This window comes from Mesorhizobium sp. M1027 (assembly GCF_040318745.1).
GTDB lineage: Bacteria > Pseudomonadota > Alphaproteobacteria > Rhizobiales > Rhizobiaceae > Mesorhizobium.
Map to the genome: position 1 here is coordinate 1 of NZ_JAMYMW010000008.1, position 340774 is coordinate 340774.

At 62.3% G+C, this 340774-nt stretch carries 344 protein-coding genes and 6 pseudogenes; 201 read left to right on the forward strand and 149 right to left on the reverse strand.

From position 1 onward, the window contains the following. Nucleotides 1–894 precede the first annotated feature (894 nt). From NKH50_RS16340 to NKH50_RS16355, 4 genes are read left to right on the forward strand one after another with little or no spacing between them, the layout of a single operon-like run. Nucleotides 895–2115: a glycosyltransferase family 4 protein gene (locus NKH50_RS16340; RefSeq protein WP_352879851.1), complete on the forward strand. Its 1221-nt coding sequence runs from the start codon at nt 895–897 to the stop codon at nt 2113–2115. Then, entirely contained in the window at nt 2112–3368 is a 1257-nt protein-coding gene (locus NKH50_RS16345; RefSeq protein ID WP_352879853.1) for an O-antigen ligase family protein, read from the forward strand. The genes NKH50_RS16340 and NKH50_RS16345 overlap by 4 nt, the downstream gene beginning before the upstream one ends. Nucleotides 3369–3372: 4 nt before the next feature. Beyond that, complete coding sequence (asnB, locus tag NKH50_RS16350) at nt 3373–5367, forward strand: asparagine synthase (glutamine-hydrolyzing) (protein WP_352704726.1); 1995 nt, start codon at nt 3373–3375, stop codon at nt 5365–5367. A gap of 1 nt (nt 5368) precedes the next feature. Further along, nucleotides 5369–7585, forward strand: coding sequence for a GumC family protein (locus NKH50_RS16355; protein WP_352879855.1), 2217 nt, complete (start codon nt 5369–5371; stop codon nt 7583–7585). A gap of 315 nt (nt 7586–7900) precedes the next feature. Here NKH50_RS16355 and NKH50_RS16360 read toward each other — a convergent pair whose 3' ends face one another. The 5 genes from NKH50_RS16360 to NKH50_RS16380 all read right to left on the reverse strand — a co-directional run bounded on the left by NKH50_RS16360 (nt 7901) and on the right by NKH50_RS16380 (nt 13817). Beyond that, complete coding sequence (locus NKH50_RS16360) at nt 7901–8947, reverse strand: class I SAM-dependent methyltransferase (RefSeq protein WP_352704729.1); 1047 nt, start codon at nt 8945–8947, stop codon at nt 7901–7903. Nucleotides 8948–9042: 95 nt separating this feature from the next. Then, nucleotides 9043–10086, reverse strand: coding sequence for a glycosyltransferase family 2 protein (locus NKH50_RS16365; RefSeq protein ID WP_352879857.1), 1044 nt, complete (start codon nt 10084–10086; stop codon nt 9043–9045). Further along, entirely contained in the window at nt 10083–11618 is a 1536-nt protein-coding gene (locus tag NKH50_RS16370; protein ID WP_352704733.1) for a lipopolysaccharide biosynthesis protein, read from the reverse strand. The genes NKH50_RS16365 and NKH50_RS16370 overlap by 4 nt, the downstream gene beginning before the upstream one ends. 162 nt (nt 11619–11780) lie before the next feature. Next, a complete protein-coding gene (locus NKH50_RS16375; RefSeq protein ID WP_352689632.1) occupies nt 11781–12863 on the reverse strand; it encodes an NAD-dependent epimerase/dehydratase family protein in 1083 nt (360 codons plus the stop codon). A gap of 243 nt (nt 12864–13106) precedes the next feature. Continuing rightward, nucleotides 13107–13817: a helix-turn-helix transcriptional regulator gene (locus tag NKH50_RS16380; protein WP_352507238.1), complete on the reverse strand. Its 711-nt coding sequence runs from the start codon at nt 13815–13817 to the stop codon at nt 13107–13109. A 287-nt stretch (nt 13818–14104) separates the two neighbouring features. Here NKH50_RS16380 and NKH50_RS16385 point away from each other — a divergent pair, with 287 nt between their 5' ends. After that, a complete protein-coding gene (locus tag NKH50_RS16385; RefSeq protein ID WP_352507237.1) occupies nt 14105–15844 on the forward strand; it encodes a PAS domain S-box protein in 1740 nt (579 codons plus the stop codon). A 181-nt stretch (nt 15845–16025) separates the two neighbouring features. Here NKH50_RS16385 and NKH50_RS16390 read toward each other — a convergent pair whose 3' ends face one another. Then, nucleotides 16026–16700 (reverse strand): LuxR C-terminal-related transcriptional regulator, encoded by a 675-nt coding sequence (locus NKH50_RS16390; protein WP_352480474.1) that lies wholly within the window; start codon nt 16698–16700, stop codon nt 16026–16028. Nucleotides 16701–17211: 511 nt separating this feature from the next. Here NKH50_RS16390 and NKH50_RS16395 point away from each other — a divergent pair. The 6 genes from NKH50_RS16395 (at nt 17212) to NKH50_RS16420 (ending at nt 23388) form a co-directional block, all read left to right on the forward strand. Continuing rightward, a complete protein-coding gene (locus NKH50_RS16395; protein WP_023675619.1) occupies nt 17212–17934 on the forward strand; it encodes a nucleotidyltransferase family protein in 723 nt (240 codons plus the stop codon). Nucleotides 17935–17981: 47 nt separating this feature from the next. Beyond that, entirely contained in the window at nt 17982–19118 is a 1137-nt protein-coding gene (locus tag NKH50_RS16400) for a DegT/DnrJ/EryC1/StrS family aminotransferase (protein WP_352480475.1), read from the forward strand. Then, nucleotides 19115–19789, forward strand: coding sequence for a sugar transferase (locus NKH50_RS16405; protein WP_352704735.1), 675 nt, complete (start codon nt 19115–19117; stop codon nt 19787–19789). The genes NKH50_RS16400 and NKH50_RS16405 overlap by 4 nt, the downstream gene beginning before the upstream one ends. Nucleotides 19790–19863: 74 nt before the next feature. Next, complete coding sequence (locus NKH50_RS16410; RefSeq protein WP_352480477.1) at nt 19864–20868, forward strand: SDR family NAD(P)-dependent oxidoreductase; 1005 nt, start codon at nt 19864–19866, stop codon at nt 20866–20868. After that, nucleotides 20865–22139, forward strand: a complete 1275-nt coding sequence (locus tag NKH50_RS16415; RefSeq protein WP_352704736.1) for a hypothetical protein — start codon at nt 20865–20867, stop codon at nt 22137–22139. The genes NKH50_RS16410 and NKH50_RS16415 overlap by 4 nt, the downstream gene beginning before the upstream one ends. Continuing rightward, nucleotides 22126–23388, forward strand: a complete 1263-nt coding sequence (locus NKH50_RS16420; protein ID WP_352704738.1) for a polysaccharide biosynthesis/export family protein — start codon at nt 22126–22128, stop codon at nt 23386–23388. The genes NKH50_RS16415 and NKH50_RS16420 overlap by 14 nt, the downstream gene beginning before the upstream one ends. Before the next feature lie 37 nt (nt 23389–23425). Here NKH50_RS16420 and NKH50_RS16425 read toward each other — a convergent pair whose 3' ends face one another. After that, nucleotides 23426–24763, reverse strand: coding sequence for an HlyD family type I secretion periplasmic adaptor subunit (locus NKH50_RS16425; RefSeq protein WP_352879862.1), 1338 nt, complete (start codon nt 24761–24763; stop codon nt 23426–23428). 203 nt (nt 24764–24966) lie between these two features. After that, nucleotides 24967–26718 carry a type I secretion system permease/ATPase gene (locus tag NKH50_RS16430; protein ID WP_352879864.1) on the reverse strand — a complete coding sequence of 584 codons (1752 nt, stop codon included), beginning with the start codon at nt 26716–26718 and terminating at the stop codon, nt 24967–24969. 405 nt (nt 26719–27123) lie between these two features. Between NKH50_RS16430 and NKH50_RS16435 the strand changes: the two genes are divergently transcribed. Next, nucleotides 27124–27816: a N5-glutamine methyltransferase family protein gene (locus tag NKH50_RS16435; protein ID WP_352802995.1), complete on the forward strand. Its 693-nt coding sequence runs from the start codon at nt 27124–27126 to the stop codon at nt 27814–27816. Nucleotides 27817–27901: 85 nt separating this feature from the next. On the opposite strand, the gene NKH50_RS16440 is transcribed toward NKH50_RS16435, so the two are convergent. From NKH50_RS16440 to NKH50_RS16470, 7 genes and pseudogenes are all read right to left on the reverse strand, one after another. After that, the gene (locus tag NKH50_RS16440; protein ID WP_254819389.1) at nt 27902–28168 is read right to left on the reverse strand and encodes an acyl carrier protein; all 267 of its coding nucleotides are present in this window, start codon (nt 28166–28168) and stop codon (nt 27902–27904) included. Nucleotides 28169–28224: 56 nt separating this feature from the next. Then, nucleotides 28225–29781 carry a class I adenylate-forming enzyme family protein gene (locus NKH50_RS16445; protein WP_352737313.1) on the reverse strand — a complete coding sequence of 519 codons (1557 nt, stop codon included), beginning with the start codon at nt 29779–29781 and terminating at the stop codon, nt 28225–28227. After that, a complete protein-coding gene (asnB, locus tag NKH50_RS16450; RefSeq protein ID WP_352737314.1) occupies nt 29778–31799 on the reverse strand; it encodes an asparagine synthase (glutamine-hydrolyzing) in 2022 nt (673 codons plus the stop codon). Before asnB (NKH50_RS16450) ends, NKH50_RS16445 begins: the two co-directional genes overlap by 4 nt. Before the next feature lie 3 nt (nt 31800–31802). Then, a complete protein-coding gene (nadE, locus tag NKH50_RS16455; protein WP_352737391.1) occupies nt 31803–32786 on the reverse strand; it encodes an NAD(+) synthase in 984 nt (327 codons plus the stop codon). Then, a complete protein-coding gene (locus NKH50_RS16460; RefSeq protein WP_502906869.1) occupies nt 32783–35521 on the reverse strand; it encodes an AMP-binding protein in 2739 nt (912 codons plus the stop codon). The genes nadE and NKH50_RS16460 overlap by 4 nt, the downstream gene beginning before the upstream one ends. Nucleotides 35522–35780: 259 nt before the next feature. After that, nucleotides 35781–36029 (reverse strand): hypothetical protein, encoded by a 249-nt coding sequence (locus NKH50_RS16465; protein WP_352803004.1) that lies wholly within the window; start codon nt 36027–36029, stop codon nt 35781–35783. Between the two features lie 261 nt (nt 36030–36290). Beyond that, nucleotides 36291–36602 (reverse strand): annotated as a pseudogene (locus NKH50_RS16470) (proline iminopeptidase-family hydrolase); the annotation flags it as partial. On the opposite strand from NKH50_RS16470, the gene NKH50_RS16475 reads away from it, so the two are divergent. From NKH50_RS16475 to NKH50_RS16505, 6 genes are all read left to right on the forward strand, one after another. Continuing rightward, a complete protein-coding gene (locus tag NKH50_RS16475) occupies nt 36483–36833 on the forward strand; it encodes an oligopeptide/dipeptide ABC transporter ATP-binding protein (protein ID WP_352879867.1) in 351 nt (116 codons plus the stop codon). The pseudogene NKH50_RS16470 and the gene NKH50_RS16475 sit on opposite strands and share 120 nt — an antisense overlap. 311 nt (nt 36834–37144) lie before the next feature. Then, nucleotides 37145–38353, forward strand: coding sequence for an ABC transporter substrate-binding protein (locus NKH50_RS16480; RefSeq protein WP_352879869.1), 1209 nt, complete (start codon nt 37145–37147; stop codon nt 38351–38353). A gap of 11 nt (nt 38354–38364) precedes the next feature. Further along, complete coding sequence (locus NKH50_RS16485) at nt 38365–39138, forward strand: ABC transporter ATP-binding protein (protein WP_352822601.1); 774 nt, start codon at nt 38365–38367, stop codon at nt 39136–39138. Next, nucleotides 39131–39841 carry an ABC transporter ATP-binding protein gene (locus tag NKH50_RS16490; RefSeq protein ID WP_352507224.1) on the forward strand — a complete coding sequence of 237 codons (711 nt, stop codon included), beginning with the start codon at nt 39131–39133 and terminating at the stop codon, nt 39839–39841. Before NKH50_RS16485 ends, NKH50_RS16490 begins: the two co-directional genes overlap by 8 nt. After that, a complete protein-coding gene (locus NKH50_RS16500; RefSeq protein ID WP_502906876.1) occupies nt 39834–40736 on the forward strand; it encodes a branched-chain amino acid ABC transporter permease in 903 nt (300 codons plus the stop codon). Before NKH50_RS16490 ends, NKH50_RS16500 begins: the two co-directional genes overlap by 8 nt. 1 nt (nt 40737) lies before the next feature. Further along, nucleotides 40738–41715: a branched-chain amino acid ABC transporter permease gene (locus tag NKH50_RS16505; RefSeq protein WP_352737321.1), complete on the forward strand. Its 978-nt coding sequence runs from the start codon at nt 40738–40740 to the stop codon at nt 41713–41715. Between the two features lie 19 nt (nt 41716–41734). On the opposite strand, the gene NKH50_RS16510 is transcribed toward NKH50_RS16505, so the two are convergent. From NKH50_RS16510 to NKH50_RS16525, 4 genes are read right to left on the reverse strand one after another with little or no spacing between them, the layout of a single operon-like run. Continuing rightward, a complete protein-coding gene (locus NKH50_RS16510; RefSeq protein WP_352737322.1) occupies nt 41735–42910 on the reverse strand; it encodes an ABC transporter ATP-binding protein in 1176 nt (391 codons plus the stop codon). Then, a complete protein-coding gene (locus NKH50_RS16515; RefSeq protein WP_254819524.1) occupies nt 42903–44045 on the reverse strand; it encodes an extracellular solute-binding protein in 1143 nt (380 codons plus the stop codon). Before NKH50_RS16515 ends, NKH50_RS16510 begins: the two co-directional genes overlap by 8 nt. Nucleotides 44046–44067: 22 nt before the next feature. Then, nucleotides 44068–44889, reverse strand: a complete 822-nt coding sequence (locus NKH50_RS16520; protein ID WP_352879875.1) for an ABC transporter permease — start codon at nt 44887–44889, stop codon at nt 44068–44070. Then, entirely contained in the window at nt 44886–45707 is an 822-nt protein-coding gene (locus tag NKH50_RS16525) for an ABC transporter permease (RefSeq protein WP_502906870.1), read from the reverse strand. The genes NKH50_RS16520 and NKH50_RS16525 overlap by 4 nt, the downstream gene beginning before the upstream one ends. Nucleotides 45708–46016: 309 nt before the next feature. Between NKH50_RS16525 and NKH50_RS16530 the strand changes: the two genes are divergently transcribed. The 6 genes from NKH50_RS16530 (at nt 46017) to NKH50_RS16555 (ending at nt 52974) form a co-directional block, all read left to right on the forward strand. Next, nucleotides 46017–46943: an ArsR/SmtB family transcription factor gene (locus NKH50_RS16530; RefSeq protein ID WP_352507219.1), complete on the forward strand. Its 927-nt coding sequence runs from the start codon at nt 46017–46019 to the stop codon at nt 46941–46943. Nucleotides 46944–47128: 185 nt separating this feature from the next. After that, on the forward strand, nt 47129–48640 hold the full coding sequence (gene arfA, locus NKH50_RS16535; protein WP_352879877.1) for an arabinosylfuranosidase ArfA: 1512 nt from the start codon (nt 47129–47131) through the stop codon (nt 48638–48640). A gap of 49 nt (nt 48641–48689) precedes the next feature. Next, nucleotides 48690–49781, forward strand: coding sequence for an ABC transporter ATP-binding protein (locus NKH50_RS16540; protein WP_352704757.1), 1092 nt, complete (start codon nt 48690–48692; stop codon nt 49779–49781). 1 nt (nt 49782) lies between these two features. Next, nucleotides 49783–50718, forward strand: coding sequence for a carbohydrate ABC transporter permease (locus NKH50_RS16545; protein WP_352737326.1), 936 nt, complete (start codon nt 49783–49785; stop codon nt 50716–50718). Then, nucleotides 50715–51560: a carbohydrate ABC transporter permease gene (locus NKH50_RS16550; protein ID WP_352879880.1), complete on the forward strand. Its 846-nt coding sequence runs from the start codon at nt 50715–50717 to the stop codon at nt 51558–51560. Before NKH50_RS16545 ends, NKH50_RS16550 begins: the two co-directional genes overlap by 4 nt. Before the next feature lie 94 nt (nt 51561–51654). After that, nucleotides 51655–52974 carry an ABC transporter substrate-binding protein gene (locus NKH50_RS16555; RefSeq protein ID WP_352879882.1) on the forward strand — a complete coding sequence of 440 codons (1320 nt, stop codon included), beginning with the start codon at nt 51655–51657 and terminating at the stop codon, nt 52972–52974. A gap of 182 nt (nt 52975–53156) precedes the next feature. Here NKH50_RS16555 and minE read toward each other — a convergent pair whose 3' ends face one another. Genes minE through minC form a run of 3 tightly spaced genes read right to left on the reverse strand, consistent with a single transcriptional unit; the run spans nt 53157 to nt 54980 of the window. Next, a complete protein-coding gene (gene minE / locus NKH50_RS16560) occupies nt 53157–53429 on the reverse strand; it encodes a cell division topological specificity factor MinE (protein ID WP_023677151.1) in 273 nt (90 codons plus the stop codon). Beyond that, on the reverse strand, nt 53426–54241 hold the full coding sequence (minD, locus tag NKH50_RS16565) for a septum site-determining protein MinD (protein WP_254819515.1): 816 nt from the start codon (nt 54239–54241) through the stop codon (nt 53426–53428). The genes minE and minD overlap by 4 nt, the downstream gene beginning before the upstream one ends. A gap of 19 nt (nt 54242–54260) precedes the next feature. Further along, on the reverse strand, nt 54261–54980 hold the full coding sequence (minC, locus tag NKH50_RS16570) for a septum site-determining protein MinC (RefSeq protein WP_352879885.1): 720 nt from the start codon (nt 54978–54980) through the stop codon (nt 54261–54263). A 239-nt stretch (nt 54981–55219) separates the two neighbouring features. Here minC and NKH50_RS16575 point away from each other — a divergent pair, with 239 nt between their 5' ends. Then, nucleotides 55220–56080, forward strand: coding sequence for an alpha/beta hydrolase (locus NKH50_RS16575; protein WP_352879887.1), 861 nt, complete (start codon nt 55220–55222; stop codon nt 56078–56080). 93 nt (nt 56081–56173) lie between these two features. On the opposite strand, the gene NKH50_RS16580 is transcribed toward NKH50_RS16575, so the two are convergent. Continuing rightward, nucleotides 56174–57280 (reverse strand): glycosyltransferase, encoded by a 1107-nt coding sequence (locus tag NKH50_RS16580; protein WP_352879889.1) that lies wholly within the window; start codon nt 57278–57280, stop codon nt 56174–56176. Nucleotides 57281–57288: 8 nt separating this feature from the next. Further along, nucleotides 57289–58839: a GumC family protein gene (locus NKH50_RS16585; RefSeq protein ID WP_352879891.1), complete on the reverse strand. Its 1551-nt coding sequence runs from the start codon at nt 58837–58839 to the stop codon at nt 57289–57291. Nucleotides 58840–59005: 166 nt separating this feature from the next. Here NKH50_RS16585 and NKH50_RS16590 point away from each other — a divergent pair, with 166 nt between their 5' ends. After that, the gene (locus NKH50_RS16590; RefSeq protein WP_254819510.1) at nt 59006–60283 is read left to right on the forward strand and encodes a VpsF family polysaccharide biosynthesis protein; all 1278 of its coding nucleotides are present in this window, start codon (nt 59006–59008) and stop codon (nt 60281–60283) included. 19 nt (nt 60284–60302) lie between these two features. On the opposite strand, the gene NKH50_RS16595 is transcribed toward NKH50_RS16590, so the two are convergent. Further along, a complete protein-coding gene (locus tag NKH50_RS16595; protein ID WP_352507207.1) occupies nt 60303–61424 on the reverse strand; it encodes a glucosamine inositolphosphorylceramide transferase family protein in 1122 nt (373 codons plus the stop codon). 522 nt (nt 61425–61946) lie between these two features. On the opposite strand from NKH50_RS16595, the gene wecB reads away from it, so the two are divergent. Genes wecB through NKH50_RS16610 form a run of 3 tightly spaced genes read left to right on the forward strand, consistent with a single transcriptional unit; the run spans nt 61947 to nt 65225 of the window. Next, a complete protein-coding gene (gene wecB / locus NKH50_RS16600) occupies nt 61947–63101 on the forward strand; it encodes a non-hydrolyzing UDP-N-acetylglucosamine 2-epimerase (protein ID WP_352879893.1) in 1155 nt (384 codons plus the stop codon). Then, nucleotides 63094–64425, forward strand: a complete 1332-nt coding sequence (gene wecC / locus NKH50_RS16605; RefSeq protein WP_352507205.1) for a UDP-N-acetyl-D-mannosamine dehydrogenase — start codon at nt 63094–63096, stop codon at nt 64423–64425. Before wecB ends, wecC begins: the two co-directional genes overlap by 8 nt. Continuing rightward, a complete protein-coding gene (locus NKH50_RS16610) occupies nt 64422–65225 on the forward strand; it encodes a WecB/TagA/CpsF family glycosyltransferase (RefSeq protein ID WP_352507204.1) in 804 nt (267 codons plus the stop codon). The genes wecC and NKH50_RS16610 overlap by 4 nt, the downstream gene beginning before the upstream one ends. A 43-nt stretch (nt 65226–65268) precedes the next feature. Here NKH50_RS16610 and NKH50_RS16615 read toward each other — a convergent pair whose 3' ends face one another. Continuing rightward, nucleotides 65269–66708 (reverse strand): lipopolysaccharide biosynthesis protein, encoded by a 1440-nt coding sequence (locus tag NKH50_RS16615; RefSeq protein ID WP_352879896.1) that lies wholly within the window; start codon nt 66706–66708, stop codon nt 65269–65271. Nucleotides 66709–66877: 169 nt separating this feature from the next. Here NKH50_RS16615 and NKH50_RS16620 point away from each other — a divergent pair, with 169 nt between their 5' ends. Further along, nucleotides 66878–67996: a glycosyltransferase family 4 protein gene (locus NKH50_RS16620; RefSeq protein WP_352879898.1), complete on the forward strand. Its 1119-nt coding sequence runs from the start codon at nt 66878–66880 to the stop codon at nt 67994–67996. Here the strand turns inward: NKH50_RS16620 and asnB (NKH50_RS16625) are convergent. Beyond that, the gene (gene asnB, locus NKH50_RS16625) at nt 67970–69895 is read right to left on the reverse strand and encodes an asparagine synthase (glutamine-hydrolyzing) (protein ID WP_352507201.1); all 1926 of its coding nucleotides are present in this window, start codon (nt 69893–69895) and stop codon (nt 67970–67972) included. The two genes, NKH50_RS16620 and asnB (NKH50_RS16625), sit on opposite strands and share 27 nt — an antisense overlap. Before the next feature lie 166 nt (nt 69896–70061). Next, nucleotides 70062–71303, reverse strand: a complete 1242-nt coding sequence (locus NKH50_RS16630) for a glycoside hydrolase family 5 protein (RefSeq protein WP_352879900.1) — start codon at nt 71301–71303, stop codon at nt 70062–70064. Nucleotides 71304–71419: 116 nt separating this feature from the next. Between NKH50_RS16630 and NKH50_RS16635 the strand changes: the two genes are divergently transcribed. The 3 genes from NKH50_RS16635 (at nt 71420) to NKH50_RS16645 (ending at nt 75747) form a co-directional block, all read left to right on the forward strand. After that, complete coding sequence (locus NKH50_RS16635; protein WP_352704785.1) at nt 71420–73348, forward strand: heparinase II/III family protein; 1929 nt, start codon at nt 71420–71422, stop codon at nt 73346–73348. A 237-nt stretch (nt 73349–73585) separates the two neighbouring features. Next, nucleotides 73586–74581, forward strand: a complete 996-nt coding sequence (locus NKH50_RS16640; RefSeq protein ID WP_352879903.1) for a sterol desaturase family protein — start codon at nt 73586–73588, stop codon at nt 74579–74581. Between the two features lie 185 nt (nt 74582–74766). Beyond that, a complete protein-coding gene (locus tag NKH50_RS16645; protein ID WP_352879905.1) occupies nt 74767–75747 on the forward strand; it encodes a GNAT family N-acetyltransferase in 981 nt (326 codons plus the stop codon). Nucleotides 75748–75968: 221 nt separating this feature from the next. On the opposite strand, the gene NKH50_RS16650 is transcribed toward NKH50_RS16645, so the two are convergent. The 5 genes from NKH50_RS16650 to NKH50_RS16670 form a co-directional block, all read right to left on the reverse strand. Further along, nucleotides 75969–76280, reverse strand: coding sequence for a UBP-type zinc finger domain-containing protein (locus NKH50_RS16650; protein ID WP_352589492.1), 312 nt, complete (start codon nt 76278–76280; stop codon nt 75969–75971). Next, nucleotides 76277–77968 (reverse strand): FAD-dependent oxidoreductase, encoded by a 1692-nt coding sequence (locus NKH50_RS16655; RefSeq protein ID WP_352704789.1) that lies wholly within the window; start codon nt 77966–77968, stop codon nt 76277–76279. The genes NKH50_RS16650 and NKH50_RS16655 overlap by 4 nt, the downstream gene beginning before the upstream one ends. 360 nt (nt 77969–78328) lie before the next feature. Then, nucleotides 78329–79255 carry an NADP-dependent oxidoreductase gene (locus NKH50_RS16660; RefSeq protein WP_352507193.1) on the reverse strand — a complete coding sequence of 309 codons (927 nt, stop codon included), beginning with the start codon at nt 79253–79255 and terminating at the stop codon, nt 78329–78331. Between the two features lie 113 nt (nt 79256–79368). Beyond that, a complete protein-coding gene (locus NKH50_RS16665) occupies nt 79369–79806 on the reverse strand; it encodes a CBS domain-containing protein (protein WP_352472517.1) in 438 nt (145 codons plus the stop codon). A gap of 495 nt (nt 79807–80301) precedes the next feature. After that, nucleotides 80302–81099: an AraC family transcriptional regulator gene (locus NKH50_RS16670; RefSeq protein WP_352704853.1), complete on the reverse strand. Its 798-nt coding sequence runs from the start codon at nt 81097–81099 to the stop codon at nt 80302–80304. A 277-nt stretch (nt 81100–81376) separates the two neighbouring features. On the opposite strand from NKH50_RS16670, the gene NKH50_RS16675 reads away from it, so the two are divergent. The 6 genes from NKH50_RS16675 (at nt 81377) to NKH50_RS16700 (ending at nt 90371) form a co-directional block, all read left to right on the forward strand. After that, nucleotides 81377–82843, forward strand: a complete 1467-nt coding sequence (locus NKH50_RS16675; protein ID WP_254819493.1) for an alpha-glucosidase/alpha-galactosidase — start codon at nt 81377–81379, stop codon at nt 82841–82843. A gap of 125 nt (nt 82844–82968) precedes the next feature. Beyond that, complete coding sequence (locus NKH50_RS16680) at nt 82969–85053, forward strand: ABC transporter substrate-binding protein (protein WP_352507191.1); 2085 nt, start codon at nt 82969–82971, stop codon at nt 85051–85053. Between the two features lie 105 nt (nt 85054–85158). Then, a complete protein-coding gene (locus tag NKH50_RS16685; protein WP_352650414.1) occupies nt 85159–86166 on the forward strand; it encodes an ABC transporter permease in 1008 nt (335 codons plus the stop codon). A 1-nt stretch (nt 86167) separates the two neighbouring features. Then, nucleotides 86168–87301, forward strand: coding sequence for an ABC transporter permease (locus tag NKH50_RS16690; protein ID WP_352879909.1), 1134 nt, complete (start codon nt 86168–86170; stop codon nt 87299–87301). Nucleotides 87302–87311: 10 nt separating this feature from the next. Beyond that, nucleotides 87312–88979: an ABC transporter ATP-binding protein gene (locus tag NKH50_RS16695; RefSeq protein ID WP_352880221.1), complete on the forward strand. Its 1668-nt coding sequence runs from the start codon at nt 87312–87314 to the stop codon at nt 88977–88979. 21 nt (nt 88980–89000) lie between these two features. Next, a complete protein-coding gene (locus tag NKH50_RS16700) occupies nt 89001–90371 on the forward strand; it encodes an alpha-glucosidase/alpha-galactosidase (protein WP_352879911.1) in 1371 nt (456 codons plus the stop codon). Nucleotides 90372–90467: 96 nt separating this feature from the next. On the opposite strand, the gene ftsZ is transcribed toward NKH50_RS16700, so the two are convergent. Both ftsZ and NKH50_RS16710 read right to left on the reverse strand, forming a co-directional pair. Then, nucleotides 90468–91475: a cell division protein FtsZ gene (ftsZ, locus tag NKH50_RS16705; protein ID WP_352879913.1), complete on the reverse strand. Its 1008-nt coding sequence runs from the start codon at nt 91473–91475 to the stop codon at nt 90468–90470. A 221-nt stretch (nt 91476–91696) separates the two neighbouring features. Continuing rightward, entirely contained in the window at nt 91697–92815 is a 1119-nt protein-coding gene (locus NKH50_RS16710; RefSeq protein ID WP_352879915.1) for an NAD(P)/FAD-dependent oxidoreductase, read from the reverse strand. Between the two features lie 165 nt (nt 92816–92980). Between NKH50_RS16710 and NKH50_RS16715 the strand changes: the two genes are divergently transcribed. Continuing rightward, a complete protein-coding gene (locus tag NKH50_RS16715; protein WP_352879917.1) occupies nt 92981–94357 on the forward strand; it encodes an aspartate aminotransferase family protein in 1377 nt (458 codons plus the stop codon). A gap of 5 nt (nt 94358–94362) precedes the next feature. Here the strand turns inward: NKH50_RS16715 and NKH50_RS16720 are convergent, their stop codons facing one another. The 4 genes from NKH50_RS16720 to NKH50_RS16735 all read right to left on the reverse strand — a co-directional run bounded on the left by NKH50_RS16720 (nt 94363) and on the right by NKH50_RS16735 (nt 98997). Next, entirely contained in the window at nt 94363–95463 is a 1101-nt protein-coding gene (locus NKH50_RS16720; RefSeq protein ID WP_352879919.1) for an alcohol dehydrogenase family protein, read from the reverse strand. A gap of 9 nt (nt 95464–95472) precedes the next feature. Next, nucleotides 95473–96852: an aspartate aminotransferase family protein gene (locus tag NKH50_RS16725; protein ID WP_352879921.1), complete on the reverse strand. Its 1380-nt coding sequence runs from the start codon at nt 96850–96852 to the stop codon at nt 95473–95475. Nucleotides 96853–96884: 32 nt separating this feature from the next. Further along, complete coding sequence (locus NKH50_RS16730) at nt 96885–98378, reverse strand: NAD-dependent succinate-semialdehyde dehydrogenase (protein WP_352879923.1); 1494 nt, start codon at nt 98376–98378, stop codon at nt 96885–96887. A gap of 127 nt (nt 98379–98505) precedes the next feature. Then, nucleotides 98506–98997: an Lrp/AsnC family transcriptional regulator gene (locus NKH50_RS16735; RefSeq protein ID WP_352484028.1), complete on the reverse strand. Its 492-nt coding sequence runs from the start codon at nt 98995–98997 to the stop codon at nt 98506–98508. Nucleotides 98998–99079: 82 nt separating this feature from the next. Here NKH50_RS16735 and ehuR point away from each other — a divergent pair, with 82 nt between their 5' ends. From ehuR to doeB, 10 genes are all read left to right on the forward strand, one after another. After that, nucleotides 99080–100465, forward strand: coding sequence for a MocR-like ectoine utilization transcription factor EhuR (gene ehuR, locus NKH50_RS16740; protein ID WP_352879926.1), 1386 nt, complete (start codon nt 99080–99082; stop codon nt 100463–100465). 121 nt (nt 100466–100586) lie between these two features. Then, complete coding sequence (gene ehuA, locus NKH50_RS16745; RefSeq protein ID WP_023677199.1) at nt 100587–101372, forward strand: ectoine/hydroxyectoine ABC transporter ATP-binding protein EhuA; 786 nt, start codon at nt 100587–100589, stop codon at nt 101370–101372. A gap of 65 nt (nt 101373–101437) precedes the next feature. Next, the gene (gene ehuB / locus NKH50_RS16750; protein WP_352879928.1) at nt 101438–102289 is read left to right on the forward strand and encodes an ectoine/hydroxyectoine ABC transporter substrate-binding protein EhuB; all 852 of its coding nucleotides are present in this window, start codon (nt 101438–101440) and stop codon (nt 102287–102289) included. A gap of 187 nt (nt 102290–102476) precedes the next feature. Next, entirely contained in the window at nt 102477–103136 is a 660-nt protein-coding gene (gene ehuC, locus NKH50_RS16755; RefSeq protein ID WP_023720654.1) for an ectoine/hydroxyectoine ABC transporter permease subunit EhuC, read from the forward strand. Between the two features lie 16 nt (nt 103137–103152). Continuing rightward, nucleotides 103153–103812: an ectoine/hydroxyectoine ABC transporter permease subunit EhuD gene (ehuD, locus tag NKH50_RS16760; protein WP_023677202.1), complete on the forward strand. Its 660-nt coding sequence runs from the start codon at nt 103153–103155 to the stop codon at nt 103810–103812. After that, on the forward strand, nt 103809–104582 hold the full coding sequence (gene eutA / locus NKH50_RS16765; RefSeq protein WP_352879930.1) for an ectoine utilization protein EutA: 774 nt from the start codon (nt 103809–103811) through the stop codon (nt 104580–104582). Before ehuD ends, eutA begins: the two co-directional genes overlap by 4 nt. Before the next feature lie 10 nt (nt 104583–104592). Beyond that, a complete protein-coding gene (eutB, locus tag NKH50_RS16770; RefSeq protein ID WP_352879932.1) occupies nt 104593–105585 on the forward strand; it encodes a hydroxyectoine utilization dehydratase EutB in 993 nt (330 codons plus the stop codon). After that, nucleotides 105582–106574, forward strand: coding sequence for a cyclodeaminase (locus NKH50_RS16775; RefSeq protein ID WP_352879934.1), 993 nt, complete (start codon nt 105582–105584; stop codon nt 106572–106574). Before eutB ends, NKH50_RS16775 begins: the two co-directional genes overlap by 4 nt. A 38-nt stretch (nt 106575–106612) precedes the next feature. Then, nucleotides 106613–107791: an ectoine hydrolase DoeA gene (gene doeA / locus NKH50_RS16780; protein WP_352879936.1), complete on the forward strand. Its 1179-nt coding sequence runs from the start codon at nt 106613–106615 to the stop codon at nt 107789–107791. A 5-nt stretch (nt 107792–107796) separates the two neighbouring features. Further along, nucleotides 107797–108798, forward strand: a complete 1002-nt coding sequence (gene doeB / locus NKH50_RS16785) for a N(2)-acetyl-L-2,4-diaminobutanoate deacetylase DoeB (RefSeq protein WP_352879938.1) — start codon at nt 107797–107799, stop codon at nt 108796–108798. Between the two features lie 3 nt (nt 108799–108801). Here the strand turns inward: doeB and NKH50_RS16790 are convergent, their stop codons facing one another. Then, on the reverse strand, nt 108802–109461 hold the full coding sequence (locus NKH50_RS16790) for a GntR family transcriptional regulator (protein WP_023677208.1): 660 nt from the start codon (nt 109459–109461) through the stop codon (nt 108802–108804). A 324-nt stretch (nt 109462–109785) separates the two neighbouring features. Between NKH50_RS16790 and NKH50_RS16795 the strand changes: the two genes are divergently transcribed. The 9 genes from NKH50_RS16795 (at nt 109786) to NKH50_RS16835 (ending at nt 118955) form a co-directional block, all read left to right on the forward strand. Further along, nucleotides 109786–110913 (forward strand): BMP family ABC transporter substrate-binding protein, encoded by a 1128-nt coding sequence (locus NKH50_RS16795; protein WP_352467659.1) that lies wholly within the window; start codon nt 109786–109788, stop codon nt 110911–110913. 20 nt (nt 110914–110933) lie between these two features. Beyond that, on the forward strand, nt 110934–112058 hold the full coding sequence (locus NKH50_RS16800) for an ABC transporter permease (RefSeq protein ID WP_352879940.1): 1125 nt from the start codon (nt 110934–110936) through the stop codon (nt 112056–112058). Beyond that, entirely contained in the window at nt 112058–112984 is a 927-nt protein-coding gene (locus tag NKH50_RS16805; protein WP_352587285.1) for an ABC transporter permease, read from the forward strand. Before NKH50_RS16800 ends, NKH50_RS16805 begins: the two co-directional genes overlap by 1 nt. Before the next feature lie 14 nt (nt 112985–112998). Further along, nucleotides 112999–113700, forward strand: coding sequence for a biuret amidohydrolase (biuH, locus tag NKH50_RS16810; RefSeq protein ID WP_254819471.1), 702 nt, complete (start codon nt 112999–113001; stop codon nt 113698–113700). Between the two features lie 52 nt (nt 113701–113752). Beyond that, on the forward strand, nt 113753–115237 hold the full coding sequence (locus tag NKH50_RS16815; RefSeq protein WP_352689630.1) for an ABC transporter ATP-binding protein: 1485 nt from the start codon (nt 113753–113755) through the stop codon (nt 115235–115237). Next, nucleotides 115237–115905 carry a cysteine hydrolase family protein gene (locus tag NKH50_RS16820; protein WP_352507101.1) on the forward strand — a complete coding sequence of 223 codons (669 nt, stop codon included), beginning with the start codon at nt 115237–115239 and terminating at the stop codon, nt 115903–115905. Before NKH50_RS16815 ends, NKH50_RS16820 begins: the two co-directional genes overlap by 1 nt. Next, on the forward strand, nt 115898–116248 hold the full coding sequence (locus NKH50_RS16825; protein WP_352879943.1) for a cupin domain-containing protein: 351 nt from the start codon (nt 115898–115900) through the stop codon (nt 116246–116248). Before NKH50_RS16820 ends, NKH50_RS16825 begins: the two co-directional genes overlap by 8 nt. Beyond that, nucleotides 116245–118053 (forward strand): allophanate hydrolase, encoded by a 1809-nt coding sequence (gene atzF, locus NKH50_RS16830; protein ID WP_352879945.1) that lies wholly within the window; start codon nt 116245–116247, stop codon nt 118051–118053. Before NKH50_RS16825 ends, atzF begins: the two co-directional genes overlap by 4 nt. A 113-nt stretch (nt 118054–118166) precedes the next feature. Further along, a complete protein-coding gene (locus NKH50_RS16835; protein ID WP_352879947.1) occupies nt 118167–118955 on the forward strand; it encodes a sulfite exporter TauE/SafE family protein in 789 nt (262 codons plus the stop codon). 59 nt (nt 118956–119014) lie between these two features. Here NKH50_RS16835 and NKH50_RS16840 read toward each other — a convergent pair whose 3' ends face one another. Further along, a complete protein-coding gene (locus tag NKH50_RS16840; protein WP_352879949.1) occupies nt 119015–119572 on the reverse strand; it encodes a cytochrome c in 558 nt (185 codons plus the stop codon). Continuing rightward, nucleotides 119569–119967 (reverse strand): Cu(I)-responsive transcriptional regulator, encoded by a 399-nt coding sequence (gene cueR, locus NKH50_RS16845; RefSeq protein WP_352880223.1) that lies wholly within the window; start codon nt 119965–119967, stop codon nt 119569–119571. The genes NKH50_RS16840 and cueR overlap by 4 nt, the downstream gene beginning before the upstream one ends. 254 nt (nt 119968–120221) lie before the next feature. On the opposite strand from cueR, the gene NKH50_RS16850 reads away from it, so the two are divergent. From NKH50_RS16850 to NKH50_RS16865, 4 genes are all read left to right on the forward strand, one after another. Further along, nucleotides 120222–121289, forward strand: a complete 1068-nt coding sequence (locus NKH50_RS16850) for a type III polyketide synthase (RefSeq protein ID WP_352507106.1) — start codon at nt 120222–120224, stop codon at nt 121287–121289. After that, nucleotides 121286–121999 (forward strand): methyltransferase domain-containing protein, encoded by a 714-nt coding sequence (locus NKH50_RS16855; protein ID WP_352879951.1) that lies wholly within the window; start codon nt 121286–121288, stop codon nt 121997–121999. Before NKH50_RS16850 ends, NKH50_RS16855 begins: the two co-directional genes overlap by 4 nt. Then, complete coding sequence (locus NKH50_RS16860; RefSeq protein WP_352879953.1) at nt 121996–123216, forward strand: NAD(P)/FAD-dependent oxidoreductase; 1221 nt, start codon at nt 121996–121998, stop codon at nt 123214–123216. The genes NKH50_RS16855 and NKH50_RS16860 overlap by 4 nt, the downstream gene beginning before the upstream one ends. Nucleotides 123217–123395: 179 nt before the next feature. Then, on the forward strand, nt 123396–123992 hold the full coding sequence (locus NKH50_RS16865) for a cation efflux transmembrane domain-containing protein (RefSeq protein WP_352507109.1): 597 nt from the start codon (nt 123396–123398) through the stop codon (nt 123990–123992). 301 nt (nt 123993–124293) lie between these two features. On the opposite strand, the gene NKH50_RS16870 is transcribed toward NKH50_RS16865, so the two are convergent. Further along, nucleotides 124294–124716 (reverse strand): hypothetical protein, encoded by a 423-nt coding sequence (locus NKH50_RS16870; RefSeq protein WP_352507110.1) that lies wholly within the window; start codon nt 124714–124716, stop codon nt 124294–124296. Nucleotides 124717–124903: 187 nt separating this feature from the next. On the opposite strand from NKH50_RS16870, the gene NKH50_RS16875 reads away from it, so the two are divergent. The 4 genes from NKH50_RS16875 to NKH50_RS16890 all read left to right on the forward strand — a co-directional run bounded on the left by NKH50_RS16875 (nt 124904) and on the right by NKH50_RS16890 (nt 130072). Continuing rightward, nucleotides 124904–125716, forward strand: a complete 813-nt coding sequence (locus NKH50_RS16875; protein WP_352879956.1) for a class I SAM-dependent methyltransferase — start codon at nt 124904–124906, stop codon at nt 125714–125716. A 569-nt stretch (nt 125717–126285) separates the two neighbouring features. Continuing rightward, nucleotides 126286–127815: a tlde1 domain-containing protein gene (locus NKH50_RS16880; protein WP_352879958.1), complete on the forward strand. Its 1530-nt coding sequence runs from the start codon at nt 126286–126288 to the stop codon at nt 127813–127815. A gap of 359 nt (nt 127816–128174) precedes the next feature. Then, nucleotides 128175–128960: a ThuA domain-containing protein gene (locus NKH50_RS16885; RefSeq protein ID WP_352489914.1), complete on the forward strand. Its 786-nt coding sequence runs from the start codon at nt 128175–128177 to the stop codon at nt 128958–128960. Between the two features lie 53 nt (nt 128961–129013). After that, entirely contained in the window at nt 129014–130072 is a 1059-nt protein-coding gene (locus tag NKH50_RS16890) for a Gfo/Idh/MocA family protein (RefSeq protein ID WP_352879961.1), read from the forward strand. A gap of 224 nt (nt 130073–130296) precedes the next feature. Here the strand turns inward: NKH50_RS16890 and NKH50_RS16895 are convergent, their stop codons facing one another. The 9 genes from NKH50_RS16895 to NKH50_RS16935 all read right to left on the reverse strand — a co-directional run bounded on the left by NKH50_RS16895 (nt 130297) and on the right by NKH50_RS16935 (nt 138837). Further along, nucleotides 130297–130872, reverse strand: a complete 576-nt coding sequence (locus NKH50_RS16895; protein WP_352879963.1) for a hypothetical protein — start codon at nt 130870–130872, stop codon at nt 130297–130299. A gap of 100 nt (nt 130873–130972) precedes the next feature. Continuing rightward, nucleotides 130973–131623, reverse strand: a complete 651-nt coding sequence (locus NKH50_RS16900) for a TrmH family RNA methyltransferase (protein WP_352879965.1) — start codon at nt 131621–131623, stop codon at nt 130973–130975. 141 nt (nt 131624–131764) lie between these two features. Then, nucleotides 131765–132493 (reverse strand): amino acid ABC transporter ATP-binding protein, encoded by a 729-nt coding sequence (locus NKH50_RS16905; protein WP_352879967.1) that lies wholly within the window; start codon nt 132491–132493, stop codon nt 131765–131767. Between the two features lie 29 nt (nt 132494–132522). Further along, on the reverse strand, nt 132523–133929 hold the full coding sequence (locus NKH50_RS16910; protein ID WP_352879969.1) for an amino acid ABC transporter permease: 1407 nt from the start codon (nt 133927–133929) through the stop codon (nt 132523–132525). A gap of 44 nt (nt 133930–133973) precedes the next feature. Next, the gene (locus tag NKH50_RS16915) at nt 133974–134762 is read right to left on the reverse strand and encodes an ABC transporter substrate-binding protein (RefSeq protein WP_352507117.1); all 789 of its coding nucleotides are present in this window, start codon (nt 134760–134762) and stop codon (nt 133974–133976) included. A gap of 109 nt (nt 134763–134871) precedes the next feature. After that, complete coding sequence (locus NKH50_RS16920) at nt 134872–136035, reverse strand: saccharopine dehydrogenase family protein (RefSeq protein WP_352507118.1); 1164 nt, start codon at nt 136033–136035, stop codon at nt 134872–134874. Next, nucleotides 136032–136535 carry an Lrp/AsnC family transcriptional regulator gene (locus NKH50_RS16925; RefSeq protein ID WP_352507119.1) on the reverse strand — a complete coding sequence of 168 codons (504 nt, stop codon included), beginning with the start codon at nt 136533–136535 and terminating at the stop codon, nt 136032–136034. Before NKH50_RS16925 ends, NKH50_RS16920 begins: the two co-directional genes overlap by 4 nt. 317 nt (nt 136536–136852) lie before the next feature. Then, a complete protein-coding gene (locus tag NKH50_RS16930; protein WP_352507120.1) occupies nt 136853–137896 on the reverse strand; it encodes an acyltransferase family protein in 1044 nt (347 codons plus the stop codon). 215 nt (nt 137897–138111) lie between these two features. Beyond that, complete coding sequence (locus NKH50_RS16935) at nt 138112–138837, reverse strand: 3-keto-5-aminohexanoate cleavage protein (protein ID WP_352507121.1); 726 nt, start codon at nt 138835–138837, stop codon at nt 138112–138114. Between the two features lie 161 nt (nt 138838–138998). Here NKH50_RS16935 and NKH50_RS16940 point away from each other — a divergent pair, with 161 nt between their 5' ends. Next, nucleotides 138999–139742, forward strand: coding sequence for a 2OG-Fe(II) oxygenase (locus NKH50_RS16940; RefSeq protein ID WP_352879973.1), 744 nt, complete (start codon nt 138999–139001; stop codon nt 139740–139742). A gap of 28 nt (nt 139743–139770) precedes the next feature. On the opposite strand, the gene NKH50_RS16945 is transcribed toward NKH50_RS16940, so the two are convergent. Together NKH50_RS16945 and NKH50_RS16950 are read right to left on the reverse strand one after the other, a co-directional pair. After that, complete coding sequence (locus NKH50_RS16945; RefSeq protein ID WP_352879975.1) at nt 139771–141126, reverse strand: sigma-54-dependent transcriptional regulator; 1356 nt, start codon at nt 141124–141126, stop codon at nt 139771–139773. A 6-nt stretch (nt 141127–141132) separates the two neighbouring features. Next, on the reverse strand, nt 141133–142992 hold the full coding sequence (locus NKH50_RS16950; RefSeq protein WP_352879977.1) for a sensor histidine kinase: 1860 nt from the start codon (nt 142990–142992) through the stop codon (nt 141133–141135). A gap of 237 nt (nt 142993–143229) precedes the next feature. Between NKH50_RS16950 and NKH50_RS16955 the strand changes: the two genes are divergently transcribed. The 4 genes from NKH50_RS16955 to NKH50_RS16970 all read left to right on the forward strand — a co-directional run bounded on the left by NKH50_RS16955 (nt 143230) and on the right by NKH50_RS16970 (nt 146869). Beyond that, nucleotides 143230–144561 (forward strand): dicarboxylate/amino acid:cation symporter, encoded by a 1332-nt coding sequence (locus NKH50_RS16955; protein ID WP_254819444.1) that lies wholly within the window; start codon nt 143230–143232, stop codon nt 144559–144561. Nucleotides 144562–145033: 472 nt separating this feature from the next. Beyond that, nucleotides 145034–146101, forward strand: a complete 1068-nt coding sequence (locus NKH50_RS16960; RefSeq protein ID WP_352879980.1) for a glycosyltransferase family 2 protein — start codon at nt 145034–145036, stop codon at nt 146099–146101. A gap of 154 nt (nt 146102–146255) precedes the next feature. Further along, entirely contained in the window at nt 146256–146534 is a 279-nt protein-coding gene (locus NKH50_RS16965; RefSeq protein WP_352737374.1) for a type II toxin-antitoxin system RelE/ParE family toxin, read from the forward strand. A 26-nt stretch (nt 146535–146560) separates the two neighbouring features. Further along, nucleotides 146561–146869: a HigA family addiction module antitoxin gene (locus NKH50_RS16970; protein ID WP_352455430.1), complete on the forward strand. Its 309-nt coding sequence runs from the start codon at nt 146561–146563 to the stop codon at nt 146867–146869. A gap of 43 nt (nt 146870–146912) precedes the next feature. On the opposite strand, the gene NKH50_RS16975 is transcribed toward NKH50_RS16970, so the two are convergent. The 6 genes from NKH50_RS16975 to NKH50_RS17000 all read right to left on the reverse strand — a co-directional run bounded on the left by NKH50_RS16975 (nt 146913) and on the right by NKH50_RS17000 (nt 152380). Beyond that, nucleotides 146913–147200 carry a DUF982 domain-containing protein gene (locus tag NKH50_RS16975; protein ID WP_352475640.1) on the reverse strand — a complete coding sequence of 96 codons (288 nt, stop codon included), beginning with the start codon at nt 147198–147200 and terminating at the stop codon, nt 146913–146915. 88 nt (nt 147201–147288) lie between these two features. Next, the gene (locus tag NKH50_RS16980; RefSeq protein ID WP_352737375.1) at nt 147289–148095 is read right to left on the reverse strand and encodes an ABC transporter permease; all 807 of its coding nucleotides are present in this window, start codon (nt 148093–148095) and stop codon (nt 147289–147291) included. A 4-nt stretch (nt 148096–148099) separates the two neighbouring features. Further along, the gene (locus NKH50_RS16985; protein WP_254819440.1) at nt 148100–148933 is read right to left on the reverse strand and encodes an ABC transporter permease; all 834 of its coding nucleotides are present in this window, start codon (nt 148931–148933) and stop codon (nt 148100–148102) included. A gap of 24 nt (nt 148934–148957) precedes the next feature. Continuing rightward, nucleotides 148958–150073, reverse strand: coding sequence for an ABC transporter substrate-binding protein (locus tag NKH50_RS16990; RefSeq protein ID WP_352737376.1), 1116 nt, complete (start codon nt 150071–150073; stop codon nt 148958–148960). Nucleotides 150074–150139: 66 nt separating this feature from the next. Then, nucleotides 150140–151234: an ABC transporter ATP-binding protein gene (locus NKH50_RS16995; protein WP_352879984.1), complete on the reverse strand. Its 1095-nt coding sequence runs from the start codon at nt 151232–151234 to the stop codon at nt 150140–150142. 258 nt (nt 151235–151492) lie between these two features. Further along, the gene (locus NKH50_RS17000; protein ID WP_254819437.1) at nt 151493–152380 is read right to left on the reverse strand and encodes a LysR substrate-binding domain-containing protein; all 888 of its coding nucleotides are present in this window, start codon (nt 152378–152380) and stop codon (nt 151493–151495) included. Nucleotides 152381–152455: 75 nt separating this feature from the next. Here NKH50_RS17000 and NKH50_RS17005 point away from each other — a divergent pair, with 75 nt between their 5' ends. Next, a complete protein-coding gene (locus tag NKH50_RS17005; protein ID WP_502906877.1) occupies nt 152456–154048 on the forward strand; it encodes a zinc-binding metallopeptidase family protein in 1593 nt (530 codons plus the stop codon). 33 nt (nt 154049–154081) lie between these two features. Further along, on the forward strand, nt 154082–155014 hold the full coding sequence (locus NKH50_RS17010) for a dimethylarginine dimethylaminohydrolase family protein (RefSeq protein WP_254819436.1): 933 nt from the start codon (nt 154082–154084) through the stop codon (nt 155012–155014). Nucleotides 155015–155026: 12 nt separating this feature from the next. On the opposite strand, the gene NKH50_RS17015 is transcribed toward NKH50_RS17010, so the two are convergent. Then, nucleotides 155027–156034, reverse strand: a complete 1008-nt coding sequence (locus tag NKH50_RS17015) for an ornithine cyclodeaminase family protein (protein WP_352879989.1) — start codon at nt 156032–156034, stop codon at nt 155027–155029. Between the two features lie 159 nt (nt 156035–156193). On the opposite strand from NKH50_RS17015, the gene NKH50_RS17020 reads away from it, so the two are divergent. Beyond that, the gene (locus NKH50_RS17020) at nt 156194–156655 is read left to right on the forward strand and encodes an Lrp/AsnC family transcriptional regulator (protein WP_352879991.1); all 462 of its coding nucleotides are present in this window, start codon (nt 156194–156196) and stop codon (nt 156653–156655) included. Nucleotides 156656–156773: 118 nt separating this feature from the next. On the opposite strand, the gene NKH50_RS17025 is transcribed toward NKH50_RS17020, so the two are convergent. Together NKH50_RS17025 and NKH50_RS17030 are read right to left on the reverse strand one after the other, a co-directional pair. Then, complete coding sequence (locus NKH50_RS17025) at nt 156774–157157, reverse strand: YybH family protein (protein WP_352879993.1); 384 nt, start codon at nt 157155–157157, stop codon at nt 156774–156776. 161 nt (nt 157158–157318) lie between these two features. Continuing rightward, nucleotides 157319–158068 (reverse strand): SDR family NAD(P)-dependent oxidoreductase, encoded by a 750-nt coding sequence (locus NKH50_RS17030; RefSeq protein ID WP_352879995.1) that lies wholly within the window; start codon nt 158066–158068, stop codon nt 157319–157321. Between the two features lie 96 nt (nt 158069–158164). Here NKH50_RS17030 and NKH50_RS17035 point away from each other — a divergent pair, with 96 nt between their 5' ends. Next, nucleotides 158165–159058 (forward strand): LysR family transcriptional regulator, encoded by an 894-nt coding sequence (locus NKH50_RS17035; protein WP_352879997.1) that lies wholly within the window; start codon nt 158165–158167, stop codon nt 159056–159058. A gap of 80 nt (nt 159059–159138) precedes the next feature. Here the strand turns inward: NKH50_RS17035 and NKH50_RS17040 are convergent, their stop codons facing one another. Continuing rightward, a complete protein-coding gene (locus tag NKH50_RS17040) occupies nt 159139–159558 on the reverse strand; it encodes a VOC family protein (RefSeq protein WP_254819430.1) in 420 nt (139 codons plus the stop codon). A 217-nt stretch (nt 159559–159775) separates the two neighbouring features. Between NKH50_RS17040 and NKH50_RS17045 the strand changes: the two genes are divergently transcribed. Continuing rightward, nucleotides 159776–160978 (forward strand): MFS transporter, encoded by a 1203-nt coding sequence (locus NKH50_RS17045; RefSeq protein ID WP_352737380.1) that lies wholly within the window; start codon nt 159776–159778, stop codon nt 160976–160978. An 88-nt stretch (nt 160979–161066) separates the two neighbouring features. On the opposite strand, the gene NKH50_RS17050 is transcribed toward NKH50_RS17045, so the two are convergent. Further along, entirely contained in the window at nt 161067–161969 is a 903-nt protein-coding gene (locus tag NKH50_RS17050; protein ID WP_352880000.1) for a sigma-70 family RNA polymerase sigma factor, read from the reverse strand. A gap of 204 nt (nt 161970–162173) precedes the next feature. On the opposite strand from NKH50_RS17050, the gene NKH50_RS17055 reads away from it, so the two are divergent. The 6 genes from NKH50_RS17055 (at nt 162174) to NKH50_RS17080 (ending at nt 169276) form a co-directional block, all read left to right on the forward strand. Then, complete coding sequence (locus NKH50_RS17055; RefSeq protein WP_352880002.1) at nt 162174–163580, forward strand: DHA2 family efflux MFS transporter permease subunit; 1407 nt, start codon at nt 162174–162176, stop codon at nt 163578–163580. 226 nt (nt 163581–163806) lie between these two features. Next, complete coding sequence (locus NKH50_RS17060) at nt 163807–164142, forward strand: hypothetical protein (RefSeq protein ID WP_352690348.1); 336 nt, start codon at nt 163807–163809, stop codon at nt 164140–164142. After that, nucleotides 164142–165335 (forward strand): acyltransferase family protein, encoded by a 1194-nt coding sequence (locus NKH50_RS17065; protein WP_352880004.1) that lies wholly within the window; start codon nt 164142–164144, stop codon nt 165333–165335. Before NKH50_RS17060 ends, NKH50_RS17065 begins: the two co-directional genes overlap by 1 nt. Nucleotides 165336–165337: 2 nt before the next feature. Then, nucleotides 165338–166444: a glycosyltransferase family 2 protein gene (locus NKH50_RS17070; RefSeq protein ID WP_352880006.1), complete on the forward strand. Its 1107-nt coding sequence runs from the start codon at nt 165338–165340 to the stop codon at nt 166442–166444. A gap of 48 nt (nt 166445–166492) precedes the next feature. After that, the gene (locus tag NKH50_RS17075) at nt 166493–167479 is read left to right on the forward strand and encodes a glycosyltransferase family 2 protein (RefSeq protein WP_352880225.1); all 987 of its coding nucleotides are present in this window, start codon (nt 166493–166495) and stop codon (nt 167477–167479) included. 9 nt (nt 167480–167488) lie between these two features. Then, nucleotides 167489–169276, forward strand: coding sequence for an ABC transporter ATP-binding protein (locus tag NKH50_RS17080; protein WP_502906871.1), 1788 nt, complete (start codon nt 167489–167491; stop codon nt 169274–169276). An 849-nt stretch (nt 169277–170125) separates the two neighbouring features. Here the strand turns inward: NKH50_RS17080 and NKH50_RS17085 are convergent. After that, the gene (locus NKH50_RS17085; RefSeq protein ID WP_352880008.1) at nt 170126–172291 is read right to left on the reverse strand and encodes a diguanylate cyclase; all 2166 of its coding nucleotides are present in this window, start codon (nt 172289–172291) and stop codon (nt 170126–170128) included. 335 nt (nt 172292–172626) lie between these two features. Here NKH50_RS17085 and NKH50_RS17090 point away from each other — a divergent pair, with 335 nt between their 5' ends. Together NKH50_RS17090 and NKH50_RS17095 are read left to right on the forward strand one after the other, a co-directional pair. After that, nucleotides 172627–172848 (forward strand): hypothetical protein, encoded by a 222-nt coding sequence (locus NKH50_RS17090; RefSeq protein ID WP_254819423.1) that lies wholly within the window; start codon nt 172627–172629, stop codon nt 172846–172848. 112 nt (nt 172849–172960) lie between these two features. Beyond that, complete coding sequence (locus tag NKH50_RS17095) at nt 172961–173665, forward strand: SOS response-associated peptidase (protein ID WP_352705672.1); 705 nt, start codon at nt 172961–172963, stop codon at nt 173663–173665. Here the strand turns inward: NKH50_RS17095 and NKH50_RS17100 are convergent. Together NKH50_RS17100 and NKH50_RS17105 are read right to left on the reverse strand one after the other, a co-directional pair. Next, the gene (locus NKH50_RS17100; RefSeq protein WP_023677293.1) at nt 173662–173922 is read right to left on the reverse strand and encodes a hypothetical protein; all 261 of its coding nucleotides are present in this window, start codon (nt 173920–173922) and stop codon (nt 173662–173664) included. The genes NKH50_RS17095 and NKH50_RS17100 overlap by 4 nt on opposite strands. Nucleotides 173923–173925: 3 nt before the next feature. Then, the gene (locus NKH50_RS17105) at nt 173926–174186 is read right to left on the reverse strand and encodes a hypothetical protein (RefSeq protein WP_254819421.1); all 261 of its coding nucleotides are present in this window, start codon (nt 174184–174186) and stop codon (nt 173926–173928) included. A 136-nt stretch (nt 174187–174322) separates the two neighbouring features. On the opposite strand from NKH50_RS17105, the gene NKH50_RS17110 reads away from it, so the two are divergent. After that, nucleotides 174323–174502, forward strand: coding sequence for a hypothetical protein (locus NKH50_RS17110; RefSeq protein ID WP_352507146.1), 180 nt, complete (start codon nt 174323–174325; stop codon nt 174500–174502). A gap of 48 nt (nt 174503–174550) precedes the next feature. Here NKH50_RS17110 and NKH50_RS17115 read toward each other — a convergent pair whose 3' ends face one another. From NKH50_RS17115 to NKH50_RS17165, 11 genes and pseudogenes are all read right to left on the reverse strand, one after another. Beyond that, nucleotides 174551–176338 (reverse strand): ATP-dependent nuclease, encoded by a 1788-nt coding sequence (locus NKH50_RS17115; RefSeq protein ID WP_352752711.1) that lies wholly within the window; start codon nt 176336–176338, stop codon nt 174551–174553. Between the two features lie 332 nt (nt 176339–176670). Then, a pseudogene (locus tag NKH50_RS17120) lies at nt 176671–176769 on the reverse strand (BA14K family protein); the annotation flags it as partial. Nucleotides 176770–177035: 266 nt separating this feature from the next. Then, nucleotides 177036–177185: a hypothetical protein gene (locus NKH50_RS17125; RefSeq protein ID WP_023677295.1), complete on the reverse strand. Its 150-nt coding sequence runs from the start codon at nt 177183–177185 to the stop codon at nt 177036–177038. Nucleotides 177186–177188: 3 nt separating this feature from the next. Then, nucleotides 177189–177518 (reverse strand): DUF2934 domain-containing protein, encoded by a 330-nt coding sequence (locus NKH50_RS17130; RefSeq protein WP_352507148.1) that lies wholly within the window; start codon nt 177516–177518, stop codon nt 177189–177191. A 123-nt stretch (nt 177519–177641) separates the two neighbouring features. Continuing rightward, a complete protein-coding gene (locus NKH50_RS17135) occupies nt 177642–178271 on the reverse strand; it encodes a BA14K family protein (protein WP_352880014.1) in 630 nt (209 codons plus the stop codon). Nucleotides 178272–178440: 169 nt separating this feature from the next. Next, a complete protein-coding gene (locus NKH50_RS17140) occupies nt 178441–179211 on the reverse strand; it encodes an ABC transporter ATP-binding protein (protein WP_502906872.1) in 771 nt (256 codons plus the stop codon). A gap of 32 nt (nt 179212–179243) precedes the next feature. Then, the gene (locus NKH50_RS17145) at nt 179244–180242 is read right to left on the reverse strand and encodes an ABC transporter substrate-binding protein (protein WP_352880017.1); all 999 of its coding nucleotides are present in this window, start codon (nt 180240–180242) and stop codon (nt 179244–179246) included. Between the two features lie 58 nt (nt 180243–180300). Further along, on the reverse strand, nt 180301–181149 hold the full coding sequence (locus tag NKH50_RS17150) for an ABC transporter permease (protein WP_352880019.1): 849 nt from the start codon (nt 181147–181149) through the stop codon (nt 180301–180303). Nucleotides 181150–181189: 40 nt separating this feature from the next. After that, nucleotides 181190–182554 carry an LLM class flavin-dependent oxidoreductase gene (locus NKH50_RS17155; protein WP_352880021.1) on the reverse strand — a complete coding sequence of 455 codons (1365 nt, stop codon included), beginning with the start codon at nt 182552–182554 and terminating at the stop codon, nt 181190–181192. Nucleotides 182555–182606: 52 nt separating this feature from the next. After that, nucleotides 182607–183164 carry an FMN reductase gene (gene msuE, locus NKH50_RS17160; protein WP_352880023.1) on the reverse strand — a complete coding sequence of 186 codons (558 nt, stop codon included), beginning with the start codon at nt 183162–183164 and terminating at the stop codon, nt 182607–182609. Between the two features lie 51 nt (nt 183165–183215). Next, a complete protein-coding gene (locus NKH50_RS17165; RefSeq protein WP_352880025.1) occupies nt 183216–183458 on the reverse strand; it encodes a hypothetical protein in 243 nt (80 codons plus the stop codon). Nucleotides 183459–183471: 13 nt separating this feature from the next. Here NKH50_RS17165 and NKH50_RS17170 point away from each other — a divergent pair, with 13 nt between their 5' ends. Beyond that, a complete protein-coding gene (locus tag NKH50_RS17170; RefSeq protein ID WP_352690328.1) occupies nt 183472–183681 on the forward strand; it encodes a hypothetical protein in 210 nt (69 codons plus the stop codon). 32 nt (nt 183682–183713) lie between these two features. Here the strand turns inward: NKH50_RS17170 and NKH50_RS17175 are convergent, their stop codons facing one another. Further along, nucleotides 183714–185132: an Nramp family divalent metal transporter gene (locus tag NKH50_RS17175; RefSeq protein WP_352880027.1), complete on the reverse strand. Its 1419-nt coding sequence runs from the start codon at nt 185130–185132 to the stop codon at nt 183714–183716. Nucleotides 185133–185270: 138 nt separating this feature from the next. On the opposite strand from NKH50_RS17175, the gene NKH50_RS17180 reads away from it, so the two are divergent. Further along, nucleotides 185271–185576 carry a hypothetical protein gene (locus tag NKH50_RS17180; protein WP_352507157.1) on the forward strand — a complete coding sequence of 102 codons (306 nt, stop codon included), beginning with the start codon at nt 185271–185273 and terminating at the stop codon, nt 185574–185576. Between the two features lie 535 nt (nt 185577–186111). Here NKH50_RS17180 and NKH50_RS17185 read toward each other — a convergent pair. Beyond that, on the reverse strand, nt 186112–186957 hold the full coding sequence (locus NKH50_RS17185; RefSeq protein ID WP_352880029.1) for an aldo/keto reductase: 846 nt from the start codon (nt 186955–186957) through the stop codon (nt 186112–186114). A 229-nt stretch (nt 186958–187186) separates the two neighbouring features. On the opposite strand from NKH50_RS17185, the gene NKH50_RS17190 reads away from it, so the two are divergent. From NKH50_RS17190 to NKH50_RS17205, 4 genes are all read left to right on the forward strand, one after another. Continuing rightward, the gene (locus NKH50_RS17190) at nt 187187–187822 is read left to right on the forward strand and encodes an ankyrin repeat domain-containing protein (RefSeq protein ID WP_352880031.1); all 636 of its coding nucleotides are present in this window, start codon (nt 187187–187189) and stop codon (nt 187820–187822) included. Nucleotides 187823–187965: 143 nt separating this feature from the next. Then, nucleotides 187966–188355 (forward strand): ArsR/SmtB family transcription factor, encoded by a 390-nt coding sequence (locus NKH50_RS17195; protein WP_352880033.1) that lies wholly within the window; start codon nt 187966–187968, stop codon nt 188353–188355. Next, nucleotides 188352–188885, forward strand: a complete 534-nt coding sequence (locus NKH50_RS17200; protein WP_254819403.1) for an SRPBCC family protein — start codon at nt 188352–188354, stop codon at nt 188883–188885. The genes NKH50_RS17195 and NKH50_RS17200 overlap by 4 nt, the downstream gene beginning before the upstream one ends. Nucleotides 188886–188978: 93 nt before the next feature. After that, nucleotides 188979–189554: a dihydrofolate reductase family protein gene (locus tag NKH50_RS17205; protein ID WP_352507160.1), complete on the forward strand. Its 576-nt coding sequence runs from the start codon at nt 188979–188981 to the stop codon at nt 189552–189554. Between the two features lie 122 nt (nt 189555–189676). On the opposite strand, the gene NKH50_RS17210 is transcribed toward NKH50_RS17205, so the two are convergent. From NKH50_RS17210 to NKH50_RS17235, 6 genes are all read right to left on the reverse strand, one after another. Continuing rightward, nucleotides 189677–190477, reverse strand: a complete 801-nt coding sequence (locus NKH50_RS17210; RefSeq protein WP_352507161.1) for a class I SAM-dependent methyltransferase — start codon at nt 190475–190477, stop codon at nt 189677–189679. A 152-nt stretch (nt 190478–190629) separates the two neighbouring features. Beyond that, the gene (locus NKH50_RS17215; protein WP_352880229.1) at nt 190630–191658 is read right to left on the reverse strand and encodes a DUF930 domain-containing protein; all 1029 of its coding nucleotides are present in this window, start codon (nt 191656–191658) and stop codon (nt 190630–190632) included. Between the two features lie 64 nt (nt 191659–191722). Next, the gene (locus NKH50_RS17220; protein WP_254819721.1) at nt 191723–192472 is read right to left on the reverse strand and encodes a glucose 1-dehydrogenase; all 750 of its coding nucleotides are present in this window, start codon (nt 192470–192472) and stop codon (nt 191723–191725) included. Nucleotides 192473–192520: 48 nt separating this feature from the next. Continuing rightward, a complete protein-coding gene (locus NKH50_RS17225) occupies nt 192521–193525 on the reverse strand; it encodes a sugar-binding protein (protein ID WP_352705642.1) in 1005 nt (334 codons plus the stop codon). Nucleotides 193526–193578: 53 nt separating this feature from the next. After that, nucleotides 193579–194640: an ABC transporter permease gene (locus NKH50_RS17230; protein WP_254819719.1), complete on the reverse strand. Its 1062-nt coding sequence runs from the start codon at nt 194638–194640 to the stop codon at nt 193579–193581. A gap of 55 nt (nt 194641–194695) precedes the next feature. Beyond that, nucleotides 194696–195436, reverse strand: a complete 741-nt coding sequence (locus tag NKH50_RS17235) for an ATP-binding cassette domain-containing protein (RefSeq protein WP_352880039.1) — start codon at nt 195434–195436, stop codon at nt 194696–194698. A gap of 452 nt (nt 195437–195888) precedes the next feature. Here NKH50_RS17235 and NKH50_RS17240 point away from each other — a divergent pair, with 452 nt between their 5' ends. Together NKH50_RS17240 and NKH50_RS17245 are read left to right on the forward strand one after the other, a co-directional pair. Continuing rightward, a complete protein-coding gene (locus tag NKH50_RS17240; RefSeq protein WP_502906879.1) occupies nt 195889–197322 on the forward strand; it encodes a coiled-coil domain-containing protein in 1434 nt (477 codons plus the stop codon). A gap of 171 nt (nt 197323–197493) precedes the next feature. Beyond that, nucleotides 197494–199017: a serine hydrolase gene (locus NKH50_RS17245; protein ID WP_502906874.1), complete on the forward strand. Its 1524-nt coding sequence runs from the start codon at nt 197494–197496 to the stop codon at nt 199015–199017. A gap of 29 nt (nt 199018–199046) precedes the next feature. On the opposite strand, the gene NKH50_RS17250 is transcribed toward NKH50_RS17245, so the two are convergent. Then, nucleotides 199047–199982, reverse strand: coding sequence for a hypothetical protein (locus NKH50_RS17250; protein WP_352880045.1), 936 nt, complete (start codon nt 199980–199982; stop codon nt 199047–199049). 264 nt (nt 199983–200246) lie between these two features. Between NKH50_RS17250 and NKH50_RS17255 the strand changes: the two genes are divergently transcribed. Further along, nucleotides 200247–200687: a lipid-binding SYLF domain-containing protein gene (locus NKH50_RS17255; protein ID WP_352475599.1), complete on the forward strand. Its 441-nt coding sequence runs from the start codon at nt 200247–200249 to the stop codon at nt 200685–200687. A gap of 18 nt (nt 200688–200705) precedes the next feature. Here NKH50_RS17255 and NKH50_RS17260 read toward each other — a convergent pair whose 3' ends face one another. Next, nucleotides 200706–201338: a TetR/AcrR family transcriptional regulator gene (locus NKH50_RS17260; RefSeq protein WP_352880047.1), complete on the reverse strand. Its 633-nt coding sequence runs from the start codon at nt 201336–201338 to the stop codon at nt 200706–200708. Nucleotides 201339–202061: 723 nt separating this feature from the next. Here NKH50_RS17260 and NKH50_RS17265 point away from each other — a divergent pair. Genes NKH50_RS17265 through NKH50_RS17275 form a run of 3 tightly spaced genes read left to right on the forward strand, consistent with a single transcriptional unit; the run spans nt 202062 to nt 205845 of the window. Further along, a complete protein-coding gene (locus NKH50_RS17265; RefSeq protein ID WP_352705633.1) occupies nt 202062–202547 on the forward strand; it encodes a (2Fe-2S)-binding protein in 486 nt (161 codons plus the stop codon). After that, nucleotides 202544–203527, forward strand: a complete 984-nt coding sequence (locus tag NKH50_RS17270) for an FAD binding domain-containing protein (RefSeq protein WP_352705631.1) — start codon at nt 202544–202546, stop codon at nt 203525–203527. Before NKH50_RS17265 ends, NKH50_RS17270 begins: the two co-directional genes overlap by 4 nt. Beyond that, nucleotides 203524–205845, forward strand: coding sequence for a xanthine dehydrogenase family protein molybdopterin-binding subunit (locus NKH50_RS17275; RefSeq protein WP_352705629.1), 2322 nt, complete (start codon nt 203524–203526; stop codon nt 205843–205845). Before NKH50_RS17270 ends, NKH50_RS17275 begins: the two co-directional genes overlap by 4 nt. Nucleotides 205846–206100: 255 nt before the next feature. Here the strand turns inward: NKH50_RS17275 and NKH50_RS17280 are convergent, their stop codons facing one another. Next, nucleotides 206101–207111, reverse strand: coding sequence for a zinc-dependent alcohol dehydrogenase family protein (locus NKH50_RS17280; RefSeq protein WP_352880050.1), 1011 nt, complete (start codon nt 207109–207111; stop codon nt 206101–206103). A 106-nt stretch (nt 207112–207217) separates the two neighbouring features. Between NKH50_RS17280 and NKH50_RS17285 the strand changes: the two genes are divergently transcribed. Next, complete coding sequence (locus tag NKH50_RS17285) at nt 207218–208147, forward strand: LysR family transcriptional regulator (protein ID WP_352880052.1); 930 nt, start codon at nt 207218–207220, stop codon at nt 208145–208147. A gap of 50 nt (nt 208148–208197) precedes the next feature. On the opposite strand, the gene NKH50_RS17290 is transcribed toward NKH50_RS17285, so the two are convergent. Next, nucleotides 208198–208962 carry a slipin family protein gene (locus tag NKH50_RS17290; protein ID WP_254819707.1) on the reverse strand — a complete coding sequence of 255 codons (765 nt, stop codon included), beginning with the start codon at nt 208960–208962 and terminating at the stop codon, nt 208198–208200. Next, the gene (locus tag NKH50_RS17295) at nt 208959–210353 is read right to left on the reverse strand and encodes an NfeD family protein (protein WP_352880054.1); all 1395 of its coding nucleotides are present in this window, start codon (nt 210351–210353) and stop codon (nt 208959–208961) included. The genes NKH50_RS17290 and NKH50_RS17295 overlap by 4 nt, the downstream gene beginning before the upstream one ends. Nucleotides 210354–210438: 85 nt before the next feature. Between NKH50_RS17295 and NKH50_RS17300 the strand changes: the two are divergent. After that, nucleotides 210439–210563: pseudogene (locus NKH50_RS17300) on the forward strand (HAD family hydrolase); the annotation flags it as partial. A 17-nt stretch (nt 210564–210580) separates the two neighbouring features. Here NKH50_RS17300 and NKH50_RS17305 read toward each other — a convergent pair. From NKH50_RS17305 to NKH50_RS17320, 4 genes are all read right to left on the reverse strand, one after another. Continuing rightward, on the reverse strand, nt 210581–211042 hold the full coding sequence (locus tag NKH50_RS17305) for an RES family NAD+ phosphorylase (RefSeq protein ID WP_352880231.1): 462 nt from the start codon (nt 211040–211042) through the stop codon (nt 210581–210583). A 93-nt stretch (nt 211043–211135) separates the two neighbouring features. Next, entirely contained in the window at nt 211136–211483 is a 348-nt protein-coding gene (locus NKH50_RS17310; RefSeq protein WP_254819704.1) for an antitoxin Xre/MbcA/ParS toxin-binding domain-containing protein, read from the reverse strand. A gap of 157 nt (nt 211484–211640) precedes the next feature. Continuing rightward, on the reverse strand, nt 211641–212405 hold the full coding sequence (locus NKH50_RS17315; protein ID WP_352880056.1) for a pseudouridine synthase: 765 nt from the start codon (nt 212403–212405) through the stop codon (nt 211641–211643). Between the two features lie 93 nt (nt 212406–212498). Then, on the reverse strand, nt 212499–213938 hold the full coding sequence (locus NKH50_RS17320; protein ID WP_352880058.1) for a LuxR C-terminal-related transcriptional regulator: 1440 nt from the start codon (nt 213936–213938) through the stop codon (nt 212499–212501). A gap of 132 nt (nt 213939–214070) precedes the next feature. On the opposite strand from NKH50_RS17320, the gene NKH50_RS17325 reads away from it, so the two are divergent. Continuing rightward, nucleotides 214071–214379 (forward strand): hypothetical protein, encoded by a 309-nt coding sequence (locus tag NKH50_RS17325; protein ID WP_352705610.1) that lies wholly within the window; start codon nt 214071–214073, stop codon nt 214377–214379. A gap of 364 nt (nt 214380–214743) precedes the next feature. Here NKH50_RS17325 and NKH50_RS17330 read toward each other — a convergent pair whose 3' ends face one another. Both NKH50_RS17330 and NKH50_RS17340 read right to left on the reverse strand, forming a co-directional pair. Continuing rightward, a complete protein-coding gene (locus NKH50_RS17330; RefSeq protein ID WP_352705608.1) occupies nt 214744–215388 on the reverse strand; it encodes a peroxiredoxin-like family protein in 645 nt (214 codons plus the stop codon). Between the two features lie 813 nt (nt 215389–216201). After that, the gene (locus NKH50_RS17340) at nt 216202–216948 is read right to left on the reverse strand and encodes a cation efflux transmembrane domain-containing protein (protein ID WP_352705606.1); all 747 of its coding nucleotides are present in this window, start codon (nt 216946–216948) and stop codon (nt 216202–216204) included. A 62-nt stretch (nt 216949–217010) separates the two neighbouring features. Between NKH50_RS17340 and NKH50_RS17345 the strand changes: the two genes are divergently transcribed. After that, nucleotides 217011–217436 carry a MerR family transcriptional regulator gene (locus NKH50_RS17345; RefSeq protein WP_352880061.1) on the forward strand — a complete coding sequence of 142 codons (426 nt, stop codon included), beginning with the start codon at nt 217011–217013 and terminating at the stop codon, nt 217434–217436. 331 nt (nt 217437–217767) lie between these two features. Then, entirely contained in the window at nt 217768–218358 is a 591-nt protein-coding gene (locus NKH50_RS17350) for a DUF922 domain-containing Zn-dependent protease (RefSeq protein WP_352705601.1), read from the forward strand. Between the two features lie 43 nt (nt 218359–218401). Here the strand turns inward: NKH50_RS17350 and NKH50_RS17355 are convergent. Further along, a pseudogene (locus NKH50_RS17355) lies at nt 218402–219363 on the reverse strand (SDR family NAD(P)-dependent oxidoreductase). Nucleotides 219364–219440: 77 nt separating this feature from the next. Here NKH50_RS17355 and NKH50_RS17360 point away from each other — a divergent pair. From NKH50_RS17360 to NKH50_RS17395, 8 genes are all read left to right on the forward strand, one after another. Continuing rightward, a complete protein-coding gene (locus tag NKH50_RS17360; protein WP_352880063.1) occupies nt 219441–220088 on the forward strand; it encodes an NAD(P)H-dependent oxidoreductase in 648 nt (215 codons plus the stop codon). Nucleotides 220089–220156: 68 nt separating this feature from the next. Continuing rightward, nucleotides 220157–220489 (forward strand): ArsR/SmtB family transcription factor, encoded by a 333-nt coding sequence (locus tag NKH50_RS17365; protein WP_352475581.1) that lies wholly within the window; start codon nt 220157–220159, stop codon nt 220487–220489. Nucleotides 220490–220504: 15 nt separating this feature from the next. After that, entirely contained in the window at nt 220505–221011 is a 507-nt protein-coding gene (locus NKH50_RS17370; protein WP_352880065.1) for an arsenate reductase ArsC, read from the forward strand. Nucleotides 221012–221016: 5 nt separating this feature from the next. After that, nucleotides 221017–221703, forward strand: coding sequence for an aquaporin (locus NKH50_RS17375; RefSeq protein ID WP_352880067.1), 687 nt, complete (start codon nt 221017–221019; stop codon nt 221701–221703). Continuing rightward, nucleotides 221700–222122, forward strand: a complete 423-nt coding sequence (gene arsC / locus NKH50_RS17380; protein ID WP_352740141.1) for an arsenate reductase (glutaredoxin) — start codon at nt 221700–221702, stop codon at nt 222120–222122. Before NKH50_RS17375 ends, arsC begins: the two co-directional genes overlap by 4 nt. 69 nt (nt 222123–222191) lie before the next feature. After that, nucleotides 222192–222524, forward strand: coding sequence for an ArsR/SmtB family transcription factor (locus NKH50_RS17385; protein ID WP_254819693.1), 333 nt, complete (start codon nt 222192–222194; stop codon nt 222522–222524). Nucleotides 222525–222568: 44 nt separating this feature from the next. Further along, nucleotides 222569–223951 (forward strand): NAD(P)-binding domain-containing protein, encoded by a 1383-nt coding sequence (locus NKH50_RS17390; protein ID WP_352880070.1) that lies wholly within the window; start codon nt 222569–222571, stop codon nt 223949–223951. Next, a complete protein-coding gene (locus NKH50_RS17395; RefSeq protein WP_352880072.1) occupies nt 223948–225171 on the forward strand; it encodes an MFS transporter in 1224 nt (407 codons plus the stop codon). Before NKH50_RS17390 ends, NKH50_RS17395 begins: the two co-directional genes overlap by 4 nt. A 23-nt stretch (nt 225172–225194) precedes the next feature. On the opposite strand, the gene NKH50_RS17400 is transcribed toward NKH50_RS17395, so the two are convergent. Then, nucleotides 225195–225419 (reverse strand): hypothetical protein, encoded by a 225-nt coding sequence (locus tag NKH50_RS17400; protein ID WP_352880074.1) that lies wholly within the window; start codon nt 225417–225419, stop codon nt 225195–225197. A 229-nt stretch (nt 225420–225648) separates the two neighbouring features. Next, nucleotides 225649–226014, reverse strand: a complete 366-nt coding sequence (locus NKH50_RS17405) for a VOC family protein (protein WP_352507817.1) — start codon at nt 226012–226014, stop codon at nt 225649–225651. A 144-nt stretch (nt 226015–226158) separates the two neighbouring features. Between NKH50_RS17405 and NKH50_RS17410 the strand changes: the two genes are divergently transcribed. Genes NKH50_RS17410 through NKH50_RS17420 form a run of 3 tightly spaced genes read left to right on the forward strand, consistent with a single transcriptional unit; the run spans nt 226159 to nt 227661 of the window. After that, nucleotides 226159–226470: a hypothetical protein gene (locus NKH50_RS17410; RefSeq protein WP_352880076.1), complete on the forward strand. Its 312-nt coding sequence runs from the start codon at nt 226159–226161 to the stop codon at nt 226468–226470. 8 nt (nt 226471–226478) lie between these two features. Continuing rightward, nucleotides 226479–227390, forward strand: a complete 912-nt coding sequence (locus NKH50_RS17415; RefSeq protein ID WP_352880078.1) for a sigma-70 family RNA polymerase sigma factor — start codon at nt 226479–226481, stop codon at nt 227388–227390. A gap of 31 nt (nt 227391–227421) precedes the next feature. Further along, the gene (locus NKH50_RS17420; protein ID WP_352880080.1) at nt 227422–227661 is read left to right on the forward strand and encodes a hypothetical protein; all 240 of its coding nucleotides are present in this window, start codon (nt 227422–227424) and stop codon (nt 227659–227661) included. A 69-nt stretch (nt 227662–227730) separates the two neighbouring features. Here NKH50_RS17420 and NKH50_RS17425 read toward each other — a convergent pair whose 3' ends face one another. Then, entirely contained in the window at nt 227731–228888 is a 1158-nt protein-coding gene (locus tag NKH50_RS17425) for a sulfite oxidase (protein WP_352880082.1), read from the reverse strand. A gap of 277 nt (nt 228889–229165) precedes the next feature. On the opposite strand from NKH50_RS17425, the gene NKH50_RS17430 reads away from it, so the two are divergent. After that, the gene (locus NKH50_RS17430; protein ID WP_352880084.1) at nt 229166–229318 is read left to right on the forward strand and encodes a hypothetical protein; all 153 of its coding nucleotides are present in this window, start codon (nt 229166–229168) and stop codon (nt 229316–229318) included. Between the two features lie 200 nt (nt 229319–229518). After that, nucleotides 229519–231039, forward strand: coding sequence for an FAD-dependent oxidoreductase (locus tag NKH50_RS17435; protein ID WP_352880086.1), 1521 nt, complete (start codon nt 229519–229521; stop codon nt 231037–231039). A gap of 26 nt (nt 231040–231065) precedes the next feature. Here the strand turns inward: NKH50_RS17435 and dinB are convergent, their stop codons facing one another. The 3 genes and pseudogenes from dinB to NKH50_RS17450 all read right to left on the reverse strand — a co-directional run bounded on the left by dinB (nt 231066) and on the right by NKH50_RS17450 (nt 233313). Continuing rightward, a complete protein-coding gene (gene dinB, locus NKH50_RS17440; protein WP_352880088.1) occupies nt 231066–232307 on the reverse strand; it encodes a DNA polymerase IV in 1242 nt (413 codons plus the stop codon). A 113-nt stretch (nt 232308–232420) separates the two neighbouring features. Continuing rightward, nucleotides 232421–232879 (reverse strand): annotated as a pseudogene (locus NKH50_RS17445) (GNAT family N-acetyltransferase). Between the two features lie 71 nt (nt 232880–232950). Continuing rightward, nucleotides 232951–233313: a hypothetical protein gene (locus NKH50_RS17450; protein ID WP_352880090.1), complete on the reverse strand. Its 363-nt coding sequence runs from the start codon at nt 233311–233313 to the stop codon at nt 232951–232953. Between the two features lie 177 nt (nt 233314–233490). On the opposite strand from NKH50_RS17450, the gene NKH50_RS17455 reads away from it, so the two are divergent. Continuing rightward, nucleotides 233491–233799 (forward strand): hypothetical protein, encoded by a 309-nt coding sequence (locus tag NKH50_RS17455; RefSeq protein WP_352880092.1) that lies wholly within the window; start codon nt 233491–233493, stop codon nt 233797–233799. A gap of 286 nt (nt 233800–234085) precedes the next feature. Here NKH50_RS17455 and NKH50_RS17460 read toward each other — a convergent pair whose 3' ends face one another. Next, on the reverse strand, nt 234086–234781 hold the full coding sequence (locus NKH50_RS17460; protein ID WP_352880094.1) for an XRE family transcriptional regulator: 696 nt from the start codon (nt 234779–234781) through the stop codon (nt 234086–234088). An 83-nt stretch (nt 234782–234864) separates the two neighbouring features. Between NKH50_RS17460 and NKH50_RS17465 the strand changes: the two genes are divergently transcribed. The 3 genes from NKH50_RS17465 (at nt 234865) to NKH50_RS17475 (ending at nt 236622) form a co-directional block, all read left to right on the forward strand. Further along, nucleotides 234865–235263 carry a hypothetical protein gene (locus NKH50_RS17465; RefSeq protein WP_352880096.1) on the forward strand — a complete coding sequence of 133 codons (399 nt, stop codon included), beginning with the start codon at nt 234865–234867 and terminating at the stop codon, nt 235261–235263. A gap of 71 nt (nt 235264–235334) precedes the next feature. After that, nucleotides 235335–235955 (forward strand): GcrA cell cycle regulator, encoded by a 621-nt coding sequence (locus NKH50_RS17470; protein ID WP_352880098.1) that lies wholly within the window; start codon nt 235335–235337, stop codon nt 235953–235955. A gap of 61 nt (nt 235956–236016) precedes the next feature. Next, on the forward strand, nt 236017–236622 hold the full coding sequence (locus tag NKH50_RS17475; RefSeq protein WP_352507807.1) for a DUF6456 domain-containing protein: 606 nt from the start codon (nt 236017–236019) through the stop codon (nt 236620–236622). A gap of 44 nt (nt 236623–236666) precedes the next feature. On the opposite strand, the gene NKH50_RS17480 is transcribed toward NKH50_RS17475, so the two are convergent. Together NKH50_RS17480 and NKH50_RS17485 are read right to left on the reverse strand one after the other, a co-directional pair. Next, a complete protein-coding gene (locus NKH50_RS17480) occupies nt 236667–236975 on the reverse strand; it encodes a hypothetical protein (RefSeq protein WP_292664589.1) in 309 nt (102 codons plus the stop codon). Between the two features lie 247 nt (nt 236976–237222). Then, nucleotides 237223–237540, reverse strand: a complete 318-nt coding sequence (locus NKH50_RS17485) for a hypothetical protein (protein ID WP_352803383.1) — start codon at nt 237538–237540, stop codon at nt 237223–237225. 230 nt (nt 237541–237770) lie between these two features. Here NKH50_RS17485 and NKH50_RS17490 point away from each other — a divergent pair, with 230 nt between their 5' ends. Beyond that, nucleotides 237771–238049 (forward strand): DUF2285 domain-containing protein, encoded by a 279-nt coding sequence (locus NKH50_RS17490; RefSeq protein ID WP_352803380.1) that lies wholly within the window; start codon nt 237771–237773, stop codon nt 238047–238049. 228 nt (nt 238050–238277) lie between these two features. Here the strand turns inward: NKH50_RS17490 and NKH50_RS17495 are convergent, their stop codons facing one another. The 3 genes and pseudogenes from NKH50_RS17495 to NKH50_RS17505 all read right to left on the reverse strand — a co-directional run bounded on the left by NKH50_RS17495 (nt 238278) and on the right by NKH50_RS17505 (nt 241304). Continuing rightward, nucleotides 238278–240248, reverse strand: a complete 1971-nt coding sequence (locus NKH50_RS17495; RefSeq protein WP_352880100.1) for an acyltransferase family protein — start codon at nt 240246–240248, stop codon at nt 238278–238280. Nucleotides 240249–240400: 152 nt separating this feature from the next. Then, nucleotides 240401–240656 (reverse strand): annotated as a pseudogene (locus NKH50_RS17500) (PhnA domain-containing protein). 357 nt (nt 240657–241013) lie between these two features. Continuing rightward, complete coding sequence (locus NKH50_RS17505) at nt 241014–241304, reverse strand: hypothetical protein (protein WP_254819668.1); 291 nt, start codon at nt 241302–241304, stop codon at nt 241014–241016. 306 nt (nt 241305–241610) lie between these two features. Here NKH50_RS17505 and NKH50_RS17510 point away from each other — a divergent pair, with 306 nt between their 5' ends. Further along, entirely contained in the window at nt 241611–243602 is a 1992-nt protein-coding gene (locus tag NKH50_RS17510) for an AI-2E family transporter (protein ID WP_352880102.1), read from the forward strand. Nucleotides 243603–243727: 125 nt separating this feature from the next. On the opposite strand, the gene NKH50_RS17515 is transcribed toward NKH50_RS17510, so the two are convergent. The 9 genes from NKH50_RS17515 to NKH50_RS17555 form a co-directional block, all read right to left on the reverse strand. Continuing rightward, a complete protein-coding gene (locus NKH50_RS17515) occupies nt 243728–244663 on the reverse strand; it encodes a phosphatidate cytidylyltransferase (RefSeq protein WP_352880104.1) in 936 nt (311 codons plus the stop codon). A gap of 22 nt (nt 244664–244685) precedes the next feature. After that, complete coding sequence (locus NKH50_RS17520; RefSeq protein ID WP_254819667.1) at nt 244686–245348, reverse strand: lysophospholipid acyltransferase family protein; 663 nt, start codon at nt 245346–245348, stop codon at nt 244686–244688. A gap of 8 nt (nt 245349–245356) precedes the next feature. After that, nucleotides 245357–245785: a hypothetical protein gene (locus tag NKH50_RS17525; RefSeq protein WP_352880106.1), complete on the reverse strand. Its 429-nt coding sequence runs from the start codon at nt 245783–245785 to the stop codon at nt 245357–245359. Beyond that, a complete protein-coding gene (locus NKH50_RS17530) occupies nt 245782–247125 on the reverse strand; it encodes a phosphatase PAP2/dual specificity phosphatase family protein (protein ID WP_352880108.1) in 1344 nt (447 codons plus the stop codon). Before NKH50_RS17530 ends, NKH50_RS17525 begins: the two co-directional genes overlap by 4 nt. A 2-nt stretch (nt 247126–247127) precedes the next feature. Then, entirely contained in the window at nt 247128–248915 is a 1788-nt protein-coding gene (locus NKH50_RS17535; RefSeq protein WP_352880110.1) for a bifunctional alpha/beta hydrolase/class I SAM-dependent methyltransferase, read from the reverse strand. Between the two features lie 26 nt (nt 248916–248941). After that, the gene (locus tag NKH50_RS17540; RefSeq protein WP_352880111.1) at nt 248942–249544 is read right to left on the reverse strand and encodes a CDP-alcohol phosphatidyltransferase family protein; all 603 of its coding nucleotides are present in this window, start codon (nt 249542–249544) and stop codon (nt 248942–248944) included. A gap of 109 nt (nt 249545–249653) precedes the next feature. Beyond that, nucleotides 249654–250331 (reverse strand): hypothetical protein, encoded by a 678-nt coding sequence (locus tag NKH50_RS17545; protein WP_352880113.1) that lies wholly within the window; start codon nt 250329–250331, stop codon nt 249654–249656. 67 nt (nt 250332–250398) lie between these two features. Then, entirely contained in the window at nt 250399–250920 is a 522-nt protein-coding gene (locus NKH50_RS17550) for an Hsp20/alpha crystallin family protein (RefSeq protein ID WP_352880115.1), read from the reverse strand. A 29-nt stretch (nt 250921–250949) separates the two neighbouring features. Next, complete coding sequence (locus NKH50_RS17555) at nt 250950–251426, reverse strand: Hsp20 family protein (protein ID WP_352880117.1); 477 nt, start codon at nt 251424–251426, stop codon at nt 250950–250952. A 339-nt stretch (nt 251427–251765) separates the two neighbouring features. Between NKH50_RS17555 and NKH50_RS17560 the strand changes: the two genes are divergently transcribed. Further along, entirely contained in the window at nt 251766–251978 is a 213-nt protein-coding gene (locus NKH50_RS17560) for a hypothetical protein (protein ID WP_352475551.1), read from the forward strand. A gap of 133 nt (nt 251979–252111) precedes the next feature. Continuing rightward, a complete protein-coding gene (locus NKH50_RS17565) occupies nt 252112–252399 on the forward strand; it encodes a DUF982 domain-containing protein (protein WP_352880119.1) in 288 nt (95 codons plus the stop codon). A gap of 86 nt (nt 252400–252485) precedes the next feature. On the opposite strand, the gene NKH50_RS17570 is transcribed toward NKH50_RS17565, so the two are convergent. Next, nucleotides 252486–252755 carry an usg protein gene (locus NKH50_RS17570; protein WP_352880120.1) on the reverse strand — a complete coding sequence of 90 codons (270 nt, stop codon included), beginning with the start codon at nt 252753–252755 and terminating at the stop codon, nt 252486–252488. Between the two features lie 364 nt (nt 252756–253119). Here NKH50_RS17570 and NKH50_RS17575 point away from each other — a divergent pair, with 364 nt between their 5' ends. The 4 genes from NKH50_RS17575 (at nt 253120) to NKH50_RS29005 (ending at nt 256081) form a co-directional block, all read left to right on the forward strand. Next, a complete protein-coding gene (locus tag NKH50_RS17575) occupies nt 253120–253434 on the forward strand; it encodes a co-chaperone GroES (RefSeq protein ID WP_254819656.1) in 315 nt (104 codons plus the stop codon). 55 nt (nt 253435–253489) lie between these two features. Further along, nucleotides 253490–255121: a chaperonin GroEL gene (gene groL / locus NKH50_RS17580; protein WP_352880122.1), complete on the forward strand. Its 1632-nt coding sequence runs from the start codon at nt 253490–253492 to the stop codon at nt 255119–255121. Nucleotides 255122–255224: 103 nt separating this feature from the next. Next, on the forward strand, nt 255225–255440 hold the full coding sequence (locus NKH50_RS17585) for a hypothetical protein (RefSeq protein WP_352880124.1): 216 nt from the start codon (nt 255225–255227) through the stop codon (nt 255438–255440). Further along, complete coding sequence (locus tag NKH50_RS29005) at nt 255437–256081, forward strand: DUF982 domain-containing protein (protein WP_502906875.1); 645 nt, start codon at nt 255437–255439, stop codon at nt 256079–256081. The genes NKH50_RS17585 and NKH50_RS29005 overlap by 4 nt, the downstream gene beginning before the upstream one ends. A gap of 173 nt (nt 256082–256254) precedes the next feature. On the opposite strand, the gene NKH50_RS17595 is transcribed toward NKH50_RS29005, so the two are convergent. From NKH50_RS17595 to NKH50_RS17615, 5 genes are all read right to left on the reverse strand, one after another. Beyond that, nucleotides 256255–256752: a GNAT family N-acetyltransferase gene (locus NKH50_RS17595; RefSeq protein WP_352880125.1), complete on the reverse strand. Its 498-nt coding sequence runs from the start codon at nt 256750–256752 to the stop codon at nt 256255–256257. A 46-nt stretch (nt 256753–256798) separates the two neighbouring features. Further along, on the reverse strand, nt 256799–257815 hold the full coding sequence (locus NKH50_RS17600; protein ID WP_254819652.1) for an ABC transporter permease: 1017 nt from the start codon (nt 257813–257815) through the stop codon (nt 256799–256801). After that, the gene (locus tag NKH50_RS17605; RefSeq protein WP_352507795.1) at nt 257812–259377 is read right to left on the reverse strand and encodes a sugar ABC transporter ATP-binding protein; all 1566 of its coding nucleotides are present in this window, start codon (nt 259375–259377) and stop codon (nt 257812–257814) included. Before NKH50_RS17605 ends, NKH50_RS17600 begins: the two co-directional genes overlap by 4 nt. 237 nt (nt 259378–259614) lie before the next feature. Next, entirely contained in the window at nt 259615–260565 is a 951-nt protein-coding gene (locus NKH50_RS17610) for a substrate-binding domain-containing protein (RefSeq protein ID WP_352880233.1), read from the reverse strand. Between the two features lie 229 nt (nt 260566–260794). Beyond that, nucleotides 260795–261802: an aldo/keto reductase gene (locus tag NKH50_RS17615; RefSeq protein WP_352705273.1), complete on the reverse strand. Its 1008-nt coding sequence runs from the start codon at nt 261800–261802 to the stop codon at nt 260795–260797. 183 nt (nt 261803–261985) lie between these two features. Here NKH50_RS17615 and NKH50_RS17620 point away from each other — a divergent pair, with 183 nt between their 5' ends. The 6 genes from NKH50_RS17620 (at nt 261986) to NKH50_RS17645 (ending at nt 268674) form a co-directional block, all read left to right on the forward strand. After that, nucleotides 261986–262210 carry a hypothetical protein gene (locus NKH50_RS17620; protein ID WP_023675682.1) on the forward strand — a complete coding sequence of 75 codons (225 nt, stop codon included), beginning with the start codon at nt 261986–261988 and terminating at the stop codon, nt 262208–262210. 87 nt (nt 262211–262297) lie between these two features. Beyond that, nucleotides 262298–264796, forward strand: coding sequence for a DNA ligase D (gene ligD, locus NKH50_RS17625; protein ID WP_352880129.1), 2499 nt, complete (start codon nt 262298–262300; stop codon nt 264794–264796). Nucleotides 264797–265028: 232 nt separating this feature from the next. Beyond that, nucleotides 265029–265943, forward strand: a complete 915-nt coding sequence (ku, locus tag NKH50_RS17630; RefSeq protein WP_352705267.1) for a non-homologous end joining protein Ku — start codon at nt 265029–265031, stop codon at nt 265941–265943. Beyond that, nucleotides 265940–267034 carry a tetratricopeptide repeat protein gene (locus NKH50_RS17635; protein ID WP_352880131.1) on the forward strand — a complete coding sequence of 365 codons (1095 nt, stop codon included), beginning with the start codon at nt 265940–265942 and terminating at the stop codon, nt 267032–267034. Before ku ends, NKH50_RS17635 begins: the two co-directional genes overlap by 4 nt. A 215-nt stretch (nt 267035–267249) precedes the next feature. After that, the gene (locus NKH50_RS17640) at nt 267250–267894 is read left to right on the forward strand and encodes an alpha/beta hydrolase family protein (RefSeq protein WP_352705265.1); all 645 of its coding nucleotides are present in this window, start codon (nt 267250–267252) and stop codon (nt 267892–267894) included. Between the two features lie 9 nt (nt 267895–267903). Beyond that, a complete protein-coding gene (locus NKH50_RS17645; protein WP_254819644.1) occupies nt 267904–268674 on the forward strand; it encodes an exodeoxyribonuclease III in 771 nt (256 codons plus the stop codon). Nucleotides 268675–268713: 39 nt separating this feature from the next. Here the strand turns inward: NKH50_RS17645 and NKH50_RS17650 are convergent, their stop codons facing one another. After that, a complete protein-coding gene (locus NKH50_RS17650; RefSeq protein WP_352705263.1) occupies nt 268714–269178 on the reverse strand; it encodes a GFA family protein in 465 nt (154 codons plus the stop codon). Nucleotides 269179–269370: 192 nt separating this feature from the next. Here NKH50_RS17650 and NKH50_RS17655 point away from each other — a divergent pair, with 192 nt between their 5' ends. The 3 genes from NKH50_RS17655 to NKH50_RS17665 all read left to right on the forward strand — a co-directional run bounded on the left by NKH50_RS17655 (nt 269371) and on the right by NKH50_RS17665 (nt 272330). Continuing rightward, complete coding sequence (locus NKH50_RS17655; protein ID WP_352453691.1) at nt 269371–269550, forward strand: hypothetical protein; 180 nt, start codon at nt 269371–269373, stop codon at nt 269548–269550. A 434-nt stretch (nt 269551–269984) separates the two neighbouring features. Then, on the forward strand, nt 269985–270548 hold the full coding sequence (locus NKH50_RS17660) for an isochorismatase family protein (protein WP_352880135.1): 564 nt from the start codon (nt 269985–269987) through the stop codon (nt 270546–270548). A gap of 159 nt (nt 270549–270707) precedes the next feature. Next, nucleotides 270708–272330: an ABC-F family ATP-binding cassette domain-containing protein gene (locus tag NKH50_RS17665; RefSeq protein WP_352880137.1), complete on the forward strand. Its 1623-nt coding sequence runs from the start codon at nt 270708–270710 to the stop codon at nt 272328–272330. A gap of 50 nt (nt 272331–272380) precedes the next feature. Here the strand turns inward: NKH50_RS17665 and NKH50_RS17670 are convergent, their stop codons facing one another. Then, on the reverse strand, nt 272381–272812 hold the full coding sequence (locus NKH50_RS17670; RefSeq protein WP_352691413.1) for an SAM-dependent methyltransferase: 432 nt from the start codon (nt 272810–272812) through the stop codon (nt 272381–272383). Between the two features lie 457 nt (nt 272813–273269). On the opposite strand from NKH50_RS17670, the gene NKH50_RS17675 reads away from it, so the two are divergent. Beyond that, nucleotides 273270–274463, forward strand: a complete 1194-nt coding sequence (locus NKH50_RS17675) for a KamA family radical SAM protein (RefSeq protein WP_502896256.1) — start codon at nt 273270–273272, stop codon at nt 274461–274463. A 153-nt stretch (nt 274464–274616) separates the two neighbouring features. Further along, on the forward strand, nt 274617–274868 hold the full coding sequence (locus tag NKH50_RS17680) for an exopolysaccharide production repressor protein (RefSeq protein ID WP_302896853.1): 252 nt from the start codon (nt 274617–274619) through the stop codon (nt 274866–274868). Nucleotides 274869–275175: 307 nt separating this feature from the next. Here NKH50_RS17680 and yghU read toward each other — a convergent pair whose 3' ends face one another. Next, nucleotides 275176–276063 (reverse strand): glutathione-dependent disulfide-bond oxidoreductase, encoded by an 888-nt coding sequence (gene yghU / locus NKH50_RS17685; protein ID WP_352691410.1) that lies wholly within the window; start codon nt 276061–276063, stop codon nt 275176–275178. Nucleotides 276064–276311: 248 nt separating this feature from the next. On the opposite strand from yghU, the gene NKH50_RS17690 reads away from it, so the two are divergent. Next, nucleotides 276312–277217, forward strand: a complete 906-nt coding sequence (locus NKH50_RS17690; RefSeq protein ID WP_254819635.1) for a S1C family serine protease — start codon at nt 276312–276314, stop codon at nt 277215–277217. Nucleotides 277218–277232: 15 nt separating this feature from the next. Here NKH50_RS17690 and NKH50_RS17695 read toward each other — a convergent pair whose 3' ends face one another. From NKH50_RS17695 to NKH50_RS17715, 5 genes are all read right to left on the reverse strand, one after another. Continuing rightward, the gene (locus tag NKH50_RS17695) at nt 277233–277844 is read right to left on the reverse strand and encodes a hypothetical protein (protein WP_352475530.1); all 612 of its coding nucleotides are present in this window, start codon (nt 277842–277844) and stop codon (nt 277233–277235) included. Between the two features lie 44 nt (nt 277845–277888). Continuing rightward, nucleotides 277889–278107: a hypothetical protein gene (locus tag NKH50_RS17700; protein WP_352880141.1), complete on the reverse strand. Its 219-nt coding sequence runs from the start codon at nt 278105–278107 to the stop codon at nt 277889–277891. 187 nt (nt 278108–278294) lie between these two features. After that, nucleotides 278295–278477 carry a DUF3606 domain-containing protein gene (locus NKH50_RS17705; protein ID WP_023675702.1) on the reverse strand — a complete coding sequence of 61 codons (183 nt, stop codon included), beginning with the start codon at nt 278475–278477 and terminating at the stop codon, nt 278295–278297. Nucleotides 278478–278488: 11 nt separating this feature from the next. After that, nucleotides 278489–278797: a hypothetical protein gene (locus tag NKH50_RS17710; protein WP_254819633.1), complete on the reverse strand. Its 309-nt coding sequence runs from the start codon at nt 278795–278797 to the stop codon at nt 278489–278491. Then, complete coding sequence (locus NKH50_RS17715; RefSeq protein WP_352880143.1) at nt 278794–279162, reverse strand: hypothetical protein; 369 nt, start codon at nt 279160–279162, stop codon at nt 278794–278796. Before NKH50_RS17715 ends, NKH50_RS17710 begins: the two co-directional genes overlap by 4 nt. 297 nt (nt 279163–279459) lie before the next feature. Between NKH50_RS17715 and NKH50_RS17720 the strand changes: the two genes are divergently transcribed. Further along, nucleotides 279460–280419, forward strand: coding sequence for a prohibitin family protein (locus NKH50_RS17720; protein WP_352880145.1), 960 nt, complete (start codon nt 279460–279462; stop codon nt 280417–280419). Nucleotides 280420–280476: 57 nt separating this feature from the next. On the opposite strand, the gene NKH50_RS17725 is transcribed toward NKH50_RS17720, so the two are convergent. Continuing rightward, nucleotides 280477–281043: an RBBP9/YdeN family alpha/beta hydrolase gene (locus NKH50_RS17725; RefSeq protein WP_352880147.1), complete on the reverse strand. Its 567-nt coding sequence runs from the start codon at nt 281041–281043 to the stop codon at nt 280477–280479. Nucleotides 281044–281152: 109 nt separating this feature from the next. Between NKH50_RS17725 and NKH50_RS17730 the strand changes: the two genes are divergently transcribed. Next, nucleotides 281153–281626 carry an Lrp/AsnC family transcriptional regulator gene (locus NKH50_RS17730; RefSeq protein WP_352453704.1) on the forward strand — a complete coding sequence of 158 codons (474 nt, stop codon included), beginning with the start codon at nt 281153–281155 and terminating at the stop codon, nt 281624–281626. On the opposite strand, the gene NKH50_RS17735 is transcribed toward NKH50_RS17730, so the two are convergent. Continuing rightward, entirely contained in the window at nt 281627–282103 is a 477-nt protein-coding gene (locus NKH50_RS17735; protein WP_254819628.1) for an Lrp/AsnC family transcriptional regulator, read from the reverse strand. 156 nt (nt 282104–282259) lie between these two features. Here NKH50_RS17735 and NKH50_RS17740 point away from each other — a divergent pair, with 156 nt between their 5' ends. Together NKH50_RS17740 and NKH50_RS17745 are read left to right on the forward strand one after the other, a co-directional pair. After that, nucleotides 282260–283012: a tryptophan 2,3-dioxygenase family protein gene (locus tag NKH50_RS17740; protein ID WP_352880149.1), complete on the forward strand. Its 753-nt coding sequence runs from the start codon at nt 282260–282262 to the stop codon at nt 283010–283012. 264 nt (nt 283013–283276) lie between these two features. Continuing rightward, entirely contained in the window at nt 283277–283708 is a 432-nt protein-coding gene (locus NKH50_RS17745) for a DoxX family protein (RefSeq protein ID WP_254819626.1), read from the forward strand. Nucleotides 283709–283747: 39 nt separating this feature from the next. On the opposite strand, the gene NKH50_RS17750 is transcribed toward NKH50_RS17745, so the two are convergent. Beyond that, nucleotides 283748–284053, reverse strand: coding sequence for a hypothetical protein (locus NKH50_RS17750; protein WP_023675713.1), 306 nt, complete (start codon nt 284051–284053; stop codon nt 283748–283750). A gap of 764 nt (nt 284054–284817) precedes the next feature. On the opposite strand from NKH50_RS17750, the gene NKH50_RS17755 reads away from it, so the two are divergent. The 5 genes from NKH50_RS17755 to NKH50_RS17775 all read left to right on the forward strand — a co-directional run bounded on the left by NKH50_RS17755 (nt 284818) and on the right by NKH50_RS17775 (nt 287566). Next, the gene (locus NKH50_RS17755) at nt 284818–285225 is read left to right on the forward strand and encodes a hypothetical protein (RefSeq protein ID WP_352880151.1); all 408 of its coding nucleotides are present in this window, start codon (nt 284818–284820) and stop codon (nt 285223–285225) included. A gap of 3 nt (nt 285226–285228) precedes the next feature. Beyond that, complete coding sequence (locus NKH50_RS17760; protein WP_254819622.1) at nt 285229–285627, forward strand: hypothetical protein; 399 nt, start codon at nt 285229–285231, stop codon at nt 285625–285627. A 79-nt stretch (nt 285628–285706) separates the two neighbouring features. Beyond that, nucleotides 285707–286465, forward strand: coding sequence for a terminase large subunit domain-containing protein (locus tag NKH50_RS17765; protein WP_352880154.1), 759 nt, complete (start codon nt 285707–285709; stop codon nt 286463–286465). Between the two features lie 71 nt (nt 286466–286536). Further along, nucleotides 286537–287292, forward strand: coding sequence for a phage terminase large subunit family protein (locus NKH50_RS17770; RefSeq protein ID WP_352880156.1), 756 nt, complete (start codon nt 286537–286539; stop codon nt 287290–287292). Nucleotides 287293–287362: 70 nt separating this feature from the next. Further along, a complete protein-coding gene (locus NKH50_RS17775; RefSeq protein ID WP_023675723.1) occupies nt 287363–287566 on the forward strand; it encodes a hypothetical protein in 204 nt (67 codons plus the stop codon). 39 nt (nt 287567–287605) lie between these two features. On the opposite strand, the gene NKH50_RS17780 is transcribed toward NKH50_RS17775, so the two are convergent. After that, nucleotides 287606–287896: a hypothetical protein gene (locus tag NKH50_RS17780; protein ID WP_352880158.1), complete on the reverse strand. Its 291-nt coding sequence runs from the start codon at nt 287894–287896 to the stop codon at nt 287606–287608. 132 nt (nt 287897–288028) lie between these two features. Between NKH50_RS17780 and NKH50_RS17785 the strand changes: the two genes are divergently transcribed. The 10 genes from NKH50_RS17785 to NKH50_RS17830 all read left to right on the forward strand — a co-directional run bounded on the left by NKH50_RS17785 (nt 288029) and on the right by NKH50_RS17830 (nt 297322). Continuing rightward, entirely contained in the window at nt 288029–288622 is a 594-nt protein-coding gene (locus NKH50_RS17785) for a hypothetical protein (RefSeq protein ID WP_352880160.1), read from the forward strand. Nucleotides 288623–288935: 313 nt separating this feature from the next. Further along, nucleotides 288936–290099: an acyltransferase family protein gene (locus tag NKH50_RS17790; protein ID WP_352880162.1), complete on the forward strand. Its 1164-nt coding sequence runs from the start codon at nt 288936–288938 to the stop codon at nt 290097–290099. Nucleotides 290100–290279: 180 nt separating this feature from the next. Further along, nucleotides 290280–292031, forward strand: coding sequence for a portal protein (locus NKH50_RS17795; protein ID WP_352880164.1), 1752 nt, complete (start codon nt 290280–290282; stop codon nt 292029–292031). Then, nucleotides 292028–292348, forward strand: a complete 321-nt coding sequence (locus tag NKH50_RS17800; RefSeq protein ID WP_352880166.1) for a Bbp19 family protein — start codon at nt 292028–292030, stop codon at nt 292346–292348. The genes NKH50_RS17795 and NKH50_RS17800 overlap by 4 nt, the downstream gene beginning before the upstream one ends. Nucleotides 292349–292623: 275 nt before the next feature. Next, nucleotides 292624–293109: a hypothetical protein gene (locus tag NKH50_RS17805; RefSeq protein WP_352880168.1), complete on the forward strand. Its 486-nt coding sequence runs from the start codon at nt 292624–292626 to the stop codon at nt 293107–293109. Next, nucleotides 293078–295114 carry a hypothetical protein gene (locus tag NKH50_RS17810; RefSeq protein WP_352880170.1) on the forward strand — a complete coding sequence of 679 codons (2037 nt, stop codon included), beginning with the start codon at nt 293078–293080 and terminating at the stop codon, nt 295112–295114. The genes NKH50_RS17805 and NKH50_RS17810 overlap by 32 nt, the downstream gene beginning before the upstream one ends. Continuing rightward, nucleotides 295114–295542 (forward strand): hypothetical protein, encoded by a 429-nt coding sequence (locus tag NKH50_RS17815; RefSeq protein WP_352475513.1) that lies wholly within the window; start codon nt 295114–295116, stop codon nt 295540–295542. The genes NKH50_RS17810 and NKH50_RS17815 overlap by 1 nt, the downstream gene beginning before the upstream one ends. Nucleotides 295543–296337: 795 nt before the next feature. Next, a complete protein-coding gene (locus tag NKH50_RS17820) occupies nt 296338–296526 on the forward strand; it encodes a hypothetical protein (RefSeq protein ID WP_352475512.1) in 189 nt (62 codons plus the stop codon). A gap of 140 nt (nt 296527–296666) precedes the next feature. Next, on the forward strand, nt 296667–296999 hold the full coding sequence (locus NKH50_RS17825; RefSeq protein WP_352880172.1) for a hypothetical protein: 333 nt from the start codon (nt 296667–296669) through the stop codon (nt 296997–296999). 8 nt (nt 297000–297007) lie between these two features. Continuing rightward, nucleotides 297008–297322, forward strand: a complete 315-nt coding sequence (locus tag NKH50_RS17830; RefSeq protein WP_352509919.1) for a hypothetical protein — start codon at nt 297008–297010, stop codon at nt 297320–297322. Nucleotides 297323–297351: 29 nt separating this feature from the next. Here the strand turns inward: NKH50_RS17830 and NKH50_RS17835 are convergent, their stop codons facing one another. After that, on the reverse strand, nt 297352–297666 hold the full coding sequence (locus NKH50_RS17835; RefSeq protein ID WP_352880174.1) for a hypothetical protein: 315 nt from the start codon (nt 297664–297666) through the stop codon (nt 297352–297354). 153 nt (nt 297667–297819) lie between these two features. Further along, a complete protein-coding gene (locus NKH50_RS17840) occupies nt 297820–298134 on the reverse strand; it encodes a YMGG-like glycine zipper-containing protein (RefSeq protein ID WP_352475510.1) in 315 nt (104 codons plus the stop codon). Nucleotides 298135–298386: 252 nt separating this feature from the next. On the opposite strand from NKH50_RS17840, the gene NKH50_RS17845 reads away from it, so the two are divergent. From NKH50_RS17845 to NKH50_RS17910, 14 genes are all read left to right on the forward strand, one after another. Further along, nucleotides 298387–298959 carry a hypothetical protein gene (locus tag NKH50_RS17845; RefSeq protein ID WP_352475509.1) on the forward strand — a complete coding sequence of 191 codons (573 nt, stop codon included), beginning with the start codon at nt 298387–298389 and terminating at the stop codon, nt 298957–298959. A 217-nt stretch (nt 298960–299176) separates the two neighbouring features. Continuing rightward, nucleotides 299177–300085, forward strand: a complete 909-nt coding sequence (locus NKH50_RS17850; RefSeq protein ID WP_352880177.1) for a hypothetical protein — start codon at nt 299177–299179, stop codon at nt 300083–300085. A gap of 24 nt (nt 300086–300109) precedes the next feature. Further along, nucleotides 300110–301099, forward strand: a complete 990-nt coding sequence (locus tag NKH50_RS17855; RefSeq protein WP_352644941.1) for a Coat protein — start codon at nt 300110–300112, stop codon at nt 301097–301099. 208 nt (nt 301100–301307) lie between these two features. Then, nucleotides 301308–301559, forward strand: coding sequence for a hypothetical protein (locus NKH50_RS17860; protein ID WP_352505470.1), 252 nt, complete (start codon nt 301308–301310; stop codon nt 301557–301559). 287 nt (nt 301560–301846) lie between these two features. Beyond that, nucleotides 301847–302449, forward strand: coding sequence for a phage connector family protein (locus NKH50_RS17865; protein WP_352880179.1), 603 nt, complete (start codon nt 301847–301849; stop codon nt 302447–302449). Next, the gene (locus NKH50_RS17870) at nt 302446–304902 is read left to right on the forward strand and encodes a phage tail protein (RefSeq protein ID WP_352880180.1); all 2457 of its coding nucleotides are present in this window, start codon (nt 302446–302448) and stop codon (nt 304900–304902) included. The genes NKH50_RS17865 and NKH50_RS17870 overlap by 4 nt, the downstream gene beginning before the upstream one ends. A gap of 198 nt (nt 304903–305100) precedes the next feature. Beyond that, on the forward strand, nt 305101–305760 hold the full coding sequence (locus NKH50_RS17875; RefSeq protein WP_352705225.1) for a hypothetical protein: 660 nt from the start codon (nt 305101–305103) through the stop codon (nt 305758–305760). Nucleotides 305761–305762: 2 nt separating this feature from the next. Continuing rightward, nucleotides 305763–306254 (forward strand): hypothetical protein, encoded by a 492-nt coding sequence (locus NKH50_RS17880; protein WP_352644935.1) that lies wholly within the window; start codon nt 305763–305765, stop codon nt 306252–306254. Further along, entirely contained in the window at nt 306254–308782 is a 2529-nt protein-coding gene (locus NKH50_RS17885; protein ID WP_352705223.1) for a hypothetical protein, read from the forward strand. The genes NKH50_RS17880 and NKH50_RS17885 overlap by 1 nt, the downstream gene beginning before the upstream one ends. Next, nucleotides 308782–309216: a hypothetical protein gene (locus tag NKH50_RS17890; RefSeq protein WP_352705221.1), complete on the forward strand. Its 435-nt coding sequence runs from the start codon at nt 308782–308784 to the stop codon at nt 309214–309216. The genes NKH50_RS17885 and NKH50_RS17890 overlap by 1 nt, the downstream gene beginning before the upstream one ends. A gap of 45 nt (nt 309217–309261) precedes the next feature. Continuing rightward, entirely contained in the window at nt 309262–309882 is a 621-nt protein-coding gene (locus NKH50_RS17895) for a DUF1851 domain-containing protein (protein ID WP_352880182.1), read from the forward strand. A gap of 296 nt (nt 309883–310178) precedes the next feature. After that, a complete protein-coding gene (locus NKH50_RS17900; RefSeq protein WP_352799353.1) occupies nt 310179–310529 on the forward strand; it encodes a hypothetical protein in 351 nt (116 codons plus the stop codon). A 253-nt stretch (nt 310530–310782) separates the two neighbouring features. After that, a complete protein-coding gene (locus NKH50_RS17905) occupies nt 310783–313413 on the forward strand; it encodes an SGNH/GDSL hydrolase family protein (RefSeq protein ID WP_352880184.1) in 2631 nt (876 codons plus the stop codon). A 33-nt stretch (nt 313414–313446) separates the two neighbouring features. Beyond that, nucleotides 313447–314031 (forward strand): acyltransferase, encoded by a 585-nt coding sequence (locus NKH50_RS17910; protein WP_352505485.1) that lies wholly within the window; start codon nt 313447–313449, stop codon nt 314029–314031. Between the two features lie 14 nt (nt 314032–314045). On the opposite strand, the gene NKH50_RS17915 is transcribed toward NKH50_RS17910, so the two are convergent. The 5 genes from NKH50_RS17915 to NKH50_RS17935 form a co-directional block, all read right to left on the reverse strand. Then, a complete protein-coding gene (locus tag NKH50_RS17915; RefSeq protein WP_352880235.1) occupies nt 314046–314792 on the reverse strand; it encodes a hypothetical protein in 747 nt (248 codons plus the stop codon). A gap of 269 nt (nt 314793–315061) precedes the next feature. Further along, a complete protein-coding gene (locus tag NKH50_RS17920) occupies nt 315062–315235 on the reverse strand; it encodes a hypothetical protein (protein WP_023675754.1) in 174 nt (57 codons plus the stop codon). Nucleotides 315236–315402: 167 nt separating this feature from the next. Beyond that, complete coding sequence (locus NKH50_RS17925) at nt 315403–315570, reverse strand: hypothetical protein (RefSeq protein WP_352505487.1); 168 nt, start codon at nt 315568–315570, stop codon at nt 315403–315405. A gap of 175 nt (nt 315571–315745) precedes the next feature. Further along, the gene (locus tag NKH50_RS17930; RefSeq protein ID WP_352644925.1) at nt 315746–315895 is read right to left on the reverse strand and encodes a hypothetical protein; all 150 of its coding nucleotides are present in this window, start codon (nt 315893–315895) and stop codon (nt 315746–315748) included. A 172-nt stretch (nt 315896–316067) separates the two neighbouring features. After that, nucleotides 316068–316253 (reverse strand): hypothetical protein, encoded by a 186-nt coding sequence (locus NKH50_RS17935; protein WP_254820493.1) that lies wholly within the window; start codon nt 316251–316253, stop codon nt 316068–316070. Between the two features lie 151 nt (nt 316254–316404). Here NKH50_RS17935 and NKH50_RS17940 point away from each other — a divergent pair, with 151 nt between their 5' ends. From NKH50_RS17940 to NKH50_RS17965, 6 genes are all read left to right on the forward strand, one after another. Further along, complete coding sequence (locus NKH50_RS17940) at nt 316405–317208, forward strand: N-acetylmuramidase family protein (protein WP_352740643.1); 804 nt, start codon at nt 316405–316407, stop codon at nt 317206–317208. 1 nt (nt 317209) lies between these two features. Next, nucleotides 317210–317422 carry a hypothetical protein gene (locus tag NKH50_RS17945; RefSeq protein ID WP_352475492.1) on the forward strand — a complete coding sequence of 71 codons (213 nt, stop codon included), beginning with the start codon at nt 317210–317212 and terminating at the stop codon, nt 317420–317422. Next, the gene (locus NKH50_RS17950; RefSeq protein WP_352687445.1) at nt 317422–317691 is read left to right on the forward strand and encodes a hypothetical protein; all 270 of its coding nucleotides are present in this window, start codon (nt 317422–317424) and stop codon (nt 317689–317691) included. The genes NKH50_RS17945 and NKH50_RS17950 overlap by 1 nt, the downstream gene beginning before the upstream one ends. Next, the gene (locus tag NKH50_RS17955) at nt 317676–317879 is read left to right on the forward strand and encodes a hypothetical protein (protein WP_352687447.1); all 204 of its coding nucleotides are present in this window, start codon (nt 317676–317678) and stop codon (nt 317877–317879) included. Before NKH50_RS17950 ends, NKH50_RS17955 begins: the two co-directional genes overlap by 16 nt. Next, nucleotides 317879–318202 (forward strand): hypothetical protein, encoded by a 324-nt coding sequence (locus NKH50_RS17960; protein ID WP_352505661.1) that lies wholly within the window; start codon nt 317879–317881, stop codon nt 318200–318202. Before NKH50_RS17955 ends, NKH50_RS17960 begins: the two co-directional genes overlap by 1 nt. Nucleotides 318203–318373: 171 nt before the next feature. Next, complete coding sequence (locus NKH50_RS17965) at nt 318374–318673, forward strand: hypothetical protein (protein ID WP_352475489.1); 300 nt, start codon at nt 318374–318376, stop codon at nt 318671–318673. 59 nt (nt 318674–318732) lie between these two features. Here the strand turns inward: NKH50_RS17965 and NKH50_RS17970 are convergent, their stop codons facing one another. Next, nucleotides 318733–319008 carry a hypothetical protein gene (locus NKH50_RS17970; RefSeq protein ID WP_352880188.1) on the reverse strand — a complete coding sequence of 92 codons (276 nt, stop codon included), beginning with the start codon at nt 319006–319008 and terminating at the stop codon, nt 318733–318735. Between the two features lie 168 nt (nt 319009–319176). On the opposite strand from NKH50_RS17970, the gene NKH50_RS17975 reads away from it, so the two are divergent. From NKH50_RS17975 to NKH50_RS17995, 5 genes are all read left to right on the forward strand, one after another. Then, nucleotides 319177–319470 (forward strand): hypothetical protein, encoded by a 294-nt coding sequence (locus NKH50_RS17975; protein WP_352644917.1) that lies wholly within the window; start codon nt 319177–319179, stop codon nt 319468–319470. A gap of 363 nt (nt 319471–319833) precedes the next feature. Next, entirely contained in the window at nt 319834–320139 is a 306-nt protein-coding gene (locus tag NKH50_RS17980) for a DUF1236 domain-containing protein (RefSeq protein WP_352475486.1), read from the forward strand. Between the two features lie 124 nt (nt 320140–320263). Beyond that, the gene (locus NKH50_RS17985; protein WP_254820502.1) at nt 320264–320476 is read left to right on the forward strand and encodes a hypothetical protein; all 213 of its coding nucleotides are present in this window, start codon (nt 320264–320266) and stop codon (nt 320474–320476) included. 81 nt (nt 320477–320557) lie between these two features. After that, a complete protein-coding gene (locus NKH50_RS17990; protein ID WP_352475485.1) occupies nt 320558–320788 on the forward strand; it encodes a DUF2934 domain-containing protein in 231 nt (76 codons plus the stop codon). 443 nt (nt 320789–321231) lie between these two features. Continuing rightward, nucleotides 321232–321909: a hypothetical protein gene (locus tag NKH50_RS17995; protein ID WP_352880191.1), complete on the forward strand. Its 678-nt coding sequence runs from the start codon at nt 321232–321234 to the stop codon at nt 321907–321909. A 144-nt stretch (nt 321910–322053) separates the two neighbouring features. Here the strand turns inward: NKH50_RS17995 and NKH50_RS18000 are convergent, their stop codons facing one another. After that, nucleotides 322054–322386, reverse strand: a complete 333-nt coding sequence (locus tag NKH50_RS18000; RefSeq protein ID WP_352687451.1) for a hypothetical protein — start codon at nt 322384–322386, stop codon at nt 322054–322056. Nucleotides 322387–322650: 264 nt separating this feature from the next. Here NKH50_RS18000 and NKH50_RS18005 point away from each other — a divergent pair, with 264 nt between their 5' ends. From NKH50_RS18005 to NKH50_RS18015, 3 genes are all read left to right on the forward strand, one after another. Continuing rightward, a complete protein-coding gene (locus NKH50_RS18005; RefSeq protein WP_254820505.1) occupies nt 322651–322905 on the forward strand; it encodes a hypothetical protein in 255 nt (84 codons plus the stop codon). 185 nt (nt 322906–323090) lie between these two features. Beyond that, nucleotides 323091–324338, forward strand: a complete 1248-nt coding sequence (locus NKH50_RS18010; protein ID WP_352880194.1) for an aconitase X — start codon at nt 323091–323093, stop codon at nt 324336–324338. Beyond that, nucleotides 324335–324757 carry an aconitase X swivel domain-containing protein gene (locus tag NKH50_RS18015; RefSeq protein ID WP_352505499.1) on the forward strand — a complete coding sequence of 141 codons (423 nt, stop codon included), beginning with the start codon at nt 324335–324337 and terminating at the stop codon, nt 324755–324757. Before NKH50_RS18010 ends, NKH50_RS18015 begins: the two co-directional genes overlap by 4 nt. On the opposite strand, the gene NKH50_RS18020 is transcribed toward NKH50_RS18015, so the two are convergent. Together NKH50_RS18020 and NKH50_RS18025 are read right to left on the reverse strand one after the other, a co-directional pair. After that, nucleotides 324754–325062, reverse strand: a complete 309-nt coding sequence (locus NKH50_RS18020; protein WP_352880197.1) for a hypothetical protein — start codon at nt 325060–325062, stop codon at nt 324754–324756. The genes NKH50_RS18015 and NKH50_RS18020 overlap by 4 nt on opposite strands. Before the next feature lie 31 nt (nt 325063–325093). Then, nucleotides 325094–326125, reverse strand: coding sequence for a LacI family DNA-binding transcriptional regulator (locus NKH50_RS18025; RefSeq protein ID WP_352799386.1), 1032 nt, complete (start codon nt 326123–326125; stop codon nt 325094–325096). A gap of 369 nt (nt 326126–326494) precedes the next feature. Between NKH50_RS18025 and NKH50_RS18030 the strand changes: the two genes are divergently transcribed. The 14 genes from NKH50_RS18030 (at nt 326495) to NKH50_RS18095 (ending at nt 340628) form a co-directional block, all read left to right on the forward strand. Then, nucleotides 326495–328108, forward strand: coding sequence for an extracellular solute-binding protein (locus NKH50_RS18030; protein WP_352880199.1), 1614 nt, complete (start codon nt 326495–326497; stop codon nt 328106–328108). Nucleotides 328109–328187: 79 nt separating this feature from the next. After that, nucleotides 328188–329048, forward strand: coding sequence for a carbohydrate ABC transporter permease (locus tag NKH50_RS18035; protein ID WP_352880201.1), 861 nt, complete (start codon nt 328188–328190; stop codon nt 329046–329048). Then, nucleotides 329045–330004, forward strand: coding sequence for a carbohydrate ABC transporter permease (locus tag NKH50_RS18040; protein WP_352880203.1), 960 nt, complete (start codon nt 329045–329047; stop codon nt 330002–330004). Before NKH50_RS18035 ends, NKH50_RS18040 begins: the two co-directional genes overlap by 4 nt. Then, nucleotides 330001–331092, forward strand: coding sequence for an ABC transporter ATP-binding protein (locus NKH50_RS18045; protein ID WP_352880205.1), 1092 nt, complete (start codon nt 330001–330003; stop codon nt 331090–331092). Before NKH50_RS18040 ends, NKH50_RS18045 begins: the two co-directional genes overlap by 4 nt. 4 nt (nt 331093–331096) lie before the next feature. Further along, nucleotides 331097–332158 carry an ABC transporter ATP-binding protein gene (locus NKH50_RS18050; protein ID WP_352880207.1) on the forward strand — a complete coding sequence of 354 codons (1062 nt, stop codon included), beginning with the start codon at nt 331097–331099 and terminating at the stop codon, nt 332156–332158. Between the two features lie 102 nt (nt 332159–332260). Next, nucleotides 332261–333274 (forward strand): Gfo/Idh/MocA family protein, encoded by a 1014-nt coding sequence (locus NKH50_RS18055; protein WP_352880209.1) that lies wholly within the window; start codon nt 332261–332263, stop codon nt 333272–333274. Between the two features lie 26 nt (nt 333275–333300). Then, entirely contained in the window at nt 333301–334215 is a 915-nt protein-coding gene (locus NKH50_RS18060; protein ID WP_352705186.1) for a sugar phosphate isomerase/epimerase family protein, read from the forward strand. Between the two features lie 37 nt (nt 334216–334252). Further along, nucleotides 334253–335194, forward strand: coding sequence for a sugar ABC transporter substrate-binding protein (locus NKH50_RS18065; protein WP_023675781.1), 942 nt, complete (start codon nt 334253–334255; stop codon nt 335192–335194). A 60-nt stretch (nt 335195–335254) separates the two neighbouring features. Further along, on the forward strand, nt 335255–336259 hold the full coding sequence (locus tag NKH50_RS18070) for an ABC transporter permease (RefSeq protein WP_352644892.1): 1005 nt from the start codon (nt 335255–335257) through the stop codon (nt 336257–336259). Next, nucleotides 336256–337038 carry an ATP-binding cassette domain-containing protein gene (locus NKH50_RS18075; RefSeq protein ID WP_254820537.1) on the forward strand — a complete coding sequence of 261 codons (783 nt, stop codon included), beginning with the start codon at nt 336256–336258 and terminating at the stop codon, nt 337036–337038. The genes NKH50_RS18070 and NKH50_RS18075 overlap by 4 nt, the downstream gene beginning before the upstream one ends. A gap of 33 nt (nt 337039–337071) precedes the next feature. Further along, complete coding sequence (locus tag NKH50_RS18080) at nt 337072–338253, forward strand: aldose 1-epimerase family protein (protein WP_352880211.1); 1182 nt, start codon at nt 337072–337074, stop codon at nt 338251–338253. Nucleotides 338254–338344: 91 nt separating this feature from the next. Then, a complete protein-coding gene (locus NKH50_RS18085) occupies nt 338345–339433 on the forward strand; it encodes a fatty acid desaturase family protein (RefSeq protein ID WP_352880213.1) in 1089 nt (362 codons plus the stop codon). Between the two features lie 42 nt (nt 339434–339475). Continuing rightward, nucleotides 339476–339790 carry a MocE family 2Fe-2S type ferredoxin gene (locus NKH50_RS18090; protein ID WP_287249971.1) on the forward strand — a complete coding sequence of 105 codons (315 nt, stop codon included), beginning with the start codon at nt 339476–339478 and terminating at the stop codon, nt 339788–339790. Nucleotides 339791–339827: 37 nt separating this feature from the next. Next, the gene (locus tag NKH50_RS18095; protein WP_352880215.1) at nt 339828–340628 is read left to right on the forward strand and encodes a 3-methyl-2-oxobutanoate hydroxymethyltransferase; all 801 of its coding nucleotides are present in this window, start codon (nt 339828–339830) and stop codon (nt 340626–340628) included. Nucleotides 340629–340774: the final 146 nt, after the last annotated feature.

Genomic DNA, 340774 nt, shown 5'->3' on the forward strand with positions numbered 1-340774 from the left:
AGTTGCCATCCAGTAATCCTTTTTCTCGTTCGATAGCGCCCGAGGCCTACCTACTAGAGGGTGTATATTAGCGCCAAATCACATACCTGCAGGCGCTGATAGAATGGTTGATCGCCAATAGGAATGCTGCACGGAGAGAGAAATCCCAATAGATGTATTAAATAAATATCAAGAATATAACCACGTTAAGCTCGCACGGCTATGCAGATCAATCCAATTAATTGGAAATAGATAGTTTAATTGTCTAAAAATTTAGCCTGCATGTTGCGGAATTGAATTGTTAATTTAGCTGTTAACCTGCAAATTTACATATCAGAAGAACATTTAATCTAAGGGACAAGGCCCTTCGTAGTCTCGTTGCCGCAACCAATTAGTTGTGGACAATTCGTAAGCGTCTGCCCGCGCGTCGCGGGATATCGGTCGGCAGATCAGTTTCCGACATCGGAGGGGTCGAATCGGCTTGCCCGCTGGTCGCATGAAGGCAAGTCGCGTCAGGGGTTGTGGGTGAGAGGGCTGATCATCATGCCTGGTAACACGCGGACCGGACAGGGAGCTTAGGAATCCCAGCGTAGAGCAGCCGTACAGCGCACGACTGTCGGAAGGGCTTTCTTCGGTTGGCTTATCAGTGACGAGTCCGGCTTGGCAGAACTCGCCAGAGTTCGAGGCACAATTCATCGGCGTATCCACAAGATGCCGTCGAGGTGCTTCGCGCTGTGCGTAAGGCCGTGATCCCAATGCGGTTTACCTCATTCAAACAGACGAGGACAGTAGGCAAGCCTCCTCCTACCGTACCCTTTCACGCGCACAGAAGTAACGAAGCAAAACCATGAAAGCAGATGCGAAAGGTAGTTACTTCATGCGACCGAAACACGGCGCACGGACGGGAGCTTCGGGATGAATCCGCATCTCGTTTGTGTGGGAGGCGAAGATCACGCCCTGAGAATTCCGTTCCTAATGTCGCTGCGCGAAAGCGGCTTCCGGGTCACTGCGGTTTCGACCGGCGATGAGGCTGCGTTTTTGCGGCATGGCATTCCGCATCGCCGCTACGGTTTCGACCGATTTGCCAGCGGCGGTGGCGAGTGGACCGCCGTAAGAGCGATTCGGAAACTGGTTGCGGAACTCCGGCCTGACATTGTCCAAAGTTTCGACACCAAGCCTAACCTGCTCGCACCCCTTTCGCTGCGCGGAACAGTCCCGGTCGTACGCACGATCAACGGCCTGGGCTGGACATTCTCCTCGCTCGAACCGCGGGCTCTGGCCCTGCGTCCAATCTTTTGCGGACTGCAGTGGCTTGCTTCCTTCTGGACGGCAGCGACGGTGTTTCAGAACCGGGACGATGAGGCCTTCTTCAAGCGCTTTCGATTAATTGAACCCGGCAGCGGAAGAGTGATCCGCAGTTCTGGCATCGACGTCGATGCGTTCGCCATGGCGAGGCATCTTGCTCCGCCGGCAACGAAAATGCGCAAGGAACTCGGGCTCCAGTCAGCGGAGATCGTGATTTTTGTGGGCCGGCTGACCCGCCAGAAGGGCATCCCGATACTGCTTCAAGCAGTGCCCCGCGTCCTTTCCAAAAGACCTAATGCTCGTTTCGTGCTTGTCGGCCCTTGGGAGTCCGAAGGTCCATTTGCAGTCGACAAGTCGGAAATCGATCGACACGCTCCTCATGTTATCGCGCTTGGCCCACGACGCGATGTTCCAGCCCTTCTTGGCATGGCCGACGTGTTCGCCTTCCCCACACAATATCGAGAAGGAATCCCGCGCGTCCTGCTCGAGGCAGGGCTGGCGGGTTTGCCCATCGTTGCCTCGAACATGCCCGGCTGCAATGAAGTGGTCGAGGATGGATGGAACGGCTATCTTGTCCAACCGCACGACGCCGATGGTCTTGCATCTCGAATACTTGACATCCTTTCCGACCGCAGTCGCGGAAAAGTCATGGGCGGTCGTTCCGTCGAACTTGTCCGGGAGCAGTTCGCGCTGCCGCGGGTGGTGGCCCAATATTGCGATCTGTACAAAAATATCCTTGGCGCCAAACCCCACAGCGATCTCGCCCGACCGGCGTCTCCGACCTTGTTTGGAGAGGGTGCTGCGAGAAGCAGATTGGACGGGCGCCGATGATCCGGGAAGCGATCCTGGCCTGCGGTCTCGCAACGACCTATGCGGTGCAACTCGACATTCCAGGGTCGCCCTTAGGGGTTGGCGAACTGTTCATCGTACTTTGGATCATGCTGTCGATTGGGCGCGTACTCGCGGGGGGCCACCTGGAGACAAGGCCGGCGCTGACACGCCTTGTGAGCTTCTGGACGATCATGGCGCTTGCTCTCGGGATCGGCACCGTCGTCGGCTATCTGACCACAATTCTATATCTGACGGGCCTGATGCACGATACGATGGCCTACCTGCTGTTGGTCAGTATCACCTGCCTTGCCGCTGCAGAACCCGACGCTGATCGCCGGCTGCGTCGTACTGGCTGGTGGGTTGTGGGCATCGCGAATATCGCGCTTGCCATTCAGCTGGGACAGGGCTGGGGCTGGATCCCCCAAGCTGGCGTCGATCCCTGGTACTGGGACCGCTTTCGTGGCTGGTCGCATAATCCAAACCAGCTCGCGCTCTACTGCGCAATCTTTGGCCCGCTAGCCTTGCATCTTGCGACCACCACCAGCAATCGATGGGGCAGGTTTCTTGGGATCGCCAGCTTGTTCCTGACCTTCTATGTCGGGAGGCTGACAAAGAGCGATACCTATTTGTACACCAGCATCCTGACCTGCCTGACGTTCCTCGGGCTGCGGATCAGGACATGGCTCAAGACCGGTGGCAACAGGGTCAGCTTTTCACGGCAAGCCGTCCTCCTGTTGCTTGTCGGTATCCTTCCGTTGGCGATCGCGATAACCCCTTACGCCGTAACTGAGGCGAGCGTCCTCGAAAATTTCGCCAAGGGCCTGACCAAGGACAAAGGCGGCGAGGCCACTGCCGAAACCGTCGCACTCCGCGTGCATCTCTGGAACGAAGCGTTGGAGAAGGGCGCCGAATCCGGGTCGCTGGGCCTTGGTCCAGGTCCGCATCTCGAGCGCCCATCAGTGTTCGACTCGCAATTTCTGGAACGGCCCTTCGAGGCTCACAACACGATCCTCGACCTGTACACTCAAGGTGGTCTCATTGCAGTTCTGGCGCTGGTCTGGATAGTCGGCGCCGCCATCATATCGGTGTGGCGTGCGAAGCTCGACGCGCTGTTAGCGCTCGTGGTGTCAATTATCATCTTCGGGATGCCGCACCTGATCATCCGCCACCCGATCGTATGGTTTGCGCTAACCATCTGCCTTGTCGCCGGTACGCCGAAAGCAGTTTCTGCAATCTCCAACAATCCGGGGTAATGGTATGTGTGGTATTGCCGGAATTCTTCTTGCCTCCGATTCAGCCGACACGAGGCCGCTCAGGGCAATAGAGCAGATGACGGCCGCACTTCGTCACCGCGGGCCGGATGGCGAGGCATTCTGGGTAAACTGTGAATCGGGGGTCGCCTTCGGTCACAGGCGGCTGGCCATAGTTGACCTGTCGGAGGCTGGCCGTCAGCCGATGCATTCTGAAAGCGGCCGATATGTCATTACATTCAACGGCGAAATATACAATTTCCGTGATTTGCGCCGTGAGCTGGAGAGTACAGGCCATCATTTTCGGAGCGCCAGCGATACCGAAGTCATGCTCGCCGCAATTGAGAGTTGGGGCCTCGAAAAAGCACTCACCCGTTTCGCCGGCATGTTCGCTTTAGGATTGTGGGACCTTAGGACAAGGACGCTCCATCTCGCCCGCGACCGAATGGGTAAAAAGCCGCTTTATATCGCCTCAACACGCGATGCACTTGTTTTTGCTTCCGAGTTGAAGGCGATCAACCGTTTTCCAGGGTTTTGCCAGGAGCTCGATATCGATGCGGCCGCGGCAATGCTTTCGAAGGGATGGGTACCGGATGACAGCTGCATTTGGCGAGGCGTGTTCAAGCTGCCGCCGGGTTCGGTCCTGTCGGTAACGGCCGCTGAGTTCTCCGGGGAACGCAGTGTCGCCTCTCTGTCGCATCGCATTCGACGCTGGTGGTCGCTGGCCGAAGCCGCCACGGAAGGGCGGGCGGAACAGGTCGCCGGCAGCGACGAGGAACTCACCAATGAACTGGACGGCCTGCTTCGACTTGCCGTTCGGGAGCGCATGATCGCTGACGTCCCGCTCGGGGCCTTCCTGTCGGGCGGAATAGATAGCTCGACGGTTGTGGCCCTTATGCAGGCTCAATCGGAAAAGCCTGTGCGCACGTTCACCATCGCTTTCGGAGAGGGCGGGTTCGATGAGGCTCCCCACGCTGCGGAAGTCGCGCGCCATCTGGGGACCGACCATACCGAACTCCACCTTTCGGCTGCCGTAGCGCGCGACGTCATTCCAGAACTGCCGCAGATCTGGGACGAGCCATTCGCTGACGAATCGCAGATACCAACTCTGCTGGTGGCGCGGCTCGCCCGCCGGCACGTTACGGTGGCTCTGTCGGGCGACGGTGGCGATGAATGCTTCGCCGGCTACGCACGCCACTTCATGGCGGCCCGCCTGCGACGACAGCATATTCTGCCGTCAGCACTGCGTCGGGCGCTCGCGGCAGGCACTAGGTTATTGGCCCGTGCAGCCCGCCACGATCTCGTCGGCAAGCTGCCGCTTTCGGAGGGTGCACGGCATGCGCTTCGGGGGGATCGGCTGAATCGCCTAGCTCAGCTGCTTGCTGCAGCCAACGAGGACGAGTTGTATCGGCGACTTACGGGATCATCGAACGAGAACCTGAGCCTCCACCAGCCACCCTCATCAATTCACGTCGAGCACCGGCTTGATGGGCTGCTGTCCCGTCTGTTGTATGACGATATGGCTGGATACCTCCCCGGCGATATATTGGTGAAGCTGGACCGCGCCAGCATGGCCAACAGCCTCGAGGGGCGATGCCCGCTGCTCGATCATCGGGTTGTCGAATTTGCCTGGCGCCTGCCGACGAATACGAAAGTTCGTAATGGCAAAGGCAAGTGGATCCTTCGTCAGTTGTTGCGCCGATACGTTCCGCAGCGGCTGATCGAGCGGCCGAAGCAAGGTTTTGATGTTCCTATAGCCGTCTGGCTGAGAGGCCCGCTGCTGAGTTGGGCAAACGACCTTGTCGCCGATATGCGTTTGTCCGGAGACGGGATTTTCGACCTTGCAGAGGTGGATGCGTGCTGGCGCGATCACGTTGACGGCAGGCACGACCATTCTCGTGAATTGTGGCCCGCTTTGATGTTCCAGGCCTGGCACAACGAGGCAAGGCGCCCATCGCCCACAGCAACGGGTTCTCGCGTGCCCGAACTTACAGGAGATTAAGATGGAAGGGTCCATAGTTAGCCGCATCCACCTTCCGCACGTTAACGAAATGCACGTGCCTGCGCGCGAAATCGCTCCGCGCATGAAACGGCCCTTACGCGAACAGATGGACACGCAAACCCCATTCCATCAGCTCCTCATTACCCTCTCAAGAAAAAAATGGTTCCTGCTGGCCATGGTCATCACTGGCGGTGTATTAGCCGCGCTTGCGGGTCTTGCACGGCCTGCCCTGTATGAAGCCACTGCACAGGTAATCGTCGACGCACCTAGTAGAGCGGCCCCTGCCGGCGGCTCGGTCTCTACTCAAGATGTGCTGGATTCCAGCATTGACGACCACATCACCATGCTCTCGTCGCAAGGCCATCTGCGAAGCGTGGTGGCAGCGCTGCGCAAAACGGACGCTCTCAACAATACTAGAAAGGCTGATGCTGTTACCGAAAATTCTGCTGCTCACCCTGCGGGCGTCGAGCCGCCGAAGTTGCGCTCGGGTACAGCCGATCTGCTAGCCGAAATTTGGCCGCGAAGCACTCCGGCGGAGCCAGATGCGGCTGAACTCAAGATACTGCGTAAGGGTATAAGGATCGGCCAGGAGTTGCGATCGAGGGTCATCAGTGTCGGCTTCACCGATCACGATCCGGCGCGAGCTGCTTTGATCGCCAATACGTTCGTCCAAGTGTATATTGGCGATCTGGCAAGGAAAAGCCAAGCATCGGACAGACTGGAACTTGAATCGATAGTTGCCGGACTTCCAGCTACACAGAACAGTCTCGCAGAAGCGACCGATCGTCTTGAGAGGTATCGGCTGAGCCATGGCGCGATCGACCAAGGTGCAGCGGATAATGCCGCCAAGGAGATAGTCGAACTCACCCAGCAAATCTCCTTGTCGAAAGCCGATCTCTCCGCATCGGAATCTCGACTTCAACACATTCAGGACTTGCGAAAGGGGGGCGCGTCGGTTGCCGCGGTAGCCGAAACCATCGGATCACCCGTGCTGGCCGATCTCTTGGCACGCCAGGCCAACGGCACAACAGATGAGGATGTCACAAATGCGATCGATCGTGAGATCGAACAAGAAATCGCCCGCGTCGCTGCCGAGACGAACATCTATCGCTCCCAAATAGCGGTGCTGCAAAAGCGTAAGGACGTCCTGGATGCGGTTGTGGCCGATACAGCCGGCCGGCTTTCCGGATTGCGCGCTCTCGAGCCCCAGGTCGGCATCTTGACGCAGCGCTACAACGACCTTTTGACCCGGCAACAAGACTTGATGCGGCGTATTGCAAGTCCATCCCCCGGGGTCAGGCTTCTCTCAGCGGCGTGGCCTCCTACCAATCCAACGACTCTTTCGCCAATATTTCTTATTCCGCCCGGCATGGTTGTGTTTGGCCTGATTGGGGGGATCTTCATACTTGTCCGCCAACGCTTCGATAGCACCTTGCACGGGGAGGCCGAAGCTGAAGCAGCGCTCAAAGTTCCGTGCCTCGGGCTAATACCCCAGGCTGCCACAACGCACGCGAGGCGACTGCAGCAGCTGGTTTCAGGTCAGCAGGAGTCAAGATACAGCCGCGCCGTGACGGCCCTGCTTGTCGCTGCAGCGCCCCGGCGGGCGAGGGATTGCTCGAACATAATCTTGATAACATCCTGCAGTGAGGATGATGGCAAGACCGAGCTCGCATGGAGCATGGCCTTGGCGGCCACAAGACTTGGAGGGCGAGTACTCTTTATTGATCTGGACCGCACGGACCGCCGCCTTACAGGCGAGTTTGTGAAGGAATTCAGCGCACGTAAGCCGCACAATTTTTTCGGAGACTATATCAATGACCGTTGTGCGCTGCGCGATGCGATAGCTGGAATGTCGGCAATCGGAATCGATTTCATGGCGCTCGCACCGTCGGAGGATCTGCTGCCCTTGCTGTCCAGTGTCGATAGCTCCCCTTTCAAAGATGAACTGCACTCGGTCTATCGGGTGGTCATCATAAATGGGCCGCTGGGGCTTGAGGGACCAGAGGCCAGACTCCTGACAGGCTGGGGTGACGTGGTTCTTTTCGCCATTCGCTGGGCGAAAACGCGACGCAGCATCGCGCGAGGCGTCCTAGACTTGCTTGCGGGCGATACGCCAGCTTCGGTTCCCGTCGCAAGCGTTCTCACGAAGGTTAATCTCAGGAAGCACGCGGGTTACCGGTTCGGGGACAGCGCTGATCTCTTGCTGGAGGGAGCATGACGAGTTCGGCTTTTGCTGTTGCCTACTTCCCACCACCGCCCGTTGAAAATCCCCGTTTTAGGCGCCGCGCCGATCGGCTGCCGGCGCGGGCCATTCGCCCGTAGCCGGGGTTGCTGCGGAGAGATCCGTCCGGAGCGTGGGGCCGAGGTGTCACAACGGAACCTACTGGCCAGGAGCCGCCGGACGGGCATTCATGAATTTCGGGAGCCACGCCTGAGGCGACGCCCCTGATGCCATCCTTCGTCTGCTTGGCAGGTCCAGCAGCCTGGTGGTGTCAAAATCACCTTCCCGCTGCAAGCGGCGTGGCACCGCTCATTACTGCTTGGCTTGGCGATGAATCCGTGGCGCAGGTGACGAGACTTTGTCGATTTTCGCCCAGAGTGCGCTCCCGCCCATCGTAGATGCGTTCCTGATGGCGTATGCCCATGCCGGCAAGCGTGACGGTGAAATCGCAAGGGCGGTCAAACCTTGCGCCATTCGTTGCGCTTTGCTTCGCGGCAAGGCCCGCACGAACTCACTCACACTACCTGGTTTTTGTCCCTTACGCAAAAAGCTGTGGACGATGTCTTGCTTCAGGAATTTGGCGAGATTGAACGGCTCGCGCTCGCATTTGCTCAATTGCAAGCCGTGCCGCCGACATATGGCATCGAAGGCTCCTTTCGTCCATCGGCCAATGTGGTTTGGTGGCATGTCTACGAGCGAACCGTGAGACTCCATATAGTACGTTCTGTTTTCATTTGGCACGGCTATGAAAACAGATCCTTGCGCCTTCAGAAGATATTTTAAGCGAGCAAAAACCTCATCCACTTGGTCCATATGCTCGAAGACCTGAAACATGAAAATAAAATCGAACGCCTCTTTCATGGGGTTGAAGCTGCCATCTCGAAAGTCATTTGCAAATGTCTTGAAGCCTTTTGACGCCAGTACTGATCGCGCCGTTTCGTTGTAGTCGACGGCAGAAATATCCGAAGTATGGAAGAATTTATTCTTGATGCGGTCGAGAAAATACCCAAACCCCGATCCCACTTCGAGAGCAGTCTTTCCGCCAGTATTCAGGCCCGCGAGCTCTTCGATTGTTCTTGCATATTCCCATTTCATAGTTGGATAAGAAGGGTACGCCCAGGCTAAGTTATAAAACTCAAAGCCGCCGGCGACGAACGGATCTGCGAAACCGAATCCACAATCTGCGCATTTGCGAATGTCGCAAGTGTTACGGCCCCAGAGATCCGACAGGTGGCTTGTTAACTTTCGGGAGCGATCGGGGTCCTGACGCGGATTGATGAAATGTCGAGAGGCCTCGTCTGCTGTCACTTCGAACAATTTTGCGGTTGATACACTGCCACACGCCGGACAAATGGTCATCTCGCTATCCCTGAAGCCTGGACGAAGGAAAGCCGCCTTCGACGGTGTAGAATGCGTGCCAGCCGGCCAACGCAGGCCTCAATGATGCCGCCACGCTAAATTCGCCTCTGGCTACGCAACCGGCCCAGTCTCGGGCGGATGGCGAACGCGTAAGTAATAATGTGCTGGCTCGCAATTTTCATGACTGATGGGCGAAGAATTTGCATGGCATCTTGGATCGTCGCTCGCCATGACTGCTGGTGGAATCTGCAGGGAATACGAGCAACCCGCAGCGCCCGTAACAAAGTTTCGGGGCGAGGGAGGTGTTTACGATCCTGAATTAGATTCCAGTTAAGCTCTTTGACAGCAAGAGTTACTTGATCAACGTCGTCAAAATTCTTAGTTGTAGTGATGCTCGGGTGATTGGTCGCGTCGTAGAAAATCAAGCCGTCATTTATCGCGACCATGTCTCCGTGGCATGCCAGGTCAACAAAGAACAGCTGGTCGACTCCGGCCGGGATAGAATTGTGCGCGCGCATCAGGCAACCCGCGTGAATGACGTCGCGGTTGATCAACAGCGTCGACGGGATGATCCCGAGGCTCCGCGTCGTACGGACCAGATAGAGGTCCGTTAGGCATTGCTGGCTCGAGTAGACGGAGATCCGTTGTCGCCCTTGCGGTGGCAATCGGAATTTCATCCGATCGTCTTCAATTATATTCGCGGCACAGGTCATGAATGCAGCCGAGGGATGCTTGGTGGAAACCTCGGCAAAGGTCTTGAGTGCGCCTGGGGCGAGCCAGTCATCGTCATGGAGCAGCTTGATCCATTTTCCGACGCAAGCGAGCATGGCGTTGTTGGTATTCTCGACCTGACCCCGGCCCCGACCGTTCTCGACAATTCGGATGCGAGGCTCGGTCCGTGCATACTCGGCCACGATTGCCCAGGTCGCTCCCTCTCGGCCCTCGTCGTCGCTGACGACCAGCTCCCAACTGGCGAAATCTTGACTCAGAATGCTATCCATCGCCCGGCGGATCGTGTCCGGTCGGCGAAAGGTCGGGATGGCAACTGAAATGAAAGGGCGCAGTCGCGAAGCATCAGCGCGATGATGTTGGTCAACCACATCGGTCGTTGGAAGCTGATCAAGCTGCGAGTGCTTCATGGTGTTTTTCCCTCGAGATGATGACTCTGCTTTGGTATGGCGGCTCCCGATGGTTCGACGTAGTGGCGGAGAAGATACAGAGAAGCCGCCGTTTTCAGTGCAAACCCGACGGCGCCGCCGGCCGCCATCAGATAAATGACTTTGAGTGGTTCCCAACCTGCCTCAGCACCGGCGAGCAGCGGGCCAAATACAAGCGCCGTCCGCGCGCCGTCGACCAGAAGTCGTACCTCTTGCCGCCGCAGGAGAGCCGGGACATCTTGAAGCGGTGTCGACAACGCCTGCGTGGCACCCATGAACGCCAGCGCGGTCATAATGTCTGCGGCGGGAACCCAGGGCGCGCCCAAGAGGGGAACGACGATATATGGCGCGGCCAGGCCAAGCGCTAATATTGGCAATGCGGTGAGGCCGGCTGAAAGCATCAAGAGGCCGTGCGCGGTGCCGAGCAAATGGGCGCGACTGCTGGTTTTGTTCGCCTCAGATACAAAAACATTGCTAAGCGGGTTGGCGATCAGCGTGACGGGTGCAGTCACCAGCCGTGACGCAACTCCCAGGTAGCCGGCAAAAGCGGCGCCAAACAGCGAACCAACGAGTATTGCGGGAAGATTGATGATGGCAAAACTCGCTAGGGCCGACGGAATGTCAAACAATGGAAACTTGTATTCTCGCCTGGCGACTACAAAGACGGTCCGCCACGGCGCTCGGGCGATGCCGCCTATGTCCTTCCTGCTCAGAATCCGAGAGCCGAGGATTCCGATGAAGATGAATTGGCTCAGGATATGAGCATGCACCATCGCGTCGCCTCCGAAATGGGCGAGCCCAAAAGTTAGTTGCAGCAGGGCCATGGTCACCGGCAAAATCAGGCGGCCGAGGGCGAAGTCGCGTAGCAGGCCTACGCGCAGACTCCAGCAGTTCATTGCTTCGACGAGGCCGGCACCCCCCATCCCAAGTGGAACGAGCCAGGCGAGGTGGCCAACTCGCGCTGGAGCGATGCTCGCCCACAGCAGTCCTGCCGCAAAGGCCAAGACACTCGTCACCATGACAGCCAGGAGAATGAGCTTAACGGTCACGTATGCCTGCGCACTGTCCTTGACCCCATAAAGCGAGGCCTCGAAACGCAATGCTGCGATCGCACCGAGGATGTTTACGATCGACAGGTAAATCGTGAAGATCCCGAAATCTGCCGGGGAATAGAGCCGGGCCAAAACGGGAATGGCGGCGACCAGGGTCAGCTGGCCGGCAATCGCCATGGCCGAAACGCCTCCTGCCGCGCGAAGAATACCGCCGATCGGGCTTGGAGGAACACGGGTGATTATTTTCTCGACCGTAGGAACCGTCCTGGATCTCAGAAAGTAGCTTTGGGACATGAGCTCGCGATTCCGAGGAGGCAAAAATGCGGTCGAATAGAGCTTACGATGGGGCCTGAACGTCACCATCATCCATCTGAATGACATTGTTCGGCAGAACGCGGATGCGGCGAATTCTTTGTGCTCCGTGCCAAGTACAAGTTCAGTCTCCGAATCGAGATCGCTCATTGGAACTGCCCGCGATAAGCTGATTTGCGCGAGGATCGCGCGGGGCATCGATGACCGGAAAATGTCGTCGTGACGCTGTGCGGCATCAGCTGATCTTTTGACCAGACCAGCAGCCCGACAGGATAACAGACGCGTGGATCCGTCGCTCCGACAAGGCGCGGATCACACGGTGGCCTCTACATGCACCAACGTTTGTTGCCGTATGCTGGTCGCGGCATCCCTTCCATGAAAGTCCCGGTACCATTCGACAAAGCGTTGCACTCCGTCCTCAAGCCGCGTCGTCGGGGCGAAGCCGACGGCCTTGCGAAGATCGCTGACGTCGGCGCGTGTCTCTAAAACGTCGCCAGGCGGCAACGGCACATCCACGCGAAGCGCCCGGCAGCCAAGGGCGGTCTCGATGATCGAAATGAGCCGGTTGATCTCCTCGGGCCAGTCGTTGCCGATGTTGTAGACGCGATGCGGCGCGGAACTTGTAGCAGGATCGGCGGTGAAGGGGTCCCAATGCGGATCGGGCCGCGGCGGTGCAGCCAGTGCTCGAACCACGCCCTCAGCGATATCGTCGATATAGGTGAAGTCTCGCCACACGCGGCCGGCATTGGCTACTTCGATTGGATTCCCCTCGATAATCGCACGCGTGAACATATAGACCGCCATATCGGGCCTGCCCCAGGGGCCATAAACGGTGAAGAAGCGCAGTCCAGTCATAGGTAAGCCGAACAAGTGACTGTATGAGTGCGCCATGAATTCGTTTGAACGCTTGGTTGCGGCGTACAGACTGACAGGATGATCGGCGCCGTGATGCTCGGAAAACGGTATGGTTCGATTTGAGCCGTAGACGGAGCTCGAAGAGGCATAGACGAGGTGACTAACGCCGAAGTGCCGACAGCCCTCAAGAACGTTGAGAAAGGCTATTATGTTCGATTGCAGATAGGCATGCGGGTCAACTAGTGAATGTCGCACGCCGGCCTGAGCCGCGAGATGCACAACGTTTGAAGGTCGAACTTCTGAAAACAGCAACTGGACACGCGCCGCATCCGCCAGATCAATTCGCATCGGAGTGAAGCCCGACTCGGTACAGAGGCGCGCAAATCGCGCTTCCTTGAGTCGTGGATCGTAGTAGGGGGAGAAATTGTCGACGCCGATGACTTCGACACCCAGACGCAAAAGCCGCAAAGCGACGTGAAAACCAATGAAGCCTGCCGCGCCGGTGACGACGATCGGTCCGGTCCGTGCCAGTCTCTTCACCGCGCGGTCCGAACGCGATCGAGCGATTTCCACCTTCTCCGCTGCGGCAAGAACAGACTCGCTGCCTAGATCGTTGTCCAACTTGTCGCCTTTCGAATCCGTTCGACAGTACCGAATGGCCGGTCCGGGATTGCGGCTTCCGTCATGCGGTGCACGACCTGCCAAGTCATGACACTCCAACTTGCGCCGTCTGAATCCCCGGGCGGATGCCGACGTCCGGCGATGGTATCCAGTGGCCTGCCTCTACGGCAGGACCGAAATGCGGCCAAGAAGGGCCACCAGTTCCGCCTGGCGTTTTGTTTCGGTCTTGGCGAACAGCGAGGCAAGCTGGGAACGGATCGTGGTGCGGCTGAGGCGCCAGCTGCGAGCGATCTCCAAAGGAGCGTCGCCCTGAGCCAGGCGCAAGGCGAGGTGCGTTTCTGCGCTCGTCAGGCCAAACATTCTTTGCAACGTGCGAGGATTTGGCCCAGATCTGTTATCCCGATCCAGCAACGCCACAATGCTCGTTCCGTCGGGAGCGATAACGCCGTTCTCGTTCAGAATCACCGGACGGTCGCCTCTGCTGCGGATCACCACCCAGGATAGTGAGCCCGGCAGGAATTGACCCGGAACATTTGCGATCAGCCGCCTTAGGGCGGTCGTAAGCCCGCTCGCCGTGTCGGCCGCTTCCCCCTGGCGCTCAAGCGTGGTTTGGGCGGCTGCGTTCCACTCGACCACCTTTCTCTCGCGATTCAGCACGAGATAGCCACAGCCAATGCGATCAAGCACGCCGGTTATGGATTCCAGACTGCGGCCTTTTTGTTCGCCGAACCTTGCGTCCAATAGATCCGATGCGCGATCGGCAAGGTGACCAGAAGAGGGCCGCGTATTCCGCGCTTCAAAATCATACCTGGTCCTCGTAGCAATGTACCGATTGCTCGAAGAAGCATTGACCTGTCTATCGATCAGATTCATTTTCTACCCCTAACCCAAAGTTTCACACGCCCGAAATAAGTATTCGGGATTCATGTAGTCTTCTATGTGTCGCTGGATTCTAGTCTTCTATGCGCTGACGGATAATATGTTCATCGCCACCTTGAAAAACTTAATATGATCCGACAGTTCTAAGGCAGCTCTTAGGCCCCGCTGCGTCCGATAAAATGCGCGCTATGATAGCGGTATGGCAATCCGGCAGTGGTACTAAGCTGTACGTTTTTTGCTCTAGTCTCGACGGGCTAGTCAGAAGGTTGTAGTCTGTGTCCATGAGCTCGCAGTCGCGCAGGTCGAATTCGAACCCGTCGGGCAGATTGCTAACTCATATTGCCTCTGCATCGGTGTTAGCTGCCACACTGATATTTGAAATCAAATCGTCAGCCTATATTGGGCAAGGCGCCAGTTTTCTGGAATTTATTCCGGCTATTATTATTATCGCCTATCTCGAAGACCGCGTGGCAGCGCTTGCTGCGACCATTCTGATGGTGACTGTCGGCCTGTGGGCGCGAGGACACGATCACATTTCAAATGGAGATTGGGCACGCGCAATCCTGCTTCTGGTTTCGGGCGGGGTAATTGCCATGACGTTCCATCGCCTTCGGCAGGACTTGCGTGAGTTGCTGGAAGTCGCGGAGGCCAGGCTAGCTGCCGTCGAAGCGACAGAAAGCCGCTATCGTTGGGCCTTCGAACGTGCTGCCCTGGGATTCGCGAACACCAACGAGAAAGGTGAGTTGCTTCAGTCCAACAAACGCCTTTGCGAGATGACCGGGTACAAGGAGGAGGAGCTTGCCCAATTGCGGCTCGATACGCTCGCCCATCCGAACGACCGGCATACCTTGGCGCAATTGTTGGCAAGGCTGGGCAATGACATCTCTTCGTTCGTTTCCGAGGTCCGTCTGTTAAGAAAGGACGGTATGGCATTCTGGGCTCGGCTAACGCTTTCTTCGTCCGTGCCCAAGGGGGGACTCTCGGAGAGCATCTTCGTGGTGGTCGACGATATTTCGGAACGACGCGCTGTTCACGAAGCGCTTCGGGCTCAGAAGGAATGGCTGGACCTCGCTCTGTCTGCTGGACGCTTGGGCACGTGGCGCATCGACCTTAAAGACGGGACAGTCACGGGCTCGGACACGTTCTGGGACATTCTCGGCCTGGCCCAGGCCAATAGCCGCAGTTTGGAGGAACTGTCAGCTGTCGTCCATCCGGCGGACTGGCCAAAGCTGGCGGCATCGAGAAAGGCCGCACCATCGGTCACGAATTACGATGTTGAGATACGTGTCCGCCGACCGGACGGACATATCCGCTGGGTTGCGCTGCGCGGAAGGGAGGAAAGACATGATGATGGTGGACAGCGGCTTGGAGTGGCTGCCGACCTGAGCGAGAGACGACAAACCACGCTGCTGCGTGCCGCGGCAAAGAAGCGGGAGCGCATCATGCTCGAACAGCGTCATAGATTCGGCAATGTTTTCGCGGTGATCACGGCGCTCGTGAAGATGGTCGATGTTCCCGGAAACAACGTCGCCAAATACAAGGAAATGCTGATCGATCGGATACGCGCGCTCGAGGCAACCCATTTGCTTCTTTCACGCAACGGCAGCGTATCGGGGGCGATAAACGATCTCGTTGCGCAAGAGTTGCACCCTTATATGGGGACACGCGCCATATCGGTCAGCGGTCCGTCCGTGGCGATATCGGGAGGCGCCGCCGAGAGTTTTGCAATGATCGTTCACGAGCTTGCCACCAATTCCATGAAATACGGAGCGCTTGGCGATTCAAAAGGCCGGATCGACGTAAGCTGGACGTTCGCAGCTGAAGACACAGGCAGCGATGTCGTGTTCGAGTGGGTGGAATCGGGGCGGCGGCGGACCTCAAGTGTAGTCCGTCATGGCTTCGGTTCCATGATAATCGGAGTGGATGGAGCGCCGCTTGTCGGTCACTCTCCCAGGCTGGAAATATCGGACCAAGGGTTGCGGTATTCGCTGCGGCTGTCGCGCAAGGAAATCGGATTGTAGTGCAGTGCTACAATCGGAAGCAGATATCTAAAGGCGGGTGGCGCTGAGCGGCCTTTGAGATGGGCAGTGTTCTTTCCAAGAATGTCGTTGGCCCAAAGCTGCGCCGTGGCTTTGGGATATGCAGTAATATGCGTGAGGAGTCATGGGATGCCGTTGCACGTCCAAAAGGACGCGCGGCGCTCTAGCTGGCATGTCTCGAAAGCCAAGTCTTCAGCATAACGGCAGCCTCGGTCCGATTGCGTACCCCCAATTCACGCAGAACCGCAGCAGCGTGGATTTTCGTGGTCGCCTCCGCGATTTCCAGATCGCGCGCAATTTCCTTGTTTGAATAGCCTTCCGCCATCAGCTTGAGGACTTCCTTTTGCCTCGAGGTCAGCCTGCCAAGGTTGACGCCAGCGGTACGTCGCTGTGGGCCCTTCTCGGAGTGGGTATGCGCGTGGGTTGCTTGCGTTGCACCCGAGCGTGACAGAAGTGCGGGAACATAGATGCGCCCGGAGAGGATTTCATTGACGGCCAAAACAACCTCTTCGTCCGTCTGCGACTTTACGATGTAACCGTGAAGCCCGATCGACAGAGCCGTGAGTATTTCCGAGCGTGAATCGTTACCGGAAACGATCGCAAATCGCGTATCCGGATAGGCGGACAGGATCCCGCCGAGCACTTCTTGATTGAACAGGCCTGGCATATTCAGATCCAGGATCGCGAGATCCACGAACGATTGCTCCGCCAGCAAACTGAGCACCGCGTCGAAACAAGACGCTTCAAATATCTCTACACCTGGAATGCCTGCGGTCAGTGCCAATCGCAAGCCGCGACGATACAAGCCGTGATCGTCGGCGATGACGATTCGATACATTGAACTACCCCAACGCGTATCTGAATGGATTGAACGGTAATGGGCCTGAAGTCGTAGCCATTCACTCGTCGATTCATCCAGCCGACGCCGCGGCACCCCCAACACCACAAACGCCGAATTTCTAATATAATCTTAAATAACGGGAAACGCTCCTCTTTTTTTTGCCCCTTGTGAGCGAACCCGCCGAACGTCGTCGAACATACGTTCTGACCTTTTGGAAAGCTGACAGACCGGCTGGTCGTTCAGCACTGCCATAGATCCAAAGATATAGAACAGCAAAACGGCCGAATTGTTACCATTCGAATGCACGACGACATCCACCCCGACGGCCACATACCATCCAGATGCAATGTCCGGATCAGGGATCGGCGGGGAAATCTCACCGGTCTTCTACGGGAAATCTCACCGGTTCTTCGGAGGGGCAAAGAACGTGTTTCCCGGGTGCTGACCAAGGCAGGATAGCCGGCCCGTGACGATAGCGTTCAGGCCGAATGAACAAGGGAGGACCAGGATGAAAGCGGTGATTCAATGTGGAGGAATGGGAACACGCCTCCGCCCCTTCACATCGGTCTTGCCGAAGCCGCTCATGCCGATCGGCGCACGGCCGGTTCTCGAGATGCTTCTGAAATGGTTGCGACGCAACGGTATTCAGGAAGTCTATATTACAACCGGGTATCTCGGCCACTTGATCCGCACCGTGTGTGGAGATGGCTCGCAGTGGAACCTGAAGATTCGATATACGCAGGAGATGGAGCCGCTTGGCACCATCGGGCCACTGTCTTTGATCAGGGATGAACTGACGGAGCCGTTTATCGTTCTCAATGGCGACGTCCTTACGGATCTAAGCCTCAGTCGATTTGTAGCAGCGCACCGTAAGCACACCGATCCGGTGACGATCGCAACAGCCTGTCGTCTGATCAAGATGGATTTCGGCGTCATCGACGAAGTCGACAATACCGTGCAGGTCTTTCGCGAGAAGCCGACCCTCTCGCATCTGGTCAGCATGGGAATTTACTGCATGAACCCGGACGTTCTGCAGTTTATCCCATCCGGCATACCCTTTGGATTCGACGACCTGATGCTGCAGATGATGCAGAACGGCACAACCGTGCACGTTTACAAGCATGAGGGTCTCTGGCTCGATATCGGGCGCGTCGACGACTTCCAGAACGCACAGACCATTTCCTGGGAAGACCAGTCGGCCTCGATCGAGGTCACCGCGACGGCTGCATGATGAAGTCACGAGCTCGGTTCCCACAATTATCAGTCTAGGAGGTTGTGATGCTCTTGGTCAGTGCCCCGATCCTGGGTGTGCCGGAAAAGACTGCTTTGACCAAGGTCATCGACAGCGGCTGGCTGACGATGGGGGAGCAGGTACGAGCCTTCGAACAAGCTTTTGCCGACGTCCATGGTGCGGAGGATTGCGTCGCGGTCGGTTCTTGTACGGCAGCGCTTCATCTCATTTTGCACGCTCTTGGCATCGGACCGGGCGACGAGGTGCTGGTGCCATCCTTGACTTTCGTGGCGACCGCAAATGCGGTCCTCTATGTCGGTGCGACGCCGGTCTTCGTCGACATCGAGTCAGCCGACGTGCCGCTGATGTCGATCGTGGAAGCCGAAGCGAAATGCACGACCCGCACCAAGGCAATCATTCTCGTCCATTTCGCCGGCTATCTCGCCGATCGGGAACAATGGCAGAGGTTCGCCCGTGCCCGGGGGCTGCATATCGTCGAGGACGCGGCGCATGCACCGGGCTTGAAGGAGGTGGGGACATTTGGTGCCGCGGCCGCCTTCAGCTTCTACGGCAACAAGAACATGACCACGGCGGAAGGCGGGGCTGTGATCGCCAGGGATGCCGGTCTGCTCGAGACAATCCGCCAGGCGCGTGGACATGGGATGACCACCGGGACACGTCAAAGGCTGAACAGCCGCACCCCTCAGTATGATGTCACCATGCTCGGATTCAACTATCGCATGGATGAATTGCGGGCTGCGATCGGACTCGTCCAGCTGCAAAATTTGCAGGAGTGGAATGAGATCAGGCGTATCCTGGTCATGCTGTATCGCCGTCTCATAGCCAAGCATTGTCCGGCCGTGACCATCCCGTTCCACGAGCCGCGGACGTCGGCCTACCACATCATGCCTATCCTTTTGCCACGTTACGCCGACAGGCAAGACGTCATCGACGCACTGCGCGCGCAAGGGATACAAACCACTATCCACTACCCGCCGGTGCACCAGATGACGCTCTATCGTGAGCTTATCCCCGATACTCATTTGCCGCGCACCGAAGATTTCGCGCAGCGCGAGCTGACGGTACCGCTGCATCCGCAGGTCACGGCACCTTTGGTCGAAACGGTGGTTGTCGCTCTTGCCGCAGCGGTTAGCGGTTGCGCTCAGACAGGAACAGCCGCATGAATGCCCTGGACCTAGCCATTCACCGGCCTAACGTCTCAAGTGCCGCCCATGGGACTGTGAGACGAGCAATTGATCTCGTCATTGCTGCGGCCGCGGCGATCGTCTTTGCTCCGCTGATGTTGCTGATTGCCGTGGCGCTGCTGCTGGAAGGCGGTCGGCCCATCTTCTTTACGCAGACCCGCGTCGGGGCCGGTGCTCGCCCATTCCGCATGTACAAGTTCCGCAAGTTCAGCGTAAAATGCGATCCCGGTGGCTTGGCGCTGACCATGGCCGATGACAGCCGCATGACGCCGGTAGGACGGTTCCTCGCCGTCACCAAGTTCGACGAGCTGCCGCAGCTTTGGAACGTCTTCAGGGGCGAGATGGCAATCGTCGGGCCGCGCCCGGAGAGCCTTGTCTTCGCCGATTGTTTTCGCGGGGGCTTCGAGGGTATTTTACAATACAAGCCAGGCTTGCTTGGTCCAGCCCAGGTTCTCTTCCGGAATGAAGCGCATTTTTATCCGCGATCCGTGGACCCGTTACTGTTCTACCGCGAGGTCTTGTTTCCGGCCAAAGCCAGGCTTGACCTTTCCTATTATCCGCAACGCACGATCGTCTCCGATGTCGTCTGGATGGTGCGCGGCCTGCTGGCGGTGCTTGGCGTCGTTTCGCCGCCGCCGATCGGAACTTGAGAGCAGGTGGGACATCGGCGCTCTCGTGGATTTGCAAAGTCAGTGCCTCACGTCATAGGGGGAACGCTTGGGTCATGGCATACAAGGGCAGGAAAGTTCTGGTTACGGGTGCCGATGGGTTCATCGGTTCGCATCTCACCGAGGCGCTCGTCCGTAGCGGTGCCGACGTCACCGCGGTGGCTCTCTACAATTCCTTCGACAGCCACGGCTGGCTGGACGATTTACCGGACACTATACGAAGCCAGTTGAACCTCATCCGCGGCGATGTTCGCGACAGCGCGTTCGTTAATCGGATCGTGCGCGGCCAGGCGGTCGTGTTTCATCTCGCCGCACTGATCGCTATCCCGTATTCGTATGCCGCCGCCCAGTCCTATGTGGAAACCAACATCCTGGGCACGGTCAACGTCCTCGAAGCGGCGCGCCAATGGGAGACTGAGCGTGTGGTGCACACCTCGACAAGCGAGGTTTATGGCACCGCGCTGACAATGCCTATCAGCGAGTCCCACCCATTGCAGGGACAGTCACCGTATTCGGCATCCAAGATCGGTGCGGACATGATGGCGGAGTCCTACGCCAGATCGTTCGACATTCCCGTGGTTATCATGCGGCCCTTCAATACGTACGGCCCACGCCAAAGTGAGCGGGCCATCGTACCGACCATCATACGTCAGGCTCTCGATAAAAAATGCCCTGCGATCATGGTGGGAGACACAAGCCCGATCCGCGACCTTACTTTCGTGGAAGACACCGCGGCGGCGTTTTTGACCGCAGGTTCGGCCGAGCTCGAATTTGGCCATGCCTACAACGCCGGAAGCCAGCGCGCTGTGACGATCTCGGACATATTGGATCTGGTGATCGAGTTGAGTGGCTGCAAGAAACCAATTCACCGCGACGAGCGCCGGCTGCGGCCGCAGAATTCCGAGGTGCGTGCCTTGCTGGCCGATTCTTCGCTCCTCGAAAGCAAGACTGGATGGCGCGCCCAGACCAGCCTGCGCGAAGGCTTGGAGCGGACCATCGGATGGTGGCAAGGGCGCCTCAGCGAAGGCCGGGTGCGACACGAAATGGGCTACATGACATGACCTTTCGCCCGCGTGGGTTGGCTCCGCTGTTGATTGCGGCTGCCTTGTCGTTGGATTTGTCCACGGCCAGCGGCCGGCAAGACAGCGCGCCGACACAGTTTGTCGCGCCAGTGATGATGGATCTGCCCGATTATCTTCAACCCGCGACGGATCCAGCCTTCGGGACAGTTTTCATGCGCATCACCAAGCCTGGCGCTCTTGGCAATGGCGTCGTATGCGAGAAGAAATTTTGCAGCCACCGTTATTCCAGCTCCCAGGCATGGAATTCAGACCAGAGCCTCCTCGTCATCACCAACGGCTGCAATGGCATGTGCTTTTTCGACGGGCACACCTATGTCCCGCTTTTCCGTCGCGCTCGATCGGCTGAATGCGAATGGCATCCGCAAAATCCCGATCTGATGATTTGCGTTCAGGACCGGAAAATTTCGACCTGGGCGCCACGGACCAATCGCGAAGACGTGCTGTTCGTGTCGCCGAATTACCATGATCTTCAGTTCGGTCCGTCCAAAGGCAATCCTAGCCGCGACGGCGATCGCATAGCAGTGCGCGCGATCCGTGGGGATGGTGCGATGGTTGCCTTTGCCTATGATCTCAAGCAGCGCCGGAAATTTCCTGACATCGATCTTGCCCAGCTTGCCGGAACGGTCAGCGCCTGCTCGATCTCCCCGCTGGGAGCGAACATCCTGTGCTTTCAGAACGTGAACGAAGACACAGAACAGCGAGCTATTTTCTCCGTCGACGGGACGTTGCGGCAGAGGTGGACGGACCATCATCGGCCCGGCCATGGCGATATGACGGTCGATGACGACGGTAGCGAAGTTTTCGTGGGCATCAGCAAATCCGACCCTGACAAATATCACGTCATCAAAAGGAGACTGATCGACGGGAAGGTCACCTCGCTTATGAAATTTGGCGAAGCGGAGCATGCGTCCGCGCGGGCACTGGACAGGAGCGGCTGGGTGTTCGTGAGCTATGGCGGCAATCCCGATGAGATATCTGCCAATCGCGACTGGGCGCCATATGCGCGAGAGGTGATCGCGCTGCGCCTCGACGGCAGCGGTGAGGTTCGACGAGTTACGCAAACCCACAACGTCTCGTCCGACTATTGGAGCGAAACCCATGCCTCGCCGTCCCCCGACGGCTCACAGGTGATCTGGTCGAGCAACTGGGGCGTGCCTGGCGGGCCAGTCTACGAATTCATCACCCGTCTCGATTGGCCGGAAGAGTCGCGGTCGAACCAGAAGGAGATTGCCGCCAATGGTCCTCGTTAATCGAATCCTTCTTGTCGTGCTCGGCATGCTAGCCGCGATGGAAACGGCCGCTGCGGCGGAAGCACGGGTTCCTTATCGACTTTCCGCCGGCGATACCGTCGAGATAGGAATTGCCTCCATCTCTGAGCGAACGCAACGTGCGGTGGTCCAGATGGACGGCACGATCGCGCTTCCCGAAGTCGGGATGGTTTCGGTTGGCGGCCTGACTCCGGCCGAACTGCAGACACGCATGCAGACGATCTTGCCAACCAAGATATTCCACCAGCGGCTGCCTGACGGGCGGGAGCAAATGATCGTCATCAAGCCGACAGACGTGACCGCCGTGGTTGCAGAGTACAGGCCGATCTATGTGACTGGCGACGTGCTCACTCCCGGACAGCAGGCCTATCGCCCGCTGATGACCGTGCGGCAGGCGATTGCCGTGTCAGGTGGCTTCAGCCTTTTGCGGTCCCGGGCAAACCAGGTTGGCCCCGATCCGGTGGATCTGCGGCGCGATTATGAGTCGCTTTGGGGGGAATACACGAGAGACTATTTTCACAGCGCCCGTCTCCGCGCCGAACTTCAGGGTAAGTCGACTTTCGACATGCAGCCACCACAAGGGTCGCCCTTGTCGGCAGGTTTTGCGTCGGCGATCGCGCAGGCCGAAGCAGAAGGGCTGAAGCTCTCGTTGGACAATTTCCAGAAAGAGCAGAGCTTTCTCGACAAAAGTGGCAAGGATGCTGCAGCGCAAACCGAGACCTTGCTCGAGCGCGAGCGGGCCGAAGCGGATGGGGTGAAGGCGGACGAAGACGAACTGGCGCGCGTAAGGAAAGCGTTTGAGTCGGGAAATCTAACCAATACCCGGCTCGCCGACGTCCGGCGCGCTTTGGTGCTCTCTTCCAGCCGGGCACTCGAAACCTCGGTTGAACTTATGAGAGCACGACGTCAGCAGGACGATTTTGCCAGACAGCGCGAACGCAATGACAACCAAAGAAGGATCGGTCTGCTGACCGAGCTGAAGGATACCAACGTGCGCCTTGCCGATGTTAGCGCAAGACTTCGCGCCGCCAGCCAGAAGTTGCAGCCCACGGGAGCGGCCGCCCTGCCGTTGCCGGTTGCCGGCGAAAGGATCCAGGCCGAGGTTACGATCATTCGCAAGCTCGGCGAAGAATGGCGGAAACAGCTTGCCCAAGAAGACACCGAGGTCATGCCGGGAGACACGATCGAGGTCAGGTTCAGCAGCGCTCTCGAAAATGCGGCGACCCGATGAACCGGCCGGGCTGCCGGTTGAGAGTGTGGCAGCCCCCTTACTGCCTGAAGGCCCTGGAGAACTGGTCGGTAAGAGGCTTCATCAAGTAGGACCAGACACTGCGCTCGTCGGTTCTTATGTGGACTTCGGCGGGCATGCCAGGTTTGAGTATTTTCTCTCCAGTCAGGCAGGTCGCTTCATTCTCGACGTCGATGCGAGCCGAAAAATAGGAAAGCTGGCGTTGCTGATCCTTGATCAGATCCGCTGAGACGCGCTTGACCGAGCCTTCGCAAGCAGGTGTGGTGCCGGCGTCGAACGCCGGAAAGCGGATCGATACCTGCTGTCCGGGATGAATCTCATCGATACGCGACGGAGGAATGGAAGCGTCGACAACAAGGTTGTCGGAATCGGGCACAATCATCATGAGCACCTCTCCGGCGCCAATTACGCCTCCGACGGTGTGGACCGAGGATTCTTGTACCGTGCCCGACTGCGGGGCACGAATGTCTGTCCTGCCGAGTTCGTCTTCGGCCACCACCTTGCGCTCACTGAGTTCGGTCTGCTTGGCTTCCGTTTCGCGAAGTTCGTTGGTCACGTCGCTCCGCATTTGTTCGTCGAGCTGAAGCACCTGCAGGTCCGTTTCACTGATGTGAGCCTGTACCTCCGCTATCGCCGCGACAAGGCGTCCCGATTCGCCGCGAGTCCGGGTCTTCTCCAGGCTGACATTGCTCAACCTCTCCTTGGACACCAACTTCTTTGCATAGAGAGATTCGACATCTGCAAGGTTCTTGGTCAGCAGATCCAGAGACTCGTCGGTCGCAGACTGCTGCGATTTGAGGCCATCGATCTGACGTTCCAGCTGCTTCGAGCGGCTTTGCAATTGGGCTTTCTGGCCAGCCAGCGCCGCAGCACGGCTTTCAAACAAGGCACGCTCGCCACTGACAAGTGCCGCCACTTGCGGGTCACCCATTTGAGCGCGAAGGTCGGGCGGGATCTGCATTTCCGGCAGACCCTGGCGCTCGGCCTCCAGTCGGGCCAGACGAATGGTGGCGCGATTGAGGTCCTCGGTGATTATCTGCAGGTTTGCTCGGGTCAAGGTGTTGTCCAGCCTGACCAACACGTCGCCGGCCTTCACATGATCGCCGTCGTGCGCGAAGATTCCGCCGATGGTGCCGCCGGTTTGATGCTGCACTTTTTTTATGTTGCTTTCGACCACCACAGTCGCAGGCGCAATCACCGCGCCGGCAATCTTGGTCAATCCCAACCAGAGCCCTCCGCCAAAGACCAACAGCAAGCTGGTTGCCAGGCCCAGGAGCAGATTGGCCCGGATTCCATCCGGCTCTGGCTTCGTCCCCAACGAACGGCTCTCACCGCCGGCGGCGACGTATGACGACACGGTAACAGTGGAGCGATACCTCGCATATGCTCGTCCGCACCTTTGCGCGGCGGAACGACAATTTGTTGCCAGGCTCCGGACCAGATTACCCCAGGGTAGATTGGCTCGAATGCCATCCGACTCCGGCTTCGCCCCGGTCGGCTGGCCTTCGCCGCCAACCGCAGCATATGACGACATGGTCACGTTAGACACTAAGCAATACCTCACGCATGCCCGCTTGCACCGTGCTGCAGCGGAACGACAATGTTTGGCTTGTCCGGACGCGGGAAGGGCCGGACCACATTTGCCAGAACGTCTTCGCGCGAGCCGAACGAATGGAGCATCCCGTTCGACAGGACGAGTACCTGATCGATGTTGACGAGAGCGGAGGGGCGATGCGCAACGACGATCACGATACCGCCGCGCTGACGCACAGCCAGGATTGCGCCGGCCAAAGCAGCATCGCCGTCTGCGTCCAGATTGGAATTTGGTTCGTCAAGAACGACGAGGAAGGGATCGCCGTAAAGTGCCCTGGCAAGCCCGACGAGCTGCCTCTGCCCAGCCGAAAGGGCCGCGCCGCCTTCTCCGATGCGTGTTTGAAAACCCTGCGGAAGACGCATGATCATCTTGTCCACGCCCGCAGCCTTGGCAGCTGCCAGCACGCCTTTTGCGTCGCTTTTGCCGCCGAACCTCGAAATGTTATCGGCGATCGTCCCGTCGAACAGCTCAACGTCCTGTGGCAGGTAGCCAATATGAATGCCGAGCAGTTCTGAGTTCCACTGATCGAGCGAGGCGCCGTCCAATCTTACCGTGCCACGAAGCGGCTTCCACGCCCCGACCAAAGCGCGCACGAGCGTGGTCTTGCCGGAGCCGCTCGGGCCGACGACCGCCAACCCTGCGCCTCTTGCCAAGCGGAAGCTTACATTGAAGATGGTTGGCTTCTGCAGGCTTGGTGGCGCGACAGTCAAATCTTCGACCGCAAGCTCCGCCTTTGGGCGCGGCAGTTCCATTGTCTCTTGCTGGCTAACAAAGGCATCCAGCGCTGCCGCCAGCTCGGAATAGCTCTTGCGGGTTGCCAGAAACCCTCTCCAGTTTGCAATGGCCACATCGACCGGCGCTAGTGAGCGGCCCAGCAAAATGGACGATGCAATGATCACGCCGGGCGAGGCCTCGCCCCCGATCACAAGGTAAGCACCAAGCCCCAGCACACATGATTGCAAGGCCATTCGCAGTGTCTTCGACAGTGAGCTTGCTGCGCCGACGACGTCTGAAAGCCGTTCCTGGTTCTTCAGATAAAGATGACTGACCTCGTTCCAGCGCCGGCTAAGCGGAGCAGACAGGCCCATCGCCTGAACGACCTCTGCATTGCGGCGGCCGGAATCCGCCAGCAGCCGCTGCGCCACGAGTGTTTCAGATGCACGAGCCGCAGGTTTGCGGCCGATGATCTCGGCAACCACCGTCAAAAAAACAACGGCGCATGCACCGAGCGTTGCCAGCACGCCAAGGGCGGGGTGCAGCAGATAGATGACCACCATATAAAATGGTATCCAGGGAGCATCGAATAAGACCGTCGGCCCCAGCCCGGAAAGAAAGCCACGTAGCTGGTCCAGATCACGAAGCGGGTGTACCCGGTTCGCGTCCGGCCCGGCGACGAGGGGCAGGGAAAGCGAGGCTGCAAACGCCTTTTGCTGCAGATTTTTATGCAGGCGGCTGCCGATGCGGACCAACAGGCGAAGCCTCACGAAATCGAGGAGCCCGTAGGCCGCGTAAAGTCCCAGCATCCCGACGGTAAATCCGATAAGAGTCGGCACGCTCTGCGAAGGCAGCACGCGGTCGTAGACCTGGAGCATGTAGACGGAGCCGGTCAAGGCGAGGATATTTATCAATGCGGAGAAAACGCCTACGCCGACGAGGCCGTGCACACAGCCAAACATTGCGGAGCGTAGATCGAGCGAGCGCTCTTTGGTCGACTTCATGATGCGCGCTCGTTGACGCGAAATTGCCGCGCAATCTCGTCGATTCTTTCGATGAGGGACAAACTTTAACCTTCCGGGAAGCAGCAGCTCCGCCCCGCTGCTGGAACATTACGAATTGCTTACATATGTGCCTTCTTTGATTAAAATGTAGCAAAATCGTGACGCCAGGCTGAGAATTCGGCAACTGGCTCGCCAGCCTGGGGATAACCGGCTCGAGTAAGGAGATATTCCTAATCATGACACGGCGCAGAAGCTTATGGTCATCTTTGTAGCATCAGGGCTTCAAAGCGTCTGAGGCGGGATGGGTTTTGATTTTGTCGATCGAGAGTTAAGCGGTTTTAAGATACACTTTATCGGTGCGCCATTGTCGGCCACCAACGCCGGATAAAACGGGAGGCGAGTGTCGTGAGCGAAGAGATCAATGTCGCCGATGCCTATGGCAGGGGCCGCAGCACCTTCATGGGACTGCAGCTGCTCGTCTCGCCCGGTGCGCTTGTTCCTCGACCGGAAACGGAACTGCTCGGCAACGCCGCTCTCGATGTTCTGAGCCAACTGAACTTGCCGGTACCTCGCGTTGTCGACATGTGCTGTGGGGCGGGCAATCTGGCGTGCGCCATCGCGCACCACGCCCCCACCGCGCGCGTGTGGGCAAGCGATCTTACCGACGGATGCGTGCAGGTCGCGCGCCGCAACGTCATCCATCTTGATTTGGAGGAGCGGGTAACGGTGCTTCAGGGCGACTTGTTCAGCGCCTTCTCCGGCCTGGAGCTTGACGGCACGATCGATGTGGTCGTTTGCAACCCGCCCTACATTTCGGAAAAACGGCTCGAGGGCGACCGTTCGCATCTGGTCGAACTCGAGCCGCGTGAAGCATTCGCAGCCGGCCCCTACGGCCTGAGCATCCACATGCGGGTGCTCAAGGAGGCGCCGCGTTATTTGCGGCGCGGAGGCATCCTGCTTTTCGAGGTCGGCCTTGGCCAGGACCGGCAGGTCATGAGTTTGCTCGAGCGTTCCAAGGTCTATGAGAGTATCCGGTCAGTCACCAATCCAGCCGGCGAGGGCCGGGTGGTTGTGGCACATACAAAGGCGCAGGCATAAGCGCCACAGTCGCGGCAGGCTTCAGACGCGCTGTCGCGGCTTAAAACAGCCGGGGATTTGAAACAGAGCTGCGGGCTTTCGGCAATCAGTTTCTCTTGCGCATAACGTATCGCGCAATTCCCTGGATGGAATCGAGGTTCTCGGGCAGCAGCTCGCTGTCTTCGACCGTGATGCCGAAGGTCTCCTCGATGAAGCCGATAACCTCGAGCACCCCCGTCGAGTCCACGATGCCCTGGTCGAGAAGCGAGGTGTCGCTCTCCAGACTGTCCGGATCGGCTATATAGAAATTCGAGGCCAGGAAAGCGCGAATTTGTTCACTGAAGGTATCGGTTCTATCCTTGGTAGATAACATTGATTTCGCCTCCGGTACAAAAGATGAATGCTGATCAACTTCGCTCTGGTGCCGACTCATGACAGGGCCGTTTTTTTGAGTTTGCCCGTGTCGGTCATCGGCAGACTGGGTACGATGACGATGGACTTCGGAACCATGAAGTTTTCCAGCCGTCTCTGGCACTCTTTCTGCAACTGCTTTTCGCCGAGCATGCTTCCCTTCTCCATCACGACAAACGCCTTCACTGCTTGCCCGAGCAGCTCGTCCGGAACGCCGATGACCGCGGCTTCCCGTACGCCGGCAATGTTCATCAACGCGTTTTCCACCTCCTTCGGCGCTATCTTCTCTCCGCGCGATTTTATGATCTCGTCGCCGCGACCGACAAAGTAGAGATAGCCCTCGGCGTCCATCCGGCAGTAGTCGCCGGTGTACAGGACCTGCTCACCCGGCAGCGGTCCGGGTTTGAGCTTTCTGGCTGTCGCCTCCGGCTTGCCCCAATAGCCCTTCATCACCGTCGCTCCGCGGATGACGAGCTGACCAACGACGCCGGGTCCGACCCGCCTGTCATGCTCGTCGACAATCCACATTTCCGTGTTGGGGATGGCGATCCCGACGCTCAACGGCTTTCGCTCAAGATCGTCCGGCGGCAGGTAGGTGCAGCGCTTGCATTCGGTAAGGCCGTACATCGAATAGATACGGGCGCCAGAAAACAGCTCCTGCAGCAGGAGAATGTGCTTGAGCGGCAGGGCGGCCGCAGTGTTGGTGACATAGCGAATGCTCGAAAAATCCTGATCCCTCAGAGACTTGAGCTCCCCGAGTGCGGCAAAGATGGTCGGTACGCCGGGAAAGCCCGTCACCCTTTCTTGCTTGATCAGCCCAAGGATCTGCGCCGGGAAGGCGAACGAACGCTCAAGCACCAGCCGGGCGCCCGCGCCGAACGCCATGATCATCTGGTAAAGACCGTAGTCGAAGGCGAGCGGCAGGACATTGAGGATCACCTCGTCTTCGGCAAGCGCCAGGTATGAGGAAATCGAGGCGCATGCGGCGATCATGTTTCGATGCGTCAGCATCACGCCCTTGGGCTCGCCCGTCGAGCCGGACGTATAAATGATCGCAGCGAGATCGATGTCGATGCAGCGGCGCGCGGGCGGCGTGCTGCGGGCTGCCGCGACCGCAGTATCCCAGCGCACAGCATGCGGCAGTTCTTGCAAGTCGTTGCGTTCGATCGGCCCGGAGACGATCATGCGGCGCAACGATGGGCAATTCCGCGCCGGGTCCCTGAAAATCGAGTGCAGGTGTTTGTCGGTGATCAGTGCGGTCGGGCGGCAGTCGTTGAGCAAATAATCGAGCTTGTCACTTTTGGTGAGCGGATTGACGATGCACACCACGGCGTTGGCCTTGAGCACCGCCCAGAAAGCGACGACGGCCTCGACAGTGTTGTCGGCGAAGATCACCACTCGATCGCCACGCGCAATTCCAGCCTCGGTCAAATGGTGCGCTACGGCGTTCGAGCGCATGTCGAGATCGCCATAGGTGACACGTTGATTGCCGCACACCAGGGCCACCTTGGCGCCGAACCGGCTGGCAGAGTTGGTGAGATAGTCGTGCAGGAGGGGTACGGCGCCATGCATCATGCGAGCACCTCTTCACGATGCTCGCGGTCGATATCGATGCTGAGCTTGAGCGTGCGAGCCCCACTTGGACGGCTCGCGATAAATTGCCGATGGAGAAGCTGTGTCGACAGCACTCCGACCAGCGCCATATTGTCGGAGTTGGACAGGTCGCCGCCGCCGGCGCTGGCTTGGCACTTGCTCAGGAGCCGGGTAACCGATTTGGGATCGAAGACGTTCGCTTCGCGCAGCGCCGCCTCCGAAAGTGCTTCGCGAATGTAGGCCGGAGCGCCATCTGCGACGAAGCAAAGCGCGTTGGGGGCCCGGTAAGGCTGTTTCTTGCGGGTGACGATTTCCGACGGCACGATCGGTTGCGCCACACGTTTCAGCACATGCTTTTCGTCGAGCACACGCAGCTTGTAGGCGGCCGGAAGCGAATTCGCGAGCCTCACGAGTTCATGGTCGAGGAACGGGAAGCGCCCCTCGACGGAATGAGCCATGAGCATCCTGTCCCCTTGTGAGGACAGCAGGTAGCCCGACATCAGCGTCTGGATCTCGATATACTGGTCCTGCGCAAGAGAGCCCCATCGCGAAAACTCCGACGGCAGGCGGGCAAGCAGCTCGGACACGGCGTTATGGCGCTCCGTTTGGGCGCGCATGTCTGCCGAAAACAGCCGCTTGATGGCGCTTGTGGTACGCCAGCGCGTGCCATGCGCAAAACCAGGCGCGTCACAGGCGTGGATGTCGCGCCCGAAGAACTGGCGTGCCATCGCTTGCTGCTGTACCGGCGAGCGGCTGAGATAAGGATAGAGGCGCTCCAGCAAACGGGAGCGTCGCTTCGAGGCGGGCTGGCGTCCCCAGAAGCGGCGGACCTTGCCTTCGCGGAACAAATCGTAGCCGGCGAACATTTCGTCGGCCCCTTCGCCGGTCAGCACGACCTTGATGCCATGCTGGCGCACCAGTCTCGAGAGCAGGAACAGCGGCGCCGGCGCGGTTCTTAGGATTGGCCGCTCGGCATGGTAGATCACCTCAGGGAAGATGCCAGCGATATCGCTGCGCGAAACAACCACCTCATGATGGTCGCTGCCGGCCACGCCGGCAACCAGGCGCTGGAAATGCGTCTCATCATATTCGGCGTCGGCAAAACGCAGCGAGAAAGTCTGGAAGCGCTCGCCCGCGAAGCGTCTCCCCAGCGTGGCGACCAGTGAGCTGTCGAGCCCGCCGGACAAATAGCAGCCAACCGGCACGTCGGCGCGTACTATCCTGAGCGCCGTCGCGGCCTCCAGGGCGCTGCGCACTTCCTCCACCGCGTCATCAAGCGAGCCGCTGAATTCATCATCGCCAGGCCCGTCAACCTCTGGATAGGCAGGCTTCCAAAAAGCCCGCTCGCGAACGACGCCGCGGTCATAAATGCGGACATGCCCAGGCGTGAGTTCGCTTACTCCTCCAAACACGCCTTGTGGCGGCGCGACAGTCCAAAGAGTAAAAGTCTGATCGATGCCGGCTGGATCGAACGCGCGGGGTATGTCCGCATCGGCCGCGAAAATGGCCTTCACCTCGCTGGCGAAGTAAAGCCGTCCGCCATGCTCGCAAAAGTGCAGCGGGCAGATGCCGAACCGATCCCGAGACAGGACGAGACGACCTGCCACGGAGTCCCAGATGGCGACTGCCCACTGCCCATTCATTCGCTCGAAGGCGGCCTCGCCCCAGGCATGATAGGCATGGACGATGACCTCGGTGTCGCTGCGTGTGCGGAAGCGATAACCGAGCGCGGCCAGGTCTTGTCGCAGCTCGACGTAATTGAAGATTTCGCCGTTGAAGACGATCCACATCGTGTCGCCCGCGCCGGCGAGTGGCTGCTGGCCGCTCGCGAGATCGATGACGGACAGGCGGGCATGTGCCAATCCCGCACGTCTGTCCCGGTAGAGGCCACGCTCGTCCGGGCCGCGATGCGCCAGCGCGCCCACCATGCGCATCAGCGCATCCCGGGAAGGGGGAGCCGCGGCGCCGCTCAGCGACACAATTCCGGCGATGCCGCACATCGCCTAGCCCTCGCCCATTGAAGAGGACACCAACGGCCGCGCGTGAAGATAACGTGCGGCGCGCCGCTTGCTATCGATATCCTTGAAAACCTTCTGGACCTGCGCCTCGGTGAGGCCGGTTGCCTCAGCGACCTCTTCGCTGGCTATCCCGTGGTTCAAGCCGTAGAGGCACAGATCCATCAAATAATAAGGCAGCGCGAAGTAGAACTCCTCCTGACTCTGCGGCATCGAAAAGGTGTCCGTGGTGGGCGGTCTTCGCCGGACCTCTTCCTCCACCCCAAGATATTCGGCCAATTGATAGACCTGGGTCTTGTAGAGGTGGACGATTGGCATCAGGTCGGCAATTCCGTCGCCTTGCTTGACGAAGAAGCCCTGGTCGTACTCCAGGCGGTTCGGCGTGCCCGCTACCGCGTAGTTGAGGCGGTCGGCATGGTAGTATTCGGTCATCTTGCGCAGGCGCTGCTTGTAATTGGTTGCCGCGACGATCTGCAGATAGGCTGCCGGCGGCAGACGCACCGTGTCGGTCCTGCCCTCGGGATCCTGAACTGTGAGGCGCGTGATGTTGAGACCGTTGCTCTCGAGAACCGAGGCGAGCACCAGCTTGCATTTCCAGCCGTCCCCATATTCGGGAACGACAGTCTTGATTGCTTCGGTCTGCCGTCTGTAGGCGCCGATCGCTTCGAGGGCCGGCGTTATATCCTCCAGGACCGTATCGATACCAAGCTGCGCGGCGACGGTGCGGCCGAGCCTTAGCGAGTCGCCGGAGGAATGGCGCTCCGGCATGAATATCCCGAGGACCTTGTCTTTTCCAAAGGCGCGAACACATAACGCCGCGACGACTGAGCTGTCGATGCCGCCTGAGAGGCCGACAACCACCCCTCGACGTCGCAGCGTGCCAAAGACCTGCTGGCGCAAGATCTGGACGATGCGATCGACTTCCGCGCCAGCGTCGAGCACCAGGGCGTCTTTGCCGAATGTTGAGATCAGGTCGATGGCTTGTACTCCAGTTTGCGAGACTCGGTTGGCGAATAGGTTTGCGCCACCGCTTTCTCGATAAGGGGACGGTTGGTGGCGAGGTGAGGCTCTATGACCAGGTCGATATGGGTGCCGACGATCGGAATCACGTCCAGATGGGCGAAAACGCGATCCCAGCCGATGGCCAGAGTCATTCCGGGTCGAGCACAGCGAAACAGGGTGCCGGTGATCGGCAGCGCCGGCTTCGGCTCTGTCAGCCATTGGAAGAAGGCCCGTGCTCGCAAAACCTCCTGCAGTTCCAGTTTGGTTCTAAAGCTCGTCGCATTGAATTGTCCCTGAGCGTAGCGATCGAGAAACCGGACCAGTTGCGCCTCTCGCCGCATTTTCACGGCGACTTTCGCGAGGGCGCGGCAAGCCATCCGGGAAGCGGATACGCGGTTGGTCCGGATTCGATTGAATGTGCGCGTAAACGTCTCCAAGTAGGCGCTTCGCTCGCCGACGAGGCTGGTGTCGAGGATGCCGAGGAACTTTACAGTTCGCCCCGCGGCCAGCAGCCGCGCCGCAACTTCGAAAGCAACAGCGCCGCCGAGCGAATGGCCAAGAAGTCGTATGTTACCCGAAGGTTGAGTGCGGCGGATCTGCTCGACGGCGGCATCGGCCATGTCGGCGAGGCTGTTTTGCCCGCGCAGTATCAGAGCCAGGGCCGGATACCTGATCGGGGCAACGCGGGTGACCTTGCCCATCGCTGCTGCAAAGGCAGCAAGGCTCGGGCCATAGCCGACCGACCCCGGGAACAGAAAAAGAATGGGAGGGTCGTGCTTCTCGGCGCGCGCGCTTTGGTCGCCTGCCTGTGCAGACACGACCGCCTTGACCATTTCGTCCAGGCTCATTCCGACGGTGAAGGCCTCAAGACCGAGTTCCTGCCCGATAGCGCTTTCGATTTCCATGACGCAGTGCAGCAGCTTCAGTGAATCTCCTCCGGCGTCATCCCAGCGTCCTGCCGCCACCCGCGTATTAAGAATGCTGGTCCATGCCCGCTGGACGACCTGCTGCGCCGTCAGCTTGCCTCGCGGCTCGAGCGGACGCTCGATCGCTGCCGTCTCTCTGGCTGAAAGATCCATGTCTGCAAGTGTCGTGATGTCGACTTTGCCGCTCGGCAGACGCGGCATCTCGGCGATCGTGTGCAACCGCAGGGGACGCAGCGGTGGCGGCAGATTGGACCTGACAAGCTGGCGAAGCTCGTCTGAAAAGGCCGCTTCGGCCGAGCGCCGAGGAACAACAAAGGCGACAAGCTCATTCGCCGCAGCCACGATTGCCACAGCATCCGCAACAGAGGGTGCGCAACGCAGCACCCGTTCGAGTTCGGCTGGCTCGACGCGTCGACCATTGATCTTTACCTGGCGCCCCTTGCGACCGACGATGTGCAGTAGGCCTTGGTCATCAAGTCGAACGAGGTCACCCGTCGCAAAAATCCGAAGGCTTGGATCGTCCGGGTCTGATGTTGCCTGCACAACCGCCCCGTCCTCCCAATGGCCAAGCAAGACATAGGGGCTCCTGATCAGAAGCTCTCCGCGGTGGCCCGGTTGAACGCGGCGGCCCGCTTTGTCGACAATTGCAAAGGTGATGCCAGGCAGTAGCCAGCCAACTGGAACCGAATCTCCATGCTCCGGCCAGTCTCGCGGCAGGAACCATTGCGAGCCCGTGGTCTCGGTCGACGAGTAACCGATCTGGATGAGGCACGTATCGGAGACGGCCTTGCGCAGCAGGGCGATGTCGCTCCACGGCACCTTCTCGCCACCGATCCGAGCGACTCTGAGTGAATGAAACGCTTCCGCAGGTCCGTCTGCCATGAGCGCGCGAAGCAGTGCCGGCACCAGATAGGTGATTGTCACGCCCGCGGATCGCACCAGACGTTGCACGGCGCGCAAGCCGACCGCTTCGACTTCGACCAGATGCAAGGTGGCGCCGGTGAGAAGAGCTGCAAGAATCTCCCGGCACCCGGCGATTGTGGCGGGTCCGGTCAATGGCAGGAAAACATCATCCGAGTTGATGTGGCATGCATCGACATATTGCTGGACCCGGCACAGCAAGCTGCGCTGGCTGTTAACGATGCCTTTGGGCCGGCCCGTGCTTCCTGACGTATAAAGCACGATGGCGGGCGCATCGACCGAGGCGGAATAAGACTGAGGCACTTGCCCACCCTGCGAGGCCGCACTGGTCGACACATCGATCCAACTGACCCGGTGAGGCAAACCGTCGGGTCGGACATTGCCCTCGCCCAGAATAGCTGAGAGTCGCGCCCCGGCCACGATTTCAAGAATCCGCGAGCCAGGATCTCGTGCGTTCAGCGGCACCGAAGGGCGCCCAGCCGCCATGCTTGCCAGCATGGCGATGGGATACCAGGCTGAGTTGGCCTGAAGAATCCCTATCGCCTGTCCATCTGGGACGGCCGCCGCGATCTGGTAGGACAGCGTCTCGACTGACCGGAGAAGCTGGGAATAGGTCAGACGATTGGCGCCGTCGCTGATCGCAAGCTTGTCGGGGTACTGGCGGACGATATTTCTCAGGTGCTCGAAGGCCGCAATGTTGGCAAAATCGGCGCCCAATCTTTGAAATGGGCGCAGTACGGAACCACCCTGATCCAGTGCGTATTGTGGGACACTTGACCAATTATCGGAGGTCGTTGTCTGACAATCCACCGCTAGATCCTGATCCGCGACTTCTGATCCCAAATATGCCGAAGACATGAGTTGCCTACGTTAAGATTAGGGTCACTTATCGCCCCCCGCCCCGATCTTTTCATCGATCATTCTGATGATGCCCTTCGCCTGTTTCGCAAGCCGCGGCCGAGCCAATCATGCCGAGCTCGCTGGCTGCCGTGGTGCGCATGACACGGCAAGCACTGGCGTTTGTGCCAAGTTGGCAACGCCTGTTGGACACATGCCAAGGCGGGATCGAAGACCAAGGTGGGCCGAAGACGGAATTGCCGCTACGCAGGCATATTGCCTATTCTGTGTTTCTCCCGGGCGATACAGGGGATGCTTCGGTGTCGGAATAGCTGCCGGGGACGAAACAATATGCATAGATCTGTCCCCGATTTTCGTCGGTCACGCGAATCCAATCCTTTTCCCACGTTCGGAAGGTAATACGCCCGCCCGTCATCATAGCTGCGGCTCTGAACGGACTCGGCGCATTGACAACGCGCACCGATATAACATCGTCGCCGTCCATACGCTCGACGAGATACGTCTGCATGAAAGCCTCCCCATGCCCCGCTAGATCACCCGCACTTTAACGACGGCTAATCAATTCGGTTGCAACGTGTTTAGCGAAACTTGGAGGCGATAGTTTCCATACCCACCGGCGCCGGGGGTCCCTCTCACTCCGCGTCCGTCAGATTTTTCAGCGACGGGAAGCCAGTACAGGTGAAGGCAGGCTGATTCGGGCCATGCCGGCCTTCATGACCACTGCGCCGTGTCGACGATCCGTTGGAGCAGAAGGCCGGATGCTGGAACGTCAATCGTGTTTGGCCAGGAAGCGCCCGACGGCGGTGAGGCACTCGTGCTTTTCCTCGACCTGCGGCATGTGGCTGGAATTCGAGAAGACCAGGCCTTCGACGTAGGGAATAAGATCCAGAAAGGGCTGGACGCAGGCCTCGGTCGCTTCGTCGTAGAAGCCGCGGAAGACCAGGGTCGGCGTCTCGATCCGATGCAGGCGGTCGACGATGGTCCAGTCCCGCATCGTGCCGATGACGTGGAACTCATTGGGACCATTCATGGTGTGATAGACGGTCGGATTTTCCTCGATTGCCGCAAATGTCCGGGCGACCATTACACCGCGGCGCTGCGTTCCGCCGTGCCGATACCCGGCATCGACCGGGCGCGGCGCGGCCGGCTGGTGCTCAAGGGTGACCTGCCCAGCCCGATGAACCCACCCTCGGGGTGCCGGTTCCACACCCGTTGCCCAGCTGCCACCCCGATCTGCCGCAGCGAGCGCCCGCTTCTCCAAAGCATCGGCGAGGGCCGCCTGGTCGCCTGCCATCATCCAGCCGACGGCTGACGAGGGGAATTCTCGTTCAACGATATCCGGACCGTCAGCCGTAATCGTTGCTTCGGCGAGAATAGAGGCCGATCTGGACGCCGCACGATCCGGCGCTATGTTGCGCTTCGGCGGCCGGGCATCGCGGATGCCTAATACTAAAGTAACTGTTCTCGCGTTGCCGAGCGATGCTACGATTTGAGGACGGCGGCCGTACAGCGCTGCGTGATTTTGCGCCGGAGAGGATGGAATGTGGGAGGCCACTCTTCGTGTCGCAGCAGGCAGCCGCCGACATGTTGCTCGGTTGTCGACCATAAGGGAGGAAGTCACCAATGAAGATATCGTACCTGGTCTCGGCCGCGCTTCTTGCAGCGACTGCAATGCCTGCCGCAGCCGCCGAGATTTCCGACGGCAAGGTCAAGATCGGCATTCTCAACGACCAGTCGGGCGTCTATGCCGATTTCGGCGGCAAGTGGTCGGTCGAGGCCGCCAAGATGGCGGTCGAGGATTTCGGCGGCAAGGTGCAAGGTGCGCCGGTCGAGATCGTCAGCGCCGACCACCAGAACAAGCCGGACATCGCCTCCAACATTGCGCGGCAGTGGTATGACACCGAACAGGTCGATTCCATCATGGAACTCACCACCTCCTCGGTGGCGCTCGCCGTCCAGGGGATTTCCAAGGAAAAGAAGAAAATTGATATCGTCACCGGCGCCGCGACCACCGAGCTAACTGGTAAACAGTGCTCGCCCTATGGCTTCCACTGGGCCTACGACACGCATTCGCAGGCAGTGGGGACCGGTGGCGCTCTCGTCCAGCAAGGCGGCGACAGCTGGTTCTTCGTCACCGTCGATTATGCATTCGGATATTCGCTCAAGGAGCAGACCGCAAAGTTCGTCGAGAGCCATGGCGGCAAGGTGGTTGGCGAGGTGCGTTACCCGCTCGGCTCGACCGACTATTCATCCTTCCTGCTGCAGGCGCAATCGTCGGGCGCCAAGGTCATCGGCCTGGCGAATGCCGGCCTCGACACCTCCAATTCGATCAAGCAGGCGGCCGAATTCGGTATCGTGCAGGGCGGTCAGCGGCTTGCAGCACTTCTGTTCACGCTGGCCGAGGTGCATGGGCTCGGTCTCGAGGCGGCGCAAGGCGTGGTGCTGACCGAAAGCTTCTACTGGGATCGCGACGACAAGAGCCGCGAGTTCGCCCAGCGGTTCTTCAAGCGCACCAACCGCATGCCGAATATGATCCAGGCCGCCACCTATTCAGCGGTGACACAGTATTTGAAGGCGATCGACAAAGCCGGCACCGATGGAACCGAGGCGGTCGCCAAGGAATTGCATTCGATGCCGGTGAACGACGTCTTTACGGCGAACGGCAAAGTGCAGCCCGACGGCAACATGGTTCACGACATGTATCTTTATCAGGTCAAGTCGCCGAGTGAGAGCACCAAGGAGTGGGACTATTACAAACCCCTTGCCACGATCCCCGGTAACGAGGCGTTCCTTAGCGCCAAAGAGAGCGGCTGTCCCACGGCCGGCGAGTGATTGGCGGACCGATGGCGCCGCCTGAACCGGATCGGCCGCGGGTAGTGCTTTCCGCCCGCGGTTTGCGGCGTGACTTCGCCGGCTTTGTTGCGGTCAGGAATGTCGATCTCGACCTCTACCACGGCAATATTCACGCGCTGATCGGACCCAACGGCGCCGGCAAGACCACCGTGTTCAACCTGCTCACCAAGTTCCTGCCGCCGACCAGCGGCAGGATCGAACTGCTCGGCCACGACATCACCCGCACCTCGCCGGCCAAGGTCGCGCGGATGGGCCTGGTGCGCTCGTTCCAGATATCGGCAGTGTTTCCGCATCTCAGCGTGCTCGACAATGTGCGCGTTGCATTGCAGCGACCGGGCAGGCTCAGCGTTCAGTTCTGGCGCTCGCTGTCGGCGCTCGATAGATTGACGCCGCGCGCCGAGGAGCTTTTGCGGTCTGTCGGCCTCGACGATGCCAAGAACAGGCCCGCCGCCGATCTCTCCTATGGCAGGAAACGTGTGCTCGAGATCGCCACGACGCTGGCGCTCGAGCCGAAAGTGCTGCTGCTCGACGAGCCGATGGCCGGCATGGGGCATGAGGACGTGCGCACGGTTTCCGACATCATCCGCTCGGTTGCCAGGGATCGCGCCGTGCTAATGGTCGAGCACAATCTGACGGTGGTGGCCGATCTTTGCGACTGGGTAACCGTCATGCAGCGCGGCGAAATCCTTGCCGCCGGCGACTACCCCACGGTCAGCCGCGACGAGCGGGTGAGGGTCGCCTATATGGGCACCGCCGATGACTGACGCCGCGCCGCTTCTTGCAGTCCGCGACCTCAACGCCTGGTATGGCGAGAGCCATGCGCTGCACGGCGTCGATCTGGAGGTCTTTCCAGGTGAAACTGTGACGTTGCTGGGCCGCAACGGCGTCGGCAAGACCACGACATTGCGCGCCATCATCGGGCTGATCCGCCAGCGGACCGGCCAGATTTTTTTCGACGGCAAGGATCTGATGCGCCTGCCATTGCATCGGACCGCGCAGCAAGGCATCGGCCTGGTGCCGGAGGAACGCGGCATCTTCGCGACGTTGACCGTGGACGAGAATCTTGTGCTGCCCCCGATCGTCGCCGAAGGCGGCATGAGCGTGGAGGAAATATTCGATCTTTTCCCCAATCTGAAGGAGCGCCGCAACAGCCCCGGCACCAGGCTCTCGGGCGGCGAGCAGCAGATGCTGGCGATCGCGCGCATGCTCAGAACCGGCGTGAAAATGCTGCTTCTCGATGAGCCGACCGAGGGCCTGGCTCCGGTCATCGTGCAGCGCATCGGCGATCTGCTGGCGACGATGAAAAAGCGCGGTATGACGATCCTGCTGGTCGAGCAAAATTTCCGCTTTGCCAGCCGCGTCACCGACCGTTTCTACCTGATGGAGCACGGCAAGGTCGTGGCGGCCTTTCCGGTCGGCGAACTGCCGGATCGCATGACGCTGCTGCATGAAGTGCTGGGTGTATGATGGCGCCATGACGATGATCTTCGGAATACCCCTTCAGGCATTCTTCGGCCAATTGCTGGTCGGCCTCATCAACGGCTCGTTCTACGCAATGTTGAGCCTGGGCCTGGCTGTCATATTCGGCCTGTTGCGCGTCATCAATTTCGCTCACGGCGCGCTCTATATGCTCGGCGCCTTCATCGGCTATCTGCTTCTCACCAGGTTCGGCATCGGCTACTGGCCGGCTCTGATCCTGTCGCCGCTGATCGTCGGCGGCTTCGGCGTCGTGGTCGAGCGCCTGGCGCTGTCGAGGCTTTACGACATCGACCCGCTCTACGGGCTACTTTTCACCTTTGGCCTCGCGCTCGTGCTCGAAGGGGTATTCCGTTACTACTATGGCGTATCGGGAAGTCCTTATTCCGTGCCGCCGCTGCTGTCCGGCGGCACCAATCTCGGCTTCATGTTCCTGCCCAATTATCGCGGCTGGGTGGTTGTTGCCTCGATGATCGTCTGTTTCGGCACTTGGGCGCTGATCGAGAAGACCAGGCTGGGCTCCCATCTGCGCGCGGCAACGGAGAACCCCGGCTTGGTGCAGGCTTTCGGCGTCAACGTGCCGTTGCTGCTGACCCTCACCTACGGCCTTGGCGCCGCTCTTGCCGGGCTTGCGGGGGTTCTAGCCGCGCCGATCTATCAGGTGAGCCCGCTGATGGGATCTGACCTCATCATCGTCGTTTTCGCCGTTGTCGTGGTCGGCGGCATGGGATCGATCCTTGGGGCGATCGTCACCGGTTACATGCTTGGCCTCGCCGAAGGCTTGACCAAGGTTTTCTATCCCGAAGCCTCCAATCTGGTGGTCTTCGTCATCATGGCCATCGTGCTTCTGGTTCGGCCAGCCGGCCTGTTCGGAAGGGATGCCTGAGATGGCCGAACTGACCCTTCGCGAGACGCGTGCCAAGAATTCCGCACGGCTTGAATGGGCGCTGGTCGGGCTCGGCATCGTGGCGCTGCTGGCGGCGCCTTTCTTCATCTATCCGATCTTCCTGATGAAGATGCTGTGCTTTGCGCTGTTTGCCTGCGCGTTCAACCTTCTGCTCGGCTACACCGGCCTGTTGTCCTTCGGCCATGCGACGTTCTTCGGCGGGGCGGCCTATTTCACCGCATATGCGGTCAAGGTCTGGGGCTGGCCGCCGGAAGCGGGCATCCTGCTCGGTGTCCTGGGAGCCGCGCTGCTCGGCCTTGTGATGGGCTTCTTTGCCATCCGCCGGCAAGGTATCTATTTCGCCATGATCACGCTGGCGCTGTCGCAGATGTTCTTCTTCTTCTGCGTGCAGGCACCGTTCACCGGAGGTGAGGACGGCATCCAGGGCGTGCCGCGTGGTAGGCTGCTTGGAATGCTCGACCTGAACGTCTCGATCAACATCTATTATTTCGTGCTGGCAGTCTTCCTGATCGGCGTGTTCGCCATCTGGCGCATCATCAACTCGCCTTTCGGCATGATCCTGCGTTCCATCCGGGAAAACGAAAGCCGGGCCATTTCGCTGGGCTATTCCGTCGCCAACTACAAGCTGGCGGCTTTCGTCATGTCGGCGACATTGGCCGGGCTGGCCGGCGCGCTCAAGGCGATCGTTTTTCAGTTTGCCACGCTCACCGACGTCACCTGGCAGATGTCGGGCGAGGTGATCCTGATGACGCTCCTCGGCGGCATCGGCACCATGGTCGGGCCGATCATCGGGGCCAGTCTGGTCGTCGGCCTGGAAAACACGCTCGCCACCTCGAGTTTTCCGGTGACCATCGCCACCGGCCTGACCTTCATGGTCTGCGTGCTGGTTTTCCGGCGCGGTATTCTCGGTGAGGTCTATGCGCGGTTTCTCGGGCCAAAGGGTGACGCGAAAGACTGAACGGCTCAGTTCTGCCTCGCTACGCGATGCGTAAGCCTTGCGCGTCGAGAAGCACGCAGCCCAGAGGATCGAAGCAGACATCGACCATTTCGCCTTCACGCAGCGGCTGGCCGTCGATCAGCGTGTTGGCGCGCACCAGCGTGCCGGCGCCGATGTCGATCTCGTAGACCGCATTGCCGCCCAGATAGGAGGTCGAGACTATCCGTCCCGCCAGCCTGTTGGCAGCACCGACGGTACCGACGGTAAGCTTCTGCGGGCGAACGACGACGGTGACCGCGCTGCCGGTCGCGAGCGCCTTCGGCGCTGCCGCCTTTACGACATGGCCGCTGGCCAGCGCGATCGTCGCCATCTTGCCGTCCATCACTGTCACGCTGCCAGGCAGCATGTTGGCCTTGCCAAGGAAATTGGCGACGAATGCGGTGGCCGGCTGGTCATAGACCTGCGCGGGGGAGCCGATCTGCTCGATCAGGCCGGCATTCATGACAACGATGTGGTCGGACATCGACAAAGCTTCTTCCTGGTCGTGCGTCACGAAGATAGCGGTGATGCCCGTCTCCCTCTGGATTTTCTTGATCTCGACGCGCATGTCCTCGCGCATGTTGGCGTCGAGTGCCGACAAGGGCTCGTCCAGCAGCAGCACTTCCGGCTCGAAGACGATGGCGCGGGCCAGTGCGATGCGTTGCTGCTGGCCGCCAGAGAGCTGTGATGGCAGCTTTGTCTCACTGCCGGGCAGCCGCACCATGTCCAGCGCCTTCTTGACCCGGCGCACGATTTCCGGTTTCGGCACGTTTCGATATTTCAGGCCGAATGCGACGTTGTCGAAGACGTTCTTGTGCGGAAAGAGCGCGTAGTTCTGGAACACCAGACCAATGTTGCGCTTGTAGATCGGGATGTCGTCGACCCGCTTTCCGCCGATCGAGATCTGGCCGCTGGAGATGTCGACCAGGCCCGCGATCGATCGCAGGATCGTCGTCTTGCCGCACCCGGACGGCCCCAGCAAGGTGACGAAACTACCCTTGCGGATCGCCAGTGAAAAATCGCGCACAGCGGCGAACTTGCCATAAAAAATATCGATGTCGCGAAACTCGACCGCAGGCTTTCCTGTCGGCTGCCTCTCGCCTTGGGCGAGCGGGTCGCCAGCGGCCCCGGCCGACGCAGGCCGAGGCTGCCGGTCGTGGCTGTCGTCGTCATGCACCTTTCGACACCCTGTCCCATTGCTTGGTCCAGGCGTCTTCGTTCTTCGCCCAGTAGAGCGGATCGGCGAAGGTCAACGACTTCATCGATCCGGTCGGGTCGAAGGCCGGAAGTGCCGCGATCTTGTCGGTCAGCTTCACCTTGGTCGGGTCAAGCGATGGCGGATAGTTCTGGCCCTCGGCGACGGCGATCGAGGTTGCCGGATCCAGCATGAAGTTGATCAGTTCCTCGCATTCGGCCATGGGCGAACCCTTGAGCACCAGCATGTCCTCCATCCACGCGTATGAGCCGGCAGGGTCGAGATAGCCGATTGGCTGGCCCTGCTGCTGCAGGGCGGCGACACGTCCTGACCAGGCGTCGGTGACGACGATCTCGTTTCGCGACAGGAGGTCCATCAGTTCCGCGCCGGAACTCCAGAACTTCTTGGCCAGGTCGCGGGTCTCGCGAACCTTGGCCCAGATGGCATCCATGTCCTGGATGTTGTTGGGATCCTGTTTCGTCTGCAGCGCCGCATACCAGACGCGCGTCGTCATATCGGCGTAGCCGCCGATCTTGCCGGCATATTTCTTGTCGGTAAGCAGGTTGGCGCCCTTTTCCTTGGCTTCCTCCGGCGAGATGACCTTGTTGTTGTAGGCGATGCCGGTGGTGCCGTAATCATAGGGCACAGCCGACAGCTTTGGCGTGATCTTGCGGAAGGGCTCGATCATGGCGGTCAGCACATTTGCCATGTTCGGGATGTTCGCCTCGTTGATCTCCGAATTGAAACCGCCATTGACGTATTTGATGTAGTAGTTGACGCCGGAAGAATGGACGATCTGGAAGTCGCCCGGCTTCGACGTCTTGATCTTGGTGATGATCTCGTTCTCGTCGCCAAAGGTGCCCTGGACGACCTTGACCTTGGACTTGGCGGTGTAGGGCTGGAACGCGTACTTATCGATCGCTTCCTGCACCACGCCGCCCCATCCGTCGAAGCGCACTTCCGAAACCGCGGCCAGCGCCCGTCCCATCCAGGGCATGGAAAGTCCGGTGGCGGCGGCAGCGGCGGCCGTCAGCGTCAGGAATGATCGCCGGCTGATGTCGCCATCGGCATATCGTTCGTTGAGCCGTTCCAGTCGTTTGGTGGTTGTCACTTTCATTTCCGTTCTCCCATTTTCATTTTCACTTGCCTGCCTTGAACCAGGTGAGGCTTTGCAGGATGAGCCCGCCAGCCAAGGGAATGCCGACCGTCAAAAGGATCATGACGGTTCCGAGCGCGTTCACCTCGGGGCTGATCGAGATCTTCAGCATCGAAAGGATTTGCGTTGGCATGGTCTCGACGCCCGCCGGCCGCCAGAACAGGCTGGCCGAAGTGTTGTCGAACGAAATCGTGAAAGCGAGCAGGACGCTGGCAAGCACTGCGGGAATGAGCAGCGGCAGCGTAATCTCGCGGAATGTCGACACACGCGGCGCCCCGAGCGACAGCGCCGCCTCCTCATAGGAACGTTTTATGCCGACCATGCGCGCCTGGACGATCAGCACCACGTAGGGGAGCGTGAGCAGAATGTGGCCGAGCACCAGCAGCGTCATGCTGCGCGGCTGGTCGACGGCTTTGATCATGACCAGCAGGCCGACGCCGAGTATCGTTTCAGGGACCAGCGCGGGAAGAATGACAAGCGTGTTGATCACCTGCTTGCCACGAAACTCGAAGCGCACCAGCGCTAATGCCGCCATGATGCCGAGCAGCGTCGTCACCGTTGCCGTTACCAGGGCAATCCACATCGATGTCCGGAAGGCGTCGAGAACCGGCTCGTTGGTGAGCAGCTTCTCATACCACCGCAGGCTGAAGCCGGTGAGGGGAAAGCCGCCGAACATCGAGGCGTTGAAGGAAAGCACGACCGTGGCGAGGATCGGCGCAAACATGAAGATGTAGACGCACACCGTGACCACGCCGGTCAGCCGCCAGGCCCATCTGCCTTCGCGATCGGGATGATCCGCTCTCATGCGCTGAGGCCCTTCATGATCTGCGACAGGCCCATATAGCGGCTGTAGGCGGCCGCGGCGGCGCCGAGCAGGACGAACAGGACGATGGAAAGCGTTGCGCCCATCGGCCAATTGAGCTGCCCCATAATGGTATCGTAAATCAGGTTGCCGAACAGCGCATCGCGGCTACCGCCGAGCAGCTGCGGCGTCACATAGGAACCGGCCGCCAGCACGAAGCAGAGCAGCAGCCCAGCGCCCAGCCCCGGCATCGATAGTGGCAAGGTCACTTCGCGGAACGCCTGCGCGCTGGTACAGCCCATCGAGCGGGCGGCGGCGATCAGCGTGCGGTCGATGCTTTCCAGGCTGACATAGACGTTCAGGATCATGTAGGGCAGCAGAAAATGCAGCAGCCCCATGATGACGGCGCCCTCGGTGTAGAGCATCGGCAACGGCTCGTCGATGACGCCCAGCCTGATGAGCGCGACGTTGATCAGCCCCTGTTCGCCGAGGATGTGGATCCACGAGAACGTCCGGATGGTGAAGCTGATCCAGAACGGCACGATGAGCAGCAGCAACAGCAGCCATTTGTGCCTGAAGGTCGTGGCCCAGATGAAATAGGCGGGGAAATAGCCAAGGATCGCGCAGATCACCGCGGTGATGGCGCCGACGCGAACGGTCTTCCAAAGAAAGCCGTGATAGTAGCTGTCGGTGAGGAATTCCTTCCAGTTATCGAAGGTCAGCACCGCCGACTCAACTCCGGCGGTGACGAAGGTGAAAAACGTGTAGACCGTCATCATCGCGATCGGCAGCAGCAGAAGCAGGGTAAGCAGTATAAGCACAGGCGCGACGAGGACCCAGGCCAGTCGCTGATCGTATAATTTCCACCCTTTGGTCACGACCCGTCCACACCAATTTATGTGCAAGCCGCCATCACCGGGGCTCGGCTTGGGACTAGATTGGGCGATCGGCGTTCAGGTGTCCACTCTGCATGTGACTCCAGCACAAACTCTGTGCAGGGCCACCGGTTGACCCTCGCCCTGCCGGATTCAACAAATTGCCCGGCGTTCCGCCTGCGCATTGATTAAATCAGCTATCTCGATATACAGGGTAAATTTCGAATATGGATTTCGCGTGAGCCGGGCAATTTCATGAGTCGCAATTTTCTGGTGATTGAACCTGAGGAAGGCATTGCCGTGCTCAAAGGGCTTGCCTCCTCGGCGCGGATCTCGATGCTGAAACTGCTGCATGAAAAGGGGCCGATGAATATCAACGAAATCGCCGCCGTGCTGTCGCTGCCGCAGTCGACCGTCTCAACCAACATCCAGGTGCTGGAGGATGCGGGGCTGATCCGAACCGAGAACCTGAAAGCGAAGAAAGGCAGTCAGAAAATCTGTTATCCGACGGCCGAAGAAGTGCTTGTCGTGTTCAAGAGCGAATACCGTGCGGTCAAGAACGATGCGATCGAAGTGTCGATGCCGATCGGGCTTTACACCGGCTTTGAGGTTACCGCGCCCTGCGGCCTTTGTTCGCCGGACGGCATCATCGGCTTGCTCGATGTGCCGAACACTTTCCTTGATCCGGATCGCATGAAAGCCGGTTTGCTGTGGTTCACGCGCGGTTTTGTCGAATACCAGTTCCCCAACAATGCCAAGCTCGCCAATGCCGAGATCACCGGACTCGAAGTGGCGATAGAGCTGTCTTCGGAAGTGCCGGGCACCAGCGCCGATTGGCCCTCGGACATCACGCTGACGATCAATGGTGTCGATGTCGGCACCTGGACGTCGCCGGGGGATTTCGGCGACAAGCGCGGCGTCTTCACGCCCTCCTGGTGGAAGCTCAAGGGCTCGCAATACGGCAAGCTGAAGAACTGGCGAATTGCCAATGACGGCACCTATGTCGACGGTCTCAGGATTTCCGAAACCGGCCTCGCCGCTCTCGATCTAAAGAGCCATCATTCAATCCGCGTCCGTATCGGCGTCAAGGACGACGCCGAGCGCCCCGGCGGGATCAACATTTTCGGCAAGGGCTTTGGAAACTACGATCAGGACATTCTGCTCAGGATCAAAACTGGTTGATATCATGAAATCGGGTTCTGAAGATAACGCAGCAACTTCAACTGTTTGGCTTTCTGCTGTGCCAAAGCGTTGGTCTAATTGTCCTACATTTGGGCATTTTTGACTTGACGAAGGGTTGCCAGTTCCTCTTTGATATCGGGCAAGGTGATTTAAATCATCATTTGTGATATCGATGGGAGGAATGCATGAAGGCAGCCGTTACGGCACATCCGCATTTTGTTGTCTCGGAGATCGATCCGAGACTCTACGGATCCTTCATCGAGCATCTCGGGCGGGCAGTTTACACCGGCATCTATGAGCCCGGCCATCCGACAGCGGATGCCAACGGCATGCGTCAGGACGTCATCGATCTCGTCAGGGAACTCAATGTTCCGATCGTCCGCTATCCCGGCGGCAATTTCGTCTCAGCCTACAATTGGGAAGACGGCATTGGCCCCAAGGAAGAGCGCCCGGTGCGGCTCGACCTCGCCTGGCACACGTCGGAAAGCAACGAAGTCGGCCTGCATGAATTTGCCGATTGGTGCACCTGCGCCAACACCGAGATGATGCTTGCCGTCAATCTCGGCTCGCGCGGCCTCGACGAAGCCCGCAACCTGCTGGAGTACGCTAACCATCCCGGCGGCAGCAAATGGAGCGACAAGCGCATCGCCAACGGCCGCAAGGAGCCCTTCGACGTCAAGCTCTGGTGCCTCGGCAATGAAATGGATGGCCCCTGGCAGATCGGCCACAAGACCGCGGACGAGTATGGCCGCTTGGCGCATGAGACGGCCAAGGCCATGCGCGCCTTCTCCAAGTCACTCGAACTGGTGGTCTGCGGCTCTTCGAACGCCAAGATGCCCACCTACCCTGAATGGGAAGCGACGGTTCTCGACCATACCTACAACGAGGTCGACTACATCTCGCTGCACATGTATTTCGACAACGAAGCCAACGACGCTCCGAACTATCTCGCCATGAGCGAAAAGCTCGACGCCTACATTGTCTCGGTCGCCGGCGTCATCGACTATATCAAGGCCAAGAAGCGCTCCAACAAGCAGGTTTACATCTCGTTTGACGAATGGAACGTCTGGTACCATTCCAAGGAGCAGGACAAGAAGATACTCGGCGGCAGCGACGGTTGGCCGTTCGCCCCGCCGTTGCTCGAAGACATCTATAATTTCGAGGATGTGCTGCAGGTCGGCCTGATCCTCAACACCTTCATCCGCCGTTCCGACGTCGTCAAGATCGCGTGCCTGGCACAACTGGTCAATGTCATCGCGCCGATCATGACCGTTCCGAATGGTCCGGCATGGCGGCAGACGATTTTTTATCCCTATCTGTTTGCTTCCAACTATGGCCGCGGCAATGCGCTGGATCTCAAGGTGGAAAGCCCGACCTACAGATCCAGCGTTGCGGGCGACGTCGCCTATGTCGATGTTGCCGGCGTGCACGACAGGCAAACCGGCCACGTCACCTTCTTCGCCGTCAACCGCCATTCGAGCGAGGCAATCGAAACAGTGGTCGACCTCTCCGGCTTCGGGGCGGCGGAGATCGTCGATCACCAGGTGATGGCACACGCCGATCTGAAAGCCGTCAATTCGGCCGAAAACCCTGGCAATGTCAGCCCCAGGAAGGGTGAGGGCGCCGAAGTCGCCGGCGGCAAACTAAACCTGTCGCTGCCGGCGTATTCCTACCAGTTCATACGCCTGAGGCTCTGAGTTCGGGCGGATCATCGAGAAAGCGCAAACGCTGAGGAGGAGCGTCGACGTGACGGCCGATATCGAGATCAGGAACGTGAGCAAGCAGTTCGGTGCCATGACGGTGCTGGATCATCTGTCGCTCTCCATAAGGGCACGCGAATTCATCGTGTTCCTGGGGCCGTCCGGCTGCGGAAAATCGACGCTTCTTCGGATGATCGCCGGTCTTGAAGCTGTCGATAGCGGCGAGATTGCCATCAACAACGAGCGCATCGATCATCTGCCGCCGGGCAAGCGCGGCATTGCGATGGTGTTCCAGTCCTATGCGCTTTATCCGCATATGACGGTGCGCGACAATATGGCCTTCGGCCTTGCGAATATCGGCGTACCAGGCAAGGTCATCGAGGCGCGCATCAACGAAGCCGCCCGCATCCTCGAAATGCCGCATCTGCTCGATCGCAAGCCGGGCCAGCTCTCCGGCGGTCAGCGGCAGCGCGTTGCGATCGGCCGTGCGATCGTCAAGGAGCCGAAGGCCTTCCTGTTCGACGAGCCGCTCTCCAATCTCGATGCGGCGCTGCGCACCCGAACCCGCATCGAGCTTGCCCAGCTTCACCAGCGGCTGCAATCGACGATGATCTTCGTCACCCACGACCAGGTCGAGGCAATGACGCTGGCCGACCGCATTGTCGTCATGAACAATCGCAAGATCGACCAGATCGGTACCCCTATGGAGATCTACGAACGCCCGGCGACCAAATTCGTCGCGGGTTTCGTCGGTGCGCCGGCGATGAACTTCGTCGATGCGATACTCGACAGATCGGGCAAGAACGCCACGGCCAGATTTGCGGACGGCATCTCGGTGCAGACCGAGATCGCCTCCAGCCAATTGACCGACGGCAACTACACTTTCGGCATCCGTTCGGAAGACGTGCGCATCGTTGCCGCCGGACAGGGCAATGCCGACGGCGTCGTCGATGTGCTCGAGCGGCTCGGCGAACGCACCCTGATCTACGCGCGGCTGGGCGATGGCCAGCAGATCGTCGGCTCCGATGCCGGCAACAGCCGCGTCGCCGTCGGCGACAGAATCGGGCTCGCCTTCGACGGCCAGAAATCGCATCTGTTCAACGAGACCGGCCGCGCCTGGCATGCGAGGGAGGCCTGAGATGGTTGACCGGCTGGCGACGTCCCCGACCGCGACGCTTGCTGTCGGCGTCAGAGCCCCTACCGCCGACATCTATGCGCCGCAATGGCGAAACTTCATTTTCGTTGCGCCATTCTTGTTCTTCTTCACCACGCTGCTGCTCTTCCCGCTGCTCTGGGGGATGTGGCTGAGTTTCCACAAGGCCGACACGTTTTCGTCCGGAAATTTTGTCGGTCTCGGCAATTACGCCAGGCTGTATCACGACAAGGTCTTCCTGCAATCGATCTGGAATACCTTCTACTTCGTGCTTCTGACGGTGCCGACGCTGGCGCTGATCGGCCTTTTCCTGGCGCTTTGCCTCAACCGCCGCACGCGCACTGCCGCGGTTTTGCGGACGCTGTTCTTTTCCTCGTCGGTGCTGTCGGTCACCATCGTCACGCTGATCTGGCGCATCGTCTTCATTCCGAATGTCGGCCTGTTGTCGACGATCTACGGATGGTTCGGCGCAACCGCGCCGGCCTTCATTTCCGACCCCAGCCTTGCGATGATCGGCATCGCCATTGCCACCATCTGGTGGTGCATCGGCCTGCCGATGATGCTCTTTCTCTCGGCGCTTCAGCAGATTCCACAGGATATTTACGAGGCGGCAGCGCTGGACAATGCCAATCGCTGGCAGACGCTACGCTCGATCACGCTGCCGTCGATCAAGCGGACCTTCATCCTGGTGATCATCATCCAGATCGTGCTGCAATTCCAGCTGTTCGGCCAGGCCTGGCTGATGACGCGCGGCGGTCCGAACAACCTGACCAAGCCGATCGTGCTCTACATCTATGATACCGCATTCCGTCGCTGGGATCTCGGCCTGGGCGCCGCGGCATCGGAAATCCTGTTCATCCTCATCCTGGTCGCGGCCATGGCCCAGTACCTGGTGACACGCAGCAGGGGAGACCAGGCATGAGCGCCACAGCTTCCATCAAAGGCCGGGCATTTGGCGACCATGTGTTATTGGCCCTGGTCATCCTGCTTTCGATCGCCATGATCGCGCCGGTTCTGTGGGTCATCGGCCTGTCGCTTAAGGACAATACCGAGCTGATGGCCGATCCGAATTCGGTGTTTCACGCGCCCTATACGCTGAAGAACTACATCAACACCGTCGGCACCTCGTCGGTGTTCATCTGGGTGCGCAACAGCATCATCGTCTCGGGCGGGTTGACGCTCGGCACGTTGATCCTGTCGTCGCTCGCCGGCTACGGCTTTGCGCGGCTGAATTTCCCCGGCCGAGACGTGCTGTTCGTGATCGTGCTGTTCGGCCTGGCGGTTCCGGAACAGGCGGTGCTTGTCGCCCGCCACCAGATCTTCAGCATGCTGAAGTTCCACAACACCTATCAAGGGCTCATTCTGCCGGGCCTTTCGGCTCCGTTCGGCGTCTTCCTGATGACCCAGTATTTCAAGGCCATCCCGAAGGAGCTGGACGAAGCCGCCATGCTCGATAACGCCAGCCGGCTCAGAATTTTCTGGAAGGTGCTTCTGCCGCTCACGCTGCCTGCGCAGGCGACGCTCGGCATCTTCACCTTTCTCGGCGCGTGGAACGACTACTTCTGGCCGCTGATTTCGGCGACGAGGAAGGACATGTTCACGCTGACGGTCGGCATGGCCTCGACCCAGACCAATTTCGCCCAGTCCGAAGGCATCGGCTTCCTGATGGCGCAGGCGGTGTTCGCCGGTGCCCCGATCCTGATCGTCTACCTGTTCTTCCAGAAATACATCGTCACGGCGGTCTCCGGCGCTGCGGTGAGATAACGAAGATAGCCTGACGGCCGGGGGAATGCGCAGCGATTGAAGCACGAAAGCCAATCCAGGGTGGAGCGGCGGAAACTCAGTAGGAGGAACTGATATGAAACTGAAGAAAATACTGTTTGCCGCAGTCTCTGTGGGCGCAATGCTGCTCGCAGCTCCAAGCTTCGCGGCCACGGAACTGAGCGTGCAGCGCTTTTTCGGCGCCTGCGATGCTGATTTCGGCACCAACACCGATGCCACCAAGGCCGTTGGCGAATGCGGCATCATCACCTCGCTGATCAACAAGTTCAACGCCGACAATCCCGATGTCCACGTCAACGTCACCACCGTGGAATGGCCCGGCTATGATCAGCTGACCGCCCAGTTCGCTTCAGGCGACGCTCCGGACATCGTCACGATCCATGAATCCGTACTGTCGGATTATCAGTCGAAGGGCCTGTTGATGCCGCTCGACGATCTCTTGAAGTCGGTCGGCGTGACACCCGACGCTTTCACCGACGCGGCACGCAATGGCGCCACCAAAGACGGCAAGATCTATGGTCTGCCGATCGACAGCTGGACGATGCTCTATCACGTCAACATGGATCTTTTCAAACAAGCCGGCCTCGTCAATGCCGACGGCACGCCGATTTTTCCAAAGTCGCCCGAGGAACTGCTCGCCCAGGCCGAACAGTTCAAGCAGAAGACGGGCAAGCCTTATTTCGTCCAGAACCTGGCCAATGAGACTGCACTCTACACACGCAACCTCTACACCTATCTTTTCCAGCAGGATTCCGATTTCTTTGCCGATCCGAAGCATGTGAAATTGAATACGCCGGAAGCCAAGAAGGTCGTCGAGATGTACAAGGCGATCTTCGAGAAGGGCTACACCACCAAGGATCTCGACTATGGCGGCTCGATCAACGCCTTCCTTGCCGGCGAGGGTGGCGTCCATCTCAACGGTACGTGGGTGGTCGGCGATTACAACGCCCAGTCCGAGACCAAGGGGACGGCCCTCAACAAGGGCGGATATGCGGTCTATCCGTATCCGCAGCTGTTTGGCGGCGCCCATGCGCAATATGCCGACGGCCACACCTGGGCCGTTTCGCAGAAAGACCGCACGCCTGAACAGATCGCGGCTATCGGTAAATTCCTGAAGTTCTTCGCCGACAACGACTTCGAATGGTCGCGCACCGGCCACTTGCCGGCCTATAAGGCCGTCATCACTTCGGACGCCTTCAAGGCACTGCCGCATCGCAACACGATCTCTGCGGTCGCTGATCTCGGCAAGCCGCTGCCGTCCGCCGTACAGCGTCAGTTTGCGATCCAGGACATTATCGGCGAAGAGATGAGTGCAGCAATCAGTGGCCAGAAGGACGTCGACACCGCCCTTGCCGACATGGAAAGCCGCGTCAACGAATTGCTCGCCAACATTTGACCACGGGTTCGAAAGGCCCTCCCAAGGCCCCCCGCGGCTTGAAACGGCCGCGGGGTTTTGGTGAGAGAGTGGTTATTGTCCTCGAATTGCGAGAACTTGCCGGTGGCGACCGGCTCAAGCACACCAACCACGGCGCCGCAATTTCGGCAGCAGCCGACGCAAGCCCCGACCGGAGGGTTTCGTTAGAACGCCGCGGCCATGGGCATTGCGACTTTGTTGGGGATCTGGATGTCGATCTCCAATCTCGACGTCGTTTCGCCGTGATCCATGCTTACCTGCAGGAAATCCTGGTCGACCTGAACATGCCGGGCGATCACCGCCATGATCTCCTCGCGCAACACGGAGACGAGATCGGGCTGGTTGCGGCTTCGACGCTCGTAAGCCAACAGCAGTTGCAAGCGCTCGCGCGCCACGGGCGCGCTGCCGCGGCGCTTGAAGATATCGAGCAGGTTCATGCTGCCCTCCTTCCCAACAGCCGGTCGAGGAGGCCCCTCCGTTCGAAAGGCAGAATGACCGGCAGGTCCTCGCCCTCGAGTCTTCTTGCCGCGTCGATATAGGCGCGTGCGGCGGGGTTGGTGTTTTCGCTGAGCGTAACCGGCGCGCCAACATTGGATGCGCGCAGCACGTCCTGGCTCTCGGGAATTATTCCCAGCAGAGGCGTGGACAGGATCTCGAGAACGTCATCAATGCTGAGCATCTCGCCGCGGGCAGCGCGGGCAGCGTCGTAGCGCGTGACGAGGACGTGTTTGGCAATCGATTCACCTTGCTCTGCTTTCATCGTCCTGGAGTCGAGCAGGCCGATGATGCGATCGGAATCGCGGACCGAGCTCACTTCCGGGTTGGTAACGATTACCGCCTCGTCGGCAAAGCGCATGGCAAGTTGCGCGCCCCGCTCTATGCCGGCCGGGCTGTCGCAGAAGACGTAGTCGAAAACCGATCGGAGCTTGTCGATGACGTCGGCGACGCCTTCCTCGGTGAGAGCATCCTTGTCGCGCGTTTGCGAGGCCGGCAGCAGGAACAGCGTTTCGAGCCGCTTGTCACGGATCAGCGCCTGCGAGAGCTTGGCGGTTCCCTGAATGACGTTGACGATATCGAAAACAACGCGCCGCTCGGCGCCCATGATCAGATCGAGGTTGCGCAGGCCGACATCGAAGTCGACGAGGGCCACCCGCTTGCCGGTTTTCGCGACCGCGGCGCCGAGAGCGGCCGTCGAGGTCGTCTTGCCGACACCCCCTTTGCCGGATGTGACAACCACTACCTTGCCCATATTTGTGCCTCCAATGTTGTTAGTTGAGCGGTGCGACGCAAAGTGCGCCGTCCTCGAGAAAGGCCTGTACCGGCCTTCCTCGCGAGGAGGCGTCCATCTCCTCGGCGGTGCGGTACCAGCCGTCTACCGCCAGAAGTTCGGCTTCATTTTTCCGGCAAAAGATGCGAGCTGCGGGATTTCCCGTGGCGCCGGCGAACGCACGTCCACGCAACGTGCCGTAGACGTGGATCGATCCTCCGGCGATGATCTCGGATCCGGAACTGACGGAGCCGACAATGACCACGTCGCCATCGGGGTGAAAGATCGACTGGCCGGAGCGGATCGGTGCCTTGATCATCAATGAGTTCGGCGCCTGCGGCTCTTTCGTCTTGGCCTCAGCGGCGGCCTTCGGGTTCGGCTGCGCGTAAAGCGTATCAGCGGTGGCCTCCTTGGTGCCAACGAGCAGCGGCGGCAGATCGGCATCAAGAGCAACGTTGCCATCGGCCTCGATCGCGTAAATGCGAATCCCGCGCTCCGCGAGCTGTGAGACCAGATCCCGCATCTCGCCCACCTCGGGCTTGAGCATATTCAGATCGAGCACGACCGGACGGCCGGCAAAGAAGCCGGGAGAGTTTTCGGTCCAGTGATCGAGGCTTTGCAGCCATTCCCCTAGCGGGGCCTCAGGGGTGAGGGTGAAGGCTACAAACGAGCGCGCTCGAAAGCGTATGGACTTGTTTTGGATGGGAGCGACGCAGGTCACAGAGGCGAGTCCTTACTGATTGGTTAAGGCTAGCCCGGCATGGTTAACGAAAAGTTAATGGCGGCTGCCCGAGGCGTTGGCGGAGGCATTCTTTTTGCCTCCGATCGCCCTGCCGGCGCCCTGCTTCCGGTGCACGACGAGGTCCTCCTCGCGGCTGCCTGGAGGCGCATCCAGTTCACGAGGTCGGCCGACCGGTATAAGATTGCCGTGAACGCCGGGCTTATTAAGGAGTTATCGGTTTGACAAGCGTTGCCAGGGGGTCTGTCGCAGATCGCGGTCGCGCTACCTATGACCTTGGCGCGACCGCCATCTTTGCTTCCAAATCAGACCCGCGCTTTCACTATTGCCTGTATGTGCCTCCCGCGGTTGGAGAAGGGGCCAAAGTCGACCTGATGGTCGCTGTCCATGGCACCGGCCGCACCTCTTTTCTTGGATTCCGCGACGCGTTTTCCGAGTTCGGACGCTGGAACGGCTGCGCCGTTTTGTGTCCGCTGTTTCCAATCGGCGTTCTCGGGGATGATGCCCGCAGCGGGTACAAATATATGCTCGAGGGCAACATCCGCTACGATCAGTTGCTGCTCGCCATGATTGAGGAGGTCAGCGCCAAATACAGTCAGGATTGGAGCCGCTTTGCCATGTTCGGATTTTCCGGCGGCGGGCATTTCACGCATCGTTTTGCTATCCTGCATCCCGACAGGCTCTGGGCGGCTTCAATCGGCGCGCCAGGCTCGGTGACCCTGCTCGATCCGACGCGTGACTGGTGGGTGGGCATTCGCGATCTGCCGGAGAAGTTCGGCATCACCTTCGATGCCGCAGCGCTGGCAAAAGTGCCTTTCCAGATGATCGTCGGCGACGCCGACCTGGAGACTTGGGAAATCACTCATGTCCAAGGCAGCACCCATTGGATGCCAGGCGCCAACGATGCCGGGCGAACACGGCCGGAACGCCTCATGGCATTGTGTCGATCGTTCGAGGAGGCGGGTGCGCGCGTGCGCTTCGATTTGCTGCCAGGCGTATCTCATGAACGGGACGCGGTTCTCGATTCGGTCAAGGACTTCCTCGCCCAACAACTCAAGGAACGAGGAAACGCCCGACCATGAGCCGCTGCGCTCCAGCTTGTGAAGAGATTACGGCAATCAAGACCCGCCCGCGTCGATCGCATCCAACCGCGATCTGCTGGCCGTGGGCGACAACTAGAGCAACGCTTCGTAGCGATCGCCGATCTTGTCGACTGTGAAATCCAGCGCCCTGTTTCTCAGCACGGCAGCAGGGATGGGGTGATCCAGCATTTCGGCCATCGCCTTCGCAAGGGCTGCGGCGTCACCGACTGGCACCAAGGCGCCGAAGCGGCCGTCACCGAGTATTTCTCGCGGGCCATGCGGGGCATCGGTGGAGATTACGGGGACACCTGCAGCCATGGCCTCGACCAACACGTTGCCAAAGCCTTCGCTGGTCGATGACAGAACGAACAGATCGGCTGCGGCATAGCAAGCTGCGGGGTCGTTGACGTAGCCGGCAAAGAGCACGTGCGCGCCGATGCCGGTCTCTTCGGCATAGGCGTGCAATTCGGCAGCCAGCGGACCTTCGCCGAAGATGACAAGCCGGGCAGGGCGGCCGGCGCGCAGGGCAGCGAAGGCCCGCAGCAAAGTCCGGTGGTCCTTGACCGGCACCAGGCGTCCGGCGGTGGCGATGACCGGGCCATCGCCCATCGCCGCCAACGCTGCCTGCCAGGCATAGGAATTCCTCTGCGGTGCTTCAGCCGGCGGCAGCGGGTTGTTGATGACGACGACCTTGGATTTGGGGAAGCCGCGGGCGATGATGTCACGGCCGACACCCGCCGAAACGGCGATGGCTTTGGTAGCACGCGCGCCAACCAGCGCGGAAAACCCGATCGCCAGTCTCGCGCCGAGGCCGCTGGCAGGCAGCGAGGCGGCGGCGTGGAAACTTGGAAAGAATTTTGCCCGGCTTCTGGCCAACATGAGTGACAGCGCCATCACCAGATTGGCGAATTCCGGGGCACTATAGACCGCATCAGGATCAAGGCGGCGGAACAAATTTGCGCTTCGCACGATGCCTTTCAGCGTCGCCGACTTGGCGTAACCCTCGCCGCGCAAGAGAAGGCCGAAGTCGACCAGATGCACGGCAGCGGAACGCAGCGCGGCGTTAGGGCCTTCCGCGTTCCAGGTAAAAAGCGTGACCTCGTGGCCACGCGACGCCAGTTCATTTGCCATCAGGACGAAGACACGTTCGGCGCCGCCGCCCCTCAGGCTGGCGATGTGGAAAACGATGCGCTTCACCATGCCTTGCTTCAGGCTCGGCTGGCGGCAAGGCCTGATCGGTTCGGCGGCCGGCGCATGTCGCGGATGATGCCCATGCCGATGGCCAGCAGCATGCCCAGGGCAAAGCCTGCGAACGCTCCTGCGCCTGCTACCAGGGCAGTGCGCGGGGGCCATGAGCGCGCGGGCGGGGGCACCGCGGTCGAAATCACCTGTACGTTTGTCGTGTCGATCTGCTCGCGCTCGCTGATTTGGCGTGCACGTGACAGGAAGCTCTCATAGACGGCTCTCTTCGAGGCGGCATCGCGTTCAAGTTCACGCAGGGCGACTTCGGACTCGCTGTCGGTGAATACATTGCTCTTCAGATCGTTCATCCTGGCGTTGAGAGAAGCCAACGAGGCCCTGGCCTTGTCCAGGCTGGCCTTTGCCGTGCCGACGGTGCGGGAGAACTCGGCCCGGAGTTGCGAGTTGACGGTCTCGAGCTCCGTCCTGAGCCTGACAATCGTCGGGTGACGCGGGCCGAAGGTCATCGACTGTGAATCGATCTGCTGCCGCAGGCTGTTTGACCTGTCGCGCAGCGCTGCGAGCGCTTCCGAAACCGTGGGGTCGGGATTTGCCCCATTGATGCCGGAGGCAACCAGGGCGTCGTAGCTTGCCTGCGCGGCAATGACGCGCGATTGCGCATCGACGATTTCGCCATTGAGCTGCGTCAGCGTCTGCGAACTGACAAGCTGGCCATTGCTGGTGGACAGATTGTGGCTACGCCTGTAGCTCTCGACCTTCTCTTCGGCTGCCTGCACGTCGCTCTTGAGTTGGCCAAGCCGGCTGTCGAGGGCTGCCGCGGCACGGCTGGCGCCGGCAGCTTCTGCCTTGGCCAGTTCTTCCTGGAAGTTTTTGACTAGGGCCTGCGAGATCAGGATCGCCTTGGCGGTGGTTTCCGCAGATACCGAGAGGGTTGTGACGAACGATGTCGGGTCCGCGATGGCGTCTACCCGGTCCGCCAGATTCTTCAAGGCGATGAGCCTCGGGTCGGGCTTCGCCACAGCGCCAGACGAGGATGTGCTCCGGTCCGGATCGAAGAATTCTGGATCGTGAGTCAGATTCAGTTCGTCCACCACACGGGAAAGCACGTTGCCCGAGGTCAGGATACGCTGCTTGCTGCGTGTGCTGAGCAGCTGGCTATCGACCTGGCCCGGTTGCGAGTAGAGGTCGTTTTCCACAACCTGCAAATTGGAAGGGTTGATGAGGACCTCCGTCGTGACGGTGTAACGCTGCTTGCTCAGCAATGCATAGGCGCCGCCGACAATGCCGCCGATTACCGCCAGCATGAACGCCAGGGCGAGGCCGGCCCGCAGCCAGACGAACAGGCGTCGAAAATCGAGCTCGAGGAAATCGCCGATCTTGTCCAGGGTCACCGTGGCGACAGGCTCTGGAGGTTGCGGCGTCACCGGTGCGGAGCTTAACGCCGCGACTGGGCCATGCTGTTGCAGCAATGCCCTGCGCCGTGCATTGGCAATACGCTCGAATGCACTGTTATTGGAAGCCGTCGCGGAGATAGGGGGGGTGCCGGAACCGGCAGACATGGTGACAACCCTTGTTAAATCATTACGCTTGGCCTGCTCTACAGAAATATCGTTAACATCTTATTTTCCAAGTTGGCCCATTTTGCCGTTCACACGGTCCGCTTGGCGGACGCTGAAGGGATTCGTTGCCCAGAATGCCGTTCGAATATCGCCATTTGGATGGGCCATGAGCTATCCCGCTGCCACTTCGGAACGAGTGTTGTCCAGTCGAGCGCGCCGTCAGAACGCGCTGTCGCTGCTGTTTTTCCTATGTGCAGCGTTCGCGCTCCTGCTTCGCTTTACGGTGTCGCCGCAAGTGATGAACATGGTCGTCGACTATACGGCCCAGGGAGGCTCGTTCTACGAAAAGCTGCATTTCGGCACCTATGCGATCATCCTACTGCTTCCTATCGTTCTTTTCAGCCGGCCGTTTTTGCTGCACGGCGATGAAATTGGAATATTCAAGGCGTTGATCCGCTATTCGGTGCTGATGTTCGCGCTGGTGCCTTATTTGTTCGTTACCGGCCGTGCGGGCTCCTCCGGCTTCATCATCGATACCTATCTGGTGGCCGGCGCCACAGGCCTGCTGATGCTGGCATTGAATGCAGAGGTGCGGCGGGCGTTGGGAGACGTCGTGCTTGGAATGGCGGTCCTGAGCGCTGTCATCGGCACCATCGAGGCGGTGACTCAACATCGGTTGTTGCCCTATGGCTTGAACGAACTGCAATTCAGGCCAACTGGCCTGTCGGCTCATCCGCTGGCACTGGGCGCGCTCTGCGCCACGACCATCGGATTTGTGCCGCTGACGCACTGGCGCATTTGGGCGCGGGTGATGGCGATCTTGCTGTTATTCATCGGTTGCGCTGCGTCAGGCGCTCGCGCTGCGCTGATGCTCGCGACGGCGGAAATCCTCATTCTGCTGCTGTTCGTGCCCTGGCCGGGCCTATCGCTCAAATACGAGCGGCAGGCCAAATTTGTCGTACTGATGTTCACCGTCGCCGGTGGTGCGGTGCTCGTAGCTGTACTGTTTGCGGGCGGTCTGCTGAATCGGTTCAGCAACACCATCTTCGACGAAAACTTCATGGCCCGGGTGACCATTTACCAGGTGTTCGGACTAGTCAGCTGGAACGACATCCTGTTCGGCATGAACGTTGACGACCTGCTGGCGATCGTCAGGCAGAAGCTGCATCTGCCCTACATCGAAAGCGCGCCTGTGGTAATCATCTTGCTCTTCGGCCTGCCCATAGCCCTGCTGTTTACAGCGCTGATATTCTGGTTTGTCTTCCGGCTGCTGCGAGGGGCGCCGCTGCCGGCATGGATCGGCACCATAACGTTCTTGCTTGCTGCGCTGTCGAACAACGCGCTTTCGTCAAAAACGCCGGACATGACGATCATCGTGGTGTTGCTGCTTGCCTACAGGGACCAGTCTTCGGTCGCGGCATTGAAGCCGGCTGGATCTCGTTAAGCACGGGCCTCAAATCCGGTCAGCCGGCGCTGTCCACGACCTCGACACGTCCCGCGCGGTTGAGCGTGTGAATGCCCGCGCGGGCCCATGCCGGCCCCGGATCGATTGGGCGGGGCAGTTCGAAACGGATATCGAAATCATCAAGCCGATCCAGTCGCATTAACCCCAGGCCGCCACCATAGGCTCTTGAGCCGTTTTGCACCGGCAGCAGCAGCGAGCCCTCCTGGCGGATAAAGGCGCCGCCCGGCCGAGTGGCGGAGTGGTCGACCGCGACGGGATTGAGCGCGTGCGCAGCCCACGGCCCACGCAGCGCCGGGGCGGAATAGACCGCCATCGTGTCAGACGCGCTACCGTGACCGAACCGCTCAGTCCCCAACAGCCAGAAGCGGCCGTCGGATTCGAGCAGCGTGGCGTCGTTGAAATCCCTGTTCGTCATCAGCACCGTATCGCGTACCCAGCGATCCGGAAACTGCACGGCACGGTAGAGCACCAGTTCGCGCGCCGTAGCGCTTTCCGGGATCATGAAAATCTCGCCGGAGCGAGCGAACACCTGCGGATATGACAGGTGGTGTGCTTCCTCCAGCACCACCTTCGGCACGCCGAAAGTGCCGTCGGTGTCGAGTTCGGCTACCGAAATCACGCCGCGGCCCGTGGCATAGGGAAATTCCTCGACAAACAGAAAATGGCGGCCGTCGCGCTCGAGAACGAACGGATCGGCGTAGAAGCGCTGCCCGTCATCGGCAAGCACGGTGAACGGCTTACCGTCGAGTCGTCCGGTCTCGGCGACGCCTGGACCGTCGATCAGCCGGTAAGCAACCTGCCAATAGAAGGGGCGCCGACCACGTCGCAGTTTTTGCACCGCGCGGTCGACCATTCCCCTGCCGAAAAAGGGCAGATAGTGCCTGATAAATCCGCCTTTCTGCAGGGGCGGCGCCGGGCTCTCAATAATCGGCGCAAGTTTGCCCGCGGAAAAGCGGGCGACACATTGGGCGATCAGGGAGATGGCGCCGGCGAGCAGGTCGTTGCTGGTCCGGGAGAGCCATAGCCGATCGCTGATCATCGGCCGCGCCCTGGCGACGGCAACGCCGTCGAGGCGCGCGGTGAGTTCGGGCAACCGCCCGCTCGCCAGCATCTCGGTCATGCCCGCGGCAAAGCTGCTGTGGCCGCAAAATTCGAGCGTCAGGACAGGCGTGCCCCGTCGGGCGGCGATAGCGGTAAGATCGACTACAAGATCGACTGGGCCGGTATCGCCGGATCGCAACGGCTCGGAACGGCTTGCCAATGAGGGGCCGAAGCGCCGGCCCTCGAGCGCCAGCACATTATCCATTCCGCGCGCATTGGGTTCAGGCGTCGGCGCGCGGCTACTCGAAACCGCATGTCCAGCCGCACTCAACCGCGCCAGAAGCTCATTTTCCCAGCGCCGGGATGCGTCGGCGTGGCCGATGATTAAAATATTAGTCAATCCAATATATTCTTTTTCAAGACTACTACCGTAGACTACTTGTCAGCCCAACCTTTCACAAGAGTTAAGCCGGGAGAACGCGGCCTTGGTTGTTAATCATATATTAAGAATTGAGATCACGAAGGCGCTTCTCGACGCTATTATAGCTCGTGCGGGCAATAGTCGGCATGTCCCGAAGGCTGCAGGCGACCAGGATCAGCGATGAACGTCCTTTCACGTCCAAAACTGCCATCGAGGCAGAAACTGCTGATCGTGTTCGGCACGAGGCCGGAGGCACTCAAATGCTTTCCAGTGGCGCGCGCCGCCCTTGCTCATCCAGGCTTCATCACCGAAATATGCATAACCGCCCAGCATCGCGAAATGGTCGACCAGGTTGTCGAGCTGACCGGCCTGCCTGTGCATCACGATCTCAACATCATGCAACCCGGCCAGTCGCTGTTCGACGTGACCTCGCGCGTGCTCCTTGGCATGGCCGAGGTGCTGGACAAGGCCAAGCCCGATATCGTCATGGTGCAGGGCGACACCACCACGGCGATGGCCGCGGCTCTGGCTGCCTTCTACAAGCGTATCCCGGTCGCTCATGTCGAAGCAGGATTGCGCAGCCACAACGTCAACTCGCCGTTTCCTGAAGAACTGAACCGCAAGATTGCCGGCGACATCGCCACCTGGCATTTTGCGCCGACCGTTCAGGCGCGCGACAACCTCATCGCCGAAGGAAAAGCCGAAAGCACCATCTTTGTGACCGGTAACACGGTGATCGATACACTGTTGCATTTTTCAAGCGCGATCGATGCCGACAGGCTGATGAACGCGAAGCTCGCTGCCCGCTTCCCTTTCCTCGACCCTTCCAAGAAGATGATCCTCGTCACCGGCCATCGCCGCGAGAATTTCGACGGCGGCATCCAGCGCATCTGTACGGCGTTGAAGGGATTGGCGGCGCGCGGAGACGTGCAGATCGTCTACCCTGTCCATCCAAACCCCAATGTGCGCTCAGTGGTCAACGCAGAGCTGGAAGGCGTGCCGAACATCCACCTGGTCGAGCCGCAGGACTATCTGCCGTTCCTGTACCTGCAGAAGCAGAGCTATCTGGTGCTTACCGATAGCGGTGGCGTGCAGGAAGAAGCGCCTTCACTCGGCAAGCCGGTGCTGGTAATGCGCGAAAATACCGAGCGACCCGAGGGGATCGTGGCCGGCACCGCCCGTCTTGTCGGCACCGATGTCGAGAAAATCCTGTTCAACGCCAATCGCCTGCTCGACGATCAGGCTGCCTATCGCCGCATGGCGGAACGACACAACCCATATGGCGATGGCCGGGCCAGTAACCGGATTGTTGAGGAACTGCTGCATCATGGCTGAAATCAAAACCGTTTCCGTAATCGGCATGGGCTATATCGGCCTGCCGACCTGCGCCATTTTCGCCAGCCGCGGGCTCAACGTCATTGGCGTCGATGTCAACGGAGCGGTGGTCGAGAAGGTCAACCGCGGCGAAATCCACATCGTCGAGCCAGACCTTGACGGTCTGATCCAGAAGGTCGTGGCGAACGGCAAGCTCATGGCCTACAGCACGCCGCAGCCGGCGGACGCCTATATCATCGCTGTGCCGACCCCGATGACCCACGACCATAAGCCGGACGTGACCTACGTGCTCGCGGCGGCACGAAGCATCGCCCCAGTGCTGAAGCGGGGAGACCTTGTGGTATTGGAGTCGACATCGCCGGTCGGAACCACGCGGATCATGACCGGGCTGCTTGCCGAATTGCGGCCCGATCTCAAATTTCCTGTCCAGCATGGCGAAGACGCCGATGTGCTGGTCGCCTATTCGCCCGAGCGCGTGCTGCCGGGAAAGGTGCTGACCGAGCTTATCAACAATGATCGCTCGATCGGTGGATTGTCCCGCAAATCGTCGGAACGGACCGCGGCACTCTATTCGACCTTCGTCACCGGCGACCTGTTCATGACAACGGCCGAAAGTGCTGAGCTGGTGAAACTGACGGAGAACGCATTCCGCGACGTCAACATCGCCTTTGCCAACGAGCTTGCCGCAGTGTGTCAGGATCTGTCGCTCAATGTATGGGAAGTGATCGATCTCGCCAATCGGCACCCTCGCGTGAACATCCTCCAGCCGAGCCCGGGCGTTGGCGGTCACTGCATTGCGGTCGATCCATATTTTATCATCGATGCCGCACCCAACAGCACGCGGCTGATGGCTTCGGCACGCCGGATCAATTCCGAGCGGCCCATGTCGGTGGTCAGGGATATCGAGGCCTTGCTCGATCCCTCCCGCAAACAGACGATCGCCTGTCTTGGCCTCAGCTTCAAAGCCAACATCGACGATTTGCGCGAGAGCCCGGCCGTCGAAGTGGTGAAGCTTCTGTCCGATATCCCCAATGTGAAGATCATTGCGGCTGAACCTAACACAAATGCGCTGCCGCACGAGCTCGAGGGCAGGGGCATCGTGTTCACCGATGCACTTTCGGCCATCGACAAATCCGATATCGTCGTCCTCCTGGTCGACCATCGGCAATTCAATCTGGTCGACCCCGAAGCGCTCAAGGACAAGAAGCTCGTCGATACGAGGGGCCTGTGGACGTGGCGCAAGGCGCGCAAGCCGGACGCCCGCATCGAAGGCAAGAAACCAGAGATCGCACAAGTGCCGCTTGCAAGGGAGCAGGCCGCATGAACGCGCACGCCCCGGCATGGGCGCAGCATTCCCTTTTGGCATCACGGCGCCGGGAGTTCCTTGGCGCACCTATCCATGCGCTGACCATGGCAGAGACGCTGGCCATCGCCGAAGAGGCGATGACCCTGCGGCGGCCGCTGCATCATGTGGTGGTGAACGTCGCCAAGCTGGTGACCATGCGCCAGAATGCCGAACTGCGCGACGACGTGGCCGGGGCGGACGTGGTCAATGTCGATGGCATCGGCGTGCTTTGGGGAGCGCGTTTGTGCGGCGTCGCGTTGCCCGAGCGGGTGGCGGGCGTCGACATCATGATCAATCTGCTGAGCCTCTGCGCGATGCGTGGATTCAGGCCGTATCTGCTGGGGGCCGAACAGCACGTTCTCGATGCGGTCGTAGCGAGACTTGCCAATGACCATCCGAGCCTCAGCATAGCGGGAACGCGCAACGGCTATTTCAAGCCGGAGGACGAGGCCGGGATCGTCGCGGCGATCAACGCCTCGGATGCCGACTGCCTGTTGGTGGCCATGCCGACACCGCGGAAGGAACGCTTTCTCAAACGCTACCGCGATGAACTCGCCCCAAGCTTCGTGATGGGCGTGGGCGGCAGTTTCGACGTCTATGGCGGCAAGGTTGCCCGTGCGCCGAGGCTGATACAAGCGGCCGGCCTGGAGTGGCTGTTCCGCGTCGTCCAGGAGCCGCGACGCTTGTGGCGCCGCTACTACGATACCAACACTGCCTATGCCGGGCTGCTCTGCCGGGAGTTCTGGGAGCGTCGCTGGCGCCGAAACGCCGGTTTATAGATTCGCGTTCCCTCACAAACAGGCCTCGGCCCTGGACTTCCCCTTACGCGATCCGCAGCCGCGCCCGCAGCTGGGCGACGAATTGCGTCGCTGCTACAGGATGGAACAACGAGGTCAGCCCGAAGAAGACCGCAGCGCCGGCGGTGCCGCCGGCGACAAGCGAGAAGATCGCCGGCACGTCGCCGGCCACCATGCTGGCAAGCTTGGCGGCCACCCCCGTGCTGAGCGAGATGATTACCGAGACACCGATGTCGCGCCACGGCACCGGCACCGGCGTGAGCCGCTCGCTGATGACAATGCAGGTTATGGAGCCCACTACCGAGCCGCCCGCAAGCGCCAAAGCCGCGCCGATCTCGGCCATCGGGGGGATCAACAGCAGGGACAATGCGATTGTTGCCACCGAGCCGAAGAGGTTGGCGATGATCAGCAGCCACGGCCGCTTGTGCGCGTGCACCACGACGCCATAGACGAAGCTGGTGAGGTTGGCGCACAGCACGCTGAAGGCAATGATTGGAAACAGCAGGCCGAAGCGGCCGTGATATTGCGAGGGCAGCATGAGCTCGGTGATATTGCCGCTGAGCGCGACCAGCATCGCTCCAATAGGCAGGCAAAGCCGCATCATCAAGGCCATCAACTGCGACAGCAACCGACCCGATGCCGCGGGCCCGTCCTCGTCGAAGCGGCTAACCACCTCGGGAAAGGCGCCCATGTTGATGGCGTTGGCGACCATATCGATCGGTTGGCGGGCCAGCGCATAGGCCGCGGCGAAAATCGCCACGGCGCTGGCATCGTAATAGAACTTGAGGAACAGACGCTCCGCGCTGTTGAGCCCGAACCCAACCAGCGCCATGATGATCAGCGGCACACCGAGCGCAAAGAAGTCTCTGTGGGTGAAACGCGGCGGACCGGTAACGACGCGTCGGGATGCCATGATCCCCGCCACGATGCCGGCAATCAAGGCGCCGAGGCTCGAACCGAGCGACACCGTCAGAAAGCTGTCCTGAAAGACAAGGATAGCGCCGATCGGTAACGCGAGTTGCAGCAAGGCACGCAGGGCTTCTAGCATCGAATAGACCGAATGGCGCTGCTGCATCTGCAGCACCGTCAAGGCGAAGCGGCTGATGGACCCAGCGACCAGATAGCCGCAGACCGCGATCGCGAACTCGACCCAGCGTTCAGGCACGATCACCGCCGACGCGCCTACCGATATGACCAGCGCCAGGGCCGTGGTCGCAAGCAACACCTGCCCCGCCAGCATCAGGCTGCCGCGGCTGACCTCGCCCTTGCCGCCAAGCCTGAGCAAGGCGATGCGCAGCCAGTTGGTGACGGCAATGTCGGTCATTTCACCGACGGTCACCACCAGGGTGAGCAGGCCATACTCGGTCTGGTCGATCAAACGCGTCACGACGACCAGCAGGAGCAGCGCCGAAATTCGCGTCAGCAGGATCGCCGGAGCATAAATGAGCGTGGAACGGAGCAGCAAGGGCGTGTCCCTGGAAAACTCACCTTCGACTAGCCGCCGACTGGCGGAAAATCCAGCGCGATGACGGCGAAGGGTGAACAGATTCAGTTTGAACTAAAAGATTTGCCGTAAACCTTATTGGGAACGTTTGCTTTGCAGTTACCCGGTCTGTGTTATTTAGGGTACCATCATGTTGCAGCGCCTCATATCCGATCGAAAAATACATGTCCTGGTCGCGACGCCGTCGGGCGTTTCGGGGCAGGGCGGCATCGACCGCATCATGGGGGCGCTGAAGCAGGAGTTCGAACGGCAAGAAATCGCCGACATCGATGTGTGCTTCCTTGCCAGCCGTGGCCCGGGGCATGTCGGACTTTCGATCTTCTATATGCTCGGCTTTTGCTTACGGATGCTTAAAGCGCGTGTGGCTGGACGTGCCGATGTCATTCACATCAACATCTCAGTTTCCGGCAGCACCTATCGCAAGATGGTGATCGCCGCCTGGGCACGGCTGCTGTTGATACCCTATGTCCTGCATTTGCACGGGGCGCAGTATCAGACATTCTGGAAAGCCGACCGCGGTTTCATAAGCGGCCGTATCAAAGCTCTGTTCGAGCACGCCGATCGGGTGATCGTTTTGGGTCGGCTTTGGCGCGATTTCGTCGCCAGCCGGGCGCCGGGCGCAGCCGGCAATATCGTGATCGTGCCCAATGCGACCGAAGTCCCGTCGCTGGCGCATGTCGGCGGCGGCGACCATGTGCATATCCTGTTCCTCGGCCGCATCGGCGACCGCAAGGGCGTACCGCAATTGCTCGAGGCACTGCACCGCATGAGCCCTGTCAAGAATTGGCGCGCCACGATTGCCGGCGATGGCGAAGTCGAGGCGGCGCGGACAAAGTCAGCCGCGCTGGGGATTGCAGACCGGATCGCCTTTCCGGGTTGGGTGGGACCTGACGATGTCGCATCGCTGATCTCTTCGGCCGATATTCTGGTTCTTCCCTCCTTCGCCGAAAATCTGCCGATGTCGGTGATCGAAGGCATGGCAGCCGGTTTGGCGGTGGTCGCGACCCCGGTTGGCGCGGTAGAAGACATAATCACCGACGGGCAATCCGGGCTGCTGGTGCCGCCCGGCGATGTTACAGCGTTGACCGACGCGTTGAGCTGCCTCGTGGAGGACCCGGCACTGAGGGCAAGGCTTGGTGCCGGTGCCATGGCCGTGCATCGGGAACGGCTTGAGCTCGCCCCGTTTGTCGGCGCAATCTGCGACGTCTGGCGGTCGGCCGCGTCAAGCCGTCAACCGGTCAAGGGCTGAGGCCGACGATCGCGGCGGTGCTTCGAGCCTGAATTCGCGGTGGAATATCTCCAAATTCAACAGCGCCCATATCAGCTTTTCGTGGTCGGCGGCACGCGTGGTGTGTTCGGAGACGATTTGATCAAGCTGTTTCGGACTCAGATAGCTGCGAATGACGGAGTGAGGCGAGCAAAGATGGTCATGCACGTAGTTCCTCATCGATCCGCGAAACCATTCGGCGACCGGTACCTTGAACCCGACCTTGCGGCGGCTGAGAATTTCCTCCGGGAGGATATTGGCCATGCTGTCGCGCAGGATCTGCTTGCTATGCAACCAACCCAGCCTGTAGCGATCGGGCAATTTGCTGACGAACGAAACCAGGTCGCGATCGAGGAACGGCATTCTTCCTTCGATTGAACCGGCCATCATCATGTGGTCGCCTCGTTCCAGGAGATTGTCAGGCAGCCACGACGTCTGATCAAAAAACAGCACGCGGCGAAGATGGGAGGCCGCAGCGCTTGACGAGAACGGAAACTCATTGTGCTCATAACGGCGACTTGCGGATGCACCGATCAGGCAAGCGCGCTGCTGCGCGGAAACGGCTCCAAACCAGGAGACCATCCGGGCGGCAAAGTCCCTTTCGCCCGCGGTGCGGGCAAACGTATCGACCTTGGCCGACGCGCCCGGCATCGCGCGTACCACAGGGGAAAGGACGTTATCGTGCAGCGAGGCTGGGACAAGCGACTGGTAGATCCCGGCCAGTGATTCCGCGCGATGCTTGGGATAGCCGCCGAGAATCTCGTCGGCTCCTTCGCCGGTGAGCACCATCTTGACGTCTTGCGAGGCTCGCTCCGACATCAGGTAAATTGGAATATCGCTGCTTTGCGAAACAGGTGCCCCGCGTTGGCGAACCATCGCCGGCAGGTGATCCATCAGATCGCCTGGCTGGATTACAAGTTCGCAATGATCGGTCTTGAAATGATCGGCAACGCGCCGGGCGAATGCAAATTCGCTATAGGCTGCGTCGTCGAACCCGACAGAAAATGTGCGAATGGGCGTGGCGCTGTGCCTGGCCATCAGCGCGACGATAGCCGAGGAGTCGAGCCCTCCGGAGAGAAAGGCCCCAAAAGGTGCATCGCTGCGCATCCTGATCTCGACGGAATGGTCGAGCAGTTCCAGAAATCGCCGCTTGGCGGTTTTTCCGTCGATCCGCTCGGTCAGGGCCGCCTGGTCCGGAGGCGTATAGTAGCGCGTTTCCTTGACTACCCCTTGCGACCAGACAGCATAGCTTCCGGGATTGAGCTTGCGGATCTGTTTGAAAAGCGTGCGCGGTCCGGGCACATAACGCCAGTTCAGATACTCGTGCACGGCATCCAGATCCAGTTCCTGAGCATCTTGCTGCGATGACAGCAATGCGTTGATCTCCGAGGCAAACAGCAGCAATTTTTCGCTTTGCATGAGGTAAAGCGGCTTTTCCCCGAAGGGATCCCGGGCGAGGATCAATTCCTGCCTCTGAGCATCCCAGAGTGCAAAGGCGAACATGCCGCTCAGCCGGTCGAACATTGACAAGCGCCACTGATCGTAGGCTCGGAGCAGCACCTCGGTATCGGAGCGCGTTCGAAATTGATGGCCAAGGCCGATCAGTTCCTGGCGCAACTCGATGTAGTTATATATCTCTCCGTTGAAAATTATTTTGAGACGGCCGTCCTCAATCTGCATCGGCTGATTTGACTCAGGCGCCAAGTCAATGATCGCCAGGCGGCGATGGACCAATGCCAATTGTTGCTCGCCGGTATTCAGGTCCAATATCTCGGTGCCTTCGGCATCGGGACCGCGATGCCGCAATGCGTTTGACATTCTGGCGGCCCGCTCTTGTGGATTTTTAGCCCTTCGACCGATCCATCCGGCAATTCCACACATTGTTCCCCCTAGGCGCGCGCATTCCTCACTTCAGTACAACAAATGTGTTAAACACTTCGTGCCGACACAACCCGACCGGGAGAAAGCTGCCACGGGCCATCCTCGATGGAGCCTGGCGGTCAGGGGTTGCCACCGGTTGTTCGCTGGTGAGGGCGAGTGACGGCACCTATGGCAGGCCCAATGCCTGCAGCATCTCCGGGTCGGGTACCGGGGGGCCATCGGGCAGCATGAGGCTCATCCCATAGGGATTGGAGAACTCCCAGACAGACCATGGGATCGCAAAGCGTTCGGCCTCTCCGCGCACTGCCTTAAGATAGCGCGAACGGTCGGCCTCAAAGGCGCCCATGCGGCCGTCCGCGGACATGAGGATAGCGCCGAATTCGCCCATGAAGAGCCGCCGACTGGGGATGCCATGGCCTTCAGCCCAGTCGACAGCCTGGCGAAAGCTCGCCTCCAGTTGGCTCTGGCCCCAGTTCTGCTCGAAATACCTCGCGATTGCTTGGCGCGCGGTGGCCATGTTCATGACCTGCTCGACCCTGCTCAAGCCGGCAGCCTCCATCCGCGCTCTAAGGGTTTCGGTCACCACTTCGGGTGTACTGCTGTCGGCCGGCCAGGGAAGTCCCGAAGCAAAGCTGATTGTGTCATCGGGCCGCTGGTGGGTGAAGCTGTGCGGCTCATACATATGGAAGCTGTAATAGAGGTTTGGGTCATCAAAGCCGGGGCTGAGGTTGACCAATCCGGCAATGCTGCCGCCGCAGGCGCCGGTTGCAACGATGGTAAGTTCACTGCTGACCGCTCGAATGTCGTGGACGGTCCCTGCCATGATCCGCTGCCAGTCATCGCTGCCGCTCGCATCGCAAGGGTAGTATGAGGGCTCGTTGTAAGGTTCGAGGGCGACTTTGTCGGTGCCTATCTTGACCAGCATGGCGGCGACCGCCACAACCATTTGACGATAGCGGGCAACGCCCTCGCTGTCGGCGCCGCCATAGATCATCTCCATGCTGTAGTCGGGAACCTGAGTGACGCCATGCAGGTCGAAAACCACCTTGAGGCCGGTCGACGTGATCCGCTCGACGGCGGCGGCAAGTATGTCCAGCGCCTGTTGCCGCTTGGCGCCCTCGCTGGCAAGCAGCGGGCCGGGATCGACGCTCAGCCGGACGAAGTCGAAGCCCATCGATCGGATGTGGGCGAACACCTCCCCGGACGGCCAGTCGGTGAGCGGCCTGCTTTCCGCAAGCCACTCCTTTTCGCGGCGATAGGGCGGCCAAACGTAGGTTCCGTCTTTTTCCACCGGCGACCAGTTGAGCCACTGATGCACGCCAACGCCGCGCTTGAGAGCGATGGGCGCTGCGTCGGCAGCCACAAGCAAGGCGAGCACCCAGGCAACAACACACGCCGCTTTTCGCATCGCTCTCTCCGTATGGTCGCCGGAGATATTAACCGCAACGAACGGGAAAGAAGATTGCCGGCGCGCAGCTTTTCGACGGCATGGTATACAACGACCGAAACGTTGACGGGGCGTGCATGAGAATCGGCTGGTACATCAACCGATTGCGCAGCATGGGACCGGCCGAGGTGCTGCACCGGCTGGGCGAGCAACGTCGAAGGATCGCGTCGCGCCGCCGCGATGATGGGTGGGAGCGCTATCCATCGCCGCGGTTGCACCCAGTGCTGCCCGGATTTCGCCATGCTGCGCTGGCAGCGACCGACGCCCAACGGCAAGCCATAGCGGCGGCCGCGCAAGAGATGCTTCAGGGCCGGTTTTCTGCACTCGGGCGGACATGGCCAAAGCGTGAGCCCGAACTGTTGTTTCCTGCCGAGCTTTGGCGTCTTGATCCAGTGACCGGCAGGCTTTGGCCTGGCCCCGAGGCTCATACTTTCGACATCGATTTTCGCCACGGCGGCGACCTTGGCGATATAAAATATGTCTGGGAGATCAACCGGCTGCAGCAATTGCCGCCACTGGCTGCACACCTGCTCCTCGGCGAGGACGATCGATCCCGGAGTGCCATCGAGGCGGCAATCGGTAGTTGGCACTCCGCCAATCCACCGTTCCGAGGCATCGGCTGGGCGTCCGGCATCGAAGTAGCGCTGCGGGCCATCAGTCTGATCGTCACCCTGGACCTCGTCGGCGACCAGCTTGACCCAGCGACGCTGCGGAAAGCTGGTGAGATACTAGCGGCAAGCGCCTATTGGCTGCCGCGGTTTCCGTCGCGATATTCCTCCGCCAACAACCATCTGGTCGCAGAGTTGGCCGGCGAATATCTGGTCGGCCTGGCGCTCGGGGCCGGATCCGAAATCGCCCGCGGCGCCCTCCTGAATGAGACGCACAAGCAGATACTTGCCGATGGCGCAGGTGCCGAGCAAACACCGACCTATGCAGCCTTCAGCGCCGAACTCATCTTGCTCTGCGCCGCCGCGGCACGCCAGGCGGGAACGCCGTTTCCCTCGGCTGTCGAAGCGCGTCTGGGCGCCTTCGCTAATTTCGTCGGCTGGCTGCCACAGAAAGCCGCCCGCTTCGGCGACGACGATGAGGGCCACGTGCTGAAGCTGGGGGATGAGCCGAACTATATCCGATCCGTCGCGTCCGCCATCCAAGGCTTACTGGGGACGCCGGGCAACGCGCCGGAGCCCGACGACTTTCGTTCGCTTTTCTTTGGTGCGCCGTCGGGTCCGGCGCCCGCGGTGCAGGGCTTGCAGACATTCCCGCAAGGCGGGCTCTCAGTCTGGCGCGGAGCAATGAATGGCCGCAATGTCGAACTGACGTTCGACCATGGACCGCTCGGATATCTCTCGATAGCGGCGCACGGCCATGCCGACGCGCTGTCGCTCACCCTGTGCATCGACGGTGAGCCGGTGCTGGTCGATCCAGGCACCTGGCTCTACGGCTCGGGAGGCGCATGGCGCGACTGGTTCCGCTCCACACCGGCGCACAACACGCTGAACATCGAGGGCAAGAGCCAAAGTACCATCGCTGGAAATTTCAACTGGTCGCACAAGGCAGTCGCAGCGCTGGTGGAGAGCGAGCCGGGACCGCACTGGAGGCTGAGCGCCCGGCATGATGGCTATAGAAGCCGCTTCGGCGTCGTGCATCAGCGCACTTTGGCGCGCCAGGCCGATGGCATCCTCATCACCGACCAACTGCTCGGCGGCGGGCGTCAGTCCGAGATCGTCTTCCAACTGGCCGCCGGCCTCCATGCCGACCGGCACGAAGATACGGTCACGGTATTGCGCGGCGACGAGGCGCTGTTGGCCATCCGCTTTCCTGACGCTGCGCTCGACGTCGGCGCTGGCGGTGACATGCCTGGGCAGGGCGGTTGGGTTTCACTGCGCTTTGGCACCAGGCAGCAAGCCGAACGCCTCGCCTGGCACGGTGAAGTGGGTGAAGCCGGAATCCATATCCATCTTGCCCCAATTCACCCGCCACAACGGCAAAAAAAAGCGCCAACGTAGAGTTGCCGGGCGAGTTCCAGCCGTATTCGACATTAATTACGTTTGGACATTTAGCGGTTTCGTTACCGTTGATCTGCTAGTCTCGCACCATCCAGCCTGCTTTGCCCGCTGCGTCCGCAACAGCCACTGGTTGCAGGCGGCGTAGCGGGTTTGCCGGGAATTTTGTGCTTTGCTATTCGCCAGATCGCCTTCGTACGACCCCAGACTGCCTTCTTACGACCAGGAGCCGCTGCAACGATGTTTTCCGAATTTGCCAGAGCGATTGTGGAAAAGCTTTCGAACGTCAATCTGACCACGCTCGGCCTGCTTCTCCTCACCGCACTGGGCAGCGCGGTGGTCGCCTACTGGCGAACTGCCGAACATAAGTCTCTCAGGGATTTTTTCGACTTCGCCTTCCCCCAGGAAGTCATCCTGCACCCGTCGGCGCGAGCCGACGCCCTGTTCTGGATCACGAAACGGGCGATGATGCCTTTCCTGCTTATTCCTGCCGGCGTCACCTTCGTCGTCGCGGTGGGCTATGGCACACGCGAGGCAATTGGCTGGCTCCTTAACATCCACGCGCCGCTTCTCGGCGGCCCGGCGGGACCAGTGACGATCGTCATCTTCACCGCAACCATGCTGGTCGCCTATGATATCTCATACTACCTCTACCACGTCGCCCAGCACCGTTTCCCGTTCCTGTGGGAATTGCACAAGGTACATCATTCGGCCGAAGTGATGGTGGGGATCACCAAGGACCGGGTTCATCCGCTGGACGATCTGATGAACCGCATGTGGGATGGCGTCATTCCGGGCATCTGCTTCGGTATATGGAGCCTGATCGCACTCGATCCGGTAGAGGTCGCTATCTTCGGCATCAACGTCTACGTCATCCGTAACATCCTGATGATGGACTTTGTTCGTCATACGCATCTCAAGATCTCGTTCGGCCCGTTGAACAACATCATCCTGTGTCCACACTGGCACCAAGTGCATCACAGCATCGACCCTCGTCATTATGACAAGAATTTCGGCCTGCTTTTTTCGTTCTGGGATCGTCTGTTCGGAACGCAATTTGTCCCGGAACCGGATGAAGACCTGAAATTTGGCCTGATCGATCGCGATGTGCGCGATTATCAGTCGCTCTTTGGGCTCTACATCCTGCCGCTCAAGAAGATGGCAAGGCATGTCATGCGACTGTTTTACAGGCGGCCCAATGTAGTCGCGCAGCCACAGGACAGTTCTCCTTCATGAACACGGTTGTTTCCATCGACGTCCTGGGCGCGGAGCGCCTGGAAATCGTCCGTTCGGCGGATCGTCTGGCTGCGGTCGAAGCCGCTTGGATGGACCTTTGGCATCGTACCGGCGGGCTGATCTTTCAAAGCCATGCCTGGATTTCGGCATGGTGGAGTACCGTACAACGCCGTGGCCAGCGCGCGTTGCGGATCGGCCTGGTCTGGAAGGGCGAGAAACTCGTTGCTGTCGTTCCGCTGGCGATCGGCAGGCGCAGGGGGCTGCGGTTTCTCGAATGGGCGGCCGGCAGCTATACCGACTATGGGGATATTCTCGTTGCCCCGGAATGCTCGTTGTCGGCGCTGCAGGAGCTATGGACCCAACTGTGCGATGCAGGTGGCTTCGATCTTGCCTTGATCAGTCGTCTCTCGCCGGATGCGGCGGCCCGCAAAATTTTCACGCCGGGAGCTTTCGGCGGCATCAGGCTTCGTCACTTTCACCGAACGGAAGTCAGCTATCGCGTTGCCGGACAATGGGAAAGCGGAGCGGCATGGTTCGCGGACCAGTCGAAAAAGACGCGCCAAAACTATCGGCGCGGCATCAAAGCGCTGGAAGAAACCGGAGAGGTGAGATTTCGCCTGCTTGCCCCCGACGAGCCGCTGCAACCGGTACTGGAGCGCCTCGCGGCCTTGAAGCGGAAATGGCTGACCGAGCGCATGCGTGAGTCAGACCTGTTCGAAGAGGGCGTGCCGGTACTCGCCGCGCTCGTCGATGCGTTGGCGCGCGCCGGCGTGCTGCATATCTTCGTCCTCGAATGCAATGGCGTGATGGTCGCGGTGTCGATCAACTTCGTCCAGCACGACGTGATGATGGCCTTCGTGACGACATTCGATCCGGATTTCGGCCGGGCGTCGCCGGGTGTGATCCTGTTGATGGATTACGTGCAGTGGTCGATCGATCACGGCTTGAGCATGGTCGATTTCCTCTGTGGCGCAGAGTCGTTCAAACACAAATTCTCAACGCAGGCGGTTACACTGGAATCCGTCATCGGGACGCGCACGGCACAGGGTGCGCTTGCATCTCTTGCCGATCGTGTCCTCCAGACCGTCAGGCAAATGCGCGAGCGTTCATCGGCACTACCAAAGGGACGCGATACCCCCACTCAAGCCGAAGCAGCCTTGGACTAAAGCGCGTCGCGTTCGATCGGCCTCATGCGACGCGCGTTAGATTCTCGTTGTATGCATGTCGTTATCGCAAAACCGCTGCACAGTTTTGCGCGACATGCTTTAGAACGGTCCATCGTTTCACGGAAACGCCGAACAGCTCCATCTTTTTTGACGCAATTGCGGACGAAAACCGTTCACACTTTTTCTGGAATTGCTCTAGCGGCCCGCTGGCAAAAAAAAGCTCAAATGAAGCGCGGTATCGGTCCGTTTTGCGGCGTGGCGCGGTCGCCGAGGTCGAGGAAGATTTCGTCGATGTAGCACCATCCCCAGCCTTCCGGCGGATCGTAGCCTTCGATGACAGGATGGCCGGTTGCCCGAAAATGCTTGGTGGCATGACGGTTGGGCGAGTCGTCGCAGCAGCCAACGTGACCGCATGTGCGGCAGAGCCGCAGATGCACCCACTGCGAACCGCTCTTCAGGCATTCCTCGCAGCCGAGCGCGCTCGGCGTCACGTCGCGAATGTCCCCGGCGTGCCTGCATTCGTCTGCCATCATACGCTCCTGACCAGTTGTGGCGCCACGGCTAGGCTGCCGTTTCGCGCGAGATATGCATGCAGCGCCGCCACCACCTGGGCGCCTTCGCCGACGGCAGCGGCGACGCGCTTGATCGAGCCGGAGCGCACGTCGCCGATGGCGAACACGCCGCCGCGGTTCGTCTCCAGTGCACCACGTTCCTGGCCAATGTCAGGCCCGGTGCGAACGAAGCCCTTCGTGTCCAACGCCACGCCGCATTGCGCCAGCCAGTCGGTGTTCGGATCGGCGCCGATGAACAGGAAGAGGTGGCGGATCGGACGTGTTGTCTCGGTGTCGCGGTTGCGCCAGCGCACTTTGCCAAGATTGCCGTCGGCGCCTTCCAGCGCCGTGATCTGCGTCTCAGCCAGCACTTCGATGTTCGGCTGTGCGCTGACGCGCTCCACCAGATAGCGCGACATGCTCGCATCCAGGCTGCTGCCGCGCGCCAGCAGCCATACCTTCTTCACATGCGCCGCCAAATAGACAGCAGCCTGTCCAGCCGAATTGCCGGCGCCGACCAGGGCTACCTCTTGCCCGGCGCAAAGCCGCGCTTCGATCGGCGAAGCCCAGTAATGCACGGAGGTTCCCTCGAATTGCGCCAGGTTTGCCATGTCGAGGCGGCGATAGCGCGCTCCGCTGGCGATCACCACTGACCGTGCCCGCACGGTCTCCCCGCCGCCGACGGCGAGCGTGTAGTGGGCACCGGACGTGTCGCTTGAGCTGCCCAGCAGCTTCGCCTCGTCCGGTATCACCATCTCGACGCCGAATTTCTGCGCCTGGTTGTAAGCGCGCGCCATCAGCGCCATTCCCGAAATGCCGGTCGGAAAACCGAGGTAGTTCTCGATGCGCGAGGAGGCACCCGCCTGTCCGCCGAAGGCACGGCAATCGAGCACGATCGTCGACAACCCTTCGGAAGCCGCGTAGACGGCCGCAGCGAGGCCGGCCGGTCCGGCGCCGACAATGGCCACGTCGTACAGCTTGCCGGCGTCGATCGGCCTCACCAGGCCGATGCAGCGGGCAAGCTCGTTCTCTCCGGGGTTGAGCAGCAGCTTGCCGTTTGGACAAAGCACGATCGGCAAATGGTGGATATCGACATGGAAGCGTTCGATCAGGGTCCTGGCGCAGGGATCGGCAGCCGAATCGAGAACGCGATGCGGCTGACCGCTGCGAGCCAGAAAACCTTGCAGCCGCAATACGTCGCCGCTGTCGACCGGTCCGACAATGATCGGGCCGGCTGTGCCGCTCTCGAGCAGGCCGATACGGCGCAGGATCAGCGCCCGCATGATGCGCTCGCCGAGGTTTGCTTCCTGCACCATCAGGTCCCTCAGCCTTTGCGAGGGGATGACGAGCGCCTCGACCGGCTCGATCGCCTCCACATCCACCAGTGAGGGCCGGGCTGAAAGCTGCGCCAACTCGCCAACGAAATTGCCTGCACCGTGCGTGACGATTGTTTCGCGCCGGCCGAAGCTGCCCCCCTGGATGATATCCACCTTGCCGGACAGGACCACGATCAGACCGGGCGCCAGCTCGCCGGCTTTAACGATCTGTTCGCCTGCGGCATAGGACACGGCTTCGCCGAAACGGCCGATGCGGTCCAGGTCCGCCTCAGCCAGCGCTGGAAACATCTGATCGCGACGGGCAATGGAGATCGGATTGGCGGGTTGAGACATGGTTCGAACCTATCGCCGGTTTCCGACAGTTTGAAGCGGTTTTTTGCGGCTTGCGGCCGGTAGGAACCTAGCCCGCCTGTCGGTAAACGCTGTGCCCTTCGCTTCGCAGTTCACTGACGGCGGCCGTGCGACGGTGTCGTCGCGACGTGCCTCACAATCCGTTGCATCTCCTTGATTTGTTTGATTTGCGCATCCCGGCAAACCCGGCGCATGCTGCTTCAGCCGGCATCTACCTAAGCCGGCCAGGCCCGGCGGGCCGTCCTGTGTCAAACTCTCGGCCGCCGGGCTTCTGGACAGCAGAAAACGGCCTGTGTCCGAGCGCTCCGCAAACTGGCCTGCGGCCTGTTGTTCGGCGAGTGCTCAGGCAGCTACCTGAAGCACAATCTTGCCGCGCGTGTGCTGCTTCTCGAGCTGTTCCTCTGCCCTGGCGACTTCCTCAAGAGGATAGATTGCCTGCACGAATGGCCTGACCTTCCCGGCGTCGATGAGGCGGCTGATCTCGGCAAGCTGCGCCGCGTTAGGCTTGGTAAAATAGGAAACGCCGCGAGCCCGATGCAGGCGGGCCTTCTCCGCCGACGGTTCGGAAAGCGTTGAGACGAGCGTCCCGTCGGGCTTGAGCACGTCCCACGAGCGGTCCTGTGTTTCACCCGCTACCAAGTCGAAGACGAGGTCGACGTCCTCGACAACCTCCTCGAAGCGCTGGTTCTTGTAGTCGACCGCCTGGTCGGCGCCAAGCGCGCGGACGAAATCAAAATCCTGCGCGGACACGGTCGTCGCGACAAACGCGCCCGCGGCCTTTGCGAACTGCACCGCCAGGTGACCGACGCCGCCGGCGCCGCCATGGATAAGGACCCGCTGCCCGGATTTGAGGCCGCCGTGATCGAAAAGGCCTTGCCACGCGGTAAGGCCCGCAAGTGGCACCGCGGCGGCTTCGGCGTGGCTTAAGCGTTGCGGCTTCGCCGCCGCCTCCGTTGCCTTGACGACGACATATTCGGCGTTGCCGCCGCGGTCGTTGCCCAGCATGGCATATAGCGGATCGCCCTTCTTCAGCGTATGGGCCCGCGTGCCGCACAGTTCCACCACGCCGGACACGTCGCGGCCGAGCGTGACGGGCAGATCCGCGCCCGAAGAGCCCTTGCGAACCTTGTAGTCGACGGGATTGACGCTTGCCGCGTAGACCTTGAGCGTGACCTCGTCGTCATGGGGCTGAGGCAACGGAACCGCGTCCAGCGAAAGAACCTCCGGTCCACCAAAATCGTGGATACGGACGGCCTTCATAGTAATCATGGCTTGCTCCTCGTCGGGTTGAGTCCAATTCGCCTCTGAACTGTTTCGCCGGCAGGCCGGCGTCTATCAAGCCGGCGGTTCGGTCGTGGCAAAGGCCGGCCGGTGGCGCGCCGTCAGTGTATCGTTTGCGAATGCTCGCCGCCGGGTTGCGAGATGCCGCTCAGCGCTTCACCTGCTGTCGCGGTCTCGCTGTTGGTGGCGAGGTCGCCCAGCGAAACGATGCCGACCAGGCGCTTGTCACGGTTTAGCACTGGCAAGCGTCGCACTTTCAGGTCAGCCATGTTGCGCAGAACATCCTCCGCGTCTTCGTCTTCGAAGCAATACCTGACCTCGGTGCTCATCACTTCCCGTACCTTGGCGTCAGGTGTCTTGCCTTGGGCGACGCCGCGGATTGCGATGTCGCGATCGGTTACCATGCCGACAAGCCGATCGTTCTCGCCCACCGGCATCGCGCCGGCGTCGAGGCGACCCATCATTTCTGCCGCATCGCGCAGGGTTTGCTGCGGACTGGCGATCTCGACGTCCTTTGTCATGCAGTTGCCAACTTTCATTTTAACCTCCGTTGGTTGCAGGGCCCGCCGCCGAATTGCGTGATGGAAGCGTGAATGAGCGCCAGCGCAAAACGTTCCATGGCAAGACCCGTTTCGAGCGCTCCGCCAAATCACCCTTGCCATCCTCCACTCCGACCGCCTTCAGGCGGTCGGCCCGGGAAAGGTCGGCTCCGAAGGAATTTCGGAAGGCGTGCCAGGAGGAACTCCAAGTGGCTCCTGGTCCGGCGTCGGAATTGGATCCGGCGAGGGCGGGGGTACGCCTGGAGGTTCTCCCGGCGGAGTCTCCGGCGGGGCAGGCGGCCGGGCCGGCTCCGGATTGGGATTGTCCGGCAGTGGATTCGGGTTATTCGGATCGGGGTTGTTCATCGATCACTCCCCTGACATCTGTGGCCTGATCTCCGCCAGAGCGGAGTGCGGCCGCGGCGAGCGGGCTCTCTTGTCCTAAACCGAGGGGAAGCAAAAGCGTTCCCTCACCTGGTGCCAAGCGGGGCCAATCTATCGGGCGGTTCCCAGGCTGGCATACATTCCGTTGGTGCGGAATTGCGTCGGGTTGATGCCGTAGAGGCGGCGGAAGACCTTGGAAAAATAATTGGCATCCTCGAAGCCGCACATGATGGCGACCTCCTTGACCGGCAGGAAATCGGCCTTGGTCAGCAACTTCGCCGCGCGCTGCAGTCGCTGCTGCAGCACGAATTCGGCGGGCGGAAGTCCCTCGCTCTCGGCGAAGCAGCGCGAGAAATGCGCGCGGCTCAGGCCGCTGATCTCGGCGAGATCGGCAACGCGGAGCGGCCTGTCGAGATTGGCCCTGACGTGGTCGATGACCGGCTGCATGGCGCTCTTGTCGTCGGTGACGGCATGCGAGCCGAAGACATCGTCGTAGAGCGCCATGGCGGCTTCATAGGCGACGGCCGAGGCGGCTCCCGGCGAGACCGCGCCCGTGATCAGGCGTACGCTGCAATCCGCGAGATGATCGATCGTCGAGGGCTGCAGCCGCAGCACCGGACCGACGGCGGCAAGGATCGACTTGTGGATGCGCAGTGCCTCCTCGCCGTTCATCGATATCCAGAAGAACTCCCAGCGTTCGCCCTTGGCCAGCCAGTAACGGTGGTTGTGCGGCACGAGAACCAGCAACGTATCGCCCTTTTGCAGACGGTAGTTCCGGTTCTCGTAGCGCAATCGGCCGGTGCCGCTGATCGTATGCTGGAGCACGGTAAACGGCGTCTGGCCGCGCTTGCGCCCATCCCAGTCGTAGACCTCGTTCTCGCGCACTTCATAGCCGGTGCTTGTCGGCATGGTGTGTAGGCGCTGGCGCCCGCGCGGCAGCGATACCGTCCTGCCCGCCGGCCCGATGTCGATCAAGTTCCGCAGCACAAAATTACCCCTAAAAGCATAATCCTTCTCTGGTCGCGTGCCGAATTAGGCGCATAATCCCTCGAGAAAAGCAAAAGAAACCGCGGTCAACGAGCGGATGGGAGGAAGTGCCGGATTCCAGCCTGCATAATGTGGCAGGCGGGCCAGGCCTCTTTTCGCCGCCTTTGCCCTAGCGTTCGATCAGGTCGAGGTGAGGCTGATGAGTTTCAAGATCGCTATTATCGGTGCGGGAAGCGTCGGGTTCACCAAGAAGCTCTTCACCGACATTTTGTGCGTTCCTGAATTCAGGGATGTCGAATTCGCACTGACCGATCTCAGCGAACGCAACCTCCAGATGATCAAGTCGATCCTCGACAGGGTCGTCGAATTCAACAGGCTGCCGACCAAGGTTACGGCAACGACCGACCGCCGTGCCGCCCTCGAGGGTGCCCGCTACATTATCAGCTGCGTTCGCGTCGGCGGTCTCGAAGCCTATGCGGACGACATCCGCATTCCCTTGAAGTATGGCATCGACCAGTGCGTCGGCGACACGATCTGCGCCGGCGGCATCCTCTATGGCCAGCGCAACATTCCGGTAATCCTCGATTTCTGCAAGGATATCCTCGAAGTCGCCGAGCCTGGGGCGAAATTCCTAAACTACGCCAATCCGATGGCCATGAACACCTGGGCGGCGATCGAATATGGCAAGGTCGATACCGTCGGCCTTTGCCACGGCGTCCAGCATGGCGCCGACCAGATCGCCGAAGTGCTCGGCGCCAAGTCGCGCACCGAGCTCGACTACATCTGCTCCGGCATCAATCATCAGACCTGGTTCATCGACCTGCGTCTCAACGGCCGCAAGATCGGTAAGGACGAACTGGTTGCCGCCTTCGAGGCGCATCCGGTCTATTCGCAGCAGGAAAAGCTGCGCATCGATGTCCTGAAGCGCTTCGGCGTCTATTCGACCGAAAGCAACGGCCATCTTTCCGAATACCTGCCCTGGTATCGCAAGCGGCCGGACGAAATCACCCGCTGGATAGACATGTCCGACTGGATCCACGGCGAGACCGGCGGCTACCTTCGTTATTCGACCGAAACACGCAACTGGTTCGAAACGGAGTTCCCGCAATTTCTGGAATCCGCCGCCAGGCCGATAGACCCCGCCAAGCGCTCCAACGAGCATGCCAGCCACATTCTCGAGGCGCTGGAGACGAACCGCGTTTATCGCGGCCATTTCAACGTCAAGAACAACGGCATCGTCACCAACCTGCCGCAGGACGCCATCATCGAGTCGCCCGGCTTCGTCGATCGCTTCGGCATCAACATGGCTGCAGGCATCACGCTGCCGGAGGCCTGCGCCGCCACTTGCACTTCCTCGATCAACGTCCAGCGCATGTCGGTTCATGCGGCGATCTCAGGCGATATCGACCTGCTGAAGCTCGCCGTCCTGCACGATCCGCTGGTCGGCGCGGTTTCGACGCCGGAAGAGGTTTGGCAGATGGTGGACGAAATGGTCGTCGCCCAGGCCCGCTGGCTGCCTCAATATGCCGATGCGGTGCCGGCCGCGAAGGAGCGGCTTTCCAAATCCAGGATCAAGACCCGTGAATGGGCCGGAGCGGCACGGCGCGACGTCCGTTCGATCGAGGAACTACGTGCGGAAAAAACAGCTCTCAAGCAGGCCGTCTGAATTTCGCCAGGACGGATCGCGGCAAGCTTTCGGGAGGAATTTTCGGCACCGCACCCGGAAGTACATTCGTTCGAGGAGAAATGGAGCGGCGTCAACGCGCTCCTGAACAACAGGGAGGAGAGACGATGAGGAATTTCCGAAACATTGGCATTCTCGCCGGGCTGGCGCTTAGCGTCTCGGCCTCGGCCCTGAACGCGTATGCATCCGAGCCGACCGTGCCGCCGGTGCCCGCGCAATTTCCGGCCGAGGGAAAGATCAAGTACGTCGCGCGCGACTCCATCCTGGAGTTCAAGGCACTTCCGGAATACCACGAACCCGATTGGGTCACCGACAAATACGTCAAGGCAGGCAAGCTGCCGCCGGTCAAGGACCGGTTACCGAAGGAGCCGCTGGTCTTCAAGACCGGCAATATGCCGGACGGCGTCGGTGTCTACGGTGATACGATGCGTCATGTCATCGGCGGCCGGCCGGAGGGCTGGAACTATGGTGCCGGCCAGACGCAGGGCTGGGGCGGCATCGACATCGGCCTTTCCGAATGCCTGACGCGCACCGCGCCGCTGTTCCAGGTCGAGGCCAAGGACACGGAGCCGCTGCCGAACCTCGCCAGGAGCTGGGACTGGTCCAAGGACGGCCACACGCTGACGATGCATCTGGTCGAGGGCGCGAAATGGTCGGACGGCGTTCCGTTCAACGCCGACGATGTGATGTTCTACTGGGACGACGAGGTGATCGACCCTAATGTGTCGCCGCTGAACGGTGCCACGCAGGAGACCTTCGGCGCCGGCACGACGCTGAAGAAAATCGACGACTACACCGTCGAGTGGACGTTCAAGGACGCCTTTCCGAAACAATACCTTTACGCCATGGCTTACGGCACCTTCTGTCCGGGCCCGTCGCATATCCTCAAGCCGCAGCATCCGAAATATTCGAAGAACACCTACGAGCAGTTCAAGAACGCCTTCCCGCCGGAATATATGAACATGCCGGTGATGGGTGCCTGGGTGCCGGTGGCATACCGCCCCGACGACATCATCGTCATGCGTCGCAATCCGTACTATTGGAAGGTCGACGAGAAGGGCAACCAGCTGCCGTATCTCAACGAGTTGCACTACAAATTGTCGACCTGGGCCGACCGCGACGTTCAGGCGGTATCGGGGGCGGGAGACTTCTCCAATCTGGAGCAGCCGGAGAACTTCGTCGCCTCGCTGAAGCGCGCGGCACAAAAGGACGCGCCGGCACGGCTTGCGTTCGGTCCGCGGCTGATCGGCTATAATCTGCGCATGAATTTCTCAGCCAATGGCTGGGGTAACCCCGACGAGCGCGGACAGGCGATACGCGAGCTGAACCGCAACGAGGATTTCCGCAAGGGCGTCACCATGGCGCTCGACCGCAAGGCGCTCGGCGACTCGCTGGTCAAGGGTCCGTTCACTGCCATCTATCCCGGCGGCTTCTCCTCGGGCACGAGCTTCTACGACCGGAAGTCGACGGTCTACTACCCCTTCGATCTCGAAGGCGCCAAGGCGGAACTCGCCAAGGCAGGCCTAAAGGACACGGACGGCGACGGCTTCGTCAATTTTCCTGCCGGCACCGCCGGCGGCAAGAATGTCGAGATCGTGATGCTCGTCAACAACGATTACACCACCGACAAGAGCCTCGCGGAGGGCGTCGTCGGTCAGATGGAGAAGTTAGGTATTCGCGTTGTCCTGAACGGGTTGAACGGTACCCAGCGCGATCAGGCCAATTACTCCGGTCGCTTCGACTGGCTGATAAGGCGCAACGAAACGGAACTCACCTCGGTCGTGCAGAACACCGAGCAACTGGCGCCGGTCGGCCCACGCACCAGCTGGAACCACCGCGCTCCGGAAAACGGCCAGGTAGATCTGATGCCCTTCGAGAAGGACCTTGTCGATATCGTCAACAAGTTTGTCTCGGCGCAGGACAATGACCAGAGGGCCAGCCTGATGAAGCAGTTCCAGAAGATCTCGACGGAACACGTCTATACCGTCGGGCTCACCGAATATCCCGGCGCGCTGATCATCAACAAACGTTTCTCCAATATCCCGCAGGGAACGCCAATCTTCATGTTCAACTGGGCCGAGGACTCGATCGTCCGCGAGCGGGTCTGGGTGGCCGCCGACAAGCAGCAGAAATATGAGCTGTTTCCCGAACAGCTTCCCGGAAAGCCCGGGGACAAGGGTCCGACGAACTGAGTTTCCTCCCCTGACTTGAAAATTCCCGGCCGCGCTGCTGGCGCGGCCGGGACAAAGCCAGCGGTGAGGGATAACTGAGAATCTGAGCGAGGAGCAAAACGGTCGATGCTGCGATTTCTGCTTATGCGCATAGCATCCGCAATACCGGTTCTCGCCATTTTGAGCGTGGTTACCTTCGCGATCATCCAGGCACCGCCGGGTAACTATGCCGACTATATCCGCTTGCAGCTCATCAACCAGGGTGGAGCCTCCTTTGCCGAGGCCGATGCTCAGGCGAAGGCTTACAGCGTGGAGCACGGCCTCGATAAGCCGGTTCCGCTCCAATACCTGAACTGGATCGGCGGCATCATCACCCGCGGCGATTTCGGCCACAGCCTGTATTACAACAAGCCCGTCGCCGACGTGGTTGGCGAGCGGCTGCCGCGCACGCTGCTGCTTGCGCTTGTCTGCCACCTCTTGGCTTCGGTGCTGGGCATCGGCTTTGGTATCTGGGCGGCGACCAGGCAGTACAGCTGGATCGACAGTACGCTGTCAGCGATTTCCTTCCTCGGAATGACGGTACCGCGCTTCCTGATGGCGCTGATCATCGTCTATCTGCTGGTCTTCCAGTTTAACGTCTCCGAGATCGGCAGCTTCTTTTCGCCGCAATTTGGCGGGGCGCCGTGGTCCTGGGCGAAGTTCGTCGATCTCGTCCGGCATGTCTGGCCGGTTGTCGCCATCGCGACCTTCGGCGGGCTCGCCTACAACATGCGGGTGATGCGCGGCAATCTGCTCGACACGCTGAATGCGCAATATGTCGAGACCGCTCGCGCCAAGGGCCTCAGCGGCGGTGCGGTCGTCATGCGCCATGCGGTGCCCAATGCGCTGCATCCGCTGGTTATGTATCAGGGCGTGGTGCTGCCCTATATGCTGACCGGCGAGATCGAGACGGCGATCATCTTTGCCCTGCCGACCGTTGGCCCGGCGATCGTCGGCTCGATGGCGGTTGGCGACGTCTATGTCACGGCGACCTTCATGATGGTGCTGTCGGCGACGCTGATCGTTGGCAACATCATCGCCGACATGCTGCTCGTTATGCTCGACCCGCGTGTGCGCCAATATGCAGGGTCCTGAGATGCTTGCCTTCGAGCCCTCGCTGCCGCCGCTTGCCGAGGAATCGGCCAAGATCAAGCCGCGCGGCAATGAGAGCTACATCGCGCTCGTCTGGCGCCGCCTGAAACGGTCCTGGACCGGCATGGCCGGGCTCATCCTGGTCGCGTTTCTGGTGCTGCTGGCGGTGTTTGCCGACTTCTTCGCACCGATGGATCCCAAGGTGACCGATGTCGGCTTTGCCCCGCCGCAGATGATGAGCTTCCATGACAAGGATGGCAACTTTGTCTTCCAGCCACGCGTCTATGCTCTGGCGGATTCGGAAGACCTCGACCCGATTACCTTCCAACCCGTCGTCGGGCCGGACTACGACCATCCGCGGCTGCTCGGCTTCTTCGTCAAGGGAGCGGAGTACAGACTGCTCGGCCTGCTTCCCGCGAACCGGCACTTCTTCGGCTCGACCGACGGCCAGCCGGTGCATTTCCTTGGCACCGACAAATTCGGCCGCGATGTGCTGGCTCGTGCGATCTATGGTTCGCGCATCTCGTTGATGATCGCATTGACCGTGGTCTTCATCGTCACCGTGATCGGCACGACGGTCGGCATGGTGTCGGGCTATTTCGGCGGCACATTCGATGTCTGGGTCCAGCGCTTCGTCGAACTGGTGCTCGCGTTTCCGCAATTGCCGCTCTATCTGGCGCTGACGTCGCTTGTTCCTGTGACGGCGCCGACGAATGTCTTCCTGGCCTTCGTGATCGTCGTCATGTCGGCGCTCGGCTGGGCGCAGATGTCGCGCGAGGTGCGCGGCAAGACCCTGGCACTGGCGCGGATCGACTACGTCCGTGCGGCGATGGCGGTCGGGGCCACCGACGGCCGCATCATCATGCAGCACATTTTTCCAAACGTGATGAGCCACGTCATCGTTGCCGTCACATTGGCAATCCCCAGCGTCGTCCTGCTCGAATCCTTCCTCGGTTTTCTCGGCTTCGCGGTGAAACCGCCGCTGATCTCCTGGGGCCTGATGCTGCAGGACACCGCGACCTATTCGGTCATCGGCACCTATCCCTGGATCCTCTCGCCGGTCGGCTTCGTGCTTGTCACCGTCTTCGCGTTCAACGCGCTTGGCGATGGATTGCGCGATGCGGTCGATCCGTATTGAGCGTGACATGATGCAACACGCGCTCGTCAAATCCTTCGCACCGCCTGTCCGGCTCGACCATGACGGCCGTTCGGAAAAACCGGTCATCGATGCCCGCAACATCGCCGTCGATTTCAAGGTCGAACACGGCATGATCCAAGCCGTCAAGGACATCTCCTTCCAGCTCTATCGCGGCGAGACGATCGCCATAGTCGGCGAATCAGGATCGGGCAAGTCGGTGACGGCGCGCACCGTCATGGGACTGTTGTCGAAACGCGCGGTCGTGTCGCCGAAATCGACTGTCGAATACAACGGGGCGAACATCCTGAAATATTCCGAGCGTGCGCGGCGCAAACTGCGCGGCGACCGCATCTCGATGATCTTTCAGGAGCCGATGAGTTCGCTCAACCCGATCTACACGATCGGCAGCCAGATCGTCGAAGCGATACGGGTGCATCGCAAGATGAGCCGCAGGCGGGCCGAAGCAAGAGCGCTCGAACTGCTGCAGCAGGTGCAGATTCCTGAACCCCAGGCGCGGCTGAAGCAATATCCGCACCAGCTTTCCGGCGGCCAGCGCCAGCGTGTGATGATCGCCATGGCGCTGGCCAACGATCCCGATGTGCTGATCGCCGATGAGCCGACGACGGCGCTCGACGTCACGGTTCAGGCGCAGATCCTCAATCTCATCCGAAACCTGCAGAAGAAACTGCGCATGGCGGTGATCCTGATCACGCACGACCTGACCGTGGTGCGGCAGTTCTCCGACTATGTCTACGTCATGCAGCATGGGGAGATGCGCGAACACAATGTGACGGAGAGGCTGTTCGCCAATCCGCAGCATCCGTACACCTGTCACCTGCTTGCCTCCGAGCCGCGCGGCCAGGCAAATCCGTTGCCGGAAGGCGCCGACGTCATTCTTGAAGCCAAGGATGTGCGCGTCTCCTTCATGCTGCGGCATGGCACGTTCATGAGGCCGGACCTGCGCGAACTCGTCGCCGTCGACAGCCTCAGCCTGACCCTTCGGCGGCACGAGACGCTGGGTCTCGTGGGCGAATCCGGATCGGGCAAGACCACCTTCGGCGAGGCGTTGCTCAGGCTCAACACCACGGACAGCGGCGAGATCTATTTCGATGGCCAGCCGATCCATGGCTGTTCACGTTCGCAGATGCGGCCGTTGCGGTCGCGCATGCAGGTCGTCTTCCAGGATCCGTTCTCGTCGCTCAACCCACGCATGACGATCGGCCAGATCATCGAGGAAGGGCTGGTCGTCAACCGCATCGGCGCCACCAGGAACGATCGGATCGAGCGGGTGCGCGAGGCGCTGATCAGCGCCGGCATGCCCGGCGATATCCTGTCGCGCTTCCCGCACGAGTTTTCCGGCGGCCAGCGCCAGCGTATTGCGATTGCCCGCGCCGTCGCGCTCGAACCGGAATTCATCGTACTCGACGAGCCGACATCGGCGCTGGATCTCTCCGTCCAGGCGCAGATCATCGAATTGCTGCGCAAGCTGCAGCGCGAACGGGGCCTGAGCTACATCTTCATCTCGCACGACCTCAAGGTCGTTCGGGCGCTGTGCCACCGCGTCATCGTCATGCAGCACGGCAAGATCGTCGAAGAAGGGCCGGTCGACGAAGTCCTGTCCCATCCCAAAACCGCTTACACCGAACGGCTGGTCAAAGCCGCTTTCGAGGTAGCCTGATTGCTTATGCCGGAGGTCGTTGTGGCAAGAAATCCCAAGGTCGCTTTCATCGGAGCTGGCTCGACGGTGTTCATGAGGAACATCGTCGGCGACATATTGCAGCGTCCGGCTTTATCCGGTGCGACGATCGCGCTGATGGACATCAATCCGCAACGGCTCGAGGAAAGCGCAATCGTCGTCGGCAAGCTGATCTCGACGCTTGGCGTAAGGGCCAAAGCCGAAACCTACTCGGACCAGCGCAAGGCGCTGGCGGGCGCCGATTTCGTCGTCGTCGCCTTCCAGATCGGCGGCTACGAGCCCTGCACGGTTACCGACTTCGAAGTTCCGAAGAAATACGGGCTGCGCCAGACCATCGCCGATACGCTCGGTGTCGGCGGCATCATGCGAGGCTTGAGAACCGTGCCGCATCTCTGGAAGATCTGCGAGGACATGCTCGCGGTCTGCCCGCAGGCGATCATGCTGCAATATGTCAACCCGATGGCGATCAACACCTGGGCGATCGCGGAGAAATATCCCGACATCAAGCAGGTCGGCCTCTGCCATTCAGTACAAGGCACAGCGATGGAACTGGCGCACGATCTCGACATTCCCTACGAGGAGATTCGCTACCGCTCGGCCGGCATCAATCACATGGCCTTCTACCTGAAATTCGAGCATCGCCAGCCGGATGGCTCCTATCGCAACCTCTATCCGGATCTGCTGCGCGCCTACAGCGAAGGGCGGGCGCCGAAGCCGGGATGGAACCCGCGCTGCCCGAACAGAGTGCGCTACGAGATGCTGAAGCGCCTCGGTTACTTCGTCACCGAGAGCTCTGAACATTTCGCGGAATACACGCCCTATTTCATCAAGGACGGGCGCGACGATCTGATCGAGAAATTCGGTATCCCGCTCGACGAATACCCGAAGCGCTGCATCGAGCAGATCGAACGCTGGAAGGGGCAAGCGGAAGCCTATCGCTCGGCTGACAAGATCGAAGTGGAGCAGTCGAAGGAATATGCGTCCTCGATCATGAACTCGGTCTGGACCGGCGAGCCGTCGGTGATCTACGGCAACGTCCGCAACAATGGCTGCATCACGTCGTTGCCATATAATTGCGCGGCCGAGGTGCCATGCCTCGTTGACGCCTCGGGCATTCAACCCACCTTCATCGGCGAGCTGCCGGTGCAGCTCACCGCGCTGATCCGTACCAATATCAACGTCCAGGAGCTGACGGTCCAGGCGCTGATGACCGAGAATCGCGAGCACATCTATCACGCGGCGATGATGGACCCGCACACGGCGGCTGAGCTCGACCTCGACCAGATATGGTCGCTGGTCGACGATTTGCTGGTTGCGCATGGCGATTGGCTGCCGGCCTGGGCGCGTGGAGCGCGCAGCGTTCGGGCGGCCTGAGTATCGGATACAGCTCGCGAGCAACCGTCGGCTGATGGGAAGTCATCGACGGCGCGCGGCTCTGGTGACGCGAGGCTGGTAGTCAGCGATACGCGTTCAGTTCATGCGAACTTCCGGTTCGGCAAGCAGTGGAATCTCCAGGCCACGCCGCAAGCCGGTCGCCACGACCGATACCCTGAATTTTCCGGCGAGTGCCTTGTCGAAGATGGCGCCGACGATGATGTCGGCATCGTTGTCGACCTCCTCGCGGATGCGGGTTGCGGCTTCGTCGACTTCGAACAGCGTCATGTCCATGCCGCCCGATATCGAGACAAGGACGCCTTTGGCGCCCATCATCGAAGCTTCGTCGAGCAGCGGGTTGGCGATTGCCGCTTCCGCCGCCTTCTTGGCGCGGCCTTCTCCGGCGGCCTCGCCGGTCCCCATCATGGCGCGGCCCATGTCGCGCATCACCGACTTTACATCGGCGAAGTCGAGATTGATCAGGCCTTCCTTGACGATCAGATCGGTAATACAGCAGACACCCGCATAAAGAACCCGGTCGGCCATGGCGAAGGCGTCGGCGAACGTGGTTCTGGCGTCGGCGATCCTGAACAGGTTCTGGTTGGGGATGACGATGACGGTATCGGCGCTTTCGCGCAGGCGCTCGATGCCCTCGTCGGCAGCGTACATGCGGCGCCTGCCTTCGAAGACAAATGGCTTGGTAACGACGGCGACGGTCAGTATTCCGGCTGCCCGTGCTGCCTGCGCTATGACAGGCGCGGCACCGGTGCCGGTTCCGCCTCCCATGCCGGCGGTCACGAAGCACATATGCGTTCCAGCAAGGTGATCCATGATCTCGTCGATGGATTCCACGGCCGCGGCACGGCCGACCTCGGGCAGGGACCCGGCGCCGAGACCTTCGGTGATATGAGCGCCCAACTGGATCAGCCTCGTTGCCTTCGACATGGCAAGGGCCTGGGCATCGGTGTTGGCGACGATGAATTCCGCGCCCTGCAGGCCTTCGGCGATCATGTTGTTGACGGCGTTGCCGCCGCCGCCGCCGACCCCGACGACGGTGATCTTGGGCCTCATCTCCGAGATTACCGGCCTCGTCGCGGTGTTCATTGCCGTTCTCCCTGGATACGCCGAGTGGTCGCTGGAAGCTTGTCCCGGGCGCACTGCGAAAACTTTGAACCGGGCAGTGCGAATCAGGAAAGCCCAGAATGCAGGGAATCAGAGCGCGGAGCGGGCTGCAAGTGCGCGATGTGCCTCATAGGCGACTTGCGCCTGAAAGTTCACGCAATGCGCCTTGATACGGTGCAGATCGTTGCATGGGGCGCCGCACGCTACAAGTTCGGCGCGAGGCGCTGCGCGACATGGTCGGCAATCGCCAGGCAGGAGGTCAGGCCGGGGCTTTCGATGCCGAACAGGTTGACCAGGCAATCCACGCCGTGCACCGCCACGTCCTGGATGACGAAGTCGGCATTGGCCTCACCGGGACCGGACAGTTTTGGCCGGATGCCGCTGTAAGCGGGCTGCAGGCTGTCATCGGCCAGCTCCGGCCAGTATTTGCGGATCTCGCTGTAGAAGCGCTCGCCACGAGCCGGGTCGACGCGATAGTCGAGTTGATCGGTCCATTCGACGTCCGGCCCGAAGCGGATGACGCCGTCGAGATCGAGCGTCAGATGAACACCGAGCCCGCCGGGTTCGGGCACCGGATACACCAATCGCGAGAACGGCGCCCGGCCGGTCACCGAAAAATAATTGCCCTTGGCATAATGGAGCTTTGGCACGAATTGCTGATTGAGCCCTTCAAGCGAACCTGCAAGTGCTGCCGCGCCAAGCCCGGCGGCATTGACGAAACGCGGAGTGGCGATCTCGAAGCGCTCGCCGCCGGCAGCGTCCACCGTCTCGAGCACGACGCGGCCCGCTTCGATGCGGCCGGAGGCGATGCGCGTGTTGAGACTAAGTGCCGCCCCGTGCGCTTCGGCATCAGCCAGCAAGGCGAGCATCAGGGCATGGCTGTCGATGATCCCGGTGGCCGGCGACAGCAACGCTGCCGTACACCTAAGGCTGGGCTCCAGCGCATGCGCCTCGGCTTCGCGCAACGGCACCAGGTCGCCGGCGCCGCACGCGCGTGCATTGGCCCGGATTGAGGCGAGCACCGGCTCGTGTTCGGCATTTGTGGCAACGATGAGCTTGCCGCAGCGCGCGTGCGGGATCGCCCGCTCCTCGCAATAGCGATAGAGTCTTTCCCGGCCGGCCACGCAGAACCGGGCTTTCAGCGATCCAACCGGATAGTGGAGGCCGGCATGGATGACCTCGGAGTTGCGCGAGCTTGTCCCGGTGCCGATAGCGTTCTCGGCTTCCAGGACCAGCGTATCGATGCCGCGCTGCGCCATCTCTCGCGCGATCGCCAGGCCTACAACACCGGCGCCGGCGACAATGCAGTCGACATGGTCCACGGTTAGGTCAAGCCGAAGTTCTGCATGCGTCCACCCATCCGCTGGCCCTGTCGAAAGCGCTTGACACCATACCGTTCGAGAAAGATGCATCAAAGGCATAACGCACGGGGACCTTCTGAGCCGGACCGGCGGCAGGACTGTTTCGCGTGCAGCACAGGAGCCGTCATGGACGCACGACCGAATTCACCCGAAGCCCGCGACATAAGCTTTCACATGCATGGCTATACGAATGCGCGCAAGCATCAGGAGTCGGGGCCGCTCGTCATCGAGAAGGGCGACGGCATCTATGTCGAGGACCTTGCCGGCAACCGCTATATCGAGGCGATGGCGGGGCTCTGGAGCGTCGCGGTCGGTTTTTCGGAGAAGCGGCTGGTCGATGCGGCAGTACGGCAAATGTCGAAGCTGCCTTACTATCACGATTTCGGCTCCAAATCGCATTCGCCGCTGATCGATCTCGCCGAGAGACTGGTGCAGATGGCGCCGGTGCCGATGAGCAAGGCGTATTTCACCAATTCCGGTTCCGAGGCCAACGATACGGCCATGAAGATGATCTGGTACCGGTCGAATGCGCTCGGCCAGCCGGCGCGCAAGAAGATCATCAGCCGCAAGAAGGGCTATCACGGCGTCACCATCGCCTCGGCAAGCCTGACCGGACTGCCCAACAACCACACTTCCTTTGACCTGCCGATTGCCAATGTGCTGCACACCTCGACGCCGCACCATTGGCGCGAGGCGCTGCCGGGTGAAAGCGAAGAGCAGTTTTCGACGCGGCTCGCCGACGAGCTGGAAAAGCTGATCCTGGCCGAAGGACCGGAAACCATCGCCGCCTTCTTCGGCGAACCGATCATGGGCGCCGGCGGCGTCATCGTTCCGCCGGCCGGCTACTGGGAGAAGATACAGGCGGTGCTGTCGAGATACGACATCCTGCTCATCGCCGACGAGGTGATCTGCGGCTTTGGCCGAACAGGTGAGATGTTCGGCTCGCAGACCTTCGGCATCAGGCCTGACATCATGGTGCTGTCGAAGCAGATCTCTTCGTCCTATCTGCCGATCTCGGCCCTGCTGATCAACGACAAGGTATTCGAGCCGATCGCCGATGAAAGCAATCGTATCGGCACTTTCGGCCACGGTTTCACCGGCGGCGGCCATCCGGTTGCGGCCGCAGTCGCGCTCGAGAACCTGAAGCTGATCGAGGAGCGCGACCTTGTCGGCAATGCGCGCACAGTCGGTGCGCATATGCAGAAGCGGCTGCGCACACTCGCTTCGCACCCGCTTGTCGGCGAGGTGCGTGGCGTCGGCCTGATCGCGGCGGTCGAACTGGTCGGCGACAAGCCGAACAAGGCGCCGTGGGACACGGTCGGGGCGCTGGGCGGGCTCGTCAACGGCTTCATGCAGCAGAACGGCGTCATCTCGCGCAATATGGGTGATGCGCTGGCTTTCTGCCCGCCGCTGATCATCACCGAGCCTCAGGTCGACCAGGTGATCGACGCGTTTGAACGGTCGCTCGAGGCTGCCGCCAAGCAGGTCCGATCGCAGAGCTGATCGTGCTATTTAGCGACGCCGACCGCATCCGGCACAACGACCAGCTTGCCGACGAAATCCTTGGCGATGAAATCGGCCTGGGCGCGATGGAAATCGGAGAGCTTGTAGACGCCGCCGACCAGTGGCCGGATCTTCTTCTCCTCGATGTAACGCACGATGCGGCGGAAATCCGCGCGTGTGCCCTGGCTTGAGCCATGCAGTTGCAGCTGTTTCAGGTACATGGTGCGCAGATCCAGCTGCACGACCGGGCCGGCAATTGCACCAGCCGTGGTATAGCGGCCTTCCGGCCTCAAGATGCGCAGCAGGTCGTTGAAGATCGCGCCGCCGACGAGATCGGCCACCACGTCGATCGGCTGGCCCTTGGTCGCCTCGCTGACCGCGGACGGCAGATCGGCAACGCCACGGGTGATCACCGCCTCGGCGCCGATATCACGCACCGCCTTTTCCTTGCCCTTGCCGGCAACGGCATAGGGAATGGCGCCGCGTGCCCGCGCCAGCTGCACGATCCCTGAGCCGACGCCGCCCGAGGCGCCGGTGACCAGCACCCGCTCGCCGGCTTTCAATGCGGCGCGTTCCAGCATCTGCTCGCCGGTGAGATAGGCGCAGCAGAAAGTGGCGAGCTCGACATCACTCAGATCGGTGCTGACGACATGGGCGTTCTCGGCAGGCACTGTCTGGTATTCGGCATAGCCGCCGTCGCGGCCGTGGCCCATATAGTCGATGTCGGCGAGTGAATCGTCGTCGCGATTGTAGATGGAGAAATCGACCATCACCCGCTCGCCGATGCGGGCCGGCGACACGCCGTCGCCGACGGCAACGATGTTGCCGACCGTGTCGGTGCCCTGGATGCGCGGGAAGGTCAGTGTGTTGCCCTGACGACGCCAGGTCGACACCGCGGCTGCATCCTCCTCAGTGCCATAGGCGCCCTGGCGCACCCAGACATCGGTGTTGTTCATGCCGCAAGCGGTGACCTTGACCAGCACCTCGCCCGGAGCGGGCAAGGGCACTTTGACGTCGGTGCGGTAGACGAGCTTTTCCGGTCCGCCGTGCCCGATCAGCTGCACGGCGGCCATGGTGGCGGGGAGGGTGTTGGTCATGGCATTCATGTAGGTTCTTCAGATACTGGCAAACACGCTCTTCACCGCGTCGGCCGTCTTGGAGACGACGATGTCGGCCTCTTGCCGTGTCAGGCAGAGCGGCGGCGCGAAACCGAGAATGTCGCCCTGCGGCATGGCTCGGCCGATGACGCCGCTTGCCGCAAGGGTGGTCGCGACCTGCGGTCCGATCTTTTGCGAGGCGTCGAAGAACACGCGGTCGTCCCGGTCGGCGACGAACTCGATTGCTGCCAGCATGCCGTCGCCGCGCACCTCGCCGACGTTTTTGTGGCCACCGACGGCTTTCGTCAGCTCGGCGCGGAAATAGGCGCCGGTCTCGCCGGCGTTCCGCACCAGGTCCATCTCGTCGATCAGTTCCAGGTTAGCGACGCCGGCGGCCACGCAGATCGGATGCGCCGAATAGGTCCAGCCATGGCCGAGCGAGCCGAGCTTGTCGGAGCCTTGGACGAGCACCTGCCACACCTTGTCGGAGACGATGACGCCGGAGAGCGGCGCATAGGCCGAGGTCAGGCCCTTGGCGATGGTGATCAGGTCGGGCTTGATGCCGTAGTGGTCGGAGCCGAACATGGTACCCAATCGGCCGAAGCCGGTGACTACTTCATCGGCGATCAAAAGCACGTCGTATTTCTTCAGCACCGCCTGGATCTTTTCCCAATAGCCGGCTGGCGGCGGCACGATGCCGCCGGTGCCGAGGATCGGCTCGCCGATGAAGGCGGCGACCGTTTCCGGCCCTTCGGCGAGGATCATCTCCTCGAGCTTGTCGGCGCAGTATTGCGAAAACTGCTCTTCACTCAGCGAGCGGTCGGCGCGGCGGAAATAGTAGGGCGCCTCGGTGTGCAGGACCGGCGCACGCGGCAGGTCGAAGGCGTTGTGGAACAGGTCGAGGCCGGTCAGCGATCCGGTCATGATGCCGGAGCCGTGATAACCGCGCCAGCGCGAGATGATCTTCTTCTTCTCGGACCGGCCGAGCACGTTGTTGTAGTACCAGATCAGCTTGATGTTGGTTTCATTGGCGTCTGAACCGGAGAGCCCGAAATAGACCCTCGACATGCCTTGCGGCGCGCGGTCGATGATCATCTTGGACAGCGTGATCGACGCCTCGGTGCCGTGCCCGACATAGGCATGGTAATAAGCGAGATTCTTGGCCTGCGCGGCGATGGCGTCGGCGATCTTCTGGCGGCCATAACCGACATTGACGCAGTAGAGCCCGGCGAAGGCATCGATGCTTTTGCGCCCGTTGTTGTCCCAGATGGTGACGCCTTCGCCGCCGGCGATCACACGGGTCGGGCTCTCGCCACGCGCGTGGGTGCCCATATGGGTCGAGGGATGGAAGAAGTGATCGCGGTCCCAGGCGGCGAGTTCGTTTGACTGGTCGAGCATTTTTAACTCCTGAGGGAAATTGTCGGGGCGGCTCACGCCACGTCGAGGCAGAGATATTTGAGATCGGTAAAGGCTTCGAGCCCATGACGCGAGCCCTCGCGGCCGATGCCGGACTGCTTGACGCCGCCGAAAGGGATCGGCGCGCCGGTGATCTTGACGCGGTTGATGGCGACCATGCCATAGTCGAGCGCGCGGCCCATGCGCAATTGCCTACCGCCGTTTTCGGTGACGACATAGGCGACGAGGCCGTATTCGGTGGCATTGGCGCGGGCGACGACTTCCTCTTCGCTGTCGAAGGACGTCACGGCAGCAACCGGACCGAAGGTCTCCTCGCGCATGATCAGGGCGTCGTCTCCCACGTCGGCAAGCAGGGTCGGCTGGTAGAACAGCGGCCCGGCGGAATGGCGCTTGCCGCCGGTCAGGCAGCGCGCGCCTTTGGCGAGCGCATCGGCCACCTGCTCCTCGACCTTCTTGACGGCGCGTTCGTGCATCAAGGGTCCGATTTCGGTGTCGTCGGCCAGGCCATTGCCGGTCCGCAATGCCTCGACGCGTTTGGCGAAAGCAGCGCAGAACCGATCGTAGAGCGGTCGCTGGACATAGATGCGGTTGGCGGCGAGGCAGTCCTGGCCGGAGGTCGCGAATTTGGCGTCGACCGCAATGGCGACAGCCTTGTCGAGATCGGCGTCGGCGAAGACGATCAGCGGCGCATGACCGCCGAGTTCCAGCACCAGACGCTTCATCGTCGACGCACTCTGTGCGGCGATCAGCCTGCCGATCTCGGTCGAGCCGGTGAAGCTCATGGCGCGAACGCGAGCGTCTTCGCACATCCGCCCAACGATGGTCGAAGCCTTGCCGGTGAGAACGTTGAACACGCCAGCCGGCAGGCCGGCGCGTTCGCCAAGCTCGGCCAGCGCCAGCGCCGACAGCGGTGTTTCCGACGAAGGATGCGCGACGATGGTGCAGCCGGCGGCAAGCGCGGCCGCCGCCTTGCGGGTCAGCATGGCCGCGGGAAAATTCCACGGCGTGACGACGCCGACGACACCAAGCGGTTCGCGTCGCACCACCATCTCGGCATTTGGCAGATGGCTGGTGACGCTTTCGGCGTTGAGACGTTTGGCCTCCTCGCCATACCATTCGACAAAAGAGGCGGCATAGTCGATCTCGCCGCGCGATTCCTTCAGCGGCTTGCCTTGTTCTAGCGTCATCAGCATGGCCAGGTCATTTTTGGCGGCGACGATCAGATCGAACCATTTTCGCAAGATTTTCGACCGTTCCTGCGGCAGCAATGCGCGCCAGGCAGGAAAGGCGCGCGATGCCGCATCGATCGCCAATGTGGTCTGCCGGGCATCGAGCGCGGCAACGAAAGCGACGGTGGATCCGGTGGCCGGATCGGTCACCTCGAAACTCTCCGCGGTCTCGCTCGCCGTCCAGTGGCCAGCGACATAGGCGAGTTCGCGCAGCAGCCGCCGGTCGGTAAGGCGATCAAGTGCTTCATGGCGGTGCGAGCGGGCAAAATGTGCGGACATCATCGGGCTCCCGGTTCGGGTGATGCCGCAAGACTATCTCTGCCGCGCAAACAGAGAGGCTGTTTGCGTGCCCGCACGTAGAGAGATTGTCTCTATTGCCCTGCCCAGCCAGACGATCTCTCCGGTATCAGGAAGATGCCGGCAACAGATCCGCCACTGGCAGCACACTCTCCTCCTTCACCGTCTTGGTCACGATGTAGGTGAAATAGCGGTCGATGCCGATCTCGCGTTCGAGCAGAGTGTCGACCAGCCGCTGATAGGCGTCGATGTCGCGCGCCATCACCTTCAGCAGGTAATCGACGCCGCCGCCGACAGACCAGCAGGCGACGATCTCGGGGATGTCGCGGATGACGCGCTCGAAACGGTCGAAATCGGCCTGGCGGTGGCTAGCCAGCGTCACCTCCATCAGCACGGTAGCGACCGGCGCGATGGCGCGCATGGCGATCCTGGCATGGTAGCCCGAGACGATGCCGGCCTTTTCCAGCTTGCGCAGCCGCATCCAGCACGGCGTCGGCGACAGGCCGACTTTCTCGGCCAGCGCCAGCTTGGTGATGCGCCCGTCGCGCTGGATGGCGTCGAGGATTTTCAGATCGATCGGATCGAGTTTCGCTGCAGCCATGATCGCCCACTTCCAGTGCCGGACACCATGACGGCGCATTATTTCGATTGTCAATTGCACTGATTTCGATCTCTAATAAGTCATGACATTTTGGCGACCAGATCCCGCTCTTATCCGGCGGCCGGCCTATCAATCGCTCGCCGACCAGTTCGCGCGCGCCATCCATGACGGGCGCCTGGCCAATGGCGCTCGGTTGCCGACGCACCGGCAGTTGGCTGACGATCTGCAACTTTCCGTGCAGACGGTCAGCCGCGCCTATGAGGAGCTGATCCGCCGCGGGCTGGTGTCCGGCGAGGTCGGCCGCGGCAGCTTCGTGCAGACACAGCGCCGCGAGCCGGAGCCCCCCTATCTGCCGGAGCGGCTGGGCGAGGTCATCGATCTCTCCATCCTGAAGCCGGTCTGCGAACCGATGCATCTGGAGCGGCTGAGACAGGCGCTGGGCTGGCTCGCCGAAAACCTGCCGTCGAGCTCGGCGCTGTCGTTCAGGCCGAACATGGTGTTCCCGCGCCACCGCGCGGTGGGTGTCGAGTGGCTACGCCTCTGTGGCCTCGACGCGTCGCCGCAGAACATCAGCCTGACCAACGGCGCCACCGCAGGGATGACAGTGGCGCTGATGAGCGTGGCGCCGCCGGGTTCGACCGTCGCCACCGAGGCGATCGGCCACCACACGCTGATCCCGCTGGCGCGTTATCTCGGCTTCAACCTTGAGGGTTTGCCGATCGACGACAATGGGCTGATCCCGGAAGCGCTGGACGAGGCCTGCCGGCTGTCGGACATCCGCGCCGTGTTCGTGCAGCCGTCGGTGATCAACCCTACGGCCACCATGATGGATGCCGGCCGGCGCGAACAGATTGCCGCCGTTGCGCGCAGGCATGACATCGCCGTTATCGAAAACGACGTCCTCGGCCCGTTGGTCGAGGACCGGCCGCCGCCGGTAGCCGCCTTCGCGCCCGAGCGCACGCTCTACGTCACCTCCTTCACCAAGATCGTGGTGCCGGGCCTGCGCATCGGCTATCTCGCGGCGCCCGATCGTTATGTCGCCGCGGTCGCCAATCGCCATCTCGTCTCGAACTGGATGGCGACGCCGTTGGTGGCCGAGATCGCCACCAAATGGGTGACCGACGGCACCGCGATGGAACTCGTGCGATGGCAGCGCCTGGCTTTGCGGCGGCGTCTGGACATAGCCGCCGAGGTGCTTGCCGGAGTGGACTATCGCGCTCATCGCGACGGGCTGCATGTCTGGCTGCAACTGCCCGATGACCGCGGTGAGGAAAGCTTTGTTTCCCAGGCCCGCCTGCAGGGCGTGGCGATCGCGCCCGGTACGTCGTTTCGCATTTCGCAGACGCCTTGGCATCCAGCTGTGCGGATTTCGCTTGGCTCGACCACGGAGGGGGAACTGCGTGCCGGTCTCGGCGTTGTCACCAAGCTTCTGCTCGGCGATCCCGAGCATCTCCTGCTTGCGATCTAGGCGACAAATGGCGCGAAATTGTGCGGAATCCGAAATATTGTCATGATATTATTTTCTTGATTGACATGATTTGCCGCGATCCGCATCGTTAAAGGCAAGCTTCTCCAGCACGGGAAATTCATTGTCGGCTCCCATCATCAAGATCGACGGCATTTCAAAAAGCTTCGGCACCTTCAAGGTGCTGGACGGCCTCTCGATGCAAGTCATGCCCGGCGAGAAGCTGGCACTGATCGGTCCATCGGGTTCGGGCAAGACGACGATCCTGCGCATCCTGATGACGCTGGAGCGTATCGACAGCGGCCACATCCAGGTCGACGGCGAACAGTTGTACCACATGGAGCGTAACGGCCGGCTGCTGACGGCCGATGAACGGCATTTGGCAAAGATGCGCCAGAAGATCGGCATGGTCTTCCAACTGTTCAATCTGTTTCCGCACAAATGCGTCATCGACAATGTGACGCTGGCACCGATGCTGACCAAAGGCGTGCCGCGGGCCGCCGCCGAAAAGCGGGCGATGGAACTGCTCGACATGGTCGGCATGGTCGACAAGGCCAAGGCGATGCCGGCGCAGCTTTCAGGCGGCCAGAAGCAGCGCGTCGCGATTGCGCGGGCGCTGGCGCTGTCGCCGAAGATCATGCTGTTCGACGAGGTCACCTCGGCGCTCGACCCGGAACTCGTCGACGAGGTGCTCAACGTCATGCGCAAGCTCGCCGCCGAGACCGACATGACCATGCTGCTGGTCACCCACGAGATGGGTTTCGCCCATGACTTCGCCGACCGGGTGCTGTTCTTCGATCGCGGCAGAATAGTCGAGGAGGGCAAGCCCGACGAGATTTTCCGCCATCCCAAACAGGAGCGCACGCAAGGTTTCCTGAAGAAGATCATTGCGGCCGGACATCGGGTCTGACTGCCATGCGAGGCGGCGACGCCTCAAGCAAGCCAAGAAGACAGACAAACAAGGAGTTGGGAACAATGAAGAAATTTGCCATTTTGGCCGGCGTCGCCGGTATCGCGCTGACGGCGGTGCTGGCCGCCTCGACGGCCGGCTCGGCCGACGACAGCAAGCTCGAAGAGCTCAAGGCGCAAGGCTTTGCCCGCGTCGCCATCGCCAACGAGCCGCCCTATACGGCGGTCGCTGCCGACGGCAAGGTTTCGGGTGCGGCGCCTGACGTTGCCCGTGAAATCTTCAAGCGCCTTGGCGTCAACGATATCGTCGCCTCGATCTCGGAATATGGCGCGATGATTCCCGGCCTGCAGGCCGGCCGTTTCGACGTCGTCACTGCCGGCCTGTTCATGAAGCCGGAACGTTGTGCTGCGGTCGCCTATTCGGAACCGGTGCTGTGCGACGCCGAGGCGATGCTGGTGAAGAAGGGCAACCCGAAGGGCTTCAAGAGCTACGAGGACGTCGCGAAGGACGCGAGCGCCACGATCGGCGCGCCGGGTGGCGGCACTGAAGAGAAGCTTGTGCTCACCGCAGGTGTGCCGCGCGAGCGCGTCATCGTCGTGCCGGACGGCCAGAGCGGCCTGAAGATGCTGCAGGACGGCCGCATCGATGCTTATTCGCTGCCCGTGCTGTCGATCAACGACCTGGTCAAGAAAGCCAATGATCCGAACCTCGAAGTCATCGCGCCGGTGGTCGGTGCGCCGGTCTATTGCGACGGCGCGGCCTTCAAGAAGGGCGACGAAGCGCTGCGCGACGCCTATGATGTCGAGCTGGCGAAACTGAAGAAGTCCGGCGAGTTCGCCAAGATCATCGAGCCTTACGGCTTCTCGGCGGCGGCGGCAATGTCGACGAGCCGCGACAAGCTCTGCTCGGCGAAGTAGGTGCGTTCTTCCTTCTCCCCGTTCACGGGGAGAAGGTGGCCCGAAGGGCCGGATGAGGGGCGGCGCCATACTCCGGTTGGTTCGCGCTGCCCCTCATCTGCCTGCCGGCATCTTCTCCCCGTAAACGGGGAGAAGGACGCTGGAACCAACGTGTCGCTAGACATTCAACGCGGAAACTTTCGACCCAATGACCCAATGGTCCGGCTATTTCGGCCTGATATTGCAAGGAGCACTCGTCACCATCGAGTTGACGCTGATGGGGTCGGTGCTGGCCTTGATCATGGCCTTTCTTGCCGGGCTGGGGCGGCTGTCGCGGTTTTTCGTGCTGCGGGCGCTGGCCACCGCCTATATCGAGTTCTTCCGCGGCACCTCGATTTTCGTGCAGCTGTTCTGGGCCTATTTCGTGCTGCCTTTTGCCGGCATCTCGCTGACGCCGCTGCAGGCCGGGGTGCTGGCGCTGGGCCTCAATGTCGGCGCCTATGCGGCGGAAGTGGTGCGTGGCGCCATCAAGTCTATCGGCCGCGAACAATATGAGGCCTGCACCGCACTCAATCTCGGCCGCTGGCAAGCCATGCGCCATATCATCCTGCCGCAGGCGCTTCTGGTGATGCTGCCAACCTTCGGCAACAACGCCATTGAATTGCTCAAGGCCACCGCCGTCGTTTCGCTGATCTCGCTCGCCGACCTGACCTTCCAGGCGCAGGTGGTGCGCTCGCAGACCGGCAATACTCTGGTGCCGTTCAGCACCATCCTCGTCATCTATTTCGTCCTGGCGCTGCTCATCTCATGGGGCGTGCGGTCGCTGGAACGCCGCATGGCGCGTGGCCTCGACGGGGTGCGCGTATGATGGATCGGGCCTGCTAATGGAATGGGATTGGGATTTTGTCCGGCAGATCCTGCCGACGCTGATCGAGGGGGTGAAGATCACCATCCTGGCGACGCTGCTCGGCTCGGTGCTGGCGGCCATCGTTGGGCTGGGCATCGCGTTGGCGCGCCGGTCGCCGAACAGGGCTCTGTCGCGCACCGTCGGTTTCCTTGCCGAGTTCATCCGTGGCACGCCGCTGTTGGTGCAGCTCTATTTCATCTTCTACGTGCTGCCGGATTTCGGCATCCTGTTGCCGCCGCTGGTGGCGGGCGTCATCGGTCTCGGGCTGCATTACGGAACTTACACGGCCGAGGTCTACCGCGCCGGCATAGACAATGTGCCCCGCGGCCAGTGGGAAGCGGCCAAGGCCTGCAATCTGAACGCCACGCAGACCTGGACACACATCATCATTCCGCAGGCAATTCCGCCGATGATCCCGGCGCTTGCCAATTATTTCATCGCCATGTTCAAAGAGACTCCGCTGCTGTCGGCGATCACAGTGCTGGAACTGATGAACCAGGCCAAGAGCGTCGCCAATACCTATTATCGGTATATCGAACCGATCACCTTGGTCGGCGCCTTCTTCCTCGCCATCAGCCTGTTCTCGGTGGTGCTGCTGCGCTGGCTGGAACACCGTTATGGGCGGATCGAACGATGAGCGCTGCACCCGATATCCGCCTGCACTCGGCCCGGCCGGCGCTCGATGCGCGTCCGCTGGAAAAGCGGGTCGGCCTGATCATCCTTGCCACCGACCATACGAGCGAACCGGATTTTCACCGCATGGTGGCAAGCGACCGCATCGGCGTCTATGTCGCGCGCATCCCCTACGCCAACCCGACGACGCCGGACAATTTGCGCAAGATGCAGCCGTCACTGACGGCGGCCGCGGCCCTGATCCTGCCCGACGAGCCGCTCGATGCGATCTGCTATTCCTGCACCTCAGCTTCCGTCGTGATCGGCGATGCCGAAATCGAGGCGGCGGTGCAGGCCGCCAAGCCCGGCGTGCCGGTGGTCACGCCGCCGATGGCCGGGGTGCGCGGCCTGAAGGCGCTGGGCGCCAAGACGATCAGCATCCTCACTCCCTATACGGTCGAGACCAGCCGGCCGATGGCGGCCTATTTCAGCGAGCATGGTTTCGAAATCGTCAGCTTCACTTGCCTCGGCTTCGAGGATGATCGCGAGATGGCGCGGATTGCGCCGAAATCCTTGGTCGACCTTGCCCGTGACGCGATGGCCCCGCAGGCCGACGCGCTGTTCGTGTCCTGCACGGCGCTGCGGTCGGCGGCGGCGGTTGTGGGCATGGAAGAGGCAATCGGCCGCCCTGTTGTCACCAGCAACCAGGCGACGGCCTGGAATTGCCTGCGCCTTTGCGGCGACGACGAGCCGCGTCCTGAATTCGGCCGTCTGATGACGCTGCCGTTGAACTGATTGCAGAGCCATGACCACGTCTAGGATAAGCCTCTCCGACATCCGGGCCGCGCGCGAGCGCATCGCAGGCAAGGTCGAGCGTACGCCGACCGTCACCTCTCGGAGTCTTTCCCAGCACTTGGGCGCTCCTGTTTATCTCAAGCTCGAACATTGGCAGACCACCGGCGCCTTCAAGCTGCGCGGTGCCTCGAACGCTATCGCTTGGCTGACAGACGAGGAGAGGGCGCGTGGCGTCGTCGCTGCCTCGACCGGCAACCACGGCCGGGCGCTTGCCTATGCCGCTCGACTGCAAGGCATCCACGCGACGATCTGCATGTCGCGGCTGGTGCCGCAGAACAAGCTGGACGAGATCCGTCGGCTCGGCGCCGAGATCCGCATCGTCGGCAACAGCCAGGACGATGCGCAGCGGGAGGTCGAACGGCTGGTCGCGGAAGAGGGGCTGATCATGCTGCCGCCCTTCGACCATCCTGCCATTGTCGCCGGGCAAGGCACGCTCGGGCTGGAGATCATCGAACAGGTTCCGGACGCCGCCTTGGTGCTGGTGCCGCTTTCCGGCGGTGGGCTGGCGGCTGGCGTCGCTGCTGCCGTGAAGGGCGTCAGCCCGGCGACGAAGGTGATGGGCGTTTCAATGGCGCGCGGTGCGGCGATGAAGGCGAGCCTCGACGCCGGACATCCGGTTTTGGTCGAGGAACTGCCGACGCTGGCCGATTCCCTCGGCGGCGGCATAGGCCTCGACAACCGGCTGACCTTTTCCATGTGCCGCGACCTGCTCGACGATGTGATCCTGCTCAGCGAGGACGAGATCGCCACCGGCATCCGCCATGCCTATGAACAGGAGCGCGAGATCGTCGAAGGCGCCGGCGCGGTCGGCATCGCGGCCGTGCGTGCCGGCAAGGTCAGGGCGAGCGGCCCGACGGTGCTCGTGCTGTCCGGCCGCAACATCGACATGACACTGCACCGCAAGATCATCTGCGGCGAAGCAATTGCGGAGAGCGCAGCATGAGCCGTATGACGATCCTCACCGAAGGTGAATTGCGCAAGATCGTGAAGCTCGATCTCGATGCCGTCGCCTGCGTCGAGAATGCGTTCCGGGCGCTCGCTACCTTGCCGGTGGCGATGCCGCCGATCCTGCGGCTGGACATTCCAGAGCATCGCGGCGAGGTCGACGTCAAGACCGCCTATGTACCGGGTATCGACGGTTTTGCGATCAAGATCAGCCCCGGCTTTTTCGATAATCCCAAGCTCGGCCTGCCCAGCGTCAACGGTATGATGGTGCTGCTGTCGGCGAAAACCGGATTGGTCGAGGCGCTGCTGCTCGACAATGGCTATCTCACCGACATCCGCACGGCGGCGGCCGGCGCGGTTGCCGCCAAGCATCTGTCGCGGCCGGGTTCCTCCGTTGCCGCGATCTTCGGCGCCGGTGTTCAGGCCGGACTGCAGCTCGAAGCGCTGATGCTGGTGCGGCCGATCACCGAGGGTCGCATCTGGGCAAGGGATGCCGCCAAGGCCGAGGCCGCGGCCGACGCATTGTCCGAAAGACTGGGCATCGCCGTTCACGCCGAGCCCGACGCGGCAAAGGCTGCGGCCGATGCCGACATCATCGTCACCACGACGCCGTCGACCGAGCCGCTGATCAAGGCCGGCTTCGTCTCCGCCGGCCAGCATATCACTGCCATGGGCTCGGATGCCGAGCACAAGAACGAGATCGCGCCGGCGATCCTGCGCATGGCCGATCTCTACGTCGCCGATAGCGCCAAACAGACGCGCCGGCTGGGCGAACTGCACCATGCTATCGCGGCGGGCGTGATGGCGTCCGATGCCGAAATCACCGAGCTTGGCCACATCATCGCCGGCGAAAGGCATGGCCGGCGCTCGGACAGCGACATCACCATTGCCGACCTGACCGGCACCGGCGTGCAGGACACGGCGATCGCCACGCTCGCCCGCGACCGTGCGCGTGCAGCCAAGACCGGTACGATTTTCGAAAGCTGATGCTGGCCGCAAGGCCCAACAAACGAGGACCAAGAACAATGCAGCCCAACTTGAAATTCTCGCGCGGCGAATATGCGGAGCGCCTCGCCAAGACGCGGAAGGCAATGGAGGCCAAGGGCGTCGATCTGCTCGTCGTCAGCGATCCGTCCAACATGGCGTGGCTGACCGGCTACGACGGCTGGTCGTTCTACGTGCACCAGGCTGTCATCGTGCCGCCGTCGGGTGAGCCGGTGTGGTACGGGCGCGGCCAGGACGCCAATGGCGCCAAGCGCACCGCCTATCTCGCGCACGACAACATCATCGGCTATGCCGACCACTATGTGCAGTCGACCGAGCGCCATCCGATGGATTTTCTGTCCAGCGTGCTCTCCGATCGCGGCTGGGGCAAGCTCAGCATCGGCGTCGAGATGGACAATTACTGGTTCTCGGCCGCTGCCTTCGCAGCGCTGCAGAAGCACTTACCCAATGCCCGCTTCGTCGACGCCACGGCACTCGTCAACTGGCAGCGCGCAGTGAAGAGCCCGACCGAAATCGACTACATGCGCAAAGCCGCCCGCATCGTCGAGGCAATGCACGAGCGCATCGTCGACAAGATCGAGGTCGGCATGCGCAAATGCGACCTGGTCGCCGAGATCTACGATGCCGGCACGCGCGGCATCGACGGCATCGGCGGCGACTATCCGGCGATCGTGCCGCTGCTGCCGTCGGGCGCCGACGCATCGGCGCCGCATCTGACCTGGGACGACAGGCCGATGAAATCGGGCGAGGGCACCTTCTTCGAGATCGCCGGCTGCTACAACCGCTATCACTGCCCGCTGTCGCGGACCGTGTTCCTTGGTAAACCGACGCAGGAATTCCTCGATGCCGAAGAGGCGACGCTGGAAGGCATGGAGGCGGGACTTGCCGCCGCCAAGCCTGGCAACACATGCGAGGACATCGCCAACGCCTTCTTCGCGGTGCTGAAGCGGTACGGCATCGTCAAGGACAACCGCACCGGCTACCCGATCGGGCTTTCCTATCCGCCTGACTGGGGCGAGCGCACGATGAGCCTGCGTCCAGGCGACCGCACCGAGTTGAAGCCCGGTATGACCTTCCATTTCATGACCGGCTTGTGGCTTGAGACGATGGGGCTGGAAATCACCGAATCCATCCTGATCACCGAGACGGGCGTCGAGTGCCTGGCGAATGTGCCGCGCAAACTGGTGGTGAAGAATTGAGCCCGATGTCCAGCCTTCGCCCGTCACCGATCACGCCGACCGTCGATTTCGAGCGCGACGGCGTGCAGCACGGTTTCCTGCGCCTGCCTTACAGCCGCGACGATTCCGCCTGGGGATCGGTGATGATCCCGATCTGCGTCATCCGCAACGGCAAGGGGCCGAGCGCATTGCTCACCGGCGGCAATCATGGCGACGAGTATGAGGGGCCGCTGGCGCTCTTCGATCTCGCCCGTACGCTCGACCCGAAGCAAGTCAGCGGCACGATCATCATCGTGCCGGCGATGAACTATCCGGCGTTCCGCGCCGGCACACGCACCTCGCCGATCGACAAGGGCAATCTAAACCGCAGCTTTCCCGGCCGGCCCGACGGCACGGTGACCGAGAAGATCGCCGATTATTTCCAGCGCGAGCTTCTGCCCCGTACAGACATCGCGCTCGACTTCCACTCCGGCGGCAAGACGCTCGACTTCGTGCCGTTCTGCGCCGCCCACATCCGGCCCGACAAGGTGCTGGAAGCGAAGGGTTTCGCTGCGGTTGAAGCCTTCTCCGCACCCTGGTCGATGAAAATGCTGGAGATCGACGCGGTCGGCATGTTCGACACTGCCGCCGAAGAGATGGGCAAGCTGTTCATCACCACCGAGCTTGGCGGCGGCGGGACTTCGCGCGCGGAAACGGTGCGGATCGCACGTCGCGGCGTGCTCAACGTGCTGCGTCATGCCGGCATCGTCGCCGGCGCGGTCGAGATGCAGCCAACCCGCTGGCTCGACATGCCGTCCGGCGATTGCTTCTCGTTCGCCGAGGACGACGGGATGATCGAAACCATGATCGATCTCGGCGAGCCGGTGGCAGAGAACCAGGTGCTGGCACGTATCCATTCCATAGGCCGCACCGGCGGCGCGTCGCAGGAGATCCGGGCCAAAATGTCCGGTCTGTTGGCGGCGCGGCATTTTCCGGGGCTGGTCAAGGCCGGCGACTGCGCTGCCGTGGTCGCCGTGCTGGTCGATTGATGGTTAGGAAGCCGATGTCGGGAACGGCTCGGTCCTGCCTTTGGGGCGATCGCCGATGGCAAAGACGGCGCTCGCCTCGCTGACGATCGAGACATGATCCTTGGCGGCTGTTCCGGCCGCCGCACTGTCGCCGCGCATGATTGCTGTCACGATGGCGTCATGCTCCTGCCACGACTGGGCTAGCCGGCCGGGCAGCATGAATTGCGCGCGCCGGAACGGCGCCAGGCGGCCGCGGGTCATGACGGTCAGTTCATAAATGTGCTTGCTGTGGGCGCCGCGATAGAGCCGGGTGTGGAATTCGGTGTTGAAAAGCTCATACTCTTCTTCGGCACCGAGCTGCACGAAGCGCGCCGAGGCCTGGTGCTCGGCCTCTAGCGTGCGGCGCTCGCCAGCGGTCATGCGCTCGGCCGAGAACCGCGCGCAGATCGCTTCAAGCTCGGCCATGCTTTCGAACATCGAGGCGAGGTGCTCCTGCGTCACCACGGCAACGGTGGCGCCGCGGTTCGGCCGTCGTTCGACCAGTCCCATGGCGCTGAGCCGGCTGAGCGCTTCCCTGATCGGCGTGCGTGAGACGTCGAAGCGGGCGGCGAGCGAGGCCTCGTCGAGCTTTTCGCCCGGGCGCAGGAAACCGGTGACGATCCGGTCGCTGATCGCCCTCACCATCTGATCGACGGTCGTGCCCGACCTGATCAAATTGCGCTTTCCCGACACGTCTCCTCCGTCCAGTCTTTTCGCTAGAGCCGTAAGCCACTCACCGGCTTCGATTCCTCCGCATCTCTGTATGCCTATGTTTTAGCCTTCATGTCAAATTGGCGATTTTGGAGGCAAAAAGTGTATGCAATTGCTCCGGCTTTGTGCAGTCCACATCGACACACTCATTGATATTGCTGAATAAATCTCATTTCTGAAACTTGGCATGCTGATTGCATACACTTCTCTCATTGAGGTGTTAACCGGCCCCAAAGGCCCCATAGAGGGAGCATTCAAATGTCCGAGAGATTCATGCTTAGCCGCCGCGACCTGCTCAAGACCTCCGCCGCCGGAGCGGCGCTCGGCCTTGCGTCCGCATCGTTTCCGATCAGCAGGGCCTTCGCCGCGACGGCCACTGTCGGCTTCATCTATGTCGGGCCAAAGGACGATTACGGCTACAACCAGGCGCATGCCGAAGGCGCCGCCACGCTGAAGGGGATCGAAGGAATTTCCGTCGTCGAGGAGGAGAACGTGCCGGAGACGGTCGACGTGCAGAAGACGATGGAATCGATGATCAATCTCGACGGTGCGTCGCTGATCTTCCCGACCTCGTTCGGCTATTTCGATCCGCACATGCTCGCCATGTGCGCGAAATTCCCCGACGTGCAGTTCCGCCATTGCGGTGGCATGTGGAACAAGGACAAGCATCCGATGAATGCCGGTTCCTATTTCGGCTATATCGGCATGGGCCAGTATCTGAACGGCGTCGTCGCCGGTCACACCAGCAAAACCAAGAAGCTCGGCTTCGTCGCGGCAAAGCCGATCCCGCAGGTGTTGCTCAACATCAATTCCTTCCTGCTCGGCGCGCGCTCGGTCGACCCGACCATCACCTGCCAGGTGATCTTCACCGGCGAGTGGTCGCTAGCGGTCAAGGAGGCCGAGGCCACCAATGCGCTGGTCGACCAGGGTGCCGACGTCATCACCTGCCATGTCGATAGCCCCAAGGTGGTGGTCGAGACGGCGGCCGGGCGTGGCGCCTTCGTCTGCGGCTATCATGCCAACCAGAGCCCGCTGGCGCCGGAAAAATACCTGACCGGCGCGGAATGGAACTGGGCCAAGGTCTACAAGATGTTCGTCGACGATCTGGTGGCGGGCACGCCGCTGCCCAATTTCACGCGCGGCGGCCTGGCCGACGGCTTCGTCAAGATGAGCCCGCTCGGCCCGGCCGTCGGCGATGCCGCCCGCAAGCAGTTCGACGGCACGCTGGCCGAAATGATGAAAGGCGGCTTTTCCGTCATCAAGGGTCCGCTGAAGAGCAACAAGGGCGTCGTCGTCGCGACCGAAGGCCAGGCCTTCGCCGAGACCGCGCTCGAACTCGAAAGCATGGACTACCTGGTCGAGGGCGTCGTCGGTTCGACCGCCTGAACCGGATCGGAGACGGGGCCATGGCAGACACGATCAGCACTGCGGGCGCACCGGCGCTGTTTGGCGCCAGGAATTATCCGGCGGCGCTCGAATGGGCGGCGCGGCGGGCGGAAGCCTTCGTCATACCGCTCGCGGCACTGATCGTCGGCATGGCGCTGTTCAGCGTGTTCATCGCGCTGGTCGGCAAATCGCCGGTGCAACTCTACGAGACGATGTGGCGCGGCGGCTTCGGCTCGTGGTTCTCGATCCAGAACTCGCTGTCACGGGCAGCACCGCTTTTGCTGGCAGCGCTCTGCGTGGCGCTGCCGGCCCGGCTCGGCCTCGTCGTCATCGGCGGCGAAGGCGCGATCGTGCTGGGCGGCGTTGCCGCCGCCGCCATCGGCGTCGCGGCGAATGGCGCGCCGGCTTTTCTGGTCATCCTGCTGATGGGCGTGGCGGGCGCGGTCGCCGGCGGCATCTGGATCGGTGCCGTCGGCGCACTCCGCCACTACCGCGCCGTCAACGAAACCATCTCCAGTCTGCTGATGGCCTATATCGCCATCGCGCTGATGAACCATCTGGTCGAAGGGCCTCTGCGCGATCCGGCTTCGCTCAACAAACCCTCGACCGAGCCGCTGGCGGATGCCTACCGCATCGGCAACATTCCAGGCATGGACGTGCACTGGGGCCTGGTCGTCGGCATTCTCGCCTGCGTCTTGTCCTGGCTGTTGATCGAAAAGACGCGCTGGGGGTTTGCCGCCCGCATCGCCGGCGGCAATGTCAGGGCAGCTCAGGTGCAAGGGCTTGCCGTCGGGCCGCTGATCGTCGGCTTCACCGGGCTCGCCGGCGGCTTCGCCGGGCTGGCCGGCATGCTGGAGGTCGGCGCCGTTCAAGGCAGCGCCAACGCCTCGCTCGCCGCCGGCTATGGCTATACCGGCATCCTCGTCGCCTTCCTCGCCCGCCACAATCCGCTCGCCATCATCCCGGTCGCTTTCCTGCTCGGCGGTATCGGCGCTTCTGGCGGGCTGATCCAGCGCCGCATGGACCTGCCCGACGCGACCGTGCTGGTGCTGCAAGGCATGCTCTTCGTCGTCATCCTGTTCAGCGAAACCTTTTACGGCCGCTTCAAGGTCTTCAATCCCGATCTGTGGAAGAGGGGCTCCTGATGGACGCGACCGAGATCGGCCTGTGGGGCGTGCCGCTCGCCATTCTCGGCGGCGCCATCCGCGTTTCGACGCCCTTCATCTTCGTCTCGCTCGGCGAAGCCATCACCGAGCGCTCCGGCCGCATCAATCTTGGCCTCGAAGGCACGCTGGTCTTCGGTGCGATGACCGCCTATGCGGTCGCAGTGATGACCGGCTCGCCATGGCTCGGTCTGCTGGCTGCCGCAGGTGCCGGTCTTTGCTTCGGCCTGTTCCATGGCTGGATCTGCAAATTCCGCGGGGTGAACGACATCGCCATCGGCATCGCGCTGATGCTGTTCGGCTCCGGTCTCGCCTTCTTCTTCGGCAAGCCGTTTATCCAGCCCTCGGCACCAGACCTGCCGGCCATCGCCTTCGGTGGCTGGTCGGATATCCCGCAGGTGCAGGCGGCGCTCAACGTCAACATCCTGTTCCTGATTGGTGCCGCACTTGCCGTGTTCCTATGGTGGGCGTTCCGCAACACCCGCGCCGGCCTGATCGTGCGCGTCGTCGGCGACAGCTCCGATGCGGCGCGCGCCATGGGCCTCAATCCCAACACCGTGCGCCTGCTTGCGACAGGTGTCGGCGGTGCGCTTGCTGGCATCGGCGGCGCCTATCTGTCGCTCTATTATCCCGGCAGCTGGACCGAACGCATCTCGTCGGGGCAGGGCCTGATGGCGGTGGCGCTGGTCATCTTCGCGCGCTGGAATCCGCTCGGCTGCTTTGCCGCGGCACTATTGTTCGGCGGTGCGGGCGCGCTGGGCCCGGCACTGCAATCGGTCGGGGTGACGCAGGGCTACTATCTCTTCTACGCCGCGCCTTACATCCTCACGCTCATCATCATGATCGCCACCTCGTCGCCGAGCCGCTCGCTTGCCGGCGCGCCGGGCGAATTGTCGATCACCAAATAACTGGAGTTTTTCCGATGAACGCCAGAGCCGAGATCACCCAGCGCTACATCGATGCCGATCCCTATCCATGGCCCTATAATGGCGAGCTGCGGCCAGACAATACGGCGCTGATCATCATCGACATGCAGACCGATTTCTGCGGGCCGGGCGGCTATGTCGATCATATGGGCTACGATCTTTCGCTGGTGCGGGCGCCGATCGAGCCGATCAAGTCGGTGCTCGCAGCCATGCGGGCCAAGGGCTACACCATCATCCACACGCGCGAGGGCCACCGGCCCGATCTCGCCGACCTGCCGGCCAACAAGCGCTGGCGCTCGCGCCGCATCAATGCCGGCATCGGCGACCCCGGACCATGCGGGCGCATCCTGGTGCGCGGCGAACCCGGCTGGGACATCATCCCCGACCTCTATCCGGCGGTGGGCGAACCGATCATCGACAAGCCGGGCAAGGGCTCGTTCTGCGCCACCGACCTCGAACTGATCCTGCACCAGCGCGGCATCGAAAACATCGTGCTGACCGGCATCACCACCGATGTCTGCGTCCACACGACGATGCGCGAGGCCAACGATCGCGGCTTCGAATGCGTGATGCTGGAGGATTGCTGCGGCGCGACCGATTACGGCAACCATCTTGCCGCGATCAAGATGATCAAGATGCAGGGCGGCGTGTTCGGCGCGGTGTCGAACTCGGCATCCTTCGTCGCGCAGCTGCCGTGAGGACACGATCTTGAGCGGAGCCAAGAAAGCCGTCGGCGTCGAGACCATCGGCATGACCATGCGCTTCGGCGCCTTCACCGCGCTGGACGACGTCTCGATAAAGGTGCCGGCGGGATCGTTCCATGCGCTGCTCGGCGAAAACGGCGCCGGCAAGTCGACGCTGGTCAAATGCATGATGGGTTTTTATCACCCGACCGCCGGCGACATGCTGGTCGAAGGCCGCGAGGTCGCGATCGCCAGTCCCAAGGACGCTTCGGCGCTAGGGCTCGGCATGGTCTATCAGCATTTCACGCTCGTCCCGTCGCTGACCGGCGCGGAGAATCTGGTTATTTCGCGCGAGAAGGTGCCCGGGGTCATCGACTGGCGCAAAGAGCGCGCCGCACTTGCGCAATTCATGCAGCGTATGCCGTTCAAGCTGCCGCTCGACGTCAAGGTGGCCGAACTCGCGGCCGGCGAGAAGCAGAAGCTCGAAATCATCAAGCAGCTCTATCTCGGCCGCAGTTTCCTGGTGCTCGACGAGCCGACCTCGGTGCTCACTCCCGGCGAAGCGCAGGAGGTGCTTGGGCTGGTGCGCGACATGACAAGGAGCGGCGACCTTACGGTGCTGATGATCTCGCATAAATTCCACGAGGTGACGGCGTTTGCCGACGACATCACAGTGCTGCGCAAGGGCAGACTGACCGGAACCGGGAAGGTCTCCGACCTTTCCCACAAGCAGATGGCGGCGATGATGATCGGCGACCAGCCGATTTCAGCGCTCGACAGTCGTGCTCCGGTGCCGGCTGGAGCCCGGCAGGTGCTTACGGTGAAGTCGCTAAAGGCGCCCGACCGCACCGGCTTGAAAACCATCGACATCGGCGAACTCGATGTTAAGTCCGGCGAGATCGTCGGCGTTGCCGGCATTTCCGGCAACGGCCAGAAGGAGTTTCTCGAAGTCCTTGCCGGACAGCGGGCGCGCAATGCCGGCGACATTCTGGTGAAGGGCTCGCCCTATGGCGCCAGCCGCAGCGAGGCGCGCACGCTCAATGTCCGCTTCATTCCGGAGGAACCGTTGCGCAATGCCTGCGCACCGAAGATGACGGTCGCGGAAAACATGGCCTTCCGGACCTTCGACCTCGACGAGGCCGGCAAGCCGGTCAGCTGGATCAGGATGAGCGCGATCAGGGACTACGCGGCGCGTCTGGTTGAACAGTTCAAGGTCAAGACCGCCTCGCTCGCTTCGCCGATTTCGTCGCTGTCGGGCGGCAATGTGCAGCGCGCGGTGCTGGCGCGCGAGCTGACCGGCGAAGTCGATCTTCTGATCGTCTCCAACCCGTGTTTCGGCCTCGACTTCTCCGCCGTGGCCGAAATCCGCGCCCGTATCATGAAGGCGCGCAATGCCGGCGCCGCGGTGCTTCTGATGTCGGAGGACCTCGACGAACTGCTTGAACTTTCGGACCGCATCTTCGTCATGTCCGACGGTGCGCTGGTCTACGAGACGCCGATCGCGCAGGCGAGCGTGCAGACGATTGGCGAGCACATGGCGGGACATCATTGATGGCGGAGATCGAGGCGCTGCCGTTTCCGTTTGCCTTCAAGCCTGAGACGATGGCGCTGGTCGTCATCGACATGCAGCGCGATTTCGCCGAGCCGGGCGGCTTCGGCGCCAGCCTCGGCAACGACGTCAGCCGGGTCACGGCGATTGTGCCGACGGTGAAGAGGCTGATCGAGGGGTTCCGCACCGCCGGCCTGCCGGTGATCCACACGATGGAGTGCCACAAGGCAGACCTTTCGGATCTGCCGCCGGCCAAGCGCAACCGCGGCAACCCATCGATACGGATCGGCGACGTCGGGCCGATGGGTCGCCTGCTGATCGTGGGCGAGCCGGGAACGGCGATCCTCGATGAACTTGCGCCACTGCCTGGCGAGATCGTCATCGAAAAACCCGGCAAGGGCGCATTCTATGCCACCACCTTCGGCGACGACCTAAAGCGGCTCGGCGCACAGCAATTGGTCTTTGCCGGAGTGACGACGGAGGTCTGCGTGCAGACGACGATGCGCGAGGCCAACGACCGCGGCTATGATTGCCTGCTCGCCGACGATGCGACGGAGAGCTATTTTCCCGAGTTCAAGGCGGCAGCGCTGGCCATGATCAGGGCGCAGGGCGCCATCGTCGGCTGGACCGCAACGACCGATCAGGTGCTCGAGGGAATTTCCAATGCCTAACATTGCATACCGGGCTCTCATTCAAGGGGGCTGGCGCGACCTGCCGTTCGAGCGTTTCCGCGATGGCATTACAGTGCATTGGCTGCTCAAGGGCGGACCGACGGAACCGTCGGTGGCGATCCTGAACTACCGGGCGGGCGCCGGCGTGCCGCGTCATCGCCATGCCGGGCTGGAAACGATCATCGTGCTGGAAGGCACACAGAGCGACGAGAACGGCGATTATGCCGCGGGCAGCGTGATCCTGAACCCGGTCGGAACCGAGCATTCGGTGTGGACAAAAGACGGCTGCGTCGTACTCATCCAGTGGAACCTGCCGGTAGTCATTCTGGACGAGGCCAAATGAGCGACATCCGCTTCGATATAGCGAGCTTGCACGCCGCCTATCAGGCCGGCGTCGGCATCGGCGAGGTGATCGATACGATCCATGCGCGGCTTGCGACAGCCGACGATCCGGGCATCTTCATTCATCTGGCGAGCAGGGCGGAGATGCTTGCCGAAGCAGAAAAGCTCGGCCCGTTCGACCCCGTGGCAAAGCCGCTGTGGGGCGTACCATTCGCGGTCAAGGACAACATCGATGTCGCCGGCATGCCGACGACGGCAGCATGTGCGGAATATGCCTACTTGCCGGTAAAAGACGCTAACGTCGTCGCACGCCTCAAGGCCGCCGGCGCGCTGGTCGTCGGCAAGAGCAATCTCGACCAGTTCGCCACCGGCCTCGTCGGCGTGCGCACGCCCTATCCGATCCCGAGGAACGCGATCGATCCAAAACTGGTGCCGGGCGGCTCGTCTTGCGGCTCGGCCGTGGCGACGGCACGCGGCATCGTCTCGTTCGCGCTCGGCACCGACACCGCCGGCTCGGGGCGCATACCCGCCGGCCTTAACAACATTATCGGGCTGAAGCCGAGCGTCGGCGCGCTGTCGGCCGCCGGCGTCGTGCCGGCCTGCCGGACACTAGACTGCGTCTCGGTGTTCGCGTTCACCGTCGACGACGCCTACAGGGTGTTCGAGATCGCGGCGGCAAAGGACAACGCCGATCCCTATTCGCGCGACTTCGCCATTCAGGCCCTTGCCGCGCGCCCGCCGGTGCTGACGGTCGGCGTGCCGGCCAGGGCCGACTGGACGTTCTTCGGCGACCAGGCGATGCAGGCGGGCTTCGAGGCCGCTCTTGCCGCGCTGGAAGAGCTGGGCTGCAGGCTGGTCGAAATCCCGTTCGGCGATTTCTACGCCACCGCCAATCTGCTTTACGAAGGCGCCTGGGTGGCGGAGCGTTACGCCGCGATCAAGGACTTCATGGAAGCCAACGAGGCGGCCATGCATCCGGTGACACGGCAGATCATCGGCGGTGCGCGAAAGCTTTCGGCGGCGGACGCTTTCAACGGGCTCTATGCCTTGCAAGGCTATAAGGCCAAGGTTGCGCCGGTCATCGCCATGGTCGATCTTTTCTGCGTGCCGACCGCGCCGACGCATTACACGGTTGAAGCGGTGTTGGCTGACCCCATCGTCACCAACAGCCGGCTCGGCACCTACACCAATTTCGTCAATCTGCTCGACATGTGCGGCATTTCGGTGCCGAGCGGAACTCGTAGCGACGGTTTGCCGATGAGCATCACCTTGCTTGCCGCGGCGGGCAAGGACCATCTGACGGCGTCGCTTGCGCGCGACGTGCATGCGGCAAGCGGCCTTTCGCTGGGCGCTACCGGCTGGCCGCTGCCGCCGCGTGGCAATGCTCGCGCGGACGTGGATGAAGGCACGATCGAGCTGGCCGTGGTCGGCGCGCATCTGTCGGGGATGGCGTTGAACGGCCAGCTGCAGCAGCTCGGCGCAATGTTCGCGCGGGCTGCGAGAACGGCGCCGCTCTACCGGCTTTACGCGCTTGCCGGCCAGTCGGTGCCGCGACCGGGGCTCGAGCGGACCTGCAATGGCAAGGGGACAGCGATCGAGGTCGAAGTCTGGCGGCTCTCGCCGCAAGCCTTCGGGCGCTTCGTCGCCGCGATCCCGCCGCCGCTCGGCATCGGGACGCTTCTGCTCGACGATGGAACGTCGCCAAAAGGCTTCCTCGTCGAAAGTGCCGGCCTCACCGATGCAAAGGAGATCTCGCATTTCGGCGGCTGGCGCAGTTTCATGGCGGATCAGCAGCTGCGGAGCTGACGCTATCACTCGACCTTTTGCCGGAACTTCGAATGGACTGCTGAGTAATCCAGAGCGGAACGTATAAAGTCGCGCTGGTTGAAAACTTCGATGCCTTCGCAGCATATGGGCGGATGACAATTCGACGTGGAATCTTTCCCTTTATCATTGGAACTGGCGTCGGTTCGCTTGGTGGACTGATTGGGCTTGGCGGGGCAGAGTTCCGCCTTCCGTTCCTGATTGGCCTGTTTCGCTTTGCCGCCCTCGAAGCTGTGATCCTGAACAAGGCGACCAGTTTGGTCGTCGTCGCCACGGCATTGCCGTTCCGAGCAGCGGCGGTGCCGCTGCCTTCCGTCGCGGCGCAATGGCCGATCATACTCAATCTGTTGACCGGCAGCCTTCTAGGCGCTTGGTTCGGAGCAGGATGGGCAACGAAATTGAAGTCGCAAACGCTCTACAGGGTGATTGCCGGTTTGCTGGTGTTGATCGCTATCGTTCTGGTCTTTGGTCACGACCCGAGCGCGACAGGCAAACCGCTGTTCAGTGGTGCGGCACTGATCGTCGCCGGCATCATTGCCGGCTTTGCAATCGGCATCGTGGCATCTCTGCTAGGCGTGGCAGGAGGCGAGCTTCTTATCCCGACACTGGTTCTCCTGTTCGGCGCCGATATTAAGCTGGCGGGCTCTCTGTCGCTTGCGGTGAGCTTGCCAACCATGCTCGTGGGCTTCACCCGCTACAGCCGGGATCAAAGCTTTTCACTGATCGGCAGGAACAAGACGTTCTTGCTTGTCATGGCAGCGGGTTCAATTGTCGGAACGTTCATCGGGGGCTTGCTGCTCGGCATTGTGCCGGAGCAAGTTCTCTTGCCAATCTTGGCCGCAATCCTGGTCATTTCGGCATACAAGATCTGGCGGCACAACTAGGCACAGAAACTGACCCAGGACCGATGGTCGAATCTTGCCGGCTGGCGTCCAGCCGGCCATCACTCGACCCTTTGCCGAAACTTCGAGTGACAGCTCGAGCAATCCTGCAAGATTAGATGCAGGAGGTGCTCCGCCGGCAATTTAGTGGGATCGGCTTCCGCGAGTGATGGTCGCTTGCCAAGCAGGCTGCCACCGCCCATCGCCAGGCCGGACCCCATTCTCATGTCGTCGGTGATGCGCGGCGGCGCCTGCTCGGCGTCGGAGGCCAGAGCGCGGGCCAGCGTCCCGATATGACGAGCCAGTGCTTCGAACTCCGCGCGGGCGGGGTCGATATCCGGCTTGGCGCCTGAAGGCGCACCCAACGTCGCGCTGGGGAATCCGGCAATCAAGGCAGAGCCGGTGCGGGCGCGGATGGTCTCGGCCGCCGCCTTGAAGGCTGCGGCGTCGTATGCCCGCTTGCCGTCGAACATCCCGGCGATCGTCTCTGCCGCCTCGGCCATTTCCTTCATCGAGGTCTGGCGAGCCTCGATGACCGCATCACGGTCCGAATGGGCGGCGGCGAGTACGACAGAGACGCAGGCAAGCGACAGCACTGTTGCAGCAGCTGCGAGCCTCACTGCGCCATGCCTTGTCCCGCCAGCTCGTCGATGATCGGGCAATCCGGCCGCTCGTCGCCGTGGCAGTGACTGACCAGATGGTGGAGCAAGCCGCGCAATCCGACCAGTTCGGCGATCTTCCTTTCGATCTCCACCAGCTTGGCTTTCGCGATCGCCTTCACGTCGGCGCTGTCACGTTCCCTGTCCTGGTACAGCGAGAGCAACTGGCGGCATTCGTCGACCGAAAACCCCAGGCTTCGCGAGCGCTGCAGGAAGCGCAGCCGGTGAATATCGGCCGTCGAGTAATCGCGATAGCCATTGTCTGTCCGGGCCGGATGCAAGAGCCCGATGTCCTCGTAATAACGGATCGTCTTGGACGGCAGGCCGGATTTTTCGGATGCGATACCGATGTTCATGGCGGAAATCTCCTTTGTCAGAGGAAATAGACCTTCCAGTAGATGGAAGGTCAACATGATGTGGCGATTTTGGATGCCCGACGCAACCGCCCACCGGCTCCAACCGTTTGCCTGCCAACAGCACGTGCTGAACCTTCGGGAAGAAATCAGTTTTCGGAAACGTTTATCGAACAGCTCAATCCGGTGTTCGACATCGGTGTCAATAACCAAAGACCCTCCGGCGGCACACCGTGCATACGCCGAGGAGACAGAATATGTCCGTCAAAGCCTATATCAACCGGATCGCGACAGCGGTGCCGGAGCACGAGGTTCATCAATTCTACCTGCGTTTTGCGGCCTCGATGCTCGCGGCCGATCGCCGGAGGATCTTCGAACGCATGGCCGATCTTGCCGGCATCGAGCACCGCTATTCCTGCTTTGCGCCGGCGTCCGACCCCGAGGGACCGTCCGCCGACCTAGCGGGGACGTTCATCCGCGGTGCGTTTCCCGGAACGGCGATGAGAATGGCAATGTTCGACGATGCAGCACCTGTTCTGGCGCAAAAGGGCATCGACGGATTGCAGCTTGGCGACGACGCCTCCCGCATCACCCATTTGATCGTCACCACCTGCACCGGTTTTTCGGCGCCGGGCATCGATCTCGAACTGGTTGCCCGGTGTGGGCTGCCGGATAGTGTCGAACGCACGATGATCGGGTTCATGGGTTGCTACGCGGCAATCAACGGCCTCAAGCTGGCCCACCACATCGTCCGCTCCGACCCACAGGCCAAGGTCCTGCTGGTCAATATCGAGCTCTGCACGATGCATCTGCGCGAAACCACTGAACTCGAAAAACTGCTGTCGTTCTGCCTTTGGGGTGACGGCTGCGCGGCCGCGCTCGTGACCGCCGAGCCGGCCGGCATCGAGCTCGATAGCTTTCACTGTCTGGTGGCGAGGGAGCGGCGGGAGCTGATGCGCTGGAACATTCGCGACCACGGCTTCGAAATGGTTCTTTCCGGCCAGGTTCCGGCAGCCATTCATGAAGCGTTGCGGAGCAACCAGGCCGCCATCCTCGGCGGTCGATCGGCGGAAGACATCGACCTTTGGGCCGTGCACCCGGGTGGACGTTCGGTTCTCGACGCCGTCGAAAGGGCCCTGAAACTGGTGTCCACCGCGCTGGACCCATCGCGCGAGGTGTTGCGCCGGTATGGGAACATGTCGTCCGCGACCGTCATGTTCGTGATGAAGGAGATGTTGAAGGCGCCACCCGGCCTGCTCGGCTGCGGCATGTCGTTCGGACCAGGATTGACGGCGGAAACCATGCTCTTTCGAACGGTGTCATGAGCGGCCTGGAGCGTCGGCAGCTTGCGCCGGAAATCCTCGACGGACTTGCTGCCGACGATCCGCGAGCGCTTGTCGCGCGCCGCGACCTTCGTCGCATCAACATGCTGATGTTTCAGGCGCCGATCATGACGTCGTTGCTCAGGAGGTTCGTGCCAACGCCGCCACGCCGCATCCTGGAGATCGGCGCCGGCGATGGTTCCTTCATGCTGGCGGTGGCGCGGCGCATGGCCAGGCATTGGCCCGGGGTCGAACTGGTAATGCTCGACCGCGTCGACCTTGTCACGGCGCAACTGCGCGGTGATTTCGACAGGCTGGGATGGAAGGCCGAAGGCGTCACCGCCGATGTCTTCGACTGGGCAGGAAAGATCGAGGGCGTGCGGTTCGATGCCATGACCGTCAATCTGTTTCTGCATCATCTCGACGATGCGAAGCTCGTGCGTCTGTTTTCGCTGATCAGGCCGAAAGCCCCGTTGCTCATCGCGACAGAGCCGCTGCGGGCGAAACTGGCGCTGGCCGCGACCCGTCTTCTCCCGGCAATCGGCGCCAACGACGTCACACGAAACGACGCGGCTCAGAGCGTGCGTGCCGGCTTTCGCGGCAGCGAGCTTTCCGGCCTCTGGCTTGCGGCCAACGGCAAACCGGTCGAGGAACGGCGCGCTGGCCTGTTTTCCCATATCTTCGTCGGCGCCAGCGCCAGTAACGAGCCATGACGCGATTGTCGACCCATGATGCGATCATCATAGGCGCCGGCCCGGCGGGCACATCTGTCGCGCTCACGCTGGCCCGGCGCGGATGGGCCGCGGCCATTGTGGAGAAGACCGCATTTCCGCGCCGCAAGGTCTGCGGCGAATACATCTCGGCAAGCAATCTTGCGCTTCTCGACCAGCTGGAGATCGGCGATGCCTGGCGTGCCAATGCCGGCCCCGAAATCCGCCGCGTCGGTTTGTTTTCCGGTGAGACCTCCGTCGAGGCTGCAATGCCTGGTGCAGGAGCTGGGTCTCGTGCGAAACACGGCTTCGGCCGGGCGCTCGGCCGGGACATTCTCGACTCTCTGCTTCTACAGGCGGCGCGATCGGCGGGCGTCGAAATCTTCCAGCCCTGCCGCGCCGTCGCCATCGACCGGGATGGTGAGATGCAACGTGTACGAGTTCAGGCCGGGGATGAAGCGGTGATGTTGCGTGCGCCGGTGATTGTCGCCGCACACGGCTCCTGGGAGCCGGGACCATTACCCAGCCAGCTCGCAAAGACCAATCGGCCGTCGGACTTGCTCGGCTTCAAGGCGCATTTCACCGGGTCGTCGCTCGCACCGGATTTGATGCCTCTGCTGGCTTTTCCCGGCGGCTATGGCGGCATGGTCTCGGCGGATCATGGACGGTTGTCGATCTCGTGCTGCATTCGCCGCGATGTGCTCGCGCGGCTGCGTAAACAACATGATCCCGAATACCTGGGCCATGTGTCGGCCGCCGATGTCGTCTCACGCCATGTCATGAATTCATGCCGGGGCGTGCGAGGCGCCCTGGAACCGGCGCACCTCGACGGCCCGTGGCTTGCCGCGGGTCCGATCCGGCCGGGAATTCGCTCCTGCTACGAACAGGACATCTTCCGGGTCGGCAATGCAGCCGGAGAGTCTCATCCCGTTATCGCCGAGGGCATCTCGATGGCGCTTCAGTCCGGCTGGCTGCTGGCTAGCGAACTCGCATCCGCGCCAAGTGGCCAAGCGGGGCGCGAGGCCGCCGCCAGACGCTACGAGGCGGCCTGGAAAAGACTGTTTTCGACCCGGGTCTACGCTGCCGCTGCTATTGCCGGAATTGCCCTTCGCCCCGGCAGCGCCACCGCGATGGCGGCGATCGTCCGGAATTTCCCGCAGGCGCTGACATTGGGCGCGCAACTGAGCGGCAAGACCAAGCCGGTTCCCGGCTTTGCCTGACGAGCGGCGCGCATGAGGGCACGCCCAAAACAGGGTGACCATCCTGTTTTGGCTCGCAGGTGTTTTGGTGACAGACGTGCCATGTTCGGCCTAGGCTGGCCTCAAAGCCTGCGAGATCGAGACGGTCGAGGAACGGGACGCCCAGCAATAACATTAACGCCATCACATCGGGGCAGACTATGCAGCAAGCCATTACGTCGGACGGCCTTCGCCGGGTGGTGCTTGTCGTCGCGCTGCTGAACCTCGGTTACTTCGGCATCGAATTCGCCGTGGCGCTGGCGATCGGCTCGGTGTCGCTGTTCGCCGACAGCGTCGATTTTCTGGAAGATGCCTCGGTCAATCTCCTGATACTGCTCGCCATGGGCTGGTCGCTGCGTGCCCGCTCGCGGGTCGGCATGGCGCTGGCGCTTATCCTTCTGGTGCCCGGCCTGGCGACGCTGTGGACCGCGTGGGAAAAGTTCAACATGCCGGTGCCGCCGCAGCCGGCAGCGCTGACGCTGGCGGGGTTGGGCGCCTTGGCGGTCAACCTGTCGTGCGCCTACATGCTGGCGCGCTACCGCCGTCACAGCGGCAGTCTTACCAGGGCGGCATTCCTTTCGGCCCGCAACGACGCCGTCGCCAACATCGCGATCATACTGGCCGGGTTGATAACTGCCTTCCTATGGCGCTCGGCATGGCCGGATTTGATCGTCGGCCTCGGAATTGCGGCGCTGAACGCAGACGCGGCGCGCGAGGTCTGGGAGGCAGCGCGGGAGGAGCACCGAGCCGGTTCGTGAAGCCCAAACGCCCAGCGCGCTGCCGGATTGCCAATCCGCCAATGCGGGCCCCTATACCGGCCAGCAGTCAGCCAGAAACTTGCGCGATCTCTAATATAATCGCACCCTTTCAAAGCGGTCGGAGGGAGAACCGCTCATACGTAAAAATCGGGCGGAAAAACCATGAACAGCATGAGCCTCACCACACTTGGACGAAGTCGACCGGGTCGAAGCGGTGAAACGATGAACCGCTCTAGGCCACGCACGTCATCAAAAGGCCCGCGCTCCGAAAAGGACGCGGGCCGGTTTTCGTCGGCATGCGCTAGGCAGGTATCAAGACGGCGATGCGGTGGATGCCGACCACCTTGCTGGTGTTGGCTGCCGCGTCGGTCTTGCCCTTGGAGCAGGTATATACGTCACCTTCCTTGAGCTTGAATTCCTTGTCGGCTTTCTTGATCGTGAATTCACCGGCGGCAATGGTGCACACCATGTCGTTGTCCATCACCATTGCAGGGGCGGCTGCTCCCGGCTGGAAGACCACATCGACAATTGAGATGCTCTTATAGGCGGGGATGTCGGAATTGCCGGTGCCGACCTCGACCACCCTGACGCCGGGGGCTATCTCCTTGCCTTCCTTCGGGCCGTATTTCTTGACCTTTGCAGCAGCCGCCAGCGTGAACAAAGGCGTTACCGCTGCCGCCGTCACGCCGAGCGCAATTGCAGACCTGCGATTTAGGGTTTTCATGGCATCCTCCCATTATATTGGCCACGCACCAATGCGCATGACCACAATACATTAGCACATATGCAGGTAATTGCAGCACGGCGTTTCGGAGCTTCCGGGAGCGAACCGCCTCCCGGTCGAATGCGACCGAATAGCAAACAATTCCATGCTATGCTGACGAGCCATCAAACGGACGGCGGGGATAGCAATGTTGGAAACGGACAAGGTATTCGCCGGCTCAATTCCGGAAAACTACGACCGCTATATGGTGCCGTTAATTTTCGAGCCGTTCGCCGCAGATCTTGCACGACGGGCAGCGTCCTTGTCGCCAAGCGCCGTTTTGGAAACCGCCGCGGGCACCGGCGTTGTCACCCGCGCATTGGCGCCAAAACTGTCGCCCGGTGCAAGCTATGTCGTAACCGACCTCAACCAGCCGATGCTCGACTACGCTGCTTCGCGGCAAGCTCCCGACGATCGCATCAAATGGCGTCAGGCGGATGCTCTGGCGCTACCGTTTGAAAATGCGGCCTTCGATCTCGTTTGTTGTCAGTTCGGCGCGATGTTCTTTCCCAACCGCTCATCTGCCTACCGCGAAGCCCGGCGAGTCCTGAAGCCCGGAGGACATTTTCTATTCAGCGTATGGGATCGCATCGAGGAGAACGTGTTTGCCGACGATGTGACGAACGCTCTCGCAAGGATTTTTCCGAACGATCCGCCGCGCTTTCTGGCACGCACGCCGCATGGCTACCACGATACGGCACTGATCCGTAGCGAGGTGGAGGACGCAGGTTTTTCCGGTGTGGTGATCGAGACGAGAGCCGAACAAAGCCGTGCCTCCTCGCCCCGCGCTCCGGCCGTTGCTTATTGCCAGGGCACTCTCCTTCGCAATGAAATCGAGACCAGAGAGGCGGGAAAACTGGACGCTGCAACCGACTACGCCGCAGCCGCCATTGCAGACAGGCATGGCAGCGGCGAGGTTGCTGCCAAAATCCAGGCTCACATAGTGGTGGCTGTGGCCTAGGTGTTGGATATCCCGCTCCGGCACTTGGCGACATTCAGCTGCTGTGCGGCAAACATCTTGCCGCTATCCCGAATTCTCAGATGTTAACGTTCATTCGCCCGAGTGGCAGGTCGACAAGTGCCAGGTCGATAATCGCCGGTTTGACCGATTGCCGGGGCTTGATGGCGGCGGCTGCCGGCCGCAAGATTCTGGTCGGCCCGGCTTCACTTTGGCAGCCATGGCCGACTCCGCCCAGCAAGGTCTAGTCATTTCGCTTTCTTGACTCGGCCGACAAAAACGGGCAGCAAAGTCATCATTGGAGGGCAGTTTTGCCAACTATGCAGGTTTTGGAGGGCGTTTTTCGGTGTGACCGTCGCCCAATCGGCGGTCGGTAGAGGGATTGGTTAACCAACTTTGTCCATCTTTTGAATCAATCGGCAACAGACGCAAAGCGTGCTGGGGGCACCAGGCGAACTGTGAATGTCACGGCTGCGAAATCCGCTAGCCGGCATCGGCCGATTGAGAGTGGTTGAATGGCGTTTGTAAGTGCGAAAACCCGGGGTGACAGTCCTGCAACTGGATTGACTTCGATGAGGCCCGGCCTGCGCTGGGTCGCGGTTCCGGCCGTCGGCGCAGCCATTGCTTTATGGTCGGTGGCGACCTTGGCCGGCCTTTATTCAGTGGGAACCTCGCTCAGCGCCGCTTCCAACGGTCTCCCGCAAAGCCTGCTCGCGCCGCGCACCATCGCGCTCGCCGATCCTCGCCGCAGCCTTGCAAAGGCGCAGGCCCCGACGTGGGCCGCAGCAAACGCGGCGCTGTCGGCCAAGCTGCTGCAGCACGGGTGCGATGCCAACTGCCTGCGGTCGGCGTCGAACTTCGTTCACCAGGGAAAATCGGCGCGTCTCAAGCGCAATACCGTGCCGCTTGTCGCCGATGCATCGCGGCAATCGAGCTTCGACGACGTGGTAGCCAAAGCAGGGCTGTCGCCGCAAAAGCTTGCCGCCGCCTTTGCCCGTGCCGGCTCACCCGTCATGCTCGCAAGCCTGCCGGCCGACGCCCGGTTCGCCGAGCCGGTACGCATACCCGACCCGAACGGCCCGGCGTCGGTGCGCTTCGGGCCGGCGGTGGCGGAGATCGAACGCTCGTCGCGCCTGGCACTGGCGCTGGCGAATACGTTGCCGGAGCAGATGATCGACGTGCTCCCGGCACCCGCCGCGGCAAGCGAGCCCGCAGCTTCACGAGAGCCGCAAGAACCCGAGATCCAGCTGACCTCGCTGCCGCCGCAAGACGACATGCCCGACAGCATTCCGCTGCCGACGCTGCGTCCGCGGGCGGACATCGATAAGCCGGCCGAGGCGCCGCGGGCTCAAGCATCAAGAGATCAGGCGCCAAAAGACCAGGCGCCAAAGGCCCAGGCGCAAAAGGATCAGGCATCGAAAACGGAGCCGCCCAAGGCGCAGGCCTCCAGGACTGCCAAGGCGAGCAAGGTGCAGACGGCCGACGCTCCGCCGGTCGAGACGCAACCCGGCAGCCTGTCGCCTCGCAATTCGTCACAAGCGGCAGTGCCGGCGGTGTCGGGCAAGCCGGGCAAACGGTCGAAGACCCAGGGCGGCGACATGCTGGCCTATGCCAAGCCCGACATGCCTTCCGGTGGACTCGGCGGAGCCTTCAGGAACCTGTTCACCACGCCCAACATGGGTACTGGCGTCGCCGTCTACGACATCTCGGCCAAGACCGTCTATATGCCCGACGGCTCGCGGCTGGAGGCACATTCGGGACTGGGCGCGATGGTCGACCAGCCACGCTACGTCCACAAGAAGAATGTCGGCCCGACGCCGCCGGACACCTACAATCTGACGATGCGCGAATCGCGCTTCCACGGTGTCGAGGCGATCCGTCTGACGCCGGCCAGCGGCAGCAACAAATATGGCCGCGACGGCCTGCTCGCCCACACCTACATGCTGCGCGGCGGGCGCGCCGAATCCAATGGCTGCGTCGTCTTCAAGGACTATGCCCGCTTCCTCGCCGCCTACAAGAAAGGCAAGATCAAGCGCCTTGTCGTCGTGCCGCGCCTGTCGAAGCCGCTGACACGCGTCGCCCAAGAGGGGCGAGGGGCTTAGGTTCGCGGCGGTCCTTTACGGCTTCGTCATCCCAGGGCGGAGCGGACGCGAAGCGGAAGCGCAGACCCTGGGATCCATGCCGTTGCATCAGCCGAAGAATGCAACGATGCAGATTTGACGCCGTTCTGTCGCAATCCTTTCACCTCTTATCCCTCCTGCATCGAGGTTCTGCACCGTCGCAGCGCGTAGAAGTCACGGCATGGATCCCAGGGTCTTCGCGACGTCGCTTCGCTCCTGCTTCGCCCTGGGATGACGACGCTGGGGACGTTTGGGCCAATCTCGAGGTTTTCATTCCCGGCCGAGGATATTATGAATGACCGGCCGGGGCGGCTGCAGCTTCAAACAATCACGAGGACATCATGACAATACGCGCTGTCGTCTGGGGCGAGAATATCCATGAGCGGACCAATGAGGTGGTCGCCGGCATCTATCCTGAGGGCATGCACGCGACGATCGCCAATGCGCTGAAGCTCGACCCGGAGATTTCGGTGTCGTGGGCGACGCTGGAGCAGAAGGAGCATGGGCTGCCGGCCGACCGTCTGGCCGAGACCGATGTCTTGCTGTGGTGGGGGCACAAGGACCATGGCGCCGTCGCCGACGAAGTGGTCGAGCGCGTGGCGCGCCGCGTCTGGGAAGGCATGGGGCTGATCGTTCTCCATTCCGGCCATTTCTCGAAAATCTTCAAGAAGCTGATGGGCACGCCCTGCACGCTGAAATGGCGCGAGGCGGGCGAGCGCGAACGGCTTTGGGTGACCAGCCCCAACCACCCTATTGCTGCCGGGATCGGCGAGTATTTCGAGCTCGAGAACGAGGAGATGTATGGCGAGCAGTTCGCCGTGCCGGAGCCGCTCGAGACCGTGTTCATCTCCTGGTTCCAGGGCGGCGAAGTGTTCCGGTCGGGGCTGACCTATCGCCGCGGCGCCGGTAACATCTTCTATTTCAGGCCCGGCCACGAGACCTATCCGACCTATCACGACGCCAACGTCCACAAGGTGCTGCGCAATGCGGTGAGATGGGCGCACAACCCCCAAGGCTCCAATCCGGCCATCCTCGATGCGCCGAACGTGCCGGTGGAAAAGGCGCTCGAGCCGATCGTCGAGCGCGGCGGAAAACTTCATTCCGCGGGCGAAGCCGGCTTTCGCTAGACCAAATCCATGATCGAACAAGAAGATAAAGCCCTGTCCTAAGGATAAGAATCATGCGCCTCTTGATACTCGGCACCGGTTGGATGGCGGAGGAGCACGCCAGGCAGTTCGGCAAGATCGAGGGCGTCGAACTGATCGGCGCCGTCGATCTCGACCGTATGCGTGTCGACAAGTTTTCGGACATCTACGGTATCCCCAACCGGTTCGCGTCGCTGGACGAGGCGCTGGCATGGGGCAAGTTCGACGCGGTCGCGAACGTGACGCCCGATCGCATCCACCATCCGACCACCATGATGCTGATCGCGGCGGGCAAGCCGGTGCTGTGCGAGAAACCGCTGGCCGAAAACTTCGAGAAAGCCAGTGAGATGGCCGCTGCCGCCGAGCGGGCCGGCATCATCAACATGGTCAACCTGACCTATCGCAATGTCGCGCCGCTGCAGAGAGCGCGCGCCATGGTGCTGGCCGGCGACATCGGCACGGTCAGGCATGTCGAGGCGTCCTATCTGCAGAGCTGGCTGGTGTCCAAATTCTGGGGCGACTGGCGCACCGATTCGAAATGGCTGTGGCGGCTGTCGCGCGGCCATGGCTCCAACGGCGTGCTGGGCGACGTCGGTATCCACATCCTCGATTTCGCCAGCTATGGCGCGGCGCTCGACATCGATCACGTGTTCTGCCGCCTGCGGTCCTTCGACAAGGCGCCCGAAAACCGGATCGGCGAGTACGAGCTCGACGCCAACGACAGTTTCACCATGGCGCTGGATTTCAGCAATGGCGCGTTCGGTGTCGTTCATGCCAGCCGCTGGGCGACGGGCCACCTCAACGAACTCCGCCTGCGCATCTACGGCGACAAGGGTGGCATCGAAGTCGTGCACAATCTGACCAGCTCGGAGCTGAAAGCGTGCATCGGCGAGGACATCGAGAACGCCAAATGGCAGGTTCTGGACGCCGGAACGGTGCAGACCAACTACCAGCGCTTCGTCGATGCGGTGCGCAACGGCGTCCAGCCCGAACCGTCGTTCCGGCATGCTGCCGAATTGCAGAAGGTGCTCGACCTCGCCGTTGCCTCGGATGAGAAGAGGGCAGAGCTCAGGGCCCATGCCGAAACCCATTGATGTCAAAGAGAAGAGTGCTGTGCAACCCTTCGAAGACCGAATGATTGGCAAGTCGGTCCGCTCCATTGAAAGGAGAGAACCGGGTTTGGGATCTCCGTTCTTTTCTCCGACGGAACTGGGCTTACCGTTCATACAGAGGTGTCGCTGCGCATGAGTTGTTCGTCTACCAAGACACAGACGACACCTTTGTCATCGAAAACTAACGGGCTTTCCGCCCTATGCGGCTACTGCACGTTGCGTCCGCAGCCGAAGCGCTGACGCGCCAGTTTTATGATGTAGCCAGCATCCATGTCGCCGTTTTCCACATGCAGCCCAAAAGGATCTCTAAGTTCGCTCCTTAAAGCTAAAATTTCGATCAGCGCACCGCGAGCCGACAACTGCTCCGGATCGTCTGGATCACAGAATATCGCAACCAATTGGCAGCCCAGTTCATCGTCTCTGAAGCCGTTCAAATAGATGGGCGCGAGATGGATAGCAGCCATCCGACTGTTGCTCCATCCGATATCGGTCGGCGACATGATCAGTTCGCGTATAAGCGATCGATAGCGATCAATAAGGCGGAGATAACGGCACAGCGCTGTCAATGCAGTTTCGCCTTGCACGTCTCGTTCCGGCCCGTGGAGATAGCTCTCGATTAGCGCAGCATCGGACACGCTTCCACATAAGCCCACAATGTACAGAGCTGACCCCATGTCGCCTCGACGCTTCAGCAGGATGGCGCGCGCGAACTCTAGCTCTTCTGCCGTGACCCCACCTTTGGCGACGCCTTGCGCTCGATTTCGAATATCGTCGATGTCCATGGCGAAGCGTAATAGCACACTGGATGTCTTAGAAATCGCACCGTCCGCTTCCCACCCATCTCGGCCACCGGCGGCAGCCAGCTGATGAGTTGGAGCCTGGCTAGGTCTTTGGAGTGATTACGGTCGGCAATGGGGTTGATCGCTCCCCCCTTTGATCACGCTTCCTGAACTTGCTTTGATATTCACGTCTTTGCTTCGCGACTTCGTACAAGACGATCCCCGAGCTTGTCCCGAGGTTAAGGCTTTCGATCATTCCGAACATCGGAACGCAGACGCACATGTCGCTTCTTTCGACGGCAAGATCGCTGATACCCATCGCTTCGCTGCCGAACCAGACCGCGAGTTTGCTGTGAGTGGTGTAGTCGCCTTCGTGAAGGAAAATGCTGGCCTTGCCTTTCACGTGCGGCGACGTGACGATCGATTTGAATCCCTTTCTTTCGAGATGGCCGAAGCACTCATCGGTGCTGTCGAAGCGTCTTACGAACGTCCATTTCACGGCAGAGACAGAGGTCTTCGAAACCGATTTCCGATCGCGCAAATCCTGCCAATCGTCGGGCAGAGATCGGCGAGGATCGACGACATAAACCTTTTCGACACCCAAGGCGTTCACATTCCGGATCACCGTTCCAATATTCTTCACATCAGTCGGATTCTCAAGCACGGCAATCAGGTTCTTGCAGCGAAACTGTTTGATTTCGTCGGCCCGCCTGCGGACTGATTTCTTTGATTCGGCTCTTTCTTGCATGGCCATCCCGGACGTTTCTCTCACGATGGATGCCTAACTTCCTAACCGATGCAACCCGGAGACGCCAACCTTGTTCGCGGAACGCGCAGCACCGTCCGCGTCCCACCCGTCCCGGCCATCGGTGGCAGCGAACTGACTGAGTTGACCCTAATGCCGCAGGATCTTGCTCAGAAAAGCGCGGCTGCGGTCGGTCTTCGGGTTGGAGAAGAACTCGTCCGGGGTGCCGCTTTCGACGATGGCGCCGGCGTCCATGAACACGACGCGCTGCGCGACCTTGCGGGCAAAGCCCATCTCGTGCGTCACCACCATCATGGTCATGCCTTCCTCGGCCACTGCGACCATGACGTCGAGCACTTCGGAGATCATCTCGGGATCGAGGGCCGAGGTCGGCTCGTCGAACAGCATGACCTTGGGGCGCATGCCGAGGCAGCGCGCGATCGCCACGCGCTGCTGCTGGCCGCCTGAGAGCTGCGCGGGATAGGCGTTGATCTTGTCGGCAAGACCGACCTTGGCGAGCAATTCGCGCCCGGCCATTTCGGCCTCGGCGCGCGGGATCTTGCGGACATGGATCGGCGCCAGCGTGACGTTCTCGAGCGCCGTCTTGTGCGGATAGAGGTTGAACGACTGGAAGACGAAGCCGATCTCGGTGCGCAGCCGCGTCATGTTGGTGGCGGCGTCGCCGAGGCGCTGGCCGTCGACCGTCAGGTCGCCGTCGCGGATCGTCTCCAGCCCGTTGATGCAGCGGATCAGGGTGCTCTTGCCCGAGCCGCTCGGGCCGCAGACGACGACCACTTCGCGCGGCTCGACGCTCAGCGTGATATCCCTGAGCACGTTGAGCTGGCCGAACCATTTGTTGACGCCGCGAAATTCGATCATGCCAGTGCCATTTTTGCTAAGGTTCGACATCACAACTGCACCTCGCCATGCGCCGCGCCCATGCGTTGCTCCAGCCGGCGGGCCAGCATGATCAGGGGGTAGCAGACGATGAAGTAACCGAGCCCGACGAGGAAGAAGACCAGCAGCCCATTGGGTACACGCTGCACCACCAGCCAGCCGACGCGGGTGAGGTCGGTCAGGCCGATGGCCGAGACGACCGAGGAATCCTTGATCAGCAGCACATATTGCCCGACCAGCGGCGGCAGCACGATGCGCATCGCCTGCGGCAGCACCACCTGGCGCATGCGCTGCCAGCGCGACAGGCCGGACGCCAGCGCCGCCTCGACCTGGCCGGTCGGCACCGAGCGGATGCCGGCGACGACGATCTCGCAGATGAAGCAGGCGGCCAGATTGGTCAGCGCGATGATGCCGGCGGTGAAGGCGTCGAGCTCGATGCCGAGTTCCGGCAGGATGAAGAAGATCAGGAAGATCTGCACCAGGAACGGTGTGCCGCGGATCAAGTCGACCCAAGCGCCGATCGCGCCGCTGATCAGCCGGTTGCCGCCGGTGCGCAGGATGCCGAGGCCGAAGCCGAGCAGCGTGCCCAGCACCAAGCCGATCAGCGACAGCACCACGGTCATGCCGAGGCCGCGCAAGGCGAGGGGGTAGCTGCCGGCGATGCTTTGCAGCTGCTGCCAGATCATGTCCGTGCCCCCGCGAGGCCGAGCCAGCGCCCGGAGAGCGCCGCCAGCCCCTTCAGCCCGTAATAGAGCAGGAGGTAGAGCGGCGATGGTGATGAAACCTTCCGCCGGCATGAAGCGGTCGGAGGCGAGCAATTGTCCGGCGCGCGTCAGCTCGGCAACCGAGATCAGCGACAACAGGGCGGAATCCTTGACCAGCACGATCGCCTGGCCGAGCAGCGGCGGGATCGTCACCTTGAACGCCTGCGGCAGGATGACGAGACGCATGCGCTGGACATAGGTCATGCCCGAAGCGACGCCGGCCTCGACCTGGCCGCGCGGGATCGACAGGATGCCGGCACGGATGATCTCGGCGACATAGGCGCCGCTGTTCAGCGACAAAGCGAGGATGCCGACGACGAACTCGGGCAGGATAAAGCCGAGCCGCGGCAGGCCGAAATAGAGGAAATAGAGCTGCGCCAGTAAGGGCGTGGCGCGCACCGCGTCGATATAGGCCTTGGCCGGGACGCGGAACAGCCGGCCGCGCTGCAAATTCATCGCGGCGAGCACGATGCCGACGGCGAGCGCGCCGGCAAAGGACAGGACAGACAGCCACACGGTCGTGACGAGGCCCTGCCCGAACAGGGGCAGATATTGGACGATGGTGCGGAAGCTGAAGTTTTCGAGCATGGTGAGTGGGCAGTAGTGAGTAGGCAGTAGTGAGTAGTGAAGGTGTCCGGAATGGCCATCAGCCACTCCATGCTCCCTATTTCTACTTCCTACTCCCTACTCCCTATCCGTTAGTGGTCTTTTTTCCAGGCGTCGGAATTGACCCAGTAATCGAGGTTCTTTTGCAGGCGGCCGTCGAGGCTGACCTGGTCGAGGAACAGGTTCATCCAGACCAGCAGGTCCTGCTCGTCATAGCGCGTGGCGAAGGCCAGCGGCTCCTTCGACAGCATATCCGGCATGATGGTGAAGCTGCCGGCTGGGTAAGCGGTCGACTGCCCCTTGACCGCCGAGACGTCGTTGACGCCGCAATCGGCCTGGCCGTTATTGACGGCGTCGAGCAGCAGCGGGCCGCCGCCCTTGTAGCTCTTGATGTCGGCATCGGGGAAGGCGGCCTTGGCTTCCTTCTCGCCGGTGGCGCCGAGCAGCACCGCGATCTTGGTGCCTTTGGCCTTGCAGTCCTCGGTGGACTTGAAGGCGGTCCCAGCCTTGGTGAAGACGGTGCTGCCCGTGTACATGTAAGGCTTGGTAAAGGCGACCTTCATGCCGCGCGCCAGCGTCGGCGTCATGTCGGCGACCAGAAGATCGGCCTTGCCCGACAGCAGCGCCGGGATCAGGCCGTCCCAGTCGAAGTCGAGGAAGGTGATCTTGACGCCCATTTCCTTGGCCATCAGTTCGGCGAGTTCGACCGAACTGCCGGTGCGTTCGCCGGCAGCACCCACCAGCGAAAAGGGCGGGCCTTGCGTCTGCACCGCAACGCGCAACTCACCGCGCTTGGTAATCTCGTCGAGGGTTCCGGCACTGGCGGCAGCGGTGAGGCCGACGAGCGCAAGTCCGGCGATGAAAAGCTTGGCAATCTTCATTTGGGCATTCCTCCTTGTTGTCGTTTGTTGTTCCACTTGTTGTTTCACCCCATCGGGTGCTTTTTGAGCGGCAGCGCCGTTGCCGGCGGCAACCACCGTTCGAAAATCTTCAATCCCAGCTCACCGTTTCGGCGACCTTGATGCCGCGCCTGGCCAGCTCGTCGAGGAAGCGGCCATCGGGCACATGCAGCAGTGGGTTGAGCAGGCCGGGCGTGGCGATCTCGCGCCGTGCCAGCATCTGCGCCACGATGCTGGCGGGATAGCCGACGCCAAGGCTCATGCCGAACAGGCCGGAGGCGAGGTCGCGTTCGATGACCAGCTCCGAGGTCACCGTCTTGCGGCGGCCGCCTTCGCTGCCGACAAACACGTTGCGCATGACGCAAAGGTCCTTTTCGTCCGCGCCATATTGCAGTTGCGGGCCAAGCAGCCGGCCGAGGAATTCGCGTGGGCTGACACCGGTGCCGGATACCTTTTCCTCGGACAGGAAGCCGAGCTGCTTCAGCGGCGCCCAGAACGCCGACCAGCCAAGCCAGCGCAGCGAATATCGGCCGGAGCGCTGCAGCCCCTTTGCGGCGGCAAGCATGCCGGCATAATGCGGCGCGTCGCCATTGGGGAAGGCTTCCAGCCTGCCCAGCCCCGCCACCTCGATCTCGTGGATGAAGCGATTGTCGTGCTGGCGGGCGGCCGGCACATCGACCCGTTCGCCATTCTCGACCAGCACACTGTCGCGGTTCTGGCTGACCAGAACCATGTCGAAATTCCAGCTCACCTTGTAGCGCAGCGGCTCGACCACCGCTTTCGGCTCGGGAATGCCGCCGCAGTAGGAATCGATCGCGGTGATGGTGTCGAACTGGCTTGCGGCGCGCGCGTAGAGCACAAGGTCGATGCCGGGGTCGAGCCCGCATTCGGTGACGATCGAGACGCCGGCCTTTTCGGCCTCCGGCGCGAGATCGGCGATGGCCTTGCCGTAATTGGTGGTGACCAGCGGCGTGCGCGTCGCGATCGCCGCCTGCACCGCCTCGCGCATCAGCGGTTGCGGCAACAGGTCGATGACCGCGTCGACGTCCTTCATCACATCGGCCAATGCTGGGCCGATCGCGTCCTCCGGCACGACGAAACGCACCCGGGCAAGGTCGGTCAGGCCGCCAAGCCGCGCAGCGCCGTCGGTTGCGGTGTCGACACAGACCACTTGCTCGACGCCGTCACTGGCAACGAGATCGGCGATCGCCGCCCGGCCTTGCAGGCCGAGGCCGCCGAGAACCGCGATCTTCATGCCATTTCCTTCCGCGGCTCGTCCGACCAGCAGCCTTCCGGCAGGCTGACCCATTTGTTGCAGGAGGCCATGACGACGAAGGTCTCGCTGCGCACGACTTCGCCCGGCTCACCGGCGCCGGGGATCAGCTCGCTGGTGACGCGGTAGAGATCGGCGACATCACCGGCCACAGTCACGTCGACGATGATGTCGAAGCGTCCGGTGACGACGGCTGCCGAGTTCACGAAAGGCAGTTCGGAGATGCGCTGCGCCAGTTCCCGGGCGCGGCCGCGTCCCTGCGCATTGATGCCGACGATCGCCGAGATCAGCTCGGGGCGTTCGGTGAGGTTGAGCAGCCCGACGATCTTGAGCAGGTTGCGGTCGAGCAGGTTGCGCAGCCGCATGCGCACCGTCGGCACCGAGATCGCCATCTTCTCGGCGAGGCGGTTGACGCCAAGCTGCGCGTCCTGCGACAGCAGCTTGACCAGTCGCCGGTCGGTCTGATCGAGATGTTCGCGCAAACGCTCAGGCTTTCATAAAGGGAAATAAACGGTCGGATTTTCTTTCGGATATGAAAATACGTTATGAGAGATTTTTAACAATGGCAAGAGGCATGTCGTGCGCGGTGCCCCTATGCCTGTCGGCAGTTTCGTCGAGGACGCCACATTTTGTTCTTGCTTTGTGCCGGCAGCTATGCTATTAATTTGGATATGGTGCCAATTTGGCTCCAACGACCCATCCTCCCGAGGCGGGTTTTTGTTTCCGGATCTTTTGAAGGTTCAGCGCCGCCGGTCTAAGGTTGGCGAGACAGCGTGGTTCCGCGGAGCGCAGCCGCAGTTCATGCCTTCACGTGACGGGCGGAAAGGCTCATCCGCGAAATGGCCAAAATCGGCTTTTCAACAAAACTGTAGCTGGCCAGGGAGACGGCAATGCAGGCGGTGACAATAACCATGCCAGCAAGCCATGGTGATACGCTGACGCTTGCAACGACAGGAGCGGTCGCAAGCAGCACGATAGGATGCGTCAGATAGAGAGAGTAGGAGGCATCGCCCAACCTTGCCAGCAGGCGAGGAGCAAAAAGCCGGAAGTAGTTTTCCAGGCTGATGCAACCGGCGACAAGGATCAAGGCCGGGATTCCCTGAGCAAGGGTTCGCGGCAAGTTGAAGCCAAGTACCATCACCAGCATGGACACGATGGCGAACACGAGCGCCGAGACACCCAGGACGGTAGGCAAACGCGCCAGTCTGCCGACCAGGTGGCCGAGCGCCATGCCGGCAAGGAACTCAAACAGGATTGGCGTGGTATAGAAAAACAGCACAGTGTCGGCGGCGGGTTTGAAGACGATGCGCGCCGCTACGGCGATTGCAAAGACAACGCCGACCATGGCCATTTGCGTCAGCGTGCCGACACGCATAGTCGCCGCGAACAGAATGTAAAACAGGATTTCCAGATTGAGCGTCCAACCCACGCCCAGCACCGGTTGGACATAGCCTGTGACCGTATCGAGATAGGGTATGAAAAGCAGGCTATTGGTGATCTGCTCAAGAGACACTGCACGATCGGCAAACAACCAAAGTGCGGCGACCATGAGGAAGGTCATAACCCAATAGAACGGAACGACGCGCGTGAACCGCTGCATCAAAAAAGCACGGTGGTCTGAGCGTCTGTTCTCCGTCGAGAGAACCATGACAAAACCACTGATGACGAAAAACAAGTCGACGCCACTGTTCAGAACGGGAATACGCAGGTCGAGCATGCCCAGTGCGCCCGGAAGATGATAGGTAACAACCATGAGGGCTGCCAGCCCCCGCAGGATCTGTATCGATGTATACTGTTGAATCCGGCGCGGCGCGGCGTGATCATTCTGCGGAATGATTTTCATAAAAATGGTCCCCGGTGCGGGAGAGCACTAACATACGGGGTCGTTGATGTGCTGATTAATTGCTGGTTTAATTAATATGTAAAGTTTTAGATAGATTTTACTGACATTAGCGTGCTGCCACGCTTGAGTTCGCCGACTTAGACCTGCCTATTTGCCAAAACTTGCTATCTCCCCCCTGAAGAGGGGGATCGGCGGCCATCGACGCTTTCCCCGTGCTAACGACTGGTCTCGAAGATAGCGACGGCTGCCGCTGTCAGCGCAGCGTTACCGGGTGCTACTGTTCCATCAGGAAGCTCCTTGCCGTCTTCCAGTCCGACGCGCGTCGACCAACGGCGTTCCGCCGCCCGGTGCACGAAAGGCCAGACCGTGGCGTCGGCGCCGTGCAGCAGGATTGCCCGGCGCATTCCGGCGCCGTCGAGCACGGCGGCGATATCGTCGCTGATCTCAAGCGCAGCGTCCGGCTCCTGCTCGGAGATTTCGATCAGGATGCGCAGCACGCGGTTGCCATGGTCGAGGCTCACCAGGCGTTCGGCGTCGGCTACGGAGGCAAGCCCCGCCTCGATGCCAATGCCGCGCTGGCGCAGACGGCCCATGACTGCCGGTGCTGCATTCTCGCTGAGATTGACCGAGGCATAGTCGGGCAGCTCGCTCCAGCGGGCGATCGCGGCAAGCGTGCGCTCGTCGTCGCTCTCGATCCAGGCGCCGGTGGAGACGCCGATCAGCGTTCCCGGGCAGGCGCGGCGCAGCGCCAGCACGGTCGGGTCCATTGCGTCAGGGGCAAGGCTTTCGCGGCCATCGAGCCCGCGTGCATGGACATGCAACTCGGCCGCACCTGCGGCCACGCAGGCCGTGCCGTCTCGCGCAATGGCTTCGGGATCAAGCGGCAGTCGGGGGTGGAAATCGGCGCTGCGCGCGCCATTGATGCAGGTCTGGACGATCATGAGGTGGTGGTCCCGTTGAGTGGAACAAGTTTAGCCCATGACCACGAAATCGGAAATTGAATGACGTCCCGTCCCGCAAGGCTCACCCGGCAAGAAACGGGTGGTCTGCGCGGGCCGCTTCACCCATTTCAATTGACAGAGAAGCCACAGGAGGCGAAGCCATGACCATCCATTCGATAGGCGCGAAAGCGGCGGTGAAATCGGCGGAGGTGCGCGTTGCCGGATATGATTGGCGGACGCTGGCCGATGAGCTGAGCGGCTATGGCTGCGCGGTGATGGAAAAGCTGCTGACGCCGCAGGAGTGCCGGCATATCGCCGGGCTCTATCCGGACGAGAGCCATTTCCGCAGCCATGTGCACATGGCGCGGCATGGTTTCGGCAAGGGCGAGTACCGCTATTTCCGCTATCCCTTGCCCGACTTGATCGGCGGCTTGCGCACCGCGCTCTATCCGCGCCTGGCCGCGGTTGCCAACGACTGGAACGCGCGCATGGGTATCGCGCAGCGCTATCCCGACGAACACGCGGCGTTCCTCGAGCAATGCCACGAGCAGGGCCAGACGCGGCCGACGCCGCTCCTGCTGCAATATGTCCCCGGCGACTTCAACTGCCTGCACCAGGATCTCTACGGCGCTCTTGCCTTCCCGCTGCAGGTGGCGATCCTATTGTCGGAACCAGGCAAGGATTTCACCGGCGGCGAGTTCGTGCTGACCGAGCAGCGTCCGCGCATGCAGAGCCGCGTCGAGGTGGTGCCGCTGCGCCAGGGCGATGCGGTCGCCTTCGCGGTCCACAATCGTCCGGTCCAGGGCAGCAAGGGCAATTACCGCGTCAACCTCAGGCATGGCGTCAGCCGGCTACGCTCCGGCATGCGCCACACTGTGGGCATCATCTTCCACGACGCCAAGTAACCGAGCCGCCGGTCGAGGCCGCCGGCGATTACCGGGAAAAATCGCTGCGCACGATGCCGTGGCGCTGGAGCTTGTCGTAGAAGGTCTTGCGCGGAATTCCCAGCGCCTCGATCGTGCGCCTGACGTCGCCGTCGTTGCGGCCAAGCGTCTCGCGAATGATGTCGGCCTCGTAGCGCTCCAGCCGCTCCGGCAGCTTCATGGCGGCGTTCGATTGGGTCGGGGCAGGGGGTTGTGCTTCGGCGCCTTCCTCCAATCCAAGCACGAACCGCTCGGCGAAATGCGCCAGTTCGCGCACATTGCCCGGCCAGTCATGGTCGCTCAGATGGCGATGCACCGTCGCCGGCACTGCCGGCACAGGGCGGTGGAAGCGGGCGGCGGCGCGCTCGGCGAAATAGAAGAACAGCAGGGCGACATCGTCGCGGCGCTCGCGCAGCGGCGGGATCGAGATCGTCACCACGTTGAGCCGGTAATAGAGATCCTCGCGGAAAGCGCCACGCTGGCGCGGATCGCCGAGGTCGACCTTGGCGGCGGCGACGACGCGCAGATCCACCGGCCGCACCTCGTTGGTGCCGAGCGGCGTGACCTCGCGCATCTCCAGCACGCGCAGCATCTGCACCTGTGTCGAGACCGGCATGCTTTCGATCTCGTCGAGGAACAGCGTGCCGCCGCTGGCGTGCTCGATGCGGCCGATCCGTTTCTTCTGCGCGCCGGTGAAGGCGCCGGCCTCATGGCCGAACAACTCGCTCTCGATGACCGTCTCCGGCAGCGTGCCGCAATTCAGCGCGACGAAATTGCCCTTGGCGCGGCGGCTCCAGCGATGCAGAAGACTTGCTACCACCTCCTTGCCGGAGCCGGTCTCGCCGGTCACCAGCACGTCGACGTCGGTATCGGCGATCTGGCGCAGCGTGCGGCGCAGCCTGTCCATCGCCGGCGTCTGGCCGATCAGCGGCAGGCCGTCCTGCGCCTCTCCGGCCGCCTCGCGCAAGGCGCGGTTCTCCATCACCAGGCGGCGCTTTTCCGCTGCGCGGCGCACGCTCTGCACCAGCCGGTCGGCGGCGAAAGGTTTGGTGATGAAGTCGTAGGCGCCATCCTTGATCGCCTTGACGGCCATGGCGATGTCGCCGTGGCCGGTGACGAGGATGACGGGAATGTCGGCATCCAGCCGCAGAATGCGATTGAAAAGCTGCAAGCCGTCGATCTCCGGCATGCGGATATCCGACACCACGACCCCGGCAAAACCGGCGTCGAGCCAGGCCAGCGCCTCGGCCGCCACCGCAAAGGCCGAGACCGAGAAGCCGGCAAGCTCCAGCGTCTGCGCGGTGGCCTTGAGGAGATCGCGATCGTCATCGATCAGGACCACCGGTGCGGAATTGTCGTTCGTCATGATGGCTTACGCTGCTTTCTGGAGATGAATGGTGAAGCGGGTGCCGCTGTCGCCGCTCGAAACCTCGATGCGTCCGCCATAGTCGGCGACGATGTCCTTGGAGATGACGAGGCCGAGGCCAAGGCCTTTTTCCTTGGAGGTGTTGAACGGCGTGAACAGCGATTTGAGGATCGCCGGCGGAATGCCGGGTCCGTTGTCGGATACGCTGATCGTCACGCCGTCCGCGGTCTCTTCGACCGAGACCTGCACATGAGCGTCGTCGCGGCCGTCGAGCGCCTCCAGCGCGTTCTGGAAGAGATTGATCAGCACCTGTTCGAGCCGCACCCGATTGCCCATGACCTTGAGGCTCGGCAGCGGCAGGTCGACGACCAATGCGTCGAGCCGGCCGGCAAAGCGGCTTCTCAACAGCATGACGGCGCCCTCGATGACGCCGCGCAATTCGACAGGCTCGGCGGCGGTGCGGCCCTTGCGGGCAAATGCCTTCAACTCCTCGGTGATTGAGCCGATGCGTTCGGTAAGGGCTGCAATGGCGCCGAGGTTTTCCTCGGCCGGCCCAGTCTGCTTGCGGTCGAGGAAGGTGCGGGCGTTGTCGGCGTAGGCACGGATGGTGGCGACCGGCTGGTTGATCTCGTGAGCGACGCCGGCGGCGACCTGGCCGAGGATGGCGAGGCGGTTGGCCTGGACCAGGTCCTGCTGCACCACCTGGAGCTTTGCCTCCGTGTTGCGGTGGCCGGTGATCTCGGCCTGCAACCGGTCGCGGGCTCGGCTCAGATCCTCGGTGCGTTCGACGACGCGGCGTTCGAGTTCGGTGCGCGCCGCCTGTTCGGCGGCAATCCGCATCTGCGCCGACTGCCGGCGCCACAACAGATACGCGGCCAGGCCGAGCAGCGGCACGACGACACCCAGTGCCAGAAGCCGCATTTCGCGGACGGCAGCGGCGATCGGCGCTTCAGCCGGGATCAGGTAGTCGAGCCGCCAGGGGGTCGAAGGAACCGGCGTCGAAAGGCTGAGATACTGCGCGTCGCTGCCGCCGGGCGTCACCGCGTGGACGATCGACACATCCGGGCTGAGCGCCTGCGCGTGCATGATCGGCAACGGCACAAGCGGCGCGTCGCCGAACTGTTGGCTGTCGCGAATTGCGGCTTGCTTGGGTGCGGCCAGCGGCGCGGTTGTCATGAAGCGCCAGGACGGCACGCTGGTGATCAGCACGACGCCATTCTCGTCGCTGACATAGGCCGGGCGGTTGGCCTCGCGCCAGTCGGCTTCGAGCTGGTCGAACTCCATCTTGACGACGACGACGCCGAGCGGTGCGGCGGCATCGCCGACGCGCCGCGAAATGTAGAGGCCGGGACGCTTGCTGACATTGCCGAGCGCAAAATATTCGGCGGTTCCGGCCTGCATCGCGCCGGAGAAATAATCGCGAAAACGGTAGTCGTTGCCGACGAAGCTGATCGGCTCGCGCCAGTTGCTGGAGGCGATCGCCAGTCCGTCGGCGCCGATCACATAGAGCACCGACGCCTTGGTGCCGGAGACCAGCCCCTCGAGCTTGCGGTTCAGCACATCTATTGCCGCGGCGTTTTTCTGCGACAGCGCATCACGTACCTGCTGATCTGCGGACAAAAGCAGGGGCAGGGCGCGCGGGCTTTCGAGCACGGCGCGCAGCAGCGCGACCTTCAGATTGGCGTCGGTACGCCCCTGCGCCGCCAAGGTCCCGATCTCGGCGGTGCGGCCGTAAAGGCCGGCGCCGTAGAGCGCTGCCGTGACGATCAAAAGCGCGACGGCCGCAAACAGCAGCCAGGCTCGGCGCGCCCGCCTGGCGAGTTGCTCGGGCGTCGAAGACAAGGCACCGGCGGGGCGTTGCAGCATCGCCCATTTGTGCATGAACTCGCACAAAACACAATTCAACCTATGCGGAGAGTCGCACTTGACCATGCGTCCGGCAGTGCGGACGTTTGTGAATGCTCAATAAAATCAATGATGAATAACTCTTCTGCGTATCTGGCACGGCTGTTGCAACCGCGAATTCAGCAGTCGCGAGGCTGCTGGTCAAAACAACTGCCCCGGGGAGTCGAGCTTTTCGATCGGGGCGCCATGGAGGACGTCATGCAGACAGCAATCGCTGCCGCCGAGCCGCGCGGCAAACTTCCCTTATACCGGCATCTTTATGTGCAGGTGCTGGCGGCGATTGCCGCCGGCGTGCTGCTCGGCCATTTCTATCCTGAAACCGGCGAGGCGATGAAGCCGTTCGGCGACGCCTTCATCAAGCTGGTGAAGATGGTGATCGCGCCGGTGATCTTCCTGACCGTGGCGACCGGTATCGCCGGCGTTTCCGACCTGCAGAAGGTCGGCCGCGTCGCCGGCAAGGCGATGATCTATTTCCTGGTGTTCTCGACGCTGGCGCTGGTCGTCGGCCTGGTCGTCTCCAATGTCGTCCAGCCCGGCGCTGGCATGCACATCAATCCGGCCACGCTCGATACCGCCAAGGTGACGGCCTATGCCGAGAAGGCGCACGACACGACCATCGTCGGCTTCCTGATGAACATCATCCCCGACACCATCACCGGCGCCTTCGCGCAAGGCGACATTTTGCAGGTGCTGTTCTTCTCGGTGCTGTTCGGTGTCGCCCTGGCGCTGGTCGGCGATCGCGGCCGTCCGGTCGTCGATTTCCTGCAGGCGCTGACCACGCCGATCTTCCGCCTCGTCGCCATCCTGATGAAGGCCGCGCCGATCGGCGCGTTTGGCGCCATGGCCTTCACCATCGGCAAATACGGCATCGGCTCGATCGCCAACCTGGCCATGCTGATCGGCACATTCTACCTGACCGCGTTGCTGTTCGTGCTGGTGGTGCTCGGCGCGGTTGCCCGCTACAACGGCTTCTCGATCCTGGCGCTGATCCGCTACATCAAGGAGGAGCTGCTGCTGGTGCTCGGCACCTCGTCCTCGGAAGCGGCATTGCCGGGCCTCATGGCCAAGATGGAGCGCGCCGGCTGCAACCGCTCGGTGGTCGGCCTGGTCATCCCGACCGGCTATTCCTTCAATCTGGACGGCACCAACATCTATATGACGCTGGCGGCGCTGTTCATCGCGCAGGCGACCGACACGCCACTCACCTATGGCGACCAGATCCTGCTGCTTGCGGTCGCCATGCTGAGCTCCAAGGGTGCCGCCGGCATCACCGGCGCCGGCTTCATCACCCTGGCGGCGACGCTTTCGGTCGTCCCCACCGTGCCGGTCGCCGGCATGGCGCTGATCCTCGGCGTCGACCGCTTCATGTCGGAATGCCGGGCGCTGACCAACTTCATCGGCAATGCGGTGGCGACGGTCGTGGTGGCACGCTGGGAAGGAGAACTCGATCAGACGAAGTTCGCCGCCGCCATGGCCGGCGACTTACCGGAGGAAGTCGACCTGTCGCTGCCGGGTTTGCAGGCCGCCTGACTGTTTAGGCCACATGACCATAAGCCCCGGAGGCGGTTCGCCGGCTCCGGGGCAAAAGCGCCGGCGGTCGCGGCATGCCGCCTGAAACGCAACCTGAAGTGGCCCTGTTTTCGACGCGGGGCTTGTTCCAGCCGCATTTGCAGGCCACTATCCGCCATGTCTTCAGGGCACCCGTCCGCTTCGCTCCCGACCTGATCGCGAGGCGAGACATTTCCGTCGGGCTCGGTTGCGACATCACCTTGGCCGAACCGTCTGGGCTTTTGCTGCCGCCGACCCCTGACCATGGCAGCAGCCCTCGAAGGCAATGGCGGCCTCAGTACGAAGTCGCAAAGCGAAACGTGACCCGTCTCCTGATAGAAAGCGCAGGCTTTCTCCCAGGGAACTCGTTGCGCGCCAAGAGGGGCGCTTGAAGAGGGGGCAGGCCCATGAGCGGGCTTTTGCCGAACCAAAGCAAGATGCGAGGTCAAACGAGATGCAGTCTGTCCAAAACCGGCTTCCGGTATCCATCATAATCCCGAACTACAACTATGCGCGGTTCCTCAAACGCAGCATCGACAGCGCTCTCGAGCAGGACTACGCGGATGTCGAGGTCATCGTCGTCGACGATGCATCGCAGGACAATTCCACCACAATCATGGAATCATATCGCGACGAGATCCTCGCATGCCCGCGAGCGCAAAATGGCGGACACGCGGCGGCATTCAACACCGGCTTCGCCGCAAGCTCGGGCAAGATCGTCCTGTTCCTCGACGCCGACGATTATCTCTATCCCACCGCCGTCTCCACCATCGTCGAGACCTGGGACGAGGCAACCGCCCAGGTCCAGTCCAGACTGCACATCGTCGACGAGGGACAACGCATCAAGGATGTCTTTCCGCCGCCCGAACTGCCTTTCGACAGCGGCGACGTCATGCCGAAACTCCTGCACAAGGGCCGCTATCAGACGACCGTGACCAGCGGGCTCGCCTTTGACCGCGCAACACTCGAATCGATCATGCCCATCCCGGAGCCGGAGTTCCGCCAGGGCGCCGACGGCTATCTGGCAACGCTGGCGCCGATGTACGGGCACGTCCAATCGATCGACGAATGCCTCGGCGCCTACCGGATCCACGGCGCCAATCATTCGGTCTTCGGTGAAAAGCTCGCCGAGCGGGCACGCTGGCGGGTAACCCACGATTTCCGCCGCATGCAGGCGCTGTCGGACCAGGCCTCCGGGATCGGCCTGACCATCGTGCCGTCGGATGCTGTCCGCCACGATCCGGTCCATCTGGAAGAGCGGCTGGCATCGCTTTGCGCGGACAGAGACCGACACCCCGTGGCCGACGATTCCCGGCTGGCGCTCGGGGCGGCCGGCGCCGTCGCCAGCCTCGAAATGACCGCATCCCTGCGGCGGCGTGCGATCCTTGCCGCCTGGTTCCTGTCGGTCGGGGTGTTGCCGCGGAAAATGGCGACGGCGGTGCTGTCGTGGAAGCTTGACGCGTCGTCCAGGCCGGCATTTTTGAGCCGCCTGTCCAAGAGAATCCGCCAGGCGATGGGTTAGCGGATGACGCCGTGACGTAGGTCCGCCAGGTATTCGACTGGCGCGACCCAGCGTGCAGCGGACGCAGTTATAGCCTCCGATGGGCCCGGGACCATTCTGTAAATCATTTGCTTACACCTGCTTGACCCCCGTAAGCAACATGCTTACCTGTTGCATGATCAAGTCGTTCAAGCACAAGGCGCTGGCGGACCTCTTTCAAACCGGAAAGACCGGAAAGATCGACGCCAAGATGCATAAGCGCATCCTTGTCCGGCTTGACCGTTTGGAAGTCTCGGAAAGGCCTGACGACATGGACCTGCCCGGCTTCGACTTCCACGCTTTGAAGGGCTTCAGCCCGACCCGCTACACGGTGCATGTCAACGGGCCGTGGTGCATCACATTCGAATTCGACGCCAATGATGCTGCCCGCGTCGATTTCGAACAGTACCATTGAGACGGCTTAGATTGGAGAAATCGATTATGAGCGTGTATGAGCCGATGCGTCCGATGGAGCGCTGCCCATCCCACCCCGGGGCGTTGCTCGACGACATTATCCCGGCAACCGGCAAGACCAAGGTGGAAATCGCCAATCTGCTCGGAATCTCGCGCCAGCAGCTTTACGACATCATCCGCGAAAAGAAGCCGGTGTCGCCGGCTGTTGCGGCGCGCCTTGGAAAGATGTTCGGCGACGGCGCCGCGATCTGGCTCAGGATGCAGGCCGCTTACGATGCGTGGCACGCGGAGCGCGAGGTCGACGTCAGCGCCATTCCCAGGCTCCATGCTGCCTGAGATGCAATAGATCGGCCGAACCACCGAGGCTCTCATAAATCGATCACGGTCCCGCCTGCCTGGACCGGTCCTGCGGTTCGACGGCTCGCTCGACCAGGACATGCGCCTCCCGCGCGGCCTCGATGAACGCGTCCCTGGCGGCTTCGGTCCAGCGATCGTCGCTCATGGCGCGGCGGCATGTGCGCAGTGCCAAGCCGTGTTTGGCGCTGCCGGCGTCGCGCCAGTGGGCTTCCAGCAATTCGACAGCCTGACGTGCGTTGGAAATGTTGCGGATATCTCCCACGATGCCGACCGCAACCGCAACCGGCTTGGAAAACCATCCTTGGTTCATGGCGAAGCCTTCGACGTGTTGAACTACCTATAACGAAAATCGTAGCGCAAGGTTTCATTTGCGCCAGTCACCACGGCGTGAGGCGCGTCTACTGCGCCGCGCGCAGCCTGACCACGACGCTGCGCGCCACAAGCACCAGCACGGTGATGACGATCAGGATCACCGAGAGCGCTGCGATCGCCGGGTCGATGTTGTCGCGCAGGCCCATCCACATTAGCCGCGGCAGCGTGATGGCGTTGACCGAGGTGATGAACAGGGTGACGCCGATCTCTTCCCAGGACAGCACGAAGGAGAGCAGTGCTGCGGTGACGATGCCGAACTTGATGTTGGGCATGATGATGCGGGTCGCGCGCTCCCATACGGTCGCGCCGAGGCCGCGGGCGGCGAGGTCGATGCGGCGGTCGAGCTGGCTGAGCGACACCAGGATCAGCACCGTGGCGAAGGGCACCGTCATCACCGCATGCGCCATGGCGACACCCAGCCAGGTGTCGTAGCCGAAGAACGACGAGAACCCCGAGATCGAGGTCAGCAGGAAATAGAGCGTGATTGCCGAGACCACCGGCGGCACCACCATCGGCAGCAGAACGAAGCCGACGAGAGCGGCGGTGAAGCGCGGCTGGAACATCCAGACGCCGAGGCTGAAGCACAGTGCCAGCACCGTGGAAAAGGCGCTGCTGACTATGCCGATCCTGGTCGAGAGCAGGATCGAATTGATCCAGCGCGGATCCTCGATCAGCGCTCGGTAATGGCGCAGCGACAGTTCGCCCGACGGCATCGCCAGCATGCGGCTCGGCGTCAGCGATACCGGGATCACGGCGAGTAGCGGCAGCAGCAGGAATAGCGCGACCAGGGCGGCGAGGATCAGCGAGACGGGACCGGGGCGGTAGGTCGGCATCGCGCTACACCAACTGCTTCGGCCTGATATAGCGGAAAAGCAGCGCCATCAGCGCGCCGACGAACAGCACCAGCACCACGCTGATCGCCGCGCCCAGGCCCCAGTCCGGGCTCTGGAAGATGCGGAGATAGATCAACTCGGCGATCATCACGCTGCGGCCGCCGCCGAGAATCGCCGGCGTGACGAAGAAGCCGAGCGAAAAGACGAAGACGATTAGCGCCGAGCCGATGATGCCGGAGCGGGTCATCGGCACGAACACCGACCAGAAGGTGCGCATGCGGCTGGAGCCGAGGCCGCGCGCCGCCAGCAGCACACGGTCGTCTAGGCTTCGCATCGAAGACGCCAGTGGAAACACCGCGAAGGGGATGAGGAAATGCGTCATGCCGACGATAACGCCGAACTCGTTGCGCACCAGAGCCAGCGGCTCCGAGATGAAGCCGACCGCCTGCAGCCAGGTGTTGATCAGGCCGCGATTGGACAAAAGCGCCACCCAGCCGAAGGCGCGCGTCAGCACCGAGATCCAGAACGGCACCAGGATGCAGAACTCGGCCACGACGCGCTGCACCGGCGTGCCGCGCACCCAGACAACGGTGATGGCGTAGGCGGCGGCAACCGAAACGATCGTCACGATCGCGGCGATACGCAGCGTGCGGATGAAGACCGACTGCACCAACTGATCCGTGAGCAGCGCATTGTACTGCCCCAGCCCCGGCGTGGGCAGCGTAAAACTCCATTTGACCACGCCGAGGAATGGCCAGGCGTAAGCCAGCACAAGGAAGAGGAGCAGCGGCGCCATCAACAGCGCCGCGCCTATCCTGTCGGAGAGGTGTGCTCTCATCTCGCCCCCGATCATCCCGGCTTGTCAGGCGGAGATGATCTTCGTGTATTCGTCGAGTGCCGCACCGTAGTTCTTGGCGTACCAATCCATGTCGAGCGGGATCTGCTTCTTCATGTTCTCGGGATCGACGGGGTTGATGCGCTTCTTGTCAGCGGGGATCAGCGCGTCGGCGGCCGGATTGGCCGGACCTTGGCCGAGCTTGTCGAACATGATGAGTTCCTTCTCCGGGTCCTGGGTGCTGGCGATGAACTTCATCGCCGCGTCCTTGCCGCCGGGATTGCCCTTGAGCACGGCGAGCGCGCCGGGCGAGATCAGGCCCTGGTCCCAGATGAACTTGATCTTGCCGCCGGAATCCTGCTCGATGAGCGAAGCCCGGGTCGACCAGACGATCGCCATCGAGGCCTCGCCATTGAGCAGCACGCTCTGGCTTTCGGCGCCGCCACCCCAATAGGCAACGACGTTCTCCTTGAAGGCCGCGATCTTGTCATGCGCGCGCTTGAGGTCGAGCGGATAGAGCGAGGCCGGAGCGATGCCGTCGGCAAGCAGTGCCGCTTCCCAGCTCGACACGCCCCATTTGTAGAGCGAGCGCTTGCCGGGGAATTTTGCCACGTCGAAGAAGTCGGCCATGCCGGTTGGTGCCTGGCTGCCGTATTTCTCGGCATCGTAGGCGATGACATAGGAGAAGAAATAGGTCGAGGCCGCGTATTCCCAGCCGAATCCCGGCCGCATCTTCTTCTTGTCGACGATCGAATAGTCGATCGGCTCGAGCATGCCTTGGGCGCCGAGCGTGATGGCCGAGAACGGATCGACGTCGACCAGGTCCCAGGTCGGCGCGCCGCTCTTGAACTGCGCCGCGATCGCGCCTTCGGTCGGACCGGAGCCGTCCATCTTGACGGTGATGCCCGTCTCCTTGGTGAAGGCTTGGCCATAAGCCGCGTCATAGGCGGTGATGGCGTCGCCGCCCCAGTTGACCAGCACCAGTTCCTTCGCCGCGGCAAAGGCGCCGGTCGAGCGCAGCAGCATCGGCGTGCCGGCCAGCACCAGTGTGGCCAGTTGCGTGAACTGCCGGCGCGAGATCTCGCCGCGCACTGCCCTGGCGGACAGCGCCTCGATGGAATTTTTCCTGGTTTGATTTGTCATGTCAGTTCCCCTTTTTGTTGTTGGTATTTCCTGAAAGTCAGCTTGGCGAATTCGCCACGCCGATCGTCATTGTCCTCCGTCCGGAAGGAGGAAGCCTTTCTCCGCCGGCCAAGTCAGCCACACGGAATTGCCCTTGCTGAGCGCGGAAGCGGCAACCTCGTTCGGCACCGAGACCGTGATCTTGGCGCCTTGGCGCGTCGTCAGATCGAGCCGCGTCGCAGCGCCGAGATAGGTCGAGGCGACGGCAGTCGCGGCAATGCCGTTCTCGCCCGCTGCCGCTTCCGGCGCAATCGACATGTATTCCGGCCGGATCGCCAGGATGGCGTCGCCTCGGACCTTCTCGGCCTTGCAGCGCATGCTGATCGCGCGGTCTTCGCAGAGGCCGGTCGAGCCATTGTCGGCCGGGCGCACGCCCTTCAGCGGCAGCATGTTGATCTCACCCAGGAACTCGGCGACGAAGCGGTTGTCGGGCCGGTCGTAGACCTCGTCGGGCGCGCCGACCTGCAGCAATTTGCCATGGTTGAAGATGGCGACGCGAGACGACAACGCCAGCGCCTCGCTCTGGTCATGGGTGACAAAGACGAAGGTGGTGCCGGTCTCCTGGTGCAGCCGCTTCATTTCGGCCTGCATCTGGCCGCGCAGGCCCTTGTCGAGCGCCGAAAACGGCTCGTCAAGCAAAAGCACGCCCGGCTCGAAGACCAGCGCCCGCGCCAGCGCCACGCGCTGCTGCTGGCCCCCGGACAATTGCGACGGCAGTTTCTTTTCGTGGCCCTTGAGCCCGACGCGCTCGATCATTTCGCCGACGCGGCGCTTGATTTCGGCCGCCGATTTCTTGCGTACCTTGAGTGGGAAGGCGATATTGGCCTCGACGCTCATATGCGGGAACAGTGCGTAGCCCTGGAAAACCATGCCGGCGGCGCGCTGCTCGGCCGGCCGCTCGGTGATATCGACGCCGTCGCTGTAAAGGCGACCGTCGGTCGGCTGAATGAAGCCGGCAAGGATCATCAGGAAGGTGGTCTTGCCCGAACCGGAGGGGCCGAGCAAGGTAAGGAACTCGCCACGGCCGATATCGAGCGTCAGATCGTCCAGCGCACGGAACGAGCCGAAGCTCTTGCCGATCCCGATTGCCTTGATCTCTGCGGCCCGGCCGGGTTGCTGCATCCTGCCCTTTCCTTAGCGTAGGCGAAATCGTAGGCAGGGCGGCGGCTTACCGCAACCGAATAGTTTTCGCCTGATCGGCAAATTTGATTCATCTATGCGCCAATCTCCCCTCGAGGAGATGTCGCCGAGGGCGACAGAGGGGGTCCGTCTCGCGTGAAGCGCCAACTTCCTCTTTCTTCGAAAGTCAGACCGGGCCGAGTCCAGTCGGACCGACCCCGTCTGGCCGCTTCGCGGCCATCTCCCCCTCGAGGGGGGAGATTAACGCTGGTTCTCCGACAGCTTCGACCTCAGCCACCGCCCAAACGCCTCCAGCACCGGATGCGCCGCCTTGGCATGTTCCGAGACCAGAAAATATGAGCGCGGGGAATTGATCGCTATGTCGAAGGGGCGCACCAGCCGGCCTTCGCTCAGTGCCCGGCCGCTGGTCAGCTCGTCGCCCATGGCGATGCCCTGGCCGGCGATCGCCGCCGAAAAGACCAGGTTCATGTCGGAAAAGAAGATGCCGCCTTCCGGGTCGGGGTTCTCGACCTTGGACAGCGCCAGCCAACGCGCCCAGTCCTCGGTGTCACCGAGATGCAGGAGATTGGCGCGCAGCACGTCTGCCGGCTTGGAGAAGCCGCCGATCTTGTTGAGCAGCGTCGGGCTGCACAGCGGCGTGAACGAGATCTCGCACAACAGCTCGACCGCGCGGTTCGGCCAGTTGCCGACGCCAAAGGCGATGAAGGCATCGGCCTCGGCATTGCTGACGTCATCGAGGCGGCGCGGCGTCAGGATGCGGAGCGCGACATCGGGATACATCTGCCGGAATTCGCCAATGTGAGTGCACAGGAAAAGCGAGGCGAAGCCGGGGGTGCAACTGACGCTGAACGAACCGCCGACGCCGGTGCCGGCATGGCGCGTCACCGCGTCACCCAACACCGTCAGCGCCTTGCGCACGTCGCTGGCATAGCGCTGGCCGCGTGGCGTGAGCGCCACGCCCTTGCCGATGCGTTCGAGCAGATCGAAGCCGAGGTCGCGTTCGAGCAGGCGCAATTGATGGCTCACCGCACTGCGGGTCAGATGCAGTTCGTCGGCGGCGCGCCAGACGCTGCCGTGGCGGGCAAAACTGTCGAGGGCGCGCAGCGCCTGCGTCGAGGGAATTCTCAAGAGGTGAACCGAATTTGCATGAGCCGGGAAAACATATCACTTTTTGGCGGGGCGCTTCACTGCTTTCTTTCCGCCATGGAGAAACCGATGACCTCGGCACAAGCGACCGCGCTTGCCTGTCTGGACGACATCCAGCCGTCCCTGTCGGCGTGGACGCGGACCATCTTCGACTTCGGCGAGACCGCCTGGCGCGAATACCAGTCGGCCACCTGGTATGTGGAGCAGTTGAAGCACGAAGGCTTTTCGGTCGAGGAAGGCTCCGGCGGTATGCCAACGGCCTTCTGCGCCCATTGGATTAACGGGACCGGCCCGACGATCGGCATGTACGCCGAATACGACGCGGTGCCGGGCAATTGCCAGGACGCGGCAACGGTGAAGCGACCGCGTCCGGGCCTCGGCGAACAGGCGGGCGGCCACACCGATCCGCATTCCGGCCTCGGCATTGCCAGCCTCGGCGGCCTTTTGGCGACCAAGGCAGCAATGCAGCGCCACGGCATATCAGGCACGCTGCGCTTCACCGGCGAGCCGGCGGAGAAGGTGAGGGGATCGAAGCCGATCCATGCCGCGAAGGGCTATTACGATGGGCTGGCGGGTATGATCTCCTTCCATCCTTTCTACATGCTGCCGCTCTGCAACACGGCGCGCTGGGACACGCATTGCGGTGCGGCCTATGCGATGATCCACCGCTTCATCTGCGACGAGCCGGAACATTGGGCGAGGGCGGCAGGCACCGCAGCACCCATCCCGCAGGCGCATTCGGCGGTCAGGGCGCCCGGCGCCAACGACGCGCTCATGATGATGTACATGGCGTCCAAGGCGCTGCGCGATTCCATGCTGCCGCATCAGGGCGGCTGGTCGATCAGCGAGGCGATCCTGACGGCGGGCCAGGCGACCGCCGACAATCTGCCGGCCGGGCTGGCCGAGATCCAGTACATGATCCGCGTGCCGACGCTTGCTATGGCCGAGCAGGTCACCGCCATGCTCGACCGCAATGCGGAAGCCGCAGCCAGGATGAGCGGCTGCCGCCATGAGCGGCACTGGGTGTCGAAGTCGCGGCCGGGGCTGGCCAATCACGTCATGGCCGGCATTGCCTTCGACGCGCTGGCGGCGGTCGGGCCGCCGCGCTGGGACGAGACGGCCAAGGCGATCGCCCGCGAAATCCAGGTCAATGCCGGCGGCGAGGCGAGCGACGAACCGTTCATAGCCGAGCTGGAGCGGCTGATTGCGCCGCCGGATGCAGAGGCGCTGCTGCGTCGCGACCTGCCGCCATCGCAGCTCAATTCGACTTCCGACGACTATACGGATATGTCGTGGCATGCGCCGACGGCGCGGTTCTATGTCGCCCGCCCGGCCCTGCGCTCGGAGAATGGTCACGCCTATCCGGGCTGGGCGATGAATGCGCTGGGCGGCATTTCTGCCACCATCGACCCGATGGTCATCTGCGCCGCAAAGACCATTGCGCTCGCGGCACTTCGCTTGTTGGAAGACGAGGCTGCGCGCGACGCGGCGATGGACGAATTCGTCGCCCGAACCGGCGGTGGCATCGGCGGCTCGAACTGGATCGCCCCGCTCTGCGACTACGATCCGCCGATCGGATTTCGCTGGCCGGAATACATCACCACCCCGCGCGGACGGGATTGGTGGATACCAAGCAACCAAGCCGCATGATCAACCAGCCGCCCCCATCACGAGGAGAGACCCATGACCGTCCATGACCGCATCGTCGCCGAGCCGTTTTCGCTGCAGCGCCGCAACCCGGCGGGCGGCACCAAGCCGTTGACCGCCTGGGGTTTCGCCAACGAGACCGACGTGCTGACCGACGTGCTGCTCGGCTCGCCGAATTTCCTGCGCCATCTCTCGACCAGCTCGCTGTCGCGAAAACATCTGCGCGAGGCGCCTTGCAACCTCCAGATCGCGCAGGCACAGCACAAGGACCTGGTCGCCGCCTATGAGCATTTCGGCGTCAACATCCACTGGCACGAGCCGACGCCGGAGCTGCCGATGCAGGTCTATTCGCGCGATTCGAGCGTCATGACGCCGTACGGCGCCATTATCACCGCGATGGCCCAGTGGTGGCGGCGCGGCGAGAACTACGCAGCGATCCGCACCTATGAGAAGCTCGGCATCCCGATCTACGACATGGTCACCGCCGGCACCTTCGAAGGCGGCGACTTCAATGTCATCGAGGATGGCGTGGTGCTGATCGGCTGCGGCGGCGCCCGCACGCAGGAGGAGGGCGCCCGTCAGGTGCAGGCCTGGTTCGACAAGGAGGGCTGGGAGACACGCATCGCCTTCATCGACGAATATTACGTCCATATCGACCTGATGGTGGTGCCGATCGCTGAGAAACTGACCGCCGTCTGCCTTGCCTGTACGGAGCCCGGCATCGTCGACTGGCTGAAGGGCAAGGGCCACGAGATCATCGACGTGCCGTTCCAGGACACGATGGCGCTCGGCTGCAACTTCATGTCGCTGGGCAAGGACAGGGTGATCGCGCCGACTTCGAGCCAGACGCTGATCGGCCAGCTCAAAGCGCGCGGCTTCGAGGTGGCGGCCATCGACATGAGCGAAATCTCGAAGACCGGCGGCGGCATCCACTGCATGGCACAGGCATTGAAGCGCGAGCCTGCGTGAGGCGGCACGCGCCTACAGCACGACGAGCTTTCCCTTGCGCAGACGCCGGGCGCAGCGATAGGCGAGGTCGGCGGCGACCATGTCTTCCATCGCAATGCCCATCGCCTTGTAGGTGGTGATCTGCTGATCCGAAACGCGGCCCGGCGCGCGGTCGAGCAGCATGGCGCCAAGCTCGGTGCCGAAATCCGGGTCGAAGCCGGCAAGCTCGCAGGAACCGACCGGGGTCGGTTTGAATGCATCCTTGGTTTCGACAAAAAGACTGGATTTGGCGATGAGCTCGATCGGCATTTCACCGCGGGGCGGCGCCACCCCGACCGACGAGACATGCGTGCCCGGCTGGACCCAGCCTGCGTCGATCACCGGCTGATAGGAGTGGGTCGCCAGGCACACCACGTCGGAACTGCGCACTGCCGCCTCGAGGTCGGCGACCGCCACCACCGACGGGTGCAGCCGGGCAAGCGCTGCCGCATCGTCGAAGCTCTTCGAAGCGACGCGGATTTCGGTAAAGTCCCGCACCAGCGGCAACAAATGCAGATGCTGGTTGGCCTGCACGCCGGCGCCGACCACTGTCGCTATCCTGGCATCCCGGCGGGCAAGCGCGCGCACCGACAGCACGGCGGAGCCGGAGGTTCGCACCGCGGTTATGAAGGTGCCGTCCATGATGCAGACCGGCAGGCCGGACAGCGGATCGAACAGGCTGATGGTGGCGAGGTGGCTGGGCAGGTTCTTGGCCAAGTTGCCTTCGAAGACATTGACGATCTTGACGGTCAGGTTCATGCCTTCCATCCAGGCCGGCATGGCGAGGCTGTAGCCGGCTGCGGGGATGTCGAGCTGTGGCCGGGGTGGATTGACGACCTTACCTTGTGACAGCGCCTTGAAGCCGTCTTCCAGAACATCGAGAAGCTGGCTGAGGTCGATGCACGCCATCACGTCGGCTTCGCTCAGCACCAGGATCTCGGTCGCTCCCTTGCTGATTTCCGCCGCACTCTTGCCGGCTGGACTGAACGCTTCCTTGGTCATCCCGCACTCCCTTTGTTCGTCGAATCGGCTCACCACGTTTGCTTCGCGTGGGTGAGGGAAGTGCAAGCTATTGCGAGGTTTCATGTGATGAAATACGTTGATTTTGGCATCTCTGCGTGAAATCAACACATAAATCCCTGAGATAGAGTGGATTGTGAAATGGACGACCTCGACCAGATAGACCGCAGCTTGCTCAGGCTGCTGCAGGAGGACGGGCGCCGGACGACGCTTGATCTGGCCGGGCGTATCGGGCTGTCGCCGACCGGAACCAGCCAGCGGGTGAAGCGCCTGTTCCGCGACGGGTTCATCACCGCGGTCAGAGCCGTGCTCGATCCGCGCAAGGTCGGCCGGGGAACGCTGGTGTTCATCGAGGTCCGGCTTGACCACACGGCGCCGCATGTCTTTGACCGTTTTGCCGAAGCCGTGGCGAAAGCCCCGGAGGTTCTGGAGTGCCATATGGTGGTTGGCGGCTTCGACTATCTGGTCAAGGCACGGATCGCCGATATGGCGGTGTTCCAGGATTTCCTGCAGCGGATCATCCTGCCGCTGCCGGGTGTGCGCGAAACGCACACTTTCGCTTCCATCGCCGATGTCAAGCCGAACGCCCTCTTGCCCGTGTGATCAGGTAGAGGAGGAACACTGTTCAGGGCGGCTTGCATCGCATCCTCGCCATCTTATCGGTCCCCCTTGGCCGCTCTCCCTTTGCCCGCCTTCCGGTGCACGATGCCGGAGACCGGCGCTAGCCTTGCGCAGTCAGCAGGTTCGCGTCGCGCGCGAGCCGCCACTCACCGTCTGGCTCCTTACGCAGGAGCGTCAGTGCATATCCCGATCGATGGACCGGCTCGGCATTCGGCGGGGTCGCCGTCATGTCGATGCGGCTGCGGATGAAGGCCCAATTGCCGAGAAGCTGTAATTCCACGATATCGCTGGTGCCGTCGATATGAACGCCGGCCGTCTCCCGCGCGGCTGCCGCGAAGATCTCCTTATCGAAGGGTTCCCGGCCGGGAACCATGAAGATCGCGTCGTCCGTCATCAAGCTGAGGACGGTCGCGATGTCCCCACGTTTGCTCGCATCCATCCACGTCCCGACCAGCTTTCGGATTGCCTTTTTGTCGCCCGTCATCCGTTACCTCCTTGGCATCTAGCGGTCATCGATAGCGCACGGCGCTCCTCCCTTGCTGAGAAACATAGGGCTTGGATCCCCGTCGTCATCGATTGCGGTGTTCCTCGATGTCACGCTGCGGGGGCCTGGTCCGTAAAACGGCAGGTCCGCGCCCTGCATATCTATCGCCAGCCGCCCGAGGCGGTGATGCGCTCGCCGGTCAGCCATGACGCTTCGTCGGAGGCGAGGAACACCGCGACGCGAGCGACGTCGTCGGGCCGACCGAAACGGCCGAGCGGGGTCATGGTGACGATCTGTTTTTCGAAGTCGCTGCCGACGATGCCGATACCCTCGAGGCCTTCGGTGTCGACGCCGCCGGGCGCAATGGCGTTGACGCGGATATTGCGGGCGCCGAGTTCCCGCGACATCGACAGCGTGATCGTGTCCACCGCGCCCTTGGTGGCGGCATAGACGAGCGAGTTCGGCTGCGGATTGCGGCTGGCGACCGAGCTTATGTTGATGATGCTGCCGCCGCTCGGGCCAAAATGGCTCACTGCTGCTTGCGTGGTCAGAATGATGCCCAGCACATTGGTGTCGAACTCACGGTGGAACTCGGCCTCCGTCACCGCTTCCAGCGGCTCGAATGCGAAGACGCCGGCATTGTTGACCAATATGTCGAGCCCGCCGAACTCCGACTTCGCCGCCTCAAACAGGCGGCGCACGTCGGCCGATTGCGATACGTCGCCCTGGACGGCGACGGCGCGGCCGCCACGGTCCTCGACCTCCGCGACGACACGGTCGGCGCCTTCCCGTGACGAGGCGTAGTTGACGACCACCGCGGCACCGGCCGTGGCAAGACCTTTGGCAATGGCGGCGCCGATACCCTTGGACGCGCCGGTGACGATGGCGACCTTGCCGTTCAGCTTGCTCATCAATCTCTCCTTTGTCGACGATGAGCGGTATTTAATGATGATCAAAAAGCGTATTAGGATCATAATGATCCATTCTTTCGTGCCTAGAATTCCGGAATGACCACCATTCTCGAAAAGACCGCCGGTCTCGTCGCCTTCGTCCGAACCGTCGATGCCGGCTCGTTCCATGCCGCCAGCCGGTTGGTTGGCTCGAGCCCATCGGCGGTGTCGAAAAGCGTGGCACGGCTCGAGCGGCGGCTCGGGGTCAGGCTGATCCAGCGCTCGACGCGTCGGCTCGGGCTCACCAGCGAAGGCCTCGCCTACTACGAGCGGGTGGCGCCGCTGCTCAGGGCGCTGGACGATGCCGAAGACATCGTCCAGGTGGCCGATACGGCGCGCGGCCTGCTGCGCGTCACAGCGCCGGTCGAGCTCGGGCGCGGCCTGATCGCGACATGGGCGCAGGCGTTCCTTGCGCAGCATGGCGAAGTGAAAGTCGAGCTCAGCGTCACCGATCGGCACGCCGATCTGATCCGCGAAGGCTATGACGTTGCCGTGCGCATGGGGGCGCTGTCGGACACGGGGCTGGTTGCCCGCAAGATCGCCAATCTGCCGATCGTGCTGGTGGCCTCGCCGGCGTATGTCGAGCGGCGCGGCCGTCCGGCATCGGTCGAGGATCTGGCGAACCATGACTTCATCCGCTACCAGATGGCCGGCCGGCCCTATCCGGTCACCTTTGCCGACGGTACGATGATCGTCCCGAATGGGCGGCTCGATACCGATGATGGCGGCGCCATCCGCAATGCAGCACTTGCCGGTGCTGGAATAGCGCATCTGATGTGGTTTGCGGTGCAGGGCGATCTCGACGCGGGCCGCTTGGTCCGCATCCTGCCCGAGGTGGCAATGCCGACCATGCCGGTGCATATCGTCGATGCCTACGGGCGGCAGCTACCGGTCCGGGCACGGCTCTTCGTCGACTTCCTGGCGAGCCAGATGGCGGCGCTGACGCGATAGGGCAGACGCGGTCTGACGCAAGCACCCAGATTTGGCAGAGACCAACCGTGCCGGCCGGTGCGAACCACCTTTACCCGAAGCTAGAAGGTGATCTTCACTGAATCGGCGCTGCGTTTGGCCGGGCCGTGGTGGACGGCCTCGATATTGTTGCCGTCGGGATCGAGCAGGAAGGCGGCGTAATAGCCGGGATGGTAGGATCGCTCGCCCGGCGCACCATTGTCGGTGCCGCCGGCCTCAAGCCCGGCCTTGTAGAAGGCTTCGACCATCGCACGGTCCTTTGCCTGGAAGGCAAGGTGATGGCGCCCGGTCAGCTTTCCCAGGGCCGCCGGGCTGTCGGGGCTGGAAATGAACAGTTCGTCGGCCCAGAAATAATCATCGCCGGCGCCACCGATCGGTATGTCGAGCACGTTGAGAACAGCCTCGTAGAAGCGGCGGCTGGCCTTGAGATCCCTGACCACCAGGTGGAGGTGGTCGATGAGACGGCCGCGATGAAGTTCCATACCCGATAGCTCCTGATGGCCAGGCTGGAAATCTAGCTCGGGACGATGCACGGTCAATGCATTGGAGCAGTTGAGCGGCGCAATTTTCTGACTGGATAAAAAATGCAACCGGATTGTCGGATTCAAAACATCTCCAACGTCCTTCGGACGCAAGCGGCTCGGCGAAGCTCGAAAAGGTCGTGCCGTATCAACGCTTCCGGCATGGGAGAAAATTGAAATGAGCCTTCCCTATCGTTGGGTTATCGTCGCGGCTGGCGCGCTGATGACCTGTGTCGCTCTCGGGGCGATGTTCTCGCTGGCGATCTTCCTCGAACCGATGGCGCTCGACACACAATGGTCGCGCGCCGGCATATCGAGCGCGATGACGCTGAACTTCCTGGTAATGGGCCTCGGCGGCTTCGCCTGGGGCGCCATTTACGACCGTTTCGGCGCCCGCATCGTCGTCATGACCGGCGCCGTGCTGCTCGGCCTGGCGCTGGTGCTGGCCAGCCGCACCGGTTCGCTGCTCGTTTTCCAGTTGGCCTACGGCGTGCTCGTCGGCCTCGCGGCAAGCGCCTTCTTCGCGCCGATGATCGCGCTGACCTCCGCCTGGTTCGAAACGAACCGCAGCCTCGCCGTCTCGCTGGTCTCGGCCGGCATGGGCGTGGCGCCAATGACCATCTCGCCCTTCGCGCGCTGGCTGATTTCGGCCTACGACTGGCGCACCGCGATGTTCGACATCGGCATAACCGCGTGGGTGCTGCTACTGCCGGCCGCGCTTCTGGTGCGCCAGCCACCCAAACCCGCTGCCGAAGGCGCTGCCCCAAGCGTTGCCGCCGAGGGTGCCGGCATGACTGTTCCGCAGGCGCTGCGCTCGCCGCAATTCATCGTGTTGGGACTGACTTTCTTTGCCTGCTGCGCGGCCCATTCCGGGCCGATCTTCCATATGGTGAGCTATGCGATGCTGTGCGGCATCGCGCCGATGGCAGCGGTCAGCATCTACAGCATCGAGGGCCTGGCAGGGCTGGGTGGCCGGCTGCTTTACGGCGTGCTCGCCGACCGGCTGGGCGTCAAGCCGGTGCTGATCACCGGGCTGGCCATACAGGCCGTGGTTATCGCCGCCTATCTGGCCGTCAGCGAGCTTGGTCAATTCTACACGCTCGCCGTCATCTTCGGCGCCACCTATGGCGGCGTCATGCCGCTCTATGCGGTGCTGGCGCGCGAATATTTTGGCCAGCGCATCCTCGGCACCGTGTTCGGTGCCGTAACCATGCTGTCCAGCCTCGGCATGGCTTTCGGCCCGCTCGCCGGCGGCATGGTGTTCGATGCCTATGCCAGCTATTCTTGGCTGTTCATCGGCTCGGCCCTTGTCGGGCTTGGTGCGATGGCGATTGCGATCGCCTTCCCGCCGCTGCCGCGCAGGGAGTTGCAACCGGCTTAAAGCAGGATCGACGAAAAAGGGCGGCCGCTTGGATGGCAAGCGGCCGCGATCCTGGCAGTGGTTGTTCGGCATTATGAAACGCGAATTGCTATGCCCGCAGAGGCACTACTTCGGCGCCATCAAGCGTGTAGCGCGCATAGCGGAAATCGCGAATTCTCGCCAATCTGTCGCCCGCCCATTCCAGCAGGATAAAGTATTTTGGCCCTCCGGCCGGGTCATCCGGATCGATCACAAGAATGGCTGGGTGCCGATCGACCTGGCCTGGAAGCAGTTGCCAATCGTGGATACCCGCGTAATTGTGGAAGTATCGGCCCACTTTCGCGCGGCCGCTCGCCCGGAGCCGGTTGACGAGGTCAAGCCGCACGTCTTCGGCCAACATGTCGCGGATCGCATCGAAGTCGCGGGCGTTGAACCGATCTACGTAGGCTGCCAGACGCGCCCGCTCGGGCTCGGTCAACACCGGCACAGGCCGATCGTCAGGCTCGCCGGCGACCTCGCGCAGGCGCAGACGGCCGCGATGCAGAGCGGCTTTCACCGCCGGAACGCTGCTGTCGATAATGTTGCCGATCTCTTCGATCGTATACCCGAGCACATCCATCAGGATGACGCTGCTACGCTGCGCCGCGGGCAGCCGCATGAAGGTCTGCAGGCTTGCGGCTGCAGTGTGCCGGCCCTCGGCCGACATGCCGGGGTCAGGTATCATGTCGATATCCTCGACGGCATGCGCGGCATCCGCCCTGGCGCGACGGCGCAGGTGGTCGAGCGCGGCATTGTGCGCGATGCGGAACAGCCAGCCCTCGACATTGGCTATCGGCCCGGTCCCGGGGAACGCCTCGAGCGCCTTGACCGTAGCTTCCTGAACGACATCCTCGGCATCGATCACCGAACCGGTCATGCGGGCGCAATAACGGTGCAGTTTCGGCCGCAATTCGCCGAGCAGCCGGTCAAATGGCTCCCGTCCTTCTGGGGTGCCAATTGCGGATCCGGTCATCGCACAAGCGTCGATTTCATGCGTATCTCCCAGGCAGAGGCGCCCGCCGTCGGGGGCAGCGTCCTATAGACGCTCGACGATGGCAAAAGGATTCGGTCGAAAAAACTTTCTTTAGCTGGAATCCTTTGGTCGTGCCTCCGCGTCACTGGATCACGGGCCCGCGAGACTGGCGGGCCGTCTGTTCAAGCCGGAGGCGTCATAATCATGAGCAAGCAAAGTGCGGCATCAACGAAGGTCTGGGTTCTCGCCCTCACGTCGATAGGCTCCTTGATGGTCGTTCTCGATGCGATGGTCGTGGCGACCGCATTAAGTACGATGCGGGTCGAACTCGATGCCTCGCTGGAGACGCTGCAATGGACGATGAACGCCTACAATTTGAGTTTTGCCGTCCTGCTCATGACCGGGGCGGCGCTCGGTGACAGGTTCGGCCGCCGCCGCATCTTCATCGCCGGATTGGCGCTGTTCGTCGCAGCGTCCGTTGCCTGCGCGCTCGCTGGAAATGCCGGATTGCTGATTGCGGCTCGCGCGGTTCAGGGCGCGGGTGCCGCAATGGTCATGCCGCTGGCCATGGCGCTGCTGAGCGTCGCTTTTCCTCCGGAGGAACGAGGCAAGGCGCTGGGTATCTTCAGCAGCATCACCGGCCTGGCCCTGATCATCGGTCCGATTGCCGGCGGTGCGATCTCCGAAGGCCTCTCCTGGCACTGGATCTTCTGGCTCAATGTCCCGGTCGGCATCGTCCTCATCCCGCTGGTGCTGCGTCGGATTCCGGAGAGTCACGGGCCGGGCACGCCGATCGATGTCCTCGGCGTCGTCCTGGTAACTGCGGCGGCATTTGGAGTTGTCTGGGGTCTGATGCGCGGCAACATTGCGGGCTGGAGCAGCTCTGAAGTGCTGTCGGCGCTGACGGCCGGGCTGGTTCTCGCTATCGCATTCGTCCTTTGGCAGTTGCGCATCCGTGAGGCCATGCTGCCTTTGCGGTTTTTTCGGGCGCGCGCATTCTCCTCGGGCGTAGGGGCGAACTTCCTGCTCTGCGCCGCCATGTACGGCCTCGTATTCCTGTTGCCGCAGTTTCTGCAGTTTTCCCAGCGCCGCGGGCCGCTCGGCGCCGGCATGGGATTGCTGCCCTGGACCGCAACGCTTTTTGTGGTCGCACCGATCGCAGGCAGCCTGATCAACCGCGTCGGCGAGCGCTGGCTTGTGGTGGCCGGATTGATCCTGCAAGCGGCCGGAATGGCCTGGCTGGCGCAGATCGCAGCACCTGATCTGCCCTACATCCAGCTCGTCGCGCCGCTGATCATTACCGGCGCAGGCGTATCGATGGCCATGCCTGCCGCGCAGAATGCGGTCCTCAATGCGGTCGCCCGGCCGGAGGTCGGCAAGGCTGCCGGCACGTTCAACACATTCCGCTTCCTCGGTGGCGTATCTGGGATCGCGATCGCCGGTGCGGTGTTCGCCGGGACCGGAAGCTTCGCGTCCACCGACGCGTTCACTGATGGCTTCACCTCGGCAATCGACGTCTCCGCTCTGCTCTCACTCGCAGGTGCGCTCGTCGGAATGGGGCTGCCGGAGCGTCGCGCAGTGGTGGTCGCGAATGCCAGCAAGGAGGCGTAACCCGGAGGCGGGAAGCTTGCGCGTGAGTGGGTCCCGCGAAGCAGCCCCTCCTTCAACACGCCTTCCTATTGGCCCGGCGGATGCGAGGGTGCCGCTCGCTATGAGGTCCCACAGCTGGTCGGCGCTCAGGTGCCTGGGGGATCCATCATAGGCCACGCGTCCGAGGCTGAGGACCACGATCCTGTCGGCCAGCGCCCGCACCGTGGAGAGATCATGCGCGACGAGGATGACGCCGGTGCTGCCGGCGGCGATCGAGCGGACGAGCTTCGCGGCGGCGGCGAGCATGTTGCATCGCAGCACCCCTGCCGCCGAAATTGGTCGGCCAAGGCAGGGTGTGAAAATCGTCAAAAATGGACAATTCGGGCTGGTTCCTGCTGTTTCTTGTGCTTTATTAGTAGCGTCTCACGTTCCTGTTTCAAATGTGTCAACTTTTTGTGTTGCGTTGCACAATGGTGGCCCTATTCTGGGTGAGGGGGGCGCTACCGATTGGAAATGCGCCGTGAACGACGCCGCCATGTTGACCGATTGGCAGTTTCGCCGTCCCGCCGGCGTACGCCGCTAATGGGAAATGCGCGCGACACCCAATTGGACGCGCTGAGGGCCATCGCCGTGACGATGGTGCTGTACGCCCACTTCTTCGCGGCCGGAGGATCCTCGTTCTGGGGCCATATTGGCGTGCGTCTGTTCTTCGTGCTGAGCGGCTTTCTGATCACGCGACTGCTGCTGGAAGCCAGAGCGGCCGCCGAATTCGAAACCGGACCGGCGCTGAGATCCTTCTATATCAGGCGGGCGCTGCGGATATTCCCGCCCTATTTTGCGGTGTTGGGTTTCGTCTGGCTGGTGGACCTGGAGCAGTCCAGGGGGTCGCTGGCCTGGCATGCGCTCTATCTGTCGAATTTCTGGTACGCATCGCAGAATGAGTGGACGCCCTGGCTGCTCTGCCATTTCTGGAGCCTGAGCATCGAGGAGCAGTTCTATATCGCTTGGCCGCTGATCGTCCTGCTGGCGCCGCGCTGGCGCCTGGAAACGATCTGCATCGGCGTTATCGCGCTGTCGCTGGCCTATCGCTTTTATTGGCCGATCGCGGGAACGCCCAGCCTGGCGCGCGACCTGCTGCCGCCGGCGTCGATGGATGCACTGGCGTCAGGCGCGCTGCTCGCCGCCTACCGGTCAAGAGCTGCTGGCTTGCCGCAATGGCTTCGAGTTGGCTGGCCGGGGCTCGCTGCGGCGTTTTTCGTTCTGCAGTGGTTTGCGCCGACGCCTGCAAATCCGGTGCAGGAATGGGGCCTCTGGCTGCTGTTGCAGATACTGCCTGTCGCGCCGCTGGTGGTCATCGTTGCAAGCTGTTCGAGGGGCATTGGCGGGCGCGCCGGAAAACTTCTCGAACTGCCGCCGCTGCTCGGTTTTGGCCGCATCAGCTACGGCGTCTATCTCTACCATCCCATTGTGCTGGCGCTGGTCGTCAAATCGCAGCCGTGGATCCCGCTCAACGTCTCCGAGCAAGGGCCGGGGCGGTTCCTGGTGGCGGGAACGGCAACGCTCATGCTGGCTTCGGTCTCGTGGCTGCTTTTCGAGAAGCCACTCAACAGCCTCAAGCGCCACTTCCCCTATGTCGCTCGAAGAGGCCCAGGCGCCGTCCCAGCAGGCATCGACGTGGGCAATGCCGGATGGCTTGCGGCCGGAGCATATCTGGGCAGGCCGCTTGATGGCGCACCACGCTTGCCGCGCAAGCTGCAACAAACCGATCGGGGCTGACTATGGCTGCTGCTCCCTTGGTCTCCGTTCTGCTGCCGATCTACAATGCGGGACCTTATCTGGCCGCTGCGCTGAGCAGCATCCTGCGGCAGGATTACGAGCGTGTGGAGGTCATCGCCATCGACGACGGCTCGACCGACAACTCGCTGCAGATCCTGCGGAAATATCGTCAGGCCGACAGCCGCATCTCGATCGTCTCCCGCGAAAACCGTGGCCTGATCGCAACGCTGAATGAAGGCCTGGCCATGGCCCGCGGCGATCTGGTCGCCAGGATGGATGCCGACGACATCGCCTATCCCCAACGCCTGTCGCGGCAGGTAGCACTGTTCGACCAGCAGCCTGACCTCGCTCTATGCGGCGCAAGCTTCGACACCTTGCTCGGCAACCGCATCGTCAGGGGGGCGCCCGATCCGATATTCCAGGACAATAGCCTGCGCATATTGTCGATGTTCTTCACGATCTTCATGCATTCAACGGTCGTTTATAACCGGAAGGTCATCGAAGACGGCGTTCTATTTTATGACGAGAGCTACAAGCACGCCGAGGATTTCGACCTGTTCAGGCGGCTGACCGATCGCTACCCGGCAGCAATGATCCCCGAAAGCCTCATCGCCTATCGTATCCATGACGACAGCGTGACCAACAGGCACAAGCGCGAAATGCGCAGGACGCATTTGAAGATCGTCGCCGAGAACCTAGAGCGCGAAGGGCTCGCACAAGAGACGCAGGACCTCCGCGCCATCGGTGAGGTCCTGTCGATGGAGACGATTCGCCGTGCCGCCGAATGGATCCTCGCGCTGGAAGAAAGGATTGCCGCGCTGCCGTCCGAGACGAGGCCGAGCTACCAGGCCGGCACGCTGAACCTGTTCTATTTCCTCTATCAGCTGATATCGGGAGAAAGACAGCCGCTGCTGATGCACGAATTCCTGACACGGACGGCGAAATGGAAACTCATCCGGCGCCGCGAGCAGTACGTGTTTCGCACCGGTGCTTTCGCGCCGCGCTTCAGTCTCGTCTCGATGTCGGTCACCAGGCAGGTGGATGCCTTGTCGCGGTATCTGCAGTCCGTGCCGGCCGCGGCGGTTTTGCCTTCGAACCAGTTGAGCTAGCAGCCCATGTTCGTCAAATCGCACCAGTTCCAGCAACGCGGCCGCTCGATGATGCCGGCGGCCATGTCGCCGCGGCCGCAGCAAGGACCGGTGCCGGCGGTCAGCTTCATTGTCTGCACCCGCGACCGTGTCGCCGTACTCGAGCCCTGCATCAGCTCGATCCAGGCCGCGTGTCGTGCCCATGCCGACTTTGCCGCCGAGCTGGTGGTTGTCGACAACGGCTCGACCGACAGCACGGCCAAACGGCTGGCCAGCATCGCCGAACTGTCGGACATCCCGTTCACTGCCATTTGCGAGCCGCGACCCGGATTGGCGGCCGCGCGCAACGCCGGGCTGGAGCGGGCGCGGGGCCGCGTGCTGGTCTTCGTCGATGATGATTGCGCGGTCCACAAGGATTATCTGCGCGATCTGCAGCGGCACTATGCGGCCGGCGAACGGGTCATCCGCGGTGGCCGCGTCGAGCATGGCGATCCCCGCGACCTGCCGTTCACCATCAAGCGGTCACCGGTGCGCGCGCGGCTCACGCCGGATGTCCATCCTGGTGGCTTCGTGCTCGGCTGCAATATGACGATGCACCGCGATGTTGCCGCCCGCATCGGGCGTTTCGACGAACGCTTCGGCGCCGGCGGCCCGCTGCGCTCGGCGGAAGATACGGACTATCTCGTCCGGGCGGTGCTGCTCGGCATTCCGGTCGAATACGTGCCCGACATGACCATCTATCACCATCACGGCCGGCGCGACCGCAAGGCCATCGAAAAGCTGCATCGCGATTACAGCATGGGCAATGGCGGGCTTTGCCTGAAGCATATCCGCCACGCGCCGTGGCTGCTTCGGCATTTCTACTGGTCGATGAGGGCAGCCTTGCGCGAACTGAGGAAAGGCCCGCTGTTCGACCGTGAACTCAAGCTGTCGCACTGGCCGATCATCGGCATGAATCTGCTCGGCGCGGCCAAGTTCGCGGTGCTTTTGCTGGCGAAATCGCCAAAGACAACGGAGATGCGACAGGAGCAACAGGCAAATGCCGAGGCGAGGTGATCCGCTATCATGCGACTGATGCCGCCCAGCCTGCCGATGCTGCGTCGCGCGCTCGGGCAAAAGCAGTTGCGCCTGCTTCCGGCCGTGGTGGTGCTCGGGCTGCTCAGCGCGGCACTTGAAGGCTTCGGTATCGGCCTGATCATCCCGTTGCTGAACATAATCATGGGGCAACAGGGGCAGACCGGCATGGCCGGCTTTTCCGCCGTCTTCCAGCATGTCGGAGCGAGCCTGAGCGAGCGCGACCGGCTGATCGTCATATCGGTCGCCATCCTCGGCTCGATCGTGCTGAAAAATCTGTTCGCCTACGCCAACACGCTGCTGACCACCTTCATCTACGGCAAGGCCAGCCATTCGATCCGCAGCGCGCTGTCGGAGCAGCTGCTGCGGGTAGGCTATCCATTTTTCCTGCAGCAAAGCCCTGGACGGCTGCTCAACATCATCTCCAACGAATCCTGGCGGGCCTCGGATGCCATCCAGATCACGCTGGGTGCAATCGTCAACGCATCGGCCGCGATCATCCTCCTCACCTTCCTGCTGCTCCTGTCGTGGCAGATGACGTTGCTGGTCACGCTGGGCCTGGCGCTGGTGCAGGTCGCGCACGCCATGCTGTCCGCCAATCTGAAGGCGCCGAGCCGCAGCGTCGCCTCCCGTAACAGCCAGCTCGCCTCGCAGATGCTGCATCTGGTGCATGCCGGGCGGCTGATCCGCATTTTTGGCCAGGAGCAACGCGAGAAGGCGGCATTCGACCAGGCGTCGGATGCGGTGCGCCGGGCGGCGTTCGTGCTTTTGACCCGTCAGGGAGCGTTGCCGCCGCTGACCGAGGTTCTGCACGCCATGCTGTTCCTGGCGGTGGTGATCGGCGCCTGGTTCGCCAATGTTTCCTTCCCGCTGATCGTCGCCTTCGTCATCCTGCTCTACAGGCTGCAGCCCTATATGCGGTCTTTGCAAATGGCCTGGAGCCAGCTGCAGGGCCTGAGCGGATCGCTTGAAGAGGTGACGTGGATGCTGGACCCATCCGGCAAGCCCCAGCCGCCGCAAGGTGACGCGGCGTTCCCCGGGCTCAGCCAAGGCATCAAGTTCGAGGACGTCACCTTTACCTATTCCGGCTCGGAGCAGCGCGCGGTGGTGCTGCATGCGGCGAGTTTCGATATCCGCAGCGGTCGCTCGACCGCGCTGATCGGCCGGTCGGGCGCCGGCAAGACGACGATCGTCAACCTTTTGTGCCGCTTCGTCGAACCGGATAGCGGCAGCATCCTCGTCGATGGATCGCCGCTGGACCGCATCGACCCCAGCCAGTGGCGAAAGCACATTGCACTTGCCAGCCAGGAGCTGGAACTGGTCGACGGCACGATTTTCGAAAACATTGTCTACGGCCAAGACGCGGTCTCGGCCGACGATGCCGAGCGCGCGGCAAAACTGGCCGAAGCGCATGGCTTCATCGAGCAACTGCCGCAAGGCTACAGGACCGTCGTCGGCTACCGCGGCGTCAATCTCTCGGCGGGACAGCGGCAGCGGATCGCACTGGCTAGGGCCCTGGTGCGCGATCCCGATATCCTCATCCTGGACGAAGCCACCAATGCGGTGGACGGACTGTCGGAGGCGGCGATCGTCGAGACGCTGAAGTCGCGCGCCGGCCGCCGCACCACCATCGTCATCAGCCATCATCGCAGCACCATCTCGTTCTGCGACGACGTGGTGATCCTGAGCCACGGCCGCGTGAAAAAGCAGGCACCCTTCGCCGCGCTTGCGACGCTCAGCATGGACGAGCTTTACCAGCACGAGGCGCTGGAAGGCTGAGGGTGACCCCACTGCGCGCGCTGTGAGGTCGTCTCGAATGTCAAGCCAGGTCAAGCATCTCAGGGATGAGGAAGACCTCCGCCATGCTTCTCTGCAGGATTTCTGGGGTGATGAGTGATCCCGAGCTTACCCGCTTTCGATCTGGAGCATACAGAACCAAGGGTCCGCCTGCCAAATCCAGCAATGGCAGGCGGACCCTAATCAGCGCATGAAGGGACTGATTCTGCGCCGATGTCTCCTCGAGGAGGTGACGCCATCAACTGAAGACGGGCGCAGTTGTTCCCGAAGTTGCCTGTGCACGGGACCATTGCGCAGGCAGGTCAGACTTAGGTCCCTGTGAACGGGCATCGCTGGCTGTGAGTGAAGATCGGATCGGCTCGGCAGCGAAACTTCGTCCGGAGATAGATGCAGCCATCGGGTTCCGGGGCATGCGGCTCGGCGCTGATCATGGGCGTCGATCGATCCCCGCACGGCTGATGCGGAGGGCGCTTGCATTCCTGCGAAATGCGCATCCAATCCGGCGCCAACTGAAGGTGTCCAGGCGGTACAGGGCTCAGCGGTCGTCAAGATGTTGCTAATATGCAGCACAGGCAGCGCTCTATGAACAGCGTCGCTTGGAACCGCTACCTCCGGCCAACCGTTGGTGTCACAATGACAAAATAAAAAAGTGAGGTTGACGATGGACCCGCGGCAAAACAACACGTTGGAGATCTGGTGTCTTGCAGCCGTTCCGCTGTCACTGCTCCTTACGGTGTTATTAGCCGGATTTATTCTTTAGCCGAACCCAACGAGGCCGGCTTGGCCTTCATGCGAGCGTCGCTTGGCAATCAGCGGCAAGATGGCGTCCGGCTATTTTTTGGGAGCCGTTACCAACTGGATTTGTCGCTCGCCGGGGGCGCTGTTGCGCGCAACCACGACCCGATCGCGACCCTCACCCTTGGCCTCGTAGAGCGCATGATCCGCGGCATTTGTGAGTTCGGCCCAGCCCGCTCCGTGGTCGGGGTAAGCGGCCACCCCGAACGAAACGGTAACAGTGCCCAGCGTCCTGCCTCGATGCGCCAGGTGAAGCTGCCTGATTGCCTGGCGTAGCGCCTCCGCCCGCTCAGCACCCTCTTCAAGCGAGCACCCCGGCATCACAAGGGCGAATTCCTCGCCGCCATAGCGCGATACGACATCGCTATCCCTGGCATGCTCGATCAAGGTGGCGGCAACTTGCTTCAACACCAGGTCACCGGCCTCGTGGCCGAACGTATCGTTGAACTGTTTGAAATGATCGACGTCAAGCATCATGACGACCAATGGCTGACCCGAGCGCTCCATCCGGCGCAATTCACGGCTGCTGGTCTCCTCGAGATAACGCCTGTTGAACAGACCGGTATTCGGATCGCGGATCGATTGCTGCCGCAGCGTCTCGCGCAGGCGCAGATTGGCCAGCGCCAATGCCAGCGTGTCGACGACGCCGCGCAGGATCTGCTGCCTTTCAGCCAGCCATTGCGGTTTGTCCGCCGCATTCGGTTCACACAAATGCAAGATGCCCAGTGTTTCGCCTTGCGCCGCCAGCGGCATGCAGACGTAACCCTTGCCGCCATTCTCGGTGATATGGGCGCAACGCGGCGACAACATGCCCGGGCCGGCGACATGCTCCTGGCCGCGCCGCAACGCCCAGCAGTCTTCCGGCGCAAATTGGCCAGCGCTCGACCGGACGGCGCCCCAATGCGCCACCTCTTCCACCAGATTACGCGAGGCGCTGGTCAGGTGGACGGTTCCGCTTAAGCCGCCGAGGAACTCGGCCATGGCGGTGCCGACCACTGAAAACGCTTCAGGAAACGTAACGCAGGCCTGCAGCAGCTCCCCCAGCTTCACCAGACGGGACGTTGTTTCCGACTTCTCGTGCAATTCGCGGTTCAGCCCCGCCAGCTGATCGGCACGCTCGTTCACAACGCTCTCCGCGCGGCGCAGTTCGCTGATGTCGTTGAGCGTGAGGACGAGGCTTCCGTCCGACTTGCTGAGCGGACTGCAGCTCGCGATCACCGGCAAATGCGAGCCGTCCAATTTGGTCAAGCGCACTTCGCCCTGGTGTTGGCGGCCCGAGGTCAAGGCCAGCTCGATGGGAGACGTCCCGGCGGCGAATTCGTCGCCTTTCGGATCACGTATCGTCATGACCGAGCGCCACTCCTGGCCGACGATCTTGTTGGCGCGCCGCCCGATCATCGAGACCGCCGCGGGATTGACGCTGGCAATCCGGCCATCACCGTCGAGGACGGCAATGCCTTCAGCCGCCGTCTCGACGATATCCTCGATGTGGGCCCGCGCCGATTCCAGCTCGGCGGCCATCATGTTGAAGCCGTGCGCCAGCTGCCCGAACTCATCTTTGCCGGTGTAGCTTACACGCGTCATGGCATTGCCTTTGGCCAGCGATTCCATGCCTCCCATCATGCCAGAAAGGCCGGTACCGAAACGACGCAGCAGTACAGCGGCGAATCCCGCCGCAACCAGCATGGCGGCTGTCGCGCTGAGGCCAACCAACCAAAGCATGTTGCTGGTGCGCCGTTCGGCATCGCCTAGCAACGGGTCGTATTCCAGGAGCACGGCACCGATGATCGTGTCCTCGGGATGTTCGATCGGAACGACCAGCATGTCGTTGGCCTCATGAGCATCCTCAAACCTGCGGGAGATGCCATCTTTCAGAGTCTGGCCGACTTCATCGCCGGCGTCGTGATCGAACTTGTCGCCGACCTTGTGGTCCTCGTCGGAAGCGTGGGCCAGAAGGACCTTGTTGCGATCGACGATCAGGAAATCCCTGCGCGAACCATGGTGCTGATGCTCCAAAAACTCCCGGAGCGCGTCGGGTCGGTCGAACAGCGACGGCGCCCCATCGGATGACCTGAACACGATCGTGTTGGCCAGTTCGCGCGCGACATTGGTCGCTTCGGTCAATCCCAACGCCCTGATCGCCGCCATCTGCGTAAAAATCGCAACGCCGCCGACCACCCCGATCAAAGCCGCGGCGGCCATCATACTGAGAAGGATCTGGCTTTTGATGCGCACGTCACAGGCCCACTGAGAACGACAGCATCATAGATGCCCGATCAAGCCAGCATTTCATTTCCCGCCTTTTATTACCCAAATGCTTATCAACGTCCTAACAATTAGCCTGCCCGAAGGCCGGGTTTCGATCGGGTCGGTACGCGGCGCTTGCCCACCGGACCCGGTGCGAGGCTGCACATCTGACCTCGCACAGCCCCGGTACGTTTCTTACACAATCTCTGATTGGTGGACTCGCCCGACGCCATCGAGGTTAATTTTGCGTTAGCGACAGGAGGGGGGAGATCGCTAAAGGGAGGAAGAAAATGAAAGAAAACTACGATCTGACGATCGACTACGACGACGACGAGCCTTACGACAACAAACCCTACGATCTGGTCACATTCGCGAGAAAGCACGGGCTCAACATGCGAGCCGCCGAGCTTCTCCTTTTCGCCAAGGGTCCGTCCCGAGCGGCCTGCGATGCCGCGGCCAGGGCTTTTCTCGCGGCAGTCGCCGCACAAGCTATGAGACAATCGGCGCGGTAGGTCTCACAAAACCATTGCTGACACGGCCTGCCGTGTCAGCAACCCGACGGACAGCGCTGGAAATTCCGGGCCGTTTCCAACAAGATGCCTGAGCATCCGGGAACGGCCTGAAATGTGCAATCTTTACAATATCACGACCAGCCAGGAGGCCATTCGCCAGTGGACCCGCGCCTTGCGCGATATACTCGGCAATCTCGAACCCTCCATCGACATCTATCCCAACCAGCCAGGCCCGGTGGTGCGCAATGCGCCGGACGGCGAACGCGAATTAGCCAATCTGCTGTGGGGCATGCCGACGCCACTGGAGCGGGTCAAGGGCAAGGCCGACTACGGCACCACCAATATCCGCAATCCGCAATACGGCCACTGGCAGCAATATCTCGGCATCGCGAACCGCTGCGTGGTGCCCGTCACCAGCTTCGCCGAGCCCAGCCCGACGCCCGGCGACAAGGACCCCGAGACCGGCATTCAGCGCAACTTCTGGTTTGCACTCGGCGAGGACCGCCCGCTGTTCTTCTTTGCCGGCCTGTGGACGCGCTGGCAGGGCATTCGCAAGGTCAAGGACGGCCCCGCCGAGCACCAGGTCTATGGCTTCATGACGACCAGGCCCAACGCGCTGATCGCGCCGATCCACGACAAGGCAATGCCGGTGATCCTGACCACGCCGGAAGAAACCGAGGCTTGGCTCAGCGCGCCATGGTCGGAGGCAAGACACCTGCAGCGCACGGCGCCCGATGACGCGCTGGTGATCGTCGACAAGCCGGCGACGCAGATCAAGTTTCCGCAGCAGGCGCCGGCGCAAGGCTCATTGTTTTAGCGCTTGAATTTCTGCAGCACCCAGATGTAGCCCTTGGGCGGATGATCCTGGTCGATGAACTGCGTCTTCACCGTCGTGTCCTTGCGGCTGCATCGCTTGCACCTGAACCTGATCGCTTCCAGCGGTTTGTTCCAGCCCACCACCTGGGCCACGTCATTCGCCCTGAAGCGCCCGACGTGGTAGCAGTGGCCGCACTCCACGATAAGCAGCATGTTGGCCTTGGCGGCACGCCCAACGCTGTCCATCGGCCCGGCCATGGCTCATTTCCGGGTCGAGTAATCCTCGGGGAGGGGAAGCAGGCCAAGCTCCGCCATCCGATAATCGGGCTCCTTCTCCGCTACGCTGGCCAGCACCTCGTGCAATTTCTCGACAAGCCCGCAAAGCTGCCAGAACAGCTCGCCATGCGCCTTCAGATGCAGCTGCGACGACAGCACCGTCCGGCGCAGGCTCAAGGCGTCCCTGATGATCGCCTCCGCATCCCTCGCCGACAGCCTGTCGAACCGGCTTTTTCGTCTGCCCATCGCGGCTCTCCTCGATTTGTGAGCAACCGCCCCGCCTACTGACAAATAGGAAGGCATTCCTCGCCAAGTCAATTCGCTCTTGACATTTTTGTTCCCGTTTTGTTCAATTTGAACAGAAACTATCGGAGGCATCGCCATGGATCACATCGTGACGCTGGACAGCCGCCAGGAGGCTGCGCTGCAGGCCATCGCCGACAGGTTCATTGCCCAGCACCAGGGCGATGCGGTGAAGGCGCTGAAGGAGATGATTGTGCTGAATGGGCATTTGCAGGAACGGCTGGATGCGGTGGAGAGCCGGCGTCGGGCGAGAGGCTAAGAGTTGCCGAAATGCGCATCTCAGCAGAGCACCGATCCATCTGCATTCTCAGGCCGCTGCTACAGACTTTGTGCTGATTCTGAACAAATCAAGCTCATTTAATAACGTAACCATGTCGGTTGGGATATCATCCTTATTCATCGCATCAATGATACGAGAGTCTGTCAGGGTAATACCATATTGATCTTTCACCCGCTGTCGATATTGACGAAGGACCTCCTTGCCCGAAACCAGAGTCATCCTTGAACCAATACTAGCCCAGCGAGCCTCGAACGAAGAGATTACGGGCTTATAGATGCTCGACGCGTCGTCGCCTCTTTTGCGAAAGAACTCAAGACGCCGCGCCATCAACTGAGAAAACACGTCGTCCCTCATCGGCCGAGTTATCGCGTCTAAAATGGCTTCTGAGGTCACCTCTTCCGAACTGCGTAATTCCGACGTATCTCGACGCACGCCGAGAGTCCGGTACACAGCTCGATCAAGAGCCGATGGGACAAGAAGATAATTTTCTATCTCCTTTCGTTCAAGCACTCTCGCCAGTAGAAGGCCGGCATCGAGAGTTTCTACCACATCAGCGATTTGTTCCTCGCAGAAGTAATCACGATCGTAGATCGCCCCTATCATAAGCGGAGCACCAAGTGCTTCGGCGATGCCCGATGCAAGGATTGTGATCTTTTGCCAAGAGCCAAAGCCTCCCGACGCCAAAGGGATAATTCCAGTGCCTGAACTCAACTCCTGCATCCCGATCTTACGTGCGAGACGCCGAAGTAGCCGGAAATCATTGAGGCCCTCGACAAAGAGGATTCTACGGCTCTTCGCAAGCGCGGTGAGAGTTATGTTGTGAGAGGAGCCAACAGCATCAAGCGCACGCTGAATACCGGATATGTTTCGTATGCGCTCTCCAGATTGGCGGTGCTTGTCGATCATTACGATCTCACTCGGATCGGCCTCGGCAATTATTTCACTCGAGTGAGTGGCGATCATTACGTCTGCCCCGGCGTCCCGCATAATGCCTAGCAGTTGGCGTTGGACATCGGGATGTAGGTACACTTCGGGCTCATCCACCACGATGAGAGAATTTTCGGTCGCGCGAGATAGGTGTGTTAGGAGTTGGCACCATATCTGGAAGCCAAAACCGACCCAATATATCTCTCTGGTTATCCGGTCCTCCAAGCAGAACATGCTCAGTTCTCCGGAAGCATAGTCATACTCCGGGGCACTGATTTGCATTCCTGGCCACGTTCTTGCGACAAGCTCCGAGAACGCATCAAATCCGTCTGGAAAAAAATGCCAGTAGCTTCGAAAATGTCTCGATGCCCGGTGGGTAGACAAGCCGGAGACGACAGTGCTGCGCTCCCGTTTCTTTTCTCTATGTTCAACCGGCCCAAGGACGGGCACAATTATCAAAGAAATTGGGAACTCTCGCTTGAACTCTGATGCGCTTTTGACCACGCCACCATCGACAAAAGGGAGAAAGACACAGCCGCCATCTTCAGGAAAGACCAATGCAAGCGAGTTCCCATTGCTCAGTGAAAAGGTTACGCGCGCTTCAGCCCCGTTGTAGTCAGTCTGTACGTTCTCCAGAGAAATCGGAACGCTCTCTTCGGGGAGGCGGTAGCCGATATAGGAATTGTCGCCGACATACACGCGACTGGGCGGTCGAGACCAGGCGAAACGTATTGCTGCATCGAGTGTCCGAAGAGCTCCGATCAAGGTGGACTTGCCCGAGTTGTTAGGCCCAACAAGAATATTGATCTCGTTTATCGTCAGCGTGAACCGGGACAGGGCCTTGAAATTGGAGAACTCAATCCGCCTTATACGCGCGCGTTTCTGCAAGAATGCCCCCTGATTTGCGCCGGTAGCTTATATGACGAGCTTAATAAGCCAGAATCCTTTTCTGCCACTGCGGCATGGCAGAATCGACGATTCTGTCAATTTGCGTCTCTCCTAGTATCCTCTTACGAACGCGGTGGTAAGACAGGGCTCTCTACTCGAACGGCCTCCGTGTCCGCCCTCACCTCCCCATCATGACCGTGAGGCGCAGGTCTGGCCTCCCGCGTCCTACAAAACGAACTGAGCGGCACTTTCCTCCGCTTTGCGGAAGGTCCGGCACATAGACAGGACCTCAAATCCCCGACAGGCGCGCACTGGATGCTGCCCAGCGCGTGCTACTCGCACTGCCGGCGCGGCCCCCCTGAATGGGGCTGATAGCTGTTGTCTTCCGGCCGATAGGAGCGGTAGCGGCTGAAGCAGTATTGCACATGGTCGGATCAGAACTCGGCGGCGCCGGGTTCATCTGATGGCGGGTAACTCTCCACCGACGACGTATCGCTCGCCTCGACCTAGCTGCCGTCATCGGTGATGTCGAGTTAGGGCGAGATGCAGGGGCGCTGCTCTCCGCTGTAGGACGTGTAGTGTCGTCCCTTGGCCTGTAGCAGCGGTAATGGGTTCGCGACGGCTCGTGAGGGCTGGAATTCAGGTTCCGCCGGGCATGCCGCGCGACTGGCTGGCGGGCACCGGCCACCAACGCCCCTCAATGCCTCTTGAAATACTGCACCTCCCGTTCGTGCTTCTCGGCGGCCTCGCGGGTATCGAAGGTGCCGAGATTGCGGCGCTTGCCGGTCTTTTCGTCCTTCTTGCGCGAATAGAGGCGGTATTTTCCGTCTTTGAGTTTTCTGATCATCTGTCACTCCCTGAGCCGCTGCTTCCCCTTGAGGTTGCGCGCGGCTTGTTCGATCGCCGCCCTGTCGTTGCCCAGCCTGTCGATCAGTTCCTGCGCCTGTTCGCCCGATATGCCGGTGCGCACCGCCAGGGCCTCCACCGTCAAGACGTCGGAGCTTGCGACCTCGCGGGTTTCCGGCAGGGCATCGCCTGCCGTCAGCGGCAGGGCTGCCTCCCTGTCGATCTCGGCCTCGGCCCGGTGCCAGTGCCGCTCGGGATCGCCATGGATCCCGCCTTCGCGTTCCCAGATCTGGTATGCGCGCTCACGAATCTTGTCGTCCCGGTCGTCGCCCATGTTGATTTCTCCTTTGGGTATCGGATGAACGCCGAGCCAACCCGAACGATCCAAGAAATCTGCGTGATCGTTGGTCGCACAAGGCGCCATGCACTGCGGCCGCCGGCCACCTCCCGGCCCGCGCTACTCGCACTGCCTCCGCGGCCCCCCAGAATACGGCTGATAGCTATTGTCTTCCGGTCGGTACGAGCGGTAGCGGCTGAAGCAGTATTGCACGTGATCGGATGAGAGCTCGGCGTCGCCGGTTTCGTCCGGCCGCGGGTAGCCCTCCACCGACGATGTATCGCTCGCCTCGACGTAGCTGCCGTCATCGGTGATGTCGAGATAGGGCGAGATGCAGGGGCGCCGTTGCCCGCTGTAGGAGGTGTAACGGTTGTCGTCCGGCCTGTAGGAGCGGTAGCGGCTTGCGCACCATTCGACATGGGCGGCGGGTAGCGTCTGCTGCTCTTCCACCGCCGGCTTGATGGAGCCGGTGGTGTCGGGTGTCGAAGCTGCGGCGGTGTCGGCGGGTCTCGCGGTGCGATCAACTTCCGAGGTGCGAACGGGAACCGGGCGGGCCGGGAGGCGCTCGAGGCGCTGCGAGGCCGGGTTTACCGGGCGCGGATCCTTGGCCCACAGTTCGGCGACGCTGGAGACCGGGGCGGCCGGCGGTACCGGCTTGGCTATCAATAGCCAGGTGGCGAAGGCGAGACCGCTGGCGAATACGGCGAGCGTCAGCACGAAGCCGCCAAAGATTGCGAACAAAGCTTTCATGCCGCGCTCCTTTGCCTCCCGGTTAAGGAAATGCGGGGGCGGGGAATCCGGTTCCAGGAAAGAGCGTAGTGCAGGGCACTCGAAGGAAGGCCCATCTCCGTCTCGGCTTCGCCGAGACACCTCTCCCCGCTTCGCGGGACGCGGGATCCAAGCCCTCTTAGGCGGCTTTTCAGTGCAGCCCGAATTCGCGCAGCAATTCTTCGCGGTAGCGTACGAAGCGGCTTTCGCTGCGCTCGCGCGGGCGGGGCAGGTCGATGTCGATCAGCCGCGCCGCGCCGCCTTTCTCCCTGGGCAGGATCAGCACCCTGTCGGCGAGGTAGATCGCTTCCTCGAGGTCGTGCGTCACCATTACCATGGTGACGTTCTCCTCGCTCCAGATGCGCGCCAGTTCCTCCTGCATGCCGATCTTGGTCATCGCGTCGAGCGCGCCTAGCGGCTCGTCAAGCAGCAGGATTTCGGGCTGCACGGTCAGGGCGCGGGCGATACCGACGCGCTGCGCCATGCCGCCCGACAGCTGCCTTGGAAACGCATCGCCGAATTCGGCGAGGCCGACGAGCGCGATGTAGAAGCGCGCCCGTTCCTCGGCCTCAGCCTTCGGCACGCCGCGCACTTCGAGGCCGAAGGCGACGTTGCCGAGCACTGTCAGCCAGGGCAGCAGGCGCGGCTCCTGGAAAATCACCGCGCGCTCGGCGCCGACGCCGTGCACCGGCTTGCCATCGATGGCGACGCCGCCGCTGTCGGCCGCCTCCAGTCCGGCCAGGATGCGGAGCAGCGTGGTCTTGCCCGATCCGCTGGCGCCGACGATGACCAGGCATTCACCCGAGCGGATGTCGAGATTGAGGGTCCTCAGCACGGCAAGCGAACGCCTGCCGATGCTGAACGATTTGGACAGGTCGCGTATGCTGACCTCACCGCCGCTTGTGCCGCTCATCGCGCTCATCTCCCAGCTGATTGTCTTGCCGGTTGGCCTTCTCAGTTGGTCTTGGTTTCGCCGGGCCGGTAGAGGATATCTGCTGCCTTCAGCTTACCCTTTGGCAGGCGGCCGTCGCGCTCGAGCACGCTGACCCAGAAGTCGATGTCGCGGTCCGTCGCCTTGGCCCCCTGGCGCAGCCCGAAGCCGGTCCAGTAGCGCGCCAGCTCGCCGTTCTCGCCGCGCTTATCGAGGATGTTTGCCAGCACCTTGCGCGCCTCGTCGGGGTTCTGCAGCGACCAGTCGGAGGCGCGCGCCGATTGCTCGACGAAATTGCGGGCGGCGTCGGGATGCGCGGCGATGAAGTCGCGCCTGAGCACGACGAAGCCGCCGGCCAGCTCGCCCAGCACGTCGGTGTCGTTGAACACGCCGCGCACGCCGCCATTGTCGACCAGCGCCCCGGCAAACGTCGCCTGCCAGTAGCCGAGCGCCGCGATGTCGACCTGGCGGGAGCGCAAGGTCTGCTCGAGCTGCGGTCCGGGTACGACAACGAGATTGGCGGCGTCCGGAGACAGGCCGACGCTGTGCAGCGCCTCGCGCACGGTGTAGTCGAGATGGGCGCCGAGCGTGTTGACGGCGATGGTCTTGCCGGCAATGTCGGCGATCGATTTGATCGGGCTGTCGTCCAGCACGTAGAAGACGCTGCGCACCTTGCTGTTGATGCCGTTGCTCGGATAGACGGCGACGAAGTCGTTGCCGCCGGAGATCGAATTGATCACGGCGGCGGTTGCGGCCGAGCCGATATCGACGCTGCCGGAGGCGAGCGCAAACAACGATTCCGGGCCGCCGCCGGAATAGCCGACATTCTCGACCTCGATACCGAGGCCTTTGAAATAGCCGAGCTCGCCGGCCAGCTCATGCGGAGAGATGCTGCCACGGCTGGCGAGGGAGCGGAACTTGACGGGTGCGGCTTCGGCAAGGGCGAAGCGCGGCAGGCCGGCGGCGAGAAGGCCGGCGGCGAAGGGCGCGCCGGCAAGCAGGGAACGGCGGGAGATTTTCATGGTCCGGGTCTTTCCTGATTTGAGTTCTGGCCTGGTTGAGATTGAAAAAGGCGGGTGGTCAGTCGACGGCATTGCTCCAGCGGCAGAGCCGCCGCTGCAGGCTGACCAACGCCTGGTTGGCGATCAGGCCGAGGCTGGCGAGGATGACGATTGCCGCAAACATCAGCGGGATCTGGAAGTTGTACTGCGCGTTCATCACCTGGAAGCCGATGCCCTTGTTGGCGCCGATCATTTCGGACGCGATCAACAGCAGTAGCGCCGTGGTGGCGCTGAGCCTCAGCCCAACGAAGATCGAGGGCACGGCGCCGGGCAGCACGACGCGACGGAAGACGGTGAGCTGCCTGGCGCCGTAGACGCGCGCCATCTCCAGCAGTTTCGGATCGACCTGCTTGACGCCGCCGATGGTGTTGAGCAGCAGTGGAAACAGCGTCGCCCAGAAGATGACGAACACCTTGGAGGCTTCGCCGAGCCCAAGCAGCAGGATGAACACCGGATAGAGCGCCAGCGCCGAGGTCTGGCGGAAGACCTGCAGGATGGGGTCGAGCGCGGTCTCGACCGCGCGCACCTGGCCCATGAACAGGCCAAGCGGGATGGCGACCAGCACGGCGGCCGCGAAGGCGAGACCGGCGCGCTGCAGGCTGATGGCGATGTCGCCGAGCAGAGTGCCGCCGGCCAGTCCCTTCCAAAGTGCCGCGACAATCATGTCGATCGGCGGCAGCACGGCCGTGTTGACCCAGCCGGCGCTGCTCGACACTTGCCATAGTGCGAGGAAAGCGATGAGGACGCCGTAGCGCGACAGGAAGCGAATTCCCGCCCGGCCGCCGAGGCGCAGGAAATCCGAGCCGAGGCTTGTCGTGCTGTCACGCGTGCCGAGGCTGGCGGCCTGTTCGATGTGCTGCAAGGTCATCGTCGTGCCTCTCGCTTCGAGGGTAGTGGGCTTCGTGGAATTATTCGGCGGCCAGCACGGCCGAGCGGGCGGCGGTCCACGGGTTTTCCGGCCGCCTCAGGCCGAGGTTGTCGCGCAGCGTCCTGCCTTCATAGGCGGTGCGGAACAGGCCGCGGCTCTGCAGTTCGGGGATCACCAGCTCGACGAAGTCGTCGAGCCCGCCGGGCAGCCAGGGCGGCAGGATGTTGAAGCCGTCGGCGGCCTCGTTGTCGAACCATTCCTCCAGCTGATCGGCGACCTGCGTGGCGCTGCCGATGACGGTATAGTGGCCGCGGGCCGTCGCCACCCATTGATAGAGCTGGCGGATGGTGAAGTTGTGCTCGTCGGCAATCTGGCGGATCAGCGCCTGGCGGCTCTTCATGCCTTCGGTCTCCTTGCTTGGCGGCAGCGGGCCGTCGAGCGGATAGCCCCTGATGTCGAGTGTCTGGCCGGCCAGCCCGTTGAGCAGGGCCACGCCATCTTCGGGCAGGATGAGATCGTTCAGCTGCTGGTATTTGGCGCGCGCTTCTTCTTCTGTGCGCCCGACGAAGGGTGCCACGCCCGGCATGATCAGCACCTGGTCGGGATCGCGGCCGGCGGCCGTCACACGTGTTTTGATGTCGCGATAGAATTCCTGCGCCGACGCCAGGTTCTGATGGGCGGTGAAGATGACTTCCGCCGAGGCGGCGGCGAGCTTGCGACCGTCTTCGGATTGTCCCGCCTGCACCACGACCGGGTGCCCCTGCACCGGGCGCGGCACATTGAGGGGACCCTTGACGCTGAAATGCGGGCCCTTGTGGTCGATGTCGTGGAGCTTGTCCTTGTCGTAGAAGCGCCCCGATTTCTTGTCGCGGATGAAGGCGTCGTCCTCCCAGCTGTCCCACAGCGCCTTGACCGTTTCGACATGCTCATGGGCGCGGGCATAGCGCTCGGCGTGGGCAGGCTGCGTATCGCGATTGAAATTGCGCGCGGTTTCGTCGCCGGCCGAGGTCACGACATTCCAGCCGGCGCGGCCATTCGACAGATGATCGAGCGAGGCAAATTTGCGGGCGAGCGTGTAGGGCTCCTCGTAGGTGGTCGAGGCGGTGGCGATGAAGCCGAGATGCGTGGTGAGCGGCGCCAGCGCTGCAAACAGCGTGACCGGCTCGAAGCCGGCGATCTTGGCGTTGCCGCCTTCGCGGGCGCCGAGGCCGACCGTCAGATTATCGGCGAGGAAATAGGCATCGAACAGGCCGCGCTCGGCGGTCAGGGCAAGCTGCTTGTGGAACTCGAAATTGGTGGCGCCGTCGGCCGGTGCGTCGGGATGGCGCCAGGCGGCGATATGCTGTCCGCCGCCGGGCAGGAAAGCGCCAAGTTTGATTTGCCTGGATTTGGTAGATCTGGTCATCGCCGCGTGCTCCTGGGTGGATCGGGGAGTGGATCTCGGGTCAGTGGTGCGCTCAGGCGGCAAGGCCGACGCCGTAGGGCACCCCGGTAACCCGGCATGCCTCGGCGACCGCTTGCCGGGCGCGGGCGTGGATGGCTTCCGACACCAGCACCCCATTGGCAAAATCCTTGTCGGAGGCGTAGATCGCGGTCGGCACGGTCAGCGCCTCGAAGAAGCCGAACAATGGCCGCAGCTGGTGCTCGACGATCAGCGAATGGCGTTCGCCGCCGCCGGTCGCGGCAAGGATGACCGGCTTGCCCCTCAGCGATGACGGGTCGAGCAGGTCGAAGAAGTGCTTGAAAAGCCCGGTATAACTGCCTTTGAAGGTCGGCGAGCCGGCCACCAGGATGTCGGCGCCCAGCAGCCGTTCGACGATGTTGCGCGCCGCCGGGTCGAGGTCGCCGAGGCGCCTTGCCTGCGGCAGGGACGCGCCGAGATCCTCGATGTCGAAGACGGCGGAGGCCGCGCCGATGCTTTCGGCGGCCTGCCCGACAATGTGGCTGATGAACGCCTTGGTCTTCGATGGCCGGGTCAAATTGCCCGACAGCCCCACCACGAGCTTTTTCGACATTCCTGGCTCCCTGTCCAAATGATCTATGTTAAGTCTAGAGAGTTTGTAGAATTAAAAGAGCGAGAAAATTTCAAAGGTAGCGCATTGAGCGAACGGAGTTTGCGGAACACCGGCCGTAGTTGGTTCATTCAATGCGGCGTACTGCGCCGGCGCAGGCGCATCGACCAGCGGCGCAAACGCCTGCCAGGACCTTGTCCTCGGGCTGCGGTGAATCAAGCCAATTTGATTCAAATCCGGCTGTGGATATTTGCTTTTGGGTAAATCGCGGCGGTCATCCTGCCGGCCGGCGGGCAACAGGGAGAAGCCGATGACAAGCGACTTTGCCGCCGCACACCTCCATCTTGAACGAGCCAGCCATTATTTGAGCGGCGAGGACGAGACGAGCCGCACGGCTCGTGCGGCTGTGGATCTTCTGATCGATTCAATTGTCGCGGTGCAATACAAACGGCCGATGGGCGACGTAGTGGAATTTCCAGGACCGGCAAAGCTGGGACAATCCGTAAGCGGGACGGGTTAGCTCAACTGGCGGCGTCCCTTTGTCCTGCCTGATCACATGAACCAGGTTGCCACCAGGCCGATCGTCGCCGAGAAGATGGCGGCGGTCGTTGCCCAACCGAGTATGTTGGTGCTGCGGCTGTTCACCTGGTCGCCCATGATCCTGCGGCTGTTCGTCATCAGCATGATGAGCAGCAGCAAGGGCGGCGTCGAGAAGCCCTGAACTATGCCGGACCAGACCAGCGCCTTCATCGGATTGAAGCCGAGGAAGTTGAGGCCGGCGGCGATCGCCGTAAAAAATCCGATGGCGAGATAAAATTTGGGCGCCTCTCGAGCCCGGGCGTGCAGGCTGTTTTTCCAGCCGATGGCTTGTGCCACGTCATAGGCAGCGCCGGTAGTCATGACAGGAACCGCTAGGAAACCGACGCCGATCACGCCTGCGGCGAACAGGACGCTTGCGGCCTGGCCGGCTAGCGGGCGCAGCGCCTCCGCCGCTTGCGCAGCCGTGTCGATATCGTGGTGGCCCGTCTTGTAGAGCGTAGCACCCGTCGACAGAATGATGAAATACATGATGAGATTTGAAAACATCATGCCGATGAGAATGTCCCGGCGAGAGCGACGGAGTTCGCTGTCGGTAGCGCCCTTCCTTTGCCTGAGCGTCGTTCGCCCCTGGGCAATCTCCTCCTCGACCTCCTCATTGGACTGCCACGTGTAGAGATAGGCGGACAGCGTCGTGCCGATGATGGCGACCAGGATCGACAGGAACTCACGGTTGAATTCGATCCGCGGAAGCAGTGTTCCGCGCAGTACGGCCGCGGCGTCCGGCTTGGCCAGAATGGCGGCACCGACATAGGCGAGCAGCGCCAACGCCAGCCACCGAAAGATGTTGCGGATCAAAGTATAGGAGCCGAAGACCTGGAGGGCGAAGATGGTGGCCGCGACGAACAGCACGATCAGCGGGATGGGAAGTGGTACGAACATGTTGATCGCGGCCGCCATTCCACCAAGATCCGCCGCTGCCTCGATGGTGTTGCCGACGAGCACACCCAACAGCACCGACCAGAGCAGCCACCGCGGATAGAAGTCCTTGATGACGTGGAACAATCCGCGCCCGGATACCTGACCAAGCTTCGACGACAGGTAGACGACCGCATACATCATCGGCAACGTCACCGGAGCCGTCCAAAGCAGGTCGGGTCCGAAGCGGGCGCCGGCGCTGGCATAGGTGCCTATCGCAGAACAATCGTCGTCGGCTGCCCCGGTTATCAGGCCGAGGCCGAGCGCTCGGCCTATGCCGCCTTCGCCCTCCTTCGGTGGGTGGGAATGGTCAGAACCGGCCTGCCTCATTGCGACCGGACCGGGTTGGGATGGAAGGGCGTGGGCACGGCCTTCCATGCCACGATCGTAAGGATCGGTCGCGCCGCTGATCTCATTTTGCTTCCTCAACAACTTTGCCCAAACCCGGCGCGCCATGACTTGTTCCGTGGCCTGGCGGAGCAGAGGCTTGCCCCAGATCCTTCCCTCCGGGGGGTAAGCCTGAAAGTTCGGGTTGACCGCTTCTGAAGGCGAAGCGACTATCCGTGCGAGGTGAATTCCGCAGGAGGAAATACGATGGACGAGCCCGATCGGTGGCGCCACATGTCGAGTGCGCCAAGGGACGGCAGCAGAATCCTTGTCACGGTTCGGCCATCCGAACAGGGGCCGGCCGAAGTCGACATGGCTTTCTGGGCCCGGGCCGATCAGTTCGGCAGCGAAGGCTGGAGGGCTTCCGACTCTTCTCCGGGACGCATCGTCGAATATGCCGAACCGGAGCTGAAGTGCTGGATGCCGCTGCCGTCGGCCAATCTGAGCAAGGGTTCGATGCCGAGCCCCTGGGAGGAGGATGATGTCCCGCTGCTGGATGGCTCGGGGATCTGAGGTGAGCTGTCGCGGTCGCTACAGGACCGCGTTGGGGCCGAAGCTGCCGATCTCCCCCCTCGTGGGGGAGATGTCCGGCAGGACAGAGGGGGGCGCCGTAGAACGCCGACCTCGATCGCCAAAGAGCGTTGACAATGCCTCACACGCCATTGCCTCCACGACACCGCGCAAATGCCAAATCGATGCCCAAGGCCAGCACATTGGCATTGTGACTGGGCTCGCCGCTGCATCCTGAATGGGTGGCCAAAGCGCGAGTTCCGTGAGCGACGGATGGGCAGCAGAACCCTGGCAAGACCGGCGGGACAGCGCCCCCCTTGTAACTTGGAAACGACCACTTCTCTGTCCTGCCGGACATCTCCCCCACGAGGGGGGAGATTGGCTCTCATCTCGGCTTTTCGCTAGTCTCCAACGTTGCAAGAACGGCGCTCCCGTTGAAGCTGCCAATCTCCCCCGGGGGAGATGCCAAGTGGTGCCAAAGAGGGCAGGACACAGGGGTCGCAAAGGAATGCCAACGCCGCGGTGATGCCCGCCTTCGTCAGAACAGGAACGCGGCGGTGGCGGGGTTCGGGCCGGTGCGGCCGTCGGGCGAATCCATGCCCCGGATGAGCTCGAGGTCCTTCGCTTCCAATTCGAAATCGAAGACATCGAAATTGGCGGCGATCCGGTCCTGGTGGATCGATTTCGGGATGACGATCAGCCCTTCCTGAAGGTGCCACCTGATAATCACCTGCGCCACCGACTTGCCGTGTTTCCTGGCGATGCTTTCGAGCGTCGGGTCGCTCAACAGCCGGCCGCTGCCCAGCGGGCTCCAGCTTTCGATGCGGATGTTGTGCCTGTCGTGAAATTCGCGTTTGTCGCGCTGCTGGAAGCGGGGGTGGAGCTCGATCTGGTTGACGGTCGGCGTGACGCCGGTCTCGCCGATGATCCGTTCGAGATGGTCCTGGTTGAAGTTCGAAACGCCGATCGACTTGATGCGGCCTGATTGCCTGAGTTCGATCAGCGTCTTCCAGGCCTCGACATATCTGTCCTGGCTGGGTACCGGCCAATGGATCAGGAACAGGTCGATCTGTTCGATGCCGAGCTTGCTCATCGTCCCGTCGAAGGCGCGCAAGGCGGCGTCGCGCTGATGCGCGCCGTTGCGCAGTTTCGAGGTGATGAACAACTCGCTTCTCGCCGAGCGGATTGCCTGCCCGACACCTTCCTCGTTCTGATAGCCTTCGGCGGTGTCGATCAGCCTGTAGCCGGCCTCGATTCCCCAGCGCACCACCTTGGCGGTGATGGCTGGATCGACCTGCCACACGCCGAGGCCGATTTGCGGAATGGCGGAGCCGTCGTTCAATCTGATTTGTTCAGGTCTATCCAGGGTAATCTGTTCAGCCATGTTCAGGTCCTTCTGCATCATTCCGCCCGGCGCACGCTCTATCTAGTCTGGATGGCCGCCAAAGCCAGTCGATATCATGAGAATGTGAGGAGACGGACGTGAAGCGCTGATCTTCCGCTTCGGGCCGACAGCTCTCTGTGACCCACGGAGTCCAGGGAACTCCATTCAGGACGATCCCGCTGTCGCGGATTCTGTGGTATTCTGTGGACTATCCGAGGAGGCGACTGCGTTGACCAACAGCTTGGAAGGCGAAGGAGCAAGAGACTGGTCGCCCCTGCTGGTCGCGGCAGAACAAGGCGATGCGGATGCGGTTCGATCGGAATTGGCGGCTGGCGCCGACATCAATCAGTCGGACGACGGCGGCTGGTCTGCACTTCACCTTTCAGCCCTCAATGACCGCACAGCGGTGGTCGAGGTGCTGATCGAAGACCCGGAAATCGATGTGAATGCCAGAAACAAGTGGAAGAGCACGCCCTTGAGCCTTGCGTCGGCCAAGGGACATTACGCGTGTATCTCAGGCCTCGTGAGACACCCCCAAGTAGAGATCAACGCGCGAGCTGACTACTACGGTAGAACGGCTCTTATCGAGGCGGCGAAGAACGGGCATCTCGAAGTCGTCAAGTTGCTCGTGGAGAATGGCGCGGAAGTAAATCTGACCGACAAGACGGGGAGAAACAACGCGCTCATCGAGGCTATCAAAGGGCGGCACTACGAGATCGCGGAATACCTGCTGGATTCTGGGAAAGTGAGCTTTATCAACAAAGAAATAAGGCTAAACGCCCTGATCTGGGCTGGCAGCTGCCACAACCCTCAGCTTATCGAAAGGCTGGAAGCCGCGATCCACAGTTTCTTCAACGGCAAATAAGGGCCTCGCCCTTACTGTCGCGGGCCGTCCGTATCTCCCGTCACGTCGATGCGCTCGATGGCGCAAACGGCCCTGCGGCGCTTCACATAATTTATTCAACCAAACGGTTGACTATCTCAAAGCGTGCGTCTATATTCAACTACATGGTTGAATTACAAACACCTCAGATGGATGCGGTCTTTCACGCCCTTGGCGACGCCACGCGCCGGCACATGCTTCGCGATCTCGCCGATGGCGAGAAAACGGTAAGCCAGCTGGCGGAACCCTTCGCGATGTCGCTCGCGGCGGCCTCCAAGCACATCAAGGCGCTGGAGAACGCAGGGCTTATTCGTCGAGAGGTGAGGGGCCGCACGCATCTGTGCCGACTATCCCCCGGACCGCTGGCCAGCGCCCATCAGTGGCTCAGCTTCTACGAGCGCTTCTGGACCGGTCGTCTCGATGTTCTCGAACGCCTTCTTCGCGAAGAGGACGCACGCAAAGCCCAGGATGAGCCCAGGAAATCGCCCAATCCGAAAGAAGGAGACGAGCAATGAACCAGATGAGAAGCATCGACGCCTATGGCGCGCTAAGCGAGCCCGCCACGTTCACTATCCAACGCCTTTTGCCCGGACCCATCGAGCGCGTCTGGGCCTATCTCACCGAGAGTGACCTGCGCCGGCAGTGGATGGCAGCGGGGCAGATGGAAATGAAGGCGGGCAGCTCGTTCGAATTGGTCTGGCGTAACGACGAGCTGACGGACCCGCCTGGCCAGCGCCCCGCGGGCTTTCCCGAAGAGCATCGGATGGAGGGCCGGATCACCGACCTCGATCCGCCGCGCAAGCTTTCCATCACCTGGGGAAATACCGGCGGCGTCTCCTTCTTGCTGGAGGCGAAGGGTAGCGATGTGCTGCTCACCGTCGTCCATCGCCGCCTGCCGGAACGTGCAATCCAGCTCAACATCACGGCCGGCTGGCACATACACCTCGACCTGCTGGCCGCCCGCCTGGCTGGCAAGACGCCGACCTCGTTCTGGGACGGCTGGAGCCGCCTGCGGGAAGAATACGATCGCCGCCTGCCGGCCTGATGTAACTCGCGGCGTCCATCCCTGAGGTCGCCGCCAGCAACACGAAGCGACGATGAAACGTGCTTGCATCCAGCAAGCCTGATGGAGGAAGTCATGCGCAAATTGATCGCTGGGATGAAAATCTCCGTCGACGGCAAGATGGAGGGGCCCGAGGGTTACGCCGATTGGGTCGACGCGTGGTCGGACGAATATGGCCTGACGCCGCAAATCGACGCCTGCCTGCTTGGCAGCGTCATGTATGCCGGCTACGAGCGCTACTGGAGCGCCATCCAGAACGAGCCCGACAAGCCGCTGCCGATGACCGGCAAATTGCCGAAGCCGGCCGAGCTCGAATGGGCCCGATTCGCCGCGCAGACCCCGCATTATGTGCTGTCGAACACAATGACTTCGGCCGCCTGGCCAAAGACGCGCTTCGTGCGGAATTTCGAGGATATCGCTGCGCTTAAACAGAAGCCCGGCAAAGACATCTACCTTATGGGCGGCGCCCGAATTACCGCGAGCCTTATCGATGCCGGGCTGGTCGATGAGCTCAGGCTGATCGTCTATCCGCTGCTCGCCGGTGAAGGAAAGGCGCTGTTTGGGACGGCGAAAAATCGTCGTGGGCTCGAACTGCGCAAAGTGGAGCAGCTTTCGGACGGCCGCGTCAGGCTGGTCTACGGGATCGGCTAATGCAGCCACCCTTGGCGGATCTAGCGGGGCCGAAGCGGAGGCCGTCCCGTCAACAGCGGGACAAGCCGGCGCGAGGAGAGCGATGCTTCCTATGCGAAGAATGCATCCCGGCTGCCGGCCGGTCAGGCAACGATACCGCGGCAGGCCCAGGCGACATTCGCAAAGGATCTCGGGCCGTCGGGCCGGCCGGCCTCATAGGCGTCGCGCATGGCGGCGTCGACGCGCGCCCGCTCTTCTGGATCGAGCGTGGCCACATACTTGCCGAGCGGCCCTTCGCCGGCGGCTATCGGCGCCCAGTAATCGTCGAAGTTTTGATAGTCCATGCGGATCATCAGCTCGGTCTCCGTAACGTCGCGGAGACCCTGCTCGACAAAGGTCCGTTTCATTTCACCCGGCTGCATCATCGGCTGCGTGCAATAGCGGGCGCGCAGCTGGCGTCCGCCTTCGCTGAGCACCGCCACCGTGTCGATCATCATGCGCATCCCCGGCATGCCGCCGAGATGGTCCCATACCGTCGCCGCGACCACGCCGCCCGGCCGCACGACGCGGCGCATCTCGGCGACTGCCTTGCCGGCTTCGGGCACGAAATGGAGCACGAGCAGGGCCAGGGCACGGTCGAACGCGCCGTCCTCAAAGGGCAGGGCGCAGGCATCCGCCTGACGGATTTTTATCCGCGGATCGGAGTTGCGCCGGATTGCCTCCTCGACAAAAACGCCTGAAAAGTCGATCGCGGCGACCTCACGGAGGTCAGCGGCCTTGACGAGCGCGAAGGTCAGGCTGCCGGTGCCGCAACCGACGTCGAGGATCTTTTCGCCGTCTTTAAGGCCCGCAAAGTCGATGAACAGCGGCGCGAGCCTTTGGCTCCAGCGGCCCATGAGCTGCTCATAGCCGGCAGCATGGTGAACATTGAAACTTGAAGTCATCGAAGCCTCCTCCCAAAGCCGTATGCTAGACTTCGGCGGCCACTGACGAAAGCCATTTTTGGCGCGTGTTGGTTCGGTCACCCGGGCCGCGCGAAGACATCGCCAGCCGGATTTGATGGCGCCGGACAGCCAGCCTCCGTGGCCTTGACCACCTAATTGGCGGGCAACCCGCGGCGCTTCCATTCACTGCGCGGCACCGGATTTCCAACACGGAAGGCGAACGACACGACTTTCGTTGCGTCCGGATCGACCTCACAACGAAAGCTCAGATCGTACCACTGCCCGTTTGCGGGGAACGGCGCACTGGCGACGTTCATGACCGTGCCGGCCTTCAGCCGATACTCAAGCAAGCTGTCTGGGAAATAGGGGGGCGACGCGTGCACCAATTGCTGTGCGAGCTCCGTGTTGCAGAGCTGACCGATTCGTACGGCGCGCGGCACGTTTTTCATGGCGGTTGTCGCGATCGGATCATCGGTTGCTGCTTGCGAGAACAATCTTTTCGCTTCTTCAAGCTTCAACGGCTTTTGCACGTTAGCGACATCCGCCGGCTTGGGCTTTGGCGGCTGTGGTGCGCCAGGCGGCGGAGCCTGGTCTTTCCCGTCGACCGCAGTCACGGCAGGTGGCTGTGCAAGATCCTGGTTATTGGGATCTTGCGGCGCGGGCGGTTGTTCCGAACCATCCTCCGCACTGTTGCCGTCCAGAGACTTGCGAGGACCGGCGTCCTTCTCACCGAATTGGAAGACAGGTCTCTGCGCGGCGACCTCACGGCTCGCCGGGGTCTCGACCTTTGCTTCCGGCGGCTTTTCCGGCTTGGGCGGTTCAGCGGGGGACGGAGGTTTGGTTTTTTCCGGCGGTTTGGGCGGCGGCACGATATCCACCGCAATGGCCTGCTCCTTCCCTGGCTGCGAGAGCGTTGCCGGCAGTCCGAACAACAAAAACGCGACGATGAGCAGATGCAGGGCAATCGAAGTGGGCAAGGCCCACCCGAATACCCGGCGCTGATCCCGTATGTCGTTTCTCATCGTGGCCGGTGTGTGGAATGAAATATTGGCGGCATCAAGCATCGATGCCGCCAGACGTCGAAATAACCCGTTGCGAATCGAGAGTCGGCGGCTGCAATACGGCGCGCCATCCAATCGTGTGGCGTCTGCGTCCGCGCAGGGGGACCGGGCCAGCAGCACATGCAGCAAGTCGTTTCAGGCGGCTAGCAGGCACGCCCTGTCGGCACGGTGTCGCCGGTTGAAATCACAGGGAAACCGATAGCCCGCCGTCAACGGCCAGCACGTGCCCGTTGACGTAAGCGGCAGCGTCGGAGGCGAGAAACACCACGGCTCCGCCGAGTTCCTCAGGCTGGGCCCAGCGGCCCGCGGGGGTTCGTGCCTCGACCCATTTGGTGAAGGCCTCGTCGTGCATAAGTGCGGTGTTGAGCTCGGTGGCGAAATAGCCTGGGGCGATCGCGTTGACGGTGATGCCGTGGCGGCCCAGCTCAGCGGCAGTTGAGCGTGTCAGCCCGTGCAGCCCCGCCTTTGCCGCCACATAGGCGTGAATGGTGGGACGGCCAAGGATCGCAGCGACCGATCCGGTGTTTATTATGCGCCCGAACTTGTTTGGCAGCATCAGGCGCACCGCGTCGCGCATCATGCGGAAGCAAGCCGACAGATTGACGGCAACCACGTGGTTGAAATCCTCGTCCTGCCATTCGACCAGCGGCTTACGATGCTGGATGCCGGCGTTGTTGACCAGAATGTCGAGGCGGCCGTGGCGTTCGACGATTCCTTCGAGCGACGCCCTTGAGATCGCCGCGTCGGTGACATCGAACGGCAGGGCTTCTGCACCTATCCTGTCCGCCGCGGCGGAAAGGGCGGCCACGTCGCGGGCGTTGACGACCACCGTCGCGCCGTTCTCCGCAAGTGCCTTGGCCATGGCAAAACCAAGGCCACGCGAGGCGCCCGTGACCAATGCGACACGGCCCTTGAGCGAGAACAATTCCGGCATTGAGATCCCCTATGGAAAAGGGCGGGAGTTTCCTCCCGCCCAAAAGCACTATTTGGCGACGCAGGTGTCGGCTGTCTCCGGAGTGCAGACATCGAGGCCCGTGTAGGTCGGGTCGGCCGGCGGAGCCTTGCCGTCCTTCATGTCCTTCAGCGCCATCATCGTCTTGTAGCCCATCTCGAACGGCCGCTGGCCGACCTGGCCAAGCGAGAAACCTTCCTTCATCTGGTCGATCTGTACCGGAAGCGTGTCGGCGACGACAAGGGCCAGGGCCTTCGAGGCGATCTTGTCCTTGTACGGTGCGACGGCGGCGCGGTTGGCATCAGGGATGAACTGCGGGAAGCCACCGGTTGGGACAAACGCGTCGAGGTTCGGGTTTTTCGCCATGATATCCTCGAACTGTTGCACCGAAAGCGGGAAATCATCGTTGGTGTAGAGCGGACAGCCTTCAATTTCGGTCCAGCCGTTCTGGCCTGTCAGCCGATCTCCGGGCGAGGCCGCCGATTTGGTGCCCGAAAGCGTATCGCGAATGCCCTGCATGCGCTCGTTGTGGTTGGCCGCCGCGGCGCCGCCGGACTGGATGCAGATCGTGCCGCCTTTGGGCTTGATCTGCATGACAAGCTTGGCGAGGTTCACGCCGATCTCGTAATTGTGGGTGCCGATGTAGGCAACGCGCAGATCCTTGTTTTCGGGCAGGAGATCGGAGTCCCAGGTGAGAACCGGGATACCGGCCTCCTTGGCGGCCTGCAGCGCAACCGCCATAGCCGCGGCGTTCGATGGCGACACGGCGATGCCGTCCACCTTCTTGGCCACGAGATCCTGCACGATCTGCACCTGCTCGTCGCCGCCGCCATGTTCGCCGGGACCGATATACATGCACTCCACAGCGCCTTTGGATTCGGCCTCGGCCTTCTTGCAGCCGTCGCGTGCCTGGTCGAAGAAAGGATTGTTCATGTTCTTCGGCACCAGGGCGAAGGTGTATTTCGCCTGGGCGCCGGAAACGGCGAGCACCATTGCGCCAAGCGCGACGGCGGCCGTGAGCAGATGTTTTTTCATGTGACGTTCTCCTCCTTGGTGTGATGTCCCGCAAGCCTCCCGCCGGCGGGTTTCTAGCGGCGTTTTTTGGGCATCAAGACTGCCAGCGACGCGGCGAGAATCGATTTGCCGCCGGTTTGCATGCCCAAGAGAACCGCAAGAACGATGAAGGCGCCGACGAAGGCACCCTGCCAGTTTGAATCGATGCCGGCCATCAGCAGCGCGTTCCTGATCACCTCGAGGAAGGCGGAACCGATGATCGCACCGAAGGCCGTGCCGGCGCCGCCCATGAGGCTGGCGCCGCCAATGACTGTCGCGGCGATAACGCGCAGCTCATAGCCTTGGCCCATGGCATTGATGGCCGAGCCGTTATAGCCGAGGAGCAGGAGCGAGGCGAGCGCGGCGGTGAAAGCCGAGAAGACATAGGCCTGGAATTTGATCCAGTTGACCGGAACGCCGGTGAGCCGTGCCGCCTCCTCATTGCCGCCGATGGCGAAGAGATGCCGGGCCCAGGCAGTGAAGTTGAACACGAAGCCGACAATCAGGGCCAGGATCACCATGGTCCAGAATTGTGACGACAGTTCTGGTATCCAATGCGGTGCCCAGTCGTCCAGACCATGCCGCGGCCATTTCCACTGACCGATTGCCTTTACGATCGGGGCATCGGGCCCGAACTGGTAGAGCATCTGGTTGGCCGAGAATACGACCGCCAGCGAGCGCGCGACGGACAGCATGCCGAGGGTGACCACAAAGGACGGCATCCCGACATAGGCGACAAAGAATCCATTGACCGCGCCACAGGCCAGACCGGAGAAAAGGCCCATGGCGAAGGCGACATACCAGGGATAGTGCCAGGTGAGGAACAGGCCGGCGACGATGACCACGAGACCCATGACGGAGCCGACCGACAGATCTATACCGCCGGTGATGATGACGATCGTCATGCCAAGTGCCATGATGCCGAAAGGTGCGAAATTGCGCGTCACATTGGCGACGTTTTCAGAGGTGCCGAAGCTCGGCTCCATGGCAGTCATCAACATGACGAGCGCAATGAGCGCGATCGTCACCCAGAAGGGCTGACTTGAAATCACACGTTGGAGAACTGTTTTTTCCTTGGTCGGAACGAAATCCGACATGACCGGCCGGCCATGTTCTTCGACTGAGCCCTGAACGCCAACTGACTCCTGAACACTATTCGCCACGGATGGCCCCCGTTATCAGTCCAGTGATTTCCTCGGGCGACGTTTTGTCGGCTGGCTTGTCGGCAACTTTCGAGCCCCGCCTGAGGACGATAATACGATCTGCCACGGCGAACACGTCAGGCATTCGGTGACTGATCAGCATGACGCCGACTCCTTGTGCTTTGAGGCGTCGGATCAGTTCGAGTACTTCCGCCACCTGGCGCACCGAGATGGCGGCCGTTGGTTCGTCCATCAGCACCAGCTTGGCATTTGAAAGCCGGGTCCGCGCGATGGCGACCGCCTGGCGCTGCCCACCCGACATCTTCCTGACGAGGTCGCGCGGCCGGGTTTCCGATTTGAGTTCCTTGAACAGCGCTGCCGAGCGATCGATCATCGCCTGCTTGTCAAGAATCCTGATCGGCCAGAAGCCTTTCTTGATCTCGCGCCCCAGAAAGACGTTCTGCGCGGCCGTCAAGTTATCGGCGAGCGCCAGGTCCTGATAAACAACTTCGATCCCTTTGGCGCGGGCCTGCACAGGCTGGTGGAAGTGGCACACCTCGCCCTCGACTACAATTTCGCCGTCGCTCGGAGGAAAATTCCCGGCCACCGTCTTGACTATCGTCGACTTGCCGGCGCCGTTATCCCCCATGAGACCAACGACTTCGCCTCGCACCACCTGGAAGCTGACGTCGGTCAGGGCCTGGATAGCCCCGAAATTCTTGGAGACGTGGCGAACCTCAAGCACCGGCATCGCGGTCCTCCCGGGACAACATTTTGTCGGTCTTGTCCCTGGTCTATTCACAGCAGCTAATCAGCGAAACGTATTCAACACAATCATTTATTAGGTCAGGCCTCTCGGCAGTGACACGCGTCGTCTTAGGCCGTGACCTTGTAGCTGCTGCAGAACACCGAGGTGCTCGGCCGGTCCTTAAGACAATTACCAGGCGATTCTCAGGCTTGCGCCGCTTGATATTCGTTTCGGGTGAAATGAGTGGCATTTTGCGAGCGGTGCCAACGCTTCGGGTATGGAGCGCCGCAGAACACGGCTTTGCGTCATTCAAACACACGAGGACAGTGGCCAAGCCTGTCCCTAGCCTGCGTCGGCCAGAGCGCACGTCAGGAGATGAACCCGTATTCGGGGAGGCGAGGTCAAGTGTTGAAAGTCCGCTCCTTAACGGCGCTGCACGAGAGGGATATTCGGTCATGAATTTCAAAGGTTTGATCAAGCGTGCCGAGACTGTGGAGAGAGCGTTCAAGGAGCTCGAAACCGATTTGGCGGATGCGTTTAGCGAATGTCTCAACGTGGACGATCAGCCGCCGCTGAACGACGTCACCGTGCCGGATGAGACGGAATCGGATAAGAATCTCGCGGCAACGGATGACAGCTCGCAGATCGAGGCCAATGCGGACGCCTTCGAGACCGCACGAAGGCTGTCCCCCCATACGCAAACCCGGCTGGCTGCCTTAAGCGCGGTCGATGGGCTCTTTCACGACGCGCAGGAGTATCTGGGGGAGATCAATGCGAAACTGTCGGAGATCGCGACCTCGCATCATCTGACGGGCGAATTTCTAAAACTGCTCCACGGCGACATTCTTCGCGCCAACGAATTGGAGCTGGCAAATACCGGCCTGACGGCGCAGCAAAGGGTGCTGTCCGAACAGCTCCACGATGCAACCAGAAAGCAGCGCGAGCGCGACAGCGCTATCGAGGCCCTGCAGCAGCACGAGGCGAGCCTGGTCGAGGACAAGGAAGCACTTCGCGGCGCGCTGGCTGCGGCAAGGCTGGAACTCGTCGTGGCAGGCAATGCGAGCGCAAAACGCGAGGCCGAGTTCGGCGAGCTTGTCAAAACACTCTCGGCCAGAGCCGTCGAGGCCAACAGACGCTCGCGCGAGAACGAAATGCTGCGGGAGAAACATGTCAGCCTGTCGATCGACCTCGACAAGGCGCTGAAACGGGAGGCCGAGGCCCGGCACAGGCTGGACGAACTCTCGACTGTCCATGCCAATGATGCCGCGCAGCTTTCGGAACTGCTGGCCGCGCTTGGCAAGAGCGAGAAAGAGGAGATGCGGCTGCAGAAATCGCTCGATATGGCGCAGGCGAAGCTATCGGAAATAACGGAAGCAGCCCGCCTCAGGGACGGTGACAGGGAAGCCGAGCTTGCACGCAGTGTCGCGGAGATGACCGGCCTGCGTTCTGAAATCGAGGACCTTCGATCGCGGCTGGAGGCCGCCTCCAACCAGAACAGCGAAGCCGCCAGCGAGATCGCCATGCTCAAGGCCCAGGCGAGCGACGCGGTGGCCGAAAGGCAAATTGTCGAGCAAAAATTGTCTGCTCTCATGAAAGAGAGCGAAAACGACAAGATGAACCTTTCCGCAATCAGCGCAAATTTTTCGCAGCTTTCTCTGCAACAGGCATCCGAACAGATACAGTTCGACGTCCAGAGGCAGGAATGCGAGGATCTGCGAGCCGAAGTCGCGTCGCTTCAAGCCCGAGTCAAGGAACTGTTGCCCTATGAGCGGCTCCACAAGGTCACCAACGCCAGACCGCGTGAAGACGGCGTGGTCGAGATCACCGCCGCGGCGGCGGAGAAGGCCCGCGCCGGCAGGCGGCGCCTCCGCCTGCGCGCTGCATCCTAGCTCAGGCGCGGCTGTCTGAATTTCGACTGGTGTGAAGCGGACATCCGTCAATGGATGGCGGGTCGACCGTGAGGCTGGCCTTCCCTGCGTCGGCCTGCAATAATGCACGCCGGTGAAGCGGAGGGGCTGAGCATGCGGCGGTTCACAAACCGGAATCACCTCCGGTGGAGGATGTTGGCCTTCATCGCAATCATGGTGCTTTTGCCGAAGGCGGCGTCGGCCGATACCATCCCACCCGACAGGATCGCCGCAGCCCTGTCGAAGCTCGAATTGCTTGCCGAAGGCGTCGTCGCGGATGGTAGCGTGCCCGGTCTGGCCATCGGCGTCGTGCACGGCGACGAGGTGATCTTCCTCAAGGGGTTCGGGCATCGCGAAGCCGGAAAACCGGAGATCGTCGATGCCGACACGGTCTTCCAGATTGCCTCGCTCTCCAAGCCGGTCTCCGCCACCGTCGTGGCGGCGCTGGTCAGCGACGGGATCGCTTCGTGGGATTCCAAGATCGCCGACCTCGATCCGGCTTTCCGGCTCGCTCAGCCCTATCCGACCAGCGAACTCACGGTCCGCGATCTGTTTGCACACCGCAGCGGGCTTCCCGGCACCGCCGGCGACGACCTCGAGGACATCGGCTATGACCGCGCGGAGATCCTGCGCCGCCTGCGGTTCGTGTCGCCGTCATCCAGCTTTCGCGCGGGCTATTCCTACAGCAATTTCGGACTGACCGAGGGTGCCGTCGCGGCCGCGAAGCCGACAGGCAAATCATGGGAAGAGGTCGCCGAAGAGAAGCTCTACCGTCCGCTTGGAATGGCCTCGACCAGTTCCCGTCATTCGGACTTCATCAAGCACGCCAACCGCGCCGAGCTCCACGCCAAAATCGATGGCGCGTGGACCGCCAAGGTCCAGCGCTATCCGGATGCGCAGGCGCCAGCAGGCGGCGTCAGTTCCACCGCACGCGACCTCTCGCAATGGATGCGCCTTGTGCTCGGCAACGGGGACTACGCCGGCAAGAGACTCATTGCCGCCGATGCGCTGGACCAGACACATATTCCCTTGATGGTTCGCGGCAAGAACCCCGTCTCCGGAGGCGAGGCCTTCTACGGCCTCGGCTGGAATGTCGAATTCGGCCGGCACGGACCGATCTGGGGTCATGCGGGCGCCTTCAGCGCCGGCGCCCGCAGTCTGGTGATGCTCTTTCCCGAGGAGAAGCTTGGCATCGTCGTCATCGCCAACGCCTTTCCGACAGGCGTGCCGGAGGGACTGTCCGACAGCTTCGCCGATCTCGTCTTCGACGGAACGCTGGGAAAGGATAAGGTAAAGGCTTGGAATGATATCTATGCAGGCATGTTCGGCCCGGTGATTGCGGCGGCCAAGGCTACCTATGCCGCGCCGCCCTCTCCAGCAAGTCCGGCGGCGCCGGCCAGCGCCTATGCGGGCCGTTACTTCAACGACTTCATCGGCGATGCTATTGTGTCAGGCGAAGGAGACGCTCTTGTCCTCAAGGTCGGGCCTGCCGGTGCGCGGTCCTATCCACTGAAGCATTTCAACCGCGACCTCTTCGTGACCTTTCCCGATGCCGAGATGCCGGACAGGCCTTCGGCCGTCAGCTTTGCCCTCGGCGCCGACGGCAACGCGTCGGCCGTGACCGTCGAATTTCTCGACGACAATCGTCTCGGCACGCTGCAACGCGTGGGGGATTAGCCGCCGCCGGGCGGGCGATGCTTGCCGGTTCAGGATGCCGGGCCGAACTGGAGCAATTTGAAGCAATCGCCGCTTCCCGACTTCAACTGCGTCAGGAAGCCTTTCGACCGATCAATCCATTCCTGGTGCGACTTGGCATCGGCTTCGATCTCATTGGCCGGTGCAAGCTTGACGAAGCTTTTGCCATTGCTGAAAAGCCAGCACGCACGGCCGAGAAACCGCCTGCTGCGCTGGCGCAGGAGGTCGGCATCATAAAACACGTCGAGCACCTCCTGCTTGATCTTCCGCTCCTTTTCGGGATTGGCGATCGCAACCTCGATAGGCTCGCCGCCGATCGCATCCTGCAGGTCCTTGTAATCAAGGGCGATCTGGGTGGTGGCATATTTGATGTCGCTCTCGTCCCGGACGATGTTGAACCATAGCGTTGGGTTGAGCTCGTTGACGACGAACGATGCTTCGAAATCGCGCGACAGATTCAGGATATCGAACCCCTGAACATCGACGTCGCGCTCGACCAGAAGGATCTGGGAAACCTGCTTGGCGAGCGCCGTTCCGTGGGCGCTGACAGCGGCGTTGTCACCGCCGTGTTCCGGACTGACATAAGCACCACCATCATCCAGCAGCGCGTCGAATTCGCCGAGGGCCTCCACGACAGCGCTGCCGCGGGCAACACGCGCCGCCAGTTTGGCGAGAACCTGCTGGAGCTCCGCTTCGCGTTTGCGCTGGTCCTGATAATTCTGCTGGAAAAAGAAGATGAACAGGGACACGCCAATCCCGATCATGATCACGCCCAGCTGCGAAAAGATGTTGCGATAATATTCCAGCAGCTTTTCACGATGGCGTACGTCGTCGCGCACGCTGTGCGCAACGCGAAGATTGACGATCAGCGAAAGGACCAGGAGCCCGGCACCTACCAGGATCAGGCCGCCGATCAGGAGGTAGCCATGCCGTGAGTTGAAGTCCATTCCTTGCCGCGCTCCCGAAACCCCAGACAGCGCAGACTAATACCATTCCGCCTCAACACCTACGATCATCCCCACCATTCGGCCACTGGTCTTACAGCCAGGACTGCGCTCGCCATCCGCCTCGTTTCGTAGCGGTCTTCTCGCAGCCGGATTCAGGCCGCGTGCTTGGAACCAATGACGGGCGAGACTGTTCAGCTATGACTTTGATACGGCGCCGACGTGCCCGGCCGGCTGGGCATGCGGCGATCTTGAGGAGTTCTCATCATGAAGATTTCGTCCAGATTTCGTTCAGTCGCGGTTGCCGTCATAACTGCGGCTGCAGTTAGCTTTACCAGTGTCGCACATGCCGACAGCGGTACGATCCGCTTCGCCATCTACAAGGCGGCCTTCTTCATCGGCGGCGCCGGAGGCGAGGGCACACTGACCTTCCATGGTCGCCGGTATCCCATCTCGGTCGGCGGCATCTCGGGCGGCCTCGCCTTCGGTGCCTCCAAGACCTATTTCAAAGGTACCGTGCGCCACATACGCCGCGCCCGGGATGTGACGGGGGTTTACGGCGCAGCGGGCGGTGGCGGCGCGCTCGGCAAAGGAGCCCAGGTGATCGTCATGACCAATGACAAGGGTGCCCAACTCGAACTCACAGGCAGGCAGGTAGGCCTGCAAGTCAATGCCGATCTCAGCGGTATGAGCATCTCGCTGAAATAAGGACAGTCACTGCATTCGTTATTCCTTGGATGGGCCGGATTTGGCCGCTCCAAACCGCAGCCCATCCATCAGCAGCGACACCAATCGGCGCGAGCGGTCGCGCCAGTCCTTGGTGTCCGGGGCCGAATAGATGCCGCCCAGCGCATGCAGCACGTCGGAGGCATCGACGTCGCTGCGGATCGAGCCGTCGGCGACCGCGGCATCGATCAGCCGCCGCAAGGCGAGCGTCACCCTGCCCGAAACGTCGGAGAACAGGGCAGAGTTGGTCGTGAGCAGGATGCGCAGGCTTGTCGACAGCCCGCGCTTGGTGGCGATGTAGTCGACGAAGCGCTGCATCCATTGTTCAAGCGCTACGTCGGGCGCATGATCGTGGGCGAGTTCGTCGGCCGCCTGGCACAGCCCTTCCACTTCGCGCCGATAAACCACCTCGACCAGATGCTCGCGGGTTGGGAAATGCCGGTAGAGCGTGCCGATGCCGACGCCGGCCTGGCGCGCAATCTCCTCCAGCGAGGCGTCGACGCCATGCGCAGCAAAGGCCTTTGCCGCGACCTCGACCAGCGCGTCGCGGTTGCGCTGCGCGTCGGCGCGCAGCGGTTTTGCAACGGCGGTTTCGGTTTTGTCTCCAGGTATGACGGGCGGCTCCGCGGCCAATTTCTTCTCCAGTGCTGATCCGAAGCATAACCGGATAGGCAGGCCCCGTTTCAAGAACGCAGACTCTTCCACCTTCGTTACGTCTCCGACAAATATAATCGCAAGTAACTATAATCACAGGATCGAGTTTGGGCCGGCGTTCCGGCAGGCGAGGCATCTTGCCCGCCTCTGGTGCACGGCCGGTGGATGACGACGGAGGATATTTCCTCGCGGCCCGCACTCCTCATCTGTTCGGCCGATGCCGTGGGGCAAAAATGAGCCCACGTTGAGCGCGATCCCCTCAGGATCATTGGACTGTCCTGCCCCTACAGACAGTCCAGAGAGCACCACCGGCTTGGGCCGGTGGTGCTTTTTTGTCCCCCGGCATGACGGCTGGCTGCCCGCCCCCATTTTTCTCCAATTTCGATCAATTTCGATCCGGGGCTTGAACAGGGCGGAGCACGCTCCTAGTTAATAAACGGAGGCGCCTCCGATTTGTGGAGCGCCTTTATCATGTAATCACGGGATCATGTAATCACGGGATCGGGTATGTCACGTCTTTCGACCTCGCAAGCCGCGGCCCTCCCGGAGGTCGCATCAAGCCAAGCGGACCCCCGCTGCCCTGCCGGGCATCTCCCCGCAAGGGGAGATTAGCCTTCACCTCGCCATAAGCTGACCTTGCCGCTCGCTGGCCGGGCGCCAGATCATCCCCTCCCGCGTCAAGCAACTGGAGCCAGACGCCCCATGACAAGCAAAACCCGAACTCCGATCCAGCTTCAAATCAACGGACATCGACATGAGCTCGAGGCAGAGCCGCGCGTTACCCTGCTCGACGCCTTGCGCGATCATCTCGGCCTGACCGGCACCAAGAAGGGCTGCGACCAAGGCCAGTGCGGCGCCTGCACCGTCCATATCGACGGCCAGCGCGTGCTGGCCTGCCTGACTCTTGCCGCGCAGGCCGAAGGATGTGCCATCACCACCATCGAAGGGCTTGCCGGGGAGGATGGCGCGCTACATGCGGTGCAGGCCGCCTTCCTCGAACAGGATGCCTTCCAGTGCGGCTATTGCACGCCGGGCCAGATCATGTCGGCGGTCGCCTGCATTCGCGAAGGCCATGCCGGCTCCGATGAGGAGATCCGCGAATACATGGCCGGCAATCTCTGCCGCTGCGGCGCATATCCGCATATCGTCGCCGCCGTGCGCCAGGCAGCCGTGGAGGCCACATCATGAGGGACTTTTCGTATCTCCGTGCCGGCTCGGTCGACGCAGCGCGTGAGGCAGCAGCACTGCCCGGCGCCATGCTGCTCGCCGGCGGCACGACGCTTGTCGATCTCGCCAAATGCGGCGTTGCCGAACCCGAGATCGTGGTCGACATCACCCATCTCACCGGACTGGACACGATCGTGATCGATGACCGGGGCGCCACGGTCGGGGCGCTGGCCAGGATGAGCACCGTGGCCGACCATGCCGGTATCAAGAGCGGGTGCCCTGCCGTCTCAGAGGCGCTGTGGCAGGCGGCATCGGCGCAGCTGCGCAACATGGCGACGATCGGCGGCAATCTGATGCAGCGTACGCGCTGCCCCTATTTCCGCGACCCGGCGAATTTTCCCGCCTGCAACAAGCGCTCGCCCGGCAGCGGCTGCTCGGCTATCGGCGGCGTCACCCGCGGCCATGCCGTGCTCGGCACCAGCGAGGCCTGCATCGCCACCTATCCCGGCGACCTGGCGGTTGCACTCGTCGCTTTCGACGCAATCGTCCATCTCGGTGACCGCCAAATCGCCGTCGATAACTTTTTTCTGCTGCCGGGCAGCACGCCCGACAACGAACATGCGATCGAGCCCGGCGAGATGATCACCGCTATCGGCATTCCCGCTTCGGCCGCCGCCCGCCGCTCGACCTATCTCAAAGTCCGCGACCGCCAGTCCTATGAATTCGCCGCGGCAAGTGCCGCGGTCGGTATCGAGTTCGAGGCCGACGGAAGGACGATCCGCGATCTTCGCGTCGCGCTTGGCGGCGTCGCCACCAAGCCATGGCGCGCCCGCGCCGTCGAAGAGGCGTTGAAAGGCAAAGTGCTCGAGCCGGAGGTCGTCAGGCAAGCCAGCCTGCTCGCCGTCGAGGGCGCCGTCGACCATGGCGCCAACCACTACAAGATCCAACTGGCGCCGCGCGTCGTCGCCCGCGCCATCCTAAAAATGGGAGAAACGGCATGACCGTTCACGAGTTGAGAGCAAGACCCGGCGATGCCAAACACGGCGACGCTTCGGACGGTGCCGCCCTCGCCGATCAGGTCGGCGGCCGGCTGTCGCGCGTCGACGGCCCGGCCAAGATCACCGGTGCCGCCAAATACGCCGTCGAGCAGCGGCTCGAGGGGCTTACCCATGCGGTGCTGGTCGAGAGCACCATTGCCGCTGGCCGGGTGCGTTCGATCGACACGGCCGCGGCCGAAGCGTCGCCCGGCGTGCTGCTGGTGCTGACGCCTGACAATATCCTGCCGCTGAGAACCGCAACGGACTGGCTGGGCACGCCGCCGCCGGATGTCGCCTATTGCCCGCTGGCGCGCGACATCACCTTCAGCGGCCAGCATGTCGCGGCGGTGGTGGCCGAGAGTTTCGAGCAGGCGGCAGCGGCCGCGGCGCTGGTCAAGATCGCCTATGACGAGGCGCCGGCGATCGTCGACCTCAGCGATCCGAAGGCCGGCGACGGCATCCCGGTCGACGCCATGACCAAGGAATGGGGCGAGGCGGAGACAGCGTTCGCCTCGGCTCCGGTCAGGATTTGCAACGCTTACAACACGCCGCGCGAATACCAGGCGCCGATGGAGCCGCATGGCCTGATCGCAAAGTGGCAGGGCGACCAGCTGACGGTCTGGGAGCCGAGCCAATGGGTCGACGGCATGGCGCGGACCTATGCCGAATGGTTTGGCGTGCCGTTCGAGAATGTGCGCCTTGTCTCGCCCTATATTGGCGGCGGCTTCGGCTCCAAAGCGTTTGCCTATGGCTACGGCGCTGTAGCGGCAGTCGCCGCGAAAATGCTGAGACGGCCGGTGAAGCTAGCGGTCACCAGGCCGCAGACCTTCACCGCCTATGGCGGACGGGCGGCGACGCGCCAGACCGTGGCGCTCGGCGCCGATCGCGACGGCAAAATCCAGTCGATCGTGCATCGCGGCGTCAACGAGACCTCTGTCGACGGCATGTGGGTCGAGCCGCTCGGCTCGGTCACCTCGGTCATGTACGCGACGCCGAATTTCTCGTCGCGGCAGAACGTCGTGCGGGTCAACACGGTGGTGCCGGGGGCATTGCGCGCGCCGGGCGAGAACCCGAGCGCTTTCGGCATCGAAAGCGCCATCGACGAGCTCGCCTATGAGGTCGGTATCGATCCGCTGGAAATCCGGCTAAGGAACTATGCCGAGCAGGACCCGCATGCCAAGAAGCCGTGGTCGACACGGCAGCTGCGTGAGGCGTTCGCCGCCGGCGCCGAAGCCTTTGGCTGGTCGAAGCGCAGCCCCGAGCCGCGTTCGATGCGCGACGGCAACCAGCTGATCGGCTGGGGTGCCGCCGCCGGCACCTACCCGGTGCGGCGCGCCTATGGCGAGGCGGTCGTGCGCATTCTCGCCGACGGTTCGGTCGAGGTCGAAAGCTCATCGATCGACATGGGGCAGGGCACCTACACGATCCTGGCGCAGACCGCCGCCGAGGTGGTGGGCGTGCCGGCGGAAAACGTCGTCGTCAAGCTTGGCGATTCCCGCTATGCCCGTGCCGGCGTCACCGGCGGTTCGCGGCTGGCCGGGGTGATGACCGGCGCCGCCCACAAGGCGGCGAGTGCCGCGCTCGACCAACTGATCGGGCTCGCCATCAGCGATCCGGCTTCGCCGTTCCATGCACTGCAGGCCAACACGCTCGTCGTCGCCAATGGCCGCATCGCTTCACCGCGCGGCAACGGCCCTGAAGTTTCCATCGCCGAACTGCTCAGGAGCGTCGGGCGCGAGCATATCGAGGCGAAGGGCGACACCATGCCGGCCAATTCGACGGTCGAGGACCGCTACAAGAACTACACCACCATAGCCATGGCGCTGCCACACACCGAGGGCGACTATTCCCGCTACAGCTGGTGCGCGCATTTCATCGAGGTGCGCGTCGACGAGGACTTTGGCACGGTTCGTGTGTCGCGTGTGGTGTCGGCGCTGGATTCGGGCCGGCTCTACAACCCCAAGCTCGCCGAAAGCCAGTGGAAGGGCGGTATCATCATGGGCATCGGCCAGGCGCTGCTCGAGGAAGGCATCGTCGACCGCCGGCATGGGCGCATCGTCAACAACAATCTCGCCGACTATCTCATCGCCACGAATGCCGACATTCCCGATATCGAGGTGATCTCGGTCGGTATTCCCGATCCGCACTCCTCGGTGCTTGGCGGCAAGGGGGTCGGCGAACTGGGCATTGTCGGCGTGGCGCCAGCGATCGCCAACGCGGTGTTCCACGCCACCGGGAAAAGGGTGCGGGACCTGCCGATCACGCTGGAGAAGCTGATTTAGGGGCAGACGGCGAAGGTGCCGATCTTCCCCCTTGAGGGGGAGATGGCCGGGAGAGGCGCGCTGTCTCTCGATCTCTCAAGACCTGGGTTCCTCGCCCTCCGCGAAGCGGGGGGCAGGTGGCCGCGAAGCGGCCGGAGAGGGGGCCTTCGTAGAGCGCGGTTCCCCTCTCCGTCTCGGCTTCGCCGAGCCACCTCTCCCACTTTCGTGGGGCGAGGAACCCAAGCTGGAATGAAGCCGCGCTCTGCCTTTCCGGGCTCACCACGACAGGCTGAACGCAAGCTTGCCGAAATGCCGGCCGCCAGCTGCCATATGGGCGTAGGCCTCGGTCGCCTGGTGCTGGCTGTAGACCGTGTCGATGACCGGATCGATATGGGCGGTGCCGATGGCGCGCGCCGCGTCGCGCAGGTCGGACACCGAACCGGTGTTGTTGCCCACCACCTTGAGTGCCTTGATGATGATAGGCAGCAGGTTCGTGGTGGCCTCGGCGCCGGTGACGAAGCCGATGGCGAACACCGTGCCGCCAGGCGCCGCGGCATTGATGGAGCGGGCGAAGGTGGCCGAGCCGCCGGTTTCGACGATCAGATCGGCGCCGAAGCCGTCGGTCAACTCGAGCACCTTGGCGTCCCAGTCCGGCGTCTCACGATAATTGATGAGGTGATCAGCACCCAAGGCCTTGGCGCGGGCCAGCTTTTCGTCAGACGACGAGGTGATGATGACCGTGGCGCCGGCTGCCTTGGCCAGCTGCAGGGTCAAGATCGAGACACCGCCGGTGCCGAGCAGGACGACGACCGATCCCGGCCCGGCATCGGCGGCGCGGATCGCATTCCATGCGGTGGTGCCGGCGATCGGCAGCGTCGCTGCCGCTTCGAAGGACAGATGCGCCGGCATCGGCACGACGGCATTGGCCGGCAGCGCGACATACTCGGCGAGCGAGCCGGGCAGCGTCAGGCCGCGCATCTCTCTGGTCTCGTAAGGCCGAGGACGGCCGCCGATCCAGCGCGGTTTTGCGTGGGCGATGACGCGGTCGTCGATGGCGACCCTCGACACGCCCTCGCCGATGCCGACGATCTCGCCGGCGCCGTCGACGACGGGAATGAGCGGAAAGCTCGGACCTGGATAGTTGCCGCTCGCTACCGCGACATCGACAAAATTGAGGCTTGCGGCGCGCAGGCGGATCAGCACTTCGCCGCGCTGCGGTTCAGGTGTGGGAACGGTGGCCACGCGAAACGCGTCCAGTCTCGGGGCAGTCAGTTCGATCGCTTTCATGTCTCACTCCGGTTGACGGCCCGATTGACGGGCCGGGATTGAGTGAAACTAGCTGCTGCGCTATTGGTATATAATCCTTAGCTTTTACATTTGAGCTCTGCGCCTGATGCAGCAATCGTACGAACCGGCAGCATTGGCCGAAATGGCCGCCTTCGCGGTAATCGCCGAAGCACGCTCCTTCACCAAGGCGGCGGCTCGCATCGGCCGCGACGCGACGATCCTGTCGCGGCGCCTTGCCTCGCTGGAAGAGCGGTTGGGCGTGCGCCTGCTGCACCGGACGACGCGAAGCGTGTCGCTGACCGAGGCGGGTTCGGAATTTCTCGTCCGCGTCCGCGCCATCCTGGCCGCGGTCGACGAAGCCGAAGCTGCCGCGTCGGCGCATGCCGGCGGCGGGCCGCGCGGCGTGCTGCGGCTGGCGCTGCCCGGCTCGTTCGGGCGCATGTGGATCGCCCCGCTGCTGCCGCAGTTTCTCGCCGAATTTCCCGACGTTCGTATCGAGGCCGAGTTCTCCAACCGCTTCGCCGATCTCGTCGCCGAGAATTTCGATGTTGCCGTGCGTCTCGGCGCACTGGAGGATTCGCGGCTGGTGGCGCGCAAGGTCGCGACACGGCGGCGGCTGCTGTGCGCCGCACCGTCCTACCTCGCCCGCCGGGGCACGCCGACCGAACCTGAAGCGCTGCTGGAACACAGCTGTCTCGGCTTCTCAGGCTTCCAGACCTTTCCAGCCTGGGAGATGACCGACAGTTCGGGCCGGCGCGTCAGTATCGAGGTTTCCGGCCCGCTGGTCACCGATGATGCCGAGGTGCTGGTCGAAGCCGCCGTGCAAGGCGTCGGGCTGATGATGAGCACGGATTGGCTGGTCGGACGCGAGCTCGCTGACGGCCGGCTGGTGCCAGTGCTGGAGAACTGGACGCTTGCCGATGAGGGCGCCGTCTATGTCGTCATGCCTTCGGCCAAGGGGCAAGCCGCCAAGACACGTGCCTTCGCCGACTGGATCGGCAAACGCTTTGCGCCGGTCCCGCCGTGGCGGAGGTGAGGGTGCTGATCTCCCCCCTTGAGGACACCTCGAGGGGGGAGATTACGCGCTCAGCCGCCTCCGCCACCCTGCTTGATGAAATGACCGAGCAGGTCCATCGGCACCGGAAACACGACCGTCGACGAACGCTCACCGGCGATGTCATGGAGAGCCTCGAAATAGCGCAGCTGCATGGCCTGCGGTGTCTCGGCCAGCATCTTGCCGGCCTCGACGAGTTTTGCCGCCGCCTGCTGTTCGCCGTCGGCATTGATCACTTTGGCACGCCGCAGCCGTTCGGCCTCGGCCTGCTTGGCGATGGCGCGGACCATATTCTCGTTGAGGTCGACATGCTTGATCTCGACATCGGAGACCTTGATGCCCCAGGCATCGGTTCGCTGATCGAGTATCTCCTGGATGTCGCTGTTGAGCTTGTCACGTTCGGCCAGCATTTCATCGAGCTCATGCTTGCCGAGCACCGAGCGCAACGTGGTCTGTGCCAGCTGGTTGGTGGCGGTCATGAAGTCTTCGACCTGGATCACCGCCCGCTCAGCGTCGACGATACGAAAATACAGCACCGCGTTCACCTTCACCGAGACGTTGTCGCGCGAGATCACGTCCTGCGGCGGCACGTCCTGGACCACCACTCGCAGGTCGACCTTCACCATCTGCTGCACGAAGGGGATGAGGATGATAAGGCCGGGGCCCTTGACCCCGGTGAAGCGGCCGAGCGTGAAGACCACGCCGCGCTCATATTCCCGCAGGATGCGAATGGCCGCGGATAGGAACATGACCACGACGAGTGCTGCTGCCAGATAGGCCACATAACCGATGATCATTGCGTTGCTCCATCGCTTCTCACATTGCGGCGCCGTATCGTCAGCACAAGATCTCTGACATCGGCCACCTCGACGCTGTCGCCCACTGCAAGCGGTTCGTCGGCTTTTGCCCGCCAGCGCTCGCCCCGGGCGAGCACGTGGCCCTCGCTGCCCTGCCAGTCGAGGACCTCCGCCGGCAGACCCTGCATGGCCTGTGCGCCAACACGCGGAACGCTCCTGCGGGCCGCCCACAGATAGCTGCCGGTCAACAGTGCCAGGCCGAGCGTCAGGACGGCGGCGGTGCCGATAACGGCCCACGACATCTCGAAGCCGGGCCCCTCGATCCTGAGCAGCATGGCTGCGCCCAGCAGAAACGCAGCCACGCCTCCCAGCCCAAGGACGACAGTCGGGTTCAAGGCTTCGACGACCAGGAAGATGATGCCAAGCAGCATCAAGGCCAGGCCGGCATAGCTGATCGGCAGGAGATTGAGCGCATAGAGCCCGAGCAGCAGGCAAATCGTGCCGATCACGCCGGGCGCGACCGCGCCCGGGCTCGTGAACTCGAAGACGAGGCCATAGACGCCGACCAGCATCAGGATGACGGCGATGTTCGGGTCCGTGATGACGGCGAGAAGCCGGATGAGCCAGCCTGGCTCAAGCGTTTCAACCGGCAGCCCTTTGGTCGCCAATGCCTCTTTCTTGCCGGCGATCTCGACGGTCCGGCCGTCGGCCAGTTGAAGCAGCTCGGTTGTGTCGCGGGCGACGAAGTCGATGACATGCTGCTGCAGCGCCGCGCCGGCCGACAGGCTGGCCGCCTCGCGCACGGCCTTTTCACCCCATTCGGCATTGCGCCCGCGCAATTCAGCCAGGCTGCGGATCAGGGCAACGGCATCGTTCGTCGCCTTGGCGATCATCGCATCGCCCGCGGGTGCGTTCTTCTTGTCCTTGTCCCCCTCGGGGCCATCGTTCTTGCCGCCGTCCGGGAACGATGGCAGCGGCCCGCCCATCTCGATCGGCGTTGCCGCGCCCAGATTGGTGCCGGGCGCCATCGCCGCTACATGGGTGGCGTAGAGGATATAGGTTCCGGCGCTCGCCGCATGCCCGCCGGCGGGCGCGACATAGCCAATGACTGGAACCGGCGAGGCGAGAATGCCGGCGATCATCTCGCGCATGCTGGTGACCAGCCCGCCGGGCGTGTCCATCTGCAGGATGAGAGCCTCGACGTTTCGGTCCGCGGCCACCACCAGCGCTTCCTCGAGCTGCCTGGCACTCGCCGGACCGATGGCGCCGTCGATCTCGACGCGCAACGCAATTTTCTCCCGGCCATTCGCCTCTCCGGTTGCGGAAGAGGGACAAACGGCCGCAACAGCCACGAAAGCCGCGGCAAGCAAGACCGCACGCGCGAGTTTCACGCTCAAAGCTCCACACCTAGGATATGGGCTGGATTTTGCCGAAATCCATGACGCTTCGCGGCGGGTGACGCATCGCACGGTCCGGCTGGGCGTCGGCCTGCTCAGCGGCGGCTACGGCACCGAGAAGCTCCGCCAATCGGGCACGTTCCGCGGCTGTGCAGACCCAACGGCATGTTGCGCCATATAGACGAGGTCGGCGGCCGCACCTGACGGTGGCGGGGCCGCCGCTAAGTCCAGTCGATTTCCCCGTGATCGGTCCTTGTCGTTATCGCTCCGGCCGGCAGCCGATCACAAAACGCGACGACGTTCAGGCAGTCATATCGCGCGCTGGGCACGATCAGACCGTCATAATCGAGGAAATATGCGGCCTCGCCGATGTCTTGCGACCTCGGATATTCGGCGTGCTTTTCCTGATACGAAAGCTGGCCGTAGCGCGAGGTGTCGAGGCCAAGGGTCTGCAAGGCGGCCAGGTCGAGCAGTCTGAGCGTCCGGTCCAAAGAAAGATCGATCTCGAAGAGATTGTATCTGACACGTGAAGGGACCACTGGCTGCCCCCGCGTCAGGTGGAATCTCATCTCGCTCAAGGCACCTTCGCGCTCTTGCGAGGTGTAGAGCACGTCGAATGTTCCATCGTCCCAACGGCCACCGGAGCTCGAGCACTGGATCGGGCTGCGGCCCTGGCGCACCACACGCCAAACCGTTCCGGAGTATTCGACCGGAACTATTGCCTCGATAGCGTCGATGAGCCGGCTATCACGTCGTTTCCGACCGGCGATCGCCAACTAGAGAAAGACCTCGTTCTCAAGCCGATCGATGACTTTGAGCACGTCGAGAGCACGGTCGTCGTGAATGAGATCTATCGCCCTTTCACCGTTCAATTGCGGGTGGCGAGCGTAAAGCCAGGTGCGGATATCGCTTGGCTCGTAGAATTCCTGCAGTCGGCCGACGATATAGTGCAGGTCCGATAGAATGAGCTCGCTGCGCGGCTGGGGCTTGATGTCGCCGGCTTTCCACCTCGAAACCGTGGCCTTGGACACATCGGTGATGTTTGCAATATCGGTTCCCTTGAGACCGCCAAACGTGCCCAATTCGTCCAGGAATCTGGGAACCGCCCGCAACGCCGTAGCCATGTTTTCTCTCCGGCTTCCAAGCCAGCTTCGCCCATGCGTGTCAGCCTGACACTTTGACTGCATCGGCGCATTTCGGTTTCACAAATGGAAAATATGAAACAGAGATGCAAATGTCAATTGCCGCTTCGGTTCGAGGGGTCTCCAGTTGCCTGGTCGCTCAGGCCCGAAGCAGCGCCAGCTCTTCGGCGGTCAGATGGCGTACCTTGCCCTTGGCAAGGTCGCCGAGTTGCAGATATCCGATCGCGATCCGTACCAGGCGCAGTACCTCGATATCGTAGGCGGCGAGCAGCCGGCGGATATGGCGGTTGCGGCCCTCGTCGAGCACGATTTCCAGCCAGGCGGTGCTGGTGCCGCCGCGCAGCAGCTCGATCGAGCGGGCCGTCAGCAATTCGCCGTCGACTGTCGCGCCGGCGCGCAACCGCGCCAGCATGGCCTCGTCGGGCAGCGCGCCGATCTGCACGTGATAGGTCTTGGCGACATGCGAGGCGGGGTCGAGCAGGCGCTGCGCAAGGCGCGTGTCGTTGGTCATCAACAGCAGGCCTTCGCTGGCCTTGTCGAGGCGGCCGACGGGCGAGACGAAAGGCAGGTCGAGCCCGGCCAGGCAATCATAGACGGTGCCGCGGTCCTGCGGGTCGTCACGGGTGGTGACCAGCCCGCGCGGCTTGTTGAGCATCAGATAGACCTTGCGCTCGGCGGCGACGCGGCGGCCGTCGACCTCGATGCGGTCGCGGCCTGGATCGACGCGCATCGAGCCGTTGCGCACGATCTTTCCGGCGACCCGCACGCGGCCCTCGGCAACCAGAAGCTCGGCCTGCTTGCGCGAGCACAGGCCAAGCTTCGACAGCGCGCGACAGAGGCTGACGCCGGGAGGTTGGGTCCCGGGGGCAGGGCGCTGCCGGGCAATGTTCGGTCGCGGCGACATGGCGTTGGTTCTCGTTCCGCGTTTCCAGTATAACCGGCTGCCGGCTGTGTCCATGCAAGGACTGGAATGTCGCCTCGGATGCATGTGGCCCTGTTAGATGAGCCTGGCCAGCCTTGCGGCGTCGCGTATGGCCAGCACGGCATCCGGATTGGTCACGGGATAGGCAGTGATGAAGCGTTCGACCGAAAATTCGGGGAATTCGGCTTTCAAACGGGCGGCAAACCTGGCCGCTTCGCCGGCCTCACCCGTGGCCGCATGCGCGAGCGCCAGAAACATCAGCACGTCCGGCGACTCCGGCGAACTCCGGCGGAGCGCTGCAATGGCTTGCCGGTGTCTGCCGGCGACGAACAGAATGCGGCCCTGCATGCCGAAATACCAGGGCGGGGCCAGTGGGTTAAGCCGCATGGCACGCTCGATGAGCGGAATTGCCTCGGCCGGATCGCCAACGACAAGCGCCTTGCTGCCGGCAAGTAGCGGCAATATGCCGGCATGATTGAAGCCGTATTCGAGAGCGCGCCGGTGGGCGCTCTCCGCTCCTTCGAGATCGCCAAGGCATGCTCTGAGGTTGCCAAGGCACGCGTGGGCGCAACTGTCCGTCGGGTCGAGGCGCAGTGCGTTTTCGGCCGCCGTCCGCCAGTTCTCGATCGAGGTCAGCACGTCGTCGCCAAAGCCGTTGCAGGCCTCGATCGAATAGGCATAGGCGAGTTCGGCCCAGCAGTTGGCGAAAGTGGGGTCAAGCTCCAGCGCTCGTAAAAACAGACGGATCGCCGCCGCATTGCCGGCGCGGCTGAACGTCGTGTGCTGTTCTACACCGAGCAGATAGCAATCATAGGCGCGCAGGCTGGCCGGCGGCTTGCGGCGAACCGCGTTGCGGCCGACGGTAGCGAGGGTTCCGTAACTGCCGGCAAACACATTGATGATGCTTTCGGTCAGGCTGTCCTGCAGCTGGAAAATGTCCTCGACAGGCCGGTCGTAGCGCTCCCTCCACAGGCTGACGCCGTTACGAGCATCGGCAAGCTCTATCGTCAAGCGAACCCTCTGGTCGTCGGCGCGCAACCGGCCCGAAACTATATAGGTGACGCCGAGCGTCTTACCGTCCGCGGCAAAATCGGCCGGCTTGCTGCCCAGTGATTTCATCGTGTGAAAGGCTATGACAGGCAGGCCTGCGTAGCGCGCCAGGTCGATGGTGATGTCCGACGACAGGCCATCGGCAAAGCGACGCCATCGCTCTTCGGAATTGAGGCATTCAATCGGGAATATGGCAAGCGCTGGCGGGGCTTCGGACAAAGGCAAAAGCGCTTCCTGCGACGCGCGCGGGATACCGCTAAAGTAGGTCGCAAGCCCGATCTTGGTCCGTACGCCGAGCTTTTCGTAGATGCTCGCAAGGTGAGTGCGAACTGTGGTCGGGGCAATGAAAAGCGCCTTGCCGATTTCACGGTAAGTCATACCGGACGCGAATTTTTCCGCAACCGCGCGCTCGCGACCCGACAAGGCGTCGAGCGCCTGCGCTTTCGAAGCGTCGTTGAGCATCATGCTGGAACCCCATCCCCAGCGGAAGAATACTACAAATGCAGGGGGTCGAATACTGCATCTGCCCGATGCCGCCGCTGACGCACAAACTGCAAGATCGCCCGCAGCAACAGCTGTAGTCAGGGGAGGGCTTCCATGCGTACCGTTTCGGTCGTTATTGCATGCACGATTTTGAGTTCTTCGGCGGCCCCGTCGCCGTCGTTCGCAAGAGGATGCAGGCAGGTGCTGGAATCGGATGTGAAAATCACGAGCATGCGACTCTACGCCGACATCCTGGCCAATGCCGCCCGCAACGGCTGGGACTACACGCCTGAATCGATCGTCAGCGGCTCAAAGCGGCATTTCGAGGAGATGAAGCTCCAGTTGAACAACGCCGGCTATGAGATCGTGCCCGTCGGCGTCCGCTTGTATTGCAAACGGTCCGACAAGCTCGCCGCCCGCTAGCAACCAGCGATCCCCCTTTGCGGCGCAAGCTTTCGGCAATGTTGAGCAGAAGACCGGGCCGGATCCATCTTGATCCGCTCAGCGCCGTGCGCTGTCAACGCGCCCAGAAATCTTCCCGATGCTGCCGCCCGACACCGGGCGACACCTCAGGTAAACGCGCCGGGTACACACCCGGGCAGCAAACCATTGATGGGGATCGAAGACGACCATGCGCCACTCCGCCTGGACCACGCGCTGTACCACTTGGACGGCACGCCAGCCGGCCGTTAGCCCTCCGCGCCTGAGCATCTCGATGATGGTTGAATCCAAAATCACCACAGTTCGGTGCTCGTCGAGCGAGCTTTCAGCAGCCTGGTTCCGCAGCCTAAGTATGTGCAACTTCGGAAGCTGCCGAGATCAATTCCTCGGGATTCGGCGCTCTGAAGGTGTTGAGGCCATCCTCCAGAACTTCAGTGAAGTTCCAGCGTACGATGCCCGCCCGGTCGATTAGGAACTGGCCGACAAGCTGCGCCTGGCTGGAAGCCATCGCCTGCTGATCGACTTCCGTAATCTCATAACCTTCCTTCTTGTTAAGAAATTCATTCATTGCCATGACGTCCATAGGCTCGGGCAACTCGCCCGGGAGATGGAACGGTATCGCCATGACCGTTTCCATCCCGACCTCGCGCAAGCCGAAGGCACGGTGCGAGGCCCGCTCCGGGTCGGATGCGGCGAGAAGATCGGGTGCCGGGTGGTAACGGAAATAGAGCCGCGCCCGCTCGACTGGCGTATTGACCACCGCCAGGCATTCGACGCCTTTCTCACGCAGGGCCGGCTTAAGTTGCGCCATCGCCGCGACATGGCGCCGGCAGAACGGACAGTGCAGGCCTCGGAATAAACCGATCAACAACGGGCTACGGCCTCGAAAATCATCGAGCGCGATCTTGCCTTCGCGTGAGATCGCATTGAGCACAACATTCGGTGCCCGGTCGCCCGGCTGCAGCGGGCGGTCAACACTACTCGTGGACATGGACAACCTCCTCGCCCTGGGTCAGTCAGGGAAAGCAGCACACCCAGCGTTTCGGAGGCGATCAAGTTGCCGGGGGCGAAAGCTTCCTGTGCCAAGGCAATAGCTTTCGACCTCTGCCATATTGCCGAGGTCGAGATTACGCGTGTTGCAAGCTCATCATAACACGAAAAATTCATCTGCGGGTCGTCCGTTTCGCGAGCCGTCTCGAGCGCCGCGGAACAGTGGGTCGCCTCATCCGTGGGGGCGACCCAGCGGCGAAGTCGATTTATGCTCCAGATGGGCGTTCCTTGGTCGACTTGAGCCCTTCGCTTTTTAGAAGCGCAACGAATGGCGCGACTGCGCGCATTGCGTGGTCCACTTCATCGGACGCGGCGCAAGTCGGTAACCTTCCGAACAGAATCCTGGGAGGCGGCTCCAGGTTAGACGTTGCAATTTCGCAGGCCCGCATCGGGCGCTGCGGCTGTGGAGGGCGGCATAGGAGAAGAACCATGCGCAGTTGGAACACGGGTCACATCGTCGTCAGAAGCCTCCGCCCAAGGCACGAGAGGTCTGGAGCATCCGAACGCGACTGCAGTATCAGGTGCGGAACGCGATCTTGCGCTGTTCAATCTTGCCATCGACAGCAAGCTGCGGGGTTGCGACCTGGTCACGATCACCGTCGGAGACGTCGCCCTTTCCGGCAGCGTGCGTGATCAGGCGGGGATCGTGCAGAAGACAGGGAGCGGCGCTTTCACAAAGCGTCGCTCCGTGACCCGATTACAGACAACGAGACGGGTATCCTGGACATCCGCTCTTGCCCACATAACCAACAGATCATTCGGCAGGCACAGTCGTTCGGTCTGGTGCGCCTTCGCGGTATTCGCTCCAGGCCTGCCGCAGGATTTGCACCGATGAGGTTAGAAAGATACCGGCCATAAGTGCGGCGACGGCCAGATCCGGCCATGCGCTTGACGTACTCCAGACGCCGACAGCTGCGGCCATCACCACCATGTTGCCGATCGCGTCATTGCGCGAGCGCAGCCAAACCGAGCGGACATTCGCGTCACCATCCTTGTAGGGCATCAGAAAACCAACGGAAGCAAGATTGGCGGCAAGGGCCAGAAAGCCGATGATGCCCATGATTTCCGCGCTGGGTACGCCGAGGATCAGCGTTTGATAGACGGTCGAGCCGAAAACCCAAAGCGCCATCAGGCTGAGCGACAGACCCTTGAGCAGCGCAGCCGTTGCGCGCGTCCTCAAGCTCGCGCCGATGACCGCGAGGCTCAGCCCATAGGTGAGGGTGTCGGCGAGGAAATCCAGCGCGTCGGCCTTCAGCGCCTGAGAACCGGCAAGTGAGCCGGCAGTCATTTCGGTCAGGAACATGGCCGCATTAATAGCGATGACCGTCCACAGCACACGCTTGTAGCGCGGGTTCATGCCGTCAAAGACCGGCACGCCGCCCGAACAGCATGAGGCTTCCGCTGCACGATCATGCGAATGACCGTGCAGCTTCGCCGGCAGAACCAGCGGCGGCGGTCCCGCACAGCTTTTGGTTTTATGATCGCAGCAAGCTTCAGACATGGGTGACTCCTCAATGAAGACACTGTAGGATCTCTAGTGGCTAGAGGTTCAAGAGGCTTTTTATGGATTTGTCGATCGGTGAATTGTCTCGTCGCGCGGAGGTGAAAATACCGACGATCCGCTACTACGAGCAAATTGGCCTGTTGCCCGAAACGGGTCGAACCGAAGGAAAGCAGCGACGCTATGGAAGGAGGGCAGTAGCGCGGCTTGCCTTCATCCGGCAGGCGCGAGAACTCGGCTTCGAGGTTGATGCGATCCGTATGCTGCTTTCGCTGCAGGATGATCCGGATCAATCATGCGCCCGCGCCGACGAGATCGCGAAGGCGCGGCTGGTCGAGGTGGAGAAGCGCATCGCCAGTCTCAAGGCTCTGCGCAGGGAATTGCGGAAGATGGTCGAGGAATGCGCCTGCGGGCGGGTCGGCGAGTGTCGCGTGATCGAAACGCTCGCCGACCGAACGCATGCGCATGGGAAGTTGGCGGCAAGTTGATCGGAGAGGTGATGGCAGCGTTCGCGGGCGGCGGCAACCGGCGCACCTTCACAGAATGTCAACCCCGACTCGAAGCATTCAGGCGTCGCTAGAAGCGATAACGCACTCCGACTTGCGCGAGCACAGGCCAAGTTAGACAGCGCGCGGCAGGCTGACACCGGGAGGCTGGGTTCCGGGGGCAGGGCGTTGCCCGGCAATGTTCGGTCGCGGCGACATGGCGTTACCTGTGGATTCTTGTATACGAGCATCCCAGCATAGCCGGCTGCCGGCTGTGTCCACGGAAGGGAACTGCTCGCCACTTGCATCGATCACGGCGGCTGCGAGGACTTGCATGAAAACAGCCGTTCGCCTTTGCCTGTTGCTCGCCTTTCTGCCGACATCGCTGGCGCATGCCGGCTGGCAGGCGGTCGAGAAGGTCGAGACCTATGCCATCTCGGGGCAGTCTGGCCCGGAGCTCTATGCCTCGATCGGCGGGCGCGGGCCGCTGCTCGGCGAGCGCCGGGTCATCGCGCATACCAATTTCAAGCTGACCTGGGTGAGGGACTACCAGCCGCAAGGCGACGCCTGCGTACTGGTGTCGGCGCGACCGAAGCTGATCATCACCTACACCTTGCCGAAGCCGGCTGCGCGGCTGCCGGGCGCAATCCAGAAGAACTGGGAGATCTTCTCAGCCGGCCTTGCCGCCCACGAGAAGGTGCATGGCGCCAGCATCATCGACATGGTGCATAAGATCGAGGCGGCCACCATCGGCCTGACCGTCGCCGATGACCGTGGCTGCAGCAAGATCAGGACCGAAGTTACGAGACGTCTCGCCGGAATTTCGCAGGCACAGCGGCAGGCGAGCCGCGATTTCGACCGGGTCGAATTCGGCCCGGGCGGCAAGCTGCGGCAGCTTGTGTTCGCGCTGATGACCGGCGGATGATGCTGCAGGGCTGCGGGGGCGGCAGGGTACCACCTTGCGGCCCTCACGCCTGCTCGGTCGGATAGAGGGTCAGGATGTTGACGTTGACCCGTGGCGGCTGGGTCACCGCGTACAAGATGGCGGCGGCGATGTCCTCGCTTTCCAGCTGCTCCATGTCGCCCAGCCTTTGCTCGACCGCTTGGCGCACATCGGCGCGCATATTCCGGGTGAACTCGGTCTTGACGGCGCCGGGCTCGATGCAGGTGACGCGGATACCGTCCTTGCCGATCTCGCGGCGCAGCGATTCCGCCATCGCGCTCACCGCGTGCTTGGTGCCGGAATAGACCACCGAAGGGTGGATATAACGGCCGGTGCCGGACGAGACGACGACGATGTGGCCGGCGCCTTGCCGCTGCATCGAGGGCAGTGCCGCATGGATCGGATAAAGCAGCCCGAGAATGTTGACGTCGACCATCCGGCGGTACTCTTCCGGCGTCGTGTTGCGGACGGCGCGGCGACGCCGACGCCTGCAACCGCAAGCAGAATGTCGAGCCGGCCGTACTCCTGCTGGACCCGTTCGACCATCGCCGTGGCTTGCGTTTCGTCGGTGACGTCGACGACAATCGGCAGCGCCGCACTGCCGGTCTCACGGATCCGCCTCGCCAGCTTGTCCAGGCGCTCGGCGCGCCGCGCAGCAATCGCCAGCGTGGCGCCCTCGGCCGCCAGCGCCAAGGCGGTGGCCTCGCCGATGCCTGAGGAGGCACCAGTCACCAAGGCGATCTTGCCGCTCAGTTTTCCTGTCTGCATCTTTTTCTCCCAAGGTTTTGGATACGCCCTGAAGCTAGGTGCGGATGCTCTGAAAGCAATGCTTATGGGCGACTGAAGGACCGGACGGCTTGCGGGACAGAAGGGCCGGGACAGCGCCCTCCGGCAAGCCCATGTCTGCGCAATTTTCTTTGAGCGAATGAGCGGGCCTTGACGTGACTGGAGCTGTTGCGTCTTGATACGGGCTGCGGGGCTTCGCATGAAAACAGCTGATCGACTATGTCTGCGGGTGGCTTGTTTGCATGCGACGCGCCTGCAGGCACCACCGCGATCCTTTCGTGACCGACCGGGCTAAGCGCAAGATGAAGGTCCTCGTCGTCTATTGCCATCCCTGCACGGACAGCTTCAATGGCGCCGTCCGCGATATGGTGCTGGAGACGCTTGCCGAACGCGGCCATCAGGTCCATCTGCTCGACCTCTATGCGACCGGCTTCGACCCAGTCATGCGCACGCAGGAGTGGCGCGGCTACCACGACAAGGCGGCGAACCTGCAACTCGTGCACGAACATGCGCAGGAGCTGCTCTGGGCGGAGGCGGTCGTCTTCATTTACCCGACCTGGTGGTATGGCCTGCCGGCGATGCTGAAAGGCTGGCTGGAGCGCGTGCTGGTGCCGGGCTTCGCTTTCGAGATGCCGACCGCACGCCGCGGTCCACGGCCCAAATTGCGGCACATACGCCGGGTGATGGCGATGACCACATGCGGTGCCACTCCGCTGATGTCGTGGATCATGGGACAGCCCGGCCGGCGAACCCTGCTGCGCGGCTTCCGCTCCGTCTGCCATCCGCTGTGCCGGACCAAATTCGTGGCGCTCTACCGGATGGACAGCGTCTCGGCCGCCGGTCGCCAGGCGCATCTGCAGCGGGTCAGGAAAGCGGTTGCAAGCCTTGGTCGCGCTGATGCGGTCGCCGCCACAGTGCCTGGCTGATAAGCTAGGCGGGCCGTCACCGGCATAGGCGCGTTGACTCTATTCCCCATTTCTGGAAATCTGGAAATATGGACAAGACGCTCGCCCTTTCCGCACTTGCCGCGCTCGGCCAGGAGACCCGGCTGGACGTTTTTCGCCTTTTGGTGCGGGCCGGCGCCGAGGGCGTAGCTGCGGGCGAGATCGCCTCACGGCTCGCCGCGTTGCCGAATACGATGTCGGCCCATCTCAAGATCCTGTCGCATGCCGGCCTGGTGCGGACCGAACGAGAGGGCCGCAGCGTGCGCTACTTCGCCGATATGACCGGCTTTCGCGATCTGCTGGCCTACCTCATGGAGGATTGCTGCAATGGCGCGCCGGAACTTTGCCAGCCGGTCATCCAGGCCGTGACCTGCAACTGCTAGAAGGGAGGGTACGCCATGAGCGAGCCATACAATGTTCTTTTTCTCTGCACCGGCAATTCGGCAAGATCGATCCTCGCCGAGGCGATCCTGAACCGCGTCGGCGCCGGCAAGTTCAAGGCCTATTCGGCTGGATCGCATCCGAAGGGAGAGGTTCATCCCTATGCCCTCCAGCTTTTGAAAAGCCTCAACTACGATACGTCCTTTGCCCGTTCGAAGGACTGGCAAGAGTTTGCCGTGCCTGGAGCCCCGGAGATGAACTTCGTCTTCACGGTCTGCGACAATGCCGCCAAGGAATCCTGCCCTGTCTGGCCAGGGCAACCGATGACGGCGCATTGGGGCGTACCTGATCCTGCCGCTGTTGAAGGCACCGAGGCGGAAAAGCATCTCGCCTTTGCCGAAGCCTACCGCATGCTCAACAACCGGATTTCGATCTTTGTCAGCCTGCCGATCAATGCGGTCGACAAGGTTGCCTTGCAGAAGCGCCTCGATGAGATCGGCCGCAATCTGCCGAAGGCCGGCTGAGCATCATGGCCAATCTTTCCCGCCGCCTTACCGCCGAAGCCCTCGGCACAGCTCTGCTGGTCGCCACCGTGGTCGGTTCCGGCATCATGGCTGACAGGCTGAGCAATGATGTCGCCGTCTCCCTGCTCGGCAACACCTTGCCGACCGGGGCGATCCTGGTCGTGCTCATCACCATATTCGGGCCGATATCCGGAGCGCACTTCAACCCGGCGGTGACGCTGGTATTCGCGCTTCGACGCGAGATCGAAACGAACGCAGCGCTTGCTTACGTCGCCGCCCAGATTGCCGGCGGCATCGCCGGAACGTTGCTCGCGCACGCGATGTTCGAACTGCCGATCCTGCAAGTGTCGGCGACGGTGCGGACCGGAAGCGGGCAATGGATTGCGGAGTTGGTTGCCGCCTTCGGGCTGGTCTTCACCATCCTCGCCGGCCTGCGCTCACGTCCGGATTCGATCCCCTGGCTGGTCGGGCTCTATATCACCGCCGCCTATTGGTTCACCGCGTCGACATCCTTCGCCAATCCGGCCGTCGCCATCGCCCGTGCGTTCTCCAACACGTTTGCCGGGATCCGCCCCGCCGATCTGGCGGGCTTCATCGCCGCCGAGCTTTTGGGCGCGTTGCTGGCCGTGGCATTGGCAGGGTGGCTGCTCGCCCAACCGAAACCAGTCGGACAGATGAAAGCTGCGCAATGACCATCACCATCTACCACAACCCCGATTGCGGCACCTCGCGCAACACGCTGGCCATGATCAGGCAGTCCGGCGAGGAGCAGGAGGTGATCGAATATCTGAAGAACCCGCCATCGCGGCAAAAACTCGTCGAGCTGATCGCGGCGATGGGCATGACGCCGCGCCAATTGCTACGAGAGAAGGGCACGTCCTATGGCGAACTCGGCCTGGGCGACCCCAAGTGGAGCGACGACGAGATCCTCGATTTCATGCTGGCGCATCCGATCCTGATCAACCGGCCTATCGTGGTGACGCCGCTCGGCACCATGCTCGCCCGACCCTCCGAAGCGGTGCTCGATATCCTGCCCAATCCGGATATCGGCCCGTTCACCAAGGAGAACGGCGAGGTCGTCATCGACGCCAGCGGTAAGCGCGTCGGCTAGATATCGTCTTATTTCGATCTTTGTCGAAATTCTCTTGACGTGCAGCGATTCTGGAAATAGCTTATTTCCATGAAACTCGAAAAAGCAGCCGCACAACTTGAAGCCCTCGGCAACCCGACGCGGTTGCAGCTCTATCGGACGCTGGTGCGAGCCGGCGATGAGGGGCTGCCGGTCGGGCGCATCCAGGACAGGCTCGGCATCGCCGCCTCGACGCTGTCGCATCACCTCAAGCGGCTGGTCGACACCGGCCTGGTAACGCAGGAGCGCCAGGCGACCACGCTGATCTGCCGGGCCAACTATCCCGCCATGAACGGGCTCATCGGATACCTCGCGGACGAATGCTGCGCCGACGGCACCTGTGCGCCGGCATCGGCGGAAGCGGTCGCCAAAACGGCGGCGTGATTTTTTTGGCATTATAATTCGAAATTACCGGAAGGATGGAAGACATGGAAACAATTGAAAAACTCCCCGTCGCGGTGATCGGCGCCGGGCCGGTCGGTCTGGCAGCAGCGGTCCACCTCATCGCGCAGGGCATTCCTGTCAAAGTCTATGAAGCCGGCAATGCGGTTGCATCCAATCTCAGGGATTGGGGCCATGTCCGGGTGTTCACGCCCTGGCGCTATTGCGTCGATCAGGCGGCCAGAGACCTGCTCGAGGCGCATGGCTGGCGGATGCCCGAGCCCGAGGCATTCCCGACCGCGGACGACCTCGTCGCGGACTATCTCGAGCCGCTTGCAAAGCTTCCGCAATTGTCGCAGTCGATCGAAACCGGCGCCCGCGTCGTCGGCATTTCGCGCTGGGGCGCCGACAAGGTGCTGAGCAAGGTACGCGAAAACCGGCCATTCATGCTGGTAGTCGAAACCTCCACCGGCACCAGGCGCGACAGCGCCCGCGCCGTCATCGATGCGTCGGGAACCTGGCAGATGCCGAACCCGCTCGGCGCCGGCGGAATTCCTGCAGAAGGCGAAGCCGAATTTGCCGACCGCATCGCCTACGGCATACCCGATATTCTCGGCCGCGACCGCAGCCTTTATGCGGGGAAGACGACGCTGGTCGCCGGCTCCGGCCATTCCGCCGCCAATGCGGTGCTGGATCTCGCCAGCCTGGCAAATGTGGAGGCCGGCACGGCTTTCATCTGGACAACGCGCGGCACCGATCTGGTGCGCATCTATGGCGGCGGCGATGCCGACCAATTGCCGGCACGCGGCGAACTCGGCGCCGAAGTGCGCGAGCTCGCCGAGAGCGGCGGCGTCAGGCTGGTGACGGGCTTTGCGGCTGTTTCGATCCGCGATGCCGACGGACGGCTGGTCGTCGAAGGCCAGACCAGGGACGGTTTGCAGGCGCTTGGCCCGGTCGACCGCATCATCGCCGCGACCGGACAACGCCCGGATCTGTCGCTGACGCGCGAGCTTCGGCTCGAGCTCGATCCGTGGCTGGAAAGCGTCAAGGCACTGGGGCCGCTGATCGATCCCAACGAGCACTCCTGCGGCGACGTGCCGCCGCACGGCCACCGCGAGCTCAGCCATCCAGAGCAAGGGTTCTATACGGTCGGCATCAAGAGCTATGGCCGCGCGCCGACCTTCCTGCTGCTGACCGGCTATGAGCAGGTCCGCTCGGTCGCGGCGGCGATCGCCGGAGACATGGTGGCGGCCGACAATGTCCAGCTCGTGCTGCCGGAGACCGGCGTCTGCACCGTGCCGACGATCGGTACTGCCGATAAGGGGTGCTGCGGCGGTCCGGCGCCCGCCGCTTCGGATGCCTGCTGTGTCGCCGATGTCGACGCAAAGGCGATCGGCAAAAGCGGTTGCGGCTGCAGCGTCGCCGCATGAGCCTTTCGCCGCCTTCGACGGCCATCCTGCGCAGCAGCGGCGCGATCATAACCACGCTTGGCCTGACGCAGATCATGGCGTGGGGATCGTCCTACTATCTTCCCGCGGTCATTGCACCGGCGGTCTCCTCCGATACCGGCTGGCCGCTGGCATGGGTTGTCGGCGGGCTGTCTCTCGGCTTGCTCATGGCGGGATTGATCTCTCCGCGCGTCGGTTCATCGATCGAGCGGCATGGCGGCCGCAACGTCCTGGCATTCAGCGCCGGATGCATCGGGGTCGGCCAGATCGGGCTAGCCCTTGCTCCCAACCTTGCGGCCTATGTCGCTGCCTGGCTGACCATCGGACTGGGCATGGGTGCGGGGCTCTACGATGCCGCTTTCGCCACGCTTGGCCGCCACTACGGCCACGGCGCGCGCTCCGCAATCACCGCGCTGACGCTGTTCGGCGGTCTTGCGAGCACGATCTGCTGGCCGATCTCAGCCTTGCTGCTGGGGGAGGTCGGCTGGCGCGGCACCTGCCTGGTTTACGCCGCCTTTCAGCTGGCAATTGCGCTTCCGCTCTATCTGGTGATCCTGCCCCGCGCGGCGCCGCAACCGGCAGTCAAACCAGAATTGAAGGAGGCGGCACCGGTCCTGGAAAACAATATGGATCCGTCGATCATGATCGTTCTGGCCGCGACCCTCACGCTTGCGGCGGTAATCTCCTCGACGCTGTCGGTGCATCTGCTCACCATCCTGCAGGGCAGCGGCATGGCGCTGGCCGCGGCCGTCGGGCTCGGCGCTCTGGTCGGCCCGTCCCAGGTGGCGGCGCGCGCGATCGAGATGATGATTGCGCGCTACCACCATCCGATCCTGACCAAGTTCGCCTCAGTTGCCTTTGTGGCGATCGGCGTTTCGGCGCTCTGGGCCGGCATGCCAATCATCCCGGTGGCGCTCGGTTTCTATGGCGCGGGCATCGGCCTCGAATCCATCGCACGGGGAACGCTGCCGCTCGCGCTGTTCGGCTCGAACGGCTATGCGAGACTAATGGGTCGCCTCGCCATGCCGAGCCTGATCGCCCAGGCGGCGGCACCCTCGGCCGGCGCATTGCTGCTGGAGCGCTTCGGCCCGCATGGGACGTTGGCCGCGCTTTCCGGTCTGGCGCTGGCCAACGTCCTCCTGGCATGCGGCTTGGGGTGGCGGATGCTCCGCCGGCGGGAATCGCAGGTTCAATCCCGATAGGATTTGACCAGCGTTCACCCCCTTCACCTGGGTAGCGGGAGATATTCTAAGGGGTCGGCAAGGAAGGATGCGGCGATCAGATCGTCGGCATCCAGCCGCAGGGAGCCTTCGGCGCCTCCCATGATGGCGGCAACTTTCTGAAACGTCTTCATCTCGTGCTCGGTGATCTGGGCGCTTCGCATTCTGGCTTTGAGGTCAGCAACGCGCAGCCCCAAACTGTGGGACATTCCGATTTTACGGTTCGACATGGTAAGATGCTCCTCCCCGGCCCATGTTTGTTTTGCCACCCGCCCTTATTCATTTCCTCCGCCTGCCTAAATATGAGGCATCGCGAATACAGCGCCCGAACGCCCGATGCAAGGGAAGGTTCCGGGGCGCAGAGGTCACGAAATAATAATGCGAAGGAAGCACGGCCGATGGTCCGGCCGGAGGTAGGACTTAGGTACGACGCCCGGCCGGACAGAGAGCTCCGGTGGCTCATCGGCTGGCGAGGACCATGCGGTTGCCTTCGCTATCGCGAAACTCCGCCACCGTGCGGCCCGGCTGCCACGGCGCCTCATGCGGTTCGGTGACGATCTCGACGCCGCTCGCCTTCAACGCCGCGCTCATTGCTCCGACATTTTCATCGACCAGCACCAATACCGGCTCCGCGCCGGGGGCGTCGTCGGTGCGCCTGATGAAGTGCAGGTTCGTCACGGCATGCGGAAATGCCAGCTCGATCCAGCGCCAGCCGCCATCGCCCATCTTCTGGTCGGCCAGCACCTGACAGGCGAGATGCCTGGTGTAGAACGCCTTGGCACGGTCCTGGTCGAACACTGGAAGCTCGGCAAACTGGATATGCATGATCGTCTCTCCTGCTTGATGGCTGCCGCGCAGCCGCCCACGCGGGAAAGACGATGCGGGCAACCGAAAAGATTCTTCGGTAATGAGAATCTTTTCAGCGCGGCCGGTCGTCCTTCGTTCATACCAACCAGTCAGGAGACGACGATGAATTATGCGCTCATTCGATATGGTGTGAACCAAGCCGACCTGGAAGAGAACCGCGCGCTGGTCGAAAAAGTGTTCGAAGCGCTGGGCGAGGCGGCACCGCCGACGGTGCGCTATCTCGTGCTCGAGCTGGACGATGGTTCGTTCGTCCACATCGTCGGTCAGGACGGCGATTCGTCGGCGCTGACCGGGCTTGCGGCCTTCAAGGAGTTTACGGAAAACCACGCACAGCGCCGTTCGACCCCGGCAATGCGATCGCCTGTCAAAGTCATCGGCAACTACCGTATGCTGGCGGATCAGAAAGCCGGGTAGCGCCTGCCATGCCGCTCGCGCAGAAATGGGACGCTACGCCGAAAATGAACAGGGCGACTTTGGAGGCAATGCTCGTCGGGTTGCGGCCAAGGCTGCATCGTTACTGCGCGCGCATGGCCGGCTCGGTGATCGACGGCGAGGATATCGTCCAGGAGGTGCTGATCAAGGCGCTGCAGGCGATCGACGGCGGCGCGATGGTCGAACGGCCGGAGCAATGGCTGTTTCGCATCGCCCACAATGCCGCGCAGGATCATCTGCGGCGGCGCAATCGGGAAAGGTCGCGCATGACCGAGGCCGACATGAGCGTCATCGAGGATCCCTCCGGCAGCGCCGACAGCCGGCTCGCCGCCCAGACCGGCCTGCGCTCCTTCATGCAGCTTTCGGTGCCGCAGCGCAGCGCCGTGATCCTGGTCGACGTGCTTGGCCTCAGCCTGCACGAGACCTGCGAAGTCACCGGCGCGACGCTCGCCGCCACCAAGGCCGCGCTGCATCGCGGGCGGGCTCAGCTCAAGCTGCTGGCGCTGCAGCCCGAGCAGGCGCTCGCGCCGAGGCTCGACGCCGATGACGAGCGCCGGCTGCGGCGCTATGTCGACCTGTTCAACGCGCGCGACTTCGACGCGGTCAGGGCTCTGATCGCCGACGACGTCCGGCTCGATGTCGTCAACCGCGTCCGCCTGCGCGGCAAGGCCGAGGTATCGACCTATTTCGGCAATTACGACCGCGCGACCGATTGGGCGCTGTCGCTGGGCTTTGTCGACTGCCGGCCGGCGATCCTCATCCGCAACCCTGGGGAGCCGGACGGCGCCGTGCGCGGCTTCATGCTGGTCGAATGGCGGGACGAGCAGGTCGTCCAGATCCGCGATTTCCGCTACGCACCCTGGTGCTTGCCCGATGCGGAGATCAGTACGATAGAGCGGTGAGGGGCTTGCCGAGATGGCGCGCGGAGGCGACGTGGCCAAGGTTGCGCCACCGGACAAGTCTGCCATCGCCTCGGTCACAAAGCTGAAGGGTTCCGCTTCCGATTTCGGGGAGCGGTATCGTCGCGAAGAGGATCTACGGCCCACAGCCGTCATGCTCGATATAGAGCGGCGCCAGCTTTCGGATCAGGCAGCCTCTTCCTGGTTGACCCAAACGCAATTGCCACATGGCAGCAAGTTCTTAGAGCGGTTCCGGCTCTCCTGGAACCGGTAACCCGCTCTAACTATTTGTTTTGCCGCATTTATGCGGACGCAAAATGATTCCATTTGGCTGCAAAATGCTCTAGCCGACACGCACGCGGCGCGTCACCTGGCCATTGCTCTCCCAGTATGTGTGTTTCTTGGCAATCAAGGGATCGTCCATCGCCGGTTGAATTTGTCCCGTGGTGCTGACCGCGCGCGAGGTCACCGTGTGTTCTCCAGGAGAGGGATTTGCCCAAGCCAGGGACCAAATTTTCCAGGCGTGTTCTGCCTCCTCACTGTGGTCAATGGTCGCTGGTGCCCAAGGCCCCTGGTCGATTTGCACTTCGACCCGGTCGATCGGCGCCCCCCAGGCTGCGCCAACGATGCGGTAATCTGAGTCTTTCCGGGTAACCTTCGCAGGCGCGGACTTTATCAGCGCTCGCCCGACTGACGTCTCGGCCCATACGGTCTCGCCGTTGTGGTCCTCCTCCCGGATGGTCACATAGTCACGGGCCATCAGAAGGCTCATGAACCGCGTATCGCGAACCTCGATGCGCTTTAGCCACTTGACGTTGGCGATCCCGTACCAGCCTGGCGCAATGAGCCGTACCGGGAAGCCATTGGGCGCCGGCAAGACGGCTCCATTCATTTCATAGCAGAGGAGATTATCGGGGTTCATCGCGTCGGCGAGCGACATGCTGCGAGCGAAGTTCTGCTGCATCTTGACGTCGCGTATTGCGACCTCGCCTTTGTCAGTACCGAAAAAGACGACCTCGATGCCCTTCTCCAGAACGCCGGCTTCCTCGAGGATCGGGGCGAGCGGCGTCCCAGCCCAGCGGGCATTGCCGATGCCGCCGGTGAAAAAGGGAAACCCGTGGTTGCCCGAGCATTCCACTGTGAAAACGACCTCCTGCCGCGGTCGTGCCCTGATGTCGGCGAGCGTCAATTTTAAGGGCTTCTTGACCAGGCCTCCGATCTCCATCGACCATGTCTTCTCGTCGATCGTTGGTCGGTTGAAATGCGAGATGCTGAAGAACTTGTCGTTTGGCGTTATCCAGCTATCCAAATCCTCCCAGACAAGCTGTTTCTGGATACCTACCGGATCGGGATTTTCGGTCGGCTGATCCAGCCATGGAATAACTTCCTCGCTCGGCCGTGTTGGAAAAGCGTAAGCCCGACGCGAGGTATAGAGAGCAGCAATTGCGGCAAGAGCCGCGCTTCCTTGAACAAGAAGTTCTCTGCGCTGAAAATCAGGCATGTTGTTTACCTCCCAGTGGATCCGGAACGGGCTGCAACGTGCCTTAGGCCGTAGCCTGATCACGGATGGGCGACACAATGTGAAGTCTGCCAACCCGGAAATATCCGGATAGCTCAGACGATCACCGACGCAAGTCAGGCATGTGAAGCGTTGGACGAAACTCTGGCTCGCGTTTCGCATGCCAAGAGTGCGCCTTTGAGAAGGAAGTGTCCACAACTTGGACGGGACATGATGATGATTGCGACATTCCATGCCGATTTTCGGTCCTGCCAAATCGTTGCTGCTCGGATCGCTGCCGAACGCCCGCTTCTGGGTCATTTCGGGACCTTCGTGGGTTCTCGTCGAACCGGTGTTTCCTGCCGGCCGGTGGGTTGGCCGTGCGGCCGGCACCGCCCTGATCGCTTGGGGCGGTGCAACGCTTGTGGTCTGACGACCAGGGCTGCCTCGAATCTCGCATTTGCAGGAAACGATACCTCCTGACGCAAAGTGCATCGCACCGCCCCAGCCAGGCCGGCTCACAACGCGTCGGGGCGGACCGGCGGTGACGTCAAGCTTACGCAGGCATTCAGGCGTCGAGGAACTTTGAACCCTCGCGTCCGTTTACCGGCTATCACGTCTGGAAGTTCCGCCATGAATGTCAGCGATGAAAGGACTGTATCGCTTTGGGCGGCAACCGAAGTCGCGCCTGAGGCGGTTCCGCTCGAGCGGAGTGAACAGGTCGATGTGGTGGTCGTCGGATCTGGCATTGCCGGACTGTCGGTCGCCTACGAACTGGCGATCGCCGGGCAAAAGGTGGCGGTGCTCGACCGCGGCCGGATCGGAAGCGGCATGACGGCACGCACCACCGCGCATCTGTCATCGATCTGCGACGACTATTTTTCGGAACTGATCAAATTGCGCGGCGAGGAACTGGCGCGGATTTACTACCAAAGCCAGTCGGCGGCTATCGACCGTGTCCAATCGATCCAGGAAGCAGAGGGTATCGCGTGTGATTTCCGCCGCCTCGACGGCTTTCTGTTTCCGGCGTCAGGCAGAAGGGAATCCGTCATCGAGCGCGAACTGGGCGCCGCTCTGAAGATTGGTGTCGACGTCGAGAAAACCGCAGGCGTGTCGTTTGCAGGCTTTTCGGATACGCCCGTCCTTCGCTACGCCAATCAGGCGACATTTCACCCCCTCAAATATCTCCGCGGGCTGGCTGCGGGCATTCGCGCGCGCGGCGGCATGCTTTATGCGGAGACCATCGTCGACAAGGTCGCGGAGACCGACGGCGGCGTCCGCGTAAGCACGGTCTCGGGCTTTACCGTGTCTGCCAGATCGGCCGTTGTCGCCACTAATTCGCCGATCAACGATCGGGTCGCGCTCCACACCAAGCAAGCGCCGTATCGGACCTACGCGATGTCGTTCGAGATCGCGCGCGACGTTTTGCCGGATGCACTCTATTGGGACACGCTGGATCCCTATCACTACGTTCGCCTGCAGCCTGGTGAAGGCAAAACCGACTTTCTGATCGTCGGTGGTGAGGACCACAAGACAGGGCAGGCCGACGATGCCGACAACCGCTTCGCGGCCCTGGCGGACTGGATTAAAAAATTGGTGCCCGATATCGGCGCGGAAACCAATCGATGGTCCGGGCAGGTGATGGAGACCGTCGACCATGCCGGGTTCATCGGCCGCAATCCCGGCAACCGGCATGTCTTCGTGGTCACCGGCGATTCCGGTCAGGGCATCACCCATGGAGTTGTTGCCGGCCAACTGATTTCTGACCTGATCCTGAAGGGGGAAAGCGCCTGGCGGGAACTTTACGAGCCCTCCCGCAAGACGGCACGCGCGATCGGCGACTATCTGGCGGAGAATGCGACAGCGATCAGGAGTTTTGCCGAGTATGGTGCGCCCGGCGAAATCGATTCCGCCGATAAGCTGCGGCCGGGAGAGGGCGCTATCGTGCGCGAAGGGCTTACCAAAGTCGCGGCTTTTCGCGATGAGGACGGCACGCTCCACAAGCGCTCGGCCGCATGCACCCATGTCGGCTGCCACGTTCATTGGAACTCATTGGAACGCTGCTGGGACTGCCCCTGCCACGGCTCGCATTTTGCCGTCGACGGCACGGCTTTGAACGGGCCGGCCGTATCGCCCCTGGCTCCTGTCGGATAATTCTTTTTTCGCCCCCGCCGCGCAACTCACAATTCCTTCTCGGCCAGCTCCCGAAATGCGTCGGGAACCGACCGCTGTAGTTCGAGCGCGATCGAGGCGTAGCCGACCGCCTCCCAGCCGAAGCGGTCGCGGATCTTGTCGATGGCGCGATCCGCGGTCCAGCGCGCCGCGCCCTTCCGGGTGCCGGGGCGGCGGCGGTCGTCGTCGAGCCCGAGCGGCAGTTCCAGTTGCAGGCCGGCATGCTGCTCCAGATGCGATACGGCGATCGCCAGCAGCGAGATTGTCTTTTCGTGCGGATGGTCGATGAGCACCTTGCGCACCAGCGCCTCGGCGATCTCGGCCAGCATCGCGGTTGCCGAAATCGGCTGGTCGAGCGTGACCGAGCGCGTCACCGAGCGCAAATCGGCAAAGCGGACGCGAACCGTCACCTTGCGGCCGGGCCGGGATTTCGCACGCAACCTGGTGGCGACCCTGTCGGCCAGATGCAGCAGGGCGGGGACGAAGACCTGCTCGTCGGCCGGTTTTCGGCCGAGCGCCGATTGCGCGCCGGCCGAGCGCGCCCGGCGCTGCGTCTCAAGCTTGCGCGGATCGCGGTTCCACGCCAGCGCGTTCAGTTTCTCTCCCGCCGCCGGCCCGAGCAGGCGCTCCAGCGCGCCACTGTTGGTCTTCGCCAACTCGCCGATGGTGTCGACGCCGATACCGGCCAGCCGCTCCCTGGTGACCGGGCCGACACCCCACATCAGCTCGACCGGCAGGTGGTGCAGGAACTCCAGCTCGTGGCGCGGATCGACCACCACCAGCCCGTCCGGCTTTGCGACCTGTGAGGCGATCTTGGCCAGATGCTTGGTGCGGGCCACGCCGACCGAGATCGGCAAGCCGAGCTCGGCCCGCACGCGGCGGCGTATCTTGCCGGCGATCTCAGCCGGCGAGCCGAAGAGGTGGGTGCAGCCGGCGACGTCGGCAAAGGCCTCGTCGATCGAAATCCGCTCGACCACCGGCGTGAAGTCGCCGAGCACCTTGATTGCCGCATCGCCCAGCCGCTGATAGTCCTTGAAATGGCCGCCGACGAAAATGAGTTGCGGGCAGAGTTCCCGCGCCCGCCGTCCCGGCATACCGCCGCGCACGCCGAACGCCTTGGCTTCATAGGATGCGGCAAGCACGACCCCGCCGCCGACGGCAATCGGCTTGCCGCGCAAGGCCGTGTCGAGCAATTGTTCGACCGAGGCATAGAAGGCATCCAGATCCGCGTGGAGGATGTTGGCTTCCATCCGGCCCGTTCGCCCGCGGCCACTCGAACGCCGCATTGTCTCGCGTTATGATAGGAACATAAAGAGAACATTGCGGGTGAATTGTCAAGCAGCGCGGAGGCCGCCGCCGCAACCTACAGCGCCATCTTGTAGCCGAGATGACTGGCGGTGAAACCGAGGCGCTCGTAAAAATCGTGCGCCTCCCGTCGACCTTTGTCCGTGGTGAGTTGGACGAAGCTGCAATTGCGCGAACGGCACGTTTCAATCGCCCATTCGACCATCAGTTTGCCGACGCCGCGCGAGCGCCATTGCCGGGCGACGCGAACGCCTTCGATCTGGCCGCGCCAGGCACCCTTCCTGGAGATACCCGGAAGGAAGGTGAGTTGCAGGGTCCCGACCACTTGCCCGGCCTCGACAGCCACGGCCAGCAACTAGTTGGGATCGGCATCGATTGCGCTGAAGGCATCGAGATAGGATGGCGCAAGCGGCGTGGATGGGTCTTCCCGGTCTGCGCCGAGCACATCGTCGGCAAGCATTGCAACGATCGCCGGCAGGTCGGGCGCCTGCGCGCGACGGAATTCGATCTCGCTCATCGCGCGAAGACATACGGTGCGACGTCGGCGATCGCAATATCCGTTTTGACCCGCAAGGGAGGTCCGCGCCTTCAGGCGGTCTCAAACGCCCAGAGGCGGTGGCCGTAGCGGCGGAAGAAGCGGGCGAAGAGGCGCTGTTGCCTGGCGCGGGCGAGGTCGGCGGCGCGCCTTTCCTGCCGCCAGCGCGGCATGTTGCGGAACATCGACAGGAAGCGGGCGGCGTCCTCGAGTGCCTCCTCGGCTGACTGCGCCGGACGGATCGCCGCCAGGAACAGAGCGCGGCTCGGCTTCATCTGGTCAATCGCCGCCTTGCGCTGGCGATGACCCTGGCGTGCCTTGCGGATGCCGTCCTGGCGGATGGCCGCGAAAGCGGCAAGCATGGCCGGGCTGTCGCCGCTATAGCCGCAGGCATGGGCGAACTGGGCTGGGTTCATCGTCGCTCCCTTGCTGCCGGCCGGCCGCGGTTCTGTGGCTCGCGCCGATTCCAGCCCGCAGCCAGATATAAGCATAACTCAATAATTGAACAAGTGAAACTTTCACGTTGATGTAAGCGGAACCGACTCGACTCCGCTCCAAAAACCGATAATGATGTGAACAAAGCAGGAACAACGATGGGGGTGGCCATGGCATTGGCGGGCAAGGAAGCGACGATCGCCGATGTTGTCTCGATTGCCGTCGAGTGCATCGACTGCGGCCGCAACAGGTGGTGGAAGCCGGCCGAGCTCAAGCGGCATGGGGTGACGCCGGAGACGCCGCTATCAGCGCTTTCGGGGCGCCTCATCTGCAAGGCCTGCCGTGCCGATGGCCTGCCGGGCGCCGCCGTTTCGATCCAGGCCGCCTTCATCGACGACCGGCAACGGGTGCGCGCCGAGGCGCGCCTGCTCAACGGTCGAGAGCCGGAGCAGTCGAGGCGGGCTTGAGGGGCGGGCGCGGGTCCGCTTCTCAGGGCGGGCTATCGCATACGGGTCCCCCTCATCCGGCCGCGGAGCCTGTCCTCGGGCTTGCCTGAGGCAAGACCCGCGGGCGGCCACCTTCTGCCCGCTGGGGAGAAGGGCTTGGCATCAATGCAGGCGACCTCCTCGCCCCTCGGGGAGAGGTCAGATTGCCCCGAATTGCCCTTCGCAATTCGGCTGGCATTCCGGGTGAGGGGGCACTTGCCTATGTGCGATTGTCCTGCTTCTCTCGGGAGAAGGGAAAGCTCCCTCCTCAATACCCCAGCAGTTCCTTGAGCGGGATGACGCGGAAGACGTTCTTGATGGCATAGCGGTTGAAGGTCAGCGTCTTGGGCGGATTGTACTGTTCGACGATCAGTTCGGCGGCGGTGCGCTTGACCAGCTTCTTGATGAAGGCCTTGCCGTTTTGCTCGTTCTCTTCGGGCAGCGTCTCGATCACCACATGGTCGCCGGGCACGGCGTCGCGGCCGCCGCAATAGATCATCTCGCCGGGCTCGTAGCGCGGCACCATCGAATCGCTCAGCACGTGCAGCGCAAACACATTGCGCAGATGCCGGATCCCCGGCGGCCGCTGGACATAGCCGGCCGGTTGGCCGTTGAAGGTGAAGTCGCCATCGTCGCCGCCGACGGCGGTGCCGAGAAGCTGGACGTCCATCGGTCCGGCGGGCAGGGGGCCGGGATCGGTGACGATCTCGGCATCGGCGACCGGTCCGGCATCTTCGAGGAAGACGACCTCGCCCTTGCCGAGCGCCACCGGATCGACGCGCAGGAAAGCGGCGGTCTTCAAAAGGTTCTCGGTCTTGGGCAGGTTGCGCCCGGTTTCCCAATTGCCGACGGCAGCGACGTCGGTGTCGTTGTGCTCGGCAATGTGACGCATCACCAGGCCGCGCTGCTTGCGCGCCCGGCGGATCGCCGCTCCGACCTTAATCGACAGTGCAGTTTTCGCCATGGCTCCATCTGAGACGTAAGATTCGGTTTCGTCTATGCAAGAATCGCTTGCATTATGATTTGAGTTATGCTCTTATGTTTGGCATGCACAAGTCGCTTCACCAGCTCTCGGTCCTCGAATCCGCCGTTCAGCGTGCCGGCAGCGTTCGCCTGGAGGCGGTACCCCAACCGATCGCCGAGGCCATGCATGTGCCAACCCTTTCCCCTTCGTCGCGGCTGTCCTCCTCCCCGGCCGGGACGATGCCCGAGGCTCGCGCCTCGGATCCGGCAGCGCAAGCGGCCGGAACGGCCGGAGCCGTTCCCCTCACGGCTCCGGCCACGAATTACCTGCCGGTCGGCAATGCGGATGCTGCGGTTTCCTGCATCCGCACCGAAGACGGCACGGTCATCGCGTTCGACAAGCGGACGGGCAAGGCAGTGTCCGGCGCAACAAGGCAGGCGGCCGAGATGAAGCTCGACCGCAGCAGACCACGAGAAGGCTGACCGCCTTTCAAGCCTGAGGCGGGCGAAGCCGGCGCCGCACACACAACCATCTTTGCAGGGAACAAAACATCATGGCCGCCCGCTATTCCGCCTCGGAACTGGAACAAATCGAGAACTGGCTGATGAGCGGATTGTCGGCCGCGAAGATCGCTACCCGGTTGACCGCGCTCGGCGGCCGCCCGGCCTCGCGCGCGGCCATCATCGGCATCGTCCACCGCACGGCCCCTTTGCGCGCCATCGGCCTTGCCAGGTCCAAGGGCTGGTGTGGCGGCCGGCATGGAAAATCGGCGCCAGAGTCGTCGAACCCCGCCGGCCAAGCAGGGGCAGTACCGGCCGAGCCACGCTGCCGCCCGGCAAGGCTGTCGGCCAGGCTGGCGCCGCCGGCCTGGCAGCCGGGTCCGGCTCGGATCACCGGGTCCGATGGCGAGCCGCTCGAAATGCAGGCGCCGCGCCCGATCGCCGCCGGTGGCCGCCAGCCACATTTCGCCGCCATGCGCTTCATCGATTGCCTTTTCGACCGTTGCCGCGCGCCGCTCGACACGACGCTGCAGGAGGATGCCGAAAACGATGCCACCGGCAGTCGCCCCGGTTTGGACATGCTGTGCTGCGGGCTGCGCACAAAGCCTTCGAAAAGTTACTGCGCCTATCACGCGGCGCGCTTCCTGCGCACGCTGCCGGCCGAAGCGATTTGAGCCCAGTGGATGACGGAAATTCGCCAGAGCCCGACGACGGAAAACCAGGAGGACCGAGCCGATGAGCAGCAAAACCGCCCAGAAGACCAAAGCCAGGCCGCCGCGATTGCCGAAGGGCGAGGCCGAGCAGGTGCGCATCCGCAAGGAGATCGGCCATGATTTCGCGCTGAAGGACGACAGGTTCGGCCGCAAGCGGCTGGCCAAAGGAACGCAGGAGGCGGCGCGCCTCTATGAGGTCTCCAATGACGGCCACACCGCGACCGGCGGCATCGTGCGGGTGCGCAATGTCGACCCGCTGAGCGGCCTCACCTCGCTGTCGCGCCAGCAGCGCGAGGCGGGGATGCGCTACCGCCAGGATTTCCGCAGTTCGTCGGAGGCAACCGCCAAGCCGATGGCTTGGGCCGAGCGTGTCGACGGCGGCCGCACCGGCAGCGGCGTCGCAGAACACATCCTGTCCGCCGGCCGCGACCATGCCGAGGCCACCAGGGCGCTTGTCCATTGGGAGATCGCCGGCATCGTGCAAAAGGTCTGCTGTGCCGACGCAACGGTCAAGAGCCTGGCCGAACAGGCGGGCGAACCGCGCGACGTGGTGGTGAAACTACTCAAGATCGGGCTCGACATATTGGCCGTGCATTACGGCATGATGCTGATGCGCAAGCCGAGATGAGGAGCCCCGCCGATCCGGCCGGCACTACCGGCCGGATCGATCCGTCAACGACGGCAGACACGGATTCTTTCGATGATCCGGTGGTGATGACGCCAGTGCCTGATGACTTCGGTATGGCAGCGCCGGTGGTACCGGTACCGGTAGCGCGGCGCGTAGTCCTCGTTATAGACATCATAGCGGTAACGGGGGACGTACTCATCGTCGTAATCGGAATACCGATGGTGGCGATAATAATAGTCGTCGTCATAGCCGTTGCCGATGCCGATCGTGACGCTGCCGCCGGCATTGGCCGGGCCAATCACGGAAGCCGCCGAGGCGATGGCGATCACCGAGGCAAGCAGGAGCTTCTTCATAGCTACCTCCTTCATTAACGTCCCTCTAATAGAAAAACCCGCGAGGGGCAGGCTCGTTCCACAAATTAGCAAGATGCCCCCAACTGAGAGCCCCAATTAGCGCCGCGTGGGCGAAAATGCCTCTGGCTGTGCGGCAGGGTGGCCGTCGACGCAAGCCTCGAGCTGGTTGTGGTCCGCGCCATATGTATCCCGGTGTCCCGTCAAAACAGCGACAATCGGGCGGTGCCAGTCCCGTCACCTTGCCGATCTATAGGACATGCCCCAGTTCCAGCAAAACGAAAGCGGTCGCACCCAGCACAGCGAGGGCGTAGGCCGCATAAAGAACAAGCAGCATCACCTCAAAGTCCCGGACGAAACTAGCGGCAATCCTGGTCTCCTGAGGCTCCGCTTTCTCGATGCGGTCGGCTTCCAGCTGCTCCGTTGCCACGACGAGGCAGACTATCCTGTCGTTGTCGGCCGCCTGCAATATCCGTTCGGTCAAATCGACTGCAATCACTGGATCATCGGCCAACTGATCCCGCGATAGCCGGCTTTCAGTGACGGTCTGGATTTCACGCTTTCTCACGCACGCATAATTGCGCCGACTAAATTAGGTTCCACTGAAATACATAGTAAAATACACAGATTGCGTCCACCCGATCGCGATGGGTGAGGCGTGAGCCCTGCTGGGCGTGGAACCACCGCCCGAGGCCCGCATTTGTCGACCGTCGAGGCGAATCTCGATCCGCATCCTCCGATCAAAGGGCGCCGGCTTCTTCATAGGCTGCTACGGTGCGCCAGTGCTGGTAGGTCGCAATGCTAAAGCCGCCAAACCTTCATATCGCGAACGCAGCGCCGACGTCTTCGGTTCTGACCGGTTATGACGAAGATCGCATGCTTACTTATATCCGGCTGCTCGACGCTTCGGCGGAAGGGACCGATTGGCGTGAGGTCGCCCGCATCGTTCTGCATATTGATCCGGAGCGGGAGCCGGAGAGGGCTTTCCGGGCGTGGGCGACACATTTGGCGCGTGCACGATGGATGACCAGGAAGCGGAACGAACTGCGCCAATTGCATGATGAGTGGTGGGGATGAGCACCATCTAGGAACCGCCGTCCCGGTCTGGCCGTTGAGGGAGGAGGCCAACATGGAAAAGCGACCAATGACTTCTTGGCGAGCCAATACTTTCGAGCTGTGCTGCCTTCTTGCAGTTCCGCTGTCGCTTATCCTTACCGTTTTACTGGCAGGTCTCATCCTTAGCTGACCTGGCGTGGGTTGCTCGCCAAGGGCTGGTCGGTCGTGATCCGACAAGATCCCGCACTGTTACTTCACAGCCGCCGCCATCACATCCGAAAACAGCGCCCGCTCCACCGCCGGCTCCAGCATTTCGGCGAAGGGCGTTGCCAGGTGGTGGCGGTCGCGGAAGGCTAGTTTGCCGTCGATGAAGACGTGGCAGGTGGTCTGGTCGCAAAACCGGTCGGTCATGTCGATGTAAGTGGCGTTCGGCGTCGAGCGCACGATGTCGCGCTCGACTGTGGCGATGTCGTCGTTTGCCGCCATGATCCTCGGCGTGTCGCATGTCGCGGGCGTCTGGCCCCGCCACAGAGCGCGCGCCACGCACTTGTCGGCGTAGCTTGCATTGTAGGGCACGTCCCTGATGACCGCGACCTTGATGCCGGCCTGGCTGAAGGCCTGAAGCGTCCAGGTGAGGCCCGTCCGCCACTGCGCTTGCCAATCGGCGTGCTTCAACTCCTCGGGCGATTCCTTCATCACATTGCCGATCGAGAATTCCGAAATCACCACCAGTTGCGGGTGCAGCGCGATGATGTCCTGGACCGACTGCTCGCGCCACTGGTCGCATTCGGTGTAGTCGCGCTTCAGCCGCCAGCTCCAGGTCGTCACCCGCGAAGCCCGGCAGGAGGATTTGAGAAAGGTGACGACGCGAAAATTGTTCTTCTCGGCCGCCTTGATCAGCGGCGTCGACCAATGGTCGGCATGCGAGTCGCCGAACAGCACGACCGAGCGCTGGGCATCCTTGCGGCCGAACATGCAGGGCTTCGGCTTGACGGTCTCGAAATCGAGCACGCAGCCGCCATTGGTCGCGCGCACGGTGGAGAGCTGGGCGGCGCTGTCGGCGATGACGTGCTGTTCGGGGCTGAGATTGTGCTCGGCAAAGCGCGCATTGCCATAGGCCGCGACCACGCCGGCGCCGGTCAGCGCGGCGGCGGGCACCAGCGCCCGCGCTGCTCCGGCCATCAGCCAGCCGTTGCGGCGGATCGGGTTCTCGATGAAATGATAGGTGAACATCGACAGAACCAGCGTCAGCGCCGCGCAGGCAAAGCGGTCCAGGATGGACAGGTTGGGAACCACCATTGCCGCGTAGACGATGACCGGCCAGTGCCAGAGATAGAGCGAATACGACAGCCGGCCCAGCCATTGCATGGGGGGCAGCGCCAGCACGGCGCTCGGCAGATTGCGGCCGCCGCTGCCGCCGAGCAGCAGCAGCACGGTGCCGGCGACAGGCGCCAGCGCATTCACCCCGGGAAACGGCGAGTCTTCGTCCAGCATCAGATAGGCCCAGGCGATCAGCACCAGACCGAGGCATGCCTGGAGCGTGGCCAGCAGCGGCCGGTCGCGCCAGATCTTTGCCGGCGCCATGGTCGCGAGGCCGCCGGCGGCGAATTCCCAGGCCCTGAGAGGCGAGAAGTAGAAGGCCCAGGGCTGCGACACTTCCGTCAGCCAGGCGCAGGCGGCGAAGGAGGCTAGGCCGGCGACGCCAATGACGATTATAGCGGTGCGCTTGCCCGGGCGCAGCCATGCGGCCATCAAAAGCAGCGCCGGCCATGCCAAATAGAATTGTTCTTCGACCGACAGCGACCAGAAGTGGATGAAGGGGTTGTTGGTGGCGTCGGCGGCGAAATAGTCGAACGACCAGCGGATCAGCCAGAGGTTGATCATGTAGGCGGAGGCGAACATAGCGCCTTTCGAATAGAGCGCCTGTTCCTCCGGCGACAGGATGAAGTAACCAGCAAACAGCGTGGCGAGAATAACGAACAGTGCCGCCGGCAGCAGGCGCCGGGCGCGCCGGGCGTAGAAGCGCCAGAGGTTCAGCCGCCCGGTTTCGGTTATTTCCGTAACCAGGTGTTTTGTAATCAGGTAGCCGGAGATGACGAAGAAGATGTCGACGCCAGCAAAGCCGCCGGGCAGGCCGGAGAGACCAAAATGGAAGGCGATGACACCCGCCACCGCCAGTGCGCGCAGCCCTTCGATGTCAGGCCGAAATGATGCCGACACAATCACCTCGTGCAAGGAATGCCCACCTCGCAGAGGCTCGACCCGATGCGCCGATATTGCAATGCAACAAATCTAACGCAGTGCAACATAGGGCGAGGGGACAGGCTCCTCCCACTCGTCGCATGGGCGATTCGCTCACATTGGCGGTTCAGTCACGAGGCGATTGATATGGAAGCGAAGGGTGCCGAGGCGATCAGGCCTTTTTTCAAAAACTCGGTCTTCAGCACCAGGCCCTTCACCTGCCTGGTGCTGCATTCGATCTCGCCTCGATTGCCGGTGAGGCGAATATTCTTCACCAGCGTGCCGCGCTTGATCGTCTCCGAGGTGCCTTTGACCTTGAGATCCTTGATCAGCGTCGCCCTCGTGCAGCGCCGTGCCATTGCTGTCTCTTACCATCGCGTCGGTCATGGCAGGTCTTTCGTGGGACTCCGGTGCGGAGGTGGTTGGGTCATTACTTGGCCTAGCCACTGGGTTAAGCGCGCCGGCCGCCAGGCGTGCCGGCCGGCAATGCCATGCGGAGCCCAACCGGCGGGCTGCGAGCAGACGGGACCGCTCGGGGTGGCCACTCCGCGACATGCGTTCCGACCAGGCCATGCCGGTGGCGCCACGGCAATCGAACAAAAGCATGGCCTTCATTGCGCGGATATTCCGGCGTAGCGACGTCAAATGGCTAAGCGCCCGCCGTGCAGACTGGAAGGTCGCACAATGACGGACCTGCCCGCCCTTTCGCTTGGTCCGTTATTACAATCGGCAAAAAGCCGGCGGTCACTTGTTACCGAGCTGGTTGGCCATCTTGCAGAAGTCGGCATGCGTCTTGGCGATGCCGGCGTCGCTGCATTCCTTCAACACCATGGCCCGGTCGCTCGTGGACATGGCCATCCATGCGGTCTTGAATTCGGCTTCCGACTTCATGCTCTTCATGCCGGCGTCGGTGAAGAAGGGTGACATTTTCTGCGGATCGTCGAGCGCCGAAGTGCCAGTGGCACCGGCGGCAAGCGCTGCGCCGGTCATCATCGAAAGCGCCATCGCGCCCATGCAAAGCATCTTGATGTTCATGATCATTCCTCCTGAGCTGCTGCTTTGAGGTTGTCCATCAGCGATCTACGAAGGAACGGTGTTTTGACCCAAAAGTTCCGCGTTCCGGCGCAGACATGGAACAGGATTGCCCGTGACGCCATTTATGCAAAAAATTCTACCGTGACTGAAAAATTCTACCGTGACTGAATAGCCGCGCTGCCGATCTGAAGCCCGACAAAGCCAATTAAGGTCCAGGGCAATCGGTGTCCAGTTGGGGGAGACGCTGCGAAGTTGCACGCCGGCTCAATATGCCCGATCATGGCGACGGCGGGGCGGAGGTATCAAGTGGCGGCAAATCGTCGAAACGGCGCGCACCTGTCGGAGCCCCGGCGGGCGGGCATTGTTGCCGCTGCCAGGGCGCTTCCGCGCACATCGTTGCCCAGCGTAGCGTCGGTCGTGACGGCCGTCGCGGCGCTCTATTTCGGGCGCGAGGTCTTTCTGCCGATCGCAATCGCCCTGCTGCTTACCTTTGCGCTTGTACCGATGGTGTCGGCACTCAAGCGCGCTGGCATTCCGCGTCTTCCTGCCGTGATCGCGAGCGTGCTCGGCGCATTCACGGTGCTGGCGCTGTTCTCCTTCATCGTCGCCACGCAGGTCAGTGAACTGGCGCAGAACATCCCGCTTTACCAGGCTAATATCCTGACCAAGGTCCGGTCCCTCAAGGACACCGGCGTCGGCGGCGGTATCGTTTCCAGATTGAGCCGGGTGATCGAACGCGTCGGCCAGGAACTCGACAGACCCGGACCTGTGCAACCCGCCGCCGATCAGCCTCCGCGGGAGCCGATCCCGGTCGAAATCGTCGCGCGCGAACGACCGCTCGAGGTTCTCCAGAATCTGATCGGCCCGCTGCTGAGCCCGCTGGGATCGGCCGGGCTGATCGTCGTGGTCGTCATATTCATGCTGCTCGAGCGGGAAGACCTGCGCGATCGTTTCATACGTCTCGTCGGCTACGGCGATCTGCATCGAACCACCGAGGCGCTGCAGGATGCCGGCAAGCGGGTCGGCCGCTACCTGCTCATGCAATTGGTCGTGAACATCGTCTATGCCGTGCCGATTACGTTCGGGCTTTGGGTTCTGGGCATACCCAATCCATTGCTGTGGGGCTTGCTGGCGCTGGCGCTGCGCTTCGTTCCCTATATCGGCCCGGTCATCGCGACGCTGCTGCCTCTGTTCCTGGCGCTGGCCGTGGCGCCCGGCTGGTCGCTCGTGCTCTGGACCGCCGGGCTTTTCGTGGTCGTGGAACTGATCACCGGCAACGTGATCGAACCCTGGCTCTACGGCTCGCGCACCGGGCTGTCGCCATTGGCCATCATCGTTGCGGCGATCTTCTGGACCTGGCTATGGGGGCCATTGGGCCTGGTTCTGTCGACGCCGCTCACGGTCTGCCTCGTCGTGCTCGGCCGCCATGTGCCGCAGTTCGAATTCCTCGACGTTCTGTTCGGCAACGAACCCGTGCTCGAACCGCACGCCCGGCTTTACCAGCGGCTGCTGGCCGGCGATCCCGAGGAAGCGACAGACCATGCCGAGGAGATGCTGGAGGAAAACTATCTGGTCGAGTTCTACGACAAGGTCGCGATTCCCGCACTTCTGCTCGGCGAGCAGGACCGTGTGCGGGGTGTGTTGAGCGATGAGCAAAGACAGCAGGTCGCCGGCAGCGCGCTGACGATGGTGGCGAACCTCGACGACAGCGCGCAGGAGGAGGCGGAAGCGGACGATACGGCCGCGGCCGAGGACAATGGCGTACGCGAGGACAAGCAGATTCAGGGGGACGACGAGGACGACACCGAACTGCCGGATGGCACGGGCATGTCGGTGCTGTGCGCCGGAGGGCGCGGCGAACTCGACGACGCCGCTGCCGCCATGCTGGCGCAGGTGCTCGAAGTCCAGGGCGCTACGGTGTTGAGGGCGAGCTTCGCCGATCTGGAACCGGGACGCATTCGCCGCCTTGAACTCGACGCCGTCGATACCGTCGTCGTCGGATTTTTGAACCGCGATTCCGTCAAGCACGGCCGGTTCCTGGTCCGTCGGCTGAAACGCGCCAAACCAAGGTTGCGGGTGGGTATCGTGTTGTGGTCGGAACCCGACAGCGACAACCAGGAGGCAGACGCCAGATTGGCCAACGAGATCAATGCCGATTTCGTCGCACACGGCATGGTCGGCGCGGTGCTCGGCGCGTTGTCCAGCGCTCCGCCGGTGGCGCTGAAGGCTACCGCCAAACGCCGCATGCGCCGCTTGACGCCGGCGCGCAAGAAAGAGCCGCTCGCCGCGGCAAAATGAACGCGGCCGACGACGGCGGCAGGTCGGGTTATTACCGCTTTCGCGAAAGTGGTAATAACCAAACGGATCAGGTTATCCTCGCAAGGTCGCGCTGAACCGTCCGCCGCGGCAAACGGCGCCAACCTTCATACAGTCCAGAAATAGCGCACCGTATGGAAGAAGACCGGGGCGGCGAAGACCAGGCTGTCGGCACGGTCCATCATGCCGCCATGGCCTTCGATCAGATGGCCCCAGTCCTTGACGCCCTGATCGCGCTTGATGGCGGAGGCGACCAGCCCGCCGAGGAAGCCCATCAGGCAGGCGATGAAGGCGACGCCGGCTGCCTGCAGCGGCGAAAACGGCGTCAGAAACGACAGCAGCACGCCGAGCAGGCTCGATGCCACCAGCCCGCCGACCAGCCCCTCCCAGGTCTTCGACGGTGAGACCGTCGGCGCCAGGAGATGCCGGCCGAACAGCTTGCCGAAGATATATTGCAGCACGTCGCTGCCTTGCACGGTGATGATCAGGAAAGCGATCAGCAACAGGTTGCGGCCTTCGAAGCCAGGCACCTCGAGCGTCAGCAGCGCCGGCACGTGGCTGACGCAGTAGACCGAAATCATCACCGCCCATTGCTGCGCCGAGACGCGCTCGAGAAAGCGCTCGGTGTCGCCGTGCAGCGCGGTGATCGCCGGCATCAGCAGAAAGCAGTAGACCGGGATGAAGATGGTGAACATGCCGTACCAGGCGGTCCATACCAGCCAGTACTGGAACGGGATGACGATACCGAACATGCCGAGCAGTACCCAGTGGTCGCTGCGGCGGCTGTGCGTCAGCGTCACGAATTCGCGCAACGCGGCGAACGAAATCAGCGCGAACAGGATGGTCATGCCGGGGCGGCCGAAGAAGAAGGCAACGGTGATCGCCACCACCATCACCCACCAGGCATTGATGCGCTGGGTGAGGTTGACCAGCGTCGGCGACAACGGCTTTGGCGCGCGCCACGACAAGACGCCGGCGACGACGCTGGCGCTGATCAGCACCGCCAGCAGGCCGACAATCAGAATGAGGGTTTCGTGCATCATCGGCAGCATTTTGCCTTGGTCCTCAATCGTCTCGCTCCGGCCGGGGGTTCAGCGCCAGCAGCGTTTCGCGGGCGCGGTCGAGAAAGGCGCGGCGTTCCTCACCAGGTTGAATGGCGATCGGCGCCCCGAAGACGACGCGGCAGAGCAGCGGCACCGGTACGAATTGCCCCTTGGGCAGCACCCGCGACATGTTCTCGATCCAGCAGGGGATGAGCTCGACATCGGGTCGCGCCATCGACAGATTGTAGAGGCCGGAGCGGAACGGCAGGAGCGGTTCGTCGGTCATGTTGCGTGTGCCTTCGGGAAACAGGATCAGCGAATGGCCCTGGTCAAGCACCGACAGCATGATCGAGATCGGGTGCTGCGTTTCATCCGTCCACTGCCGGTGGATCAGCACGGAAGACAGCATGTCCTCGGCAATGAACCGGCGCAGCCGCGTCTTGCCCCAATAATCGGCGGCCGCCACCGCATGGGTACGGGCGCGTTCCTTCTCGCTGAGGCAGGCCGACAGCAGGATGAAATCGCCGTGGCTGGCATGGTTGGCGAAGTAGATGCGCTGCCGGTCCGATGGCTGGCTGCCGTTCCAGATCGGCCGCACGCCGGTGACCGCCCAGGCCAGCGCCGACAGGCCGACCGAGGTCACCGTCTGCAGCAGGGTATAGGTGCTGACGCGAAGCTTTGTCATGGACGGGCTCAAAAGAATGCCGCGACGAGCGAGGCCGCCGCGAACAGGCCGAACGCGATACGCTGCTTGGCGAGCAGGCGGCGCGTGCCGGCCATCCGCTGCTCGAGCGAGCGGCCGCCGGCAGCCGTGGACTTCAGCCGCATGCGCACCAGCACGTCGTCGATCGCCGCGCCGCCGCCTGCCTCGCTGACGTGGCTGGCCATCAACCGAAACAGCAGCGCGTCGAACAAAAGCAGGGCCGAGAGAATGATTGTGGCTATGGCACTTGCGGCGGCGATCAGCCAGGCTACCGCGGACAGCGACGATGTTTGCGGCGCAGCCGCCAGGCCGATGACTGGCGCCGCCAGGAAGGCAGCAGCAATCAGCAGCAGCGGCCATGCCACCTGCACCATCAGCCCGGCAGCGAACGCTTCGGCCCTGTCACGATAGGCGGTCATGCCGGTGCGTCCGTGGAAAGATGCACCGGCCGGCCCGCGGCGGCGAGCTTGCCTCGCGCCTGATCGGGCGTGGCGGCCCGGCCGCTGGCGACCAGCCATTCGGCGACCACGGCGGCGCTGCGTTGGAAGCCGAGCGCACAGCAGACCAGCACCGCGCCCTGCTTCTGCGCCGCCTCGATCGCCGCCACCGCTTGCGCACGCGCCTCGCGAGACGGCGGCAAAAGGTCGACCATGGGCAGGCTCACCCAGCGGATCGAGGTGCCGCGCGGCCTTTCCAATTCGCCGGCAAGGTCGATCACCGTGCCGAAAGGGTCGGCTTCGGCGGCGGTTGGAAAACGGCCAAGGGAAACACCGTCGGCAACGACGATATGCGCCGGAAGCTTTCGCGTCCATGCCCACACATTGGCCTTGGCGCCAAGGCGGTAGGGCCAAAGCAGTAGACGGCTGGCCAGCGACACGCGGCCATCGGCCGTTTTCTGGAACACTTTGGCGCCGGCGCCGGCATAGGCGAAAGCGACTATGGCCAGCGCCAGTGCCAGCCACAACAGGATGAGCCACAGCGCCGAGACCAACGCGCCGGCAGCGGCGCCGGCCAGGGCAAGGCTTGCGCCGAGCGCATAGAACAGCGCCAACCGCCGCGCCTTCGGGTCAGCGCTCAGGCGGAAGCCGGTGAACGGCAGCTCGCTGTCGCGCGGAAACAGCCACAGGGCGAAAAGGCCGAGCAGCGCGCCGGTCGGAATGTCAATGAAATGGTGCTGCCACGTCGTCAGCACCGAGGCGCCGATCAGGAAACACCAGACATGCCAGGCGAAGCCGGCGATGCCGGTAAATCTGTAACGCCAATGGTCCCAGATGATGACCAGCAGCGCGATATGCAGCGACGGCGCCTGGTTGAAGGGTTTGTCGAAGCCGCCGAGCACGGCGAACATGAAGCCGGGCAGGCCGCTCGTCTGCGGGCGCACGAAGGTCGCAGTCAGCGGGAACAGGATGAAGCAGGCGACGGCGACGAGCTGCGCCGTCAGATAGCGGCCGGCAAGGCGGTCGACGCCGCTCTTCGAATTGTTCAACAGCAGCGACAAGCCATAGAACAGGTTGATCGACCAGTAGGGCACGATCGTCCAGGCAAGGAACGGGATGCCATGCTCCCAGCCGAAGACGATGCTGCCGACATCCTCGCGCCGCGACGCCAGCCAATTGGCGAAGCCGTAGGTGGCGTAGAAGAACGGCGCCAGAAATGCCAGCCACAATGCGGCGCGCAGGACGATCCCGGGATACGGCTCGCGCGGCAAGGCCGGAAGGGCAGGGGCATCGCGAGGTAAGGCAGAGGCAGGCAAGTCCATGTTCAGACGCGCCGCGCGACCGAAACGGTGAAGATGCCCCACTGGTCGGTGCGCTGGTCGAGCTTCTCGAAGCCGGCGGCCGCCACCAGCTGGTCCATCTCGGCCTGCGTGCGGCGGCGCATCACCCAGGCCTGGCCGCCGCGATGCGAGGTCAGACTGCGCGCGATCATCTCGAGCTGCGGATGCCAGGGCTGGTTGGTATAGACGAGCAGGCTTCCCGGCTGCATGGCGCTGGCCAGTCCACCGAGCGAGCGGGCGATCACGGCATTGTCGGAAAACAACTCGTAGAGCCCCGAGACGATGGCGAGATCCGGCGCCGGGTCGAGCCCGGCCAGCATCGTGGCGTCGAAGGCGTCACCTTGATGGAAAGTGACGCTCGCCGGCAGCTGGCGCTCGGCGATCAGCTTGCGGCCGAGCGAGACGTTGAGCTCGCAGAAATCCTGCAGCCGTACGCTTGCCGGCGGCTCGGCGCATTTCTGCACGGCATCGAGCACGTAGCGGCCATGGCCGGCGGCGACATCGACGATATGGACCGGCCGGCCGGCGGCCTTGAGCGAGGCGGCGGCGCTGCCGATCAGTTCTTCCAGATGCAGCTTGCGCTGGCGGATGCCGCGCCAGCCGATGGCATCGAGAAAGGTGCGGTCGATCATGCGGCCGATGGGGCTGATGCCCCGCGCCTCGTTCTCGTAGACATAGTCGAGCGTCGAGCCCGAATCGAAGCCGGTGACAATCCCCGTCTTCATACCGGACGACAGCCAGGCGCCCATGCGGATCGAAGCGCGGCTCATTGCCCAGTAGAGGCCCCATAGCGACAGCAGCGGCAGCGGCGAGGTAAGCCGGTCGGCCTCGTCGCGCGTGTAGCCGGCGCGGTCGGCCTCGGTCAGGTCGATTGGCTTTTCCGACGCCGCGAATTGCTTTTCAAGGAAAGGCCTGATCAGGTCGAGTGCCTTGTGGCGGTCGCGCTCGCCCAGCGTGTCGTGGAAGAAGCCGGGCAGCACATGCCGCTCCTTGGCCGGGCTCGCCAGATTGACGAAAAACTCGTGCTGCGGTTCATGCCGCACCACCCAGTCACTGCCGGAGATCAGAAGCTGTGTCGGCACGGTGATGGCGCGGGCGTCGGCGACGATGCGCGCGGCATGGCCGTAGAGCTCGACCAGGATGTTGGAGGCGATCGGCCGGGTGATCAGCGGGTCGGCGTCGAAGGAGGCGATACGCTCGGGGTCATGCGTCAGGAATTTCGCCTTGACGTAGGAATTCACGAAGAAGCGGCCCTTCAGCTTCTGCCACAATGCAATGCCTCGCTTGGCGAAGGGCACGTAGAGCTTGACCGAGAAGGCTGGCGAGGCCAGCACCAGGGCGCGAATGTCGGGCGCGTAATCGTGCACCCAGGCGGCGGCAAGCACGGCGCCGAAGGATTGCGCGATCAGCGCGATGTCGCGCCGGGCAAAGCCGTCGCTGTCGATCTCGCGCACAAAACAATCGATGTCGCGCACCAGCGCGGCAAACGACGGCGCATAGCCGCGTTCGCCGGCGGAGCGGCCATTGCCGCGTGCGTCCCACGCATAGAAGGCGTGGTCGGGCATCTGGAACTCGTCGACCAGATGCGCCATACGGCCGCCATGCTCGTGGCCGCGGTGGAACAGCAGGATGGCGCCCTTGCGGTTTTCCGACAGCGCCGGCCAATAGCGATAGAAGATCTCTGTGCCATCGTGGCTCTTGAAGCTGCGCTCCTGCGCCACCCGTTCGATATTGACTGAAGCCACCGCGGCAACCGTCTGTTGGTGAAGCATGTTGTTCTCCCTGGCGAGACCGGAATTCAGCTACCGCTCCCGTTAAGGCCGCTGCGTATCCGGTTGATGGCGGTCGCCAGCGAGAGTGTAGCCATGGCCGGAAACACGAGCGGCGTGAGCGCCGGGACCCACAGGCCGGACGCGATAAGCACCGCGAGGATGCCAAGCGCCAGCGCCCGGTCGCTTTTGCCGAACGGGCCGGCATAGTTGCGCCCAGCTCCGGCCGCGATGCCGAGCACGCCGGCGAATTCCGCGATCACAGCCGCGATAGCGAATGCAACGACGCCCCAGGCAGGAAAAATGACGGTAAAGGCCAGGATCAAAGCGAGATCGGAGACGACATCACAAAGCTCGTTGAGATACATGCCGAGCGTCGAGGCCTGGCCATGTTCCCTTGCAAGCATGCCGTCAATGGCGTTTAGCGCCATTCGCGTAAACAGCACGAGCGGCATCAGCAGAAAGACCGCGCGGCGGCCTGCAAGGGCTGCCACCGCAAGGCCGGCGGCGAGCGAGAGGGCAGCGGCCAGCAGTGTGATCTGGTTGGCGGTGACGCCGGCCTTGGCCAGGCCGTCGGCAAGCGGCCGCAGCCTGGCCTGGAAGGCCGGTTTCAGCGCATAAAGCGTCGGCATGTGCGAACCCCCCGGCCGCGGTGCAAATGATGTTGGCGAGGATGGTCAATTGGCGCGCAAGACGCAAGGGCGGCGCCCTGCCACTTTCCGACATCCGGGTATGTCGGCGCTAGCTTTCCCTGCCATTGTCGACCGGGAACCGTGCTGGCAAGCTTTCTTCGGCCGTGGCCCAGGCGCGACTATGATAACGCCGCAGGACGAGAATGCATGTCGCGAAGACCGCCAGCCCGCAAATCACGCCGGGCGACATGCCTCCGCCGAAAGCGGACTTAACAACGATGCCGGTGAAGGCGCCGGCGATGGCGCCGTTGATCGTGCCCACCATCCCAGCGGTGGTCATGAAATATTGCAGCGGCGAGGGGCGGAGGCCCTTGTCGACCAGCACCGCCGAGAGGTCGTCATGCGTGGAGTTGACAAGGTATCTTTGCAGGACCGGCGCCAGCTCGACGAAATAGTGGCGGATCCTGGCCATGCCGCGGGCATGCACCATGTCCTCGATGGCAATCTGCACAGCGCGCACGAAGGTGACCAGGCCGATGAAGAAAAGGCAAGGTAGCAAGATAAGACTGAACAACACGAACGGCCTGCCCATCTCCGTGACCTGGGCGACGAAGGACAAGGCAATCGTTGCGCTCGAGACCGAGGTCAGGAACAGCTCGGCTCGCTGGTTCGCTTCCTGAATGGTCGCGGCGCGAGCGTTTTGCAGCACGAAATGCTCGGTCGTCAGGCACTGCAAGACTTGCTGCGCCTGGTCAGGCGGAACCGGAGCGTCGGGAGAACGGGTCATCGACATTGCCCGCTTCTGCCCGCCGGAACCGGCAGGGCAGAAGCGGGCGTCGTCCTGCTGCGAGCCATCAGGACTTGCCGTTGCCGCCGTTGATGGCGATACGCTTGGCCTTGGCCTGAGCGCGCTCCGTCTTCGGCAGCGTCACGCTGAGCACGCCGTTCCGGAACGCGGCGTTGACCTTGTCTTCGTCGACTTCGTAGCCGAGCGGGATACGCCGCTCGAAACGGCCATAGAAGCGTTCGGAGAACTGCCTGTCCTTGTCCTCGGTCTCTTCACGCTTCTCGCCGCGCAGCGTCAGCACGCCGTCATCGAGCAGCAGCTCGACGTCTTTCTCGTCCATGCCGGGGATCTCGGCGGTGACGCGGATCTCCTTTTCGCTATCGGAGATTTCGACATTCGGCCAGCTGGCGCGGGCCGCGGCGAAGCCACCGAGCGACGGCAGCCCCGTGTCGAAGCCGCGGAACGCCTCGTCGAACAGACGGTTCATTTCGCGATGCAGCGTCAGGAAGGGATCGCGATCGCCGCTGCGGAACAGGCTGGGGGCCTGATTGTTCTCCCGGCCCCAGGGAATGAGATCACGAATAGCCATTGCATAGTCTCCTTTCTCGACTGGTTCGTTCAGGCAGCCTGCTTGTTTGCTTCGACCTGCGCGGCCTTCGGCCCGGTCTTCGGCGAGGCGACATCGGTCGCGATGGCGATGCGCCGAGGCTTCATCTCCTCGGGCACCTCACGTACCAGATCGATGCTGAGCAGACCGTTGTCGAGCGAGGCGCCTGCGACCTTGACGTGATCGGCAAGCTCGAAACGGCGGGTAAAGGGCCGTGTGGCGAGGCCATGATGCAGATACTCCGCGTTGTCCGGCTCGTTATGCTGGCCGGAGACAATCAGGAGGTTGGGTTCATGAATGATTTCGAGGTCGTCCTCGGAAAAGCCAGCGACGGCGATAGTGACGCCGTAGTTGTTCTCGCTGCTGCGCGCGATGTCATAGGGCGGCCAGGCGTCGAAAGCCTGCGGCGCATTTTCCAGCAGGTTGAAGACGCGGTCGAAGCCGATGCTCGACCGATAGAGCGGGGAAAAGTCGAATGCGGTTCTCATAGCTACATCCTCCATCGAGCAACATAGATACGAGGAGCGCCAAAGAGCTGGCGCTCCCTGGTTTCCCCGGCCCCATTTCGGCGACCGGTGCCATCGATCTGGTTATTGTCCGCCGCAAGTCAAGACCCCGGTGGCTCTCGCGTTGCCGGTTTTTTTGGGCCGGTGTCGGTTCGGCGAGGCTGCCACTCTCGCACAAGTGGGGGATGTCCGGCAGGAGATTGCCTGTTTGGCTTCAATCGCCAACGCCGAGTTCCCCGGCCGGTTATTGTCTGCCGCAGGTCAAGACCCAGATTCTTGTGTTGCCGGGCCCATTCCCGGCACTCGCAGATGGAGCTGACCATGACACGCGACGAGATCATTTCCGTGCTGGGCCCGGTCGACGACGCCGTTATCGCCGACATTGCGGCGACGGACGGGACGGTCCAGGAATTGCGTGAGGCCCTGGCCTGGATCGCCGCCGACGAGGCGCTGGTGAACGAAGGCCGACCGCTGCCGACGGCAAGGGTAGCGACGCTAATCGAACTACTGCAAGGGCCGGACGAGGAGGAATAACCGCTGTTGCCGCGATGCTCTTGAACCGCGCAAAGGGACGAACCATGTCCTTCAGCGGCGCCGGCTGGTCGCCGGTCCCAGCATGACGTTGCTTGCTCAAACAAGAAGACGATCAGAAAACAAGGAGGAAGTGATGGACGACGTCCGCTTCGCCGAGCCGATCACGTTGAAATTCCAATCCAGCGAGCGCAAGGTCGCCAGTAGTTGGGAAGCCATCGAATGCATGCGTCAGCAGTGGCCGGACCGTGCACGCGGCCGGAGTTGGCGCGCCGCCTATCGGGCCTGCCGCGACGCGCTCGACGGCTGGCGCACCGCGCGAGATGCGCGCAAGGCCTTCGTCAGGGCGGCGCGCAACGCGGGATTGCTCGCCTGCGAGACTGTCGACCACGCCCGGCTAGCCCGGACCCCTCCGATATTGTGAGATCTAAAACAAGTGGGGGAGAGGCAACTGCCCTTTCCCCCCTCGAGAGACTTTGTCCGCTGTCTAGCGGCAGATCGGCTTGCTCCTCAGTGGACGGTGATAATGCCGTTTACGGCCCGCCATTCGGAGGGCTGGATCAGGTGATGATGGGCTACGCGCACCGAATGCAGCGGGCCTTCGATTTCGCGCTCCCACAAATCGAGGAAATGCTTCAGCGTCGGGAAATCGGGGGCAATATCGTATTCCTGCCAGATATAGAGTTGCAGCAGGCTCCGATGATCGGGCAGGCGGTAGTGGATCTCCGCCGTGGTAAGACCAAACCCTTGCATCTGGAGCTGAAAGTCCCTGCTGGTCATGCGATCGTCCTTTCCGTTGAAATCTCGGTCCGTTGAAATCTCGGTCTGCAAAACGCCTCGCCTTCCACATAGGTTCCCGCCGCCACGAGCGGCTCCGAACGGGCGGCATTTTGAAATATCGCGCCAAAATTTGAGCCGCACTTTAGCTGAGAGCGGCTAATGTGCGAACGATTACAGTGCATTGGCACTCTCATGCGTCGAGTGCTAAAATTTTTGCGTGACCCTCTTGAAAGCAGAAAAAAGCGCGACTAGTTCGTATGCGCGCGATGCCTGATGAAGGGGTCGCGCACCCCGTGCCGGGCCGATATTGCCGGTTCGGTCAGGAGGATCTTCGAAAATCTGTTTGTCCCGAGAGGAGAACGACATGACGTTCCGTCCATTGCACGACCGTATCCTGGTCCGCCGTATCGAGGTCGACGAGAAGACCGCCGGCGGCATCATCATCCCCGACACCGCCAAGGAGAAGCCGCAGGAGGGCGAGGTCATTGCCGCCGGTCCAGGCGCGCGCGACGACAGCGGCCAATTGCAGCCGCTCGACGTCAAGGTCGGCGACCGCATCCTGTTCGGCAAATGGTCCGGCACCGAGATCAAGCTCAATGGCGAGGATCTGCTCATCATGAAAGAGAGCGACGTGCTGGGCGTTATCGAGGGCGCCGGCGAGATGAAGAAGGCTGCCTGAGTGGGCCTGAACAAGCATTCCAGTCAACGAAGCTGCCTATCGAAGGAGTGATCCAATGGCTGCCAAAGATGTGAAATTTCATACCGAAGCCCGCGAGAAGATGCTGCGCGGCGTCAACATCCTCGCCGACGCGGTGAGGGTGACGCTCGGTCCCAAGGGCCGCAACGTCGTCCTCGACAAGTCGTTCGGCGCGCCGCGCATCACCAAGGACGGCGTCACCGTGGCGAAGGAGATCGAGCTCGAGGACAAGTTCGAGAATATGGGCGCACAGATGGTGCGCGAGGTGGCTTCGAAGACCAGCGACGTCGCCGGCGACGGCACCACGACCGCGACCGTTCTGGCGCAGTCGATCGTCCAGGAAGGCGCCAAGGCGGTTGCCGCCGGCATGAACCCGATGGACCTGAAGCGCGGTATCGACAAGGCGGTCGAAGCCGTGGTCGCCGAACTCAAGGCCAATGCCCGCAAGGTGACCAGGAACGACGAAATCGCCCAGGTCGGCACCATCTCGGCCAATGGCGACGCCGAGATCGGGCGCTTCCTCGCCGAAGCGATGGAAAAGGTCGGCAATGAGGGCGTCATTACCGTCGAAGAAGCCAAGACCGCCGAGACGGAGCTCGAAGTCGTCGAAGGCATGCAGTTCGACCGCGGCTATCTCAGCCCCTATTTCATCACCAATCAGGACAAGATGCGCGTCGAGCTCGACGAGCCCTATGTGCTGATCCACGAGAAGAAGCTGTCCAACCTGCAGGCGCTGCTTCCGGTGCTGGAGGCGGTGGTGCAGTCGTCCAAGCCGCTGCTGATCATCGCCGAGGACGTCGAGGGCGAGGCGCTGGCGACGCTGGTCGTCAACAAGCTGCGCGGCGGCCTGAAGGTCGCGGCCGTCAAGGCTCCGGGCTTCGGCGATCGCCGCAAGGCCATGCTGGAGGATATTGCCATCCTGACCGGCGGCACGGCAATCAGCGAGGATCTCGGCATCAAGCTCGAGAACGTCATGCTCAACATGCTCGGCCGCGCCAAGAAGGTGGTGGTCGAGAAGGAAAACACCACGATCGTCGACGGTGCCGGCTCGAAGAGCGAAATCCAGGGCCGGGTCTCCCAGATCAAGGCGCAGATCGAGGAGACCACATCCGACTATGATCGCGAGAAGCTGCAGGAGCGGCTGGCCAAGCTCGCCGGTGGCGTCGCCGTCATCCGCGTCGGCGGCTCGACCGAGGTAGAGGTCAAGGAGCGCAAGGATCGGGTCGACGACGCCATGCATGCCACCCGTGCCGCGGTCGAGGAGGGCATCCTGCCCGGCGGTGGCGTGGCGCTGCTGCGGGCGGCAAAGGCGCTCGACAATATTCAGGTCGACAATCCCGACCAGAAGACCGGTGTCGAAATCGTGCGTCGCGCGATCGAGGCTCCGGTGCGCCAGATTGCCGAGAATGCCGGCGCCGAAGGCTCGATCATCGTCGGTAAGCTGCGCGAAAAGCAGGAGTTCTCGTTCGGCTGGAACGCGCAGACCGGCGACTATGGCGATCTCTTCGGCCAGGGCGTCATCGATCCGGCCAAGGTGGTGCGCACCGCTCTGCAGGATGCCGCTTCCGTCGCCGGCCTGCTGGTGACGACCGAGGCGATGGTGGCCGAGAAGCCGAAGAAGGAAGCTGGCGCGCCGGCAATGCCCGGCGGTGGCGGCATGGACTTCTAAAGCCAGGCTTCCAAAGCGCGACTTCGAAACGGCAGATGGACCGTGTCCGCCAAAAGCGGGCACGGTCTTGCCGGTCCGGGACTAATGCTGAGCAGGTGTTGCCATGGATATGATGGACAGTTTTGGAAAGATGGCGGCGCCGACCCGCCCGAAAAACGATCTCAACTATGAAGCCGACTGCAGGGCGGCGCTGGCGCCGTTGGTCGACGGCTTGCTGCACATGGCCGAGTCGGCCGGCTGGGACCGCCGCAAGGCGGCCTACACGCTGATGTTTCTGTCGGCTCAACGCGTGGGGGCCGGCACGGAGGAGCGCAAATGATCGCGGCGCGGATGCGCGAATGCCTGCGCCTGCTGCGGTGGTCGGAAAACGATTTCGCCGAAGAGGCGGGATACCCGCTCGCCAAGGCAAAGGCGTGGCTCTACGGGCGCGAACATCCGCCGCTGGGCGTGGCGGCCTGGCTCGAGGCGCTGGTCAAGGTGCATCGGCTGCTGCCGCGGCCGGGCATGCCCTCGATTGGGTCCAACTCGCAGATCGGTGCCATCGTTTCGCAGGCGGCCCTCGAGGATCGAAGCGCCCGCGCGGTTGAGTTCCGAAAGGAGCCGATTGAGCCAGGAAAGGAGAGTGTCATGGATCGTGCTTCGTTCGACAAGCCGGTTACTATCCTCACCGGCCTCGGTACACCGACGAAGATAGAAAGCGCGGCTGAGGCCTATGCACTTTTGGCTGAATGGCCGGCAGCGAGCCGGACGGCCGCGCATGACATCGCCGCAAAAGCGTGCCGTGCAGCACTGGAAGGAGAGATCGACGCCGAAACGGCGCGCGCCACCTTCGTTGCCTTCGCCCGCCGCAACGACCTGCTTGCGCCGCAGACGAACGGGATGGTTGCCGGCGAGAGCGTTGCTGGCGCGACCGTTGCCGACTGGGCAACGCGCCCACAGCGCGTCAACGCCCCGGCCTGAGCGAGTGCCAATCTCCCCCCTTGAGGGGGAGATGTCGCCGAAGGCGACAGAGGGGGTCGGCACGTCCTGGCGCGACGCCATATTGGACGAAAGAGAAAGTTGGCGCCCCCCTCTGTCCTGCAGGACATCTCCCCCTCAAGGGGGGAGATTACGCGCTCAGCCGCTTTCGCTTGCTAAGCCATCGGCAGCAGCCGGCGCATGATCAGCAAGGCGTGGCCGCCCACGCCGTGTGCAGCCGGCCGGCGCTCGACGACCTCGAAGCCGTGCTTACGATAGAAGGCGATTGCGCGGTCGTTGCCCTCGATCACTTCCAGGGCGATGCTGGGAATACCCGCGTGCGCGGCAAGAACGGCATGCAGCAGGTCGGCGGCAACACCGGTGCCGTACTCGCTTTTGTCTATATGGAGCCGCTCGAGCATGACCTCGCCCTTGTCGTCCATCGCTGCCATCGCATAACCGGCGAGCGAGCCGTCAGCCCGCTCGGCGACGAAGGACATCTTGTTGTCGTCCCCGAGCTCGGACGCCAGCCGCTCCGGCGCGTGCCTCTCATCCGACAGCCGTGCCGTGGTCTCGGCACCCAGGATCGGCGAATAGGTCTGTCGCCAGGACCCTCCAAGCAGCCGCGACACCGCCGGAACATCCTGTTCGGTCATGGTTCTTATTTGAGGCATCGCCACCTCCCGGGCAGTTTATGGCACCGCAGCGTTCGCTCGGCCATCACCGCCTTACCCGCGATTTCAGCCAGCGGTCGAAGGCCACGGCGAGGATGAGGATCAGGCCGATGACGATGCTTTGCGTGTAGGACGAGACGTTGTTGAACTGCAGCCCGTTCTGCAAGACGCCGATCAGTCCTGCACCGACTACCGTACCGCCGACGCTGCCGATGCCGCCGAACAGCGAGGTGCCGCCGATAACGACCGCCGAGATCACCGTCAGCTCGTAGCCGATGCCGGCGACGGCTTCGGAGGAGTTGAGCCGCGCCGACAAAACGAAGGCGGCAAGGCCGGCGAAGAAGCCGACGATGATGTAGACCGAGATCAGGATGCGGTCGACGCGCAGGCCGGAGAGGCGCGCGGCCTCAGCATTGCCGCCGACTGCATAGACCGCGCGGCCGTAGCGCGTGTAGCGCAGCACGATGTGGCAAAGGATGGCGGCAATCGCGAAGATGATCGCCGGCACCGGCACCGGGCCGATCAGGCCGGTACCGAACCAGCGCATCGAGGCGTCGAAGCCGGAGATCGGGCCGCCATTGGAGATTGTCAAGGTCAGGCCGCGAAACACGGTTAGGCCGCCGAGCGTGACGACGAAGGGCGGCACTTTCAGCCTGGTGATGGCAAAGCCCTGGACGCCGCCGGCCACGGCGCCGACGACGACGGCGGCGAGAAGGGCGGCGAACCAGCCATAGCCCTGCGTGCCCGTTGTCGACAGCGACAGCGTGTTGGCGGTGCCGCCTTTGGCCACCACCGCCGCGACCATGCCGCAGAAGGCGAGCAGCGAGCCGACCGACAGGTCGATGCCGGCGGTGAGGATGACGAAGGTCATGCCGAGCGCGATCAGGCCGGTGATCGAGATCTGGCGCATGATGTTGAACAGGTTGATCGGGTCGATGAAGCTCGGCTTCAGCACAGTGAAGACGACGATCAGCAACGCCAGGAACATCAGCGGGCCGAAGCTCATCAGCAGGCGCGCAATATTGACGCCACCGCGCTGGCTCCGTTCGGTCGTACTGGTCATTGCGTTGCTTCCTGCTTCTGGTCGAGCGCCATCAGTTCCATCAGTTTCTCCTCGGTCGCCTCGACGCCGGGCATCTCGCCGGTAATGCGCCCGCGCCGCATGGTGACGATCCTGTCCGACACTGCAAGCACCTCGGGCAGCTCCGAAGAGATCATCATGATGGCGATGCCGCGCGCGGCGAGTTCCACCAGGATCTGGTGCACTTCCGCCTTGGCGCCGACATCGACGCCGCGCGTCGGTTCATCGACGATCAGCACCTTGGGATCGCGCGCCAGCCAGCGGGCAAGGATCACCTTCTGCTGGTTACCGCCGGACAGGCCCTCGATCGCCTGCTCGGGCGAAGCCATGCGGATCGACAGCATCTTCCTGTAGTTCGCCAGCGCCTCGCGTTCGCGCCGCTCGGCCATGAAACCGACACTGGAGTAGCGGTCGAGCGCGGCGATCGAGAAATTGGTGAGGATGGCGAGTGCTGCGAAGATTGCCTGGTGCTTGCGGTCCTCCGGCACCAGGCCGATGCCGAGCTCGATGGCGTCGGCGGGTGATGCCGGCGCGATCGGCTTGCCGTCGAGCATGATGGTGCCGGCGGCAATGCGGTCGGCACCGAAGATGGCGCGGGCGAGCTCGGTGCGGCCGGAGCCGACGAGCCCGGCGACGCCGAGGATTTCGCCCGCCTTGAGGTCGAGATCGACGCCTTCGAGTACGATGGCGTGCGGCGCCTGCGGATCGCGCACCGTGCGCAGGCCGCGCACAGAGAGCCGGACGTCGCCGGCGACATCGCGCTGCGTCGGCCTGGCATAGAGCTCGGAAGCGGCACGGCCGACCATCTTCTCGATGATCTTCGGCAGCCTGATCGGCCCGCCTTCGCGGTCGAGATGGCCGGCCAGCCTGCCGTCGCGCAGCACGGTCATACGGTCGCAGATCGCCGATGCCTCCTCCAGCCGGTGGGTGACGAACATGATGGCGACGCCATCCTTGCGCAGCCGGTCCATGATCGACATCAGCCTGTGCACTTCGGTCTCGGTCAGCGCCGAGGTCGGCTCGTCCATGATGATCAAGCGGCTCTTCAGCGATAGCGCGCGGGCGATCTCGACCAGCTGCTGCTCGGCCACCGACAGTGCGGAAACCGGCGTCGCCGGGTCGAGATTGAGCCCGACGCGAGCGATGATCGTGCGGGAATCTTCCTCCATTCGCCGCCAACTGACCAGCCCGAACCGGCCGAGCGGCGCGCGGCCGATGAAGATATTCTCCGCCACGGTCAGCGTCGGGATCAGGCTCAGCTCCTGGTAGATTGTTACGATGCCGTGGCGCTTGGCATCCTGCGGATTGTGCGGGCTGAATTCGACACCGTCGAAGACGATGCGGCCGCTGGACGGCGGCATCACGCCGGACAGGATCTTGAGCAGCGTCGATTTGCCGGCTCCGTTCTCGCCGAGCAGGCCGAGGATCTCGCCGGGGCGGACTTCAAGCGAAACGTCGTTCAGCGCGGTGACGCCGGCAAAGCGCTTGGTCACGCCCTCGACGGCGAGCAGGGCGGGCGATGGCGCAATGGCTTCGACTGGCAAAGGATGCTCCTTGAATTGTGGTCCACCCGAAAGGCCACGGGACAGCGCCCCTCTCTGTCGTGCCGGACATCTCCCCCTCCAGGGGGGAGATCGGATGTCACCCAGGCTTTCGCTACTCCGGCGTTGAAGAGAAGGCGACTCGTTGAAACTGCCAATCTCCCCCCTTGAGCGGGAGATGCCCGGCAGGGCAGAGGGGGCGCGACAGAACGCTGCTTTGGCGCTGTGCGCCCTCGGCGCTTACTTCGTCTCGCCCAGCCTCTCCGCCTTGTCGAGATTGTCCTTGCCGATGACGATCGGCGTCAAAAGCACCAGCTTTTCCTTCGGCTCGGTCTTGTCCCTGGCGTAGGCGACCGCGATCTGCACCGCAGTGCGCGATTGTTCGCCGGGGAATTGCTCGACCGTTCCGGCCAGCTTGCCGTCGCGCACGGCGACCAGCGCTTCGGGAAGCGCGTCGAAGCCGTAGATCTTGACGTCGGTGAAGTTGCGCGCCGCGCAGGCTTCAACCGCGCCAAGCGCCATGTCGTCATTGGCGCAGATGATCGCGTCGGGCTTGCCGTTGGCCGCAAGGCCGGCCTCGGTGACGGACAGCGCCTCGGCGCGGGCGAAGTCGGCGGTCTGCTCGAAGATGATCTGGTACTTGTCCTTCATCGGATCGAGGACATTGTGCACACCCTTGTTGCGGTCGATCGCCGGGCCGGCACCGGGCTGGCCCTGCAGATGGAAGATCTTGGCGCCGTTCGGGAACGCCGCCACCATGGCCTGCGCTTCGGCCTCGCCGCCTTTGACATTGTCGGCGCCGACATGGGCGAGGATGCCCTCGACGCCGTCGACGCGGCGGTCGATGGTGACGACGGGAACGCCGGCCTTGACCGCTTCTTCGATGGCTGGGGCCAGCGCGTTGACGTCGAGCGGCGAGATGACGATGGCGTTGACCTTCTGCACGAGTGCCGCCTCGATGTCGGCGGTCTGCTTGGGCGCCGAGTTCTGGCCGTCGCTCTCGATCAGGTTGACGCCCTGCGCCTGGGCTTCCGCCTTGATCTGGTTCAGCATGTGTACGAAGAACGGAAAGCCGAGGCTCGGCACCGAGCCGAGGATGGTCAGCTTGTCCTGGGCAAAAGCCAGTTGCGGAGCGGCCAGCGCCAGGGCGCCCATCGCCGCGGTCGACAGCAGGAATTCACGTCTGTTGATCAATTTAGTCTCCTCCCAGATGAGCGCACGACCCCGGAACCGGAATGGGTTTTCCGGAAGGTTCCTTGCGTCGATTCAAAAATGGAGTGTCCTTCGAGCGCCCAACTCGTGTTTGAAGGGACGCAACGGCGCTCCAGCCGGTCCACCGCGACGTTCTCCTCCGCTCGGTGCCTGCCCAAGGATGCTAGCCAAGGCCGGAGCTTTGCGCAAGAACGGGAGAAGGCAAGACCTACCGATCGATCATTACCATGGTGCGCTCGCCGTAGCGCGGACCGGCGACCTTGCCGGGCGCCAGCGCGTCGTCGAGCACCTGCATCTCGGCTGTGTCGAGCTTGATCGAAGCCGCGGCGACGTTCTCCTCGAGGTACTTTCGGCGCTTGGTGCCGGGGATCGGCACGATGTCGATGCCGAAGCCGCTCCCCTTGTGGAGCAGCCAGGCCAGAGCAATCTGGCCTGGCTTGACGCGCTTGGCCGCGGCGATGTCGAGTACCATGGCTGCCGCCTGCATGTTGGCGTCATAGTTGGCGCCCTGGTAGCGCGGGTCGCCGCGCCGGTAATCGCCCTCTGGATAGTCTTCGGCGCGCCTGACGTCGCCGGTGAGAAAGCCGCGGCCGAGCGGCGAGAACGGCACCAGGCCGATGCCGAGCTCCTTCAGCAGCGGAATGATTTCCGGTTCCAGATTGCGCTCCCATAGCGAGTATTCGCTCTGCACTGCCGACACCGGATGAACGGCATGCGCCCGGCGGATGTTGGCGGCACCGGCTTCCGACAGGCCGAAGAAGCGAACCTTGCCCTGAGCGATCAGCTCGCCGACAGCACCCGCCACATCCTCGATCGGCACCGCCGGATCGACGCGGTGCTGATAGAGGAGGTCGACATGGTCGGTGGCGAGCCTTCTCAGCGAACCTTCCAAAGCCTCGCGGATATGTTCGGGCCGGCTGTCGCGCTCGGTGCCGACTTGCTTGCCGTTTTCAATGCGGAAGCCGAATTTCGTCGCGATCGTCACCTCATCGCGCCGGCCCTTTAGCGCGCGGCCGAGCAGTTCCTCGTTGGTGAACGGCCCGTACACTTCCGCGGTGTCGAGGAAGGTGCAGCCGAGTTCGATGGCGCGGTGCAGCGTGGCGGTCGATTCCGCCTCGTCGGCCGGGCCGTAGGACTGGCTCATGCCCATGCAGCCGAGACCGATTGCCGAGACTTGCAGGCCCTGGCTGCCGAGTTTGCGCATCGTCAATGTCATGTGAAGCTCTCCGGATCAGCATCGCGTTCCAAGCCGCCAGGGCAATATAGCGCACCGGCTCGGTTTCCACAGATCGGGAGGCGCCACCGCGCGCGGCTCGCAGCGACCGCCAAATTGACAGCCGACACGCTCTCGGCCATCCTTAAGGCACGCCGCCTTGCGGCTTGTGCGTGAGTGACCAGCATGGCCAGTTCCGTCGCCAGTCAGAAATCCAAGCGCGCCGCGGTGCGGAACGCGCTCGACCGCCACAAGGTGTACATCACTGCGCAGCGTTTTTCGGCCGGCAGCTACAGCGCGCGCGTGCTGGTCGACGGCGAGGCCTATTGGGTCGACGAATTCCGGCTCAGCCAGCTGCAGCAGGGCCTGTCGCCGGCCGAACTCGAATTGACACCGGCCACGGACGATTGAGCGGCGTGACGCCGACCTGCCCGATGCTGACAAAATGATTCAAGACATGCGCATCAAGCCGTTGTTTTTGCGCAAGAGCATGTGGCCGTGACCGCCCCGCCAAAGCTCAAGGCCTATCGCGCCAAGCGCGAGTTCACGAGGACGCCGGAACCAGCCGGCGGTCTGGTTGCCGGTGAGGGCAATCGTTTCGTTGTCCACAAGCATCACGCCACCGCCGATCACTACGATCTGCGCCTGCAGGTCGGCGACGTGCTGAAGAGCTGGGCGGTGCCGCGCGGCCCGTCGCTCAACCCCGCCGACAAACGGCTGGCGGTCGAGACCGAGGACCATCCGCTCGAGTATATCGACTTCGAAGGTGTCATTCCCGAAGGCGAATATGGCGGCGGGCCGATGATCGTCTGGGACACCGGCGTCTGGGCGCCGATGGACGATGTCGAGAAGAGCCTGCGCACCGGTTCCTTCAAGTTCCGCCTCGCCGGCGAAAAGCTGAATGGCGGCTGGATGCTGACGCGGCTGAAACCGAAGCCCGGCGAGGATGAGGGCAAGAAGAACTGGCTGCTGTTCAAGGAGCGCGATCTCGCCGCCGACGCCAAGCTCGACATACTGGAAGCCCGGCCGGAAAGTGTCAAATCCGGACGCCGCATCGAGGAACTGGTGGCAACGCCGAAGCCGGCCGCCAAGCCTGCCAGGCCGGTGGTGCTGAAGCCAGGTGCTTTGCCAGGCGCCATCAAGGCGCCGCCGCCCACCCGCATCGAGCCGCAGCTGACTACGCAGGTTCCGAAGCCGCCGGGCGGCGATGACCCAGCGGCCCGAACGGGCGAAGTCTGGCTGCACGAGATCAAATTCGATGGCTACCGCACCATGGCGCATCTCGCTAACGGCGCAGTCAGGCTGATCACCCGCGCCGGCCTCGACTGGACGAAGCGCTATGGCGACCTGCCGCTTGCCTTCGCCAGGCTGCCGTGCCGCGAGGCGATCATCGACGGCGAGGTCGTCGCGCTCGACGCCAAGGGCATCAGCCGCTTTGCCCTTTTGCAGGATGCGCTGGCCGAAGGCGCCGGCAACAAGCTCCACTTCTACGCCTTCGATCTCCTGTATCTCGACGGCTGGGACCTGAGACAAGCGCCGCTCCGCCGGCGCAAGGCGCTGCTTTCGCAATTGCTGTCCGGTCTCGGCGCCAATTCGGCCATCCAGCTCAGCGATCATGTCGAAGGAGACGGCCAGGCACTTTATGACCAGGCATCCGAGATGGGGCTCGAGGGTGTCGTCTCCAAGCGCGCCACGGCAATCTACCAGAGCGGCCGTACCAAGACCTGGACCAAGACCAAGGCGCTTCAGACCGGCGATTTCGTTATCGCCGGCTACACTGTCTCCGACGCGGCCGAGGGGCTGGCCGCACTCGGCCTCGGCGAATTCGAGGATGGCGAATTGCACTATCGCGGCAAGGTCGGCACCGGCTTCGATGCCGCCACCGCCACCGAATTGCTGGCCCGGCTGGAGCCTTTGCGCGCCGGGGCGTCCGCGCCGGAAGGCGTTCCGCGCGAGATCATGCGCGAGATGAACTGGGTGCGGCCGCTGCTTTCGGCGCACATCCACTACGCCAACCGGACCACCGACAATGCGCTGCGCCATGCGGTGTTCCGCGGCCTGCGCGACGTCGGCCTGTCGACGCCGGTGTCGGCCAAGCGCAAGCGGCTGATCACCGAGGCCGATCTCGCCACCATCTGGGTGACCAACCCGACGCGACGGCTGTTCGGCAAGACCGGCCCGACCAAGCTCGACATTGCCGTCTACTACGCGCTGGTCGGCGATTTCATGCTGCCGCACATTCTCGGCCGGCCGGTGTCGCTGGTGCGCTGCCCGACCGGCAGGCCGCAGGACTGTTTCTTCCAGCGCCATGCCTTCACCGGCATGCCGTCATCGGTGGCGACCTTCGAGGCGACCAATTCGGAGGGCGAGACCAAATCTTATCTCTCCGTAGAAGACGCCAAGGGCTATCTGGCGCTGGCGCAGTTCGGTGTCGTCGAGTTCCACACCTGGGGCACCCATCGCACGCGGCTCGACAAGCCGGACCTGGTCGTTTTCGACCTCGACCCGGGCGAGGGGATCGCCTGGCGCGAGGTGGTTGAGGCGGCGGTGCACATTAAGGGCGAGCTGGAAGCGCTAGGGCTGGTGCCGTTCGCCAAGACGTCCGGCGGCCACGGCATCCACATATCAGTACCGGTGACGCAAAAGCAGAACTGGAAGAAATTGCACCAGGCGACCAGCGCCATCTCGACGCATCTTGCCGCCACCGCGCCCGACACTTTCACCACCACCATGGGCAAGGAGAACCGCAAGCGGCGCATCTTCATCGACTATCACCGCAATGCGCGCGGCCACACCTCGGCGGCTCCCTATTCGCTGCGCGCCCGCACCAATTTGCCGGCCTCGACACCGGTGAGCTGGAGCGACCTGGAATCCATCGACGCCCCGCAGGACCTGAATTATTCGTCACTGCCGGGCCTGCTGGCGACGTCAGGCGACCCTTGGGCCGACATGGAAGATTTCGCCCGGGATTTGCCGTTGATAGCCACCGCGAGGTAGTTCTGCGGGCCCCAGACTCCATCGACGCTCCGGAAAATTTGAATTATTCTTCGACCATGGACCTCTTGCGTGCAGGCGGCTCTCAGCGGAGGAAGATTTCGCTAGGGATTTGCCGGTATTGTAAGGGCCCGGTATTGTAAGGGCAATGTAGGATTTTGGCAGTCCCGTTCGTCCTCCGGACGAATGAACGCTGCGAACTGTTCGACAGCACAAGGCCGCGTAGGAGTATTTCATGGCGCCCAGGGCAAGTTGGAAAGGTTACCTCAAGCTCAGTCTGGTCAGCTGTCCGGTCCGGCTCTATCCGGCGACGAGCGCCAGCGAACGCATCAGCTTCAACCAGCTGCACAAGAAGACGCACAACCGCATCAACATGAAGCCGGTCGACCCCGAGCTCGGGCTGGTCGAGCGTTCGGACCTGGTCAAGGGCTACGAATACGAGGACAAGCAGTACATCATCATCGAGGACTCCGATCTCGATGCGGTGCGCATCGAATCCAACCATACGATGAACATCGAGGCTTTTGTCGACGAGCATTCGGTCGACGTCATCTATCAGGACGCGCCCTATTACCTGGCGCCGGATGGCGCAATGGCCGAGGAGACCTTTGCCGTGTTGCGCGAAGCGATGCGCAAATCGGGGAAGCTGGCGATCGCCCGCCTTGTGCTGTCCAGCCGCGAGCGCGTCGTGACGATCGGCGCGCGCGAGAACGGCATGTTCGTCTGCACCTTGAGGAATCCGAACGAAGTGCGTGGCACGGCTGAATATTTCGGCAATATCCCGGCCGGAAACCCCGATCCCGAAATGCTGCAATTGGCCGAAGCGCTGATCAAGCAGAAGGAAACCACCTTCGATCCAAAGAATTACGAGGACCGCTACGAGATCGCGCTGATGGCGATGATCCGCGAGAAGCTCAAGGGCCACAAGCCTATCATCGCGGCGGCGCCTGAGCGCGGCAATGTCATCAACCTCATGGATGCGCTGAAGGCGAGCCTGTCGCAATCGGCCAAGCCGCCGGCCAAGTCCAAGAGCAAGGCCGATGAAACGGCCAAGCCCGCGGCGAAATCCGCCAAGGCCGGCGCCGCCGCGGCCAAGGATAACCCGCTCAAGGCGAACCTTCTCAAAGCCGTCGGCAAGAGCAAGGCGTGACGGCTCTCGCCGGCACGGTCTTCGGCATCGTCGGTGCGCTGGCGGCCTTCCCGCTCAGGCTGGCGGCGCGCGAGGTCGAGCGTCGGCACGGCCAGTTGCGGCGCGGCGTCACTCGGCGCACCACACATGTCGTGTTGGGCCGCATGTTGCTCGCCAGGGCCGGCGATACCGAGATTGAACGCCGCGTCGTCACCGAGCGCGCGGCCGGGCGCAAGCTGGTCAGCGAGAACGGCTTCCTGCGCCTGCTCGAGCTGATGAAAGCGCCGGAGGCTTCGGCGCTGTCGCGGCAGTCGCTGATCGACCAGTCGCGGCTGACCGGCGCGGATCTCGACCTTTTGTCGCTGTTCGATGCCTTCGAGCATGATTGCGAACCGTATTCCTTTCGCGACCTGATCCTCGCCCGCAAATATGCCGGGCTGGTTGCCGGCGGCGCCTCGTGGGGGGCGATCGCGCGCTCTGTGCATCGCTCGGGCCCGGTCGCCTCGCTCACCGCCAAGTCGCTCGCCGTCGGCTCGCAGCATGGGAGGGCCGACGCGATCTATCTCGAGGGAGGCCAGAGCGAACTCGACGGCCAGCTGCTGTTCGATCTGGGAACGCGGGATGACGACACGCTGGAAGAGCTGTTCGCCGATGCCGAGGCGGCGGAAGAGGCTGAAGACCACGAGCAGGCGGCGGCACTCTACCAGCGCTGCCTGGCCATCGACCCGAGCGATGCCATCGCCGCCTTCAACCGCGCCAACTGCCTGCGCGCGGCCGGCCACGCGGCCGAGGCGGCGCACGACTATGCCCGCGCCATCAAGTGCGACCCCGGCTTCGTAGAAGCCTGGTTCAATCTTGCCGGGCTGATGAGCGAAGAGGGGCGGGTAGCCTCGGCGCGCCGCCATTTGCTGAAGGCGATCGCACTCGATCCCAATTATGCCGACGCGGTGTTCAACCTTGCGAGGCTGGAGTTCGATGCCGGCAATTTCGCCGAGGCGCGGCGTCGCTGGGTGCGCTACCTCGAACTCGACGCCAATTCCGAATGGGCGCGTATGGCGGCCAAGGGGATACAGTTCGTGGATTTGCAGCTGGCGCGGCTGTCGGCGGGGTGAGGTAATCCAATGCCTGCGCTTGAACGCCCCCCTCTGTCCTGCCGGACATCTCCCCCTCAAGGGGGGAGATCGGCAGCTTCGGTGCCCCGCGTGCCTTTCAGCTTTAGTGGTTGGCGAAACCGGCGGCGACATCCAATCTCCCCCCTTGAGGGGGAGATGTCCGGTAGGACAGAGGGGGGTGGGACGGAGCGCGGCCTCTATAAGTGGACCGCCCCATGACCACCTTTCTCTTCGACGGCCCCGACACCGCCGCCAACACCATCCTGCTCGCGCATGGCGCAGGCGCTCCTATGGACTCGCCCTCGCTGACAGCCACGGCAAAAACGCTCGCCGCGGCCGGTTTCCGCGTCGCGCGCTTTGAATTCCACTACATGGCCGCCCGCCGCTACGGCCATCGCAAGCCGCCGCCGCGCGCCGAGACGGTTAACCCGGAATACGTCAAGGCGATCGCCGACCTCAGGGCGAAGGGCGTGGAGGGGCCGCTCATCATCGGCGGCAAGTCGATGGGCGGACGCGTCGCTTCGATGATCGCCGACGAGATGTTTTCGAAGGGCGAGATCTCGGGCCTGCTTTGCCTCGGCTATCCGTTCCATCCGCCGGACAAACCGACGCAGCTTCGGACAAAGCACCTCGCCGATCTCAAGACGCCGACATTGATCCTCCAGGGCACGCGCGACGAGTTCGGGACCAAAGACGAGGTCGCGACCTATGCTCTGTCCGAGGCGATCGAGATTCTCTGGCTGGAAGATGGCGACCATGATCTGAAGCCGCGCAAAAACATCTCCGGCTTCTCCATCGCCGATCATCTGAAGACGCTCGCTGATGCGGTGAAGGCGTGGACCGAACGCATCGTGCGCTGAAGCAGGCCGATGAAGATCGCCACCTTCAACGTCAACAACATCAACAGCCGGCTGCCGAACCTGCTCGCATGGCTGGCCGCCGCCAAACCCGACATCGCCTGCCTGCAGGAGCTCAAGGCGAGACAGACGCAGTTTCCGCGCACTGCGCTGGCGGCCGCCGGCTACGGCGCGGTTTGGGTCGGGCAGCCGACCTGGAACGGCGTCGCCATCCTTTCGCGTGGCTCAGAACCCGTTCTGACCCGCGAGGCGCTGCCCGGCGACGATAGCGATCAGCAGGCGCGCTACATCGAAGCGGCGGTCAACGGTATCGTCGTCGCCTCGCTCTACGCGCCGAACGGCAACCCGCAGCCCGGCCCGAAATTCCAGTACAAGCTGGCCTGGCACGAAAGGCTGGAGGCGCATGCGGCGCAGTTGCTCGACACCGGCCTGCCCGTGGTGCTGGCCGGCGACTACAACATCGTGCCCGAGGCGCGCGACATCTACCCGACCCGCTCCTATGACGACAACGCGCTGGTGCAGCCGGAAAGCCGCGCGTCGTTCCAGCGGCTGCTCGACCAGGGCTGGCTTGACGCGCTGCGCAAGAAGCACCCGACGGAGACGCTCTACACATTCTGGGACTATCGCCGCAATCGCTGGCCGCGCGATGCCGGCCTGCGGCTCGACCATATCTTGCTCTCGAAGAAGCTGTCGCGCCGGCTGGTCGCGGCGGGCATCGACCGCGACGTGCGTGGCGAGACCGGCGCCAGCGACCACGCGCCTGTCTGGGTGGAGTTGCGGTGAAGCACGAAGACTGGCCCCGCCTTTCCGGGCGCCAACCAGTCAGCTTGGCCGCGCCGCTTCACGGGCGAATGCTTCGATCAAAGGGGCGTATCCCTCAAGGTCGGGCTGCGTAGCAAAACTGTGGGTAGCGGCGGTCGAAGCCCAGGGCAGCCTTTCCGATGTGAAGACTTCGACGAAAGGCACATACCAATGGTGCTCGTTCAGCATGGTCGCGCGAATGTTGACGAAAAAGTCCAGGCCATGCGGACGCGTGAACATCCAGTTCTTGCAATGCGGGCAGTAGAGTTGCCGGTGCGGGCCGTGCAGGCCGCCGACCACCGGCTCGCCTTGGGTGACGGCGAAACCGTCGCTCGGCACGGCGATGGTCAAGGAATACGCGCTGGCGCTCAGTTTCTGGCAGCCGGTGCAGTGACACGCCGTCGTCAGCAAAGGCGGCGCACTTACGCGAAAGCGTATCCCGCCGCATAGGCAACCGCCGTCCCAAGGTAGCTTCCAATCGTCCATGGCTGGCCTCGAGCGAGATCCTCGGCGAGCGATCTAGCGCACGACCGGCCTCCCGGCAACGCCGCGATGCCTGCGGCAGCTGCCTACGGGCTGGGGTAGACTTCGAGCCATCACCGACAAGCCAGGCGCCGAGCGCCATCATTGCAGAGCGGACAGAGGAACAGGTTTGCTGACAGGCTGCTTGCAGCCCTCATGATCGTGATCGGCACGGCTTGCTTCATCGAGGCGTATCTGGCGCTGGGCGAGGCGTGCTCGCGAGGTGCCGGACGGCCTCAGTTTCACCGCCTGCAGACCGGCAACCAGCTCGCCATGTTCGACAGCCAGTCCGGCCCGATCTATGCGGTTGCCTCGCCGCCGCCGGCGCGGTGCTGACCGGCGGCTATGACCGCAGCATCAGGGACTGGCCGGCTGGCGGCGGCGATAGGATGGTGCTTTTCGCCGGCGCGCCGGATTGATTGCGGGATATCCAATTTCGTCGCCGGGGCTTGGACACCCCGACTGTTGCGCTGGGCAACCGCATTTGGATTCTTGCGAAGATGGACCCCCACCCTAACCCGCCCCACAAGGGGGAGGGAATGCTGCCGCGCGCCTTTAACTTCCCCTTTGGCGCCGAAAGGCAGGCAATTTGCCGAGGTCAGTGCCAACGGAAGTCTCCCTCCCCCTTGTAGGGAGGGGTTGGGGTGGGGGTACATCGTAGAGCGAAAGCCTCGGCTTTTCCACCTGCCATAGCCCTGCCCTCAAGGGGGAGATCGGCAGCTCCAGCGTCGGCTTCGGCGCGTATACTTGACCCGCCTACCACCAACGCTATGTTCGCGGCCACGTCAGGGACCAGCCCCGCGGCCACTGCGCCGCTCATCGTGATTGACCTTCAGGCCGGCATGTTCGACGGTGTCGCCGAACCGCCGATCCATGATGCCGACGGCATGGTTGCCCGCACCCGCGCGCTGATCGAGTGGGCACGGCGCAGCGGGCGCAAGGTCGCCTTCATCAGGCATGACGGGCCGCAGGGCGATCCACTGGCGCCGGGTGAGCCGGGCTGGCCGGTGTGGCCGGCGCTCGGCCAGGCCGAGGACGAGCCGACGTTCGCCAAGCGTGTCGGCGACGCGTTCAGCAATGCCGCGCTTGCAGAATGGGTGGCCGGGCAGGGCGCCGGCGAGGTCGTTCTGATCGGCGCGCAGACCGATTTCTGCGTGGCGGCCACGGTGAAGGGCGCCTTTGCAGCGGGCCTGGGCGTCACCGTGGTTTCCGACGCCCACAGCACGCTCGACGCGGCCAGCGAGACCGCCGCGGAGATCATCGCCCGGCACAATGCGGCATTTGCCGCCGCCGGGGTCAAGCTGGCGACGACAAAAGCCCTGACCGATAGCTGATCCGCCGGCTCATCCCTACGCCGTCAAAGCCTGATCCAGCCGGGAAGCAACTGGGTTCAGACAATTTGGCGCGGGGCGCCTCACCACTTGCGGGCTTCCGCCGGTGCGGCCTATCGCGTATTGGCGCGAGAACTCTCCTTTGGCCTTTCCTGGAAAACCATGATTCGTCTCGAAAGCATCAGCAAGCAGAACAGCCGGCAGATCGTCTTCATCGAAGCCTCCGCCGCGTTGCAGAAGGGCGAGAAGGTCGGGCTGGTCGGGCCTAACGGCGCCGGCAAGACAACGCTGTTTCGCATGATCAACGGCGAGGAGCAGCCTGACGAGGGCCAGGTCTCGGTCGATCGCGGCGTCACCATCGGCTATTTCAGCCAGGATGTCGGCGACATGTCCGGCCGCAGCGCCGTTGCCGAAGTGATGGACGGCGCCGGGCCGGTGAGCGAAGTGGCGGCCGAGATGCGTGAGCTCGAGCACGCGATGGGCGACCCCGATCGCGCCGGTGAAATGGACGAGATCATCGCCCGTTACGGCGAGGCACAGCACCGCTTCGAGGAGCTCGACGGTTACGCGCTGGATGGGCGTGCTCGCGAGGTGCTGGACGGCCTTGGCTTCAGCCAGGAGATGATGGACGGCGACGTCGGCAAGCTGTCCGGCGGCTGGAAAATGCGGGTGGCACTGGCCAGGATCCTTTTGATGCGGCCCGACGCCATGCTGCTCGACGAGCCGAGCAACCATCTCGACCTCGAAAGCCTGATCTGGCTGGAGCAGTTCCTGAAGAACTACGACGGCGCGCTGCTGATGACCTCGCATGACCGCGAGTTCATGAACCGCATCGTCAACAAGGTGGTCGAGATCGATGGTGGCTCGCTGACCGCTTACTCGGGGAATTACGAATTCTACCAGCAGCAGCGGGCGATCGCCGACCGGCAGCAGCAGGCGCAGTTCGAGCGCCAGCAGGCGATGCTGGCCAAGGAGATCGCCTTCATCGAGCGCTTCAAGGCGCGTGCCTCGCATGCCGCGCAGGTGCAGAGCCGGGTGAAGAAGCTGGACAAGATCGACCGGGTCGAGCCGCCCAAGCGCCGCCAGAAAGTGTCGTTCGACTTTCAGCCGGCGCCGCGCTGCGGCGAGGACGTGGTGACGCTGAAGAACGTGCACAAGGGCTATGGCAGCCGCTTGATCTACGCGGGATTGGATTTTCAGGTGCGCCGCCGCGAGCGCTGGTGCGTGATGGGCATCAACGGCGCCGGCAAGTCGACGCTGCTGAAGCTGGTCGCTGGCGCTTCCGAGCCGGACAATGGCACGGTGGCGCGCGGGCCCAGCGTCAAGATGGGCTATTTCGCCCAGCACGCCATGGAAGTGCTGGAGGGCGAGTGCACCGTGTTCCAGACACTGGAAGATGCATTTCCGCAGGCCGGCCAGGCGCCGCTCAGGGCGCTGGCCGGCTGCTTCGGCTTTTCCGGCGACGAGATCGAGAAGAAATGCCGCGTGCTGTCGGGCGGCGAGAAGGCGCGGCTGGTGATGGCGCTGATGCTGTTCGATCCGCCCAATTTGCTGGTGCTGGACGAGCCGACTAACCACCTCGACATCGCCACCAAGGAGATGCTGATCACGGCACTGTCGCAGTACGAGGGAACCATGCTGTTCGTCTCGCATGACCGCCATTTCCTGGCGGCGCTGTCGAACCGGGTGCTGGAACTGACGCCCGAGGGCATCCACACCTATGGCGGCGGCTATACCGAATATGTCGAGCGCACCGGGCAGGAGGCGCCGGGGTTGCGGAGCTGAGGCGCGCACCCAGCTCTGCCGCTCGATTCCGGAGGCTAAGCACGAGCTGTTCAGCCGTGTATCGCAATTTCGCGCAGCGGATCGCCGCCGTCGATGAACAGCCGGCCTTGCGCGGTCAACGCCGCGCCGAGCCGCTGCAGGGCGATTTTTCCTGCTTCGGGATGACGCCCGTCCAGCGCGCCGACGCGCACCGCAACGGCAATGTCGAAGTGCTTCTCGTCGGCCTCCAACTCGAAATCCTCGATGGCGACCTGGCGAAGGCTCAGCCGGCCTGCCGCAATCTCGGCGCGCGAAGCGGCCCCGGCCTGCGCGATGGCCTTGGCCGAGCGGTCGATCGCCAGCACGTGCCCGCCGCCGATCCGGCGCGCGATCTCGCGCGCTGCAGCACCCGGCCCGCAGCCGATCTCCAGCACTCGCATGCCCTGCCGCAAGGGCAGCGCATTGACAATCTCCAACAGCCTTGGCGACAAGTCGTTCGCCATACGCTCTTCTCCAGCTTTTTCGCAATCCGAGATTAGCGACCGCGGCCGGCGACGGGAAGGCCGAGAGACGCGGGCATCGCCGATGTGTTCAGCTGGTATGTTCAGTTGGGTGCTGCTTGAGCAGGGGGCATGATCGACATCGAAGAGGTCGACGATCCGGTCTCAGCCGCGGGCGACCGGGCGGACCCCGAGCGGCCCGGCGTCGTTGACCTGAGGGGTAGGGAGGGACTGGCGCCGAGCCTAACCGGTTGGGGGGTAGATGACCGGCCGTTTATGTGTATACGCTCAAGCTAATATGAGCGCAAGCTAATGTTGTGTCTCAGCGCTGTTGGACGATTGTGCCGATCAGTGGCCGGTTGTGGCTTCCTGCCGCGCCCTCCAACCCGGCCAACACCGCTTATTGTCTTCAAGTCCTGGCTCCAATGCTGTACCCCGGCCGAAATTGAAGGAGCCTGCAATGACCTCACATCCCGACATCCCCGACGCCAGCATGGCGGTCGATGCGGCCGGCATGACAGCCGATGACCGGCGCGCTCGCGAAGCGGATGCCGCATGGCGGGACGATGTTCGCGTCGGCGTGCGGCATGTAGGCGATCTGGATTCGCTGCCGCTGTCGCCAGCCGAGCGGGCGGCGGCCGAAGCTGCGGCCACGCGCCACAAGGTTCGCATCCCCAAGGCCTATCTCGACCTGATCGACTGGAACGACCCCGCCGATCCGATACGGCTTCAGGTCATCCCGTCGCCCGACGAGCTGGCAGAGCAGGAGGGCGAGCTCGACGACCCGATCGCCGACCACGCCTTCAGTCCGGTGCCGAGATTGACGCATCGCCATGCCGACCGGGTTCTGCTGTTCCCGACCTATCAATGCGCCGTCTATTGCCGGTTCTGCTTTCGCAAGGAGCAGCTGACCTCGATCGGCCGCGGCTATACGCGCGAAGCTCTCGACGAGGCCTTCGCCTATATCGCGGCCCATCCGCAAATCCGCGAGGTGATCCTGACCGGCGGCGACCCGCTGTCGCTGCCGGACAAGGCGCTGGCGGAAATCCGCGCCCGTCTCGAGGCGATCCAGCACGTGCGGCTGTTGCGCATCCACACTCGCGTACCCGTCGCGCTGCCGTCGCGCGTCACCGGCCGGTTGGTTCAAGCCTTGCAGGGCCGGCTGATGGTCACTGTCGTCACCCATTTCAACCATCCACGCGAAATCACGGAGGCGACCGAGCGGGCCTGCCGTACTTTAAGGCAGGGCGGCTTCGTGCTGCTGAACCAGAGCGTTCTGCTGAAAGGCGTGAACGATACGGTCGAGGTGTTGGAAGAGCTGTGCCGCGAGCTGATGTATCGCCTTGGCGTCAAACCCTATTACCTGCACCACGGCGACCTCGTGCGCGGAATGGCGCACCGGCGCACCACGATCGCCGAGGGCCAGGCGCTGGTCAGCGCCTTGCGTGCGCGCCTGTCCGGCATCTGCAATCCCGTCTACGTGCTGGACCTGCCGGACGGCGGAGGGAAAGTCCCGCTCGGCCAGTCCTATCTCGAGGCGTGCGAAGGGGAGACGTGGCGAATACGTGGGCTTGATGGGGTTGTGAGGGGTTATGGAGAGCTGGTCGGGGAGGAGGGACGCGCAGCCGCCGTCCAAGCCAGCCCACCTTGGTGACCTGACACACAGCCCTTGATCACGGAAGCATGCGTTAACTGCTGTTCTATTTGGTGGTTGCGCAATTGCCAAAATAGTGAAAACGTTGGTCCGGGGTAATGGGTTAGGGGAGTTCGTCCCGGCTGTTGCGAGTTACGGGGCGGCGCAAAAGTCATGAACTTTCCACGGTTCCTGGTGGGGCTGACCACCATATCGTCCATCGTGGCGATCTCGACTTACCTTGCGACGGGTTCAATCTGGAAGACGCTGGCCTGGACGATCTTGACCTTGATCGTCATGCAGGTTGGATATTTCCTGTTCGTCGTCCGGTTGATCTACGGATCCGGGGCGAAAAGCGCGGAGGTAAAGCCGCGGCGTCTGAGGGCAGTGCCGCCGAACCGTCGAGGTCGCGTTCAGCTTATGTAGTAATGTCCCATATAGATATGATGGTCTAGACAGGACATGTTCGGTTCTGGGAATGTGCATTGGACGTTCCGCTAGTTTAGTCAACTAATATATATCGCCCAACTCATATCGTCGTTTTTGAGCTAGCGGGAAAACCTGCCTGCTGCTTGTACGACCGTGCCCAACGCCACATTTTACAACCGGCTGGCAAGCTCCCTTGTTCCCTTTTGTTGATGCCGGCTGTGGATGGCGGCGGTAGAGACGGCCTGAGCAGTCGGCCGAAGCTGCCGATCTCCCCTACAAGGCGAGAGATCGGCGCGTCGTCGGCTTAGCTTTTGGCCGCCGCGAGCTTGTCTTGCGTCTTGGTCTCGAAATCGCTGGCATCATGGCGCTCGTGCAGTTGCATCGAAGGCTCGCCGAAGGTGCGGTTGACCATGCGGCCGCGCTTGACCGCCGGCCGCGCGTCGATGGCGTCGGCCCAACGCTGCACGTTCTTGTACTGCTCCACCTCCAGGAACTCGCCGGAATCGTTATACATGCGGCCCTTGGCCAGCCCGCCGTACCAGGGCCACACCGCAATGTCGGCAATCGTATAGTGGCTGCCGCCTAAATACTCGCTTTCAGCGAGGCGTCGGTCGAGCACGTCCATCTGCCGCTTGGTTTCCATGGCGAAGCGGTCGATGGCATATTCGATCTTCGTTGGCGCATAGACATAGAAATGGCCGAAGCCGCCACCGAGATAGGGTGCCGAGCCCACCTGCCAGAATAGCCATGACAGGGTCTCAGCGCGAGCCGGCTGCTCCGTCGGCAGGAATTCGCCGAATTTTTCGGCGAGGTAGAGCAGGATCGAGCCGGATTCGAAGATGCGGACCGGCTTTTTCCCACTGCGATCCATCATGGCCGGGATCTTCGAGTTCGGGTTGACCTCGACGAAGCCGCTGCCGAACTGGTCGCCGTCGTTGATCCTGATAAGCCAGGCGTCGTATTCGGCGCCGCTGTGGCCGAGCGCCAGAAGTTCCTCCAGCATGATCGTCACCTTGACGCCGTTCGGTGTCGCCAGCGAATAAAGCTGCAGCGGATGCTTGCCGACCGGCAGTTTCTTGTCGTGCGTCGGGCCGGCGATCGGCCGATTGATGCTGGCGAAAGCGCCGCCATTTGCCTTGTTCCAGGTCCAGACTTTCGGCGGCGTGTATTGGTCCGTTGCGTAGTCGTTCATTTGGCAGGCCTTTGGAAGGGTTGGGTTGGGAGGATATCAAATATCAACGTGGGTAGTGGCGGAGGAACTTTGCATAGGGCAGCTTGGGATAGCCGTAGGTACAGATAGGGCTGCCGGCGCTGTTGCAAAACCCGGCGCAAACGGCGCGGCGCCGGTCCACGCCAAAGCCGGCGCCACCTCTTGCGCCTGATCACCTGCGCCATACCTATAGCCCATATCAGCCTGCGAACATTGCCAGGAACCAAAGCATGAATATCGAACCCCTTTTGCGATCCATCGTGGCCGTCCGCGCCACCGTGCCGGAGGACGCCTTCACGGCAAATACACTTGGCACCCGCCGCGAGGGCAGTGGCGTGGTCATCCGCGGCGACGGGCTGGTACTCACCATCGGCTATCTCATCACCGAGGCCGAGGAGGTCTGGCTGGCCGACCAGGACGGGCGCGTGGTTCCCGCCCATGCGCTCGCCTACGACCAGGAGTCGGGCTTCGGCCTGGTGCAGGCGCTGGCGCCGCTCGGGCTGCCCGCCATTGCGCTCGGCGACGCGTCCAGGGCGAAGATCGGCGATCCCGTCGTGCTCTCCGACGGCGTCGGCCGCTCCGTGCGGGCGCGAATCGTCACCAAGCAGGAATTCGCCGGCTATTGGGAATATCTGCTCGACGAGGCGATCTTCACGGCGCCGGCTCACCCTTCATGGGGCGGCGCCGGCCTCATCGGCGCGGATGGCAGGCTGCTCGGCATCGGTTCGCTGCGCCTGCAGATGAGCCGCAACGGCGAGGTCGCCGACATCAACATGGTGGTGCCGATCGATCTTCTGCCGCCCATCCTCGACGATCTGCTGACGCGCGGGCAGGTCGCCAAGCCGCCGCGGCCGTGGCTCGGCGCCTTCTCGGCGGAGAGCGACGGCAAGGTCGTGGTGATGAGCGTCGCCGAGGGCGGTCCAGCCGCCCAGGCGGGCCTTCGCCAAGGCGATGTCATCTCGGATGTCCGCGACACGGCGGTCGATGGGCTTGCCGATTTTTATCGCAAGCTTTGGAACAGCGGCCCGGCGGGCGCCGAGATCCCGCTCCGGGTGCTGCGCGACGGCCGCGAAACCTGGCTGCGCGTCAAGTCCGCCGATCGCAACAGTCTGCTGTGGAAGCCGCCGCTGCAGTGAGGCAACCGAAACCTCTCACTCTCCGCAAGCGCTGAAGCCAGTGCCCGGAGTCCATTCCGCAAATGGGATGACCTTGCCTTCGACCGATACGGTCGCTTGCCTGGTGCTGCCGTCCGCCAACTTCTTGCTGCTTTTGCCCTTGCCGGTCAGCACATTGTAGTCGCAGTCGCCGGCAACATTGTCGTCCATGTAATCCCAATATTCATAGGCAAAACCGGCGACGACGAACGTGCCGTTGCGCCAGGCGAGCGTCAGCGTCTTGTTGGTCCGCTCGCTGCCGATCTCCATCGCCGGAACATAGAGCTTGATCGAGCCGTTGGGGAGCGCAGTGAGTTCGGGCTCGGTGTCGGATGTGGCGGGGCCCGGCCGCTCGTAATCCTTCCATTCGCCGTAAATCTGTTCATGCACGACCCCGGCAGGTCTGAGAAAATTACCGTCGCGGTCCCTGAGGAACAAATGCAGGTCCATGGGATGGCCGGGTTCGGTCTCGACGATCATCGCCAGATCGGCGGCACCGTCGCCGTTCCAGTCGCCGGTCGCCGCGGTGATGATCTTCTGCGTCTCGATCGGTTCTGCCAGTGCGGCGGCCGGTAGCAACAAGACCAAACCGAATATTGTCGACCGCATGTGAAATCCCTCTTAGCCTGGCAGGCCGGAGACGCACGCGCTTCTCAGGAGGCCCGGCTCTGCCGCGTCTCGGAAAGGCTCGTCTCGTTGAGCAGTCGGCAGAGCGAAACCGCTTCACGACGGCTCAGGCCGATCAGCGCGATTTCCGAAAATTGCGCCGGCAGATCGTGAACGATGTCCCACACCATCCAACGGCCGTTCGGCTCCATGACACATTCGTAGCGCAATAATTGTTCCTGCATCCGACCCCCGGCTTTGCTCACCGGACTGGTACAGCGTCGAGGTAAATGAGTTGTTGCGCCGCGAGAGTATTCCGCGGCTGTCAAAACCAGGCGTTGAATCCCCACAGGGCCGAACCCGACAGGTCATGGCTGACGGTGCCGATACTCTCGACAAGGCGGCAGGGCAGGGACGCTTCCGGCGTGAACGGCGGCCGCCGCCAGAATTGGTTCAGGCGTTGCGGCTCGCCATATGCGCGTCGAGCTTCCTCCTCGAGGGGCCGTAACGCTTGATGATGGTCGCGGCCTCGCTTTGCGGTATGCCGTATTTGCGGGCAAAGGCAGCGACCTCGTATGGCTCTTCGCCGGAAACCAGTTTGCGATCCTGCTTGGTCTTGGATTTGTCGTCGGCCATGGCGTCCTCCATCACATCTGGTCGTTATAGGGCTGCTTGGTCCGGCCGACCATCCTTGCCAGTTCGGCAAAGGACGGTACGCCGGTTTCCCCCTGGGCATTGTTGGCCGCCTGCAGCAGCCTGAGCGGAAAACAGACGGCGTCGCGGTTGGATGGCGACATGTCTTCATAGAGACGTTCGTCGCTGGTCATCGCCGCCTCGGCCTGGCGCAACGCCATGTCGACCTCGTCGACCGACAGCAGGCCCTTGTGGACCAGCGCATTGTTGACGGCCGCGATCGCCATCATCAATCCTTCGAGCTGGAGATTGGCGACGTTCATCGTTTTGGGTCCTCGCCGGGCTTCTTGGCGGTGGCCTTGTGGTCTGGCCGGATCGCTGCGCGCGGCGGGTTCTGGCCCTCCGAATGCCGGGTCTTGTCGTCGAAATCGTCAGCCGGCCTGGTCAATCCCATGCCGCCGGGAGGCGGCTTGTTGCCGGCCGCATCCTGCGAAAATTGGTCGGCCGCGTCGGGGCTCATCTTTGCCGGATATTTCCTCGCTCCGGTCTCGTAGCGGTTCGGGTCGTCGGCCATGTCCTGTGCTCCCGTTGCAATGAGCAGATAACTTTCATGCGGCGGCAGCGGTTCCGTGGCGAAATCGACGTTGCCGGTGCGCAAGCCGTCGCAATCTGTCGGGTTTTCGTGCATCCTTGTGCATGCCAACGATGCTTCGCTCCGACGCGCCGGGAAAATGCTGCTCCTACTGCGGTGGGCGCGACCACGACTACGAGGATTGCCCGAAGCGCAAAAGCGATGCCGAACGGCAGAAGGAGATGCCAGCCAACGCGTCCCAGCCCGCTGCCGCGACAGCAGGGGAAATCCGCTAGCCAGCCTGACACCCCGCCGGTCCGGGGCCGGCGCGAAGGTCCTTCCATATCCAGAGGATTGCAATGCCGCCACTATTGTGGGCAAAAGCAGCACGGGCAATCGGGTTGGGGTGGGGTAATGACCGAAACGCAAGGCAATTCAGGCCGTCCGCAGGGCAAGCCGGGGACGGCGTCGGGGTCGATCGGTTCCGGCCTGGTCGCACTCCTCATCGTGGCGCTCGGCATCTTTGCGCTGTTTGGATCCTGGTACACGATCGACCAGGGCGACCGCGGCGTGCTCTTGACCAACGGGGCGCTGAGTTCGGTCGTCGATCCCGGACTGCATTTCAAGCTGCCGTGGTTGCAGCGCGTCGAGAAGATCAGCCTGCGCCAGCAGGTGCTCAAATGGGGCTGCGAGAACCAGAACGATTGCAGCGGCCTGCCGGCCATGCAGGCCTATTCGCGCGACCAGCAGCCGGCCGACATGCGCGTCACCGTCAACTTCCACGTGCCGGCCGCGGAAGTCAGCAACGTCTACACCAATTACGGATCGATCGCGGCACTGGCCGACCGTGTCATTGCCAGGAAAGCACCGCAGGAGATCAAGACCGTGTTCGGCCAGTACGACGCGGTGTCGGTTATCCAGAACCGGGCGAAGTTCAACAAGGACGTCGCCGACGCCATCGCGGCGGTAACCGACGGCCCGGTGATGATAGACAGCGTGCAGGTCGAGAACATCGACTTCTCCGACGCCTACGAGCAGGCGGTAGAAGCCAGGATGACGGCGCAGGTCGAGGTGCAGAAGCAGGAACAGAACCTGCAGCAGGAAAAGATCAAGGCCGATATCGCCGTCACACAGGCCAAGGGCCGCGCCGACAGCGTCAAGGCCGAAGCCGAGGCCAGCGCCTACAAGACCAGGGTCGAAGGCGATGCGACCGCGGGCGCCATCAAGGCTCGCGCCGCCGCAATCGCCAACAATCCGCTGCTGGTCGAACTGACCAAGGCGGAGAGATGGAACGGCGAATTGCCGAAGTCGATGATCCCGGGTTCGACAGTGCCGTTTCTGGAGCTCAGCACGCCTGCCGCAGCATCGAACTGAGGCGCGGCGCCGCGGCGCAAACCAGATCAGGACGGCGCGGTAGCCGTCCCATTGCGGTCACGGCTGAAGCACGGCGGCTCGGGCGATTGCTTGCGTTCGCCCGAGAAAAGCCGTCAGCAGCTCCATTCCCACCGGCCAGTCGCCGAGCCCGCTGTCGCCATTGATGTGGCCAAGCGGCCCGGCGATATGGAGATCGCTGCCCCAGCGCTCGGATTTCGCCCTGACATAGTCCAGCGAGCCGTAGGGATCGTTGGTGCTGGCGACAATCAGCGACGGAAAGCGAAGCCGTTGTTGCGGCGCGTCGGCGAAGGCCCGGGCGGAGGAGGGGAAGGCCGACGACGCAGGGTCCGGAACCGCGACCAGCAACGCGCCGCCGATAGAGCGGGGGGAGATCAGCTGCCAGTGTACGACCAGCAGACAGCCGAGGCTATGGGCGACGAGCACCGGCGGTGTCGATGCCTGGCATACAGCGGTTTCCAGTGCTGCCACCCAGTCGTCGAAATCCGGCGCATCCCAACTCGCCGGACTGAACCGCCGCATCGCCGGGCTTGCCTGCTGCCAATGCGTCTGCCAATGGGCTTTGCCCGATCCGCCGATGCCCGGCACAATGATGAAGTCGGTCATGCGAAGCCCTTCTTTCCTGATGTCGCGCGCAATTCTAGGTCTTCCCCCTGGCAGCGGAATGAGAGATCATCGGAAAGCAGCGACGAAATCCGATGGATTAAAGGCGATCATGCGGAACGGCGATTATCGGCCAAGGCTCGATCCCACCGATCTGGCGATCATTGAGATCATGCAGGAGGATGGCCGCATCGGCATCTCCGAGCTTGGCCGCCGCGTCGGACTGTCCCAGCCCGCCACCTCGGAACGGGTGAAGCGGCTGGAGGAGCGCGGGGTCATCACCGGTTACAAGGCGGTGATCAATTCGGCAGCGCTCGGGCTCGGCACCATGGCGGTCATCCGCCTGCGCACCACGCATGAGCATATCCAGGCCTGCCTGAAGAAGTTCGCCCAATTGCCGGAGGTGGTCGAGGTGCTGCGGGTGACCGGTGAGGATTGTTTTCTGGTCAAGGTCGTGGTCCCGTCACCGCCCGACCTTGAAAGCATCGTCGACAGCATCGGCCACTACGGCACGGTGACGACAAATGTGGTTCTGCGCGCCGAGCAACCGAAGCGGCTGGGACGCGAATTGATGACCAGGGCCTGACTATCGCTTGGTCTGCGTATGCCCGACGGCATTGGCGAACGAGATGCCGCCCTTGATCTCGCGCATCGCCATCGAGGTGATGGTGCGCCGCACGCCGGGCAGCCGGCTGAGCTCCTCGCGCAGCATCCTGTCGAGCGCCATCATGTCGACGGTGACGATCTGCAGGAGATAGTCGGCCTCGCCAGTCGTGGCGTGGCAGCGGCGGATCAGCGGATGCTGTTTGACCGCCGCCTCGAAGGCGTCCGACAGTTCGAAATCGATCGACACCTGGATGAAGGCTTCGATGCCGAAGCCGAGCTTGGCCGGGTCTATGCGGGTCGAGTAGCCGCGGATGACGCCGGCATCCTCCAGAGCCTTGACCCGCTTCCAGCACGGCGTCTTGCTCAGGCCGACCTCGTCGGCGAGCGCGGCAAAGGAGGTGCGGGCATCGCGTTCGAGCGCCGCGACGATCTTCCGGTCGACCGCATCCAGCATCATTCGTTCTTTCTGTCTGCTTCAGAAGCAGCTTTCGTCCTTCATTTCCCGCCAATCGAATAACAGAAAGGGACAATGTTCGGCAAGAAAGCGATTAGACTCGGGGACTGGGATCCAACAAACGCCTGCGGCCCAACGGCCGCGGCAAGGAGCATGGCCATGGACAAGCAGGACTATTATGCCCGCATTGAAACGCCTGAGATGCGCGACTATGGCGTCTACCTCAAATGTGACAGGCTGCTGGCCTGCCAGAAGCCGCTGGCCGAGATGGTGAATGCCGACGAGCTGCAGTTCCAGATCGTGCACCAGGTCGAGGAGCTGTGGATGAAGCTCATCGCCTACACGCTGGTCGACGTCGTCGATTTCCTGGAAAAGCAGGACACGCATCGCATCGTCACGCTGATGGGACGCGTGCACCGGCTGATGCGGCTGATGACGGCGCAGCTCGACCTGCTCGAAACCATGTCGCCCAAGGAATACCAGCAGATCCGGCTGCAGCTCGGCAATGGCAGCGGTCAGGAATCGCCGGGTTTCAAGCAGCTGTTGCGTCTGCCGCCGGATCTGTGGCGGGCCTTCAAGGCGTCATACCTCGACGGCCGCGGCCTCTCGGTCGAGGATGTCTACGATACCGGCTACGATCACGGCGACAGCTATGTCGTTGCCGAAGCGCTGGTCGAGTTCGACGAGCTGTTCCAGAAATTCCGCGCCAACCACCTCTATCTCATCCACCGCACGATCGGCCTCGGCGCGAAATCGCTAAAGGGCAGGCCGGTCGAATTGCTGGAGGCCGGCGCCCGCCACCGCTTCTTCCCGGAACTCTGGGACATACGCTGGGCGATGACCGACCGCTGGGGCAGCCAGTATGGAACGGTACGGGAGCCGATTAGCAAGCCGAAGGTGAACTTAAGGTAGTTCCAGGCTCGGGTTCCTCGCCTCGCGGCGGAGAGAGGGCCGCGAAGCGGCCGGAGAGGGGCCTTTTCTTCCCGGCACAGCCCCCCTCTCCGTCGCGGCTTCGCCGCGCCACCTCTCCCCCATGAATAGGGGCGAGGAAACCTGGTCTTGCGAGGCCTTCTCCCCGCGCACTTGTCTCCTGCAGGTTTTTCGGGGGATGATGTCGGGCTTGCGGCTGGTGGTGCGTCCTTGGGGCACAACCATCGTAACTCTTGGGAGGACGTCGTGACCTTGGAAACCGCTCAATCAACCGTCCAGTCGCCGTGGCAGACCGCGGCAATCCTTATCGCCCGCCTGATCTTCGCAGCCGTCTTCCTGATGGCCGTGATCTTCAAATTCGTCGATATCGGCGCCACCGCCGGCTATATCGCGGCGGCCGGGTTTCCATTCCCGCTCTTCCTGGCCTGGTGCGCAGCCCTGCTTGAGGTCGTCCTCGTTCTATGCTTCCTGACTGGCGCCTTCTTCTCATGGGCAGCACTCGTCGCCGGCGCCTATGTGCTGTTCCTGGGCTTCGCCTTCCACGGGCCGTCGCACTGGGCCGGCAACCAGGCGGAGTTCGGCTTCTTCGTCGATCACTTCACCTTCCTGGCAGGGCTGCTGTTTGCCGCCGTGCATGGGCCGGGCCGCGTCCTGGCGCTGAGGCTTGGCAGGGGGTAATGCCAAAGCTTGCTGCGGCGGTCATCCTCGATCGCGGCGTCACATCTGGTCGTTGTAAGGTTCCTTGATCTGACCGACCATGCGCGCCAGTTTTGAGAAGGACGGCATGTCCGTCTCCGGCTGACACTGATTGGCCAACTCCAGCAGTCGGATCGGGAAGTTGACTGCGTCGCGGCTCGACGCCGACATGCCCTCGGACCTTTCCTCGTTGGTCTCGCTGGCTTCGGCCTTGCGCAATGCGATATCTATCTCCTCGACGGAGAGCACGCCCTTGCGGACCAGTACCTGATTGATCGATGCGATGGCCATAAGCAGGCCTTCGAGTTGCAGATTGGCGACGTTCATGATTTTTGCTCCCATTGGCTAAGGGTCAAACGCGCGAATGCCTGTTCTGATCCGGACGGTGGCGTCTCGGCGGACATTCCAGTGTGCTTCGCCAATCGGCTACTCTGCGTTTTTTTCGCGTCTCAGGTGAATTTTGTTCTTGCTTTGTGCCGGCAGCTATGCTACTAATTTGGGTATGGTGCTAATTGGCTCCAACGACCCGCCCGCCGAGGCGGGTTTTTGTTTCAGGCTTCTTTTTCGATCGGACGTTACGTGAGTTGGCTATGAAGTCGGCGGGACAGCGCCCCCCTCTGTCCTGCCGGACATCTCCCCCTGTAGTGGGGAGATTGGCTGTCATTGCCGCTTTCGCCAATTTTGTAGGTGCAAAAAGGCGCTGCCGCCAAAGCTGCCGATCTCCCCCCTCGTGGGGGAGATGTCCGGCAGGACAGAGGGGGGCGCGAAGGAACGCAAGCTTGCCGGCTGACAGCCGAGGCACCGAGGGAAGTTCGCATTTTTTTCTGCCGCCGTGCCACATTTTGTTCTTGCTTTGTGCCGGCAGCTATGCTACTAATCTGGGTATGGTGCTAATTGGCTCCAACGACCCGCCCGCCGAGGCGGGTTTTTTGTTTCAGGCTTCATTTTTGGACCAAACGCTACGTGAACTGCCGGCTGTTAAATCGGCGGGCGCGAAGGAACGCGGCTCTGGCGATCGTCGGAACTGCAAGTCTCACCAATCGTAAATTTTCCAATGCGCCACTGAGCGCCCATCCCCAGAGAACATCCCCATGTCCAACCGTTACGCCACCATCATCATCGACGATGACGGCCGAGAGGTCGTCAGCGCTATTGGCGAGTTCGCCGGCGCCGCACCCTATGCACGCCATGGCCGCTTCGAGCAGGTTGTCGTCGGCGTGCGGATCGGCATGGTGCGCGGCGGCCCCGGCGACGCGGTCGGCGGTTTCGGCTTCCCGTTGGGAGCACTCGACGGCAAGGCGGCGGCAATTCTAAGGGCAAGGCTGAATGCGTTGCCCGACGCCAGTACGTTGGGGCATGGCACGACGACCGATGCGAAATCGGCAAGCCAGCCGCCGAAGCCGAAGTCGGCGCGCGCCGCCAAGAAAGCGAAGCCGCGCAAGCGCATCGTGCGGCCAGGCAACAAGAAGCCGGCGATCTCCGCCGGGACGGCGGAGTAGGGCATGGCCAAAGCTCCTTCCGCCGGCGATCCGCAGCCGCACGATCAAGCACCCGGCAAGCAGACCAGGCGGGCGAAGAAGACGCTGGCCGACGGCTTTCTCGAAGCGATCCGCGCCGATTTCCGCGCCCATGGCGCCGGCGTCATCGCCGAGGTGCGCGCCGAAAAGCCCGACCAGTATCTGAAGCTCGTGCTGTCGGTGCTGCCCAAGGATCTTAGTGTCAACATCAACAATCTGGATGCATTGAGCGATGACGAAATCAGGCAGCGCATCCGCGGCCTCGAAGCCGTCCTTAGGCCGTTCCTCGAGAAGCCGGGCCTCGAAAAAGGCCTCGCACAGCCGGGCGGCAAGGAAGGAATATCTCAGCCTGCTGGCGGAGCTGGACCGGAGGCGCCGCACTAACCAGCTTGCCGCCTATCGGCCCTATCCCCGACAGGCCGAATTCCACGCCGCCGGCGCGACCAATCGCGAACGCCTGTTCATGGCCGGCAACCAGCTCGGCAAGACCAGGGCCGGCGGCGCCGAGTGGGCGATGCACCTCACCGGCCGCTATCCCGACTGGTGGCAAGGCAAGGTTTTCGATTGTCCGGTTCGGATGTGGGCGGCCGGCGTCACCGGCGAAAGCACGCGCGACAACCCGCAGCGTATCCTGATCGGCCCGCCGCAGCAGCAGGCGGCGTGGGGCACCGGTATGATCCCGGCCGACGCGATCCTCAGCACGATGGCGGGGCGGGCGCCGGGCGCGCTCGACAGCGTCGTGGTGGCCTGGGGCGGCGGTGGCGACGTGCAGGCCGGCGAATCCGTGCTGTCGTTCAAGAGCTACGAGAAGGGTCGCGAGAAATGGCAGGGCGAAACGCTGCACGGCGTCTGGTTCGACGAGGAGCCGCCGCTCGACATCTATTCCGAAGGGCTGACTCGTACCAACGCCACCGGCGGCATCACCATCGTCACCTTCACGCCGCTGCTCGGCATGAGCGATGTGGTGCTGCTGTTTTTGTCCGCGGAGCAGGTGGGAGGGATGGGAGGGGATGACAGGGCTGCGAAATCGCGCAACTCGCGTTCCTTCGCGCGCCCCTCTGTCCTGCCGGACATCTCCCCCTCTAGTGGGGAGATTGGATGTCGCATTGGCTTTCGCCAATCTCCAATGCTTGTGGATAAGCGAGACGCTGAAGCTGCCATCTCCCCCCTTGAGGGGGAGATGTCCGGCAGGACAGAGGGGGGCGCTGTCCCGCCATCATGAAAACATCTTACCGAACAGCAGCATACGTCCAATACCTGCCACCATGATTCAATGCCGCGAGGGTGAAAACAATGACCCGTCACGTCACCTTCATGACCATCGACGACGCCGAGCACTACACGCCGCAGCAGCGCGCCGAGATCATTGCCGCCTATCCGGCGCATGAGCGCGAGGCGCGTGCCAAGGGCATTCCGGTGCTCGGCTCCGGCCGCATCTTTCCGGTGGCCGAGGAGCTGATCGCCTGCGAGCCGTTCCGGCTGCCGCGCTATTGGCCGCGGCTCGGCGCACTCGATTTCGGTTGGGACCATCCCTCGGCCGCGGTCGAGCTTGCCTGGGATACGGAAGCCGATGTCGTCTATGTCACGAAGGCCTGCCGTGCCTCGCAGCAGACTCCCGCCATGCAGGCGCTGACGCTGAAACCGTGGGGCGATTGGCTGCCCTGGGCATGGCCGCGCGACGGCCGCCGCGAGACGCTGGAAGGTGCCGGCACCGCACTTGCCAGGCAATATTCGGGACATGGGCTGAACATGCTCGCCAGCCATGCGCAGTTCGCCGACGGGTCGGTCTCGGTCGAGGCCGGACTGATGGACATGCTCGACCGCATGCAATCCGGCCGCTTCAAGGTGTTTTCGACGCTTCTGCCCTGGTTCGAGGAGTTCCGGCTCTATCACCGCAGGGACGGCCAGGTGGTGAAGCTGCGCGACGATCTGATGGCCGCGACCCGCTATGGCGTGATGATGCTGCGGGAAGCGCAGGTCGACCCGGCGGTGTTCAAGGCGGCCCGGCGGAAGGCCGGGCAGGCCGATCCGCTGGGGGCGTTTCGGTGACGATGCTTGCGTTTATGCACGCCCGGCGGCAAAACGACGATGTAGCGGCAACATCATATCAGGGGGCAATATGGAATCGGAAAACTCGCTGCTCGGGATATTCATCTCCTGGATGCCGATGCTGATTTATCTCGCAGCAAGCCTTTGGGTAACGATCTGGCTCACCTTCAAGCTGATCCGCGTTCAACAGGCGATGGTGCAGGCGCAGGAAGGCATTCTCGCCAAGCTGACCGAGATCGACAGCCGGATGTCCGCGAAGATACGCCAGGACTGAGGTTCGCGGCGGACGCATAGTGACGAAGCGCCGAAAAGCTTAGCCGGCCTCCTTAGCCCATTCGCCGCCACTGCCGTGATAGGTCTCAGCCGAGAGCAAGAAAACCTGTGCGCAGGTCGTGCACCGAAAGCGGTAACGAAGCAGATCGTCCCATGGCCCGTCCGGGTTGAGATCCGAGAACGGGATGACACTCGACATAGGACCACCCGGTACTTCCTGCAGAATACCGTCGCGTATGGCCTCTTTGGCCATCGTGATCGCCGCCGCGAGACGATCGGTGCTAAAGATAGTACGGGTCTCCTCGATCGGCGCGCAGTTACTACAAGTCATGCGCTTGTCCCCATAGGTAAACCCACAAATCATAGGCCAAGGAAATCCAGACGGCAAAGAGAGTCAATCTAGCTTGGCGGCCTCGTTTTCCTATGGCTCTCCGCTTCGCAGCTTGCTGGAAAGTGGCCCAACATGACCGTCCGCATCATCCCCGCCACTTTGCGCGACCTCAGCTACATCGCCGCCAATCTGCGTCCAGAAGACCGGGCCGAGATCGACTGCCAGTTCGACGAGTGGTCGCCGGCTTTGCTGGCGCTGACGGCACTGCAGGGGTTTGCTTATGTCGCCGAGCTCGACGGCAATCCGGAGGCCGGCTTCGGTGCTGCCGAGCAGCGCAGCGGATTGTGGATCGCTTGGAGTTGGGGCACGCGCCGGATGAGGCGCTGCGTGCCTGCTATTACGGAGTTCTTTCACGCGGTGCTCGGGCCTGAAGTTGCCGCGCGCGGCGCCTGGCGGGTCGAGGCCCGCGCCTTGGCCGCCAACGGTTTGGCGCTGCGCTGGCTTGCCCGGCTGGGCGCGACGCAACGCTGCCGCCTGCCGGGCTATGGCCGGAACGGCGAGGACTTTCTGCTCTACGACTGGACAAGAAGCTCTCACTTTGGAGAAAACCATGTGCCTTTTTCAAAAGCCGCCGGCGCTGAAGCCGTTGGCGCCGACACCGACCATTGCCGACAAGGACGTGCAGGCGCGCGAAGCCGCTTTACGGGCTCAGCTTGCGGCCAATGATGGCACTGCAGGAACCGTGAAGACCGATTTGTCGCCCGGCGACCTCACCGGCCAGCGCCGCGTGCTGCTGGGGGTTTGACATGGGCGCCATGAGAAGAGTGTTCCGCAACCGGGTGCTGGCGTGGTGGTACTGGCGCCGGCACGCAAGGTTGGTGAAGAAGCGGTGATGCTGCCAATCTCCCCCACGAGGGGGGAGATCGCAGCTTCCGCGTTTTCCGTAACAGCCGAGCGCAATTCGTGTTCCTTCGGCACGGTTGACATTCCTTCCTCAGCAGCCATGCTGCAATGCAACATGGCTATCGAGGAGTCCGGCATGACAGAAGCCCGGTCATCGCGCATCGAGTGCCTGGACGGGCTTCGGGCGCTCGCCGCGATCTGGGTGCTCATCGGACACTGCCTGCTGTTGACCGGCTGGCACATTCCTATTCTCGGCGAGCCCGATCTCGGCGTCGATCTGTTCATCATGCTGTCCGGCTTCCTGATGGTGTTCCACTACCAGCTGCGCCAGGACAAGGAGCCCTGGCAAAGGCCGGAAACCTGGCTGAAGTTCTGGACCCGCCGCTATTTCCGGATTGCGCCGCTGTTCTACGTCATGCTGTTCGCCGCCCTGGCGCTTGGCCCCTATCTCTACCAGTCCAGGATGGTCATCGACGAGTTCCTGCTGCGGTCGCCGCAGGCGCCCGAACGTTATCTCGACAGCGGCTTGAAAAACATCGGCGCCCATCTGCTGTTCCTGTTCGGCCTGGTGCCGGATTTCGCTTATCGCACGCCGCTGCCCGACTGGAGCCTTGGCTTGGAGATGCAATTCTATGCAGTGTTCCCGGCGATTATGCTGTTGGTCCGCAGGCTTGACTGGGTATGGAGCGCCATTCTGGTCCCGGCGACCGGCAGCGCGATCGTGTTCTTGATGGGACAATTGTCGGTGCATTTTCCGATGCCGTCGTTCCTGCCGCTGAAGATGCAGATTTTCCTGTGCGGGATGCTGCTGGCGGGCGTCGTCCATCAAAGGCAAAAGCGGCCTTTCGTGTATCTGACATTGGCTATGCTGCTGGCCGCTCTGCCGTTCGGCGGCGGCTATGGGCTGAGCAAGCTTTTGATGCGGGAAGCGCTCGTTGTGGGTTTCTTTGCGCTGGTTCTCTACCGGATGCTGCCCGGAATGATGGGCACCGTTGCCAGAAAGATCGCCATGACGCTCGCCAACAGGTTCTTTCATCTGATGGGTGAGCTTTCCTTCAGCATCTATTTGATCCATCTGCTGGTTCTCCAGCCGGCGGCGGCTCTGGTCATCACCCAGTTCGGCCACGAATTGTCGGCGCCGCTGCGCTTCGCGATCGTTGTTGTCGTCGTCTTGCCGGTGGTGTGCCTGCTGTCCTGGATCACCTATACGCTGATCGAAGTGCCCGGCCAGAAGATGGGACGTTTCGTGGTGCAGCGCTTTGGGCGCAAAGCCGCGCTGGAGGCGACGCCGGCGGAATAAGGCGCTTCCAATCTCCCCGCTTGAGGGGAAGATGTCGCCGAAGGCGACAGAGGGGGTCGCCGATCCACGCGAGACGACCCCCTCTGTCCTACCGGACCTCTCCCCCTCAAGTGGGGAGATCGGCGGCTTCGGCGTCCCGCCGTTTTCTTTTTCAATCAATTCCATCAAGCGAGGCTGACCATGAGCGATTCCCGTGCTCGCGATATTCTGTCGCGACAGGCTGAACTGGAGAGCGAACGCAGCCAGTATGAGCATGTCTGGGAGGCGGTGTCCGAGTTCTGCGACCCCGATGCGCCCGACATGTGGAGCGGCCGCCGGCAGGCCGGCGCGGACTCGCAGGCCGAGCGGCAGGAGCGGCGCGGTGCGCGTGTCTACGCCAATACGATCAACTCGGCCGCCAATCGCCTCGCCGCCGGACTGGAAAGCCTGATCATTCCACAATCCGAGAAATGGCACGGTCTGTCGACCGCGGCCATCAACGACGATGAGACCGACGAGGAGAAGGAATGGGCGGAAGCGCTGCGCGATTTCCTGTTCTCGCTGCGCTACTCCGCCAATTCGAACTTCGTGCCGGCAACGCAGGCCTGCCTGCGCAATGTCGTGCGCTACGGCCCGGCCTATCTCTACGCCGAGGAGGGTTTTGGCAGCACGCTGATCCGCTATGCCTCGATCCCGGTGGTCGAGGGCTATCTCTCGCGCAACCGTTGGGGCCAGGTCGACATTTTCCACCGCCGTTACGAGCGCACCGCAAGACAGGCGGCGCAATTGCTCGGCTACGACAGACTGCCGGCGCGGATCAAAGTTCTGGTCGACGACCCCGCCAAATGCGAGACAAAAATCTCGCTGATCCAGTGCATCCAGCCGCGCGACGAGCGCAAGATGTACAGCCTGAGCGGCTCCTACCAGTATCTCGACACCGCGTTCGCGTCCTATCATGTGATCGAGGACGAGGAGGCGATCGTCAGGGAAGGCGGTTTTCGCTCCTTCCCGGTATCGTGCTTCAACTGGCGCCGCTACGAAGGCGATCCCTACGGCATCTCGCCAACCATCGAGGCACTGACGACGGTGCGCGAAGAGAACGCCGTGCGGCGCTCCGGCCTGCGCGCACTTCAGCAGATCACCGATCCGGCGACCGCCTCGAAAGCCAGGCTCGACTACGTGCCGGTGCTCAATCCCGGCGAGAATTACCCGGGCCTGATCGACGATGCCGGCCGGCCGCTGATCGCGCCGATCGCCACCGGCCAGAACCCGACCTATGCCTTCAATTACGCCGACAGCCGGGCCGAGGAGATCCGCGACATGATGTTCGTCAATCTGTTCCAGACGCTGGTACAGGACCCGCAGATGACGGCGACCGAGGCCTTGATCCGGCAAGAGGAAAAGGGCGCGCTGCTCGGCCCCTCCGGCTCGATTATCCAGGCGGGCTTTGCCTCGAATCTCGACCGCGAGCTGGGTATTCTGGAAGACAAGGGACTTTACGAGGAAGACAGCCGCTTCCTGCCGCCGGCGAGCCTTGCCGGCAAGGCGTTGCGGCCGACCTTCACCGGCCCGCTCGACGTGCTGCGCCGCTCGGCCGAGGCACGCGACACCATCCAGGTTGTCACCACCGCCATGCAGATGGCGCAGTTCGATCCCGGCGTGATGGACAACATCGACGGCGACGAGGCGCTGAAGATCGTGCAGGGCGCCGGCCGCAGCCCACAGCGCATCTTCCGCCGCCAGGACGAGGTGGCGGGCATCCGCGATGCCAGAGCCAAGGCTCAAACCGCACAAGCAGGCATGGCTTCGATCGTTTCTGCCGGCAAGCTGGCCAGGGATGCCGTGCCGGCGGCAGTGCAGGCGCGCGATAGCGGCTTGCTCGATGGGCTCGGCGGGCTGATGCCGCAGGGCGGTGACGTGCAGAGTGGCGACATACAGGGTGGCGGGGCATGAGCCAAAAACGCTTCGCCCATTCCAGCCAGGCCGGCGGCCCGGCCAAGGCGCGGGATGCGCTGGCCAAGGCCTATCTCAGAGTGTTCTCAGGCCAGGACGGCGAAATGGTGCTGGCTGACCTAGCCAGCGTCACCGGGTACTACCGCCGCCCGTCCTACGGCGAATGGCTGGCCAAGACCAAGACGCCGAACGGCTTCGAGCTGCACAGCGCGCTCAGCAACGCGCGGGCCGAAGTGGTGCAGCACATTACGGGGTTCCTGACGCTGGACGAAGCGCAGCTGGCGGCGCTGGAGAAGGCGGCGCGGTTGGAAGGGTAGCGGGCTTAGGAGCGGCGGCCTTGCCACAGTCATGGCCTGCTCCGACCGATCGTTCGCGGGAGTCCGCGAGCCCGGCCAACTCATAAGGGAATGACAATATTTTGCCGAGGCCATTTAGCCGACGGCGCAGACCGCCAGCATCTTCAGTGCCGGCGACACTCTCAGTGGCGACCTCTCCAAAATTCATGACCCGACGAAGGCGGCGGCACGGGGCCGGCGCGCGGCAGCGCCGCTCCGTGATCTCTGGCGTGGCGCCCATGATCGGAAACAAATAGATGGCAACCATTCCTCTCCAGCTTGCCCAGCGCCGGCTCGATACCGGCAATGTAGTCCAATATCCCAACGGCGCGCCGATCGGCGCAGCGATGCAGGGTTTTGGCGACGAGCTTTCCGCTGTCGCCGAGCGCTACCAGCAGCAGAAGCAGCAGGAGGAGGCGTTCGACGCCGACCTCGCGCGCCGCCGGTTCGACGCCCAGATCGCGCAGGCGGAAGACGAGGTGGCGGCAAACGCGCCGACCGATGGTGCCGGCCTGCATGACGCGATGTATGGCCAGACCGATCCGCGCACCGGCCGGATGATCAAGACCGGCCTTTTCGACACGCTGTTCGCCGATGCCCTGCCGAAAATGCCCGAAAGCCAGCGCGCCAATTTCGCCAGGCAGAAGGAGGCATTGCGCGAGGCCGGCTCACTACGGATGGCGGCGAGGCAGCTTCAGCGGCGCGACGAGTATGAGCAGGCCGAGTGGACCAAGAATCGATAACATCTCAACCCGTGCCATCGCGCAAAGCAACCCTAACGATACCGAGAACTTCGAGGCGATCCGGCAGAACGGTTTTGACCTGATTGCCAAGATCGGCAACCCGCTTGCCCGGCAAGCGGCGGCAGTCGCCTGGCGCGGCAACACGGCCAAGGCACTGGTTCAAGCGATGATCGCCCAGGACCCGAAACGTGCTGCAGAGATGCTGGGTGCCGCGCAGGCTGGAAACCGAACTAAGGACGACACCACCGAAGTCGTTGGCGGCTCCAGCGCCTTTGGTGCGCCCAATGCGGCGGCAGCGAAGGGTGATCGCGTCGGCAAGCAGACGCCTGATGAAAGGGTGGCGCAGGCGTTCAGGGACGACCTTCCGCAACAGGAACAGGCAGCGCTGATCCGACAGGCGCAGGCGGCCAACACTGCTCAGCAGGTTGAGCTTCGCACCAACATCGGTCTCGCCGAGCAGAACGCGCCGGACGCCATCGCACAGACTGGCGCTTATTCCGGCAAGATGCCTGGCCGGGACACCTTCATCGCTGTCTATGGCGTCGAGGAGGGCGGCAAGCAGTACGGGGATTTTGCCAGAAAGATTGATGTTGGTCGTCAGGCCTTCGGCATGCGCACCATGCCGAACCAAGCAATCCATGCGGCGCTACGCGATGCCGAACCTGGTCCTGCAGGTTCCCAAGGGGAGCAGGCGCGGTATCACGTCACGGCCGCCGCCGCGCTTCAGACGCTGGACGCCAGACGGACGGACCCTGCCGCATACGTTCGCAAGGTCTTTCCGAGCGTCGACGCAGCCTGGAGCGAGATCACCACTCCCGACAGCGAGTCATGGAATCGTGAAGGAGGGCCGGACACCTACGACCGAGGAACTTATGTCCGAGCAATCGCCGCTTCAGTTGCAGCACAAAAGCAACTGGGCATCGAGAACTATCAACCTTTCCCATGGTCTGTTCTCAAGAACATCGCCACGACATTCAAAGACGGGAGCGTGCCACAGGCGGACAAGCACACCATCCTGTACAGCCTCGTTGGTGGGGCGTCCGATCCAGAGGTCCGAGCAGCCTTATCCCAACAGCTCGTCCAAGCCGGGCTTCCTCAATCGGTCGAAAGCCAACCGGCTAGGCCCGTTGTTGCACCTGTGATCGCCGGGAAGCAGAATCAACCGCCTGCTCCTTCAAACCGCAGGAAGCCTCAATCGAAACTGGAACTCGCCGCGGAGGACTTCGGCAACTACCTCACCGAAGGTTTTGAAGGCCTAGGCCGAGCCCCGCACGACATTGGGCTGTTTCTTCAGGATCTGCGCGACGATCCTTTGGACGCGCTCAGTCAACTGCCGGTCACTTCTGCCTCCGGATTAGCTGCAGAGGGCAGCCTGGCGTTCGAGTCACTCGGCCAAGCCGTTGCAAAAGGACTGGCCATTGTCCGCGCCGGGACGGGCAAGTTTGCCAAGCCGTTAGAGGAGCTTACGGCCGGTGGGTCGCGGGCCACATCAGAACTCGCCGTTGAGGGAGCGGCGGTTCGCCAGACGACCGAGGTTGAGTCTCGTGCAATAAATGCAGCAAAAGAGGCCGCTTACCTCTTGAGCACCGGCGTCAAGCCTGACAAGGCTGAGCTTCTTGCGATAATAAAGTCGATCGCCAGAGACCCCTCTAAGATTAGGCATCCGGGAGCATCGTTTGGCAAAGCTCTTTCAAAAAATTACCGCAAAACATTTCTTGATGCGAACCCGAATCTAAAGGGAGAGGTTGTCGTCCATCACGCTGCAGAGCAACAGATATGGACCAGATATCCAAGCCTTGTTGCTGAAGATGAGATGCACTCTCTTCAAAATCTTCGCGGCATACCAAAAGGATTAGATAACCTTTTGCACAAGATCGTTTTCCGATTCGAATGGGATAAATTTTATGCGTCGCACCCCCAGCCAACGCGTCAGCAGGTGCTGGACTACGTGACTTATATCGACAAACAATACGGACATCTGTTCAATCCTCCAATAGGTGAGTGATGCAATATTTTTACATATGGCCGAACGTCGCTGGTGGACTTGGTGAAAACACCGTTCTTGACTCGAGTGTCCATCCGCCAATCGTGACCAAGCTTCACTACGTTATAGAGGGCTGGTTTGGCGATGTGATCGTTACGACGTTCCCGTGTTACCTCGTCACCGAAGACACCCAGCGCGCACTGCAAAAGATGGGTTTTTCAGGCGCGACGTTCGCCGACGCCGAAGTGACAACATCCGAAGAGTTTCATGAGGATCAACCTGGGCAGGAACTTCCACCCTTCGTCTGGCTTAAAGTGAATGGCAAGGCCGGCCGGGACGATTTCGGGATCGCAGCGGACTATCGCCTCGTCATCTCGAAACGCATTCTTGATTTGCTGGAATCATTGGGAATACCGTTTGCTGTCATCGAGCCTTACGATGGTAAGTAGCAATGAGGTTGGGCTTTCATTTTTTTGATCCTCATTAGGTGAATGGTGGACTATTTTTACATAAAGCCCAATGTCGCCGGCGGAATAGGCCGTGGCACCATCATGGACACAAGCGTTCACCCCCTGTTGTGAGCAAACTCACCTACCAGATGGAAGGATGGTTCGGCGATGTTATCATTGCTGGCGATCTGCGTGTGGTCATATAGAGCGTGTGCTGAATCTACTCGACCGCTTTGGTATTCCGTCAGCGACGATTGAGCCCTACGACGGTCGGTAGTGCTATTGTTGCCATAGTTCGCGCCGTAGTGGATGTGCATGAAATCAATCCAGTGAAGTTTGGCGGCAGTTCACCGACAACAGGGGTATGCCGTGGTGGAACCAGTTGCTGAGCGACCTGGGACGATAGCAATGGGACATATTTAACTGAGGGACATTCGACGCACCGGCTGAATCCGCAGTCGTCGACGGCCTGTCCGCACGGTTGGGAGTCGTGCTGCCAAGGATTACATGATTTCCTCAAAGAGCATAATGGAGGCGAAGGTTTCATCGGCAATAACTATACTATTTTTTTAAAGCCGAAGAACTGGCTGACTTCAACCGCGGATATGAGGTTGAAAAATATGCGCCAGGCATCTTCTTATTCGCATCTGACGGAGGAGGTGAAGGCTATGGCTTCGACACTGAAGATGCGGCCATGCCAATCGTACGCATCCCATTCATAGGTATGAATCGGCAATCCGCTGAGACGATAGCGCGTGACCTCGCCGATCTATTTGCTCGGTTGGTGGACTGAAAATGCCCGACCAAAATAGATATTTGCGCCCCAAGGGCATGGAGCTGTTTGAGATCGGCGATCCAGTCAGTTTGGAGAATAAGATCTGGTTGACCAGACAAGGGCATTTTGAGGCGGTGCGCTACTGGAATCGAGCTATCGGGATTCTGCTTAAGGCGGCGCCGGAGAAAGCGGCACCGGCGGATGGGTAGGGTGCGGGGAGCACTGACCTTGCGGAGGCCATGACGCTTTCGGCCGATCATTGTGCAAGTTTACGAACCCGGTGTAATGCAACTCGTCCCTAGATCTCAACATGATCGAGGGAGTATCTTCCAGAAAGCACTGCATCCGAATGGCCGAGGAGGATTTTCCCTATGGGGAAAAAATGAAGTTGCTGGATATCGTTGGGCGGTTGTCGGAATTTGACGAGGAGGACCCGGTCTACGCAGCGGAGCCCACAATCTACGCGGCGGAGCCTTGGACAGAGGATTCAGACGCGATGGTTTTGCCTCAGCAGGATGGGGTGTTGGTACCACCCGAGGCAGCTAAAGAGGGCCTGGCATACTTTCTCGAAATCAACCTTGCGATCGAGATTACCGAGGCTTTGGTTGCATCGCAGAAAGAAAAGCCAAGCATTTCTGCCATCTGCGAACGCGTTATTTATTATGCCACCTATGATGCGTGAGAGGTTAAATGTTGACTAACCCACGTTATGACGGACAGCCGCTGCTTAGGCTGCTCGATGTTTATGTGCTCTGGGCGATCGGAGAACTTTCTCAAGAGTCGGAGGATGGCTTGAAAAGGATGGCCCCCAAACTGCGATCTATCTATGGCGGCGACGGACAATGGCATGACGCAATAGCCCACTCTATGCACATGCCCGAGGGAATGCCGGCAGCAATCCGGGATATGTGGGCAAGGAATCTCGAGATCGCCCGCGTCAATGGTGTAACCCTCCCACCCCAGAAATTTGCCGAGATGTTCGTGGACGAAAATTTCGCGGGTTGAACGTTCTTCTCTCTGAGGCTGCGCTATAGCTAGAATTTGCTCAAATCCACTGTGATCCGCAACGGGCTGGTTTTGACGCCTGGCGGCCAACACCTCTGGATTGATTTCGTAAGTTGCTGGGCCGCTTCCGCGGCTGCTTCCGAATGAGGTTCGTAGGATACGACTGTAACCGACTTGACCTTGCCGGCCTTGTCCAATGTCACCTCCAAAATGGCTTTGACACGATTGTCGACGGCGGCCACCGGCAAGACCAGGCATTCGTCAATCCGCCCAACACTGACAGCCTGTCTGGCGTGTGCGGAAACCGAACAAACAACCAGCAGTGAGGTAATCAAAAATCGCATCGTCGCCCCCTTTGGAGAGCAGACGATAGCGCCGACGTTTAATCAGCGGAAGGACCAAATCATCGGGGGAAAGGATGCGCCGAGGCTGAAGCTGTTTCCCCGCTCCCCGTAGAACGGGGAGCGGGGGCTGATCGGCCGTCGCCAGCGCTACGCTCAATAATTGCCGTTATAATACCGGTCATCGCAGGGGGCGGTGTAGATGCGGCCGTAGCGATCCTGATAGCGGCAGAGCTGTTCGCCGCGCGGTTGCGGGGTGGTGGCGTTGCCGACGACCGCACCGAGCAGGGCGCCGCTGGCTGCGCCGATAACCGTGCTTTTGGTGTTGCCGCCTATGGCCTGGCCGGCAAGCGCACCGGCGCCGGCGCCAAGCAGCGCACCGGTGCTGGTTCTCTGCTGTGCTTCGGTCTGCGCGCAGCCTGCCAGCGCGGCGGTTACGAACATGGCGGCAATGGCTCTGGACATGGTCATCGTCTGATACTCCCTTGAAGTCTATGAACTAATACGCAGGCTGATTTTGCCAAGTACGGTCGCATTTGCGGCGGAACATAGGCACCGTGCCTCACGAAATAAGACATGGTTGTTTTTGTCTGACGGCCGGAGACGACGGCTCGGCAAGACGATGCCCAAACGAGACTAATCTTCGACGGCCCCATGTGCCCGATCTGCTTTTTCTACGCAGCGGCCAACTCTTCCTCAAATCCTCAAAAATGGAGAAATCGAATGACACGAGGTCTTGCCCGGACGCTTTCGCGTGCCGCCGCCAGAGAAGCCGGCCTTGCCCCGTCCAAGGCGGGGCTTACCGCCAGGACGACCGGACAGGGCGGCGCCTACCGCACCGTCTTCTCCTTCAATGCCATGCCGGTGCCGGTCACCGATGCACTGGCCTATGCCAGCCAGAAGCTGTTCGATTTCATCGATGGCAAGATCCGTATCAAGGGCGGTACGGCCCGGCTGCAGTTTGCGGTGCTGACTACCCGCGCGTCGACCATCAACGACAATGCCGCGCTGACCTGGTCGCTCGGCTCGACGGCAGCATCGAGCGCTGTGCTTGCCGGAACCATGGTCAATGTGCTGGCGGCGACCGGCCGTGCGCTGGATGGCGCGGGTGCCGCGCTGTCGAGCGCGTCGATTGCCGATGTTGCCGCAGCCTTGACGCTCGACGGCACCGTGACGCCGGTCGACCTCTATCTCAACCTGGCGTTTGCCACCGGCACCGACATCGATGCCGACGGCACGATTGCCGTGACCGGCACGATCACGCTGCTCTGGGAGAACTGGGGCGACAATGCGTAGGCGCCAATCTCCTTCCTTGAGGGGGAGATGTCGCCGAAGGCGACAGAGGGGGTCGGTTCGACCGGGCGCGACCCCCGGCGACAGATGAGGTCGGCGCTCCACGCGCGGCTACCCCCTCTGGCCTGCCGGCCATCTCCCCCTCGAGGGGGGAGATACCAAGTTCACCGCCAGTGCTCTCATCACCGGCCTTCAAACTCTCAGCAAAAGGAATCTTCTCATGACAGATCTGGCAGACGCCGGGTCCGTGGTGGCGGCGCCACCGGCGGGCAACCTTGCACGGCCACCGGCCAACGGGGACAACGGGTCCGCCCCGCCTGCGGCCAAAAGTTGGTTTGACGGTCTTTCCGAAGGCAACCGCAAGCTTGCTGAAACCAAGGGCTGGACCAAGCCTGAAAGCCTCGATCGAGTTTTCGCCTCCTATGCGGAGCTGGAGCGGCAGCAGGGTGAGAGCCTGCGCGTTCCGGCAGCCGATGCAGCCGCGGAAGACTGGGACAGGTTCCATGCCCGGCTGCCCGAGGCGATGCGTCCGCTGACCTCGCCCGAGAAGGTCGAGTACCGGCGCCCCGACGGGCTCCCCGAAAACTTCGCCTATTCGGACGAGCTCGCCACTGCGTCCAAGGCCTGGGCGGTCGAGGCCGGTGCTACCCCGAAGGTTGCACAGGCCTATCACGACCGCTTCGTCGGCTACATGGCCGAGCAGGCCAAGGCACAGCAAATCGCCGTTGCCCGCTCGGTCGAGACTACGCACGACGACCTCGTGCGGGATTGGGGACCGACCGGGAGCGATGGCTTTCGCCAGAAGCTCGAGGTCGCCAACCGGGCGATGAAGAAGCTCGGCCTGGTCAATGCCTACAAGGCGAAGGGCATCCTTCTGCCGGACGGCGCCTTGACCGACCCGCAGATCGCCAAGGCGTTCCACGCTATCGGCGAGGCGATGTTCCGCGAAGACACGATCGACGGCAATGCTGCCTTGAGCGGAGGCAACCCCTTCAAGCGCAATGCCGCCGGCGAGCGCAACCTGACTGGCATCTCGGCGCTCGTCAAAAGCGACCCCGCCCGCGCCCGGCGGCTGGCACGCGAGGCCGGCGAAAACCCCGACCTGTGGATGCCCAACAACCCTCTTTGACCCCAAACCTGAAGGAAGACAAAAATGGCAGACGCCTACACCCGTATCGCGGACGCGATCGTTCCGTCCGTCTACGCGCAATACTCGTTCGAGGAGCACGTCCAGTCGCTGGAGATTTACCAGGCCGGGATCCTGTTTTCCGACCCGTCGATCGCCTCGAAGCTCAGCCTGGGCGGGCGCTCCGTCGACATGCCCGGCTGGAAGGATCTCGGCAACGATCCCTCCGAGCCGGTCAATGACGACCCGGCCGACTCGATCGAGATGAAGAAGATCGGCGCGCGCCGCGAAGTCGCGGCCCGCAATGTGCGTGCGCAGGCCTGGGGCATCCCGGACCTGACCTCGATCCTTGCCGGTGACGATCCGCAGAAGCTCATCGTGCGTCGCCAGACCGACTACTGGCAGCGCGCCAACAAGCTGACGCTGCTCGGAATCCTGAAAGGCGTGCTGGCCGACAACATCGCCAATGACGGCGGCGACCTGGTGCGCGTCACCGGCGCCTCCATCGTCGACACCGACATCATCGAGGCCGCCTATCTGATGGGCGACCGCGCCGACAAGTTCAAGACGATCTGGATGCATTCGAAACAGATGAAGGCACTGAAACTCGCCGATCTCATCGACTATGTGCCGTCGTCCGAGCAGGGCGGGCCGCTGATCCCCTATTACATGGGGCTGAGGGCCGTCGTCGATGACGACATTCCGGTTGCCGGCGGCGTCTACACCGCGTTCATGTTCAAGGACAAGGCGATTCTGTGGAACGAGCTGCCGGTCAACACCGAAGGCGGGCCGCTCGAGTTCGACCGCAAGCCGCGGCAGGGCCATGGCGGCGGCGTCACTGAAATGGTCGGCCGCCGGCATTTCGTGCCGCATGTGCCGGGCACCCGCTTTCTCGACGCGTCCTCGGCCGGCGAATTCGCCACCGATGTCGAGTTGGCACTGGCGGCAAACTGGGACCGCACGGCCTCGAGCGTCAAGCACATGACGTTCATCGCGCTGAAGACGACCGAGTCCTGATCGGCGAAGGGGCGGGCGTCCGACGTCTCGCCCCTTCGGGACGCCAGGTCGGCCACGGTGGCGAATCCCAAGTTCACCCGCTGCGCTGCGTCAGAGTGATGTGAATTTTGGGGTTCGCTACAACATTCATGTTGCCCTTTGGCCAATCGACGGCACCAAACAGTTACAAGAAAGGGCGATGCTGACTGTCTCGGCAAGGGAGGTAACTATGAACATGAAGTACAAAACAGTTCAGGAAGTGCTCCGAAAAGCGGGGATTGTCATGAGCAAGAAGGGGGAAGTTCATCGCATAAACTTCTTCAGCGGTCTGGAAAACACCGCCTACTACACGCCGAGTCTTCAGGATGCCCTGGACAAGGGCTTGGCTATGGCAGGAGGTGCCGGAAGGGTGAAATCAGGCGCCTTTGTCAAGTCAGCCGAAACAGGGCAGTGGATCGCGACCAGCGCACGCGTCGGCTGACACAATCAAGGCAAGACATCGCCGCGTTGCGCGGCGGTGTCGTGAAACTGCAATAGCCCAAGCATTGCCGTCTTTCTTGCTCGAATGGGAAAAAGACGGCTGACGAAGCGTCTGCCACGCCATTTCCTGACGGGCGGTTGGTGGCGTGACGGCCTCATGCACGAAACGTGCAACATCTGCCCAAGCCAAAATCACAAGAAATCCCCAGCCGCCTCGAAGCGGCTTTTTGCCGTGGAGGCACCATGCCCCGTTTTCCCCGACCAACCACACAGCCGGAGGCCTGAGCTATGGCCATCACCCCGCTCGACATCGCCAACATGGCGCTCGCCGTGCTCGACGAGGCACCGATCGACAGCCTCGACCAGGACGCCAAGGCGGCGCGCCTGCTCAATCTGCATTTCGACCTGACCCGCGAGGCCGAATTGACCAAACATGCCTTTGTCTTCGCCATCCTGGCAACCTCGGTCGCCGGCTTCGACACCGGCAGCGGTGCTGGCACGCTGAACTTTGCCTATGAGCTTCCCGCCGATTGCCTGCGGCCCTTGCCGCTGACGGGGAATGGCGAGCCGGACGGCGTTCCGCTCTCATGGCGGCAGGAGGCTGGGCTGATCTATTCCGATCAGGCCGGCCCGCGCATCATCCGCTATGTCGCCAACCTGACCGACCCCAACGACTGGGACGCGCTGTTCAGCGAAGTGATGGTGGCGGCGCTCGCCGTCAAGATCGCGCATCCCTTGACCCACAAGGCCGGCATGATCGACGTCGCCCGCAGCGCCTATGAGAGGGCGCTGGATGCCGCCTATTCGGCCAATGCCATCCAGCGCGGGGGCAGATTTTGCAGATCCTCCTGGGCTCTCCAGCGCGGCGACAACAGGTTCGTCGGCCGATGACCACGCTCTATCCGGTCCAGGACGCTTTCATCCGCGGTGAGATTTCTCCCCGCTTGCATGCTCGCGCCTCGCTCGACCTTTACCGGGTGGCGCTGTCGAAATGCACCAACTTCGTCACGCTGCCGCATGGCGGCATCAGGAAGCGCGGCGGCACCTATTTTTGCGCTGAGGTGAAGGCTCCGTCAAAGGCGACACGGCTGATCCCGTTCATCTTCTCGGCCGACCAGGCCTATGCGCTCGAATTCGGCGATCTCTACATCCGCGTCTATGCCTATGGCGCGCGCGTCAGCACGGTCGAAGTCGTTTCGCCTTATCTCGAGGCCGATCTGTTCCACCTGCAATTCGTCCAGTCGGCAGACCAGATGTGGATCACCCACAAGGATCATCCGGTCAAAGTGCTGACGCGCACCGCGCACACGACTTGGACGCTCGCCGATTTCGTCTTTCTCGACGGCCCATACGATAAGATCAACACCACCGCCACGACGTTGACACCGGCCGCAACCGGCAACGCCATGCCGGTCATGGCCTCGAATACGCTGCCAAGCGGCACGGTCAGCAACAGCAACGGCTCATCCGACGTGTGGCAGGTGTTCGATGGCGACAAGCAGAAGGGGGAGAACATAGCGGGCTTTCCCAGCGGGTATCTGCGTTACCAGTTCGGCGGCGGCGGGTCCAAGACCGTCGACGCCTACTGGATTACAGCGACGAATGATCACTCAGACACGGCATCGCCAACCCAGTGGCAGTTCCAGGCCTCGCACAACGGCACCGACTGGACGACGCTCGACAGCCGGGACGGAGAGACCGGCTGGTCCAAGTCGGAAACCCGCTTCTTTGACGGCTTCAGCAATACGGTTGCCTATGAATATTATCAGCTACTGTTTTCAGGTGGCGGCAGCGATGGAACCGCTATCGCCGAACTGGCCCTGCACGAATACGCGCCGTCGCAAACGCCGTTCGATCTTTCGGCATCCTCGATCGTCGGCATCAACGACGGCATCGGCTTCCAGACCAGCGATGTCGGCCGCGCCATTCGTCTGCTTGGCGCGGATGGCTTCTGGCGCTGGGTCAAGATCGTTGCCCGGACCAGCGCCACGGTGGTCACGGTCCAGTTGTACGGGCATGCTCTGCCCGATCTCAGCCCGATCATCCGCTGGCGTTTCGGCACGTTCGTGCCCGGCAAGTATGTCCAGAGCGGTTCGCTTTACGAGGAGCGTCTGGCGTTCAGCCGCAAATTCTCGGTCTATGCCTCGCAAACCGGCGATTTCGACAACTTCGCCACCGGTGAGAAAGACACCGACGCGCTGGAATTCGTGCAGGCAGGTGGCGGTCAGGCCAATGACATTACGTGGGTGGCGGAATCGGACGGTGCGCTGATCATCGGAACGCTTGGCGGGGTGAGGGCCCTGTCGGGCTCGGGCATCGACGAGGCGCTGACGCCGTCCTCGTTCAAGAACCGCCGGTCCCGGACTTTCGGTTGTGCCCCGCTGCGTCCCGTCGATGCCGGGCAGTCGTTCCTCTATGTGACCCGCTCCCGCAAATCGATCGCCGAGCTGACGCAAAACGCCACCGGCCGCTTCACCTCGGATGATGTCGGGCAGATTTCCGAGCACATTCCGAAGAAAGGCGTCGTTGAACTCGCCTTCCAGACCGACCCCGACCCGCTGCTGTGGTTTCCGCTCGGGGATGGCGAGCTCGGCGGCTACACGCACCAGCCGTCGCAAGACGTTCGCGGCATGCATATCCACCAGATCGCCGGAAGCTTCGCCGGATCGAACTGGGCTGTTGTCGAAAGCGCCGTGGTGACGCCCGGCCAGGACGGCAACGACGATCTCTGGCTGATCGTCAAGCGCACGATCGGCGGCGTGACCAGGCGCTATATCGAAATAAAGACCGCGGCGTTTGAGTATGGCGTGATCGAGGATGCATTCGAAGTCGACTGCGGCCTGACCTATGACGGCGTCGCTGTCGGCACGGTCTCAGGGCTTGGTCATCTCAACGGCGAAACAGTCGACGCGCTTGCCGATGGCAAGGTCTACAAGGGCCTTCTAGTGGCGGCTGGCGCGGTTTCGTTGCCCGGTGGAGCTACGGCAGTCACATGGCAGGTCGGGCTCGGCTACCAGTCCGAAGCCAACACGCTGGAGCTCGATGTCGGCGGCCGCGACGGATCGATCGTCGGGCGGCGCAAGAAGGTGGCCAAGCTCATTCTTTCGCTGCTGGAAACCGACACAACCGGGCTTCAGGTCCAGTCGTTCATCCGCGGCCGCTGGGAGCAGGTTCGCATCCCGTCCGTGGTTGCACCCGACGGCATGGCGAAATTGTTCACCGGCAATGTCGAGGTGCCGATCGACGATAGCTGGGAAGGGCAGGGGCGGGTGCGCATTCGTCATGTCAACCCGACGCCCTGCACGATCAGGGCGATGACGCCGGTGTTCGACGCCGAGCCTTAGTTAATCTCCCCCTCGAGGGGGAGATGTCGCCGAAGGCGACAGAGGGGGTCGGCACGTCCTGACGCGGCCTCCCATCGCGAATTGAAGGGGTTGGCGCTCCACGCGAGACGACCCCCTCTGGCCTACCGGCCATCTCCCCCCTCGAGGGGGGAGATCACCTCTCTGTCCTCCATCGCTTCCCCAACCAAGGAACCTACCGTGACTCAAATCCCCCATGCCGAGCAACTCGGCAAGGCGCGGACGGCTGCCGATTTCGCTGCCATCCGCGCCTTGCTCGACACCGACCTCAACAATGCGATCGCCCGCAAGCAGGAGCTGCAACAGGCCGAGGATCGCGCGATTTTCGGCGAGGGCGACCTGGCAGCAGCCCGTGCCGCATTAGACGACTGCAACGATGCAATTGCGCTCGTCGAGAGGACCATCGCGGCAGCGGACAAGCGCCGCATCGCCGCCGCCCGAAGCGAAGCCCGCGTCGACATTGAAGCGCTTGGCGCCGAGATCCGAACAAAGGCGGCTTCCCTCGGTGAGCGCTGGAAGAGCGTTCACGAGCTGATCGAGCAGCTGCGCCAGGAGCTGTTCGCGGCCGATGCCTTGAGCCGAGCCGTCACCGCCGCCAACGGCCTTTTCGATGCCGACGGCGCCGTCGACCTGAAGGTCAACCTGACCACCATCCGGCGCACCGCCATGGCCGGTCCTCGCGCCACCACACCATCGCGTCTCAGCCGTCCGGCGATCCAGGCGGACCGACTGCTTTTGTCCTTCCTCAGCCCCGGCGGCGTGCTCGACCGGCGCCCCGCGATCGGCGCACCGGTCGACGGCATCAACAGCAAATTCATTCCCGCCGGCGAACGAGGCTGACCATGTGCACACTAGCTCTTATCGGTACGGCGCTTTCCGTCGGCGGCGCGCTGGCGGAAGGCCAGCAGTCCAAGCAGATGGCCGACTACCAGGCCAAGGCCTATGAACAGCAGGCGCGGGCCGACGCCCAAAGCTCGGCCTTCGAGCAGGGCCAGGAGCGCCACAAACAGGATCTCCTCCAGGCTCAGGCGCGTGCCCAGGCCGGCACTTCGGGCGTCGCCATTTCTGGTTCCCCGACCGAGGTGCTGACGGCCAATGCCAGGCAGGGCCAGCTCGACCTCAAGGCGATCCAGTACGGCTCGCAGCTGCGCCAGAACGGTCTCGCCACGCAAGCGGCGATCGCGCGCTTTTCCGGCAAGCAGGCGGTGGGCGCCTCGATCTTCAAGGCCGGCGGCAGCCTCGTGTCGGGCATCTCCGGCCTCTACGACCCGGCCAAGACGGTGACGTTCGGCAGAAGCGCCTTCCCGCCGGCGCCGGGTGGAGGCCTCTACTGATGGCCACCATCCCGCTCCAGCTTGCCCAGCGCCGCCTCGACACCGGCACTGTGGCCTCCTATCCCAACGGCTCGCCGGTGGGCGCCGCCATGCAAGGCTTTGGCGACGAGTTGTCGGCGATTGCCGAACGCTTCCGGCAGCAGAAGCAGCAGCAGGATGCGTTCGACGCCGGCATTATCGGCCGCGAGCTGAACGCACGCATAGCGCACGCCGAGGCCGTGGCGGTGCAGACCGCGCCGGCCGACGGCGGCGGCCTGCACGACTTCATGTATGGCCAGCTCGATCCGCGCAGCGACGGCGTCGTCAAGCCCGGCCTATTCGACCAGATCTTCGACGACACCGCGGCGAAAGTGCCGCAGGGCGAACGCGCGAATTTCCTCGCGCAAAAGCAGGCGTTGCGGCTGGCCGGCTCGGCGCGCATGGCCGCGCAGCAGCACGCGCGGCGCCAGACCTATGAGCAGGCCGAGTGGAGCAAGGTCGAGCAAATCTATACCAGCTCGATCGCGCAAAGCGACCCGAACGACACAGAAACATTCGAGGCGATCAGGCAGAGCGGGCTCGACCTGATCGGCAAGATGGGCAACCCGCTTGCCCGGCAAGCGGCCGAGGCCGCCTGGCGCAGCAACACGGCAAAGGCGCTTGTCCAGGCGATGATCGCCCAAGACCCGAGGCGCGCCGCCGGGATGCTGGGGACTGGGCCGGTCTCAACGGACGGCAGGACTAAGGACGATATCATCGAGGCTGTGGGCGGACCTCGGGCGAGTGGGTCTGCCACACCGGTTACGTCCCGTGACCGCGTAGGCAAGCTTACGCCGAACGAAAGAGTCGCGCAGGCTTTTCGGGACGACATTCCGTCCGAAGAGCGGCCAGCCTTGGTGCGGCGAGCCCACGCTGCCGATGCGACACGGCAAATCGGCACACGTATCAGCATTGGCCTAGCCGAGCAGAATGCGCCGGTCGCCATCAGGGACACCGGAACCTATTCCGGCCCGATCCCAACGTCGGAACAGTTCGTCGCTCTCTATGGCGCCACCGAGGGCGCCAGGCGCTTCGAGGCGTTCAACAGGACCATCGACGTCAGTCGTCATTTCCACGACATGCGCGACGTTGCGAACAACGCCGTGCGAGCCATGGTCAAGGACGCCGACCCCGCGGCAGACAGTGCAGCGCCGGAAGAGGACAAGGCGCGGCACGACGCTATCGCCACCGCCGCGGACCTGACGTTCAAGGCCAGGCGGGCCGACCCCGGCGGCTATGTCCGGGAGGCATTCGCGAACCTTGATGCGGCCTGGAGCAACCTGTCGACGCCGGGAGACTATCAGGCGGCGATCATTGGCTCCCTCGCCGCCCAGCAACAGTTGGGTTTTGAGACCGCCCAGCCGCTACCCAACTCCGTTGCTGAGGACATTGTCGGCAGACTCAAGGCCCAGCCGCAAGACCAGACCGCAGAGCTGCGCAATGTGTTCGCCGCACTACCGAATCAAGTCGCGCGCGAAGCGGTACTGAACCACCTGCTTCAGACCAGCGTATCCCAAACGGACAACAGCATCGCGGACAGGTCGTTCCGGGCAGCTGTAGTCGACCCGATGATGCTGCTCGATTTGGCCAACACTGTCGAGCCAGGACGATCGGGAGCAAACGCGGAACTCACCAACTACCTCCCGACGAATCAAGAGTGGCTCGGGAAATTGATAGCCGGCGACAGTGAGCGGGGGAGCCTAGGGCGTCTTCTCGCGCAAAAACTCGTGGGCTCCGATGGGCTTGGCGAAGACAGCATCTCGGTGGCCGACTTCACGCCGTTGGGGACGTCATTTGCACTGGAGAAGGCTGGAAATGCAGCGCTGGAGGGCAACTACGACGAAATACTGCTCAATGCCGCGGGCGCAATTCCTGGCAATAGGTTGGCGGCGGTGGCCCTGGAACGCGCTGCCGCGAAGATTGCCAAGCCATGGGTAGAGAAACTCCCAATATTTTCGAGGCTGCCAACTGGCCTAGCCGAAGGCGGCGAGGCGCTTGTTCATGGTGTAGATGCCGAAACCCTTAGACATCAGCAAGCGCTTGCGCGCTCGGTCTCGCCACCAAGCCCACGCCGGAAGGCGCGAGCCGGTGAAATGTCCGATAGTGCCTTTGATACCGCGTTACTAGGTGCGATGCTTGCTAGGGATACGTCCAAAGTTAAACATGCCGAGGCGAAGGTTGGGTGGTCTCCATTCAAGGACTATCGAAAAACCTTTTTCGACGCGAATCCTAGTCTCAACAAAAGCGACTACATAGTGCATCATGGCGTCGAGCAGGGAGTTTTTAAAAGGTATCCCGGGCTTTTTACAGAGCAAGAGCTGCATTCAATCGAGAATCTTCGCGGAATCCGGAAAGAGTTCGACATAAATTTGCACCAGAAGGTAATTCGGAACGAGTGGGAATATTTCTACAAGAACAACCCTCACGCTACCCGCCAGAAGGTCCTTGACTATGTTACTGAAATCGACAAGAAGTATGGACATTTGTTCGATCCACCAATAGGTGACTGATGAGATACTATGACATTCTGCCCGATGTGGCCGGTGGATTGGGTGACGGCACTATCATGGATACCAGTGTCCACCCTCCTATCGTGAGCAAGCTTGTGTACCAGATGGAGGGATGGATCGGTGATGTTCTTATAACAAGCTTTCCATGTTTTCTCGTGACGGAAGAGGCCGCGCACGCATTATCAAAAATCGGCTTCACCGGAGCGGCATTCGCCCCTGTTGAAGTCATAACGTCCGAAGATTTCCGCGAACAGCAGCCCGAGGTAGAGCTTCCATCTTTCGTGTGGCTGAAGGTGAGCGGGAAAGCGGGTCACGATGACTTCGGCATCGCCAAGAATTTTAACCTCGTCTTATCGGAGCGAGTCTTCGATGTGTTTGATGAACGAGGTCTCCCTTCCGCTACGATCAAACCGTTCCACCTTCCGCAAGAGTAGGTTAGGCACCGTCAGATTGATCGGGCTGGTAGATTGGAGATCGCAATGTTCGAGACATTTCGCCAAAACTTCCCGGTGGATAGCAGGGTGCCCGCGGACACCGGCAATTTCTCCCTGGATACGAAAGTGCCTGGGTTAGCCGAGTTGCTGACCAGCTTCGGCGGTGCTTCGTTCAAGCACGGTTTGTACAGGATAATCCGGGCGCAGGACGTGGCACGTTGGAACGCACGTGTCTGCCTGAGTTTTCCGGAATTCACCGGCCGGATCACCTGCTTTGGTTATGATTGGCTGGGGACGGCGCTTGCAGTCGATAGCCAAAGGCTGGAACAAGGGGAACCTGGTGTCGTGATGTTCGAGCCGGGCATGGGCGAGGCTCTTCAGGTGCCCGCCAACATCCGGACCTTCCACGAAGTCGATGTCATCGAGGACGAAGATGCAGCATTGGCCGCCAATCTCTACTCAGATTGGCGTGAGGCCGGCGGCGCCGAGCCAGCCTTTAACCAGTGCGTCGGCTATAAGATACCGCTGTTTCTCAACGGGAAGGACGAAATCAAAAACCAGGAGCTGTCGGACCTGGAAGTCTATTGGCACATAATGGGCCAACTTATTGCGAAGGTGAAAGACCTGCCACCGGGAACACCTGTCAATATCCGAGACCTTCTCTAAAACAGGGTTTCCGCTGATCTGCCACTGGGGAACTCCCGTTCGAAGCTTGGCTAGAGGCGGTATTTGCCTCTGGTCTGAAGGGGTGCAACCCCCCGCGGTCTGTGATGCGCGCTATCGGTTTTGTGGCCGGACGGCCCGAGTAGAGCGTGCCGCAACCGGGCCAGCGGTCTGATTGTGGTCACGATGCTGGCTTATGGCCTGATAACCGCAGAGCGATCCCAGTCGGTGGTGCCTTCTGGATCGCCTCCCATTTCAGACGAAGGATTGACCTGTTGCGCACTGACTCTTTTTCGACCATGGCAAGGATCGTTTTTCTGCTCACCTTGGCCGGCGTTCTCCTGCTCGCGCTTTCGCCGGTGCGCTTCCTGCAGGAGTTGGACCTGGGCTTCACCTTCCACCACGACAAGCTCAACCACGCCGCGGCATTCGCGGTGCTGGCGGCGCTTGGAAGCCTCGGCTGGCCGGAACACAAGACGAGACTGGTCCTGCTCCTCGCCATCACCGGCGCGGCGATCGAGCTTCTTCAGGGCGCCCAACTGATCGCGCGCGATATGGATATCCTCGACTGGGTCGCCGACTGCGCCGGCATGGCCTGCGGACTGGCGGCAATGGGCGGCACAAGAAGGCTCATTGGCGGATTGCTGTAGCCCGTTGCCGCTCTCTGTCCGGAAAATCGCCGGCTGCGCCGGATAGGGCGGTGTCCGGCCGCGTAGCCTAAGTTTCCCACCGACAGCACTGAACCCCTTCCAGCCTCGCTTGTGCGGGGCTTTTTTTATGGAGCAAGCCCTCATGTCCCGACCTGCAACTGCCGCCGTTCGTCTCCTGACCGGCGAACGCGAACCCGTGCGCCTCGCGACCACGGCCGACATCCTCCTGCATGGCCTGCAGGCGATCGACGGCGTGCCGGCCGAGGTCGGCGACCGCGTGCTGGTCAAGGACCAGGCCGACCCGACGCAAAACGGCATCTACACCGCGAGCGCAGGCGAATGGTTCCGCGCCGCCGATGCCCGCACTACGCGCACCCTGCAGAAGGGCACCACCGTCCATACCCAGATCGGATCGGTCAATGCCGGCCGCGTGTTCGAGTTCACGGCCGACGAGCCGGCCGTCGGCGCCGATGCCATCACCGTCGCCGCATCCGTTCCGCCCGACATCGCGGACATGGTCGATGAGGTCGAAGCGCTGCGCGATGAAACCCAGGCGCTGAAGGATGCTGCCGAAGCCAGCGCCGGCCAGGCATCCGCCAGCGCCGCCGCTTCCGCCGCGAATGCCGGCCAAACCACTGCCGACCGGGCTGCGACCAATTCCGATTCCGTCGCGGCCGCGGCGGCCGTCATCAGCGCTCAGGCCGCACGCGACGCATCGCTTTACGGCAAGGGCATTTTCCCGACGACTGCCGCCGCAATCGGCTTCGGCGTTGCCGGCAACGGAGCGATCACGCCAGGCTCGGGCGGCGCCAACGGCATGTTCGACCTGGCGTTTACCGGCGGCACCGGGTCGGGCGCTGCCGGCCGCTTCGTGGTGGCGGGCGGGGTGCTGACGCAGATACTGATCACGGCGCCGGGCTCCTACACAGTGGCGCCGACGTTCAGCTTTGCGGCGTCGGCAGGACTGGCCGGCGCCGCCGCCGCGGCGGTGCTGGGCAGGAATGTCGATGTCGGTGAGTATTTCTGGACCGAAGTTTCGACAGGTTCTTTGGGGTTGTTCAATGTTGGGGCCGGACCGGTAGCAGCTGATACGGGTGTCCGGGCGGCAACGGCTGCTCTCCTTTCGAGCGTCGATAGCCTAGCAATGATCGAAGGCCTTAGCGTTCCGACCGCCAGGCTAACAGAGGCGGCCGGATCAGTCAGCCCATCTGTATATCGATCCTACTCTTTTGTGTCGGGCGACACGATCGAGCACATTGCCATTGCCAAAGCTGGAGAGCGAAGCATTCTGCAGCTTATCCACGCGGGGCCTGGTGCGGCCTATACAGCCAACTTCAATCTTGAGGAGGGTATCGTCTCAAGCAGTTCAGGCGCGAACCTCATCAGCGCTGCCATCACAGATATTGGCTCCGGCTGGTACGAGTGCAAGGCTGTCGTCCTGGTTGCGGCAAATATTACGAACAATGTGCAGGCACGTATGTCGGCTGCTGGCGTTTTTCCGTTCACCGGCGATGGAACCAGCGGTATGTACATTCGCAGTGTCGTGCTTCGCAAGCAGGGCCTGCCGGCTAACCTGTTCCCGAGCAGCGACCCCGCCAACGCAGCCTTCACGAAGCAGAACGTGACGGTTACCACCACGGTCAGCCCTTATGAACCGGTGCTGATCTCCCTGCCTCCGCTTGTCGATGGCCTCGACGTGACCGTCAGAGGCCGAATGACGGCATCGAAGCTTGTCGAAATGGTCGGCTCTGGCAATCCTTCCGTTTATCAGGGCAGGTCCGTGGTCAATGGCGACAATATCGTCTGGAAAGTCACCGCCAAAAAGGGCGAACGCAATCGTCTCAATCTCTACTCCAACAACGCCGTCATCTTCGACTGCACCTTCAATCTCGACACCGGGACCGCGACCGGCACAGGCGCGAGCATCGTCGCTCTTGGCAACGGCTGGTACGAATGCACGGTTACGAAGACGGCAACAGCCACGGCCGCGACGAACTGGCAACAGCGTATTTTCCCGTCTGCTGGCGGTCACCCGTATGTCGGCGATGGTGTGTCTGGATTCTATGTCCAAAGGTCGGCTCTAAGCATCAATGGTGGGCCGAATGTCTTCTCGTCTTCGGAAAACCTCTCCAACTCGGCCTGGACCAAAAGCGCCGGCGTGACGGCAGTCGCCAATGGCGCTCTGTATCTTGGCCTATTGTCGGATCCGGCCAACATCGGCGGCGACCCATATGACGACGGCTCGGCCGCCCTGGTTGGCAAAAAATTGACCCTGATCGGCTCTAGCATTACGGCCGGAGCCTACTACGTTCCCGTCCTCGTCGGTCTGACCGGTATGGTTCCTACCAATCTAGCGGTCAGTGGCTCGGCCTTGGGGCTGAGCACCACCGCCTATCCGAGCTACGGAATGTCCAATGCGATCGCCAACATTCCGGTCGACGCGGAGTTGGTAATCTTGGAGCCGGGCCCGAACGCCTTTGGCGCGCAGGAGACGCCCCTAGGCGCTCTCGGCGACACGACCTACGCCACTCACTATGGTTCGCTGTGGGCGGCCTGCGCCGCCATCCGAGCGCGCGCGCCGAATGCCAAGATCGTCATGATTGGTACCTACAGCGGCGGCCCTGGACACGCGACGCACCGGATAGGAAGAATAAACGGTCAAGGCAACACGCTGGTCCAGTTCATGAAGGCGGAGCGGGAGGTAGCCGATATGCTGTCCATACCGTTAATTGATGTAGGAGGCGAGAGCGGTATCGGCTACCTGACCTCGTTGGTTTACATGAGCGATGAGCTTCATCCGACTGCTGCCGGCAGCCTGCGGCACGGAACTTTCGATACAGAGGAACTTCGTCGTCTGTCGCGCCGGGGCTTCTTCGGAGCCTAGACTGGAGTGATCCTGTGTGGCAGATGTTCGCGAATGCGCGTCTTCTCCACCGTTCTAGCTCTTCGCCGCCGCTTTTGGTCATGGATCGCCACTGGCGCCGCTAGGGAAAATGCCGTCATCGGGCCGCGCACGAAGTTTGGCGCCGGGGCGGAAATTTTCAATATCCGCGGGGACCGGTCTCGCGTCTCGATCGGCGCGGACAGCCATTTGGATGGGCATTTGCAGGTCTTTGCCCACGAGGGTCGGATCAAAATCGATGATTGGTTTTATCTTGGCCCAGGCTCGACGATTTGGTCGTCAGACCCGGTGGGGATCAAGATCGGCAAGCGAGTGCACGTCTCATGGGGCGTGGCGATCCACGACACCAATTCGCATCCGATGGACCCGCAGAAGCGTTTTGCTCAGATGCAAGCCATCTTTCGTGAGGGCCATCCGCGTGTCGACCCGGGCATTCGTTCGGCGCCGATCACTATTGGAGATGACGTCTGGATCGGCAATAGCGCTATGGTCATGAAGGGTGTCACCATCGGCGATCGGGCGATTATCTCGGCCGGGTCGATTGTTCGACACGACGTCCCGGCCGATTCGTTGGTGCGGCCAGCAGACCTAGTGAAGTGATGCCTGTCTCCGTTTCAGGTCGCTTCGACAAAAGGCATATGCTTGATACGCTCCCATTGATCCTTAGCGGTAGTTCCAGACCAGCGGTTGCGCAGGGTGCTCTCTCGATAGGACTGAGCCGGCTCCAATCCCGGCATGTCCGAATCGTTAGGTAAGAAGAACGCGTTCCCGCCGGCGGACGAGACGGCAACGAGCTTGTAGCCGTACTTCTTGCAGAGATTGGCCAGGGCGGTGATCGATGCACCGTGATACCAGCCGCTGTCGTGCTTGGCGGTGCGATCGAAAGCGTGATCATACGGCACTGTGATAGGATTGAGACCAAAACTGGCGTTGTACTCCGCCACAATGACGGCCGGCCGCACTGGCAGCAAGGCTTGCAGAAACCAGTAGTCGTTTCCATCAACATCGACGGAAAGCACTCCAAGTTGCGGAAAATGCGTGGCGAGACTTTCGATGTTGTTGAGATCAATGAAGCTCTGGCGCACTTCAATCCGCTTTGGAAGCAGCGAGCGCGCTAACCGCACGGTCGTTGCGTCGCCGTCGACGAGCAGACCCCTGAATTCACTAAGCCCAATGCAGTTGTATTCCGTCGGATGGAAACCAAATTCCAAGAACGTTTTCGGGCTTTGGCCAACAATCTGCGACAGGATCACACTTTCGTCTGATTGCGGAGACCCGGCAAGGCGAGCCTTTGCGAGGTGAAAATAATATCGGAGCGGACTTGAGCGAAGGAAAGCATGCATGCGCGATTGGACATTCATCAATGGATGACTCCTGATCGCCCGCCCGCGGCCAATTATTTGCGACAAGCGGCGGCGGTTTGCAAGCTTGCAACCACCCGCGCCCGCCAGTCTGGACGCCGTTTGAAAATCGCCGAAAAGACGTCGGAAGAATTGCTCTGCGAGGGCCGCTCGGGATGCTGTGCGCACAACAATGGCACAGCCGGCCGACCAAAAATTCCTACAGCTGGAGTTGTATTTCGGAATTGTCAGGGTTTATCGCTGACGCGGACCCGTCGCCGGCGGAGCCGCTACCGTCTGCTGTCCTGCGGCTTCTGGTGAGGTTCCTGGCTTTTCGACCACCAGACAAAATAAAGCGAACCCATCTTCATCACAGGCACGCGGCGGTCGCGTTCCCGGGCTCGCAACTCACGATAGGTCTTCATCTTCAGAGTGCCGCCAGGCAACCTGATACGCACCGCCATCGGTCCAACTCCCGTTGTGCAACGCAGCAATTTTCGTGCAATGCGGTAAGTAGAGACCTTCCGTCACGGAAGAGTCAACAGCAGCCTCATCAACTTATCTTGCGAGCTCGCCTGCGGCGGCTGAGCGGGCTTCCCAGGCGCATGCCAGGTCGGAAGAATTGGGACGTTCACCGTGGCGACTGGTCGTCAATGAGTCGCTGGCGGTTCGACCACCAGGTGAAATAAACCCGGCCGATCTTGACGACAGGTATGCGGCGGGCGCGTTCGCGATCGCGCAATTCGCGGTACACTTTCACCTTCAGCGTGCCGCCTAGCATTCTGATACGTACTGCCATCGGCCCCCGCCTGATTGTGCAATGCAGCATCAAAACCTTCCGTGGCGGAAGAGTCAACGCTGTCCGCTGACTTTTTCTGGGATTTGTCGAGCGGTCTCGGAAGTTTGGCGCGCACGGCGGTTCCTGATCCGGCACCGAGGCATCAGTGCCGGGTCGGGATCGTCGGGTGCCCGGGCTATTTCCTGGGCGAGGACTTGTTGGACGACGATGGGCGATCGGACATGCCGCTCGGCCACCAGATGACGAAATAATTGCCGACCTGCCAAACCGGCACCTCGCGCTTCTGCTCGCGCCGCCGCAGCTCGTCCCTTTTCTTGATCTTCAAAGTCCCGCCTGGAAGCCTGATTCTTATCGTCACGTGTCCTCCCGTACCCGCTACAGGTACGAACGATAGACGGGAACAGTTTCATCCCGGCTAAGCAATTTCATCAGGTCGAGCAATTTCGGGCGCGGTGGACGCAGGAACCGGGACCGGAGCGAGATCGCCGGAACCGGCTTCATTTGAAGAAATCCGCAATGCCGTTGATGGCCAGCACCGCGTAGACGATCGGTCCGGCGATAAACGCACAATAGAGGCAGAGGATCGCCGCCAGCACCAGCAGCAGCGGCTTGTCGCGACCGACGGCGCGGAGTTCGGACTTCACCGTCCAGCGCGCCGCAGCGGTTTGTTCGTCATCAGACATGTGCACCATCCCGCGGCCATTTCACATGGCGGGTCGAAAACATCAACCTTGCTTGCCACATCGGCGCGCGCTGCCGCCCAATTCTGCTCTGCCGCCACGCACGTGCCGTTTCAAGCTCAAAACTCTGCCCGCGAGGGCGGAAAGGAAACCTATGGACCGTTTGTTCAAGGGCGCCGCCAGGCGCCTCGATGATATGGACTTGCCGAAACTCGGCGCCCGGATCGGCGTCGGCGAGGACGAGATGCACGCGTTCCTCGATGTTGAAACGAGCGGGCACGGCTTCGACGCCCTTGGCCGGCCGGTCATCCTGTTCGAGCCGCACGTCTTCTATCGCAACCTGTCGGGTGCCAAGCGGGCAAGAGCGGTAGCCGCTGGCCTCGCCTATTCGAAGTGGGGCGAGAAGCCCTATCCCAGGGATGGCTACCCACGGCTCAAGGCAGCTTGTGCGATCGACGAAACCGCGGCGCTCAAATCCGCGTCATGGGGTCTTGGCCAGGTTCTCGGCGAAAACCACGCCGCCGCCGGGTTCGCGACAGTGCAGGCCATGGTGGAAGCCATGATGGCCGACGAGGAAGCCCAGCTTGAGGCCGCGATCAACTTCATCAAGACGAACAAGCTCGACGACAATCTGCGCAACCATGACTGGGCAGGCTTCGCCAAGGGCTACAACGGCGCCGGCTATCGCAAGAACGCCTACGATACCAGGCTCGCAGAGGCCTATCGCAAATGGTCGCGCATCAAGGACACGCCTTGGCCGTCTGCCGGCCCGCTGTCGTCGGCGGTCGTCCCTGCAACTCCGCCAGAGCCAGCCAGCCCAATTCCCGTTCCACAAGCGGCCGCCACGCACGCGCCTCCTGGGCCTCCTGTGCCTGCCGCCAAGCCCGGCTTCTGGGCAGCGCTGATCGCCACCATCCTCAAATTATCAGCAATCCTCAAACTATTCGGAAGGAAATGACATGTGGACCCGGATCAAGAGCTTCTTCCGCGACAGCGAAACAATATTCTGGGCGCGGCTTCAGGCGGCTATCGGCATCATCGCGAGCATCGTCACCTATGTCGACCCTCAGGTTCTTTCGCCGGTCATCCCAGGGGAATGGTTCCCCTGGTTTCTTGTGATCAACGGCGTCTTGACCGAGTTCCTGCGCCGCCGCCGCGCCGAGGATTTGTGATGGCCGCGCTCCTCGCCATTCTCAGCGCCATCATCGGCAACAAGGTCGTCATGACGGTATTCGCTGCTGTGGCCGGCGGCATAGGCCTTTACATTGCCGGCGGCATCAACCGGGCGAAGAAGGAGGCGGTCAAACAGGCCGAGGCAAAAATCGCGGCCGCCGAGGACCGCCTCGAAATGAACCGCGAGGCTTCCGCCGAAGGGCGGAAGGCCGCCGGCATGACCGATGCGGCAGCAAGAGCGGAGGCTGAGAAATGGGCAAGGCGCTGATCCTCTGCCTGGTGCTGGCCGGCTGCACGACAACCGCGCCGACCGGCAATCCGCGGCAAGTCTGGTGCGACCAAAGTCAGCCACGCCGGCCATCCGCCCCGGTCGTCGCCGCCATGACCCGGCCCGAGCTCGACGAGATGAACGCCTTCAACGGGCAGGGCGCCAGATGGTGCGGGTGGACGCCATGATGCATGAGCTGCTCGACGTTCTGGGCATCAAGGCGCCGGTATTGGTCGCCGGCCTGTCCGGCGGCATTTTGCGGGCCTTGTCACGTCACCGCTACAAGGTCCGCGAAATGGTGGCCTCGCCGATCTGCGGCGCGCTGGCGGCGGCCTATCTGACGCTGCCGGTCGTGCATTATTTCCGCGCCGCCGGCCTGCCCTTTCCCTCGCCGGACGACGACACCACGACGCTGGCCGCGGCCTTTCTGATTGGCGTATCGGCGATGTGGATCTCGGATATCGTCTTCGAAATGATCGTGCGCCGGTTCGGGCCGGTGAAGGAGGAGTAAGCCGCCCAAGCCTGACTAAGAGTGACGTTCAGTTGAAGCCCGCCGCGCCGAAAGGTGCGGCGGGCTTTTGCATTTTTCCTGGCAATCTGTACGATCTTTTCTTTGCGAGGGTGGCTCGATCCGGCGCTTGCGAAACCAAGATGCGCGTTAGGCTTCACGGGAGATGGTCTCATGCTTGGCAGAGTCCTGACACAAGCGGCAGTCCTTACAGCCGGGGCGCTTCTGTTTGCCGCAACGGCCGACGCCCGGCCGGACAGCCGCGCGATGACATGCGAACAGACGCAGCTTCTGATCCAGAGGCATCGCTCGGTGGTGCTGACCACCGGCCAGAACACCTACGACCGTTACGTCCGCCAATTCGGCAATGAATGCGACTGGCCGCAAGTGCCGCGCGCCGCGTATATCAAGACGCGTGACGGTCAATGTCTGGTCTATCGCTGCCAGGAGCCGGTCTTCGACCTCCCGAATTGAAAGCAGGGGCTCATCCGACCGTCTACCCGGACAGCGAGCGCAGTGCGAAAGGCAATCACTCATTCCTCGTCGAAAGGACCACCTTCGCGTGCGAGATCGCGTGAAATAACGCGTTCCTCCGTATCGTCCGGCAAGGCCTCGTCGCTGTCCTGGTAGGCGTTGTCGTCGTCCTCCTCCGGCAGTTCGCCGTCTTTCTCGACGTCATAGCGAATATCGCCGTTTTGCGGCACGCCGTCTGGGAGAATTCTCCCGCTCCGGACGGCATCCCAGTCCTGCTGCTGGATGGTCGGGCTCTCTGTCTCCTCGTCGGTTCGTTCTTTCCTGCGCGGTTCCATCGCTGGTTCTCCATAATGTCGGCAGCCCTGAACTGGCTCAGTGGTTGAACTCATAAGTCTGGCAGCCGGTTCCGGGCCGCTGCGGTCCGGGCGCATTGCCGCACGACGGAACCAATCGCGCCTGCCCGCCTTCACATTCAGAAGATACTGGCGCGAAAGGAGCTCGACATGAGACCGCTCATTTTCTTGCCGTATATGCTAGGCGCGCTGCTGGCGGCGCCGGCGGCCGCGCAGCCGGGCGAACAGGCGCAATCCGACCGCTGCAAGGTCGAGCCGCAGGATCAGAAGAACCAGCAGCAGAAGCCGGCCGGCAACAATTTGTCCGACACGCTCGAGCCATGCGGTGGGGTTCTGAAGCCGCCGCCAACGGGCGATCAGGGCATGGCGGCGCCACCGCCGGACGAGGGCAAGACCCCGGTGCTCAAGCCCGGCGAGGTGCCGCCACAGCCGCCCAAGCAGTAGCCGCTTCATTTGCTGCCACAGGGGCTTGCCCATGGGCGGTAACGCCGCGCTGTACCGGCAGGTTTGTTGCCCTCTCTTAGGAACATTAGCTTGTCCTAAACGTTGTTTCAGACGCAGCCGATATCACCCCCTCCGGTGTCGCTGCTGATCGGGAAACCGATCGGCCCGCGTCTTGCGACGCGGGCCACCGTAGCTCATTTGCAGTTCATTCGCCGCACCGCGCGGGCACTTCACCGCCATTCGATTAGCCGCCACTTACGGAACAACAAGGTGGCGTGGGCGTTTGCCTAGAGGGTTCGCCGCTTCGACCGGAAAGCCGCGTCGCAACTGTAAGGGCGAGGCCCGTAACAACAGGAGTAGACGATGAAAATCCACCTTGTTCCTGCTGCGGCGGGATTGGTGTTGCTCGCCGGCGTCGGCGTGGCCACCGCGGACCAGGTGATTGTCACGCCCGAACAGCAGACGGTCATCCGCGAATACGTCCATAAGCACCCGTTGGCGTCGATCAATCTTCTGGGCGTGGAGCTCAATATCGGTTCCACGGTGCCAGATACGGTCGAGCTGCAACCGATCGATGTTCCCGACGTGAAGTACAGATACGTCGTCGTCGGCAATCGCACCGTGCTCGTCGACCCAGGCACCCGCAAGATCGTGCACGTCATCGAGTGATCGGCGTTCCAAACCGCGAACCGGATTTGGAAAGGTCGCGGTCTAAATTATCGAATAAGAGCTCCATCCCGAGCGATCGGGATGGAGCCGCTGTCGTCGCGAAACAAGGAAAGGAGCCATTCCCATGCTGCCGCATGTCGAGCGGGCCAACGTGGCCGCCGCCGTCGACAAACTGCTTGCTGAACGAGGCGATGGGCTGCTGTCGATGAAGGCGGCGATTGCACTGTTGCGCGAACGCACCGGAACCGAGCGCTCGGACGCCGACCTTGAAGGGCTGATCATCAAGAAGGCGGCGCTCCTCGGCGTCGCCGTCCTGTGTGACAGAGAGGTTCAATGACGGTGTTGCCTGGGGCTCAAGACGCCGGTCGAAATTTCAGCTAGAACAAAGTTGCTTACGCATGAACCGACGGAGGCAACGGTGAGGGACAGACAGGAACGGATTCGCCAGCGGGCACACGCGATCTGGGAACAGGCAGGCAGGCCCGACGGGGCGCATCAGCAGCATTGGGATCAGGCTACCGCCGAAATCGACGCAGAAATTGCCACGAAAGAGACCGCCAGCCGGCCGAAGTCGAAAGCACGTCAGCCTAAGCCGGCGCCGGCCGCCAAGGACGGAACCAAACCCAAGGCGCGACCACGCAAAGCGTGAACTCGCGCGGATTTGATTCCAACGCTGGATCTCGCGATTCGGCGCTCTGTACTTTCGTCCGCGGTCGGCAGCAGAGACAGTCCAGACCGGTCAAAAATGACGCAGCACGGTGAAGCAAACCCGCGCAGCGCGGATCTTCTCGGCCCGTTGTTCCATTGCCGAGGGGTTCGGTTTGATGTTGTGGTTTGCAGATTAGGAATTCGCCTTTTCGGCCGCCGACCCGTTGCGACGTTCGTCTGTTGCGGCGCCCACCAGCTGACTCTCGCATCGCTTCAAACTTTCGGAAAATTTCAATACAAATTTCACGCGGCTGTTTTTTGAAAATACACCATGGGACCAGCAAGTTGATCGGCAAAGAAACCGATCTTCTTCCTTGCACTTAGGGCGTAATGCAACCGGCGAGTTCGCGGGTTGCTCAGCGAAACTACAGCAGGGAGAAGGTTATGACCATCAACATCAAAACAATCACCGGTGCAGTAGCAGGCAGCGTAGCGCTTTTCATGCTCTCGATGCCCGTGAATGCCGCGAACGGAATTGCCGTTGGTGTTGGAACATCCATCGGCGGCAACGGCGGCATCAATGCCGGCCTCGGCGCGACGGTTGGCGGTCGCGGCGGCATCAACGCCGGTGCCGGCGCAACGGTTGGCGGCAGCGGCGGCATCAAGGCAGGCTTCGGTGCCTTGGTGGGCGGCAGCGGCATTAACACCGGTGCCGGTGCTACGGTTGGCGGTTCCAGGGACATCGCCGCAGGCGCCGGCGCGTCGGTTGGGGGCAGAAGCGGCATCAACGCCGGTGCCGGCGCAACGGTTGGCGGTTCGAGCGGCATTGCCGCCGGCGCGGGGGTAGGTATCAGCAGCGGCGTTGGGGCTGGCGCGGGGGTCAGGGTCGGCAGCGGCATCAATGTCGGCGCCGGTGTCGGGATCGGTGGTACCAATCCGAGCAATCTGTCCAACCCGGGCAGCCCGTCCAATCCCAGCAATCCCAGCTTACCCCAGGTCGTCGCAGACATGTCGAGCGACAAGTTGGCCAGGATGAAGAAGCGCTGCGTCGACGTGCTGAGTAGCGAAGGCACTTACGATAGCGATCTGCGCCAATTGTGCCTGCTTATCGCGCGCCGCTAAGGCGAATACATCGGAATGAAATGTCGGACCGGGCCGAGAGGCCTTCGTCCACCAGACCTCCAGCAGTCCAAAGCCCGCCATTGCGGCGGGCTTTTTTGCCGAGCACGTGGCGGCAGCATGGCTGGGCTCACAGGAGCACGCGCTTCAATGCGTTTGACGGCCAAGATCCGGCGAAACGGCCCCCCCGCCTTCCAGGGCGTCCCAGCCCAATGCGGGGCTGCTTTGCATCAGCTGAGTGCACGCAAACTCCGCCAGATCGGCTTCCGCGAAGCCGTCGAACTCGATAGCTGCGCCTTGGAGCTGGGCTGCCTGCATGACGAGCCATTCGATGTCTTCGCGCGCAATATTCTCGGCGAGGTTTTGCAGTCGCACGGCTTCGGCGACAGCAGTCAGATTGATGGCAATCCCGGACCGCAATGTAGCTCGAACTCGGGAACCGACGTCTTCGTGCAGGCGAACCGAAAATCCGTAGCGCATGGAAAACCTTCCTTTCAGGAGCGGTTTGTGCCTCGTGTTCTACCATGCGCCCAGGGCTCGTGATTGGCAAGCGAAGACCATCGAAAAATCGCTTCGTGTCAAATAGTTAGCGTATTTTGTTGATTGTCCATTTGATGCTTGATCCGCTTCATCAGACTTCTGCATGAGTCACACATCTGAAGGCCTTGACGTACTCTGCTCATGTACCTAATTCTACACAAAATCAGGGACATACTAACTAGGCTGGTATGACTGGAGGCCGAGATGTCCGAACTGGAACGCCCGGAACGACTGCAGATCATGCTGACTGTCGATGAACTGGCGGCATTGGAGAACTGGCGCTTCGAAAAGCACATGCCGAGCCGGTCGGCCGCGGTACGTGAGCTTTTGAGGCGAGGTCTCACAGCCGATGGTTTCCTGACGGCGGCGCATGGGACCAAGTCGCGCGACTTCGGCATCCTGCCGCATTCTGCAGATGGCGACCGCAGCACGGCCGACGGACCGTCCCAGAAGGAATAGCGCCGTTTCCGCCGTGGATCGCCCGCTCTCCGACCGTGCTTCGCGTCTCTCTCGCTTTGCGAGGAGCTGTGAACGTCTGGTCTGCTGATCGCCGCGAAGTAGAAGAGATCCGAAGCTCTGTCTTGCCAGACGCTCCGCAATCAGGGAGTGCTTGATCGGCATAGTGCGGGCTCGGGAATTTGCCGATGACGCTGGAATTGACGGCCGGCGACAAGTCGATGCTGCATGGCGAGCAAGGCTCGGCAGCGGCTGCCGCCATGAAGATCCTGGTCGCCTTCGCGAAGGCGGTCGGCGCGCGCAAGTTGTTGAATATTGCCGGTGCCCATATCGACGGCTGCCTCTATCACGGCCAGGCTAGCCTCGATTTCGTCGAAAGGCTGATCGAGGGCGGCGGCCGCGTTCGGGTGCCGACGACGCTGAATGTCGGTTCGTTCGACCTCATCCATCCCGGATTGGTGAAGATGCCGATGTCGCAAGAAGCGCCGGCGCGTCGCTTGATGATGGCGCATCTGGACCTCGGCTGCCAGGCGACCTTCACCTGCGCACCCTATCAGACTAGATTCCGGCCAAGGTTCGGCGAGCAGATCGCCTGGGGTGAGTCCAACGCCATCGTCTTTGCCAATTCGGTGATCGGGGCGCGAACCAACCGTTATGGTGATTTCATCGATTTATGCTGCGCAATGACCGGACGCGCGCCGGCCTGGGGGCTGCATCTGAGTGAAAATCGACGAGGCCAGATCCTGTTCGAGCTGACTGGCGGTCTCGAGCCCAGCGACGCCCTGTTCGTGGGTGTCGGACTACTTGTCGGGCAAAAGAGCGGCGACCGCATTCCTGTCATATCAGGCCTGCCGCAGCCGCGCGACGAGGACCAACTGAAGGCGCTGGGGGCGGCGGCGGCAACGACGGGCGCTGTGGCGCTGTTTCATGCGGTCGGCATTACGCCGGAGGCGACGACGCTGGATGAGGCGTTGCACGGCCTGGTGCCGGAGGAAAAAATCCGGATCTCTCGCGCTGATGTCCGCCATGCGCTGGCCAGGCTGTCGAGCGTCCCCGATGGCGTGCAGCTTGCAGCCGTGTCGTTGGGCACGCCGCATTTCTCCCATGAAGAGTGGATGCGCCTGTTGCCGCTGCTGCGCGAAGTTACGCCGGGCAGGGGCGTCCCGATCTATGTCAACACAGGGCGTGCCACGCTGACACGACTGAAGGACGAAGGCGCACTGGCCGGCATGGAAGCCTTCGGCCTTGTCCCGGTCACCGACACCTGCACCTATGTCACGTCGATCCTCGAGCGTCTCGACGGCGTGGTGATGACCAATTCCGGCAAATGGGCGCATTACGCACCTGGCAACATCGGTGTCTCGGTGGCCTTCGGTGACATGGAAGACTGCGTCCGCTCGGCCGCGGCCGGCCGCGTCGTGCGAGGCGCGCCATGAAGGCGCCGGCCAGAACCGGTACATTCCACCTTGCCGGCTCCGCACAGGGCCCGGCGCTGGTGCTTTCGCAGGCGCTCAGCTTCTGGGGCGGGATCGATGTCGAAACGGGCGACATCATCGACCATTCGCATCCGGACCTGGGCGGCAATATCGCCGGCAGGATCCTGGTGATGCCGAGCGGGCGGGGGTCGTCGTCCTCGTCTTCGGTTCTGGCCGAAGCGATTCGCAGAGGGACGGGGCCGGCCGGCATTATCCTGGAGCGGCCGGACCCGATCCTTGCCATCGGCGCCATCGTTGCCGAATTCCTCTACGAAATCAGCATGCCGCTGGTCGTCTGCGACATATCAGGCATTGCCTCCGGCGACCGGATCGCTATCGGTCTGGGCGAAGATGCGCAAGCGATGGTGAGCAAGCTCTAGCCGGCCATCGTCCCGCCGCGCCCCGCCGCCAGATCGACGCTGAAATCGAGTTTGGCGTGGCCGTTGATGCGCCAGTTGGCAAAGACCTTGACCAGAACGAAGCCGTCATCGACGAGCGCCGGTTCGTCCGGTTTGCTGCGGTTGGTGCGCGTGATCTTGCCAACGCTGAGATATTGCGCGCCAACGGTGAGCTGGTCTTCCAGCATCCTGAAGCCGACGGTCGCCGCGAGGCGGTCGAGCAGCGTGTTGTTCAGCGGCTGGCCGGAATAGACGACGCTGACGATCCTGGCGTCGCGCGCCGGCAAGATTCACGAAACCCCAGCCATTCACCTGGGTTCAGATCTCCGGGATGCTCTCCCTGAAGATCACTTGCAGCCTCGGCTGGTGCAGTTCGTAAGGCAATCCCCTGACCGCGTGGGTCAAGGTGTTGAGCGCCTCGCGGGCCTCGACGCGCGGGTTCTGGTCGATGACCGCGTCGAGCGTGCCGTCGAGCAAGAGCTCCTTGGTGCCTTCCGTCACCTCATGGCCGAGAAAGACCGTCGACAGCGCGCGCCCGCGTTCCTTCAGCGCGCGGGCGATGCCGGTGTTGCCAGCGCCGACATTGTAGATGGCGGCCAGGTCCGGGTGTCGGTCGAGCAAAGCGGACGCTTCCGAATAGGCTTTTTCCCGATCGTCGAGCATTTCGCGCATCTCGACGATCTGCAGATTGGGCGATTCTTCCGTCAGTATGTGGCGGAAGCCCATCTCGCGCTCTTCGTGGCCGCGGTAGGAGAGCGAACCGGCGAACAGCGCGACCTTGCCCGGACGCCCTGCGCCCATGAAGCGGTTGAGCAGGTAGCCGGCGAGCCGGCCGGCGGCGCGGTTGTCGATGCCGATATAGGCAACCCTCGGCACATGCAGGATGTCGGAAGCGAGGGTGACCACCTTGACGCCGCTGGCCGAAAGCGAGCGGATCGCCTCGCGCACCGTCGGATGGTCGAGCGCGATCACACCAACGCCTTGCGTCTGCCCGTGCAGTTCCTGCAGCAGACGGGCGAGCCGATCCGGATTGAAGCCTTCGATAGTGGCGACGCGGACGTCGAGGTCAGGCCGCGACTGCGCCTGCGCCTCGATCTGGCGGTGCAGCATCTTGATGAAGGAATTGGTGCCGGCGGGCAGGGCGAAATCGAGCCGTATGACCTCACCGCGCAGCGCGTTGAGCGAGCTCGGATTATTTGAATTTTCAGCGATATAGCCAAGCCGCTGTGCCGTTTCGAGCACGACCTCGCGAGTGCGCGCCCTGACCCCGGCGCGGTTGTTGAGCACACGGTCGACCGTGGCGGCGGAAACGCCGGCTTCCCGGGCTATGTCTGTCAGGGTGGACCGCACCGTCGATCACCTCATTCCAAAATGTGCCAAAGACGCATCGAGATTACGCATTTTCATGGATCCGATGTCGGAGAGGCCTCATCGCCGCTCGCGATTCTGATGGGAAATGATGTAACCGGCCTTGGCCGATCCGCAAGTCGCTGCGCTAGACCAAATTCCGAAGCGGACCAAAGCGGCGAGGTGGGCAGGCCTGGTTCCCTCAAATTCAAGCACCGGCTTCGGTGTGAGAGCCTTGATAAACGCCATTTTCCCCTCCCTTGAGATATTATGATGTGTCTTGATTATTTATGATGTTGACAGCCTTGGTGCAGTGCCGTCAATATCCATCATAAGGGCCGTGGAGGAACAAGGCCCTGAGGAGGATTTCCAATGTCGAATTTGATCCGCGTGTCGCGGCGCCGTTTGCTGGCGTCCGGTGGAAAGGCGGCAGTCCTTGTTATCGCCGCAGGTATCGCGCCGAAATTCATTCGCCCAAGCCGTGCCTATGCGGCCGATGCCCTGGCGCCCGGCATGATCGGTGGCCCGACCGGCTTCGACGGCTCGGAGCGCTATCAGTATGGCGCCGACACACCCGAGGGCCGCGCCATCGAGGCAGCCAAGGCGATGAAGGGCGCCGGCAAGGCGCCGACGAAGATCGTGCTCGGCCTGTCCGACGGTTCGATCGGCCAGCTGACGCAGCCGTTTCCGGCGGGCGCGCCGTCGATCAAGGATCTATGGGAGAAGGAAACCGGTATTCCGCTCGAGATCGTCGGTGTGCCCAACGGCCAGGAATTCACCAAGACGATGCAGGACATCTCCACCAAGGGTGGAGCCTACGACATCTACGCGGTCGAATGGAACCGTCTTGGCGACCTCGCCGAAACCGGCGGCATCCTCAAGCTCGACGACTTCGTTGCACAATATAAGCCGGAATGGGACGATCCCGAGCGTGGCTACGTCAACGGCGCCAAGGGCGTGTCGCTGCTCAACCAGTATCGCGGCTCGACCTACGGCGTGTCGCTGGATGGCGATTTCCAGACCTGGGTCTACCGCACCGATCTGTTCGGCGACGCAGCCGAGAAGAAGGCCTTCTCCGACAAATACGGGTATGAACTGGCGGCGCCGAAGACGTGGAAGCAGCATGACGAGATCGCAGCCTTCTTCCAGCGCCCGGACAAGGGCCTGTTCGGCTCGACCGATCTGCGCAACCAGGGCTGGGGCTATACCAACTGGTATCAGCGTTATGTCTCAATGGCTTCGCCCAATCAGTTCTTGTTCGACGATGCCGGCAAGCCGCTGATCAATTCGGAGCAAGGTATCGCAGCGACCAGCGAGTACATTGCGTCGCTCTCGCATCATTCGCCGGATGCGATCTCCTGGGGTTGGCCGGAGCAGTACGGCAATTTCGCCAAGGGCGGTGCGGCCATGACCTGTGCCTTCTCCAACCTGCCGAAATTCCTCGACAATGCCGGCAACAAGGATTCAGCTGTCACTGGAAAGATCGGCTCCATGCTGCCGCCCGGCCGCGAGATCGACGGAAAACTGGTCAGCCGTTCGGTGCTGTGGCTTAACCTGTCGGCGTCGGTTTCCTCGCAAGCCAAGAACCCGGAAGCCTGCTACCTGTTCCTGCAGTGGCTGGGTTCAAGCCGCATCTACGCCTGGATGACCGCCAATCCGGGCGGCTATTTCGATCCGTTCCGGCTGTCGGATTTCTCCGACCCGCTGGTTCGCCAGACCTATCACGCCTACCACATGGACGTGGTGCGCGAGACGGTCGCCCGCACCGTGCCCACCATCAACTATCCCGGCGCCACCGCCTTCCACAACGCGCTGGACGAGAATCTCGTCGCCGCGTTGACCAAGGCCAAGACAGCCGAGCAGGCGATGGCCGACACCGAGGCCGAGTGGAAGAAGATTGCCCGCCGGACCGGCGAGGAGAAGCTTCTCGAAGCCATCAAGACCAACAAGGAGGCCTGGCCGACCGTCCTCGATCCGATCGCCTGATCCTCGCAGGATCTTACCAAGGAGGGGAGGAGCGGCCGCTCTTCCCCTCGCCCAACGAAGGACCCAGTAAAGCCGCAAGATGAAGCGTTCAGTCCCTTTCGAGATATTCCGCTATGCCGCGATCCTTGCGGCGATGGCGGTGACGCTGGTGCCGATCCTGTGGATGGTGTCGATGGCGTTCAAGCCGATTGCCGAATGGTCGGCGACCGGCGCCGACCTGACCTGGTGGCCGAAGAACCCGACACTCAGCAATTTCCGCTTCGTCTTCGGGGAATCGACCAACAATCTGATCGTCGCGCTCGACCGCACAGCCTTGAAGCCGATCCTGTCGTCGCTGCTGTCGGCCACGTTCGGCACGGCAATCGCCATGTCGGCGGGCACCGCGGCGGCCTACGGGCTGTCGCGCTTCGGCTCGGGCCAGAACCTGCCGCTGGCGCTGATCCAGCTTCGCCTGTTTCCGCCGATGGCGGTCATGACCCCGGTGATGATTATGTGGTCTTTCCTCAACTTCACCGACAGCTGGTGGGGGCTGTCGCTGATCTATGGCATTGTCACGCTGCCTTTCGCCTTCTGGCTGATGAAGACCTTCTTCGACGACATGCCGCGCGAGATCGAGGAAGCGGCACTGGTCGAGGGTTGTTCGCGGTGGCGCGTCTTCACCCGCATCACGCTGCCGATGATGCGCGCGCCGCTGGCAAGTGCGGCGCTGTTCGTCTTCATCCTCAACTGGTCGGACTATCTGATCGCGTTGCTTTTGACGACGCGCGAATGGGTGACGGTCCCTGTCTACATGGCCTCGCTGTCCTCCTCGATGACCGGACAGCTCTACGGCGCCAAGGCTGCTCTCGGCCTGATCGCCGCGGTGCCGCCGGTGATCATGGGCATCGCCATTCAGCGCCATCTGGTGCGCGGGCTGACCTTCGGGGCGCTCAAGCAATGAGCGCGGTGGCAGCGACGATTCCGGAGGGCGACATGCTAGCCTCCAAAGCGGCGTCGGTGTTGCCGGACGAGGGCGCACGGCTCGGCTTCCGGCTGACATTGCCAGCGCAGATCCTGGTGCTGCTTATCGCTGTCTTCCCGCTCCTGATGCAGCTCTATATCAGCCTCACCGACTGGTCGCCGCTGTCGGGCACCGGCTGGTGGAATGCCTGGTCGATGTGGAACAGTTTCGCCAACTATACCGACCTTGCCGTCGACGCACGCTTCTGGAGCGCGCTGAAGCGCACGGCCATCGTTATGATCGTCTGCGTGCCGACGGAGTTCCTGCTCGGGCTGGCGCTCGCGACGCTGTTTGCCGACGAGTTTCCGGGCAAACGGATCTTCTACTCGATCCTCTTGATGCCGATGATGGTGGTGCCGGCGGTGGCCGGCTACATGTTCTTCATGCTGTTTCAATCAGGCGGCCCGGTCAACGACATCCTGTCGGCGATCTCAGGCTTTCCAGTCACCATCGCCTGGCTGTCGGACCCGACGCTGGCACTCATCGCCGTCATGGTCGCCGACATCTGGCAGTGGACGCCGCTGATGTTCCTGATCCTGCTTGCCGGCCTGGTCGGCGTGCCTGAGGACCAGATCAAGGCGGCGACGCTGCTCGGCGCCAACCCTTGGCAGCGGTTCGTCACCATCGTGCTGCCGAAGATGAAGACGATCATCATCATCGCACTGGCGATCAGGGTGATCGAGAACTTCAAGATCTTCGACACGCTCTACATCATGACCGGCGGCGGTCCCGGCGTCGCTACCGAAACCATCTCCGTCTACATCTACAAGCTCACCACCCAGGACCTGATCTGGGGCTATGTGGCGGCAATCGCGCTGGCCATATTAATCGTGCTGTCCATCGCCGCGGTGTTTGCCATGAAACGCATGGCCCGGGTACGCGAGGTGGCGGCATGAGCACCATCCACCTGCAGGACCTGGTCAAGAAATTCGGCGATTTCACCGCGCTGAAGACGATGGATCTGGCCATCGCCGACGGCGAGTTCATGGCGCTGCTGGGGCCGTCGGGCTGCGGCAAATCGACGACGATGAACATGATCGCCGGCATGGAAGAGCCGACCAGCGGCAAGATCCTGTTCGGCGAGCGCGACATGGCCGGCGTGCCGATGGGGCGGCGCGGCGTCGGCTTCGTCTTCCAGAACTATGCGATTTTCACTCATATGAGCGTGCGGCAGAACCTCGCCTACGGACCGAAAATGCGCGGCGCACCCAAGGCCGAGGTCGACCGCCGCGTTGGCGCCATTGCCGAGATGCTGCAGCTGACGCCGCTGCTCGACCGCAAGGCCGACCGCCTTTCGGTCAACATATTGCAGCGGGTGGCGATCGGCCGTTCGGCGATCATGGAGCCGGCGATCTTCCTGCTCGACGAGCCGCTGTCCAATGTCGACGCGGCCTTCCGGGCCGTGATGCGGACCGAACTGAAGCAGCTGCAGCGGCAGTTCCGGCAGACCATGGTCTACGTCACCCACGACCAGCTCGAAGCGCTGACCATGGCCGACCGCATCGCGGTGATGGACCACGGCGTGCTGCAGCAAGTCGGCACGCCGCTCGAGGTCTACAACGATCCGGCCAATGCCTTCGTCGCCCGCTTCATCGGCGCGCCGGGCATGAACCTGCTCAAGGGCAGGCCGGCGGAAAGCGACCGTGGGCTGGTCGTCGATCTCGGCCCGCTGGGGGCGACGCCGCCGCTGCCGGTCGAGATCGCCGATGCCGCACGCCGGATGCGCGGCGAGGTGTTTTATGGCTTTCGACCGGAGCAGGTGACGCTGGCTGAAGACGGCCGTGGCCTGTCGATGCCCGTGAGTTTCGTCGAGCGGATCGGCGCGCGCACCATCATCCACCTTGGCGACGGGGAAACCGCGGTTAAGGCGGTGTTCGACAATGATGTCGGGCTGGCGATCGGGCAGACAGCCGTCGTCGCACCTGCGGCGGAGGCGGTGCGCGTCTTCGATGCCGCCACCGGCCTTGCCTTGAGAGCGGGCTGAGACCATGGCCGATATCGTCTTCCGCAATGTGACCAAACGCTACGGCAACACGCTCGCCGTCGATGACGCCTCGTTCACTGTCAACGACAATGAGTTCTTCTGCTTCTTCGGCCCGCCTCTATCGGGCAAGTCGACGGTGCTGCGCCTGGTGCTTGGGCTCGAGACGCCGGACGCCGGCGAGATCCTGATCGACGGAAAGCCGGTCAACGCAGTGTCGCCGGCCGAACGCAACGTCGCGATGGTCTTCCAGAACCTGGCGCTGTTCCCGCATATGAGCGCGCGCGACAACATCCGCTTTCCGCTGGTCGAACGCCGGGTCGCCGAAGCCGAGATTGAAAAGCGCCTCGCCGACGTCGCGGCCAAGCTGCATATCGGCCATATCCTGCACAAGCCGCCAGCACAGCTTTCCGGGGGTGAGCGGCAGCGCGTGGCGATTGCCCGCGCGCTGGTACGGGATCCCGCCGCCTATCTGATGGATGATCCAATCTCGGCGCTCGACGCCCGGCTGCGCGAGGAGACGCGCGTCGAGCTGAAGCGCATCCAGCGCGAGCTCGGCAAGACGCTGATCTATGTCACGCACGACCAAGAAGAAGCGATGTCGGTCGCCGACCGAATGGCCATTCTGGACAACGGCAAGATCAGGCAGATCGGCGCGCCGGCCGAGATTTATGACCGGCCGGCCAGCACCTATGTGGCGCGGCTGCTTGGCTCGCCGATGATGAACATACTGAAGTCGGTGCACGGCGCTGAAGGCGTGGAGGCGGCGGAAGGCACGATCCGCATCGCGGACAAGACGGCGCCGGCCGATGCCGTCGAGATCGGACTCAGGCCGGAAGACATCAAGGTCAAGGCCTGGTCGGAGGGGGGCGCGGGCCGCCCGGCGCGAGTGTTCGAGGTCGAGCCGCTCGGCGGCTACACCGTAGTGACGCTCGCCGCCGGGCAGGCGCGTCTGCGGGCGCTGTTGCGCGGCCAGCCGGACATCAGGCCGGACGCGATGGTGGCGATATCCTGCGAGCCGGGCAGGGTGCATTATTTCGGGCAAAGCGGGGGAGCGCTGGCAAGGTGACGGCGGCTGCAAGAAACGAGCTTCGGGAGGAACAGCAACGGCTTCGAGCCGGACGTTAAAGTCCGCACCAGGGAATACAGGATCGGCTGCGTCGGCGCGGGTATGATCATGGCCGAATGTCACCTTGCCGCCTACAAGGAAGCCGGTTTCCCCGTGGTGGCGATTGCCTCGCGGACCAAGGCCAGCGCCGAGAAGGTCGCCAAACGCTGGGATATCCCGGCCGTCCACGACACGCCGGAACAGCTCATCGAGGATAAAAACGTCGAGATCATCGACCTTGCCTTTCCGCCCGACCAGCAGCCGGCGCTGATCCGCCATGCGCTGAAGCAGGCACATATCAAGGCGATCCTGGCGCAGAAGCCATTGGCGCTGTCCCTTGAAGAGGCCGTCAAACTGCGCGACGAGGCGGCCAAGACAGGCAAGATCCTCTCGGTCAACCAGAACATGCGCTACGACCAGTCGATGCGCGTCTTGAAGCAGGTGATCGACAGCGGCGCGCTCGGCGACATCGTCTTTGCCCAGATCGACATGCATGCGATCCCGCACTGGCAGAGCTTCCTTGAGGACTATGACCGGTTGACGCTCGCCAACATGAGCGTCCACCATCTCGACGTACTACGCTTCCTGTTCGGCGATCCCCTAGAGATCACCACCCTGACCCGCAAGGACCCGCGCACCCGGTTCGACCATTCGGACGGCATCACAGTGTCGACGATCAAGTTCCCATCCGGTGTACTTGCCGTATCGCTGGAGGATGTCTGGTCCGGGCCGCGCCAGGAGGGCTACAAGGACGACCAGCACATCAACTGGCGCGTCGACGGCACCAAGGGCGTCGCCAAGGGCACCATCGGCTGGCCGACTGGCGCTGCCTCGACGCTGACCTATGCCTCGACCGAGACCACCGGTGGGGAATGGGTGACACCCAGCTGGGACACGAAGTGGTTCCCGCATGCTTTTATCGGCGTCATGGAGCAGCTCCAGCACGCGGTCAAGACTGGCGAGCCGCCGGCGCTGTCCGTCGCCGACAACGTCAAGACCATGGCGCTGGTCGAAGCCGGCTACCGCTCCATCGACAAGGGCCGGACGGTCAAACTTTCCGAAATATCAACTGACTGAGCCACTTACAGGGAGGACTTCACACCATGATGCAGGCAGGTATTTTCACGGGTTATTTTCCGTATGGTCTCAAGGAAACCGCACAGAAGATCCGTGCGCTCGATTTTAACACCGTGCAGCTCGACCTGCATTTTAGGGACATCGACCTGTCGGCCGGACAGATCACCAGGGACAAGGCCAAGACCGTCCGCGATACGTTTCGCGACCACAATCTGCCGATCTGCTGCGTATCGGGTTACACCAACATCATCCATCCGGACCTGGGCGAGCGCGAGCGGCGCGTCGGCTATCTGAAGGAGATCATCCGTAACGCACGCCATTTCGGCACCCCTTACGTGATCTCGGAAACCGGTACCTACAACACCGAGTCCGACTGGGTGCATCACCCGAAGAACAAGACCGAGGAAGGTTTTGAAGAATGTCGCAAGATCATCGCCGACCTTGCCCAGACCGCCTATGACCACGGCGCGGTGTTCCTGCTCGAAACCTATGTCAACAATGTCGTCGGTTCGGTCGAGGAGACGGTGAGGATGTTCGCGCAGGTCGACCACCCAGGCCTTGGCCTGTTGATGGACCCGACCAACTATTTCGAAACGCACAATATCGACAGGATGGATCAGATCCTGAACCAGGTGTTCGACACGCTGACCGATAAGATCAAAATCGCCCACGCCAAGGACGTCAAGCGTTCTGGCGGCGACAAGTCGGAGAAGCACGCCGACATCGGCGACGAGGACGCGCTGGAGAGCCACACTTTCCGCGGCGTCGGCGAGATCGAGCTGCCGGCGCCTGGCCTCGGTTCGCTGAATTACGACCTCTATCTCAAGCGGCTGGCCGAGAAGCATCCGAACATTCCGGTCATCATCGAGCATCTTTCGGAAGACGACGTGCCGCGCGCCAAGAAATTCCTCGACGGGAAATTTCGCGCCAACGGACTGTGACGGAGCGGTTCGGCTACGAAACAAGGGAGGAAGAGAAATGTTGAAATTCGCGTTGAAAATCGCGGCTGCGGCGACGGTTCTCGCCGGCGTGGCGCTGGGTACGCCGGCGCTGGCACAGGATGCCCAGAAGACGTTCTACCTGTTGTCGCATGGCGGCCCGTCGGATGCCTTCTGGATCGATTGGAATGCCGGTGCCACCAAGGCGTGCGACCAGCTCAAGGTGACCTGCAAGATCTCGTTCAGCGGCGGCGACATGGCGGCGCAGAAGGAAGCCTTCAACTCGGCACTGGCAGCCAAGCCGGACGGCATCGCCACCACCTCGGCGCAGCCCGGCCTGTGGACCGAGGAGGTCAAGGCGGCAAAGGCTGCCGGTATCCCGATCGTGTTCTTCAACACCGACGATCCGGCGACCGGCCGGCAAGCCTACGTCGGCGCCGACCTGAAGGAAGCCGGTGTCATCTGGGCGAAGTATCTGGTCGACCACAAGATGGTGAAGCAAGGCGACAAGGTGTTCCTGCCGGTCGAAGTGCCGGGCGCCAGCTACCAGCAGCTCGAGACCGAAGGCATTGCCAGCGTCTTCGATCCGCTCGGCATCAAATATGACGTGGTCGATTGCGGCACCGATCCGGCCGGCATCATCGCCAAGATGACCGACTACATGGTGGCCAACAACCCGCCGGCGATCATCGCGCTCGGCGATTCCGTGGCGGCCAGCGTCAAGCGGGTGTTCGACGGCGCCGGCGTGCCGGCCGGCAAGATCCCGGTCGTCGGCTGGGGCAATTCGAAGGAAACGGCCGAGTCAGTCAAGTCTGGGTTCATCAACGCGGCTGCCTGGCAGTTTCCCTCGGCGCAAGGCTTCATGCCGGTGGCGCTGCTCGGGCTGGCCGCCGCTGGCGAACCGATCGGCTACGACATCCACACCTTCAGCCTCTACGACGCCTCGAGCGTCGAACCGATCCTGAAACTCTACAACAAGTGATTGGAACTGACGCTCGCCGCGCAGGCGGCGGGCGTCACCTAGCGTATGGTTCGAGCTGTCATGACAATTACTGCAGAAGAGGAAATGCCGCGTGCCAGACGCAGGTCGAGCCTGATGCGCTCGCCGCAGTTCTCTTCGCTCGTCATCCTGATTGTCCTGCTGGCGGTGTTCGCGATCGCCGACGCCAATTTCCTGTCGCCGCTCAACATCTCCAACATGATGGCGTTCCTGCCCGAGCTCGGCATCATCGCGCTCGGCATGACGCTGCTTTTGACAGCCGGCGAGTTCGACCTTTCGGTCGGTGCCGTATTCGGGCTGGCGCCGGTCGTGGTCATGCTGCTGGTGCAGAACGGCGGGGTCGATATCGGCGTGGCGCTGCTGGCCGGACTGGTGCTCTGCATAGCGATCGGTGCGATCAACGGACTGATCGTCACCAAGATCGGCATTTCGTCCTTCCTGGTGACGCTGTCGATGCTGCTCGTGGTGCGAGGCGCTGCCCTCTACATCACCCAGGGCTTTCCGCTGAAGTCGTGGGACCAGCCAGGCTTCTTCGTGACGCTGCTGGCCGGCAGCTTTAGTATCGGAACGTTCCGTTTCTATACCTCGCTGTGGTGGTTCATCGGCCTGTCGCTGCTGGCGGTCTATGTGCTGCGCTACGCCAAGCTCGGCAACTGGATCAGCGCTATCGGCTCGAACCGTAACGCTGCCGTGGCGCGTGGTGTGCCGGCCGATGCGGTCAAGATCTGGCTGTTCATCCTGACCTCGGTGCTGGCCGGTCTCGCCGGCATGATCAGCGCCTTCCGCATCTCGGCGGCATCGCCGGTGGCCGGCACCGGCTATGAGCTGGAAGTGATCGCCATGGTGGTCGTCGGCGGCACGGCGCTGACCGGTGGGCGCGGCACCATTTTCGGCACCATCGTCGGCGCGCTGATGCTGCGCAGCATCCGCAACGGCATCGTGCTGATTGGCGTTCCAGGGCTCGCCTACAACATCTTCGTCGGCGTCATCATCCTTGCCATGCTCATCCTGCACGCTTTGCTGCAGAAGAACGCCGCCAGGAGCTGATCATGGAAGTACTTCGGCTGCAGAACCTGCAAAAATCCTTCGGCAGCGTCCGCGCCCTGAAGAGCGCCTCCTTCACGCTCAACGAGGGCGAAGTGGTGGCCTTGCTCGGCGACAACGGCGCCGGCAAATCGACATTAATCAAGGCGATCTCCGGGGTCTTTCCCGTCGATCGCGGCGACATCTATGTGCGCGGCCAGAAGGTCTCCATCCGCTCGACGCGCGACGCGATGGACCTCGGCATCGAGACCATCCACCAGGACACCTCGCTGGCTCCCGATCTCAGCATCGCGCGCAATCTTTTCCTCGGCCGCGAGCCGGTCAATCTCAAATGGCTTGGCGTGTTCGCGCCGCTCGATCTCGCTCAATTGCGCGATGCCGCCTCGGCACTTTTGAAGCGCGTCGGCATCTCGAAGAAACTCGACGCCGATGCGCTGGTCTCAACGCTGTCGGGCGGCGAGCGTCAGTCGATCGCCATCTCGCGCGCCATGCAGTTCGCCGCCAAGGTCATCATCCTCGACGAGCCGACCAACAATCTCGGCGTCGAGGAAACACACGGCGTGCTGCGCTTCGTCAAGGAGGTGCGCGATGCCGGTCACTCGGTGCTTTTGATCACCCACAACATCCATCACGTCTTCCAGGTCGCTGACCGCATCATCGTTATGCGCCGTGGCGAGATCGTCGCCGAGCAGACGGTCGCGGACACCGACCTGCTGACCGTGGAAAGCATCATCACCGGCGCCGACATGTCGGCCCTCCTCAAGGAGACGAGAGCGAAGTGAAGGACGGGAGCAAGTGAAGGAACTGGCCGTTACATGGTAGAGCTTTACGGCAAGACGCTGTCGCGCCGGCAGGTCTCGGAACGCTCAGGCATGCTGTCGCAATTCGCCGGCGTGCGGCTGATGACGCTTGGCGATGGGGTCGAGCGCGGCATCCGTATGCTCGAATTCCGCACCGGCTCCGGCCTGCGTTTCACTGCGCTGGTCGACCGGGCGCTCGATATCGCCGATTGCGACTTCAGGGGCCAGGCGATCGGCTGGCATTCGCCGAGCGGCTTTCGCCATCCCGGCCTGCACGAATACGAAGGCGAGGAGGGGCTGGCCTGGGCGCGGTCGTTTTCCGGCCTTCTGCTGACCTGCGGCCTCGACCATATATTGTTCATGAACGAGGTACCGGCCGACACCTACAACTACCCGCCCAAGAAGACGGTGCGCCACTCGCTGCATGGCCGCGTCAGCACCATCCCGGCGCGGCTGACCGGCTACGGCGAGACCTGGGACGGCGACCACTGCGTGTTGTGGGCCGAAGCTATCGTCCAGCAATCGACTGTATTTGGCGAGGATCTGCACCTGCTGCGGCGCATCGAGGCCGATGTCGGCGGCAACGAGATCCGGCTTTCGGACCGTGTCGTCAATCACGGCTTCAACCGGACCCCTCATATGTATTTCTATCACATCAATGTCAGTTATCCGGTGCTCGACGAGGGATCGCGCTACCTGGCGCCGATCCGCGACGTCGTCTGGGCAGGCCATGCCGGCGAGCGCTATGAAGCGCAGCAGGTCGGCTACCGCACGGTGCCGGCGCCGCAACCGGGATTCAAGGAACAGGTCTGGCAGCACGAACTCGGCGCCGACAGCACCGGCCAAGTCCCGGTGGCGGTGGTCAACGACAGGCTCGGCCTCGGTTTCGAGGTGGTCACGCGCAAGGACCAGTTGCCCTGCGCCTATCAATGGCAGAATTTCCAGGCCGGACAGTACGCGCTTGGCATCGAGCCGTCGACGCATCATGTGCTTGGGAATCTGGCGGCGCGCGAACGCGGCGAGATGATCTGGCTGGAGCACGGCGAGAGCCGCACCTACGATGCGGTGTTCCGGGTTCTCGACGGTGCCGGCGAGATCGCCGCCGCCGAAAGCCGGATCGCGGCGATTGCCAGACAGCCGCAGCAGGATTATCCGCAGCCGTCGGGCCGTTTTCCTGTTCTTGGAGGCAGGTCGTGATAATGGCGAACAGGATACGAGACACCAGTCGGGAGGCTGGCTCCGGCCGGAGCGGGGAGGGCTCGCGGCCGATCGGGAATTGGAGGTCACAATGGCGGGCACGGTAAAGCGCGATTACAGCCTGGTCGGCGAAAGCACGCGCAGGGCGATCGAGACGGGACTGGCCTCGGCGGAGTGGTACCACACGGATGTCCCCCGCAAGGCGATCAAGGAGTTGATGCAGCGCTCGGACGGCCCGGCGATCCGCGACACGATCATCTGGATCGTCGCCATCCTCGGCTCGGCCGCCGGCGCCATCTATTTCTGGGGTACCTGGTGGTGCGTGCCGTTCTTCTTCGTCTACGGCGTGCTCTACGGCTCGTCCAGCGACTCGCGCTGGCACGAATGCGGCCATGGCACGGCCTTCCGCACGCGCTGGATGAACGATGTCGTCTACCAGATCGCCAGCTTCATGCTGATGCGCAACCCGGTGACCTGGCGCTGGAGCCATGCCCGCCACCATACAGACACGATCATCGTCGGGCGCGACGCCGAGATCGCCGTGATGCGCCCGCCGGACCTTTTGCGTGCGGCGCTGGCTTTCACCGGCATTCTCGATTTTCGCTATTCGCTCCCGGCACTGGTACGCCAGGCGTTCGGCAAGCTGACGCCCGACGAGAAAAGCTACGTTCCCGAGATGGAACAGCACAAGGCCGTCATCGCGGCGCGCTGGCACATCGCCATCTACGTTGCGACGATCGCGCTCGCCATTTTCATAAGGTCGTGGATACCGGTGGTGCTCATCGGCGTGCCGCGCCTCTACGGCACCTGGCACATGGTGATGACCGGCCTGCTGCAACACATCGGTCTGGCCGACAACGTCGTCGATTACCGGCTCAACACCAGGACCGTATACATGAACCCGATCAGCCGGTTCATCTACTGGAACATGAACTACCATGTGGAGCATCACATGTTTCCGATGGTGCCTTACCACGCGCTGCCCAGGCTGCACGAACTGATCAAGCACGATCTGCCGGAGCCGAACCCGTCGATATGGCATGCCTATCGCGAGGTCTGGCCGGTCCTGCTCAGGCAGCTCAAATACGAGGATTATTTCCTCAAGCGCGAACTGCCGCCAACGGCTAGGCCCTATCGTGGCGAGTTCCACGAAGTGAACATGTCGGCGGCGGCTGAATAGGCACCGCAGCAGCGCAATGCAGAAATTTCGGGAGAAGCAGAGATGGCCGATTGGGTCGAAGCGTGCGCCGTGGACGATGTCGACGAGGAAGATGTCATCCGCTTCGACCATGGCGGCCGCACCTTCGCTATCTACCGTTCGCCGGACGATGAATTCTTCGCCACCGACGGGTTTTGTACGCATGAGAAGGCGCATCTGGCCGACGGGCTTGTGATGGACGACATCATCGAATGCCCAAAGCACAATGGCCGCTTCAATTACAAAACCGGCCAGGCCAAAGGGGCTCCCGTCTGTGTCAATCTGCAGACCTATCCCGTCAAGGTGGAAGCTGGCAAGGTGATGATCCAGATCGCCTGACCGGCCTTATGTCACGTAGCAAAGGGGACCAAAATCCATGAGCCGGAAAAGACCGACCGTCGCAGACCTGCGTGCCATGAAGGGCAAGCGGCAGCTGACGATGCTGCGCGTGCTGACGATGGACGAGGCCGAGGCCGCCGAACGCGCCGGCGTCGATATCGTCTCGGTGCCGCCGGAGCTGGTGCTCAATCCGCAATACCGCGATGCGGCACCCAGCCTGTTCACCATGCCGGGCGAGAATTTCTTCGAGATCGGCACAGCAGATGATTTCGTCCGCTGGGCGTTTCGGCTCTACAAGGCCAGCGCCGATGCGGTCTATTGCAGCGCCGGCTACGCCACCATCAAGCGGATGGCCGACGATGCCATTCCGGTAATCGGCCATGTCGGTCTCATCCCGTCACGCGCCACCTGGACTGGCGGCTTCAAGGCCGTCGGCAAGACCGCCGATACCGCCATGCAGGTGTTCGAGGCGGTGAAGCAACTGGAGGCCGCCGGCGCGATCGGCGCCGAGATCGAGGTGGTGCCGGTCGAGGTGGCCAAGGCGATTTCGGAGCGGACGTCGCTGATCATGTTGTCGATGGGGGCGGGCACCGGCTGCGATGCGCAATACCTGTTCGCAGACGACATCCTCGGCCAGAACCGTGGCCACATGCCGCGCCATTCCAAGGTCTATCGCAATTTCGCCGCCGAATCCGATCGCCTGCAGGCCGAACGCATCGCTGCCTTCTCCGAATATGTCGCCGATGTGAACAGCCTGGCGTATCCCGAAGACAGACACGTCGTGCACATGGACCCGGACCAGCTCAGCCTGTTCCTGGAGAAGATCGAAGCCGCATAAAGACGCCCCGGCAGGCACAAAGCGTCATCGCGGATCGTAAAAGGCCGGTTCGGCGCCAGGTCTAGAGTCTTTCACGTTTTGACGGAAGCGTAGCCGGCGTTTGCGAAGTAGTTGTTGCATTCGGTTGCCTCGATCGTTTCAACAAG

Bases quoted from the DNA above. Each gene is read 5' to 3' on its own strand.
- NKH50_RS16340 (WP_352879851.1), top strand. From the start codon at position 895: ATGAATCCGCATCTCGTTTGTGTGGGAGGCGAAGATCACGCCCTGAGA.
- NKH50_RS16345 (WP_352879853.1), top strand. From the start codon at position 2,112: ATGATCCGGGAAGCGATCCTGGCCTGCGGTCTCGCAACGACCTATGCG.
- asnB (WP_352704726.1), top strand. From the start codon at position 3,373: ATGTGTGGTATTGCCGGAATTCTTCTTGCCTCCGATTCAGCCGACACG.
- NKH50_RS16355 (WP_352879855.1), top strand. From the start codon at position 5,369: ATGGAAGGGTCCATAGTTAGCCGCATCCACCTTCCGCACGTTAACGAA.
- NKH50_RS16360 (WP_352704729.1), bottom strand. From the start codon at position 8,947: ATGACCATTTGTCCGGCGTGTGGCAGTGTATCAACCGCAAAATTGTTC.
- NKH50_RS16365 (WP_352879857.1), bottom strand. From the start codon at position 10,086: ATGAAGCACTCGCAGCTTGATCAGCTTCCAACGACCGATGTGGTTGAC.
- NKH50_RS16370 (WP_352704733.1), bottom strand. From the start codon at position 11,618: ATGAGCGATCTCGATTCGGAGACTGAACTTGTACTTGGCACGGAGCAC.
- NKH50_RS16380 (WP_352507238.1), bottom strand. From the start codon at position 13,817: ATGAATCTGATCGATAGACAGGTCAATGCTTCTTCGAGCAATCGGTAC.
- NKH50_RS16385 (WP_352507237.1), top strand. From the start codon at position 14,105: ATGAGCTCGCAGTCGCGCAGGTCGAATTCGAACCCGTCGGGCAGATTG.
- NKH50_RS16390 (WP_352480474.1), bottom strand. From the start codon at position 16,700: ATGTATCGAATCGTCATCGCCGACGATCACGGCTTGTATCGTCGCGGC.
- NKH50_RS16395 (WP_023675619.1), top strand. From the start codon at position 17,212: ATGAAAGCGGTGATTCAATGTGGAGGAATGGGAACACGCCTCCGCCCC.
- NKH50_RS16400 (WP_352480475.1), top strand. From the start codon at position 17,982: ATGCTCTTGGTCAGTGCCCCGATCCTGGGTGTGCCGGAAAAGACTGCT.
- NKH50_RS16405 (WP_352704735.1), top strand. From the start codon at position 19,115: ATGAATGCCCTGGACCTAGCCATTCACCGGCCTAACGTCTCAAGTGCC.
- NKH50_RS16410 (WP_352480477.1), top strand. From the start codon at position 19,864: ATGGCATACAAGGGCAGGAAAGTTCTGGTTACGGGTGCCGATGGGTTC.
- NKH50_RS16415 (WP_352704736.1), top strand. From the start codon at position 20,865: ATGACCTTTCGCCCGCGTGGGTTGGCTCCGCTGTTGATTGCGGCTGCC.
- NKH50_RS16420 (WP_352704738.1), top strand. From the start codon at position 22,126: ATGGTCCTCGTTAATCGAATCCTTCTTGTCGTGCTCGGCATGCTAGCC.
- NKH50_RS16430 (WP_352879864.1), bottom strand. From the start codon at position 26,718: ATGAAGTCGACCAAAGAGCGCTCGCTCGATCTACGCTCCGCAATGTTT.
- NKH50_RS16440 (WP_254819389.1), bottom strand. From the start codon at position 28,168: ATGTTATCTACCAAGGATAGAACCGATACCTTCAGTGAACAAATTCGC.
- NKH50_RS16445 (WP_352737313.1), bottom strand. From the start codon at position 29,781: ATGATGCATGGCGCCGTACCCCTCCTGCACGACTATCTCACCAACTCT.
- asnB (WP_352737314.1), bottom strand. From the start codon at position 31,799: ATGTGCGGCATCGCCGGAATTGTGTCGCTGAGCGGCGCCGCGGCTCCC.
- NKH50_RS16460 (WP_502906869.1), bottom strand. From the start codon at position 35,521: ATGTCTTCGGCATATTTGGGATCAGAAGTCGCGGATCAGGATCTAGCG.
- NKH50_RS16465 (WP_352803004.1), bottom strand. From the start codon at position 36,029: ATGCAGACGTATCTCGTCGAGCGTATGGACGGCGACGATGTTATATCG.
- NKH50_RS16475 (WP_352879867.1), top strand. From the start codon at position 36,483: ATGCAGGCGGTCGACGATGGTCCAGTCCCGCATCGTGCCGATGACGTG.
- NKH50_RS16480 (WP_352879869.1), top strand. From the start codon at position 37,145: ATGAAGATATCGTACCTGGTCTCGGCCGCGCTTCTTGCAGCGACTGCA.
- NKH50_RS16485 (WP_352822601.1), top strand. From the start codon at position 38,365: ATGGCGCCGCCTGAACCGGATCGGCCGCGGGTAGTGCTTTCCGCCCGC.
- NKH50_RS16490 (WP_352507224.1), top strand. From the start codon at position 39,131: ATGACTGACGCCGCGCCGCTTCTTGCAGTCCGCGACCTCAACGCCTGG.
- NKH50_RS16505 (WP_352737321.1), top strand. From the start codon at position 40,738: ATGGCCGAACTGACCCTTCGCGAGACGCGTGCCAAGAATTCCGCACGG.
- NKH50_RS16515 (WP_254819524.1), bottom strand. From the start codon at position 44,045: ATGAAAGTGACAACCACCAAACGACTGGAACGGCTCAACGAACGATAT.
- NKH50_RS16520 (WP_352879875.1), bottom strand. From the start codon at position 44,889: ATGAGAGCGGATCATCCCGATCGCGAAGGCAGATGGGCCTGGCGGCTG.
- NKH50_RS16530 (WP_352507219.1), top strand. From the start codon at position 46,017: ATGAGTCGCAATTTTCTGGTGATTGAACCTGAGGAAGGCATTGCCGTG.
- arfA (WP_352879877.1), top strand. From the start codon at position 47,129: ATGAAGGCAGCCGTTACGGCACATCCGCATTTTGTTGTCTCGGAGATC.
- NKH50_RS16545 (WP_352737326.1), top strand. From the start codon at position 49,783: ATGGTTGACCGGCTGGCGACGTCCCCGACCGCGACGCTTGCTGTCGGC.
- NKH50_RS16550 (WP_352879880.1), top strand. From the start codon at position 50,715: ATGAGCGCCACAGCTTCCATCAAAGGCCGGGCATTTGGCGACCATGTG.
- NKH50_RS16555 (WP_352879882.1), top strand. From the start codon at position 51,655: ATGAAACTGAAGAAAATACTGTTTGCCGCAGTCTCTGTGGGCGCAATG.
- minE (WP_023677151.1), bottom strand. From the start codon at position 53,429: ATGAACCTGCTCGATATCTTCAAGCGCCGCGGCAGCGCGCCCGTGGCG.
- minD (WP_254819515.1), bottom strand. From the start codon at position 54,241: ATGGGCAAGGTAGTGGTTGTCACATCCGGCAAAGGGGGTGTCGGCAAG.
- NKH50_RS16580 (WP_352879889.1), bottom strand. From the start codon at position 57,280: ATGGTGAAGCGCATCGTTTTCCACATCGCCAGCCTGAGGGGCGGCGGC.
- NKH50_RS16585 (WP_352879891.1), bottom strand. From the start codon at position 58,839: ATGTCTGCCGGTTCCGGCACCCCCCCTATCTCCGCGACGGCTTCCAAT.
- NKH50_RS16590 (WP_254819510.1), top strand. From the start codon at position 59,006: ATGAGCTATCCCGCTGCCACTTCGGAACGAGTGTTGTCCAGTCGAGCG.
- NKH50_RS16595 (WP_352507207.1), bottom strand. From the start codon at position 61,424: ATGACCGAGATGCTGGCGAGCGGGCGGTTGCCCGAACTCACCGCGCGC.
- wecB (WP_352879893.1), top strand. From the start codon at position 61,947: ATGAACGTCCTTTCACGTCCAAAACTGCCATCGAGGCAGAAACTGCTG.
- wecC (WP_352507205.1), top strand. From the start codon at position 63,094: ATGGCTGAAATCAAAACCGTTTCCGTAATCGGCATGGGCTATATCGGC.
- NKH50_RS16610 (WP_352507204.1), top strand. From the start codon at position 64,422: ATGAACGCGCACGCCCCGGCATGGGCGCAGCATTCCCTTTTGGCATCA.
- NKH50_RS16620 (WP_352879898.1), top strand. From the start codon at position 66,878: ATGTTGCAGCGCCTCATATCCGATCGAAAAATACATGTCCTGGTCGCG.
- asnB (WP_352507201.1), bottom strand. From the start codon at position 69,895: ATGTGTGGAATTGCCGGATGGATCGGTCGAAGGGCTAAAAATCCACAA.
- NKH50_RS16630 (WP_352879900.1), bottom strand. From the start codon at position 71,303: ATGCGAAAAGCGGCGTGTGTTGTTGCCTGGGTGCTCGCCTTGCTTGTG.
- NKH50_RS16635 (WP_352704785.1), top strand. From the start codon at position 71,420: ATGAGAATCGGCTGGTACATCAACCGATTGCGCAGCATGGGACCGGCC.
- NKH50_RS16640 (WP_352879903.1), top strand. From the start codon at position 73,586: ATGTTTTCCGAATTTGCCAGAGCGATTGTGGAAAAGCTTTCGAACGTC.
- NKH50_RS16650 (WP_352589492.1), bottom strand. From the start codon at position 76,280: ATGATGGCAGACGAATGCAGGCACGCCGGGGACATTCGCGACGTGACG.
- NKH50_RS16655 (WP_352704789.1), bottom strand. From the start codon at position 77,968: ATGTCTCAACCCGCCAATCCGATCTCCATTGCCCGTCGCGATCAGATG.
- NKH50_RS16660 (WP_352507193.1), bottom strand. From the start codon at position 79,255: ATGATTACTATGAAGGCCGTCCGTATCCACGATTTTGGTGGACCGGAG.
- NKH50_RS16665 (WP_352472517.1), bottom strand. From the start codon at position 79,806: ATGAAAGTTGGCAACTGCATGACAAAGGACGTCGAGATCGCCAGTCCG.
- NKH50_RS16670 (WP_352704853.1), bottom strand. From the start codon at position 81,099: ATGCCGACAAGCACCGGCTATGAAGTGCGCGAGAACGAGGTCTACGAC.
- NKH50_RS16675 (WP_254819493.1), top strand. From the start codon at position 81,377: ATGAGTTTCAAGATCGCTATTATCGGTGCGGGAAGCGTCGGGTTCACC.
- NKH50_RS16680 (WP_352507191.1), top strand. From the start codon at position 82,969: ATGAGGAATTTCCGAAACATTGGCATTCTCGCCGGGCTGGCGCTTAGC.
- NKH50_RS16685 (WP_352650414.1), top strand. From the start codon at position 85,159: ATGCTGCGATTTCTGCTTATGCGCATAGCATCCGCAATACCGGTTCTC.
- NKH50_RS16690 (WP_352879909.1), top strand. From the start codon at position 86,168: ATGCTTGCCTTCGAGCCCTCGCTGCCGCCGCTTGCCGAGGAATCGGCC.
- NKH50_RS16695 (WP_352880221.1), top strand. From the start codon at position 87,312: ATGCAACACGCGCTCGTCAAATCCTTCGCACCGCCTGTCCGGCTCGAC.
- ftsZ (WP_352879913.1), bottom strand. From the start codon at position 91,475: ATGAACACCGCGACGAGGCCGGTAATCTCGGAGATGAGGCCCAAGATC.
- NKH50_RS16715 (WP_352879917.1), top strand. From the start codon at position 92,981: ATGGACGCACGACCGAATTCACCCGAAGCCCGCGACATAAGCTTTCAC.
- NKH50_RS16720 (WP_352879919.1), bottom strand. From the start codon at position 95,463: ATGAATGCCATGACCAACACCCTCCCCGCCACCATGGCCGCCGTGCAG.
- NKH50_RS16725 (WP_352879921.1), bottom strand. From the start codon at position 96,852: ATGCTCGACCAGTCAAACGAACTCGCCGCCTGGGACCGCGATCACTTC.
- NKH50_RS16730 (WP_352879923.1), bottom strand. From the start codon at position 98,378: ATGTCCGCACATTTTGCCCGCTCGCACCGCCATGAAGCACTTGATCGC.
- NKH50_RS16735 (WP_352484028.1), bottom strand. From the start codon at position 98,997: ATGGCTGCAGCGAAACTCGATCCGATCGATCTGAAAATCCTCGACGCC.
- ehuR (WP_352879926.1), top strand. From the start codon at position 99,080: ATGACATTTTGGCGACCAGATCCCGCTCTTATCCGGCGGCCGGCCTAT.
- ehuB (WP_352879928.1), top strand. From the start codon at position 101,438: ATGAAGAAATTTGCCATTTTGGCCGGCGTCGCCGGTATCGCGCTGACG.
- ehuC (WP_023720654.1), top strand. From the start codon at position 102,477: ATGACCCAATGGTCCGGCTATTTCGGCCTGATATTGCAAGGAGCACTC.
- ehuD (WP_023677202.1), top strand. From the start codon at position 103,153: ATGGAATGGGATTGGGATTTTGTCCGGCAGATCCTGCCGACGCTGATC.
- eutA (WP_352879930.1), top strand. From the start codon at position 103,809: ATGAGCGCTGCACCCGATATCCGCCTGCACTCGGCCCGGCCGGCGCTC.
- eutB (WP_352879932.1), top strand. From the start codon at position 104,593: ATGACCACGTCTAGGATAAGCCTCTCCGACATCCGGGCCGCGCGCGAG.
- NKH50_RS16775 (WP_352879934.1), top strand. From the start codon at position 105,582: ATGAGCCGTATGACGATCCTCACCGAAGGTGAATTGCGCAAGATCGTG.
- doeA (WP_352879936.1), top strand. From the start codon at position 106,613: ATGCAGCCCAACTTGAAATTCTCGCGCGGCGAATATGCGGAGCGCCTC.
- doeB (WP_352879938.1), top strand. From the start codon at position 107,797: ATGTCCAGCCTTCGCCCGTCACCGATCACGCCGACCGTCGATTTCGAG.
- NKH50_RS16790 (WP_023677208.1), bottom strand. From the start codon at position 109,461: ATGGTGAGGGCGATCAGCGACCGGATCGTCACCGGTTTCCTGCGCCCG.
- NKH50_RS16795 (WP_352467659.1), top strand. From the start codon at position 109,786: ATGTCCGAGAGATTCATGCTTAGCCGCCGCGACCTGCTCAAGACCTCC.
- NKH50_RS16800 (WP_352879940.1), top strand. From the start codon at position 110,934: ATGGCAGACACGATCAGCACTGCGGGCGCACCGGCGCTGTTTGGCGCC.
- NKH50_RS16805 (WP_352587285.1), top strand. From the start codon at position 112,058: ATGGACGCGACCGAGATCGGCCTGTGGGGCGTGCCGCTCGCCATTCTC.
- biuH (WP_254819471.1), top strand. From the start codon at position 112,999: ATGAACGCCAGAGCCGAGATCACCCAGCGCTACATCGATGCCGATCCC.
- NKH50_RS16815 (WP_352689630.1), top strand. From the start codon at position 113,753: ATGACCATGCGCTTCGGCGCCTTCACCGCGCTGGACGACGTCTCGATA.
- NKH50_RS16820 (WP_352507101.1), top strand. From the start codon at position 115,237: ATGGCGGAGATCGAGGCGCTGCCGTTTCCGTTTGCCTTCAAGCCTGAG.
- NKH50_RS16825 (WP_352879943.1), top strand. From the start codon at position 115,898: ATGCCTAACATTGCATACCGGGCTCTCATTCAAGGGGGCTGGCGCGAC.
- atzF (WP_352879945.1), top strand. From the start codon at position 116,245: ATGAGCGACATCCGCTTCGATATAGCGAGCTTGCACGCCGCCTATCAG.
- NKH50_RS16835 (WP_352879947.1), top strand. From the start codon at position 118,167: ATGACAATTCGACGTGGAATCTTTCCCTTTATCATTGGAACTGGCGTC.
- cueR (WP_352880223.1), bottom strand. From the start codon at position 119,967: ATGAACATCGGTATCGCATCCGAAAAATCCGGCCTGCCGTCCAAGACG.
- NKH50_RS16850 (WP_352507106.1), top strand. From the start codon at position 120,222: ATGTCCGTCAAAGCCTATATCAACCGGATCGCGACAGCGGTGCCGGAG.
- NKH50_RS16855 (WP_352879951.1), top strand. From the start codon at position 121,286: ATGAGCGGCCTGGAGCGTCGGCAGCTTGCGCCGGAAATCCTCGACGGA.
- NKH50_RS16860 (WP_352879953.1), top strand. From the start codon at position 121,996: ATGACGCGATTGTCGACCCATGATGCGATCATCATAGGCGCCGGCCCG.
- NKH50_RS16865 (WP_352507109.1), top strand. From the start codon at position 123,396: ATGCAGCAAGCCATTACGTCGGACGGCCTTCGCCGGGTGGTGCTTGTC.
- NKH50_RS16870 (WP_352507110.1), bottom strand. From the start codon at position 124,716: ATGAAAACCCTAAATCGCAGGTCTGCAATTGCGCTCGGCGTGACGGCG.
- NKH50_RS16875 (WP_352879956.1), top strand. From the start codon at position 124,904: ATGTTGGAAACGGACAAGGTATTCGCCGGCTCAATTCCGGAAAACTAC.
- NKH50_RS16880 (WP_352879958.1), top strand. From the start codon at position 126,286: ATGAGGCCCGGCCTGCGCTGGGTCGCGGTTCCGGCCGTCGGCGCAGCC.
- NKH50_RS16885 (WP_352489914.1), top strand. From the start codon at position 128,175: ATGACAATACGCGCTGTCGTCTGGGGCGAGAATATCCATGAGCGGACC.
- NKH50_RS16890 (WP_352879961.1), top strand. From the start codon at position 129,014: ATGCGCCTCTTGATACTCGGCACCGGTTGGATGGCGGAGGAGCACGCC.
- NKH50_RS16895 (WP_352879963.1), bottom strand. From the start codon at position 130,872: ATGGACATCGACGATATTCGAAATCGAGCGCAAGGCGTCGCCAAAGGT.
- NKH50_RS16900 (WP_352879965.1), bottom strand. From the start codon at position 131,623: ATGGCCATGCAAGAAAGAGCCGAATCAAAGAAATCAGTCCGCAGGCGG.
- NKH50_RS16905 (WP_352879967.1), bottom strand. From the start codon at position 132,493: ATGATCGAATTTCGCGGCGTCAACAAATGGTTCGGCCAGCTCAACGTG.
- NKH50_RS16915 (WP_352507117.1), bottom strand. From the start codon at position 134,762: ATGAAGATTGCCAAGCTTTTCATCGCCGGACTTGCGCTCGTCGGCCTC.
- NKH50_RS16920 (WP_352507118.1), bottom strand. From the start codon at position 136,035: ATGAAGATCGCGGTTCTCGGCGGCCTCGGCCTGCAAGGCCGGGCGGCG.
- NKH50_RS16930 (WP_352507120.1), bottom strand. From the start codon at position 137,896: ATGAAAATCATTCCGCAGAATGATCACGCCGCGCCGCGCCGGATTCAA.
- NKH50_RS16935 (WP_352507121.1), bottom strand. From the start codon at position 138,837: ATGATCGTCCAGACCTGCATCAATGGCGCGCGCAGCGCCGATTTCCAC.
- NKH50_RS16940 (WP_352879973.1), top strand. From the start codon at position 138,999: ATGACCATCCATTCGATAGGCGCGAAAGCGGCGGTGAAATCGGCGGAG.
- NKH50_RS16945 (WP_352879975.1), bottom strand. From the start codon at position 141,126: ATGACGAACGACAATTCCGCACCGGTGGTCCTGATCGATGACGATCGC.
- NKH50_RS16950 (WP_352879977.1), bottom strand. From the start codon at position 142,992: ATGCTGCAACGCCCCGCCGGTGCCTTGTCTTCGACGCCCGAGCAACTC.
- NKH50_RS16955 (WP_254819444.1), top strand. From the start codon at position 143,230: ATGCAGACAGCAATCGCTGCCGCCGAGCCGCGCGGCAAACTTCCCTTA.
- NKH50_RS16960 (WP_352879980.1), top strand. From the start codon at position 145,034: ATGCAGTCTGTCCAAAACCGGCTTCCGGTATCCATCATAATCCCGAAC.
- NKH50_RS16965 (WP_352737374.1), top strand. From the start codon at position 146,256: ATGATCAAGTCGTTCAAGCACAAGGCGCTGGCGGACCTCTTTCAAACC.
- NKH50_RS16970 (WP_352455430.1), top strand. From the start codon at position 146,561: ATGAGCGTGTATGAGCCGATGCGTCCGATGGAGCGCTGCCCATCCCAC.
- NKH50_RS16975 (WP_352475640.1), bottom strand. From the start codon at position 147,200: ATGAACCAAGGATGGTTTTCCAAGCCGGTTGCGGTTGCGGTCGGCATC.
- NKH50_RS16980 (WP_352737375.1), bottom strand. From the start codon at position 148,095: ATGCCGACCTACCGCCCCGGTCCCGTCTCGCTGATCCTCGCCGCCCTG.
- NKH50_RS16985 (WP_254819440.1), bottom strand. From the start codon at position 148,933: ATGAGAGCACACCTCTCCGACAGGATAGGCGCGGCGCTGTTGATGGCG.
- NKH50_RS16990 (WP_352737376.1), bottom strand. From the start codon at position 150,073: ATGACAAATCAAACCAGGAAAAATTCCATCGAGGCGCTGTCCGCCAGG.
- NKH50_RS16995 (WP_352879984.1), bottom strand. From the start codon at position 151,234: ATGCAGCAACCCGGCCGGGCCGCAGAGATCAAGGCAATCGGGATCGGC.
- NKH50_RS17005 (WP_502906877.1), top strand. From the start codon at position 152,456: ATGGAGAAACCGATGACCTCGGCACAAGCGACCGCGCTTGCCTGTCTG.
- NKH50_RS17010 (WP_254819436.1), top strand. From the start codon at position 154,082: ATGACCGTCCATGACCGCATCGTCGCCGAGCCGTTTTCGCTGCAGCGC.
- NKH50_RS17015 (WP_352879989.1), bottom strand. From the start codon at position 156,034: ATGACCAAGGAAGCGTTCAGTCCAGCCGGCAAGAGTGCGGCGGAAATC.
- NKH50_RS17020 (WP_352879991.1), top strand. From the start codon at position 156,194: ATGGACGACCTCGACCAGATAGACCGCAGCTTGCTCAGGCTGCTGCAG.
- NKH50_RS17025 (WP_352879993.1), bottom strand. From the start codon at position 157,157: ATGACGGGCGACAAAAAGGCAATCCGAAAGCTGGTCGGGACGTGGATG.
- NKH50_RS17030 (WP_352879995.1), bottom strand. From the start codon at position 158,068: ATGAGCAAGCTGAACGGCAAGGTCGCCATCGTCACCGGCGCGTCCAAG.
- NKH50_RS17035 (WP_352879997.1), top strand. From the start codon at position 158,165: ATGACCACCATTCTCGAAAAGACCGCCGGTCTCGTCGCCTTCGTCCGA.
- NKH50_RS17040 (WP_254819430.1), bottom strand. From the start codon at position 159,558: ATGGAACTTCATCGCGGCCGTCTCATCGACCACCTCCACCTGGTGGTC.
- NKH50_RS17045 (WP_352737380.1), top strand. From the start codon at position 159,776: ATGAGCCTTCCCTATCGTTGGGTTATCGTCGCGGCTGGCGCGCTGATG.
- NKH50_RS17050 (WP_352880000.1), bottom strand. From the start codon at position 161,969: ATGACCGGATCCGCAATTGGCACCCCAGAAGGACGGGAGCCATTTGAC.
- NKH50_RS17055 (WP_352880002.1), top strand. From the start codon at position 162,174: ATGAGCAAGCAAAGTGCGGCATCAACGAAGGTCTGGGTTCTCGCCCTC.
- NKH50_RS17060 (WP_352690348.1), top strand. From the start codon at position 163,807: ATGACGCCGGTGCTGCCGGCGGCGATCGAGCGGACGAGCTTCGCGGCG.
- NKH50_RS17065 (WP_352880004.1), top strand. From the start codon at position 164,142: ATGGGAAATGCGCGCGACACCCAATTGGACGCGCTGAGGGCCATCGCC.
- NKH50_RS17070 (WP_352880006.1), top strand. From the start codon at position 165,338: ATGGCTGCTGCTCCCTTGGTCTCCGTTCTGCTGCCGATCTACAATGCG.
- NKH50_RS17075 (WP_352880225.1), top strand. From the start codon at position 166,493: ATGATGCCGGCGGCCATGTCGCCGCGGCCGCAGCAAGGACCGGTGCCG.
- NKH50_RS17080 (WP_502906871.1), top strand. From the start codon at position 167,489: ATGCGACTGATGCCGCCCAGCCTGCCGATGCTGCGTCGCGCGCTCGGG.
- NKH50_RS17085 (WP_352880008.1), bottom strand. From the start codon at position 172,291: ATGGCCGCCGCGGCTTTGATCGGGGTGGTCGGCGGCGTTGCGATTTTT.
- NKH50_RS17090 (WP_254819423.1), top strand. From the start codon at position 172,627: ATGAAAGAAAACTACGATCTGACGATCGACTACGACGACGACGAGCCT.
- NKH50_RS17095 (WP_352705672.1), top strand. From the start codon at position 172,961: ATGTGCAATCTTTACAATATCACGACCAGCCAGGAGGCCATTCGCCAG.
- NKH50_RS17100 (WP_023677293.1), bottom strand. From the start codon at position 173,922: ATGGCCGGGCCGATGGACAGCGTTGGGCGTGCCGCCAAGGCCAACATG.
- NKH50_RS17105 (WP_254819421.1), bottom strand. From the start codon at position 174,186: ATGGGCAGACGAAAAAGCCGGTTCGACAGGCTGTCGGCGAGGGATGCG.
- NKH50_RS17110 (WP_352507146.1), top strand. From the start codon at position 174,323: ATGGATCACATCGTGACGCTGGACAGCCGCCAGGAGGCTGCGCTGCAG.
- NKH50_RS17125 (WP_023677295.1), bottom strand. From the start codon at position 177,185: ATGATCAGAAAACTCAAAGACGGAAAATACCGCCTCTATTCGCGCAAG.
- NKH50_RS17130 (WP_352507148.1), bottom strand. From the start codon at position 177,518: ATGGGCGACGACCGGGACGACAAGATTCGTGAGCGCGCATACCAGATC.
- NKH50_RS17135 (WP_352880014.1), bottom strand. From the start codon at position 178,271: ATGAAAGCTTTGTTCGCAATCTTTGGCGGCTTCGTGCTGACGCTCGCC.
- NKH50_RS17140 (WP_502906872.1), bottom strand. From the start codon at position 179,211: ATGAGCGCGATGAGCGGCACAAGCGGCGGTGAGGTCAGCATACGCGAC.
- NKH50_RS17145 (WP_352880017.1), bottom strand. From the start codon at position 180,242: ATGAAAATCTCCCGCCGTTCCCTGCTTGCCGGCGCGCCCTTCGCCGCC.
- NKH50_RS17150 (WP_352880019.1), bottom strand. From the start codon at position 181,149: ATGACCTTGCAGCACATCGAACAGGCCGCCAGCCTCGGCACGCGTGAC.
- NKH50_RS17155 (WP_352880021.1), bottom strand. From the start codon at position 182,554: ATGACCAGATCTACCAAATCCAGGCAAATCAAACTTGGCGCTTTCCTG.
- msuE (WP_352880023.1), bottom strand. From the start codon at position 183,164: ATGTCGAAAAAGCTCGTGGTGGGGCTGTCGGGCAATTTGACCCGGCCA.
- NKH50_RS17170 (WP_352690328.1), top strand. From the start codon at position 183,472: ATGACAAGCGACTTTGCCGCCGCACACCTCCATCTTGAACGAGCCAGC.
- NKH50_RS17175 (WP_352880027.1), bottom strand. From the start codon at position 185,132: ATGGCGCGCCGGGTTTGGGCAAAGTTGTTGAGGAAGCAAAATGAGATC.
- NKH50_RS17180 (WP_352507157.1), top strand. From the start codon at position 185,271: ATGGACGAGCCCGATCGGTGGCGCCACATGTCGAGTGCGCCAAGGGAC.
- NKH50_RS17185 (WP_352880029.1), bottom strand. From the start codon at position 186,957: ATGGCTGAACAGATTACCCTGGATAGACCTGAACAAATCAGATTGAAC.
- NKH50_RS17195 (WP_352880033.1), top strand. From the start codon at position 187,966: ATGGTTGAATTACAAACACCTCAGATGGATGCGGTCTTTCACGCCCTT.
- NKH50_RS17200 (WP_254819403.1), top strand. From the start codon at position 188,352: ATGAACCAGATGAGAAGCATCGACGCCTATGGCGCGCTAAGCGAGCCC.
- NKH50_RS17205 (WP_352507160.1), top strand. From the start codon at position 188,979: ATGCGCAAATTGATCGCTGGGATGAAAATCTCCGTCGACGGCAAGATG.
- NKH50_RS17210 (WP_352507161.1), bottom strand. From the start codon at position 190,477: ATGACTTCAAGTTTCAATGTTCACCATGCTGCCGGCTATGAGCAGCTC.
- NKH50_RS17220 (WP_254819721.1), bottom strand. From the start codon at position 192,472: ATGCCGGAATTGTTCTCGCTCAAGGGCCGTGTCGCATTGGTCACGGGC.
- NKH50_RS17225 (WP_352705642.1), bottom strand. From the start codon at position 193,525: ATGAAAAAACATCTGCTCACGGCCGCCGTCGCGCTTGGCGCAATGGTG.
- NKH50_RS17230 (WP_254819719.1), bottom strand. From the start codon at position 194,640: ATGTCGGATTTCGTTCCGACCAAGGAAAAAACAGTTCTCCAACGTGTG.
- NKH50_RS17235 (WP_352880039.1), bottom strand. From the start codon at position 195,436: ATGCCGGTGCTTGAGGTTCGCCACGTCTCCAAGAATTTCGGGGCTATC.
- NKH50_RS17240 (WP_502906879.1), top strand. From the start codon at position 195,889: ATGAATTTCAAAGGTTTGATCAAGCGTGCCGAGACTGTGGAGAGAGCG.
- NKH50_RS17245 (WP_502906874.1), top strand. From the start codon at position 197,494: ATGTTGGCCTTCATCGCAATCATGGTGCTTTTGCCGAAGGCGGCGTCG.
- NKH50_RS17250 (WP_352880045.1), bottom strand. From the start codon at position 199,982: ATGGACTTCAACTCACGGCATGGCTACCTCCTGATCGGCGGCCTGATC.
- NKH50_RS17255 (WP_352475599.1), top strand. From the start codon at position 200,247: ATGAAGATTTCGTCCAGATTTCGTTCAGTCGCGGTTGCCGTCATAACT.
- NKH50_RS17265 (WP_352705633.1), top strand. From the start codon at position 202,062: ATGACAAGCAAAACCCGAACTCCGATCCAGCTTCAAATCAACGGACAT.
- NKH50_RS17270 (WP_352705631.1), top strand. From the start codon at position 202,544: ATGAGGGACTTTTCGTATCTCCGTGCCGGCTCGGTCGACGCAGCGCGT.
- NKH50_RS17275 (WP_352705629.1), top strand. From the start codon at position 203,524: ATGACCGTTCACGAGTTGAGAGCAAGACCCGGCGATGCCAAACACGGC.
- NKH50_RS17280 (WP_352880050.1), bottom strand. From the start codon at position 207,111: ATGAAAGCGATCGAACTGACTGCCCCGAGACTGGACGCGTTTCGCGTG.
- NKH50_RS17285 (WP_352880052.1), top strand. From the start codon at position 207,218: ATGCAGCAATCGTACGAACCGGCAGCATTGGCCGAAATGGCCGCCTTC.
- NKH50_RS17290 (WP_254819707.1), bottom strand. From the start codon at position 208,962: ATGATCATCGGTTATGTGGCCTATCTGGCAGCAGCACTCGTCGTGGTC.
- NKH50_RS17310 (WP_254819704.1), bottom strand. From the start codon at position 211,483: ATGGCTACGGCGTTGCGGGCGGTTCCCAGATTCCTGGACGAATTGGGC.
- NKH50_RS17315 (WP_352880056.1), bottom strand. From the start codon at position 212,405: ATGTCGCCGCGACCGAACATTGCCCGGCAGCGCCCTGCCCCCGGGACC.
- NKH50_RS17320 (WP_352880058.1), bottom strand. From the start codon at position 213,938: ATGATGCTCAACGACGCTTCGAAAGCGCAGGCGCTCGACGCCTTGTCG.
- NKH50_RS17325 (WP_352705610.1), top strand. From the start codon at position 214,071: ATGCGTACCGTTTCGGTCGTTATTGCATGCACGATTTTGAGTTCTTCG.
- NKH50_RS17330 (WP_352705608.1), bottom strand. From the start codon at position 215,388: ATGTCCACGAGTAGTGTTGACCGCCCGCTGCAGCCGGGCGACCGGGCA.
- NKH50_RS17340 (WP_352705606.1), bottom strand. From the start codon at position 216,948: ATGTCTGAAGCTTGCTGCGATCATAAAACCAAAAGCTGTGCGGGACCG.
- NKH50_RS17345 (WP_352880061.1), top strand. From the start codon at position 217,011: ATGGATTTGTCGATCGGTGAATTGTCTCGTCGCGCGGAGGTGAAAATA.
- NKH50_RS17350 (WP_352705601.1), top strand. From the start codon at position 217,768: ATGAAAACAGCCGTTCGCCTTTGCCTGTTGCTCGCCTTTCTGCCGACA.
- NKH50_RS17365 (WP_352475581.1), top strand. From the start codon at position 220,157: ATGGACAAGACGCTCGCCCTTTCCGCACTTGCCGCGCTCGGCCAGGAG.
- NKH50_RS17370 (WP_352880065.1), top strand. From the start codon at position 220,505: ATGAGCGAGCCATACAATGTTCTTTTTCTCTGCACCGGCAATTCGGCA.
- NKH50_RS17375 (WP_352880067.1), top strand. From the start codon at position 221,017: ATGGCCAATCTTTCCCGCCGCCTTACCGCCGAAGCCCTCGGCACAGCT.
- arsC (WP_352740141.1), top strand. From the start codon at position 221,700: ATGACCATCACCATCTACCACAACCCCGATTGCGGCACCTCGCGCAAC.
- NKH50_RS17385 (WP_254819693.1), top strand. From the start codon at position 222,192: ATGAAACTCGAAAAAGCAGCCGCACAACTTGAAGCCCTCGGCAACCCG.
- NKH50_RS17390 (WP_352880070.1), top strand. From the start codon at position 222,569: ATGGAAACAATTGAAAAACTCCCCGTCGCGGTGATCGGCGCCGGGCCG.
- NKH50_RS17395 (WP_352880072.1), top strand. From the start codon at position 223,948: ATGAGCCTTTCGCCGCCTTCGACGGCCATCCTGCGCAGCAGCGGCGCG.
- NKH50_RS17400 (WP_352880074.1), bottom strand. From the start codon at position 225,419: ATGTCGAACCGTAAAATCGGAATGTCCCACAGTTTGGGGCTGCGCGTT.
- NKH50_RS17405 (WP_352507817.1), bottom strand. From the start codon at position 226,014: ATGCATATCCAGTTTGCCGAGCTTCCAGTGTTCGACCAGGACCGTGCC.
- NKH50_RS17410 (WP_352880076.1), top strand. From the start codon at position 226,159: ATGAATTATGCGCTCATTCGATATGGTGTGAACCAAGCCGACCTGGAA.
- NKH50_RS17415 (WP_352880078.1), top strand. From the start codon at position 226,479: ATGCCGCTCGCGCAGAAATGGGACGCTACGCCGAAAATGAACAGGGCG.
- NKH50_RS17425 (WP_352880082.1), bottom strand. From the start codon at position 228,888: ATGCCTGATTTTCAGCGCAGAGAACTTCTTGTTCAAGGAAGCGCGGCT.
- NKH50_RS17435 (WP_352880086.1), top strand. From the start codon at position 229,519: ATGAATGTCAGCGATGAAAGGACTGTATCGCTTTGGGCGGCAACCGAA.
- dinB (WP_352880088.1), bottom strand. From the start codon at position 232,307: ATGGAAGCCAACATCCTCCACGCGGATCTGGATGCCTTCTATGCCTCG.
- NKH50_RS17450 (WP_352880090.1), bottom strand. From the start codon at position 233,313: ATGAACCCAGCCCAGTTCGCCCATGCCTGCGGCTATAGCGGCGACAGC.
- NKH50_RS17455 (WP_352880092.1), top strand. From the start codon at position 233,491: ATGGGGGTGGCCATGGCATTGGCGGGCAAGGAAGCGACGATCGCCGAT.
- NKH50_RS17460 (WP_352880094.1), bottom strand. From the start codon at position 234,781: ATGGCGAAAACTGCACTGTCGATTAAGGTCGGAGCGGCGATCCGCCGG.
- NKH50_RS17465 (WP_352880096.1), top strand. From the start codon at position 234,865: ATGCACAAGTCGCTTCACCAGCTCTCGGTCCTCGAATCCGCCGTTCAG.
- NKH50_RS17470 (WP_352880098.1), top strand. From the start codon at position 235,335: ATGGCCGCCCGCTATTCCGCCTCGGAACTGGAACAAATCGAGAACTGG.
- NKH50_RS17475 (WP_352507807.1), top strand. From the start codon at position 236,017: ATGAGCAGCAAAACCGCCCAGAAGACCAAAGCCAGGCCGCCGCGATTG.
- NKH50_RS17480 (WP_292664589.1), bottom strand. From the start codon at position 236,975: ATGAAGAAGCTCCTGCTTGCCTCGGTGATCGCCATCGCCTCGGCGGCT.
- NKH50_RS17490 (WP_352803380.1), top strand. From the start codon at position 237,771: ATGCTAAAGCCGCCAAACCTTCATATCGCGAACGCAGCGCCGACGTCT.
- NKH50_RS17505 (WP_254819668.1), bottom strand. From the start codon at position 241,304: ATGAACATCAAGATGCTTTGCATGGGCGCGATGGCGCTTTCGATGATG.
- NKH50_RS17515 (WP_352880104.1), bottom strand. From the start codon at position 244,663: ATGATGCACGAAACCCTCATTCTGATTGTCGGCCTGCTGGCGGTGCTG.
- NKH50_RS17520 (WP_254819667.1), bottom strand. From the start codon at position 245,348: ATGACAAAGCTTCGCGTCAGCACCTATACCCTGCTGCAGACGGTGACC.
- NKH50_RS17525 (WP_352880106.1), bottom strand. From the start codon at position 245,785: ATGACCGCCTATCGTGACAGGGCCGAAGCGTTCGCTGCCGGGCTGATG.
- NKH50_RS17530 (WP_352880108.1), bottom strand. From the start codon at position 247,125: ATGGACTTGCCTGCCTCTGCCTTACCTCGCGATGCCCCTGCCCTTCCG.
- NKH50_RS17535 (WP_352880110.1), bottom strand. From the start codon at position 248,915: ATGCTTCACCAACAGACGGTTGCCGCGGTGGCTTCAGTCAATATCGAA.
- NKH50_RS17540 (WP_352880111.1), bottom strand. From the start codon at position 249,544: ATGCCGACGCTTTATGCGCTGAAACCGGCCTTCCAGGCCAGGCTGCGG.
- NKH50_RS17545 (WP_352880113.1), bottom strand. From the start codon at position 250,331: ATGACCCGTTCTCCCGACGCTCCGGTTCCGCCTGACCAGGCGCAGCAA.
- NKH50_RS17550 (WP_352880115.1), bottom strand. From the start codon at position 250,920: ATGGCTATTCGTGATCTCATTCCCTGGGGCCGGGAGAACAATCAGGCC.
- NKH50_RS17555 (WP_352880117.1), bottom strand. From the start codon at position 251,426: ATGAGAACCGCATTCGACTTTTCCCCGCTCTATCGGTCGAGCATCGGC.
- NKH50_RS17560 (WP_352475551.1), top strand. From the start codon at position 251,766: ATGACACGCGACGAGATCATTTCCGTGCTGGGCCCGGTCGACGACGCC.
- NKH50_RS17565 (WP_352880119.1), top strand. From the start codon at position 252,112: ATGGACGACGTCCGCTTCGCCGAGCCGATCACGTTGAAATTCCAATCC.
- NKH50_RS17570 (WP_352880120.1), bottom strand. From the start codon at position 252,755: ATGACCAGCAGGGACTTTCAGCTCCAGATGCAAGGGTTTGGTCTTACC.
- NKH50_RS17575 (WP_254819656.1), top strand. From the start codon at position 253,120: ATGACGTTCCGTCCATTGCACGACCGTATCCTGGTCCGCCGTATCGAG.
- groL (WP_352880122.1), top strand. From the start codon at position 253,490: ATGGCTGCCAAAGATGTGAAATTTCATACCGAAGCCCGCGAGAAGATG.
- NKH50_RS17585 (WP_352880124.1), top strand. From the start codon at position 255,225: ATGGATATGATGGACAGTTTTGGAAAGATGGCGGCGCCGACCCGCCCG.
- NKH50_RS29005 (WP_502906875.1), top strand. From the start codon at position 255,437: ATGATCGCGGCGCGGATGCGCGAATGCCTGCGCCTGCTGCGGTGGTCG.
- NKH50_RS17595 (WP_352880125.1), bottom strand. From the start codon at position 256,752: ATGCCTCAAATAAGAACCATGACCGAACAGGATGTTCCGGCGGTGTCG.
- NKH50_RS17600 (WP_254819652.1), bottom strand. From the start codon at position 257,815: ATGACCAGTACGACCGAACGGAGCCAGCGCGGTGGCGTCAATATTGCG.
- NKH50_RS17615 (WP_352705273.1), bottom strand. From the start codon at position 261,802: ATGACATTGACGATGCGCAAACTCGGCAGCCAGGGCCTGCAAGTCTCG.
- NKH50_RS17620 (WP_023675682.1), top strand. From the start codon at position 261,986: ATGGCCAGTTCCGTCGCCAGTCAGAAATCCAAGCGCGCCGCGGTGCGG.
- ku (WP_352705267.1), top strand. From the start codon at position 265,029: ATGGCGCCCAGGGCAAGTTGGAAAGGTTACCTCAAGCTCAGTCTGGTC.
- NKH50_RS17640 (WP_352705265.1), top strand. From the start codon at position 267,250: ATGACCACCTTTCTCTTCGACGGCCCCGACACCGCCGCCAACACCATC.
- NKH50_RS17645 (WP_254819644.1), top strand. From the start codon at position 267,904: ATGAAGATCGCCACCTTCAACGTCAACAACATCAACAGCCGGCTGCCG.
- NKH50_RS17650 (WP_352705263.1), bottom strand. From the start codon at position 269,178: ATGGACGATTGGAAGCTACCTTGGGACGGCGGTTGCCTATGCGGCGGG.
- NKH50_RS17655 (WP_352453691.1), top strand. From the start codon at position 269,371: ATGATCGTGATCGGCACGGCTTGCTTCATCGAGGCGTATCTGGCGCTG.
- NKH50_RS17660 (WP_352880135.1), top strand. From the start codon at position 269,985: ATGTTCGCGGCCACGTCAGGGACCAGCCCCGCGGCCACTGCGCCGCTC.
- NKH50_RS17665 (WP_352880137.1), top strand. From the start codon at position 270,708: ATGATTCGTCTCGAAAGCATCAGCAAGCAGAACAGCCGGCAGATCGTC.
- NKH50_RS17670 (WP_352691413.1), bottom strand. From the start codon at position 272,812: ATGGCGAACGACTTGTCGCCAAGGCTGTTGGAGATTGTCAATGCGCTG.
- NKH50_RS17675 (WP_502896256.1), top strand. From the start codon at position 273,270: ATGACCTCACATCCCGACATCCCCGACGCCAGCATGGCGGTCGATGCG.
- NKH50_RS17680 (WP_302896853.1), top strand. From the start codon at position 274,617: ATGAACTTTCCACGGTTCCTGGTGGGGCTGACCACCATATCGTCCATC.
- yghU (WP_352691410.1), bottom strand. From the start codon at position 276,063: ATGAACGACTACGCAACGGACCAATACACGCCGCCGAAAGTCTGGACC.
- NKH50_RS17690 (WP_254819635.1), top strand. From the start codon at position 276,312: ATGAATATCGAACCCCTTTTGCGATCCATCGTGGCCGTCCGCGCCACC.
- NKH50_RS17695 (WP_352475530.1), bottom strand. From the start codon at position 277,844: ATGCGGTCGACAATATTCGGTTTGGTCTTGTTGCTACCGGCCGCCGCA.
- NKH50_RS17705 (WP_023675702.1), bottom strand. From the start codon at position 278,477: ATGGCCGACGACAAATCCAAGACCAAGCAGGATCGCAAACTGGTTTCC.
- NKH50_RS17710 (WP_254819633.1), bottom strand. From the start codon at position 278,797: ATGAACGTCGCCAATCTCCAGCTCGAAGGATTGATGATGGCGATCGCG.
- NKH50_RS17715 (WP_352880143.1), bottom strand. From the start codon at position 279,162: ATGCACGAAAACCCGACAGATTGCGACGGCTTGCGCACCGGCAACGTC.
- NKH50_RS17720 (WP_352880145.1), top strand. From the start codon at position 279,460: ATGACCGAAACGCAAGGCAATTCAGGCCGTCCGCAGGGCAAGCCGGGG.
- NKH50_RS17725 (WP_352880147.1), bottom strand. From the start codon at position 281,043: ATGACCGACTTCATCATTGTGCCGGGCATCGGCGGATCGGGCAAAGCC.
- NKH50_RS17730 (WP_352453704.1), top strand. From the start codon at position 281,153: ATGCGGAACGGCGATTATCGGCCAAGGCTCGATCCCACCGATCTGGCG.
- NKH50_RS17735 (WP_254819628.1), bottom strand. From the start codon at position 282,103: ATGATGCTGGATGCGGTCGACCGGAAGATCGTCGCGGCGCTCGAACGC.
- NKH50_RS17740 (WP_352880149.1), top strand. From the start codon at position 282,260: ATGGACAAGCAGGACTATTATGCCCGCATTGAAACGCCTGAGATGCGC.
- NKH50_RS17750 (WP_023675713.1), bottom strand. From the start codon at position 284,053: ATGAACGTCGCCAATCTGCAACTCGAAGGCCTGCTTATGGCCATCGCA.
- NKH50_RS17755 (WP_352880151.1), top strand. From the start codon at position 284,818: ATGTCCAACCGTTACGCCACCATCATCATCGACGATGACGGCCGAGAG.
- NKH50_RS17760 (WP_254819622.1), top strand. From the start codon at position 285,229: ATGGCCAAAGCTCCTTCCGCCGGCGATCCGCAGCCGCACGATCAAGCA.
- NKH50_RS17765 (WP_352880154.1), top strand. From the start codon at position 285,707: ATGGCCGGCAACCAGCTCGGCAAGACCAGGGCCGGCGGCGCCGAGTGG.
- NKH50_RS17770 (WP_352880156.1), top strand. From the start codon at position 286,537: ATGACCCGTCACGTCACCTTCATGACCATCGACGACGCCGAGCACTAC.
- NKH50_RS17775 (WP_023675723.1), top strand. From the start codon at position 287,363: ATGGAATCGGAAAACTCGCTGCTCGGGATATTCATCTCCTGGATGCCG.
- NKH50_RS17780 (WP_352880158.1), bottom strand. From the start codon at position 287,896: ATGACTTGTAGTAACTGCGCGCCGATCGAGGAGACCCGTACTATCTTT.
- NKH50_RS17785 (WP_352880160.1), top strand. From the start codon at position 288,029: ATGACCGTCCGCATCATCCCCGCCACTTTGCGCGACCTCAGCTACATC.
- NKH50_RS17790 (WP_352880162.1), top strand. From the start codon at position 288,936: ATGACAGAAGCCCGGTCATCGCGCATCGAGTGCCTGGACGGGCTTCGG.
- NKH50_RS17795 (WP_352880164.1), top strand. From the start codon at position 290,280: ATGAGCGATTCCCGTGCTCGCGATATTCTGTCGCGACAGGCTGAACTG.
- NKH50_RS17800 (WP_352880166.1), top strand. From the start codon at position 292,028: ATGAGCCAAAAACGCTTCGCCCATTCCAGCCAGGCCGGCGGCCCGGCC.
- NKH50_RS17805 (WP_352880168.1), top strand. From the start codon at position 292,624: ATGGCAACCATTCCTCTCCAGCTTGCCCAGCGCCGGCTCGATACCGGC.
- NKH50_RS17810 (WP_352880170.1), top strand. From the start codon at position 293,078: ATGAGCAGGCCGAGTGGACCAAGAATCGATAACATCTCAACCCGTGCC.
- NKH50_RS17815 (WP_352475513.1), top strand. From the start codon at position 295,114: ATGCAATATTTTTACATATGGCCGAACGTCGCTGGTGGACTTGGTGAA.
- NKH50_RS17820 (WP_352475512.1), top strand. From the start codon at position 296,338: ATGCCCGACCAAAATAGATATTTGCGCCCCAAGGGCATGGAGCTGTTT.
- NKH50_RS17825 (WP_352880172.1), top strand. From the start codon at position 296,667: ATGGCCGAGGAGGATTTTCCCTATGGGGAAAAAATGAAGTTGCTGGAT.
- NKH50_RS17830 (WP_352509919.1), top strand. From the start codon at position 297,008: ATGTTGACTAACCCACGTTATGACGGACAGCCGCTGCTTAGGCTGCTC.
- NKH50_RS17835 (WP_352880174.1), bottom strand. From the start codon at position 297,666: ATGCGATTTTTGATTACCTCACTGCTGGTTGTTTGTTCGGTTTCCGCA.
- NKH50_RS17840 (WP_352475510.1), bottom strand. From the start codon at position 298,134: ATGACCATGTCCAGAGCCATTGCCGCCATGTTCGTAACCGCCGCGCTG.
- NKH50_RS17845 (WP_352475509.1), top strand. From the start codon at position 298,387: ATGACACGAGGTCTTGCCCGGACGCTTTCGCGTGCCGCCGCCAGAGAA.
- NKH50_RS17850 (WP_352880177.1), top strand. From the start codon at position 299,177: ATGACAGATCTGGCAGACGCCGGGTCCGTGGTGGCGGCGCCACCGGCG.
- NKH50_RS17855 (WP_352644941.1), top strand. From the start codon at position 300,110: ATGGCAGACGCCTACACCCGTATCGCGGACGCGATCGTTCCGTCCGTC.
- NKH50_RS17860 (WP_352505470.1), top strand. From the start codon at position 301,308: ATGAACATGAAGTACAAAACAGTTCAGGAAGTGCTCCGAAAAGCGGGG.
- NKH50_RS17865 (WP_352880179.1), top strand. From the start codon at position 301,847: ATGGCCATCACCCCGCTCGACATCGCCAACATGGCGCTCGCCGTGCTC.
- NKH50_RS17870 (WP_352880180.1), top strand. From the start codon at position 302,446: ATGACCACGCTCTATCCGGTCCAGGACGCTTTCATCCGCGGTGAGATT.
- NKH50_RS17880 (WP_352644935.1), top strand. From the start codon at position 305,763: ATGTGCACACTAGCTCTTATCGGTACGGCGCTTTCCGTCGGCGGCGCG.
- NKH50_RS17885 (WP_352705223.1), top strand. From the start codon at position 306,254: ATGGCCACCATCCCGCTCCAGCTTGCCCAGCGCCGCCTCGACACCGGC.
- NKH50_RS17890 (WP_352705221.1), top strand. From the start codon at position 308,782: ATGAGATACTATGACATTCTGCCCGATGTGGCCGGTGGATTGGGTGAC.
- NKH50_RS17895 (WP_352880182.1), top strand. From the start codon at position 309,262: ATGTTCGAGACATTTCGCCAAAACTTCCCGGTGGATAGCAGGGTGCCC.
- NKH50_RS17900 (WP_352799353.1), top strand. From the start codon at position 310,179: ATGGCAAGGATCGTTTTTCTGCTCACCTTGGCCGGCGTTCTCCTGCTC.
- NKH50_RS17910 (WP_352505485.1), top strand. From the start codon at position 313,447: ATGCGCGTCTTCTCCACCGTTCTAGCTCTTCGCCGCCGCTTTTGGTCA.
- NKH50_RS17915 (WP_352880235.1), bottom strand. From the start codon at position 314,792: ATGAATGTCCAATCGCGCATGCATGCTTTCCTTCGCTCAAGTCCGCTC.
- NKH50_RS17920 (WP_023675754.1), bottom strand. From the start codon at position 315,235: ATGGCGGTGCGTATCAGGTTGCCTGGCGGCACTCTGAAGATGAAGACC.
- NKH50_RS17925 (WP_352505487.1), bottom strand. From the start codon at position 315,570: ATGGCAGTACGTATCAGAATGCTAGGCGGCACGCTGAAGGTGAAAGTG.
- NKH50_RS17935 (WP_254820493.1), bottom strand. From the start codon at position 316,253: ATGTCTGATGACGAACAAACCGCTGCGGCGCGCTGGACGGTGAAGTCC.
- NKH50_RS17940 (WP_352740643.1), top strand. From the start codon at position 316,405: ATGGACCGTTTGTTCAAGGGCGCCGCCAGGCGCCTCGATGATATGGAC.
- NKH50_RS17945 (WP_352475492.1), top strand. From the start codon at position 317,210: ATGTGGACCCGGATCAAGAGCTTCTTCCGCGACAGCGAAACAATATTC.
- NKH50_RS17950 (WP_352687445.1), top strand. From the start codon at position 317,422: ATGGCCGCGCTCCTCGCCATTCTCAGCGCCATCATCGGCAACAAGGTC.
- NKH50_RS17955 (WP_352687447.1), top strand. From the start codon at position 317,676: ATGGGCAAGGCGCTGATCCTCTGCCTGGTGCTGGCCGGCTGCACGACA.
- NKH50_RS17960 (WP_352505661.1), top strand. From the start codon at position 317,879: ATGCATGAGCTGCTCGACGTTCTGGGCATCAAGGCGCCGGTATTGGTC.
- NKH50_RS17965 (WP_352475489.1), top strand. From the start codon at position 318,374: ATGCTTGGCAGAGTCCTGACACAAGCGGCAGTCCTTACAGCCGGGGCG.
- NKH50_RS17970 (WP_352880188.1), bottom strand. From the start codon at position 319,008: ATGGAACCGCGCAGGAAAGAACGAACCGACGAGGAGACAGAGAGCCCG.
- NKH50_RS17975 (WP_352644917.1), top strand. From the start codon at position 319,177: ATGAGACCGCTCATTTTCTTGCCGTATATGCTAGGCGCGCTGCTGGCG.
- NKH50_RS17980 (WP_352475486.1), top strand. From the start codon at position 319,834: ATGAAAATCCACCTTGTTCCTGCTGCGGCGGGATTGGTGTTGCTCGCC.
- NKH50_RS17985 (WP_254820502.1), top strand. From the start codon at position 320,264: ATGCTGCCGCATGTCGAGCGGGCCAACGTGGCCGCCGCCGTCGACAAA.
- NKH50_RS17995 (WP_352880191.1), top strand. From the start codon at position 321,232: ATGACCATCAACATCAAAACAATCACCGGTGCAGTAGCAGGCAGCGTA.
- NKH50_RS18000 (WP_352687451.1), bottom strand. From the start codon at position 322,386: ATGCGCTACGGATTTTCGGTTCGCCTGCACGAAGACGTCGGTTCCCGA.
- NKH50_RS18005 (WP_254820505.1), top strand. From the start codon at position 322,651: ATGTCCGAACTGGAACGCCCGGAACGACTGCAGATCATGCTGACTGTC.
- NKH50_RS18010 (WP_352880194.1), top strand. From the start codon at position 323,091: ATGACGCTGGAATTGACGGCCGGCGACAAGTCGATGCTGCATGGCGAG.
- NKH50_RS18015 (WP_352505499.1), top strand. From the start codon at position 324,335: ATGAAGGCGCCGGCCAGAACCGGTACATTCCACCTTGCCGGCTCCGCA.
- NKH50_RS18030 (WP_352880199.1), top strand. From the start codon at position 326,495: ATGTCGAATTTGATCCGCGTGTCGCGGCGCCGTTTGCTGGCGTCCGGT.
- NKH50_RS18035 (WP_352880201.1), top strand. From the start codon at position 328,188: ATGAAGCGTTCAGTCCCTTTCGAGATATTCCGCTATGCCGCGATCCTT.
- NKH50_RS18040 (WP_352880203.1), top strand. From the start codon at position 329,045: ATGAGCGCGGTGGCAGCGACGATTCCGGAGGGCGACATGCTAGCCTCC.
- NKH50_RS18045 (WP_352880205.1), top strand. From the start codon at position 330,001: ATGAGCACCATCCACCTGCAGGACCTGGTCAAGAAATTCGGCGATTTC.
- NKH50_RS18050 (WP_352880207.1), top strand. From the start codon at position 331,097: ATGGCCGATATCGTCTTCCGCAATGTGACCAAACGCTACGGCAACACG.
- NKH50_RS18055 (WP_352880209.1), top strand. From the start codon at position 332,261: ATGATCATGGCCGAATGTCACCTTGCCGCCTACAAGGAAGCCGGTTTC.
- NKH50_RS18060 (WP_352705186.1), top strand. From the start codon at position 333,301: ATGATGCAGGCAGGTATTTTCACGGGTTATTTTCCGTATGGTCTCAAG.
- NKH50_RS18065 (WP_023675781.1), top strand. From the start codon at position 334,253: ATGTTGAAATTCGCGTTGAAAATCGCGGCTGCGGCGACGGTTCTCGCC.
- NKH50_RS18070 (WP_352644892.1), top strand. From the start codon at position 335,255: ATGACAATTACTGCAGAAGAGGAAATGCCGCGTGCCAGACGCAGGTCG.
- NKH50_RS18080 (WP_352880211.1), top strand. From the start codon at position 337,072: ATGGTAGAGCTTTACGGCAAGACGCTGTCGCGCCGGCAGGTCTCGGAA.
- NKH50_RS18085 (WP_352880213.1), top strand. From the start codon at position 338,345: ATGGCGGGCACGGTAAAGCGCGATTACAGCCTGGTCGGCGAAAGCACG.
- NKH50_RS18090 (WP_287249971.1), top strand. From the start codon at position 339,476: ATGGCCGATTGGGTCGAAGCGTGCGCCGTGGACGATGTCGACGAGGAA.
- NKH50_RS18095 (WP_352880215.1), top strand. From the start codon at position 339,828: ATGAGCCGGAAAAGACCGACCGTCGCAGACCTGCGTGCCATGAAGGGC.